Raw genomic sequence first — 431,168 nt, forward strand, 5'->3', positions numbered from 1 at the left:
TTGATCGGGTTGGAGCCGTTGTAATTGATGGCCACCGGCAGGAAGTGGTACTGCAGGTTCGGCCAGTCGAATTCGGCATCGCTGCGGATGAAGCCGCCGGCCTCGAACTGGTTGCTGGCGCCGATGCCGGTGCCCATGAACAACCACTCCGCGCCGATGGCCGGCTGGTTGTACAGCTTCAGTGCCGGCGCCAGCGATACCGGCTTCTTGCATTCGTACTGCAGGTACATTTCCAGGTGATCCTGCAGGTTGGCGCCGACGCCGGGCAGGTGGTGCACCAGGTCGATGTCCAGGCTGCGCAGCAGGTCGGCCGGGCCCACGCCCGAGCGCTGCAGGATCTGCGGCGAAGCAATGGCGCCGCCGCACAGCAGCACCTCGCGGCGGGCGGTGGCGCGCTGCGGCTGGTCGCTGTGCAGCCACTGCACGCCCACCGCACGCTTGCCCGAGAACAGGATGCGGTCGGTCAGGGCGTGGGTGACGATGGTCAGGTTCGGGCGTGGCTTTGCCAGGTCCAGATAGCCGCGCGCGGTGCTGGAACGGCGGCCCTTCGGTGTGACCGTGCGGTCCATCGGGCCGAAGCCTTCCTGCTGGTAGCCGTTCAGGTCGTCGGTGCGCGGGTAGCCGGCCTGCACGCCGGCCTCGATCATGGCGGCAAACAGCTCGTTGTTGCCGGCCTTGGGCGTGGTGACCTGCAGCGGGCCCTGGTCGCCGTGGTAGTCGTTGGCGCCGATGTCGCGGGTTTCGGCCTTGCGGAAGTAGGGCAGGCAGTCCAGGTAGGTCCAGTCTTCCAGACCCGGCATGCTGGCCCAGTTGTCATAGTCCATTGCGTTGCCGCGGATGTAGCACATGCCGTTGATCAGCGAGGAGCCGCCCAGGCCCTTGCCCCGGCCGCAGTCCATGCGCCGGTTGTTCATGAAGGGCTCCGGGTCGGTCTTGTACGCCCAGTTGTAGCGCTTGCCCTGCAGCGGGTAGGCCAGTGCGGCCGGCATCTGCGTGCGGAAGTCGAGACGGTAGTCGGGGCCGCCGGCTTCCAGCAGCAGAACGCGCACATCGGCGTCTTCGGTCAGGCGGGTGGCCAGCACGTTGCCGGCCGAACCGGCGCCGATGATGATGTAGTCGTACTCGTGGGTGGTGCTCATGGTTGTCTCCTGCGGTCGGGGCGCGCTGCTCAGAACACGCTGGCGAAGTCGCCCAGTTCCACCTGGACCGATTTGATGCGGGTGTAGTGGCCCAGCGTGGACAGGCCGTTCTCGCGGCCCACGCCGGATTCCTTGTAGCCGCCCACCGGCATTTCGGCGGGCGATTCGCCCCAGGTGTTGATCCAGCAGATGCCGGCCTGCAGGCGGTGGATGATGCGGTGGGCACGACTGATATCGCCGCTGACCACGCCGGCGGCCAGGCCGAACGGGGTGTCGTTGGCGCGCCGCACCGCTTCGTCTTCATCGTCGTAGGCCAGGATGCTCATCACCGGCCCGAAGATTTCCTCGCGCACGATCTTCATGTCGTCGCGGCAGTCGGAAAACACAGTGGGCTGCACGTACGCGCCCTCGGCCAGTGCGCCCTCGGTGGCGCGGCCGCCACCGGTCAGCAGGCGGGCGCCTTCGGCCTTGCCGCTGTCGATGTAGCGCAGCACGTTGTCCATGTGCGGGAAGCTGACCATCGGCCCGAAGTTGGTGTCCTGCGCGGTCGGGTCGCCCATGCGGATGCGCTGCACGCGCTGCACCACTGCCGCTTCGAAGGCTGCCAGCATGGCCCGCGGCACGAACACGCGGGTGCCGTTGGTGCAGACCTGACCGGAGCTGAAGAAGTTGGCCATGACTGCGATATCGGCGGCACGGTCCAGGTTGGCGTCCTCGCAGACCAGCAGCGGCGACTTGCCGCCCAGTTCCATGGTTACTTCCTTCAGTGACGAGGATGCAGCGGCCGCCATCACCTTCTTGCCGGTGGTCACGCCGCCGGTGAAGGAGATCTTCTCGATCACCGGGTGTTCGGTCAGCCAGTTGCCGATCTCCCCACCCGGGCCCTGCAGAACATTGAACACACCGTCGGGCACGCCGGCTTCGGTGTAGATCTCGGCCAGCTTCAGCGCGGTCAGCGGGGTCACTTCGGAGGGCTTGAACACCATCGCATTGCCCGCGGCCAATGCCGGGGCCGACTTCCACAGCGCGATCTGGATCGGGTAGTTCCAGGCGCCGATGCCGGCCACCACGCCCAGCGGTTCGCGGCGGGTGTAGAAGAAGCTCGATTCGCGCAACGGCAGCTGGATGCCTTCGATGGCCGTGGCCAGGCCGGCGTAATACTCCAGCACGTCGGCACCGGTGACGATGTCCACGGTGGTGGTTTCGGCCAAAGCCTTGCCGGTGTCCAGGGTTTCCAGGTGGGCAAGCTCGTCATTGCGTTCGCGCAGGATCTCGACCGCGCGGCGCAGGATGCGCGAGCGTTCCATGGCGGTCATCGCGGCCCACACCTGCTGGCCTTCGCTGGCGCTGCGTACGGCGCGGTCCACGTCGGCCTGGCTGGCAATCTGCACCTCGGCCAGCACCTGGCCGTTGGCCGGGTTCACGGTCTGGAAGGTCTTGCCGCTGGTGGCGTCGACCCGGTGGCCATGGATGTAGAGCTGTTGGATGGGCAGGGTGGGCATGGGGTACTCCTTGGAAGGGGCAGGGTCCTGCAGCGCTTATAGCGCGTTGGCCTGCAACTGGAAGTCGATGTAGGCGTAGGCGATGTGACGGGCGTTGTCGCCGTTGATCTGGCCGCCGACCAGGCTGCCGCGCAGCCACAGGCCGTCGATCAGCGCGGCCAGGCCGCGGGCGGCCTCGCGGGCGGGTTCGGCCGGCAGGCTGCGGCGGAACTGATAGGCCAGGTTGGAATACAGGCGCTGGTCGTTGATGCGCTGCAGTCGGGCCAGTTCTGGCTGGTGCATGCTCGCCGCCCAGAAGGTCAGCCAGACACGCATGGCCGGCCCGCTGGTCTGGCTGGGGTCGAAGTTGGCATCCACCAGCGCGCGCAGTTGTGAGCGCGGGTCTGCGGAGGCCTGCCCGCGGTGCTGGGCGAAGGCATTCTTGAGCTGGCTCAGGATCTGCCGCATGGCGGCGTTGAGCAGGCCGGCCTTGTCACCGAAGTAGTGGGCGACGATGCCGGTGGACAGGCCTGCCTTGCGCGCGATGGTGGCCACGGTGGCGTCTGCCAGGCCGATCTCGTGGATGACCTGGAAAGTGGCGTCGATCAGCTGTTGGCGGCGCAGGGGTTCGATGCCTTTCTTGGGCATGGGCCGGTGCCGTAGGGATAGGGGCGATCAGTATGCGGGTTCTTGATTGAACGTCCAATCAATAAAAAGTGAAGGCCGCGTCAGAGCGCGTCGGACGCCGGTTTCGTAGCGTCGAGCTTGCTCGACGAGCCTTTGGGATCGGGGTCAGAGCCCTTTCCTTTGGAAAGGGATCCGACCCCTGGCGGGGGCTTTGGTAGCGTCGAGCTTGCTCGACGATTGGAAAGGGATCCGACCCCTTGGGTCACAGGCGCAATGCGGCTTCCAGCAGGGGCGTGGCCGAGGCCGGGGTGGCGGCCAGCTGTGCCAGATCGTCCCGCTGCGGGAAATGCACCTGGCCATCTTCCATCTGCAGCAGCAGCCGGGGGTCGGGCACGGCCTCGCCGGGGGCGGCTTCGGCGCTGTTGTCGTAGACCTGCAGCTGGGCCAGCACCGGCATCAGCCGGATCAGGTTCTGCTGCGCCAGCGGCCAGCGGCGGCGGATATCAGCTTCGTTGATCGGGTGCCCGCCCGAGCGCACGCGGGCCTGCACCCGGGCAATGTGCTGTTCCGGGCTGGACAGGCCGCAGAACCACATCAGCACATCGTGGCTGTGGCTGGCTTCATGCAGCAGGGCGGCGATGGAATTGCCGCCCAGGGTGGTTTCAAAGGCATGGTTGCGGCGCCGGTCCAGCGCATCGCGGATGCGGTTGACGCCTTCCTGCCAGGCCTGGGCATTGGCCTCGGCCTGCGATAGCCCGGTGATGTCGCGCAGTTCGCGGGCGAAGGTGTCGGGGTTGAACCAGTTCAGCCCGGCCTCGCGCAGTACGTGGCCGCCCACCGAACTCTTGCCGGCGCCATTGACGCCGGCAAGAACGTACAGGAAAGGCCGGGCCATCAGTGGCCGGTGCCGGCCTTGACCTGCCCGCCAAGGCGGGCGGGGCGACGCAGCAGGTCACGTGCGCTGCTGCCGGCCTGTGCCTGCTGCAGCACGGTCAGGCGCTGGTCGAAGCCGGCGCGCAGTTCGGCCAGGCCCGGGGCCTGGTCGCGCAGTTCCTCAAGCGAGGCTTCCAGCGCCTCCACGCGTGCCTGCAGGGCGCGGTACTGCTCGATGGAGACGATGACCGCCTGCGGCTCGTTATGGTTGGTGACCACCACCATGCGCTGGTCGCGGACCTCCTGCATGACCTTGCGCCAGTGTTCCTTCACCGACGAGGCGGTGGTGTGGGTCAGCTCGTTGATCGGGTCGAAGCGGACGGGGAGGTGAAGCATGGCGAAGCTCCAGCGGGGGTATGGGCCCACCTTACGCCTGTTTCATGCGAATTGCATGAATCGGGAAAAATATGAAAATAATCCGAATTGCGGAAACGGCCGGATCGTTGTCGATCCGGCCGTTTCAGGTGCGTCAGTCGAGCATGGCTCGACTCTACCTACGCGAATGCATTCGCGTTATTTGCTTGCCAGCTGGCGCAGCACGTACTGCAGCAGGCCGCCGTGGCGGAAGTACTCGACCTCCTTCGGGGTCAGCAGCATCACCGACACTTCGAAGGTCTTCTGGGTGCCGTCGGCCTTGGTTGCGGTGACGGTGGCGCGCTTGCTGGCGCCGTCCTGCAGGCCGGTGATGTCGATCACTTCCGAGCCGTCCAGGCCCAGCGACTGTGCGTTCTCGCCGTTGCGGAACTGCAGCGGCAGCACGCCCATGCCCACCAGGTTGGAACGGTGGATGCGTTCGAAGCTTTCGGCAACCACCGCCTTCACCCCCAGCAGCAGGGTGCCCTTGGCCGCCCAGTCACGCGACGAGCCGGTGCCGTACTCCTTGCCGGCCAGCACCACCAGCGGCACCTTGTCGGCCTTGTACTTCATCGCTGCATCGTAGATGGCCAGCTTTTCCGGCTGGCCGCCAGCGGCGGGGTAGTACAGGGTGTTGCCACCTTCTTCGCCGCCGAACATCAGGTTCTTGATGCGGATGTTGGCGAAGGTGCCACGCACCATCACATCGTCGTTGCCGCGGCGGCTGCCGTAGCTGTTGAAGTCGGCCGGCTGTACGCCGCGTTCCTGCAGGAAGCGGCCGGCAGGCGAATCCTTCTTGATGTTGCCGGCCGGGGAGATGTGGTCGGTGGTGATCGAATCGCCGAACAGGCCCATCACGCGTGCACCGTGCACGTCGTCGATGCTGCCGGTCTGCATGGTCATGCCATCGAAGTAGGGCGGGTTCTTGATGTAGGTGGAGGCGTCGCTCCACTCGTACAGATTGCCGTCCGGCGAGGCGATGGTGTTCCAGCGGCTGTCGCCCTTGAAAACGTCGGCATAGTTCTGCTTGAACATATCCGGTCCCAGGGTGGCGGCGATGACATCGCCGATTTCCTTGTTGCTGGGCCAGATGTCGCGCAGGTACACCGGCTGGCCATCGCTGCCGGTGCCGAGCGGTTCGGTGGTCAGGTCGATGTCGGTGGTGCCAGCGATCGCGTAGGCCACCACCAGCGGCGGGCTGGCCAGGTAGTTCATCTTCACTTCGGGGTGCACGCGGCCTTCGAAGTTGCGGTTGCCCGACAGCACCGAGGTGACGGCCAGGTCGCCCGCGGCGATGCCGGCGCTCACTTCGGTCGGCAGCGGGCCGGAGTTGCCGATGCAGGTGGTGCAGCCGTAGCCGACCACGTAGAAGCCAATCTTCTCCAGCTCCTTCAGCACGCCGGCTTTTTCCAGGTAATCGGTCACCACGCGCGAGCCTGGGCCGAGCGAGGTCTTCACCCACGGCTGGCGGTTCAGGCCCTTGGCCGCCGCGTTGCGCGCCAGCAGGCCGGCACCGATCATCACCGCCGGGTTGGAGGTGTTGGTGCAGGAGGTGATGGCGGCGATGACCACCGCGCCATCCTTCAGCCGCAGCTTGCGGCCTTCGATCTCGATGTCGGCCTGGCCCTTGGCCAGTTGTTCGTTGCCGACCGCCGTGCCGCCCCCTTCATTGGTGAAGTTGGCGATGGCCGCGTCCTTGCGGTCGCGGTTGGCGGTCAGGCCGACCAGGGCTTCGCGGTAGTTCTTCTGCACGTCTTCCAGCAGCACGCGGTCCTGCGGGCGCTTGGGGCCGGCCAGCGACGGCTTCACCGTGCCCATGTCCAGTTCCAGCGTGGTGCTGTACTGCGCCGGCGCGCTGCCCGGTTCGTGCCACAGGCCCTGCGCCTTGGCATAGGCTTCGACCAGGTTGATCTGTTCTTCGCTGCGGCCGGACAGGCGCAGGTAGTTCAGCGATTCATGATCGATCGGGAAGATGCCGCAGGTGGCGCCGTATTCGGGGGCCATGTTGCCGATGGTGGCGCGGTCGGCCAGCGGCAGGTGCTGCAGGCCGTCACCGAAGAATTCGACGAACTTGCCGACCACGCCCAGCTTGCGCAGCATCTGGGTGACGGTCAGCACCAGGTCGGTGGCGGTAGCGCCCTCAGGCAGCTTGCCGGTCAGCTTGAAGCCGACCACCTGCGGAATCAGCATGGACGAGGGCTGGCCGAGCATGGCCGCCTCGGCTTCGATGCCGCCCACGCCCCAGCCCAGCACGCCGATGCCATTGATCATGGTGGTGTGGCTGTCGGTACCGAACACGGTATCGGGGTAGGCCACGTCCTTCCCGTCCTTCCGCGCGGTCATCACCACGCGGGCCAGGTTTTCCAGGTTCACTTGGTGGACGATGCCGGTGTTGGGCGGCACCACCTTGAAGTTGTCGAACGCCTTCTGGCCCCAGCGCAGGAAGCCGTAGCGTTCCTGGTTGCGCTGGAATTCGATCTTGCCGTTCAGGTCCAGCGCATCGGGCTTGCCGAACACATCCACCTGCACCGAGTGGTCGATCACCAGTTCGGAGGGAATCTGCGGGTTGATCTGTTCCGGCTTGCCGCCCAGCTTGACCACCGCGTCGCGCATGGCGGCCAGGTCGACCACGCAGGGCACGCCGGTGAAGTCCTGCAGCACCACGCGTGCGGGCATGAAGGCGATTTCGGTATCCGGCTCGGCGCTGGGTTGCCAACGGGCGACCGCTTCGATGTGTTCGGGGCCTACGGTGGCGCCACCATCCTCGTGCCGGAGCAGGTTCTCCAGCAGGATCTTCATCGAATAGGGAAGGTGGGAGATGTCGAAGCGCTGGCCCAGCTTGGGCAGGCTGTAGTAATCGTAGGCCTTGCCGCCAACATCGAGCTGGCTGCGGGTGGAGAACGAATCGCTCATGCAGATGACTCCTCTTGCGGATGGCTTGCTCTGGCCCGTGCGTATACGGGCCTGCTTGCGGTCGCCGCGGGCCTGCTGGCCCCGGTGCGCCCCAGTATGAATGCATTCACCTGGGCGCGGGCCGGCCTGCGGCATCGGGTCCAGACTACAGCGGCAGGTGTATGGCGTATGTCATGAATGTGGCGGATCCTTTGCGGCTGTAGGGTCCGGGGCGGGCCCGGCCGGGTGCGGGGTGGAAGTATGCCCGGCAAAGTATGTATAATTTGTGCATACCGAAGAGGGCCTACTCATGGAAGCCACTGTTGCAGAGCGCGGACAGATCACCCTGCCCAAGGCGGTGCGTGACGCGCTGGGCCTGACCAAGGGCACCCAGTTGAAGGTGGAGCTGGACGGCAGCCGTATCATCCTGCGCAAGAGCGTGGACGATGCGATCTCCCGCGCCCGCGGCAAGTTCGCGCTGGACGGCTTCGAGTCGGCCGAATCGGCGGTACGCGCGGTGCGCGACGAGGAATAAAGCGTGATGATTGCCGTCGATTCACCGGTGCTGGTGGAACTGCTGAGCAACGGCCCGCAGGCCGATGCGGTCGAAGCGATCCTGCGGCAGAGCCTGGTCGGTGGCCGCGTGGTGGTCTGCGGCGCGACCCTGGCCGAAGTCTGCGCCTCGCTGCGCGGCGGCGCCGAGGTGCTGGAAGCACTGGAAGAAATGGGTGTGCACTTCAATGCGCTGGAGGCCAAATCGGCCCTGCGCGCCGGCGAGATGCACCGCCGCCACCGCCAGCGCAGCGGCAGGCGCCGCAGCCTGGACGAATTCATGGTCGGGGCCCACGCATTGCTTCAATGCGACGGCCTGATCACCTGGAACGACACGTTTTACCGCGACTACTTCAAGGGCCTGAAGCTGATCGTGCCGCAAGCCTGAGCCCATCTTTTTTTCAACCTACGCATTACCCGGGAGTTGTCATGTTGGAAGCCTACCGCCACCACGTCGCCGAGCGCGCTGCGCTTGGCATCCCGCCGCTGCCGCTGAGCGCGCAGCAGACGGCCGATGTCATCGAACTGCTGAAGAACCCGCCGCAGGGCGAGGCCGAGTTCCTGCTCGACCTGCTGACCCACCGCGTGCCGGCCGGCGTGGATGACGCTGCCAAGGTCAAGGCCTCGTACCTGGCCGCCATTGCGCTGGGCAGCGAGCAGAACCCGCTGATCAGCCGCGAGCGTGCCACCGAACTGCTGGGCACCATGCTGGGCGGTTACAACGTGGCCCCGCTGGTGCAGCTGCTGGACGACGCCAGCGTTGGCACCATCGCCGCTGACGGCCTGAAGAAGACCCTGCTGGTCTTCGATGCCTTCCACGATGTGCAGGAAAAGGCCAAGGCCGGCAACGCCAACGCGCAGTCCGTGCTGCAGAGCTGGGCCGATGCCGAGTGGTTCACCAACAACCCGGAAGTGCCGCAGAGCCTGACCGTCACCGTGTTCAAGGTGCCGGGCGAAACCAACACCGACGACCTGTCGCCGGCGCCGGATGCAACCACCCGCCCGGACATTCCGATGCACGCCCTGGCGATGCTGAAGAACAAGCGCGACGACGCGCCGTTCACCCCGGAAGAAGACGGCAAGCGCGGCCCGATCCAGCAGATCCTGGACCTGAAGGACAAGGGCCACCTGGTGGCCTACGTGGGCGACGTGGTCGGTACCGGTTCTTCGCGCAAGTCGGCCACCAACAGCGTGCTGTGGTGGACCGGCGATGACATTCCGTTCATCCCGAACAAGCGCGCCGGTGGCGTCTGCCTGGGTTCGAAGATCGCCCCGATCTTCTACAACACCATGGAAGATGCTGGCGCACTGCCGATCGAGCTGGACGTGTCGAAGATGGAGCACGGCGATGTGGTCGAGCTGCGTCCGTACGAAGGCAAGGCGCTGAAGAACGGCGAAGTGATCGCCGAATTCCAGGTCAAGTCCGAAGTGCTGTTCGACGAAGTGCGCGCCGGTGGCCGCATTCCGCTGATCATCGGCCGCGGCCTGACCGGCAAGGCGCGCGAAGCACTGGGCCTGGCCCCGACCGATCTGTTCCGCCTGCCGGTACAGCCGGCCGACACCGGCAAGGGCTTCTCGCTGGCACAGAAGATGGTCGGCCGCGCCTGTGGCCTGCCGGAAGGCCAGGGCATGCGCCCGGGCACCTACTGCGAACCGAAGATGACCTCGGTCGGCTCGCAGGACACCACCGGCCCGATGACCCGCGACGAGCTGAAGGACCTGGCCTGCCTGGGCTTCTCGGCTGACCTGGTGATGCAGTCGTTCTGCCACACTGCCGCCTACCCGAAGCCGGTGGACGTGAAGACCCACCACACCCTGCCGGAGTTCATCTCCACCCGCGGCGGCATCTCGCTGCGCCCGGGCGATGGCGTGATCCACAGCTGGCTGAACCGCATGCTGCTGCCGGACACCGTCGGTACCGGTGGTGACTCGCACACCCGTTTCCCGGTGGGCATTTCGTTCCCGGCCGGCTCGGGCCTGGTGGCCTTCGCCGCCGCCACCGGCGTGATGCCGCTGGACATGCCCGAATCGGTGCTGGTGCGTTTCAAGGGCCAGATGCAGCCGGGCGTGACCCTGCGTGACCTGGTCAATGCCATTCCGCTGTACGCCATCAAGTCGGGCCTGCTGACCGTGGCCAAGGCCGGCAAGAAGAACATCTTCTCCGGTCGCATCCTGGAAATCGAAGGTCTGCCGGAACTGAAGGTCGAACAGGCCTTCGAACTGTCCGATGCGTCGGCCGAACGTTCGGCTGCCGGTTGCTCGGTGCGCCTGAACAAGGAGCCGATCATCGAGTACCTGACCAGCAACATCACCCTGCTGAAGTGGATGATTGCCGAGGGTTACCAGGATCCGCGTTCGCTGCAGCGCCGTATCGAAAAGATGGAAGCGTGGCTGGCCAACCCGGAGCTGCTGGAGCCGGATGCCGACGCCGAATACGCTGCCGTCATCGAGATCGACCTGGCCGACATCCATGAGCCGATCGTGGCCTGCCCGAACGATCCGGACGACGTGAAGACCCTGTCCGAAGTGGCCGGCGCCAAGATCGACGAAGTGTTCATCGGTTCGTGCATGACCAACATCGGTCACTTCCGCGCCGCGGCCAAGCTGCTGGACGGCAAGCGTGACCTGCCGACCCGCCTGTGGGTGGCCCCGCCGACCAAGATGGATGCTTCGGAGCTGACCAAGGAAGGCGTGTACGGCACCTTCGGCGCCACCGGCGCACGCATGGAAATGCCGGGCTGCTCGCTGTGCATGGGCAACCAGGCGCAGATCCGCGAAGGTTCCACCGCGATGTCGACCTCGACCCGCAACTTCCCGAACCGTCTGGGCCGCAACACCAACGTGTACCTGGGTTCGGCCGAACTGGCCGCGATCTGCTCGCGTCTGGGCCGCATCCCGACCAAGGAAGAGTACATGGCCGATATTGGCGTGATCGCCAAGAGCGGCGCGGAAATCTACCGCTACATGAACTTCGACCAGATCGAGGAGTACCAGGACGTGGCCAAGACGGTCGCTGCCTGATCCTGCTGATCGGTTGATGCGGTAAACGAAGAACCCCCGGTGCGAGCCGGGGGTTTTTTGTGGTCGTTCAATTGGGGTCAGAGCCGTTTTCCTGCGGAAAACGGGTCTGACCCCGGCGGCCTCAGCGGTAGCGGAATGGCCAGGCGTCTGGGCCGTCATTGCTGCGTTCGGCGCAGACGTCGCGGAAGGTCTGCAGGAAGGCCTGCTGCGGCCGCGTCGGGTGCCAGTCGGCTCGGGTGGTCAGGCCGATGCGGCGGCGCAGGGCCTGACCGGCCAGGCCCAGGTCGGCCAGCAGGCCGGCCTGTCGTTCGATCAGGAACTGGTCCCGCGACATCAGGGTCAGCCAGTCGTCTTCCAGCAGCAGGCCGCGAGTGATCACCAGCGAGCCACACTCGATGCGCAGCACCGGCGGTTCGTGGCCGTTGTCGCGGAACATCCGTTCCCAGCGTGCGCGTACCGGTGCGCCGGTGGCCGGGATCACCCAGGGGTAGTCGAGCAGCTGCGCAAAGCGCCACGGCTGCTGTGCGGACAGCGGATGACCGGCGCGCCCAACGATCACCGGATCATCGTCGAACAGACCTTCCTGCACCACGTCGGGCACCGCGCTGAGATCGCGCATGGCGCCGACCAGCAGGTCCAGACTGCCCTGGCGCAGGTCGGACAGCAGTTCCGAGAACGGCCCTTCCACCACGCTCACCGTGGCGCCCGGCCACGCCCGCGCGAAGCGTGCCAGTGCCTGTGGCAGCAGCAGTGCGCGGGCCAGCGGCATCACCCCGATGGCCAGGCGCCCACCATGCTGGTCGCGCAGGGCGGCCAGCTCGTCCACGCCGGTGGCCAGTTCGGACAGCGCCAGCCGCACCCAGCGCAGCAGGCGGGTGGCGGCCGGCGTGGCCAGCAATGCCTTGCCGCGCCGCTGCAGAAGCGGGACCTCGATCACCGCTTCCAGATCGCGCGCGGCGCGATGCATGGCCGGTTGTGAGACGCCGGCGCGCGCTGCAGCCAGGGTGAAGCTGCCGGCGCTGTCCACCGCAGTGAGCGCGCGCAGCTGGCTGAGGGTCAGCCGGCGCTCGACCGCGGCCAGTGCCGGAAGCCGCGCGGCGCGACGGGCGGCGCGCACGCCGCGGGCCAGGTAGGCCAGGGCGCGTTCGATGCGTGGCACCAACAGTACCGTGGCCTCGGTGGCGACCACGCCGCCGGGCTGCCGGTCGAACAGCGCCGCATCCAGTTGCCGCTCCAGCCGCGCGATGGCCTGGGTGAGCGCCGGCTGGGACACATTGATGTGCGGTGCCGCCGCGCTGATGCCGCCGTGGGCGTGCACCGCCAGCAGCGCGTGCAGGTGCTTCAGGTTCAGCTCGGGCAGTCCGCTCATGGCACAACTATAACCAGATTGAATGGCATGGACGAAAAACGATCTTGAGGGGCTATGAGCCGCGGAACAGACTGCGGCATCGCCAACGAAGGATGGATGGATGTCCCGCGTCATCACCCGCATCGAGCGCGCCGCACCGGCGCTGATCCAGTCACTGGCCGAGGCCGGCGTGGCCACCGTGCACGAGGCGCAGGGCCGCAGCGGCCTGCTGCACCCGCGGCTGCGCCCGATCTACAGCGGTGCGCGTATCGCCGGCAGCGCGGTGACCGTGTCGGTGCCGCCGGGCGACAACTGGATGATGCACGTGGCCATCGAGCAGCTTGGCGAGGGCGACATCCTGGTGGTGGCACCGACCAGCGACTGCAGCGATGGCTACTTCGGCGATCTGCTTGCGACCTCGGCGCAGGCACGCGGTTGCCGCGGCCTGGTGATCGATGCCGGGGTGCGCGATGTGCGCGAGCTGACCGCGATGGGCTTCCCGGTCTGGAGCCGCGCGATCCATGCGCAGGGCACGGTGAAGGAAACGCTGGGTTCGGTGAACGTGCCGCTGGTCTGTGGCGGCGCCCTGGTGAATGCGGGTGACGTGGTGATCGCCGACGACGATGGTGTCTGCATCGTGCCGCGTGCCGAGGCGGCACGGGTGGCTGCCGAGGCGCAGGCGCGCGAAGCACGCGAGGCCGACAAGCGCGAGCGCCTGGCCCGTGGCGAACTGGGCCTGGACATCTACGCGATGCGTGAGCGCCTGGCCGCCAAGGGTCTGCGCTATGAGTAAGGGCGTGCGCGCGATGTGGATGCGCGGCGGCACGTCCAAGGGCGGGTTCTTTCTCGCCCAGGATCTGCCAGCCGACGCCGCTGCGCGCGATGCCTTCCTGCTGCGCGCCTATGGTTCACCGGACGTGCGGCAGATCGACGGCATGGGCGGCGGGGACCCGCTGACCTCCAAGGTGGCGGTCGTCTCGCCCTCGCAGCGCGGGGACGCCGATGTGGATTACCTGTTCCTGCAGGTCTTCGTGGACCAGGCGCTGGTCAGCGACGCGCAGAACTGCGGCAACATGCTGGCCGGCGTGGGCCCGTTCGCGATTGAACGCGGGCTGGTGCCGGCACGCGATGGAGTGACCGAGGTACGCATCTTCATGGCCAACACCGGCACCCTGGCCACCGCGAGCGTGCAGACGCCCGCCGGCCGGGTGAGCTATGCCGGTGACGCGCGCATCGACGGCGTGCCTGGCACCGCCGCGCCGGTGCCGCTGGCCTTCGAGGACACCGCCGGTTCCAGCTGCGGCGCGCTGCTGCCGACCGGCAACGCGGTGGACGTGATCGAGGGCGTGCAGGTGACCCTGATCGACAACGGCATGCCCTGCGTGGTGCTGCAGGCATCGGATCTGGGCATCAACGGGCATGAGGACCGCGCCACCCTGGATGCCGATGACGCACTGAAGGCGCGCCTGGAGGCGATCCGACTGCAGGCGGGACCGAAGATGAACCTGGGCGACGTGGCCGAAAAATCGGTGCCGAAGATGATGCTGGTGGCAGCGCCGGCCGACGGCGGCGCAATCTGCGTGCGCTCGTTCATCCCGCACCGTTGCCACGCCTCCATCGGCGTGCTGGGCGCGGTGACGGTGGCCACGGCCTGCCTGTTGCCGGGTTCGCCAGCCCACGCCCTGGCCCGCTTGCCGGGCGGGCAGGTACAGACGCTGGCGGTGGAGCACCCCAGCGGGGCAACCGCCTGCGTGATCGAACTGAACGAGGACGGGCAGGTGGCCCGCGCGGCGATGCTGCGCACCGCACGGAAGCTGTTCGACGGCGAACTGTTCGACTGAACAGGCAACGCCTTTCTATTCTCTGCGACCTGGGAGGGTTGTTATGACCGTGGTAGGGAAGCGGCCGGGCCGCTTTGGAATATTGGGCCAGTTGTGGTTCCAGGTGCTGGCCGGCACCGTGATCGGCGTGTTGCTGGGCTGGCTGCAGCCGGACCTGGGTTCGGCGATGAAGCCGCTGGGTGATGGCTTCATCAAGCTGATCCGGATGATGATCGGGCCGATCATCTTCGTCACCGTGGTGCACGGCATCGCCGGCATGCGTGACATGCGCAGCGTGGGCCGGCTGGCGCTGAAGTCGCTGATCTATTTCGAGGTGATCACCATCCTCGCGCTGATCGTCGGCCTGGTGGCGGTGGATCTGTGGAAGCCCGGCGCCGGCATGAACATCGATGCGGCGACCATCGACATGGCCAGCATCCAGGGCTATGTGCACACCGCTCACGACCAGTCGATCGTGGCCTACATCATGGCCATCATCCCCAATACGCTGGTCAGTGCCTTCACCGAAGCACATGTGCTGCAGGTGCTGTTCGTGGCGGTGCTGTTCGGCGTGGCCCTGGCCGCCGTCGGTGAACGCGGCAAGCCGGTGATGGACGTGATCGAGAGTGCCTCCGGCGCGATGTTCAAGATCATCGGCTACATCATGTATGTGGCGCCCATCGGTGCGTTCGGCGCCATCGCCTTCACCGTGGGCCAGTTCGGTGCCGCCTCGCTGCTGTCACTGGGCGAGCTGATCATCGAGTTCTTCGTGGTCTGCGGGCTGTTCACCGTACTGGTGCTTGGCACCGTGTGCTGGTGGACCGGGGCCAGCCTGTGGCGCCTGCTGGGCTACCTGCGCGACGAGATCATCATCGTGGCGGCCACCACCAGCACCGAGACCGTGCTGCCGCGCCTGATCGAGAAGATGAAGAAGCTGGGCTGCGAGGAAGGGGTGGTCGGTTTCGTGATTCCCGCCGGCTACTCGTTCAACCTGGACGGCACCTGCCTGTACCTGACCACGGTGGCGATCTTCCTGGCCCAGGCCACCAATACCGAACTGACCGTGTGGCACCAGCTGGGCCTGATCGCCGTGCTGCTGCTGACCTCCAAGGGCGCGGCAGGCGTGGCCGGCGCGGCGTTCGTGGTGCTGGCCGCCACCCTTGGCACCACCGGCACCATTCCGGTGGCCAGTATTGCCCTGATCCTGGGCATCCACCGCATCCTGGCCGAGGGGCTGACCTTCGTGAACCTGATCGGCAACGCGATTGCGGTGCTGGTGATCGCCAAGTGGGAAGGCAAGCTGGATGAGAAGACCATGGCGGCGCAGATCGGCACCCGCCGCACGCGCCAGCGTCTGCTGGGCGCACAGCCCGCCTGAGGCAATGGCCTGAGCCCTGACGGCCACCGCGCGGGGCCTCCATTGAATGCAACGACCTGGCGCCGGCGGCGCCGGGAAGGGAGAGAACATGTCGCAGTTCCTGCGCACCCCGCTGTACCTGCTGCTGGCCAGTGTGTTGGCCGCGCCGGCCTTCGCCGCTGACCGCAGCGTGCCCGAGGGTATCGACCTGACCCTGGACCTGGTCGGCAACGTAGCCCACAACCCGGTGGGCGGTGTCGAACAGGGCACCGAAGGTTCGTACTGGGTGATGGCCCAATCGAAGTTCGACCTGGACAAACTGTTCGGCGTACACGGCACCGAGGTCGATGCTCAGTGGGCCTGGTTTGCCGGGCGCAATCTGGCGCGCGAGAAGATCGGCAATTCGATCAGCGCTCAGCAGACCTGGCGGCCGGTGGCCGGCGGCCGCCTGACCCGGCTGACCCTGCGCCACCGCTTCGACAACGGGTTGAGCATCACTGCAGGCCGCGCGCCGGTGAACAGCTACTTCAACAACTCGCCACTCAACTGCGTGTTCATGAGCAATGCGATGTGCCTGACCCCGTACGGTGCGATCACTGACCTCGGCATCACCGCCTACCCGAACTCTTCGTGGGCGGGCATCGTGCGCTACGACGTGGATGATCGCTGGTATGCCCAGGCCGGCGTGTTCGATTACAACAACACGCTGAACGAGGCCGGCAAGAACGGCCTGGATTTTTCGGTGGGCGAGGGCACCGGCACGATCAGTGCCTACGAAGTGGGCTACCAGACCAGCTTCGCCAACGATCGCCTGCCGCGCACGTACCGGCTGGGCATGTACCGCAACAGCGATGGTGGCAAGAGCCCGTACTTCGATGCCAACGGCAACTCGGCGGCGCTGACCGGCAAGCCGACCGCGGCGCAGGACGGCGCACGCATGGGCTGGTACGCGATGGCCGACCAGACCGTGTGGCGCGGCGAGGGCAAGCGCAACCTGGCGGTGTTCGGGCGTGTCTACCTCAACACCGGCAACGAGGCGCCGGTCGACCATTTCGTGTCGGCCGGCTTCGTCAAGACCGGCACGTTTGCCAGCCGCGACCAGGACACCCTGGCCCTGTTCGTGTCCAACACCCACTTCAGCGACGAACAGATCGGTTTCCTGCGTGATCGCCGCAGCCGCCATGGCGGCACGGGCGCGCCGCATGCCGATGAAATCATCACCGAACTCAGCTACGGCTGGGCGGTGAAGAAAGGCATCCGCCTGATGCCGAACCTGCAGTACGTCATCAACCCCGACCCGATCTATGCGCCCACGCGTACCACCAACATTCCCGATGCGCTGATTGTTGGCCTGCGCGTGGATGTGCATTTCGCCCAGCTGTTTGGCTGGTGATCCATCGCCCCAGGAGATCCCCCATGATCATCGACTGCCACGGCCACTACACCACGGCCCCGACCGGCCACGATGCGTTCCGCAAGGCGCAGGTGGCCCACTACAACGATCGCTCGCTGCCGGCGGCGGTCTATCCCACCATCAGCGACGATGAACTGCGCGACAGTGTGGAGGCCAACCAGCTGCGCCTGCTGCGCGAGCGTGGCGCGGACATGACCATCTTCTCGCCGCGTGCCAGCACCATGGCGCACCACATCGGCGATGAGCAGGTGAGTTCCGAATGGACGCGGCACTGCAATGACCTGATCGCGCGGGTGGTGCAGCTGTATCCCGAGCAGTTCATCGGCGTATGCCAGCTGCCGCAGTCGCCGGGCGTGCCGATCGCCCATGCGGTGGCCGAGCTGGAGCGCTGCGTGAACGAACTTGGTTTCGTCGGCTGCAATCTGAACCCGGATCCGTCCGGTGGCCACTGGGATGGCCTGCCGCTGACCGACCGCTCCTGGTACCCGTTCTTCGAGAAGATGGTGGAGCTGGACGTGCCGGCCATGGTGCATGTGTCGGGCAGCTGCAACGCCAACTTCCATGCCACCGGCGCGCACTACCTGAACGCCGATACCACGGCCTTCATGCAGTTCCTGCAGGGCGACCTGTTCCGTGACTTCCCCACGCTGCGCTTCATCATTCCGCATGGCGGTGGTGCGGTGCCGTACCATTGGGGGCGCTTCCGTGGCCTGGCGGACATGCTGGGCAAGCCGCCGCTGGCTGAGCATGTGATGCGAAACGTCTACTTCGATACCTGCGTGTACCACCAACCCGGCATCGACCTGCTGTTCGAGGTGATCGACATCGACAACATCCTGTTCGGTTCGGAAATGGTGGGCGCCGTGCGCGGCATCGACCCGCAGACGGGTCACTTCTTCGATGACACCCGCCGCTACATCGATGCCCTGGCGCTGTCCGACGGCGACCGCTACAAGGTCTTCGAAGGCAATGCGCGCCGTGTCTACCCGCGGCTGGATGCCCAGCTGAAGGCCAGGGGGCTGTGATGGCCGCCTTCCAGAAGGATGCCGACTGGCTGGATTACTGTGCCTACCCGAGCCGCCCAAATTTCCTGCCGCCGCCCGGTGCGGTGGATGCGCACTGCCATGTGTTCGGTCCGGGCGATGTGTTTCCATATGCGCCCGAGCGCAAGTACACCCCTTGCGACGCCGGCAAGGCGCAGCTGTTCGCGTTGCGCGATTTCCTGGGCTTCAGCCGCAACGTAATCGTGCAGGCCACCTGCCATGGTGCCGACAACCGCGCCTTGGTGGACGCGCTGCAGGCCAGCGGCGGCCTTGCCCGGGGTGTGGCGACCGTGCGCGATACCGTCAGCGATGAAGAGCTGCAGCAGCTGCATGCGGCTGGGGTGCGGGGCGTGCGCTTCAACTTCGTGCGCCGTCTGGTCGATCCGAAGCCCGACGCCTATTACCACGCGATCATCGATCGCATCGCGCCGCTGGGCTGGCACGTGGTGGTGTACTTCGAAGCGGCCGATCTGGCCGAGCGCTGGAAGTTCTTCACCACGTTGCCGACCACCGTGGTGGTGGACCACATGGGCCGCCCGGACGTGAGCCAGCCGCTGGACGGGCCCGAGTTCCAGCGCTTCGTGCGATTGATGGCCGAGCACGGCAACGTGTGGAGCAAGGTCAGCTGCCCCGAGCGGCTGTCACGGATTGGGCCGCCCGGGTATGCCGATGTGGTGCCATTCGCCCGGCACCTGGTGCAGCAGTTCCCGGACCGGGTGCTGTGGGGGACCGACTGGCCGCACCCGAACATGAAGGACCACATGCCCGACGACGGCCACCTGGTGGACGTGATTCCGCACATCGCACCGACGCCCGAGTTGCAGCGCAGGCTGCTGGTGGACAATCCGATGCGGTTGTACTGGGGCGAGTAGATCCACGCCACGCGTGGGTGGGGATGCGCGCGATGCGTCCGGGGTCAGAGCCCTTGCCTGAGGCAAGGGGTCCGACCCTGGGCTGGGGTCAGGCCTGGGTAACGGCGGTCGCGTCTTCGGCCACCGCCGGTGCGTCTGCCGGCGGCTCCGGTTCTGCGGCGGTCTCCGGCAACACGCCATGGTCGGGGAACAGGCGCGGCAGTTCGGCGACGAAGCGGGCGATGCAGGCCTCGGCGAAGTCGCGCGAGGCGGCCTTGGCCTTGGCATAGTCGTCGGCCTGCCATTCCTGCAGCGGGGCCACCTGTGCCTCGTCCTGGCAGTGCACGCCCTGGCCGCCACTTGCGCTGCGGAACAGCCTGCGCACCACCGGGAAGCCGATCGTTGCGTCGTGGCGCAGCTCGTAGGGCGTGTCTGCATCACCGAGCTTCTGGTACACCAGCGACCACTGGCCGGCGCTGGCTTCGACGGTACGCTCGTCGCTGGGAATGGCGCCGGGATGGGCGGCGAAGTAGATCGCCAGCTGTTCGCGGATCATGGCCGGCAACAGCCCGAACGCGGGGCTGGGCACGGCACCGATGCTGTCGCCGCGCACGTTGTTCTTGCTGAAGGTGCTGGTCTGGCCGCCGATGCCGGCCAACGTGCCCAACGCAAACAGACCGACCTTGGCGGCGGTTGCCCCAGCGGTGTCACCGCGCATCACCAGGCGCAGGGCCGGATCGCCGTAGCGATTGCCGTCGGGCCCGGTGCCCAGCCCGGAGGTGATCTTGATGCGCCGCAGGCTGCTGTAGTCCATCACGGGGGCCCCAACCGGCGCAGCAACGGCCTCGGCTGCCGGTTCCGGCATGGCCTCGGTTGCCGGCTCGGCCGCGGGTTCGGGCGTCGCCACGAGGGTGGTTGCCGCGGCAGTGCCGGACGCGGGTGCTGGGTCGCTGGCATGGGCCGACGCGGCCAGCAGCAAGCTGGCGGCGATTGCGGCGGTGAGACAAGCGGGGCGTACTGCCATGGTGATACTCCTTGGATAAGCGGAACGGGCGCGCTGCGGCTTACTGCCCAGCGAACTCCTTGACCGGGAAGGCCTTGCAGCGCTCGACCGCCGCGGCGATGTCCAATGGCGCATCGGCGGCGGCACCACGGCGCAGGTTCACCGACGCGGCTTCTTCCCACAGGCTGGGCAGCACCTGCGGCGCGTCCAGCACCCGTTCGCGCACGGCATCGTGCAGGACACTGCTGTAGTCGGATGAGGGCGCTACCACGCACAGGCGGGTGCCGGGGGTGCTGCTGGCCTGCTGCAGCATCTGCTGCAGGGCCTCGCTGCTGCCTGCTTCGTCAGGCAGCTGCTGCGCGGCGCTGCCTTGGCTCGCGTCCTGGATCTGCAGCTGGCCGGGACTGAACAGCAGGACCTGCATCTCCTGTCGCGGTTCGACGCGCACCGGCGCACGCGTGCGCTCGCAGATGGTGGGGGTCGGTCGGGCCTGCTGCGGCGTCACGCTGCCATCGGCGTGGACCTGGCGGACATGCAGCCGGCACATCTTGTCGGCCACTTCAAACTCCACTTCATAGTCCTGGCCAGGTTTGGCCACGAACTGGCCGGACAGCGTGCCCGTGCAGTACAGGCCGCTCTTGGGATCAAAGGCCGCCTCGAAGATCAGCGGCTTGCCACCGGGCACTTCGTACTCCTGATAGCTGAGCGTGGAGAACCGCTGGTTCTGCTTGCTGCGCAGGGCTTCGGTGCTGGGAATGCCGAGCAGGCCCTTGTCACCGGCATTGTTGTACTTGACGTCGATGCGGTCGCGGTAGTCGTCGCGGCACGACGCATCGGTAAGCAGGGTGGTGGTCCGGCCGAAATCGGCGTACACGCGCACCCGTGCCGGCGGCACGACGCCATCGGCGTAGGCGCTGAGATCCTCAGCCGCCAACGGGCGCGGGTACATGGCCGGAATGCGCTTGATCAGCTTTTCGATGCACTTCATGGTGATCATCTGCGCGGCGCTCTTCAGCCGGGCGTAGTCGTTGGCCTGCCAGGTGCCCAACGTCGCGCGCTCGTCGCTGTCGCTGCAGCGGATGATTTCGGCCAGGCTGCCATCGGCGCGGCGCTGCTGGATGGTGCTGGTGTGGTTGAGGCGGTACAGCGGATCCTTGCGGGTGTTGCCCTGGTGTACCAGCGCCCAGGTTTCGGCATTGAAGCGCAGGGTGCTGGTCTGGGTCGGCAGTGCGTCGGGGGCGTAGCGGAAATAGCCGCCCACCAGGGCCTTGGCCACGTTCGGCATCAGCGTGATGGCCGGGCTGGCCTGGCCTTCGATGATGCTGCCGGGCAGCTGGTTGCGCCGGATGTAGTCGGGCTCGTTGCCACTGAACAGCAGGGACAGTCCCTTCGGCGTCAGCGCCTCGCTGTCGTCGGGAGTGACGATGCGCAGCGCCACGTCCGGCGCGTGCAGCGGCTTGGCGGCGGTATCCGGACCGCTGAGGATCTGCACGCGTTCGCTCCACGCGTCGGCACCGGCGGTGGCGGGCGAAGCAGTGGTCGGTGCCTGCGGCGGGGTGGGTTCGGCGGCCGCAGCTGCCGCAAGCGGGGCCAACAGCGCGGTGGCCAGCAGTGGGATCGGGGTGGGGAAGCGGCGCACGGCCATGGTCAAGCTCCTTGAACAGCAGAAACAGCCACGCCGCCCCTTCCGGGGCCGGCGTATGAATTCGTCGGCGAAACGCGGCGGTGCCCTGCGGGCTCAGCCGCGGGCCAGCGCCAGCAGGCGTTCGGCGATGCGCTCCAGCGGCACCTGCTCTTCGGCGGCGCCCAGCTTGAACGCTGCGCCGGGCATGCCCCAGACCACGCTGGTGGCCTCGTCCTGCACCAGCGTGGGCGCGCCGGCCTGGCGCATTTCCAGCAGGCCGCGCGCGCCATCGTCACCCATGCCGGTGAGGATGGCACCGATGGCATTGCCACCGGCGCTCTGCGCGACCGAGCGGAACAGCACGTCCACGGCCGGCTTGTGCCGGTTCACTGCCGGGCCGTCGTCGATGCGGCAGCGCCAGCGGGCGCCGTCGCGGATGATGCGCAGGTGCTTGCCGCCGGGCGGCAGGTAGGCATGGCCCGGCAGCACGGCCTCGCCATCGCTGGCTTCGCGCACAGCCATGGCCGAATGGCGGTCCAGGCGTTCGGCGAAGGCCGTGCTGAAGCTGGCCGGCAGGTGCTGGGTCATCACCACGGCCGGGGCATCGGCGGGCATGCCTTCCAGTACCACGCGCAGCGCTTCGGTGCCGCCGGCCGAGGAGCCGATGGCAATCAGCCGGTCGGTGGTACGGAACTGCGGTGCGGCCGGGCGCAGCGACGGTGCCGCGTCCAGCAGCACCTTCGGCGCCGACGCACGCACCAGCGGTCGCACCCGCGAACGCGCGGCCATCTTGACCTTGCCGATGATCTCTTCGGCGTAGCCCTGCAGCCCGCGGGCCACGTCAAGCTTGGGCTTTGAAACGAAATCCACCGCGCCCAGTGCAAGCGCCTGCAGCGTGGTGTCGGCGCCGCGCTCGGTCAGCGAGGAAATCATCACCACCGGCAACGGATGCAGGCGCATCAGGTTTTCCAGGAACGCCAGGCCGTCCATGCGTGGCATTTCCACGTCCAGGGTGATCACATCCGGGGCCAGGCGCTTGATCTTCTCGCGCGCCAGCAACGGGTCGGCGGCAGTGCCGACCACGTCGATGCCGGGGTCGCTGGACAGGATTTCGGTGAGCATCTGCCGGACCACGGCAGAGTCGTCGACGATCAGTACCCGGCAGGGGGCGTTGCCAGGCCCGTTCATTCGAACAGCTCCACGCCGCCGGTGACCGGGGCCTTGGACAGGCGGGCACGCACGGCCGATTCGGTAGCGGCCACTTCGGCCTCGTGCGCGTGCGGCAGGCGCTGCACCACCACGCGGCCGGTATCGGCGAAGAACCAGATCTTGCGTGGATGGATGCCGCACAGGTCTTCGGCAATGATCGGAATGTGTTCGGCCTGCAGGTACTGGCGCACGAACTCGGCGTTGCGGGTGCCGACCGGGTTGCTGGTAAAGCCCTTCAGCACATTGGCGCCGCCGAACACCTTGGCTTCGATGCGCTTGCGGTGGGCGCCGCGCTTGAGCATGTCGTTGATCAGCAGTTCCATGGCGTAGCTGCCATAGCGTGCGGGGGCGCCATCGCCGGCGTTGCCTTCGGGCAGCAGGAAGTGGTTCATGCCGCCGATCTTCAGCACCGGATCGCGCAGGCAGGCGGCCACGCAGGAGCCCAGCGTGGTGGTCAGAGCGGTGGTGTCGTCCACCACCAGGTACTGGGTGGGCAGCAGCTTGGCCGCCACGGTCTTGAAGCGTGCGTCCTGGTAGCGCATCACATCGTCGGTGCGCAGTGATGCATTCATGCGCCGGCTCCCTGTGCGCGTCGGTACAGCGTGCGGCCGCACGGCTGGATCAGGTCGGCCGCGTGCAGATAGTTTTCCGAATGCCCGGTGTAGAGCAGGCCATCGTCGGCCAGATGGTTCACCAGCCGGCCCAGGATGGCGCGCTGGGTCGGCTTGTCGAAGTAGATCATCACGTTGCGGCAGAACAATGCGTCGAACGGACCGCCCACGTCGTAGCGCGGTGCCAGCAGGTTCAGCGGGCGGTATTCAATCAGCTCGCGCAGGGCCGGCAGCACCCGGCACTGGCCTTCGTTGGGGCCGCTGCCGCGCTGGAAGTAGCGACGGCGCAGGTCCGGGTCCAGGCTGGCCACGCGGTCGATGTTGTAGACGCCGCGGCCGGCGGTGGCCAGCACCTGGGTGTCCACGTCGGTGGCGATGATGCGCACCGGCGGCTTCAGCGTACCGAAAGCCTCGCACGCGGTGATCGCCATGGAGTAGGGCTCTTCACCGGTGGATGCCGCGCACGACCACAGCAGCAGCGGACCGCGGCCGGTGCGCTTCTGCAGTTCTTCGCGCAGCTTGTCGAAGTGGTGCGGCTCGCGGAAGAACGAGGTGAGGTTGGTAGTGAGCGCGTTGGTGAACGCCTGCCATTCCTCGCCCTCGCCCTGTTCCAGATGGTCCAGGTACTGCTGGAAGCTGCGCATGCCCAGCGCGCGCAGGCGCCGCGACAGGCGCCCGTAGACCATGTCCCGCTTGGCGGGGGCCAGGGCGATGCCTACGCGCTGGTAGATCAGGTCGCAGACGCGGCGGAAATCACGGTCGGCGAACTCGAATTCGCGGGGGCCGGTCACGATGGGGGTTGGGCTCTGCACGGGGGAGGTGTCCATCGGGTGGGCGGCGGCCGAAGCCGCCGCGGGGGATCAGAATTCCTGCCAGTCACCGTCGCTGGAAGCGACCGGGCTGGAAGGCGTGCGCGGTGCCGCGGTGCGCACGGCCTGCGGGCGGGCAGGGGCGCGGACAATGGCGTGTGCGGGCGGGGCGACGCGGGCGGCCACAGCCTTCACCGCTGCCGACACCTGGTTGTCCAGCCGGAAGATGGCCACCGCATCGGCCAGCTGTGCGGCCTGGTCTTCCATGGCGCGCGCGGCAGCGGTGGCTTCTTCCACCAGCGCGGCGTTCTGCTGGGTGGTTTCGTCCATCTGCACCACGGTCTGGTTGACCTGTTCGATGCCGGCGCTCTGTTCCTGCGAGGCCGCGGAAATCTCGGCCATGATGTCGGTCACGCGCTGCACCGAGGCGACGATCTCGCCCATGGTCGCGCCGGCCTGGTGGACCAGTGCCGAGCCTTCGTTGACCTTGCCGACCGAGTCGTCGATCAGGCCCTTGATCTCCTTGGCCGCTGCAGCCGAGCGCTGCGCCAGGGTACGCACTTCGCTGGCGACCACGGCAAAGCCACGGCCCTGTTCGCCGGCACGCGCGGCTTCCACCGCAGCGTTCAGCGCCAGGATGTTGGTCTGGAAGGCGATGCCATCGATCACGCTGATGATCTCTGCGATCTTCTTCGACGAGGCTTCGATGGCCGACATGGTGGTGACCACCTGGCCGACCACTTCACCGCCCTGCGAGGCGACGCCGTGTGCGCCGATGGCCAGCTGGTTGGCCTGGCGGGCGTGTTCGGCATTCTGGCGCACGGTGGAGGTCAGTTCCTCCATCGAGGCGGCGGTTTCTTCCAGGTTGGCGGCCTGCTGTTCGGTACGGCGCGACAGATCGCTGTTGCCCGAGGCGATTTCGCCGGCGGCCAGGGTGATGCTGGAGGTGCTGGCCTGGATCTGGCCGACGATCTGGGTCAGCTGGGCAACGGTGCTGTTGGCATCGTCGCGCATGCGAGCGAACACGCCCTGGTAGTCGCCGTGCATGCGGGTGGTCAGGTCGCCTTCGGCGATGGCCGACAGCAGCTGCGAGAGCTTGCCCAGGTTGTCATCGCTGACCGCCATCATGGCGTTGAGGTTTTCCAGCATCACGCGGAAATCGTGATTGAAGCGCTGGGCGTCGCCGCGCTGGCTGAAATCGCCGGCGGCGGCCGCGGCGGCCAACTGCTTGATTTCGGCGTTGATGCGGCCCAGGTTGGCCTTGACCGTATCGACAGTGGTGGTCATGGCGGCCTTTTCGCCGGGGTAGCGCGCCACGTCGCGGCTGAGGTCGCCCACGGCGTACTGCTGCACCACGTCCAGCACATCGTGCAGGGTCTGCACGTGGCTGCCGACCAGGGTATTGGTTTCCTGCACCATCAGACCGTATTCGCCGGGGAAGGCGGCGGCGTCGATGCGGTAGCTGAGCTCACCGCCATCGTGGCGGCGGGCCATCTCGCGCTGGGCGGTGATGACCGCGTGCAGCTGCTGCTGCATGCGCGACATCGATTCGAGCAGGCGGCCCGGTTCGTCGTGCGGCTGTGGGCCGATGTGGCTGTCCAGCTTCCCGCGTGCGATGCCTTCGGCGACGGCGGTGGCCTGCTTCAGCGGCAGGGCGATGCGGTTGCCGATGATCCAGCTCAGGCCCAGCACGATCAGCACCAGCAGGCCGCCGGACAGCGCCATGATGCCGGTGAAGGCCCAGGCGTCGCGCTGCACGTCGTCCATGTAGACGCCGGTGGTGACCACCCACTTCCACGGTTCGTACATGCCGGCGTAGGTGATCTTGTCGATCAGGCCTTCCTTGCCGGGCTTGGTGGTCTGGTAGTAGGTGTAGCCGCCGCCGAGGCGGGCCATGCCGACCTGCAGGTAGTAGATCGGCACGCCGTCATCGGAGGTGTAATCCTTCTGCACGGTGCCTACGCGCTTGGGCGCGAACGGGTGCATGAGCACGCGGTACTGGGTGTCCAGCACGTTGTAGTAGTCGGCATCGTTGTTGGCGCGCATGACTTCCAGCGCCTGCAGCGCGGCGGCCTTGGCGGCTGCTTCGGTCAGTTCGCCGGTGCCGGCCAGGCGCTTGTAGTGGTCCAGCACGCCGTAGGTCAGTTCGACCTGGGTGCGCAGGGCGTCCTTGCGCGTTTCGGTCAGGTCCAGGTACTGCATGCGGGCGGCGATCACCGACAGCGCGATCACGCCGATCGCGATCATCAGCGTAAGCAGGTTGAGCTTGCGCCGGACGGAGAGGTTGCTGAAGTAGTGTTGCCAGCGATGCAGGAGGTTCATGAAGCGGGACCAGGTCGAGACGGGCGGGCGGCGCCAGTACCGGTGACGGCGCGACCGGCCGTGACAGAACGGTTATCGGCCGGGGGCGCGGAGATTTGAGGGTGGCGCTATAGGCGTATTCAGGTTTTCCTGCGGCGGCGGCTTCGGCGCTGCCTGCGGCAGGCTTCTTTGGAGCCAGGTCAACAGCAACAGCAACAGCAACAGCGCTTGGTCGGCTGTTCGTTTCCATCGAGGGAGGCGGGCCGGGGTGGGCAGGCGGGACACGCGGTGAATACGTCCATGTAGCGCGTAGGCGCCTTGCTCGTGTGCGCTTTCCTGCGCACACGGCAAGACCGGGGTTGGGCGTCCTGCCCAACCCGCCCGAGGCATGCCTCGGGCCCTTGGCGCCTGCGGTCCCGCCTGCCCACCCCGACCCGCCTCTTCATGCATCGCGGCGGCGGACGGCAAGAGCGTTTGGTGTTATCGGGTGGGGAATTGGGGTCAGAGCCCTTTTCCTTTGGAAAAGGGATCCGACCCCGTAGAGGGCCCGCAGCGTGCAGCTGTTGCTGTTGCTCTTCTTTCATCAATCCGGGGTGGACGCGCAGGGAACTGTCCGAGGCCGGGTGGGTGGGTCGCGCAGGGACGCAGGCGCCATGGATGGCGCCTACGAGCTTACAAGGACGTACTTGCAGCGTCCCCTGCGCGGCCCACCCACCCGGCCACCCCACGAAACCCAGCACAAGAGCGTCCACCCCGAGGGGCTTCGCCGTTGGCTGGATCTATGGATACCCCGGAAACGAAAACGCCCCGGCACGGGCCAGGGCGTCTTCGGAAGGCTGGGGGTCAGAGCCCTTTTCCTTTGGAAAAGGGATCCGACCCCGTAGAGGGCCCGCAGCGTGCAGCTGTTGCTGTTGCTCTTCTTTCTTCAATCCGGGGTGGACGCGCAGGGAACTGTCCGAGGCCGGGTGGGTGGGTCGCGCAGGGGCGCAGGCGCCATGGATGGCGCCTACGAGCTTACAAGGACGTACTTGCAGCGTCCCCTGCGCGGCCCACCCACCCGGCCACCCCACGAAACCCAGCACAAGAGCGTCCACCCCGAGGGGCTTCGCCGTTGGCTGGATCTATGGATACCCCGGAAACGAAAACGCCCCGGCACGGGCCAGGGCGTCTTCGGAAGGCTGGGGGTCAGAGCCCTTTTCCTTTGGAAAAGGGATCCGACCCCGGGCAGGGATCAGAACTCCTGCCAGTCGCCGTCTGCCAGTTCGGTGGCCATCGGGCGACCGCCGGTGCTGCGACGGGCCGGTGCGGCGGCTGCGACCGGTGCGGCCGGCGCTGCTGCACGCGGTGCCGGGGCGCGCGGGGCGACCACGGCTTCGACTTCGTCCAGCACGAAGATCGAGACAGCTTCGCTCAGGTGGCCGGCCTGTTCTTCCATGGCACGGGCGGCAGCGGTGGCTTCTTCCACCAGCGCGGCGTTCTGCTGGGTGGTTTCGTCCATCTGCACCACGGTCTGGTTGACCTGCTCGATTCCCGCGCTCTGTTCCTGCGAGGCCGCGGAAATCTCGGCCATGATGTCGGTCACGCGCTGCACCGAGGCGACGATCTCGCCCATGGTGGCGCCGGCCTTGTGCACCAGTGCCGAGCCGTCGCTGACCTTGCCGACCGAGTCATCGATCAGGCCCTTGATCTCCTTGGCGGCAGCCGCCGAGCGCTGGGCCAGGGTGCGCACTTCGCTGGCGACCACGGCAAAGCCACGGCCCTGTTCACCGGCACGCGCGGCTTCCACCGCAGCGTTCAGTGCCAGGATGTTGGTCTGGAAGGCGATGCCATCAATCACGCTGATGATCTCTGCGATCTTCTTCGAAGACGCTTCGATGGCCGACATGGTGGTGACCACCTGGCCGACCACTTCACCGCCCTGCGAGGCCACGCCGTGTGCGCCGATGGCCAGCTGGTTGGCCTGGCGGGCGTGTTCGGCATTCTGGCGCACGGTGGAGGTCAGTTCCTCCATCGACGCGGCAGTTTCTTCCAGGTTGGCGGCCTGCTGTTCGGTACGGCGCGACAGGTCGCTGTTGCCCGAGGCGATTTCGCCGGCGGCCGAGCTGATCGCACGGCTGGACTGCTTGATGCGGGTGACGATTTCGCTCAGCTGCGCGGCCGTGGCGTTGGCATCGTCACGCATGCGGGCGAACACGCCCTGGTAATCGCCATGCATGCGCACGGTCAGGTCGCCCTGCGACAGGGCGGCGAGCAGGCCGGAAATCTGCTCGATGCTGCCGGCGTTGGCGTCCAGCAGGCCGTTGATCTGCTGGGCCAGCTGCAGGAAGAAGCCTTCCTTGCCGTCGGCGTCGATGCGGCCGGACAGGTCGCCGGCGGCGGCCTGGGCGATGACGCGCGCCACTTCGGCTTCCACCTGCGATTCCTGGGTGCGGTCGCGCCACTCCACCACGTAGCCGACGGTGTCGCCGTCTTCGTTACGGATGGTCGACACCACCTGGGCGAACTGCGCATCCCCGTACTGCATCGGGCGACGGGCTACGCCGTGCTGCTTCAGGTTGGCCAGCAGGGTGTGGTCCATTTCGCCGCGGTGTTCCAGCACGGTCACCGGCTTGCCGATCAGCGACGCCTGGGCATCGAAGTCGGGCAGGTCGCGGCGCAGCTCGTCCTGGTACTGCGACAGGGTCTGCTGCAGGGCGCGGTTGCTGTAGACGATGGTGTTGTTCGGGTCGGTCAGGTACACGCCGGTGGAGCTGTAATCCAGGGCGGTACGGATACGCAGGTTCTCGCGGGCCACGGCGGCATCGGTCTCGATGCGCTCGCGCAGGTCGCGCTGCATGCGCTGCATGGCCTGCATCAGCTCGCCCACTTCGTCCTGGCGGCTGACATCGATATGGCCATCGAGCTTGCCCCCGGCCACGTCGTTGGCGACCGAGACGGCACCACGCACGCTGCCCACCAGGGCACGGGCGAACAGCCAGACCAGGACCAGGCCCAGTGCGGCGCCACCCAGCAGGGCGATGACGGTCAGTACGGCCGAGGCCGAATAGGTGCTTGATGCCTCTTCGCGGGCGGCGCGGGCCAGGCGGTTGTCTTCGGCAATCAGCGCTTCCAGCGAGGCGGTGGCCTTGCGGTGCTTGGTGCGGGTTTCGCCGACGAAGGTATCGATGGCGTCGTCCGGCAGGTCCAGCTCGAGCATTTCAGCCACGCTGTCGTAGGACGTCAGGGCGTCCTTCCAGTCGTTGGCGAACGTTTCGAACAGCTTCTTCTGCTGCGGATTGTCGATCAGCCCGGGGTAGGTCTTGATCGCCTTGTCCAGGTTGGTGCGCAGCTCGGCCACGCGCCCATGGGCTTCGGCCTTCACTTCGGCGCTGGCGCGCACCAGCTGCTGGTATTCGGAGTTGCGGATTTCGCCGATCATGCCGCGCATCTCGCCGGCCAGGCGGATGCTCTCCATGCGCGTGCCGGCCAGCTCGGTGGTGACATTGTTGAGCGAGTGCAGGCCGCGATAGGCGACGATGCCCTGCAGCAGCATCACCAGCAGGAGGACACCGAAGGTCAGCATGAGCTTCGGCATCAGTTTCAGATTGTTGATCCACGGCATGGGCGTTGCGATCTCCATAGGCAGACGCGCGCGGGCATCGGGCCCGCTTGCAGCAACCACGCCGACCGATGGCCGGCGTGGCAGGACGGACAGCGGATTACTTGATGTTGGCCAGCTTCAGGCTGGACGGCGAGCTGACTTCGATCTCAGCGCGCGAGGCGTCGCGCTGGATCTTGCCGATCACGCAGACGGTCTTGCCTTCCAGCGATTCCAGCGGGAAGTTGAACTTGCCGCGGTTTTCGCCGGCGATGCGTGCCGAGAAGGTGTGGCGCGGGAAGGCGCCGCCCATGTACAGGAAGGTCGGCTGGCCTTCGGAACCTTCGGCGAAGCGGGCCTTTTCCACCTTGCCGCAGACCATGCCGTCCTTGCCGACCTGGCGCGGGGCCAGTTCCGGCGGAATCATGTCGGCCGACTGGGCGAAGGCAGAAGCAGCAGTGGTGGCCAGCAGGGCAGCCGAAACGAACACAAGCAGGGACTTCATCGAGGTGATTCTCCGGGGATGGTGTGGACGGTCGATCCGGGCTGATGCGCTCCTGCGCACCCGGCTTCTGTCCCCCTATCGGCAAGCTGACGGGGAACTGAAGGGGACCTTTGTCGAAGTGTGAAAAATGTCCGCCTGCTCAGGCGGCAGCGTCTTCCAGCAGGGCCGCCTGGCCCATGTCGGCGCTGTCGAGCAGGGTTTCGATGTCCAGCAGGATGAGCATGCGGTCGTCCTGGGTGCCGATGCCGGAAATGAAGCGGGTGTCCACGGCGGCGCCGAATTCCGGGGTCGGGCGGATCTGCTCGGCGGCCAGCGGGATGACGTCGGAGACGCTGTCCACCACGATGCCGACCACGCGGTCTTCCACGTTCAGCACGATCATCACGGTGAAGGCGTCGTAGCGCGCGTTCTCCAGGCGCAGCTTCAGGCGCAGGTCGATGACCGGCACGATGGTGCCGCGCAGGTTGATCACGCCCTTGATGTAATCCGGGGCATCGGGCACGCGGGTGACCGCGTCGTAGCCGCGGATTTCCTGCACCTTGAGGATGTCAACGCCGTAGTGCTCGGCGCCGAGGGTGAAGCTGAGGAATTCGCCACCGGCGCTGGCGGTGGAGCTGGTCTTGTCGTTCATCGAGGGTCCTGGTTCGGCCGGTAGTCCCGGTGTCAGCCTCGATATCGGCCCCGCGGCGGGGGACTTTAGGTGGGGTTCGGGGCATCCACGCAGGGCGTGGATCTGCCGGGGTGGGGTCGGATCCCTTTCCGCAGGAAAGGGCTCTGACCCCGGGGCGGGCGCTTTAGAGCTCGCCGTTCTGGCGCGCCTTGCGCTGGCGGTCGATGCGGAAGATGTAGCGCTGGATGGCGCTGTCGCCGCCGCGCGGCAGATCGTCGAAGCGCATGCCGATGCGCTTCACCTCGATACCGTTGGGCTGGCGCTGCGGCAGCATGTTGCAGACCACCAGGCTGATCGGCAGGTCCGGGCCGTCGGGCATGGACAGGGTGGCCGCGTAGCGCTTCTGCAGGGTGAACAGCGCACAGTCGCTGGGCACGGTGATGGCCAGGCCACCGCCGCTGATATCCACCACGCGCATCGACAGCGCGTCGGCACCGGCTTCACCGGCGGCCAGGCTCAGCTGCGGCGAGTCGGTGATGGGGGTTTCCAGGCGGTACAGCTCGCGGCGTTGCAGGTGTACCAGCTCCTCGGGCAGGTGCGCGCGGAAGGCGACGTGACCGTCGTTGTCCACGCGCTCCAATGCCTGCAGCCGGAACCGCACCAGCACCCGTTCCAGCTGGGCAAAGCACAGCAGATGGTCGGCCTGTTCGGCGGCGCGGTTGGACGCCTCCTGCGGACTGCCGTCCAGCAGCAGGGTGTCTTCGTCCTCGTCGATGTCGAGCAGGGCGGTGGGGAAGGAGCGATCGCGCCCGTCGATATGGGCGTTGATCAGGGAACGCTGGTCGATCAGCGAGCGCAGCAACTGGCGCAGCTGGCGCGGATTGCGGACCAGGAACCGCTCGTCGGCGGCGTCGGCCGCGTGGGTGTCACTCAATGCAATGTCGTGGCCGTCGGACATGGAATCTTGGGTCTGGGGCGGGCGCCAGCGCGTGTTGGCGCGCGGCTTACTGGGGGTATCGGCCGCGCGCCGGAAATATGTAGCCCGACAGACCCGTTGCCGTCGTCAGCCGGGCAGGCGGGACACTGGTCGTGGCCCGCGTTCGACGCTGCGCAGATGGCGGCTGTTGTCCAGATGGAAGCGCGCCACCGCCTGCGCCAGCACGGTGGCCTGCTCACCCATGCCCTGGGTGGCATGCGCCGAGGCTTCCACCAGCGTGGCGTTCTGGCGGGTGTTGGCATCCATCTGCGCAATGCTCTGGTTGACCTGTTCGATGCCGGCGCTCTGTTCCTGCGAGGCGGCCGAAATCTCGCCCATGATGTCGGTCACCCGCTGCACCGAGGCGACGATCTCGCCCATGGTGTCGCCCGCGCGCCGCACCAGGGTAGAGCCTTCGTCGACCTTGCCGACCGAATCATCGATCAGGCCCTTGATCTCCTTGGCCGCCGCTGCCGAGCGCTGGGCCAGGGTACGCACCTCGCTGGCCACCACCGCAAAGCCTCGGCCCTGTTCGCCTGCACGCGCCGCTTCCACGGCGGCATTCAGGGCCAGGATGTTGGTCTGGAAGGCGATGCCATCGATGACCGAGATGATGTCGCCGATCTTTCGTGATGCGGCCTGGATCGCGCTCATGGTGCTGATCACCTGGCCCACCACGTCGCCGCCCTGGTGGGCGACGGCGGCGGCGCCGCTGGCCAGCTGGTTGGCCTGGCGTGCGTGATCGGCATTCTGGCGCACGGTGGCAGTCAGTTCTTCCATGGTGGCGGCGGTTTCTTCCAGGCTGGCCGCCTGCTGTTCAGTGCGATCGGCCAGGTGGTCATTGCCGCGGGCCAGGTCGGCGGCCGCGCCGGTCAGGCTGCCCGAGGCGGTCTGGATACTGCCGACGATGGCGGTGAGCTGGGCGATGGTGGTGTTGGCATCATCGCGGATGCGGGCGTACACGCCGTGGAAATCGCCCTGCATGTGCGCGGTCAGGTCGCCGCGCGACAGGGCCGCCAGCAGCTGCGAGATCTGCTCGATGCTGTAGGCGTTGGCGTCCAGCAGGCTGTTCAGGCGCTGCGCCAACTGCAGGAAGAAGCCGTCCTTGTCCGCCGTGCCCACGCGCTGGCTGAAATCGCCCTGGGCGGCCGCTTCAACGATACGCCCCAGCTCTTCTTCCACCTGCAGTTCGCTGGTGCGGTCGGCCCATTCCACCACGAAGCCCTGGCGCTGGCCGTCATCACCCATGATCGGATTGATGATCAGGCGCATGCTGCGGCCGCCAACGCGGATCTGCGCGCGCCAGGTGCCGGTGAGCTCGTCCAGCAGCCGGGCCTGGTGGGCGGGATTGCGATGGAAGATGTCGATGCTGCGGCCGATCAGGTCGGTGGCGCTGAACTGCGGCAGGTCGCGGCGCAGGTCCGCTTCGGCCGCGGCCAGCATGTGCTGCAGCGGGCGGTTCACGAACACGATGTTGCGCTCGCGGTCGGCGATCATCACGTGGGTGGTGACATCGTCCAGCGCGGTGCGGATGCGCAGCGATTCGCGCGTGGTCTGCTGCTCGCTTTCGCGCCGCTGCAGCAGGCGCTCACCGGTCTGCACCAGTGCCGCCGCCAGCGAGTCCGGCGGGAACCGGGCGTCCTGCAGGTGCGCGGGCACGGGCTGGTCCTCGGCCAGGCCGCGCGCCAACTGTGCCAATTGCTGCGGATCGTGGCCCAGCAGCAGCAACTGGCGGCGCATCTGCACGGCCATCAGGCTGAGCAGGCCGGCTTCAACCACCACGTAGAGGGCGTGCAGGGCGAGGGTGCCCAGCCCGCTGCCGGCCGCAAACACCGGGTAGGGCAGGCCTTGCACCTGCAGTGCGTAGAACAGCACGTGATGCACGGCAATGGCGCCGGCGGCCACCACGATCGGCAGCCAATCGCGGTAGTACAGCAGCAGTGCGATCAGCACGATCACCGTGAAGTGCGTTTCCAGCTGCCCGTGGGTCTGGTGGATGAGCGTGGCCGACAGCACCATCCACGCCAGTGCCACGGTGCAGCGGCTGAGCCGGGTGCCGGGCAGCCAGTAGACCTGCAGCGCGGTGACCAGCAGTGCCGGCAGCGCGACCCCCAGCCATGGTGCCCACGCACCATTGCGTACCGCCAGCACCAGCGAGGCCAGCACCAGGCCGGCGGTGACGAGCAGGAACAGTCGGTCGGCGGTGGTGGACAGCGCGCGCAGGAACGGCAGCGATCCGGCGTCGACGGACGTTGCGTGAGGGGCAGGGGATGCGTGCATGCACTACTCCTTGAGGCATGGGCATGGGGTGGTGAGGATCACCGGCGCCTGCGGTTGTGCCAGCAGATGGTTCACCAAGCGCGCGGCCGCAGGGCCGGTGCCGCCGCAGCCAGGGTCGAGCCGGGCGGGGCCGGCATAGACCAGTTGCTGCTGGTGCAGGACCAGCCAATCGAACGGCAGGGCCAGGGTGCTGGTCTGCATCGCGCTGCCAGCGGGCAGTACATCCTGCCCATCACAGGGGCAGCGGTCGGGCAGGCGCAGCAGCAGGGGCTGCTGGGCGCTGGCGGTCAGCACGTCGTGCGGTAGCTGGGCGAGCAGGTCGGTGGCATTCCAGCCGCCCGGTTCAGGTGCTGCCGCGCGCGATTGCGTCCACAGCAGGGGCAGGGTCCAGCCCAGCCACAGCGCCAATACCAGCATCCCGGCCAGCGGGCGCCAGTCACGAACCGGTTTCGCAGGGGCGGTGGGGCGGGCGGACATGGGCGTGCACGCGTTGGGCCGTAGTTCGTTAGCGGCCGGGGCGGCGTGAAGCTGAAGGGCGATCGCATCACGGCGCCGGGGATTGCCCGGCGCCTTTCCCACGGGGAAGCCGAGCATGGCTCGGCTCTACAACACCGGCGCCGGGCATCCCCCGGCGCCGGCGCTCAGAACTCCTGCCAGTCACCGTCACCGGCCAGGGCCGGCTGCGGTGCCGCTTTGCGTGCACGCGGCGCGGCCAAGACTGGTGCGCTGACCGCCTTGCGCGGTTCGGATACCGCCGGCGCAGCGACGCGGGCCGGTGCGTTGGTCAGGCCCGGGGTGGCCAGGCGGAAGCGCGCCACGGCTTCACCCAGCTGCGCGGCTTGGTCTTCCATGGCGCGTGCGGCAGCGGTGGCTTCTTCCACCAGCGCGGCATTCTGCTGGGTGGTTTCGTCCATTTGCACCACGGTCTGGTTGACCTGCTCGATGCCGGCGCTCTGTTCCTGCGACGCCGCGGAGATCTCGGCCATGATGTCGGTCACGCGCTGCACCGAGGCGACGATCTCGCCCATGGTCGCACCGGCCTGGTGGACAAGTGCCGAACCTTCGTTGACCTTGCCGACCGAGTCGTCGATCAGGCCCTTGATCTCCTTGGCGGCAGCCGCCGAGCGCTGGGCGAGGGTACGCACTTCGCTGGCGACCACGGCAAAGCCACGGCCCTGTTCGCCGGCACGGGCGGCTTCCACCGCAGCGTTCAGTGCCAGGATGTTGGTCTGGAAGGCGATGCCATCGATCACGCTGATGATCTCGGCGATCTTCTTCGAAGACGCTTCGATGGCCGACATGGTGGTGACCACCTGGCCGACCACTTCGCCGCCCTGCGAGGCAACGCCGTGTGCACCGATGGCCAGCTGATTGGCCTGGCGGGCGTGTTCGGCGTTCTGGCGAACGGTGGAGGTCAGTTCCTCCATCGACGCAGCCGTCTCTTCAAGGTTGGCGGCCTGCTGTTCGGTACGGCGCGACAGATCGCTGTTGCCCGAGGCGATTTCGCCGGCGGCCAGGGTGATGCTGGAGGTGCTGGCCTGGATCTGGCCGACGATCTGGGTCAGCTGGGCGACGGTGGTGTTGGCATCGTCGCGCATGCGGGCGAACACGCCGTTGAACTGGCCGTCCATGCGTGCGGTCAGATCGCCCTCGGCGATGGCCTGCAGCAGGGTGGACAACTGGCCCAGGTTGCCGTCGGCCACCTGCATCATGGTGTTCAGGTTGTCGATCATGGCGCGGAAGTCATGCGCGAAACGATCGGCATCGCCACGCTGGCTGAAATCGCCCGCGGCGGCGGCGCTGGCCAACTGCTGGATCTGCGTGTTGATGGCCAGCAGGCTGGACTTGGCCGCATCCATGGCTTCGTGCAGGAAGGCGCGGGTGCCCGGCAGGCGGCGCGCATCTTCGGTCAGGTTGCCGGCGGCATACTGGTTCAGCACGTCGATGGCATCGCGGATGGCATCCAGGTGTTCGAAGATGACGGTATTGATGCCGCCGGCCAGCTGGCCGTACACGCCGGGGAAATCTTCGGGAATGCGGTGGCTGATATCCGGGCCGGCATGCATCTGTGCCATCAGCTGGGTCTGTTCCGAGAAGCGCCGCAGCATGGCGGTCATCTCGCTGGTGGCGGCCAGCATGCGCCCGGCCTCGTCGTTGCTGGTGGCCTGGGTGGTGACGCTCAGGTCACCGCGCGAGACGGCCTGGATGGCCTGCACGGCCTTGCCCAGCGGGCCGGTGACGGCACGCGAGATCACCACGGCCAGCGCCGCGGCGACCAGCGACAGCAGCACGATGCAGCTGATGATGGCGATCAGGCTGTTGCGGTGGGTGGCGTTGGCGGCGTCGATCTTGCCCTGCATCTGCGAGCTCAGATACGCGCTGAGCGCCTTCATGTCTTCGAAGGCCTTGCGGCGCAGCGGGCGCGACTGCTCGTCGGACACCTGCTGGGCCAGCGCGGCGTCACCGGCGGTGGCTGCGTCACGCAGCTTGCTGTTGGCGGCGAAGTAGGCGTCCACGTCGGCCTGCACCGGCTGGTACAGCGCGCGCTCCTTCTCGCCCGACGGCAGGGCGGCATAGGCGGCCAGCTGCTCGCGCACGATCTTGGCGGTGTCAGCCATGCGCGTGTTGTACTCGGCCACCTTTTCCGGCTTGTCCAGCATGCTCAGCTGGGCCATCTCGTAGGTGCGGAATTCGCCCAGCTGCGAGCGCACTTCGCCCAGGTACTGCACGGACGGAATATCGTTGGTGGCCATGGCGCGCAGCTGCGCGTTGGCCTCGGACAGGCGTACCAGGGCGAACACGCCCAGGATGACGGTCATCAGGGTGGTCAGGGTGAACCCCACCGCCAGCTTGCGGGCGATGGGCAGATCGTGGAACCACTTCATGCAGGGTGCTCCGGATGGGCAGGTGCCGGCGCGGGTGCGGCGGCGTAGGGGGTGGTTGCAGGAGGGAACGGTCGTGCCGGTGGGGGTTCGGTGAATGCCGTCAAAGCCAGATAGCGGCGCTGCGCGCGGGGACTTTATGGATGGATTTCACATTCGCTGGCGTAGGGATGGGCGCCTGCAGGCCTTGTGGGGCGGGGGCCTTGGGGTGTGTGGGTGGTTGCGGGGGAAACTGCTGGGGCGACCGGTGTCACGTTTGGGGTCAGAGCCCTTTCTGCGAAAGGGATCTGACCCCGGGGATCTGGCCCCGCAAACAGAACCGCCGCCCAGGTGGGCGGCGGTTGGGTGGTGCACGGCGATGTAGGCGGCGGTCAGGCGGCCTGCGGCATGCGCAGCGAGCGCACCAGGCCACCGATGTCCACGATCAGGGCCACCCGGCCATCGCCGAGGATGGTGGCGCCCGATACGCCGCCGATGCGGCGGTAGTTGTTCTCGATGTTCTTGACCACCACCTGCTGCTGGCCGACCAGTTCGTCCACTTCCAGCGCGATCTTCTGGCCATCGCCTTCCACCACCACCACCAGCGATTCGCTGTTGGCGCGGCGGTTGCCGTAGCCGTAGTACTCGGTGAGCGACAGGATGGGCAGGTATTCGCCGCGTACCCGCAGCACGCGGCCTTCGCCGGCCATGCTGCGGATGTCTTCGGGCTGCGGCTGCAGCGCTTCCAGCACGTAGGCCAGCGGCAGGATCAGCGTTTCGCCGGCCACTGCCACGGTCATGCCGTCCAGGATCGCCAGGGTCAACGGCAGGCGGATCAGCGTGCGGGTGCCGCTGCCCAGGCTGCTTTCGATCTGCACTTCACCGCCCAGCGCCTGGATGTTGCGGCGGACCACGTCCATGCCCACGCCGCGGCCGGACAGGTCGGTCACTGCATCGGCGGTGGAGAAGCCGGGCTGGAAGATGAGATCCCAGACCTGCGAATCGGTGGGGTTGTCCGGCACGCTCAGGCCGCGCTCGTGGGCCTTGGCCAGGATCTTCTCGCGGTTCAGGCCGCGGCCATCGTCGCTGACTTCGATGACGATATGGCCACCCTGGTGCGAGGCCGCAAGGGTAATGGTGCCGGTCTCGTCCTTGCCGGCGCCGCGACGCACGTCGGGCATTTCCAGGCCGTGGTCGATGGAGTTGCGCACCAGATGGACAAGCGGGTCGGCGATCTTTTCGATCAGGCCCTTGTCCAGCTCGGTGCCTTCGCCGATGGTGCGCAGGCGCACCTGCTTGCCCAGGCGGCTGGACAGGTCGCGCACCAGGCGCGGGAAGCGGCGGAACACCGCGTCCACCGGCAGCATGCGCACGCCGATCACCGCTTCCTGCAGGTCGCGGGTATTGCGCTCAAGCTGGTCCAGGCCGGCGAAAAGACGTTCGGCATGCACCGGATCAATAGCATTCGATACCTGCTTGAGCATGGCCTGGGTGATGACCAGTTCGCCGACCAGATTGATCAGTGCGTCGACCTTGTCCACGCTCACGCGGATCGAGGTCTCTGCTTCGGCAGCGGCCGGCGTGGCTGCAGCGGCAGCCGCAGGTGCGGCTGCAGGTGCAGCGGCCGCCGTGGCGGCGGGTGCCGGCGGTGCCTGGGTGGCCAGGCTCGGCGGTGCGGCCGGGCGGATATCCAGTTCGCAGTCGTCCAGTACCCAGGCGAAGGTGTCTTCGATCTTGCTGCGCGGCACCTTGCCGACCAGGCCAAGGTCCCAGGCCAGGTGGGCTTCCAGCGGATCCAGCTGGGCAAAGCCCGGCAGGCGATCCATGCGTGCGGCCACCTGCAGCGCGCCCAGATGTTCCAGCTCGCGGATGATGCGCAGCGGGTCGTTGCCGCTCATGAACAGCGACGGCGCCGGGGTGAAGCCGATCTGCCAGGCCTCGGGGGTGTCATCGACCGGGGTGGCCGCTGCGACCGGGGCGTTGGCCGCGGCCTGCCCGGACAGCACCGCTTCCAGGCGTGCCTTCACTGCGGCCACCGACGCCGGGTCGGCGGCCTGGCCATGTTCGGCTTCACGCAGCAACGCGCGCAGTACGTCCACCGACGACAGCATGGCGTCCACGGCGGTGGCTTCCAGGGCCCGCTTGCCGGCGCGCAGCTCGTCGAGCAGCGTTTCCAGCACGTGGGTCAGGCCGGCAATGGTGTCGAAGCCGAAGGTGCCGGCGCCGCCCTTGATGGAATGGGCGGCGCGGAACACCGAATTGATGATTTCCGGATCCTGCTGCCCCGATTCCAGGGCAAGCAGCCCGGCCTCCATGGCGTCGAGGCCTTCGCGGCTCTCCTCGAAGAAGGTGGCGTGGAAGCGTTGCAGGTCCATGCTCATGGCAGAGGTAATCCGGAAACGTGGGGAAGGGACGGTTCAGCAGTGCCGGGCGATCAGCCCAGCACCTTCTGTACGGTGGCGACCAGCTGTTCGGGGTTGAACGGCTTGACCAGCCAGCCGGTAGCGCCGGCGGCCTTGCCTTCGGACTTCTTGTCCGCAGCCGATTCGGTGGTCAGCATCAGCATCGGGGTGAACTTGTAGTCCGGCAGCTGGCGCAGCTCACGGATCAGGCTGATGCCATCCATGTTCGGCATGTTGACGTCGGTGACCACCGCGTTGAAGCGCTGGCCCTTGGCGCGGCCCAGGGCCACGGCGCCGTCTTCGGCTTCTTCGACGGAAAAACCGGCCGAGGTGAGGGCGAAGGAAACCATCTGGCGCATCGACGCCGAATCGTCCACCACCAAGATACGTGCGCTCATGCAGCGTTCTCCACAGATTTCAGGTTGTCATGGGGTACGTCCAGGCCCAGGGCCTGGGTGACGCCCAACAGGCGTGCGGCGTCACGGAAGGTTGCGGTGCAACCGTGGAAGCCGGTGTCCAGCCCGGCCTCGCGGCGGGCCTGCACGAAGGCGCACAGCACCTGCACGCTGGCGGTGTGGATGCGGCCGACCTGGCTTGCGTCCAGGGTCAGCTCGCCTGCTTCCGCCACCAGGGGCGAAAGGCGGTTCTTGAGCTCGGTGCTGCTCTCGATGCCGAGATCATCACCCAGTTCGACAGTGCTCATGATTGCTCCGGACAAACGGTTCCGAGATCCATAACGGCACACCGGCGGGGTTCTTTAGGATTGTTTCGGCAGGAGGGGTATCCACGCGTGGCGTGGATCTACCGGGGCGATCATGGTGTTGATCGCCCCGGGCAATGCCGGTGTGGGCCACGCCATGCGTGGAGGGTGTTCGGTAGATCCACGCCATGCGTGGATGGGCTTCACCCCAGCAGACGGGTCGCGTCGAGCAGGATCATCGGCCGTTGGCCGATACGGGCTACGCCGCGGAACAGGTCGTTGGAAATCTGGCAGATGCGCGCGGTGTCCGGCGGTTCAATCTGCGAATCGGTGAGATTGGCCACGTCTTCCACGGCCGACACCCGTAGGCCGAGGATCTCGCCGTTCTCTTCCAGCACCACGATGCGCGTCTGCGCGTCGTCTTCGGCGGTGGTGGTGCCCAGGTGCAGGCCCAGGTCCATCACCGGCACCACCTGGCCGCGCAGGTTCATGATGCCCAGCATGGCGGCGGCGGTGCCGCGCAAGGGCAGCAGGGGCACGGGAAGCACGACTTCCTGCACCTTCAGCAGCTCCAGCGCGTAGGCCTGCACGCCGCAGCGCAGGCGCAGCCAGCGCGAAGTGCGTTCGCCGGCGCGGCGGGCCTGCGGGTGCGGGCTGCTGGCCGGCTGGTGGGCCTGCGATTGCAGTTCCTGCCAGCTGGACGGGCGGGCGCCTGCCGGGGCGTTGACGGCCACGCGCGGCGGCGGCGCCACCGCGGCGCGGGCGACCGGGGCTGCGACGGGCGCGGCGGCCGGAAGCGCTGGCGCCACCGTGGCGGGGGCAGGCACGGCCACCGTTTCACCTTCTGCGGCGGCTTCGAAGGCGGCCTGCAGGGCGGGGCTGTCGATGTGGGCCAGGGCGTGGCTGTCGGCGCTGTCGGTTTCGTAGATCACTTCATCCGGCAGGTCGTCCCAGGTGGGTTCGGGGCCGGTCGGGGCGGCGGCGGGTTCGGGCGCCGCTGCGCTCGCCGGGCGTGGCCCAGCGCTAGCGTCGGTGTTTCCGGTTTCGTAGATCACTTCGGCCGGCAGGTCGTCCCAGGTCGGTTCGCGTTCGGGAGCGGCCACGCCTACGGCCACGGCGTCGAAGGCGGCCTCCAGCGCTGCACTGTCGCACTGCGCGGCGGCTGGAACGTCTTCGGTTTCGTAGATCACTTCGGCCGGCAGGTCGTCCCAGGTCGGTTCGCGTTCGGGAGCGGCCACGGCCACGGCCACGGCGTCGAAGGCGGCCTCCAGCGCTGCGCTGTCGTTCTGCGCGGCCGCCGGAACGTCTTCGCTTTCGTAGATCACTTCGGCCGGCAGGTCGTCCCAGGTCGGCTCGCGTTCGGGAACGGACACGGCCACGGCAACCGGCGGCGGCGCCACGATGGCTTCGCCCAGCAGTTCGTCCAGATAGTCGTCCAGCACGCCGGTGGTGCTCATGCCGCCTGCTCCAGTGCGCGCTCGTCTTCGCCCAGGATCCAGTTCAGGGCGCGGCGGTACGCGGCCAGGCCGCGGCCCGGGTAGTCCTCGCCCACGCTGGGCAGGGTCAGCCCGGGGGCGTTGCTGATGCGGGTGTCCAGCGGAATGGCGTCTTCCCAGACGCGGCCGACGTGGCGGTCCTGCATGCTGCGTAGCGATTCGTTGCCCGCGCGGGTGCGGCGGTCGAACAGGGTCGGCAGGATCGAGATCGGCAGCGGGCGGCGGCGCGAGCGTTCGACCATTTCACCGGTGCGTACCATGCCGTCCAGGCCGTGCAGCGCCAGCGGTTCGGCCTGGGTGGGAATGATCAGGCGATCGGCCGCGGCCAGTGCGTTGATCATCAGCAGGCCCAGGGTGGGCGCGCAGTCCAGCAGGATGTAATCGTGCTGGCCCTGGTGGCGGGCCAGTGCGTTCTGCAGGGCCAGGCCCAGGCCGGGCTGGTTGGCGCTGCGGCGTTCCAGCGTGGCCAGCGAGGCCTGCGCGCAGACGTAGTCCAGGCCGGTGATCGGGCTGGGGTGGCTGAGCGTTGCCAGATCGGCCGGCGGTGCGCCGAACAGTTCCAGTACCCCGGCAGGCGCCGGCTCGACCGGCACGCCGAAGGCGCGGGTGAGCGAGGCGTGCGGATCCAGATCGATCAGCAGGACCCGGTGGCCGAGTGCGGCCAGGCCGCGACCGAGGGCGAGGGTGGTGGTGGTCTTGCCGACACCGCCCTTCTGGTTGGCGACTGCCCAGATGCGCATCGGATTACTCCTTCATTGCAGGGGGAACGGCGGCGCCGACATGGCTGCCTGCCGACACCGGCGGCAACTGCACCGGTGCAAGGGGGGAAGGGGGCGCCGGACGCGCGGTTGCGGCAGCGGCGGTGCTGGCCGCAGGTGCAGCGGCATCGGTCTGGCCAGTGGCGGCGTTCAGGCGCTCACCCAGCGGGTCGACGGCGTGGCTGGTGTCGGCCAGGATGATGACCATGACCCGGCGATTGCGGTTGCGGCCCTGCGCGCTGTCGTTGGCATCGCGCGGGCGGAACTGGCCGTAGCCGACCATGGCCAGGCGCGAAGGCTGCACGCCCTGGTCGGCGAACAGGTGGACCACGCTGGCGGCGCGGCCGGCCGACAGTTCCCAGTTCGACGGGAAGGTGGCCGTGGCAATCGGAATATTGTCGGTGTGGCCTTCCACGCGCACGCTGTTGGGCACATCGCGCAGCACCTCGGCCAGGCTGGCAAGGGTCTGCCGCGCATGCACGTCCAGTGCGGCCGAGCCGGTGGGGAACAGGATGTCACTGTTGATCTCGACCTCGATCCACAGCTCGGTGCGGCGCACGCTGATCATGCCGCGGTCGATCAGCGGCGACAGCGCGGCGGTCAGGCGGTCGGCAATGCTGCTGAGCTGGCGCTCGGCACGGGCGATCTGTTCCTGGTTGTGCACCGACACCGGCATGCGCATCTGCGAGGCCATCGACGGCAGCAGGGTGGGGTCGTGCGAGGGCGCCGGCGCGGATGGGCCGATCTTGGTGCCGGACTTGATGACCGAGGGGCTGTCCCAGCCGCCGCCCTGCACCTGCTTGTTGCCCACCTGCACCGGATTGATCGTGCGCGGGGCGCCGCCGAAGGCATCGGTCAGCGCATCGGCCATGATGCGGTACTTGCCCTCGTTCACCGAGGAAATGGCGTACATCACGACGAAGAACGCCAGCAGCAACGTCATCAGATCGGCATAGGGGATCGCCCATGCTTCATGGTTGGCGTGCTCTTCGTGGTGCTTGCGGCGGGCCATGTCAGTGCAGGAAGCCGGAAAGGTTGGTTTCGATGTTGCGCGGGTTCTCGCCTTGGGCAATCGAGATCAAGCCTTCGATCACCATTTCGCGGTCGCGCGAGTTGTGGGCGATCACGCCCTTCAGCTTGGCCGCAATCGGCAGGAACAGCAGGTTGGCCGAGGCGATGCCGTAGATGGTGGCGGTGAACGCGGCGGCGATGCCGTGGCCCAGTTTGCTGGGGTCGGCCAGGTTCTTCATGACCGCGATCAGGCCCAGCACGGCACCGATGATGCCCAGCGTGGGCGCATAGATGCCCATGGCTTCGAACACCTTGGCGCCGGCCTGGTCCTGGTGCTCCTGGCTGCCCAGTTCGATTTCCAGCATGTGCCGGATCGATTCGGGCTCCACGCCGTCCACCAGCAGCTGCAGGCCCTTGCGCAGGAACGGATCGCGCTGCGCTTCCACCTGCGATTCCAGGCCCAGCAGGCCCTGGCGGCGGGCGATGTTGCTCCATTCCACGATCTGCTGGATCAGTTCGCGACGGTCGCTGTGCGGCGGGCGCACGACCCAGCGCACGATCTTGAAGGCGTGCTTGAACACGGCCGGGGCGGTGTGCAGCAGGATGGCCGCCACGGTACCGACGATCACGATCACGAAGGCGGCCGGCGACCACAGCGAGGCCAGGCCGGCGCCCTTCAGGATGCTGCCGCCGACCAGTGAGGCCAGGGCAAGGAAAAGTCCAATGAGGCTGAGTCTATCCATGGGTCCGGTATCGGCGTGTGTGAATGGGACTTGAGACACCGGTGGCGCGTGTACAGACGGTAGTCACAGTTTTCGGGGTGCCGGGCAGGGCCCGGCCGGGTTCATCTCAGCCCGTCCACGTCCAGGATCAGGGCCATGCGGCCATCGCCGATCAGCGTTGCCCCGGCGTAGCCGCGCAGGCCGCGCAGCGCCTTCGGCAGCGGCTTGATCACCACTTCTTCGCGGCCGCGCACCTGGTCCACCACCAGCCCGAAGCGGGCCTCGCCGGCCTGCAGCACCACGATGGTCAGCAGGCTGGAGGCGGCCGGGGCGACATCCAGCCACTGCCGCAGATCGATCAGCGGCAGGGTGTGCGAGCGGCGGTCGAGCACGGCACGGCCATCGAACCAGCCCAGCGAGGTGCGCGGTGCATGCAGCACCTCCATCACGCGGGCCAGCGGCAGGGCGTAGACATCTTCGCCGGCCTGCACCAGCAGGGTCGGCAGGATGGCCAGGGTGAGCGGTACGCGGATCAGGAAACGGCTGCCACGGCCCAGTTCGGACTGGATCTGGATCTGCCCGCTCAGTTCGCGGATGCGCGACTGCACCACGTCCATGCCCACGCCACGGCCGGAAATGTCGGTGACCTGCTGCTTGGTGGAAAAACCGGGCAGGAACACCAGGTGCAGGCATTCCTCGCTGCTCAGGCGGGCGGCGGCTTCCGGATCGATCAGGCCCTTCTCGCGCGCCTTGGCGCGCAGCTTCTCCGGATCGATACCGGCGCCGTCGTCCTGCACTTCAATGCTTACGTAGTCGCCTTCCTGCTGCGCCGAGAGGCGCACATGGCCCATGCGCGGCTTGCCCTGCGCTTCGCGCAGGTCCGGCATTTCCACGCCATGGTCGATGGCGTTGCGCACCAGGTGCACGAGCGGATCGGCCAGCGCTTCCACCAGATTGCGGTCCAGTTCGGTTTCGGCGCCGATCAGTTCCAGATCGACTTCCTTTTTCAACGAACGGGCCACATCGCGGGCCACCTTGGGGAAGCGCGAGAACACCTTGCCGACCGGCTGCATGCGGGTGCGCATGACCGCCGACTGCAGGCGCGCGGTGGCGATATCCAGGGTAGACACCGCACGGTCCAGCTCTTCATCGCGCAGGCGGGTGCGCAGGGTCTTCAGGCGGTTTCGTGACAGCACCAGTTCGCCGATCAGGTTGACGATGGCGTCCAGGCGCTTGGTGTCCACGCGCACGGTGTGTTCGGCTTCGGCCAGCGGCTTGGCCGCGGCGGGCTTGGCCGGCGCGGCGGCGGGTGCCGCAGTGGGGCGCGGTGCCGGGGCGGGCGCCGGCACCGAGGCCACCGGCTTGCTGCCGGGTGCGGCGCCACCATGCAGCTGGTCCAGCAACGCTTCGAACTCGTCTTCGCTGATAAGGCCATCGTCGGCCTTCTTCGCCGGGGCCACGGCCGTGGGTGCGCCGCCGCCATGCAACTGGTCCAGCAGCGCTTCGAACTCGTCGTCGGTGATCAGGTCGCTGCCGCCGGCAGGCGGTGCGGCTGCCACCGTGGTGTTGGCAGCCGGCGCAGCGCCGCCATGCACGTCGAACTGGGCGATCAGTTCCGGCGGGGCGTAACCCGGCTCGGTACCCGATGAAACAGCGTCGAGCATGGACTGCAGGTAATCCAGCGACTGCTGCGCGGCGTCGAAGTGGTGCGACTGCAGCACGGCCTGGCCGGCACGGGCCGAACCCAGTGCCTCTTCGGCGGCATGGCACAGCTCGACCATGGCGGTGATGCCGAGGAAGCCGGCGCCGCCCTTCAGCGTGTGGTAGCCGCGGAACACGGCATTGAGCTGTTCGCTGTCCTGCGGTGCCTGTTCCAGCGACACCAGCTGTTCGCCCAGGCGATCGAGGATCTCTTGGGCTTCGATGATGAAATCGGCAGTGATGTCGTCGGCAACCGCGCTCATGCTTACAGCCCCAGGTCCGACAACAGGTCGTCGGCGTCGTTCTGCGAGACCGCGTGGCGGTCCAGTCCCTTCAGTGCCGGCCCGGCCAGTTCCGGGTCGGTGCGATGCTGTTCCGGCGGCAGGCCGAGCGCGCCGAAGCCTTCGTGCACGCGGCGGACGATGCCGACCACGCGACGGATGATCTGCCCGGTCAGGTCCTGGTAGCTCTGGGTCAGGGCGATCTCGGTCAGGTTGTGGCGGATGCGCTCCAGCTGCACGTCCTGGCCCGGCTGCAGGCCGTCGGCGCGCAGCTGTTCGGTCAGGGCGCGGCATTCTTCGGCCAGGTCCAGGGTGCGGTGGGTGGCCTGCTCGGTCATGGCCACCACGTGGTCCAGGCGCGCGCAGGCGTCATCCAGCTCGCCGGCTTCGTCGGGCACGGTCGGCAGCTCGCCCAGGGCCTGGCCCAGTTCGCGGGCCAGCCGCGAAAGGCCGCTCATCATCGGCTGGGTGCGCGCGGCCACCAGGCTGTCAATGCGCTGGCGCCAGGCGCTCTCGTCGCCTGCTTCCAGCGCATCCAGTGCTTCCTGCAGGCGCAGGGCCAGGGCGCTCTTGTCGACCGTGGTATCCATCAGGCGCTGGCCGCCAGGCGTTCGAAGATCTTGCCCAGCTTCTCTTCCAGCGTCTGCGCGGTGAACGGCTTGATGATGTAGCCGTTCACCCCGTTCTGTGCCGCTTCGATGATCTGCTCGCGCTTGGCTTCGGCGGTGACCATCAGTACCGGCAGGGTCTTCAGCTTGGCGTCGGCGCGGATGGCCTTGAGCAGTTCGATGCCGGTCATGACCGGCATGTTCCAGTCGGTCACCACGAAATCGAAGGGCTGGCTCTGCAGCAGTGACAACGCAGCATGCCCGTCCTCGGCTTCGGCGGTATTGGTGAAGCCCAGATCGCCCAGCAGGTTCTTGACGATGCGACGCATGGTCGAAAAGTCGTCAACGATCAGGATGCGCATGTTCTTGTTCAAAGCAGAGTTCCTTTGTTGTTCAATTCTCGAGGCCGGCGTCGGCCGCCTCGAAGACTTTCAGTCGGCCACGCAGGCGCAGCACTGCCTGGCCATGGATCTGGCAGACCCGCGATTCGCTCACGCCGAGCACCGCGCCGATCTCTTTCAGGTTCAGTTCCTGCTCGTAGTAGAGCGAGAGCACCAGTTGTTCGCGTTCGGGCAGGTGGCCGATGGCCTTGCCCAGTTCGCGCCCGAATTCGCCGCGCTCCAGCACCTGCTGCGGGGTGGGCCCGCCTTGGGCGATGGTGTCCAGCTCGCCCTGGTCTTCGATGCGCGATTCCAGGCTCAGCACCTGCCCGCGCGAGGCGTCTTCCATCAGCCGCAGGTAGTCCGGCAGTGGCATTTCCATGGCCGCGGCCACTTCGGTGGCGCTGGCGGCGCGGCCGCTGCTCTGTTCCAGGCGGCGGATGGTGGCGGCGGCATCGCGGGCGCGGCGGTGCACCGAGCGCGGCACCCAGTCGCCACGGCGGATCTCGTCGATCATCGAGCCGCGGATGCGGATCGAGGCATAGGTTTCAAACGAAGCGCCCTGGTCGGCGTCGTAGCTGCGCGAGGCTTCGATCAGGCCCATCATGCCGGCCTGGATCAGGTCGTCCACTTCAACGCTGGCCGGCAGGCGCGCGGCCAGATGGTGGGCGATGCGCCGCACCAGGTCCGAGTGCTGCACGATCACATCGGTGGCCGAGGCGCGCTGCACTTCTTTGTACTGGGCTGCGCCTTTCATGCGGTCACCCCGCGCTGCTTCAGGATGCGTTCCAGGAAGAATTCAACGCCACCGCGCGGCTCGGTCGGGGCCTGCCAGCGGGCGGTGCGGCGGGCGATTTCGGTGATCGCCAGCGCGGCCGGGCTGGACGGGTAGGCCTTCACCACCGGCTGCTGGCGTTGCACCGACAGGCGCAGCCAGTCGTCCTGCGGCACGCAGCCCAGGTAATTCAGCGAGACATCGGCCAGGAATTTCTCGCAGACACGGGTCAGCTTTTCATACAGTACGCGGCCCTCGTTGGGGTCGCGCACCATGTTGGCCACCACCTGGATGCGGTCCACGCCACGTTCGCGCGACAGCACCTTGATCAGTGCGTAGGCGTCGGTGATCGAGGCCGGCTCATCGCAGACCACCACCACGGTGTCCTGCGCGGCCTGGCAGAAGGTCAGCACGCCGTCATTGATGCCGGCGGCGGTGTCCACCACCATGATGTCCAGCTCGCGTTCCAGTTCGGAGAACACGTTGACCAGGCCCACGTGCTCGGCCGGGGCCAGTTCGGCCATGTGCCGGCGGCCCGACGCGGCCGGGACCACCAGCACGCCGTTGGGGCCTTCGATGATCACATCGTCCAGCGAGCAGCGGCCGGCCACCAGGTCGGCCAGGGTGAAGGTCGGGTTCAGGCCCAGGATCACGTCGATGTTGGCCAGGCCCAGGTCGGCGTCCAGCAACAGGGTGCGCTTGCCCATGCCCGCCAGCGCCACGGCCAGGTTGGCCGACACGTTGGTCTTGCCCACGCCGCCCTTGCCGCCGGTCACCGCAATGGTGCGCACAGGGCCCAGCGGCTCGCTGCGGGTGGCCGTCAGCGGGAAGGTGGTGGTCAGCTTGGCGTACTCACGCGACGGCATGGTTCAACTCCGGGTTGCAGGGCATATCGGCCGCTCGGCGCAAATCTTCAAGGCGAAGTACAAGATTGGCTGCAGATGCACGGTGCAGGTCGTCCGGCACGTCCTGGCCGTCGGTCACCCAGGTGATCGGCAGCTGGTGGTCCACGGCAACCGACAGGGCGTTGCCGAAGCGGCCGGTCTCGTCCAGCTTGCTCAGCACCAGGCCCTGCAGGTTGGCCGCGCCGAAGCGGCGGACCACCTCGTCCATGTCGCCGAAGCTGGTGTTGGCCGGCAGCACCAGCAGGGTGCGGACCTGGCGGGCGGCGCGCAGCCACTGCAGCTGGGCGGCCAGCGCGCGGTCGCGCGGGCCCAGGCCGGCGGTGTCGATCAGCACCAGCTTGTAGTCCTTCAGGCGCTCCAGCAGCTGGTCCAGGTCGGTACCGCTGTTGGCTTCGTGCACCGCGATGCCGAGCTGGCGGCCGTAGCCGTACAGCTGTTCACGGGCACCCACGCGCAGGGTATCGGTGGTGACCAGGGCCACATCGCGGGCGGCGTGGCTTTCGGCGAAGCGCGAGGCCAGCTTGGCGATGGTGGTGGTCTTGCCAGCGCCGGTGGGGCCAACAAGGGCGATCACGCCGCCTTCTTCCAGCGGATCGACCGGGGCGATCGGCAGCTTGCGCGAGATCAGCCCCAGCATCAGGCCGCGGCCGCGGTGGGCCTCGGTTTCGGCCGGAATCTGCATGGCCACGTCGCGGGCCAGGCCGGCATCGAAACCGTACTCGTCCATCAGGTCCAGCGCCGCACCGCGCACGGCGTTGCCACGCAGGCGTTCGTCGGTGAAGCGGTTCATCTCGCGCTCGATCACCTGGCGCATGCCGGCCACTTCCTGGCGCAGCTGGCGGATCTCGGCGTCATCCTGGGCCACCACGGTCACCACCGGCGCCGGCATCAGCTGCGGGGCGGGTTCGGGCTGCGGCGCGGCTTCGGTCAGTGCCGGGGCCGGCTGCTCGACGGTCACCGCCGGTTCGGCGGCGATCACGGCGGCCGTCGGCGCTTCGGCCGTCATCGGCAGCGGCGGCGGCAGGGCGGCCGTGTCCTGCGGTTCGTCGTGCGGCGGATCGATCAGGAAGCGGGCGCGGTTGATCGGGGCCGGCGCGGCGGGCGCAGCGGCCGGTGCCGGCGGGGCGACGATGGCGTCGGCGAACGGGGCGAAGATCTGTTCCGGCAGTGCCGGTTCGTTGACGCTGGCGCGGGCCAGGGTGTCGGCGAAGCCGGTGCTGCCGCGGGTCGGCACGATCTCGTCGGCGCTGTCCAGGGTGCGCCCGGTGGCACCCACGGCAGCGCGGGCCAGGGCGGCCACGGCCGAGGTGGTGGCGGCGATCGGCTCCGGCGCCGGGGTGGCGCTGCGGCGGCGGGTGACCGCGGCGATGACAGCGTCGGCGGCGGTGCGCGGCTTCGGTGCCGGCGGCGGCGCGACATCGCGGCGCGAGGCATCCAGTGCGCGCTGCACCACGCCTTCGTCGTAATGGGCGGCGGCCACGATTTCGATGCCTTCTTCGATCCGGCGGTTGGACAGGATCACGGCATCGGGCCCGTGTTCCTTGCGCACCAGGTTCATGGCCGAGCGCATGTCGGCGGCGACGAAGCGTTTGATTTTCATGCTGTGATCACGGGTCGAAGACGGCGGATTGGCGGTCGGAGAACGCGGGTGGTCGGTGGTCTGCACGGTTCGGGTTCCCCTTGGAATCTGTCGGTTGCTGCAAGTGAAGAGTGGTGTCTGTTTTCTGGCGCTGCGGAGGGCGGCGTCAGCTGATCGTTCCGACCAGCTTCAGGCGCTTGTCCTCCGGCACCTCGCTGTAGGCCAGGACCGACAGCGACGGAACGCTGTGGCGGACCAGGCGGGCCAGCGCGGCGCGCACCGGGCCCGGTACCAGCACAACCGCGGGCTCGTTGCGGGCTTCCTGCTTGCTGACACATTCGGCCAGGCTCTGGTGCAGTCGCTCAGCGAGTCCGGGTTCCAGCGCGGCGCCGTTGCCCTGCGTGGACTCCTGCAAGACACGTTCCAATTGCGGGTTGAGGGTGAACACCGGCAGCTCCGCCGACATTCCGGCGATCTCCTGCACGATGAAGCGGCCCAGCGCGTTGCGCACGGCGGCGGTGAGGGTGGCCGGGTCCTGGCTGGACGGGGCGTGCTCGACCAGCGCTTCGGCGATCTTGCGCAGCTGGCGGATCGGAATGCGTTCGATCAGCAGGTTCTGCAGCACGCGCACCACCGCCGACAGCGGCAGCGCCTTGGGCGTCAGATCTTCGACGAGCTTGGGCGCGCTCTTGCCCAGGTTGGCCAGCAGGTGCTGCACTTCTTCGTGGCCCAGCAGTTCCGGCGCGTGTTCACGGATCAGGTGCGACAGGTGGGTGGCGACCACGGTGGCCGGGTCGACCACGGTGTAGCCCAGGGTTTCGGCCTGTGCGCGCTGGTGCGGCTGGATCCAGGTGGCGTCCAGGCCGAAGGCGGGGTCCTTGCCGGCAATGCCATCCAGCGGGCCCAGCGCGCTGCCCGGGTCCAGCGCCAGTTCGCGGTCGGGGTGGATTTCGGCGGTGGCCACCGGCACGCCGTGCACCAGCACGCGGTAGGCGTTGGCGGCCAGTTCCAGGTTGTCGCGGATATGCACCGAGGGAATCAGGAAGCCGACGTCCTGGGTCAGCTTGCGGCGCACGCCCTTGATGCGCGCCATCAGTTCGCCGCCCTGGTTGCTGTCCACCAGCGGAATCAGCCGGTAGCCCACTTCCAGGCCCAGCGGATCGACCGGGCGCAGTTCGTCCCAGCTCAGTTCAGCGGTGGGAGCCGGCGCGGCGGGGCGGCCCAGCGCGTTCACCGGGCCGTTCTCGCCGGCCCTGGCGGCGGCGTCGGCGGCCGGCAGCTGGGTCTTGCGGTACAGCTTCCAGGCGATGAAGCCCAGGATCGCGGCCAGCGTCAGGAAAGCGACGTTGGGCATGCCCGGCACCAGGCCGACCAGGCCAATGATGCCGGCGGTGATGGCCAGTGCACGGTACTGGCCGAACACCTGGCCGGTCATGGCCTGGGCCATGTCCTGTGAACGCGAGGCGCGGGTGACCAGCATGGCCACGGCGCTGGACACCAGCAGGGCCGGCAGCTGCGCCACCAGACCGTCACCGATGGACAGCAGAGTGTAAGTGGCGGCCGCATCGCCGAAGGGCATGCCATGCTGCAGCACGCCCACGGCCAGGCCGCCCAGCATGTTGATGAACAGGATCAGGATGCCGGCGATCGCATCGCCGCGGATGAACTTGCTGGCGCCGTCCATCGCACCGTAGAAGTCGGCTTCCTCGCGCACTTCCTCGCGGCGGGCCTTGGCCTCTTCACGCGTCAGCAGACCGGCGTTCAGATCGGCGTCGATGGCCATCTGCTTGCCGGGCATGGCGTCCAGGATGAAGCGCGCGGTCACTTCGGACACGCGGCCGGCACCCTTGGTGATGACCACGAAGTTGATGATGGTCAGGATTGCGAAGACCACGATGCCGACCGCGTAGTTGCCACCGATCACGAACTCGCCGAAGGCGGCGATCACCTTGCCGGCTGCTTCGTGGCCGTTCTGGCCGTTGAGCAGGATCACGCGGGTGGAGGCCACGTTCAGCGCCAGGCGCAGCATGGTGGTGACCAGCAGCACGATGGGGAAGATGGTGAAATCCAGCGGGCGCTTCACGTAGACCACCGCCAGCAGCACCATCAGCGAGATGGCGATGTTGAAGGTGAACAGCGCATCGAGCACCGGGGCGGCCAGCGGTACCACCACCATGGCCAGCAGGGCCAGCACGATCAGCGGCGCGCCAAGACCCTGGCGGATCATGTCGAGCACGCGGCGGCTGTTGAAACCAGAGGTCTGGGCGTTCATGGGCGGCCTCCAGTGCCGAATTCATCCACGTCGATGTGGGGAGTGGACGGCATCGGGCCGGTCCGCCAGCTGCGCAGCTGGTAGACGTAGGACAGCACCTGGGCGACGGCTGAATACAGTCTCACGGGAATTTCCTTGCCGAGTTGACCCTCCCGATACAAGGCGCGTGCCAAAGGCGGGGCCGAGACGATGGCCACCTTGTTGCCGTCGGCTACTTCACGGATGCGCAGGGCGGTTTCGTCCACGCCCAGGGCGACCACGGTGGGGGCGCTCATGCGGCTGCCTTCGTACTTCAGGGCCACGGCGTAGTGGGTGGGGTTGACCACCACCACGTCGGCGGTGGGCACCGCCTCCATCATGCGGCGGTTGGCCATCTGCTGCTGCAGCTGGCGGATGCGCCCCTTCACTTCGGGGCTGCCTTCGCTTTCCTTCATTTCCCGGCGCAGCTCTTCACGTGTCATCTTCAGCTTGCGCATCCAGTTCCAGCGCTGGTACGGCGCATCGATGGCGCCCAGCAGCAGCATGGCGCCGGCGGTGGCCAGCAGCAGCTTCAGGGTGAACGCCAGGCCGTGGCCGATGGCCGATTCCAGCGGCTGGTGCAGCAGCCCGCGCAGGGCATCGAAGCTGCTGGCAAACACCAGCGCGGCCGCGGCGCCGACGAAGCCCACGCGCAGCAGCGACTTGGTGAACTCGGCCACGGCCTCGGCACCCCACATGCGCTTCAGGCCGGCGATCGGGCTGAGCCGCTTGGGGTCGGGCATCAGCGATTTGTTCGACCAGCGCAGCCCGCCCATCACCAGCGGGGACAGGAAGCTGGCCAGGAAGCAGACCACCAGCAGCGGCCAGCAGGCCATCATCAGGCGCAGGAACAGCCAGCCGAAGTGGCCGAACAGGGCCTGCGGGTTCTGCCACAGGGCCGGCTCGGGGCTGAGCGCGGCGCGCATCCAGGCATGGCCGCCAGCGGCAATGGAGCTGCTGGTGGCCATGATGGCGATGACCGCCGCGCCGAACACCGCCACGGTGGCCAGCTCGCGCGAACGCGGGATGTTGCCCTGTTCACGGGCATCGCGCAGGCGCTTTTCTGTTGGCTGTTCGGTTTTTTCGCCTGCGTCTTCGTTCTCGGACATCGCGGTGCACTACGGCGGGGAGTGCCGGGGTGCGTGCAAGAACTGTTCCGTGACGGAAGAGCGGTGCCAACCAAGGTTGGCACCTACCAGGGCAGGGCGGTTGGCACCCACCAGAGCGGGGCGGTTGGCACCCACGGGAGGAGGGCGGTAGCGCCGGGCCATGCCCGGCGGGCGCACGCCTCAGCGCGGCGGTGGGTTGGCCAGCTCCACCCGCGGCCGCGGCAGGTCGTGCAGTTGCATGAAACGGGCCGGGTCCACCGGGCGGCCCAGCAGGTAGCCCTGCAGGTAGTCACAGCCCAGCCGTTCCAGATAGGCGCGCTGCGGGGCGGTTTCCACGCCCTCGGCCACGATGTCCATGTCCAGCGCATGGCCCAGCGCCACGATGGCCGACACGATCACCACGTCTTCCGGGCTGTGTTCCAGATCCCGCACGAAGGCGTGGTCGATCTTGATCTCGGTAGCGGGCAGACGCTTGAGGTACAGCAGGCTGGAATAGCCGGTGCCGAAATCATCGATGGAAATGCCCACGCCCAGCGCCGACAGGCTCTGCAGCAGGCGCAGGCTGGTGTCGGTATCGCGCATCACCGTGCTTTCGGTGATTTCCAGGACAAGGTGGCGCGGGGTGATGGCGTAGCGTTCGATCACGTCCTCCACATCGCGCAGCAGGTGCGGCGAACTGAACTGCACCGGCGACAGGTTCACTGACATCGACCAGCCGTCATGGCCGGCATCGTGCCAGCGGCGCAACTGCTGGCAGGCCTGTTCCAGCGCCCAGCGACCGATATCGTGAATCGCACCGCTGCGCTCGGCCAGGCGGATGAAGCGGTCAGGCGGGATCAGGCCCTGTTCGGGATGGCGCCAGCGGATCAGCGCCTCGGCGCCAGCCACGGCCTGCGAAGCCACGCGGATCTTCGGCTGGTAGTGCAGGAACAACTGGTCGGTGCCAATGGCGCGGCGCAGGTCGGCCAGCAGGCGGAACTGCTGTTCTGCGCTGTCGTTCATCCAGTCGGAAAACAGCACGAAAGCGTTGCGGCCCGATTCCTTGGCCTGGTACATCGCCGCATCGGCAAAGGCCATCAACTGGCGCTCGCTGGCGGCGTGGTCGGGACAGATCGCGATGCCGATGCTGGCGGTCACCTGCAGTTCGTTGTCGGCCAGCAGCGGGCCGCCGCCCACGGCTTCCAGAATGCGCCGGGCCAGGGTCGGCAGGTCTTCGTCGTGTTCGATGCGCACCACCAGCACGAACTCGTCGCCGCCCAACCGGGCTAGCATGTCGTTGGGCCGCAGCAATTGGCGGGTACGCTCGGCCACGGCCACCAGCAGGGCATCGCCGGCCTGATGGCCATAGGCATCGTTCACCTGCTTGAAGCCGTCCAGATCCATGAACATCACCGCGAAGCGGCTGCCGCCCTGTTCGGCCTCGGCCAGCGCCTGCACGATCCGGCGCTGCAGCAGCAGGCGGTTGGGCAGGCGGGTAAGCGGGTCGTGCAGGGCGGCCTGGGTAAGCTCCTGCTGGGCGTCGGTCAACGAGGTGCTGAGCAGCGAATTGCGCAGCCTCAGCAGCTGCGCCTCCACCCGTTGTTCCAGCCAGGACACCACCAGCACCACCGCCAGGATGGCCACGGTTAGTACCACCACCATCACCGCCAGCCACGTGCTGCGCAGGCCGTCGCCAACCGCGGCACCGCAGACGCTGCCTTCGGGGAAGCGGGCGGCGGCCATGCCGGTGTAATGCATGCCCACGATGGCCAGACCCAGCAGGCCGGCGGCGGTCAGCCGATCAACGTTGCGGGTGTTCTGCGCGCGCAACCGGAAGGCCACGTACAGCGCAGTCCACGATGCAGCCACGGCCACCAGCAGCGACAGTGCCAGCCACACTGGCTGGTAGTCGATGCCCGGCTGCATGCGCAGCGCGGCCATGCCCACGTAGTGCATGCTGGCAATGCCGCTGCCCATCAGCACCGCGCCACCGGCCAGGCGGCCATGCGGCAGGGTGTGCAGTGACACCAGCCACAGCGCGAACACCGACGAGGCGATGGCCAGCGCCAGCGACACCAGAGTGATGGGCAGGTCGTAGCCCAGCGGAATGGGCAGGTCGAAGGCCAGCATGCCGATGAAGTGCATGGACCAGATGCCCAGCCCCATGGCGAAGCCGCCGCCCAGCCGCCACCACCAGGTGGCACCGCGGCCAGGTGCGGTCACCGTGCGCCCGGCCATGGCCAGGGCGGTATACGAAGCCATGACGGCAACCAGCAGCGAGGTGGCCACCAGCCATGGGTTGTACGTGCCTACCAGCATTCGTCAGTCTCCCGGACCTGCCTGTCAACGGAAAAACTACGGTGGGGCAAGGCTACGGCAAGCGGCCGTGCAGAACGCGGGCCGCGCGCGGCGTCCCCCTGGTCGCCGCCCATTCACTGTAACGCGTTACAGGGGGGGCAGGGCAATCAACAGGATGTGATGAAGTTCTCACTGAGTGACGGCGCCAGCGGCCTCGAACGCCGCATCGAACATGCGCTGCACCGGTGGCCCCATTTCACCGGCCAGCAGGGCCAGCAGGAACAGGCCCAGCAGCAGCGACACCGGCAGGCCCAGCTGGATCGGGTTCAGTGCGGGCGCGGCACGGGCCAACACACCGAAGGCCAGGTTGACCGCCAGCATGGCCACCACCAGCGGTATGGCCAGGGTAAGGCCGCCGCGCAGCACGGTCAGCAGGAAGGTAGGAGCGATGCTGAAAAAGGCATGCGGATCGGGCAGCGGCGCGCCGATGGGCAGGGCGCGGTAGCTGTCCACCACCAGCGAGATCAGCGCCAGGTGCCCGTTGGCGGTGAAGAACAGCAGGCCGAACAGCAGGTAGAACCACTGCCCGATCACACCGGAGGTGCCGCCACGCAGCGGATCGCTCATCTGCGCGAAGGCCAGGCCGGTGCCCTGCGCGACCAGTTCGCCCGCCAGTGCGCCGGCTTCGAAGATCAACCGCAGCAGGAAGCCGATGGACACACCGATGGCCAGCTCACGCGCAATGGTTAGTACGGTGGCGGCGTCGAAGCCGGTCCAGTCCGGTACCGGCGGCAGCAGCGGGGCCAGCGCGATGGACAGCGTGGCCGCCAGCATCACCCGCACGCGGGCCGGCACTGCGCGGGTCCCGACCATGGGCATGGCCATGGCCACCGCGCCGAAACGCAGCAGTGTCCACAGCACGGTGCCGATCATGCCAAAGGCCTGCAGGCCGTCGGCGGCCATCTGGGTGGCGGCGTCCATGGCGGCGCGGTTCCTAGCCGATCAGGTGTGGGATGCGCTGGAACAGCAGCGTGGTGAACTCGACCAGGTGGCCGATCAGCAGGCTGCCGAGCGCAAACAGTACGGCGGTCAGCGCCGCGGCCTTCGCCACGAAGGCAATGGTGGGTTCGTTCAACTGGGTCGCGGCCTGCACCACGCCCACCACCACGCCCACCACCAGCACGGTCAGCAGCAGCGGGCCGGCGACCCACAGCACGGTAATCAGGCCGCCACGCAGTTCAGTCAGGGCAAGTTCGGGAGACATTCGGGTTCCATCTGCTCATGTAGAGTCGAGCCACGCTCGACTGCCTTTCAATACCGCCGGCTTGAATCAAGCCGGATTGAAGCTGGCCGCCAACGTACCCACGGTCAGCACCCAGCCATCGACCAGTACGAACAGCAGGATCTTGAACGGCGCCGACACCAGCATCGGCGACAGCATCATCATGCCCATCGACATCAGCACGCTGGCCACCACCAGATCGATGATCACGAACGGAATGAAGATCAGGAAGCCGATCTCGAAGGCGGTCTTCAGTTCGCTGGTGACGAACGAGGCGACCAGCACCGGGAACGGAATCGCATCGGGGCTGGCATAGGTGCCGTGGCCGGCAATGCCGGCAAAGGTCATCAGGTCGGTTTCGCGGATCTGCGCCAGCATGAAGGCGCGCAGCGGCTGGGTGGTCAGCGTCCAGGCGGTCTGGAAGTCGATATCGCCGTTCAGGTACGGCGCCATGCCGGTGCTCCACGCCTTGTCCCAGGTCGGCAGCATGATCATCGCGGTCAGGAACAGGGCCAGGCCCAGCAGCACCTGGTTGGACGGCGTCTGCCCGGTGCCCAGCGCCTGCCGCAGCAGGCCCAGCACGATGATGATGCGGGTGAACGAGGTCAGCACCAGCAGCATCGACGGGATCAGGGTGATCGCCGTCATCAGCAGCAGGGTCTGCAGCGGCAGGCTGACCGGCGCGCCGCCGATCTTGCCCACGTTTACATCGGGCAGCGACGGCGGTGCGCCCGGCGCGGCAAACGCCAGCGCGGGCAGCAGGCACAGAGCGATCAACAACAGCCACGGCATCAGGGTGGCGAAGCGGGAACGGGTCACGCGCATGTCAGGGGTCCTTGCGCAGCCGCTGTTGCAGCAGCTGGGCGAAATTCGGCAGGTTTTTCAGGTCCGGCACGCGCACCGGCGCCGGCGGCGGCAGGGGCTCGGACAGGGTGTGCAGGGTGTTGATGCTGCCGGCGGTGACGCCCAGCAGCAGCTGCTGGCCGTTCACTTCCACCACCACCACGCGTTCCTTGGCGCCCACGGTCAGGCTGGCCACCAGCTTCATGCCTTCGGCCGGGCGGAAGCCGCTGCCGGGCAGGCGCTTGAGCAGCCAGCCCAGGCCGATCACCAGGGCCAGCACGGCCAGCAGGGCCAGCACCGCACCGAACAGACTCGGTGCGGTGGCGGCATGCTGGCCGATCTGCGGCGTTGCCTTCGCAGCGGCCTGCGCGGTGGCGAGCAGCAGGCTCAACGCAGTCTCCGGATCCGCTCGCTCGGGCTGACCACGTCGGTCAGGCGCACGCCGAAGCGGTCGTTGATCACCACCACTTCGCCGTGGGCGATCAGGGTGCCATTGACGAACACGTCCAGCGATTCGCCGGCGCCGCGTTCCAGTTCCACCACCGAACCCTGGTTGAGCTGCAGCAGGTTGCGGATCGGCAGGCGGGCGCGGCCGACTTCCAGCGACAGGGTCACCGGCACGTCCAGGATCACGTCCAGGTTCAGGTCCGGACCCGGGGTTTCATCGGCCTGCAGGCTGCCGAACTGGGCCGGGGTCGGTTCGAGGGCGTCGATATCGTTCATTGCGGGTCTTCCTGGATGACGGGTACGCGCGGGCGGGTCCCCGGCGGATGGGTAGCGGTGACTTTCACGGCGTTCATGCCGTTGGCGATGCCGAATTCGCCGGTGAACACGGGAATGTTTTCAACGCACAGCGGCACCTGGGTGTTCAGCTCGATCGGCAGGATGTCGCCCACCTTCAGCTGGGTCAGGTCGCGCAGGGTCATGCGCTTGCTGGCCAGCACGCTGGACAGGGTGACTTCGGCGATGTTGAGCTGTTCGCGCAGCATCACGCCCCAGCTGGCATCGCGGTCGTTGCGATCGCTCTGGATACCGGCGTCCAGCAGCTCGCGGATCGGCTCCAGCATCGAATACGGCAGGGTGACGTGGATATCGCCGCCACCGCCGTCCAGTTCCACGTGCAGGCGGCACACCACCACGTATTCGCGCGGGGTGACGATGTTGGCGAAGTGCGGGTTGATTTCCGAATTGATGTATTCGAAATCCACTTCCATCACCGGCGCCCAAGCTTCGCGCAGATCGGCGAAGGTCTGCTTCAACAGCAGGTGGATCACCCGCATTTCGGTGGCGGTGAATTCGCGGCCTTCGATGCGGGTGGGGTAGCGCCCGTCGCCGCCGAAGAAGTTGTCGACGATGGCGAACACCAGGGTCGGCTCGAACACGATCAGGCCGGTGCCACGCAGCGGCTTGAAGCGGATCAGGTTCAGGTTGGTCGGCACATACAGCGAGTGCATGTAGTCGTTGAACTTGATCAGCTCGATGCCGCGCACGGACAGTTCGGCCGAGCGGCGGATCAGGTTGAACAGACCGATGCGCCACAGGCGGGCGAAACGCTCGTGCACCATTTCCAGCGTGGGCATGCGACCGCGGATGATGCGGTCCTGGCTGGCAAAGTCGTACGAACGTGCTTCGCCGGACGGCGGCTCCGGATCGGTTTCGACCGCGCCGCTGTCCACGCCATGCAGCAGGGCATCGATCTCATCCTGGGACAGCAGGTCATTCATCGGTAGGCCCTTACTGGGTCACGAAGCTGGTGAACAGCAGATCGTCGGCGCCGTTGCTGCCGGTCTCGGCCTTCAGCACTTTCTGCACGGCGGCCAGCGCTTCGCCCTGCAGCTTCTGCTTGCCGGCCACGTCGGCAATCTGCTCGGGGCTGACCTGCGAGAACAGCATCAGCAGGTTGGCGCGCAGTGCCGGCGCATGGGTCTTGATCGCCTCCAGCGCGGCGGCGTCGCGGGTCATCAGCTGCACTTCCACCTGCAGGTAGCGCGGGCCATCAATGGGGCCGTTCAGATTGACCACGAAGGCCGGTTCCAGCGCGAAGTACTGGGCCGGGGCCGGGGTGGCGCCCTTCTTCGGGGCTTCGGCGGTGGCCGGTTCGTGCTTGCTCTGGGTGAAGAACCAGACGCCGGCGCCGGCGGCACCTGCGGCCAGGACGGCCACCAGGGCGGTGATGAGCAAAGGACTGCGCGGCTTGGCGCTCTTGTCCTTGTCGGCGGTCTTCTTGGTTTTGTCAGCGGCTGCGGCCACGGGGTGAAGCTCCTCAGGGGTTGCTTCACAGGGCTATGCAAGGGGTGTGCCGCAGTGGCGGGGAAGGGCGGCGACGGAATTCCGTCGGCGCCCCGGTTCCGGTATGGGCCAACCTGGGTTGGCCGCCGGTTATGCGTAGGCGTCCAGCAACCCGCGCTGGCGGATCAGCTGCGCCGCCGACACCGTGGTGTCGGCCAGCGACGGTTCTCCGTCACCGATCCGGCCGTTGCCGCTGCCGGAGTTCTGGCCCGACGTTCCGCCGTCGCCGCTGCTGTGGTGGCCCACATCGGCGTGGGCCAGCTGGAAGCCCTGTTCGCCCAGCAGTTCGCGCAGCCGCGGCAGGCTGCTTTCCAGCGCCTGGCGCACATCAACGTGCGGGCTGCTGAAGCTGGCGTGCACCTTGTCACCGTTCATCTGCAGGCGCACGTCCACCGGGCCCAGGTCTTCCGGGTTCAGGGTGATGTGGGCGTGGCCGATCTTCTGGTCCGCCAGCCAACTGACGCGTGCACCGATGGCCTGGTCGAAACCATCATCGCCCAGCACCGGGGTAGGGGTGGGTTCGCCGTTGAACACCGGCGGGCTGGCCAGCGCGGCTTTCAGGTCCTGCAGGGCGGCGGGCAGGGCCACCTGCAGCGGTGCGGTCACGCTGCGATCGCTGCCGTCCGCATCGTCTGCGCCATCCAACGCGCTCTGTGCCAGCACGGTGCCGGGCAGTGGCAGTTCGATGGCTTCGCTATCGGCATCCGGTGCGGTAGTGGTGGCGGCTACCCCCGTGGCCGCAGGCGCGGTGGCCGGTGTAGCGGCGGTGGCCGCGGCGGGCAGCGTGGCAAGCGCAGCAGGCGCAGCGCTGGGCAGGGCGTCGGCGCCGGCGCCCGTGGCGGTGGGCAAAGCAGGCACGGTGGGGTCGGCGACCGGCGCCACCATCAGCGCCAGCCCGGCCAGGCCCAGCGGCGGCCAGGGTGCGTCGTCGCTGTCGGTCGCTGCGTCCTTGTCGGTGGCCGGCGCGGGGGTGTCAGTCGTGCTGGCGGCCACCTCCGTCTTGGCGGCGTCGGGGTCGGTAGCATCGGCGGAACCGGCCGGCGTGCGCGCATCCGCGGTGCCCGCGTCGCTGTTGCTCGCCTTGTTCGCCGGCTTCGACGGGGCGCTGGCGGTCTTGGCCGCAGGCGTATTGCCGCCGCCCTGCAGCATCTGGTCGAAACCGTTGCCGCTGCTGCCGTCGCTGCGGCTGCTGCGTGAGCTGCTGCCGGTGGTGCCGGTGGTGCCGGTGGTGCCGGTGGCGGTGCTGTTGCCAGTCAACAGGGAAGGCATCACGCGCGGCCTCCCTGCGGGTCGCTGTCCGGGTCTGCGGCCTGCGCCAGGCGCGCGCGGCGTGCGCCGATGTCATCCATCTCGCGCTGGTCGCGGCGGTCGGTCACCACCTTTTCCTGTGCGCGGTAGCTGGCGGCCAGCTGCTCCAGCACGGCCTTGTCACGGCTGGCCAGGATCAGACGCGCGCGTTCGGCTTCCACCTTTTCGCGGTTGCCGTTCACGGTCTGCTGCTGCTGTTCCACCGCGCTGTCCAAGCGGTCCAGGAAGGCACGGCGGTTCAGCAGCTGCGCCGGACTGGTGGCGGCCATCTGTGCGTTTGCGTATTCCTCGGCATAACGGCGCAGCTCATCCAGCCGCGACAGATGGGTGTCCAGCACGCGCTGGCGCTCGGCCAGGTCGCGGGCCACCGCGTCTTCGTGTTCCTGCGCCCGCTTCAGCAGCGGGTCGATGCGCTTGGACTGTGTCATGGCTTAGTTCTCTTGTTCCACCAGGCGCTGCAGCGCGGCCTGGCTGTGCGGAAGATCGGCGGCCTTGGCCACGTCCTGGCCGAGGAATTCCATGATTTCCGGCCAGCGTTCCAGTGCTTCGTCGGTCGCAGCATCGTTGCCGCGCTGGTAGGCGCCAATGGCGATCAGATCGCGGTTGGCCGAATAGGCCGACACCAGGCGCTTGAGCTTGCGGATGCGCAGGCGCCACGGCTCGTCGGCGATTTCCGTGACCACGCGGCTGACCGACGATTCCACGTCGATGGCCGGGTACAGGCCACTGTCGGCCACCCGGCGCGACAGCAGGATGTGGCCGTCCAGGATCGCGCGTGCCGCATCGGCAATCGGGTCCTGCGGGTCATCGCCTTCGGTCAGCACGGTGTAGAACGCGGTGATCGAGCCGCGGCCCTTGGCGCCGTTGCCGGCACGTTCCACCAGCGCCGGCAGCTTGGCGAACACCGACGGCGGGTAGCCGCGGGTGGTGGGCGGTTCACCCACCGACAGGCCGATCTCGCGCTGCGCCTGGGCGAAGCGGGTGAGCGAATCCATCAGCAGCAGTACGTTCAGGCCCTGGTCGCGGAACCATTCGGCAATGGCGGTGGCGCGGTAGGCGCCGTGCAGGCGCGCCAGCGGCGGGCGGTCGGCCGGGCTGGCCACCACCACCGCGCGGCGCAGGCCTTCTTCGCCCAGGGTGGTCTCAACGAAATCGCGCACTTCGCGGCCACGTTCACCGATCAGCCCGACCACGATCACGTCGGCGGCGGTGTAGCGGGTCATCATGCCCAGCAGCGTCGACTTACCGACACCGGAGCCGGCGAACAGGCCCACGCGCTGGCCACGGCCGATCGGCAGCAGCGCATTGATCGCGCGCACGCCCACGTCCAGCGGCTGGGTGATGGGCTCGCGCGCAAGCGGGTTGATCGACACACCGGCCATGCCGACATGGCCTTCGGCACGGATCGGGCCCTTGCCATCCAGCGGCACGCCGTCGCTGTCGATCACCCGGCCCAGCAGGCCTTCGCCCACTTCCACACCGCCACGTCGCGCCGAGGGCACCACCCGTGCGTTGGGCAGCAGGCCGTGCAACTCGGCGCTGGGCATCAGGTAGGTGCGTTCGCCGGCGAAGCCGACCACTTCGGCATCCACCCAGCCACCATCGACCACTTCCACTTTGCAGCTGGCGCCCAGCGGGGCTTCGCAGCCCACCGCTTCCAGGGTCAGGCCCACCGCGCGGCGCAGCACGCCCTCACGGATCAGGCCGCGGCCGTGTGCGGTGTCCACGCGCAGACTGTCCAGACGGCCGGCCAGGCGCAGGTTGCGGGCCACGGTCCAGTCCGCCGGCGGCGGCAGGTGCGGTTCGGTGTTCATGCATTGGCTCCGGTCTGGCGGATCACCGCATCCAGGGCACCACGCAGGCGTGCTTCCAGGGTGCCATCCACGCGCACCGCTTCGGCGTGCACGCGCAGGTCGCCCCGGCTCAGGCTGGTGTCGGGCACCAGCCGCTGCTGCGGTGACAGGGTCAACAGCGGCGACAGCGCGGCGATGTCATCGGGATGCAGGCGCACTTCCACCTCGCGGGTAGCGCCGCCCACCGCGTCCACGGCTTCACCCACCAGCTGCGCCAGCAGGGCGGGGTCGGCCTCGTAGGCGCGGCCGACCAGCGCGCCGGCAATGCGCACGGCCAGCTCGCCCAGCGCACCGACCACTTCATTTTCCAAGCGCACCAGCGGGCGGCTGAAGTTGTCCAGGATGCCTTCGATCTGCGCGACCAGGCGGCGCACCTCGGCCTGGCCCTGGCCGTAGCCATCGCTGTGGCCCTGGGCAAAGCCTTCCTTTTCCGCGCTGTCCTGGATCGCCTGGATCTCTTCCAGCGTGGGCAGCTGCAGTACCGGCTCCGGCTCGTGCTCCGGGTCGGGCTCGGTCAGCTCGAACACATCCTCCTGCTCCAGCTCGGGTTCGGGCTGGGCCAGCAGGTCCGGGGCGAGCCAGCGCACGACATTGCTCACAGCATGGCCTCCGCGCTGCCGCCGATGGTGACCGTGCCTTCATCGGCCATGCGCTTGACGATGGCCAGGATCTCGCGCTGCGCGCCTTCCACGTCGGACAGGCGCACCGGGCCGCGTGCTTCCATGTCTTCCAGCAGGATTTCAGCGGCACGCTGGGACATGTTGCGGGTGATCTTGTCGCGCACCTTGATGTCGGCACCGCGCAGGGCCAGGCCCAGGCGCTCGCCGCTCACTTCGCGCAGCACCAGCTGCATTTCGCGATCGTCCAGATCCACCAGATCGTCGAACACGAACATCAGGTCCTGGATGCGGCCGCTCAGCGGCGCGTCGATGCGCGCGATCTCGCCCAGGATCGCCTGGTCCTGGCCGCTGTCCATGAAGTTGAGGATGTTGGCCGCGCACTGCACGCCGCCGATGTTGGACGACTTCAGATTCTGGTTGCCGGCGAACTGGCGTTCCATGATCTCGTTCAGTTCGTTCAGCGCGTTGGGCGGAATGCCGTCCAGGGTGGCGATGCGCAGCAGCACGTCCACCCGGGTGCGTTCGGGCAGCAGCTTCAGTGCATCGGCGGCCTGGTCGGTTTCCAGGTGGGCCATCACGATGGCGATGATCTGCGGGTGCTCGTTGCGCACCAGATCGGCCACCGCGCGCGGGTCCATCCACTTCAGCGCATCCAGGCCGGTGGTGTTGCGGCCCAGCAGGATGCGGTCGATCAGGTTGCCGGCCTTCTCGCTGCCCAGCGCCTGCACCAGCATGTTGCGGATGTAGTCGTCCGAACCCACCCCCAGCGAGGTTTTCGAGCCCAGCTCCTGGCTGAACTGGTCCATCACCCGTTCCACCTGCTCGCGGGTGATGTCGGTCATGGTCGCCATGGCGATGCCGATCTTCTGCACTTCCTTGGGTTCCATGTGGCGCAGCACCTCGGCCGCATCCAGTTCACCCAGGGACAGCAGCAGCACGGCAGCGCGCTGCACGCCGGTCAGTTGTGCCTCAGTCATTGGCCACCCACCCCTTGACCACCTGGGCCACGCGCTTGGAGTCGGTCTTTACGGCTTCACGGGCCATCCGCAGTCGTTCCTCATATGAATCCACCGGCAGGGCCAGTGCTTCGGCCCCGCCCAGGCTGACCCGGTCGGCGCCCAGCGCCGGCAGCGGGGTGCCATCGTCATCCACCAGCTGCACCTCCGCGCTGTGCGGTTCCAGTGCAGCGTCGTCGTCCTTCTTGGTCTGCCCGGTGATCGCGCGCAGGGCAGGGCGCAGCACGCCAAACAGCAGCGCCAACACCACGATGGCACCCAGCAGCATGCGACCGGCATCGTGCACCCACGGCAGTTCCCACCAGGCCGGGCCTTCCACCGGCGTGGTGTCTCGCACGAACGGGGCGTTCATCACCGACACGGTATCGCCGCGTTCTGCATTGAAGCCCACGGCCTGCTTCACCAGCGCTTCCACACGGGTCAGCTCGGCGGCCGACAGCGGCTGCGGGGCGACCTTGCCGTTGGCACCGGCGCGCGGCACGTTGTCCACCAGCACCGCCACCGACACGCGCTTGATGCGGCCGGCCGGCTGGCGGGTGTGCTGCAACGTGCGGTCCAGCTCGTAATTGCGGGTGGCGTTCTTGCTGCTTTCGGTCGGCGTCTGCGCGGTGGGCGGTGCCGCCGGCTGGCCCGGCGGGCTGTTGCTGGTCGCGCCCGGCACGCCCTGCGGGCCCGGCGTGGTGCTGGTGTTCTCGCTCATCTGCTCGCTGCGCAGCTTCTGCGGTTCACCGTTGTAGAGTTCGCGCGCCTCCTCGGTCACCGAGAAGTCCATGTCCACGCTCACTTCCGGATTCACCCGGCCCGGGCCGGTCATCGGTTCCAGCAGTTCGCGGATGCGCTGGTTGAACGAGGTTTCCTGGCGGCGCACCTGTTCGAACTGTGCGGCGTTGACGGCCGCTTCGCTGTTGGGGTCGCTCACGCTCAGCATGCGACCGCTCTGGTCGACCACGGTCACCCGTTCCGGCGCCAGGTCGGGAATGCTGGCCGCCACCATGTGCACGATGGCATCGACCTGGCTGCGTTCCAGCTGCTGGCCGCCGCGCAGTTCCAGGGTGACCGAGGCGCTGGCCACGTCACGCTGGCGGGTGAAGGCGCTGGGCTTGGGAATGGCCAGGTGCACGCGCGAATCGCGCACCGGGCGCAGGGTGTTGATGGTGCGCGACAGCTCGGTTTCCATCGCGTGCTGGTAGCGCGCGCTTTCCACGAACTGGCTGACGCCGAAGCCCGGGTCGCGCTCCATCAGTTCAAAGCCCAGTTTGCCGCTGTCGGTCAGGCCGGAACCGGCCAGCTTCAGGCGCGCATCGTGCAGGTTCTTTTCCGGCACGGTGATGCCGCCGGTGGCCGGATCCAGCTCGAACGGAATCTGTGCGGCGCGCAGCAGGTCGGTGGCTTCGGCGGTGGCCTTCTGGTCCAAGCCGGTATACAGCGGCACCATGCCCGGCTTCTGTGCCCAGAAGAACACGGCAAGGCCTGCCGCCACCGCCACGGCGATCATCGCCATCAGACCCAGGCGGCGGGTGATCTGCAGACTTTGCAGCCGATCGAACCACTGCCCGGCCTTCTCGGCGTTCAGGGATTCCTTGGAGAGCGTCAGTGCCATGCGGTTGGATCCTTACAGCGGCATGTTCATCACGTCCTGGTAGGCCTGGACGAGACGGTTGCGGACTTCCACGGTGGCGCGGAAGGCGATCTGGGACTGTTGCGAGGCGACCATCACCTTGGCCAGGTCGGCGCTGGGGTCGCCCATTTCGAAGGCCTTGGCCAGGGCGCCGGAGGTCTGCTGGGCGTCGTTCACGCTGGACAGGGCGCCGCGCAGGGTTTCGGTGAAGCTGGGCGGCTGCACCTGCGGGGCGTCCAGCACCGCGTTGGGCAGGGCATTGCTGCGCGGCGCTTCGGCCAGCGGGTTCAGCGCCGGCTGTCCCATCTGGGTCTGATAGGAGCGGATCTGGGAAAGGATCGAAGTGACGGAGTGGGACATCTGCAACGGTTCCAGAAACAGGGATGGGGGCGTTCGTCTGGAAGCAGTGCAAGCGGCGTGCCGAAACCGGTTTTTGATTCAGTGTGGTGAGGGTGGGGTGTGTTCCTGGCAGGGCTTGCAGCCCTGCACCCGCTGTAGAGTCGAGCCATGCTCGACTGAAGCAGCGTCAAAGCTGGCATTCGACAGGTGCTCGCGATCTGTCGGAGTGGCATCGTGCTCTGGTAGGTGTCGACCTTGGTCGACACAGTAAATCCACGCCATGCGTGCATGGAGCGGCGCCATTTAACCGGCGTCGGTTTTCTGGCCTATGGCTGCGGGGTCCAGCGGCCGGAATTCTGGCGCTGCCGGGGGGGGGCGATGGGGCCGTCGTGCTGGGTGTAGATGGAAGCGGACCTGGTGGTCGGTCAGGCAGGTCAGCAGCAGGGTGTAGTGGGCAGGGCCGGCCGGGTGGGCTTCGTTCATCTGGATTTCCGCGATATGCGGGGCCAGGTGCCGGTGACGGTAGCTGCCGCCGATGGCCAGAGACGGACAAAGCAGGGCGATGAACAGCGTGGAGCGAGGCATGGTGGGATCTCCGTAGGTTGTCCCTGCCATGCTCCGTAAAGCGATGCCGATGCCTTCAGGAAAACGTGCAAATGCAAAGGGGTCGGACCCCTTTCCAGCGGAAAGGGCTCCGACCCCTCTGGGATCGCGTGGGGTCAGAGCCCTCTCTTGGAGAGGGATCTGACCCCTATGGCGCTCAGCTGGCCAGTTCGGCCGGTTCGCGTTCGATGCCGTACTTGCGCAGCTTTTCCACCAGGGTGGTGCGGCGCAGGCCCAGCAGCTGGGCGGCGTGGGCGACCACGCCCTGGGTGCGTTCCAGGGCTTCGTTGATCAGGCCCAGTTCGATGTTGGCCATGTGGTTGCGCAGGTCCAGGCCGTCGTCGGGCAGGGCTGCCGGGGCGTTGGCGCGGTTCACCGCAATGCCGTGCTCCAGTGCCGGCTGGCCGCCGCTACCGGGGGTGTGGAAGGAGAAGCTGCGCAGGTCCAGGCGGTCTTCGCTGGCGGCCACGGGTGCCGGGGCGGGGGCGGGCGCTACCGGGGCCAGCGCGGCGTCGCCGCGGTAGCGGGCCGGCAGGTCCTGCACGCGCACCGAGCCGCCCGGGTGCAACACGGCCAGGCGCTCGACCAGGTTGGTCAGCTCGCGCACATTGCCCGGCCATTCGTAGCCGGCCAGCGCCTGCAGGGCCTCGGGGGTGAAGCGCACTTCGCCCCGGCCGGTGCGGGCCAGCTGCGCGGCGATGGTTTCCACCAGCGCAGGCAGGTCTTCGCGGCGTTCGCGCAGGGCCGGTACATCGATCGGGAACACGTTCAGGCGGTAGAACAGATCCTCGCGGAACTTGCCTTCGGCAATGCGGGTTTCCAGATCGCGATGGGTCGCGGCAACCACGCGCACGTTGCAGCGGATGGTCTGGTTGCCGCCTACGCGTTCGAAGCTGCGTTCCTGCAGCACGCGCAGCAGCTTCACCTGCATGGGCAGGCTCATGTCGCCGATCTCGTCCAGCAGCAGAGTGCCGCCCTCGGCCATTTCGAAACGGCCCTTGCGCGCGGTCAGTGCGCCGGTGAAGGCACCTTTTTCGTGGCCGAACAGTTCGCTTTCCAGCAGGTCGGCCGGAATGGCGCCGCAGTTGATGGCGACGAACGGGCCGTCACGGCGCGGCGAGCGCTGGTGGATGGCGCGCGAGACGACTTCCTTGCCGGTGCCCGATTCGCCCAGCACCAGTACGGTGGTGTCGAAGGCGGCCACCTGTTCGATCATGGTGCGCAGGCTGGTCACCGCCGGGCCGGTGCCGGTCGGGCCCTGGTCCTGCACGGCGCCGGCCTGGTGTTCGGCATCCAGCCGCTTCAGGCTGGCGCGGCGCAGCAGGGCTTCCATCTGCGCATGGCGCAGTGGGGCTTCCAGCGGCCAGATGTTGGCTTCATGCAGGCCATGCTGGCGGGCGAACGTGGCGGCATCGCCATCGGCCAGCAGCACCGGCGGCGGCAGGCTGCTGCCACCCAGCCACGCGTACAGCGCGGTGCTGGCAGAGCTTTCGTCCAGGCTGCCGACGATCACCGCCATCCAGTCGTTCTGGCGCTGGCGGCCCAGGTCGAAGTCGGCTGCGTCGGAGACCCAGCGCGGGTTGAAATCCATGAATTCCAGCAGGGCAACGGTGCGCTCGGCGCGCACGGCATCGTTGTCCAGTACCAGGATGCGCGATTCGCTCACGATCTATCCTCCCTGAGGCCTTCCAGGATGGGCATGACTTCCTGGATATAGGACAGCTTGCTGACGAAGTTGTCGGCGCCGGCGCGCAGCGCGTGTTCGCGGTGCTCGACGTCGTCGAAGTGGCTGGCAATCACGATGTACGGGGCATCATCCTGCGATTTGATCAGGCGGGTGGCCTGCAGGCCGCCCATTTCCGGCATGGCCAGATCCATCAGCACCACCTGCGGGCGCAGGCTTTCCGAGCGCTCGATCGCTTCCAGGCCGTTGCCGGCGCTGCCAACGATCTGCAGCCAGTCGATCTTGCGGAAATGACGCATGGCGGCGTTGATGAAACCTTCATGGTCATCGACCAGCAACACTGTGAGCTTGTTCATGTCCAACATCCTTTTCAGCCCACCCGGGCCAGCTGGGGTTGCCTGGCGCTGATCCGGCGCCGTTCGCGGGCCGGAGCGATATCCAGTTGTTCGCGGTATTTTGCGACGGTTCGGCGGGCAATGTTCACCCCCTGTCGCGACAGCAGGCCGGCGATGGCCTCGTCGGCCAGCGGGCGACCGGCCGGTTCGGCGTCGATCAGGCGGCGCACCATGGCTTTCACGGCCTGCCCGGACACGCTGGCGCCCTCCAGTCGCACGGCGAAGAAGTGCTTCAGTTCGAACGTGCCGCGGGGGGTCTGCAGGTACTTGCCGGTGGTGATGCGCGAAACGGTGGATTCGTGCATGCCGATCTCTTCGGCCACTTCCTTCAGCGTCAGCGGTGCCATGGCTTCGTCGCCACGGACCAGGAAGGCGGCCTGGCGTTCGACGATCACCCGCGCGGTGCGCAGCAGGGTGTCGTAGCGCATGGACAGGCCGCGGCTGAACCAGCGGGCTTCCTGCAGCATTTCGCGCAGGGCCGGGGCAGCATCGGCGGTGTCGGCCAGGGCCTGTTCGTACTGGCTGTTGATCGATACCCGGCGGCTGGTGGCCGGATTCAGCGCCACCTTCCACTGCTCGTCGGCATGCCAGGCCACCACATCCGGTACCACGGCCACGTTGGTGTCGGTCTGCAGGCTGTCGCCCGGGCGCGGCTGCAGCGACAGGATCAGGCGCACCGCTTCACGTACGTCGTCCACTTCGGCGTCGTGCTGGCGGGCCAAGGCCAGGTAATCGTGGGCGGCCAGAGCGTCGAGCGCGCCTTCCAGGATGCGCCCGGCCAGGTGACGGCCCGGGACCAGGCCCTGCAGGCTGTACAGCTGGGCCAGCAGGCATTCGCGCAGGTCCTGCGCGGCCATGCCGGCCGGTTCGCCGTGCAGCAGCTGCTGGCGGATGGCTTCCACGCCTGCGGCGTCGATGTCGAACTGGGCGCTGGCCAGCAGGTGCAGCTGGGCCAGCGGGGCCTGCAGGTAGCCGGCGTCATCGCAGTGTTCCAGCCAGAACGCGGCGATGGCCAGGCCACGGTCGTCCAGGTCCAGTGCCAGGCGCTGCAGCACGCGCAGCTGCGGGTCGCTGGATTCGCCGGCGGCAATGCGCGCCATGCGGTCGTCGTCGCCGTCCTGCCAGCTGGTGCCGGCCACGTCCCACATGGACGATTCGGGCAGCTCGTCGAAGGCCGCCGTTTCCAGGGTGGTGGCGGCGGCGTCGCTGGCGTCGGCAACGGGCGCTTCGGCTTCTTCGATTTCCAGCAGCGGATTGGAATCGAGCAGGCGCTGGATTTCCTGTTCCAGGTGCAGGCCATCGAGCTGCAGCAGGCGGATCGACTGCAGCAGCTGCGGCGTCAGGTGTAGTTGTTGGCCCAGCTGGGTCGAGAGTGCAGCCTTCATCGTGGTTCCCCGGCACCGCTCCCCGGCGCCTTGTGGAACACATCTTGCTTTTGATCCGGCAGGTCCGGAATCGGGGGGTTCCTGAGGCGCCTGGTTGAGTTCCCGACACGCTGTAGGGGAATTCCCTACGAAAGCGCGGGAAGTTGACGATGGCCGCGGCTAAATCGTTGATTGCTGGTGCGCGAGGCCGGGCAAAGGTGGGTCAGGTTGTACGGAAACCTGTCAGGGCCTGTCGGGGTGACGGGAAGTCGTCGCCGATGCAGGGCCCGGGTCGGTAGGGTCGACCGTTGGTCGACCGCCGCACCAAGCGCGGGTTTTCCGGCGGACGATCATTCCAGCTCGTGCTGGTGGCGGGCGGCCAGCAGCAGCAGATCGTTGGCGCGGCGGCAGCCCAGCGATTCCATCATGCGCGCACGGTGGGTCTCCACCGTCTTCACGCTGATGCCCAGGTCGGCGGCGATTTCCTTGTTGCTTTCGCCCTTGCCGATCTGCCGCAGGATCTCGCGCTGGCGGGGCGACAGCGCGGCAATGCCGGTGGGCTTTTCGCGGCCCAGCATGGGCGCCAGCATCTTGGCCGAGATCTGTGGGCTCAGGAATACCTGGCCGGCATGTGCAGCGCGCAGGGCCAGTTCCAGTTCCTGCGGCGCGGCATCCTTCACCACGAAACCCACGGCGCCGCGGTCCAGTGCATCGCGCACATGGGCAGCATCGTCATGCATGGTCATCATCACCACCCGGGTGCCGGGTGCGCGCAGGCGGATGTCGCTCAGCGCTTCCAGTCCGGTGCGGCCGGGCAGGGAAAGGTCCATCAGCACCACGTCGGGTGCATGCTGCAGGGCCAGTTGCAGCGCCTGTTCGGCGTTGCTCGCTTCGGCCACCAGCTGCACGTCGGCAAATCCCTGCAACAGCCGCGCCAGGCCGGCGCGAACCAGAGTGTGATCGTCGACGATGAGAACTCGCACAGGCACGCAGCAGGTCCGTGAGGGGAGTCCACCTTAACTTAGCTGAACGGGCCCGCCAAGGCCCGTCGGCCGCGCACTACGGTGACAGCGTTCAGCGCGCCCGGCGCGCTTCGGCAACCTGTCGACGGTGTAGACGGAAAAGGTGGCGTTCCATGGCCATTTCCAGGCCATCGCCCAGATGACTGAAGCGCAGCCACAGGAAGTGGCCACCGCTGCCGTCGGCGGCCTCGGCCACCACCTCCACCGGCAGGTCGATATGGTCGGGCAGCCAGTCGCTGGGCTGCAGGCGGACGACGCCGGCCTGGCCGGGGCTGGCGCCGCTGCGCGGGCCCAACTGCAAGCGGATGCCGCGCCGCGACCAGCGTACCGGGCGCAGGGGCAGGTCGTGGCCCTGCTGGCGTACCAGCCGGCCCAGCAGCACCATGGTCAGGTCCAGCTTGGCTTCCAGGCGCTGCAGCTGCAGGGTGGCCTCGCTGCGCTCCTCGTGCTCGTCCACCCTGCTGTCTTCCACCAGGGCCAGGCTGCGCAGCAGCGCTTCGGCATTGCCGGTACGGCCCAGCGCGCTACCGGCCTGGAACTCGGCAGGCAGGGCCAGTTCGCAGCTGAGCGTTTCGTCGAACAGCTCGCTTTCGGCCGGGTGGTGCAGCGAGGTGGTCGGCAACAGGGTCATGCCAGTGATTCTGCCTGCAGGTATGCATGGGCGGCGCGAAGGGAGCGCTGGCCATCCTGCAGCTGCACGGCAACTGCATCGCGGCGCTGGCGCAGCAGGCCCAGCAGGCTCTGCTGGCGGTCCAGCAGTGCCGACAGCGGGGCGTGGTCGGCACTGGTCAGCGGCTGGCTCAGCAGGGCGTGAAGGGTGCCATCGTGGCCGTCCAGCAGGCTGTCGGCCTGGTCGAAGGCATCTTCGTTCAACGCCTTTTCAAAGGCGTCCAGCTGCGCGTGCAGATCGTTCAGGCTCACGGCGCCACCGCCGCCGGACGGCGCTGTTCCTGCGGAATCGCGTTCCACGCACCGTCGATCTCGCTCAACAGCTGCAGCGATTCATCAAGGGCGACCCGATCATTGTGCAGGTTCGCTTCGGTCAGCCGCTGCAGCACGTAGTCGTACAGGGACGACAGGTTGCCGGCGATCTCGCCGCCGGCTTCATGGTCGAGCGAACCATTCAGGTGGCCGACGATCGCACAGGCCTCACCGATCGCCTTGCCCTTGCCGGACTGGTCGCCGCGTTCAAGGCTGGCCATTGCACGACGCACGCGTTCCAGCGCACCGGCCAGCAGCAGTGCCACCAGCTTGTGCGGATCGGCATCGGCGACCGCACTGGTCACACCCACCTGGCGATACTGTTCGGCGTATTGACGGCTGGAACCGTACATTCGTGATTCTCCCTTGCGCTGTGTGCCGCCGACGGATCGTCAGGATCCGTGCCGGCGGCACTGCGGTGATTGCTGATGCTTCTGTTATCGGTGCGAACGTGGCCAAACTTGAGCCGCGTTCGCCTGCAATCAGCCGCTCAGCTGGGCCAACTGCTGCGACAGGGCGCTGCTGCTCTGCTGCAGCTTGCCCATCAGGCTGTCCAGCGCCAGGAACTGCTTTTTGTAGCGCTCGGCGACGCCTTCCATGCGTGTGTCCAGGTCGGCGCGGCGCTTGTCGATGTCGGTCAGCGTCTTGTTCAGGCTGTTGGTGCGCGACACGAAGGCGCCTTCCTTGCCCACCGTGGTGCTGACATAGCCGTCGACCATCGAATAGAGCTTGCCGGCGCCGCCGGTGTCGCCGGTAATGGCCTGGCGGATCTTCTCCGGCTGGTTGGCCAGTGCGGCGGCAAACTTCGTGGTGTCCAGCACCAGGCTGCCGTCGGCATTGGGGTAGCCGCGCGTCTGCAGGCCCAGCGTCTTCGGGTCCAGGCCTTCGGCTGACAGATCCTTCAGGATGCTGCTCATCTGCGCGCGCAGCTGGCTCATGGCGCCACGCATCTGCGCGTCGCCGGTGAGCGAGGCGGCTTCCTTGGTCTTGGCGTCGTAGGCGGTTTCGGTGTTGATGGCCGCCAGCGCCGCGTTGTAGGCAGTCACGAACTCGTGCATCACCTTGGTGGCAGCAGTCGTATCGGTGCTGATGGTGACCGTGCTTTCACCCTTCATCTTCAGGTTGAGGGTCAGGCCGGGCACCGCGTCAGCCACGGTGTTGCTGGCACTGACCACTTCCACACCGTCGATGGTCAGCTTGGCGTCCTTGGCAGCGGTGTTCTCTTTCAGGCTGCCGACCAGCGAGGTCAGGCCGGGATCACTTCCCGCGTATTCCAGCTTGATGGCGTTGGCGGCGCCGGTTTTTTCCTGGGCAATGGACAGGTACTGGTTGTCGCCCGAGCTGATCAGCGTGGCCTGCACGCCTTCCTTGCGGCCGGCGGCATCGATCTTGTTGCGGACCGTGGTAAGCGTGTCGCCTTCCTCGACCTCGACGTTCATGGTCTTGGCCTTGTCACCCACGCCAACGGTCAGCGTCAAGGTTCCGGCGGCGAAGGTCTGGGTCTTCGGTACCGAGGTATCGGCAATCAGCTTGTGCGCGGTAGCCAGTTCCAGCACGTTGACCTTGTGCGTGCCATTGGACGCGGCGGCCTTGGTCGTACCCACGTCATACAGCGCCACCGTTGCCGTCAGGATCTCGTCGGTGCTGTTGGTGCCGCCCTTGCTGGCGGTAACGGTGCGGGTATCGAAGGCAGTGGACGCCTTCAATGCGGTCAGTGCGGTCTTCAGCTTGTCGAAGGCCGAGGTGATGGTGCCCACAGACGAGAGCTGTAGTTTTGCCTTGGACTGCTGAAGGTTCAGTGCGTTGTCGGCCGGCTTGCGGTCGGCTGCCACCAACTGGCTGACCATGCCGGAAATATCCAGGCCCGAGCCAATGCCACCGTATCCAAAGTCTGCCACGTCGTTTCTCCTGGTAGCCGGGACCACCCGCTGTGCGGTGGGCCGTTGTCAACGAAAATAGCGGCCTGCGCCGCCGGGTCTTGAGGACTTCGTTGATGCATGTCCCGTGCCACTGCCCGCAGGGCGGTTCTGGCACGCCGGTTGCAGGAGGGTAGGGGCAGGGTGCGGGTATGTTCACCGCGGGCTGCCGGGAGTCTGCAAAAAGCCCTCCCCCAAGGTAGGGGAGGGATCAGGCTACTGACAATCGGGGGGAGACGAAGCCACCCGGTACGTACAGTCAAGAGTACAGCGCTGAAAGAGAGGTCCGCAGGGGCGGGCGATGCCAAGCCGGTTCGGGGTGTTCCCGGGCCGGGCATGGCCGGCATCTGCGATGGCCTTGTCCTTCTGGTTGCCGCTACCGTCGGTGTGAACCGACGGTAGCGGCGCCTTCTTGCCGGGGATCAGCGCAGCAGGCTGAGCACGCCCTGCGGTACCTGGTTGGCCTGGGCCAGCATGGCCGTACCGGCCTGCTGCAGGATCTGGGTACGGGTCAGTTCGGCGGTTTCCTTGGCGAAGTCGGTGTCCTTGATGCGGCTACGCGAAGCCGACAGGTTTTCCGACGAGGTCTGCAGGTTGGCCACGACCGAGGTGAAGCGGTTCTGGATGGCGCCGAGGTCAGCGCGGGTGCTGTTGATCGCACTCAGGGCCTTGTCAACGATTTCCATCGACTGCTGCGCACCCTTCACGGTGGACACGTCGATCTTGTCGGCGAACTGCTTGGTGGCAGCGGCACCGGCGGTGAAGCCCGCAACGGTCGAAGAGAAGGCGGTTGCCACACCAGCGTCGTTGACGCTGTCCTTGACCGAGGTCAGGGTCACTTCACCGGCCGCGTCGGTTTCGGCGTAGACGCCGGTTTCACCGATCTTGGCGTTGATGTGCGCGGCCAGTGCCTTGCCGGCGGCGGCCTCGTTGGCGGCTGCCAGGCCGACGCTCTTCACGTCCAGCTTGTCGAAGTTGACGACGGTGCCCTTGCTGTCGGTGATGGTGAAGGCAGCAATGGCGACGTCGGTGTTGTCAGCGCCGGTCACGGCATCGATGGTGGCGGTGGCGAACTGCGCGCCGCCCAGGGCATTGGCCTTGGCATCGATGGTCTTGTCGATGGCGATGGCCTGGCCTGCATTGGCGCCGACCTGGAACAGCTGGCTGGAGAACGAACCATCCAGGAGCTTGGTGCCGTTGAAGTCCGACTGCTTGGCGACGCGGTCGATTTCCGAAACCAGCTGGGTCACTTCGGCCTGCAGCGCCTTGCGGTCGCTGGCGGAGTTGGTGGCGTTGGCGGCCTGCACCGACAGCTCGCGGACGCGCTGCAGGTTGTTGCCGATTTCGGTCAGCGAACCTTCGGCGACCTGGGCCAGCGAAATGCCATCGTTGGCGTTGCGGATGGCCACGTCGGTGCCGCGGATCTGGGTGCCGAAACGCTCGGAGATGGCCAGACCGGCGGCGTCATCCTTGGCGCTGTTGATGCGCGAGCCGGACGACAGGCGCTGGATCGTGGTGGCCAGGGAGGCGCCGCTGGTGCTCAGGTTGCGCTGAGCATTCAGGGACATGGTGTTGGTGTTGATGACTTGTGCCATGGTGCTTTTTCCTTTGGCGGAGGTGGAGCGTGATTCAGTTTCAGAATCCGGGCACCGGCTCAGCCGGCGCCCGGAGATGGATCAAGGTGCGGATCAGCGCAGCAGGCTGAGCACGCCCTGCGGCACCTGGTTGGCCTGGGCCAGCATGGCCGTACCGGCCTGCTGCAGGATCTGGGTGCGGGTCAGCTCGGCGGTTTCCTTGGCGAAGTCGGTGTCCTTGATGCGGCTACGCGACGCCGACAGGTTTTCCGACGAGGTCTGCAGGTTGGCCACGACCGAGGTGAAGCGGTTCTGGATGGCGCCGAGGTCAGCGCGGGTGCTGTTGATCGCACCCAGGGCCTTGTCGACCACTTCCATCGCCTGCTGTGCACCCTTCACGGTGGACACGTCGATCTTGTCGGCAAACTGCTTGGCGGCCACGGCCGGGGCAGTCTGGCCAGCGGTGAAGGTGCCACCGGTGACGGCCACGGCGAAGCCCTTGAAGGCGCCGTCCTTGTCCACGCTGTCCTTGACCGAGGTCAGGTCCACGCCGGTGCCGGCGGTGTTGACTTCGGCATAGACGCCGGTTTCGCCGATCTTGGCGTTGATCGCCGCCGACAGGGCAGTGGCGGCAGCCTTCTGGGTGCCAGCGGCGGTGCCGGTGGCTTCGACCTTCAGGTCGGCGAAGGTGACAGCGTTGCCCTTGCTGTCGGTGATCGACAGGCCGGTGATGTTGGCAGCGGTGGTGCCGTCAGCCGGCAGGGTGACAGCCAGGGCGCCGGTGGCGAACTGCGCGCCGCCCAGGGCATTGGCCTTGGCATCGATGGTCTTGTCGATGGCGATGGCCTGGCCCGCATTGGCGCCGACCTGGAACAGCTGGCTGGAGAACGAACCGTCCAGCAGCTTGGTGCCGTTGAAGTCCGACTGCTTGGCGACGCGGTCGATTTCCGAAACCAGCTGGGTCACTTCGGCCTGCAGCGCCTTGCGGTCGCTGGAGGAGTTGGTGGCGTTGGCGGCCTGCACCGACAGCTCGCGGACGCGCTGCAGGTTGTTGCCGATTTCGGTCAGCGAACCTTCGGCGACCTGGGCCAGCGAAATGCCGTCGTTGGCGTTGCGGATGGCCACGTCGGTGCCGCGGATCTGAGTGCCGAAGCGCTCGGAGATCGCCAGACCGGCGGCGTCATCCTTGGCGCTGTTGATGCGCGAACCGGAGGACAGGCGCTGGATGGTGGTGGCCAGCGAGGCGCCGCTGGTGCTCAGGTTACGCTGAGCATTCAACGACATCGTGTTGGTGTTGATGACTTGTGCCATGAGGAGAGGTCCTTGAGCGGTTGCACGTGAGTTGGGTTAGACGCCCCCGACGTGCTTCGGGGGCGGCTCATGTCAGCGCTGCAACAGGCTGAGCACGTTCTGGGGTACCTGGTTGGCCTGGGCCAGCATCGCCGTGCCGGCCTGCTGCAGGATCTGCGTGCGGGTCAGTTCAGCGGTTTCCTTGGCGAAGTCGGTATCGCGGATGCGGCTGCGCGAAGCGGACAGGTTTTCCGACGAGGTCTGCAGGTTGGCCACCACCGAGGTGAAGCGGTTCTGGATCGCGCCGAGGTCGGCGCGCACGCTGTTCACCGATTCCAGTGCCTTGTCGACGATGGACAGGGCCTTCTGCGCGCCCTCGGCGCTGCTGACGTCCAGGTCCTTGACGAAGGTGCTGGTGACGCCGGTCAGGGTGCCGCCGTTGGTGCTGGACTGGGTCAGGCCGACGTTGGCCAGATCGGTCGGGACCGCACCGGTCACCGTGGAAGCGGGGCCCGCGGTACCCAGGGTGAAGGTCTGGCCATCCTTGACTGAGCTGAGGCTGATCACCCCGGCGTCGACCTTGGCCAGTACACCGGTTTCGCCGATTTTGTTGTTGATCGCGGCGGCGGTGGCAGCGCTGATCGATTCGCCGGCCTTGACCGAGATATCGCCGATGTTGACCGTGGTGGCACTGCCGCCCGGCGGGGTGACGATGACCTGCAGCTGCGAGTAGGTGGTGTCTGCAGCCGCCTTGTCGGTGGCCAGCGCAGTGCCAACGAAGGCATTTGCGAAGTTGACCGCGCCCAGCGCATCGGCCTTGGCGTTGACCACGCTGTTGATCGCGATGGCCTGGCCGGCGTTGGCGCCCACCTGGAACAGCTGGCTGGTGAAGCTGCCGTCCAGCAGCTTGGTGCCGTTGAAGTCGCTCTGCTTGGCAACCCGGTCCACTTCCGAAACCAGCTGGGTCACTTCGGCCTGCAGGGCCTTGCGGTCGCTGGCCGAGTTGGTGGCGTTGGAGGCCTGCACAGCCAGTTCGCGGATGCGCTGCAGGTTGTTGCCGACTTCGCTCAGCGAACCTTCGGCGACCTGGGCCAGCGAGATGCCGTCGTTGGCGTTGCGGATGGCCACGTCCAGGCCGCGGATCTGGGTGCCGAAGCGCTCCGAGATCGCCAGGCCGGCGGCGTCGTCCTTCGCGCTGTTGATGCGCGAACCAGACGACAGGCGCTGGATGGTGGTGGCCAGCGAGTTGCCGCTGGTGCTCAGGTTGCGCTGAGCGTTGAGCGACATCGTATTGGTGTTGATTACCTGTGCCATGGGGTCGTCTCCTCTTATATGGAACCCGTTGGTGAATGAAACGAAGCGCCGCCTGTTTTTTTTGTTTGGCTGTGTGCTTCGCCGTTGCCAAATGAATAACGGCGCTTTGTCAACAACCTTTAGGCGGGAATTTCGTCGGGGCCGTAATTCGTCGCGTGGGGCTGCTTTTTCCGGGGTTCTGCCTGCTCTGGGACAGGGCGGGGGAGGACCCCGGAAAGGGCGGTCGGGGTGGATTCGACCGGCGCCAGTAGAGGTATCGGCGCTGGTGGGCGAAGCTGAACGGCGATGTGTTTCGCCGGGCATGGCCCGGCGCTGCAGCGCACCGGCAATGCAAACGAAAAAGGCCGCGATGCTGGGCATCGCGGCCTTGAGGGGTTCAGCGGTGAAGGGGCCAGGCCCCGTCGGCTCAGCCGAGCTTGTTGAACAGCGACATCTGCTGCATCTGTGCGAACAGGGTCTGTGCGGCCTGCAGCGCAGTGTTCTCGAGCTGGTACTGGCTCAGCGCGTCGGCGTAGTCCAGGTCGCGCATCTGCGACAGGGTGGTCTTCAGGGTCACGCCATTGGATTCACGCATGTCCGCGGCGTTGTCAAGCGCCTTCAGCTGTGCGCCGCCCGAGGCGCGGGCGTCGATCATCCGCTCGGCGGCGCGGGCGACATCGCGCAGGCTGCTCTGCAGCGCGTTCTGCTGTACGGCCAGGGTCTGCGGCGTTCCCGTGTCGGCTTCCAGCGCGCCGATCAACGAATCCAGGGTGCCGAAGATGTCGCGGCTGCTGGATGGCGTCACCGAGAAGCTGTCACCGGCGGCAGGCTTGCCATCGATGTGCAGGCGCACACCGTTGACCACCAGGTCATCGCCGGACTTCATCGTGCCATTGCCCACCACCGTGCCACCTGCATCCAGCACCTCGTAGGTGTCGGCAGCGGTGAAGCGCACGCTGAAGGCCTGTCCGTTCCAGTTGTCAGTGCCATCACGGGTGATGTTGGTCAGCACGCCGGTGCCGGTGTTGCCAGCGGCCGGGCCACCATCGACGAAGCCGTCTCCGGTGGGGATGCGCAGGAAGACCTCGCTGCCCGGCAGTGCGTCACGCACGTAGGTATCCGGGCCGACTTCCACCTGGCGTTGGGTCTGGTCGCCGCTGTAGACAACGCTGCCACCCACCCGCGAGAACGGCGGGTTGCTGTCGTTGGTACCGCCGAACAGGTAGCGGCCGGTGCCATCGCTGGAGTTGGCCAGTGACAGCAGGTTGTCCCGGATCGCCTTGATCTCGGTCACCATGGACTGCTTGTCGGCCGGGGCCAGCGCCGGATTGTTGGCGTAGATGGTCAGCTCGTTGATACGGCCCATCATGTCGCCCACCTGGGCCAGGGTGTTTTCCTGCACGCCCAAGCGGTTCTGCACGTTGCCTGCGTTGAGCTTCATGCGTTCCAGCGCCGCCAGGGTGCGATCCAGCCCCACGGCGGCGCCGGCGTTCACCGGGTCGTCCTTGGCGGTGACGATCTTGCTGCCGGTGGCGATCTGCTGTTCCAGGTGGCTCAGTTTCGCCTGCTTGGACATCATCAGCGACACGGACTGGCTGAACATCATGCCGGTGGAAATACGGTTGTTCATCAACGCACCGCCTGCAGGATGGTCTGGAACATGTTGTCGGCGGTGGAGATCAGCTGTGAAGCCGCCTGGTAGGCCTGCTGCAGGCGAAGCATGTCAGCGGCTTCTTCGTCCAGGTTGACCCCGGAAATGGAATCGCGCGCCGACTGCGCCTGGTCGGTGATGACCTGCTGGGCACTGAGCGAGTATTCGGCCGAACGCGCGGCGGCGCCCACCTGGGTAGTCAGCCCGCCCAATGCACCGTTGAGGGTGACCGTGCCACCGTTGAATGCCTTGGCATCCTCCACCTTGGACAGGGCGATGGCGTTGCTGTTGTCCGATGAGCCGGCAGGGGTGGGCGTGATGTTGAAGGTGTCGCCGGTCTTGGGCGCACCATCCAGCACGAAGCTCCATCCATTGGCGCTGATCGTCTCGCCGGGGGTGTAGGTCTGCGGCGCGCCACCATCGATGGTGTAGGTGGTGGCCGAGGTGAACACGATGGCCGCCGGATTGCGGAGATTGGCATTGCTGGCGTCGGTGACGGTCACGCCGCTGAGCTTTCCGGTGCCCGTGTTGGCCAGCGCGGCCGCGCCCTTGATCGCGGCCGCCGCGGCAATGCGCGAGGCATCGGTGATTGCCACGCTCAGGCTGCCGGCGACACCTGCGGTGGGCTGTAGCAGGAATCGATCGTTGGTGGCCGGGGTACCGCCCACCACCAGTTCCACACCGCTGATGACCAGCGGGTCGGCAGCGGTGCCGGTGCCGGTCATGGGAATGGTGGCGCCGGTATCGGCTCGGCTGGCCTGCCACTGGGTACCGTCGTACTTCAGCACGATGTTCTGGGCGTCCAGCTTGGACAGGTCACCGTAGCTGGCGCTGATGGTCGCGGTGCCGGTATTGGCGGCGTTGCCGGTGACGCGGGGGGCGCCCAGATTGAAGAAGTCACCGCCCATCTGGCCATACAGATCCACGCCGTTGCGGTGGCTGCTGTTGAAGGTCTCGGCCAGGCCGACAGCCATCTTGCCCAGTTCCGCCTGCGCCGGGGTCAGTACGGTGTCGCGGAACTCCATCAGGCCACCGATCTGGCCACCGACGGCCTTCGGGTCCAGGGTGATGGTGCCACTCTGGGTCTGCAGGGCAAGCTGCAGCCGCTCGGGCTGGTAGGGATCGGCGACGGTGGTCACCTTCGATGCCGTCGTGCCCACCACCAGGGCGTTGCCGCCGGCGGTATAGACATTCATGAAGCCACCGTCCTGGATGACGGCAGTGCCACCGGTGTAGCCCACCAGCTGCGCGACCAGCTGGTCGCGGCGATCCAGCAGGTCCGGCGCGGCGCCGGCGATGTTGGTGCCGATGGCGCCGTTGATCTGCGCGATCTCCGATGCCAGGCGGTTGACCTCGGTGGCACCGCCGATCAGGCCGTTGTTGACCTCGCCGTTGAGATTGTTCAGGTGGGTGTTGAGCTGCTGGAAGCGGTTGGCCAGCGCATTGGCGCTGTCGAGCATGTTCTGCCGGTCGGCGGTGCCGGCGGCGTTGGACGACAGGCCGCTGACGGTGTCGAAGAAGTTCGACCACATGCCCGACACGTTGGTGGCGGTGTCCGAGAACAGCGCATCGACGCGGTCGGCCATGGTGGAAAGCTGCTGCAGCCGCGCCAGTTCGCCGCTGCTGTCGAGCAGGCGGGAGATCGCCAGCTGGTCGGCGGCGCGTCGGATGTCGACGATGCGGGTACCGTTGCCAACCTCGCCATACCCGAAGTTCTGCGGGGTGGCGGTGGCAAAGTCGACCTTCTGCCGGCTGTAACCGGGCGTGTTGATGTTGGCGACGTTGTGGCTGGTCGTCGCCAGCGCACGCTGGAAGGCGAGCAGGGCGTTGGTACCGGTGGAAAGGACGCTGGACATGGGGTTCCTCAACGGCGGGTGATACCCAGCGCCGCGGTTGCGGTGCTGGCGAAGGTCTGGCCAAGGCGGGCGCCGGCATCGGTCACCGCGGCAACCGCGCGTTCGATGGTCGGGCCACCGGCAATGGCGGCGATCTTGGCGGCGTAGCTCGGGTCGGTTGCGTAGCCGGCGCGCTGCAGGCCACGGGCGAAGCCCTGCACGTCGGTGCCGGCCTGCAGGGCCTGCTGGTAGCGCGGGCTGGTCTTCAGCAGGCGCACGTAATCGGCGAAGCTTTCGGCCGGCGAGCTGTAGGCGCGGAAGCTGGCGGTTTCGTTACGGCGCACGCCATCCACGTATTCGTGGGTGCCGGCCACCGCGCTCTGGCCTTTCCAGCCCGTGGCCTTGATGCCGAACAGGTTGTGCGAGGTGCTGCCGTCGGCATGCTTGATCTGGCGCTTGCCCCAGCCGGTTTCCAGCGCGGCCTGGGCGACCAGGGCGCGGGCATCCACGCCCAGTTCCTTGGCCGCGTTCTGCGCGTGCGGCCAGATGCTGGCCACGAAGCCTTCCGGCGTGTGCGCGCCCAGCTGGGCCACGGCGGTGCGGCTGGCCAGCGCGTCGGCGGCGGTGCCGGTGCTGCCACGGTTGCTGGCCGTGGGCGCCCATTGGTCGCTGGCGGCGGCCCAATCGGCGCCGCCAATGCTGCCCGCATACGGATCCTCGGTGCCCAGCGCACGGTGCGCGCTGCTGCTTTCGCGGCCGGCAATCAGGTCCAGCGCCTGTTCCATCGGTGCCACCGACGATTGCGCGCCGTCCTGCACGCCGGCGGACATCTGCTGCAGGATGCGCAGTGCATTGCTGGCATCTTCCAGCGGCAGCGGCAGCGGCAGCGACGGCGCCTGTGCCGGTGTGTTCAACTGGTAAGCACGGCTGGCCTTGGCCGGGTCCACGCGGGTGTCCAGCGCCGGGGCATCGCCCTGGTTGCCAGACAACTGGCGGGCGATGCTTTCGTGCAGCCCCAGGCCCTTGCCGCGGGTCAGGGTCTCGGCAATCTTCTGGTCGTACATGTCCCGGAAGACCTTGTTTTCGCCCGGGAACAGCGAATCGCCGAAGCTGGCATCGCGCATGCTCTTCACCAGCATCTGCGCGAACTGGCCTTCCAGCTGGCGTGCGACCTTGTCGATCTTGGCCGGATCGTTCTGCTGCGTCGGGTGCAGCTCAAGGGCGGGGGTGATACGCATGTCAGATCACCTCAAGCTCGGCGCTCAGCGCACCGGCCTGCTTCAGGGCTTCCAGGATCGCGATCAGGTCGCCCGGCGCGGCACCTACCGCGTTCACCGCGTGCACGATCTCGTCCAGGCTGGTGCCGCCGCTGAACTTGAACATGCGGCTGCCATCGTTGGTGGCGGTAATGGTCGATTGCGGGGTCACCACGGTCTGGCCACCGGCCAGCGCGTTGGGCTGGCTGACGTTGGCGTTTTCCTGGATGGTGACAGTGAGCGAGCCGTGCGAGATCGCCGCCGGGCCCACGCGCACCTGCTGGCCAATCACCACGGTGCCGGTGCGCGAATTGACCACCACCTTGGCCGGCGCACTGCCCGGGGTCAGTTCCAGGTTTTCAATGCGGGCCAGCAGGCCGATGCGCGCACCGGGATCCGTCGGCGCGCGCACGGCCACGGTCACGCCGTCCACCGCACGAGCGGCACCTTCACCGAAGGCATTGTTCAGCGCGCCAACCATGCGCGAAACGGTGGTGAAATCGTTGTTGTGCAGGTTCAGGGTGATCTCGCCGTTGGCGCCGAACACATCGGGCAGGGCACGTTCAACGGTGGCGCCGCCGGGAATGCGGCCCACGCTGGGCACGTTCACCGACACGCGCGAACCATCCTTGCCCTGCGCACCGAAGCCGCCCACGATCAGGTTGCCCTGGGCAATCGCATAGATCTGGCCGTCGGCACCGCGCAGCGGCGCCATCAGCAGCGAGCCGCCGCGCAGCGATACGGCGTTGCCGATGGAAGACACGGTGATGTCGATCGGCTGGCCGGGCTTGGCGAACGGCGGCAGTTCGGCGTGGATCGCCACGGCGGCGACGTTCTTCAACTGCGGGTTTACGTTGGCGGGCACGTTCACGCCCAGCTCGCCCAGCAGGTTCTTCAGGCTCTGCACGGTGAACGGCGCCTGGCTGGTGCGGTCACCGCTGCCATCCAGACCCACTACCAGGCCGTAGCCGACCAGCGCGTTGCCGCGCACGCCGCCCACCTGGGCCAGGTCCTTGATGCGCTCGGCACTGGCGGGCGATACCACCGCCATCACAAGGAAAATCGATCCGTAGAGCGACGCCATGCGTCGCTGCCACGTGGAAGAGAAGAGAGAGTTCATGACAGTACTCAGAACGGCGCCAGCGCCGAATTGAAGAAGCGGCTCAGCCAGCCCATGGCGTTGGACTGCGCCACGGCGCCACGCCCGCCGTAAACGATGCGGGCCTCGGCCACGCGGCTGGACGGCACCGTGTTGTCCTGGTTGATGTCGCCGGGGCGCACGATGCCCTGCACCTGCACCAGTTCGTCGCCCTGGTTCAGGCGCAGGTTCTTCTGCCCCTGTACCACCAGGTTGCCGTTGGGCAGGCGCTGCACCACGGTGACCGTCACGCTGCCCTGCAGACGGTTGCTCTGCGCGCTGTTGCCCTTGCCGGTGAACTCGCGTTCGCCATTGGCGCTGGCGCTCAGGATGTCCTTGCCACCCAGGGTGACCGGCGCGCCGAACAGCGAGGGCGAGCCGATGGTCAGGCCCGATTCCTTGCTGGTGGCGGTGTTGGCGCTGGTCTGCGCGGTGGTGTTTTCCAGCAGGGTGATCGTCAGCAGATCGCCGACATCACGCGCGCGGCGGTCTGCATACAGGTTCAGCGTCGGGCCGGCGGCGTAAATGGCGCCGGCAGTGGGCGGGGCCTGCATCGGCACGATCGGCTGCACCGGCGCCATGGCCGGGTAGGGGCGCACGTCGCCGGCGATCACGCAGCCGCCCAGCAGGGCAGTAACGGCGCAGCACAGCGCGGTGCGGGCGAAGGTAGTGATGGACGACATGGCGGTATCCCGATGGTCTCGATCAGACGTTCTGGTTCAGATAGCCCAGCATGGCGTCGGTGGTGGAAATGGCCTTGGCATTCATTTCGTAGGCGCGCTGGGTTTCGATCATCGACACCAGCTCTTCCACCACGTTCACGTTGCTGCCTTCCAGCGCACCCTGCACCACGGTGCCCAGGCCGTTCAGGCCGGGGTTGCCGTTCTGCGCCGGGCCCGAGGCGGTGGTTTCCAGGAACAGGTTTTCACCGCGGGCCTGCAGGCCGGCCGGGTTCACGAAATCGGTCAGGGTCAGCGCGCCCACTTCCACCGATGCGGCGTCGTCGGCCATCTTCACGCTGATGGTGCCGTCGCTGCCGATGGTGACCGACTGCGCGCCTTCGGGAATCTGGATGCCCGGCTGCACCGGATAGCCGGTGTTGGTTACCAGTTCGCTGTCCTGGTTGATCTTGAACGAGCCATCACGGGTGTACGCGGAACTGCCATCGGGCAGCTGCACTTCGAAGAAGCCGCGGCCGTTGACCATTACGTCCAGCGCGCGGCCGGTCTGCTGCTGGCTGCCCTGTTCGAAGTTCTTCGAGGTGGCCACCACGCGCACGCCGGTACCCAGCTGCAGGCCGGTCGGCAGCTGCGTCTGTGCCGAGCTGGCGCCGCCAGGCTGGCGCACCTGCTGGTACAGCAGGTCTTCGAAGCTGGCGCGGTCCTGCTTGAAACCGGTGGTGTTGGTATTGGCGAGGTTGTTGGAAACCACCGACATGCGCGTCTGCTGCGCATCCAGTCCGGTTTTTGCGATCCACAATGCCTGGTTCATCTTCGGAATCCTGTCTGGCTGAAGCGGGCCGCGCGGTGCGGCCGTTGGTGAAGGCTGTGCAAGCGGTGTGCCAACGCCGGCCAACGCCGGCGCCGGAATTCCGTCAGCCGCCCAGGCGCAACAGACTGTTGGCGCTGCGCGCGTTGTCGTCGCCGTGCTTGATCACCTGCACCTGCATTTCGTACTGCCGCTGCAGCTGGATCATCTGTACCAGTGCACCTGCAGCATCCACGTTGCTGCCTTCCAGCTGGCCGCTGTGCACGGTGGCGCCCTGTGCCTGGGCGAAGGGCTGCTGCGGGTCGGTGTTGCGGAACAGGCCATCCAGGCCACGCTCCAGGCGCTCATCCGGCGCCTGCACGATCTTGATGCGGCCGATCATGGCCATGGTCTGCGGGCCTTCGCCCTGCGGAATGATCGAGATCGTGCCGTCGTTGCCCACTTCCATCGCCTGGTAGGGCGGAATGGCGATGGGATTGTTGTTGTCATCCAGCACCGCACGGCCGCTGGAGGTCACCAGCTGGCCGTTGGGGGTGACCGACAGCGCGGCACCCCGGGTATAGGCTTCGCTGCCATCGGTGGCCTGCACGGCCAGCCAGGTGCCGGTCTGCAACGACAGGTCCAGCGGCTTGCCGGTGATGTGCTGCGCGCCGGCGCTGCGGTTGAAGCCGGCGTCGACGTGCAGCGCATCCACCCGCGAGGCGTAGCCCTGCCCACGGATCGGGAAGGCTTCGGTGTTGGCCAGCGCTTCCTTGAAGCCGGGGGTGTCCGAGTTGGCGAGGTTGTGGCTGAGCGTGCCCTGCGCCTGCAGGGAGGCGCGGGCACCGGTCATCGCCACGTAAAGGGCTTTATCCATGCGGGGAGTTCCGTGACAGGGTCAGCAGCTCATCAACGGATGTTGATGACGGTCTGGGTGATCTGGTCCTGCGTGGTGATCATCTGCGCGTTGGCCTGGAAGTTGCGCTGGGCCACGATCATGTTCACCAGCTGCTCGGTCAGGTCCACGGTGGACGATTCCAGCGCGCCGGCCTGGATCTTGCCCATGTTCGAGGTGTCCGGAGGGCTGGTGCGCGGGGTGCCCGAATCAAAGGTCTCCACCCACAGGTTGTTGCCCTTCTGTTCCAGGCCCTGGGTATTGTTGAAGGTGGTCAGTGCCACCTGGCCCAGTGCCTTGTCATCGCCATTGGAGTAACGGGCGAACACCACGCCGGTTTCCGACACGGTGACCTCGTTGAGCTTGCCGGCCGCGTAGCCGTCCTGCTGGGTGTTGCGCAGGGCGAACTTTTCGCCGTACTGGGTCGACCCGGACACGTCCAGGGTCATGTTCAGTGCGCCAGCGCCGGTCGGCGGGGTGAACGTGCCCAGGCTGATCTGACCGTTGGCAGGCACCGTCAGCTTGCCGGCGTTGTCGAAGGTCAGGTCGGTCGGAGTGCCTGCGGCCACGCCATCGACGTAGTTGTGCACGCGCCACTGGTTCACACCGGCGAGCTTTTCGAAGTAGGACACCTGGGTGTGACTGACGCCCAGCGAGTCGTACACGGTAATGCCGCCGCTGGAGTGGTTGTAGCTGTTGGAGTCGGTGGGGTCGAACGGGTTCACCGTCGGCACTTTGGCGTTGGCCGGCAGGGTGAAGCCCACCTTTACTTCGCTGGTCTGCTTGGGCGGGCTGTCGGTGGTCAGCAGCTGCAGATCCACCAGGCGGCCGGCATCGAAGTTGGTGCCATCAGCGTTCGGCGCGAACACCTGCAGGCGGGCGCCCTGCGGGTTGACGACATAGCCGGACGGATCGGTCTGGAAGTTGCCGGCGCGCGAATAGACCCGGGCACCATTCATGTTCATGGTGAAGAAGCCTTCGCCGGAAATCGCCATGTCCAGGCCACGGCCGGTCTGTTCGTTGTTGCCCTGGATGAACTGCTGGGCGACGTTGGAGACGCGCACGCCCGAACCCACCTGGTTCTTGGCCAGGCCATAGCTGGTGGCCGAGAACAGATCGGCGAACTCGGCGCGCGATTCCTTGAAGCCGGTGGTGTTGGCGTTGGCGACGTTGTTGGCGGTGACGCTCAGGTCGGAGTTGGCGGCATTGATGCCGGACAGCGAGATGTTGAAGCCCATGGGATGCTCCTGGTAGATGCGGGGTGTGCGGCTCAGCTGACGCGGAGCACGTAGTCGATCGGGGCCGTGCCCAGGCCCTTCAGGTTCAGGTACAGGCCGTCAGAGCCGACGGTCACGCTTTCAACTGGTGCCTGCACATAGGTGGACAGCTTGGTGCTGGTGCCGGCGGTGTCGACGTGGTTGGCGACAATGGAATACTTGCCCGGCGCCATGCGGTTGCCGTTGGCATCCTTGCCGTCCCACTGGAATGCGACTTCACCGGCGGCTTTGGCTTCCACGCTGATCGAGGTCACCTTGGCGCCGTTGGCGTCGGTCACGTCGACGGTGACGATACCGGCGGCCGGTGCCGCGACGGTGCCGCTCACATCACCTTCCTCTTCCAGCACCAGCTTCTCGGAAGGCACCAGCACTTCGTGGCCAACCAGTGCGGCGCCACGCAACACCTGGTCGCTGGCCATGGACGCCTGGAAGCCCTGCACGGTGGTGTTCAGATCGGTGATGCCCTGCACAGTGGACATCTGCGCCATCTGCGCCACCATCTGCGTGTTGTCCATCGGCTTCAGCGGATCCTGGTGCTGCAGCTGTTCGGTCATCAGGCGCAGGAAATCGGCCTGGTCCAGGGTGTTCTTTTTCTTGGTATTGGTGCTGTTGGGGGCGTTCAGGCCAAGGGCGGCGTAGACGTCCTGGTTGGTCTGGTTGTTGACGGCAGTGGTCATGGCGGTATCCGGTACAGCGGGCCTCAGCGGCCCATGGTCAGGGTGGCCAGGGCCAGTTCCTTGGCGGTGGTCAGCATTTCCACACCGGCCTGGTAGTTGCGCGAGGTCGAGATCAGGTTGACCATCTGCGCCACCGGGTCCACGTCCGGCTGGTAGATGTAGCCTTCGGCGTCAGCCAGCGGGTGGCCCGGCTCGTAGCGCTTGATCGGCGCTGCCTCGCTCTGGCTGATTTCCTTCACCTTCACCGAGGTGACATTCGGATCGGTCTTGCTGGTGACCGCCTGGAAGATCGGCTCCAGCGGCTTGTACACCGCGTCGGCCGAGCCGGCGATGCTGTCAGCGTTGGACAGGTTGGAGGCGATGGTGCTCATGCGCACCGACTGCGCCTGCAGCGCGGAACCGGCGATATCGAAGATCGGCAGATTGCTCATGGCTTATTGCCCCGTGATCGCGGTCAGCATGGAACGCACCTTGCTTTCGACGAAGCTGAGCGAGGCGCGGTATTCCAGGGCGGCACGGCCATAGGCGGCGCGCTCTGCGTCGGGGTCGACGGTGTTGCCGTCCAGGCTGGGCTGCACGCCTTCACGGGCCACCTGGAACGGGTTCAGGCCACTACTGATTTCGTAGTGCTGCTCGTTGGTGGTGGTCATCAGGCCGTTGGCATCCAGCCCCTGGGCGTGGCGCAGGGCGGCATCGAAGTCCAGGTCCTGGGCCTTGTAGCCGGGGGTGTCGGCGTTGCCGAGGTTGCTGGCAATCAGCTTCATGCGCTGTTCGCGCAACGGCATGGCATGGGCGTGGACGCCCAGGTAATCGGTAATCAGGTTGCGCACGATGCACTCCCACAGGAACGTTGCCCGGGAAGCTGCAAGCGGTGTGCCAAAGCGTGATGGGGTCAGATCCCCGCAGGGGCTCTGACCCCATCGGGGCAAGGCGCGGGGTCAGAGCCCCTGCGGGGATCCGACCCCATAGGCAGCCTCAGGCCGCCATGGCCACCTTGCGCAGGCGGTCCAGCACGAAGTCCGCCAGTTCGTGCGGCGAATACTTGGCCACGAAGGCATTGGCGCCCACGCGTTCGACCATTGCATTGTTGAATACGCCCGACAGGGAGGTGTGCAGCAGCACATACAACCCGGACAGGCCGGCGTGGCGCCGGATTTCTGTCGTCAGCGTATAGCCGTCCATGGCCGGCATTTCGATATCGGAAATGACCATGGCGTAGCGTTCGGCCGGGTTTTCGCCCGAGGCGTGGATCTGCAGCAGGTGGTCCAGCGCCTGCTTGCCGTCGGACAGCAGGGTGGCGCCCACCCCCAACTGGTCCAGCACGCTGCGGATCTGCTGGCGGGCCACCCGCGAGTCGTCCACCACCAGCACCTGCAGCTGCGGCGCGTCGGCAGGCATGGCCATGGCCGGGTCCAGCACGGCTTCGCCACGCACCTGGGCAATGTCGGCCAGCACGCTTTCCACGTCGATCACCTGGATCAGCTCGCCCTGGAAGCGGGTGACGGCGGTCAGGTAGCTCGATTCGGCGCCCAGCTCCGGTGGCGGGTGGATGTCCTCCACCGCGATGTTCACGATGCGTTCCACCCCGCTGACCAGGAAGCCCTGGATCGAGCGGTTGAACTCGGTCACCACCAGGTAGCCCGGCGCTGTGTCCGCATCCGGTTCACGCTCGGGGTGGCCGATGGCCAGGCCCAGGTCCAGTACCGGCACCGAGCGGCCGCGCACGTCGGCCACGCCGGCGAACTGGCCGGGCAGGCCGGGCACCTGGAAAAGCTCGGGCCGGCGCAGCACTTCCTGCACCTTGAAGACATTGACGCCAAAAAGCTGACGTCCGCCGAGACGGAACAGCAGCAGCGCCAGGCGATTGTGGCCGGCCAGTCGGGTCCGCTGGTCGATCCGGTTGAGCAGGTCATGGGACATGGCTGCTGTATCGGCGAGGTGGGCGGCGAACTTGAGGGCTTTTGTAGAGTCGAGCCATGCTCGACTCCTCTGCTGCACGGCACATCAGTCGAGCATGGCTCGACTCTACAAAAAGAAGTCGAGCATGGCTCGTCGCTACAGAGGCGGGCTGGCACAGCGTTTGCATCGCCCCGGGCCAAGTCCCATCGAACGCAGGAGGCGCCATGCGCCGGATGACATTACTCGTAGCCGCCGCGCTTGCGCTGGCCGCGCCGTGGGCGCAGGCCGCGCAGTGGCAGCCGGTGGCCAGCATCCGTGCGGCAGCGCTGTCCACCCTGGCGGCCGGTAGCGAAGGCGAAGCCATCGTGGCCGATGCGCTGCGCCTGCCGCAGTGTGGCAAGCCGCTGGCGGTGCAGCCCACCGCCAACACCACCGTCGAGGTCAGTTGCCCCGATGCAGGTGGCTGGCGCCTGTTCGTGCCAGTGAAGGTGCGGCACAACCAGACCGTGCTGGTGCTGACCCGTGGCATCGCCACTGGAGAAACCATCAGTGCGGCCGATATCAGCACTGCCACGCGTGACGCGGCTCGTATTGCCGGCGCCGTGCTGGCCGACCCGGCCGCGGCGGTGGGGCGCATCGCGCGCCGTCCGCTGGCGGCAGGCAGCCTGCTGTCGGGCAATGATCTGCTGGCGCAGCGTCTCATCAAGCGAGGAGACAATGTGGCCCTGGTGGCCCGCACCGGCGCCGTGGAAGTACGTATTGCCGGCCGCGCCCTGGGCGATGCCGGGCACAACGACCGCGTTTCGGTCGAAAACCTGTCCACCCGCCGCATCGTGCAGGGCGTGGTGGATGCGGCTGGTGACGTAATCGTGGCGCGTTGAAAAAGTTTGGAAAATCCCTAAAGATCACGGCCCAGCGGCCGTTATCCCTTGTGTACGGCAACTCCAGGACACCCCATGAGCCAGAAAATCGACGGCAATCTGCAGATCCCGCAGGCCCTGCGCGGCGTGACGACCCCGGCCAGCAAGCCCGGCGTCAGCAGCGATTCGGCTGCCCGCCCGGTGGAAGCAGCTGACAGCCTGCGCCTGACCGGCGAAGCGACCAACCTGCAGGCCATCGAACGCGACCTGAGCACCGCCCCGGCGATCGACGCCCAGCGCGTGGCCGCAGTGCGCGAATCGCTGCAGAACGGCACCTACAAGATCAATCCGGACGCGATTGCTTCGCGCATGCTCGAGCTGGACCAGCAGCTGCAGGGATGAGCGCGGCCATGAGCGAGCCGCTGCAGCGCCTTGCCGAGGCCCTGGACGTTGAACGCCAGGCCTTGGTCGAGCACGACGTGCATGCGTTGATCCGGGCCACCGGGGCCAAGCTGGAAGCGCTGCGGGCGCTGGAAGGCACGCCGCCGGTCGGGCAGGGAGAACAGCTGCAGGAACTGGCCGAGCGCAACCGCGCCAACGGCGTGCTGCTGTCGCGCCGCCGCCGCGAGGTCAACTGGGCGCTGCGCCAGCTCGGCCGCACCGAAGACGCCTCGGCTTACGACGCCAAGGGCCAGTCGCACACGGTTACCGCGCGCCGGCCGCTGGCCGTCGCCTGATTCCCCGCCGGCCGTCGGCCGCCACCGGGCGGGCTGTGACCGGCAGCGTGAGCGCGTATATTGGGCGCCTGTTCGCAAGCCCCCGAGTCGCCGTGTCCGCCGCCAACGCCCTGGTTACCGCCCCCCTTCCTTCCCAGCCCGTGCTGCAGGCCCTGTTGGAACGCCTGCGCGAAGGGCTGTTGCTGTTCACCGCAGACGGGCAGGTGGCATTGGCCAACCCGGCCGCCCAGCACCTGCTGGGCAACGCCGACAGCGCGGCCGCACCGGCCCAGCGCCTGCGCGAGCTGCTGCCCCCCGATGCCCTTGAACAGGCCCGGCAGCAGGGCGCCTGGAGTGGCAGCCTGCCGCTGGGCGAGGGCGTGGTCATCGCCCATCTGTACCACCATGGCGAGGGCGGGCAGAGCCACTACCTGGCCCTGTTCCAGCGCATTGAAGGGCAGGAAGACTACGAACGCGAGCTGCAGCAGCGCCACGCCGAACTGCGCCAGGCCTATCTGCGCCTGAACGGGACCCAGGAAAAGCTGCTGCAGTCGGAAAAGATGGCCTCCATCGGCCAGCTGGCCGCCGGCGTGGCGCACGAGATCAACAACCCCATCGGTTACGTGCACTCAAACCTGGGCAGTCTGCAGGAATACCTGCGCAGTCTGTTCACGGTGATCGAGGCCTACGAGCGCGCCCTGCGCGCGCCCGATCCGAAGGCATTGATTCCGGAAATCGACGATATCCGTGACCGCCTGGACATTGATTTCATCAGCCGCGACCTGCCGCAGCTGATGGCCGAATCACGCGAGGGCATCGAGCGGGTGACCCGCATCGTGCGCGACCTGAAGGACTTCTCGTATTCCGGCCGCGATGAATCGTGGAAGCTGGTGGACCTGCATGCCGGCCTAGAATCGACCATCAACATCATCTGGAACGAGCTCAAGTACAAGGTCACCCTGGAGCGCCAATTCGGCCAGCTGCCGCTGGTGGAATGTCTGCCTTCGGAACTGAACCAGGTGTACATGAACCTGCTGCTCAACGCAGGCCATGCCATTGCCGAGCGCGGCACCATCACCGTGCGTACCGGCGTGGATGGCGAGACCGTGTGGGTGGAGTTCGAAGACACCGGCGGCGGCATCTCGCCGGAACTGCGCCAGCGCATCTTCGATCCGTTCTTCACCACCAAGCCGGTGGGCAGCGGCACCGGGCTGGGCCTGTCGATTTCCTACAGCATCATCAACAAGCACCACGGCCGCATCGATCTTGACAGCACCCCCGGCGTAGGCTCGCGCTTCCGAGTGGTACTGCCGATCAAGCAGCCGCGCTGACCTCGCTTCTGTGGAGTCGAGCCCTGCTCGACTGCTTTTTGCCGTAGTCGAGCATGGCTCGACTCTACATATCGGTCAACGCAACGGCGAACGATCCTCGCCGCCTTCCAGCGGCTCGGCCAGCGCCGGGCCTGCATTGCTGCGGCGCTGCTCTTCATACGTGCGGAACGCCTGGTGGATGTGCTTGCGCAGCTCATCATCGTTCCACGGCTTGGTAAGGAACCGGTAGATTGCACCGCGGTTGATCGCATCGGTCACCGTGTTCAGATCGGTGTACCCGGACAGCACCAGCCGGATCGTGTCCGGGTACAGCATCTTCACCCGGCCGAGGAATTCGGTGCCGCTCATGTCGCTCATGCGCTGGTCGGACAGGATCACCTGCACGTCGTTGATCGCCAGCAGATCGAAGGCGTCGCGCACGTTGCCGGCGGCCAGGATGCGGTAGCCGTCGCGGCGGAACAGGCGCACCAGCGAACGCAGCACGTTTTCCTCGTCATCCAGCAGCAGCAGGGTGCGGTCAGGGCGCGTTTCAGCAAAGGCTTCCGGGCGCAGGTAGCGGCGGCGCAGGGTCATGCCGGCGGCGTCGGCCGACATCGGCTCGCCGAACAGGTAGCCCTGGAACACATCGCAGTCGTTGCGGCGCAGGAAGCCCAGCTGGGCCTGTGATTCCACGCCGTTGGCAATGACCGTCATGCCCAGCTGGTGGCCCATGGCGATGATCGCGCGGGCGATGGCCGCCTCGCGATTGCCGGCCGGGGCGCTCTTGATGAAGCTGCGGTCGATCTTCAGCTTGTCCACCGGGTAACGCACCAGCGCGCTCAGGCTGGAATCGCCGGTGCCGAAGTTGTCCAAGCTCAGGCTGATGCCTTCGTTGCGCAGGTTGGCCAGGGTTTCGTGCACGAAATTGACGTTGTTGGTCAGCGCACTTTCGTTGATCTCCAGCGTCAGCATGTGCGCCGGCACGCCGGCCGCCTGCATCAGCGACATCACCTCGGCGAAGAAGTTCGGCCGCAGCAGCTGCAGGGTGGACACGTTCACTGCAATGGTGAAATCGTCAAAGCCCTGGTCGCGCCACAGACGCGCCTGCTTCAGTGCGCCTTCCAGCACCCAGGTGCCGATCTGCACGATGATGCCCAGCCGCTCGGCGGTGCGCATGAAGCGTTCCGGTACCAGCATGCCCAGGGTGGGCGACTGCCAGCGCAGCAGCGCTTCCATGCCCACCACGTGGCCATCGCGTGCGCTCACCAGCGGCTGGTAGCGCAGCTTCAGTTCGCCATTGGGAATGGCATCGACGATCTGCCGGGCAATGATGCTTTCACTGTGCGCGCTGGGCGGGGTGTCCACCGCGTGGATGCGCACCGCGTTGCCGCCTTCGCGGGCTGCCTGGTACAGCGCATCCTCGGCGTGGTCCAGCAGTCGCGACGCACTGCTGGCATGTTCCGGGCACAGGCTCACGCCCAGCTTGCCGGTCATGAACAGGGTGTAAGGCAGTACAGAGAGCGGCAGCTCCATCTGCTGGCGGATCTCTTCGGCGAAGTCTTCCGGCAGCGGCAGGTCGGCGGTGCGCGGAACGGCAATCAGGAACTCATCGCTGCCGTGCCGCCACAGCTTGCCGCGCCCGCGCAGGTACGACTGCAGGCGCTGGGCCACCAGCACCAGCGCCTGGTCACCCACTTCGGCGCTCATGTTCTCGTTCACCGAAGCGAAGTGGTCGATGTCCACGTGCATCAGCATCAACGGGGTGCCGCCAGAGGCCGCCTCGGCCACCATGGCCTGCAGTTCGGGATTGCCGGCGCCCAGCCGGTCGGGGGCGTCGTCAATGCTCACCGGGGGCAGGTTGGGGTTCCACATGGTTCAGTGTTCCGAAGACTCGACGGCCGCCGTCATGGCGGCCTGGTAAGGAAGGTGGACGTCGACCAGGGTGCCGGCGCCGTGCGCCGAAGCGATATGCACGTGGCCGCCCACGCTCTGCGCGCGTTCACGCATCACGATCAGGCCCAGGCCGCGCGGGCCATCAGGGTCGAAGCCCTCGCCATCATCGCGGATCTGCAGGTGCAGTCCGCGCTGGCCCAGGTCGCGCAGCTGCAGCTGCACCTGGCTGGCGCGCGCGTGGCGCAGGGCGTTGGTCAGGCTTTCCTGCGCAATGCGGAAGCAGGCCTGTTCGATGCTGTTGTCCGGGCGGGTCGGCAGCGCGTCGATGTCGGCCAGCAGTTCCACCGGCGACGAGCGGAACAGCACCCGCGCCTGCCAGCTCAGCGCGGCTTCCAGACCCAGCGCATCCAGCTGTGGCGGGCGCAGCAGGGTGGAGATATCGCGCAGCTTGGCCACGGTGGTGTCGGCCAGACTGACAATCTGCGCCAGATCCTCGCCGCGGCGGGCGGGATCCTGCTCGTCCTGCGCGGCGTAGGCCGACAGCTTCATGGCGGTGATCGCCTGGCCGATGTCATCGTGCAGGTCGCGCGAGATCGCCCGGCGCTCGTCCTCCTGCAGCGAGAACAGGCGCCCGGCCATGGCCTGCAGTTCGCGGTTGCTGTTTTCCAGCGCGCTGCGGGTGCGTTCGGCTTCACTCAGGTCGCGCACGATCAGCAGCTTGCAGTCGCGGCCACCGTAGCGCACCTCACCCACCGCCAGGCCGGCATGGAAGTGGCGGCCGTCGGCGCGCTGCATGACCGCCACGCTGCTGTGGCCCGGGCTGTGCTGCGGCTGGCCGGCCCGCAACTGGGCGCGCACCCGCTGCAGATCGGCGCCGTTCACCAGCGCCGACAGCGGTTCGCCCAGCAGGGCATGGCTGCCGTAGCCGAACAGCGCGGCGGCCCACGCGTTGGCATACAGCACATGTTCTTCGGACAGGATCACCACGCCGTCGGGCAGCACCCGCACCAGCTCGCGGAACTGTTCTTCGCGCTCACGCAGCAGGCGCCGGGACTGCTCGCGCTCGGTTACGTCCTGCAGCGTGCCCAGCACGCGTTCGCGGCCAGCTTCATCGCGACCGCTGGTCGCGCGCAGATGCACCATCAGGGCGCGCCCATCCATGGCCAGCAGCGGCAGCAGTACGTCCACCTGGACCGGTTCGCCGGCGCACAGGTCGGCCAATAGCTGTTCGGTCTGCGCGGCAGTGGCCGGGTCGGCCGGCACCAGCAGTTCATCGAAGCGGTGCCAGCGCCGGGCCTCCGGCGGGCGCCGCCCCAGCAGGTGGTAGACCTGGTTGGAATAGCGGCCCAGGCCACTGGCGGGGTCCAGCTCCCAGGCGCCGATACGCGCCAGCTCGTGGGCTTCCTCCACCCGCGCCAGCGCCTGGTCGCGGCGCAGCTGCGCCAGGTCTTCGGCGGTGCGATCGATGGCAATCAGCAGGCGGGCGTTGTGGCCGTCATAATCGATGGCATTGGACCGCAGTTCCATCTGCCGCAGGCTGCCATCGCGCAGCTGCAGCTGCGCGCGCAGGATGCACAGCTGCTCGGGCGCTTCGCGGATCGCCTCCAGCTTGTGCTGCAGCGCCTGATCCTGGCCGGGCGGCCACAGGATCTCGATGGTGCGGGCCAGCAGTTCCTCGCGTTCCCAGCCGAAAGCCAGGCATGCCGCGGGGTTTGCATCGAGGATGGCCAGGCTGTCAAGGTCATACACCAGGATCGGCCCGGGGTTGCCCTCGAACATCTGCCGCAGCCGCGTCTCGGACATCTGCAGCCGCGCGTGGGTGGCCAGCACGTGCTCGGCCAGCGGCCGTAGCAGCAGGTAGAGCAGGCCGGCGCTGGCGAAGACGAAGAACGCGCCCTTCACGCTCTGCCAGAAGGCGGCCTGCTGGGGGTCCAGCACGAACGCGTTCACCGCACCATCGGAGGCAATGATCCAGGCCAGCGCCATCATCAGATAGCTCAGCACCACCCGGCGGCGGTCGCGCCGCAACGACTGCGCCATCCGCGGGGCGGAATCTGGGTCGGTGCCGGTCGGGTCTGCGGGCATGGACAGGGGCAGTAGGGACGGGTGCCAGCCATCTTACCGCGCGGGTGTGCGATGGCCACTCAATTATCCCCGCAGCGGGCCGTTAAGGACTGCATGCCCCGCTGTCGGGCGCGTCTTTCCGGAGCTAGATCGCGTGGACCAAGGGATCATCGCCAGCCTGCTGCAACATCCGCTCGCGTCGGCACTGGTCATCGTCGACCGCAGTGGCCGCCCGCTGGCGGCCAATCCGGCCGCGCGCGAACATGGGCTGCCGGCCACCCTGGCGGCCTATGCCCCCATGCTGGAAGACCTGCGCCTGCTGGCGGCCGACGGCGGCATCGTGCCGTGCTCGCTGCCCGGCGGGCCGCAGGGGCACTACGACGGCCACCTGCGCGCCGTGCACGATGGCAGCGGCAACCTGCTGGCGTTCACCCTCAGCGTGCCTGAACCAGTACCGCTGACCGGCGGCGGCCGCTGGGCGCTGGCCCTGGAAAGTGCCGGCCACAGCCTGTGGGACTGGGATATTCCCACCGATCGCGTACTGCGCACGCCCGCATTGGGCGATGAAGGCGCAACCGAGATGCTCGGCCGGGTCCACCCGGACGATATCGCCGATGTGCGCGCGGTGCTGGACGAGCACCTGCGCGGGCACAGCGAGCAGTACAGCGCGCAGTTCCGCTTCCGCCAGGGCGATGGCCATTGGCGCTGGGTGCTGGATCGCGGCCGGGTGGTGGCGCGTACCGCCGACGGCCAGCCGCTGCGCATGGTCGGCACGCATACCGATATCGAGCAGCAGAAGCAGCTGGAAGCGCTGCTGCAGGAACAGCAGCTGCACCTGAGCGAGGCCCAGCGCATCGCCAGCATGGGCAGCTGGTCGTTCGACCCGCAGAACCACCGGTTCTGGTGGTCGCCCGAGCTGCGCTCGCTGCTGGCGCTGGAGCAGGGCAGCGTGCCCGGCCAGCGGCGCTGGTTGAAACAGCTGCATCCGCGGTCGCGCGGCGCGCTGCGTGCCGCATGGCGGCGCCTGTGGCGCGACGGCCGGGCGGCCAACCTGGACCTCGAGCTGACCCGTGGCAGCGAGCCCTCGCAGCACCTGCGGTTGTGGATGCAGCCGCTGCTGGACATGGACGGGCAGCCCAAACGCCTGCTCGGCCAGGTGCAGAACATCACCGAACAGCACCAGACCGATGCGCTGATCCGCTGGCGCACCGAGCTGCTCAATCGCGTGTCGGCGCTGGGGCGCATTGGTGGCTGCGAAATCGAAGTGTCCACCCGGCACATGCAGTGGACCGAGGAGTGCTACCGCATCCATGGCCTGCGCAAGGAACCGATCACGCTGGACCAGGCGCTGGCGCTGTACACCGAGGACTCGCGCAACGCGTTCGAGGCCGCGCTTGGCCGCATTTCCAATGGCGGGCTGCCCGAGCAGCTGGACCTGTGCTTCTACCGGCAGTCCGGCCTGCGCGTGTGGGTGCAGGTGCTGATCGAACTGGATCGCCGCGACGGCCTGCCGGCCCGCTACGTGGTCCTGTTCCGTGACATCACCCGCGAACGCGAGGCCAGTGAGCGCATCGAACTGCTGGCCCACTACGACCTGCTGACCGGCCTGCCCAACCGGGTGCTGCTGGGCGAGCAGACTGCAGAGGCCATCGAAGAGGCACGTGACCGAGGCACCTCGCTGGCCATGCTGTTCATCGACCTGGACGGCTTCAAGAACATCAACGACAGCTTCGGCCACGCCACCGGCGATGCGCTGCTGAAGGCCGCAGCCGCGCGCCTGCACCAGAACCTGCGCAACAACGATCTGTTCGGCCGCTTCAGCGGTGATGAATTCATCGTGGTTTTGCGTGATCTGGCCGAGCCGGAAGATGCCGGCCATGTGGCACGCAAGCTGATCGGCTCGCTGGCCGAGCCGCTGCGCCGTGGCGACACAACTCTGAAGGTCGGGGCCAGCGTCGGCATCGCCATGCTGGGTGAATCACAGACCGATTTCGATTCGCTGCTGCGCGCCGCCGATGCGGCCATGTATGCGGCCAAGGAAGCCGGGCGCAACACCTACCAGTATTACAGCCAGGATGCCCTGGCCCGCATCCAGCGCCGCCTGGAGATCGAACACGGCCTGCACGGCGCGATCGAGCGCGAAGAGTTCAGCCTGGCTTACCAGCCGCTGCTGCACGCGCACAACGGCGAACCGCCGGCAATCGAAGCGCTGCTGCGCTGGCACCGCCCCGGCATCGGCTACTGCAGCCCGGCCGAGTTCATTCCCATCGCGGAGAAGTGCGGCGAAATCGTCCGCATCGGCGATTGGGTGCTCAACGAAGCCTGCCGCCAGGCCGTGGCGTGGGACCGTGCGGGTCTGTGCTTCGCACGCGTGGCAGTGAATGTATCGGCCGTGCAGTTGCGTGACCGCGGCTTTGCCGAACGCGTGATCGAGATCTGCCACGCCCATGGCTGGCCGCCGCAGCGGCTGGAGCTGGAGCTGACCGAATCGGCGCTGATCCGTGACACCGACATCCTGCGCCACTGCTTCGATGTGCTGGAACGGCATGGCGTACCGCTGGCGGTGGACGACTTCGGTACCGGCTTCTCCAACCTGAACTATCTCAATCGCTTCCCGGTGGGGCGGCTGAAGATCGACCGCAGCTTCGTGCAGGGCATGCTGCACGATTCGGGCACGGCCGAAGTGACCCAGGCCATCGTGCACCTGGGCCACGCCCTGGGCATGAAGGTGGTGGCCGAAGGCGTGGAAACGCACCAGGAAGAAGACATGCTGCGCCGCCAGGGCTGTGACGAGATCCAGGGCTACCTGTACTCGCGCCCGCTCACACCGCGCGACCTGGCGCAGTGGCTGCGCCAGCAGCGCGCCGGCAGCGAAGTCGCCCTGGCCCGCTGACGCCATCCCCGCACGCCGACGCACCGCTCTGGTAGGTGTCGACCTTGGTCGACACGAATGCCGGTGCTTGCGATCATCCGCGCATGGCGGGGATCTACCAACCACGCACGTGCGCCCAACAATGCACCGCATTGAACGGCCTTGGTAGGTGTCGGCAGTGGTCGACGAAATGCTTGTGCTCGCCATGGTTCACGCATGGCGGCACAACTGTGATCCGATTGGGCCGTGATTCAATCATCAGAACTGATGCGACCAAATGCCATCTGCTGAAGCTCGGAAGGCATCAAATGCCAGCCAGAATTTGAAGTCTGTCAATGCAATGAGAGGCTCAAGAGTCATTGCCTCTTCATCCGAGATGGGCTGCTCGTTCGATCCCATGGCGTTGATCTTCTTCCAATTCCTCTCTATTCCATAGCAGAAGAAGTAGCTTTCAAAGCGGGAAATGTCGCCAGCATCCAACTGGCCGATGACCCGCCAGTCGCCATGTGCGTCAATCTTCCGGTCAAATATTGCGTAGCTGTCAAGAATAATCGGGGGAATAGTCGCCTTGGCTTGCAGCAGTTCGCTCCTGCCTATCACAGGCGCGCTTTTACATAGATCGAAGATCTGCACGCAGTGACCTACAAGCGCCTTCGATATGATCTGTCCGAAGTAGAATTTTTCATCATTGCGAGTAAAGCAGAATACGTCGCCTACACGGATGAAGCGGAGCATTGTTCGACGCTTCTGCGTCCAGCCATTGAGAAGTTCGCCGGTAGTTCCAGTTTCCCGTATCGTCCTCTTTGGTGCTGGCGTCGCCATATGGATCCACTCAATGTCCGGTTCAAGAGACGTCAAGTGTTGACGAGGCGTGTTGCCAGGACCATGCAAACATTCCGAAATGCATGGATCGCGGGGCATCATCCACGCACGGCGTGCAACTACTTACCGCGGGTATCCAGTTCGGTTGGTCGCGCCCTGGTCACTGTCGCAGCAAGTGCTTTCAGCTCACCGAGGCGATATGTCTTCACCAGATGCGCCGCATTCCAGCCATCTTCGGAAACTGCGGGCGAAAAACTGTAGATCTCATCCGGTGCCAATGGTCCAAGTCGGTCACGTGCATGGGCATGCAGGGGCTGCTCATCGTCGTCGGTGATGTCAAGATAGGGCCCAATCAGGGCCTCCAGCAGGAACGCCAGTTTCCAGTTGCGTTCCACTGCATCGGCGGGGTCTGGTAGATCCGATTCTGTTGAGACTTGTCCCCTGGGCGGATCGATGCTGATCTGCGCGGAGGTGTTCTCCCCACACAGCAGATCTGGCCGAAAGCCGTCACCGCGTAGACATGGAAAGTATCGGCACCCTCCATGGGATTACCTTGCAGAAACGCGGTAGCAATCTCCGCATACAGGTGGGGATCGACCAAGGCGGGCCTGTCGTCGCGATAGCGTGCGAGCCCATCGCGTCGCCACAGTGCCAGCAGCAGGTTGGGTAGCACGCCTTCCCATGTCGCCAGGGTGGCTTCGGGAACTGCTTCAACCTTGGAGCTCGGAATGAAGCCCTGAAAGAACTCGTCAGGATTCAACTCCGTCACTGGCAACGCGGTGTTCGGTACGGCCAGCGCATTCCAATCCGTGCTGATTGGCAGGTAGTCCAGGAAGGCGAGCAGTGTCTCCGCCCGTGCAAGTTCCGGGCTGCCCTCGTGGGTTGGAATGACGGTCACCGAGCTTCCGGAGACAAGCAGCAACGTGCCCGCGGGAAGGTCATGCCAAGCCTTGTCCAGCACCAGATACCGCTCTTGCGCCTCGTCGATATCAGCGTCCAGGATGATGATCTGTGCGCCACCCTGCAGGCAGCCGGCGGAGACCTCGACGGTTGCGTCGGTCACACCTGCATCAGGATCATTCACATTTATGGGCGCGGAGTACGACTACTGGAAATCGCCGAATGACTGTAGAGCTTGATGAAGCGCAAGCAGGGAATCGGGATCCAGGGCAAGCGGGTCTGGGGCAACCGGGAGTTGCAGGGCAAGTGAAAGGCAGAGGGCGGCGCTGGTCACGGGCTGTGGGCTGATCTGAACTGAAATCGGACCTGCGCGATGAGGGGCTGTCCGGCCCAGGTCCATGCAAACAATCCGAATCTGCGCGTCTTTATCGGCTACATCCACGCATGGCGTGGATCTACCGGGGGCGGTCCTTGAACTGCCAGGGAAACTCGTTGCGCACCCGCGCCCTCACCGCGTTCACGACGGCGGCATAGCGCTTGCGCTGGATGTAGTAGCCCGTATAGAAGATCAGCGGCACCGCCAGCATGGGCCACGCCATCGGGCGCAGCAGCGCGATCGGCACCACCAGCAGGGTCAGGACCAGTGCGAACCAGCTGCAGCGGCCCATCACCCGCACCTCCCGGCGCCGCCTGTCCACCACGATCCGGCCATGCATCAGCGGGAAGTAGCGCCCGCCGAAACCTGGCGCGAAGCTTTCGCGGAACGCCACGCTGCCATCGGGCAGGGTGCGGAATGACAGGCGCGCCCATCGTTCGGTCGGCAAGTCGTATTCGAGCCCGCCCAGAGAAAGTCGTTTCAGATCGTCAGGTGACGCGGCAATGCGCTGGTTGAACAGCACGATGCCGGTGCGGAAGAAGAACGGCGCCCACAGCACAAGCAGCAGGACTTCGATCAACAGCACGGCGATCAGGGCGATGGCCATCGGTCTTCCATGAACGGGACCTGCGCATCATGCCACAGCGATTTCGCCACCCCAGTAGATCCACGCCATGCGTGGATGTTGCCCGGAACCAGCTACCGTCCTCGCGGGGCGGTCCAGTGAATCGAGCAGTCTCCTGGATTCAATCGTCTTCCACCAGATCGCTGAGATCCAGAATCTGTGGATCAACACTGTGCGCGACGATGCTTCGGAGCATTCCAGCCTTTGGGCGTAGGGCATAGCAATGCATCGTATGGATGGGATTGAATTCCAGCCACGGGCAGGATGAGTGCCCCACGATAACCGGCATGTTGAAATTGATGTCTTTTGGATCATCCAGTGGCAGGGTCCATTTGCCGCCGTGATGCTCCCACACTACATCGCCCAGATATCGTGCAAACACAATCCTCAGGCCATCCTGTTCGTCCTCCGACAACGTTGCAGCCATCGTCGTGTACAGCGTCTCCAGGCGATCAAGGCTCTCCAGGCTGCCGTCAAGGTCGACGCCGCGGAGCTGTGCTTGTTCGATCAGCCATTCAATCTGATCGTCCATGATGATCAGAAACTGTTCGAAGGTTTCTCGCGCTTCTTCGGAATTGAATGCCATGCGGCCACCAGGGAGGGAGAGCGACGAGTGTGCCCCGGGCCTGTGATCCACACCATGCAACAAGTCCGAAAGGGTGGAGGGGCGATCGCATGCACCCACGCATGGCGTGGATCTACCGTTTCATCAATGCGATGCCTGCAATGGAATAGCTGGCGATCAACAGCCCGAACGCGTACTCCGCGACGATGATCAGCCAGGAGGTCATCGGCTCGATGTCCCGCCATGCATCAATGGTGCCGGACCGGTGATGGCTCAGATGAACATGCCCGGTGTTGATGGCAGCTGCCGGCGCCCAGGCAAATAGAAAGGCCATCGGCATGAAGAGCAGGCTGCCGAACAGGAATGCGACAGGTCTATGCCGGGGTGGCCGCAAAGTGGCGTAGGCGGGGCGCCAGGTGAAGGTGACCGCGATGAGCACCATCACAGCAAATCCCAGCCAAGTCATGAACGTGGTGCTCATGCGACGACACTCCGTGTCCAGCCGTAGGTGGCATGGGCGGATCATGCCATGGGTTTGGAGCGGGTGGTGGTGAAGGCCATCCACGCATGGCGTGGATCTACCTCAGGGCTTCGCCATCCAGCCCCAGGTCCCACGCCAGCCCCAGCAGCTCCTCGTCCGCGCGGGACGGCGCGGGACGTGCATCGGCCAGCTGCTGCAGTTCGCGGATCTCTTCGCGGGCGACCTCTTCCAGCTGCTGCAGCTGCTCACGCACGCTCGCATTGCGCGGGCGTTCGGTGTCGGCCAGGGAGGGCAGGGCGCGGATCAGGGTCATGGTGCGTGGGGCAGGGGCATCCAACGGCAGGCTACAGGCAAAGGCCCCGGAATGACCGGGGCCTTCGGCGCTGCCGGAAAAGGCAGCGGACATCAGGGTCAGAACAGCTCGACCGTACCGGCGCCCATGTTCTGCTGGGCAACCGGCTTGTGCGGCGGACGTTCCCATTCGCTGCGCAGGTCGCGCAGGCGGTTGCCGGTGCGCTGCAGAGCGGTGGCGATTTCTTCGTCGAACACGCCCCCATTGCGGTGCAGCAGCTCCTGCAGGGCCACCGCCTCACGGTTGATCGCGGTCAGGCGATCCAGATGGGTGTGCACGCCGCCCAAGGCCTGGGTGGCGATATCTTCGAACTGCAGGGCGCGCACGGCCTCGGCCACGCTGCCATCGATCGAGCGGGCGCATTCGGAGACTTCGCGCATGCCGTCACCCAGCGACGCGTTGATCTGCGCCACGTTGTCCAGCATCGTCGCCGCTTCCTGGCGGGCTTCGCGGGAGCGGTCCATGTCACGCGAGGCCATGTGCGAGACGGTCTCGCGCACCTTGGCAATGGCGTCCTTGGAGCTGTGCGCCAGCTTGCGGATCTGTTCGTTGAACGTGGTCGAGCGCTCGGACAGGTTCCGCACTTCGTCGGCCACCACCGCGAAGCCACGACCGGCTTCACCGGCGCGGGCCGCTTCGATGGCCGCGTTCAGCGCCAGCAGGTTGGTCTGGTCGGCAATCGACTTGACGTCTTCCAGCAGGGCGAAGATGCCGTCCAAGTGCTGCGCCATCTGGTCGATGTGCTGCACGGTGGTGCTGCTCTGGCCGCTCACCTGTTCCAGGGCTTCCACCAGCTGTTCCATACGGTTGCTGGCGTGCTGGGCGAAGCGGGCGACGTCGAGGCCGGCACTGCCTTCATCGCCGGCGCGGTCGACGATGCGCGACAGGGCCTGGCTCTGCTGGCGGGACTTGCGGTTCATGGCATCGAAGCTGCCACCCAGGCTGGACACGGCCTGGCGGATCAGGTCACGGGCGCGTTCGACTTCGCCACGCGAGCCGTCGATCTCGTTGCCGACGAAGCTGCGCAGTTCGGTCAGCAGCTGGTCCTGCTCACGCAGGACACGGGCATGTTCCGGGGAACGATGGGCCTGGGCGCGGGTGGTCCACCACGCGAAGCCGAGCCAGCTCAGCGTCATCGTGGTCAGGATCGCCCAGCGCAGGGCGGCCGGCCATTCGAAACCGATGGCGAAGGGGAGCAGCAGGGTCAGAGCCAGGGGGGCGGCCAGACGGATGAAAATGCGTGAGTACATGGACGTTCTCGGGAGGTGCACGGAGGATGTATCGGCCGTACCCCCTTTCTCTTTAACGTCGATGTGCTTTCTGAATGCGCCGGATTTCTGGCGCGATTCTGGATGGTGGGGTCAGAGCCCTTTTCCGGGGAAAAGGGATCCGACCCCGGGGCAGGCGGTGATGGGGTCGGATCCCTTTCCGGCAAGGAAAGGGCTCTGACCCCCGGTCCTGATCCCGGCTCTCAGGCCAGCTGGCGGTCCACCGCTTCGATCATGGCCTTGCGACCAATCAGGAAGTCCCAGTAGCTGCCGCCCACCTGCCGCCACAGCACGGCGGCGCGCACGGCGGCCAGCAGCAGGGCGCGGATCTCGGCCACCACCCCGGCCTGGGCCAGGTAGTGCGGGTTGCCCTGCACCATCACCCGCGGCTTCAGGTGGCTGATCGTGTCGGCGTACAGGCCGCCCAGGTTGGCCAGCACGTCCGGGTGGCCGCTGTCGCCCAGCTCGGCAGCCTGGTGCTGGGCACGCTCGATGCCCGAGGCCACTTTGTTCACGGTGGCCCCGTCCTGCACGAAGCGGCGCTCCAGCTGCAGCACCGACAGGGCCAGCTTGGGCAGCACCGGGTCCTGGCCCTGGTTGCGGAAGTAGTTGTGCAGCAGGCGCAGGCCGCTCTTCAGCGCATGGCGGTCACCAAAGACCTCCTGCGGCGAGCCGGCATCGATGCGGAACACACTGTCCACCGCGGTACGCACGGCAGAGGCGTCGGAATGGCCGGTATCGGCGATACGGCGGACCTGCTGCAGGGCCTGGGCAATGCCGGCCAGGGCCAGTACGCGGTCGTCGACAGTGAAACTCATGCAGCAATTACCTCGAAAGGAGAAGGGGTGGTGCGCAGGCGCTGTTCCAGCGGCGCATCGGTGGCGGCGATCACCGCACCGCCCAGACAGACCTCACCGTCATACAGCACCAGCGACTGGCCGGGGGTGACGGCGCGCTGTGGCCGGGCGAAGGTCACCAGCACGCTGCCATCGTCCAGCACCTGTACCGTGCACGGTTCATCAGGCTGGCGATAGCGGGTCTGTGCCGTGCATTCAAAGCGCCGGGCCGGCGGCGCGCCGGCAATCCAGTGTGCGGTTTCCGAGCGCAGGCGGTTGGACAGCATCCACGGGCTTTCCCGGTCCTGGTCCACGTACAGCACGTTGCTGGCCACATCCTTGCCCACCACGTACCACGGCGCGGCCGGGCGACCACGCACGCCGCCGATGTTCAGGCCTTCGCGCTGGCCCAGGGTGAAATAGAACACGCCGGGGTGCTCGGCAATCACGCTGCCATCGGCCGGGTCCAGGATCTGGCCCGGGCGCGCGGGCAGGTAGCGGCCCAGGAACTCGCGGAAATCGCGCTCGCCAATGAAGCAGATACCGGTGGAATCTTTCTTGGCATGTGTGGGCAGGGCGACATCGCGGGCGATGCGGCGCAGATCGCTCTTTTCCAGATCGCCAATCGGGAACAGGGTCGCGGCCAGCTGTGCCTGCCCCAGCTGGTGCAGGAAGTAGCTCTGGTCCTTGCTGCGGTCGGCACCACGCAGCAGCAGCCATTGCTGGCCGCGCTGGGCCACCCGGGCGTAGTGGCCGGTGGCGATGCGTTCGGCGCCCAGTTCGCGGGCAGCGTCCAGGAAGTGCTTGAACTTCACCTCGCGGTTGCACAGCACGTCCGGGTTGGGCGTGCGGCCGGCCGCGTACTCGGCCAGGAAGTGCTCGAACACGCCCTGCCAATATTCGCTGGAAAAATCGCGGAAGTGAAACGGAATGCCCAGCAGGCCGCAGACCGCCACGGCGTCGCGGCGGTCATCCTCGGCGCGGCAGTCGCCGCTGCCATCGTCGGCCCAGTTCTGCATGAACAGACCGGCCACGGCCTCGCCCTGCTGCACCAGGCGCCAGGCGGCCACCGACGAATCCACGCCGCCCGATACCCCCACCATCACCCGTGGGCTGCTCATGCGACCTCCTGCACCAAGTGCAACGGGTGGCGCTGGCCGCCCAGATAGTCGGCCAGCACGCGCCACACCAGCGGGCTGCGCAGGCGCTCGCTGGCGGCCTGCAGCTCGCCCGGTGTCATCCACAGCGCACGGTCAATGCCGGTATCCAGCGGTTGTGCCGGGTCATGGCTGATCGGGCGGGCGGCATAGCAGAAGCGCAGGAATGCGGTGCCGTCGCCGGCGGTCCACTGGTAGCAGCCGATGAAATCGGTCAGCTCCACCGTCCAGCCGGTTTCTTCCCGGGTTTCACGCAGCGCCGCCTGGGCCAGGCTCTCGCCGGGTTCCAGGTGGCCCGCCGGCTGGTTCAGCACGGCGCGGCCCTCGATGGTTTCTTCCACCAGCAGCACGCGGCCGCCGTCGACCACCACGGTGGCGACGGTGGCGTGGGGTGCCCAGCGCATGTCCTGCGGGGTATTCAATTCAGAGGTCGTCCTTCTTGGTCAGTTCCAGTTCCATCGCATCGGCGGTACGGATCGCCGCGTCGATGGCATCGCTCAGTTGCTCAGTGCTGGCATCGGCATCGATCTTGACCACGAACATCGCGGTCATGTCCTGCTTCACCCAGCCGCCCATCTTGGCGTCCTGCGAATCTTCCAGCAGCCGGTTGGCCACGTCGGCCGGGAACTGCTTGCTCTTGCCGGTGTAGCCCGGCGACCAGATCTCGCGGATGTTGTGAGTGCCGAAATCTTCCACGGCCGAGCGCACGTACACGATCTGGGTACGGTCGCCTTCCACGTCGAACACCATCTGGTAATCGCCGTCTTCGTCCACTTCGTAGGTATAGCCCAACTTGTCCAGGTGGCGCCCGATGGCGGCATCGGCCTTGGCCGCGCTGTTGCCGGCGGCGTTGGCCGCGGCGGCCATGGCCGGGGTGGCCAGGGCGATCAGCAGGGCGGGCAGAAGGATCCTTTTCATGAAATTCCTGTGAAACACGTTGGGGAAGGCGGTAATTGTGACGGTGCCGGTGCGTGTCGTCCATTCTGCGGCAGGCCAACGCGGCTGGCCGCCAGCGCTTATAATAGGGGGATGCCCCGCGAGTCTTCCCCCGATTCCCACCACGAGCACGGCCTTGCCGTGGAGCCCGCGCGCCCGGAAGTGGCGCCGCCGCCGTTCTACCAGGTCATGCTGCTCAACGACGACTACACCCCGATGGATTTCGTGGTGGATGTGCTGCAGCAGTTCTTCACCATGGACCTGGACAAGGCCACGCAGGTGATGCTGCACGTCCACACCCGTGGCCGCGGCGTGTGCGGGGTGTTCACCCGCGAAGTGGCCGAGACCAAGGTGGCCCAGGTCAACGAGTACTCGCGCATGAACCAGCACCCGCTGCTGTGCACGATGGAAAAGGCCTGAGCCCGTAGAGTCGAGCTTGCTCGACTGCCGCAGCGCTTCCGTAGAGTCGAGCTTGCTCGACTGCCGCAGCGCTTCCGTAGAGTCGAGCTTGCTCGACTGCCGCAGCGCTTCCGTAGAGTCGAGCTTGCTCGACTGCTCTGGCCAACAGCAGTCGAGCAAGCTCGACTCTACGACGGCTTTGGTCGCGCGCCCCAATGACCACGCCGTCCCCGATCGGACCGCCCCAACGGCAGCGCCGTGCACTGGTCGCGCCGCCGCTGCCCCGCCGCTGGCCGCTCCATGCCACAGCCTGCGTGCTCTCCTTCAGAGCCATGGGGATGGTCCATTCACGTCACAATCGCCCGCGCCTCGGGTAGGGTGCGCTCAGGCCCCCGTGGGCTGCCCGTGGAGTGAATGATGATCAAGCGGTTCGTACTGCTAACGCCATCTGAACGCTGCAATCCGCTAGGGTGATGGAAATCGCGTAGTCAGGCCGCATATTGTCTCCAACTGCCGCCGGAGTAATCCATGTTCAGCAAAGACCTCGAACACACCATCGGCCAGTGCTACAAGCGCGCCCGTGAGGCCCGGCATGAGTTCATGACGGTCGAACACCTGCTGTTGGCACTGCTCGACAACCCCTCCGCCCAGGCGGTATTGAAGGCCTGTGGCGCCGACGCCGAGCGCCTGCGCCAGGAGCTGGAACAGGCCATCGAGGCCTCTGTGTCCCGCCTGGCCGAAGATGATGGCCGCGATACCCAGCCCACCCTGGGCTTCCAGCGCGTGCTGCAGCGGGCCGTGTACCACGTGCAGTCCTCGGGCAAGAAGGAAGTGACCGGCGCCAACGTGCTGGTGGCGATCTTCGGCGAAAAGGACTCCCACGCGGTCTATTACCTCAACCAGCAGGATGTCACCCGGCTGGACGTGGTCAATTACCTGTCCCATGGCATCGCCAAGCTGGGCGAGGAGGGCGAGCAGCCGTCCTCGCCGGAAAGTGAGGGCCGCATGGAGGGCGGTGAGGGCGAGCCCAAGGGCGACGCGCTGACCGAATTTGCCAGCAATCTGAACGACCAGGCCCGCGCCGGCCGCATCGACCCGCTGGTCGGCCGTGCCGACGAGATCGAGCGCACCATCCAGGTCCTGTGCCGCCGCCGCAAGAACAACCCGCTGTACGTGGGCGAGGCCGGCGTGGGCAAGACTGCGATCGCCGAGGGCCTGGCCCGCCGCATCGTGGAAGGCTCGGTACCCGACGTGCTGGCCGATGCCATCATCTACTCGCTCGATCTGGGCGCGCTGGTGGCCGGCACCAAGTACCGGGGCGACTTCGAAAAGCGTCTGAAGGGCGTGCTGACGGCCCTGAAGAAGGTGCCCAACGCCGTGCTGTTCATCGACGAGATCCACACCATCATCGGTGCCGGTTCGGCCTCGGGCGGCACCATGGATGCCTCCAACCTGATCAAGCCGGCCCTGGCCTCGGGCGAGCTGCGCTGCATCGGCTCGACCACCTTCCAGGAATACCGCGGCATCTTCGAAAAGGACCGGGCACTGGCCCGTCGCTTCCAGAAGATCGACATCGTCGAGCCGACCGTGGGCGAAACCTACGAGATCCTGCAGGGCCTGAAGGCCAAGTACGAGGCCCACCACGGGGTCACCTACTCGGACGAAGCGCTGCAGGCTGCCGTGGACCTGTCGGTCAAGCACATCGGCGACCGCCTGCTGCCGGACAAGGCGATCGACGTGATCGACGAAGCCGGCGCGCGCCAGCGGCTGATGCCCGAAGGCCAGCGCAAGGAGCTGATCGACGTCGAGGAGGTCGAATCGATCGTGGCCAAGATGGCGCGCATTCCGGCCAAGCAGGTCAGCGCGACCGACAAGGATGTGCTGCAGCACCTGGAGCGCAACCTGAAGATGGTGATCTTCGGCCAAGACCCGGCCATCGACACCCTGGCGTCGGCCATCAAGCTGGCCCGCTCGGGCCTGGGCAACCCGGAAAAGCCGATCGGCAACTTCCTGTTCGCCGGCCCCACCGGCGTGGGCAAGACCGAAGTGACCAAGCAGCTGGCCCTGCAGCTGGGCATCGAGCTGGTCCGCTTCGACATGTCCGAGTACATGGAGCCGCATTCGATCAGTCGCCTGATCGGCGCGCCCCCGGGCTACGTCGGTTTCGACCAGGGTGGCCTGCTGACCGAGAAGATCGTCAAGACGCCGCACTGCGTGCTGCTGCTGGATGAAATCGAGAAGGCGCATCCGGACATCTTCAACATCCTGTTGCAGGTGATGGACCGCGGCGTGCTGACCGACACCAACGGTCGCGAAGCCAACTTCAAGAACGTGGTGCTGGTGATGACCACCAATGCCGGTGCGGCCCAGGCCTCGCGGCGTTCGATCGGCTTCACCAAGCAGGACCATGCCACCGACGCGATGGAAACCATCCGCCGCGCGTTCACGCCGGAATTCCGCAACCGCCTCGACGCGGTGGTGCAGTTCCAAGCGCTGGGCTTCGAGCACATCCTGCGCGTGGTCGACAAGTTCCTGATCGAGCTGGAAATGCGCCTGCAGGAAAAGCACGTCAGCCTGTCGGCCACCCCGACCGCGCGCGACTGGCTGGCCCACCACGGTTTCGACCCGCTGATGGGTGCGCGCCCGATGGCCCGCGTCATCCAGGACAAGATCAAGCGCCCGCTGGCCGACGAGCTGCTGTTCGGCAAGCTGGTGAACGGTGGCAAGGTCAGCATCGACGTACGCGACGACGAACTGGTGGTGGAAACCCAGGCCGAGCCCGAGCGGCTGCTGCCGGCCACGGTGGAATAAGACCAGCGGCCGGGATTACTCCCGGCCACTGTTGGGGGGTAGGCAAGGGCGGCTTCGGCCGCCCTTTTTTGTGCGCGGTTGTCGCTGGCTGCCTTGTCCGGTGCTGGGATCGGTGGGAGTGTCTGCCGTTCAGCGATACTGCACACCTGTTGTATCGCGTAACGATACGGGATACAGTTGTGATCATCAGCTTTCGGCACAAAGGTCTAGAGCAGCTCTATCGAACAGGCGCCAGCCGAGGTATTCGTCAGAGTCACGCGGCGAAGCTGCTGATGATTCTCTCCATTCTTGACGTCGCATCCTGCCCTCACGATCTGGCGATGCCCGGCCTGCGCTTGCACGGCCTGAAAGGTGCATTGCAGGGGCACTGGTCGATATGGGTGAACGGCAACTGGCGGGTCACATTTCGATTTTCGGGCGGTGATGTTGAGCTGCTGGATTACCAGGACTACCACTGAGGCGCACATGATTCACCACCACCCCCATCCGGGCGAAACTCTCAAGACCATGGTGTTCGATCCGGTCTCGCTGTCTGTCACCGAGGCCGCCGAGCGCCTGGTCATGTCGCGTGTTGCGCTGTCCCGTGTCATCAACGGCAAGGCGGGAATCAGTCCCGATCTCGCAATTCGGCTGGAGCTGGCCGGCGTCAGTACGGCGGTGTTCTGGATGGGCCTGCAGTCGAACTACGATCTCTGGCTGGCGCGGCAGCGCACGCAACCGAATGTGCAGTCGCTTGTAGCGGCGCGCTAGCGCTTTCGTTTCGTCGCTGCATCAACAAGGGCGGCTTCGGCCGCCCTTGTTGTGTGCCCACTCAGCGGCTGCGCTGGCGCGCCTTCTGCTTGAAGGTGTCGGCATCAATGGCTTCCACGCGGGCCACGGTGCACTGCCCGCGGTCGGTCTGCAGCTGGGTGCGGCCGGCCCCGCACACTTGTCCGGGTTGGCCGTCGGTGCTGAAGGCCAGCTTGCGCGAGTAAGCCGCCTTGGAGCAGTCTTCCTGGAAGTGAACCCGATAGTGCTCGCTGCCGTTGCGTAGCAGCACATCGCGCGAGGCGTTGGCGCGGACCAGTTGCTGGTCGTTGCCCAGCTGAACGCAGTCGCCCGCGCTGGCAGCGGGGGCATCAGCGGCGTTGGCGGTGACAGACAGGGCGGTGACAGACAGGGCGGTGACAGACAGGGCGCCGGCAGACAGCGCGGCGGCAGCAATCAGGGCGTGCAGGCGGGGCGTGTTCATGGCGGGGCAGGGGTGGCGGTCCGGACTGGACCGGGTGCCACGATGCCGCCATCGGTACGAATGCGAATCTGCCGCAAGCACGGCTGACCGATGCCACGGTGAGCTCGGTCACGGTGACCTCCGGCAGGGCCAGATGGCAGGCATGACAAAAGGCCAGCAACCAGGGCTGGCCTTGTCGGGGTGGCGCAGTGCGCCGACCGCTTACTTCATGCGGTAGGTGATACGACCCTTGGTCAGGTCGTACGGGGTCATTTCAACCTTGACCCGGTCACCGGTGAGGATGCGGATGTAGTTCTTGCGCATGCGGCCGGAGATGTGGGCGATGATTTCGTGCCCATTTTCCAGACGAACGCGGAAAGTGGTGTTCGGCAGCGTCTCGCTGACGGTGCCCTCGAACTCGATGGAATCGTCTTTCGACATGTAGTCCTGTGCGGTTCAGAAAACGGCCACGCTGGGCCTAAGGCGCAGTATTTTACGCGCACTCGCGCCAGCTTGCAAAGTTTGTGTTAACCCCCGGCCAGGGCGCGCGCAGGCAGGCGCCCCAGGGCCTGGGTCCAGGGGCTCTCGCGCCCCGGCTGCTGCACCGCATGGCGCATTTGCTGCAGGAATTCCTGGCGCGGCAGGTGGATCGCGCCCATCCGCAGCAGGTGCGGGTTCTCCACCTGGGCATCAATCAGCGGCCAGCCCCAATCGTTCAGCGTGGCCGCCAGTGCCGCCAGCGCCACCTTGGAGCCGCCACTGGCGCCGCTGAACATGCTTTCGCCGAAAAACATCTGGCCGATGGCGACACCATAGATGCCGCCGACCAGATCCTGCCGGTCCCAGACCTCGAAGGAGTGGGCAAAGCCCAGGTCGTGCAGATGGCTGTAGGCGTCGACCATGGCGGGGCTGATCCACGTGCCATCCTGACCGGCCCGGGGCGCCCCGGCGCAGGCGCGCATCACCTGGGTGAATGCCGTATCCGCCGTCACTTCCCACGGGCTGGCGCGCAGCTGGCGACGGAAGCGGCTGGACAGGTGCACGCCATCGGTGCGGAACACCATGCGCGGGTCGGGCGACCACCACAGGATCGGCTCGCCGTCGCTGAACCACGGGAAGATGCCGCCGGCGTAGGCGTTCAGCAGCCGCAGCGGGTGCAGATCGCCGCCCACCGCCAGCAGCCCATCGGGCTGGCGCAGCGCAGTTTCAGCGGGCGGGAACGGCGCGTCCGGCGCATCGGCCAGACGCCAGGGCAACTGGCGGGTCATGCGGGCATTGTAGCGACCGCCGCACCGGTAGCGCCGGGCCATGCCCGGCGGCGCTTTGAGCACGTCGCTCAGCTTTGGTAGGTGCCAACCTTGGTTGGCACGCATCACGGCTCCGCGCGGAACGGGCTGTGCACCTGCAGCGCCTGTTGGTACCGCCGCACATCCCGCCTCTCCTGTCTGCACCAGTCCTGCAGCGCCTCGCCGAACTCCGCACCGGCCACCCAGTGCCGGCTGCGCACCAGCGTCGGCAGGAAGCCCCGCGCCAGCTTGTGTTCGCCCTGTGCGCCCGGCTCGAAGCGGGTCAGGCCCTCGCGCAGACAGTACTCGATGCCCTGGTAGTAACAGGCCTCGAAATGCAGGCCGGGCAGGGTGGCGCCACCCCAGTAGCGCCCATACAGGGTGTCCCCGCCACGCAGGCACAGGGCGCCGGCAATCGGCTCGCCGTCCTGCTCGGCCAGGAACAGCACCAGCCCGCGGCCCAGTGAAATCGCCAGATGGCGCAGGAAGGCCTCGGTCAGCGCCGGCGCGTTGCCATATTCCAGGAAGGTCTGCAGATAGAAGCGGTACATCGCCTGCAGGTCGGCGCGGCTGGCTTCGTTACCATGTACCACGCGGAAGCTGATGCCCTGGCGGGTGACCTTGGCCCGTTCCTGGCGGATGTTCTTGCGATGCTTGTGGTTCATCGCGCCCAGGAACTGCTCGAAGGTGGTCCAGTCACCCGGGTTCTGCCATTGGAACTGGATGTCTTCGCGCAGCAGCCAGTCGTCGCTGAAGGCGGCCTCATCGCTGGCCGTGTGGAAATTGATGTGGGCCGACGAAACATCCAGCGCCGCCAACTGCGCGCGCAGTGATGCCAGCAGCTCGCCGCGCAGCGAATCGTGACGGGCCAGCAGGCGCGGGCCGGTGACTGGCGAATAGGGCACCGCCCCTAGCCATTTCGGGTAGTAGTCGCGGCCGTGGCGGGCATAGGCGTTGGCCCAGGCGTGGTCGAACACGAACTCGCCGTGCGAATTGGTCTTCAGGTAGCCCGGAATGGCACCGACCAGCGTGTCGCCCTCCCATAGCGTGAAGTGCTGCGGCTGCCAGCCCCAGTCCTCGCGCAGGCAGCCATGTTCTTCAAGCCCGGCCAGGAACGCGTGGGTGACGAAGGGGTTGCGGCCGTCGTGCAGGGCGTCCCAGTCGGTGTCGGGAATGGCCTGCAGGGAGTCGAGGAAGCGGGGGAGATGCATGGAGGGAAGGATAGGGCAAGCAGGGCGCGAGCGGGATCGACAGCAATGGACTGGCTTTCACTGGCCGCGCGTCATGGGGCGTCAACTCGCATGGTGGTGCGTGTTGGCCCCGATTGCTCCAAATCGTGTCTATCCAGGTCCGGGTGCTGTTGTCGTACCTGGTCCAGTCCTGGCGAGCAGCTTGGAACAAGTGTGTCGTTTCAGCCCTGCCTGGCGCGAAGAAGGAGATCCTTGCTGCGATCAGTCAAGTGCCGAGCAGAAGGGCGGCGCCCGGGTAACGGACTTCATTCTGGCGTCATCTGCATCGGCCAACGAAACGGAATGTGAGGAGCTTCACAAACGTTCAGTTCGATGCGTGCCATTCGGAGTTGTGAAGCGTGCTGAGAATCTTACGCGCCACGCTGAATGCGACGTGCTTCGAGTTGAACGTCCAGTCTCAGCGTCGCTAATTTTCTCGCGCCGAGCTTGTCGGTGCTTATTACAGCCAAGGAATTCCCCATGAGGGTGGCAGTTGTACTTGCGGTGATTTTCATGTCTTCGATGTTCTTTTCAGGCAGTGTCGCGGCAGCCGACAGGGTGGTTCTTGATGGAAGGGAGGTTAGTTGCACCAACCGCTGCGTTGCCAGTCGAAATCCGGGTGGTGGATGGAATGTGTCCGACTGTTGTGGCGGTCGTGTCCACTGGGTAATCAATCCGGTCCGTACGCGTCCGAGTTGATCTGATCTGCGTCGCTTCTCCGGGCCGCGCTCATGCCGGGTCCGGAGATCACGCTGTTGTGAATACGTAATGCATGGGAATTCAATAAACGTGAGAAGAATTAATGGATTTCTCACTCTTGCGCTCCTTCTGGTGAGCCTGCCCGCATGCGAGCCAGCGGCGGATCCCAGGGATTCCACGGCTGGCCGAATGGAGCGTTTGGGGCGATCCGGCGAGGTTGGAAGCGCGGGGGGCGTGGGCGCGACTGAAAGCAGAAAGTCACCACCGAGCGCTCTGCGGGAGTTGATTGCAGGAAACACAGCGCTCTCAAGCGAAACAGGAGCCGCTTTGCCTTCGGAGACGTCATTCATCGTCGCGGATGGGCTCTCCGAATCGCACATCAGTCTGGTCATCCAATCGGATGATCAGTTCCGCAGCGCCATTCGGGCACTGGAAAGGGATGCGGCCACCGATGCCGATGCTCAGTTCATCAGCAAACACTATCGGTTGTCGGCCGAGGCGGCGCTGGATGGGATGGGAAGGATCGCTGCACTGTCGTGCGGCTATGTACTCTGCATTGGTGAAGTCTGGCTGCAAGGAGAGCAGGCCTATCAGAGATGGGATGCTGAGTTCGGCGCACTCGGCAGCAGCACTCCTGTCTATTCCATGTCTGAAATGTCGGTGCCATCTTCATCAAAAGAACGAATAGTGCGATTCGTTGCTTCGATCGACTCGGACAAGAATGCACTGTCTACGGAATAGGCAAGGCGCGTCTGAAGCTGCAGGCTTGGGAGTAGACGGCCTTCGTCGCTCCCAGTTAGGAGGCGCTGCACATGGGTGCACGAAGGCCTCCCGGCGTGTCGGATAGACGGCGCATCTGGCTGGGTAGCTGTCCGTCTGTTCCGTCGCAGGCGGCAATGATCGCAGCGTCCGGTCCCGGATCGTTGCTTGCTCGCCGCAGAAAACCGAAAGGCCGGCGCTCCCGCGCCGGCCTTTGTTTTGCATGGTTCAGTCGAGCATGGCCCAGTCGAGCATGGCTCGACTCTACAGACCGGTGGTCAGCTGGCCTTGCCCTGTGCGCCCAGGTGGCGTTCGGCGTCCAATGCGGCCATGCAGCCGAAGTCAGCCGAGATGATCGCCCGGCGATAGTGCGGGTCGGCCGCGTCGCCAGCGGCAAACAGGCCTTCCACCGATGTCTGGGTGGCGTTGCCACCCTGACCGGAGCGGGTTTCGAGGAAGCCGTTGCTCATGGCCAGCCGGTCGCTGGCGGGAATGGCCTGCAGGGAGTCGAGGAAGTGGGGGGATTGCATGGAATGACGGATAGGGCAGATGGAATGCGAACGGGGCTGGCGAGATCGGACTGGCCAGCTTCGGCGGCGCCGTGAGGAAAGTTGGAAATCCTTGGTTGTGCGTGTTCGGTGGAGGGCCGCAGGTGCGGTGCAGCGCAGGGTGAGTGGGCGTCGCAGGAGCGGCGCATCCATTTCATGCGAGGAGTAGTCATGATGACCCGGAGTTCTCAGCGAATCGCCCTTCCTCTCTTGCTTGCACTTCTTGGAAGCGCAGCCGCCCCGTGTTTTGCTCAAGCCGACGATTCTCCCGCGATCGCTCGGCGCGATGCCGAGCTGGACAACCTGCTGACCCAGAAGGCGCGCGACATCCTTGAGCGCGTCAAGCTGGTCGATGGTCAGGTGCGCAGCCGTCGCGTCGATGTCGTTGCTGATGTCGCCGCGGGTGTCGTAAGGATCTCGCTGGATCGATCATTCCTTCCTGAAACCCATGGGGCTTCGTATGAAGATCAGACCAGCGAAATCAACTTCGGACTTCTGCACTGGGCTGAGCAGGTGGCGCCGTTTCATCGCGTGATACATCTGTACGACGGCCAGCCGGCTGAGTACTACTATCCTGAGATCAAGGCTGCAGATGATGCAGCAAGAGAGGCAGGGGAGGCGATTCGGCAGCGGCCCGCGGGAGGCGGATCGGGAGTGGCGTTCGTTGCTGCTGGGCGCGGGGCTTGCCCTGATCGGAGCACTCCGGTCCGAAGCGTTGCTGGCTTGGCGCAGTAAACGAAAAGGCCGGCGCTTTCGTGCCGGCCTTTGTCTTGCATGGTTCAGTCGAGCATGGCTCGACTCTACAGACCGGTGGTCAGCTGGCCTTGCCCTGTGCGTCCAGGTAGCGCTCGGCATCCAGGGCGGCCATGCAGCCGAAGCCGGCCGAGGTGATTGCCTGGCGGTAGTGCTGGTCGGCCACGTCGCCGGCGGCGAACACGCCTTCCACCGAGGTCTGCGTGGCGTTGCCGCCCAGGCCTGAACGAATTTCCAGGTAGCCGTTGTTCATGGCCAGCTGGCCGTCGAACAGCTGGGTGTTCGGGTGGTGGCCAATGGCCACGAAGAAGCCATGGGCCTCGATGTCGCGGGTGCTGCCGTCCAGGGTCGACTTCACGCGCACGCCGGTCACGCCGGCGTCGTTGCCCAGCACTTCTTCCACCTGGTGGTGCCAGACGGTCTCGATCTTGCCGGCGGCGACCTTGGCAAACAGCTTGTCCTGCATGATCTTTTCCGCCTTCAGGGTGTCGCGGCGGTGCACCAGGTAGACCTTGCGGGCAATGTTGGACAGGTACAGGGCTTCTTCGACAGCGGTGTTGCCGCCGCCGACCACGACCACATCCTGGTCGCGGTAGAAGAAACCGTCGCAGGTGGCGCAGGCGGACACGCCGCGGCCCTTGAAGGTTTCCTCGGTCGGAATGCCCAGGTACTTGGCGGTGGCGCCGGTGGAGATGATCAGCGCGTCGCAGGTGTACTCGTGGCTGTCACCGATCAGCTTGAACGGGCGCTGCGACAGGTCGGCCGTATGGATATGGTCGAAGATGACCTCGGTCTCGAAGCGCTCGGCGTGGGCCTGCATGCGCGCCATCAGGTCCGGGCCCATCAGGCCGTGGGCGTCGCCCGGCCAGTTGTCCACTTCGGTGGTGGTCATCAGCTGGCCACCCTGCTGCAGGCCGGTGATGACCACCGGCTTCAGGTTGGCGCGGGCGGCATAGACCGCGGCGGTCCAACCGGCCGGGCCGGAACCGAGGATGACGAGGCGCTGATGGCGGGAGGGCAGGCTGGTGCTCATGTAGACTCGCGAAAAGGTAGATGGGACAAGGCGCGGCTGCGGTTTGCGCGGCAACCTTGGCTGGTCATAGAGTGGCGGCTGGGGCAGGGCGATTCAAGCCGATGAACAGAACGCGGTCGCCCACGGGCGGATTGACGCCGTTCTGGCGCCCGTTCGGCTGCGGTGACTGAAAACTGACGCCGTGTCGTTTATTATCAACCACTAACAGCGCATTCCAAAGGTATGGTCTAAGGTGGCGAAGCAGGTGCCCGAACGCTCCAAGTCCGACGACAGCAAGGCGTCGCGTCGCACGGCGGCCGCGGCAACGACCGACAATCCACGGCGGCAGCGCTTGTGGCGCGACCTGGGGCTGATCGCGATCGCTCCGGCGCTGCTGTACCTGGCCGCCAGTCTGTTTACCTATTCAGCCAGTGATCCCGGCTGGTCGCACACTGGCAGCGTGGTCGCACCCGTGCACAACATGGGCGGCCGTGCCGGCGCCTGGATTGCCGATGTGCTGCTGCAGTTGTTCGGCTACATCGCCTTCCTGCTGCCGGTAGTGCTGGGCGCCCTGTCGTGGATCGCAATGTTCGGGCTCAAGCGCGAAGCCAAGGGCGACAACGACCTCGACCCGGCCTTGCGCCTGGTTGGCCTGGTCGGCTTCCTGATTGCCGGCACCGGCTTCCTGCACGTGCGCCTGTTCAGTGGCGATGTGTCCAGCGCCGGCGGCATCCTCGGCAAGCTGGTGGGTAATTCGCTCACCGTGGGCTTCGGCGCGCTCGGCGCCAATCTGTTCGTGCTGGTGCTGCTGCTGGCCTCGATCACTCTGGCCACCGGTCTGTCGTGGTTTGCGGTGATGGAAAAGATCGGCCGCGGCGTGATGTCGCTGGCACCGCTGCTGGAGCGCAAGAAGGAACAGGCCACCGAATGGAAGCAGACCCGCGCCCTGCGCGAGGAGCGCCAGGAAGTGCGCAAGGCCGATGCCGAAGTGCGTGCCAAGCGTGAACCAGTGAAGATCGAGCCGCGCCCGGAGCCGGTGATCGAGAAGAGCGACCGGGCCAAGCGTGACAACCAGATTCCGATGTTCCGTGGCGTCAATGGCGACGGCTCGGACCTGCCGCCGCTGGCCCTGCTGGACGACCCCAAGCCGCAGCCCAAGGGCTACGACGAGGAAACGCTGGAAACCCTGTCGCGGCAGATCGAGTTCAAGCTGAAGGACTTCCGCATCGATGCGCAGGTGGTCGGCGCCTATCCGGGTCCGGTCATCACCCGCTTCGAGATCGAACCGGCGCCGGGCATCAAGGTCAGCCAGATCAGCTCGCTGGACAAGGACATCGCCCGCGGCCTGTCGGTGAAGTCGGTGCGCGTGGTCGATGTGATTCCAGGCAAGTCGGTAATCGGCCTGGAAATCCCCAACGTCACCCGCGAAATGATCTTCCTGTCCGAGCTGCTGCGCTCGAAGGAATACGACAAGGCGGCCAGCGTGCTGACCCTGGCGCTGGGCAAGGACATCGCCGGCCGGCCCACCGTGGCCGACCTGGCGCGTATGCCGCACCTGCTGGTGGCCGGTACCACCGGCTCGGGCAAGTCGGTGGCGGTCAACGCCATGGTGCTCAGCCTGCTGTACAAGGGCTCGCCGAAAGACCTGCGCATGCTGATGATCGACCCGAAGATGCTGGAACTGAGCGTCTACCAGGGCATTCCGCATCTGCTGGCGCCAGTGGTCACCGACATGAAGGAGGCCGCCAACGGCCTGCGCTGGTGTGTGGCCGAAATGGAGCGCCGCTACAAGCTGATGAGCGCGGTGGGCGTGCGCAACCTGGCCGGCTTCAACAAGAAGGTGAAGGACGCCGAGGACGCGGGCCAGCCGCTGATGGACCCGCTGTTCAAGCCCAACCCGGAACTGGGCGAGGCACCGCGACCGCTGGAAACCCTGCCGTTCATCGTCATCTTCATCGACGAATTCGCCGACATGATGATGATCGTCGGCAAGAAGGTGGAAGAGCTGATCGCCCGCCTGGCACAGAAGGCGCGTGCGGCCGGCATCCACCTGATCCTGGCCACCCAGCGCCCGTCGGTGGACGTGATCACCGGTCTGATCAAGGCCAACATCCCCACCCGCATTGCCTTCCAGGTCAGCTCGAAGATCGATTCGCGCACCATCCTGGACCAGTCCGGTGCCGAAACCCTGCTGGGCCACGGCGACATGCTGTACCTGCCGCCGGGCACGGCCATGCCCGAGCGCGTGCACGGCGCGTTCGTGTCCGACGATGAAGTGCACCGCGTGGTCGAGCACCTGAAGGCGATGGGCCCGGCCGATTACATCGACGGCGTGCTGGACGAAGTGCAGACCCTGGGCGATGGCGTGGTGGTGGGCGCTACCGGCCTGCCGGAAACCAGCGCGGCCGGCGACGAATCGGACCCGCTGTACGACGAGGCCCTGCGCGTGGTGACCGAAACCCGCCGCGCCTCCATTTCCGGTGTGCAGCGGCGCCTGAAGATCGGCTACAACCGCGCGGCACGCCTGATCGAGGCCATGGAAGCGGCCGGTGTGGTCAGCGCGCCCGAACACAACGGCGACCGCACGGTGCTGGCACCGCCGCCGCCGAAGTAAGCCCTGCCACCGCCACCACGTCCAAGGAACCGACGCATGCATCGACTTCTTCCCCGCGTGCTGGCGCTGGCCTGCGCGCTGGCGGTCGGCCCCGCTTTGGCTGACGCCGGCGTGCCACAGCCGGCGCCGCCGTCCACCAGCAGCGATGCCGAGGCCAGCAACAACTTCAGCTTCGTGCGCTATCGCGCCGACTACCAAGTGCGTGCCGACGCCGGCAACATCCAGACCGAAACCTACGAAATCCTGCTCAAGACCAAGGCGGCGGTGGAGCAGTTCAGCCAGGTGCGGCTGAGCTACAGCGAGAAGATGGAAACGCTGGAGGTGGTGAGCGCCTACACGCTGACCGCCGACGGCCAGCGCCGCGAGGTGCCCGCCGACCGCATCTACACCCAGGAAAGCTATTCCAGCGCCGCGGCTGCCATGTACGCCGACCGCAAGGTGCGGGTGATCGTGTTTCCCAACCTGGCGCCGGGAACGCGGCTGTTCTACCAGGTGCGGCGCACCCAGCTGACGCCGTATTTCCCGGGCTACTTCGGGCTGTGGGAAACCTTCAATGTGTTCACCCAGTACGACGATGCCGAAGTGACCCTGAGCGCGCCGGCCAACCTGCCCATGTACGTGGACAGCCGCGGCGTGCAGGGCAGCGACCGCCCGCAGGTGAAGAACGGCCAGGCGCAGTGGCGCTGGCGCTACCAGCGGCCCGAACCGATGCAGGCGCAGAACTGGTCGGCGGCGGTGTGGGAGTTCGGCCCGAACATCATGGCCAGCACCTACAAGGACTGGGCGCAGATGGGGCGCGCCTACCAGCTGAAGGCGGGGGAGGCGGCACAGGTGACCCCGCAGATCCAGGCCCTGGCCGATGAAGTGACCGCCGGCATCAGCGACCGCAAGGCGCAGGCCGATGCGCTGTACCGCTGGGTGGCGCAGAACATCCGCTACGTGGCGGTGTACCTGGGCAATGGCGGGCTGGAGCCGAACAACGCGCAGAGCATCCTGGACAACCACTATGGCGACTGCAAGGACCACGTGGCGATCCTGGAAGCGTTGCTTGCGGCCAAGGGCATTGCCAGCTCGCCGGTGCTGATCGGCGCCGGTGGCGGGCCGACCCTGCCGAAGATTCCGGTGCTGGGCCGCTTCAACCACGCCATCACCTACGTGCCGGAATTCGATCTGTACCTGGATTCGACCAGCGCCTGGGCGCGTTTCGGCCAGTTGCCCGACGGCGACCTGGGCGCGCCGGTACTGCACACGCGCACTGCCAGCGTGGCGCGCACCCCGGCCAACGACCCGCAGCGCAATGCCACGGTGATGGACGTGCGTTTCACCTTCGATGCGCAGGGCAACCTGCGTGGCGAGACCGTGCCGCAGCTGGGCGACAACGCCGAGATCGGCATGCGCGCGCAGTTCGCCCAGCTCAATGCGCAGAACCGCGCACGGGCGGAGGAGTCGATCATGGCCGCGTCCGGTTTCGATGGCCGCGGGCAGCTGCAGCTGCAGGGCGTACCGGTCGACCTGACCCGGCCGTTCGGCTACCGCATGGCGTTCCAGGCCGAGGACTACGTCGATTTCGCCGTGGCCGGTGGCATGGCGGTGCCCGATCCGCCCGGTGGTGAATCGGTACGCGGGCTGTACGCAAGCGCTTCAGCGCCGGACAACCAGACCCCGTTCTACTGCAATGCCAGCCTGCGCGAGGAAACCTACCGCCTGCAGTTCCCGGACAACGCGCCGATCATCGCCATTCCGGCCAGCCAACGCTTCACCAATGCGGCCGGCGACTACCGGGTGGACTGGAGCCGCAACGGCCAGGAGGTGACCGTGCACCACCGCCTGCAGCAGAACGCGGTGCGTGGCCCGCAGGCGCTGTGCCAGCCGCAGGACTATGCCGCCTTCCGGGCGCTGTATCGGGAAGTTCGCCGCGGTTTCCGTGGGCAGGTGCTGTACGGCAGATTGCCGGCCGGCGGCAACTGAATCGCCGATGCACGCGCGGGGCGGCATAATGTCGCCCTGATCGCCCATTCATCTTTGCCCGGGCACACTGGCACCCAACTTTCCTGGCGCACGCGCCCACAGGATTCCCGCATGAACATCCGCTTCCGTCGTTTCCTTGCCACCACCACCTTGGCCGTGGCCTGCGCCGCCGCCGGCAGCGCCTGGGCCGGCGCCCGCGATGACCTGAAAACCTTCACCAGTGGCCTGAAGGGCCTGGATGGGCAATTCAGCCAGCAGGTGTTCGACAGCCGCGGCAAGGTGAAGGAATCGACCAGCGGCCGCGTTGCGCTGTCGGCGCCGCGCCTGTTCCGTTGGGAGTACGTGCGCCCGCACGAACAGCTGATCGTGGCCGACGGCAAGAAGGTCTGGATGTACGAGCCGGACCTGGAGCAGGCCACCGTGCGCGAGCAGGGCAAGGAAGAGCAGAACAGCCCGCTGACCGCGCTGATCAACCCGGCGCTGCTGGAACAGCAGTACGACCTGAGCGAAGAGGCGGCCAAGCGTGACGGCCTGCAGTGGCTGTCGCTGTCGCCCAAGCGCGACACCGAAGCCAGCTTCCAGTACGCCGCACTGGGCTTCAATGCGCAGGGCCTGGCCAAGATGGAAATCACCGATGCCGTCGGCCAACGCACCGTGATCACCTTCAGCGGCTGGAAGCGCAACCCCGGCTTCGCCGCCGGCACCTTCAGCTTCACCCCGCCGAAGGGCACCGACGTCATCGGCAATTGATGCCGCAACCGCTCTGGTAGGTGCCAACCTTGGTTGGCACGCTCTCGCGGTACAATGCCCCGGTGCCAAGACATCGTTCCACTTCCTTCCCCGGCCCCGATCTGCTGAGCGTTGATCGGGATCACCTGCGCCCGCTGGCCGAGCGCATGCGCCCGCGCACCCTCGACGAAATGGTCGGGCAGAAGCGCCTGCTGGCGCCGGAAAGCGCGCTGCGCCGTGCGGTCGAATCCGGCCGCGTGCATTCGATGATCCTGTGGGGCCCGCCGGGATGCGGCAAGACCACGTTGTCGCTGCTGCTGGCCGAATACTCCGACGCCGAATTCCGCGCTATCTCTGCCGTGCTGTCCGGCCTGCCGGAGGTGCGCCAGGTGCTGGCCGAGGCCGCGCAGCGGTTTGCCGAAGGCCGCCGCACCGTGCTGTTCGTGGACGAAGTGCATCGCTTCAACAAGGCGCAGCAGGATGCCTTCCTGCCGCACATCGAACGCGGCACCATCCTGTTCGTCGGCGCCACCACCGAAAATCCCTCGTTCGAACTGAATTCCGCACTGCTGTCGCGCTGCCGCGTGCACGTGCTGGAAGCGGTGTCGCCCACCGACATTGTCGAGGCGCTGGAACGAGCGCTGGGCGACCGCGAGCGCGGCCTGGGCGAGGAGCGCATCGAGGTCGCCCCCGAACTGCTGCTGGAAATCGCCACCGCCGCCGACGGCGACGTGCGGCGTGCGCTGACCCTGCTGGAAATCGCCGCCGAGCTGGCGGGCGGAGAGGGCGGTCGCATCACCCCGCAGACCCTGACCCAGGTGCTGGCCGACCGCACCCGCCGCTTCGACAAGGGCGGCGAGCAGTTCTACGATCAGATCTCGGCACTGCACAAGTCCGTGCGCAGCTCGAACCCGGATGCGGCGCTGTACTGGCTGACCCGGATGCTCGATGGCGGCTGCGATCCGTCCTACCTGGCGCGCCGGCTGACCCGCATGGCGATCGAAGATATCGGCCTGGCCGACCCGCGCGCGCAGAGCATGGCGCTGGAAGCCTGGGACATCTACGAGCGGCTGGGCAGCCCGGAAGGCGAGCTCGCCTTCGCACAGTTGGTGCTGTACCTGGCCAGCACCGCCAAGTCGAATGCTGGCTATGCGGCCTTCAACCAGGCCAAGGCCGATGTGCGCGAGAGCGGCACCGAAGAAGTGCCGCTGCACCTGCGCAACGCACCGACCAAGCTGATGAAGGAGCTGGGTTACGGCGCCGAGTATCAGTACGACCACGATGCCGAGGGCGGCATCGCGCTGGACCAGACCGGCTTCCCCGATGCGATGGGCGAACGGGTGTACTACAACCCGGTGCCGCGCGGGCTGGAAATCAAGCTGAAGGAAAAGCTGGACCGGCTGCGCGCCGAGCGCGAAGCAGCCAGGGCGGCGAAGCGTCTGTAGCGTCGAGCTTGCTCGACTGCGTTTCGCTCTTCGCTTTTCGTAGAGTCGAGCTTGCTCGACTGCTCTCAATACGGCAGTCGAGCGAGCTCGACTCTACAAGGGCAGGGCCTCAGTCGAGCAAGCTCGACGCTACCAACGCCAATCGCGGTCGCTGCGCTTGATGGCGATCGGTACGCCCAGCAGCAACCAGGATTGCGGTCCGACCAGGCTCACGCCGACCGTCGCGCGGTACACAGCGTGACGTTTGATCTAGGTGATAAGCATTCGCATCTAGGATAGACTGCGGTCCCTTGATGAAGAGGCGGCCCGACCCGCCGCATCCGTCACCCATGATGTTTTCCGTACGCTCCGTCGGCTGTCTGGCCGCCCTGATGATGGGGGTCCTGATGGCCGCTCCCTACGCCCATGCACAGCAGCGCAACCCGCAGCAGCTGATGGGCCGCACCGTGCTGGACGAGCCCGCTTCCAGCTACCGCTTCGAACGTTTCGTGATCGACAGCCCCGACCAGCAGCGCCGCTGGCGGGTGAACGTAGCGATCCCGGCCAAGGCCGGCAAGACCCCCGCGCCGGTGCTGTACGCACTGGACGGGAACGCCGTCGCGATGGTGCTGGACCAGCCGCTGCTGGCCGAGCTGGCTGCGCGCAAGGCACCGCCGGTGCTGGTGATGATCGGTTACGACAACGAACTGCGCATCGATTCGCCGTCGCGTACCCGCGATTACACCGCCTGGATCGATCGCGCCGACGATGAGGCCGGCACCACCCAGGCCACCGGTGGCGGCGCCGCGGCGTTCCTGGATGTGATCGAACGCCGCATCAAGCCGGAAGTCGAGCGCCGCGCCAGCATCGACCCGCAACAGCAGGCGCTGTGGGGCCACTCGCTGGGCGGTCTGTTCGTGCTCAATACGCTGTATACCCGCCCGGCGGCCTTCCAGTACTTCGTGGCCGCCAGCCCGTCGCTGTGGTGGGCGCAGGGCGCTGCGCTGGGCGACCCGGAACAGCAGTTCGTGCAGAACGTTCATGGCCAGCCGGCCAAGGTCTGGTTGATGCTGGGCGGTGCCGAGCGCGTGGGTGACCGCGGCAAGCGCGATATGAACAACCCGCGCGTGGTCGCGCACCTGCGCCGCATTGGTGGCGCCACCCCGGATGCGGCCATGCAGCTGTCTACGCGCCTGGCCAAGGTGCCGGCGCTGCAGGTGCAGTACCGCGAGTTCCCGGGGCTGGGCCATGGCCCGATGCTGCCGGCCTCGTTCCACGCCGCCCTGCATGAGCTGTACGGCGTGGCCGACCGCAGCGAAGCGGATGGCAAGGCGCCGGCCGCGGCGAACGCCACTGAATGACAACCGCGCACGGCCAACCCGTGCGACCCCACTACCCAGGCTCGGCTGTCGATGTGCAGCGGCCCAGGCAACCGATGAATCCCGCGCCACGCGGCGCGGCCTACGTGTGCAAGGAGCCTTCCATGTCGTCCCGTTCTTCCTTCCGTCTTACTTCCCTGGCCGCCGGCCTGTTGCTGGCCGTCACTGCATCGGCGCAGCCGGTGTTCGACCAGCCGGCCAATGCGACCTTCAAGGGCCAGGTGGTCTCGCGTGGCGAGAACGTGGTGCCGGGCAGCACCGCCGATGTCACCGGCCGCGGCTTCGTGCCCGGCCAGCAGATCAGCCTGGTGCGCGGCGATACCGTGCTGAACAGCCAGCCGGTGGTGGTTGATGCCGATGGCAACTTCAAGACCCAGCTGGCCATCCCGGCCGATGCGGTGCCGGGTACCCACCCGGTGGTGGTGCGCGCCAGCCAGCCGGCGGCCGCCACCGTGCTGAAGCTGCGCATCTCGCCGCAGCTGCCGCTTTCCGGTCAGCAGCAGTTCGCCACCCAGTCCAACAAGCTGGTGCCGGGCCTGTACCAGTCGGCCTACAGCGCCGCCAGCAACGCGGTGTTCGTTACTTCGGCCGTGGGCCGCCCGCCGGTGACCCAGTCGCAGCTGCTGAAGCTGGACCCCAAGAGCCTGAAGGTGACCAAGGCGATCACCCCGGCGCAGGTGCCGGGCAGCACCAGCGGCGCGGTCTACGCGGTGTACGGCGTGGGCGTGGATGACACCAACGGCAACGTGTGGGTCACCAACACCCGCCAGAACACCGTGGCCGTCTACCGCCAGAAGGATCTGTCGCTGGTCCACCAGTTCCCGGTCGATGCCGTGCCGCACGCGCGTGACGTGGTGGTCGATGGCACGCACGGCAAGGTGTTCGCTTCGGCAACGGGCGAAGACCACCTGTCGGTGTTCGACGCCAAGACCCTGAAGCCGCTGGAATCGATCACCCTGGAATCGGGCGTGGACGAAGGCAAGTTCACCCCGATGAGCCTGGTGCTGGATGAAAAGGCCGGGAAGCTGTTCACCGTCAGCATCGGCACCCCGGAAGCGGCGGTGATCGACGTGGCCAGCGGCAAGGTGGACAAGGTGATCGACCTGGGCAATTCGATCAGCGCCTCGGGCGTGGCCTTCGATGCGCGGCAGAACCGCCTGTACGTCGCGTCGCAGGGCACCGACAACCTGCTGATCGTCGATGTGGCCAGCGGCAAGGTCGTGCACGACGTGCCGGTCGGCGCCGGTGCACTGAACGTCGCGTTCGATGACAAGAGCGGCCTGGCCTACGTCACCAACCGCGGTGCCGGTACGGTTACCGCAGTGAACCGCGATGGCAAGATCGTCGGCAACCTGGATGGCGGCACGCTGCCCAACCACGTGCGTGCGGACGGCAAGGGCAACGTGTTTGCCGTGAACAAGTCGCGTGGCGCCGAAGACCCCAAGGGTGACCGCATCACCCGTATCAGCCTGCGCCAGCCGTAACCCCCGTGCCGGGCGGGGGCAGTGCCTTCGCCCGGCCAGCAAGGAGAATCTGCATGAACTTCGCTTCCCCTCTGCGCCTGTGTGCGCTCCCGTTGGCCGTTTCGCTGGCGCTGGTCGCCTGCGGGGGCGGTGCGCCACAGGCTGCGACCGATGCCGCTGCGCCGGCAGCTGGTTCTGCCACTGCTGCGGCCGCCGCCACGCAGGAACTGCCGGCAGGCTGGCAGCGCGTGGCTGGCGTGGATGTGCCGGCCCTTCAGGACCAGAAGGCCGTACTGCCGACCACGGTGGCCAGTGATGACGGCGCGCAGGTGGAAGTGAAGGATGCCAGCCGGATCATTGCCGGCGGCGATGACGTGATCGCGGTGCTGGAAGCGCTGGGCGCTGGCAAGCAGGTGTTTGCCGCACCCACCAACACCACCACCCAGGCAGGCCTGGCCGCGCCGCATCAGTTCCTGTTCAACCGCACCACGGGCGTGGAAGGCGTGCTGAGCCTGCAGGGTTCGCTGTTCCTGGGCAACAGCCTGCGCCGCCACACCGAACTGTCGAAGAAGCTGCGTGAAGTGGGCGAGCCGGCCGTGGTGGTGGACGACCTGCAGCCTGCGCCGGACAAGGTGCGCAAGATCGCGGCGGCGATTGGTCTGGCCGATGCCGGTCAGACCCTGGCCACCCAGGTGCAGCGCCAGCTGGATGAAGCGGCCGGGATCGGCAAGGGCCTGGCCCATGCGCCGCGCGTGATCCACGTGTCGGCCACCGGCGCGGGCGGCCTGCCCACGGTGGCCGGTGCCGACAGCGCCTCGGCGCAGCTGATCGCGCTGGCCGGCGGTGTGAACATCGGCACCGAAGCCGGGGTGAAGAATTATTCGCAGCTGAGCAACGAGGGGGTGGTTGCCGCAGCGCCGGAGGTGATTCTGGTCACCGAGCACGACCTGCAGCAGTTCGGCGGTGCTGATGGGCTGTGGAAGGCCTATCCGACCCTGAAGCAGACCCCGGCAGGCGCAGCCAACCGGGTCTGGGTGCTGCCGGATGTGCAGCTGAAGTACACCAGCGTGGGCTCGGGCGCGGGCGCGCTGGCGCTGGCCAAGGCCTTTGCGGCGCTGCCGCCGGCATGAGCCCTGCGGATCGGCGTCGCCGTCGCGGGCGGGTGATGTTGCTGGTTGCGTTGCTGGCACTGCTGGGGGCTGTGCTGGCGTCGTTCGCCGTGGGCCCGCTGCGCCTGCCGCCGCTGGAGGTGCTGCAGGCGCTGGGGGTGAAGCTGGGCCTGGTCGATCCGCAGGCCGTCAGCAGCCGCGACCTGGCGGTGGTCTGGCAGCTGCGTATTCCGCGCGCCCTGTTGGGGGCGATGGTGGGCGCAGCGCTGGCCATGGCCGGTGCCAGTCTGCAGGGGCTGTTCGGCAACCCGCTGGCAGACCCTGGCATCGTCGGTGTCAGCCAGGGTGCGGCGCTGGGCGCCGTGGCGGCCATCGTGCTGGGCGCGGCCGGTGCCGCCGGCTGGCTGGTGCCGGTGGCGGCCTTCGGCGGGGGCGCGGCGGCCATCGGCCTGACCTATGCGCTGGCACGGCCGGGCAAGGGCACCGGCAATGCCACGCTGCTGCTGGTGGGCATTGCCATGGCCGCGTTCTGTTCGGCGCTGATCGGCTTCCTGACCTATATCGCCAGCGAAAGCGAACTGCAGTCGCTGGTGTTCTGGCAGATGGGATCGCTGGCACGCGCCAACTGGTCGGACGTGGCGGCGGTGCTGCCGCTGTTCGCCATCGGCGTGTTCGCGCTGCTGCGGCTGGCCACACCGCTGGACATGCTGGCACTGGGCGAGCGCCAGGCGCAGCACCTGGGCCTGGACGTGGCGCGCACGCGCCGCCGTCTGGTGGCCTTCAGTGCATTGCTGGTGGGCGCGGCGGTGGCATTTGCCGGCTCGATCAGTTTCGTTGGCCTGGTGGTGCCGCACGTGGCGCGCCTGCTGGTGGGCCCGGGGCATCGCTGGCTGCTGCCGGTATCGGGCGTGCTGGGCGCGCTGTTGATCGTGGTGGCCGACACCGCCGCGCGTACGCTGGATCCGCCGGCGGAGATTCCGCTGGGGCTGTTCTCGGCCGCACTGGGCGCGCCGTTCTTCCTGTGGCTGGTGCTGCAGCAGCGCCGTAAGGACACCCCATGAGTGATTTCCTGCAGTTGCGCGATGTGGTGGTGCGCCGCCAGCAGCGCGAGATCCTGCATGGCATCACCCTGGCCTTCGCGCCGGGCACGGTGACCGCACTGGTTGGCCCGAATGGCGCGGGCAAGTCCACGCTGTTGGCCGTCGCGGCCGGCGACCTGCGCGCTGATGCGGGCGAGGTGAGCCTGCTGGGCAAGCCGCTGGCCAGCTACAAGGCCGGACCACTGGCGCGCGAGCGCGCGGTGATGCCACAGGAGCACGGCGTGCGCTTTGCCTTCAGCGTGGAAGAAGTGGTGGCGATGGGGCGGTTGCCGCATCCGCCGGATCCTGTGGTGGATGACGCCCAGGTGGAAGCGGCAATCGATGCCGCGGAACTGCAGGCGCTGCGCCTGCGCGAGGTGCAGCAGCTGTCCGGTGGTGAATCGGCCCGCACCACGTTCGCGCGCGTGCTGGCGCAGGACACGCCGCTGTTGTTGCTGGATGAGCCCACTGCTGCGCTGGATCTGCGCCATCAGGAGCGCACGCTGCGCAGTGTCCGCGCCTGTGCCGAGGCCGGTGCGTGCGTGATCGTGGTGCTGCACGACCTTAATCTGGCCGCAGGCTACGCCGACCGCATCGTGCTGCTGGAGCAGGGCAGGGTGGCGGCAGACGGCACGCCGATGCAGGTGCTGACCGAAGACAATCTTCAGCGCGTGTACCAGCAGGATGTGGTGGTGCTGGAGCATCCACGACGTGGGGTGCCGCTGGTGGTGGTGACCTGAGCGAAGGCCGTCAGGTTGATCCGGGTATCATGGTTGCTTCGTTTTCTTCAATGGACTGATGCCATGATCCGTGCCGTTACGCGTGGCGTGCTGCTTGCCGCGCTGGTTGCTTCGGTGTGCGCTGCCAATGCAGCGTCGGCCTCCCAGGTTTCGCTGGCCAATGCGGCCGAGCACGCCTCGCTGATCGAGACCCGGCATTCCAGTGGCGACGGTGCCGCTGTGACGTCGATGAAGACGCAGTACTTCGCCAACGAGGAAATGTCCGTGAGCTGGGACGACCAGCAGGTGCTGGTACTGTGCAGGGAGACGGCTTACCTGAAGATTCCTGCCGCCAAGCTCAAGGCCGGAGCGTTGACCGCCGAGCAGCGGCAGATGATCGTCTATCAGGCGCTGATGTCCGGCCTGGGGGCTGTCGCGGGCGTTGTCGGGCCGGCAGGCGAAGTGGTAGCCGTGGCCGATGACGGTGGCGAGACCCGCAGCGTTGGCGAAAACAGCTGGGCCTATGGTGTTGAGCGATACGAGGTGATCACCCAGCGGTTGCCGGACGGTGCACTTCGGGTCCGGACCCGCAAGACTGAAACCGTGAATACCACGCCTCCGGCGGGCCCGGACGATATGTTCAGCACCGAGGACGACCAGGCGGCACGCTTGTCCGAACTGGCGCCGGTGGGCAGCTGGACCGAAGTAGTGGTGCGCGGTGGCGCGCGCCAGCCGCATGTGGATCCGGCGATGTCGCTGCAGGGCTGGATCTCGATGGGCGATGACCGGGCTGCGACGGTGGCCGAGGCGCGCAAGCTGCACGGCTGCAAGTAAGGGCCGCCAGGGGTCAGATCCCTTTGCCAAGGGCAAAGGGATCTGACCCCTATCATTGCCGGCCTCATCGTTCCATTTATGTGCTCAATATTCACTTGCGCGCCAGATTGGCAGGTCTAGAATGCGCCCCATGAACCGGATGCCGCTCCTGAAGTTTTTCACCCTGACCCGCGCAAGCGCGGAACGGGCGTGTCTGCCTGGAGTGCCACGAAGCCGTTGATACGGCCATCGTTGGACCATCCACAGAGCGCCCTCCGGGGCGCTCTTTTCGTTTCCGACATTCCCATTTCCACAACCTGCTGTACCGCAAGGAGAACGTGCCATGCACCAGATCGCCGAGACCGAACGCTAGCCGCGCACCCTGTCGCCAACCGGGGTGTGCGGCCCCTGGAGTTGGCTTTGCAGGAACCTATCTCATGAACACCCACGTCCTTTCCCGCCGTCGCAACCTCGGCATCATTGCCCACATCGACGCCGGTAAAACCACGCTGACCGAACGCCTGCTGTGGAAAAGCGGCGAAATCCATCGCGTCGGCGAAGTGCACGACGGCAATGCGACCACCGACTTTTCGGCCATCGAGCGCGAGCGCGGCATCACCATCGGCGCGGCCGCCGTGCAGGCGCAGTGGGCGCCGCGCGATCTGCCGCCGCATCGGCTGACCCTGATCGACACCCCCGGCCACATCGACTTCGCCATCGAAGTCGAGCGTTCACTGCGCGTGCTCGACGGTGCCGTGGCCGTGTTTTCGGCCGTCGATGGCGTGCAGCCGCAGTCGGAAACCGTGTGGCGCCAGGCGCGCCGGCATCGCGTGCCGCTCATTGCCTTCGTCAACAAGATGGACCGCGTCGGCGCATCGTTCGAGCGCGTGCTGGAGCAGCTGCAGGACAAACTGCAGGCGCGGCCGTGGGCACTGGGTGTGCCGCTGGGCAGCGAAAGTGCATTCAACGGCTGGGTGGACCTGGTCGATGAGCGCGTGCTGCAGTGGCACGACGATGGCAACACTACAGTTTCGGCATGGGACGATGCCGCGCGCACGCAGTGGCAGCCGCGCCGCCAGGCCCTGATCGAGGCGGTGGCCGACCACGACGACGCGCTGGCCGATGCGTGGCTGGAAGGTCGCGCCATCGATGCAGAGCTGCTGCGCGCTGCGCTGCGCCGGGCCACTCTGGCCGGTGCGGGGGTGCCGGTGCTGGCCGGTGCGGCGTTCAAGGACAAGGGCATCGAGACACTGCTGGACGCGGTGGTCGACTACCTGCCCTCGCCACTGGATCGCCCCGCGGTTACGGCCGTGAGCGAGCAGGGTGATGTCGTGCTGCCGCCGGATCCGGACGGTCCACTGGCGGGCCTGCTGTTCAAGATCACCCACCAGCAGCACGGCGCGCTCAGCTTCGTGCGGCTGTACTCGGGCACCTTGAAGGTGGGCGATGCCGTGGCCAGTTCGAAGCACCCGCAGGGGCGGCGCGTCAGCCGCCTGGTGCGGGTGCAGGCCGACCAGACCCACGACATCGAACAGGCCGTGGCCGGCGACATCGTGGCGGTGCTGGGCTGGAAGGATGCAGTCAGCGGTGAAACGCTGAGCAGCCGGGCACGGTCGCTGCAACTGGAAAACATCCAGGCGCAGGCACCGGTGTTGGCGTGGCGTTTGAGCCCGGCGCGGGCAACGGATCTGATCCGTATCGCGCAGGGCCTGGCCAGCCTGGCCCAGGAAGACCCGTCGTTCCGTGTGGAAACGGATCGCGACAGTGGTGAAACCCTGGTCTGGGGCATGGGCGAGCTGCACCTGGAGGTGATGGTCGAGCGCCTGCGCAGCGAATGGAAGGTGGATGTGGGCGTGGGAGCGCCGCGCGTGGCCTACCAGGAAACGCCGCTGAAGGCCGTTTCCGGTGTGGTGGGCCGGGTGTCCAAGCAGAACGGCGGGCAGGGTCAGTTTGCCCACGTGGTGCTGGATGTCGCGCCGCGCGAGGATGGCGAGGTGGTCTTCAACGACCGCATCGTCGGTGGCGTGGTGCCGCGTGGCTTCATCGCCGCGGTGGAAAAGGGTGTACGTGCGGCGCTGTCCGATGGCCCGCAGGGTTACCCTGTGGTGGGCATCGAGGTGACCCTGGTCGATGGCGAAACCCATGCCAAGGACTCCTCGGAACTGGCCTTCCATCGCGCTGGACTGGAAGCGGTGCGGGCGGCACTGGCTGGCAGCGGCACCCAGGTGCTGGAACCGGTGATGGAAGTGACGGTGCATTCGCCCTCGGCATCGGTGGGCGACGTGGTGGGCGATCTGAATCGCCGCCACGGCCGCATCGCCCGTATCGACGATCAGGACGGTCGTGCCGAGGTGAGTGGCTTTGCACCGCTGGCCAACCTGGTGGGGTACACCACCGCGCTGCGCTCGCTCAGTCAGGGGCGGGCCAGCAGCGAAGCGCACCTGCACGGCTACGAGCCGGTGCGCGCCGCGTAGCAGGCAAGGCAGGGGAGTCCGTTCGCGGGCTCCCCATCCACGCCATGCGTGGATGCGGGCGTCATGCCCGCTGCAACGCAACAAAAGCGCAGAAAAAGCTGGATTAAAGTGATGCCTCACGATAAATTGCGCACCCCCTGTTGAATTACCGCCGATCGCACCCGCCATGCGTGATGACAATGACCCCGGAACCCTGGAGTTGACCTTGCCGCGCAAACGCGGTCGGCCGCCCAAGTTCGGGTACGCCATGAGCGATGCACAGCGGGCGGCGCGCTACCGCGCACGCAGGGCAGGGCAGGCCAACCACGCCGACGTGCGTTCGTGCAGCGACATGGTGCTGCTGGACAAGATCCGCGCGGCCGTCAGCGCCCGTGACACCGAACTGGCCGGTTTCCTGGTGCACGTTCTGTGGCAGCGCTACCCGCTGCAGTTGAAATAATTCGTGGTCGGGGTGGCCGTGGCCACCCAGCTTGTTGATAATGCGGGGTTCAGGTTGTTCCCGCTGGCGCGCCCGGGATGGCAGGCGCGCATGATCGACATGGTTTTACGATGACCACTACCAGCGACACCACCACCGAAGCTGCACCGAGCAGCGCGCCCCTGTTCTACACCCGTCCGGTGCCGCTGCAGGCCGACAAGCATGCCGATGTGCGGATCCTGCCGGGCAAGCTCGAATTTGCTGCCAGCAGCAACTCCATCCCGCTGGTGCTGGGCGAATTCTCGCTGGCGCTGCACCACTTCCCGATCCTGTTCGCTGGCCCAACCGCGGTGCCGATGGCGGCGGTGGGCATCACCAACGACAACCTGTTCATCACCGATGGGCTGTGGGCCGATGAGACCTACATCCCGGCCTACCTGCGCCGCCACCCCTTCATCTTCATCGACACCGGCGAAGGCAACGACTTCCTGCTGGGTATCGACGAAGACAGCGCCCGCATCGCCCGCGGTGGCGAAGAAGGCCAGCCGCTGTTCGCCGATGGCAAGGCCACCGAGCTGGTGCAGCAGGCGCTGGAATTCTGCGGTCAGTTCACCCGCGAGCACGAGCAGACCCAGGCCTTCTCCAAGGCGCTGGTGGACAACAACCTGCTGGTGGAGCGCAATGCCAACGTGCGCCTGCCCGATGGCCGCGAGTTCAACCTCAACGGCTTCTTCGTGGTGGACGTTGAAAAGTTCATCGCGCTGCCGGACGCGACCGTGGTCGAATGGCACCGCAGCGGCTGGCTGGCACTGATCCACCAGCACCTGATGTCGCTGGGCCGCTTCAACGACCTGACCCGTCGCCAGATCGCGCGCAGCGCGGCCTGAGTCAAGGCGCCTGCACGGCTCCGGAAGTGCCGGGGTCGTGTCCGGCCTGCAGCTGCGCGGCAAGTTGCCGCGCAGCGTGCCAATCAGGCACGCCAGCGCGCGCCAGGGTTGCCAGGTCGGCTGCTGCTTCTGCCAATACTAGCCGACCCTGCATCTGCAGCACGCCGTGCATGCGATGGGCATGGTGAGCCAGCGCTGTCGCATCGCGCTCACCGAGCGCCTGATCCACCGCTTCATATTCGTGCCGCAGGTCCTGCTGCAGCGCCTCCTGCCACCCCGCCTGCAGCTGCAATGTTCCGCCGGCCTCGCTTGCGCTGTGGCCCAGCGCCTGCAGCAGTGCGTCCATGCGCAGGGGCTTGCCCAGTACCGCATCGAATCCGGCGCGACGGCAGCGGCGCTGGTGCGCCGGGCCAGCATGTGCCGACAGCGCGATGATCCGCAGGTCCGCGCCTTGCGGCCCCGCGGCGGTGCGCAGCTGGGGCGCCAGCCGGTAGCCGCTGCTCTGGCCGAGCTCGATGTCCAGCAACACCACCGCGTGCGGAAAAGCGCGCTGGTGCAGCAGCGCCGCATCTGCGCTGGATGCTTCGTGGACCGTGGCGCCGCGCTGCCGCAATTGTGCCGCCAGCGCACGCCGCGCCATCGCGTGATCCTCCACCAGCAGGATGTCCACGCCCGCCAGGACGGGCTCAACGGGTGCAGCTGCGCAGGGTGTGCCGGGCCCGGGCGGCAGCGCAACCGCGGTGGCGGGCAGGCGCAGGCTGAAGCGGCTGCCGCGGCCGTGTACGCTGTGCACGCCCAGTTCGCCCCCCATCGAGCGCGCCAGTTCCCTGCAGATCGACAGTCCAAGCCCGCTGCCGCCGCGGGCCCGGCCTTCATCGCCGGGTTGGAACGGCTGGAACAGGACCTTCATCTGCGTCGGTGCAATGCCAATGCCGCTGTCGATCACGTGCAGCAGCAGATGCTCGGGTCGCGTGCCGCCTTCCAGCGTTACGCGCACATCGATCCCACCCGCGTCGGTGAACTTCAGGGCGTTGCCAAGCAGGTTGTCCAACAGCTGCCGCAGGCAGTGCGGGTCCAACAGCAATCCCGGCAACGGTGCGGGATCAACGTGCAGCTGCAGGCGCAGCCCTTTGCTGCGGGCCGCATGATCGATCGCCTGCAGTGCCTCTTCGCACACCGCAACCACGTTGCAGGGCGCGGCAGTTGGGGTGAAATGGCCTGTTGCGAGTCGCGAAAAGTCGAGCGTGCGGGTGAGCCGGGTGCGCAGATCCAGGCTGGCGCGATTGGCCGAGGCGACCAGCTCGCGCGCCGTACCCGGAAGGTTGAGCTGGCGCAGCAGGTCCAGCGAAGACAGCACCAGCTGCGCGGAATTGCGCACCTCGTGGCTGATCATGCCGACCACGTAGGCGTGTGAGCGGGAGCGGCCGCGCCAGAGCCTCCACACGTGACGACGCAGAACCATCGCTGCCAGCGCCAGGAACGCAAACGGCAACAGCCACGGCGCGGCGCGTGCCCCGATCTGCTCCAGTGCGTCGGCCAGCGAGGACGGCAGTGTCTGCACCGCCCAGCGCTGGGCGAGCCCCGCGTGCTCCTCCAAGCTGATGCTGTCCAGGGCCTGCTCGATCTTGGCAAGCAATGGCCGATCGTCGTTGCGCGCCAGCAGGTGCAACTGATCCGGAAAGCCGGAGCGGATCGCCTGCATTTTCAGGCTGCCACTGAAATGGCGGCGGACAATGGGGCGCAACGAGGCATCCATGCCGATGGCGGCGTCGGCTGCGCCGGCTTCGACAGCGGCCAGTGCCGCATAGACATTGGGCACCGGCAGCACCTGGACGGGGCCAGCGTACTGCGCAAGCCATCCGGGATAGGCGCCCCCTTCCACTGCGGCCAGCGCCACCGTGGGCAGCCCATCGACATCGCGCGGCAGGCGTTTCGTGCGCGGCCCCGCCAGCGCCGTGCCCGCACCGGGGAAGCCGCGGTAGCTGGCCTGCATCGCGCACGGTGGATGGTGGTCGTCAGCGCCGCCCTGGACCAGGATCACGTCGGCATCGCCCGTGCAGACCGCCGCCAACGCCTGCTGCAGGCTGGGGAAGGGCCTATCGATGAACCTCAGCCCGGCGTGGCGCGCCACCAGTTCGGCGTACCCATGTGCGATGGTCGGCAGCCCCCGGCGGCTGCCCGGTGCATCCGGCATGGGGCGCAGGGTGGGGTAGGTGGCAACCCGCACCGGGTCTGCCCTCGACCAGGCATCCCGCTGCGCATCGTCCGCCCGGGAACGCGGCAACAGGCTGAGCGCCGTCACGACCGTAAGGCACAGCCAGATGATCCGTCTTCGGCTCATAGTGCCTCCAGTTCGCGGCGTAGAGCGTAGATCTCAGCATCGTTGCGCAGTCCGAGCTTGCGCAGCGCTGCCACCTTCTGCGTGCTGACCGTCTTTACGCTGCGATGTCGGCATTGCGCAATCTCTGACACAGTCATGCCCGCAAGCAGCAGGCGCAGGACCTCGCGCTCGTTCCGGCTCAGCTGGTCATGTCCCGGCAGCTTTCTGCACGCCGCAGGAATGCGATACAACCCCTGCGACACCCGCACCACCGCTTCGGCCAGTTCGGTCAGGGGCTCTGCTTTGCCGACGTAGCCGCTGATGCCGGCCGCCAGCAGGTGGCTGATCGCCGCCGCCGAAGCCTGCCCGGCAAAGGCCAGCAAGGGCGTGTGCGGAGCACGTTCGCGCAGATGTTCCACCAGGGCGACGCCGCTGAGGTCGCCGGGCGCCAGGGTGATGTCAACAATGCCCACGTCCACCCGGTTCTGCTGCAGGGTGCGGACAAAGCCTTCGCTGCTCGAGTGGCTGGCCACGATCTGGAAACGGAAATCGGTGCCCAGGTGCAATGCGGTTCCTCGGCGGACGACATCATGGTCATCCAGCAGAGCCAAGCGTAAGCGGCGCGGTGCAGGGAATCCGTTCATGCGCTTAGGGTGATCGGCGCCAGTGGGGCGTGGCGCACATTCTGGCGCTGTGATCGGTGCAAACATCGAATCCGTTCGAGTTTTACGATTATTCCTATTTCAGGGCGCGCGCGTCATGGCGGTCACGTCGCGCAGCGCTCTATCTGAAGCGCCAGAAAAAGACTGTGCGTTGCGTTCGCTTTTCAGCCATGACCTTCCGCACGCTGTGGCGCAGCAAACGCGCCCTATGATTCGCAGCGCTGTGCATGCCGGACGCGGGGGAGCGTACGGCGCCGAATGTGCGTCTGGCGAAAGGCCTTGGGGAATGGAAATGCGTGTCACCGTTGCGGGCTGTGTTGTAAAGGTTTTCAGTCGAAACCATCGGTTGAACCTCCCGCTGTGCCAGCACACGTGGGCAAGGCGATGGCGCGCATCGCGCCTGCACCTGCACTGACCCCTCTTTTTCTGCGCCGACGCCGTGCAGCTTCACGCCGCACGGCGCCGCGTGCGCTCCCGATCTGTTTCCGTCTGCATGGGAAGTCTCTATGAATCGTGTTTTTCGTCTGGTCTGGTCGTGTGCCTCCCATAGCTGGGTGGTTGTTTCCGAGTTGACCGCCCGCGCTGGCAAGGGGCGCGGGCGCGCCGGGCGCAGCGTAGACGCGCGCGGCGGGCTGTACGCGGCCAGCGGCACACCGTTGCGTGCGGCGTTGCTGGCAGCGCTGGCACTGACGGCCGCCTCGGGGGCACAGGCCGCCGATCGCTATTGGGACGTCAACGGCGGCTCCGCCGGTAGTGGTGGCACTGGCACGTGGGACACCAGCACCAGCTACTGGAACTCCGCCGCCGACGGTGTCGCCGGTCCGTTCGTCAACTGGAACAACGCAAGCCTGGATCGCGCCTTCTTCGCCGGCACCGCTGGCACGATCACCCTAGGTGCGCCGATCACTGCCAATGCCCTTACCTTCAACGTTGGCGGCTATACCCTCAACGGCAGCACGCTCACCCTGGCGGGCGCCACGCCCACCATCGCCGGCGCGGCCACCATCAACTCCGTACTGGCCGGCACTGCGGGCCTGACCAAGACTGCGGCCGGCGCGCTGGCCTTGAATGGCGCCAATACGTTCAGTGGCGGCATCACCGTCAATGGCGGCTCGCTGGCAGTGACCAGCGATGCCGCGCTGGGTGCGGCCAGCAACGGCATCACGCTGGCTGCGGGAACCGGATTGGCCGCCAGTGGCGGTCAGCTGGCGGCTACCCGCAACGTGACGCTGAGCGGCGGCGTCGTCACCCTGACCGGCAATGGCGTGGGCTACGCGCGCTTCACCGGCGATGGCCGGGTGAACATCGGCAGTGGCGTGACGATGGGCAACGCAGCCAGTGACTACAACGGACAGACCACGTTCTATTCCGGTGGCACCTACGCCATCACCTCGGTTGGCAACCTGGGCGAGGCCAGCGCCGTGGGCGCGCCGACCACGGCGGCGGATGGGTTGATCGTGGTGCAGGCCGGCGGCGGCCTTGGCGGCACCCTGAACTACGCAGGTACGGGCAGCAGTTCCAACCGCGACTGGCGCTTCGCCAACACCAGCAGTGGAGGCACCGCGCTGCGTAACATCGGCACCGGCACGCTCTCACTCAGTGGCAACGTGGAACTGGTCAACAGCTGGAACCTGGGCCACAGCTTCCAGGCCGTTTCCGCCGACATGGACGTGCTGGGCGTGGTCAGCAGTGCCTCGGACCGCACGGTCGCGTTCACCGGCGGGGCGGGGCGCAGCATCACGCTGGGCGGAGCCAACACTTACAGCGGCCCGTCCACGGTCACCACCATCAGCGTGTTCGCACCGGTACTGAACGATATCGGCACGGCCAGCAGCTTCGGCACCGGCACCGCCGGTGGCATCAACCTGGTGAACGGCGCCGTGCGCTACACCGGCGGCGCGACCAGCAGCAACCGCGCCTTCACCTCTGATGGCACCACGACCCTGGCCAACGATGGCAGTGGCGCACTGGTACTGAATGGCACGGTCAATTTCATTGCCGGCGGCGTGGACACGCTGACCTTGGGCGGCAGCTACAGCGGCAGCAATATGCTGGCTGGCCCGCTGACTGGCACCGGCAACCTGCTGATGAACGGCGCCGGCCGTTGGGTGCTGCAGGGGAACAACAGCTACGCCGGCACCACCACGGTGCAGGCCGGTACGCTGGTGGCGGGCAGCAGCAGCGCATTTGGCCTGTCCAAGGGCCTGGTGGTCAATGGCGGCACGCTGGACCTGGACAACCTGGACATCACCGCGCCGTCGCTGGCCGGCAGTGGCGGCAACGTCGCCCTGGGCAGCGGCACGCTCACCGTCAATGCCACCAGCGGCAGCACGGCCTATGCCGGCAGCATCGGCGGCAGCGGCGGCCTGACCAAGCTGGGGGCGAGCACGCAGACCCTCAGCGGCAGCAATACCTACACCGGCGCCACCACCCTGGGCGGCGGCACGCTGGCGCTGGACTTCGCCGCAGCCGGGGCACCGGCCAGCAACATCATCAATGCCGCCTCCGCACTCACGCTGGGCGGCGGCACGCTCTCGATCAAGGGCGGCACCGGCAGCAACGCGCAGGCATTCAATGGCCTGTACATCACCGCCGGCAGCAACCGCATCGCCGCCAATGCGGGCACGGGCGGCACCCTGACCACCCAACTGGGTGCGATCAACCGCAGCGGCGGTTTGGTCGATTTCGCGTTCAATGCCGGCAGCACGCTGGCCACCACCCACGCCGATGGCGCGCTGGGCGGCTGGGCCACGGTGAACGGCACCGATTACGCGCAGGTCAGCGGCGGCGTCATCAGCGCCTTCACCAGCTACGCCAACAAGGACGACGCCAGCCAGTGGCTGGACGGCGACATCGTCAGCGATGAGGGCGGCGCGGCCAACAGCGCGTACTTCGGCACGCTCACCGGCAACGTGGCCTTGGGTGGCCTGAAGGTCGCGGCCGCCGCGGCGTCGACGGTGAATGTCGGGGCCGGCAACACGCTGGGGGTGGACGGCAGCATCATCATCTCGCCCACTGCGGGCAGCGCCAGCCAGACCCTGCAGGGCGGTGCGCTGACTGGCGGCGCCAGCGGCAGCCCGCTGGGCGTGCTGCAGAACAGCGCGGGCACCTTCACCGTGGCCTCGACCATTGTCGACAATGGCGGCGCCACCGCGTTCACCGCCGGCGGATCGGGCAGCGGCAGCGTGGTGCTGGCCGGCGCCAATACCTACACCGGCGCCACCACGGTCAGTGGCGGCACCCTGCAGGTGGGCAGCATCGCCAGCGGTGGCGTGGCCAGTGCCATCGGCGCGTCCAGCAATGCAGCGTCCAACCTGATGATCGAGAACGGCACGCTGCGCTATACCGGTGGCAGCGTCCGTTCCGATCGCGGCTTCACCCTGGTCAACGGTGGCCCATCGCGCACGATCCAGGTCGATGGCAGTGCCGAACTGGCCTTCGACGGCGTGGTGACCAGTCCGGATGATGCCGGCTTCAACAAGACCGGCACCGGCACCCTGGTGCTGGGCAATGCAACGAACGACTTCGTGGGCCCGGTCACGGTCAGTGCTGGACTGCTGTCGGTGGCCGCGCTGGGCAACGGCGGCAGCGCCAGCGGCCTGGGCGCAGGCTCAGCCGATGCCAGCCAACTGCTGCTGCAGAACAGCGGCGGCCTGCAGTACACCGGCGCCAGCAGCAGCACCGACCGCGGCTTCACCCTGGCCTCTGGCGTCGGCCGGGTGGATGTCACCCAGGCCGCCACCACGCTGACCGACAGCGGCAGCGTGGTTGGCGCCGGCACGCTCAGCAAGGACGGCGCAGGCACTCTGGTACTGAGCGGCACCAACACCTACACCGGCGGCAGCACGGTCAACGCCGGCACGCTGCGCGCAGGCAGCACGCGCGCGTTCGGCGGCACCGCCAGTGGTAGTGGCGCCGGGCGCGCGACCGTAAACGCAGGCGCCACGCTGGATCTGGATGGATACAACGTATGGGTGGGCGGCCTGCAGGGTGCCGGCACGGTCACCCTGGGCAGCGGCACGCTGCAGCTGAGCACGGGTGCGGTGTTCACCGGCGCCATCAGCGGCAGCGGCGGCATGCAGGTCAGCGGCGGCACGCAGACGCTGAACGGTTGCGGCAGCAGCTACACCGGCGGCACGACCATCAGCAGCGCCAGCATCAGCACCGACTGCCTTGCCGACGGAGGCCAGAACAGTGGCATCGGCGCGTCCGGCGCCGCATCGGCCAACCTGACCCTGATCAGTGGCTCGCTGATCTACACCGGCAGCAACGCGACCACCGACCGCGGCATCCAGCTCACCGGCAACGGCGGCATCATCATCAACGATGCCAACACCACCCTTGGCTTTGGCGGCGTGGTGCAGGGCGCAGGCCAGTTGCAGAAGCAAGGCGCAGGCACGCTGGTGCTTGGCAATACCAATACCTACACCGGCGGCACCTATGTGCGCGGTGGCAGCGTGCAGGCCGGCGCCAACAATGCGTTCGGCACGGGTTACCTGTCGCTGGACAACGTGGCCGGCGGAAGCGTGATCCTGGATGGCCATGACGCCAATGCCAGCTACCTGTCGGGCGGCGGCACCACCGGCGGTGACATCGCGCTGGGCAGCGGCGTGCTGACCGTCACCAATGGCACCCTTTACACGGGGTCGTCCACGTTTGGCGGGGCCATCAGTGGCAGTGGCAGTCTGGTCAAGGCGGGAAGCGGCATCCAGTACCTGGCGGGTTCGGCCAGCACCTATACGGGTACCACCACCGTCTCTGGCGGTCAGTTGCAGGTGGCGGTGCTGGCTGACGGCGGGCAAGCCAGCTCCATCGGTGCATCGTCCACTGCGGCCAGCAATCTGGTCCTCAATGGGGGCACCCTGACCTACGTCGGCGCGGGCAACAGCACCGACCGCCTGTTGTCGCTGGTCTCGGGCACCAACAGTGCCCTGGATGCCTCGGGTACCGGCGCGGTGCACTTCACCAACACCGGCGCACTGGCCTTCAGCGGCGCCAGTTCCGCCCAGCGCGTCACCCTGACCGGCACCAGCAGTGCCGACAACAGCCTGGCGCTGCAGATTGCCGACAATGGCAGCGACCGCACCGCGCTCAGCAAGACCGGCACCGGCACCTGGATCCTGCGCAACCAGGCCAGCACCTATACCGGCGTCACCGCCATCAGCGGCGGTGTGTTGGGCGTGGACCGGCTGGCCGACGGCGGCCAGGCCAGCAGTATCGGACAGTCGTCCAGTGCTGCGGCCAACCTGGTGATCGGCAGTGGCGCCACGCTGCGCTACACCGGCACCGGCGACAGCACAGACCGCCTGTTCACCCTGTCCACCGGCAGCAGCGTGATCGAATCGTCGGGCACCGGCGCCATCGTCTTCAGCAATACCGGCTCGGCGGCCTATGCCGGCAGTGGCAGCCGCACCCTGGGTCTGGGCGGCAGCAACACCGGTCTGAATATCATGGGCGGCAGCATCATCAACGGCGCCGGTGGCATCACCACCGTTGCCAAGAACGATGGCGGCACCTGGGCACTGACCGGCAACAACACCTACACCGGCAACACCGTCATCAACGACGGCATCCTGCAGATCGGCGCAGGTGGCACCACCGGCAGCGTGGCCAGCAACAGCATCATCGTGGCCGGCGGCACGTTGGCCTTCGCGCGCGCCGACGGCCTGGTACTGGGCAGCACGATTTCCGGCGCTGGCAACGTGGTGCAGCAGGGCATGGGCACTACCGCGCTCACCGCGGCCAACACCTACACCGGCGGTACCCGCATCAGCGCGGGCACCCTGCAGCTGGGCGATGGCGGCGCCAGTGGCAGCCTGCTGGGCGATGTCAGCAACGATGGCACGTTCGCATTCAACCGCAGCGATGCCTACACCTTCGCCGGGCTGGTGTCCGGCAGCGGCGGGTTGCTGCAGCGTGGCAGCGGCACCACCGTGCTGACCGGCGCCAACAGTTACACCGGCGCCACCACGGTGCAGAACGGCACCCTGCTGGTGAACGGCAACCAGAGCGCGGCCAGCGGCCAGGCCACCGTGCAGAGTGGCGCGGTGCTGGGCGGCACCGGCACGCTGGGCGGCAATGTCAGCGTGGCCAGTGGCGGCACGCTCAGCCCCGGCGCAACCGGTGCGGCCGGTACGCTCACCGTCAATGGCAACCTGGCGTTGGCCGCAGGCGCGGCGCTGAACTATCAGTTCGGCCAGGCGAACGTGGTGGGCGGCGCGCTGAACGACCTGACCGTGGTGCATGGCGATCTGGCCCTGGACGGCACCTTGAACGTGTCCACCACGCCCGGCGGCAGCTTCGGCCCCGGTCTCTACCGGGTGATCAGCTACGACGGTGCGCTCTCCGGTTCCGGGCTGAGCCTGGGCAGTACGCCTGTGGGCAGCTACCAGGTGCAGACCGCCATGGCCGGGCAGGTGAACCTGCTCAGCTCCAGCGGCCTGACCCTGAACTTCTGGGATGGTGCGTCCGGTCACGGCAACGCGGGTATCGATGGCGGCGATGGGCTGTGGCAGAACTCGGCCGGCAATGACAACTGGACCGACCAGACCGGCCAGTACAATGCGGCCTATACCGATGCCGATTTCGCCATCTTCGCCGGCGCGGCCGGCACGGTCAGCGTGGACAACACGCTGGGCAACGTAGTCAGTTCGGGCATGCAGTTCGCCGTGGACGGTTACCGCGTGCAGGGCGATGCGGTGCAGCTTGCCGCAGGCCAGAACACCCTGCGCGTGGGCGATGGCACAGCTGCCGGCAGCGCAATGACGGCCACGTTGGACGTGGTGCTGGCCGGTGCGGGCGGCCTGCTGAAGGATGATCGCGGCACGCTGGTGCTGGCCGGCGTCAACACTTACAGCGGCGGCACCACGGTGCGCGACGGCGTGCTGCAGATCGGCACTGACGCCAACCTCGGCCAGGCTGCGGGTGCGCTGGCGTTCGAAGGCGGCACGCTGCGCAACACGGGCACGACCAACAGCAACCGCGCGGTTACCCTTGCCCAGCAGGGCGGCACGTTCGAAACGCTGGCCGACCTGCTGTTGGCCGGCAGCATCAGCGGCGCCGGCGGGCTGACCAAGACCGGCAGCGGCACCCTGACCCTGGCCGGCAACAACAGCTACCTGGGCGGCACCGTGGTAGATGCCGGGCGCCTGGTGGTCAGTGCCGACGACAATCTGGGCAACGCCAATGGCGCACTGTCGCTGGGTGATGCCGTGCTGCAGGCCACGGCCAGCTTCACTGCCGTGCGCGATGTTGTACTGAATGGTGCGGGCAGCACGCTGCAGGCCGATGCCGACCTGACCCTGCAGGGCAGCGTGAGTGGCAGCGGTGCATTGAACAAGACCGGCGGCGGCGCACTGGTGCTGGCCGCTGACGCGACCTACAGCGGCGGCACCCATATTGCCGATGGAACCCTGCAGCTGGGCGACGGCGGCAGCAGTGGTTCGTTGCTGGGCGATGTGCGCAACGACGGCGCCTTGCTGTTCAACCGCGCCGACAGCCTGGCGTTTGCCGGGCAGGTGACCGGCAGCGGCTCGCTGCTGCAGGTTGGCAGCGGCACCACGGTGCTGTCGGCCAACAACAGCTATGCCGGCACCACCACCGTGGCGGCCGGCACCCTGGTAGTGAACGGCGACCAGCGTGCTGCCACCGGCGCCACCAGCGTGGCCGGCGGTGCCACGCTGGGCGGCAAGGGCACACTGGGCGGTGATGTCAGCCTGGACGACGGCGCCATGCTCAGCCCAGGCGACCTGGGCACTGCACCCGGCACCTTGACCGTGGCCGGCAACCTGGCCATGGCCGATGCCACCACCCTGGCGGTGAACCTGGGCCAGGCCAACGTGGTCGGCGGCCCCTTGAACGACCTGGTGAAGGTGGAAGGCGACCTGCAGCTGGATGGCGTGCTGGATGTTTCCGTCAGCTCCGGCGGCAGTTTCGATCCGGGCATCTACCGCATCGTCGGTTACGCCGGCAGTCTGACCGACAACGGGCTGGTGATCGGTAGCGTGCCCACGCCCGATTACTTCCTGCAGACCTCCATCGACCACCAGGTGAACCTGGTGAACACTGCCGGCCTGGACGTGAATTACTGGGACGGCAATGGCGCACGTGGCGATGGCAACGTGGCCGGCGGTGACGGGCTGTGGCAGGCCACCGCGGGCAACGACAACTGGACCGTGCTCGACGGTTCCATCAACGCCCCGTACCGGGACAGCGCGTTCGCGGTGTTTGCCGCTGCGGCCGGCACGGTGACCGTGGATGCCAGCCTGGGGCAGGTGCGCAGCGGCGGGATGCAGTTCGCCAGCGACGGCTACCGCGTGCAGGGCGATGACATCGTGTTGGCCAGCGCCGACAGCGTGCTGCGCGTGGGCGATGGCACCACCGATAGCAGCAGCATGCAGGCCACCATCGCCTCGGTGCTGACCGGCACCAGCAACGTGACCAAGAGCGACCTGGGCACCCTGGTGCTGGCGGCCGACAACACCTACGTGGGCACCACTACAGTGCGCGATGGCGTACTGCAGCTGGGCGAGGGTGGCACCACTGGCTCGATCCTGGGCGATGTGGTGAACAACGCCACGCTGGCCTTCGATCGCAGCGACCGCTATCGCTTCGACGGCGCGATCAGCGGTGCCGGCGGCATCGTGCAGCATGGCAACGGCACCACCGAACTGAGCGCCGGCAATCGCTACAGCGGTGACAGCGTGGTGTCTGCGGGCACCTTGCTGATCAATGGTGACCAGAGCGCCGCCACCGGCACCACCTGGGTGCAGGCGGGCGGCACGCTGGGCGGGCAGGGCATCATTGGCGGTGCGGTCTCGGTTGCCGATGGCGGCACCCTCAGCCCTGGCGCTTCGGCGGGCACGCTGACCATCAATGGCAACCTGCAGTTGGCCGCGGGCGCACGCCTGCAGTACGAGCTGGGCCAGGCCGGCACCCCGGGCGGCGCGCTGAACGACCTGACCGTGGTGCATGGCGACCTGTTGCTGGACGGCACCCTGGATGTGACCGCCAGCGCCGGCGGCAGCTTCGGCGCCGGCGTGTACCGCATCTTCAACTACGACGGCAGCCTGACCAACAACGGCCTGGCGCTGGGCAACGTGCCCGGCAGTGACCTGTTCGTGCAGACATCGATTGCCAACCAGGTGAACCTGGTCAATACCGATGGCCTGACGCTCAGCTTCTGGGACGGCGAAGGCCACGCCAACAATGGCGGCATCGAAGGTGGTGCCGGCACCTGGCGCCTGGCCGACAACGATTACTGGACCGAAGCGACCGGCGCGCTCAATGCGCCGTACAGCAACGGCAGTTTCGCGGTGTTCGGCGGCAACGCCGGCGTGGTGCAGGTGGACAACAGCCTGGGCCAGGTGACGGCCAGCGGCATGCAGTTCCAGAGCGACGGCTATCTGCTGCAGGGCGATGCCGTCGTGCTGGCCGGCGGTGCATCCAGCATCCGCGTGGGTGATGGCACCGCACCGGGCGCGGCCTACGTGGCCACCATCAACAGCAGCCTGCAGGGCAGTGGCCTGCTGGTGAAGGATGATCTGGGCACCCTGGTACTGGGCGGTGACAACACCTACACCGGCGGCACCACCGTGCGTGCCGGCACGCTGCAGGTGGCGCGCGATGCCAACCTCGGCACCGCGTCCGGCATGCTGACGCTGGAAGACGGCACGCTGCACACCACCGCCAGTTTCAGCAGCGACCGCAGCGTGGGCCTGGGCGGCAGTGCCGGCTTTGCGGTGGCTGCCGACACCACATTGACCCTGACCAACGCGATCTCCGGCACCGGCAGCCTGGACAAGCGTGGCGCAGGCACCCTGCTGCTGCAGGCCGCGTCGGCCTACAGCGGCGACACCACGGTGAGCGACGGCACGCTGGCCGCCGGCGCCGACGCCGTGTTCAATGCATCCAGTGGCTACAGCGTCTTGAACGGCGCCACCCTCGATCTTGCCGGCTTCAATCAGACCGTGGGTACGCTGGCCAACGCCGGCCAGGTTGCGTTCGCTGGCATTGCGGGCACCACGCTGACCGTGCAAGGGGATTACAGCGGGCAGGGCGGCAGGCTGGTGTTCAACACCGTGCTGGGCGATGACAGCTCGCGCACCGATCGCCTGGTGGTGAACGGGCAGGCGACGGGTACCACCACCGTGCGGGTGAACAACGCCGGCGGCAACGGCGCACAGACCCAGCAGGGCATCAAGCTGATCGATGTGCAGGGCGCTTCGTCCGGCACCTTCGCGCTGCAGGGCGATTACGTGTTCCAGGGTGACCAGGCCGTGGTGGCGGGCGCCTACGCGTACCGCCTGTACCAGGGCAGCACGGACAGCACCGACGGTGACTGGTACCTGCGTTCTGCACTGAATGAGGGCAGCACGCCCACCGACCCGCAGAATCCGACCGAGCCGACCGAGCCGACCAGCCCGCTGTATCAGCCCGGTGTGCCGCTGTACGAGGCTTACGCCGGCCTGCTGCGCCGGGCCACCACGCTGGGCACGCTGTTCCAGCGCACCGGCGATCGCCCATGGGGCGGCGCAGCGGGGCAGGGTGGCATGGACGCCGGCGAAGGGCAGGGCGCCTGGCTGCGCGTGCACGGCAGCGACCAGACGTTCAAGCCGGATTACTCGACCAGCGGCACCCGCTACGATCTGAACCAGTGGACCACCGAAGCCGGCGTGGATGGCACCGTTGCTGAAAACGGCGACGGACGCTGGGTGGCCGGCGCCACGCTGCAGTACGGCCGCTATCAGGCGCATGTGGATTCGGCGTTCGGTCAGGGTCGTTTGAAGGGTGACAGCTATGGACTGGGCGGCAGCCTGACCTGGTACGCCAGCAACGGGGTGTACGTGGATGGCCAGGTGCGTTGGACGCGACTGGATACCGATCTGCAGTCCACCACGCTGGCGCGGTTGATGGAACGTGGCAACCAGGCCGACACCTACGCCGCAAGCGTTGAGCTGGGCCAGCGCATCGCGCTGGATGATGCCTGGTCAATCATTCCGCAGGCGCAGCTGAGCCATGGGCGCTCGCGCTTCGATGCGTTCGACGATGCCTTCGGCGCGCGGGTTTCGCAGCACCGCCAGGATGGCAGCAGCGCACGGTTGGGCGTGGCGTTCGACTACGCCAGAACCCGCAGCGGCACCCACGGTGCGGTAGCCACCCGTGTGTACACGCTGTTGAACCTGTACCAGGACATGGGCGGACGTTCGTCGCTGCAGGTGGCCGCCACCACGCTGGCCACGCAGAACCCGCGCTTCTGGGGTGGACTGGGCGTGGGCGCTGCACGTGACTGGGCGCAGGGCCGTTACTCGCTGTTCGGCGAAGTGCAGGCATCGACCGGACTGGAAGACTTCGGCGATTCGCATGCAGTGAACGGCACGCTGGGCTTCCGCATGCGCTGGTAACAGCGTTTGGGTGAATGTCGGGCCCGACAGGACGTCGGGCCCGGCACTATTAACGTGACGCATCACGGCGGAGCGGGGTGCGTATGCGAGGGGAGGGCAGAGCCCTGCCTATCGCCATCGGCCAATAGCAGATAACCACTGGGCATTTCTGCATTGGGGCGCGAGCGGGGTTAATGAATGTGCAATGTCTGGCGCGTCGATTGCGGCGCGTGGGCAGCGCTTCCCCCACTACCCGTACCGAAACACGATGACGACAGCTCGTTCTTCACTGCGCCCGCGTCTGCTGGCGTTGGCGGTGGCGCTTGCCACCGCGTCTCCCGCGCTGCATGCGCAGTCCACCACCGGTGCCATCGCCGGCCAGGCGCCGCCTTACACGCAGCGCATCTTCGTTCGCAGTGACACTGGCCTCAGCCGCGAGGTGGCGGTCGATGCGCGCGGCCGCTTCAGCATCAGCCAGCTGCCGCTGGGCCGCTATTCGGTGGAAGCGCGCGATGCCGAGGGCAAGGTGCTGGAATCCCGCCAGGAAGTGGCGCTGACCGTGGGCGCCAGCACGGAAGTGTCCTTCGCCGGCATCACCCGGCTGGATGGCGTGCAGGTCAGCGCGGATCGTGCCGCCGCGGCGATCGATGTCAGCAGCGTGGATTCGCGCACCGTCATCACCGCAGAGCAGTTGCAGCGGCTGCCGCTGGGGCGCTCGGCCGAGGCCATCGCCCAACTTGCGCCGGGGGTGATCGGCAACAGCGGCAACGGCAGCTATGCCGGCCCGACCGGCGCACAGCTGGTGAGCTTTGGCGGTTCGTCGGCCGCAGAAAACGCGTACTACATCAACGGCTTCAACACGACAGACCCCTTGCGTGGCCTGGGCGGCCTGACCCTGCCGTACGGCAGCATCGACCAGCAGGAAATCTACACCGGCGGCTACAGCGCCAAGTACGGCCGCTCCGATGGCGGGGTGATCAACGCCGTTGGCAAGCGCGGCACCAATGACTGGCACTTCGGCGGCCAGATGACGTGGGAGCCGGCCTCGGCGCGATCGGACAAGGACGATGTGCGCTACCCGGGCGACGGCGCGCTGTACGCGCCCGAGAGCAAGGATCGCGAGTGGGTAACCACGCAGAGCGTCTATGCTGGCGGCCCGCTGATCGAAGACCGGCTGTTCTTCTTCGGTTCCTACGAACTGGAGCGCCGCGAGGGAACCGACGTGAAGAACGTTGAGGCCACCAATTCCTACTCAACGTACGAGTACAGCCGGCCGCGCTGGTACGCCAAGCTGGACTGGAACATCACCGACAACCACCTGCTGGAATTGACCGGCGCCTCCAGCCGCAACGTGTTCCGCGGCGACATTTTTGCCTATGACTACCAGACGCTGAGCCGGGGCGAGCAACGCGGAAAGGAAGACACCACCAAGACCGGTGGCGACCTGTGGACGGCCAAGTACACCGGCTACCTGACAGACCGCCTGACAGTGAGCGCGCAGTACGGCGAAATGAACACCGATGACTACATCGGCAATCCCGCCTACGACGGCAGCTTGACCTACATCAACAGCGCGTCGCTGCAGAACCCGGCCATTACTGGCGGCACGCCCATCACCAATGCGCAGACCACGTCGCTGCTGGTGAACCCGGACCGTGGCAATCGCAGCAACAACCTGCGGCTGGACGCGAACTACGTGTGGGGCAACCACAGCATCACCGTGGGTATCGACAACCAGAACGCGCGCGCACTGAATCGTGGCTCGGTGGCATCGGCCGACGGCTATTACTGGATCTACGGCCAGTCCAACCCGAACGTGCCGATCAATACGGGCCTGGGCGTGCCGGCCACCGGCGGCATCCGCAATGGTGAAGACGGCTATTACGTGCGCCAGTACATCTACAGCGCACTGGCGTCGGTGCGCGCCTCGCAGCGGGCGCAGTACATCGAAGACAACTGGCAGGTGACCGATCGCCTGCTGTTGAACCTGGGCCTGCGCCTGGATCAGTTCACCAACTTCAACCGAGATGGCGACGCCTACATCAAGCAGACCAGCGGGCAGTGGGCGCCGCGCCTGGGCTTCAGCTGGGACGTGGGCGGGGACGGGCGCTTCAAGGTATTCGGCAACGTGGGCCGCTACTACCTGGCACTGCCACTGAACCCGGCCTTCAATGCCGCCGGCGCCACCCTGGCAACATCCACGTACTACACGTACGGGGGCATCGACAGCAACGGCTACCCGACCGATCTGACCGCGTTCTCTGGCGCGGTATCGTCCAACAACAACTACGGCCTGTTGCCGGATGCAAAGACGGTGGCCACCTCGGGCATCGAGCCGTCCTACCAGGACGAGTTCATCCTGGGCTTCAGCAAGGCACTGGGCCAGAACTGGGTCTACGGCGCCAAGGCCACATACCGCGTGCTGCGCAGCGGGGTGGATGATTACTGCGATATCGACGCCGTGCTGGGCAAGGCCAGCAGCCTGGGCTATAACGTGACCAAGGACAGCAACCCGGTCAGCTGCTGGCTGATCAACCCGGGCCGGGCGAACACCTTCAACCTGGTCGATACCGGCGGCAATTACGTATCCGTGCCGCTGAGCAACGCGGAAATGGGCTTCCCGCGCTTCAAGCGCAACTACTACGCGGTGAACCTGTCGCTGGAACACCCGTTTGACGGCCGCTGGTACGCCCGTGCCGATTACACCTGGTCGCGCAGCTACGGCACCACCGAAGGCCAGTTGCTGTCCGGCATCGGCCAGACGGCGGTGTCCACCACGCAGGCCTGGGATTACGCGCAGTTGATGGAGCACACCAACGGCCCGCAGAGCAACGACCACACCCACCAGGTCAAGCTGCACGGTTACTACCAGATCACGCCGGAATGGCTGGTATCGGCGAACATCAAGGCGCTTTCGGGTACGCCGTTCAGTGCGCTGGGTTCCTACGGGCCGAACTTCGAAGATCCGTCGGGTTACGGCATTGCCTACCACTTCTACAACGGGCAACCGGCGCCTCCCGGTAGTCAGGGCCGCCTGCCGTGGCTGAAGCAGCTGGATCTGGGCGTTTCCTACCGTCCTGCCGCTGCAGATGGCCGGCTGGGCTTCAATCTGGACGTTTTCAACGTCTTCAACAGCCAGAAGGCGCTGTGGAAGTCGCCGTATTCGGAGCTGGACCCCGGCCAGCCGGACCCGCTGTATGGCGCGGCGACGGTACGACAGGCACCGCGATCGCTGCGGGTCAGCGTGAGCTACGACTACTGACCAAGGGGGCAGGGTGGGCCGGGGAGGGAACCCCTGCCCGCCATGGGGCGGATCCTGTCGCAAAGCGAAAGGCTCCGCCCTATTTCAGCTTCAGGCGTAGACCGCAGTACAGTCTGGAGCGTCAAAGTTCAGACCCGGAGTTGGACCGTGCGCTGCCTGAAAGGATTGACCTGCCGACTGGCCTTGGCCCTGACCACTGCAGCCTGGGCTGCGGGGATTGTGGTGGCTGCCGAACCTGACGCGGCTACGGCCGACGCCATGGTCCAGGTTGCCGGTGAGCTGGAGGTTTACGCTGGTGGCCACGGGCTTGGGCTGGTCAGATTGGACGACGGCAGGTGCTTCGACCTGGCGCTTCCTTCCGTTGTACTGAGGAACAGCCAGCGCTGGAGCGGCAAGCGCGTTTCAATCAGTGGCTCGATGCAGTTCCGCCCGCAGTTGGATGAGTTCATGTGGTTCGACATCAAGGACCGGAAGATCGAAGGCTTCGGGTGCTCGGAGGATGTGATCTATGTGGAGCGGATCGAGAGGCTGGAGGGCTGATACGCGGGTTTGCCGCGTAACATAATATACATTATGCGCAATGGCATGTAGCTTCTGACCGACCGCTAGACCTCCCGAATTCCAGCTAGACTCGCCTCGGGTTCCAGCCGCCACCCAGGACTGAAAGCGGCCCTCAGACCAGGACTGTCGCCATGCGCTCATCCGCATCACTGTTGCTCTGCCTTTCCTTCGCTTTGGTCACGCTGCCTTTTGCCGTCGGTACCGCACAGGCCGGGCCATCCATAGACTCGCCTGAGTACGCCGAACGCAATGGCATCCAACTGCAGGTTGAGGCTTTGCTGGCCAAGGAGGATTTCGCGGGTCTGGAAGCCTTGGCCAACAAGTACCGCCGTACCGGGGAAACCACCACCAGCGGCACGCTCAAATTGACCCATTTCTACGAAGCGCTGTCGGCTCTGTACGAAGCCGACCGGATTCCGCTGGGTCAGGATGACCCGATGCGCGACCGGATCACGCGCTGGGTGAAGAAGCACCCGCGTTCTGCAACGTCCCACCTGGCCATGGCCGCCACAATGCTCGGGCGCGGCATGGCGTACCGCGGCTATGGCTATTCCAGTTCGATCAGCGCTCAGGATTCCGCCCACTTCCATGCCTACACCGAAGCGGCCAGCGACTATCTGGCCGAGCACAAGAAACAGAGCGCGAGCGACGCAGGCTGGTACGAGCTGGCATCGTCCGCTGCCGTGCGGTTGAACTGGGAAGCGACCGACCTGATGGCGCTGGTGGATGAAGGCATGGCCAAGCACCCTGGCAACCTGACGATTCCGTTCGTAGCCGCGCAGTACTTCTCGCCCAAATGGGGTGGCACCCCGTATGCGGTGGAGTCGATGGCGCGGCGCGCGCTCGAGACGGTGCCGGAGCGCGACCGCCCTGCCCTCTATGCGCGCATCTACTGGTCCACGGCAGGCAGCTATTACAGGAGCCCGTTCACTGAAAAGCAGGTGGATTGGCCGTTGATGAGCCAGGGCATTGACGATGTGCTGGCCCGGTATCCGTCTGACTGGAACCTGCAGAACTTCGCCTATTTTGCTTGCCAAGCCGGCGACAAGGCCAAGACGCGCGCCCTGATGGACCGCATTACGCGGCCTATGGAATTTCATGCCTGGTGGGATGGGGATGTATACGAGCAGTGCCGGCGATGGTCGCGGGAGGACTCTTGAGTTCTGTCCCACATTTTCATTGCAGCACTAATAAGTGATCAGGTCACAATGGCCGTCACGCTCAACGGGAGAGGCAAGAATGCCGCAAGTAAATATGCAATTTCCTCCGACCGATAACTGGCAGGATTTCGAAAGAATCACGCGCGCTCTGTGTGCTGACGAATGGGGTGACCCTCACGCTTATATTCTAGGTCGCGAAGGCCAGGCGCAGCATGGTATCGACGTGCTTGGATGGGACTATCGCAATCGACGCAGAATTAGGGTGGGGGTTCAGTGCAAGAGGCGGTCAATAGCGAATGCTGATGGAAGCGTCTCTTGCATAGGCGTCGTTAAGATGAAGGACATAGTTGAATCACTAGCATTGACCGAATCGCTTAGCACTCCTCTAGATTTGTTCGTCCTTGCAACGACATCTCAGCAAGATGCGCCGCTGCAGGAAAAGCTGGCTGCATTCAACTTGAATCGAAGACGTGAAGGTAAGTGCGAGGTTGTGCTTTGGTTCTGGGAGTGGTTTGAGGAAAAGTTGAATAGGAATCTTCTCGTGGGGCTCCAGTTCTATCAGTCCGTGCTAGAGCGGCACGGCCTTTTGAGTGGAGATCGAACGATCGCGGCCAAGCTAAGGTCGGCTTTCAATCGTGCATTGATGAAAACCAAGATGGAGAATGAGAATGAGATTGGCAGCATCATCGAAGCGACCTCCGTTCTACAGCACCTGCTTGCAACCGGCTATTTGCGTGACGCCGACAGCAATTTCGTAGACTCATGCCATCCGCCGAGAACGATGGCCTCACGTGAGGACGTTCGCAGCATTGATATCATCGAGGCCGGCCTTCAAAGACTTCGCGAAGATGTTACTTCGTGCGCCGCTCGCGGAGATATGCGAGCTGGCGGTGGCGATTGGATCGTATTCCATGATCCTGCGATTGCACCGCGGTTGAACGCACTTCGCGCTGATGTCTTGCGGGAACTCAATCGGCTTCTGGAAAGGCACGAAATTGAGCCGCTCGACTCGGCGCTTCTCCATCCTTAAGTGGCGACCAAGCTCTTCGGTGCCTAGCATCTCCCTGCCAGCGGTGCGACGCGCCACATGGCGCCTATATGGAAGATTGAAGTCAGTCCTGGCGCCCGCGCCTCATCAGCAGCGTTACAATGAGTCGCGGGCGTAGTGGATTCCCTGGTGTCAGCGGGCCCGGCGTGCCTTAAGCGCAGATCTCGGAAGCACTGACGGCAACCTCAAGCGCCATTCGTTGTCGACACACCCAGCATCTCACGCATATAGGTTAGCGGGGGCGATGCGCGCTGGAAGTGCTCTGTTCAAGATGCTGATCGATCAGGGAAATCAGCTCCGTCCCGGACTGCGTTGCTCTGCTATTGGCCTGTTTCAGTAGGGCCGCATAGGCTGCTGCCTGCTTCCAGCACAGGATGGCCTCGTTCGCAGCTACGGATTCGTCCTCTGACACACATGTGCGATGGACAGCAGTGGCGTGCTCAAGGTGTTCGGAAAGGCGGCTATTCAGGCGCACAGTGTCGAATCGTGCCTTGAAGTGCACGTATGTTCTAATTATCTGGCTACGTAGCTCGCCGTCTGCAATTCGTCCGATTTTGTCGGCATTGACTTCAAATGCTGTGAAGTAATGACCCGAGACTGGATAGAGCAACTCGATCGGTGCAGCAACGGAGGCGGCATCGATTATTCCTCCAGCAGATGCCATGTGAACTTCCGTTAGTTCAGTGACCTCGACTCTTATTGCCTGCAGCGTGGCGTGAACCACTGCCCTGTCGGTTTCGAAATCCCTGCTCTTTTGTGCCGAAACAGCAAGAAGCCCGACAATCAAAGTCGCCAGCCCGCCGACAATTGCTCCGGCCAACCCCATTTCGCCTGCCCACATCGTCGTGTCCATGCACCCTGCCCTCGCGAAGACTATGTCAATCTAAATTGTTCCGACCAGTTTTCCGCAACGCCCTTGCTTGAGATCGAGACGTCTCACATCCGAAGTCAATCGCCACTTCCGAGATCATTTCGCGTCCATGGACTTCAAGGGGATCCGGGCCGCCTTGAAGCGACAAGCGTTCCAAATTCAATCTTCTTGTCATCTTTCAGGTAGATGTAATCGTGTGGCTCTCTAGGTGCGTACGTGAAGCTAATGGCCCCGGGCGGAACCAGGGTCTGCTTCTTGATTTTGGTCCTGAGTCCTGCTTCGTCAAACATAATGCGGGTTCGGGATGGTGGCGTTCTATCCTCCAGTAAGCTGAGCGCCGGCTGGTCGTCAATAGTTGCTGTAAGTGATTCCACCACGGCGACGTCACCAATCTCGGTAATCGCGACTTCAATCCTAATGACAGGAAGAGGCTGATCCGGAAGCCACCAGAATCTTTCCCTGACATGAATAATCTGCGATAGGAAAAATTGCCGCGCTGGCGACCACTTTGATGCAGAAAGGAATTCGAAGATAAGCGGAAGATAGTCGACTTTGAAGCTAACCCTCTCCGCGCCTCTGCCGTCAAAACAACATTCGTAAGCTGCGCCGGCAAGGAACGCTTGGTCTTGGGTGGATGCATCTACCGCCCATTCGTCGAAGTCCAGCAGGAACCTGTCGGCACGCCATGCGCTTCCGTCAGCGGCTTGCAGGACGGCTCGCCCTGCGATAAATGCTGCGCCGGGCGCCTCGGGCATTCCGGCCTTCATGAGATCAAGAATCGCAGGGTTTTGAACATACCAATTATGACTATACAAGTCAGCGACGATACTCTTGTATGGCTCAATGAGTGAGTTGGTGGCAAATACTTTTTCGTCTCTCATCGCCTCGGAGGGAATGACCACGTCGGCGGCAACCTCTCCCTGCCTCGTCACGTGCGGGACGCTCGGTGGCGAATGCGCGTCGCCTTGGTCCTCCTCGTGCACGTCGCCTGAGCCATCCGAGATCGAAGTCGGTTCGGCTTGCGTCGCGCTCGAGACACTTGCATCGGACTGTGCCACCTGCTGTTGGTAGGCGAGAATGAAGCTGCGTACGTCCGAATCGAGCGCGATCCGAGGCGATTCTGAGCTGGAAAGGCCGCTCGCAATGTGCTCCAGTCGAACAAAGGCAATGTTGCGATGACCAACTCGCGCCTCAAATTCACTGGCTAGCCTCGGGTCAATCAGCGTAAGGCTTGGATCTTTGTTGGGTATGCTCTTTTGCTTTGCTCCCTTTGCGCCCTCGTCAACTTTACGCCTTAGTGGTGAATATACAAAATCAGATTTTTTCTCTTCGCAGATCACCATCGTGCACTTGAACTCGCCCGAATTCACCGGTTTTAGCGTTTGGGATCGCTCGAGGATCTCTAGCCAGATGGCCAGGTCGCCATCGACATTTCCCGCGGCGACTCCACGCTTCTCGCTTCCCTTTGCTTCATCAGTAAGTCCTGGAGGAATCCTGTTCAAGCGGCGACGCGCCGCCTGCTCCTCCACAAGACTAATGTGGTCGCCAAAATCAAGTGGAAGGCATTGACTCTGAAGGTGATCCATAAGCTCTTGGTGCACCACATCTGGATCCCGATCCTTTCCGACCGCATCAATCAAGTTTCGACACTTATCGAGCAAAGCGCCGAGCTCTTGTAGTGCGTGGCCAGCGGTGACCCCGAGCTGTGCCGCAAGCGCATCGATCTCATGCGATGATGCTGCCTGCGCAATGAATCCTTTAACAACCTTGCTTGAGGGAATGTTGCCAATTGACTTTGTCGCATCTGACGAAAATCCGTGATGCGATGAATTCTTTGCATGCAGAACGCCGTTAAAGTAATACTCATTGCAGGCCCAGCCTGGAACAAATAGACGGTTTTCCGCAACTGCATTGTCGAGTATTTTAAATAGCCCCCGTCTTGCCTCGCTAGGCATCCGAAAGGGAACGCTTAGAACATTCGTGTCCAAGAACACCAGGGTTTCTGAGTCCATGAAGGCCTCAAACATTGCCGTTGCATATTCTTGGTATGCGAATGGAAAGTCGCGAAAACCCAGTGGCGAGTTGATCTCAGAAATGCTTTTCATGGGACTTCCTTGTTGCCTTCCTTGGTTTGAGATTAAAGAAGTATAGCCACCTAGGCCAGCCGATCACTCACTCCCATCCCCGAAAGGCACTTGGATTCGCAGGCCCTCGCAGCGGTGTTACATCGATCGGACTTTTGGATTTCGACGAGCTCTGGCCCACTAACGTGACGCGTCACACCCAATCAACACCCCATTGGCGCCCCACCCCACTCCCACTATAGTGCCAGCCCTCACAAGGACCAGGCACCCACATGCCCTATATCGGAATCGGACTCCACGTACTGGCCGCCATCTTCTTCGCGGTGCACGCCATCCGCTCAGGCCAGAGCCTCTACTGGCTCCTGCTGCTCTTCTCGTTCCCGCTCCTGGGCAGCGTCGTCTACTTTCTGGCGATCTACTTTCCGGAAGCCCGCCACTCTCGCGGCGCGCGGCAGGCCATCCGCTCCGCCAAGCAGCTGGTCAACCCAGGCCAGGATCTGCGCAACGCGCGGGCCGAGCTGGCGCGCACGCCCACCGTGCAGAACCGGGTTCGCCTGGGCATGACGCTGCTCGATGCCGGCCAGGCCGAGGAAGCCAGAGACCTGCTGGAGCACGCCGCCAGCTCGCCGCTGGGCGACGATCCTTACATCCTGACCGGCCTGGCCCGCGCTCGCCTGGATTCCGGCCACGCCGCGCTTGCGGTCGAGACGCTGGACGGTCTGTTCGCCCGCCACCCGGATACACGCCGCAAGCCGGAACAGACCCTGCTCTACGCGCAGGCACTGGCCGAAGCCAAGTCGCCCGACGCCCGCGCAGCGTTCGAGCGCGCGGTGGACTGCGGGAACGATGCCGCCGCACGTTGCCTGTATGCCGAATGGCTGATGGCACAGCCGCAAGCGGCCGATCGGGATCAGGCCCGCAGCTTGTTCGACAGCATCCTGGACGATGCCAAGCATTGGTCGCGCCACGCGCGAAGCCACAATGCCACATGGCTTCAGCGAGCCAACGTGGCGATGAAAGGCCGCTAACGGCTCTAGTCCGTCGGCGAGAGGCTCTGAGCTCCGGGCGTCTTTCGCCACTGGATCCACGCGATCGCGGCGACGAAGAAGACGCTGCACAGGTAACTTCCTTCCGGCCCTTCCGCGCCGCCGGTCAGGGCGTCGAGGCCTTGCGGGCGCAGCGCCACCAGCAGCGCCGGCAAGTGCGCATCGATGCCGGTGACCGGCAGTTCGAAGCCGCTCGCGAGCAACCAGTTCCACCCCGCGTGCCAGCCCATCACGCCCCAGATATTGCCGGTCCGCAGCGCCCAGGCGCAGGCGAACAGCGAGAACAGGAACATGCCGAGCGTGACCCGGAGCGGCTGGTGCGGACTGAAATGCAGGAGGCAGAAAACGAGCGACACCAGCAGCACTGCCACCGCGACATTGGTCTTGCGCGCCACCGCCGACAGCATCCAGCCGCGGAAGATGATCTCCTCCACGCTCGCCTGGAACATGAAACTCAGTAGCAGCAGACCGATATGCAGCAGACTGATGGGCGATCGCCAGGCCAGCCCCACGCCTGCCGCCTGCATGCCGCCCGCCATCCAGATCGCGACTACTACCAGCGCGATCGTGCCGAATCCAACGGCCATTCCGCGCAGGAAGGTTTTCAGTGGCGCCGGACCGGTCAGCCCGATACTCGCCAGCGAGCGCCGTTCAACGAAGTGCACCCAAGCGAGCACGGCCACCAGCGTCGGCCCGAAGCCAATCCACAGCAGCGCGTGCAGGCCAGCGAGTCCGATCGGATCGCCGCCCGGCGTCGCCCAATGCTGCGACTGCATCCACCCGTCCAGCGCGATCACCGGCACCGCGTTGAACAGGATCATGAGGATCGGCGCCAGCCAGGCCCAAGGCAACCAGCCGCGGGCCGGTTCCGGCGAATACAGGGCAACGGGGGTCATGCGGGCTCCAGGTCGACGTGATCGCCGCTGGAAGTTGCCACCCGCGCAGAGGCGTGGCAACCCGTTTGCGACCAAGCCAGAGAAGCCGCCGATGAATGGCCCGGATCGCCGACCGGATGGCGCTGATTGGTCGCGCCACGCGCGAAGCCACAATGCAGCATGGCTTGAGCGGACCAAGGTGGCCATGAAGGGCCACTAACAGCTGCTGGCCGAGGGCATCGGCGTGTCGCATCTGCCTTGCCCTCGGCGGCTGCGGTCAGTTCGCGACAACGCACTCGCCTGAGCCGTCAATGCCGGCCGAGGCCTTGCGTACCAAGGCATCAGAATCGCCGCGCAATTTGCAACGATTCTGAAAATGTTGAAAGTAGTGACGGCATCGGCCCTACTGCCTTGGCATTGAGCGCAACCGGGCGTATTCCTTGCCGGGCCACCAAACACCGGTGGTCGGGGCTCGAAATCCCGGTTTTATGCTGATGTTTGCGCTTGCCGGCCGACACCACCCTCGCGTGGTGTCGGCTGGCAATCCGTTTGCCGACTATGGCGGGCGGTGCGTGGGGGCTTCGTGCCCACCGGTCTCAGCATAAACCGGATTTCGAGCCACGCACCGTCCGCCACCTTTATCGGTGGCGGCTTCTGCCTGCACGCAAGGAGCCCGCCGTGACCAAACCCTACTCCCCTGCCCCGCATTCCATTCAGGAACCGCCGGCAGCCGATCCCGCGCCAGACCCCAACACCCTTACGCAGTTGCTGCGCAGCATCGGCGCCGGTGCCGCCGCCGATGGCCAACCCTGGCCCGAACGCCACCCGCTGCGCAGCCGACAGATAGCACTGGCCGATGCCGATTGCGCTCTGGCTGGCCAGCGTGTGGTGCAGGAACTACTGCTGGCCGCCGAGCGCGCCCGCCAGAACGGAAACCCCGACCAGGACGTGGGCGACCGGGTAATGGAAGGCCTGGCCATGGCCTGCCTCGCGCTTAATGTCTTCATCCAGGAACGCGTGCGGCCGCTCGGTGCGGGGCGTGAGTGAAGTCATTCGTGGCGTCTGGCGTGATTGTCATCGGTGCGCTGGCCGCTATCGCCTGGCTGCCATGGCCGCAGGGCACCGCCGAAGCGACGCGGGCCTACCCGAAGGCAGGATTCGTTGAATACGGGCAGCTCTATGGCAGTGCGCACGGGTTTGTTTCCACGCGGCGCGCACCCGGCTTCACGGTCTACCCGGCGGATGCGGCAGCACCCTCTTTCCAGGTGCGCTGCCGGGGTGTCGTGGTGCTGCAGGTGGAGAGCACCACAACGGCGGTCACGCTTCGCCTGCCGGCCGACGCGCTGCAGCGCGCACCCGAAACGGAGGCGCTGTTTCTGGATCTTCAGCAGTTGATGATGTTCGCGCAGATTGAGGGCGTCAGCATTCCCGATGGGTACGCCCGGCCGTGGTGGAAGGCCGGGCCGGCGGTGCCAGAGGATGAGCGCTGTGCGCTGCCGTCTGGCGGCCGGCTGATTGACTGGTACCGTGCGGTGCGTTCGGTGGTGCGGGCATTGGTGGTGCGTGAACGATTCTGGTGACGGGTGTTGGGGCTTCAGTCTGAGCAAGCCCGACTCTGCTTGCCAGGGAATCTGCCGGTGATCCAGTAAGAAAAGTCTGATTCCCGGCGTCCCAGCCCAGCGCTAGACTTCGACGGCCTTCAATCGGAGCCGCCCACCATGGATCAGGACCCGTACCGCGCAACCCCGCCCCATCCGGCCACACCAGCAGACAGCTGGGTCATTGAGATTCCGGGCTCCATCACTCGCCCCATCAAGTACATGTGGCTGATGCTTGCCGTGCTGAGCGTCATCTCGCTTGCTGCGGCCCTGGTGCTGCTGTTCGCCATCCAGCGCCATGGCACCTTCATGGCAGCAGGCCTTGGGCTGACGACTTGCATGTATGTGCCCTTGGCAGTTGGTGTCTACAAGCGAATCCCGCTGGTCGCCGTAGGCACACTGATCATCAGTGTGATTGGGTTGCTTGGGGCGTTTCTGCGGGCGGCGATGGGCGATGTTTCGATCCCGGCGCTGGTCGTATCCGCCCTGATGACGCTGGTAAGTGTTCGTGGCACGATCGCCATCTATGCGTTCCACCGTCTTGTGGCCGATGCGCGCCGGCGGCCTCCGGGCCAGCCATTGAGTAACGACCCGGCGCTTGCGCAGAATCCGGAATCGTAACGCCGGTCGCGTCGGCGAGCCTGGCGCCCGGTGGGTTCAGCTGATGGGGCGAGGGGCGGCAGGCGCTTCAGTCGAGCACGCTCGACCCTGCCGCGTGGTGTGGCGCTTCCCAACAACATCCCCCGTCCTGAATCACTCCAGCTTTCTGTGGAAAATCCAGAAAGCGTCTCTTTGAGGAAGCTGCGGACGCGCTACGGTTCGGACCTGAACCGCCACATTGATCTGCCGAGCAAAGTCTGCAACCACCTCCGTTTCAATGCAGGAGATAGCGTCTTCAAGAAGATCGTCAGCGTCCCGATCCAGGAAGAAGTGCAGAGTGAAATCGTCCGGGCCCGTCACGAAGGCACAGACCGCTACCAGTGAAGGAAACACTTCACCGATCAGGGCGCGGCTGACGCTGACGAATATCTCCACCCGGAAACTGGATGCCATTCTTTGCATGTTGGATCATTCCATACCGAGGGGGCCTGGCAGTTCCGTGTTACCCCTACGCTGCAGGCCAATCGGTTCCGTCAGGGTCACCTTCCCGGCGCACGTCAGTGATCATGCCTGTGTATAGCTCCTTCAAGCGCTCAAGCACACCGTCCAGTTCATCAATGGCCTCAGCAGTATCGCCCTCGGCCAGAGCCGATCTTGCGTGCGTGAGATCGGCCATCAACCCCTGCAGGGTGTCTGACTGCATCGCAACTGCTGGATTCCTGCGACCAGGAAAATGCACGGTTGCGTTGTTTCCCGGCTCACCGTAGACCGAAATGAACATCATCGTCTTCATGTTTCAGGGGGGCTCAATGCAGGGGCTGGATCGGTGTTTTGGGCCGATGAGGAGGCAGGGGGAACAGTCGAGCAGGCTCGACTCTACAGCATGGGGCCTCGAATGCTTGCCGGCTGAAAGTCCTCGTAGTCGAGAGAACGGCTCGACGGATATCGAGCGGCGTCGCAAAACCGCTTCGTCACACCCTGCCAATGTGGTTGAACCATTCAGAAGATCGCTCACATTGGCCGCATCCAACCTCGACTGCTGGCACGTAGATAGGTGGACAACGCGCCAGGGCTGCTCGCACTGGTGCGTGATCCGCAGGATTGCCTGCACCCATCCAGAGGCCTGATGGCCTTTGCAAGCGAGGACACACACATGCGTACCCAGATTCAGCGTCTTGCCATTGCCGCCGGCATTGCAGTTGCCTGTGCGGTACCCACTGCGTTTGCCGCCGATAACCCGATGGTGGGGGGCGTGCCGATGTATGCGAACAAGAGCATCGTGGAAAACGCGTCCACCGCGAAAGACCTCAGCACGCTGGTAGCTGCGGTAAAGGCCGCCGGTCTGGTGGAAACCCTCAGCGGCAAGGGACCGTTCACCGTGTTTGCGCCCACCAACCAGGCGTTTGAAAAGCTGCCTGCCGGCACGGTCGATACGCTGCTGAAGCCGGAAAACAAGGCAAAGCTGACCAAGGTGCTGACCTACCACGTGGTATCGGGCACCTATACGGCCGCGCAACTGACCGCGGCCGCGCGGGGTAACGGTGGCAGCAGCACGCTGAAGACGGTGCAGGGTGAGCCGCTGACCGTGAAGCTGCAGGACGGCAAGGTGTGGGTTATCGACGCCAAGGGCGGCAAGGCGTCGGTCACCACGGCGGACGTAAAACAGTCCAACGGTGTGGTGCACGTGGTGGATACCGTGCTGATGCCGAAGTAAACCGTTTGCGCGGCGCGGCGGGATGTCCCCTGCCGCGTCCGCGCGCGCACTTTCCAGGGTCGCCCGAACAAGCCCGCCCCTCAGAAGCGCAGCGCCTCCAGCACCAGGCTGAAAGCCGGCGAAGGCTGCCGGCGGCTGGGGTAGTAAAGGTGGTACCCCGGAAACAGCGGGCACCAGTCCTCCAGCACCCGCACCAGCCGCCCGCTTTCCAGGTGCGGCTGCAGCTCGTCCTCTGGCAGATGCACCAGCCCCAGCCCATCCAACGCGGCATCCACCATATGGGGTGAGGTACTGAACACCAGCGGGCCGTCCACGCGCACGTTGAGCGCGCGTCCTTTCTTCTCGTACTCCCATACGTACAGCCCGCCGCTGGTGGGAAGTCGGATGTTGATGCAGCGGTGACCCGTCAGATCGCCGGGTGCCTTCGGCTTTCCATGCGCCGCGAAGTACGCCGGTGTGCCTGCCGTGGCCATGCGCAGGCGCGGGCCGATCGGCATGGCCACCATGTCCTTGTCGATGGATTCACCCAGGCGCACGCCGGCATCGAAACGGTCCGCCACGATGTTGCGCAGCGCGTAGCTCACGTCGAACTCGATGCGCACATCCGGGTACTGGTGCAGCAGCGGCATCAGCTTGGGCAGCAGCACCGTGCGCAGCACATGGTCGCCGCTGGTGATCTTGACCAGGCCACCCGGGGTATCGCGTAGCGCGGTGAGCGCGTCCAGCTCGGCGTCGATGTCGTCGAAGTGGTTGCCGATGGACTGCAGCAGGTGTTCCCCGGCCGCCGTGGGCGAGACGCTGCGGGTAGTGCGAGTAAGCAGGCGGATGCCCAGGCTTTCTTCCAGCGTCTTGATCGCTTGGCTGAGCGCGGATTGGGTGACGCCCAGAACGCCGGCGGCACGGGTGAAGCTGCCCTCGCGCGCGACGGTGACGAAGGCCAGCAGGTCGTTGAAGTTGCGTCGTGCCATGGGCCCAGTCTGCCACGGTTTTTAATTAGCACGGCTAATTGACCCATTCGTCATTCATTACCTAATCAAACGCCGGTGACGGGCGTACGCTGGCCTTCCTTTCCCCTCCCCTGCAGGCGCGCCGCCCCCGCGGCCCTTCCTGCAGCTATCGGCCCCTTGGGGCTTGGAATGCATTCATGAGTTCATTCAACCCTCCCCCGTCCGGGGCGGCCCTGGCAACGCCTGCCCGCTCGGCCACCGCCAAGGAATGGGGCGCCGTGCTGGCGCTGTCGCTGGGTGCCTTCGCCCTGGTCGCTTCCGAGTTCATGCCGGTAAGCCTGCTGACCCCCATTGCCGCCGATCTGCGGGTGACCGAAGGCCAGGCCGGCCAAGCCATTGCGGTCTCCGGTGCCTTCGCCCTGATGACCAGCCTGCTGGTCTCCCCGCTGGCGGGCCAGCTGGACCGTAAGTGGCTGCTGCTCGGCCTTACCGCCGCGATGATCATCTCCGGCACGCTGGCCGCCCTGGCCCCGAGCTTTCCGGTGTTCATGGTGGGCCGCGCGCTCATCGGCGTGGCCATCGGTGGCTTCTGGGCGATGTCGGCGGCTACCGCCATGCGCCTGGTGCCTTCGCACCAAGTGCCGCGGGCACTGGCCATCGTCAATGGCGGCAATGCGCTGGCCACGGTGATTGCCGCGCCCATGGGCAGCTACTTCGGCGCGATCATGGGCTGGCGCGGTGCGTTCTTCTCGCTGGTGCCGGTGGCCATCGTGGCCCTGCTGTGGAAGGTGGTCGCGCTGCCGCCGATGAAGGCGACGGCCGGGCGTGGCTCGTGGAATGTGTTCGCGCTGCTGAAGCGGCCGCCGGTCGCTTGGGGCATGGTAGGCGTGAGCCTGTTCTTCATGGGCCAGTTCTCGCTGTTCACCTACCTGCGGCCATTCGTGGAAAGCGCGCTACACGTATCGCCGTCCACGCTGTCGCTGTTGCTGTTGTTGATGGGGGCGTGCGGCATGGCCGGCACGCTGTTGATCGAGCCGTTCGTACACAAGGCGATGTTCCGCACGCTGGTGCTGCTGCCGGCACTGATGGCAGTGGTGGCCGTGTGCATGATCGCCTTCGGCAAGACGTTGCCGGTTGTCGCGGTGCTGTTCGCGCTGTGGGGCTTGTTGGGCACGTCTGCGCCGGTGGCCTGGTGGTCGTGGCTTGCCCGCACTCTGCCCGACGACGGTGAAGCCGGCGGCGGGCTGATGGTGGCGGTGGTGCAGATGGCCATCGCCACTGGTGCCACGGTGGGTGGCCTGCTGCTGGACAGCCACGGCTACCGCGCCACGTTCGCGCTCAGCGCCGCGCTGCTGCTGGGCTCTGTCGTGACCTCATACATCGCTGCGCGTTCGGCGCGGCGCCATCGGCTACCCAGTCATCGTTGAAGGAGACGTCCATGCAGTACACCCATCTGGGCCGCTCTGGCCTGAAGATCAGCCGTCTGGGCCTGGGCACCATGAATTTTGGCGAGCTTGCCGATGAGGCGGAAAGCTTCGCCATCATGGATGCTGCCGTGGATGCCGGCATCAACTTCTTCGACAGCGCCGACGTTTACGGCGGGCCGCAATCGCCCGACATGGCGCAAGGCTTTGGTCTCTCCGAGGAAATCATCGGCCGCTGGCTGAAGCGGACGGGTAAGCGCGACGACCTGGTGCTGGCCACCAAGGTGTACCAGCCGATGGGGCTGGGGCCGAATGACCGGCGGCTTTCGGCGTACCACATCCGCCGGGCCTGTGAAGCCAGCCTGCGCCGGCTGCAGACCGACCATATAGACGTGTACCAGATGCACCACGTGGACCGGGCCACGCCGTGGGACGAGATCTGGCAGGCGATGGAACAACTGGTGCGCGAAGGCAAGATCACCTACGTGGGCAGCAGCAACTTTGCCGGTTGGGATATTGCCACCGCGCAGGGCGTGGCCAGCGCCCGGAACACCGTTGGCCTTGTAAGCGAGCAGAGCCTCTACAACCTTACCCAGCGTATGGTGGAGCTGGAAGTGATTCCGGCGCTGCGCTACCACGGGCTGGGCCTGATTCCGTGGAGCCCGATCGGCATGGGCCTGCTCGGCGGCGTACTGAAAAAGGTGGCCAACGGCCGTCGCGCGACCCCGCAGCTTCAGCAGCGCATCGATCACCTGCGTCCGCAACTGGAAGCCTACGAGGCCTTCTGCGATGCGCTGGGCGAAGCACCGGCCGACGTGGCGCTGGCCTGGCTGCTGCACAACCCCGTGGTGACCACTGCATTGAGCGGCCCGCGCACCGTCGATCAGCTTCTGCAGAACCTGAAGGCGCCTGGCGTGAAGCTCTCAGCTGAGTCGTTGGCCCGCCTGGATGCCATCTGGCCCGGCCCCGGTGGCGAAGCGCCCCGCGCGTACGCCTGGTAATTCCACCCCCTGGAGTAATTCCCATGTCCCTGCTTCTGAGTGCATTGATTTCCATGGCCGCCCCGTCCACCAGCGAACCGGCCATGGACCCGCTCCGCGTTACGCCTGCGGGTGCTTTGCCGTCTGTTGCCGGCCCTGCGGAGTACTTCACGGGCCGCGTGCGCATCGACGGCGGCTTCCAGCGCCCTGCCCCGGCCAGGGTGGGCGGGGCGACGGTCACCTTCGAGCCGGGCGCACGCACGGCGTGGCATACGCACCCGCTGGGCCAGACGCTGATCGTGACTGCCGGCGTGGGCTGGGTGCAGCAGTGGGGTCAGCCGCGCCAGCAGATCCGCCCCGGCGACACGGTGTGGATCGCCCCGGGCGTGAAGCATTGGCACGGCGCGAGTGCCGATGCGGCGATGACCCATATCGCCATCGCCGAGGCCGTGGATGGCAGCCCGGTGACGTGGATGGAACAGGTCAGCGACGCGCAGTACGACGGCGGGACGTGACCTGTTGATTCATCAGCCACGCTGATAGGGGCGTTCTGGATTGCGCCGTAGTCGCGCTGGACCACCCAAGGCACCATCCCCCATATCCCCTGCGAACAGGTGAAACATGTGCAATTCCTGCGGTGACACGAACGATACCCACGCGCAGCCGGCGATGCCCGAACGCAGGCGCGCGCTCGCCTTGGCCGGTGCGGGCCTGGTGGCAGCACCGGCGCTTGCGGCCTTGTCTTCCGGCCGTGCCGACGCGGCTGCCGGTGCTCGCGCAACTGCTTCAACCGGACCGAGCACGGTAAAGGCCTACGGCACCCGCACCATGGGCCAGCGCATCGCGCCGATGGAGATCCAGCGCCGTGCAGTGGGTCCGCACGACGTGCTGATTGACGTGCTGTACGCCGGCATCTGCCATTCGGATGTGCACACCGTGCGCGGCGACTGGGGCACGCCGGCCTTCCCGTGCATACCCGGCCACGAGATCATCGGCCGCGTGCTGGCGGTCGGCGCGAAGGTCACCAAGTTCACCGTCGGGGAGATCGCTGGCGTGGGCTGCATGGTGGATGCCTGCGGCACCTGCGAGAACTGCCTGGCCGACCGTGAGCAGATCTGCCTCAATGGCACCACGTTCACCTACAACGCACCGGACAAGGTGTCCGGCGGCTCCACCCTGGGCGGCTATTCGGAAAAGATCGTAGTTTCCGAGCGGTTCGCGATCCGCATTCCGCCGGGCATGGACCTGGCCTCGGCCGCGCCGATCCTGTGCGCGGGCATCACCACGTTTTCGCCCATCCGGCATTGGGGCGTGAGGCCGGGCCAACGGGTGGGCGTGGTCGGCCTTGGTGGGCTGGGCCATATGGCGGTGAAGCTGGCCGTGGCCCAGCGGGCCGAGGTGACCATCTTCACCACCTCGCCCGGCAAGCTGGCCGATGCCACGCGACTGGGGGCCAGGCAGGCTGTGCTGTGGAGCGACGCTGCCGCGCTCAAGCCGCTGGCGAACAGCCTGGACGTGGTCATTTCCACCGTGCCCTACCCCTTCCAGGTGCAGCCGCTGCTGGACACCCTGAAGCTGGACGCCACGCTGGTGAACGTGGGGCTGGGTGAGCCGCAGGGGCTGAATCCTACGGCGATGGCGTTCGGGCGCAAGAGTCTGGCCGGCTCGATGATTGGCGGGATCGCCGAGACGCAGGCGGTGATTGACTATTGCTTTGCGCGGAACATCCGGCCGGATGTGGAGTTGATCTCGCCTGATCAGATCAATACGGCGTTTGACCGGGTGGTGGCCAAGGATGTTCGGTATCGCTTCGTAATCGATTTTGCGAAGAACAAGGTTTAAGCGATATTACCGTTTCATGTTGTGTGTGTGTGCTGTCGGCGCGCGGGCCACCAGCCCGTCCACGCCCGGCCTTCAACGAGTCACGGCGCCCGGCATCTGGAACGTGAACACGGTTCCGGTGCCTTCACTGGACGCCACCTGGAGCGTGCCGCCGTGAGACTTGGCAATTTCCGATGCAATGTAGATGCCCAGCCCCAGGCCGGGCCTGGGCAGCTCGCCCTGCTCGCGCGAAAACGGGCTGAAAATCCTGTCCAGTCTTTCCGACGGAATAATGCCTGCGTTGTGCACATCCAGCTTCAGACCATTGGAAGCTGCGTGAACCGTCACCGTGACAGGCGCACAGCGCTCACCATGCTGGGCAGCATTGGTCAGCAGGTTGGCCAGCAGTTGCGAAAGCCTGCTGGAGTCGCAGACCACGCTGCCCTCGATCTGCATCTGAACGTTGATGTCCCGGCGACCGGTAGCGATCGCCACCTCCTGCGCAACGCGTTCAAGGTCAGCCTGCAGGGAATGGCTTTCGCGGAGCGCGATCGGAATGCCGCCACCCAGCCGACCCCGGGCGAAATCAAGTACATCGTTGATCAGCCCATCCATGCGGGCTACGCCGGATGCGATGTACGCCAGCATCTGCTGCTGGCGCTGGGATGTCATCTCGATTTCCAGCGAATCTGCGGCTACGCTGATGGCCTGCAGGGGACTGCGCAGGTCATGCCCCAGCACCGCAATGAATTGGTCGCGCAGGTCTGAAAGCCGCTGCGCTTCGGACAGCGCTGTCGCTGCTTCCTTCAGGCGGTCCTCCTTGTCCAGGTAGCTCCCAACAAGGTCGGCAAGCAGCTCCATGGATCGTCGCACGTGGGCTTCATCAAAGTTGCCCGGCGACGAATCGATGGCGCAGAGGGTCCCGAAGAAACTGCCATCGGGCCGGTGAATTGGAACGGACGCGTAACTCTCAAGCCCGTAGATCCGCGGGGTGTGATGCTTGGAATACAGCGGATGTGCACTGGCCTGGGCAAACACAACCGAGGTGGGCGACTGCCTGATCTCGTCGCAGATGGTGGTTTCCAGCACCAGTTGCCCGCCGGGAACGAGGCCAAAGCCCAGGGTGTCCAAGGTGGCGCAGGCCGTCCAGGTCGTTTCTGTCACCCTGGCGATCGCAGTAAATCTCGATCCCGTTATATGGGCGACGGTTTCGAGGATGCGCGGTACCGCCTCGATACGACCGATCTCAGCGATGTCGTTCAGCAGGTTGGGATCGGTCAGGGCGTGCATGTGCTGGCAGTCTGGCGGGGTGGCGCATCATCCCATGAAACCGCCATGGCAGCCGGGGCAGCCCACCAGAAGCGGGTATTGGGTCGGTACCGCAGGAAACGGCAGCCCTGCCGCAGGTGTCACGAACTGACCTCGTCCGGCGTCCTTGGCCGTAGGAGGCGCCTTCGCGCCCGCCAATGTCGAAAACAAGGAAACCGCAGGCTGAAGCCACGGGCCAAGCCCTCCGCTGGCTAGTCGCCGGTGGCGCGCCAGAGATCGTTCTGGCGCGCCCAATCAGTATCGACGCGCAAGCCATCACTCGCCCTGCGCCCAGCGGGCCAGGTTCTGCCTTAGTGAATCGATGCCCTCCCACGGATCCTTGCGGCGCCGTTTCAGTTTGGCAGGAACATCCTTGATGGTGAATGCATCGGCACGCTTCAGCTTGGCCAACTCGCTCCATGCCAAGGGCATTGCCACCGGGGCGCCCGGTCTGCCGCGCAGGGAATAGGAAGCCACCGCTGTGGCCGCCCTGCCGTTACGCAGGTAGTCAACAAAGATCCGCTTGTTTCGCAGGGCCTTCGTCGCGGTAGCCAGGAACCGCTGCGGTTCCGACTGCGCCAGCGCGTCAGCAAAGCCCTTGGCGAAGCGCTTTGTCAGCTCCCAATCGCAACCGGGATTCAGAGGCACCACCACGTGCAGGCCCTTGCCCCCTGATACGCGCAGAAAGGACTCCAGCTCCAGCTGGGCCAGAAGCTTGCGGATATCGGTAGCGGCCTTCTTCACCTCCGCGAAGGGCACATCCGGCCCCGGATCCAGGTCGAATACCACCCGGTCGGCCCGCTCAGGTTCCTCGGCATGGCTGCCCCACGGGTGGAACTCCAGTGCGTTGAACTGCACCAGCTCCAGCAGACTGGCGGCGTCGCGTACCACCAGGTAGTGGGCATTGATGCCGCTGTCTTCCTTCAACTTCACCGAGTCCACCAATTCCAGCCCTGCAGTATGGTGTTTCTGGAAGAAGCACGGCCTGCCGGTTCCGGCCGGGCAGCGAATGATCGACAAGGGTCGGTTGATCACCTCGGGCAGAAGGTGGTCCATCACCGCCGAGTAATAGTCCCAGACGTCCTGCTTGGTATATCCATCGCCGGGGAACAGGATTTTGCCGGGAGAGGAGAGCGTGGGAGGCGCACGATTGGCAGGAGGCTTTGCGGCGGCCTTCCGAGCAGAGGAAGTCGTCGGTGCTCGCCTCCCTCGCCCGGGTCTTTCCTGGGCGGTACGGTCCGGGTCCAGCAGAGCATCCACGTCCTTGTCGGCCCGCACGGCCTTCAACGAAGCCTGTCGCAGCAGCTGCTGCCCGCCGATTCCCCGGAAGAAAACCTCTACTACAAACCGCGGCTCGAACCACGTCGCGGCCCGCAGGTCCGTGTCCTCGGTCGGCACGTAGGCTGTGGGCTTTTTCCCACCGCCTTGCAGCTTCGCGCCGATCTCCTTGATCAACGGGTCGGAAAAGCCCGAACCCACCCGCCCCACGTAGAGCCAGCCGTGCTTGCGATCGGGCCTGGCCAGCAGCAGCGAACCGAATCCACTTCTACTGCCCTTGGGCGCGGTATAGCCGACTACCGCAAACTCGTCACTGGCAAGCTGCTTGGTCTTGCGCCAATCATCGCTTCGGCCGCTGTGATAGGCGCGGTCGGCTCGCTTGGAAATGATGCCTTCGAAGTGCTGCTCGCCCGCCATCCGGTAGGCCTCATCGCCGTTACCCTGTACATGCGAACTGAAGGCCAGGTGCCCGGTCTGTCCTTCCAGCAGTTCCTGCAGCAGTGCCTTGCGCTCGACGAGGGGGGCGCCGGCCACATCGACACCATCGATGTGCAGCAGGTCGAAAAGCGCATAGGCCAGGGCCCCTTGACGCTCTCCGGACAAGGTTGCCTGCAGCAGGTTGAAGTCCTCCTTGGTGCCGGATCTCGCGATGAGCTCGCCATCCAGCGCGGCGGACGACAGCCCCAGCGCCGCGACGGCATCGCGTATCTCGGGAATCTTGTCGGTCCATTCCAATGCGTTGCGGGACCATAACCGGACGGCGCCATCAGCGACGGTCGCCAGAATCCGGTAGCCGTCCCATTTGATCTCGTGGACCCATTGGTCGCCTTGCGGCGGCGCGTCGCCGAGCTTGGCGAGCTGGGGCTCGAAGGGGCCTGAAGGGGCCGCTGCCCTCTTCGCCGTGGGCAAGGACATCGCCTTCCTGGCCCAGTTCCTTCGTCGCGCCCGCTGGGTGGGCACGGTCGTGAGTTTCTTCTTGTCGGCCTTTCCACCGCCCGCCCGTTTGAGGTCCTCGGTCGGCGGCGCAGACACGTCCGCCAGCAGATCGTCCGCTTCCAGATCGCCGGCGAACGCGTCGTCGTCCTTGAACAGCAACCATTGCGGCTGGCGCGCGGGCTTGCCAGAGCGCACCAGGTGCCACCCGCCTTTCAGCTTGGTGCCAAACAGCTCGAAGCGCAGATGGCCCTTGGCAAGCTGCGCTTCCGGGTCGCCATTGGTCGCCCAGACACCGTGATCGAACTGCGCCACGTGGCCGCCGCCATATTGCCCTTTGGGAATGGCGCCTTCGAAGCTCGCGTAGTCGACCGGATGATCCTCCACCTCGACCGCCATCCGCTTGACCTTGGGGTCGTAGCTGGGGCCTTTGGGGACGGCCCAACTCTTGAGCGCGTCCCCCACCTGCAGGCGAAAGTCGTAGTGCCTGCGGCTGGCGTGATGAAGCTGAACCACGAAAATGGCGCGCTGGCCTTTGGGCACCACTTTGCCAGGCTCCGGCTCTGCGGTCTGGTCAAAGCGACGTTTGCGACGGTACTCGACCAAGGACACGTTGAGTGCTCCTTATTTGCCCAGGTGTTCGCGCACCGCTGCGGCCGTGGGGCCCACCGCCTTGACCGCTGCACGGAGCTCGTCGGCGGACACGCCCAGCGCCTGGGTCCAATACTGAAGTTCGTAGTCTTCGTTGACGTTGATGCGGTCACGGTCAGCCGCACCGGTTTTGGTCTTGTCGTCTGTCATCGTCGGATCCTCGCGTCTTCATCACGTCAGCAGGCAATTGCACATGCGCCTGGCCAGGGCCATCGCGCCTCACGGTTCCCGCGCGGGGGCCTTCGTCGCCCCTGCACCATTGCCGGCCGCTAGTTCTGCGCCGGTGAGTGGTGCTTCCTCCGGGTCAGACAGGGTGCGCAGGCTCACCGCCTCGAGTGCGAGTGCTTCGCGCTCGGAAAGGCCGACAGCGCAATTACCATCGCCGCCATCCAAGGCCGCCTGCGCATCGCGATCGCTCACCCGCTCCCACAGCTCACCGCTGTTCCAGCTGCCTTCAACGTCACCCTCGCCTTGCGACATGTCCATGTAGAGATCGGTGAACGCGGGATCTCCTGGCAGCTTGCCGGGCGGGAAGTTGGGACGGATGCTGTACAGTGCTTTCTCGAAGGATTTCTGATGAGCGATCTCGCGCGTCATCAAAAAGCGTAGTGCATCCTTGATCCCCGGATCGTCGGTCACATTGATCAGGCGCTCGTAGACGATCTTGGCTCTCGCCTCGGCAGCGATGTTGGAGCGCAGGTCGGCCGTCGGCTCGCCGATGGAGTCGATATAGGCTGCGTTCCAGGGCACCCCGCTGGAGTTCACCAGCGCGGGACCTCCACCGTAGAGAATTTGCTGGGTATGGCTGGTACTGTTGCCACCCAGGTTGCGCATGTCTTCAACTTCGGCCATGCCTTCGGACTGCACGGCCTTGGGTCCCTGGTTCAACATGGCGATGATGGTGCCGATGATCTCCAGGTGGCTGATCTCCTCGGTGGCAATGTCGAAGAGAAGGTCTTTCCGCCCCGGGTCCGTTTCCCCCAGCGCCTGGGTGAAATAGCGCATCGCTGCAGCGAGCTCGCCCTGCGGCCCGCCGAACTGTTCCAGCATGAGCGTGGCGAGTGCGGGGTCGGAGCGTTCAACCCTGACGGTGTACATGAGCTTCTTGTGATGCAGAAACATGGCGTGATCCTCTAGCGACGGCTGGGACGTGCATGGCGCGGGTGGGCGCGTCTACTTCTTTGCCTCGACACCCGGGGTGGCGTCGCGGACCATGAATTCCTCGGTAATCTCGGGCAGGTGGGCTGCCAGCCAGTCGGCCATGGCTTCTTCCTGCACCAGGATGTCCTCGCAGACCCTCACGGTTTCGGCGTCGCCGGCGGTCTTTGCCGCAGCGATCAAGGCGGTGTAGGAGGCAACCTCGAAGTGCTCGAAGACGTAGCCGGCCATCGCGCCTTTGACGATTTCATCCGAAGCGGTCATGCCACCGACGGCCTGGCCGAAAGCGGCCATCTTGCCCATCACGTCCTTCAGGGTTGACGGGGAGCCACCCAGACGCGTGATGCATCCTTCCAGCAGCTCCCGCTGCCCAATGGTTTCCTCGATGTGCTCTTCGATACGCGCCTTCAGTACCGGGTAGTGCTCGATGCGCGACGCCTGCCCTTTGAGCATGGTTTCCGCCTGCTGCTCCATCGCATGTGCGTCGCGCAACCAGTCCAACAGGTGCTCTTTGAACTCTGCCATGGGGATCTCCCTCGTTGATGGACCTCCACCGTAAAGCGTGCGCCATCGCAGCTCGGCGACCACCATGTGAAGGCATGGCGAACGCACCTCGTTTTTTACTCAAGCAATCCCAACAAAGACCGGTGCGCGGCCACGCCAGCCAATGCGCCCTCACCAATGGCCAGGGCAATGTTGCCTGCGAACCGGGCTGCATCCCCGCAAGCGAACACGCCCTCCACCGTGGTCTGCTTTGCAGCGTCGGTAGAAATGCAGCCCGCCGCTTCTGTTCGGCAACCCAGTTGGTGCGCGATGGGAGAGCCCAGCGCCGTCTCCGGATGCAGGAACAAGGCGCGCAGCACCGTCCTGCGACCGTCTGCGAGATCGGCCGTCGCGTGGCCCGAGACAGACAGCAGGGGCGAGCGCTCCAACGTTGCCCCGATGCCACTCAGCCCCGCGTGCAGGGCGTCCAGCGCCTGCGAAGCCTGATCGCCCCGGTGAAATACCGTAACGTGCCCCCACTGCTGCAGGGCCTTGGCATGGGCCAGCGCATCGTCGCCTGGTGCGACCAGAAGACCCAGCGAACCCCCGCAGAGCTCGTAGCCGTGGCAATAGGGACAGTGCAGCACTCCCTGCCCCCACCGCGCCTTCAGGCCGGGGATAGCCGGCAGCTGATCGATGACCCCATGCGCCAGAATCAGACGATGCGCCGAAACCAACCGCCCGGAAGCGCAGATCACCTGAAATCCGCGGCCAGCCGAACCTTGTGCACCCGCAGCCTCATCGGTGATCCAGCGCACGCTGCCATAGGCTTCCAGCTGCTGCCGGGCAGTGCGCAGGAGATCTCCAGGTGCGCACCCGTCCCAGCCCAGGCAGCCGTGTGCGCGGCTGGCGGTGCGATTGCGCGGCTGCTCATGGTCAATGATCACCACGGATCGGCATGCTCTGGCGAGCTGAAGCGCTGCCGACATGCCGGCATAGCTTCCGCCAATCACGACGACATCTGCGGGTACAGGAGCAATGCTGTTGGTCATCGGCATTCCAGGAACGGGGCAGTGAGTGTCCACGGTCCTTCTTGCGGGTCACGGCGTCGTCGGGCTGTGTAGAACAATGGCGTCAGCGCAACGGTTCCGTCACACAACACCCCTGTGCCGATACAGCGACGCGACCTGTCCTAGGCGATCCGCTGGGCAGCCAGGACGCAGCCGTGGCTGGCCACCAGCCCGAGCAGCCTGTCGATGGCCGTACCGCTGCGCGCCACGCCCTGCGGGCTACGTACCAGTGCACTCCAGTCCGATAGCCCAGTTGGGGAAGCGCCTTGCATCTATCTGGCCCCGGGCCAGCTCCATCATCTCGTGGTGCGATGTTGCCTTGCAGACGCGGGCATATGCTGCCCGCAGGTCAACGTCTGGCCCCTCGATGTATTGCAGGAAACGAGAACCGTCGTAAAGAAGCACGCCAGTAATGCCGTGCTCCCCGTTGAATGCAGCAGCCTCCTGCACCAGCGCACTCAGGTGGTCCGGCGTAAGCACAGGAACAGCTTGGCTGGCGTAAACGATTGCATTCAGTGGCATGACGGCGGTCTCCAGAGGCTCTTGCTGCCCGCACGGCGTCCTTGCCGTGGGTGTGAGGGTCATCGCGCCGCGCGCGAGGATTGAAACGCTTGCTGCGGCGGCAGCCTCAGCCGCCCTCCTTACCGCTGTTCCTGGCGCGCGCCTGTCGCTCGCTTTCCACCAGGAACTCGACGATGCGCTCGTGATAGTCCAACCGATGGGAAGGCCGTCCCGACCCGGCCATGCCGTGGCTGCCGCCCGGATAGATGACCATCGCTGCGCGTGGGCACCCCAAGCGCAGCATGCGGGTGAACAGCTCCTCGGCTTGACCTATAGGGCAGCGTTGGTCCTGGTCACCGTTGAGAAGCAGGACCGGCTGGCTGACCTTGCCGAAGTACTCAACCGGTGACAGGGCGTCGTAGCGCTCGCGCACCTCGTCTGTTTCACCGCCCATTGCGTAGGGCGCGACGTAGTAGCCACTGTCCGAGGTGCCGGCATGCGATGCCATGTTGGCAACGGGCGCACTGATGACCGCCGCGCTGAAGCCCGGATCATTTGCGATGGCCCATGCACTGAGGAAGCCCCCATACGACTTGCCGGCGCAGGCCACGAGCTGACCGGCTCGACCGTCCTGCCGCAGTGCACCGACAATGGCCTGCATCTGCGGGAAGTCCAGCGCACCCCAGCGGCCGCGCAGCCGTCTGGCGAACGATTCACCGTATCCAGACGATCCCACGGTATTGGGCGCGATCACCCGCCAGCCGCGGGCAACCATGGCATAAAGATAGACATGGCTTGCAAAATCCATCAGCGCCACGCTGTGCGGGCCGCCATGCATGTCCAACAGCAGCGGTAGCTGCTTCTCCTGCCTGCCCCACGGGCTGAACACCCACACATCCACTGTTTCGCTGCCGCCATCACCATCAGGCACGTCGAACCGTTCGCGCACGCAGTGCATGCGGAGCTGTTGGGTGAGCGCGGCGTTCAGCACCGTGCTGCAGCACGATGGCCTCGCCGGCTGCCAGGAAAGCAGATGCACCTCGTCCAGGGCGCACCATGTGCTGGATACACAGACGGGCCCAGCGCTGCTGACGGCAAGCAGGCTCAGCTGAACATCGCCGAGATCCCGTAACACCGGATCTGAGCCGTCAACTTTGATGTCCAGCAATGGAAACAACCCCTGGTGACTGGCGACTGCGGCAAGGCGCTCGTCGTCCGGCGCCCAGATGATCTGACCGGTTTCCAGCGGATGCGGGCCCAGCGGCCCCGTTATGGTCTGGTCGCTGTCCCACACATGCAGGTAGCTCGCCGAATCTCCCTCCACCGTATTGCCAGCGAAGGCGAGTCTTGCACCTGCATTGGACCATACCGGTCCGATCACCGTCGCCATGTGCTCCGTCACTGGCTGCGGCGCCTTGCGGTCGTCCACGACCCACAGGTTGCTGCGATGCCGCTGCGCGCCGTTGCCCCGCGCAACATAGGCCAACCGCCTGCCGTCTGGCGACCACGCACCCGTAGTGACGTCATGATCGCCGCTGGTGAGCGGCACCGGTGGCGTGCTGCCATCGATGCTCAGCTCGAACAGATGCCGCCGGCAACCGACGGTGTAGCCGCTGCCATCCAGCTTGAAAGGCGCGTGCCGGATGACATGAGGGCGCGCCGGGTGATCGACATCGTCGCGGGAATCCTCGGCATAGGGCAGCGACACCAGCGCCAGCAGCTGGCGGCCGTCACTGGACCATTGCAGCAGCTGCGCCACCTGCAGGCTGTCCAGGTGCGGTACAGGCCAAGCTTCCCCGCCCTCTGGATGGATGAGGTACGGCACCGGTCGCTGCGCGCCATGGCGCTGGGAGAGAAATGCGATCAAGGTGCCATCCGGCGAGATCCGGGGCGACGAGACACTGCCTTCATGGGTGAGTCGGTTCACCTGGCAGTACTGTGCGTCGGACCGCAGGGTCCACAGTGCGGACGCGTAGGCGTCACTGGCGCGTTCAGGCTGCGACGTGCAGAAGGTCACCAGATCCGTGGTCGGCAATGCGTCAAGCGCAAGAATCTTCGTGTGCTTGAACAGGTCGGAGGCAGAAAGCGCAGGCATGGCGTACTCCTTCACGAATTCAGAAACCGAGTGCCCCGCCCTCCCCGGGCACCGGCCGTGCTCATCGCCTTAGCGATCGTCGCGCTCGTTGCGCTCGTCACGCTGGTCCTGGCGGTTGTCTTCCTGGTTGCGCTGGTTCTCGTTGCGCTCGTTCTGGTTGTCGCGATTGTTTTCGTTGTTGCGGTTGTTTTCGTTGTTGCGCTCGTTCTCGTTGTTGCGCGTGTTCTGGGTCATGTCGACATCCTCATTGGGCCCGCCGGAGCATTTCCTGCGGGGTGGATGCACGGTGCGCCCCACCTGCGGTCGGCAGCGTCTGACATGCGTGTGGCAGTCGTGAGGACGGCGGTTGACCTTGTGCACGCTACCATCGCGAGTCATGCCCTCCTCCACCTGTGCGGGTCAGGCAGCCTGCGCCGCGTGAACCAGGGCACCTGCCTGGGTGGACGCCAGTCCTGTGGCGCCGACTTCCGTGCAGGCATGCAGCGCTGAATGAGTAAGGTCGCACCAACGGCGGGAACTGCCGCAACGACCGGCAGGCCTCGACGCTCCCTGCACCGCCCTTTGCACGCACCGCAAGATTCCGCAAGCGCCCTGCCCTGCCCTGCGCTACGCTTCCACCCGGTCATCGACAGGGAACGGGCGTCATGGGAGCGGCACGCAAGGCCTTGTGGTACATCGAAAGCCACTTCGCCGAGAACCCCTCGCTGGCCCAGATCGCCGAGGCGGTGGAACTCTCGCCGTTCCACCTCTCTCGCTTGTTCCAGGTCAGCACCGGCACTTCGATGGCGCGCTACCTGCGCGCACGCCGACTGACCGAAGCGGCACGGGTTCTGGCTGCAGGCAGTGAGCCCATCCTGGACGTTGCCTTGGCCGCAGGCTACGCCTCGCATGCAGCCTTTACCCATGCCTTCGCCGAGCAGTTCAAGCGCCCGCCGGAACAGGTGCGCCGGAACGGTCTGCACGGCCTGGCACTGGTGGATGCCATCAAGCTGGACGCCCCGCCCCTGCCTTGCGAGGTCGAACCTGAACGTCGCAGGCAGGGCCCGCTGCGCGTGGCGGGCATCCGCGCCCGCCATACCGCGGCGACCGTGGCCGCCATTCCCTCGCAATGGCAGCAGTTGGCGCTGACCCGCGAACTGGGCAAGGACATCGCCTTCGGGGTCTGCTGCAATCGTGATGGCGAGGGGGCCTTCGACTACATCGCGGGCATGGAGATCGCTGCGACCGCCGCTGTGCCTTCGGCATGGCGCGCCGTCTCCATTCCGGCCGGCGACTACCTGGTGGCGTGGCATGCGGGCCACATCTCGACCATCCGCTCCACCTGGTTTTGGCTGTTGAACGACTATCTGCCCCGCTCCGGTCTGAGCCTGGCCGACGCCCCCGACTTCGAACGCTATGACGCCCGCTTCGACGACCGCACCGGCAACGGCGGCGTGGAGATCTGGCTGCCGCTTTCCGTCCCGAGTTGATCCAAGGAGACCCTTCCGTGCGAGTTGTGCGCTACACATTCTCCCTGCTGACCTGTCTGTTGGCGCCGCTTGCCTGGGCGGCCGCGCCCTCCCCTGTAGTGGGTGAACACCATGGCGTCGCGCATACCCCCAGCGCAGCGGTCCGCGATGCCGGACACAACGACAACGTGCGGTACACGGTGTGGTACCCGGCACAGCCCGATAGGGAACAGCAACCGCTGGTGATCGGACCGCCGGGCGCGCCCCTGTTCGAGGCGGGCGCTTCCGCGGTCGATGCCGCCGCTGCGCCAGGCCGCTGGCCGGTAGTGTTGCTGTCCCACGGAAACGGCGGCAGTGCCCGCATGATGGGCTGGTTCGGCACGGCCCTGGCGCGTTCGGGCTATGTGGTTGTGGCGGTGGACCACCCCGGCAACAACGGCGTGGACGCGATGACCGACGCCGGCAGCATCCTGATGTGGAACCGGGCCGATGACCTTGCCGTGGCATGGGCCGCGGTGCAGGCCGATCCCATGCTGGCGCCGCATCTGGATTCGGGGCGCTTGGGCCTGGCGGGCTATTCGGCCGGCGGGTTCACTGCGCTGGTAGCGGCCGGCGCGCGGCCGGACATGGGCAGGTTGGCCGCCTTCTGCAAGGCATCGCCGCAGGATGGGGTATGCCTGCCGCAGGCCGAAAATCCGGAAATGACACTTGAGCGGCGGATGGCGGCGGCGGCGACGCCGACGCTGGCGCCCTGGGTAGCCCGATCGGCGGAGGATCGCCGTATTCCCAACGTTCGTGCGGTGTTCCTGATGGCGCCGGCGATGGTGCAGGCGTTTGCGCGGGCTGAGCTCGCACGGCTGGATGCTCCGCTATCGGTCGTAGTGGGTGAGGCAGACACGGTTGCCTTGCCCGCCACCAACGGCAACGTGATTGCCGAGGCGAATGCCACTGCGCGCGTCAAGGTGTTGCCCTTGGTAGGGCACTACGACTTCCTGGCCGAATGCACGGAACTGGGCCGCCAGCGGGTAGGTGCACTGTGCGCGGTCAAGGCCGGCAAGACCGGTACGCACCAAGCAGCGATCCAGCAGGCCACAGCGCTGTTTGATTCCGCACTTCGCTAGGTGCACCCCCAGGCGGCACGCACGGGCAAGGAGAGAACATGGAAAGCCAGGACGGTGTCGCCCTGATGCCGGCGACACCCGAAGAGGTTGAACACCTCTGCACATCGCTTCAGCAGTTCAACGGACCCTTCACCGGTGGCTGCCAGGAAGCCGAGCTGAGGCTGGTGGCACGCGACGCTCAGGGCGCGCTGCTGGGGGGCATTCTGGCGGAGGTGGCACTCGGCTGGCTTGAGATTCACGTGCTCTGGGTTGAGCCTGCGCAGCGATCCACAGCACTGGGGGCGGCATTGCTGGAGGTGTGCGAGCAGCGGGCGTGTGCGCTGGGCGCCCACTCCGCCCGCCTGGATACCTTCGATTGGCAGGCCGAGGGATTCTACGCGCGCCATGACTATCGGGTTTTTGCGCGGCTTGAAGATTACCCAGCGGGGCACGCGCGGGTTTTCATGAGCAAGCGGCTGGCGTGAACCCTCCGGGCCTGGCATCTTCCTGGGCCGGTGCCACTGCCACATGGATGACTTCCGGCATTCGCCACCGCCGCCCCGCGCATCCATCGTAGGCGCTCATTCAAGCCAGGGGATGGCCGATGCACCGTGGTGCGCTGTGGGCGTTGTTGCTCCTGATTTCTCCCATTATCGCCAATGCGTCCGCAGCCGGCGTGATTGCCTGCGTGGATGACGCGTCGCCCGCTTTACGCGGATCGCAATGCGCCACGGTGGAAGTGCCACTGCGCCATTCGGACCCTTCTGGCGAGCGCATATCGTTGTTCCTGCGACGCATACCCGCTGGCGCCGCCATGCCGAGGCGGGGTGAAGTCTGGCTGCTCTCAGGTGGCCCGGGCGAGTCAGGGGCCTCCCTGTATCCCATGATCCAGACTTACCAACAGGCATTTCCCGGGTTTGATCTGGTGATTCCCGATCACCGGGGCACGGGGCGGTCGTCACGGATCTGTCCTGTCCAGGAATCCCCTGACAGCCCGGAAGGCACCGGGCTGGCGGGAGCCGAATGGGGCCCGTGCATCGGCAGCATGTACACCAACGCGCAACGGACGTTGGCGTTTTCCATTACCGAGGCCGCCCAGGATCTGGGCATGTTGATGCGGCAGGAGACTCGTGGCGGCAAGGTAATGCTGTATGGCGTCTCCTACGGCACCCAGCTCGCGCTGCGTGCGCTGCAGGTCAATGATCTGCGGGTGGATGCCCTCCTCTTGGATGGGCTGGTACCGCCGGAGACCACCGAGCGTTGGGATCTCAGCCGACGCACGGCGCTTGTTGACCACGTGGGCCGGCAGAGCATGGATGAGCGCAGCCTTGAACGCTACCGGGCACTGCTTGCAGTGAAGGAGGCCGCGTGGCTGAAGGACGTGCCAGGCGGCGACCTGCGCCGGTTCTTCGGTGCGCTGCTGAGCTTCCCGCTGCTGCGGGATCGAATTCCAGCGATCGTGCGGGATCTCTCCGATGGCGATGCACGCTCGCTGCTTGCCACGGTGAAGGACTGGCAGACGGCACTGGCGCGGCTGGGTCAGGCAGGAAACAATCAACCGGCGTTGCCGCTGGTGATGCTCATCGCCGCTTCTGAGAACAACGCACGTCCGGCACTGACCCTTGAAATGGTCCATGCGGAGGCCGAGGACGCGCTGTTCGTCAGCCCGATTCCCGGCCTGCTGGTGAACGCAAGCGTGCCGCGCTACCCGCGCGATGCGTGGTTCGGACAATCTCCTGCCACCCTGCCCCGAACGTTGATCCTGCAGGGCACCCTGGACCCGAATACTGCATACGCCGGCGCCCAGGAACATGCTGAGGCGCTTGGCAGGTCGGGGGCCGTGACGTTCCACACGATCGACCGCGGCGCCCATCTGTTGGCGCTGGTTGCGCCGCGCTGTTTTGTTGCCGCAGTTGGACGATTTGTTGATGGCAAGGCGGTGGACGAACGCTGTGCCGAGTCCACGGATCAGGAGATGCTTCGATGATGAGGAAATCCTGGTTTCCGGTGCAGACGCTCAGCTGCAGTTGCTAACGCCATGCGACGAAGGCGTGGCGGGCCGGGATGGTTTCTTCACCGGGTCTTTGAGCCGGGTTGCCAGCCCGCCCTCTACGCTGTGTACTCCTTCAACGCTGGAGTGCACCCGCATGGCGATCAAGACTGCAGAAGACCTGTTCATCCATGAACTTTCCGATATCTACAGCGCGGAGAAGCAGCTGACAAAGGCCCTGCCTCGCCTGGCCCGCGCAGCCGAGAATCCTGACCTTGCCGCGGCCTTCGAAATGCATCTGGAAGAAACACAGGGGCAGATCGAGCGGATCGACCAGGTGGTGGACGTGCTGGGCATCCGCCTGAAGCGCATCAAGTGCGCGGCCATGGAAGGTCTGGTGGAAGAAGGCAAGGAAGTGATCGATGCCATCGACAAGGGGCCCGTGCGCGATGCCGCACTGATAGGCGGCGCACAGAAGGTCGAGCACTACGAGATTGCGTCCTACGGCACGATCGCGGCCTTGGCCAAGCAGCTGGGCTACAAGGACGCGCTGCCGCTGTTGCTTGAAACCCTGGAAGAAGAAAAGGCCACCGACGAGAAACTGACCCTGCTGGCCAAGGGGGGCGGCAACGCCAAGGCGGCGCAGGCGGCGTGAGCCCGAGTCCTCCGTTCCACGGCGCCGCCGAGGAAGGCGGCGCCTGACTTACGGCATGCCCCTGGGAGGCCTGCATGCATCCAGATGTCTTCGGCTGGGCCGCAACCGCAGTACTGATGGCTACACTGATCCGGCAGATGGTGAAGCAGTGGCGGTCGCCCCACCCCGAAACCGTCTCGAAGTGGCTGTTCCTGGGCCAGATGACTGCCTCGGCGCTCTTCACCATCTACAGCGTGATGCTGGGCGCTACCGTTTTCGTAGTGACCAACGCGCTGCTGCTCATGACCGCGATCGTAGGCCAGCTGATGGCCTGGCGCCGGCGCAAACTTAGCGGCGAGGTACCGCACAAAGAGGTCGTGCCATGAGCTCACGCAGTGCGTTGATCATCATTGACCTGTTCAGCCTGTTCGACTTCCCGGGGGGACGTCGCATCGCGCCCCTGGCCGTACAGGCTGCTGAAAAGGCTGCCGCGCTTCGCGCCGCGTTCGATAAGCGCGGCATGCCGGTGATCTACGCAAACGACAATTTCGGCGACTGGAAGCGCGACTTCCCCGGGCTGGTGGCATCCTGCCGCAAGCAGGGCGGCGCGGCCGCTCAGATTGCATTGAAGCTCGCGCCGGAACCGTCCCATTACTTCATTCTCAAGCCAAAGCACTCGGCGTTCTTGGCTACGCCGCTGCCGGTGCTGCTGGCCAAGCTGCAGGTTCGCCGCGTGGTACTTGCGGGCATGGCGCTGGACGCGTGCGTCCTGGCCACGGCATTGGACGCCAATTCCCGTGAGTACGAAACCGTCGTCGCATGGGAGGCGACTGCCGCTCTGCCCGACCGTCGCCAGCCCGCGCTGCAGCTGCTGCAGCGTTCAGAGGCCGCCCAGGTGCTCGGCAATCGCGAAGTGGTCGCACTGTTGGAGGGTGCCGAGGACGATCAACGCACCGATTGATCACGCCAGATGCGGTTCGGCCACGGCAGCGAGATAATCCATGGCCGCCCAAGGGCTGCCCTCCCGCCCTGCCCGTTTCACAAAGCCGCGCCAGTCGGCATGGGCGGCCTGGCTCAGTTCACGGTCACCCGTGGGCAGCAGACGCATCGACCAGTACGGAAACATGCGCCGCCCTACGCGCCCGCGCGCAAGTTCGATGATCTCCCGGTGGCTGCTGGCCGCAAGGATTCGACTGTAAGCGATCTTCAGGGCATCCTCCGGCCCCTCTAGGTATTGCAGGAAGCGCTGCCCATCAAACAGCAGGACGCCGGTGATGCCGGCTTCGCGGTTGAATCGTGCAGCGTCGTCTATCAGGTGGGCCAGACGGTCGGGGTCGAGGCTGGAGACTGCCTCGCTGGCATAGGCGATAGCGCGGTTTACCATGGTGCGAAGAGTGGATTTTGCCTGGGGAGTGAATGTACGCATTGCGCGTCAACGCGCAGTAGTCGAGCCGCCATTCAGCTGTGAAAACCGCCTCAGCGCGGCCTCGTTCGGCGCGTTGGTTGCAGAAGTCCCTGCAATTCCAACGCATTGGCGACGGCATGGCCCTGGGCAGTATTGTCCAGGATCACCCATGCCGGCCCCGTCCTCGCCGATTCGCTGCAGCGACCTGCGAGGTCCCTCAGATCAGCCGCTTCATAGGCGCTGTAGTACATGCGCGGGCGGCCGTGCCACCGCCAGTAGCTCCAATGCCGAGCACCGCCGGGTTGCCCGGCGAGCGGGTACCGCGCGGGATCGGCTGCTACCCGGGCCACATCATGGCGGGCCATCAGTGAATCGGCTTGCGCGGTGAACCAGCTTTGGTGGCGCGGCTCACAAGCGACCGGAGCGCTGCTGCGGTAACGCAGGGCACGGAAGAATGCCGAAGCCACCCGCCCGTTGTAGGCTGCGCTGGGCGGAAGCTGTAGCAGCAGCACCCCCAGCCGGTCACCCAGCCGCTCCACGCCCCGCAGAAATCCATCCAACAATGGTGCGGCACCCAGCAGTGCACGCTCATGGCTGATCGTCTGCGGCAGCTTCACACAGAAGCGGAAGCCGGCTGGGACACTCTGCGCCCAGCGCGCATAGGTCTCTGGCTTATGCTGCCGATAGAACGACGAGTTTATCTCCACCACGTTGAACCGCGTGGCGTAGCGTTGCAGGGCAGTCTGGCCTGGGCCGAATTTGCCCGCGTTCGCAGATGGCAATGACCAGCCCGCGCAACCCACACGCAGGTCGCTGGGAGCTTCCACTGTGTCTTGCCTGCTCATGCACTCGCCGTGTTCATGGGCTGATCGCGGCCAATGGCAAAGCATGCGATCCCGAGAGGCCCTGTGGGCTGGAAGCGTCCCGCGCCTGGCTTCGCTCGCTGGCCAGGGCCAAGGCCTGGTTGATGCGGTGTGCATACCCGCGCTGCGCCGGCTCGACACCGATGATGTAGACAAAGCGGCCGTCGCAGCGCGTGCGTGCCGACTCCAGTCCATCGGTAGACGCCAACACCCGCTTCAGTGCCTTCGCCCAGGCCTTGCCTGGGGCGCAGGCCAGCTCCACCACGACGACCGATTCGCCGCAGTCCAGCGGCATGGTTTCCAGCCGGACAACCTTGGGCTGCTGTGCGCTTTCCCGGCAATTCATGGGCAACGGCTCCCGAAATGGCGACGGCCGAAGTATCCACGGGCTGCGCCAATGGCGCGTCAACAGCGCGCAGTGGACGCGTGTACGAGCCTTCTTCGCATGTTGCACACGGCGAAAAGCCGTGATCTTGATGGGCCGAAGTACACAGTGGGGATAACGCAAGAGATAGAGCAGTAAACGACATGCACGACACAACACGCGGCGCGGAAGCAGGATGCAACCTGCTGTTGGTGGAAGATGAATTCGATCTGGCTGAACTGGTGGAGCAGGCCCTGGTAGACCAGGGCAACGAAGTGACCCACGCCTACAGCGTTTTCGAGGCGATCAGCCTGCTGAAGGATGGGCATTTCGACGCCGCCATTCTGGACATTGAGCTGCGCGACGGCGTGGTGTTTCCGGTGGCTGATCGCCTGGCCGATCTTGGCGTTCCCTACCTGTTTGCCTCCGCCGTATACGAACAGGTGGTGCCGGCCCGGCACCAACGTGCCCGTTTCGTGGCAAAGCCTTTCCACATTCCCCAGTTGCAGGAAGCTGTCAGCGCCACGATCCAGAGGGGTCGGCTCGGCACCCGATCCAGCGGATGATCGACTACCAGGAGACGCCCATGAGCACGCTGCCTTTCAATCCCACTGGCGACGCCAGCGATCAGGACAAGGCGCACACCCCGGACAAAGTGCGCACTGACCGCAGTTGGAAGAAGGAAAAGAACATGCCGGAACAGGACGAGACCGCACACCCGGAGGATTATGAAGCCCCGCCGGCAGATCCCACCGGCAACAAGCGCGGGTGAGAGCTGCCGGATTGCAGCACTATGCAGCCGGTGGCGAGGCAAGATGCTGTGAGACCAGGCCGCCCAGGCGGCGGACGCCGCCATTACGGTTCAGTCCAGTCCAGTCGCCCGCGCAGATGATGCGGATATCGGTCGGCTGGGCCGGAAGCCAGCGCATGGACCAGTAGGGAAAGAACCGGGCGGAAATGCGCGCCCTGCCCAGCTCTACAAGCTCATGATGGCTGCGGGCGGAGAGGATGCGGTCATATACTACGTTGATGCTGTCATCCGGCCCTTCGATGTACTGCAGGAAGCGGGAGCCGTCGTACAGCAGGACGCCGGTCACACCTGCTTCCAGATTGAAGCGGGCGGCGGCACGAGTGAGGTCATCCACATTGTCGATGGACAGCCCTGGCACCGCCTCACTTGCGTAGGCGATGGCGCGTAGGGGCACGATATTCTCCAGCGAACGCAGCAATCTGCTGCACGTCAGAATCTCACACGCGCTGTAATACTGCGTGAGTTTCAGGTTTTCTCGAACCAGTCTGCGTACGGGCTGTTTTTCACCAGGTGACGGTTGTAGTCCTGGTCTCCATCTTGCCACCAGACCGGTCCCCGCTCGCCCAATCCGCGCTTGGCCTCGTCCACTGCGCGTCGCGCCCTGCGCAGCGCTTCGCGATTGCCCGCCCGCATGGCCGCCTGCACTGCCCGTCGACCCGTCATCAGCCGTGCCACCCACTGCTCCCGCTCGGCTGCTGACAAATGGGGATTGCTGGCGCGCCACAGACGCCCACGCACCACGATGTAGCGGCCATCCGGGGTTATCGGCAGTGAACCGTTCATATGCGCGTTCCCGCAGCGGAAAGGCAACGCCGGAGTTCGTACAGCCACGGAATCCCCACGATCAAGACAGCAGGGAGCAAGCTGGCCCACCACAGCCACGGGGGTGCTGTCTGCTGCTGCAGCGTCCAGGCTGGATCGGCCTGCAATGCGATCCACAGCAGAAAAGCCCACGGTGCGATATCCAGGACACTGTGCACGTGCTGTTCGGCTGGGCTGATCCGCCGGCGGCCGTCTGCGCTGACGGTGTCGAGATAACCGACTACCGCATGCATCGTGACCAACGCGAAGAGCAGCAGGGCCAGACCCCGACTGGGAGCAAGTAACAGCCATGCCAGCACGCCTGCCCCGATCAGAGCCAGTTGCACCCCGTGCAGCGCGCTCTCGCGCAGCCCGGACGTATGTGCGATATCCGTGCGCCGATGGAAGTGAAAATCCACCGTGCCTGCCAGCAGCCAGATGGCATACAGGCAGGCCATGGTGCCGGCCGTCGTCATGGGGTCAGCACGATTTTCCGGCAATCGTCGTCCTTGGCGTCGAACATCGCATAGCCCCGGGCGGCTTCGGCAAGCGTCATACGGTGCGAAATGATGTTCCCGGGGTCCAGCTTTCCTTCCAGAATGGCGGTCAGAAGTTCGGGCATCAGTCCCTGCACGTGCGTCTGCCCCATCTTGAAGGTCAGCCCCTTGTCGAACGCATCGCCCAGCAGGAAGCCATGGATGAAACCGGCATACACGCCCGGAATGCTCACCACCCCGCCGCGCCGGGCTGCCGCAATGCACTGGCGAATGGCCACGCCACTACTACCCTCAAGCTTCACGGCGGTCAACGCACTTTCCAGCGCGCTGCCCTCTGCCTCGAAGCCGACCGCCTCGATGCAGGCATCCACGCCGCGCCCGCCCGTCTGGCTGACGATGTAGTCGGCGGGGTCGTCCACCTTGCTGAAATCGATGGGCGTAACCCCGTACGTACGCCGGGCGAAGTCCAGACGGTACGGAAGATGGTCTACCATGAAGATCGTTTCAGCGCCCAGCAACCGGCAGCAGGCCGCACTCATCAGGCCTACCGGGCCGGCGCCGAAGATGGCCACTGTCGAACCCGGCTTCACCCCAGCATTCAATGCCGCCTGGTAGCCGGTAGGCAGGATGTCTGACAGGAACAGTACCTGTTCGTCGGCTGCGCCTTCCGGAATGCGCAGCGGCCCGACATTTGCCTTGGGCACGCGCACATACTCGGCCTGTCCGCCGGCAACCCCGCCATAAAGATGGCTGTAGCCGAACAGTGCGGCCGGCGGCATCAGACCCTTGGCATTCAGCGCCGCACCCTTGCCCGGGTTGGTGGTTTCACACGCGGCATATTCGGCCAACTGGCAATGGAAGCACTCGCCGCAGGCAATCACGAAGGGAATGACCACCCGGTCACCCGGCTTGACCTGGGTGACGCCGCGGCCGACTTCTTCGACCACGCCCATGAATTCGTGCCCCAGCACGTCGCCGGTGTGCAGGTCGGGAATCTTGCCGCGGTACAGGTGCAGGTCGGAGCCGCAGATGGCGGTGGCGGTGACCCGCAGGATCAGATCGTCGTCGGCCGCCAGTACCGGGTCAGGTACGGTTTCGACCCGAACGTCCTTGCGGCCGTGATAGGTCAATGCCTGCATGGTCAATCTCCGCGCGGTAGGAAGTTCAAGGGTGGCACCTCACGCTGGCAGACCGGGTGACCCGAAGGTATGCACGATGTCTACCAGCTGCATGGCTGGCTTAACAGTTCTGTCCAGCAGCGATGGTCACTTCGGCAATGCGCGGTGTTCACCGACGCTTGCGACGCGTGCGCGCAGGCTCTGCCGGCATCAACTGGTGCGAGGTGTGCACATGTGGAAGCACAATGGGCTCTCTTTGGTCCTGCTGGCCCTGATGCTGCTCTTCCTGGGCGGCCAGATCGCGGCAGGCCTGCAGGTGCACAACGAAGAACTGCTGCAGCACGGCCGCGCCCCCGTGGACGTTTGGCACTATCTGGGCAGCGGTCATTTCATCAGCGCCACCTTCGAGAACTGGGAAAGCGAGTTCCTGCAGATGGGCATGTATGTGCTGCTGACCGTTACGTTGCGCCAGCGTGGCTCTGCTGAATCGCGACCGTTGGATCCTGCGCAGGAGAACCCGCGCGTCGCCCCGGGCCCTACCCCATGGCCTGTGCGGCGGGGTGGCGTGTGGAAGACGCTTTACGGGCACTCCCTTGCCATCGCATTCGGGTTCATGTTCCTGCTCAGCTTTGCCCTGCATGCGGTGGGCAGCTGGCGGGCGCAACAGCTGGAAAAGCAGCTGCAGGGCTTGCCACCGCCTGGGTTCCTGCAGCATGTTTCAGGCAGCACCTTCTGGTTCGAGTCCATGCAGAACTGGCAGAGCGAGTTCCTGGCGGTGCTGGCGCTGGTGGTGTTGACCATTTTTCTGCGGCAGAAAGATTCGCCGCAGTCGAAAGCAGTGGAGGCACCGCATTCACAGACCGGTGACTGAGGCGCTCACCGCTGCCGCGAATCGACGCTGATCTCGCCGGACGTTTCCAGCATGGCCAGCGCGATCTCGTGGTGGCCATCACAACCGGCCTTGCGCATGGCCACATCCAGGTCTTCCGGCGCCACGTTGCAGCGGCGCAACTGCTCCCAGAACACCTTGCCGTTGCGCACCAGTACCACCGGCGCACCTTCAACCCAGCGGTGCAGGCGACGGTTGCGTGCCGTCGCAAACCCCACCAGCCAGTTCAGTCCCAGCAGCGTCGCGGCCAGGATGAGCCCACCCAGCAGTGAAGTGTCCTCACCGATCAGCGAGTTCTGCACCGCGGTGCCCAGCAGCACGATCACCAGCATATCGAACGGCGCAGACTGCCCGATGGAGCGCTTGCCGCTGAGCCGGGTGAGCAGCAGCACGACGATGTAGACCGCGCTGGCGCGCAGCACGAATTCGAACCAGGGCATTCCCAGATCCAACAGGTCAGTCACGATTTTCTCCCGGCATGGTGTTGCAAGCAGGCATACCCAAGCGGACGTCCACGCCTTGTGACCTGCCTTTCTGGCCGCGTCTACAGCGGATGCAGCGCCCACTGGCCGCTGCACAGGCCCTTGCGCAGGATGCGGTAGGCGTCGCGGTCAAACTGCGCAGGCCCACGGCGCAGGCGCCGGGCTGCAGACAGGGTCTTGCCGCTGCCGTGATAGAACCACCCATCCACCACGTGGAATTGACGCAGGCCCTGGCCGCGTTCCTCGATGGCGACCGGGCCTGCATACGGCCATTGCGCGACTTCCAGCAGGGCCAGTGCCTCAGTCAGCCGGCGCTGGTGCTCGGCCAGGCTTTCGCGCCCGGAGCATGCGCCAAGGCACTGGCCCAACATCGACCGGAAGCACGGCCGCCCGGTTGGCAGGCGCTCCAGGCCCAACAGCGAATAGCACAGGCGGTTGTCGTCAGCCAGGCGTCGCAGCGCTTCGCGGGCGGAACGCTCACTGGAGTAGACGCCGTACAGCAGCGGCGCCGATGTCAGGTCGACTTCGGCCGAATGCAGCACGCTCACTTCGCCGCGGTAAAGGCGCAGGCTGAATTGCCGCGGCACCCGCCGCAGCAGTCGGTTATAGAGCGGTCGATGCGTCTTGACCATTGTGGCTTCCAGCAACTGTGCGCCCAGATCACCGGCCATCGGCACATGGCTGATGCGTTCGGATTGACGCAGCATCGCGGCTTCTTCCTGGGTGCGCAGGTGATCAAGCACGCGGGTGCGCAGGTTCACGCTCTTGCCGATATACAGGGGCAAGCCACCCTCGCGACCGTGGAAGGTGTACACACCCGGCTGGGCAGGAAGGGCACGGGCCTGCTCACGCAGGTGCTCAGGAAAGACATAGCCGGCGGTGCGGGCAGAACGGCGCGCGGCCTGTGCGCTTGAAGGCATGTAAGGCGGCAATCGGAATCGATGAATGCAGTGACCCATCATAGGCACCGGGCAGACTGGCGCCAATGCGGGGTCAGACACCGCGCTGAATGCTTCACGTTGACGCGCCGCGCACCCGGTCTGCACGGTGGTGGCTGCCTGGCACGCCCACTCTGTAGCGCCCCTTTGAAGGTGCCACGAGATGACCGATGGCAACAATGCCGCGCTGGGCAGTACCCGCTGGGCCATTGCCGAAGGCTACATCCCCGGTTGGAGCAATGGGCCCGAGCCTGAACTGCAGAGCCACGAAACCTGCTGCATTCTCAATGCGGGCGGTGCCGATGCGCATATCAGCCTGATGCTGTACTTCGAAGACCGCGATCCGCAGGGTCCCTATCGCTTCACGGTGCCGGCGCAGCGCAGCTGCCACAAGCGCTTCAACGACCTGCAGGACCCGGCGCCGGTGCCGCGTGGCGTGGGCTTTTCCTGCGTGATCGATTCAGACGTGCCGGTGGTGGTGCAGCACACACGGCTGGATTCGCGCCAGGCAGAGAACAGCATCATGACCACCATCGCCTACCCGCTGTAGGCCGCGCCGTGCACATCACGGCGACACCACCGGGCCACTGCGTTTACCCACTCAGGCAGACAGTAGCGACTCCCCTTCCGAAGGAGTCGTCCGATGGCTGCCCCCCAGTATCCGAAGCCGCCGTTCAAGGCACAGCAGCAGACTTTCCCCGGCAAGACCAGCAAGATGGAACCGCGCCCGGACCACGGCGAGCAGAGCTACAAGGGCCATCGACAACTGGAAGGCAAGAAGGCGCTCATCACCGGCGGCGACAGCGGCATTGGCGCTGCCGTGGCCATTGCCTACGCCCGCGAAGGCGCTGATGTGGCCATCGCCTTCCTGGAAACCGAGAAGGACGATGCGGCCGCGATCGGCAAGCTGATACAGGAGGCCGGCCAGAAGTCGGTGCTGATTCCCTGCGACATCAGTGATGAAACGCAGGCCGAAGCGCTGGTGAAGCGCGTGGTGCATGAGCTGGGCGGCCTGGACATCCTGGTTAACAACGCGGCGTACCAGCGCTATTACGAGTCGTTCGATGACATCACCATGGACGACTGGCGCAAGACGTTCGACACCAACGTGCATGCGGTATTCAACCTGACCCGGCTGTGCGTGCCACACCTGCAGGACGGCGGCACGGTCATCAACACCGCGTCGGTCAACTCCAAAAAGCCCACGCCCAACATCCTGCCCTACTCGACCACCAAGGGCGCGGTTGCGAATCTGACCATCGGTTTGGCCGGCCTGCTGGCAGAGAAAGGCATCCGGGTGAACGCGGTATTGCCTGGCCCGATCTGGACCCCCTTCATTCCCGCCGGCATGGCCGCCGAGGAGGTTGAGCAGTTCGGCAGCCAGACGCCGTTTGGCCGGCCAGGGCAGCCGGCAGAGCTGGCTTCGGCCTACGTAATGCTGGCCGCCGACAGCGCCAGTTACACCTCTGGCGCGCTGCTGACCATTTCCGGTGGCGCCGTCACGCTTTGACCCGTCCCCTCCCTTCCTCCCCCAAGGAACGCTGAAATGACCCGCAACCAGTACGAGATGCAGAATCCACTCACCCAGTTCCCACAGCCGACCTACCCGGCGCAGGTGCAGACGCCCCCCGGCACCGTGCATGAGCTCAGCCCAAAGGCCGACCACGGCGAGAAGAGCTACATAGGCCTGGGCCGCATGAAGGGCCGCAAGGCGCTGGTGACCGGTGCAGATTCGGGCATCGGCCGCGCCGTGGCCATTGCCTTCGCTCGCGAGGGTGCCGATGTAGCGTTGAACTACCTGCCCGAGGAAGAGGCGGACGCCGCCGAGGTGGTCGCGCTGATCGAGGCCGAAGGTCGCAAGGCCATTGCCCTGCCCGGCGACCTGCAGGACGAGGCGTTCTGCTGCGACTTGGTGGCCAAGACCGTGGATGCGCTGGGCGGCCTGGACGTTCTGGCCAATATTGCCGGTAAGCAGCTGGCCGTGGAGAAGATCGAGGATCTGGACACCGAGCAGTTCGAGGCCACATTCCGTACCAACGTGCATGCGCTGTTCTGGGTGTGCAAGGCGGCCCTGCCGCACCTGCCCGCAGGCGCCACCATCATCAACACCGCCTCCATCCAGGCTTATCAGCCTTCGCCCAATCTGCTGGATTACGCGCCGACCAAGGCGGCCATTGTCAACTTCACCAAATCACTGGCTCAGCAGGTCGCCGAGCGCGGCATCCGGGTGAACGCCGTAGCCCCGGGCCCGATCTGGACCCCGTTGCAGCCGGCGGGCGGTCAGCCGCCAGAGGCCATTCCAGAGTTCGGAGCGCAGACACCACTGAAGCGTGCTGGCCAGCCGGTGGAGATGGCGCCGGCCTACGTGCTCCTGGCCACCCAGGAATCGAGCTACATCACCGGCGAGGTGATTGGTGCCACCGGCGGCATGCTGCTTCCGTGAGGTCCGCGCCAGACAGCGGGGTAAGCCCCGCACGTGACGCGCAGGGGCATGCACCCATCCATGCCTACGCGGCCATCGGCGATGGCCGCTCCACGGCACTGATTGCACCTGATGGCTGCATCGACTGGTGGTGCGCGCCAAACATGGATTCGCCCCCGCTGTTTGATCGTCTGCTGGACGCCATGGCCGGCGGGCGCTTTGCGCTGCAGGCTCGGGACATCGTATCTGTACACCGGCGCTACAAGGCCGACAGCAACGTGCTTGAAACGGAGATCCGCACTTCCACCGGATTCGCCCGTGTTACCGAATCGCTGAACAGCGGTCCGGCCGGGCGCCTGCCGTGGTCCGAGCTGGCCAGGCGGGTGGAAGGGCTGGAAGGCGAGGTGATCTTCGACCTGCACTACCAGCCGGGCACCCGGGCCGGCACCTGCACGCCGTGGATGAGCGATACACCCAATGGCTGCGTACACCACGTGGGTCCGGTGATGACGATGCTGCGCTATCCCGAAGACACCCACATCACGCTGTGTGACGACCGCGACGTGCAGGGGCAACTGCGCGTGACGGCGGGCTACCGCTGTATTGTCGCGTTGCTCGCGTCGCAGGACGAGGTGCTTCCCGTTCCACCATTGGACGATATCGACACCCGCATTGACCGCTCTGATCGCGAATGGCAGCAATGGGTCGCGGATCTGCACTGCGACAGCCGCCAGCGCAGCGAAGTGATCTGCTCGGCGCTGGCGTTGAAGTTCCTGTGGTTCTCACCCACCGGCGCCATTGCCGCAGCCGTGACCGCTTCACTGCCGGAACGCCTCGGCGGTGACAAGAACTGGGACTACCGCTACGCCTGGGTGCGCGATGCCGCCTACATCATCAAAGCGTTCCTGCGCGTGGGCGCCCTGCCCGACGCCAAGGCCGGTTTCAGCTGGTTGATGACCACCATCGGCAGACATCGCCCGGCGCTGCGGCCCTGCTACACCTTGGGCGGCGAGACGGTTGAACAGGAGCGTTACATCGACATCCCCGGCTATCACGGCAGCCAGCCGGTGCGGGTAGGCAATACCGCAACCGACCAGTTGCAGACCTGCGTCTACGGCGATGTGATGGAAATGGCCAGCCGCATGATCGAGGCAGGCCATGTTCTGGACCCGGCCACTGCCCGGCTGTTGTTCGAGCTGGCCGACGAATGCGCCGACCGCTGGATGCGCAAGGACTGCGGCTTCTGGGAGCTGGAGGACCTGCAGCACTACACCATGTCAAAGGTAGAATGCTGGATGGCGCTGCGCCGTGCGTGTGAACTGGCCGAACAGGGCCACATCACCCGCGCCCGTCTGCCCCGCTGGCAGCGCGAGCGCGACCGCATTCTGCACTGGATCGACACGCATTGCTGGCACGAGGAGAAGCAGAGCTATGTGATGCACGCCGGCAGTGACCGACTGGATGCAAGCCTGATGCTGGCATCCCGCTTCGGCCTGGCACAGGCGCGACGCGAGCGGTTCATCGCCACCCGCGAAGCGCTGCGCCGTGAACTGAGTGATGCCAGTGGCGATCTGCTGTGGCGCTACAGCGGCATGCAGCAGTGCGAAGGCACGTTCATCAGCTGCGCGTTCTGGATGGTGGAGGCATATGGCTTGCTGGGAGAGCAGGAGGAAGCGCATCGGCTGTTCCATGCCCTGTTGCAGCGTGTTCGCAACGACGTGGGACTGATGCCCGAGATGTGGGACGCTTTTACCGAGCAAGGGCTGGGGAACACCCCGCAGGGCCTTAGCCATCTGGCGCTGGTGCACGCGGCGTTCGCGGTGGATGGGCAGTGAACCTTTGCAAGCCTCAGCTGGCCAAGGCCAGCTGGGGCAGTACGCCATGCTCCTGCGCCGCAAGGGCTGCCAGATGATCGGCAAAGCCGCCGCTGGCGCGCCCGACCAGACGGGCACTGGTGCTGACCACCGGATCACCGGCCCAGCAGATGGATGCGCCGCTTGCCTGCAGTCGTTTCACCAGATCCACATCTTCCGAACAACGCTGCGCCGCGAAACCACCGGCTGCCAGATAGGCCCGCGTGCAAACGCCCATGTTGGCGCCGTGTATCCGGCCGTGCCCATGGCCCCAGCGCTCTCCGCGCAGGAAGCAGCTGCGGAGCCAGGCCTGCCGGGGCGCGAGATCGCCCAGATCCACGACCCCGCAGAAGACGTCAGCGCCCGCTTCGCGCTGCGCCACCAGCCAATCGGCTGGCACCTGGCTGTCCGCATCGGTGCTGGCCAGCCACCGTGCGCCCATCCGGATGAGAGCGTCCGCTGCCGCCGCTCGCGCTGCACCGACGCAGCGGGCCTGCACGTGCACCATGCCGACGCCATGGCGTTGGCAGATGTCCGCACTGGCATCCGTGCACGCATCCAGCGCCACCATCACACGAACCGGCTCGCTGCTCAGATGCGGGTGCGCGGCGGCAATGGACAGTGAACGCAGGCACGCCTCCAGGCACCCCGCCTCGTTGTGTGCCGGCACCAGCACCCCGATCATCGCAGGCCCTCTTCGCTGGCCAGCGACAGTGGCGCGCGGGTCCAGCCCTGCAGCACGAAGTCGCTGTCCCGGTAGCAGAAGGCTTCCTGCAGCCCGTGCCCCAGCCGCTCATGCACGAGCGCGGTGCGGGTGGCGCGGCCGCTGAAGGATGGCAACCAGTGGCAAGCCACCAGCAGTCCGTCATCCTTCAATGCAGCGTGGACACCGTCGCGCAGCTCCACCAGCGCGTCCGGCCCAAGGTAGTAGCCCATCTCGCTGCAGACGATCAGGTCGAAGCGGCCAGCCGGCCACTGTTGCGGATGCTGCGCGCAATGCACCTGCACGTGCGGCAGGTGTGCCAGACTGCGGCGCGCCTGGAACGTCGCCCGCGGGCTGATATCGGTGGCCAGCAGGCGCTCGCAGCGACCGGCCAACGCTTCGGTCAGCACCCCGTTGGAACAACCCAGTTCCCACCCGCGATGGAAGCTGCGGCGCGTCAGGCTGGACATCAGCACGCCGCGCTTGCGCTCCTCGTACCAGCGGCTGCGATAGCCGAAGGGATCATCGATGGCATGCACTTCGTCGAAGTACGGCTGGGCACTCATGCGAAATAAACCTCCTGGGTACGGTGGAAACGGTCGAGCACGTGCGCGGGCAGGATGGGCTCGGCCTGCAGCCGGGGCACATCGCCGGTCTGTGTACGGAAACGGGTGATGGCCTGCCGCTTGTGGGCGGCCACCGTGGAAATGTCGAGCAGGCGTGGCGACTCCCATGCCATGTGCGCGCAGCCCGGATCCAGCCAATGCCAACCCCAGACGGGGTACTCAAGCAGGCGGCAACCGACGGCCCGCGCGGCCCGCCACGCGGCGCGTCCGGCAGCTTCGTGGTCGGGATGGCCATCGAACCGCCACGGCGCCAGCAGCAGATCGTCTTCGCGCAGGCATTGCCAGAGCCAGTCTTCCAAACCCGTTTCGTGATCGGTCACGCCGCCATCGGCGATGCCCAGATGCACGATGGACTCTGCAGCAATGGACAGCTCGGACAGCGCATCGCGCAGCTCCTCGCGCCGGGCTTGCCGCAGGCGCTTCGGCGTCCACCACTGCTCACCGGGGTAGCACGCTTCACCGTCGGTCACCGCCACCACCTGCACCGGCATGCCCATGCGGGCGGCGGCGCACATCAGGCCTCCGCAGGCCAACACCTCGTCATCGGGATGCGGCGCAACCACTACAATCCGCCCTGCCCCGGCACACAGCTCGGCCACGGTCGATTCGGGTTGCTGCCAAAGCCAATCACAGCGATCCCATGCGCTCGCTTCGGAACCGCGCCCGTTGATGATGGCTACAGCGCCCATGGTTTCACCTGTGCTGCGCACTGCTGTCCCAGCCATGCCCAGTCCTTGTCCGCGTGGCTTTGCCGCAGGAATACGCTCAGGTCGGCCCAGCGGCGCGCGTGCGCGTCCTCCATGCACATGGGCGCTGGTCCAAGCGCGCGGCCGGCAAGGTCCAGGATCTGGGTGGCCGCGCGTTCCACCACGCTGCGCGCACGCACCACCTGCACGCGGTGGGTCAGCTGCGGGGCCAGGTCGATCGCGGCCGCCAGTTCGCGCAGCAGCGCCGCGGCCGGCGCCAGAGCGAGGTCCGCCTTGCCCAGCAGACGCGCGCGCAGGCCTTCGCTGCAGGCATGTTGCATGCGCTCTGCAAGCGCGGTGGCCGCGCCGAACCAGACGGCCGCGATACCGGCACCGCCATGCCAGAACCCCGGGCGATCCAGATAGGCATTGAGCGGACCGATGGCCTCAGCCTGGGCATCGTCGAAACGCACGGTGGTGGAAGGTACGCCGGCCATGCCGGGGGCGGGCCACGGCTCACCCTCCAGTGCATGCCACTGCGATGCATCCACGCGATAGAGCTGCACCCCCGTATCGCCGCGCACGGTTACCAGTGCGGCATCCACCAGCTCGCTGCCGGAACACCACGGCTTGTCGCCGCGCAGCCTGCCGCTTGCATGGGCACGCAGGGTGCAGGCGGGCCCTTCTGCGGCCCATACCGCCAGCAACTGGCCGTCCGACGGTGCTGCACCGAGTTCGTGCAGGATTGCCACGGCGTCATGATGGGCCTCAAGCACCTTCGCCAGGCACAGGTCTTCATGCCCCAGGGCAGCCAGCCCGCGCCAGCGCTCCAGCGTACGCCCTTGGCCAGGCAATGGCAGTGTACCGACCTGCAGCAGTCGCTGCCGGGCCAGATTCGAAAGCGGTGACGGCAGCACGGTAGCGAGCATTCGCAGGCATGTCTGAAGGCGGGCCTTCAACGTAAGCGGCGTGAAGTCACACGACCGTCTTGCGGATGTAGCGGGCACATGAACGCGCGGTGGCAGCATCATCACACCCCCTGCGCGCGGCGACTCGTCACGCGGCCTGTACCATTCATGATTGACGCTGTGGGGAGGTATTCAACAGGTCTTCACATGTCCCGCAGCGAGCTGCCCGTCTCTTCGCCCGATTCCCTCGCCTATCGCCTGCTGCAGGACAGCGATTGGGCGCACGGCGGGCTTGCAGATGCGGCGCCGGACGAGCTGCGCACCGTATTGACAATGATCCTGGATTGCCCCGAGCCGCTGTGGATTTCGTGGGGCCCGGACAATCTCTTCTACTTCAACGACGCGTTCTCGCCCTGGATGGGGAACAAACTGGCCGGCGCAATGGCCACGCCGGTGAGAATCGTCTGGCACGACGTGTGGGAAGAGTTGGGCGGGGCCATCGCCGATGCCATGGCCGGTACTCACCGCAGTTTCCGCAACCTGCGCGTTTTCATGGACCGCGATGGCACGCGCCGCGAAACCTTCTGGACCTTCTCCTATTCCCCCATCCGCGTGGCCGATGGCAGCGTGGGCGGCATTCTATGCGTGGTCAGCGACCAGACCGAGTTCGTTTCCGAGCGCAACGAGCATTCGCGGCAGGTCGAATCGATCAGTGAGGAGGCAAGGCAGGCCCATGCTGAACTGGTGAGGGCACGCGAGCAGCTGCGGCAATCGCAGAAGCTGGAAGCCATTGGCCAGCTGACCGGCGGCGTGGCGCATGATTTCAATAATCTTCTGCAGGTCATCACTGGCTCGGTGGACATGCTCCGCTATGGTGAACCCCGCGACGAGCAGCAGCGCCGGCACATCGAAGCCATCGGCGCAGCAGCAGACCGGGCGACCAGCCTGGTTTCGCACCTGCTGTCTTTCTCGCGCAGGCAGACCCTGTCACCGGAGGTGTTCGATCTGGGCAAGGGGGTGGAAGGACTGGCCGACATCATCCGCACCCTGCTCGGCAGTCGGGTGGCGCTGCAGTTGGACCTGCCCGACGAACCGCTGCACGTGCTGCTGGACAAGACCCAGCTGGATACCGCCTTGATCAACCTGGCGGTGAACGCCCGCGATGCCATCGGCAGGAACGGCAACGTACGCATCTGCGTACGCCGGGTCGACACCATGCCTTCGGTACGGTTCGCGCCGCCATTGAAGGGCGCTTTTGCGTCGGTTTCGGTGAGCGATGACGGCTGCGGCATCGAGGAGACCGTCTTGAGCCAGGTCTTCGATCCTTTCTTCACGACCAAGGGTGTGGGTGAAGGTACTGGCTTGGGACTCAGCCAGGTGTTTGGCTTCGTAAAGCAGTCCGAAGGCGAGGTGGATGTCACCAGCACCGTGGGCGAAGGCAGCACGTTCGTGTTGTACCTGCCGCTGACCGACCAGGAGCCCGTCTCAATGGAGGGTTCGTCGCTGCATGCACTGCAGGAAGCGAAGGGCTTGAACGTGCTGGTGGTGGAAGACAACGTGGATGTTGCGGCATTCGCGGTTTCGGCACTGCGGGAACTGGGCTGCGGCGTGCAGTTGGCGCGCAACGGCGCAGAGGCTCTGGCCGACCTGGAGCGGCATCATGCGCGCTACGATGTGGTCTTTTCGGATGTGGTAATGCCGGGCATTACCGGCCTGGAACTGGCCAGGACAGTGCATGCCACCTATCCTGGGCTGCATGTGGTGCTGACCAGCGGCTACAGCGAACTGCTGGCGCGGGAGACCGACCATGGCTTCGTAGTGCTGCGCAAGCCTTATACCTTGGGTGGCCTGGCCGAGGCGATCAAACCGCCGGTGGGTACAGGAGAGGCCCTGGTGGAATTGGGGACCGACGAGCGTGTGTGGCGCACGGTGAGTTGATTCACGAGCGCGGCGAACCATTGCTGCCGGCGAGCGCACGGCTGTATAAATGGCCGCCGATCCGGCTTGCCAAGATCCACCCTTCAGATGCCGATAGGCTATGCCCTGATCCTGATCTTTCCCGTGCTTGCGGCGGTATTCCGCATCTGGGCCAGTGCAGGCATGGATGGAAGCGCCCGGATCTCTGCGTGGGACTGCGCCGTAGATCAATTCAAGGGCGGGGCCCTTTTCGTGGCTGTGGGTCCGCTGGTGGGCACGCTGGCTGCCTACCTCGCCGTCTCACTGAAAGCGGGCACTGTGCTTAACCCCTTGGCCGTGCTGTTCCTGTTGTTGTTTGCCTATCCAATGGGTGCCATTCCGGCGATGGCGACCGGTGCCTTGATGGGGGCCTTGAAACCCTGGCTGTGGGGCTGGCGGGCCTTGGCAGTGAGCAGCGCGATGGGGGCACTGCTCTCATCGATTCCGTCACTTGCTGCGGGCAGTGCGCGCGGAGTGAGCGATGCTGCATTGTTCGCCGCCTGCGGCGCCGTTGCAGGATTGGCTTGTGCGCGTTTGTTGTTTGGGGCGCCTGGCAACGCAAGCAGTTGACTGGGGCCGTGGACGGCTTCAGTCGAACAAGCTCGACTCCACGGGCGGGGCTGGCGGATGCGCGCTCGCACGGCGTCGATCAGCTCGGCCAGGTTGTCGTAGCGCGGCACGCCATAGCGGTCGCCGGTGATGTCCAGGTTGACGCAGCAAGCTCCCACTGCACCTGCTGGCGGAACGTCGCGTCGCTGGCCCAGGGCTTCCACGCCGGATTCCAGTCTCGATTCTACGAGGATCTCGCGATCCGGTCGTGCAGGCGATGCAAGTTGGTGAGCGCCGCTGGAGCTTTAGCGCTAAATCACTCATATCACCTTTCTACCCCGCCCCGCAGCAACGCCGGGGTTGGGCAACCAACTTGGTGAGGGAGTGGTTTTGAAGCGTATTCCGTTTGCAGTACCCCATGCGCTGGGCAAGCGCACACTGGCCGCAGCGATGGCCTTGGCCCTGGGTTCACCGCTGTTGGCGGCCGCCGCGCCGTCAACGGTTGAAGCATCGGCCGACAGCCGCGCGCAGGCGCTGGTGGCCCGCATGACGCTGGATGAAAAGATCCAGATGGTGCACAGCTACTTCGGCATGGACAGCGAAAAGCTGAAACAGCCCAAGGGTGCGCTTGGCTCGGCTGGCTATGTGGCGCCGATTGAGCGCTTGGGCATTCCGGCCCAGCAGATCGTTGATGCCGGCATGGGGGTGACCAATCCCGGGGGCATCCGCAAGGGCGATTTTGCCACCGCCATGCCGTCGGGCCCGGCCAATGCAGCCACCTGGAACCCGGAACTGGCCTTTGCCAACGGCGCGACCATGGGCCGCGAGGCTTGGCGGCAAGGGTTCAACGTACTGCTGGGCGGTGGCGCTAACCTGCACCGCGACCCGCGCAATGGCCGCAATTTCGAATATGCCGGCGAAGACCCGCTGCTGGCCGGCATCATGGCCGGCAACGTGATCAAGGGCGTGCAGAGCGAAAAGGTGGTGTCTACCTTGAAGCACTTCGCGTTGAACGACATGGAAACCCGCCGCAACTTCCATGACGCGCTGCTGGGCGAGAAGGCCCTGCACGAGTCGGACCTGCTGGCCTTCAAGATCGCCATCCAGACCGGGCAGCCCGGTTCGGTCATGTGTTCCTACCAGAAGACCAACGGCACCTATGGTTGCGAGCACGGCTATCTGCTGGGCGAGGTGCTGAAGCAGCAGTGGGGCTACCCCGGCTACGTGATGACTGACTGGGGCGGCGGCCACAGCTCGGCCAAGGCCGCCATGGCGGGCCTGGACCAGCAGTCGGCCGGCGAGGTATTCGATCCGGAGGTCTACTTCGACAAGCCGCTGCGCGCCGATCTGCAGGCCGGGCGCGTGCCCATGGCTCAGCTGGATGACATGGTGGCGCGCATCCTGCGCAGCTTCATTGCGGTCGGCGCGCTGGACCATCCGCCGCAGCGCCAGCCCATTGATGGCCCGGCCGGCGTGGCCACCGCGCAGCGCATCATTGAAGAAGGTGCCGTGTTGTTGAAGAACAGCCGGGCGCTGCTTCCGCTGCAGGCGCCGAAACGTGTGGTGGTGATCGGCGGCCACGCCGACAAGGGCGTGCTGTCCGGTGGCGGCTCGTCGCGCATCGACTTCACGATGTTCGGCGGCAACGCAGTGCCGGGCCTGACGCCCACCTCGTGGCCGGGCCCGGTGGTCTACCTGGCCTCGGCGCCGCTTGCGGGTCTGAAGCAGGCCCTGCCGCAGACGCAGATCGAGTTCGTGGACGGCACCGATCCGGTGCAGGCGGCCGCGCTGGCCGCCAAGGCCGACGTGGCCATCGTGTTTGCGACGCAGTGGGCCGCCGAATCGGTGGATCTGCCCGACATGGATCTGCCCGACGGCCAGGACCAGCTGATTGCGGCCGTGGCGAAGGCCAATGCCCACACTGTGGTGGTGCTGGAAACCAACTCTGCCGTGCGCATGCCGTGGTTGAACGAGGTGGGCGCGGTGCTGCAGGCGTGGTATCCGGGCGTGGGTGGCGGCGTGGGTATTTCCCGCGTGTTGACCGGCGCGGTGTCGCCCAGCGGCCGCCTGCCGATCACCTGGCCGACCGGGCTGGAGCAGCTGCCCCGCCCCAGCATTCCTGGCCTGGGCTTCAACCCCGCATCGCCGTCCAATGACATCTTCGATTACCGCATCGAAGGCGCCAACGTGGGCTACAAGTGGTTCGAGGCCAAGGGCATGAAACCGCTATTCCCGTTCGGCCATGGCCTGAGCTACACCACCTTCGCCTACGACGGGTTGAAGGTGACGGCCACGGGCAGCGAGGTTACGGCCACGTTCCGCGTGCGCAACACTGGCAGGCGCCAGGGCGCGGCGGTACCGCAGATCTACGTGCGCCTGCCGCAGGGCCATGCAACGCCGGTTCGGCTGGCAGGTTGGTCGAAGGTTGCACTGGCCGCCGGCGAAGCCACGACAGTGACGGTGAAGGCCGAACCCTTGGCACTGGCCGATTACGATGTGGCCGCCACGAGCTGGGTGATCCCCGCCGGCGAGTACACCGTGGAGCTGGCAGATTCGGCGACCGATGTGGCGCAGAAGGCAACCGTGGTACTGCCGCAATCCAGGCTGAAATAATGGCGCAATGCAGGAGGGGCGTCGCTGCGCCCCTCCTGTCTCTTTGCCTATGCCAGGACGAACTGGGCCGCAGTACCGGTCGTGCAGGACGGCGCAATCCAGACATCGAACGTACCCGGCTCGGCACGACGCACGCCGTCCACGCCGGTGAACTCGAGCATCGCCTCGTTCAACAGGAAGGCGACTTCGACCGTCTCACCCGCTGCGATGGCGATCTTGTCGAAGCCCTTCAGTTCACGGATCGGGCGCACGCGGCTGGCGACGCGGTCGTGGATGTACAGCTGGACCACCTCCTCGATCTGGCGGCTGCCGGCGTTGTGGATGCGGGCACTGACACGGATCGCGCCACCGCGTTCCAGCACCGGCGCGCTCAGCTCAGTTGCGCCATAGTCCACCTTGCCGTAGGTCAGGCCGTGGCCGAACGGGTACAGCGCTTCGTGGGTGATCTCGCGCCAGCGCGCCTTGAATTCCTTCATGTCGGGAAGTTCGGGGCGGCCGGTGCGGGTTCGGTTGTAGTAGTAAGGCTGCTGCCCCGATTCCTGCGGGAACGACACCGGCAGGCGCGCCGAAGGGCTGTAATCGCCGAACAGCACGTCGGCGACGGCATGGCCGGTCTGCGAGCCCAGGAACCAGGTTACAAGCAGCGCATCGGCGTTGCGCACGCCACCATGCAGCGCCAGCGCACGCCCGTTGCGGACCAGCGCCACCAACGGCGTGCCTGCAGCGGCCACGGCGTCGGCCAGGCGTTGCTGTGCCGGCGGCAGCGTGATCTCGATGCGTGACTGTGCCTCGCCCGAATAGCGCTGCGGCTCGCCCAGCGCCAGAATGACCACGTCGGCGGCGCGGGCGGCGTCGACAGCGGCTTCGATACCGCCTTCGATCTCCTCTTCGAGCCCGCAGCCATCGACGAACTGCAACAGATCGGGCGCATCGACGGCAGCGCGCAGGCCGTCTTCCAGCGAAACATAGCGGCTGGCGTCACCAAACAAGGTCCAGCAGCCTTCGATATTGTCGCGGTCGCGACCGAACGGACCGATGACCGCGATGCGCTGGCCGGACTTCTTCAGTGGCAGCACGTCGCCGTTGTTCTTCAGCAGGACGATGGAACGCTTGGCCGCATCACGCGCCAACGCCTCGTGTTCGGCGGTCTGCGCGGCGCTGATATCCGGGCTGCGCAGCGAACGATAGGGATCATCCAGCAGGCCGATGCGTTCCTTCAGTTCCAGCATGCGCCGTACCGCCTGGTCCAGGCGCCACATCGGCACCGCGCCTTCGCGCACCAGATCCGGCAGGTGCTCAAGGTACAGGCCGCTCTGCAGACTGAGGTCGAGTCCGGCCATGAAGGCCTTCAGCACCGCATCCTTCATGTCTTCGGCGTAGCCATGGGCCACCAGCTCCATTTCCGAGGTGTAATCGGAAATGGTGATGCCGTTGAATCGCCATTCGCCGCGCAGCACGTCCACCAGCAACGGTTTGTTGGCACTGGCGGGCACGCCGTTGATGTCGTTGAACGAGCTCATCACGCTGGCCACGCCGGCATCCACGGCGGCCTGGAACGGCGGCAGGTGCACATCACGAAGCGTCTGCGGCGCGATATCCACGGTGTTGTAGTCCAGGCCGGCCAGACTGGCACCGTATGCCACGTAGTGTTTGGCGGTGGCCAGCATCGCGTCTTCCGCGCGCAGGTCATCGCCCTGGAAGCCTTCCACCCGCGCAGCGCCGAAGCGACAGGCCACCAGGGTGTCTTCGCCGGTGCCCTCGGCGCCGCGGCTCCAGCGCTGGTCACGGGTGACATCGATGGCCGGTGCGTAGGTCCAGTGGATCGCAGCCGCGGTCGCTTCCACTGCCGTAGCGCGCGCAGTACGGCGGGCCAGGTCCGGCTCAAAGCTGGCCGTTTCGCCCAAGGGAATGGGGAAAACCGTGCTCATGCCATGGATGACATCGGCGGCCAGGATGACCGGAATGCCGAGCCGGCTTTCCTCCACGGCCACCCGCTGCAGTTCAACAGCGCCCTCCCTGCCCTTGCCATTGAACAGGGAGCCCACCTTGCCCTGGCGGATCAGCTGCAGCACCTGGTCGGCGTTCTGTTCGTTGGCCACCGGGTTGATGTCCGGGGCAAACGGGCGAACCATGTCTGCGGTGACGTTGAGCTGCCCGACTTTCTCTTCCAGCGTCATCTGCGCCATCAGCGCTTCAATGCGATTGCTCATTCCTGCCTCATGTAAACGGTTACATGAGGCCAATGAAAACGGGTGTAGCGCTAAACCTCCACCCCGCCTGCTGTCGCTGACGAGGTTCGCACGTGAAGCGAATGCGGCAGCACGACCTCGCCTGCGGGCAGTTCCGCCTTCCCCACCAGGTTGGCGATGATGGCGGCAACAGCGGTGTCGGTCATGCGGTCGATCGGCTGGCCTGCTACGGTCAGTGGCGGCCAGGCCCGTCGCGCCGCGGCGGTATCGTCGAAGGCCACCACCGCCAGGTCGTGCGGCACGCGCAATCCAGCACGCTGGGCGACCCACAGTACCCCCAGCGCCATGTCGTCGTTGCTGGCCAGCACGGCACTGGGCCGCTCCGATGCGGCCAGCAGGGCTTCGGCCGCCTCGCACCCCGATTGGAACGAGAAGCGCCCGTTGCGAATGAACGCAGGGTCGATCTGCAGCCCGTGGCGTGCCATGGCGTGCTGGTACCCCTGCAGCCGCTCGTGACTGTCGCCGTGATCCATGGGGCCGGTGATGAAGCCGATGCTGCGATGACCGGCCTGCACCAGATGCGTGGTGAGCTGATCGGCGGCGGCACGGTTGTCGATGCGCACTGTCTGCATGCCCTGCAACGCGGTAGCACCGGCGATGGCCACGGACGGCATACCCAGGCGCTGGAAGTACGACGAGCCGGAAAGCAGCTCGGCATACGGCGGTACCAGCAGCAGCCCCTCGGCCCCGGCCTCGATGGCGGCCATCAGCAACTGCTCGGCATGTTCCGCCGTGGCGTGGCTGCCTTCCCGGACCAGCAACTGCGCGCCGACAGCGTTGGCGCTGGCCAGCGCGGCCAGCAGCACTTCGGTCAGGAAGGGCGAGCGCACATCCGGGTACAGCAGGCCAAGCCGCGTGCCTGCGGCGCCAGCCAGGCGGCGTGCGGCAACGTTGGGGATGTAGCCGGTCAGCCGGATGGCCTCTTTCACCCGCGCGCGGGTTTCAGCGCTGACCTTGCCGCGGCCGTTGATGACATTGGAGACGGTCATGGTGGACACGCCCACGCGGTCGGCCACGGTCTGCAGTGTGGCCGGCGGGCGAAGAGCGGTGGAGCGGCGTGCAGGCATGTAGATCTGGAGGATTTAGCGCTAAATGAATGTCATTTTACTTCAGAGCGCGCGGGCTGTAATCGATTACAGCCCGCGAAATGGCCTAACCGTCGCTTAGCCATTGGGCAGCGGCGGGGCCCTTGCCCCCGCCGCCCCTCAGGCCCCATGCTGGGGCCAGCCCAAGACACCATGTCGTGCAGGGGGGCCGTACTTGAGCCTGATTCGAGCAACCGCCCGCCGCCGCGCTGTTACCGAGGCCATCGTGATCGCCGCGCTGGCCGCCGCCGCCCTGCTGGCCGGGGCGCAGGCCGTGCTCTATTCAGAAGACAATGCCACGTCCGAACGGATCGCCCAGGCGGTGTTGGGGCGCTCGGAGACCATTACCCGCGTGCGCCGCGATGTGATGGATGAGGCGCAGCGCGTACCGGGCACGCCCTGCTCGGCCGAAGAACTGAAGCGTTTCAAGGCCCTTACCTTCCACTCCAGCTTCATTGCCGATCTTGGGCGGCTTGATGAGGGGCGTTTGGCCTGCTCTGGCACCTGGGGGGATCTGGCTGCACAGCCCCTGCCGCCGCCCACGTTCCACCTGGCTAACTCGCGGGTGTGGTTGAGCGAGGAGCTGGCCGGAACCCCGTATGAGGGCACGACGCTGATTGCCCGCGACGGCATTTTCAGTGTCTCCTCCACCTCGGCATTCGACGGCATAGACGGGCTGGCCACCAGTACCAGCACGCTCAGCATCGTCGCGGGCGAACGCAGCTACACCATCAGAAGGCTGCAACCCAATACGGCTGCCGCTGCGCAGGTTGCGACCGTGCACAGCCGCATCTGCAGCACGCAGAACACCGTCTGCGTGGTGGTGGAAACCCCGCGCCGGTCCGTGGCCGGGCTGCCGACCTGGGTGCTGGCGCTGATGCTGTGTCTGAGCGCCATCGCCGGTGCGGTGGGCGCCTACGTTCTGGCGCGCCGACGCAGCGCGCAGGATGGCTCGATCCACGCGCGCCTGGACCAGGCCATCAAACAGGGCGAGATAAAGCTGGTCTATCAGCCGCTCTGCCGTATACGCGATCAGCAACTGGTCGGCTTCGAAGCCCTGAGCCGCTGGCATCCGGACGCCGGCGAGGACATTCCTCCTTCGGTGTTCGTGCCCATTGCGCGGCAGTTCAACCTGACGCCGCTGCTGTTCCGCCACGTGCTGGCCCGGGCGCTGCAGGAACTGGGGCCGTCACTGCGCCGCCACCCGCAGCTGTATGTGAGTGTGAACGCGGAACCCACCGATCTGGCTCAGGACAGTGTGGTGCGCTATCTCGATGCGTTGTTGCACGAGGCAGGACTGCGCCCATCACAGATCCGCATTGAAGTGACAGAACGGGAGCAATTGTGCGATGTCGGCAAGGCCAACATCGGCGAGCTTGAGGCCTTGGGTTACAAGCTGCTGATCGATGACTTCGGTACTGGTAGCGCGAACTTTTCGCACCTGGCCGAATCACCGTTCCAGAGTGTGAAGATCGACCGGATGTTCGTGAGCGCCATTACCGAAGAATCGCCGCTGCGTTCGGTGTTGCCGGGGATGTATCAGATTGCCCGGAAGCTGGGGATGGATGTGATCATCGAGGGCATTGAAACGCCACAGCAGGCCAGCCTGCTGCGTGACCTGGCCGCCGATGCCGTGGGCCAAGGTTGGCACTACGGTTATCCATTGCCGACCGCCGACGCAGTGGAAATGCTTGCGTGATAGGTCCGCGGGATGGCAGAGGGACGAGCAAGCGCAAACGAGGGATAAGGAATGGCTGAGGAAACATACTGGTTTACCCCGAAGCGCTATGGCTGGGGCTGGGGCTGGCCGTGCGCCTGGCAAGGCTGGGTGGTCTACGGCGTGGCATTCGTACTGCTGGTGGCCGGGCCGTTCCTGTTTTCGCCGTTCAGTCGCCCCCTGGCCTTCATGCTGTACACATGGGGGGTCTCACTGATCCTTGTGCTGGTGTGCTGGCTGAAGGGGGCGCCGCCGGGTTGGCGGTGGGGTAAGTAGGAGCAGCCCGAAAGCAGTATAAAAACGGCACTTACGGCCATGGTTCGGGGAACGATTGCCATGGCGTCAGTCGAGCAAGCTCGACGCTACGGGTTCGTGGTGCAGGGAGGCTTCGAGCAGGTTCACGTAGGTATCCAGTCGGGCGCGCTGGATGATCAGCATCCAGCCGATGACGTACAGCAGCACCATCGAGAAGATCAGGACGCCGCCGGGCCAGCCCACGTCGAATACGCCTTGCCAGCCGCTGGTCTTCCAGCTTCGGTACTGCACGTAGAGCGCAACCAGCAGCGGGAACGGACCCAGCTTCTGCAGCCCGCCGTAGAGCAGGCCCATGCGCTCGCCCATGCTGGCGCGGAGCACAGTGACAAAGCGCAGGCGTTGTTCGCGCTCACGCCGGGGGAAGCGCTGAAGCTCGGCGACGATGACCTGCCAATGCCCGAACTCGTTGTCCATTTCCCTGGCATGCGAAAGCCGGGGCTGGATGTACTGGCGGTACTCCCGGCGCGCCATCAGGATACCGCTGATGACAAAACCACCAACCTCCACGGTCAGGCATACCAGCAGAATCGGCAGCAGCACATTGGCAGGCACCCAACGGTCCAGCACCAGCCCAGTCGTGAGCCCCAATAGCGCCGCACCTGCTCCCACCCGCACCGACCAGCGCTCAACGGCCCCAGGCTTGGGGTAGATGCTCTGGCCTGTCAGCCCCTGCACGCGGCGGTAGAGTGCGTGGAAGGTCAGGCCCTCATCGGGCGCGTGCGCGGAAGCTGGGATCGCTTCCAGGTACTGCGTGTCCATTGCGTCGCCCATCCTGCGCTCCTTGCTTGGGGCTGCATGCTAGCGCAGGTGGGCGTGCTGGTGGCTCAGTCGAGCAAGCTCGACTCTACAGACGGTGCACGGCCTCGAATACCGGGGTCTGGCCTTCGGTCAGCTCAATGACGCGGCGGCTGACCTGCGGCTGTTCCACCAACGCCAGCAGCGCCGCGGCCACATCCGCACGCGGAACCTCGCCATAGGCAATGGCTGGTCCTGCGTGCACCCGGCCCGTACCCGCTGCATCGGTCAGCGTGCCGGGGCGCAGGATCACCCAGTCCAGGGGGCTGCTGGCCAGGTGCACATCGGCCGCCTTCTTCACCGCCATGTAGTTTTCGAACGTATCCGACAGGTGCTTGCCGCGACCGGCTTCCGGGAACGCCGACACCAGCAGGAAGCGCGGCACTTTTGCGAGGGTTGCAGCGGCCACGGCCAGTTCCAGGCCGCGCCCGTCGATGGCATCGGTCATGGCCGTGCCGCCCTTGCCACCTGCGCCGGCGGTGAACACCACCACGTCACTGCCCTGCATCAACGTGGCCAGCGCATCGGCCTGCAGCTGCAGCAGGTCGCCTTGCACGGGCTGCGCACCCAACGCAGACAGCTCGGCCGTCTGTTCGGCGGAACGGTGCATGGCCACCACGCGGTGTCCGCGCGCCGCCGCCTGCTGCACAAGCGCACGGCCGACTTTTCCGGCCGCGCCAATCACGAATATCCGGCTCATTGAAGGTCCTCTGCGAAGACAATGCCACGTAGTGTGCAATGCCAGAATGAAACCAGGCGTGATCACCGCTATGCTGCGCCTTGCGCCATCCATCACCGACAAGGAAGCTATAGTGAAAACGTACCATCGCCATAGGCCGCTGTTTGCATTGATGATCGCTGGCTTGTTGCCGGCCGCAGCGCATGCCTCCGCCCGCTGCGAAGTGATTGCAGATTCGATGGCTCGCCATCCTGCGGCGGTTGCCGAACTGAAGTATCCCGCCACTGCCCTTGCACCCGCCCACGAGGCGAAGCTGCGCGTGCAGGTGGCCGCCGACGGCACTGCCAGGGACGTGGAAGTGGAAAGCCCGCACGATGCGGAGCCGGTGCGCCGTAGTGCGCGCCAATGGCGTTACCGCTGCGAAGGCAACCAGGGCGGCACCGCCGAATGGGCGGTCCCCTATGCGGCCCAGCACTGCAAGGTGGACCTGACCAGCAAGGCGCACAATCCTCCCCGCTATCCGCCCGCCGCATTCCGCGACAACGTGCAGGGCACCGTGCTGTTGGCGCTGCAACCGCAGGGCGATGGCAAGACCGCGCGACTGGCCTACGTAACCCAGAGCAGCGGCTCACCGCTGTTGGACGATGCTGCGCTGGCGGCAGGCAAGCGCTGGACGTTTGCTTGCGGCGCAGGGTTCGATGCCTCGGAACCGGCGCAGGAAGTGCCGATCCGCTTCGTGCTGAACTGACGGCAGGTTCGCGACGTGGCAGGGCCGAGCGCGCGCTCGGCCCTGCCCGCTGTACTCAGTACTTCTTTTCCAGGTTCAGCTGCACGCCGTGGTCGGTGTCGCTGCTGCTGCCGAACAGGCCGCGGTACTCCAGCCGCAGGCTGAACTCACGCTCGGTCTGCAGCACTGCGCCCAGGCCGAACACGAGGCGGTTGGTCTTCAGGCCATCGATCGCGCTGCGATAGAACGGCCCGCCCGGCAGATCGGCGTAGTTCATGATCACCGTACTGTCGTCCTGGAAGTCATGCTGGTATTCCAGCCGCAGCTGCGGCGTGAACGTGCCGACGCTGACCGGTACGTGGTAGTCCATGCGCAGGCCCAGGCTGGCCGTGGTGGTGTCCACGTCCTGGTCCTGGTAGTGCAGCGCATGGATCGGGTCGCCCTGCTCGGTGTAGGCATCCAGGGTGGCCCGGGCCAGGTCCAGGCGCGCATACGGGATCAGCGACAGGCGGTCGCGCTGGTAGTCACCGCCCAATGAAAGCGACGCCAGCCACTGGCTGCCATCCCGCTTGCCCTGCACCATCGCGCCATTGGCCGTCACGTAACGGCGCGAATCGAACGACAGCAACTGGTAGCCCAGCAGGGTGTCCACGAAGAAGTGGTCGCCCGGGTGGTAGCTGCTGTACACGGCCAGGGTGTAGCTCTCGCCCTTGCTACGGGTGTTGTTGTGGCCGACATCGGTGGTATCGCGGCCATAGCCGATGCCCGCGCCGATGGCGAAATTGCTGCTCAGGCGGGTATCGGCACCGGCGCTGACGCCGCTGGTCTGGAAGTCGAAGCCGGCGCTGCCGGAACGACCATCGCGGTCACCGTTGTTGATCGAACCGCCCGTCCACAGCGTCAGGCTGCCGCCCTCGCCGCCACGGCTGCGCGGCGCCGCTACGTTGCCTGCAGTTGCGCCTGCACCTGCCGCGGTGTCATCGGGCATGCCGAGCGGGCGGCAATCGCTGCCCGGCGTACGCCACCCGTCCTCCTGGCAGCGGCGATCCACGCCGAAGCTCAGACCGTTTTCGAAGCGTGCGCCCCCCCCGCCCTGGTGCAGTCCTTCCATGCGGCGCTGGAAGTTGCCGATCTGGGTGGTGGCAAAGCGGCGCGCGGTTGCCGTCTGCGCGCCCAGCAGGCCCATCACTTCGGCATCCCGGGTCGGGTCCGGCCGACTGATCACATCGAAGGTGACGGTGGCCGGGGCCGAGGTGGTGAAGGCATTGGCCAGGGTGAAGGTGGCTGTCGCGGTGCCCGAGAACGCCGCGGCCGGGGTGAACGTCAGGCGGTAGCCGGCACTGGCGCCGCTGCCCGAGGCGGCGATGGTGGCGGTACCGGCATTGGCCGGCGACAGCGACACCAGCGATGCCGCGGTGAACGGGCCACCGGTCGCGCCGGTGGTGAGTTCCACCACGACCGGCACGCCCGCATTGGCGGTGAGTTGCTGCGAAGCCGCCACCGGCACCGCGTTCACCGTCACCGTGGTGGTGATGGGCGCCGATGCACCGAAGCTGTTGTTCAAGGTGTAGACGATGTTCTGCGGGCCGGACGTGGTGGCCAGCGGCGTGTAAGTGATGATCGTGCCATCCACCGTGGTGCTGCCGGTGGCCGGTGCGGACACCAGGGTGACCCCGGTGAAAGGGCCGCCGCTGGCGCCCACGGCCGCATCAATCAGCACGGCCTGGCCGGCCAGTGTGGCCACGCCCGCGCGCGGCTGACCCACGGGCACCGGCAGTGCATTGACCGTAATGGCTACGGTCGCGGCAGCCGAACTGCCCCCTGGCCCGATGGCGATGTAGGTGAAACTGTCGGCGCCGAAGTAATTGGCTGCTGGGGTGTAGACCACATTCAGACCGCTGACGACGGCCGTGCCGCGCGCGGGCGCGCTGACCACGGCAATCGCTGTGATCACACCCGTGTCATTGCCCGTGACCGGAATGGTGACCGCCTGTTGCGCCAGGGTGGTGGCCGTATCGTCGGTGGCGACCGGCAACGCCTCGCTGATGACCAGGGTGTAGCTCTGGGTGCTGTTGTATCCGGCGTCGTCGGTGGAGCGCAGTACGAATGTGTAGCTACCGGCGGTTGTCGGAGTGCCGCTCAGCACGCCAGGTGAACTGAGGGCGAGACCGGGTGGCAACGCGCCGGAAACCACTGCGTAGGTGTACGGTGCGATACCGCCGCTGCTGGACAGGCTCTGCGAGTACGCCGTGGCAACCACCCCACCGGGCAGCGTGGCCGGGGCAATCACTACCGTGGCCGGGTCAACCGCGAAGGTATAGACGCGGCTGGCGGTCTGCCCGTTGGTGTCGGCCGCCTGAATGGTGATGCTGAGGTTGCCATCCGAACGCGGAATGCCGGTCAACGCACCCGTGGAACTGAGCGACAGCCCCACCGGCAGCGAACCCGCCAGCAGCGAATAGGTGTACGGCGCGGTGCCGCCGTTGGCACTGAACTGCGCGGCGTAGGCCACTGCCGCAGTGCCGTTGGGCAGTGCGGGCGGATCGATGCTGATCGCCGGGACGCTCACCACGATCGTGTAGCTCTGGTCGATCTGGAAAGGCGCACCAGTGCCGGTACTGGAGTCCCTCGAGCGGACCGCGATGTTGTAGTTGCCCGGCACCGTTGGGGTACCGCTGAGAACGCCCGCCGAACTGAAACTCACGCCCACCGGCAGCGAACCCGCAGCCAGCGAATAGCTGTATGGCGCGGTGCCGCCACTGCTGGCGAAGTTGATGGTGCTGGCGGTGCCATACGGCATGGGCAGGTTGCCTGGCGACGGCGTCATGCCGAGCGTGGGTGCGCCTATCGAGAGGACGAAAAACTGCCCCACGGTATACGGCCCGTTGCCGGTGCTGCTGTCGGTGGCGCTGGCATTGAGCGTGAAGCTGCCGGCCGCAGCAGGTGTGCCGCTGACCGTAACGCTGTTTGCCGTTGTTCCGGTGATACTCAGACCTGCGGGCAGTCCAGTGACTGCGTAGTTGTTGTAGGGCGCAGCGCCACCGGTCCATGTGAACGTCTGGCTGTAGCTGGTACCGACCGCTGCACTGAGCGGACCGGTGGCCGAGACTGAAATGGTCGGGGTGCTCACGGTGATGGACACCGTGGCCGGCGCAGAGGTTCCGGCACTGTTGGTGGCAGTGTAGGTGAAGGTATCCGGGCCGGCGTAGCCGGGGGCGGGCTGGTAGGTCACGCTTGTGCCACTGGCAATGGCCGTGCCATGTACGGGTGGCGTGCCGATTGCCACGGATGTAGCGGCGCCACCGCTGATGCTCAAGGAAATCGGATTGGCCGGGCTGTTGTAGGCCACGGTTGCCGATACCGGGTTGGCGACCGGCGGACTGCTGATGACCTGCAGCACGTAGCCGCGGGGGGCAGAGTTGTACGGGCCGCTGCCGGTGGCGCTGTCCGTCGCGGTTACTGCGAAGTTGAACGTGCCCGCCGCCGTGGGCGTGCCGGACAGTGTGCCAGCCGCGGAGAGCGCGACACCGGGCGGGAGTGCACCGGCAGTGACTTGATAGGTATAAGGCGCCACGCCACCGCTGGCGGGGTTGAGTGAAGCACTGTACGCCGTGTTCTGGGTCGCATCGGCCAGGCTGGTAGCCGGAAGATTGACCGTGGGCGGCGCAATGACCAGCGCATACGCACGGGAACCGGTGTACGGGCCGGTGCCGCCTGAGCTGTCGGTGGCGGTCAGGGTGAAGTTGAACGTGCCACCAGCCGTAGGCGTGCCAGCCAGTGTGCCGCCGGAACTCAGGGTAAGACCGGCAGGAAGTGCGCCGGCTGTCACCGCGAAGGTGTGGGACGGCGTGCCTCCGCTGGCCGTAACGAGCTGGCTGTAACTCGCACCCACCGTGCCGTTGGGCAGGGTCGCAGGTGCGACGCTGATCACCGGCGCGTTCACGATAACGGTATACGCACGCGTACCCTGGAAGCCGCTGGAATCGGTGGCGCGCGCGGTGAAGTTGAAGGTGCCTCCCGCGGTGGGAGTGCCGCTCACCGCACCGGACGTGACATTGAGGGTCAACCCTGGCGGCAGGGTGCCAGCACTGAGGTCAAAGGTGTAAGGCGCGGTGCCGCCGCTGCCGCTAAGGCCCTGGCTGTACGCCACGCCCACAGCTGCATTGGTCAATGTGGCCGGGTTCACCACGATGGTGGGCGGCGCCGCCACCACCAGCGTGACCGTTTCCACTTCGGCATAGAAGCCGGAACCGCTGCTGTTGTCGGTCACGCGGATGCCGAATGTGTAGGTACCTTGTGCGCTCGGTGTGCCACTGAGCGTATTGCCACTCAGTGACAGACCTGGCGGCAGTGCACCGCTAGCGGCTTCATGGGCCAGGGTGTAGGGCGCCACGCCGCCACTGGCGGTGAAGGTGACCGAATAGGCAACGCCCTGGCCGGCCGGCGGCGGCGACGCGGGCGCGAGACTCAGCACCGGGTTGGCCGTGGTGCCGCTGAACGCGCGCGTGCCACTGACTCCGACATTGTCAGTTGCGCGCAGGGTGAAGGAATATGCACCGCGCTGGGTGGGGGTGCCGCTGAGCGTGTTGCCGCCCAGGGTCACGCCGGGGGGCAGCGCACCGGTGTCGAGGGTAAAGGTATACGGCGACGCGCCACCGCTGGCGCTGAGGGTGCTGCTGAACGCGGTACCCGCCTGCAGGCTCACGGCCGGGCTGGCGTCCAGGGTAATGGCCGCCGCCGGGCCGATGGTGACGGTAACGGTGATGTCGCCACCCGAGTCATCCTGGATGACGAAGGTATCGCTGGTGCCGTTGTCGCCGTTATGGGTGTAGGTCAGCGGCTGCGCATTGACCGTCTGCTGGCCCACGGTGCGGGTGCCATGAGTAGTGGTTGCTGTACCTGCAGAAACACCAAAACCGCCGTGGCAATGGTCGATGTCGATGGTCTGCGAGCCGCTATGGGCCACAGACATGCTCAGCGTTGGGCAGAACGTGGACGGTGCAGCGGCGGCCATCTGCGGCCACAGACCGCAGATGCACAGCAGTGCAATCGCCAGCCAGGAACCGACCCATGAAACCAGGGCATGCGGACGCGCACGCGACGCCCCCACGCTGTGCGCTGACGAAAGTTGCATGTTCTGCCCCTGTTGGCACTGCACAGGCGCGAACACTCCCAGGCGTCCGTGCCGGTACAGCGAGACCCTACCCCTGTCCGCGGACGCCAGGTCGGTGACCCGGGCCGCACCCCTTTAGAACGGCTGCGCCATATTCAAACAGTATTCCGGGGGTAAAGGGAAGTGCCCCCCTTTCCCGGCTTTCGATATTGCTGCGCATGCACAAAAATTTCACTTGAACGGCCCATGCTGACTGAGCGAGAGTAAATGCGGCCCGGACATGACGTCCGGCCATCACGCTATCGGGGGAATCAAGGCATGACCGAAGTCTTCCTCGGGCAGATAATGCTCACGGGGTTCTCGTTTGCACCCAAAGATTTTGCTCTCTGCAACGGCCAGTTGCTTTCGATTGCACAGAACCAGGCCCTGTTTTCGCTGCTGGGCACGCAGTACGGCGGGAACGGCACGACAAACTTCGCGTTGCCCAACATGCAATCGCGGACGCCGGTCGGCGCCGGGCCGTCAGCCGATCCAGGCTGGAATCCACCGCAGTATCAGCAAGGCCTCGTGGCTGGCCTGGAAAACGTGACACTGATCAGCAACGAAGTGCCCGCGCACACCGCGCAGGCCTATGGCACCACCGCGGCGGGTGCGGTACGCAACCCCACCAACGGTCTGTACGGCAACGACAGCGGACTTCTCTTCGGCCCGGACAACGGCACGTTGGTTCCCCTGCAAGGCGTTGGCACAGGGGGAGGCAGCCAGCCCCATCCGAACCTGCAGCCCTATACGGCGATCAATTTCGTTATCGCAATTCAGGGCATTTACCCCTCGCGCAGCTGACCGCGCCGACGACTGCTCAAGGAGCTTCACATGAGTACCCCTTACGTCGGAGAAATCCGCATGTTCGGCTTTCAGCGCGTGCCCAACGGTTGGTTTACATGCGATGGGTCACTAAAGTCAATCGCCGAGTATGAAGTGCTGTACACGCTGCTGGGCACCACCTACGGTGGCGATGGCATTACCACCTTCGGCGTGCCCGATCTGCGCGGCCGGGTACCGATCCACCAGGGACAAGGCCCAGGACTGAGCCGCTACGTGCTGGGCCAGATGGCAGGCACTGAGCAGGTCACCGTGCTTCCCGTGCAGATGCCTGCGCATGCGCCGCCACTGATGGCCACCACCGCCCTTGCTACTACCGGCACGGTAGGAAACGGCGTGCTGCCGGCAACGGTGGCGGGCGACAGCGTCTTCGTGAAAGACATCACCGGCGCCAACGCGGCCGTACTGGCCCCCAATGTGATTGTCAGCCAGGGCGGCAATCAACCGCACGAGAACCAGATGCCCACGCTGACGGTGCAGTTCTGCATTGCCTGGGCGGGCGTTTTCCCGACGCAGGGTTGAACCCCTCTTTGCATCCGACAAGGAATTCACCATGACCGAACCCTTCTTCGGCGAGATCCAGCTGTTCGGCTTCAACTTCGCCCCGCGGAACTGGGCCACCTGCGATGGCACGACGTTGCCCATCCGGCAGAACACTGCTCTGTTTTCACTGTTGGGAACGAGCTACGGCGGCGATGGCGTAAACACATTCAAGTTGCCCAACTTCGTCAATCGCGCGGCTACCAGCCAAGGCCAAGGCCCGGGCCTGACACCGCACAGCATTGGCGAGGTCTTCGGTACCAACGCTGTGGCCCTGACCCAGCAGACAGTTCCGGCGCACAGCCATTCGCTGACGCTCTACAACCAGCGCGACAGCAGCAAACGCAATGCGACGCCCGAGGCGGGCAATTACCTCGGCGTGCCTGCTACAGGCATGCCCTTTGTGACCAACGCCACGGCCAATGCGCAGTTCAGCCCGAGAATGATCGGCGCTTCCGGGGGCGGGCAGCCCCATGAGAACCGGCAGCCCTATCTGGCGACCAACTTCTGCATCGCCTTGCAGGGCGTGTTCCCCAGCTTCAGCTGAGCCGATGGCCGCGCCCGCACCGCTCCCCGCGTTTCCGCCAAGCCGCGATGCCTGCCCCACCCTGCCCGCGCTGCTGCTGCAGCGCGGGTATGGCCTGCGGCCGCTGGTTGCGGATGATCTGCCGTGGCTGCGCGAGCTGTATGGCAGCACCCGCGCCGAGGAACTGGCGCCGGTGCCTTGGCCCGACAGCGCCAAACGCCTGTTTCTGGACAGCCAGTTCGCGCTGCAGCACCAGCACTATCTGGCCCACTTCGGCGACTCGCACTTTCTGGCTATCGAGCGCGATGGCGCCGCCGTCGGGCGCTACTACCTGCATTGCGGAGCGTCGCACGACCTGATCGTGGACATCAGCCTGTTCCCCGCCGAGCGCCGTCGCGGTGTTGCCACGGCGTTGATCGCGCACAGCCAGCACGAAGCCGGCCTGCGCGGCAGAGACATGCAACTGCACGTGGACGGTGCCAATGCAGCCGCGCTGCGCCTCTACCAGCGTCTTGGTTTCGTGGGGGTCGAGCAGCAAGGCACGCATCTACTGATGCGCTGGCAGCGCGCCTGCGCACAGCAGACCGGCAAGATCAGTTGAATACAGCCTGATAAAGGAACCCGGCCTGTTCACGGGCGATGGGCACCAGGAAGATACCGACCTCGCCTACTTCCGGGTGGCGCATTGGATAGATCTGCTGCGGAAACAGGAACGCAGACGCGTTACGGAACAACAGCGAGAACGGCGCACGTGCGGCGCCCGGCATCGCACGCGACGCGTCCAGGGCGCGGGCTTCCACCAGCACGAACGGCACTTCACCGTCATTGATGACGGCCGAGAAGGTCTGATCGACGTGGCGGGCGAAATGATCGAGCGTCAGCAGTTCCATTGCAGGGTTCCCCAAGGCCGACCTGCATGGTGGGCCGCGTCAGCGCCGGATGCAAGCGCGCCGCGCGGCGCGCCTGCCAACCGGATGACGTGCCCGCTTACTTGGTGCCGGCGTGGCGTTCGCCTTCGCCGTTCTGCCCTGCGCTCTGGCGGCTCTGCGCGAATTCGGGGAAGGTTTCGGCAATGGATGCCTTGTCCGGCAGCACGTAGAACACGCCGCCCTTTTCGAAGGTGGACTTCACCACCTCGTCGTAGAACATCGGCGAGACATTGATGCAGCCGTGGGTCACGCGGTTGTCGTCTGGCGTGGCCGACGCCAGCCGCTCCGCGCGCTTTTCCTTCGACGTACCCTTGGGCATGGGATGGATCGAAACTGCGGATTCGTAATCGACCCACAGCACGCGGCCGGCATCGATGGACGGCCCGAAGCCGCCGATGAAACGGCCCGCCGGCGTGGTGCGGTCGCGGCCGGGAATCTCGCGCAGGGCCAGACCCGCTACACCGGGGGCGATGTGGTCACCCTTGGCCGAGCCGAACAATGCCGGCGCTGCGCCGCGCAGTTTGCCGTCGCCGCCAAACACCAGGATCTGTGCGGCCGCCTTGTCCATGATCGCAAACGGATAGCCTTGGCTGTCCTTGCTGGCCACCACCCAACCGGCCAGTTCAATCACCGTATCGGACACGCTCTGGCCTTCAGGCAGTTCATCAACCGCCGAAGACGGTGCCGGCGGCGTGCCGTTCTTTGCGCTTGCCACACTGGTGCCGGCAAGGGTCAACGCCAAGGCCATGGCCAGCGCAGCGCGCAGCGGCCGGTTTGCAGGGGTGGGGAACATAGGGATGGCACGACTCCTTGCTACATGTACTACGGGGTGGGCACCGGTGGCCCGCGAAGGCCACCGGTGTCCGGGTCAAACAGTACGGGTACTGCGTGGGGGAGCGATCACCCGCGCGGGGTACGGCGCGGTGCCGATTCAAGCTGCTGTACGCGGCCTTCGATCTGGTCCAGGCGCTGGTTGGCCTGCTGTGCCGACTGGTTGGCCGACTCGGCGCTCTGGGCTGCGCCCTGCACCTTCACATCAAGCGCGTCGAGACGCGAATTGATGGTGGCGAATTCGTCCTTGTAGGTGGCGCAACCACTGAGAGCGGCGGCGGCGAGGATGGCTACACCGAGCGTGCGGGCCAGGGTCTTGTGTTGCTGGTTCAGGAACATTGCACTCCCTCCTTCGTCTGGGGAAGCCCGAATATAGCGGCCTTTTCGGCAGTTGACCGAGCGCCTTTCAGCTACGGTTGGACGAGGTGGAGGGGCTGTGAAGAAATGTGAAATGGCGTGTAAATGTTCATGGTCCAGAGGCTGTTCAAACGGCGGTTGCAATGGCCGCTATTGCTGCGGCCAGCGTTCCTTGTAGCCGAAACGCACACGGTTGTCGGTGGCCTTGATCCAGGACGGAACGAATTGCCAATACACCGGCGACAGCGCTACCGGCGGTTTGAAGCGCTGCTGGTACAGCACGGCGCCGCCGTCGGTTCTGGCCTGCGCGATCGGCGTGGCATGGCCGCGCATCTGCAGGCCGCGCAACTGACCGATATCGGCGCCGCCGCCGGCCACGGTCACCACCACTTCGGAATTGCGCAGCATCAGAGTGCCGTGCTCCGTGGCCGGATCGGTTACCAGCACCAGCCGGGTGCGGGCCGGGTCGAACACGTAGAACAGTGGCGCGGCCCACTGCCGGTCGCCATCGCAGGCGGCCAGGGAAAGTACGTGGAATTCGGCCAGCAACGCGTCGATGCGTTCGCTGAATGCGGGGGAATTGGGCATCTTGGCTCCAGGCGCTGATGCCGGCACCGCGAATTTGCACGGTGCCGGCACCCTCAGTCACGCGGTACGGGTGTCGTCGGCCCAATGCGCCAGGACGCGCTCGCGCACTTCCGCGCTGTAGCCCTGGGCGAACGAGGCATGGCGCATGCGGCCGGCGCCGATCGGCAGCTGCAGGGTGTCATACACCACCTTGGGGCCGCGGCCGCTTTCGTACTCGTCGTCTTCGTAGCAGTGCGCCAGCGAGACCACGCGCGCATCCGGGAACACCACCTGGCGGCGCTGCGGGTGCACGCGTGTGGCCAGCGCCCACGCCACATCGGCGATCTTCGTGGGATCGATGTCCTCGTCCACCAGGAAGATCTTGGGGATGAAGACCAGCGAGCTGGCCGAGAACAGCACCTCGCCTACCCGGCGCGCGAACTGCTCGGTGGTGGTGTCGGGCAGCAGATCGCGCCAGTGGTTGGGCACCACCACCACGAACCAGTGCACCGCCGATTCTTCCGGCGCCCACGCCGTGGTGACCGGCAGCCCGGCCGCGCGCAGCAGTGCCATGGCATCGGCGGCCATGCCCATCGCCCAGATCGTGTGCGATTCATCGGCCGGCCGGCCAGCCACCACCAGCGGCCAGATCGGATCGTCACGGTAGCTGATCGCTTCCACATGGAAGGTGGGCTGCATGGACGATTCGCTGCCCAGATAGCCGGAGTACTCGCCGTAAGGGCCTTCCGGGCAATCGCGCTCGATCGACACGTGGCCTTCGATCACCACCTCGGCATGGGCCGGCACGTCCAGGTCCACGCTCAGGCCCGGCACCACTTCGATGCCCTCGCCCCACAGCGCGCCCACATAATCGGCCTCGTCCACGTCGGCCGGAATCGGAATGCCCGCCGCACAGGCAATGGCCGGCGCCACACCCTGCACCAGCGCGTAGGGCATCGGCTTGCCCAGCTTCACCCACTCGCCCCAGATCTGGCCGATGTGCTGGCTGGGCACCATCAGCCCGGCCATGCGCTTGCCGTCCACCTTCATCACCCGTGCGATCGACCAGTTGGTCCAGCGCCCGTCCGGCGTGCGGGCGATCAGCATGCCCCAGGTATTGGCGTAACGCCCGCCATCGCTGTCGTGGGCGAAGGGAATCGGGAAGCGGTCCAGGTTGGCGTCTTCGCCGCGCAGGATGTGCTGGCGGCTGGGCGCGCTGGCCGCGTCCACGCGCACCGGCTTGATGCCGGGGCGCCCGCGGTTGGCCAGCAGCGCATCGACAATCTGCGGCACGGTGGATTCCGGCGGCAGGCCCAGCGACAGCGCGACGCGTGCATAGGGCATGTCCTTGCGCGACGACCGCGCTGCCGGCGCCCCCAGGATGCGGAAGCCCGGCGCAACGCCACCGATGTTTTCCATCAGCGGGGCCGGCGCATCGGTTTCGCAGGCCAGGCGGGTAATCGCACCCGGCTCCATGTCGCCGTCCACTTCGCGGGTGATGTGGGCCAGGTCACCAATGGCATCCAGCGCGTCCAGATAGCTGCGAAGGTCTTTGTAGTGGGTCATGGTGTCTCCTTGGTAAGCGTGCGCGCCCCGTTCCAGCGGCGAGTGAGCGTGTTGTCCAGCCCGAACTGGTCCAGCAGGCGCGAGACGATGTGGTTGACGATGTCGTCCACCGATTCGGGGCGGTTGTAGAAGGCCGGCATGGGCGGCAGCATCTGCGCGCCGGCATGGGTGAGGGCCAGCATGTTGTCCAGGTGGATGGCATTGAGCGGCGCTTCGCGCGGCACCAGCAACAGGCGGCGGCGCTCTTTCAGCGTCACGTCGGCGGCGCGCGCCACCAGTTCGTCGGCGTAGCCCATGCGGATGGCGGCCAGCGTTTTCATGCTGCAGGGAACCACCGCCATGCCATCGGTACGGAAGGAACCGCTGGAGATCGCTGCGGCCTGGTCGCGCTCGCTGTAGACCTTGCTGGCCAACGCCAGGATCTGGTCGACCTTGTAGTCGGTTTCCATCTGCAAAGTCGCGCGCGCCCATTTGGATACCACCAGGTGGATCTCCACCCCCTGCGCATGCAGCGCCTGCAGGAACCGCACCCCCAGGATGGCGCCGGTGGCGCCGGTCATTCCCACCACCAGGCGCATGCCCGCCGCGGGCCGCTGTGCCTCGCTCGAACTATTGTTTGAACACGTACTATCCATGTGGAGTACGATACTGTTCGTGTTCAAACAATGTCAACAGGACCGATGACGAACGAAGTCGATCTGATCGATGGCGCCCCGCTGTGGCCGAACGGGCCGACATCGCTGATGCACCTGATCCGCCGTGCCGCGCAGCGCACCGCCACCTGTTGGAGCGCCGAGGTGGTCAGTGGGCTGTCGCAGGTGCAGTACGCGGCGCTGATCGTGCTGGACGAGTTCGAGACCTGCGACCAGCAGACCCTGTGCAGCCGCGTGGGCATCGACAAGGCCACCGGCACCTATGTGGTGGAGAAAATGGTGCAGGCCGAGCTGGTGGAAGCGCGCGCCGACCCGGAAAACCGCAGGCGCAAGTTGATCACCCTCACCAGCGAAGGCCGCAAGGCGCTGGCCGGGACGGTGCCGCAGGCGCGTGCGGCCAATGCGCAGGTGGCCGCCAATCTAAGCGCCGATGAGTTGGCACAGCTGACCCACCTGTTGAGTCGTTTGTCGGGTGTGCGTGAGATTGATGGCTGAGTTCGCCGGCGGCGGATTCAGCGCCAGGCGCGACCTGTGCAGCGAAGTTCGATTGCTGCCAACGCGTACCACGCGAACGCGGGCAGTGCCGCCAGCCGCTGGGTCAGCCCGCGGTAGGCGGCCGGGTCGAACCCGCACACCATCATCCACAGGTACAGCACGCCGATAAGCGAAACGGTCCGCGAGGCAACGCGCAGCCACGCCGAACCTGCCTGCCCGTACTCGCTGATGAACAACAACGGTGTAAGCACCGAGAACATCCCGATGCCATAGAGCCCGTGCAGTGGGCTGCCCGTAGTGAAAACCCCGTTGCTGATCATGCAGGCGGCAAACAGCGCCGAGGTAAGCGCGGAGCACGCGAAGCGGCTGCCGTGGGACAACAAGGCCACGCTGAATACCAGGATCGCGGCGCCGCTGACGACGGCGGCGCACCGCTCCACCCACCTCGGCCACCCCGGCAGCAGCCCCAGCTCGCTCATGTGCTGGCTGAGGGTGCTATAGCCCGGCACCAGCAGCCCCGCCAGGGCCAGCACCCCCATGGCAAGAAGGGGGACGAACGATAGGTGCCGCAGGGTGACGGTGCGCATGGACCAGACGTCTGCCAGTTGGGGTGTGGTGCGCTTGGATGCAATGGGCCTGCCGATGGTTTAAAGCGTCGCACCGTTGACGCCCCGCATCCCCGGTCGCGCGCATACTGCTGCCCCACCCCACTGCGGAGCGTTACATGAAGGTCCTGATGGTTCTGACGTCGCATGATCAACTGGGCGACACCGGCAAGAAGACCGGCTTCTGGCTGGAGGAGTTCGCTGCGCCGTACTACGTGTTCAGCGATGCCGGTGCGCAGATCACCCTGGCCTCCCCCGCCGGTGGCCAGCCACCGTTGGACCCGAAGAGCGACCTGCCGGACTTCCAGACCGCACTGACCGAACGCTTCAAGGGCGATGCGAAGGCGCAGCAGGCGCTGGCCAGCACCGTGAAGCTGGACAGTGTGAAGCAGGAAGATTTCGATCTGGTGTTCTATCCCGGCGGCCATGGGCCGTTGTGGGACCTCGCCGAATCGAAGGCATCCATCGCGCTGATCGAAGCCTTCGAGCGTGCGGGCAAGCCGGTGGGATTCGTCTGCCATGCGCCGGGCGTGCTGCGCCATGTAAAGGCGGCCGACGGTTCGCCCCTGGTGAGGGGACGCAAGGTAACGGGCTTCACCAACAGCGAGGAAGCGGCGGTCGAGCTGACCGATATCGTGCCGTTCCTGGTGGAAGACGCGCTGATCGCGCTGGGCGCTGCATATGAAAAGGGCGCGGATTGGGCACCGCATGGCGTGACCGACGGCCTGCTGGTGACCGGGCAGAACCCGGCCAGCTCCGAATGGGTTGCCAAGGAGCTGCTGCGCCTGGGCTCGGCCCGGTAGAGTCGAGCTTGCTCGACTGACGCTCGCGATAACCCACGGAGCATCCACGCATGGCGTGGATCTACTGCGAGCCATCCATGGGGTCAGAGCCCTTTCCTGGCGGAAAGGGATCTGACGCCTGCCCGGCTTACAGGAAGTCGTAGCTGAGGGTGAAGCGCACGTTGCGGCCCGGCTGCGACCAGCGGCCGATGCCTTCGTAGCTGGTGGCACCCTGGAAGATCGCGGTGCCGCCACCGGCGGTGCGCACGCGGTTCCACAGGTAGTATTCCTTGTTGAACACGTTGTAGACACCGGCGGTCAGGTGGATGCGCGGGGTGATGCTGTAGCTGCCGAACACGTCCAGCAGGGTGTACTCGCGCGCCTTGTAGGCATACAGCGGCAGCACTTCGGCGCCGTAGCTGGCGTTGGTCACGCTAAGGCCGTAATCGGACGGGTCCTTGCGGTCCTGGTGGGTGACATTGGCGGTCACGCTCCAGCGCCGCGACGGGGCGTTGTAGGTCAGCCCGGCCACGGCCTTGGCCGGAATGATGCTGGCCAGCGGGCGGCCGTCATTGTCGGTGCCTTCGTTGTACGAATAGGCCACGCGCGCCAGCCAGTCGTCGGCCAGCAACCACAGGCCCTCGGCCTCCACGCCCTTCACCACCACTTCGCCGCGGTTGATCGGCATGGTGTAGGTGTAGCCATTGGTGACCGTGGTAACGCCGCGCACGGTGGTGCTGTACTGGGTGCCGGCATCGCCGACGAACTGGGCGGTGTCGATGAAGTTGCTGTACTTGTCACGGAACAGCGACACGCCCAGGCGCAGGCGATCACTCTGGTAGCGCCAGCCCAGTTCCAGGTTCAGGCTGCGCTCGGCGTCCAGGTCCGGGTTGCTCTTGCCGTCGGGCACGGTGACCGTGGCGCCATCGGACACCCGGGTGACTTCGGTCGTGGACGAGGTGCCGTACATGTCGTTCACACCGGGTGCGCGGAAACCACGGCCCACCTGGGTCCACAGCGACTGGGCATCGGTGAACTTGAACTCGGCGCCCAGGTTCCAGGTCGGCGCGGCGAACTTCGAGGTGCCCACGCTGCCGCCGTCATCGACATAACCAGAGTCACCGTTGCCACCGGCGGACGTTTCCGGGGTGTACTTGTAGCTGTCGTAGCGCAGGCCACCGGTCAGGCTCAGGCGATCATCCAGCAGGCGCACGCGGTCACGCACGTAGGCGGTCAGGTCGGTTTCCTTGGTGTCTGGCCACAGCGACGGGTCGGTATCGCGGGTGAACAGCGAACCATCGTTGCCCCAGCGCGAATCCACGGAGTTCCAGTGGATCTTCGCCTGCTGCCACGCTGCGCCGTATACCAGGTCGTGGCGCACGCCACCGGCTTCGATGCTCTTGTCGAAATCCAGCGCCACGCGGTTGCGCTTCTGCGTATCCCAGCGGTCTTCCTGGCGCGCACACGGTGCGGCCACCGAGCAGCGCGTGCCATAGGTGGCCGCCGTGCCGTTGGCCACCAGCACGTTGGTCTGGCCCTGGATGTAGTTCTTCTGGTGGTCGGCGGTGGCTTCCAGGCTGTCGAACAGCGCGTTGTTGGCGCGCCAGGTGTACTTCAGGCCGTAGCGGTCGCGGTCACCGCGGTCTTCGGCGCTGCGGAAGTAGTACGAGCCCACGCCATCGCTGCGGGTCCAGTTGTCCACGTCATTGGTCGCGCGGGCGCGCTCGTAGACGATGCCCAGCGCCTGCGTGTCGGTGGCCAGGAAGTTGACCTTGGCCAGCAGGTTGTCGCTCTCGCGGTCCACCGGGTCCGGCGTGCGGCGGTCCGGGCCCAGCTGGGCCCGGGTGGTGTCGTACCACGATTCGGTTTCGTGGCCATCGCGCTTGGTGTACACCAGCAGCGATTCGACACGACCGGTGCGGTTGGCGAAGGTCAGCGACCCCATGTTCTCATCGCTGGAGCCGGTGTAGCCGTACTTCACCGAACCAAAGCTGTCGTTGCCGCTGGCCTTCAGGAAGTCGGACGGGTCCTTGGTGGTGAACATGACCGCGCCGCTGAGCGCGCCGCTGCCGGCGGTGATCGCATCGGCACCCTTGATGATCTCCACGCTCTTCACCGCCTCCAGGTCGACGCTGCCGCGACCGGAACGGAAGAATTCATAGGGCTGGTAGGTGCCCGGGTCCATGCTCTGCGGGAAGCTGAGGCCGTCCAGGGTGATGGCCACGCGATCCGATTCCAGGCCACGGATGTTGAAACCATTGAAGCCGGCGCGACCCAGATCGACCATCTCCACGCCGGGCACGTAGCGGATGGCGTCTTCCATGCTCTGCGCACCCTGCTGCTGCAGGGTCTTGGCCGAAAGTGTGGTGACGTTCTGGTTGTCGGATTTCTTGCGGGTTTCGGTCACCTGGATGGTATCCAGGGTGCTGTCCGCATCGGCAGCGGCCGCACGGGAAACAACGGGAAGCGAGAGGCTGGTGGCTACCGCCAGCGCAAGCAGGGAAGGTGAAAGTTGCATGGATGACTCCGCAGAGGGGTGGAAAGGGGCGTTCCGTCGCTCCGGTTGGAGCGGCGGTGGTTTCCTGGCTGCGGGGCGCCATCGCGATGGCGTTGCGTGCGTTGCTGGGAAGGGGTACTGAGCGTTCGGGGTAGGAGCAGGACCGCGGCTAGCGCCCGGTCAGGTGCAGACTGAGCGGGCCGATCTCGCTCTGGCCACGGTGCTGGCTGTCCAGCGCCCTGCCCTGTTTCAGCGTGAACGGCAGTGACAAAAACTCATGCCCACCGGCCTGGCGCGCGGCCTCGACCTGCAGCAGGTACTCGCCATCGGCGACGGTCTGGCCACGGTCGTCGCGCCCATCCCAGGCCAGCGAGTATTCGCCCGGCAAGCGCGTGGGCCGCGCGATGCCCTGGATGGCGGGCAGATCGTCGCGGCCATAGCGCCGCCACCACTGCGGCAGCGACTGCAGGTAGCGCGAACGCGTGCCCAACACGAGCAGCTGGCGCACCGGCGTGCCGTCGACCGTGGTCACCCACAGCGCCAGGTACGGCGCGAAGTAGCGCTCGGCCGCGATCTGCGGAATCTGGTAGTCCACCACCAACCGCTCAATACTCTCGGCGCGTGGCGCAGTGTCGGCAAGCAGCGCCGGCCAGCGCTGCGATACGAACGGAATGCCGGTATCACTCAACACAAATGCGGCGACGTCCGGCAATGCATCGGCCAGGGCCAGCCCATCGCGGATCGGCATGACCGACAGCGCGGTGGCCAGCACATCGGCGCTGGCCGCGTCGGGCGCCACCACGGTCGCGGCGGGCGCGAACTGCATGGGCCAGCCCGAGAACGGGTCCAGGATGTGGCTGTAGTGGCGGCGGCCCACGGTGTAGCCGCGCGTGGCATGGCCACTGCCGGCAGTCGCGCCGTCGCGCAGGGCCAGCGTGGCCAGGGGGGTGCCGTTATCCCGCGGGCGGCGCGCATCGGCCACCTCGACCTGCCACGGCGCGGTCTCGCCGGCGGCCTGCCAGTAGCGCGCATCACCACCGATATCGATCTTGATGGCACGCGCTACCGGTGCGGCCTTGCGCGCCACTTCCAGCGCCCGGTCCAGGATATAGCCCTTGGCCACGCCATCCACGTCGAACACCACCGCCTCGGGGCGGGTCAGCGCACCATTGCGCGCCAGCTCGAACTCGGCCTGTGCCGCGGCCGATGCCAACGCACGCAGTTCATCGCGCGGCGGCAGCACGCCGCTGGTCGCGGCCTGCCGCCAGCGCTCGGCCACCCGACCCAGCCGGCAACTGAAGATGCCCTCGCTGCGCTGCCGCCAGTGTTCGCACAATTGCAGCACCGCACGCAGATCGGGCGACACCGCCTGCGCGCCGCTGCGCGTGTTGAAGCGGGTCAACTCGCTGTCATCACGCCAGCGGCTGAGCACGCCGTCCAGGCGCGCGGTCTCGGCCAGCACGGCCTGCAGCGCGGCCTGCGAAGGCGCCTCACTGGCGTCCACGCTGACATCCAGCGAGGTACCCAGCACATCGTCGCGATGGAAAGTCTGCGGTGCGGCCACGGCCGCGGGCACGGCAAGCCAGCACGCGGCCAGGGCCAGCAGCAGGCGGGGGGTACGACGGAACATGGGAAGCAACTCGGGAGTGCGCGGATATCCGCAACAACGGGGCCCGTGGCAACGGGCCCCGCACAGGACTCAGCGGCGCGGCGCAGCCGGCGGCGGCAGTGCCGCATCGGTCGCATCGACCACGCCATCCTTGTTGCGATCGGCGGTGTCGAACAGTCGCTTGCCCGACACCTGGTACTCGGCGAAGGTCATTTCGCCGCTCTTGTCGGCATCGAGCACGCCGAAGCGCACGTGAACCTGGCGATCATCGCCCTGGGTGAGCGAGGCCGCGCGGCGGTCCAGGCGCTCTTCGAACTCGCCCAGGTATTCGTCCAGCGACAGGCGGCCGTCACCGTTGCGATCAGTGCGCGCGAACTGTTCGTCGCGGGCCTTGTCGAACTCGGCCTTGTCCACCTTGCCATCGCCATTGCCGTCGTACAGCTCCAGGAAGCCTTCGGCGGTGTGGCTGGTGGGCATGTTCAGGCGGCTGCGGCGGTTGTCGAAGCGCTGCGCACCGGCCGCGGTGCGAGCCTCGGTGCCACCAGCGGCCGGCGCGGCCTTGTCCTTGCCACGGCTGGCCAGCGCCTTCTGCCCACCCTGCCAGGTCTTTTCACCGGCGGCGTCGAACTCGGCACGCGACACGCTGCCATCCTTGTCGGTATCCAGTGCGGCGAACCGGGCACGGGTCTGTTCCACCTGACCGGCACGTTCGCGTTCGATCTCGGCGGTCATGCGCTGGTCGAACTCGGCCACGTACTCGTCTTCATCCACGGTGCCGTTCTTGTTGCTGTCGGTGGCATCGAAACGGGCGCGCCGGAACGCCTCGAACTCGGCCCAGGTGACCTTGCCGTCGGCGTTGTCATCATGTTCGGCGATGAACGCGGTGACATTGTTGCCGTGGCCGCCGACCAGCGGGCGCGGTGCGGTCTGGGCGTGGACAGCGGACGACAGCAGCAGCGTGCACGCGCACGCACTGGCAAGCAGGGTGATCTTCATGGTGACCTCAGGAACGAACGATGGAAGGGATCAGGGGTTCAGCACGCGGAAGCTGAGCGTGTAACTGTTGCTGTACTCGGCCACCGCGGCCCCGGCCGGCGCGGCCGTGCGGTGGCGGGTCAGCGCAATCCAGGTGCCGGCAGCTGTCAGCGGGAACCTTCCATGGCCCTTGGCGTCGGTGGTAACGGTCACCACCTGCGGTGTGCGGTCACTGCTCCAGACCGCTTCGGTGATCTCGATCTTCTGGTTGGCCAGCGGCGCGCCGTCGTACTGGGCAATGAACTCGAACGCCTCGCCCACGTACAGATCATTGGGATGGGTGACCGGCACCAGCTCGATGCCCTGGTTGTGCGGCGCCAGCGCGGCACGGTCGGGGTTGCCGGCCGTCACGTAGGTCTCGGCCAGCGTGCGCGACTGGAAATCGGAAATGACCTTGGCTCCGGCCGGAATCTTTACCGTCGGATCGCGCGAGCTTTCACGCTTGCCATTGATCTCCCACGTGCGGAACTGTGCGCCCAGACGTTGGCCGGTGCTCAGGCGGTAGGTGCCGGCGCCAGCCGGCAGCGTGTACTCGGCCACGGTGCGGGTCTTCATCACCTGCGCAGGCAGCGCGGTGGTCCTGCCGTCCGGGCCGGTTACGCTGAACTGGCTATCGTCGAACGCGGTTTCGGGCACGAAGAAGACTTCGGCGAACGCGGCGTCCAGCGCCACCGTCTGCCCCGCACGCGGCGCATAGGTGCTGGACGACAGGTACGGCGTGTGGGCGTGAGCCGGCAGGGATGCAGCCAGCGCCAGCGCGGCGCCGGCAAGCAGGGAAAGAGTCTTCATGGGGCCTTCGTGTCGGGGAGCGTGGGCGCTGGCGAGACGAAGGTCCGGGGCTGGCGGACGGAATGCTATGCCAATTCAGAATGGTTATCAATTAGTGAAATCTTGCGAAATGTGTCGTTGATGCATCCCCTCCGGCACAACGCGCATGCCGGAGGGGGTCCTACCCATCAGAAATCGAGGGTCGCCGACAACGTGTACGTCCGCGGTGCACCCAGCGCCAGGCTGGACAGCAGCGGCTGGCCCCAGTACGCCTTGTTTGTCAGGTTGTTGATCGTGCCGCGCAGGGTCAGCGGCCGCCCAGAGATCTGCGTGCTGTAACGCGCTCCCAAGTCGTACACGGTATGGCCCGCTACCCACTGGGTATTGTCGGCACTGATGAACTGCTTCGACATGGAGGTGACGCCGGCGTTGATGCTGGCACCTTCCAGCATCGGCAGATCCCACTCGGCGCCCAGCTTGCCCTGCAGTCTGGGCAGGCCGGTGGCCAGCTTGCCCTGGTTGATGCCGCTCTGGGTACGGGTCAGCTTGGGCTGCACATAGGCCACGCCGCCCATCAGGCGCACGCCGTCCAGCGGTGAACCGAAGAAGCTCCAATCCGCGCCCCGGTTGCGCTGTTCGCCGCCGAAGGAATAGAGGTTCGACACCGGATCGGTGAAGCCGCTGGGCCGCTTGATCTGGAACAGGCTGAACGAATGCGCGAAGCGGCCGGCATCGAGTTTCAGCCCCAGCTCCGCCTGCTTCGTCTTGAATGGCGGGAACACTTCACCCGCATTGGCTGCGGTGGTGGGTGCAGTGGCGCCCTGGCTGAGGCCCTCGATACTGTTGGCATACAGCGAAACCCTGCGGCCCAGCTTGAACAGTATCGCTGCCGCCGGCGTGGTGGCGCTCTGCTTGTAACGCGAGGACAGTGCGCCGGTACTGATGTCGAACGCATCGCTCTGCACCTGCTGCCGGCGCACGCCCAGGGTCAGCTGCAGGCGATCACCGGCAAAGCCCATCGTGTCGGCCACACCGATGCTGCGCAGCTTCACCTCGGTCTGCATGATGTGCGGGGTGATGAACGGCGGCGCCTCGTTCCATACCGGGGAATAGAGGTTGGTGACCCAGCTCGCTTCAGGCACGCTGCGGCGACCGTAGTCATCCTGCTTGTGCTGGTAGGCGGTGGCATTGGCGGCCAGCTGGTGGCCGACCGGCCCGGTGTTGAAACCGGCGCGCACACCCACATCGGCCGACTGCTTGCGGGTGTGGAACGCCAGCTGCGCCACGGTGGTGCGGAAGTCGCCGGCATCGTTGAGCACCAAGGCGCTGATGGCACCGTTGTAGCTGTAGCGTGTGTCGCTGGCGCCGAAGGCCGCGTAGCCCATCACGTGGTCGTTGAAGTCGAACTCGCCACGGGCGATCGCGCCCTTGTCGCGGCTCTCCACCCTGCCCCAGTCGGGGTTGATCAGCACGTCCGCGCGTGGCGGCTTCGGTATGGCCACGCCGGGCGCCAGGCTGACGCCACGGGTGGGGCCGTGGATGCGGTCCTCGGCGCTGTAGACATCCAGCGATGCACGGCTGCGCTCGCCGCGCCAGTCCAGGGCGAGCGCGCCCAGCTGGTAGCCTTTGTCCTGGTGGCGGACGGCACCTTCGCCGTCACGATACACACCGTTGAAGCGCACGCCCCATTGCCTGCTGTTGCCGAAGCGGCGGCCCACATCCACGTGGCCACCGAACTGAGCGTCAGAGCTGTAATCCGCGCTTACCCGCGTCAGCGGCGCATCGGCCGCGCGCTTGGGGATCAGGTTGATGGTGCCGCCGACCGAGCCGCCCGGCGGCATGCCATTGAGCAGTGCCGAGGGCCCCTTCAACACATCGATGCGCTCGAACATCTCTGGGGAGGTGCGGTAGAACGGCGCCATGCCGAACATGCCGTCCACGGTCATGTCGGTGGTGCTGGAGGCGAAGCCGCGGATGGAATAGTTCTCGCTCCACGCGCCCGAGGCGTTGTTGGTGAACACCGTGGGGTCGGCAGCGGCGATGACCGAGGTGATGTCGCGCGCCTGCCGGTCGGCGATGTACGCCTCGGTATAGCTGATCGTGTTGAACGGCGTTTCCATGAAATCGCGGTTGCCGAGCAGGCCCATGCGCCCGCCCGAGGCCACCTGGCCGCCGGCGTAGGGATCGGTGACACCCCGGGTCTCGCGCACGTTCACCGAATCCAGGGTCGACACCGTGGGTGCGCTGGTGGTGGCTGCGGCAACGGCCTGGGCCAGCACCGAGGGCGCCGGGAGCACGAGCATGGCGGCGAGCGCGAACCGCAGCGGGCTGGCTGCACCTGCGCGCCCGCAGTACAAGGGAGGGAGGCAACGGACATCGGACGTCATCGGTATTCCTGGGCATGACGAAGCCTGCGCCGTGGCTTGGAGCCCGACGGGGGAGTGCGTTGGTGCAGGCGGAGGTTGTTGGCTGGGCCGATGCCTGGCTGGGAGCAGGTGGGCGCGATTGCTACGATCACGCTTTGGCGCAGGCGATGTGCTGCGCGATGCGATTAATTATCATTGCTATAAAATAAATGGTCAAGGCAGCCGGCGACGGCGCCCAATGGCCCTGCCCGCAACAATGGAAGATCGATGACCGACAGCCAGCAAGCCCCGGCGCGGGGGCGCCCGAGGAAACTCAGCCATGCACGCATCGTCGAAGCCGGCATGGCCATGGGCCTGCGTGACCTGACCTTCGTTGGGCTGGCCGGGCAGCTGGGCGTCACCCATATGACGCTGTACAACCACATCCCCAGCCTGGAAGCACTGAAAGCTGCCGTGGCCGATGCAATCTTCGAGGGCTGGACCATGCCGCCGGTCGACGATGGCAAGGGGCAGGACCTGCCGCGTTACCTGATCGCTTTCATCGCATCGCTGCGCGATCTGGTGATCGCCAACCCCGGCCTGGCCCCCCATCTGCTGCGCCGCTCGGTAGCCTCGCCGTCGATAAGTGCTCGCATCGCCGCGCACCAGCAGACCGTTGCGGCCGCCTATGGCCTGCCGCTGGCGCAGGCACGCTGGCTGCTGTCGACCGTGGCCTTCCATTGCGTGGCCGCGGCCGACACCTTGTACGGCGGGACGCGGGAAGATGGGCTGTCGTTCGATGAGCGCGCGCGTGATGCGGCGGAAGTCGAACGCGAGTTCGCCCAAGGCATGCATGCGCTCGTGCTGGGTGCGATGCAGATCGTGCGTGGTGAAGCCGATCTGCAGGCGCTCTCGCTGCTGCCGCCCGCCCGCGGCTGAGGTGCGGCGGTGATTCATCCCGCGCTTACGCGCGTGTTCTAGCATGGTCGCGTCCAACGCCTGCCCGGGAACGCAATGACCGACCACGCTTCGACCGCCCTTTCCGAAACCGAACGCCAGCGTGCGCTCGATGCCCTGCACATTGTCGGCAGCCTGCCCGAGCCTGCCTACGATGACATCGTGAAAGTGGCCGCCGCCGTATGCGGCACGCCGATGGCCCTGGTCAGTCTGGTCGATCGTGACCGCCAGTGGTTCAAGGCACGCACCGGCGTTGATGGCGGGCAGACGGATCGCGACGTGGCGGTCTGCGACCACGCGATCCGTGAGCCCAGCCAGATGCTGGAGGTAGGCGATCTGAACCAGGACGCGCGCTTCGCCGACAACCCTTTGTTGAAGGAACTCGGCGCGCGATTCTACGCCGGCATGCCGCTGGTGACTGGCAGCGGCGCCGCCGTGGGTACCGTGTGCGTGCTGGACCTGTCACCGCGTTCGCTTACCCCGGTGCAACGCGAGGCCCTGCAGGCGCTGGCCCGCTTGACCATGAATCTGATGGAAGCGCGCAGCCGCGAGCGCGAACAGGAAGTGGTGGCCCTGCTGGAGCAGACCGTTGCTGCCGAACCCATCGGCGATGACACCGCTGCGGCGGGCACGCCCTACACCATCGTGATCCTGGAACTACAGGATCTGGCCGCGCTGGCCGAACAACTGGGCGAGCGTGGCCTGGACCGCCAGTTGCAGCAGTTGGATGCGGCGCTGGAGCGTTGTCTGCAGACCGAGCGTGGCGACAGCATCAACCGGGTCACCGGCAGCGGTGAGTTCATTGCCGTGCTGGGCTCCGACCAGGCCGATGCCACACTGCATGCGCTGCAGGGTGTGGCCGATGAAGCCGCCGGCCGCCTCGGCCGCCCGTTGCTGCTGGGCGTGGCCACCGGTACGCGAGAGGAAAACACCACCGCGGTGTTCGTGCGCGCTGACCAGGCACTGGCCAGCGCCAAGGACGCGCTCGGCTAATCGGCGTTGGCGTAGCGCCAGGCCACCGTGCTGCGCAGGTGCTGCAGCAGGTGGTCCAGGAACACGCGCACGCGCGGTGCCAACTGCTTGCCCGAACCATGCACCGCGCTCAACGGCGAGGTGGCCAGGGCGTGGTCGGGCAGCACTTCCACCAGGCGCCCGGCCTGCAGGTCTTCGGCCACGTCCCAGATCGATTTACGGGCAATGCCGGCGCCCTGCAGTGCCATCAGATGCGCCGCCTCACCGTCGTCGCACAGCGTGCTGGCCTGCAGCGGCAGGGCCAGCGCGGCATCGCCCTGGCCGAAGCGCCAGTGGCTGACCGGCGGGCTGCCCGAGGCAATGCAGTCGTGCTCCTGCAGTTCGGCGATGCTGTGCGGCATGCCGCGCCGTTGCAGGTAATCCGGCGATGCGCACAGCACCCGCCGGTTCGGCGCCAGCTGCCGGGCGACCAGGCGTGAATCGTCCAGCGTGCCGTAGCGCAGGGCCAGCTCGATGCCCTCGCCCACCAGATCGACGACCTCGTCGCGCAGCGACAGATGCACGCGCACGCCGGGATGGGCCATCTGGAACCGCCGCACCGCCGGCACCACGTGGCGCCGACCGAAACCATTCGGGGCGGTGACCCGCAACACGCCGGCCACGAGGTCCTGGCGCTGCGCCAGGGCCGCTTCGGCCGCCTCCACCGCCTGCAGTACCTGGCGGCAGTGCAGGTGAAACACGCTGCCCTCGTCGGTGAGCGAGACCCGGCGCGTGCTGCGGTTGAGCAGGCGCACCTGCAACCGGCGCTCCAGCGCTGACAGCCGCTTGCTGACCACGGCCAGCGACACCCCCAGGTCGCGCGCGGCGGCCGACAGGCTGCCGCCATGCACGATGCGATCGAAGGTGCGCAGCTCTCCCAGGTCTTCGATCATCGCGATTCTTTCCATTCAGGCAACAGCACCTTTCCCATATTGCCATTCCGGAAAGCATCACGCAGCAACACAATGGATCGATCCATGTCGGCCTGGGAGCGGTCGGCGCCGGGCCCGATGTCGAGCAAGCCACCGCGACAGGACGCGCGCGAAGCTGTGCACCAGCCACCCCACAGGTAGCCACCCTGCAATGAACGATGACGCCGAACCGATGGCGCCGGCGCTGAGCCGCCGCCGCTTTTTCCAGGGCCTGACCCTGATTCCCGTGGCCGCCGCGCTGCCTGCCTGTGCGCCCGGCACGACGGCGGCAGAGGCGCAGGCACCTGCCGCTGATACTGCCGACTACCGCCCCGAATTCTTCAACGCCGCCGAATGGGCCTTCATCGTTGCGGCCTGCGATCGGCTGATCCCCGCCGACGAGACCGGTCCCGGCGCGGTGGAATCGGGGGTGCCCGAATTCCTCGACCGGCACATGCAGACGCCTTACGCCGCCGGCGCCATCTGGTACATGCAGGGCCCGTTCCTGGAAGCGCCCAGCGAATTCGGCTACCAGGGCAAGCTGCCGCTGCGCGATATCGTGCGCGTGGGTATTGGCGCCGTCGATGCGCATTGCCGCGCACAGTTCCAGGGCAAGACTTTCGCCCAGCTGGACCACGCCCAGCAGGAAACCGTGCTGAAGGCCGCCGAGGGCGGCAAGCTGGAACTGGACGCCATCTCCAGCAAGCTGTTCTTCTCCAACCTGCTGGGCGAGGTGAAGAACGGCTACTTCGCCGACCCCAAGTACGGGGCCAACAAGGGCATGGCCGCGTGGAAGATGATCGGCTACCCCGGCATGCGTGCCGACTACCTGGACTGGATCGGGGTGCGCGACAAGGCCTACCCGCTGCCGCCGGTGGACCTGGCCGGGCGGAGGGGCTGAGCGCATGGCCATCACGAAACCGAAAGTAGACGCCGTGATCGTCGGCATGGGCTGGACCGGAGCGATCCTGGCCAAGGAACTGACCGACGCCGGCCTGCACGTGGTTGCGCTGGAACGCGGCGGCGACCGCGATACCCAGCCCGATTTCGCCTACCCCAACGTGGTGGACGAGCTGGAAGGTTCGGTGCACCGCCGCTACCTGCAGAGCCTGGCGCAGGAAACGGTCACGATTCGCCACACCCCGGCCGATACCGCTGTCCCCTATCGGCAGATGGGATCGTTCAAGCCCGGCACCGGCGTGGGCGGTGCGGGCAGCCACTGGTCGGGCGCGCATTTCCGCCCGCTGCCGGAAGACATGAAGCTGCGCACCAACGTGGAAGAACGCTACGGCAAACGCTTCATTCCCGATGACATGACCATCCAGGATTTCCCGCTGACCTATGCCGAACTGGAACCGCACCTGCACATGTTCGAGCTGGTCTGCGGCACGTCCGGCAAGGCCGGTGTGATCAACGGCGTGGTGCAGCCCGGCGGCAACCCGTTTGAAGGGTCGCGCTCGGCCGAGTACCCGCTGGGCCCCAACCCCAATTACCTGGGCGGCGAACTGTTCTACAAGGCGGCCAAGGAAATGGGCTGGCATCCGTATCCCATTCCGGCCTCGAATGCCTCCGGCCCGTATGTGAACCCCTACGGCTGCCAGCTGGGCCCGTGCAATGCGTGCGGCTTCTGCAGTGATTACGGCTGCCTGAACTATTCCAAGGCCAGCCCCAACGCCTGCATCCTGCCGGTGCTGCGCCAGCGGCCGAAGTTCGAACTGCGCACCCATTCGCAGGTGTTGAAGGTGGACCTGGACAGCACCGGCAAGCACGCCACCGGCGTGACCTACCTGGACGCGCAGGGCCGCGAAGTGCAGCAGCCGGCCGACCTGGTGCTGCTGTGCGCCTTCCAGCTCTACAACGTGCATCTGATGCTGCTGTCCGGCATCGGTACGCCCTACGATCCCGAATCCAACACCGGCACGGTGGGGCGCAACTACTCCTACCAGAACCTCAACCGGGTGGTGCTGTTCTTCGACAAGAACGTGCAGGCCAATGGCTTCATCGGCATTGGCGGTGCGGGCACCACCATGGACGATCTGAACGGCAATCAGCTGGACAATGCCAAGGCCGGCTTCGTTGGTGGTGGCCTGGTCTGGGCACGGCAGCCCGGCGCCGGCCCGGTGCGCGGCATCAACGTGCCTTCGGGTACGCCCAGCTGGGGCGCGGCATGGAAGAAGGCGGCCGCGGACAACTTCCGCCACAACTTCTATTACGAAGTACAGGGCGCGTGCATGGCCTACCGCCAGCATTACCTCAGCCTGGACCCGAACTACACCGACAGCTTCGGGCGGCCGCTGCTGCGCATGACCTTCGATTGGCACCCCAACGAGATCAAGGCCTCGCAGTTCTTCGTCGGCAAGGCCATGGAGATGAGCCGCGTGCTGAATCCGCTTTCCATGAGCGGTGATGCCAAGAAGGACGGCGAGCACTACAACATCACCAAGTACCAGAGCACCCACACCTGCGGTGGCGCGATCATGGGCGCCGACCCGAAGACCTCGGCACTGAACCGCTACCTGCAGAGCTGGGACGTGCCGAACGTGTTCGTGATCGGCGCCAACGCGTTCCCGCAGAACAACGGCTACAACCCCACCGGGCTGGTCGGTGGGCTGGCGTACTGGGCGGCCACGGCCATCCGCGAAAAGTACCTGCCCGATCCGGGCCCGCTGGTACAGGCCTGAGGAGACGCCCATGAAGAAGCTTCTCCTGTGGATCGTGGTGCTTGCCCTGGTGGTGCTGTTGCTGGCCCTGGCCTACGCCTTCGTGCCGACCCGCACGCGGGTGCTGGGCGATGCGCCGGCGGCCGATGCGGCGCTGATCGAACGTGGCCGCTACCTGGCCGCGGCTGGCGACTGCACCGCCTGCCATACCCGGCCCGGCGGCAGGCCGTTCGCCGGCGGTCTGCCGGTGGCTTCGCCGCTGGGCAACATCTACAGCACCAACATCACCCCGGACCGCGACACAGGCATTGGTACCTATTCGCTGGATGATTTCGACCGTGCCGTGCGCCACGGCATCACCCCCGATGGCCGCACCCTGTACCCGGCCATGCCCTACCCCTCTTATGCACGCCTGACCGATGACGATGTGCGGGCGCTGCATGCCTATTTCCTGCACGGTGACATCGCCCCGGTGAAGGAGGCCAACCAGGCCGCCGACATTCCGTGGCCGCTGTCGATGCGCTGGCCGCTGGCGATCTGGCGCAAGACCTTCGCCCCCGAAGCAGACGCGGTGGCCTTCGACCCCAGCCGCTATGCCAGCGCCGAACTGGCACGCGGCGCCTACCTGGTGCAGGGCCTGGGCCATTGCGGCAGCTGCCACACCCCGCGCGGGCTGGCGTTGCAGGAACAGGCACTGGATGAATCGGGCAGCGCGTACCTGGCCGGCGGGCAGATCATCGATGGCTGGAATGCGGTGAACCTGCGCGGCAACAATGCCGATGGCCTGGGCCGCTGGAGCACGCAGGACATCGTCGATACCCTGCGCACCGCACGCAACGCACACAGCGCGGTGGTGGGTTCGCCGATGGCCGACGTGGTGGTGCACAGCACCCAGCACCTGACCGATGCCGACCTGCAGGCCATGGCGGTCTATCTGAAGAGCCTGCCGGCCAGCGCGCACGATCCGTCGGCGTACGCGCAGGACGATACGACCGCGCGCAAGCTGCAGGCCGGCGTGAACGACAGCCGTGGCGCCGAACTGTACGTGGACAACTGCGCTGCCTGCCATCGCACCGACGCCAAGGGCTATGCGAATGTGTTCCCCGCCCTCGCCGGCAACCCCACGGTGCTGGCCGATGACCCGACCACGCTGGTGCGCCTGCTGCTGCATGGCAGCGCGCTGCCTTCCACTGCGCAGCGGCCGTCCAACCTGGGCATGCCCGGCTTCGCCGATCGGCTGAGCGATGAAGAGATCGCGCAGTTGGCGACCTTCATCCGCCAGGACTTTGGCAACAAGGCCAGCGCGGTGAATGCGGCGCAGGCGAAGAAGCTGCGGCAGGAAGCACCGTAGCGTGGGTGCATTGCCCCGGTAGGTGCCAACCTTGGTTGGCACTCAAGCGCAAAGCGTACCCACCAAGGTGGGCACCTACCCAAGCATCGGGGAGCATTGCCCTGGCAGGTGCCAACCTTGGTTGGCACTCAAGCGCAAAGCGTACCCACCAAGGTGGGCACCTACCAAAGCGTCGGGGTGCATTGCCCTGGTAGGTGCCAACCTTGGTTGGCACCGAAGCGCAAAGCGTGCCCACCAAGCTGGGCACCTACCAAATCGTCGGGGTGCATTGCTCTGGTGGGTGCCAACCTTGGTTGGCACCGAAGCGCAAAGCGTGCCCACTAAGGTGGGCACCTACCCAAGCGTCGGGGTGCATTGCCCTGGTAGGTGCCAACCTTGGTTGGCACCGAAGCGCAAAGCGTGCCCACCAAGGTGGGCACCTACCAAAGCGTCGGGGTGCATTGCCCTGGTAGGTGCCAACCTTTGTTGGCACCGAAGCGCAAAGCGTGCCCACCAAGGTGGGCACCTACCAAAGCGTCGGGGTGCATTGCTCTGGTAGGTGCCAACCTTGGTTGGCACCGAAGCGCAAAGCGTGCCCACCAAGGTGGGCACCTACCAAATCGTCGGGGTGCATTGCCCTGGTAGGTGCCAACCTTGGTTGGCACCGAAGCGCAAAGCGTGCCCACCAAGGTGGGCACCTACCAAATCGTCGGGGTGCATTGCTCTGGTAGGTGCCAACCTTGGTTGGCACTCAAGCGCAAAGCGTACCCACCAAGGTGGGCACCTACCCAAGCGTCGGGGTGCATTGCCCTGGTAGGTGCCAACCTTGGTTGGCACTGCCGCGCAGCGGCGCCGAAGCGAAAACCGCGCCCACCAAAGCCGCAGCACGCGCTGCCCTAATTGAAGTAAAGCATCATCGCCGGACCGCGGCAGCCTGCTGGCATCGGCTGGGTCAGCATCTGCGGCAACGAGGATAGCTCTCCGCCGCCAAAGGTGTGTGTCTGCCCAAACGCCACGACAGTGTTGCTGGACGTGCTGCGTACGCCGATAGGCACACCGTCCTGCCTGGCCAGTTCAAAATAGTCTGGCCACAGCGCCAATCGACGTTGTCCCGATGCACTGACAAAGTACACGCACTCGCCTATCGGCTCGATGGTGCCGCTAGCCGCAGCGGTCAGCAGAACTCTCGTTTCGGCCGGCACCAGAGTGACCAGACGCAGATTCGTCGACGGCGGCCGTGCGAAGGTGCTGCAGCCTGCCGCAGCGACTGCCAGCAGCAAGACCGCCGTGCGTGCCATCGTGATCGCCTTCATTCGCCCTCCTGGCAGTGCGTCATCGAGGCAGTCTACCCCGCGCGGGCCGTTGTAGGTGCCCACCTTGGTTGGCACTTAGGCGAACAGCGTGCCCACCAAGGTGGGCACCTACCAGGGCAAAGCGCCTGCATCATCGGCGTGCGAGAATTCCGGACTTCGCTTTGCCCGGAGTCCCCATGGTCCCCTTCCCCTTCGATGCCGTGCTGTTCGACTGCGATGGTGTCCTCGTCGATTCCGAGCCGCTGGTCGCCCGCGTGCTCTCGGACATGCTGACCGAACGCGGTTGGCCACTTACCCAGCAGCAGGCCGCCGATGTGTTCCTGGGCAAATCGGTCGCCAGCTTGGCCGGTCTGATCGAAGAACGCACCGGCAAGCCGTTCACCGAGGCGTGGCTCGATGAGTTCCGCCGCCAACGCAACGTGGCGCTGGAGCGCGATCTGACCGGGATTCCCGGTGCGCCTGCCGCCGTGCGGGCGCTGCAGACCCTCACCCAGGGCCGCATCGCGTGCGCGTCCGGTGCCGATCTGCTGAAGGTACGCCTGCAACTGGGCAAGATCGGCATTCTCGATGCCTTCGACGGGCAGATCTTCAGCGGCCAGGACCAGCCGCGGACCAAGCCTTACCCCGATGTGTATCTCGCCGCCGCCGCTGCACTGGGCGTGGACCCGGCGCGCTGCGCGGTCATCGAAGACACCGTGACTGGTGCGACCGCCGGCGTGGCCGCCGGTGCCACCGTGTTCGGCTACAGCCCGGGCGGCCAGTACCACAGCACGCCCGAGGCGCTGCGTGCGGCCGGTGCGCATGTCATTTTCGAATCCATGCACGACCTGCCAGCGGTGCTGGCGGCGTATACCGGCCGTACGGCGGCCTGATCGCCAACGCCGCTCTCGTGCGAGAGCGGCGTCAGCACTGCATCAGCCCGCGCAGATCACCAGGTGAAACGCGCGGTTGCGGTCACCGTGCGGCCGGTGCCGTAATAGCACGAGGACACGCCGGTGCAGGTCGACACGAAACGCTTGTCGGCCAGGTTGCTGACATTCAGTGACACCTGCGTGCCGACGTTGCCGTACTGACCGATGTCATAGCGGATCGCGGCATCCCACAGGGTGTACGACGGAATCAGGTACAGGTTGGCGCTGTCGCCGTAGCTCTTGCCGTTGTAGCGCACGCCGGCCGCCAGGCTCAGGCCTTCCAGCGCACCGCCCTGGAAGGTGTAGTCGCCCCACAGCGAGGCGGTCCAGTCCGGCACCATCGCCAACTGCTTGCCGCGGTAGCCGTTGTTGCTGCGGGTCACTTCCGAATCCATCCAGGCCGCTGCACCGATCACGCTGAAACCGGCCAGCGGGGTCACCCGGCCCTCCAGTTCCACACCCCGCACGCGGCCTTCGCCATCCTGTACCTGGCACTGGCTGGTGCCAGTGGTGCCGCAGGTGTTGTGGCTGCTGTCCGGATCATCGGTCAGCACGTTCTGCTGGCGCAGATCGTAGGCCGACAGGGTCACCAGGCCATCGAAGTTGGCCGGCTGGTACTTCACGCCGGCCTCCCACTGCTTGCCAGTGATCGGATCGAACGGCGTGCGGTCGAACGACTGGGTGGCGGTGCTGCCGGCCGGCTGGAACGATTCGGCGTAGCTCAGGTACGGGGTCAGACCGTTGTCGGCCACGAACAGGACGCCGGCGTTGCCGCTGAAGGCCTCGTTCTTGATCCGGCTGGGGGTACGCGCGCCGAAACGGTTGCTGGCCACGGTATAGGTCTGGGTCCAGGTGTCATCCTTGGTCCAGTCGTAGCGGCCGCCCAGGGTGAAGCGCCACTTGTCCAGCGCGATCTGGTCCTGCAGGTACACACCGGTCTGGCGGTTGATGCCACCGGAGTAGCTGATCGAGGTGGTGGCCGGAATGTAGCCGGTGTAGACCGGGTTGAAGATGTCGATGGCATTGGGCGTATCGGTGGCCGTGCCCATCGCACCGCGCGCCGCATCCCAATCGGCCTTCTGCCAGTCCACGCCCAGCAGCAGCGTGTGCTGGGCCGCGCCGGTGCTGAACTTGCCGGTCAGGCGCGTATCGGCGGTATCGCCGCGCGAATCGCCTTCACCCCAGGTCGCGCGGCGCTTCTGCGTGCGGCCGTCGGCATTCAGTGCGCCGTTGGTCACCACGGTGCGGAAGGTGGAATCGACGTTCAGGCGGCGCGCGCTCTGGCTCAACGTCCAGTTCTCATTGAACGCATGTTCGAACATCCAGCCCGCCGACCAGATGGTGCGGTCGTAGGTGTTCCAGCGCGGTTCGCCAATGAAGGTGCTGTTCTTCATGTGGCCATATGGCGTGGCGTTCAGCGTGCCGTCCATCGGCAGGAACTGGTAGGTGGAGCCGCCATCGTCGCGCTGGTACAGGCCCAGCAGGGTCAGGCGCGTGCGCTCGGCCATCTGGAAGGTGTAGCTGGGCGCCAGGAACCAGTGCTCCTGCTCGGTGTGCTTGATCTGGGTGTCGCCATCGCGGTACAGGCCCACCAGGCGGCCCAGGTGCTGCTTGTCCGCCGATGCGGTGCCCACGTCGAAGGCGGTGCTGTACTGGCCATTGCCATCCACGCCCAGCTGCACGATCTGCTGCTGGTCCGGCGTAGGCGTCTTGCTGACCTGGTTGACCATGCCACCCGGAGCCACCTGCCCGTACATCACCGCCGACGGACCCTTCAGCACTTCCACGCGGTCCAGGTTCCAGCTGTCCACCATGGTGCGGTTCCACTGCCCGCCCTGCGGCGCGCGCATGCCGTCGATGGTGACGTTGTTGCTCCAGCTGCCGGCATCGAAGCCGCGGATGCGGAAATCATCCACGCGGTTGTCGATACCGCTGCTTTCCAGCGATACACCGGCCACGTAGCGCATCGCCTCATTCAAGGTCTGCACGCCGCGCGCATCCAGTTCCTCGCGCGCGATCACCGACACCGACTTGGCCATCTCCGCAACCGGGGTGTCGGTCTTGGTGGCGCCAGAGGTGTGGGTGAGCGTGCGGTAGGCGTTCACATGCACCGCATCCAGGTCGGTGGGGCTGCTGCCGTCCGGCGTCTGCGACTGCGCCTGGGCGGCCAGCGGTGCGCACAGTGCAAGGGCCAAAGCCAACGCGGTGCTGAGTGGTGAGCGGACGGGAAATACGGGGGAATTCATCGGGGAACCTGCCAGGAAGGGGCACCAGCGGTGGGCCGCGGCACTGTTAAGGACGCATGAAATGATATCAAATGCGAATGGTTCGCACTAACGTCCGTGATTCAGGCGGCCTGCTGCCGGACGGTCGGCCGTACCGACGCCGCGTTAACCGCGCTTTTCGATACTGGGCCAGCGCCGGGCGCTCGCGCCGGGTTGCACCCATGGAACGCAACGAGGACATTGGATGAGCAAGCTGCACACCCTGGCCGCCACGGCCGCCCTGCTGGCCCTGAGCCCCCTTGCCTGGGCCGAAACGGTGAACCTGACCAACAGCGCCGATGGCGCCAACCGCGATGCCGGCATCACCGCGGTGAAGAAGAAACTGCAGGACGCCTGCACCGAGCGCAAGGGCACGCCCGCTCCCGACACGTTTGAAGTGGTGTTCGAGAAGACCAGCGAGAACCCGAACGTGCCCAAGCCGTACTACGTGGACGGCAAGATGCAGTGCGAACTGCCCGGTTAAGGGCCCACAGGGAACGCCGGGCATGGCCCGGCGCTACATCAGCGCGCCAGACTGCGCGCTGTCTCCTGCTGCTGCACCTGCTCCTGCTCGCGCTGCTGCGCCACCTGTGCTTCCGGTGCGGCACGCTCTGGCATCTGCTGCAGTTCGCGCACGTGGTCGGCCACCGGTGTGGCCACCGCCTGCGCGGTATCGGTGCGGGCAATCTGCCGGTCGGGGGCATGCGCTTCGCCCTGCACCGCGAAGGCGTAGCGGCCATCGTCACTCAGCACCGCCTGGTCCACCCGTTCCATGCCCTTGTGGGTGGCGGCCACCAGCAGCGCCATGCCCAGCCGCTCACTGGCCTGGTCGGGCTGCCGCCCCATGGCCTGGTCCAGACTGTTCACCGCACCCTGCGTCTGCAGCCACAGACCGTGCCGTGGGCTGGCTTCATTGCGCGGGTCGTGCGGAGGCAGCAACGGTGAAGGCGGCGGCAGGTCCTGCAAGGCCTGCGACTGCACGCTGGCCTCGATCGGCTGCAGTTCGCGGCCTTCGGCAGACGCGACGCGGAACAAGCGCTCGCCCAGCCCATGGGCCGAATGGCCCTGGTTGCGTGCCAGCGCGGCGGCGAACGCATCCACATCCTGCTGTGGCCTGCCCTGCCCGTCCTCGGCCAGCAGGCGCCAGTCGGGGCCCAGCATCGGATTGTCTTTCACCATGGCCTGGGTGCGCTCCATCAGGGCGCGCATCTGCGGCTCATCCAGTACCAGGGTGTTCTCCACCCCGACATGCAACGGACCACGATCGCCGGCCGCGTTGCCGGTCAGCGCGGCATTCACCATGCCGGCAACCTGTTCGCCGTGTTCGTGGTCACGCAGGTCGATCTGGAACTGATAGCGGCGCTGGGCGATGTCTTCCTGGCCATCGGCACCGTAGGCACTGAAACGGCTGACGGGTACGTTGCCGCTGTATTCCACGCTGCGGTGTTCGGTGAAGCTGCCGTCCTCGTGGCGTACGCGCACCACGTCGCCGCTGTTGCGCTGCCCGGCAACGTCCAGGTTGAACGCATCGCCCACGCCCACCTTCAGGCGCGTCTGTGAACTCATGCCCAGCCGTTCCACGGTGGCCAGGTCCTGCACGCCGGGGGTGTGCGCATCCATCACCCCGGTGTCGATGAAGTGCTGATAGGCGGCGCGGCCATCCACCTGCTCAAGATCGAAGGTGGCGGTGCGCACCGTGGATTGCCCCAGCGCGTCCTGGCGCCCGGCCACGGCGGCCAGCTTGCCCGCTGCAAAGCCAACGCCGTTGAACGCTTCCACCGCCTGGTTCGGGCCGGTGGTGACGCGTACGCGGCCATCGTCCAGGTGATCCACGCGGTAGCTGGCGCCCTGCGCCTCGGTCACCTGGCTCTGGATGGCAATATTGCGGAAGCGTCCTTCCAGCGCGGTGCCACTGAAATGTTGCCCGTCCAGGGTGACGCTGCCACCCTTGGGAATGCTTTGCGGATCGAAGGGATTCACCGTGGTGGGATCGGTATCCAGCGCACCGTGCGGCAGGCTGACGCGGTAGCGACCACGTGCGCCGGCGCTGTCTTCCTGGGTGAAGCCGCCGGCCTTCATGCGGTTGCCCACCACACTGTCGACCGTTACCAGGTAATCCGTGCCGTCGCGGGTGGGCGTGGCTGCAGCGGCCACCGACGCACCGCGGAACTGCGTGCCGGGACCGGTGCCTGACAGCTTCTTTTCCTGCGCCAGCTTTACCGACTGGTCTTCGCCGTTCACGGTGATGGCATGGCCGGCGCCCTTCAACTGCGCTTCGCCATTGCCGGATACGTAGGTGGGATCGAACGCCGCGCTGGCGTTGGCCGCGTGCGCGTCCTGAGTGGCTGCGCCTTCCGTGCGGGTAGTGGCATTCATGCCGTGGGCTCCTTGAACGTAGACCGCTTGATTATGGCAGCCGACGCGCAATTGCGTTCACGCGGCACCGCCGCAGTGTTCGAGATAGTGAACCACGTCCCATCGAGAAGGCCCGCATGCCCCGCCGCATCTTCCACTTTTCCACCTGGCCACGTGGTTGGCGGCTGCTGGCGTGGTGCCTGCTGGGGGTGCAGGCGCTGTATCTGCTGGCCGGCAATATTTTCCTGAATACGCCGCTGTTCGATGCGGTGACCAACCGCAAGCCGCACAAGTTCGTGATGTCCACCGGCCCGGCCATTACCCTGCTGCCCGGCCATGTGATTGCCTGGAACGTGCATATGCGCGGCCACGTGAACCACACGGTGTATGTGCTGCACGCCGACCGGGCCAGTGCGCGGCTGGCGGTGCTGCCGCTGTTCCGCCGTGAGGTGCGCGTACCGCACCTGCAGGCGACCGGGGTGTCGGCGGAAATAGAGCGTGTGCAGGACGTGGTGCCCTCGCCGCCGCGTGGTGACCAGGGCTGGACACTGCGCTTCGACGCGATCCACAGCGACAGCATCCGCAGCGCACGCTTCGGCAAGCTGCTGCTGCAGGGCGGCGGCAGCGGCACCGTGGGCTTCGTCAAGCAGCTGCGGGGTGGGCCGTCGCAGTTGCTGGATTCGCAGGTCGAATTCAACGATGCCTTCGCCAGCTACGACGGCGTACAACTGCTGTCGGGCATGCAGTTGAAATCCACCTTCCGCTACCCGCGGCACTACCGCGACCAGGCACCGGGCATCCGCAAGTTCACCCTGGTGGAAGGCACGCTGGACATCACTGCGCGCAGTCAGGGACTGCGCATGAACACCGACGCCCAGCAGGTCGCCATCGCCAGTTCACCGTTGGCCGGCCAGTTGCAGGCGCACGTGGCTCTGCAACGCGGCGCGCTGATGCCCGGCACCCGTGCCATCTGGCGGGTGCCGCTGCAGCTGGGTGACGGCGCGCCCGATCGCGGCGTGCTGGCGCTGCAGCTGGATGTGGCGCAGGACATGCGCGTGCAGGCGCGGTTGCCGCCACGCCCTGAGCGCGGCGCGGCACTGGATGCCGACCTGCACATCCGCGGCCACCACATTCCCTTCGACGATCCGGCCAGCCTGCTGGAGCGCACGTCCGGCCAGGTACAGGGCGAATGGACGTTCACCTCGCTCAACTGGATTCCGGCCCTGTTCGTGCGCAAGCCCTGGTTCCAGCTGGACGGCGGCGGCGTACTGAAGGCTGACCTGCGCGTGCAGGATGGTGAGCTGATGGCCGGCAGCACCGTGGACCTGCCCGCGGCCGAAGCCGTGGCAGAAGTGGCCGGCGTGCGCATGGCCGGCACCGCCAGTGCCCACGGTGAGTTGAAGGCCGGCACCCCTACCCGCGCCGAACTGGACGTGCGGCTGCCGCGTTTCTCCGCGCGCACCCAGAGCAAGGATGCGGCCACCCTGTTCGAGGGGCGCGATCTTTCACTGCAGCTGAGCGGTGACGGTCGGCTGCGTGAGCTGCGCCGCGGCGTGCGTGCCCGGCTCCGCTTCAGCGATGCGGACATTCCCGATCTTTCGGCCTACAACCGCTTCCTGGGCAATGGGCAGGTGCGCCTGGTGTCGGGCACGGCGCGCCTGAGTGGTGACGTCCGGCTGGATACCGATGGCCGCATCGGCCAGGGCACGGCGCGTCTGCTCGGCCAGGGCGCGCGCCTGCAGCTTGCCGGCCTGGACCTGCGTGCCGACACCCGTGTGGACGGCACCCTGCAGCGCGGCGACTTCCGCCAGCGCTGGTTCGACCTGGCCGGCAGCGCGGTGGAACTGCGCAACGTGCAGATTGATGGCCGGCCGGGACCGCAGGGGTGGCAGGGCCGACTGGACGTTGACGAGGGCCGCATCGATGCCCAGTCCCCCTTCCAGGTGGACGCGCGGGCGCGGGTGGCCATGAGCGATGCCGGCCCGCTGCTGGCGGTGTTTGCCGAACGCGGCGACTACCCGGGCTGGGTATTGAAACTGCTCGATTCCGGGCGGGTGGAGGCAAAGACCGCGCTGCGCTGGCAGCCCGGCCACCTGGTGCTTGATGACCTGCAGGCGGAGAACGACCGGTTCTCGCTGCGGGCGCGGCTGGATCTGCTGCAGCAGCGCCGCAAGGGCGATCTGTATCTGCGCTGGGGCGTGCTCGGCGCAGGCATCGAACTGGATGGCGATCGCCGCCAGTGGCACCTGGCCGGCGCGCGCGACTGGTTCGACGGCCGTCCTGCGTTGTTGGCGCCGGCACCGTGACGGCGCCGGCCGGGCTCAGGCCGCGGCCGGTTGCCAGTCGCGCAGCACGCGCGGCCTCAACGCGTGCTCACCACAGCCTTCCGGGCAGCGCAGGATGCGCGCCACCGAGGTACTGATGAAGCCGGCGCCTTCGTGGGCGGTGAACACCTGCGCGCAGCCATGGCAACGCGCCACCAGTGAGTACAGATGGACGATGCGCCCGCTGCTGGGGTCCTTCAGCGCATCGATCTGCAACAGATCGAACCGGCAGGTATCAGGCAAGGTGTGCCGGAAGGAGGGGCGTGCGGGGGTGGGCTGCAGGTTCACGGGATGGCCAGCGGGGAGGTAGGCGCCCACCGTAGCGTTGCCGGCGTGCAGCCGGTGTTCACTGCCGGTGCAACCCAGGCGAAATCTCTTCACCGCGTTTACACTGCTTCTGCTAGCGTTACGCCAATGTCCGTCCCCACCCCCTGCGCGCAGCGCGCTGCCTCCTCTTCTGCCCCCTACGAGTCGCTCAGTGCGATGCTGAAGACGGCCACGCGCAGCACCCACGAGCGCCTGGACCAACGCCTGATGGCCTTGGGCATCTTCGATGATCGCCGCGACTACCTGCGCTTCCTGCAGGTGCAGGCGCAGTTCCATGGCGCGGCGGCAGCGCTGTACCGGCGGCCGGATCTGCCGATGGCGGCATCAGAACCGTGCAAGCACACGCAGGTGCTGGCCGATCTGCAGGATCTGGGTGCACACGCTGCGATGCCGTCCGCCGACGCACCGGTGCTGGCCACTGCCCCGCTGCCGGTGGCGCTGGGCTGGTGGTACGTGGCTGAAGGTTCCAGCATGGGCGCGGCGGTACTGCTGCACCATGCAGCCCGCCTGGGCCTGCACGTGGGTTTCGGCGCACGCCATCTGGCGCCCGCCACAGCCGGGGTCGCCGCGCATTGGCGCAACGTGCGGGCCGCGATGGACGCGCTCGCGCTGACGGATGCGCAGCGCGTACAGGTGGCCGCTGCGGCCTGCGCGGCCTTTTCGTTTGTCGGGCGACGCGTGGATGAAGCGTTCAGAAATGCCTGATCCAGCCGTTGACAGCAGTGCGATAGTGGGCAGATGCCTCTTGCTGTCCTTGTTCCAGGCGCGCGCCCGCGCCGCCTCACCACTTCCGGGTTCCTGTCTTCATGTCCAACGCCACTGACGCCGTGAACGATCTGGCGCTGTCCGTCTGTGCCCGCGAGCCGATCCACACACCCGGCGCCATCCAGCCCTACGGGGTGCTGCTGGTCGCCGATCCGGCCACGCTGCAGGTACGCGAGCGCGCGATCAGCCAGGACTCTCTGCTACAGCAGTTTGGCGAACCGCTCGGGCAGCCGCTGGACGCGGTGCTGGGCGGCGTGCTCGCCCCGTTCCTGCCGCAGCTGCGCCGCACGGCGGTCGACAGCAGCGTGCACGTGGGCGCTGTGCACCTGGACGGGCATGGCCGCCACCAACTGCTGGTGCACCGCTCGCAGCACGATCTGCTGGTGGAACTGGAAAGCCCGGTGCCTGGCCAGCCGAGTTCGCTGGAGGAGCTCTATCCGGCCATCCGCCGCCTGATGTCCGAGATCGAATCGGCTGCCACCGTGGCCGATCTGTGCCAGCTGGCCGCCCAGCACATGCGCGCGATGACCGGCTTCGACCGCACTCTGGTCTATCAATTCGACAGCGCCTGGAACGGCACCGTGGTGGCCGAGGATGGAAACGGCGTGCTGCCTTCTTACCTGGACCTGCGCTTCCCCGAATCTGACATTCCGGCGCAGGCACGCGAGCTGTACCGGCGCAACCGGGTGCGCCTGATCGCCGATTCGGACTACACCGCCGTGCCGCTGGTGCGCGATGCAGCGGCCGCTGACGCAGCGCCCACCGACCTCAGCCTGGCGGTGCTGCGCAGTGTTTCTCCGGTGCACCTGCAGTACATGCGCAACATGGGCACCGGCGCGTCGATGTCGGTCTCGCTGATCCACGAAGGCCGCTTGTGGGGACTGGTGTCCTGCCATACCGCCAATGCCCGCCGCCTGCCCTACCCCGTGCGCACGGCCTGCGAGTTCATGGGCCAGATCCTGTCGCTGCAGATTGCGCTGAAAGAGCGCGGGCGGGTGGTGGAAGAGCGGGTGATCCGCCGTTCGCTGCTGGTCAAGCTGCTGGGCCGCATGGCCGGCGATGAAGACTTCATGGCGGCGCTGCGCCAGGACCACAGCAATCTGCTCGCGCTGACCGAGGCCGCCGGCGCGGCGATCGTGCACAAGGGGGACTGCATGCGGGTCGGCCAGTGCCCGGCCCGCGAGGACATCCTGCGCTTGGCGCACTGGGTGGCTGCCGAGCACCCGGGCGAAGAAGTGTTCCACACCGACCATCTTGCCGGTGTCTGGCCGTCAGCCGCGGGCCTGAGCGACGTGGCCAGTGGCGTGCTGGCGGTGTCCATTTCGCAACTGCACGACAGCTACCTGATGTGGTTCCGGCCCGAAGTGGTGCGCACCGTGCGCTGGGGCGGCGATCCGCGCAAATCCAGCGATCCGGGAACGGCGCTGTCGCCACGCCATTCCTTCGAAGCATGGAAGGAAACCGTGCAGCAACGCAGCCTGCCCTGGACTGACGCCGACGCCGAGGCCGCGCACGAAATGCGCACGGCCATCGTTGATATCGTGCTGCGCAAGGCCGAAGAGATGGCCGAACTGAACGAACAGCTGGTGCGCAGCAACAAGGAACTGGAAGCGTTCTCGTACTCGGTCAGCCACGATCTGCGCGCCCCGTTCCGGCATATCGTGGGTTACTCCGAACTGCTGGGCAGCTCGGCGGCCGAGCGCCTGAGCGAGAACGAACGGCGCTTCCTGGACACCATCGTGGAATCGGCCAAGTCCGCCGGCACCCTGGTGGATGATTTGCTGAGTTTCTCGCAGATGGGCCGTTCGACCCTTGGCCGCATGCATATCGACATGGGCGCGCTGGCGCAGGATGTGCGCCGGACCCTGGCGCTGGACTATGCCGGTCGCAGCATCGATTGGCGTATCGGTCCGTTGCCGGTGGTCGAGGCCGATCCCACCATGCTGCGCCTGGTCTGGCAGAACCTGCTGTCCAACGCGGTCAAGTTCACCCGCGACGTTGCCGACGCCGTGATTGAAGTAGGCCACCACCGCAGCGCCAGCGAAGACATCTTCCATGTGCGCGACAACGGCTGCGGCTTTGACATGCGCTACGTGGACAAGCTGTTCGGCGTGTTCCAGCGCCTGCACCACGAAGACGAATTCGAAGGTACCGGCATCGGCCTGGCCAATGTGCGCCGCATCATCGGCCGCCATGGCGGCCGCACCTGGGCCGAAGGCACGCTGGGTGAAGGTGCCACGCTCTATTTCACCCTTCCCCTTTCTACCGGAGAACACCCATGAGGGATCTGCGGCCGATCCTCCTGGTCGAGGACAGCCCCAAGGACGCCGAACTGACCCTGGCCGCGCTTGCGCGCTGCCAGCTGCTCAACGACGTGGTGCACGTGCGCGATGGCGCCGAAGCGCTGGACTACCTGCGCAGCCAGGGCAATTTCGCCGGCACCTTCCACGGTGGACCCGTGGTGGTCCTGCTGGACCTGAAACTGCCCAAGATCAATGGTCTGGAAGTACTGCAGCAGGTGCGCGAGGACCCGGAACTGAGCAGCACTCCGATCGTCATGCTGACCTCATCGCGCGAAGAGCAGGATCTGGTCCGCAGTTACCAGCTGGGCGTCAATGCCTTTGTCGTCAAGCCGGTGGATTTCAAGGAATTCTTCGACGCCATCCAGGGCCTTGGCATGTTCTGGGGCATCACCAACCAGCCACCTCCGCATCGCGGCGGCAACGGGAACTCCCCCACCCATGAATGACCCCGCGCCTGCAGGCGGCCGCCTGCGGATCCTGATGCTGGAAGACAGCGCGCTGGATGCCGAACTGATCACGGCCCAGCTGCAGCGCTCCGGCCTGCGCTTCGATACCCACCGGGTGTGGGCGCACGACACATTCCTGGCGGCCATCACATCGGCACAGTTCGACGTGATCCTGGCCGACCATGTGCTGCCGGGGTTCGACGGCGATACCGCACTGGCGCTGGCGCGCGAGCACGCGCCGCAGATCCCTTTCATCTTTGTCTCCGGCACGCTGACCGAAGAACTGGCCGTGCAGGCACTGACCCGCGGCGCGCGCGATTATGTGGTCAAGCAGCGGCTGCAGCGACTGCCGGACGCGATCCGGCGTGCCCGCGATGAAGCCCGCGAGCGCAACCAACTGGCGCAGGCGCGCACAGCGCTGGAGCACAGCCAGGCACAACTGCAACAGATCACCGATGCCATTCCCGCACTGATCGCGCACCTGGGTGCGGACCATCGCTACCGCTTCGCCAACAAGGCCTTCCTGGACTGGCATGGCATTGCCCTGGACGACCTGCTGGGCAAGCAGCCGGCCGACATCGGCAACAGCGCCTCGTTCCAGCAGGCACTGCCCAGCCTGGAACGGGTACTGGCCGGCGAGCGCGCCAGCTTCCAGATCACCCTGACCCACCGCAGCGGCGAAGCGCGCTTCGTGCAGATGGACTGCGTGCCCGAATTCGCTGCCGACGGCACGGTGACCGGCTATACCTGCCTGGGCAGTGATGTGTCCGGGCTGAAGCGCGCCGAGCTGGCGCTGCGCCAGGACAACCAGTCGCTGGAGCAGCAGGTGCAGGCACGCACCGCCGAACTGCAGGCCAGCAAGCGGCGCCTGCAGGCCATCTTTGAGTCCAGCTTCCAGCACCAGGTGCTGCTGGATCTGGACGGGCGGGTGATCGATGCCAACGTGGCCTCGTTGGCAGCGGTGCTGGCCAGCAAGCCGGACGTCGTGGGCGCGCAGTTTTCCAGCACCGCCTGGTTTGCCGCGACCCCGCAGGCCGCGCGCACCGTCACCGAGGCAGTGCAGAATGCGGCCGCAGGCACCCCGTCGCTGCATGCGTTCGAACTGGAACTGCCCACCGGCAAGCGCAGTTTCGACTTCTCGCTGCGACCGCTGCTGGGCCCCGACGGCCAGGTGGCGGCGGTGGTCTGCGAAGCGGTGGAAACCACTGCACGTGTGCAGGCCGAACATGCGCTGCGGCAATCACAGAAAATCGAAGCCGTGGGCCAGCTGACCGGCGGCATCGCCCACGACTTCAACAACATCCTGACCGTCATCGCCGGCAATGTGGAACACGCCATGCTGCTGAACCAGCGCAATGGCGAACCGGCCGGCATGACCGCGCGGGCGCTGGACAACGCCTTGAAGGGCGTCAACCGTGCCGCCAGCCTGACCCAGCGCCTGCTGGCCTTCGCCCGCCGGCAACCGCTGCACAGCCAGGCGGTGAATCTGAATGACGCCGTGCACGGCATGCAGGACATGCTGCAGCGCGCCCTGGGCGAGCTGGTGCAGCTGGAGATCCGCAGCGCTGACGACATCTGGTGCGTGGAACTGGATGTCAGCCAGCTGGAAGTCTCGGTATTGAACCTGGCCGTGAATGCACGCGATGCCATGGACCACGGCGGCCAGCTGGTGATCGAAATCGACAACAGTCACCTGGACCATGACTACGCCGCCCTGTTCCCCGATGCAGCGCCTGGCGAATACGTGATGCTGCGGGTGCGCGACAACGGCCACGGCATGTCGGCCGAAACGCTGGCCAAGGTGTTCGAACCGTTCTTCACCACCAAGCAGGTGGGCCGCGGTACGGGGCTGGGGCTGTCGATGGTGCATGGCTTCGTGAAGCAGTCCGGCGGCCATGTGCTGATCGATTCGATCCCCGGCGGCGGCACCAGCATCACCATGATGTTTCCGCGCTCAACCCTGCCCCTGCCCAGCCAAGCGGCGCCGACGCAGACCGGTTGGGCCAGCTACGAAGCGCGCGAGGAGTCGATCCTGGTGGCCGAGGACAACGACGACGTGCGCGCCTACACCGTGGATGCACTGCGACAGCTGGGCTACCGCGTGCTGGAAGCACACGATGGGCCGTCCGCCCTGCGCCTGCTGGAGCGGCCCGACACCCAGATCGATCTGTTGTTCTCGGACATCGTGATGCCGGGCATGTCCGGCTGGGAACTGGGTCGACAGGTGCGCGAGCGCTGGCCCTCGGTGGCCGTCCTGTTCACCTCGGGCTACCCGCGCGACCACGACACCGTAGGCAGCCCCGGGCGCGGCGCACCGCTGCTGTCCAAGCCATTCACCCGCAGCGACCTGGCCGAATCGGTGCGCAACGCACTGGCGCCCTGACCCCCCGGCCCCACCACATGCCCTGGTAGGTGCCGACCTTGGTCGGCACACGCCCCGCGCCCCGGTAGGTGCCGACCTTGGTCGGCACACGCACCGCGCCCTGGTAGGTGCCGACCTTGGTCGGCACACGCTGCGGGCCAACCAAGGTTGGCCCCTACCAAGGCGCGGTAATGCGGGCCAACCAAGGTTGGCCCCTACCAAGGCGCGGTAATGCAGGCCAACCAAGGTGGGCCCCGAAAATGGCAGGGAAATGCACGCCAACCACGGTTGGCTGCTACCGTTCCGCCCTCGCGAAACGGTGGATCTGCGCGCACTCCACCACGTCGGGGGGCTGCGCCATGCCGGCCAGTGCGATCATCGCCTCACCGATCGCGCGGTTGCTGACCGTCAGCGACGGCAGCACGCTTCCGGCCAGCCCCATCAACGGCGCGGCCACCCAGTAGAATGGCTTCATCAGCGCGTGCCGGGGCCCGGTGCCCGCCACCGGTTGTACGCCTGCGGGCCGCAACATCACCGTGCGCACCGGCAGTCGCGCCAGCGCCTGCTCGATCTCACCTTTCACCCGCAGCGGCATGATGCGACTGGCCGGGTTGGCATATGCCCCGGATACATACAGGAAGCAGCCCTGCGGATTGGCGGCGGCCCACGCGCGGGCGACGGCCAGCGTGGCGTCCACCGTCACCTGCCGGTATTCGGCCTCGGGCGTGCCCAGTGGCGGCGCACCTGCGCAGTAGAAACACGCATCGCATCCCGCCCACGGCAGATCGGCGTGCGCGGCCTGCAGGAAGTCGGGCAGCACCCGTTCCTCGAACCCCGCAGGGGCCGCGCCCTCGCGACGCACCAGCGCGGTGACCTGCGCCACCTCGGCAGACGCCGTGCACGCCTGCGCAACACCCTGCCCGACCAGACCGCCGCTACCGACCAGGAGAATCTTCATGGATTGCGTGTTGTCAGCGCTCATGCACGGGTCCTGCGGCGCGCTAGAGTTTCACAAAACGCTGGATCTTGCGCGCCAGCCAGCCGCTGAACACCAGCGGCGCGTCCAGCGCGGACACACAGATGCACGGCACGCCCGGCGCGGTAACCGGCTGGTGCTCGACCTCTTCATCAAGGTCAGCCACATCGCCCGGCGCGAACAGGCCCAGTGCATCGTTGTAGCTGCCCCGCAGGATCTGGGTCAGCTCACTCTGACCATGACTGTGCATGGGCAGGCACTTGCCCGGGGCGATCTTCAGCATGATCAGCGACGGCATCTGCGCCGCACGGATGCAATACACCCCCGGCGCGATCCAGCGCCAGCGCAGCTCCGACAGCGACGCACCGAAGTAGGGATGCAGGGCCGCCGGCAGGTGATCCGGGTTCGCCTGCGGGCGTTCGCTCGGTACTTCGCGGGCCGCCACGCAGGGCACAGCCAGTCCGCCATCGGCCTGGTCCATCTGCGCCAGCATGGCCATGCGCAGCTGCGCATGGCGCGCCTCGTCCACGGCAGGCTGGGTCTGCTCCAGCAGCACGGCACCGATCGCCTCGGCATCCCGCAGCCGCTGGCGACAGGCCGGGCACTGTTCCAGGTGCGCGGCTGCGACCACGCTCAACGCCGTCGGCAGGCCGCCGGACGCATAACTGATCAGCGTCGACTCGTGCAGATGGTGGCGCGGGCTCACTGGCCACCTCCCACCTTCGACTGCAACTGCAGGAAGGCCCGGCGCAGGTGTGACTTCACCGTACCCAGCGGCATGCCCAGCGCTGCAGCAATCTCACCGTGGCTGCGCGCCTCGAAGTAGGACATGCGCACCAGCCGTGCCTGCACCGCCGGCAATTCATTGATGCGCTGGCGCAGCCGTATCTGGTCGGCGTACTGTTCGGCACTGCTGCGCTCGACCACGTCGAAGCTGGCGGCATCGGCCACCGCGGCCTGCGCCTGCAGCCAGCCACGTTCATGGCGCACGCGGTCGATATGCAGGTTGCGCGCAATGCGGAACAGCCAGGTGCTCAGCGCGCCCTGCGCGGCATCAAAATCGGCCGCGCGCAGCCACAGGCGCAGCAACGCCTCCTGTGCCAGCTCCTCGGCGATCGCCGGTGTAGCCCCCAGGCCCCGCAGGTATACGCACAGGCGCGGCATGAAATGGTCGTAGATGCGCAGGAAGCAGGCACGGTCACGCAGCCGGGCCACACCGTCCATGTCACCGGTCCAGTTGGTGGGCTCACTGCTGGGCTGCTGGGCACTGGACACGAGACGGGCGGCGTCGAAAGGGCTGCGGGGCGGGCGGCGTTCAACATACATGGGCAGGGGCAGCAATCTGGTGAAGGCGGTTCCTGTGCCTCTACGCACGTAGGCGCCGTTTGGATGCAGCGGCCGTTGCATCCACCGGCCACCCCGCCACGTAGTACTGGCACACCTGAGGAAAAACGCCCATGCGCACCTGTGCCTACCTGCTGCTGTTGCCTGTCTGCGCCCACGCCGAACCCACCCTGCTGCGCAGCGAAGGGGTGGCCACGGCGGCGGACGGGCGCCTGGCCTACCGCGAGGTGCACTGGCAACAGGGCCCCGACGAAGGGGCGCAGCGCTGGGTGGAGTACCGCTGCGGATCAGGCCAGCCCTTTGCCCGCAAGCAACTGCCCGCCACCAGCCGCCCCGCCGCGCGTGGCTACAGCCTGCAGGACAGGCGCAGCGGCCAGGCTGCCACGCTGGACGTTTCCGCAACGGCCGTGCAGGTGCACTGGCGAGAAGCCGGCAACGCGGCGCCAGTGCAGGCACGGGTCGCGCTGCCGGCAGACGCGGTGATCGATGCCGGCTTCGATGCCGCCGTGCGCCAGCACTGGGACAGCCTGCTGCGCGGACAGCCGGTCACCCTGTCCTTCCTGGTGCCGGGGCGGCAGCGCTTCTACCCGCTGAAGGTGCAGTACCGCGGGGCGCTGCAATGGCAGGGCCAACCGGCGCAGTCCTTTGCCGTGCGCCTGGATGCCTGGTACGGCGCAGTGGCGCCCGGCCTGAGCCTGGTCTATGCCAACGCCGACCGTCGCCTGCTCGAGTTCAATGGCACCAGCAACCTGCGCGACGGCAAAGGACGCTACCCGCAGGTGCGCGTCGCCTTCAGGAATCCACCGGTCCCCGCCAGCCGCAGCCAGTGGCAGCGCGAGCAGGACGCGCCACTGGTCGCTGCCTGTGGTGTTACGACCAAGTGAATTGCTGCATGGATGCAAATGCGCTGCATCCAATCGCCCCACTGCTGCGTAGGAACCTGAAAACGCGCCTTCCGGAAACCGAACATGTCTGCAGCTGCGCCCCTGCCCCACCGACGCGCCCGCTTGCTGCGCACCCTGCGCCGCTGGTTCGACACCGGCAGCAGTGCGACCGAGGTGCCTGCAGCGCAGGCCGGGCGCATCGACTGGCTGCGCGCGGTGCCGTTCGTGCTGCTGCACGTGGCCTGCCTGGGCGTGATCTGGGTGGGCGTGTCTTGGATCGCCGTTGCGGTGGCGGTCGCGCTGTACGCCGTGCGCATGTTCGCCATCACCGGCTTCTACCACCGCTACTTCTCCCACCGCACCTTCCAGACCTCGCGACCGGTGCAGTTCGCGTTCGCGGTGATCGGTGCCGCCAGCGTGCAGCGCGGGCCGCTGTGGTGGGCCGCGCACCATCGCCATCACCACCGCCATGCCGACCAGCCGCAGGATCCACATTCCCCGAACGAAGTCGGCTTCTGGCGCAGCCACATGGGCTGGTTCCTGACCCGCGAAGCCTTCAGCACCGATCTGAGCCGCGTGCCTGACCTGGCCCGCTACCCCGAGCTGCGCTGGCTGGATCGCTTCGACATCGCCGTGCCGGTGCTGCTGGCGGCGGCCCTGTTCGGGCTGGGTGAACTGCTGCAGCACACCGCACCGGGCCTGCACACCAGCGGCCCGCAGCTGCTGGTGTGGGGCTTCTTCATCTCTACTGTGGTGCTGTTCCACGCCACGGTCACCATCAATTCGCTGGCCCATCGCTTCGGCAGCCGCCGCTTCGACACGCGCGATGACAGCCGCAACAACCTGTGGCTGGCCCTGCTCACCTTCGGCGAGGGCTGGCACAACAACCACCACTTCTTCCCCGGCACGGTGCGCCAAGGCTTCCGCTGGTGGGAAATCGACCTGACCTGGTACGGTCTGCGCGCGATGGCCGCGGTCGGCCTGGTGAAAGGACTCAAACCCATACCCGACTGGGTGCTGGCCAAGGCGAGGCACTGACATGCGCATCGCAATCATCGGATCGGGCATTGCAGGGCTGGCCAGTGCCTGGTGGCTGGACGGCGAACACGAAGTCACGCTGTTCGAGGCCAACGACTATCTGGGCGGGCATACCCATACCCATGACGTCACCGTCGATGGGCGCCCGCTCGCCGTCGATACCGGCTTCATCGTCTTCAACGAGCAGCACTACCCTCTGCTCACCGGCCTGTTCAATGAACTAGGCGTGGCGTCGCAGCCCACCACCATGAGTTTTTCCATGCACAGTGAGCGCAGCGGCGTGGAATACAACGCCACCTCGCTCGATGGCTTGTTCTGCCAACGCCGCAATCTGGTCTCGCCGCGTTTCTGGGGCATGTTGGCCGACCTGCGCCGTTTCTATCGCCAGGCGCCGGCCCTGCTGCAGGAAGAACACGGCCCCACTCTGGGCCAGTACCTGCGGCAGCACGGCTACGGCCAGGCCTTCGTCGATGAGCATCTGCTGCCGATGGCTTCGGCGCTGTGGTCATCGCCCACCGCCACGGTGCTGGACTTCCCGGCGCGCTACCTGGTGCAGTTCATGGCCAACCACCAGATGCTGCAGATGACCGGGCGCCAGCCGTGGCGGGTGGTACGCGGCGGCTCGGCGCGCTACGTGGATGCCCTGCGTGCGCGCTGGCAGGTGCGCGAGCGTCTGGAATGCCCGGTGCACGCGGTGGAGCGCCTGCCGTGGGGCGTGCGCATCCATAGTGCCGCCGGCGTGGAAGGCTTTGATGAAGTGATCCTGGCCTGCCACAGCGACCAGGCACTGGCCCTGCTGCAGCAGGTGGACCCGGTGGAACGCGCCGTGCTGGGCGCAATCCGCTATCAGCCCAATGAAGCCGTACTGCACACCGATGCATCGCTGTTGCCGCGCAACCGCAAGGCCTGGGCCGCATGGAATGCCCATGTGCCGCGCGAAGCCGATGCGGCCTGCACGGTCAGCTACTGCATGAACCTGCTGCAGGGTCTGCCCGGCGATACGCCGTTGGTGGTCACGCTGAACCGCAGCGATGCCATCGATCCAGACAAGGTGCTGCGTCGGCTGCAGTACGCGCACCCGGTGCACGACCACGCCGCCGTGCGCGCGCAACAGCGCTGGGGCGAAGTCCAGGGTCGCCACCACACCTGGTTTGCCGGCGCGTACTGGGGCTGGGGCTTCCACGAAGACGGCATCCGCAGCGCCCGCCGCGTGGTGGATGCGCTGCGCGAACGTACCGCCCAGGCCAGCAGCACCTTCGACGTGGAGGTGCCCGCATGAGCGGCAGCGCCCTCTACTTCGGCCATGTGCTGCACCGCCGCCACCAGCCGCACGCGCATGCGTTCCGCTACCCGATCGCCCAGCTGCTGCTGGATCTGGACGAACTGGACAGCGTGTTTGCCGGGCGCTGGTTGTGGTCGGTGAACCGCCGCAACGTGGCCGAATTCCGCCGCAGCGATTATTTCGGCGATCCGGACCAGCCGCTGGCCGATGCCGTGCGCGCCCATGCGGCCCGCGAGCTGGGCTATCGCCCGCAGGGCCCGGTGCGGCTGCTCACCCACCTGCGCTTTGGCGGCCATGTGTTCAATCCGGTCAGCTTCTACTACTGCTATCGCGCCGATGGACAGACCCTGGACTGCATCGTGGCCGAGATCACCAACACGCCGTGGAAGGAGCGCCACGCTTACGTGCTGCCGGTTGCGCGCGCCCTGCATGGCCACCAGGACCTGCGCTGGCAGTTCGACAAGGCCTTCCATGTGTCGCCGTTCATGGCCATGGATTGCCACTACGACTGGCGCTTCAGCCTGCCCGGCGAGCAACTGCGCGTGCACATGCAGGTCTGGCGCGACGGTGTGCGCCAGTTCGATGCCACCCAGAGCATGCAGCGCCGCCCGCTGGACGGCCCCGGCCTGGCCCGGGTGCTGGCCGCCTACCCGTTGATGACCGTGCAGGTGGTGGCCGCCATTCACTGGCAGGCCCTGCGCCTGTGGCTGAAGCGCAACCCCGTGCACGACCACCCTTCCCTTGCCGAGAAACCGCGATGAACGAACTCACTCCCTCGGTGGCCCTGGCCCCGCCCGGCGCGCTGGACGCCTTCCTGCGCCGCCGCCTGCTGGACCAGCTGGCACCGCTGCGCGAGGGCAGCCTGCTGGTGCGCGATGCCTTCGGCGAACAGCGGCTGGGCCAGGCCAGCGGCGAGCTGCACGCCACGGTGACCATCGAAGACCCGTCGTTCTATCGCAAAGTGGCGGCACAAGGCAGCGTGGGCGCGGGCGAGAGCTATATCGACGGTGATTGGCGCTGCGATGATCTGGTGGCGCTGGTGCAGCTGCTGGTACGCAACCGCGACCTGCTGGACGGCATGGAGCGCGGCCCGGCACGGGTGGGCGGCTGGCTGCTGCGCGGCTGGAACCGCCTGCGCCGCAACAGCCGCGCTGGCAGCCGGCGCAACATCGCCGCCCACTACGACCTGGGCAACGACTTCTTCAGCCTGTTCCTGTCGCCGGACCTGATGTATTCCTCGGCACTGTTTGCCAACGATCAGGAAACGCTGGAAACCGCATCGCGGCGCAAGCTGGACCGCATCTGCCAGCAGCTGCAGTTGCAGCCGGGGGACCGCGTGGTGGAGATCGGCACCGGCTGGGGCGGTTTCGCCCTGCATGCCGCACGGCACTACGGCTGCCATGTCACCACCACCACCATTTCCGCCGAACAGCACGCGCTGGCTCAGCAACGCGTGCGCGAGGCCGGCCTGCAGGACCGTATAACCCTGCTCACGCAGGACTACCGCGACCTGCAGGGGCCGTTCGACAAGCTGGTCTCGATCGAGATGATCGAAGCCGTCGGTGCCGAATACCTGGACACCTATCTGGCCACCCTGCAGCGCCTGCTGAAGCCCGATGGCGTGGCCCTGCTGCAGGCGATCACCATCGAAGACCATCGCTACGAGCAGGCGCGCCGCAGCGTGGACTACATCAAGCGCTTCGTGTTTCCCGGCAGCTTCATTCCCTCCATCAACGCGATCATGGCGGCCAAGACCCGCAGCAGCGACCTGCAGCTGGTGGCCCAGCACGACTTCGGCCATTCCTATGCCTTGACCCTGCGCGCCTGGCGGCAGCGCTTCCTGGCCCAGCGCAGCGCCGTGCAGGCACAAGGCTTCGACGCCCGCTTCTGCCGCCTGTGGGAGTTCTATCTGGCCTACTGCGAAGGCGGCTTCCTGGAGCGTTCGATCGGCGTGTCGCACCTGTTGCTGGCGCGCCCCGGCTTCCGCCCCGCCGGCAATGCCGGGCAGGCGGTGTGAGATGCGCCGCACCTGGATCAACCTGCTCGGTAACCAGGCGGTCTGGCTGTGCGCCGTGGCCGGTGCCGCGCGCGGCTGGCAGTGGCCGGCCCTGCTGGCCGCGACGATCTATATCGGCAGCCAGTTGATGACCTCGCCGCAGCCCCGGCTGGACCTGAAACTGCTGGCGCTGGCCCTGGCCTGCGCGTGGCTGGTGGACGGCGTGGTGGCCGCCACCGGCAGCGTGCGCTATGCCGCCGCCCCATTCGGCTGGGTACCACCCCCGTGGATCTGTGCACTGTGGGCCGCCTTCGCCATGACCCTGACCGCATCGATGGCCTTCCTGCAGCGGCATTGGCTGCTGCCGATCCTGTTCGGCCTGCTGCTGGCACCGCTGGCCTACCTGTCGGCCGCACGCGGCTTCGATGCGGTCGCCTTCGCTGAACCCCGTTGGCGGGGCCTGGCAATGCTGGGCCTGGGCTGGGCGGTGGCACTGCCGCTGCTGGTCGGCATGGCCCGCCATGGCGCCCGCGCACCGCGCCGGCCCCTGCTGCAGAGGGCGCGACCATGAGCGGCCTGCTGTGGGTGCTGCTGTATGCCGCGCTGGTGATGAGCTGGGGCTGGGCCTGGCAGCGCCGCCACGACAACATCGGCGTGGTCGATGTGCTGTGGGCCAAGGGCGTGGCGGCCGCTGCCCTGCTGCTGGCCTGGTTGGGTGAGGGTGCTCCGGCACCGCGCATCGCGCTGGCGGTGCTGGGCGGGCTGTGGGGCGCCCGGCTGGCCCTGCACCTGTGGCGGCGCGTGCGCCACGAAGACGAAGACGGCCGCTACCGCTACCTGCGTGAGCACTGGCACGGCCACCAGGGCAAGATCTTCGGCTTCTTCATGGCGCAGGCGCTGCTGGTGCTGCTGTTCGCACTGCCGTTCGTTGCCGTGGCCGCCAACACCAGCACGAAAATGGGCGGCTGGATCGCCGCGGCAGTGGCGGTCTGGCTGCTCAGCGTGGGCGGTGAAAGCCTGGCCGACCGCCAACTGGCGCGCTTCCGCGCGAACCCGGCCAACAAGGGCCGTACCTGCCGCGACGGCCTCTGGCGCTACTCGCGGCATCCCAACTACTTCTTCGAATGGCTGCACTGGTTCGCCTACGTGCTGCTGGCCGTGGGCTCGCCGCTGTGGTGGCTGGCCTGGGCCGGGCCGCTGCTGATGTACGTGTTCCTGCGTTATCTCAGCGGCGTTCCGTTCACTGAAAAGCAGGCGCTGCGCAGCCGTGGCGAGGACTACCGCCAGTACCAGCGCAGCACCCCGATGTTCTTCCCGTGGTTCCCCCGCTCGCCCAAGGATCCCTCGCCATGAATGCGGTCACTTCGCTCACCCCACCCACTCTGGTTGAAACCGGACTGACCGGCTGGGCCGAACGCGGCTGGCTGCCCGATGCTGCGCTGCGCTTGGGCATCCGCCGCATGTGTGCGCAACGCCTGGCCGAAGAACAGGCCGGTGGCCTGCAGGCGCAGTCTCAGCGGTTCCAGCAGCGTCTGCAGGAACTGTCCAGCAGCCCGCTTGCACTGCACGTGGATGCGGCCAACCGCCAGCACTATGAAGTGCCGGCCGCTTTCTTCCAGGCATGCCTGGGCCACCGGCTGAAGTACAGCAGCTGCTATTACCATACCGGTCACGAAACGCTGGACCAGGCCGAGGATGCGATGCTGGCGCTGTATGGCGAGCGCGCCGGGCTGGCCGATGGCCAGGACATCCTGGAACTGGGTTGCGGCTGGGGTTCGCTGACCTTGTGGATGGCCGAGCGTTACCCCAATGCCCATATCACCGCGGTTTCAAACTCGCACAGCCAGCGCGCGCACATCATGGCCCAGTGTGAAGCGCGCGGCCTGCGCAACGTGCAGGTGCTCACCCGCGACGTGAATCTGCTGGAGCTGCCCGGGCACGCCTTCGACCGCTGCGTGTCGGTGGAAATGTTCGAACACGTGCGCAACTACGCGCAGCTGCTGGGCCGCATCGCGCGCTGGCTGCGCCCGGACGGCGCGCTGTTCGTGCACATCTTCGCGCACCGCACGCTGATGTACCCGTTTGAAACCGAAGGCGATGACAACTGGATGGGCCGCCACTTCTTTACCGGCGGCCTGATGCCGGCAGCCGATACGCTGCTGCACTTCCAGCACGACCTGCAGCTGCAGCAGCGCTGGCTGCTGGACGGCAGCCACTACCAGCGTACGGCCAACCATTGGCTGGCCAACCAGGATGCAGCGCGCGAGCAACTGCTGCCGCTGCTGGCCCAGACCTATGGCAGCGACGCCGCCGCACGCGTGTGGTGGCAGCGCTGGCGCATGTTCTGGATGGCCTGCGCCGAGCTGTTCGGCTACGACAATGGCCAGCAGTGGCTGGTTGCCCACTACCTGTTCCGCCCCCGCTGAGCGAGGCCCACCATGCGCATGCCCCCGCTGTTTTCCCTGCTGGCCGTGGCCCTGTTCGGCGCCGGCTGCAGCAGCCAGGACACCCGCCCCCTGCCGCGCCCGGCATCGGTGGATGTGCCCCGCTTCATGGGCGACTGGTACGTGATCGCCCATATTCCGTCCTGGCCCGAGCGCGAGGCTTTCGATGCGGTGGAAAGCTACGCACCGCGCCCCGATGGCCGCATCCAGACAACCTTCATCTACCGCAAGGGCAGCTTCCAGGCACCGCTTAAGACCATGCACCCCATTGGCCGGGTGCAACCGGAAGGCGCCGGCGCGGTCTGGGGCATGCAGTTCGTCTGGCCCATCCAGGCCGAATACATCATCGCCTGGGTGGATACGGACTACGGCCAGACCATCGTTGGCCGCAGCAAGCGCGACTACGTCTGGTACATGGCCCGCACCCCGCAGGTAAGCGAAGCCCAGTACCAGCAGGCGGTCGCCCGCATCCAGGCGATGGGCTATGACATCAGCAAGTTGCGACGGGTGCCTCAATCCGTGCGCTAGGAACGCGAAGTGCCGTTCCAAAGGCCCATGGGCTGCCCCATAATCGCGCCTCCAAAATGGAGGAAACGTTTTCATGGAGAATGCAGCACCCGCCAATCCGCCCAAGGATTACCTGTTCGCCGCCATCCTGAGTATCTTCTGCGGCTTCTGGCCCTTCGGCATCGTGGCCACCATCTACGCCAACAAGACCTCGTCGCTGAAAGCGACCGGGCAGATGGGTCCGGCCGCCGTCACCTCGCGCAAGGCCCTGCGCTGGATGATCGCCTCGTTCGTGACCCTGCCGGCCCTGCTGGTGGTGCTGATCGGCTGGGGCCTGATCAACCGGGCCATGATGTAACCGCCGCACCGGGGGTGGTTTCCACCCCCAACGCGCCCTGCCCGCGCTGATATATAGTCTGCCCAGACAACCACACGGAGCAGGTCATGGGTCTGGTACAGGCGGTCAAGGGTGCGGTAGGCGGTGTTCTGGCCGACCAGTGGAAGGATTTCTACACCGTGCCGACGGGCCTGCCGTCCACGGCGGCGCTGTTCGCGGCGGTGCCGCGCGGCACCAATGCCGGGCGCGGCTCCAACACCAGCGGTTCGTCCAACATCATCAGCAACGGCTCGAAGATCGTCGTGCCCGAAGGCTATGGCCTGCTGCTGTTCCAGGACGGTGCCATCACCGCCTTCGTGGCCGAGCCCGGTGGCTATGAATGGCGCTCGGACGATCTGAATTCGCAATCGATCTTCGCCGGCGATGGGCTGGTCAGCACCTTCATCAAGCAGAGCTGGGAACGCTTCAAGTTCGGCGGCCAGCCCGGTTCGCAGCAGGCAGCGTTCTTTGTCTCGCTGAAGGAACTGCCGGACAACCGCTTCGGCACCCAGTCGGAAATCTACTGGGACGATGCCTTCCTCAATACCCAGGTCGGCGCGGTCACCCGTGGCTCGTACACGCTGAAGATCGTCGACCCGATCCTGTTCGTGAAGAACTTCGTGCCGGCCAGCTACCTGCAGCCTGGCCAGGTGTTCGACTTCACCGACATGGACAACGCCGCCGCCACCCAGCTGTTCAATGAAGTGGTGGGTTCGCTGGCGCCGGCCTTCAGCCTCTACAGCAACGACCCGGCCAAGGGCAACCGCATCACCAAGCTGCAGCAGGATTCGATCGGCTTCGCGCAGAGCCTGTCGGCCGCGGTGGAACAGGCCTACCAGTGGCAGAGCGATCGCGGCCTGGCCATCGTCAAGACGGCCATCGTCTCCATTGAATACGACGCCAACACCCGCGAACTGCTGAAGACCGTGCAGCGCGCCGATGCGCTGTCCGGTGCGCGCGGCAATTCCAACCTGCAGGCCAGTGTGGCCCAGGGCATCCAGTCGGCCGGCGAGAACGGCGGTGCGGCCGGCCTGGTGGGCGTGGGCATGGCCTCGGGCATGTTCGGTGCCGGCAACCTGCAGCAGCCCACCGCACCAGCGGCGGAAGACCCGGTGGCCAAGCTGAAGAAAGCCAAGGAAATGCTGGACCTGGGCCTGATCACGCAGAGCGACTACGACGCGCTGAAGGCCAAGGCGCTAGGGCTGTAACCGGCAGGACCGACCATCACCATGTCCGACCCACGCAACAGCCCGCCGCCCCTGCCCGCCGCGCCGCCCGCCGCACCCACGCCGCCCCCCCTGCCCGGGGCGGCGCTGGATGGCCCCGGCTCGCCGCAGGACGTCCCGCCGCCGCCCGGCAGTTTCCCGCTGGACACGTCCAAACTTCCGCAGGCGATCCGCGATGAGATCGAGGCGCCCGACCCGCTGGCCATCGATACCGCGGCCAGCGAACTGAAGGACGGCCTGAACCGCTGCCCCAAGTGTGGTGCCACCGATATCCGGCCACGCCTGGGCACCGACATCCTGGTCTGCCAGTTCTGCCGTCACGAATGGCATGGCGCCCGTGTGGAGGAAGCCTTTGGCCTGGGCGAGGCCATCGGCGAGCTTCGCGGCACGGTGATCGCCAGCGGCGCGCGCGACATCGATGCCGACCTGTCGGCACTGATGACCTTCAAGTGCACCGGCTGCGGCGCCGAAGTGACGGTCAACACCGAAAGCACCATGACCGCCCGCTGCCACTGGTGCCGGCACGTGTTCGGGGTGAACGAGCAGATTGCCAACGGTGCGGTGCCCGACGCGGTGCTGCCGTTCCATATCAGCAAGGACGACGCCGTCGCCCGCATCCGCCAGTTCGTGGACAAGCGGCGCTTGTTCGCGCTGAAGGCGTTCAAGGACCAGTTCACCCCGGAAAACGTGGTGGGCGTATACCTGCCCTACATGATCGTGGACGGCAACGTGAGCGCGGCGGTGGCCGGCAAAGGCGAGATCAAGACCCGCGAATACACCCGCGGCACGGAAAAGAACAAGCAGACCTACTACGACGCCGACATCTACCAGGTGGAACGCCAAGTGGATTTCACCGTGGACGATCTGCCGCTGGAATCCTCGGCCGACCGCGGCAACCTGGATACCCGCGCCAACACCAACAACATCATCAACACCATCCTGCCGTTCGATACCAAGAACGCAGTGAAGTGGAACGCCTCCTACCTGGCCGGCTTCACCTCGGAAAAGCGCGACCTGGACGTGGAAAAGCTGCGTCCGCGCCTGGAAGACCAGCTGCTGTCCATTGCCCGCGCGCAGGTGGAGCGCAGCGTGAACCGCTACGACCGCGGCGTGCGCTGGGAACAGGAACAACTGCAGGTGCACGGTACCCGCTGGGTGGCGATGTACCTGCCGGTCTGGCTGTATTCGTACCACCAGCCCGGCCGCAACGGCGGCATGCTGCACTACATCGCGGTGAACGGCCGCACCGGTGAAACCATGGGCAGCGTGCCGGTGCAGCAGTGGAAGCTGCTGCTGGCCGCGCTCACCACCGGCACGATCATCGAAGCCCTCGCAATCGCCTTCCTGATGGCAACGACATGAGTGATGACGCTGGTCTCTGGTTGCTGGCCGCAGGCCCGGCAGGCGCCACGGCGCTGTACTGGGCGCTGTACCGCTACTACCGCAACACCGACAAATCGCACGGGTTCGAACACGAAACCGAGATCGACGCCAAGCCGGTCACCGGCTCGGACCGGCGGGTGGACAGCATCACCGGCACCCAGGAACGGCGCGTGCGCGGTGACAACGTGCATGACTACCGCAAGCGGGTGGCACGGGTCGCGCCCGATCCCGACCGCAACGGGCCACCGGGCACCACGCCCTGACCACACCCGGCTGATCTAGACTGGCGCCCCTGCCGCTGGCGGCCGGGGCCCATTCTTTACCTGCCGAGACCGCCGTGAACGCTGCACCCCCGAACGATTCCCCTGCGGCACGCGCCACGGCCAGCGTGAACATGGCCCTGGCCGCCGGCGCCATCGTCGGCACCTGGTTCTGGGACGTAACGAACGACCAGCTGACCGTGGATGCCTACCTGGCCCGCGCCTTTGGCCTGGACCCGGCACTGGCCGGGCAGAAGCTGCAGCTGCACGATGTGCTGGGCGCCATCCACCCCGACGACCTGCCCGGGCTGACCACCGCCATCGATACCGCGGTGCGCGGCGGCGAACGCTTCGCCCATCCCTACCGGGCGCGCGGCGAAGATGGCCAGTACCACTGGCTGGAAGGCATCGGCCGGATCGAGCGCGATGCCAGCGGCCGCGCGACCGGGTTCCCAGGCGTACTGATCGACATTGACGAGCGCCTGCGCGTGCAGGCCGAGCGCGACCAGGCACAGGCGCTGCTGCGCTCGTTCATGGAAGCGGCGCCCGGCGTGATGTACGCCAAGGACCGCCAGGGCCGGCTGCTGATGGGCAACCATGGCGCCACCGAACTGATCGGCCTGCCGCCGCAGCAGTACGTGGGGCGCACCGACGCCGAACTGCTGGGCGACCCCGCGCAGGCCGCGGCGGTGATGGCCACCGACGAACGCATCATGGCCAGTGGCCGCACCGAACAGCTGGAAGAAAAGATCAGCTTCGCCGATGGCCGGCAGGCCTGGTGGCTGTCCACCAAGGCGCCGCTGCGCGATGCCGATGGCACCGTCATCGGCCTGGTCGGCACCTCGCTGGACATCACCGACCGCAAGGCCGCCGAAGCCCAGCGCCTGGATATCGAGGAGCGTTACCGGCTGGCCGCACAGGCCACCAACGATGCCATCTGGGATTGGCGCATCGTCGATGGCCACGTGATCTGGAACGAAGCGGTCAACCACTTGTTCGGCCACGCGGTGAAGAGCTCCTCGGCGCAGTGGTGGCTGGACCACATTCATCCCGACGACCGCGCACGGATCGACAGCAGCATCCACGCGGTGATCGATGGCCGCGGCAGTGCCTGGACGGACGAGTACCGCTTCCGCCGCGCCGATGGCAGCTACGCCGATGTGCTGGACCGCGGCGCCGTGCTGCGCGATGCACAGGGCCAGCCGCTGCGCATGATCGGTGCCATGCTGGATCTGTCCGCGCGCAAGGCCGCCGAAGCCGCGCTGGCCGACAGTGAAGAGCGCCTGCGCCTGGCCACCGAAGCCAGCGAACAGGGCTTCTGGGATGTGGACCTGGTGCGCGACCTGCTGATCTGGCCGGCCCGCACCAAGGCGATGTTCGGCATCTCCGCCGGCGCACACGTGACCATGGACGACTTCCGTGCCGGCCTGCACCCCGACGACCGCGAAGCCACATTGGCCGCGCTGGACGCCGCTGCTGATCCGGCCCGGCGTGCCAGCTACGATGTGGAATACCGTACCGTCGGCAAGGAAGACGGCATCGTGCGCTGGGTGGCCGCCAAGGGCCGCGGCATGTTCGAGCACGGCCAGTGCGTGCGCATGCTGGGCGTGGCCATCGACATCACCCGCCGCAAGGCCGCCGATGCACGCCTGCAGGAATTGAACGAACAGCTGGAAGCCCGGGTGCACGCCGAAGTGGCCGAACGCCTGCGGGTGGAGGATGCGCTGCGGCAGAGCCGGAAGATGGAAGCGGTAGGCCAGTTGACCGGCGGCATCGCGCATGACTTCAACAACATGCTGGCCACGGTCATCGGCCCGCTGGATCTGCTGGCACTGCGTATCGACAGTGGCGACAGCCGCGCCCACCGTTACATTGAAATGGCGCTCGATGGCGCCCAGCGTGCCGCGCAGCTGACCCAGCGCCTGCTGGCGTTCTCGCGGCAGCAGCCGCTGCAACCGGTCGCCCTGGACAGCAACCACCTGCTGGCCGGCATGAGCGACCTGCTGGTGCATTCGCTGGGCAGCAGCATCATGCTGGAAACCGTACTGGGCCGCGATCTGTGGTGGACCCACGCCGACGCCAACCAGCTGGAAAACGTGATCCTGAACCTGGCCGTGAATGCCCGCGACGCCATGACCGGCGGCGGCCGCCTGAAGGTCGAGACCGGCAACTGCCGCATCGACATCGGCAACGCGGCGTCCCATCCCGGCATTCCTGCAGGCGACTACGTGCTGATCGCGGTCAGCGACACTGGCACCGGCATGGCGCCGGACGTGCAGGCGCGCGCCTTCGATCCGTTCTTCACCACCAAGGACGTGGGCCAGGGCACGGGCCTGGGGTTGTCGCAGGTCTATGGCTTCGTGCAACAGTCGGCGGGCCATGTGGCGCTGGACTCCAGCCCCGGCAACGGCACCTGCGTGCGCGTCTACCTGCCGCGCCTGCTGGGTGAAGCGGCGCCGTCGGCGCGGCCGCCGTCACGCAGCCCGGCCACGCCGCCGGATGGGGGCGCCGAGCGCATCCTGGTGGTGGACGATGACGAGGCGGTGCGCCGCTTCTCGGTCGATGCGCTGACCGAGCTGGGCTACGACGTACTGTCCGCCGATGGCGCTGCCAGCGCCCTGCCCCTGCTCGATGCCCATCCGTCCATCGCCCTGCTGTTCACCGACGTGGTGATGCCCGAAGTCAACGGTCGCCAGCTGGCCGAGCAGGCGCTGGCCCGGCACCCCGGCTTGAAAGTACTGTACGCCACCGGCAACAGCCGCAATGCGCTGGTGGACGACGGTGTGCTCGATGCGCGCGTGCAGCTGATCGGCAAGCCCTTCACCATCGATGAACTGGCCACCCGGGTGCGGGTCGCACTGGCGCAGACCGGCTAGTTCACGCCTCCGATGCAGGGCCGGGGCCAGGCTGGGCGCACGCGCCCTTCCGCCGCTCCCCTCGAGGCACCGACCATGGCCATCCGCACCCGTTCCGTGCTGCTGTTGATGTCGTCCAGCCTGGCCCTGGCAGGCCCCCTGCCCGCCGCCGCGCAGGAAGTCCCGCCACCGGTCGGCGAACAGACCACTACGACCGAAACAACCTCCAGCGAAACCAGCCAGACACGCAGCAGCAGCGGCGAGTTGGACATCGCCATCGACGCCGCCGGTGACGACGACTGGGGCCACGGCGCACGCCACCGGCGCGACGATGTGGACGAGCGCGATCTGTTCGGCCAGTGGACCCTGGGCCAGGAAGGCGGCAACAGCTGCACCATTGAACTGAAGGACAGCACCTGGTTCGGTGGCTACGGCGCCTGGGTGCCGGCCGGCTGCCCCGATGGCGTGTTTTCGGTAAACCGCTGGCTGCTGTCGGGCAACGACCTGCTGCTGACCGATACCAACAACACGGTGATCGCGCGCTTCCGCCAGAGCGGCAGCGGCCGCTGGTCAGGGCGCCGGGTCGCCGACGGCGCCCGCCTCTACCTGAATCCCCAGGGATCGCGCTGACCACCGGCACAGCGTCTTTCCGAGTGTGCCCTGCTGCCCAGAACCGGCCGCAGGCGGTGCCTATACTGCGGCCGCCTGCCCCCGGGTTGCCGCTGCGCGACCGCCACGGGCAGGCAACGGACGGGATGTATCCGTTGGGCCCGCGGCCACGCCGCTGGCCCCCGCCGTGCTGTGCGACCCCATGCGGTTCCACCACACACCAGGAAGGATGCCATGCGCCTCACACGACGTGATTTTCTCGCAACCACCGCCAGTGCATCGCTGGCCTCGCTGGCGCCGGCGGCACTGGCCGACGATGCCCCTGCTGCCGCCGCAGCCGGCGCGGCGCGCTTCCAGCGCTACAACGTCACCAGCCCGCAGGGCCAGCGCATGCTGGCCAGCTATGCGCGCGGCATCCGCGCCATGCTGGCATTGCCGCCCGACGACCCACGCAACTGGTTCCGCAATGCCTTCGTGCACCTGATGGACTGCCCACACGGCAACTGGTGGTTCTACGTCTGGCACCGCGGCTACGTGGGCTACTTCGAACAGACCATCCGCAGCCTCAGCGGCGATCCGCAGTTCGCCATGCCGTACTGGGACTGGACCGAACTGCCGAAGATTCCACCGTCGATGTTCGAGGGCGTGCTGACCCCCACCGACGCGGCCTATTCGCGCTACACCCGCAACCTGGCGGTGTTCACCGATTTCATCAAACCGGCCCTGCAGCGCTACTGGGCCACCCTGGATCCGGACCAGCGCAAACAGTTGTCGCTGCGCGGCTACAACAGCATGGACGATGTCTGGAACGATGTGACCGGCTACAACGCCAAGGAACAGACCGGCATTTCCGGCAATGCCGCCTACGCGGTCACCTGCGGCGCCCGCTACCTGTGGAACGAACACCCGCAGCTGGACCCGAAGACCGCCTCGGCGGTATCGCCCGATACCATCCGCGCCGGCCCCTCACCGCAGGATTTCAACAACCCCGACATCAGCCGCAGTTTCACCAGTTCGCGCACCGCATCGCACGTGCTGCAACCCGACGGCGCCACGAAATTCTCGGTGCTGGAGGGCTTCCCGCACAACAAGGTGCACAACTGCATTGGCGGCGTCGGTGCGGTCGATCCCGGCCCTTACGGCAACATGACCAACTTCCTGTCACCGCTGGATCCGATCTTCTACCTGCACCACGCCAACATGGACCGCCTGTGGGATGTCTGGACCCGGCAGCAGCAACGCTTCGGCCGCCCGATCATGCCCACCGATCCGGCCACCCGCGAACAGTTCATGCGCGAACCCTTCCGCTTCTTCGTCGATGCCCAGGGCCGCCCGGTGGGAAACAAGACGGCGCGTGATTTCTTCACCACCCAGGCCTTCGACTACGACTACGCGTACGCTGCCGATACCGGCGCGGTGGCCGGCGCTGTTCCGGGTGCCGCCGAAACGACACTGGTGCGCGGCACCCGTGCGCAGGACGCGGTGCGTGTGGCCGTACCGCATGCGGCGGTGCGTGCGCACCTGGCTGCCACTGAACCGCGCCAGCTGATTGCCGAAGTCACCCTGCAGCGCCCGCACGGCCTGCAGAATGCGCGCGAGTTCGACGTGCTGGTGAACGCCCCGGCCGGCGTGCGCAGCGTGGATGCGGACAGCCCGTACTATGCCGGCACGGTGTCGTTCTTCGGTCCCAGCATGCCGGGCATGGACCACAGCCATCCGACCACGTTTGCGGTGCCCTTGCCGCAGAAGCTGGCGGCCTTCAGCAGGCTTTCGGCGGCCGCGGGCGGCAGCACCACGCTGGAAATCCGCCTGGTCGCCTCCTCGGGGCAGACGCCGCAGACGCTGCCGGTGCTGGATGCGGCGATCCTGGTGGCGCCGCCGCGCTAGCGTTCGACCTGCGGCAGCATGGCCACCGCGCCGTCGATCAAGGCCTGCATGCCGCGTTCGAACTCGGCTTCGGCCGCCGCTGCATCGTACGGGCGGCGGTCGGTGTCGATGGGCAGGTGGCGCGAGTACACCGTATCGGACAGCGCAACACAGTGGTAGGCCACGGTGGACAGCAGCCACGCCGCCTGCGCAACCGACAGACCATGTGCAGCGGCGAACGCGGCCTGGTGCTGCTGGATGCGCAGCACCATCTGCTCGGTCTTGGCACCGTGGGTGGCCAGGAACGGGGCCAGCCCCGGGTTCTGGTCCACCAGGGCGCGCAACGAACGATGGAACGCCAGCAGGTCGGCCTGCAGCGTACTGCCCTGCCCTGCGGCTATGGCCGGCGGCTGCCAGCGCTCGAAGATGACCTCGGCCACCAGGCTGCGCAGCGCGGCCAGGTTGGCCACGTGCTTGTACAGCCCAATGTGGCTGACGCCCAGCAGCCCGGCCACGCCCACGATGCTCAGCTTCGGCAGGGTCATCGCAATGCCGGCATCGGCGATCCGCTCGCGGGTGATCGACGGCGGTCGGCCGCGCGCGGCAGGTGTGTGGGGTGCAGCCATGGAACTCCGGTGCGGCAGATGGGCAGGAACCCGGCCATGGTGGTCACCGCGCGGGCGCAGGTCAATGCGCGCGATAGCGGCCGCGTTGCAGTGCCGTGAATTTAGTTTACTATTATGTAACTAATTCGCATTCGTACCCGGATTGGATTGCCGATGTCTGTTCTTCCCACCGCCGCGCCCGGCCAGGGCACGCTGCGCGGCGCCGACCACGATCGTGGCCTGCAGGCGCTGCAGGTCACCGTGGCCCACACCTGCCACGCCACGCCCAGCCTGCTGCGAGTGACCTGCGGTCTGCCGGCGCATGCGCCGCTGGCGCCCTGGCTGCGCGCCAACACCGCCGTGCGCATCCAGCTGGGCGCCGCGTTCGACGATGTCTCGCGCATCTACACCGTGCGCAGCGTGGATGCCGCACAGCGCCAGTTCGTGTTCGACGTGGTGCTGCATGCCGCCCCCGGCCCCATGCTGGCCTGGGTGCGCGCCCTGCAGCCGGGGGATGTGTTCGCACTGACCGGCCCGCGCCCGCACCTGCAGGTGCCCGAAGCGGCCGGCGGCCATGCGCTGCTGTTTGCCGATGCCAGTGCCGTGCCGGCCGTGTCTGCCCTGCTGCAGCAATGGCCAACCGCACTGCGGGCCGATCTCTGGATCGCCAGCGACGACGCGCAGGCCGTAGACGAACTGCCGGCCATCGAGGGCGTGCACCTGCACCGCCTGGCTGCCCCCGCGCCGAGCGACCCCACCCCGTTGCTGCGCACCGCCCAGGCCTGCGTGGCCGACAGCCGCCGGAGCGTGGTCTGGGCCGCCGGTGAGCGCGAGGAAATGCGTGCGCTGCGCCGTCATTTCCTGCAGCACGCGGGCCTGCCGCGCGAGGCCGTGGCCGTGGCCGGCTACTGGAAGCGCGGCGAAACCACCACCGAAACCGACCAGCGCCGTCGCCTGAACTACCAGCGTGTGCTGGACCAGGGCGGTGGCCTGCAGGATGTCGACGACCTCGCCGACGACATCTGACCCCTGTTCCAGCTCCGTGCCCGTGCAAGGTACGGAACCGTTGCACCCAGCCACAGTCCGCGCCCCTGCCCGCCGCAGGAACGGCGTGCGTTCTGCCAGCCACCTTGCCGTCTACGTCGCCCTGTGCGCAGGCCCGCGACGGCGTAGCCCTGGCCGAACCCACTCCCTCCCCTCGACGAGTATTGCCATGTCCCGCGTCATCGTTTCCCCCTTGCCATCGCTGCGCCCGCTGGTGCGCGCCGCACGCCTGGCGCTGCTGCCCTCGCTGCTGCTGGCCGCCACCGCGCACGCCGAAACAGGCCACACCGGCGGCGCCGCCGACCCTGCCACCGAACTGCCCTCGGTGAACGTGCGTGCCGACAAGGCAGACGACACCGGCACCTATGCCGGCGGCCAGGTCGCCCGCGGCAGCCGCGCCGGCCTGCTGGGCGAACTGGACTTCATGGACACTCCGTTCAACACGATCAGCTACACCGCCGACTACATCCAGAACCTGCAGGCGCCGGACCTGGTGCGGGTGATCGCTGCCACCGATCCCAGCGTGTACAACGGCGGCTCCACCGGCGGCATCACCGACTACTTCAGCATCCGCGGTTTCAGCGTTGCTTCCTCGGACATCGGTTTCGGCGGTCTGTACGGCCTGATTCCCTACTACCGCGTCTCGCCCGAGCTGGCCGAACGGGTGGAAGTGCTGAAGGGGCCGTCCGCGCTCTTGAACGGCATGCCGCCCGGCGGTTCGGTGGGCGGTGCGATCAACCTGGTGCCCAAGCGCGCCGACGATGTGCCCTTGACCCGCTTCACCGCCAGCTATGGCAGCGATGCACAGCTGGGCGGCCATCTGGATATCGGCCGTCGCTTCGGCGCGGACAAGCAGTTCGGCGTGCGCCTGAACGCCGTGCATCGTTCCGGCGACACCGCCACCGACAACCAGCAGCATCGCGCGCAGTTGGCGTCGCTGGGGCTGGACTGGCGCGGTGAGCGCAGCCGCGTATCGATGGATGTGTTCGCCAGCCGTGACCACGTGGATGGCCTGAACCGCGGCGTCTCGCTGGCCACCGGCCTGGCCGTACCGCGCCCGCCGAAGGCCGACACCCTGTTCGCACCGGACTGGACCTTCAGCAACGTCAAGGACCGGGGCGCCGCGCTGCGCTGGGAAATGGAGATCAACGACCACCTGTCCGCGCACGCCGCCTATGGCCATGGCAACACCGATTTCGATTCCATCGCCAGCGGTACCACCCTCATCACCAACGCCGCCGGCGACTTCCGCAACAACTTCGCCCACCAGCGCTTCAAATACAGCAAGGACCCGCCGAAGCCGGCCTGACGGCGCGCCTCCGCACCGGCGCGGTCGACCACGCGGTGGCCGTCAGCGCGGCCTGGTACCACCACGACTACCGCTTCGGTTTCCTGCGCAACATGCTGGCCAGCGATTGGGTCACCAATATCTACGATACCCATTGGGGCCCGGCCATCGACCGCAGCTACAGCAACGCCGCGCTGCCCAGGACCGGCGAAGTGCGTACCACCACGGTCGGCATTGCCGATACCCTGTCCTTTGCCGACGAACGCGTGCAGCTGACCCTGGGCATCCGCCGCCAGAACGTGCTCAGCGATACCCTGGACGGCAGCAGCGGCAAGCGCACGGCGCGCTACGACGCCAGCGCCAACACGCCGGCCGCCGCCTTGCTGTTCAAGGCCAGCGAGCGGCTGTCGCTGTACGCCAACTACATCGAAGGTCTCAGCCAGGGCAGCACCGCACCGGTCACCGCCGCCAATGCCGGCGAAGTATTCCCGCCCTACAAGACCCGCCAGCGCGAAGCCGGCGCCAAGCTGGACCTGGGGCGCATGGCCAGCGCGTTGAGCGTGTATGAGATCGAAAAGCCAGCGTCCTACACCGACCCGACCAGCAATCTGTTCTCCTTTGGCGGCCAACAGCGCAACCGTGGCGTGGAATGGACCGTGTTCGGCCAGGCCACCGAACAGCTGCGGGTGGTCGGTGGCATCGGCTGGCTGCAGCCCAGGCTGACCCGCACCCAGGGCGGCATCAACCAGGGCCGCCTGGCCACGGCCACCCCGCAGTGGCAGGGCAAGCTGGGCCTGGAATGGGACGTGGCCGGCGTGCCGGGCCTGACCGTCACCGGCAATGCCATCAGCCTGTCCAAGGGCTATATCAACGCCGACAACAGCCAGTGGGTGCCCGGCCGCACCGTCTACGACCTGGGCGCGCGCTATGCCACCCACGCCGCAGGCAAACCGCTGGTACTGCGCGCCAGCGTGCAGAACCTGACCAACAAGGCGTACTGGGCCGGCAGCCTCGGTTCCGGGCTGGGCGCACCGCGCACCGCCGTGCTGTCGGCCACGGTTGATTTCTGATCCCTGCCCGCGCCACGTCCGCGCGGCGTGGCGCCCTGGAGGTTGTTCCGGTGATTGATTCCCGCTGGGCAGCGCTGGCCGCATGGCTGCCGCTGCTGTCACGTATTGTCGCCGCCCTGCTGGGTGGCTATCTGCTGGCCGCGCTGTGCTGCGTGGCCGCGCTGTCGCTGCCCATCGATCCGCAGCAGGCAGTGTTCACCGGCATGTTGGCCAGCTTCCTGCTGTATGCCGGCGCGGTCGTGTGGGTGTTCGCCGTACGCTCGGCGCGCCGCGCCTGGGCCGGCCTGGCGCTGGTGGCGGTTCCACTGTGGCTGGCCGCGCTGGCCGTGCCCGGCACGGGGGGCGCATGAGCACGACCACTGCCCCACGTCCCGGCAAGCCCCGTGGCATCCGCCAGACCATGTCCGACCTGCATATCTGGGTGGGCCTGCTGGCCGGCTGGATCCTGTACGCCATGTTCCTGACCGGCACCGCCAGTTATTTCCGCGACGAGGTTTCGCGCTACACGCGGCCGGAGATCGCCACCCCGCAGCAGCTGCCGCCCGCAGCAGAAACCAGCGCACGGCTCATTACGCAGCTTCAGCACGACAGCCCCGGCGCCCGCCAGATCAGCCTGACCCTGCCCACCACGCGCACGCCCTGGGTAGCGGCCATGTGGGCCCCCGCGGGCGGGGGTGGCGGTCGCCATGGTTTCCAGTCGGGGCTGTTCGATGCGGCCACCGGCACGCCGCTGCCCGCGCGCGATACTGCCGGTGGCGACTTTTTCTACGCCTTCCACTTCAACCTGCACTACATGCCCGCGTTGTGGGCGCGCTGGATCGTCGGCCTGTGCGCCATGTTCATGCTGGTGGCCATCGTCAGCGGGGTGATCACCCACAAGAAGATCTTCGCCGACTTCTTCACCTTCCGCTGGGGCAAGGGCCAGCGCTCGTGGCTGGATGGCCATGCGGCGGTATCGGTCCTGGGCCTGCCCTTCCACTTCATGATCACTTGGAGCGGGCTGGTCATGCTGGCGGTGCTGTACATGCCCTGGGGCCTGTCGAAACTGCCTGACAAGCGCCAGCAACAGCAGGTGACCAGTGAAATGCGGCTGTCATTGCCGCGCCAGCCTGCCGCCGGCGTAGCCGCCGCGCTGGTCGATGTCGCGCCGCTGGTAGCGCAGGCCGAGCAGCGCTGGGGTGTCGGCAGCATCGGCGGCGTGCAGGTGCAGAACCCCGGCGATGCCGCCGCGCGGGTGGCGGTGGTGCGTGCGCAGTCCAGCCGTGTGTCCACCACGCCGCATTACCTGCTGTTCGATGGCAGCAGCGGCCGCCTGCTGCAGGCCAAGGAGCATTCCGGCGCGGCCGCGCAGACCCAGGGCGTGCTGTACGGCCTGCACCTGGGCCGCTTCGCCGACGCCGCCACGCGCTGGCTGTACTTCGTGGTCAGCCTGGCCGGCACGGCGATGGTCGGCACCGGCCTGGTGCTGTGGACGGTGAAACGGCGAAGCCAACTGCCGGACCCGCAGCGCCCGTACTTCGGCTTCCGTCTGGTGGAACGCCTGAACATCGCCACGGTCGCCGGATTGTCGGTGGCCATGGCCGCGTTCTTCTGGGCCAACCGCCTGCTGCCGATCAGCCTGCAGCAACGGGCCGCCTGGGAAGTGCATGTGTTCTTCATCGTGTGGGCGGCCACGCTGGTCCATGCCTGCCTGCGCACGCCCAAACGCGCCTGGGTGGAGCAGTTCTGCCTGGCGGCGCTGCTGCTGGCCCTGGTGCCGGTACTGAACGCAACGACCACCGCACGCCCGTTGTGGGTCACCCTGCCCGCCGGCGATTGGGCCTTTGCCGGCACCGACCTGACCCTGCTGGCACTGGCCGGCCTGCACGCTTGCTTGGCCTGGCGCACCTGGCGGTTCACCCCGCGCACCACCCGTGCACGCGCGCCACGCACTGCGGCTGCGGCTGCCAGCGGGGTGGCCTCGTGATGCACGCCCTGCTGTTGCTGCTGTGCGGCGCCGGCTTTGCCTGCCTGGCGCTGGCGATGGAACGGCACCAGCGCGACCTGCTGGGCCGCTGCCTCGTACCGGCAAGCTCACTGCGCTGGCGATTGGCCGGCTGGAGCCTGCTGCTGATCGCGCTCGGCGTGGCCATTGCACTGCGCGGCGTTGGCCTGGGGCTGGCGCTGTATTCGGGCCATACCAGCGTGGCCGCCGGTGCGGTGGTGCTGGCCCTGGTGGCGCACGCCAGGCGTTGAATGCGGCAATGCAACAGGAAGCGTGCGGCGCGCGTGGCTGCACTGCTTCGTGAACTGCGTCAATGCGCCCGTACCCCGCATTGACGCACGCTTCACTGGTGTGCGCATCAGCATAACCCGTTCATTGTCAGCATCGGACCGCAGGTCGCAGCACCACTTCCCTTCACAGCACACGCTTGCCATGGATGAAGTCGCCCGACTTGAAGAACTGAATCGCCTGGGGGTGCTGGATACCGCACCGGAACCCGTGTTCGATGCCATCGTGGCGGCCGCGCGTGCCGCCACCGGCATGCCCACGGGTCTGATTTCGCTGATCGACCACGACCGCCAGTGGTTCAAGGCGAACATCGGTCTGGAAGGCACCTGCGAAACACCGCGTGACATTTCCTTCTGCACCCACGCCATCGAACAGCGGGGTCTGATGGAGGTTCCCGATGCGCTCCAGGACCCGCGTTTCCAGCGCAACCCTCTTGTGCTGGGCGGGCCGCGCATCCGCCACTATGCCGGCATTCCGCTCGAAACCGCGCACGGTGCACAGATCGGCACGCTGTGCCTGCTCGACACCCTGCCCGGCGTGCTCTCGCCCTCGCAGCGCGAGCTGATGGTGCACCTGGGCCGGGTCACCACCCAGGTGCTGGAACAACGCAGCGCGCTGCTGGCCCAGGTTGAGCAGGCCCGCGTGCTGCACCGCGAACTGAAGCGCAGCGAAGATTTCCTGGAGCGCACCAACACCGCCGCGCGCGTGGGTGGCTGGGAACTGGAGCTGGCCACCGGCGAAGTGCGCTGGACCCGCGAAACCAAGCAGATCCACGGCGTGCGTTCCAGTTACGAGCCCACGCTGGCCACCGCCCTGTCCTTCTACCGGCCCGACACCCGCGGCATCATCCAGACGGCGGTGAAGCGCTGCGTGGACGAAGGAACGCCATATGAACTGCAGCTGCCGATGACCACCGCCGACGGGCGCGACATCTGGGTACGCGTGGTCGGCAACCGGCAGATTGTCGAAGGCCGCCAGCGGCTGGTCGGCGCCATCCAGGACATCAGCGAGGAACGCAGCACCCGCGATGCGCTGGAAGCCAGCGAAGTGCGCTACCGGCGCCTGTTCCACTACAGCCTGGGGCTGATCTGCACCCATACGCTGGATGGCACGCTCACCTCGGTGAACCCGGCCGCCATGCAGTCGCTGGGCTACGACGAAGCACACGTGGTCGGGCGCAGCCTGGGCGAGTTCATGCCCGAGGAGAAGCAGGACCATTTTGCCGCTTATCTGCGCCGCATCGGCGCCAACCACACCGATTCGGGCGTGATCGAACTGATCGCCGCCGATGGCACCCGGCGCTACTGGGCCTACCACAACGTGCTGGATTCGGAAGCGCAGCCGCCCTATGTGCTGGGCCACGCGCAGGATGTCACCGCCCTGCGCACCCAGGAACAGCAGCTGCGCGAACTGTCCTTCAAGGACCCGCTGACACAATGCAACAACCGGCGCTACCTGCACACCCTGGAAGCGCAGACCGGACAGGCCTGGGCCTGCCTGGTGTTCGACCTGGACCACTTCAAGCAGATCAACGACAGCGAAGGCCATCGCCGCGGCGATGCGATCCTGGTCGGCTTCGCCACCTTCCTGCGTACACCGCTGGGCAAGGACGAGGCCGTGGTACGGCTGGGTGGCGATGAATTCCTGGTGGTGTCCAACAACCCGGACCCTGCCCGGCTGCAGGAACTGGAGCGCTGGTACAACGATCATTGCAGCGATTCGCCCTGCGCATTCTCGATGGGCGCCGCCCAGCATGTGCCCGGCGAAAGCGTGGCCGACACGATCCACCGCGCCGATGACCATCTGTACCGCGCGCGAGCCCGCGTGCGCCGGTCACCACGCGGCGCCAGCCACGGCGATGGCGGGCACTAGTGCAGCAGGAAACGGTTCATGCGCTGCAGTTCATCGTCCAGCGCATTGCTGAACGCCGTACCGCGCGGTGCGGCGCCGCCGATGTAGCCGAACTGCGGAAGCACTTGGCCGCCGCCCACCGTCACATTCGCCCAGCCAATCACCTGCTCGTGCCACAGCAGCGGCAGCGCGTAGTAACCGAAGCGGCGCTTGGGTGCAGGCGTATAGGCCTCGAACCGGTAGACCCATCCCCACAGCTGTTCGAAGCGGCGACGGTCCCAGACCACCGGGTCGAATGGCGCCAGCAGGCGCACGGCCTCATCCACTGCGTGGCGTCGCGACTGCGGGTTCTCGTCGGCCGGCCAGAACCAGACCGTGCCATCGACCGTGCAGCTGGCCAACTGCGCGCGCGCGTCGCGCAGGGCCTGCTGCAGTGGCGCGGCCAGGTGCGGCGCGCCGTAGCCCAGCAGCCGCACCAGATAGGTCAGGCTGGCCGCCGGCAGCGGCGCGTACTTGCGCACCACCAGGGCCAGCAACGCCTCGGCACGCTGCTGCGCGGTCAGGTCATCGGCCTCAAGCGGCGCGTGCAGCGCCGGTGCATAGATGCGCGTACCACTGTCACGCCGCTGCACCCGCAGCAACCCGCGGTAATGCATGCCATCGAGCAGCTGCGTGCTGGCGTTGCTGGTGCCGCCCCAGTAATTGGTTACCCGTCCATGCGCAAAGACCTGGTCAACCTCACGCGGGTGCACCGCACCCTGCGCCTGCACGAACGCCAGCACCTGCTCGGCGCGGCGCCGGGTGGCCGCATCCCAGGCGCGCTTGGGCACGCGCGGGTGCATCAGCGCCACGTGCTCGCGCGGCAGGAAGCCGTAGTTCACCAGGCAGTCTTCTTCCACCGGCAGTCGCGCATAGCGGCGCTCCAGGTCACCAGCGCGATAGTCCTTCACCCGGTGCCGCAGGGTCAGGTCCTGGGCACGGGCAGGCGCGCGGATCGGATCGGCCTGCACGAAGCCCAGGCGACGGATCGCTGCCATCAGCGTGGTGGGCGTGAACAACGTGCGTGACACCGCGTAGCGGCGCAACTGGTCCAGGGTGGGCGAAGCGGCCATGGGCCATTGTAGATCGGCGCGCAGGGTGGAGGGCGTTGGCCGGATGGCGGCGACTGGGTGGCATCGACGGGATAGAGTCGACTGTTGGTCGACTGCTCTTGCCAGGCCACCGACAACCCGCGCTTCGCGCGATAGTCGACTAACATTCGACTCTACCCAGCCGGGCATATCCAGTCGGCCATACCCACCGTTTCCCCCGCGCAGGGCGCAGAGCATGCGCGGCCGTTCTACAATCCGGGCAGGCCGTCACCCAAGGATCTGCGTGCCCCCGTTCAATCTGTTCCAGCGTCTTTCGCAGGCGCCGACCAATCCCCGCGCCGAACCGGCGCCACGCAGCTTCGATGTGGCCGAACTGTACGCGGGCCCGGTGGCACTGCCCGGTGATGCCGCTGCGGCCCCGCTGGCGCTGGACGAGAAGCTGCGCCAGGCCTACTTCTGGATCGTCAACAACGCGATCATCAGCCCGCACTACGACATCGAGTACCACGACGGTCCCTCGCCGCGGTTCAACGTGGGTGACAGCCGACGTCCGCTCACCCTGCCGTCGGCGCAGAGCTACTCCAGCTACGTGCTGCTGCCGCTGCTGACCTTCGCCACCCGCCGCAAGTGCCTGTTCGTGGGCGGGCCCGGTCGTGGCAAGACCGCCAGCGCCATCCTGATGGGCGTGCTGGCCGGCTACCCGGTGCGCGAGGTGCGCCGCGCCATGCAGCACGGCCACCCGCAGATGACCATTGCCGACCTGCTTGGCAACCCGCTGCCGGCCGATCTGGTCGCCGCCCAGGACATGAACCAGATCCGCATCGCCTGGCGCAGCTGGCTGAGCATGCGGGTGAAGATCATCGACGAGTACAACCGCATTCCCACCCGCACCCAGAGCGCCCTGCTCACGGTGATGGGCGACAACTACGCCGAAATCCTCAACCACGTCTACGAATGCCCCGAATCTGCGTGGTACCTGACCGCCAATGACGATCGCGGCGGCGGCACCTACCAGGTGATCGAGGCCCTGCGCGACCGCATCGACGTGGTCGTGCAGGCGCTGGCCTTCAACCCGCGCTTCCTGGAAGAGATGCTGCTGCGCATCGAACAGGACATCCGGCCCGAAGAAGTCGTGCCGCGCGACATCATCTTCACCGAGGCCGAGGGTGACCAGCTGCTGCAGGAAATCCGCGCGGTCGAGGTTCCGCAGGACGTGCGCCGCCGCATCGAATTCTTCAGCAGCCAGTTCGAGCTGATGGAAACCGCCGGTGCGCAGTTCGAATACATGACCAAGGACACCGCGCGCCTGTCTGGCGCCGACTGGGCGCAGCTGACCGCCGCCGACAGCGGCCGCGACCGCATGAAGGACCTGGGCTGCCAGACCCGCAACGGTCTGTCCGTGCGCAACCTGATGACCCTGCTGATGTTCGCCAAGGCCATGGCCTACTTCCGCGGCAACACCGCCGTGGCCCTGGACGACGTGCGCCAGGTGCTGCCCTTCGTGCTGAACGACAAGCTGCAGCCCGACCCGGATGCACCATTCTTCGCGCTGCCGGAAAACGCCGCCTACCGCAGCGACCACCTGGGCTGGCTGCGTTGGCTGTTCGATGCGTCCACCGCCGAGTACGACCGCCTGGACCTGGACCGCGACGATCCGGTGGGCGCGCTGTCCGAGCAGTTCGCGCAGGGCCTGGACGGGCTGGGCGAAGGCGAGACCCGCAAGCGCCTGACCCGCATCGAACGGCTGGTGGAAGAGCGCGTGAAGGGACGCAAGCTGTATGGCCACCTGTACGACGATCTGCTGAAACTGAAGTACCTGCACCAGCGCTACACCAATTACCTGCACTGGCTGCGGGCGCGCTGAGATGGTGTCGCCCACTCTGGCGTCGCTGCTGGCATCGCGGCGTGCGCTGTTCAACCAGGCCGTGGCCGATGCACGCCACCGCTGGCCAAGCCTGGACCTGGCCGCCTTCAGTCAGTTCGTGCGCGAAACCCTGGATGCGCTGTGCCAGGCCGTGGACGGCGAAGACCCGGCGTGTACCGCCCAGGTGTGCGAGGTGGCCTTCGAACTGGGGCTGCAGCTGGTGGCCCATGGCCAGGCCGGCCCGCGTGCGCGCCTGCCTTGGGTCGATGCGGCCTGGTCCACCCTGGCGCCCGCGCTGGCACCGTTGCTGCGGCGTGAACCGCAGGCGGTGCTGGGCACGGTGGCCAACGCCGTGCTGCGCATGGCCGAACAACCCGGCGTACGCGTGGACGCGTGGATTGCCACCGTGGCCGCACACGGTGCGCAGTGCAGCAACGCGCAGCAGCTGCGCGACCTGGGCGCACTGGCGGCCTGGCGCGCGGGCATGGCGCAGCTGCGTGAGCCGGTACTGCAGCAACTGGACAGCCTTCCGCTCGCAGTGACCGCCGCGATCATCGGCGCCCCTGCCGCCAGCGTAGACGACCTGCTCCCGCGGCTGCGCGCCGACCGCTGGTACCCTCCAGCGCCGAGCGCCGCGGTCGGCCACAGCACCGGCGCGTTCACTGGTTTTGGCGGATCGTTCAGCGCACCGCCTCAGGTGCGGGCGACACCGCAGGGCTTTGTCATCCGCAGCGGCGAACAGCACTTCCTGCTGCTGGCCGATGCCTTCGGTGCCGCCCTGCTGCCGGCCAATGCCGAGGAGTACGATGCGGCGCCGGCCGGTACGCTGCCGGCCGCCACCGCCGCGCGCCTGGCCGACCAGCACCTGCCGCACGCGGCTGCACGCCATCAGGTGCAGGCCGTAGCCAGTGACGCCGGCATCGTTCTGTTCTCGGCCTGGTCGCATGCGCTGCACGTGCTGCCACCGCAATGAAGCCGCCGCCGCTTCCTGGTTCCCTGCTCGCATGGCAGCAGGCGTGGCCACAGGCACTGGCCGCCTGGAGCCGGTTCACCCGCCTGCAGGACCCGCGCCTGTGCGACTCGCACGTGCAGGCCGCAGCAGAGGGCTTGACCGGCAGCTTCGCCGCCATCCGCCTGGCCGACCAGCGCATCGTGATTGATCTTCAGCAGGTGCAGCAGCTCGGCCTGCAGCCCTACGCGGTGGAGATTTTGGCGCACGAGATCGGCCACCACGTGCTGGCCCCGGCCACCGCCAGCGACCATGCGCGCATGCTGGCCCGTATCCGCCGCGCGCTGCCGACGCTGGAAGCACACGCGCCGATGGTGGCCAACCTCTACACCGACCTGCTCATCAACGACCGCCTGCAGCGCCAGAACGGACTGCACATGGATGCCATCTACCAGCGCCTGGCGCAGGCGGCCACCCAGCCGGCATCCACGGTCTGGCAGCTGTACATGGGCATCTACGAGGAACTGTGGCAGCAGCCGCGTGGCGCACTGGGCGGTTCCCCGGACGATGCGGCCGTGCACGCCGACGCATGGCTGGGCGCGCGGGTGGTGCGCGTCTACGCCAACGACTGGATGGCCGGTGCCACCCGCTTTGCGACCCTGCTGCTGCCCTGGCTGCTGCAGGCGCAGACCGATGCACGGCTGGATGCCCTGATGGACACCCGGCACGCCGGCCACGGCAGCCAGCCGGCGGGCCTGGGGCAACTGGATGACGATGAGCTGTCGCCGGTCCTGCACCCGGCACACGACCCGCTCATCACCGGCCAACCCTATGAGGCAACCGCCGAAACGGGCCAGGCGCAAGCGCCGCAGGACACCGCGGCCGCCACCTCGCGCGGGCAGATGCGCGAACCGTTCGAATATGGGCAGATCCTGCGCGCGGCCGGGCTGGATCTGGATGACCACCAGATCGCCATCCGCTACTACCGCGAGCGCGCGCTTCCGCACCTGATCCGCTACCCGAGCGCGCCGCAGCCGCAGGCACTGGAAGCACTGCCCGAAGGCCTGGAGCCGTGGGAACCGGGCGATGCACTGGATGCGGTGGACTGGCTGCAGTCGGTACTGCAATCGCCGCACGTCATCCCCGGCGTCACCACCGTGCAGCGGGTGTACGGGCTCGCGCCCGGCCGCGAGCCGGTGGCCGAACCCATCGATCTGGATCTGTACGTGGACAGCTCGGGTTCGATGCCCAACCCGCAGCAGCACACCTCCTACCTGGCCCTGGCCGGTGCCATCATTGCGTTGTCGGCGCTGCGGGCCGGCGCGCGCGTACAGGCCACATTGTGGAGCGGCACCCACCAGCACCTGCACACCGATGGCTTCGTGCGCGCCGAAGACCCCATCCTGCATGTGCTGACCGGGTACTTCGGCGGCGCCACCGCCTTCCCGATCCATCGCCTGCGCGACACCTATGCCACGCGCACGCCGCGCGACCGCGCCGTGCATATCCTGCATATCTCCGACGACGGCATCACTACCATGTTCGACCAGGACGAGCGTGGCGGCAGCGGCTGGGACATCGCCCGCCATGCACTGCAGGCCGCACGTGGCGGCGGCACCATGGCGCTGAACCTGTACAGCCCGCTGCCGGCACGCCTGGCCGATGCCGCGGCCACCGGCTGGACCGCCGACCTGCTGCGCGCGCGCGCGGCCGGCTGGGATATCCACGTAGTGCGCGACATGGCGGATCTGCTGCAGTTCGCGCGCGCCTTTGCCCAGCGCCACTACGCGCCGGGCCCGGCCGGTCCACGACCGTGATCGTGCTGTGGCGGCTGACCACGCTGTGCAACCTGGCCTGTGGGTTCTGTGCCTACGACCGCCGCGTCCGCCAGCCCCGCGTGCACATGCCGGCCGCAGAGGTGGAGCGTGTCGCGGACCTGTTCGTGCGCTACCAGCAGCGCAGCGGCCAGCCGGTACTGCTGAGCTGGCTGGGTGGCGAGCCGCTGCTCTGGCCCGGCCTGCTGCCGCTGTCGCAGCAACTGCGTCGACAGGGCCTGCGGATCAGCATGACCAGCAACGGCAGCCGCGCCTGGCAACCGGGTGCTGCGCAGGCGCTGGCCGAGGCCTTCGACGAGATCACCTTCAGCATCGATGCCCCGGGCCCCGTGCATGATGCGCTGCGCGGCTGGCCCGGCGGTGCGCGCAGGCTGGAACAGGCGATCCGCGCCCTTGCTGGCCTACGTGCCAGCGACAACCAGAACCGCCCCCGCCTGCGTGCCAATGTGGTGCTCATGCACCCCACCCTCGAACTCTTCCCCGACCTGTGCCTGCAGTTGGCCGAGTGGGGCGTGGATGAGATCACCTTCAACCAGTTGGGTGGCCGCGACCGCCCGCTGTTTCACCGCCAGCACGCGCTGACGGGCGCCGATGTGGCGCAGCTGCGTCATGCCCTGCCCGCCCTGGCCGGTCAGCTGGCCGAGCGCGGCGTGCAGCTGCATGCCCAGCCGGCTTACCTGGACCGCTTCCACGCCAGCGCCATCGGCGCCGCGCTGCCGGTGCTCGATTGCGAGGCCCGCCGCCCGACCCTGTTCATCGACGAACGCGGCCGCATCGGCGCCTGCAGTTTCACCGTCGACACCCACGCCATCGACAGCCGCGACCTGCGCCAACCCGAAGACCTTCATACGCTGCGCGAGCGGCTGCGGCGACAGCGCCTGCAGGCGCCGGCCGCAGTCTGCGGTGATTGTCCTTCCACCCAGGTGTTTGCAAAATTCGGAACATGACCATGACCACTGGCCCTGCCCTTGATGTCCTGCTGCGCCGGCTGCTGGAAACCCCGCCGGATTTCCTCGCCGTGCCACGGCGTGCCGGCCAGGGCAGCGTGCACGTGGCAGCCGTGGTCGGCGATGTGTTCGCCCTGCACGGCGTGGACCTGCCCCCCGCGCTGCGCGCCACCCTGTCCGGTGATCTGCCCGGCGTGGGCGCCAACCAGCTCAGCGTGGCCGCCGTTGCCGCCTGGCTGATGGCCGACCCGCACTGGCAGCAGATCGCCCTGCAGAAGGCGCTCTGGCCAAGCCTGTTTGCAGACGCCATCCCCGCATTGGCGGCCAGCGCCCCGGCCGAGCAGTTCGTGTTCGAGGCCGACCGCCGCGAAGAACTGGCGCGCACCACCATTGCCCGCCTGGGCCTGCTGCCGGACGGGGAAACCGCCGCCCAGGCCGCCGACCGCCTGGCCCGCATCAGCGGCGTGGAACGGCAGCGCCTGCTCGACGCCAGCCGCGCCACCGAGGCGCGCGCCCGCGCCATCCGCGAGGCGCTGGCGCGCAAGGCCGCCGAAGAATCGGCCGACAAGTGGACGCGCGAGTAACCCGTTGGCCATGCACACCGAACCGACCGATGCCGATCGTTACCCCACCCTGAGCGATGCCGGCCGCGCGATGCTGCGGCACATGCGCGAGCACCCGGCCGCGCCGCTGTTCCGCAACGCCAGCGGCAACCGTCTGTTGGCTGATGAAGTGGCCGCGCTGCGCGTCTACGAGCGCGACATCGCCCAGGCGCGATTCGAGTGGCACCCCGGCAGTCCACCGCCGTGGCTGGACGCGTTCGTGGCAGACACCTTCGCCCAGGTGCCGAACTACCGGGCACTGCCGCGCCCGTCAGCGTTCCAGGACATCCACAGCGTGCACCGCGGCGACCTGGCCGCCGACGTGGCCCGCTTCGTACCCGACCCGGTGCCGCTGCAGCGGATGATCAACTTCCGCACCACCGGCACCACCGGCCATCCGCTGGTGCTGCCCTCGCATCCGGTGGTGGCCGCGCGCTACCTCGCCTACCACAAGCGCGCGCTGCACCGCTTCGGCATCACCCTGCGGCACGGCGCCGGGCAGATGGGGGTGATGCTGCTGGGCATGCAGCAGCGCTGCTTCACCTATGTGTCGGTCACCCCCAGCATGGGCGAATCCGGGTTGGCCAAGATCAACCTGCACCCTGACGACTGGCGCCATCCCGATGATCGTGCGCGCTACATCGACCAGATGCAGCCGGAGGTGATCGCCGGCGATCCGATCTCGTTTGCCGCGCTGCTGCAGTTGCCGGTGCAGCACCGCCCGCGCGCGCTGCTGTCGGTGTCGATGGCCCTGTCTCACGGGCTGCGTGCGCAGCTGGCCGAGCGTTTCGGTTGCCCCGTGCTGGACGTGTATTCCATGAACGAGGCCGGGCCGCTGGCGGTGTTCGATGCCGACGCAGGCGGCCACGTGCTGCTGCAACCGGGCATGTACGTGGAAATCCTGGATGCCGAGGGCGCCGCACTGCCGGCCGGGCAGACCGGCGAGATCACGCTCAGCGGCGGCTTCAACTTCTGCCTGCCACTGCTGCGCTATCGCACCGGCGATCGCGGCGCATTGGCCATGGCCGGTGACACTCCGATGATCGTCGGGCTGCAGGGGCGCCGCCCCTTGCGCTACCGCACCGCACAGGGCCGATGGATCAACAACATCGATGTGACGCATGCGTTGGCGCCGTTGCCGCTGTCACGATTTGTCGTGCACCAGAACGCCGACGGCAGCGTGCAGCTGTCGCTGCCGCCGAGCGAACTGCGGCATGCCGACGACGCTGCACGGCGGCTGGCCGCAGCGCTGGGCGGCCAGCCCGTGCAGGTACTCCCGCTGCAGCACGACGACAAAGTCCTGCAGTACAGCAGCGATCTTGCCGGCAGCCACGCGCAGTAACCGCTCAGCGCAACATCTGAGCGTACGCCGCCAGCACTGCCAGATGCCCCACGTAGTACACGTAGAACCACCAGCGCGTGCGCGGAATGGCCCAGGGCCAGCGCGCCATCAGCCACAGCAGCGGCGCCGCCAGCAGTGCCCACGCGTTGCCGTTGAACCAGCACACCGCGGCCAGCGCCGGCAGCGGCAACCACCACACCCGGTGGCGGAACGCGATCCAGCACAGCAGCACCAGCCCTACCCCGGCCCAGCGGTAATCCACGAAGAACGGCAGCACGCCTGCGGCCAGCAACAGCCACCACGGTCGATTCTGAACAAGCGCCTGGATGGCGAGCGCCGCCAAGGCGAAGGTCAGCAGGATGTTCACCGGTAGCCAGCCGCCGAACGCCCACGCATGCAGCGGCTGCGCCAGCACGCCCCACAGCGCCAGGCGGCGGATCGACTTGCCCAGGTCCGCGCCGGGCTGGGCAAGGTTGCACGCCATCACCGCCGCAAACAGCGGAAACGCGATACGCCCCAGCTCGCTCCCCACCGGCACGTAGCCTCCATGGACCACCTTGGCCACGTGATCGCCGGTCATCAACAGCAGCGCCAGCCACTTCAACGCCTCGCGCGCGCCGCTGGGCAGCACGTAAGGAGCGGTGGTCGGGGCCGCGGTTGCATCCTGCATGGGTGTTGGGTTCCTGGTTGCGCCCCAAAATCTTGCCACGGCTGGCTATGCTTGTGCGTCCTGCACGTGAGGCACCGCCATGCGCACCCTGTATCCGTCCATCGCACCCTACCGCCAGCACAGCTTGGCCGTGGATGCGCTGCACACCCTGCATATCGAGGAATGCGGCAACCCACAGGGCCAGCCCGTGGTGTTCCTGCACGGTGGGCCCGGCGCAGGCGTTTCGCCGGTGCACCGCCGCTTCTTCGACCCGGCCCGCTACCGCATCGTGCTGATCGACCAGCGCGGCTGTGGCCGCTCCACCCCCTTTGGCGAACTGCGCGACAACACCACCGCCCACCTGGTGGCTGATATCGAGCGGGTGCGCTCGCACCTGGGCATCGAGCGCTGGCTGGTATTCGGTGGCTCCTGGGGCTCCACGCTGGCGCTGGCCTACGCGCAGGCGCACCCGCAGCGCGCCAGCGGGGTGATCGTACGCGGGGTCTATCTGGGCCGCGCTGAAGAGAACCGCTGGTTCGCCGAAGGCGACGGCGGCGCCCGCTGGATCTTCCCGGAGCGTTGGGCACGCTACGAGGCCTTCATTCCCGAAGACGAACGCGGCGACATGATCGCGGCTTACTGGAAGCGCCTGGACAGCCCGGACCTCTCCGTTCGCATTGCCGCCGCGCAGGCCTGGCTGGGCTGGGAAGACAACGCGGCCACCCTGCTGCACGACGTCAACGCCGTTTCCGATGAAGACCCGCAGCAGGCCCTGGCCAAGGCCCGCATCGAAGCGCACTACTTCCGCCACAACGCATTTCTGGAACACGGCCAGCTGCTGCACAACATCGATCGCATCCGACATCTGCCCGGCGTGATCGTGCAGGGCCGCTACGACATCATCTGCCCCGCCCGCAGCGCTTGGGATCTGGCCCAGGCCTGGCCCGAAGCACGGCTGGAGATGGTGCTATCCGGCCACAGCGCCACCGAAGCGGCCACCACCGATGCACTGATCCGCGCCACCGATGCAGCCCTCGGCAGCCACGCCGGCTGACCTACCCGCACGCGCGGATATACCCACGTATACCCGCGCTGTACCACGGGCCTCTAGGCCGGTCACGGCCAGCGGCGGACAATACCGGCCTGCATCCACTGCGGAGTCGAAGATGGATCCCGAACCTGTCCGGTGCGCTGCACGCGCGCCCCTCCCCCTTGTCCCTCTCTGCTGGTGCCTGGCGACCGGTTCGCTTCTCGTTGCGTGACCGGGGCTGCGGGCATCGCCTGCCCGGAGCCCACCCATGTCCTACAAGATCCTCTACATCACCCTGCGTCGCCTGATCGGCGAACGCGCGGTACCGGCGCTGCGCAGCCAGCTGCTGCAGCACGGTCCGGTGCTGTTTGCGCGTGCGCTCGCGCTGGGCTCACCCCGCGTGGTGGCCGACGCACTGTCGCTGCTGCCCATGGGCGAACGCATCACGGTACTGCGCCACCTGCCCGCGCCGCTGCGCGAAGCCATGAAGCCGCTGTGCATCGGCAGCAGCCCGCGCGTCCGCCTGCAGGTAGGCAGCGTCGCCGCATTCGTACTTCATCACCCCTGACCGGCTCCGATCCGTGGAGGGCTGCACCCCATGAACCTAGATCTGCACCTGCCGGCGTTCGATGCCGGCGCAACCCTGGCATCCCTACTCAGCCTGTCCACCGCCTTCGTGCTGGGTGGCGCCATCGGCCTGGAACGGCAGGTGCGCCAGCGCACCGCCGGTCTGCGCACCAACACCCTGGTCGCGGTGAGCGCCGCGGTATTCGTCGATCTGGCCGTGCGTTATCACGGCCTGCACGGCGGCACACCGTCACCGCTGCACGTGGTCGCCTATGTCATCTCTGGCGTCGGCTTCCTCGGCGCCGGCGCCATCATGAAGGACGGCGCTCAGATATCGGGTCTGAACACCGCCGCGACGCTGTGGGGTTCGGCCGCAGTTGGCGCCTGTGCAGGCCTGAAGCTGTTCCCCGAAGCGCTGCTGGCCGCCGTCTTCGTCCTCGCCTCGAATACCCTGCTGCGGCCAGTGGTCAACCGCATCCAGCGCCAGCCGCTGCCGGAAGCCTTCAGCGAAGCAACCTACGCCATCAACGTGGTCTGCCAGCGCGAACAGCAGGCCGAGGTACTGGACCGTCTGCTGTTACTGCTGGAACAGGCCCAGTACCCGGTGCGTGCCGTGGACCAGCGCCCATTCGGCGAGCGCGACGTGGAAATCGAAGCAGTGCTGTACGCCACCACCGTCGATGGCACTGAACTGGATGCGGTGCTGGCCGAGCTGGCGGCGCAGCCGGGCATGTTGCAGGGGTTCTGGAATGCCACTCTGGAAGAATGACAGGCGCGCCGGCGGCCAGCGCTCCCCATTCCCTTTGCTATCCTCGCGCCTGCCCGCCCGGGAACCGTTGACGATGCCCCGCCCTCCGCTCCGCCGCCCGCTGGCCCACCTGGCCCTGATCGTCGCCATGGCGGCGATCTTCCTGGTCGACACCTTCAGCGACTATGCCGTCGCGGCCGCCTGCTTCTACGCCGCGCTCATCCTGGCCATGTCGCGGCGGCTGCTGCCGCGCACGCTGCTGTGCCTGGCCCTGGCCTGCGTCGCCCTGACGATCACCAGCTTCCTGCTCACCCGCGCCGGGGCCTATCGCATCGGCCTGGTCAACAGCGCCATCGGCATCCTGGTCATCGGCATCACCACCTACCTGTCGTTGAAGATGGAGGCAGCCAAGGCCGCCGTGCAGGACGCGCAGACGCGGCTGCTGCGGGTGGCCCGCGCGTCCACCGTGGGCGAGCTGACTACGTCCATCGCGCACGAGGTGAACCAGCCCCTGGCCGCCATCGCCAGCAGTGCGGAGGCCGCCCAGCGCTGGCTGGCCCAGCAGCCGGCCAACGTGGACCGGGCGCAGCAGGCACTGGCCCGGATACTGGCCGATGCGCACCGTGCCAGTGACGTGATCGCCCGCGTGCGCGGGCTGACCCGGGGCGCAGCGCCACAGCGCGAAGTGTTCGACCTGAACCAGGCCGTGCAGGACATGCTTGCGCTGTCGCAGGCCGAACTGGAGCGCCAGCACGTCACCGTGGCCACGCTGCTCGACCCGGCGCTGCCCACGGTGCTGGCCGATCGCGTGCAGGTGCAGCAGGTGATCGGCAACCTGCTGCTGAACGCCATCGAAGCCATGGCCGGCACGCCGCTGCCCGAGCGCCGCCTGTCCGTGCTCACCCACGCCCGCGACCAGCACGTGCGGCTGAGCGTACGCGATCGCGGCGCCGGCCTGCCCAGCGACGCCATCGAACAGGTGTTCGACGCGTTCTGGACGACCAAGCCCGACGGCCTCGGCCTGGGGCTCAGCCTGAGCCGCAGCATGCTGGAAGCCAACGGCGGCCGGATCCACGCCGAGCGCGCCAGCGGCGGCGGTGCCTGCTTCATCATCGAATTGCCTGCCATCGAGGACGCCGCACATGACCCGCGCCGCGCACACTGAACCCGATGCCGTGGTCTACGTGGTGGATGACGACGCTTCGGTGCGTGCGGCACTGGAGGATCTGCTGGCCTCGATGGGTCTGCAGGTACGCAGCTTTGCTTCAACCCAGGCGTTGCTGGACGCGGCGCGCGAAGATGCGCCGGCGTGCCTGGTGCTGGACGTGCGCATGCCGGGCCAGAGCGGCCTGGACTTCCACCGGCAGATGGCCGCCCACGGCCTGCACCTGCCGGTGGTGTTCATCACCGGCCACGGTGACATCGCCATGGGCGTGAACGCCATCAAGGACGGCGCGCTGGAGTTCCTGACCAAACCGTTCCGCGACCAGCAGTTGCTGGACGCCATCCAGAAGGGCATCGCGCAGGACCGGCAGCGCCGCAGCGAGCACGACGAAAAGGCCGCCCTGCAGGCACGCTGGGCCACGCTTACCGGCGGCGAGCGCGAGGTCGCGGAAGGCGTCGTTGCCGGGCGCTTGAACAAGCAGATCGCCGCCGATCTGGGCGTGAGCGAGATCACGGTAAAGGTCCGGCGCGGCCAGCTGATGCGCAAGCTGGGCGCACGCACCCTGGTCGACCTGGTCCGCCTCTACGACCGCGTGCAGCCCGAGCGCCCGTAGCGTCGAGCGTGCTCGACTGCTCCACGCGGAACGCCGTCGAGCAAGCTCGACGCTGCGAAAGCGGCTCGACGCTACGGCTTCACCAACAACCGGGCAATGCGCTCGGCCACCTGCGCGCGCAGCGCCGGCTCCAGCTTCCCTTCATACATGGCTTCATAGATCCACAGCCCATCGGCGGCCAGCCGCGCCACGAATCCATCCATCCCCGCCGCGTCATCCACGCTGGCCGGCGGCGCGGGTGCCCACCGCTCCATTACCGGCGCCCACGGGCGCTCACCGGCCTCCGGGTCCATCGATTCCAGCATGAACAACAGCTCGGCGCGGGTAGCACTCTGCGCCGAAACGCGCACGAAGGTCTGGTAACGCTCCAGCGCACTGGCCTCTTCGGCGCGCTTGCCCAGCAGCACCTCCATCGACGCTTCCCACTGCTGCACCAGGTGCTCGTCGATTCCGCGCAGCAATGCTTCGCGCGATGGAAAGTGGTACAGCAGCCCGCCACGGGTCAACTGCGCTTCGGCAGCCACCGATTCGAAGGTGACCGCACGCACGCCCTCGCGATTGATGACGGCCACGGCGGCGTCGAGGATGCGTTGGCGCTTGCTGGTTCTCATGCGCGCTACTTTACGCGATCAGCCGCGCCCTCGCGGCTGCCGGCGCGGCCACGCAGCAGTCGGCCGGTGACGATCGCGCCGACCGCCAGCACCACGGCCACCACCCACAGCACGATGCGGTAGCTGCGGTCGTAGGCCGCCGTGGCCTGCACGAACCACGCCTCCGGCCCGCTCTGTCGGGCCACATGTACGGCCTGCACGAAGCCCTCGCGCGCAGCATCGGGCAGCCCCGTCGCCGGCAGGAACGCGCCGTAAAGCGCCGCACTCAGGCTGCCCAGCAGCGCCACCGCCAGCAGGCCACCGAACTCGTAGGACACCTCTTCCACCGAAGAGGCCATGCCGGCACGGTGGGACGGCACGTTGTTGAGGATGGCCGCCGACGCCACCGAGATTGCCGCGCCCATGCCGAAACCGGTGATGGCCATACCTGCAATCACCCAGCCCAGCCCCAGCGGGAACCCGAACGCGACCACCGCCACGCCCGCCGCACCGATGCCCAGACCGCCTGCGATCAACGGCCGCAGGCCCAGCCGATGCACCAGACTGCCGCCCAGCAACGCACTGGGCAGGCTGCCGAGGGCGGCCACCGACACCAGCAGCCCCGCATGCAATGGACTGAAGCCGGCCACCAGCTGGAAGCGCTGGGTGGTGACCAGCTGCAGCCCGGCCAGGGCGAACAGCGTGAACACCGCCGACAACGTGCCGGCCAGGAACGCCGGGTTCTGGAACACACTGAAATCCAGCAAGGGGTAAGGCAAGCGTCGCTGACGGCGCGCGAACGCGTATCCGGCTATCGCGGCCAGCAGCAGGGCCGCAGCGCCCAAGGCGTAGGCTGGCGGCGCGGCAATCCACGACTTGATCGCCAGCACGAGGCCCGACAGCGCAGCCAGCGCCAGCAGCGACGACCAAAGATCCCACGGGCGCGAGTGATCGCGCTGGCCTTCCGGCGCCAGTACAAGCGTGGCCACGAAGGCGACCACGACCACTGGCACGTTCACCAAAAACACCGATCCCCACCAGAAATGCTGCAGCAGCCAACCACCGATGATCGGCCCCAACGCCGCACCCACCAGCGATACCGAGCCCCAGATCGCAATGGCCATCGTGCGCTCGCGCGGGTCGTGGAAGCTGAGGCCGATCAAGGCCAGCGTAGCCGGCATCATCGCCGCCGCGCCCACCGCCAGCAGCGCCCGCGCGCCGATCAACTGCGCAGCGCTGCCCGCATAGGCGGCCACCACCGAAGCCAGCCCGAACACCACCAGCCCGATCAGGAACATGCGGCGGTGGCCAATGCGGTCGCCCAGCGTACCGGCGCCCAGCAGCAGGCCCGCCATCACCAGCGGATAGGCATTGATGATCCACAGCGCCTGCGCGGGCGTCGCCGCCAGCGCCTCGCTCAGCGTAGGTAGCGCGGTGTACAGCACCGAATTGTCCAAGGTGACCAGCAGCAGGCCCGCCGCCACGGTGAACAGCAGCGCCCAGCGCCGGGGACGCGACAGGGCCGGAGCACCGGCCAGAGACTGGGAAACCGCCATGGAACGCGCCCGCAAAGAGAATCGACGCCCATAACTATACCGGACGTCCGGTATAGTTATATGAATCCAACCCGCCCTGAGACCGGCGATGACCCATAGGGCCGAGCTTGCCCGGCCGCTTCGCGACTCTACGGCCCCAATCCCGGTCATCGCGGGGACCCGGTTCCCCTTATCACGACGCCCGAACGGTCACAGCGCTGCATCCTCCACCACCACCAGCTCCGCATCCCCCACCTCATACGAAGCACTGGCTGAATCCGCATCGAACCGCTGCACGTGCAGCGTGCCGGTCAACTTATACGCATCCCACAACGCGCCCGGCGCCATCGGCTGCGCCAGGCGCACGTGAATCACCTGGTTCGGCGGTGGCGGTGGCACATGGATGCACGCGCCGTAGAACGGCACGAACAATCCCTCGCTCACCCGCCCAGCATCGTCGCCGCCCAGCGGCACCAGATAGCCCTGCAGGCGCACCGGCCGACCGTCCACCGCCTCCACCACCGCCGACGAACCAAACTGCTTGGCGCGTACCGGGCTGGAATGGTCGATCACCGTTCCCGGCGCACTGCCGGCACCGCTGTCATCGATCAGCCCGCCAATGCCCTGCATCCCGTTGCCGCGTGCAACACCGATCTGCGGCGGGGGTCGCTGGAACACATCCCGCTCTGGCATCAAGCTGTCCCATTGCGTGATCACCACAGCCTCGGGCGGAACGCTCGACACCGCGGCGGCACTGGGCGCCACCGCCGCTTCGCGCCCGCAGGCCCCGAGCAGACACAGCATGAAGATCAGCAAGCCTCTACGGTTCATACGGCCTCAGCGTTGGTTCGCGCATGCTGTAGGCCGACCCACCCAGGTCGTCGTCCACCCGCTCGGCCTGCAGATGGCCAGCCAGGAAATACGGCGCATACATGTCCGGCATCGCGATCGGTTCCGGCAGGCGCACATGCACGATCTGGTTCGGCGGCGGTGGTGGCACATGGATGCACGCGCCGTAATACGGCACGAACAGGAATTCACTCAAGCGCCCGTCGGCCGCGGTGCCCAGCGGCACCACATAACCGGGCAACCGCACCGGTCGCTGCAGCACCGCGTCCACCGTGCGGAAGGTACCGAACTGCGCCATGCGCCGGTTACCGCTGTGCTGCACCTCCGGCCCGTCGCCGCGCTCCAGCGCCGCCAGTTCATCGGGCGGCAGCATCTGCAGCCAATCCAGTTCCTGTTCGACCGCCGTCGCAGCGGCAGGCGCATCCTGCGGTAGCGCCGTCACGCCGGTATCCACCGGACGCTGGCAGGCCGCCAGCAGCAGCACCGACAATGCAAACACGTGGCGCATGTTCATATCGCCGGCGCCAGGCCATCGGCCAGCGTGCGCCGGTAGGCCAGCAGTGCCGGCACCAGCCCGGCCACTGCGCTCAACGCCACCACCGCCGCCGCCCAGGCCAGTTCGCGCAGATCCGGCCACACATGCGTGATCGAAAGCCCGTAGTGGGTCAGCGCCCATTCGCGCCCTGCAAGACTGACCGCCGCCAACACGCCCAGCGCCAGCACTATGGCCACCGTGCTGCTGGCCACCGCTTCCAGCACCAGCAATCCAGCTACCGCGGCCGGGCGCGCACCGCAGGCGCGCAACACCGCCATCTCGCGACGGCGCTCCTGCAGCGTGCTGACCAGCATTGCCACCAGCGACACCAGGCCCAGCAGCACGACCATCGCGCTGATCAGCCGCAGCGCCCGCTCGGCACCGCCCAGGCTCTGCCACAGCTGCTGCAGCGTCACCCCGGGCAGGATCGCCATCAATGCCTCATCGGGGTACTCGTTAATGCGCCGCTGCACCGCAAACGTCGCCACCCGCGAGTGCAGGCCCAGCATGAACGCGGTGATGCTGGTCGGGGTCAGGTCGCTGTGGCGCGCCGCATCGGCACTGATCTGCTGGCTGCGCATCGGCACGCCCGAGCGCCAGTCCAGATGGATCGCTTCGATCGCCGGCAGTGACACCAGCACCGACGTATCCACTGGCGTGCCGGTACGCTGCAGCACGCCACTGACCCGGAACGGCTTGTCGGCATGCGTGGCCAGGGTCACCGCCCCGGTACCGTGGGCCAGCACCAGCGTATCGCCCACCCCCACCTGCTGTGCGCGCGCCACATCGGCGCCCAGCACGGCGTCGTACAGATCATCGAAGACCACACCGTTGGCCAGCTGCAGGGCATGTCCGGCGCCGTAGCGGTAGTGATCGAAGTAGTCGGTGGTGGTGCCGATCACCCGGTAGCCACGCCACGAATCGCCCAGCGACAGTGGCACCGCCCACTTCACCTGCGGCAGCGCCGCCAGTTCCTGGTAGGACTGCCAGGACACGTTGTTGGTCGCATCCCCCATGTGGAACACCGAATACAGCAGCAGGTTCACCGGCCCCGAGCGTGCGCCCACGATCAGATCGGTGCCCGACACCGTGCTGGCGAAACCTTCATGCGCCTGCGTGCGCACCCGCTCCACGCCCAGCAGCAGGGTCACGCTCAGGGCAATGACCAGCATCGTCAGGCCCGCGCCCAGCGCACGGCTGCGCAGACTGGCCCAGGCCAGTTCAAGCATGGGCCACCCCCGCGTGGTTGATCGCCTGCAGGTCCAGCACCTGGTCGAACAGCGCCGGCAGACTGTCATCGTGGCTGACCACCACGGCCGTGGTTCCGGCCGCCTGGCATTGCGCGGTCATCAGCCGCAGGAAGGCGTTCGCTGCCTCGCGGTCCAGCGCCGAGGTCGGCTCATCGGCCAGCAGCACGGCGGGCCGACCGATCAGCGCACGTGCCGCCGCCACGCGTTGCTGCTGGCCCACGCTGAGCGTTCCCGCGCGCCGCTGCATCACGGCCGGGTCCAGCTGCAGCGCCTGCAACAGCCGCGCGATCTCGTCGGTCAGGCCGCCGTGCACGCGGGCGCTGCGTGCCTTCGAAAAGCGCACGCCCAGGGCAACGTTGTCGTGCACGCTCAGGAACGGCAACAGGTTGAACTGCTGGAATACCACGCCCAGCTGGTCGGCACGGAAACGGTCACGCGCCGCACTGCCCAGCGCGTGCAGCCCATGGCCGGCCACCTGCACGCTGCCCTGCTGCACCGGTAGCACCCCGGCCAGCAGGCCCAGCAGCGTGCTCTTGCCCGAGCCGCTGGCCCCGCGCAGCAACACGCTGCTGCCGGCGGCAATGTGCAGCTGGGGTATATCCAGCACCATGTGCGCGCCGTAACCGAAGCGCACCGCGTCCAGAGCGATGATGGGCGTGCCGGTCATGGCGCCAGCACCACCCGCAGATTGTCCGGCGTCACGATACTGCGTCCCTGCCCGGCGGCCGTGGCCGTATTGACGATGACCTCGCGCAGACCCGGGAACACGTTGGGCAGGGTGACCACCACCACCCTCAGCGCCGCAGGGTTGGCGCAGCGGTAGGCCAGCGATGCAGTAAAGCCCGCATGGGCGTGCGTGGTGCTGCCGGTGTTGCCGGTCTGTGGCTGGAAACCCTCGGCCTGGGCATCGGCGCGGATGCGCGTGCACTGCGCGGCGCTGGGCAGGGTCAACCAACGCCCCTCACGCAGCACCGTCAGGGCGCGCTGCAGCGCCGCGCGCTCGGCTTCATTCGTCGGCGGCCGTTCGTAATCCAGCACGCCCATGCCCGGCGCGGCCAGGGTCAGCTCCAGGGCGCCGTTGTCCACGGCCAGATCAACATTGGCCTGGCCGTGTACGTGCGCGCCCAGCTGCCGGTGGTCATGTGCGTGCGCCGCAGGCAGGGCGCTCAGCAGCAGGAATGCAAAGGTGGACTTCATGGGGGATCCTATTTGTTACTATGTAACATTATGGACCACATCACCACGCTTCCCGCAAGCCACGCCACCCAACCGCCAGCATCGGCACGCTGGCATGCCCGCTTCGATTCCGGTGCCGCCTGGCTGGCCATGGCGTGCGCCGCGCACTGCATCACCCTGCCGCTGCTGCTGGCCTTCGTGCCTGCGGCACTGATGGCGCTGCGCTCGTTCCAGCACCCGGCGCACGGCCTGATGACCGCCCTGCTGGTCATGTCGCGCTGGGAATGGGTGTTCGCGCTGCTGGCCTCTGTGTTGGCGGTGGCCAGCACCACGTTGGGGCGGCGCCGGCATCATCGGCGCCTGCCGCAGGGCCTCGCGTTGGCAGGCGCCGTGGCGCTGCTGCCCTCGGCGCTGTATCTGCCGCTGAAGGAATCGCTGCTGTGGCATGGCCTGCTGACCGCATGCGGTGGCGTGCTGCTGGCCGCCGCGCATGTCGCAAACCGCCGCGCGTCGCGTCGGGTTCGCTCGACCTCCTACGCCCGCGCAGGGCCGTAGAGTCGACCACGCTCGACTCTACCGGTCATGGGCCACCCAGCATGTTCAGCGTACTCCTCGCGCGTCGCGCTTATGGCTGCCATGAAAAATACGCGAAACGGCCCGCGCGGCCCGCGTGATAGCGTCCCCATTGCCATCACACCACCCACCGCCATGCGCGCACTCGCCCTGATCCTGCTCACCGCCCTGCCCTTCGCCGCCACCAGCGCCGAGCCCGCTCCGCTGGCCCAATTGAAGGCCTACACCGTCGACAGCGCCTGGCTGCAGCCCATCGCGCCGCTGCAGATTGCCGACCACACCTGGCAGATTGGCACCGCCGAACTCACCGCGCTGCTGGTGCAGACGCCGGAAGGCGCGGTGCTGCTCGATGGTGGCATGCCGCAGATGGCCGACCACCTGCTGGCGAACATGCAACTGCGGGGCGTGGCACCGCACGATCTGCGCCTGATCCTGCTCAGCCACGCCCATGCCGACCACGCCGGCCCGGTGGCCGAACTGAAGCGCCGTACCGGCGCGCAGGTGCTGGCCAACGCCGAAACCGCCGTGCTGCTGGCACGCGGCGGCAGCAACGACCTGCACTTCGGCGATGCCATCACCTTCCCGCCGGTGCAGGCCGACCGCATCGTGATGGATGGCGAAGTCGTCGAATTGGGCGGCATCCGCTTCACCGCGCATTTCGTGCCCGGCCACACCCCCGGCAGCACCGCTTGGACCTGGACCGACACCCGCAATGGCGCACCGCTGCGCATCGCCTATGTGGACAGCCTCAGCGCGCCGGGCTACACGGTGACGGACAACCCGCGCTACCCGCACCTGCCGCAGGACTTCCAGCGCAGCTTCGCCACGGTGCGCAGCCTGCCCTGCGATCTGCTGCTGACCCCGCACCCTGGCGCCAGCGGCTGGAATTACCGCGGCGGCAACGACGCGGCCTCCAAGGCGATGACCTGCAGCGCGTATGCCGATGCCGCCGAGCGCAATCTGCGCAAGCGCTGATCCGGCTTCAACAACAGGGGCTGGCTACGGAACCGCGCGCACCGCGTCCGGCGCCAGCCCGGCGGCATCGCGTTCGCGCTGCAGGTCGGTGAACGCCTTCAGCGCCGGCGGCACGTGCCGGCGCCCGGGGAAGTACAGGTACAAGCCCGGGAACGGCGGGCACCACGCGTCCAGCACCGGCACCAGCGCGCCGCTGTCCAGGTCGTCCCGGATATGCCATTCGGACAGGAATGCCAGGCCCACGCCGGCCAACGCGGCCGCACGCGCCGCCTGCAGTTCGGCCACCACCAGCCGCGCCGGCGGATCAACCTGCAGCACCTGGCCACGGTGCTCCAGCTCCCAGCGGTACAACCCGCCATGCGACAGGCGCATGCGGATCGCTGCGTGCGTGGCCAGCGCGTCCGGGGTGTCCGGCGTGCCGTGCGCGGCCAGATAGCCCGGCGCGGCCACCACGCGCATGCGCTGCTGGCGGTACAGCGGCACCGCCACCATGTCCTGCGGCACCTGCTCGTGCAGGCGCACGCCAGCATCGAAGCCATCGGCCACGATATCCACCAACCGGGCCTCGGCTGCCATTTCCAGCCGTACGCGCGGGTAGCGCTGCACGAACTCGGCCACCAGCCCGGACAGCATGCGCGTGCTTTCCGGCGGCATGTTGATGCGCAAGGTGCCGCCGGGGTCACGCTCGTCCTCGTGCAGCGCGTCACCCGCGCCGCGGATCGCCTCCACCGCCGGCCCGATCTCCGCCACATACCGCGCGCCGGCTTCGGTCAGCGCCACGCTGCGCGTGGTGCGATGGAACAGGCGCGCCTGCAGCCGCGCTTCCAGGCTGGCAACTGCATGGCTGAGCGCCGAAGTGGACATGCCCAGCTCGCGCGCCGCCGCGCGGAAGCTGCCACGCCGGGCCACGGCCAGTACGGCCTCCAGCTCCACCAGTCCGGATCGATACACGGTAGCGCCCACATAATCCCGGAAATCGGGATTCCCCATCCACCATAGACCGGATTCCCCGCATGGTCGAGTGGGCACAGACTGGCCGCACCTACCCTGGGAACCCCACCATGCAACGCATCGAGCAGCACTACATCAACGGCGCCTTCGTCGCCTCGCACGGCCAGCAGCTGGCCGACCTGCACAACCCCGCCACCGAGGCGGTGATCGGCCATGTGCGGCTGGGCGATACGGTGGACGCCGAGCGCGCCATCGCCGCCGCCAACGCCGCATTGCCGGCCCAGGCCGCGCGCAGCGTGCAGGAACGGCTGGCCCTGCTGGGCCGCTTCCGCGATGCCATGGCCGCCCGCCGCGATGACCTGCATGCGGCCGTACTGGCCGAGTACGGCGCCCCGTCGGCGCGCTCGCGCTGGATGGTGGAGCACCCGGTGCAGGTGATCGACGACGCCATGAAGGTCCTGGCCGACTTCCCGTTCCAGCGCAGTGTGGGCCAGGCCCAGGTGCATTACCTGCCGGTGGGCGTGGCCGGCATCATTACGCCCTGGAACAGCAACGCCGCCTTCATCTGCGCCAAGCTGGCCACCGCGCTGGCGGCCGGCTGCACGGCGGTGGTCAAGCCCAGCGAACTGTCGGCCCTGCAGACCCGGGTGGTGATGCAGGCCCTGCACGCCGCGCAGTTGCCGCCGGGCGTGGCCAACATCGTCAACGGCGCCGGGCATGATGTCGGTGCCGCGCTGAGTGCCTCGCCGCAGGTCGCCAAGATCTCATTCACCGGCTCCACCGGCACCGGCCGCGCGATTTTGCGTGCGGCGGCGGACAGCTTCAAGCGGGTCACCCTGGAACTGGGCGGCAAGTCGCCCACGATCATCCTCGACGATGCCGACGCGGACAGCGCCGCAGCCCTGGCGGTGCAGGCCGGCTTCATCAACAGCGGCCAGGCCTGCGTGGCCGGCACCCGCATCCTGGTGCCGGAATCGCGCCGTGCCGAATTCGAAGACGCGCTGGCGCGTGCGGTACACGCCGTGCGCAGCGGTGACCCGCAGGATCCCGCCACCCAGGTCGGACCGATGGTCAGCCAACGGCAATGGGAGCGCGTGCAGGGCTATATCCGCACCGGTCTGGGCGAAGGCGCGCGGCTGCTGGCCGGTGGCGAAGGCCGCCCCGACGGCCTGCAGCGTGGCTGGTTCGTACGCCCCACGCTGTTCACCGATGTGCGGAACGACATGACCGTGGCCCGCGAGGAGATCTTCGGGCCGGTGCTGTGCATCATCGGCTACCGCGATGGGGCCGATGCCGTGGCCATTGCCAACGACAGCGCGTATGGCCTCAGCGCCCTGGTGATCGGCACCGACAGCCAGCGCGCCACCGCCGTAGGCCGGCAGATCCAGTCCGGCCGCGTGCTGGTGAATACCCTGCAGCACGAATCGCTGGCCCCGTTTGGCGGCATGAAGCACTCGGGCATTGGCCGCGAAAGCGGTCAGTGGGGCCTGGAAGCGTTCTTGGAGCCGCAGACCGTAGTGGCCGCGCAATAACCCGAACGACGGATGGGTAGATGCCCACCTTGGTGGGCACCCCGCTGCCCTGGTCGGTGCCGAACTTGGTCGGCACGCCGCTGCCCTGGTAGGTGCCGACCTTGGTCGGCACCCCGCTGCCCTGGTAGGTGCCACCTTGGTCGGCACCCCGCTGCCCTGGTAGGTGCCGACCTTGGTCGGCACGCTGCTGCCCTGGTAGGTGCCGACCTTGGTCGGCACCCCGCTGCCCTGGTAGGTGCCGACCTTGGTCGGCACCCCGCTGCCCTGGTAGGTGCCGACCTTGGTCGGCACCCCGCTGCCCTGGTAGGTGCCGACCTTGGTCGGCACCCCGCTGCCCTGGTAGGTGCCGACCTTGGTCGGCACCCCGCTGCCCTGGTAGGTGCCGACCTTGGTCGGCACCCCGCTGCCCTGGTAGGTGCCGACCTTGGTCGGCACCCCGCTGCCCTTGTAGGTGCCGACCTTGGTCGGCACCCCGCTGCCCTTGTAGGTGCCGACCTTGGTCGGCACCCCGCTGCCCTGGTAGGTGCCGACCTTGGTCGGCACGCTCGTGCCCACCAAGGTGGGCACCTACCAGGGCGAATTCCTCGTGCCCACCAAGGTGGGCACCTACCGAAGCAGTTTCCGCCCTATCGGCGCGGTTACCGGCTCATCGAATACGGGGCCTGCGCGCCCTGCCCCGGCCAGTCCTTGTTCGGCTCGGCCTGCATGGTGAACTGCAGCTCGCCACCGGCCAGGATCTCGTCGTGGCGCAGGAACGTGCGCTGCAGCGGCTTGCCGTTCAACATCACCCCGCCCACATAGGTGTGCTTGTCATCCAGCCCGTCGGCCACGATGGTGAACGTCTTGCCGTTGGGCAGACGCATCGCAGTCTTCGGCAGGAACGGCCGGCCCAGGATGTACTCGCCCGAGCCCGGCGCCACCGGGTAGAAACCCAACGCGGTGAACACATACCACGCTGACATCTGGCCCACGTCATCATTGCCCGCCAGGCCATCAGGGCGATCGGCGTACTGGGTGTCCATGATCTGCTTCAACCGCGCCTGCGTGCGCCACGGCTGCCCGGCATACGAATAGAGGTAGGCGACATGGTGGCTGGGCTCGTTGCCATGCGCGTACCAGCCGATCAGCCCGGTGATGTCTTCCATATGCTCGAAGATGGAAGGATCGACCTTGGCGTTGAACACTTCGTCCAACCGCGCCAGCAGCTTGTCGCTGCCCCCGTGCGCGGCGGCCAGGCCGGCCACGTCCTGCGGCACGTACCACGAATACTGCCAGGCGTTGCCTTCGGTGTAGTCGGTGCCGTAACCGCTGGCGCTGGGGTCGAACGGGGTACGGAAGCTGCCATCGCGCTTGCGTGCGCGCATGAAGCCGGTGTCCTTGTCGAAGGCGTTGCGCCAGTTGCCGGCGCGCTTGTCGAAGGTCGCGGCCACATCGGTCCTGCCCATCGCCTGGGCCATGCGCGCGATGGTCCAATCGTCGAACGCGTACTCCAGCGTCTTGCTGGCCGCCTCGCCTTCTTCATCAATCGGCACGTAACCCAATTCACGGTACTGCGCGATGCCGTCGTACGGGCCGTAGCTGGCGGTTTCCACCATCGCCTTCAGCGCCTTGTCCGCATCGAAACCACGAATGCCCTTCACGTAGGCATCGGCGATCACCGGTACGGCGTGGTAGCCGATCATGCACCAGTCTTCAAGCCCGTGGAACGACCACACCGGCAGCATGCCGTAGGGGCTGTGCTGGTGATGGGCCAGCATGGAATTGACGAAATCGCTGTTGCGCTTTTCCGGCTGCACCAGGGTCAGCAGCGGGTGCAGCGCCCGGTAGGTGTCCCACAGCGAGAACGTGGAATAGTTCGTGTAGCCCTCGGCCTTGTGCACGGCATTGTCCGGGCCACGGTACTGGCCATCGGCATCCATGAACAACGTGGGCCCCAGCAGCGTGTGGTACAGCGCGGTGTAGGCACTGCGGCGCGCATGCTCGGGCGCGTCGATATCCAGCACCGAAAGCGCCTGGGTCCATTCCCGCCTGGCCTGCGCACGCACGCGATCGAAATCGAAGTCGGCCATTTCGGCGTCCAGGTTGGCAATCGCACCGGCCTCGTTCACCGGCGAAATGGCCACCTTCACCACCAGCGGCGCATCCAGCTTGCCGAAGTCGAAGGTGCCGACCAGCTGCCGGCCTTCAATCTGTGCGCGCTGCTTCGGGTCCTGGTGGCCCGGCGGCGGGAAGCCCTTGTAGGCGATGTCCTGTTCGGTGTTGTGCAGCTCGTGGGCGGTCAACGGGCGTGAGAAGCGCATGGCGAAATACAGCTGGCGGCCCGGTGCCCAGCCACGGGTTTCGCGGAAACCAGTGATGGTGCCATCGGCACGCACGCGCACTCGCGACCACAGCACCTTGCCCGGGTAGTCGTACATGCTGGTGCGCATGTCCAGCAGCACCTTGGCATCGGCGCCCTTGGGGAAGGCGTAGCGGTGCACGCCCACGCGCGCGGTGGTGGTCAGCTCGGCGCGCACCTTGTAATCGTCCAGGGTGACCGCGTAATAGCCCGGCTCGGCCTTTTCATCGTCGTGGCGGAAGCGCGAGGCGTAGCCACTGCGCGGCTTCTCCGGATCACCGCGCTCCAACCCGGGAGTGCCGGTGAACGGCATCACCAGGATATCGCCCAGGTCGGAATGGCCGGTGCCGGAAAAATGCGTGTGCGAGAAACCGACGATGCTGCTGTCGTCGTAGCGGTAGCCCGCCGCCCAGCCATACGCCTTCTCGCGCGGCTGGATGCGCGTATCCGGGCTGAGCTGGACCATGCCGAACGGCAGCGTGGCGCCCGGGTAGGTGTGGCCCTCCCCGCCTGTGCCGATGAACGGGTCCACTGCGGCATAGGCCTTGTCGGCGGCGGTTCGGGTCGGGGCCGCACAGGCCAGGCCGGAAGCGAACATCGCCGTGGCGGCGACAGCGATCAGGAGACGACGGTCCAGCATGGGCATCGGCATTTGGATCGATTCAGGTGGTGGTCAGAGAGTAGCACCGGGCCGCGTTGCTGGCATGTTGCGCTGCGATTGCCCCCCGCGCAGCACTCAGCGAGTCGCTTTTGGCACGTACGTGCGTACCACGCGCGCGCGCCAAGCCTCATTGACCACGCAACGGGTCACATGCATCGGCCCCGCCATGCCACTACCTGTCGCCTTTGGAATGCCTCGCTTTCACTGCGCTTGACGCGCCACGTTTCCGCAAAGCACCCTCGAGCAAAGGCATGGAAATCTCGATCAAGACCTGCGCACGATGCCCCCGCAGCGGATACACCGCTGCCGGGTGTGGAACCCCGAAATGAGTAACGGGAACTGCCTGCCATGACTACGGCGGGCGGTGCGCGGCGGCCGCATGGCCCTCGGCTTCTTCCCGTTACTAAGCCGAAGTTCCAACCCCGCATCGCCCGCCACCTTACCGGTGGCCTGTCCTGCCAGGAGCCATCACATGTCACCGCAACCGCCTGTCCTGACCCCGGAAGTGGAATCCCTGTTGTCCCGTATCGACCACGCCCTCCGTTCGGCCGAGGGTATGGCCTTGATGATCAGCGACAACGAACCGACCGACCCCACCGCGCACACGCGGCCGGGCTACAACGTGCAGAAGATCAGCGTGGCGATGATGGCGCTCAGCCAGCATGGCCGCAGGCTGTTGAACGAACTGCGCCAGCAGTACCTGAAAGTCACCCTGCATTGAGCTATCGGGCGATCGGCAAATCGTTCAGCCGCCCACGGCCGCGATCCAGTGCGGCAGGTTGTAGTAGTTGGTGATGCGCGCCACCTTTCCATCACGGATCTCGAAGAAGGCGCCGGCGGGCAGCACGTACGCCTGCCCGGTGGCTTCGGGCAGGCCTTCGTCGGTGGCCAGGTACTGGCCATTCACGGTGAATTCGGCCGCACCGCGGGTGCCGTCGGCATTGCCGAACACTACGATGTCGGTCAACTGCTCACGGTAGGAACGGGCCATCTTCTGGCAGAACGCACGGAACGCGTCCTTGCCCACTTCGCGGCCACCCTGGTTGATGTCGTGCACCACATCGTCAGTCACCTGGGCCACGAAGGCCTCGATGTCCCCGCTGTTGAAGGCGGCGTAGTACGCGTGGATGACGTCGGTGGCGCTCATGGGGAATGTCCTGAGGGTGGGCGGGCTGCGGAGCATAGCCTATACTCACCCCCAGTATCCACGGGCTTGAGCGATCGTGCGCATCACCACGCTGCAGGGGGCCGCCGCCGCCCCATACCTGGACGACCTGGCGCACCTGCGCATCGGCGTCTTCCGCGCCTTCCCCTACCTGTACGAAGGCGACCTGGGCTACGAGCGCGACTACGTGGCCACCTACGCCGCCGCCCCCGGCAGCATCATCGTGCTGGCCCAGGACGGAGACACCGTGGTGGGCGCGTCCACCGCCCTGCCCCTGTGCGAAGAAACTGACGAATTCCAGGCGCCCTTCCTCAACGGCTCATGGAACCCGCAGCGCATCTTCTACTTCGGCGAATCGGTGCTGCTGCCGACCTACCGCGGCCAGGGGCTGGGCGTGCGCTTCTTCGAGGCACGCGAAGCGCATGCACGCCAGGCCGGCGGTTTCGACATCTGCTGTTTCAGCGCCGTGCAGCGCTCACTGGACCACCCGGCCCGCCCACGCGATTACGTTCCGTTGGACGCCTTCTGGCAAAAGCGCGGCTATGTACACCACCCGGAACTGCACACCACCTTCCGTTGGCGCGACGTGGGCGAAGACCACGCGAGCGCCAAGCCGATGTCGTTCTGGCTGAAGGACCTGCGCGCATGATCCGTTTCGCCGCCAGCCAGTACGCCATTGAACTGATTGAACAGTGGGACGACTACGCCGCCCATCTGGACGCGTGCGTGGCCGAAGCTGCCGCCACCGGCGCGCAGCTGGTGCTGCTGCCCGAGTATGCGGCCATGACCCTGACCGGCCAGCTGCCCGCTGCGCAGCGCAGCGATCTGGCCGCATCGATCGCCGGCATGCAGGCACTGCTGCCGCGCTGGCAAGCACTGTGCGAACAGATCGCGCGGCGCCACCGGATCTGGTTCTGCCCGGGCTCGGCACCGGTACTGGACGATGATGGGTGCTACCGAAACCGCGCCTTCCTGTTCGGCCCGGACGGTCCACTGGGCCACCAGGACAAGCAGATCATGACCCGCTTCGAGCGCGAGGAATGGAACATCGCCGGCGGCCGCGATGGGCTGCGTGTGTTCGACACACCGCTGGGCACCTTGGCCATCCTGATCTGCTACGACACCGAATTCCCAATGCTGGCGCGGCGCTTGGCCGAAGCCGGTGTGGACCTGCTGCTGGCGCCCAGCTGTACCGACACCGAAGCCGGTTACCACCGCGTGCGTATCGGTTCGCAGGCGCGGGCGCTGGAAAACCAGCTGCCGGTGCTCGTGTCAGCCACCGCCGGCCTGGCGCCATGGAGCCCCTCGGTCGACGTGAATTTCGGCCGCGCGGCGCTGTACGTGCCTGCGGACCGCGGCATGCCGGCCAACGGCGTGCTGTGCGAAAGCGAAGCGGTGTTCACCGAACAGAGCCGCTGGCTGATCGGGCAGATTGATGCAAAGGCCGTGGCCGCCGTGCGCCGCGAAGGCCAGGTGGCGCTGTACCGCGACTGGCCCGAGCAGTTCGACATACACGTGCAACCAGCCCCGTAGACTCGAGCCATGCTCGACTGCTCCTGTAGAGTCGAGCCATGCTCGACTGCTCCTGTAGCCATCCTCGACTGCTCTTCCAGCCGAGCAGGGCTCGGCTCCATAAAGGCAACGGCAGTCGAGCATGGCGCGACTCTACAAAGGCAGCGCTGCCTGCAGCGTGGACAGATCCGCGCGCTCCACCGGCCGTACGACGCGCGCTACCTCCTGGCCATCGCGCAGCAACACCACCGTCGGCCACAGCTTCACACCGAACGCGCGGCCCAGCGGCCGCCCTTTGCCATCCTCGATCTTCCAGTGCGGCAGGTCGTGCGCATCCACGAACGCCTGCAATGCCGGTTGCGCGGCCTGGCAATGACCGCACCACGGGGCGCCGAATTCGAGAATCAGCCAGCCCGCCTGCGCCTGCACATCGGCAGGCGCAGGTTCGGCAGCAAGATGGCTGCGCATGAACGGCATGGCTCAGGCCGCGATGGCGCGCTGGATGTCTTCCAGCGGCGCGTTGGTGAAGTTCTTGGCGATGTCATTCAGCAACCGCGCCTGGGTTTCCTTGTGCAGCAGTGGGCGAATGCGCCCCAGCGTGATCGGGTCGGCCACCAGGATCAGATGCGAGAACCGGTTGTTCAGCGCATCATCGTTCAACTGCTCGGCCACCTGCTTGGCGAAGGTTGCTTCATTCAACTGCGAGATCGACATGTCCTTGGGCACCGCACCGGACGGCCCCTGTCCGGACACGCCCTGTTCGCTGATATCGGCCAGGCGCAGCTCACCTTCCTGCTTCAGGGTGATCTGGTGCTCGTTACCCACGTTGGTGAACACACGTGCGGAACCGCCATCGGTCACCACCACCAGGGTGCCTTCGGGAATGCGTCGGGTCATGCGATGTTCCTTCTGGTTACGTTGCAGCTCCACCGTAGAAAAACGCGTGTGAGCGGCACGACCACAGAGCGTTCAATCATTGTCAGCATGAACAGGGGCGATGGAACACAGCGTCTGTTTCGTCCGTATTGTCGGCACGCTCACGTTGTAACCGGTATCATGAACGGATGATCGACACGACCCACTGCGTCGCGGGCACGCCCGTTACGTGGAAAGCACTGCCGACCGGCGCCTCGCCTGCCGCAACCGCATCCGCCCCGAAATTCCACCGACTGGCGCTGGATCCCGGCGGATGATGGTGCAGGCCTGATCCTTCGTTTGCGCGGTTTTTAGCCGCGCCGTTTCTCTGTGTTTCGCGCCTTGGTCGAGCATGCTCGACTCTACTGCTGCGCGCTTTCCCGGCCGTTTGGCCCCCGCCCCGATGCCCCTGCGCCAGTTGCGCCCGCATCGCCGTTTCCGTTTTTCGGGACACACCACACCGTCTATTCCGCACTGCATTCACCCAATAAGGAGTCCCCATGCAGGACAACTCCGATGCCCATGCCCATTTCGGCTGGTTCAAACGCCGCCGCCATCTGAACGTCGACGAGATCACGGTTGTCGACAAGCCCATGCTCAAGCGCGCTGTTGGCGCCGCTGCACTGGGCAACGCGATGGAGTGGTTCGATTTCGGTGTCTACGGCTATCTGGCCGTCACCATCGGCCAGGTCTTCTTCCCCTCCAGCAACCCCACCGCGCAGGTCATTGCGGCCTTTGCCACGTTCACCGTGGCGTTCCTGGTGCGCCCGCTGGGCGGCCTGGTGTTTGGCCCGCTGGGCGACCGCTACGGGCGGCAGAAGGTACTGGCCTTCACCATGATCCTGATGGCGCTGGGCACCTTCGCCATCGGCCTGATTCCGTCCTACGAGCGCATTGGCATCTGGGCACCGGTGCTGTTGCTGCTGGCGCGCATCGTGCAGGGCTTCTCCACCGGTGGTGAGTACGGCGGTGCGGCCACTTTCATTGCCGAATATTCCACCGACCGCAACCGCGGCCTGATGGGCAGCTGGCTGGAATTCGGCACGCTGGGCGGCTACATCGCCGGTGCCGGCACCGTTACCGCGCTGCACATGCTGCTCAGCAGCGAGCAGATGCTGGATTGGGGCTGGCGCATTCCGTTCCTGATTGCCGGGCCGCTGGGCCTGCTGGGTCTGTACATGCGCATGAAGCTGGAGGAAACCCCGGCCTTCCGCGCCTTCGCCGAGGAAGCTGACAAGCGCGAACATGAGCGCCCGGGCCTGGGTGCGCTGTTCCAGGTGCACGGCCGCCAGTTGCTGGTGTGCATGGGCCTGGTGCTGGTCTTCAACGTGACCGACTACATGCTGTTGACCTACATGCCCAGCTACCTGAGCGTGACCATGGGCTATGCCGAGAGCAAGGGTCTGCTGCTGATCATCATCGTGATGCTGGTGATGATGCCGCTGAACGTGGTCGGCGGCTTGTTCAGTGACAAGCTGGGCCGCCGCCCGATGATCATCGGCGCCTGCATCGCGCTGCTGGTGCTGGCCGTGCCGTGCCTGCTGCTGGTTGGCAGTGGCAACGACTGGCTGATCTTCCTGGGCCTGATGCTGCTGGGTCTGGCGCTGGTGTGCTTCACCAGTTCGATGCCGTCCACCCTGCCGGCGCTGTTCTATACCCCGGTGCGTTACAGCGCGCTGTCGATTGCGTTCAACGTGTCGGTGTCGCTGTTCGGTGGCACCACGCCGCTGGTCACCGCGTGGCTGGTGGAACGCACCGGCGACCCGCTGGTACCGGCGTACTACCTGATGGGCGCAGCAGTGATCGGCCTGGTCACCATGTTGTTCGTGAAGGAAACCGCGGGCCTGCCGCTGCGCGGTTCGCCGCCGGCCGTGGGCAGTGACCGCGAAGCCGCCGCGTTGCTGAAGAGCGACATCCCGGTAACGGTCGACCCGACCCTGCCGCCGCTGCCGGAACCGGCCGAGCCGGAACAGGCGCGCCCGGCCTGACCGGATAGGGGTCGGATCCCTCTGCCCTGGAGATGGATCCGACCCCGCGTTGGCAGCGTCGAGCTTGCTCGACTGGCCTGCCACGTTCAGTCGAGCTGGCTCGACGCTACGACTCGGTGCGTTTCAGCGTTCCTGGCGTCCATTGCAGGATCCACTGCGCATCGCCTTCGGGTGGGCAGACATGCCTGGAACCCTCATGCTCACAGACAGTGGCGCCCGCTCTCACGGTGAAATCGACCCGGACCCTGCTGCCCTCGATCCGTATGGACCGCACGTCCCCAGGAATCTGCAGCCCAGCGTCATCGGCGTAGCCAGATGCGCGAATTGCCGCAAAATCTTCCGCTTCCACCGGTGAAAGACTTTTCGGGTTTTCTTTTCCACGGGGGTCATCGGCCGTCAGAGCGGTCATGACCATCACCGCATTGCTCTGGGCGAACGTTCCACCTGTGTAGGTAGATGTGTAGAAGTAGACGATCTCCGGTTGACCGTCTCCATTCAGATCGGCCACACCGGTCCAGGCGGGCCGGAAGTCGCTTTCTATATCGTCGCCTGGAATACGTCGCAGCGATGCCTCTGCGGCGTGCAGGGCCTGTACCAGGCTGGGCTGAGCGTTGGCCTTCCGTTCCTTTGCCATCACCAATGCGGGCAGTACCAGAACGAAACTCCCAAGTACCATCGCTACGCGTGCCATCCCATGCATGTGATCTCTCCCAGATAAGCGACATTGCTTTTGTAGAGTTGAGCTTGCTCGACTGCACGTGCACCGCCAGTCGAGCAAGCTCGACTCTACAAAAGTGGATTGGCCCCGCCCATTCCGTCAATCAGCGCGGGCCAGCTTCCCTGCGGTCCAGGCATAGGTCCACGTGTGGCGCCCATCCGGCGGGCAGGCCATGCGCCCCTTGCCGACGCCACACAGGCGTGTGGGCCGCGTACTGTTGAACGTCACCACGATCCGCCCCGCATCGAACGTCACGCTTTCCACCTCGCCTGGCACGTGCACGCTGGCAGCGTCGGCATACCCCGATGCACGGATCAACGCATAGGTCTCATCGTCGTACACGCTCTTGCCGGGCGCTGGTGCCTGCGCGCGTGGGTCGCTCTCGGCCAGCGCTGTCATCACCACCAGCTCGTTCAACTGCTGCGCCGTGCCGGTCTGCGCGGCCGTGTACACATAGACGATCTCCGGGCGGCCATCGCCATCCAGATCGGCATTGCCGGCCCACAGCGGTCGGTAATCGTAGGTGCTGTCGGTGGCCGGGTGCAGCCGCAGCGAGGCCTCGGCGGTGCGCCGCGCCTTGTCATAGCTGATGCCCTCGGCCGGTGCCGCCGCCCCTTCTGCCGGTGTGGTCTGTGCCGCCGCCGTGGTCGCCACCAGCGCCAACATCACGGTGCACGCGGCCTGCAACCGCCCCTGCCTGCGTTCGTTCATTGCAGCTCCCTTGGCAATGCCATCCCTGCGCCGATGATCGCACACCACACGCCCCGCATTTGACCCAGATCACAGCCCGCACGCGCCGTAGCTGCCACTCTGAAGTCCCCACACCGCACCACGGTCTTATGTCATCCCCCGCTCCCACCGCCCCCGTGGCGGTTGCAACCCCCGGTTCCAGCTTCGCCCTGCAGGTCATCAGCCTGGATGGCGTGCACTGGGACGGCGATGTGCGCGAAGCCAGCGTGCCCGGCGCCGCCGGTCGCCTCGGCTTCCTGCCCGGCCACACCCCCTTGATGGCACCGCTGTCCGCCGGTCTGGTGCGGCTGTTTCCTGCCGACAACACCGCCATGGTGGAAATCCACGTGAGCGGCGGCTACGTGGAAGTGCAGCCGGACCGGGTGATCGTGCTGGCCGACCTGGCCGCGCGCAGCGATTCACTGGACGAGGCGCTGGCCGAAGAGGCCCGTGCCGCCGCGCACTCGCCCATGGCGGCCGCCTTCACCGATGTGGACTACGCGCAGCTGCATGCGGAGCTGGCCGCGCAGCTGGCCCAGGCCGCACGCCTGTCACGCCCGCGCTGATCGCCCGTGCCATCATGGCGCGGCAGATGCCGTGCCCTCCCCTCATCCGCCAAGGAAGCAACGATGCTCGCGCGCATCAAGGCCGCACTGCAGTACTTCAACCAGGCCGTTCCGTTCCGCCTGGTGCCCGCCCTCATCACCACGGCGGTGCTGGTCACCCTGTTGCTACTGCCCTGCCCGCAGGGCCTGACCGCCGATGGCTGGCGGCTGGTGGCGATCTTCCTGACCACCATCGTGGCGATCATCCTGAAGGTGATGCCGATCGGGGTGATGGCGATGATGGCCATCGTCATCGTTTCGCTCTCGCAGGTCACGTCCAACAGTTCCAAGGGCGCCATTACCGATGCGCTGAGCAGCTTCGCCAGCCCGCTGATCTGGTTGATCGTGGTGGCCATCCTCATTTCCCGCGGCCTGAAGAAGACCGGGCTGGGCAACCGGATCGGCCTGATGTTCATTGCGCTGCTGGGCCGGCGCACGGTGGGCATCGGCTACGGCCTGGCGGTATGCGAGCTGCTGCTGGCACCGTTCACGCCCAGCAACACCGCACGTGGCGGCGGCATCGTGCACCCGGTCATGCGCTCGATCGCAACCGCCTTCGATTCCGATCCGGCCAAGGGCACCCAAGGCAGGGTCGGCACCTACCTGGCACTGGTGAACTACCACGCCAACCCGATCACCTCGGCCATGTTCCTGACCGCCACCGCGCCCAACCCGCTGGTGGTGGATTTCGTGGCCAAGGCCAGCGGCCAGCAGCTGCAGTTGAGCTGGACCACCTGGGCGCTGTGCATGCTGCTGCCCGGCCTGTTGTGCCTGCTGCTGATGCCGCTGGTGGTGTATCTGCTCAGTCCGCCGCAGTTGAAACACACCCCCGACGCGGTCACCTTCGCGCGCGGCGAACTGGCCGCGATGGGCCCGCTGGCCGCCAAAGAGAAGGTCATGCTCGGTACCTTCGGCCTGCTGTTGCTGCTATGGGCGAACGTGCCGGCCATGATCTTCGGCTCCGCATGGACGCTGGACCCCACCGTGGTCGCCTTCGTCGGCCTGTTCGTACTCATCATCACCGGCACCATCGACTGGAACGATGTGCTTTCGGAAAAGAGCGCCTGGGACACCCTGATCTGGTTCGGCGCGCTGGTGATGCTGGCCGAGCAGTTGAACAAGCTGGGCGTGATCGACTGGTTCTCGCAGGGCATGAAGGGCGCCATCGCCAGCAGTGGCATGGGCTGGCAGGCCATCGCTGCGGTGCTGGTGCTGGCCTTCGTGTTTTCGCATTACCTGTTCGCCAGCACCACCGCGCATATCAGCGCCATGCTGCTGGCTTTCCTGGGCGTGGGCGTGCAGCTGATTCCGGCCGAGTACATGGTGCCGTTCCTGCTGATGATGACGGCCGGTTCGGCCATCATGATGACCCTGACCCACTACGCCACCGGCACCTCGCCGATCATCTTCGGCAGTGGCTACGTCACCCTGGGCACGTGGTGGCGGGTGGGCTTTGTGATGTGCGTACTGGAACTGCTGGTGTTCGCCGTGGTCGGCAGCGCGTGGTGGAAGCTGCTGGGCCTGTGGTGATGCGGCGCTAGAGAGGCAGTTCGGTGGTCTGCTTCACCCGCTGCATGGGGATTTCGGTCTTGGTGTTCTGCACCCCGGCAATGCGGTTCAAGTGCTGGATCTGGAACTGCCGGTAGGCATCCAGATCGGCAACCGCCACCCGCAGCAGGAAGTCGCAGTCGCCGGCCATCAGGTGGCACTCCAGCACTTCCGGGAAGGATTTGACGCTGTTGATGAAGTGGTTGGTGGTGTCCTCATCCTGCCCGCGCAGCCACACCCGCACGGACACCGTGAACCCGCGCCCGACCTTGGCCGGGTTCAACAGGGCCACGTAGCGGTCGATGTAGCCGCCCTCTTCCAGCAGGCGCACCCGCCGCAGGCAGGCCGAGGGCGACAGGCCCACCTGCCGCGCCAGTTCCAGGTTCTGCAAGCGGCCATCGTGCTGCAGGGCCTGCAGGATGCGCTTATCCAGGTTGTCCAAGGCGTCAAGCATCCGATTCCACCATTTCGCGGTCCTGACGCATCATATGCGGAACTTGCTTGTAACTGCCGCATCAACGCAACCCGATTCTGCGCCGCGCCCGCTAGCATGGACCACCCCCATGCAAGCACGCTCCATGGACGCCCGCACCACCCTGCCCCTGCCCGAACCCGCCTGCCAGACCAGCACCCGCAGCGAATTCCTGCGGGGGCTGCGCGCCGCCGTTCCGGTGATGATCGGCTTCCTGCCCTTTGCCCTGGTGCTGGGCGCACAAGCCGCACAGAAGGGCCTGAGCGCGCTGGAAGTGCCCTTGATGACCGGTCTGAACTTCGCCGGCGGCTCCGAATTCGCCGCCGTCGAGCTGTGGACCTCGCCGCCGCATATCGCGCTGATCGTGGCCATCACCGCGCTGGTCAACAGCCGCCACCTGCTGATGGGCGCCAGCCTGGCCCCCCTGCTGCAGCACCTGCCGCGCCGCCGCGTGCTGCCGGCGCTGTTCTTCATGTGCGATGAGAGCTGGGCGCTGGGCGTGGCCGACGCGCGCCGGCGCGCCCTGGGGTTCAGCCTGGCCTACTACCTGGGTGTTTCAGCCGGGCTGTACACGGTGTGGGTGCTGTGCACCTGCATCGGCGCACTGGTTGGGCCGCTGCTCGGGGATATCCACGCTTACGGCTTGGACATGGCCTTCCCGGCAGTGTTCCTGGTGCTGCTGCGCGGCATGTGGCAGGGCCTGCGCGCGGCGCGCCCGTGGCTGGTCAGCCTGGTAGTGGCAGCGGCCACCTACCTGCTGGTGCCGGGGGCCTGGTACGTGGCCAGCGGCGCGCTGGCCGGCCTGGCGGCCGCGTGGTGGCTGGCAGGAGACGAAGCATGACCTTCGACGGCCTGCTGCACTGGACCTCGCTGCTGACCATCGTGCTGATGGCTGCGGTGACCTACCTGACCCGCATCGTCGGCTTCCTGGCACTGCGCAACCGCACCCTGAGCAAGCGCGCGGTGACCGTAATGGAGGCAGCGCCGGGCTGCGTGCTGATCTCGGTGATCGCACCGGACTTCGTGGCCAACAACCCGGCCGACCTGGCCGCGCTGGCCATCACCCTGCTGGCGGCAACGCGCTGGTCGATGCTGCCCACGGTGCTGATCGGCGTGGTGTCGGCGGGCGTGCTGCGCTACGTGCTCGGATGAACCCTGCGCCGGGCATGGCCCGGCGCTGCCCGTTATCCCGCACACGGCGTCATCCCGTCATCCGGCCCACCGGACCGGTAGCGCCGGACCATGCCCGGCGTCTGACGCAAGTGTCGAGATTGGCTCGGCCTGCGGATTTTCCCAACGTGTCAAAGGTAGCCCAAAGCCAACCGCCGGAGCCATTTGAAACAATTCCGATTGCCCGATTGCGCTCAAGCCGATATGGATCGAATACCGAATCAGCAGCTTGAACTGATCGGTCAATCGAAGTTCAACCTGGAGAATATCAATGAGCAATCTACGAGTAGTCGTGGCAGCAATTGGTATCACCCTCACCGCGACTGGGTGTGGGCCAACGGAGTGGCAGTTGAGCGCATCGTGCGACGAGAGCAAGAAGTGCCGAATAGAAGGCAAGATCGGAGGCAAGATCGGCGGCGGTGAGCGCAACGGCCTACATTGGTTTGATCGAGTAATGCTGGCGTCGATAGCAGAAGTACCAGATGCGGCGCAGTTCGAAATCGACGTCTCGGGTTCCTCCGTAGCATTTCCAGCCACTGGATCTGTAACCTTGCAATTGTTTGATCCCCGGCAAGGCGTCACGATTGCCTCCAGGCAGTTCGAATGGCATCGCACAGGAAACACTCTTCGACTTGTCGATCCAGATGGGGTGAACACGTGGGCCGCAGCTGAGTCCGGTCCAGCCACCGAGCTGCGGTATGATCTGGCAACATTTGATGTAGGTGCGGCCCCTGGGCCAAACACCATTGCGGCAGCTTCTCGATACGGCGGAGCCACCAAGGCGGCCTCCGTTTCGGACTTTCAAGTCTGTACGAAGTACCCATCACCCTATCAATGTGGGCTGACACCCTGATGCAGTGCCGCCAGTCCACGCGCAGCCAACGGGGCTTCGCCGTCGGGGGCCACGCAGGGCTGGCGGCCGTCCTTGTGGCCACAAGTGCATGCCATTCCATCGAGCTTCCTCCCCGTGACCTGGTAGGCGCCGAGGGCGGATATGCCACCGTGCTGCGAGGCCCTGCTTCCCGTCTGAAAGTCAGCACAGTGTCTGTGCTTCCCGGCCCGGAAAGCATGGAGCGTCCCAATCGATCCACCGAGTGCGGATGGTCCGCCATTTCAACACGGGTTCTCTGGGCAGATGACACGCTTTCAGCCAAGCAGGCGTCACAGCTCTGCGAGGCGGCCGCACGCTCTGCTGGGCTACCGCTGCAGGCCGTTGGGCTTGAGTGGACCCCGCTGCGCTATCGCCTCACGATAGTGAGCGACGGAGGTGGCATCTGGCGGCAGTTGCCACACGCAAAGCCGCCGGGACAGACCGTCAGTTTCTGGTTCCCGCACGGCCCGGACACCGATGTGCTGCGCCGGCGCGTGATCGCCACCACCGCGCACGAGTTCCAGCATATCGCCAGCGCGCTGGCAGGCCACGCCCGGCGCTCCAGGCAACGCGAACCCGATGCCTATCTGGCCGGCGCCTGTGCCCAGCTCCTGATCGAAGGCGCTCTTGCACGTGCCGATCTGCCAGGCGGTCACGATCCGCGCGCTGATGCGTTCCTGTCAGAGGCAGCCAGACGCTCCGGGCATGCCGGCATCGAAACCGGAGCGGCGCTATCGCAGTTCTTCGGCGACGCAGGGATTCTGTACATGAGGGGTGCAGGCCGCGACCTTGCGCAGCATTGCCATGAGAAGATCGGCTTCCCCTTGCAGCGGTGAACCCTGCGCCGGGCATGGCCCGGCGCTACCCGTTATCCCGCGCCCAGCGTCACGCCGCGCTGCTCGATGCCAACAGGCACAGACTGCGCGCCGGCAGCGTCCATTGCCCTTCCTCGTCCATGTCCAGCGGCGCCTCATCGGTCTGCAGCACCACCCGGCGGAACGAAAGCACCTGGTCGGACGGGCGGAACTGCTGCGGCTGGTCGCTCGGATTCAGCAACAGGGCCAGGCTGACGTGGCGTCCGGGTTCGCGCAGGCCGCTGTCCGGACTGCGGCCATCGAGCACGATCAGCAGGGCACGCTGCTCCGCATCGTGCCAATCACTCTCGCCCATGGCCTCGCCGTCCGGCCGCCGCCATTCGATGTCCCGCATGCCCAGTGATTCATCGTAGTCACCGGTGAGGAAGCGATTGCGCCGCAGCAGGCCATAGCGCCGGCGCAGTGCAAGCGCGCGCCGAACGAACGCGGCCTGCGCCTGCGGCCCGGGCAGCGCTGCGCGTTCCCAGTCGATCCAGCTCAGTGGATTGTCCTGGCAATAGGCATTGTTGTTGCCGCGCTGCGAATGGCCGAACTCATCGCCGGCCAGCAGCATCGGCGTGCCCTGCGCCAGCAGCAGCGTGGCCAGCAGATTGCGCATCTGCCGTGCACGCAGGGCGAGGATGCCTTCGTCGTCTGTATCGCCTTCCACGCCGTGGTTCCACGACAGGTTATGCGAATGGCCATCGCGGTTGTCCTCGCCGTTGGCCTCGTTGTGGCGGTCGTTGTAGCTCACCAGATCATGCAGCGTATAGCCGTCGTGGGCGGTGACCAGGTTGATGCTGGCCGACGGTCGGCGGCCGTGATGGTCGAACAGATCGGCCGATCCGGTGAAGCGCGCCGCAAACTCCGGCAGCTGCCCGGCATCGCCGCGCCACAGCGCACGGGCGGTGTCACGGAAACGGTCGTTCCATTCGGCCCAGCCCGGCGGGAACTGCCCCAGCTGGTAGCCGCCCGGGCCGATATCCCACGGTTCGGCAATCAGTTTCACCTGGCTCAGCACCGGGTCCTGGCGCACCGCATCAAGGAAGCTGCCCGACGGATCAAACCCATGGCGTTCGCGGCCGAGGATGGTGGCCAGGTCGAAACGGAAACCATCCACGCGCATCTCGGTCACCCAGTAGCGCAGCGAATCCATGACCATGCGCAAGGCACCGGCATTGGTCAGGTCGAAGGTGTTGCCGGTGCCGGTATCGTTGATGTAGTAGCGACGGTCCTCGGCAAGGCGGTAATAGCTGGCGTTGTCGATGCCCTTGAACGACAGCGTGGGCCCCAGCTCATTGCCTTCGGCGGTGTGGTTGTAGACCACATCCAGAATCACCTCGATGCCCGCGCTGTGCAGCCGCGCCACCATCTGCTTGAACTCGGCAACGGTCTCCAGTGACAGGTATCGCGGTTGCGGTGCGAAGAAGCCGATGGTGTTGTAACCCCAGTAGTTCCGCAGCCCCCGCTCCAGCAGCTGCTGGTCGTCCACGTAGGCATGCACGGGCAGCAGCTCGATCGCGGTCACCCCCAGGTACGCCAGGTGGTCCACCACCGCGTCGTGGCGTAGCGCCGAAAACGTGCCGCGCTCGGCCGGCGGTACGCCGGGGTGCTGCATGGTCAAGCCACGCACGTGTGCCTCGTAGATCACCGATCGGTCCCAGGCGGTCGCTGGCGCGCGCTCGCCGCCCCAGCTGAAGGCCGGATCGATCACCGCACAGCGCGGCATGTACGGCGCGCTGTCGCGACGGTCGAAACTCAGGTCCGCATCGCGGTGGCCCAGGGTATAGCCGAACAGGTGCGGCGCCCACTTGATCTCACCCACGATCTGCTTCGCATACGGGTCCAGCAACAGCTTGTTGGGGTTGAAGCGATGCCCGTCCCGCGGGGCGTACGGTCCATGCACGCGGTAGCCATAGCGCTGGCCCGGCCGCACATCCGGCAGATAGCCATGCCACACCTCGTTGGTGTACTCGGGCAGCACGATCCGTTCGACTTCCCGGTTGCGCGCATCGAACAGGCACAGTTCCACCTTGGTGGCATGCCGCGAGTACAGCGAGAAATTCACTCCCAGGCCGTCCCAGGTCGCGCCCAGCGGGAAAGGGCGGCCTTCGCGCACGCGCGAGGTCTGGGTCCACTTACGCGTTGCCATCGTGTTCGTCCTCAGCCGCATGCAGGGCCGCTATTTCTGCTTCAACAAGGCGTTCTGCCATGTGCCAATGCCGCTGCTGCTGGTCATCCGGGCGCCCTTCGGCCTCCCAGATCTGGTGCGCCAACAATTCGATGCGGCGTCGCCGCTCACTGCTGTCCATCTGCCCCACTCTCCTGGCTAATCCACACCGCCACCGGACTGCCCGCAAACAGCAGCGCGTCGGTGGCGGAACCGTTGAACATCTGCGTGCGACCATCCAGCACGTTGCGCATGCGTCGCTGCGGCACCCCCGCCACCATCGGCTGCGCCGCGTCCTGCCAAGCAAGGCCCGGGCCGGCAGGCTGTTCCATCCCCGCCCGCCTGACCGCCACCAGCAACTGCTGGCCCCTGTACTCACGTACGAAGACCAGGCGCGTGCACTCCGCTTCGGACAGCCTGCGCAGCGTGCCCTGCAGGAATAGCGGGGCATTGTCGTTGCGCAATCGCAGCAGCGCGGCCAGCAGCCGCAGCTTGGGCGATCCACTGTGCCAGTCCTGCAGCAACGCTGCCCACGATCGATCATCGGCCAGTGCATGTGCGCGCTGCGCGAAATCGACCGCGCGCCGATTGTCCGGGTCGACCAGGCTCAGATCCCAGAACTCGGTGCCCTGGTAGATGTCGGGAACACCTGGCAGGCACAACTGCAGGCACAGCTGTGCAAGCCCGTTGCTGGCGCCGGCAGGCGCGAGGCGTTGAACAAACGCAGCCAGAGCGGCGCGGACATCCTGCAGGCTGCTGGCGGTAAGGAGTGACTGCAGCCACGCACACGCCGGATCTTCCAAGGAAAGATCGGGGTCGAGCCAACTGCTGATCCGCTTGCCCTCGCGCAGGGCCTTGCGCAGCCACTGTTGCATCCGGGCTGCGAAATCCGCCTCTGGCCTGCCCTGCATCGGCCAGGCTGCGACCAGCGCCTGCCAGAGCGCATAGGCTTCGGCAGCGGGCAGTGGCATGGCCATGCCCACCGCATCACAGCGCCGCTCCCAGTCCGCCAGCGCCGCCTGCCACCCGGCCACATCACTGCTCAGCAGCGCCAGGCGCGCCCGCGCCTCCGGTCCGCGCTTGTGGTCATGCGTGGCCAACGCCAGCATCGCCAGCGGGTGCTGCTGCGCACGCGCCTGTGCCAGCGCAAGCAGCTCGCTGCCATCAAGACCGATCCGCTGCGCGTCGCTGCCCACTTCATTGCGCGACAGCAGGCGGTAATAGCGATAGAAGGCGGTATCCTCCACCGCCTTGGCGTTCAGCGGTGCCGAGAGCTGGCCGAAGCGCACGCGCAGCACGTCCGCTTCCGGGGCCTGCAAGGCATCCACCAGCAGACGCAACGCTGTGCGTCCGGCTTCATCCAGCCCTTCGGCAGCCGCTTTACTGGCGCGCTGCAGGGCAGCGTGCTCGGCTTCGGTCTGCAGATGATACGGGCGATACACCGGGTAGCAACGCAGCAGCGCACACACCGCCCTGCGCAGCATTGCGTCACTCACATCGGCCTGCCGTGCCGCTGCATCCAGCACCTGCCGCATGCAGACCCCTAGTCGCTGCAGATCCGCATGCAGGGAACCGTCCAGCAGCGCGTCGCGGGCCGTCCGCTGCACCTCATCAACCGTACGCCGGTCCCCCGCACGGGCGTGCCACTGTGCAGTCAGCGCGCCGGTCCCAGCATCGTCATGCAGCCATGCGCCCACCTGGTCCATGAAGTCGTAGCCGGTGGTGCCATCGCAGGACCACCGGCCTGGCAAGGATTCGCCCTCGGCCAGGATCTTCTCCACGTGCAGGGTGATCTCATGGCCCGCGCGGCCGCCCTCTGCCGCCGCCGCGTCAAGGCAGGCGCGCAACCGCGCCAGATAGGCGTCCGGGTCGGACAGCCCATCAACGTGGTCGATGCGCAGCCCATCCACACGGCCCTCGCGAACCAGGCGCAGCGGCAGCGCGTGCACCGCCTCGTACACGTCCTCACGCTCCACCCGCAGCGCAACCAGCGTCGTGATGTCGAAGAAACGCCGGTAGTTGACCTGGTCACCGGCGGTGCGCCACCACGCCAGATGGTAGTGCTGCCGGTCCAGCAGCGCATGCATGCGCTCGGCAGAACGATTGCAGCGCGCCACCCAACCCTGCCGCCCACCACCATCCAATGGATAGCTGCGCGGTGACAACGGCAGGCGCAGGTCGTGGTGGCGCAGCACGGGCAGATCGCCGTCCTCCTCCACGCGCAGCACGCCGGACCCGATGGCCGCTTCCAGCGGCCGATCCAGTACCGGCAGCCACAGGCGCTGCCCGCAGGCTGCGGCATCCCAGTCAATATCGAACCAGTATGCGTAACGGCTGCGTCGGCCATGCATCAGCACATCCGACCACCAGGCATTCTGTGGCGCGGCCGCCAGGTGGTTGGGCACCCAGTCCAGGATCAGGCCCAGTCCATGCGCGTGGGCGCGGCGAGCAAGGTGGAGGAAGCCCGCTTCACCGCCCAGTTCCGGGCTGATGCGGGTGGGGTCGATGCCATCGTAGCCGTGGCCGGAACCGGGCATGGCCGCCGCAATCGGCGAAAGATACAGATGACTGACGCCCAGCGACGAAAAATAGGCTGCCTGGTCCGCGGCAGCAGCGAAGTCGAAGCCGGCGTGCAACTGCAGGCGGGCGGTGGCGCGCAGCGCGGTCATCGGCCTGCTCCGCCGCGACCGGCGCTGATGCGCCCTAGCCGCGATTGCAGTGCAGGCTCATCCCCGTGCAGGGGCAGTCGCCGCCGCCAGTTCGGGTGGACGCCGACGGTGCCGGGCAGGTTTACCTGCGTGCGCAGCCCCAGCGCGTCCTCCAGCGGCAGCAGCGCCAACCGTGACGGCGTGGCGGCCAGCCGCTCCAGTGCAGCGTCTTCCACGTCGTCACCGTGCGCGGCCTGCGCAAGCGCCAACGCATCGGCGCGACGCTGTGCCATGGCAGCGGGTAGATCGGCCATCTCACCCAGGCGCGCCCGCCAGCGCAGATCGCGCCCGCGCAGCCATCCCGCCAGTGGCGGCAGGTCATGGGTTGAAGGCATCGCGACGGCGTCGCGCCGCCAGGCAGCAGGCGCCAGGAAGCCGCTCGCATCGCGCGTGAACGGCAGCACGTCCACGCCCAGCACACCACGGCTGGCCAGCTGCTGGCGGATGCCTGCGGGCACCACCCCCAGGTCTTCGCCGATGACCACGCACTGATGCCGCCAGGACTCCAGCACCAGCAGGTTCAACAGATCATCCAACGGAAACTGCAGGTAGACACCCTCGCCGGCAGAAGCCCCGCGCGGCAGCACCCACAGCCGATGCAATCCCAGGATATGGTCGATGCGGATACCGCCCCTGTCGGCCATCACCGCCCGCAGCAGATTGATGAACGGCGCGTAGCCCTGGTTGCGCAGGGCCAGCGGCGAGAAGCCGGTGATGCCCCAGGCCTGGCCCTGCGTGTTGAAGGCATCCGGTGGCGCGCCCAGTTCCAGACCGGCCAGCATGGCCTGCGGCTGCGAGCGCGCCTCGGCACCGTCCGGCGCGCAGCCGACGGCCAGATCGGCGATCAATCCAATCGCGGCGCCATCGCGACGTGCCTCCTGCTGCAACTGCGACCAGCAGCGCCGCGCCATCCATTGTGCGAAGGCGTGATCGTCAGCATCGCCGCTACGCGGGTCGGTGGCGAGCGCGCAGTACGCCTGCAACGTGGGCCCGGATTCGGAGCGCCACTGGCTGATCTGACGCCATAACACCGGCTGCTGGTGCTGCACCTCCGCCCTGGCCCGGCGCAACCATCGCCACTTCAGGTCGGCCGCGCCGGGCCAATCGATACGCCGCGCCGCTGTGGCGGCCAACACGGCCTCGACCAGGGCGGGCTCGCTTGCCAGCGCGGCACGGGCCGCGTCCGGCACCCCCTGCAGCAGCGATGCCTGCAACGGGTCCAACCAGCGGCGGTCGCTGGGCGAATACGGGCTGTAACCCGCCGTCGGCGGCAAGCCGGCATGCATCGGGCTGAGCGCCAATGCGTGCCCGCCTTGCTCGCGCAGGCGCTGCAGCCACGGCGCGCACCCGGCACTGTCACCGATCCCCGCGTCGGCCTCGCCGCGCAGGCTGTACACCTGCGCCGCCAGGCCCCAGACGCGGCCAAGCTGCGCTGGCCACCACGCCTGCTGCGGCGCCACCGCGATGGCGATGGACCGCTGCCCCTGTTGCCAGTGCCAATAGCCCGGTTGATCCGGCACCGTCCAGCCACCTCGGCCATCCGGCCGCGCGTCGTGTGCCCAGCCCGCCTCATCCACCCAGCCTGCCGCACCCGAAGCAGCGGGCAACACCACCGATTCACCACAGACAGCGGTAAGCAGCGGGGCCTCCACGCGTTCCGCCTGCGGCTGCAACTGCGCCAGCACCGCGCGCAACACATCCGGTGACACCGTGCAGGGACGACCTGAAACGTCCTCCCACTCGGCCAGCAGCCCGGCCGAACGCGCAGCGGCCTGCAGCGCTGCATCGGCCCTCATGCCGGCACCCACCGCAGCTGCAGGCCACCCCGGGCCGCAAGCCGTGGGCCGTCCGCAAGCGGCAAGGGTCGCTCGCCCTCGGGAAGCGAGTGCGCCACCGGCGCGGGGCCCGCGTTGGTGGCGATCCACCACTGCCCGGAAGGCAGCTGCCAGCCCGCCTGCACAGCGCCGGGGCCGAGTACCGTCGCGCCCAGTGAGCGCGCGTGCTCCAGCTCCGGCTGCAGATAGCGTCGGCGCAACACCAGCAGCGTGCGCAACCCCGCCAATGCCGCCTGCGACGCGGGGTCATCGCCGGGCGGCATCACGCAGGAGGCGTGCAGCGTGGCCGGATCGTTCGGATCGGGAATACGCGCGCGCGATGCGGCATCGGCAAAGGCACTGAACCCGGCAAACTCGCGCCGGCGCCCCTCGCGTACTGCTTCGCCCAGCGGCGGCTCGAAATCGGTGAAGAACAGGAAGGGTGACCTGGCCTGCCACGGCTCGCCCATGAACAGCAGAGGCACCATCGGCGTCAGCACGGTCAGCGCGGTGGCCATGTCCAGCAGCGGCGCTGCAACCAGCATGCTCAACCGCTCACCGAATGCGCGGTTGCCCACCTGATCATGGTTCTGCGCAAACACCACGAAGCGGGACGGCGGCAGGTCCGTGCTGGGTTCGCCCCTGGGCACGCCGTGCAGATCCGGCTCGCCCTGCCAGGCGAAGCCTTCCCCCAGGCAGCGCGCCAACAGTTCCTCGGCGCGGCCGGCGTAGGCAGCGTAATAGCCTTCATGCTCGCCCGTCAGCAGCACGTGCAGCGCATTGTGGAAGTCGTCGTTCCACTGTGCCTGGTAGGCACCGCGCAGCCAGCGGGCCTGGTTCCGCTCGTTCTCCAGCACCAGGTGCGCATGCGGCACCTGCGTCCGCACGGTATCGCTGAGCTGCCGCAGGAAGCGGTCGTCAGCGATGGCATGCACGGCGTCCAGGCGCAGGCCGTCGAACCGGTACTCCTGCAGCCACATCAGTGCGTTGTCGATGAAGAAGCGCTGCACCTGCGGCTGCGTGAAGTCGATCGCCTCGCCCCACGGCGTGCTCTGGCCGCTGCGGAAAAATGCCTTGGCGTACCGGGACAAGTGGTTTCCCTGCGGCCCGAAATGGTTGTAGACCACGTCCAGCAGCACCGCCATGCCCGCCGCATGGACCGCGTCAACAAACTCTTTCAGTGCGTTGGGGCCGCCATAGGCCTGCGCCGGGGCATACGGGAACACACCGTCGTAGCCCCAGTTGCGCGTGCCTGGAAACTGCGCAACCGGCATCAGTTCGATCGCGGTAATGCCTGTCTCGGCCAGCATGGGCAGCTGTGCGATGAGCGCGGCGAAACCACCCGCCGCACCAACATGCACTTCGTAGATCACCATGTCCTGCCAGGCAACCCGCGGGCCCGGTCCGGTCAGCCAGACGTGGCGGTCTGGCATGACCACGGCACTCGGTCCCTCCACGCGCTCCGGTTGCCAGCGCGATGCGGGGTCCGGCACATCAGTGCCGTCGGGCAGACGAAAGCGGTAGCGGTCGCCATGCCCCGCAGCGGAATGAACCCAGTGGGTGCCATCCGGCTCCCGGCGCATCGGTATCGCTGCACCAGCCAGCACAAGCTCGACCTGCGCCACATCCGGGGCCCACAGCCGGAACGCCACTGCGCCATCTTCCACCGGCCACGCGCCCAGGCGCGCGTCTGCGGTCATCGCGCAACCTGCAGATACAGCGTCGACATTGGCGGCAGCGTAAGCCGCAGCGATTGCGCATGGCCATGCATGGGACGCGCCTCGCTCACCAGCGCGCCCAGATTGCCGGCATTGCCGCCGGCATAGTGGTGGCTGTCGGTATTCAACCGTTCCGACCATCGGCCCGCTGCCGGCACCCCGACCCGGTAGCCATCGCGCTGCACCGGGGTGAAGTTGCTGACCACCAGCAGCGCGGGCGCGACGCCTGCAGGATCCTGCCGCACGAACGCGAATACGCTGTTGCGGCTGTCATCGGCCACGCTCCAGGCAAAGCTGCGTTCATCACACGGGTCCCGATGCAGCACCGGCTGCTGCCGCAACTGCGCGTTCAGGTCAGCCACCAGCCGCATCAGTCCGCCGCCTTCGGGCGTTCCGGCCTGGCCCCACTCCAAGCCGCGTTGGTGGGCCCACTCGCCGGCCTGGCCGAATTCCCCACCCATGAAGAGCAGCTTGCTGCCGGGGTGTGCCCACATGAAGGCGTAGTACGCGCGCAGCTGGGCGAACTGCTGGCCGCGCTCACCGGTCATCTTGTTCAACAGCGAGCCCTTGCCGTGCACCACCTCATCATGCGACAGCGGCAACACGAAACGCTCGGAGAACGCATACACCAGCCCGAAGCTGATTTCGCTGTGATGGTGCTGGCGGTGCACCGGATCGCGCCGCAGGTACTGCAGCGTGTCGTGCATCCAGCCCATGTTCCATTTGTGGGTAAAGCCCAAGCCACCCTCGGCGACCGCGCGGGTGACCCCCGGCCAGGCCGTGCTCTCCTCGGCGATCATCAGCACATCCGGGAAGCGCTCACGCACGGTCTGGTTCAGCCGCTGCAGGAAGGCCACCGCTTCCAGATTCTCGCGCCCGCCCTGTGCATTGGGCACCCATTGCCCGTCGGGGCGGCTGTAATCGCGATACAGCATGGATGCAACGGCATCCACGCGCAGTCCGTCGATGTGGAAGCGCTCGATCCACTCCAGCGCGCTGCCCACCAGATAGCCCGCCACTTCGTTGCGACCGTAGTTGTAGATCAACGTGTCCCAGTCGGCATGCTTGCCTTCGCGCGGATCGGCATGTTCGTACAGCGCCGTGCCATCGAAGCGCGCCAGGCCATGGGCATCATCCGGGAAGTGCGCACCCACCCAATCCACGATCACGCCCAGGCCGGACTGATGGCAGCGGTCGACGAAGCGGGCAAAGGCCTCCGGGCTGCCATAGCGCGCCGTGGGTGCATAGATGCCGAGCGGCTGATAGCCCCACGAGCCACCAAAGGGATGCTCGCTGATGGGCAGCAGCTCGACATGGGTGAATCCCAGGCTGGTCACGTGCGGGATCAGCCGCGCGGCCAGCATGTCCCAGTCCAGCACGCTGCCGTCTTCCTGGCGCTGCCACGATCCGGCGTGAACCTCGTAGATCGACAGCGGCGCCTCGACCCCCAACTGGTTACGCCGTTGCAGCCATGCCTGATCGCTCCACGCCAGTGGCGCATCGGCAACCACCCGCGAGGCCGTGGCAGGCGCCCGTTCCGCCCAGCGTGCCATCGGATCGAGCTTGTCCGGCAGCACCTGGCCCTGCGCACCGGTGATGCGGAACTTGTAACACGCGCCCGCCTTCACGCCCGGAACAAACAGCTCCCACACGCCAGCCGCATGACGCAGGCGCATTGGGTGGCGGCGGCCATCCCATCCATTGAAATCGCCGACCACGGCCACGCGTCGGGCATTCGGTGCCCACACGGCAAAGCGCACGCCCTGGATGCCGTGCAGCGTCATCGCGGTCGCGCCCAGTGTGCGCATCGCCTCCGCATCGCCATGGTGGATGCGTTGCAGCAGGGCCTCGTCCAGCAGCGGGCCAAACGCATAGGCATCGTGCACCTGCTCTATACCGTGCGGGAAATGCAACGCCAGCAGTGGAACCGCATCATCGCCAGCAGGTCCCTCAAACAGCCCCGGCAGTTCCGTGCTGCGCAGGTCCCAGCGCGTGCCATCGGATGTGACCACCTCCACCCGCCGTGCGTCCGGCACCAGCACGCGCAGCGCGCGCCCGCCACGGTCATCGGCATGCGGTCCCAGCCATGCAAAGGCGTCCGCAGGGCGAGCATGGAACAGATCATGCAGCTCCGGCGGCAGCGGCCCCGCGCTTTCACCCAGCACCAGGGGCTCGTGCTCCGGCGCGTCCACGCCGCGTCCTGCGTCGGTCATGCGGCCACCCCGCAGGTCTGCTGGTACAGCGCCAGGTAAGCGCGCCCGGCGCTTTCCCATCCACCGGGCCGCAGCATGGCGGCGCGTCGCATGGCCTGCATCAGCGCCGGCAACCGGAACGTGCGCATCGCCCGCTCCACGCAGCGGCGAAGCCCGTCGGCGTTGGCGCCGTGGAACAGGAATCCGGTCACGCCATCTTCCACCGTGTCCACCAGGCCGCCGGTGGCGTGCGCGACCGGCAGGCAGCCGAAGCGTTGGGCGTACATCTGGCTCAGGCCACAGGGCTCGAAGCGCGACGGCATCAGCAGGAAATCTGCCCCGGCGAACATCTGCCGCGCCAGGCCTTCCTCGAAACCGATGAACGCGCCCACCCGACCGGGGTAACGCTGCGCCAACGCCTGCACCTGCGCCTCGACCTGTGGCTCTCCGCCGCCGATCACCACCAGCTGGCCACCGGCGGCCACGATCTGCGGGGCGACATCGCAGGTGATGTCCAGGCCCTTCTGGTGGACCAGCCGCGAGACCACCGCAAACAGCGGCCCCTGCGACGATTGCAGGCCGAAGGCCTGGCGCACGGCCTGCGCATTGGCATCGCGACCAGCGCACTGGCCAACGCCGAAGCGGGCCTTGAGGTGGGTGTCTCGACGCGGATCCCAGCTGGCGTCAATGCCGTTGACGATCCCGCTGAGGTGGCCGCCGGCAGCGCGATGCGCCAGCAGTTCGTGCAGGCCACAGCCATCCTCGACCGCCGTGATCTGCTGCGCGTAGCGAAGGCTGACCGTGTTCAGCCGCGTTGCATTGGCAATACCGCCCTGCAGGAAAGACATCTGACCGTGGAAGTGCAGTTCGTCCAGACGCTCGGCCGGCACGCCCAACGCGGGCGCCAGTGCGAAGGGAAACAGCCCCTGGTAGGCCAGGTTGTGGATGGTCAGCAGGGTCGGCACGGCGGTGCGATCCCAGCGCACGTAGGCCGCGGCCAGCGCTACTGGCCAGTCATTCAGATGCAGCAGTTGCGGCGTCCAGTCCAGTCCCGCCCTGCCCGCCGCGAGCTCGGCGGCGGCATGCGAAAGCGTGGCGAAGCGCACCGCGTTGTCCTGCCACTCCCTGCCCTGCGCATCCACATAGGGCGAGCCTTCGCGCTCATACAGCGCCGGCGACAGCAGTACGTAGATCGGCAGCCCGTCGGCCTGCAACGCCATGCCGACGGTGCAGGCGGGAAGCCCCGCGCGGCCGTCGATACGGCCCACTTCCCGCAGTTGCGGCAGGCGCTGCAGCACTTCGGGATAGCCCGGCAGCAACACCCGCGCATCACATCCGGCCCGTACGGCCCGTGGCAGCGCCGCAGCGACATCACCCAGGCCACCGGCCTTGATGAAGTCGGCCATCTCGGTCGCCACGAACAGCACCCGCTGCACCAGCGCGGGTAGTTCAACGGGCTCTGAGGGGCCGCGACGGGTGCCGATGGGCACAGCACCGGGCGCTGGCAGCACGGTGTCTGCCACGGAGTCGTATGGGGAACCGGCGACGAGATCGAGGGCCATGATGGTTCTCTGAATCAGTCAGGCAGACGCCAGCGGCGCCCTGCTGGGCGCGTGTGCTGGAAAGGAAGTCGTCGCGGAACGTGGGGGACGTGCGCGTAGGCTCTACGCGAATGTGCCCTGTTCCATATCAAACAGCTGTGAAGTGATGGCGATCTATTTGTGACAGTGCTGCATGAGCTCAGTACACATTCTTCGATGCGGCCTGCCATTGGCCTGCGGTGCCCAACTGGCCGGCGCGGGGGCAGGCCTTGCGACGGGGGCAACGGCGTCCCCTTGGGCCGTTACGCGCGGGGCTGGGCCGGCACGACCAGAACCTGCACCTGCAGCGTGCTGCCATCGTCCAGGTACAGCACCTGCTGCACCGGCGCCGTCCCCCGCTCTGCCAGCGGCTGCACAGTTGCACGGGGCAATACCAGCCGGCAGAACGTGCCGCCATCCAGCAGCACCGGCTGTTCACCCGCATGCAACGACAGCGCCAGGCCCCAACCTTCCAGGCCGCCGAAGCGGGTCATGTTCTCCACGGATTCCCCGCTCAGCAACGCAGTCAGTTCGCCATGGTCCAGGCTCAAGCGCAGCGATTGGCGCTGCAGTTCAACTTTCATGCGGGTACCTGGGCGGCGCGGTGCGCAGACATCATGATTCAAGGACAGAACGAGTGTGGGCGTGCATGGTAAACGAGCCATCACGTTGGAGAGCGACACGCGTATTGGGGTGCTTGCCGCCACAAATGTGATGTTATAACATCCGGTCTCTTTTCCGGGGGATGTATGCGTCGTAACGTTCTTGCTGCTGCTGTACTGCTTGCTGTCCATGGCGCCTGCGCCGCCGAAAACACCACGCTGCCCACGCTGGATGTCCGCGCCGATCGCCTTTCCAAGGTCGACTCGGTTGTGGTCGTCGAAAATACCGATGGTCCCAGTCGTACGCTGGGCGAGATGCTGGAACACGTGTCGGGCGTGCAGAGCAGCGCCTTCGGGCCCAATGCTGGCGCGCCGGTGATCCGCAGCCTGGGCGGCAACCGCGTGCAGCTGCTGGAGGACGGCCATTCGATCCTCGGCATGAATGCCATCAGCGGCAACATCAACGTGCCGTTCGACCCGCTGTTCGTGAAGCAGGTAACGGTGAACAAGTCTTCGGACAGCGTGCGCTACGGCGGCAACGCCATCGGCGGCAGCGTCAACATCGATACCGGGCTCATCTCGCGGCAGATGGAAACCACGGACCAGGAAATGGAATTGCTGCTGCGCCAGGGCTTCAACGCCGCCGACGCGCAGGGCTTCCGCATGAACTTCAACAACCAGCGCAATGTGTCCACCAACCTGCAGATGTCGGTGCAGCGCATCTCCCACTACGATATTCCCGGCAACAGCAAGGCCAGTGTGTGCGACACCCAGCTGTTTCCCGCCGCTGGCGGTGTGAACAGTGCACTGGCCGATGCCTGCCAGAAGGAAGCGCGCGTGCAGCGGGTCTACAACAAGGCCTCGCAGCCCTTCATCGACCAGTTCATGACCGAGAACCCGGACTGGGCGGACGGTGATTTCTCCTTCTTCACCAGCCAGCCTACCTCGGTGTGGATGGGCAAGACCTACGTCAACCCGGCCAACCCGCAGTACGTGCAGGGCACACCGTCGTACGTGCAGCAGCAGATCAACCGCGATGTCACGCCGAACTACTCCGGCACGTTGGGCAACAGTTACTTCCGCAATACGCATCTTGCCGTGGGCACGACCTATTTCTTCGATCACGGCTACGTGGCCGCCAGCATCGACAGCAAGGACAGCGAGTACGGCGTACCGGGCTTCTCGATGGAGAACCTGTCCTTCGGTTCGGACTACAGCCAGGGCCGCCCGGTGGGCGTGAAGCTGCAGCAGGACACCTATACGGTGCTGGCCAACGTACGCGAACCACTGCCACTGCTGGACGGCGCCGAAGTGAATCTGTCCAAGCTCAGCAGCACTGCCGGTGAATACCTGGGCGCCAGCAAGGCCAACCAGTACGCTTTTGAAACCTACCAGGGCGAGCTTGTGTTGAACCATCGCCGCGTGGGTGCGTTGACCGGCCAGCTGGGAACCCGCTATCAGTCCCGCTCCGTCACCGGCAGTGGCCCGCAACGCTACCTGCCCGACGTGGATACGCAGGCAAAGGCGCTGTTCGTGAAGGAGACGCTGACCCTGCCGTGGGCCACCTTCGACGCTGGGTATCGGCACGAAAAGATCGATCACAAAATCCAGGCCAGCCGCTTCCAGAGTGGCCGCAACTCCCCCAACGGAAGCTTGAAGGACCGGGATTTCAACCTGGAAAGCTACAGCGCAGGTGGCTACTTCAAGCTGGGCAAGTGGTTCGCGGCGACCCTGCGTTACGCCGATTCACAGCGCGCCCCCGACGTGAACGAGCTCTACGCCAGCAATGCGCACTACTCCACCATGACCCAGGAAGAAGGAAACCAGGCGCTGAAACCGGAGCGGGCCAAGACCCAGGAGTTCACGCTGGCCTTCAGCAACGCGGGCTTCGACGCCACGGCCACCGCGTATGAGATGAAGTACGAGAACTATCTCTACCTGGGCTATTCCGGCCTGCAGACTGCCAACCGCCTGCCGCTGAAATACTGGAAGCAGACCGACACCACGGTAAAGGGGTTTGAGGTGGATGTGTCGCAGGCACTGGAACTGGGGCGTTACGGCAGCCTGCAGCTGTCGGCGTTCTCCGATCTGGTGAAGAACAAGGCCGACCACCCCGATTCACTGCGCGCCCACAACGATGGCCAGTACCTGCCCAACATGCCCACCAACCGCTACGGCGCGAACGTGGCCTGGCAGCGCGGCGGCTGGAAGGCACACCTGTCCGGCACCTACTACGACACCCAGCAGTACCTGGGCCGGAACGTAAGCGAGGAAATTCCGCTGCCTGCCTTCACCCTGGTCGATATGCAGGTCAGCTATGCCTTCCCGATCCGCAATGCGTATGTGTCGGCGTTGGAGGTCTTCGTCAACGGCAGCAACCTGCTGGACGAAGATGCGCGACCGCACAACTCGCCGTTGAAGTACATCGCACCGTTGCCGGGGCGCGGCTTCCAGATCGGGCTGAACGTGAAGCTGTAAGGGCACTATCCGCGTGTACAGCAGACCGAGACTGCGCGCCTGCCTGCACGGGGCGGCCGCAGGCTACTTCGTGGCCGTGCTTTGCGCTGTCTGGCTGCCCCAGCGGATGCCGGGCCACCTGCCCCACGCACTTTGGGCCGCAGGCGGCACCGGGGTGCATGGCCTGTGCACACCGCTGGTCTGCGCGGGCGTAGTGATCCAGCTCTGCCGCGGATTGTCGCTTGGGCAGGCGCCGGTGGCGCCGGTGTTGGCCAGCGCTGGCGCTGCGCTGCTGCTGTGGGCGCAGTTGCCCGTGGATGCCAGCACCGCGCCATTGGCACGGCTGCTGGCGGCGTCGGCGGGCGTCAGCCTGCTGCTGGTGGCGCAGCACATGGGCTGCGCCACTCCGGCTGGGACTACCGCGCTCAGTTTTCCTGGTAGTCGCGCTCGTCGTACTCACCCGGCACGGTGCAGGTCAGCGTAACCGGGCTGCCTTCGCTCACCATCAGCGAACCCAGCGCGGTCTCGCGGCCACCGCCGGCATCCAGCTTGGCCGCCTTGCGCACGGCGGCAACGCTGGCACCCAGTTCGGCAGTGTAGCTCTGGCCCATGCCGTCGCTATCGTCGATGTAAGCGGTGATTTCCTTCACCGGCAGACCGAACAGCGTGAACCCGGCGGTCGGGGTGATCGGCTTCAGACTGCCGTCTTCTTCGCGCGGCAGCGCCTTCCAGGCGGCGTTGTTGGTATCGGGGGCGGCGCGGCATTCCAGCGCGGCCTGCAGCGACGGCGCAACGGCCTGCCACTGGCTGGCGTTCACGGCGTGGGCGGCCGGTGCGGTAGTAGCGACGGCCAGCAGCGGGGCCAGCAGCTTCAGGCGCGTGCGGCGTCCACGCGACAAGGAGGGGGTTGCGTTCATTAGCTACATTCCATTTGCAGTGGGGTTCCTTGCCGCTGGCGCTGCGGATGCAGGCGCCAACGGCGAAGGAATTCTACGCTTCCACGTGCGCCCGGTCTGCTTCAACGATTGAGCGTGTAGTTGGCCGGCACCCAGCGGTACTCGTACGGCGCGCCTTCGGCGATATGGCCGATGCCGGGGAAGGAGATATGCGCCGCGGCGATCCACCAGCCGTTCGCAACCGCCTGCTGGTACAAGGCATCGCGCGAGGCGATCGCCCGGGTGCTCTGCCAGTCGTAGCGGATGGCCACCTGTGGGTCATCGAACTGCACCGCCGCCACATGCACGGTGTCACCCCAGAACAGCATGGCCTGATCGGCATCGTGCAGCAGGTAGACACTGTGGCCGGGGGTGTGGCCGGGGGCTGGCAGGGCTCGCAGCCCCGGCAGCAGATCCTGGCCAGCCGGTTCGAAGGTCTGCACACGCCCGGCCGCACGATACGGCGCCAGCACGCTCTGCGCAGCAGCGAAGAACGGACGCTGCAGCGGGCCCACCTGATTCTGGTTGCGGCTGTTGGTCCAGAAGTCGAACTCGCGCTTGGCCACATGCACCGTGGCATTGGGGAACACCGCCTTGCCATCGCGCAGCAGGCCGCCGGCATGGTCCTTGTGCAAATGGGTGATGAAGATGTCATCCACATCGGAAGGCTGATGCCCCGATGCCTGCAGTGCCGCGACCAGGCCGCCGCCATCCGGGCCGTACAACTCGCCGGCGCCGGTATCGACCAGCATCACCCGACCGCCCTGCTCGATCAGGAAGGCGTTGATCATGCCTTCCACCGGTGCCTTCAGATACTGCTGCGCCAACAGCCGATCCACTTCACCGGGGCGCGCGCCCAGCAGCAACTGGTCCACGGCGAACAGATGCGTGCCATCCAGCAATGCGGTCACCTGGAACGTGCCCAGCTGCATGCGGTAAAAGCCCGGTGCCTGCTGCGGCTGCTGCACGGCCGCCGCAACGGGTTCGGCCGCCATGCCAGCCATCGGCAACGCCGAGGCAGCGGCCAGCAACAGTGCGGCCGCAAGTGTGTGTTTCTTGTGCATCATTGCATTCCTGCATGTGTTGAACGGAAGGGCCGACGGGCCCGGGGATATATGGCGATCCACTGCGCCGTGTGCAGCCGTGTTTGCAGCAGCCTTGTTCATCAGCCCCTCCAGTCCTGCAGGAACTCCATCAGCAGGCCGTTCACCACCTCCGGGCGTTCTTCATGCGGCAGGTGGCCACAGCGTTCGATGGCAACCGCACGCAGGTTCTCGGCCATTTCCGCCCAGACCTGTGGCATGTCGAACATGCGCCCCACTGCCTCGAACTCCGCACCCCACAGGGCCAGCGTCGGGCAGGCAATGCGCACGTGCGCGTCTTCCAGGTCCTGCTGTACATCCACGGCGTTGGCGCGGTAGTCCGACATCGCCCCGCGTACGGCACCAGGCGCACTGTAGGCACGCACATAGGTGTCGAAGGCTTCGCCGCTGATCGCGGCCGGGTCGTAAGCCCAGTCGGAGAAGAACCAGCGCAGCCATTTCGCTTCGTTGCCGGCAATCAGCGCTTCGGGCAGGTCCGGCACCAGGTGGAACAGGAAGAACCAGTACGCCTTGGCGATGGAGGCGTTCAGTTCACGCGCCACGATGCGGGTGGGCACGTTGTCCATCACCACCAGGCGGTCCACGCGCTGCGGGTGATCCTTGGCAAGGCGCGTGGCCACGCGGGCGCCACGGTCGTGCCCGACCAGCGCGACCTTGTCGATGCCGAGCATATCGAGCAGGGCCACGATGTCCTGCGCCATGTTGCGCTTGTCGTAGCCGCTGGCCGGCTTCTCGGTTTCACCGTAACCGCGCAGATCGGGCGCAATCACCCGATGGTTGGCCGCCAGCACCGGAATCTGGTGACGCCACGCGTAGTTGGTTTCCGGAAAGCCGTGCAGCAGTACCACCGGGGCGCCATTGCCGGCGTCGATGAAGTTCTGGCGGATGCCATTGGCGCGCACGGTGTGGCTGACGAACGCGGTCATCAGAGTGTCCTTTCAACGTGGGGGGAAAAATGAGGGAGGTGTTCAGCGCACTGCGGCGCGGGTGCCGAGCTGCAGTGCGGTGGCCAGCGCCGCCAGGCCAATCGACAACGCCACCACGCCACGCCAGCCGTCCAGCGACCAGGCCCAGCTGGCGGCCGCAGCACCGGCGGCACCGCCCAGGAACATCGAGCCCATGAACAGCGTGTTGAGGCGCGAACGGGCTTCCGGCCGCAGTGCGTAGACCACGTGCTGCTGCGAAACCAGTACGCCCTGCACTGCCAGGTCCAGCAGCACGCAGCCTACGACCAGGCCGATGATGGACGGCCACAGGCCCAGCAGCAGCCACGACAGCAGGGTGAGCGCGCTGCCGGCGATGATGGCCAGGTGCGGGCCACGGCGGTCGGCAATGCGGCCGGCCAGCGGTGCAGCCAGGATGCCGACGGCACCGACGATGCCGAACAGCCCGGCCACCTGTGCGCCGTAGTGGGCATTCACCTGCGGCAGGCGCAGCGACAAGGTGGTCCAGAACGCGGCGAACGCCGCGAACAGCAACCCTTGGGTGATGGCGGCGCAACGCAGTACCGGCAGCTCACGCCACAGGCCCACCAGCGAACGCATCAGCGCCGGATAGCTTGCACCCTGCGTGGGCTGGCTGACCGGCAGCAGCGTGCGTGCCAGCACCGCCGCACCCAACGCCAGCGGTACACCCAGCCAGAACATGGCGCGCCAGCCTGCGTGGTCGCCCACCGCGCCGGACAGGGTGCGGCTGAGCAGGATGCCGCACAGCACGCCGGACATGACGATGCCGATGGTGGCGCCGCGGCGTTCGGGAGCGGCCAGTGCGGCGGCCAGTGGCACGATCTGCTGGGCCACGGTAGCGGTTACCCCCACCAGCAGCGAGGCCGCCAGCAGCATGGTCCCGCTGGGCGCCAGTGCGGTCAACGCCAGGGCCACGGCCAGCAGGCTGAACTGCACCACGATCAGGCGGCGGCGCTCCACGCGATCGCCCAGCGGCACCAGCGCGAACAGACCCAGCGCGTAGCCCAGCTGGGTGGCGGTGGGCACCAAGCCAGTCAACGTGCCCGGCAGCTCGCGCTGCATCAGGCCCAGCATGGGCTGGTTGTAATAGATGTTGGCCACGGCCAGGCCCGCACACAGGGCCATCACCAGAGTGAGGGCCGGGGTCAGGGCCGGTAGCGCGGCGGGTTGTGTTGGTGACGTTGCAGTGCGCATGGATCGGGCTCGGTTCGCACCCGGAGTGGGCGTGGCGAAACTATGAGCGCGTATCGACTCATGCAGTAGACTGCCAATCAGTTAGGCCAGCCAAACGGAAATCGTTACAATGAACCTGAGCGATGTGCAGGTGTTCGTGGAAGCCGTGCGCGTGGGCAGCCTGGCCGGCGCGGCGCGCAAGCTGGGCCTGACCGCCATGTCGGCCTCGCGCAGCCTGGGGGCACTGGAAGCCGAGCTGGGTGCGCGCCTGCTGCACCGGACCACCCGTTCCCTGTCGCCCACCAGCGATGGCGAGGTGTTCCTGCCCTACGCGCAGGCCCTGCTGGAAGGCCAGGCCAATGCCCTGGCCGACCTGCACCCCGATGGCGGCGGCCTGAGCGGCCAGTTGCGCATCACCGCGTCCACCGCATTCGGGCGCCGGGTGGTAGCGCCGCTGCTGCCGGCCTTCATGACCGAGCACCCGCGCCTGCACGTGGATCTGCACACCACCGACGAACAGGTGGATATCGTCGCGCAGGGGATTGATGTGGCAATCCGAATTGCGCCGCTGCGCGACAACCGGCTGGTGGCGCGGCGCCTGGCCGACAACCCACGCGTGCTGATCGCTTCGTCTGCGTACCTGCAACAGCGCGGACAGCCGCAGCTGCTGTCCGATCTGGCGGCGCACGAGTGCCTGGCGGCCAGCGGCACCCGCCACTGGGCGTTCCTGCGCGACGGCAAGCCGCTGCGGCAGCGGGTGGCGGGCCGGCTGACGGCCAGTTCGGTAGAAGCAGTGTATGAAGCTTGCGCGGGCGGGCTGGGCATCGCCAATCTCTCGCAGTGGTATGTGCGCGATGCGTTGGCGCGTGGCGATGTGCAGGCGATCACGCTGGATGATGCCGCGCCCGAACCGCTGGATATCTGGGCGGTCTACCCCAGCGCCAGCCGGGTGCCGCCGAAAGTGCGCGCGTTCGTGGCGGCGGTGCAGGACGCGCTGGGCTAGGTCCTTGTCGCAGGCGCCATGTTGTGGACGGCGTGTGTAGGTGTCTTGGGCGGAACTGTGTCGCAGATTGCCGTTCGGGCGCAGCGCCACGCGCCACATCGGATGGGGATTACTTAACAGCCTGCGACAATGCCGAAAGCGTCGCTATCAGAGTGCGTTCTTCAACTTTTCTGATTGGCATTCGGCATCACCGCGGTTACAGATGGCGGGCCATCGAAAACGGATGGCCGGGCTTCGAATCCCGCATTAAAGCTGAGTGATTGCGCTTGCCAGTCGGCGCCGCCGTGTGCGGCGTCGGCTGGCAATCTGCCTGCCGGCCATGGCGGGCGGTGCGCGGGGGCGTTCGCGCCCGCCGGCTTGGCTTTATCCGGATTCGAACCGCGTACCGCCCGCCACCTTTGTGTGGCGGTTCTTGCTTGCCCCTTTCGGTGCCACGCCATGGCCACGCCTGATGTTTCGCCGCTGCGCCCTGCCCGCCCAGCGGCCGCCGACCCCACCACCTTTGCCGCCACGCTGCGCCGTATCGGCCGCGGTGCTGCCGCCAACGGCCAACCCTGGCCCGAGCACCACCCTATGCCCACGCGGCGCGTGCAACTGGCCGATGCCGATTGTGCGGAGGCCGGCCTGCGCGTGGTGCAGGGACTGCTGCTGGCCGCCGAGCGGCTGCGGCAGAGCGGCAACGACGAGCAATGCCTGGGCGACCGCGTGATGGAAGAGCTGATGATGGCGTGCGGGGCGCTGAGCGCACAGGTATGTGATCGCCTGCACGGCGATGGCGCAGGCGCACGCGCATAGCCTTGACCCGCGGCTTGTTCACGCCACCTGCCGGGCAGGTTTGGCAAACGCGCGCTGGCCAGCGGTGAATGCCCGCGTTGCGGGCAGGAACTGTTCAGCGGTTAGCCTCTGGCGCCCTGGTCGCGGTCGTTCCCGCGCGCGATGGCGCGAACGGACTGCGTCAGGGCGCCGCTTCCACTGGCGACTGAGCGGCATGTCGTGTGCGAGCCGCTGCGGCTGAACCACCGCAAATCCGTGCCGCGTCTTCGTTACCGCTGCCGTCGGCACGGCGCCACCAGTCACATGCGACACGAGCTGCAAGGTTTCTGATTGACCGCCCTCGTGGCCCGGCAATGGAATGTGGGCACCGCGGAAGGAGCCGTCATCGCACGGCGCTGGAACCGCAGGTATCCCGCCCGGTTTGCAAGGATTGCCATGACCCGCACCTCACCCGTTCGTTCCCGCGCGATGCGCCTGCTGGCGCGTGCCGCCGTTGCCACGCTGCTGCTGGCCGGGCCCGCGCATGCCACCTGGACCGTCAACGACCCGCAGTCGATGGCCAAGGCCATCGAGCAGTACAAGCGCCAGGTCGAGCATTACAAGCAACAGGTCGAACACTACAAACAGCAGCTGATCCAGCTCAATCCACTGCCGCGCACCAATTCGGTGATGACCGACAGCTTTTCCGAGCGCAGCGAGGACTACCAGCTGCAAGAGCGCTGCCCCGGCGCAGCAGGGCGGGGGATTGGCGGATTGACGAGCCGGCTCGGCGACCTGCTGCCCGGCATCGGCGGCGATGCCGCCAGCGAGCAGACGCGCATCTGCGCCCGCATCGTGCGCGCCAGGAACACCCAGTACAACGCCACCGTGCGCATGCTCGATCGGCTGGCCCAGCGCAACCAGCAGTTCGAGGCCATCCAGAGCCAGCGCAGCCAGACCGGCAACAGTCAGGGCAAGCTGGCCGCCAATGACAACGAAGTGCACCGCTTCGCTGCACAGAACGAGATGGACCTGCAGCATTGGCAGGCCCAGATGAAGGCGTACGACGGCTACATCAAAAGCCTGACCGAACAACGGGCGCAGCTGGCGCGCCAAGCGCTGGACGGCAAGCCCCCCAGCCTGCTGGGCCAGTTGGTGCAGGCGGCCGTGCTGGAACGAGCGCTGTCGAACTGAGGGCTCGGCTCTTTCCTCCCACCCCACCCATGGACAGATCGCATGAATGGACTCGTTGACAGCGCCGCGTTCGGCCTACCGCTTCTGGCGGACATCACGCCGGGGAACTTCCTGTTCTTCCGGCTGGTGAGTGACTACTTCGACAGGGAGATCGCCGAATTCGGGCTGGACCTCACCCGCCGCGCCGCGCATTGGGTCACCTTCACCGCGATGACGCTCACCACCTTCTGGGTACTGGTGCAGGGCTACGCGCTCGCCGCCGGGCGGTCGCAACAGTCGGCCATGGCGATCATGGGGCGGGCGGCAAAAGTGGCATTGGTGGTCATGGCCGCCACCGCCGCGGGGGCCAATGGCACGGCACTGCACAAGGCGGTTACGGACAATCTGGACAAGGAGATCCACCAGCTGTTTACCGGCAAGCGCAGCGGCGGTGCGGCCGATGCGATTGACGAGAACCTGATGTACACGCAGCTGGCGCTGTCTGCGCTGGACGCCATCCACGTGGATGAAAGCGATCCGGAGCTGATCGAAAAGAAGGGCCGCGCCATGCAGCTGGCCAGCTTCGGTACCGCCAGCCCGCCCATGGCCGCCGGTGCCATGTTGCTGCTGTTCAAGTTCACCATGGCCTTCCTGATGGGCATCGGGCCGATCTTCATCCTCGCCCTGATCTTCGAGCAGACCAAGGACCTGTTCAAGAAGTGGCTGTTCTACGTGCTGGGCACGCTGTTTTCGATGTCCATCCTGTCGGTGGTGTCGGCCATGGTGCTGAAGTTCACCGCCAAAGTGGCCGCCGCCTATTGGGTGATGGAACTGATCCCGATTGAAACTGGCGAAGGTCTGTCATCGCAGGCGCTGCAACAGGGCGGCATCGGGCTGCTGATGACCGCCCTCATCATCACGGCGCCTACCATCGGCGCGGCCATGTGGCAGGGCAACATGGGCGCGTTCATGGCCTATTCGCCGTTTGCCAGCCCGGCGCCGCCACCGGGCACGTCGGGATCGCCTGGGCCTTCCCCGGCACCGGCACCGGCACCGGCACCGGCACCCGCAGCAGCGCCGGCCATGACTGCGCAGGACGCGCTGCCGATGGGCACCTTCGCCGCATCGCCGTCCCCGTTGCCGGAAGCAACCGGCCTTCGCGGCAATGCCGACCATGACCGCAGCCGCACCCTGTGAAGCGAAGGGAGAACATGCAATGAGGAGAACACTCGGCATCTGCGCGCTGGTGCTGCTGCAGCTGCTCGCCCTGCCGGCAGGGGCGCAGTCGGACAACTACTACGAGCCCATCCCCTACTACAACGACAACCCCTTCCTGTTCTGCACCCTTGGCGTGCCCGGCGACTGCTGGGCACCTGTGGACCCGGCCACCGGCACCTTCACGATCACCAATATCTATTGCTTCAATCCGATCTCGGCCCTGCAGTTCGCACGGGTCTGCCCCAGGGCGTTCCCGAAGGGGCCCCAGGGCGCAGGCGTCGCCACCGAGTGACCGCAGGCCCGTGCGGTGCTAGTGTGCGCAGCAGATCGCCCCTGCCCCGCGCGGACCGCCGCATGAAAGCACACGCCCTGCTGTTCGCGATCGCCACATTCGCCCTGGGTGCAGCCAATGCCCAGGCCCAGGAGGCGCGATTCATCTCGTTTGAGCCGTCGCCGTTCGAGCGCTCGGTCTTTGTCGCGCCGAACGAAACACGCTTCAGCGGCAGCGCCACCGTATCGGGCACGCTGCAGGTGGCCTGGGAGCCGGAAAGCGAGGGCTTTGGCGGCGTCTACCGGGTGGTGCTGAAACCGGACCCGGCCAGCCAGCGGCGATTGCCCCACGATGCGGGCCGCGGCCCGGTCAGTGAGATCTGGATCCGCAACACCGACACGATCATCAGCGCGCTGCTGTCACCGGCCCAGCGGAAGGCCGGCTTGAAGCAGCAGCACTACTTCAGCGGCCCGGTACGGCTGGTGTTGAATTCCTACCGCACCGGCGTGGACTGCGACATGCGCGGCTACAACGCGCTGTTCGTTGCCGTGGCCGACGAACGCCCGGCCCTGGCCTTGGCACCGCGCCCGGACGAAGTGCCCAGCTGCTAGGTCGGGTGGCCGTACCCGCAACGTCGTTGCAGCCGTCAGCTCCAGTGCGCGACGGCCAGCTTGGTGATGGTGGCCGCGACAATGGCCCAGCCGAAGCTGAGCATGGTGCCGATGATCACGTACTCGGTGTGCGACCGCGCCTGACGATCGGCGAAGCGCAGCACCGATTTGGCAGCAAGCATCAACCCGACGCCCTCGGGCTGGCCCAGCAGCAGGAACAGGAAGATCAATCCCCGTTCCAGTCGCCCGATGTAACGGCCTGCGGTCTGCATGCCCTTGTGGTCGTCGTCCTCTGCGGCTGCGGTCGTAGCCGCTGACTCGGCGCGCCCCGACTTGAGGCCTGTCGTGAAAGGCGCAAGCAGCTTCTCCACCAGCACACCGCCAACGTTGACCACCAGGATCAGGCCGCTCACGATCGACAGGCCCTGGTACAACAGCAGTTGAACCCGAGTGGGGATCATTCCGTACCAGCCTTCACGGGCAACGTAGGGGAACAGAAGCACGATCAATACGATGAAGGCGACATGCACGCATTGGTCAATTACGAATGCGTATACACCGTTCTTGAGCCAATGGACCTTGACCCAGTCCATCACCGCATGACTGACACCGATGAGCAGATAGACCCAGGGGTTGGTTGTACCGGTCAGTGCGGCTGTGACCAGCAGCACCACTGCCACGTGCACCAGCAGGCCCTGCAGTTCCTGCTTGCGCTCGATCATCTTCGTCGTCTGCAGCACGAAATCGGCAATCAGATGGGCGGTCAGCAGTACCAGTAGCGTTTCAAGCATGTCCTTTTCACCTGTATGGTCTTGCCGTGGATCGCGGTCCGGCAATCCAGATAGCCATCAAAAGCAACGAAATTCGGTTGCTTGATCAATAGCAACGCTATTTCGTTGCTTCTTTGCCACTCCCGGCACGCTGATGCGGCAGCAACAGTGCGCGTTCAACCGACGTAATCAACTCCAACAACGCAAACACGCCAGCATCCCGGTAGACCCGATTCACCGCCTGCCGGTGCCGGTTCAACGCGATTGCCGCTTCCAACTGCGAGGGCGCGTCGGGGGCCAGAAACATCTTTGCCACCTCCGCCTGGCTGCGGGTCCAGCGCGAGACAATGAAGTCACACGAGGACACCACGGCTGTCAGCCAGTCCAGATGCCGCAGTTGCGCGGGCAGTGCCACATCCATGTCTTGTGCGCGCCCCATGGATTCCAGCAGCCGACCAGAAAGGACGAATGCCTCGCCCAGCGAGCGCGACACCGCTCGCTTGTTCAAAGCCTCCACCGCGCCCAAGCCGATCGCGATCCGCGTGCGCGCCCTCGACTCCGAGGCAGCCAGATGGGCCTTGATCCAGGTTGCGAGTCGTAGGAAACAGAATGGCTCGGTAACCGCCAGCTGCCAGGCATCGCCCCGGTAAAACTCTGGACCGACGACGTACGGCAAAGGCCACTGCACGGCTTCGGCCACGGCCGCGGAAATCACCTCACGGACTCCATCGATGGTGGCCGCATCCATCTCCGTGGACTTGACCAGATCGCCAGACAGGACAGCAATCAGATCGGAAGACGTGTCGGGCATTGTCACACCTTGGGCTGCACAGGCTGCTGATCACAGGACATCTGCCGCGACACGGCAGCGCTGGTCGCACCCGGGCCGTGTTCGCTCAACTCCATTCTACCGTCGTAGCGGTTGATCACCGCCCGCAGTGTTGGCTTACCGGCGTTCGGCGGAAAATCCAGCCGATACACCATTCCCTCCACCGTCAGCGTGCCGGCGCGCGCGCTCGGTTCATTGGCCCAGACCACCGATGCCTGGCCCGAGTCCAGGATCAACACCATCGGCGCTTCGGACGCGGCGCTTCCGCTACTGCATGACAACTGGACCACACGCGGCGGCGCAAGGTCGAGCGCCGACAGCTTGCAGCCGCTGAGTGCGGAAGTGGCCACCACCGCGAACAGCAGTGGCGGCCGGAGTAGAACCTGGATGATCGTCATGTCCTGATCGTAACCCGCGAATCCACCCAACGGCCTGGCGAGGCAGCCGGGACCTTCAGGGATCCGACCCCATTCCCCAATGCCCCTCAGTTCGCCAGCGCGAAATCCAGCCCGGCGCACACTGCCGCCACCTGGGCGTCGTTGCATTCGTGCGGGTTGGTGCGCGGGCTGTCCGGGTAGACCTCGGTGGTGGTGGCATACAACGCATCGGTAAAGCCGGCGCAGGCGCCGATCGAGCGCGATTCGCCCCAGACCACACCCGGCGACTGCAGCGGCAGACCGACCAGGTTGCCGTCGGCGTCGGCCGGGGCGATATGGGTGATCGGCGCCACGGCGGCAATCAGCGCCTTCTGGAATTCCGGCTGCGGGTCTTCACTGTTGCCGATCACGTAGAAGCCATCGGGAATGGTGTCGCGCTCGAACGACTTGCCGTCGCGGGCGCAGCGTGCCGGGTCGAACTCGTGCAGGTCGCTGTCGGTGGTTTCGTGCAGGTCCAGGTGCACCCGGATGTCCGGCTTGCGCTCGGCCAGCCAGCGCATCAGCGCCGCCGCTTCCTCGATCTGGCCGCCGTCACGGAAACTGCGGTTCGGGTCGATGGCGTCCGGGTTCCAGCGCTGGATGCGCTCGTATCCCCACGGGCTGACGCAGGGCGCCACGATCAGGTTGTAGCGGCCCAGATAGCGCTCGGCCTGCTCCTGCAGGAACTGCAGGGCGCCATGCACGCCGCTGGTCTCGTAACCGTGCACGCCGCCGGTCACAAGCGCGGTGGGCAGCGCCGGGTTCCAGTCATGGTTGACCACCGCAAACAGCGGGTAATGGTCGGGCGCGTAGTCCAGCTGGCCGTACTGCACCACGTCGAAACGCTCGTCCAGGCGTTCCAGCTCGGCCACCACGTCGTCGTGGTAACTGCGCTGCTTCTGCTGGCGGGCCCGCCACTGTGCGCGTTCAGCATCGCCCCAGGGCTGGCCGGGGGTGCCGATGGGGTAGAACTGCGCCAGGGTCATGCGGAACTCCAGTGGGTTCAGGTGCGGTAGTGCAGCCGGCCATTGTACGCCCGCCGGCGGGCGCGGGCGGCATACCGCCGCCCCTTTCATACGGCCTGGGTCATCTGGCTGTAAAATCAGCGGTTTTGGCCCCCAACCCCTTGATGGCGAACGCAGTGCAGCCGGTCCTGGGCGGACCGGACTTCCTCCGCCTGCTCGCCCGTCTCAGTGACGGCGCGATGCCGGCCACCAGTCCTGCCCTGACCGATCGCCTCGGCCAGTGGGTGGACTGGAGCCGTGCCGTGGCTCTGTCCGGGGCGCTGGATGGCCGCCTGCCCGACCCCGCCGAGCCGGCCGAAGCGCTGGAGGACCTGCTGGCCGACTGCACCCAGGCCGAAACCAGCCTGCTGGCGTCGCTGAACGAGGATGCCGAGGCCGAGCGCCTGCTGGACCTGGCCGAGGCGGCCGCCACCGCCAATTTCGCCTCGCTGCGGCAGCGCTATCTGGTGCTGCAACGGGCGATGCAGACCGCCACCGGCCGCCTGCGCGGCCGCCTGCGTGACCAACTGGTACATACCTCGCCCGAACTGGCGCGGCTGGCCGAGGTCGACGCGGTGATGGAGCAGACCCTGAGCCCGCGCGAACACGCCCTGCTGGCCACCGCTCCGGCCGTGCTGGGCGCGCGCTTCGAGCGCGTGCATGGCCAGCCCGGCTGGCGCGCTCCCTTCAGGAATGACATGCGCAGCCTGCTGCTGGCCGAACTTGAACTGCGCTTCCACCCGATTCATGGGCTGCTTGCAGCCCTGCGCCCCCACTGACCGGAACACCATGTCCAGAACCGTCTTCCCCGTCGTTGTCTTCCTTGTAGGCCTGCTGGCCGTGTGCTGGATCGGCATTGGCTATGTGGCCGTGCATCCGCTGGGCGCGCTGGTGGCAGCGGTAATCGCGGCCTGCTATGTGGCCGGTGGCGTGGAGCTGTACCGCTACCGCCAGGCCAGCAACGGCCTGCGCGCCGCACTAGCCGATGTGTCGCTGGCCAAGGACAGCCTGCAGCCGTGGCTGGAGCGCGTGCCGGCCGGCATGCGCAACGCCGTGCGCCTGCGCGTGGAAGGCGAGCGCACCGCCCTGCCCGCGCCGGTGCTGACCCCGTACCTGGTGGGGCTGCTGGTGCTGCTGGGCATGCTGGGCACCCTGCTGGGCATGATGGACACCCTGCGCGGCACTGGCCTGGCGCTGCAGAGCGCCACCGACATGGCCGCCATCCGCGGTTCGCTGGCGTCGCCGGTGCAGGGCCTGGCCGTGGCGTTTGGTACATCCATTGCCGGTGTGGCCAGCTCGGCCATGCTGGGCCTGCTGGCCGCCCTGCTGCGCCGCGACCGCCTGCAGGCCGTGCAGCAGCTGGACCGCGCCATTGCCGGCGACCTGCACCCGCACTCGCAGGCCTGGCAGCGCGCTGAATCGCTGCGCCTGCTACAGGCACAGTCCACGGCCCTGCCCGCACTGGTGGACCGCCTGCAGGACATGACCCGTGCCTTCGAGCAGCACAGCAGTGCCGCCAACGAGCGCCTGCTGGCCGGCCAGGGCGAGTTCCTCACCCAGAGCCAGGCGCTGCAGGAGAGGCTGGCGGTTTCGCTGCAGCAATCGCTGCGCGAAGGTGCCGAAGCCAGCGCCAGCGCCATTGGCGGCGCCCTGCAGCCCTTGGCCGAAACCACGCTGGCTGGTCTGGCCAGCCACGGCCAGGCACTGCATGTGCGCGTCGAACAGGCCGTGCAGCAGCAGTTGGCCGGGCTTGCCGACGGTTTCGAGCGCAGCCGCGTGGCCACCGAGGCCAGCTGGGCGCGCGTGCTGGATGAGCAGACCCAGGCCCAGCAGGCGCTGGTGACCGAACTGCGGCAGCACCTGCAGGCCTTCAGCGATGGCCAGGCCCGCCAGAGTGAAACGCTGCTGGCCAGCCTGGGTGAGCGCCTGCAGGGCGATGCCCAGCGCCATGCCGACACCTGGCGCATGGCCGCCGAGCAGCAGCACGCGCTGAACCGCGAGCTGGCCGAGCGCCAGCAGCACGCGCTGCAAAGCGCCAACGACACCCTGCACACCCAAGCGCAGGCCCTGCTGCAGACGCTGGATGCCCGCCATGCCGACAGCCAGGCGCTGCTGCAGGCGCACGAGCAGCAGCGTACGCAGGACTGGCACAGCGCACAGGCCGCCGCGGCCGCCGCGCATGCCGAACTGCAGGCCAGCCTGGACACCCGCGAACAGCAGCGCCAGGCGCGCTGGGATGCGGTAAGCGCTGATCTGCAGCAGGCCCACGCCGCCCTGCGGGCGCAGTTGCAGGCCAGCGATGAGCAGCGCCTGCAGCGCTGGACCGACGCACTGCAGGCAGCCTCTGCCGACCTGACCGCGCAGCAGCAGACCGTGTGCCAAGCCCTGGCCGACACCGCTCAGCAGATTGGCGACAACGGCCGCGCGCAGGCCAGCGCCACCCTGGCCGAAGTGTCCACCCTGCTGCAGACCGCCGCGCAGGCGCCGAAGGCGGCCGCCGAAGTCATCAATGAACTGCGCAACACGTTGTCGGAAAGCCTGGTGCGCGACAACGCCGTGCTGGAAGAGCGCGGCCACCTGCTGGCCACCGTGCAGACCCTGCTGGAGGCCATCAACCATGCCTCGCACGAACAGCGCAGTGCGGTGGACGCACTGGTGGGCGGTTCGGCCGAGCTGCTGGAACGCGTGGGCAGCCGCTTCACCGATCACATCGCCGCCGAGACCGGCAAGCTGGATGGCATTGCCGCGCAGTTGAGCGGCAGCGCCGGCGACGTGGGCCAGCTAGCCGGCAGCTTCGGCGCGGCGGTGGAACAGTTCGGCAGCGCGGCGGTCGAGCTTTCCGGCCGCCTGGAACAGATTGGCGGCGCGCTGGATGCCTCGCTGGCACGCAGTGACGAACAGCTGGCCTATTACGTGGCCCAGGCCCGTGAAGTGGTCGACCTGAGCCTGCTGTCGCAGAAGCAGGTGATGGACGAACTGCAGCAGCTGGCCGCGCGCCGTGGCAAGGCCGGCAGCGCATGAGCGACGAACTGGAGGTCGATGGCGGTTCGCACGCCCCGATCTGGGCCGCCTTTGGCGATCTGATGTCGGTCCTGCTGGGCGCCTTCGTGCTGATCCTGGTGGGCGTGGTGGCGGTGCAGCTGGAGTTGTCGCAGCGCCTGGATGCCGAAGTGAAGCAGCGCCAGGCCGAGGCGAAGCGCCTGCAGACGCTGGAACAGGCACTGGCCGGGCCGTTGGCTGCCGGCCGGGTGACCCTGGTCGATGGCCGCATCGGGATCAGCGGCAACGTGCTGTTCGCGCTGAACTCGGACCAGCTGCAGCCGGAAGGCCAGGAACTGCTGCGGAGCCTGGCCGCCCCACTGTCGGCCTACCTGGGCTCGCGCGATGAAATCCTGATGGTGAGCGGCTTCACCGACGATGCGCCGATCCGCGATGGCAACCGCCGCTTCGCCGACAACTGGGAGCTGTCCGCGCAGCGTTCGCTGACGGTGACCCGTACCCTGATTGCCGACGGCGTTCCAGCCGATGCCGTGTTCGCCGCCGCGTTCGGCAGCGAGCAGCCGGTCAGTTCCAACGCAGACGAAGCCGGCCGCGCGCGCAATCGCCGCGTGGAGATCGCGCCGATTGCCAAGCCGAAGGCCGCCGATGGCAAATAAGCCGGTTGCCAGCGCTGCGCGTGAGGGGTTGCGTGCGTTGGTGCGCGATCTGGATGCCGGCTCGCGCGCGCGCGAACACTACCCGCAGGTGCCGATGCTGGAAACAGTGCGCCGCGAGTGGTCGGCCCTGCGCAGCGAACTGCAGGTGAAGCGATCGCTGCGCGTCGAAGCCCCGGCGGACGGCGGCCCGCTGAATTCGGCGGTGCTGGTGCAGCGCATGCTGGACACCATGCAGGGCGCCAGCCCCGGCTACCTGCGGCATTTCATTGACTACGTGGACACGCTGTCGTGGCTGCAGGCCCTGCAGGACGGTGTAGCCAGCGGCAGCGATGCGGCAAAGCCAAAGCGCACGCGCAAACCCCGAACCGCAGGCTGACGGTAGCTGCCCCATCGCTGGGTAGGTGCCAACCTTGGTTGGCACGCGCAGCGCCCCATCGCCGGGTAGGTGCCAACCTTGGTTGGCACGCGAGGCACACGTGTGCCCACCAAGGTGGGCACCTACCGGAAATCGGCCGCCCCAGAATGTGCCCACCAAGGTGGGCACCTACCGGAAATCGGCCGCCCCAGAGCGTGCCCACCAAGGTGGGCACCTACCAAGCGTTCACCCGCGCAGGGTAGCGCCGCCGTCCACGTACAGATCACTCATGGCCACGTGGCCGGCCTGCTCGGACAGCAGGAACATCACCGAATGAGCGATGTCGTCCGGGGTGGCGAGCTTGCGCAGCGGAATACCTGCCTTGTAGGTATCCAGGTTGCCCGCGATCACCCGTTCGGCGCCCTGCGCGTCTTCCCACATGCCGATCTGCATGGGGGTGAGCGTGGAACCCGGGGCGACGATGTTGCAGCGGATGCCCAGCGGGGCCAGCTCCAGGCCCAGGCAACGGGTGAACATGGTCGCCGCCGCCTTCGAGGCGGCATACGCAGCCATGCCATGGCGCGGCACACCGGCCGCGTTCGAACTGACCGTCACCAGCGCCCCCTGCCGACGCGGTGACATCACCCGCGCCACCGCGCGGCTGACATGGAACACGCCTTCGGCATTGACCGCGAACACGCGGCGCCAGTCGGCATCGGTGGTCTGCACCACCTCGCCCACGTGCAGCACGCCAGCCAGATTCGCCACCAGCGCAATCGGCCCGATGCGCGCTTCCACCTGGTCCACCAGCGCATCGACTGCACCGCTGTCGGTCACGTCCAGTGCGAAGGCGTGTACCTCACGTGCCTGCGCCACGGGCGCGGCAAGATCGGTGGCCACCACCGTGCACCCGGCCGCCGCCAGCAGTTCAACCAGCGCCGCGCCGATACCCCCACCGGCGCCGGTCACCAGCGCCACGCGGCCTGCAAACCCGGTCAACTGCATGTTGCGATCTCCTGTTGTTCATCCCAGTGCTGCAGGCGTGCCGACAGCCACGGCGCCAGCTGTGCCACCGCATCACGGCCAGTCAGTTCGGCGTGCAGGAACGGCAGTTCCAGCGCCTGTACGTCCAGCGCGTGCGCCTGCCAAAGCGCCGACTGCAGTTGCGGGCGGGCCACGTGGTCGCGCCCTGCCCGCACATGCACCAGCGTGCCCACGTACGGGCGATGGTGGTGGGCCCGAATCAGTCGGTTGGTGCCGGTCACCGCGCGTACCACGCCTTCCAGCACCACATCCGGCAGACTGCCCAGCGCGCTGCCGCCCTGGCGCAGGAAGGCCAGGATGGCCTCGCGGCTGTCCAGTTCCGGGTGCGCGTCGGGATCGTGCCCGGCAATGGCCAGCAACGCCCGCAGCGCGGCAATCGGGTCGGGCTCAGGTTCGGCCCGCCAGCATTCAGCGGGATACGCATCCAGCAGCACCAGTTCGCCCACCTCACGCCCGATGTCGTGCAAGCGCACGGCCATGGCCTGGGCCAGGATGCCACCCACCGACCAACCCAGCAGATGCACAGGGCCGCGCGGCTGCAGGGCCACCACGCGCTGCACGTAGTCGTTGGCCATGGCATCGATGCTGCCCGGCAGCGGCTGCGCGGGATCCAGCGCAGGCGACTGCAGGCCATACACGGGGCGCGCCGGCTGCAGGGCGCGCGCCAGCGTGCGGTAATTCCAGGCGATGCCACCGGCCGGGTGCAGCACGAACAGCGGTGCAGCAGTGGCTTCGCCCTCCGGCGCTGCCAGTGCGATCACCGGCCCCAGCGCGTGGTCGGCGTTGGCCGGCGGTTCGGCCAGTCGCGTGGCCAGCGCGGCCACCGTGGGCTGGGCGAACAGCGCACCCAGGCCCAGCTCGCAGCGCCAGCGTTGTTCGATGGCCAGCAACAGATGCACCGCCGACAACGAGTCGCCGCCCAGGCTGAAGAAGTCGGCGTCCACCGGTACCGGTGCATCGCGCCCCAGCGTCTGCGCGAACAGCTGCGCCAGTTCCTGTTCCAGCGGCGTGCGCGGCGCCAGGCCAGCAACTACCACCTGCGCAGGCGCGGGCAACGCTGCCCGGTCCAGCTTGCCATTGGCGGTGACCGGCCACTGCGCCACCCCCACGAACAGCGACGGCACCATGTAGTCGGGCACGCGCGCGGCCAGATGGCTGCGCAGCGCCGCCGCATCGTCCAGGCCAGCAGGCACATAGGCCACCAGCCGCGGCTCGGCCGGCGCATCGTGGCGCAGCAGCACTTCCACGCGCTGCATGCCGGGCAGTTCGCGCAGCGCCGCCTCGATCTCGCCCAGTTCGATGCGCAGCCCGCGCAGCTTCACCTGGTGGTCGCTGCGGCCGAGGTACTCGACCGCGCCATCCGCGCGCCAGCGCGCCACGTCGCCAGTGCGGTAGATGCGCTCGCCGGGCAGGAACGGATCGGCCAGGAAGCGTTCGGCGGTCAGCTCGTCGCGGCCCAGATAGCCGCGTGCCAACTGCACGCCGCCCAGGTACAGATCGCCCGGCACCCCCACCGGCTGCGGCCGCAGCGCGGCATCGAGCACGTACAGGCGGGTATTCCAGACCGGGAAGCCGATCGGCACCGGGTGCGACGCATCGTCCGCCGATGCCGGCCAGTAGCTCACATCCACGGCGGCTTCGGTCGGCCCGTACAGATTGTGCAACTGTGCCTGCACGCGCGCATGGAAGCGGTCGCGCAGCGAGGCATCGAGGGCTTCGCCACTGGTGAACACGCGGCGCAGCTGCAGGCCCTGCGTATCCGGCGCGGCCAGGAACGCATCGAGCATGGACGGCACGAAATGCGCGGTGGTGATGCCATGCGCACGGACCAGTCGCGCCAGCGCGGCAGGATCGCGATGCGCCTGCGGCGGGGCCAGCACCAGGGTCGCCCCGCACAGCAGCGGGAGGAAGAATTCCCAGACCGACACGTCGAAGGTGGCCGGTGTCTTCTGCAGTACACGGTCGTCGGCACTGAAGCCGTAGTGTTCGCGCATCCACAGCAGGCGGTTGACGATGGCGCGGTGCTCGATGACCACGCCCTTGGGCTCGCCGGTGGAGCCGGAGGTGTAGATCACATAGGCCGCATCGTGCGCGTCGGGCCCCGGCCATGGCGCGGCGAAGCTGACATCGGTCCACTGCGTGGGTGCCAGTACCGGCACACCCGCCAGGCGCGGCGCGGTGTCCGCCTCGCTCAACACGCACAGCGGCCTGGCCGAGCGCAGGATGCGCGCCAGGCGCTCATCAGGATGGTCCAGATCCAGCGGCAGGTAGGCGGCGCCTGCGCGCAGCACGGCTACCAGCGCGATCACCAGTTCCAGCGAACGCGGCAAGGCCACCGCCACCCGCGTGCCCGGGCCGGCGCCCAGCGCGCGCAACTGCGCGGCCAACGCGAAGCTGCGTGCTTCCAGGGTGGCGTGGTCCAGCGTCTGCGCGCCCAGCACCAGCGCGGGCGCCTGTGGGTCGCGATCCATGCCCTGACGCAGCAGCTCGGCCAGTGTGGTGTGTGGCAGCGGGTGGTCGGTGGCGTTGAAGCCATGCACCAGCTGCTGTGTTTCTTCGGGCGTGGCCAGTGGCACATCGCCGATGTCGTCGGCCTGCAGGGCCGCCGACACGAAATGCAGCAGGCGCTGCGCATGCGCCTGTAGATCCTGCGCGCCGTACAGCGCAGGATTGGCTTCGATCTCAAGATCCAGCATCTGCTGGCCATCGCCACGGTAGCCCAGGGTCAGATCATCCACCGGGCCGGTGCACAGCACCTCCAGGGTGGCCTGCACACCGGGCACCGCCAGCGGGCGGTAGAACGGCTGCACGTTCACCAGCGGCCCATGCAGGCGCTGCTGCGCCCCCACCAGACCCAGGTCGCGGCGCAGCTGTTCACCCCGATAACGGCCATGCTTGCGGCCCTGGCTGAGCTGGCGGCCCAGTGCGCGACAGTGCGATTCCACGCTGCCTTCGGCGGCGGCAACGCGCAGCGGCAGCACGTTCATCACCATCGCCGGCACGCGTGCCGAGGCGTTGCCCAGACGGCCCATGTAGGGAATGCCCAGCACCATTTCGTCGGCCGCGCCCATGCGCCGCAGATACTCGGCGGTGAGCGCGGTCAGCACATCCGGCCATGGCTGCAGCCACGCCGCAGCGGTCTGCAGCAGGCGCTCACGGAAGCTGCTGTCCAGTGGCTGCACCCAGCGCAGCGCATCGTCGCTGGCCGCTGCGGTGCCCGCCAGGCCCGTGCCCGCCGGCGCCCCCTGCAGCTGGGCATGCCACCACTGCCGGGCCAGGTCACGCCGTGCATCGGCACGATATGCGGCATCGTCGGCCAACACGGCATCCAACGGCGGCAGCGCCTCACCGGGTCGGCCGGCATGCAGCGCGCACACGCGATCGCTGAACAAGGCCATGCCATAGCCATCGGTGGCCAGATGGTGCACGCGCAGGTACCAGACCCAGCGCTGCGGGCCCAGCTGGAACAGCACCTGCCGTGCCAGGCGGTCGCGGGTGGGATCCACCGCCGTCAGTCGGTCCGCCTGCATCGCCGCGCGCGCGGCCGCGTCCGGATCGGCCGCAGCGGAAACATCGTGAAGCTGCAGCGTCGGCACATGTGCCGGATCGTGCCATTGCAGGGGCTCGCCCTGCGCGTGCTGGCCGAAGCGGAGTGCGAAGGCCTGCGCCTCGGCCGCCGCCTGGTTGGCCGCGGCCGCGAAAGCGGGCACGTCCAGCGCACCGTCCATCCACACCGCATGGGCGGTATTGAAGGCCGGGCTGTGCGGTGCCAGCCGCTGCGCGTACCACAGCCCGGTCTGGGCTTCGGTCAGGGCAACGGCCGTGGCCAGCGCCGCGGCGCTCATGCCGCCTGCGCAGCCTGCAGCCGCTGCACCACCGTCCACCACTGGCGCAGCGTGCTGTGTTCGGCCAGCTGCGAGAATTCCAGCGGCAAACCCGTGTTGCCCCAGGCCAGCACCAGGCCGAGCATGCGCATCGAATCCAGGTCCAGATCCATCAGGTTGTCATCGTCACCGATCTCGGCCGGCGTGCAGTCCAGCACCCGCGCCAGGTCGGCGCGCATGCGTTCCAGGGTCAGCGGTTCAGTGCCTGCACTCATCACAGCAGCTCCAGCAATCGGTCGGTAGTCATCGGAACCCCGCAGGTGCGGGCGATCCAGTACAGCGCCTGGTCGTGGTCGGCACGCGAGAAGTCGGCCACGGCATCGGCGGCGATGAACGCTTCGATATCGCGCTGGAAGGCCTCGGCCACGGTCGCCGTACAGCCGATATGGGCGTAGACGCCGGTGACCAGCAACTGGTCGCGGCCGCGCACGCGCATCAGCGTTTCCAGGTTGCTGCGCTGGAACGCGCTGTAGCGGTGCTTGACCAGCACGTGCTCGCCTTCCTGCGGCGCCAACGCGTCGATGATCGCTTCATGCGATTGCCCGCGCTGCATGCCCGGGCCCCACAGATCGGCCTGCAGACCACGGTCGCGCCGGTCCTGGTTGCCGTGCTGGGCGGTGTAGAACACCGGAATGCCGTGCGCGCGGCAATGCGCCAGCAGCCGCGCGATATTGGCCACGGCCGGCTGCAGCGGTGCCTGTTCGCCATCGAAGGCGGCCAGGAAGTAGCGCTGCATGTCGTGCACCAACAGCGCAACGCGGTCGCGCTGGGGCTGCCAGGGGCCACGCGCAGGCGGCAGTTCGCTGGCCGTCGGCAGCGCGTAGGGGGTAATGCGGGGCAGCGCCATCAGCGCGTTCCTCCTGTCTGTTGCAGATGACGCGCGCGCAGCTGCGCACGCAATTCGCGGCGGCTGATCTTGCCGACCGCCGTGGTATCGAAACTGTCCACGAACAGCACCTGGTCGGGCACCTTGAACGCGGCCAGGCCACGGGTGCGCATCCAGGCCTTCAGCGCCGGCGCCTTGATCGGCTCGCCCTGGGCAATGACGAAGGCACAGCTGCGTTCGCCCAGGTACGCATCGGGAATGGAGACCACGGCCGCGTCGAACACCGCCGGGTGCGCCAGCAGATGGTCTTCGATCTCTTCAGCGGAAATCTTTTCACCGGCGCGGTTGATGTGGTCGCCCGCCCTGCCCTGCACCACCAGATAGCCGCCGGGCAGCTGCTGCACGCGATCACCGGTGCGATAGAAACCCTCGCCGGTGAAGGCGCGTGCATTGGCCACCGGATCGTTGTGGTAGCCATTGATGGTGTACGGGCCGCGGGTGATCAGGTGGCCGACTTCGCCTTCGGCCACCGGCTGGTCGTGGTCATCGACCACGCGCACTTCGTCGTCGGGACTGATCGGCCGGCCCTGGCAGGCCACGATCAGCTCCAGCGGATCGTCCAGCCGGGTGTAGTTCACCAGCCCTTCGGCCATGCCGAACACCTGCTGCAGCGTGCAGCCCAACCCGTCCACCACGCGCCGCGCGGCTTCGGGCACCAGCTTGGCACCGCCCACCTGCAGCACCTGCAGGCTGGAAATGTCTTCGCTGCGGCTGGCCGCGGCCTGCGCCCACAGCAATGCCAGCGGTGGCACCAGGCCGCAGCAGGTCACATTTTCGCGGGCAATCAATGGGAATGCGGCGTCGGGCCCGGGGCCCGGGCTCATCACCACGCGCGCACCGGCGTACAGCGCACCGAAGAAGCCGGGCGAGCTCATCGGGAAATTGTGCGCGGCCGGCAGGGCCACCAGGTACACGCTGTCGCGGTCGATGCCGCAGATCGCGTTGCTGGCGCGGAACGAATAGATGTAATCGTCGTGCGTGCGCGGAATCAGTTTGGACAGGCCGGTGCTGCCGCCGGAGATCTGCAGGAAGGCCACCGACTGCGGGTCAGGGTCTGCCGGCAGCGTGCCGCGGTCGCCTTGCAGCGCATCCAGCGCGGTGAACTCGGCTGCCTCACCATCGATCACCACCTGCTGCACGGCTGGCACCGCCGCCTGCAGGGCCCGCGCCAGTTCGCGATGATCGAAGCCCTCGTGCAGCGCCGTGGTGACGTAGGCACTGACCTGGGCCTTGGTCGCGAAATGCACCAGCTCGGTGATGCGGTGCGCCGGCAGCGCGTACACCGGAACCAGCCCGGCGCGGAACAGGCCACAGGCCACGCTGATGAAGCTGGCGGTGTTGCCCAGCTGCAGCAGCACCCGGTCACCCGGTTGCAGCCCGAGCGCAAGCAGACCGGCGCCGATGCGCCCGGCTTCATGCCACAGTTGCGCGTAGGTCACGCGGGTATCCCCGGCAACCACGGCAACATCGTCGGCATAGCGTTCGGCGCGCTCGCGCAGGAAGCCAGGGAAGGTTTCGCCGCGCCAGTAGCCGGCCTGGCGATAGCGCTGCGCGCGCTCGGCCGGCCAGACCTGCTGCAGCGGAACACGGTGGGCAACGGCATGCGTGGTCATGACAGGGTTTCCTGCAGCGGCGCCGGGTCGTGGACCCCCAGCGCATTCAACAAAGCGGTGAACTTGGCCGCCGTTTCGGCCACTTCGGCCTGCGGCGAGGATTCGGCGACGATGCCGGCGCCGGCGTACAGCCGCAGCTGGCGGCCCTGCAGGCGCGCACAGCGGATGGCCACGTACCAGTCACCATCGCCCTGGGCGTCGAGCCAGCCTACGGCACCGGCATAGAAGCCACGCGGCACCGGTTCCAGTGCACGGATACGCTGCAGCGCGGACTGCTGCGGCGTGCCACACACCGCCGGGGTGGGATGCAGCGCGGCCAGCAGCAGGGCCGCCGGCGTGGACGGATCATCCAGCGTGGCGTGGATGCGCGTGCCCAGGTGCCACATGCTGGCGGTGGCATGCAGCACCGGGCGCGGCTGCGCGTCCACCTGCCGGCACCACGGCGACAGCGCGGCGACGATGGCCTCGACCACGTGGCGGTGTTCGTCGTGATCCTTGCGCGAGGCCAGCAGCGCCTGCGCAGCGGCCTGGTCCTGGACGGGATCGGCACTGCGTCGGGCCGAACCGGCCAGCGGATGCGACAACACCTGGGCACCGCGCTTGCGCAGCAGCAGCTCCGGCGTTGCGCCCACCAGCCAGGCCGGCGGCTGCGCCGGATCGACCGGCAGCGGCACCGCGTAGGTCGCCACCGAGGGGTCGGCGCCCAGGCGTGCCAGCAGCGCGTCCGGCGCCAGCGGTTGCTGCGTCTGCGCCAGCAGGCTGCGCGCCAGCACCACCTTGTGCAACGGGTCGTCGCTGTCACGCAGGGCCAACACCGCCTGCGCCACCGCATCGGCGTAGGCCTGTGCGGACGGCTCGGCCTGCAACGCACCCTGCAGTACCGGCGCAGCCTGCGGCCGCAGCGGCAGCGCCGGCAACAGGCGCTCGGGTTGGTACAACGCATCGTCGGCGCGCGGCTCGAACGGCACCGCGCCCACCAGCAGCCCCGGACCACCGCGCTGCTGGCTGAAGAAATCCGCTACGCGGTCGGCCAGCGTGGTCAGTGCACCGGCAGGGAGCCGCGCACGGCAGCCGCGCGCATGCACCTGCTGGCCCGCCTGCTGCAGCACGAACAGGTCGGCCTGATCGGCGTTGATTGCCGTGTCGACCAGCGCTGCATCGGGGTTGCGATCACCCAACACGATCGAATCGTTCATGCGGCCTCCGCGCGACGGTGGGCCAGTGCCAGTGCGCACAGCAGCAACAGCAGCACGCCCACCATCAGGTACGGCAGGCTGGCATTGGCGCGGTACAACAGCGTGCCCAGCATCGGCCCCACTACCATGCCCACGCCTTGCGCGGCGGCCACGGTACCGGCGGCGGCACCCTGCTCATGCGGTTCCACTGCATCGGCAGCCAGCGCCTGGAAGGACGGGAATACGAAGCCCATGCCGAACGCCGCGAATGCGTAGGCCGCCGGCAACTGCCAGGGTTGCTGCACGGCCGCCACCGAGGCGAAGCCCAGGCCGCCGATCAACGCGCCCATCGCGATCCAGCGCCGCGGATGCACGTCCAGCTTCATCACCAGCATCTGCGCCAGGATCAGGCCCACGCCCACCGCGGTGAGTGCGATGCCGGCCATGCGCGCGCCGGCGGCGGCGTCCAGCGCCAACCGATCAATCGCAAAGAAACCGACCGTAACCTGGGCGATGGTGACCGAAATCATGGCCAGGAACGCGGTCAGCTGCGGCAGCCGCACGCGTGCATCCATGCGCGCCAGCGGCGTGCGCTTCTGTGCCGCGTTGGCCGCCACCGGTGGCGTGGCCGGCAGGCGCCAGGCCAGCAGCGCCAACGCCAGCAACGGCAACAGCGCGGCGGCATACAGCGCCAGCGGCAGATTGCGGTAGGCCAACCAACCGGCCGCGGCCGGGCCCAGCACCATACCCAGCGCATTGGCGCTGCCCAGTCGCGCCAGCAGCTGCGTGCGCTGGCCCGGCGGTGACTGGTCGGCGATCAGCGCCGCGGCAGTCGGCGGAACGGCGGCATAGAACAGGCCGATCAGACCGCGCGTGCCGACCAGCACTGCCACCGATACCAGCACCGCCGGCACCGACTGCAGCGCATGGTCGATGAATACCGCCAGGCCGATGTAGACCACCGTGTAGGCGCTCATGGCCAGCAGCAGCACGCGCTTGCGGCCAATGCGGTCGCTCAGCAGGCCCCACGGGCGGGCGGCGAGCATCCACAGCACACCGGCGGCGGTGACCGACAGACCGGCATGCCATTCGGCCAGGCCCAGCAAGCGCACCACCGGGCCGATGACCGCGACGAAAGACATCATCGCCATGGTGCCGATCAGGGCAGCCAACACCAATGCCGGCAGACCGGCGACGACGGGACGTGCATTCATGGAACACCAGCCGTTTCAGGAAAGGAACGCGGGCGCCTTGCGGGCCCGTCTGGCGCGACACCGTCAGGCGTGCATCCAGCCCTCAAATGATAACGGCTCGTATTTGCATTTGATACCCATTCACTTGAACGGGACGGCAACGTGCGCTTGCGCAGACTCAGCCGACGCTACGCGCCGACAACAGACCCCGGCGGCGGAACCACCATTCCAGCGGCAGCGTGACCAGCGGCGGAATCGCCGCCAGCAGCGCCAGCCCGGTGGCCCACCACGGCCAGCGCAGGCGCAGCGCCGCCACCAGGCTGACCGCTACGTAGACCAGGAAGGCCCCGCCATGCAGCGGACCAAACACCTTCACCAGCGCCACGTTGTCGGCCGGCCCGTACTTCAGCCACATGCCCAGCAGCAGCCCGGCCCAAGTAAGCGCCTCGATGAAGGCAACGATGGCGAACGCGCGCCCGAACGGGTGCAAGGGGGAACGTGGGGTCACGAAAGGCTCCGGGCCGGGGAATCAAACGCGAATGATACGCAGATGCGAACGCCAGCAGGAACCCGCCCCGCCCATCGTCACAGCCCGACCGACGCGATTTCTTCAAGCACCGCCTGCACCGGCCGCCCGTTGTCGACCAGGTTGAACATCACATGCGCCACGCCCTGCGCATGCACGCGCTGCAGATACGCCTGCAGACCGTGGCGGCCGACTTTCATGCCCAACGGCAATGGCACGGCCGGCGCGTGCGGATCGGCCTGCAGATCCAGCTGCATGGACTGCACGAACGGCTTGGCGGTGCCGGCCTGCGCCAGCGCCTGCTGCCACAGCCCGATGCGGCCTTCCTGTGCGCCTTCTTCGCGGTGATAGGTGGCCCAGCCCTCGGCGTCGCGTGCGATCCACTGCAGGCTCTGCCGCGCCGTTCCCACCACCAGCATGGGAATACGCTGCTGCGGCGGCGGCAGTACCGCAAAGCCGCCGGTGGCATCGGCCAGCTCGGCCTGCGCGTGCGCGTCGGGCGACAGCGCCGCGCGCAACACCGACCAGCGCTGGCGGAACGCCGCACCGCGATGGTCCAGGTCTTCGCCGAACGCGGCGAACTCTTCCGGGCGGTCACCCGAACCCAGACCAAGGATGAAGCGCCCTTCGCTGATCCGGTCCAGGCTGCGCGCCGCCTTGGCCACATGCAGTGGATGCCGCAGCGGCAGCACGATGGCCGCGCTGCCCAGCGCGATGCGTTCGGTGGCGCCAGCCAGCGCCGCCAGCCACAGGAACGGATCGTCCAGGGCACTGGCCGTGGCATCGGGCCCCTGCGGCACCATCAGCGGCACATCGCGCGCCCACAACGCGGCAAAGCCCAGATCGTCGGCCAGCCGTGCATGCGCACGTGCGCTGCGCAGATCGGCCAGACCGTGCGCGGCCAGCGGGGTCATCAGGCCCAGACTGAGGCCCTGCGATGGAAACACCCGCGCATGGGCGGCATTGAAATCGCTCATGCTGGCAGCTTAGCGTGTCAGGCTGACCACCACGCCACTACAGGAAGAACACTGCATGCACAGGATCCGCCCCGCCCTGGCCCAGGACACCCCGGCGATCAGCGCCGTGTGCATGGCCGCGTTCGAACAGGCGGTGGCGCCCACCCTGAGCGCACAGGGCCTGGCCACGTTTGCCGCGGTGGCCGCGCCTGCCGCCTTCGGCGATCGCCTGCAGGGCGACAACCACATCCTGGTGGCCGAACAGGACGCGCGCATCGTGGGCGTGGTGGAACTGAAGGAGGGCCGGCACCTGGCGATGCTGTTCGTGGCCCCGGCCTGCCAGGGCCAGGGCATCGGCCATGCGCTGCTGCAGGCGGTGCTGCCGCACCTGCGCGCGCCGCAGATGAGCGTCAGCGCGTCACTGAATGCCGTGCCCACCTACCAGCGCTATGGCTTCGTGCTGGACGGCGAAGTGGCCGAGTCGCACGGACTGGTCTACCAGCCGCTGACCCTGGACGCCCCGCCCCGGCACTGACTGCGCCGATCAGACGAACATGCCGCCGGACGCTTCCACGCGCTGGCCATTCACCCAGCCGGTGGCCGGCGATAGCAGCGCCACCACCACCGGGCCGATGTCATCGGGCAGGCCGGCGCGGCCGAGCGCGGTGATCGACGACACCATGGCATTGGTCTGCGCATCGTCGCGCACGCGGCCGCCACCGAAGTCGGTCTCGATGGCACCCGGCGCCAGCGTGTTGGCGCTGATGCCACGCGGGCCCAGTTCGCGTGCCAGATAGCGGGTGAACACTTCAATGCCGCCCTTCATCATGGCGTAGGCGGAACTGCCGGGCAGCGAGAAGCGCGCCAGCCCGCTGGACACGTTGAGGATGCGACCGCCATCAGCGATCAGCGGCAGCAGCGCCTGGGTCAGGAAGTACGGGCCCTTCAGGTGTACGGCCACGGCGTTGTCGAACTGCGCCTCGGTGGTGTCGGCAATCGCCGCGTACAGGCCTTCGCCGGCATTGTTCAACAGGCCCTGCAGCGCCGTGGCACCCCAGCCCTGCAGCACGTTCTGCAGTTGCTGGGCGAAGGCGGCGAAGCCGGCGCTGTCGGCCATGTCCAGCGGCAACGCGGCGGCACGACGGCCCAGCGCCTGGATCTGCTGCACGACCTGTTCGGCCGCGTCGGCCTGCGCGCGGTAAGTAATGACGATATCGGCGCCATCGGCGGCCAGCGCCAAGGCGGCGTTGCGGCCCAGGCCGCGGCTGCCGCCGGTGACAAGGACAACACGGGAAGACGACGTCATGACGGTGCACCTGGTTGCGGAGGAAGTGGGACCAGATTATTGGGATTGCCGGGCGCCATAAATCGCGCGATCCTGATTTGACTGTTCAACCTGGCCAAACAATCCATGGACCGCCTTGATACCCTGCGGGTCTTCCTGCGCGTGGCCGAGCTGGGCTCGTTCACCCGCGCCGCCGACGGCCTGGGCCTGCCCAAGGCCAGTGTTTCCCAGGCGATCCAGCGCCTGGAGGCCGAACTGGGCACCCAGCTTCTGCACCGCACCACCCGTCGCGTACACCTGACGGCCGACGGCACCCAGCTGCAGCAGCGCGCCCACGATCTGCTGGACGACATGGAAGAACTGCAGGGCCTGTTCCGCCGCCAGACCAGCGAACTGAGCGGGCGCCTGCGCGTGGACATGCCCGGCGGCCTGGCGCGCAACCTGGTGATTCCGCAGTTGCCGGCCTTCCTGGCCCAGCACCCGGCGCTGGAAGTGGAACTGAGCGCGACCGACCGCCGCGTGGATGTGGTGCGCGAAGGCTTCGACTGCGTGCTGCGGGTCGGCAACCTGGACGACAGCAGCCTGGTCGCTCGCCCGCTGGGCCACATGCACATCGTCAACGTGGCCAGCCCGGCCTACCTGGCAGCGCGCGGTGTGCCGCGCGGACTGGCCGATCTGGACCAGCATGCGCTGGTGCATTACGTGGGCAGGCTGGGCCAGCGCTCGCCGGGGTTTGAATACTTCGATGGCCAGCAGTACCGCAGCTGGCCGATGCGCGGCGCGCTGACGGTGAACAATGCCGACAGCTACAGCGCCGCCGCACTGGCCGGGCTGGGCATCATCCAGGTGCCGGAAATGGGCGCGCGCCAGGCGCTGCGCGAGGGCCGGCTGGTGCAGGTGCTACCCGACTGCGTGGCCGAACCGATGCCGGTGAACCTGGTCTATGCGCAGCGCCGCCATCTGCCCCGCCGCGTGCAGGCCTTCATGCACTGGCTGGCCGGCCTGCTGGCCGACGCGCTGCAGGCGGCGCGAGCCCCCTGACCCGCATATGCCGGCAGGCACGGCCGTCATGCCCAAACTGCATCAACCGCAGGGGGGCGGCCTTCCTACAATGAATCATTCCCCCCAACGGACCGCCCGCCGATGCGCACGACCCTCTCCGTACTGCTGCTCGCGTCGGCACTGAGCGCCTGCTCGCCCGCGCAGGCCCCGGTTGCTTCGGCCAATGCGGCCACCGCCGCGCCAGCCACGGCCATCGCCTGGCGCCAGGGCGACGTGGACGATGCCTTCAACGAAGCAGCCGAGAGTGGCAAGCCGGTGCTGCTGTACTGGGGCGCGGTGTGGTGCCCGCCCTGCAACCAGCTGAAGGCCGGGCTGTTCAAGGATCCGGCCTTCATCGCCCTGACCGGCAAGTTCGTGCCGGTCTACCTGGATGGCGACGAGCAAGGTGCGCAGGCCTGGGGCGAGCGCTTCGGCGTGCGCGGCTATCCCACGCTGATCGTGCTGGACCCGCAGCGCAATGAGATCACCCGGGTGGCCGGCGGCAACGATGCGGCCGAACTGACCCGGGTGCTGACCGTGGCCGCCGGTCGCCGCAGCGCGGTGGCCGACACCCTGGCCACCGCCCTGGCGACGCCCGCCAGACTGGGCAGGGAGGACTGGCAGGTACTGGGCGACTACGGCTGGGAAGTGGACGCCAACAAGCTGGCCGGCACGCGCAGCAGCACGGATGTCCTGAACGCACTGGCCGCTGCCGCACCGGAGCCTGCGTTGCAGCGCCGCTTCGCGCTGCTGGCGCTGGCCACGGCCGAGACGCCGCGCAGCGCCCCGACCGCCACCCGCGAACTGCTGGAGGCCGTGCTGGCACAGCCAGCCGAGGTGCGCCGCAATCGCGAACTGCTGGGCTATGCCGGTGCCAGGCTGGTGAAACTGGCCAGCGCCGGCCCCGCCACCGAACAGCGTCTGGGCCAGCAGCTCCTGGTCGCGCTGGAACGCGCCGACGCCGCGCAGGGCAACCGTGCCGACGATGCCCTGTCGCGTGCGCTGACCGAACTGGCATTGGCCCGACAGCAGCAACCCGAAGGCGCGCTGCCGCCCGCACTTGTCGCGCAGATGAAGCAGCGCGTGGCCGCTGCCGATGCCGCCGCCAGCGATGCACATGCACGCCAGGCCACGATCAGCAGCGCGGTGTACGCGCTGCGCCAGATCGGCGATGACGCCGGTGCCGAGGCGCTGCTGCTGGCCGAGATCAGGCGCAGCGAGCAGCCCTACTACTACATGCCCGAACTGGCCGAACTGGCCGAGCAGCGCGGCGACACCGCCGGTGCGCTGGAATGGCTGAACCGTGCCTATGAGGGCGCGCAGGGTCCGGCCACGCGCGTGCAATGGGGCGTGCTGTACGTGGAGGGCCTGCTGCGGCTGGCACCGCAGGATGCGTCCCGCATTGAACAGGCCACCGATGCGTTGATTGCCGAACTGCAGAGCCAGCCGTCGGGCTACCACCAGCGCACGCGACAGCGCTTCGAGCGGCTGGCGGCGCAGTTGAAGACCTGGAGCGGCAAGCACCAGGGCGCGCAGACCCTGGCCCGCCTGCAGCAGCGCATGCAGCAGGCCTGCGGCGAGCAGAGCGACGGCGCCTGCCGGAACTGGTTGAGCTGAGCGATCACGGCGTGTCCACCAAGGTGGACACCTACCGGCGGATTGACCGGTAGCGCCGGGCCATGCCCGGCGAGCGTCCGGCGACCACTGCGTGTCCACCAAGGTGGACACCTACCGATGGACAACGCGGCGGCTGTCGTCAGGTCAGGTCGATCGCTCTGAACTGCAGCTCGCGGTAAAGCACCTTGATGCCTTCAGCAGACGCCTCGACCAGACGCTTTTCGTCGTAGCTGGCCAGCGTCTCGACCCGATAGTCCGCGCTCAAGCGGTCCACCAGCTCGCGCAGGTCCGGCAGTGTGCAGGTCGTTGCCGTTTCAAAGTGCCCGAGCAGGCGATCGCCCCGGTACAGGTTCAGTCGGTACACCGTCATGCCCCGCTCCCCTCGCCATGGGAAGGCCAGTAATGGGAATCAGGCGTGGCGCGGGCGCCGAAAATGGCCTGTCCAACGCGGACAACGGTTGCGCCTTCTTCAATGGCGATCTCGTAGTCGCCCGACATCCCCATGGACAACTCCTGCAGTGACACCCCGTCGATCGCCTCGTGCTGCAGGCGATCCCTCAGCTGCCGCAGGCGGATGAAGCACGGGCGCACCTGTTCGGGTTGCGCGGAAAGCACGGCCAAGGTCATCAAGCCCCGCACGCGCAGCGAACGGTAGGGTGCCAACTGGCGCAGGAATCCCTGCACGCTGTCGATGTCCAACCCGTACTTGCTGGCTTCACCTGACGTATTGACCTGCACGAAGACGTCCAGGCCACGTCCCTCGATCTGCAGCCTGCGGTCCAGCGCTTCGGCCAGTTTCAGGCTGTCCAATGCCTGGAACTCATCGGCGAACCGGGCGACCACCTTGGCCTTGTTGGTCTGCAGGTGGCCGATGATCGACCACTTCAGCGCCGGAAGGTCCTGCGTCGCTTCCCATTTCGCCACCGCCTCCTGGACCTTGTTCTCGCCCAGCATCCGGCAGCCCGCGGCAAAGGCGTGACGCACGGTGGCCTCCGGCTTGGTCTTGCTGACCGGCAGCAGCCTGACGCTGGCCGGGTCGCGCCCAACGCGCAGGCAGGCCGCGTCGATCCTGGACTGCACCGTGGCCAGGTTCGCCACGATGTCCTGCACCGAGGTCGCCTCGGGCCACAGACCGTGGAGGTCGTGCCGTGTGGCTGTCTGTGGGTTGTCGCCGGTCGTCATTCAATGCCTCACATGGGGTGGTTGCCACTTCGCGCCCTGCGCGACGGCATCCGTGTTATTGTCCTAGGCCAATACGCTATCACGTCCCAGGACACCGTGGAAATCGTAGGCACCTCGGCTGCGGCCATCTTCGAAAGCCTTCGTGGCCTGGTCCAGGCCGGGCAGCTGCGGGCCGGGCAGGAGCTGCCGACGGTGCGGGATCTGGCGGCCTCGCTGGGCGTGAACCGCAATACGGTTTCCAGCGCGTACAAACGCCTGGTCAGCGCCGGGGTTGCGACCACACAGGGCCGCCTGGGCACGACCATTCGTGACCCGATGCGCCTGGGCGAAGCCGAAGGAACCGTTCCGGGATGCAGGTTGACTGACCTGGCCGGAGGCAACCCGAACCCGGAGTGGCTGCCGGACATCGTGCAGGTGCTTGGCCAACGTCCCCAGCTACCTGCGCTGTACGGGGCACCGGCGGTGCATCCCGAGCTGGAAGCGCTGGCCACCGCCTGGATGCAGGCCGACTGCCCGCCCGCGCTCCAGGTGGACATCACAGGGGGCGCGGTAGACGCCGTGGAGCGGCTCCTCGCCTGCCATCTGGTGCCCGGCGACAAGGTGGCCGTTGAGAACCCCTGCTTTGTCAGCAGCGTGAACACCCTGCGCGTGGCGGGTCTGCAGCCATCCCCTGTCGGCATGGATGCCGAGGGCATGCTCCCGGCGGCGCTGGAGGAGGCGCTTGCCCGCGGCGCCCAGGCCGTGATCCTGACGCCCCGTGCGCAGAACCCCACCGGATGTTCGCTTGGCGCTACGCGCGCAGCCGAGATCCGGGCCGTACTTTCGCGCCATCCCAACGTCCTGGTGATCGTTGACGATCACTTTGCACTGCTCGCAACGAACGACTATTTCGATGTGATTCCTGCCGACGCGCGGCGCTGGGCACTGGTCAGGTCCGTATCGAAAGCCTTGGGCCCCGATCTACGGCTGGCCCTTGTTGCCAGTGACGCGCAGACCTCCAGCCGACTGCGGCTTCGATTGGCTGCCGGCACCCAGTGGGTCAGCCACCTGCTGCAACAGGCGGTGATCGCTTGCCTTGGCTCGCCCACGGTCAACGCCCAGGTTGCAGCCGCACGCGACGGCTATGCCGACAGACGCTCCCGGTTGGTCCAGCTTCTGCACGAACGCGGTATCACCACCGCTACGTCCAGCGATGGGCTCAACGTCTGGGTTCCCCTTCAATCGGACAGCCAGTCGTTGGTCATCGAACTGGCCAAGCGTGGCTGGCTGACCCGGGGTGGAGAGTCGTTCGGGGTGCAGGCGCCGTCACATGGCCTGCGCCTGACCATTTCTTCACTCGCACCCGATGATGCGGTGCGCGTTGCCGATGACCTGGCCGCTGCAATGCAACGCCTCGCGCTGTAGCGGGCCGTCCTCGCACCACCCCACACTCCCACCCTCGACGAGTGCCCGCATTTCAATGCCGCGGCAGAGACATCCTTGATTGCAGCGTTTGCCGCGGCGGGCAAGCCGGTGGTCGGCGTCTGCCTCGGTGCGCAGTTGATCGGCGAGGCGCTGGGTGCGGCCTTCGAGCACAGCCCGGACAAGGAAATCGGCACGTTCCCGATCACCCTGACTGCCGCAGGCCGTGACAACCCCAGATTCGCCCACTTCGGCGATACGCTTGACGTTGGCCATTGGCACAACGACATGCCCGGCCTGACCGCCGATGCCACGGTCATCGCCCGGAGCGAAGGCTGCCCACGGCAGATCATGCGGTACAGCCCCTTGGTGTATGGCCACCACCGCGTGTCCACCAAGGTGGACACCCACCGACAATGAAGATGGAAGGCCACCGACGGGTCTTGACCTCAACCAAAGTTGAGGTGCGATAACAGTGCTCCCTCGGCCAGACACCTGGCCACCCACGGAGACTGTTGCAATGCCGTACTCGCTTCCCGCCTTGCCCTACGCCTACGACGCGCTGGAACCGCACTTCGATGCGCTCACCATGGAAATCCACCATGGCAAGCACCACCAGACCTATATCAACAACCTCAACGCTGCCCTGGAACAGGCCGGGCTGCCGGCCACGCCGGTGGAAGACCTGATTGCCGATCTGGATGCCCTGCCCGAAGCGCTGCGCATGCCGGTCCGCAACAACGGTGGCGGCCATGCCAACCACAGCCTGTTCTGGTCGGTACTGAGCCCGAGCGGCGGCACCCCCGGCGCAGCAGTGGCCGCAGCAATCGAACGCGACCTGGGCGGTTTCGATGCGTTCAAAGACGCCTTCAGCAAGGCCGCGCAGACCCGCTTCGGCAGCGGCTGGGCGTGGCTGACCAGCGATCGCAGTGGTCGGCTGCAGATTGAAAGCAGCGCCAACCAGGACAACCCGTTGATGGGCGCGGCCGTGGGCCTGTCCGGCAACACGCCCCTGCTGGCGCTGGACGTCTGGGAACACGCCTATTACCTGCATTACCAGAACCGCCGTCCGGACTATATCGGCGCGTTCTTCCAGATCATCCACTGGGCCGAAGTGGAGCGCCGCTACACACAGGCGATGCACGCATGAGCGCGGACGGCATGCCCTATGCCGGGCCGTGGGCGGGGGTCTACCCCGCCCCGGCCGTGCAGCCGTCGGTCGCGCTGGCACCGCGTGCCCTGCGGCGGTTGCTGGGCCACTACCCCACCGGCGTGGCCATCGCCACCACCCGCGACGCGCGCGGCAAGCTGCACGGCCTGACCATCAACTCGTTCGTGCCGGTTTCGCTGCAGCCGCCGCTGGTGTCGTGGACCCTGGCACTGCACTCGAATAGCCTGAAGGCGTTCCAGCGTGCACCGCAGTTTGCGATCAGCGTGCTGGGCGCGCAGCAGGTGGCGCTGGCACGCCAGTTCGCCGACCCGCTGGTGCGCGATCGCTTCGAAGGCGTGGCACTGCTGGACGAGGAGGACGACCTACCGCCGCGGATTGCCGGCGCGGTGGCACACCTGGTCTGCAGCCGCCACGCGCACTGGCCGGTGGGCGACCATCTGCTGCTGGTGGGCCGCGTGCTGCAGGCCAGCGACGCCGACCAGGCCCCGCTGCTGTTCCATCGCGGGCGCTTCCAGGCCGGATCGCTGCAGCCCGTGTTCGAGGTCATTCCATGAACGTGCAGGCCCTGGAAGCACTGTTGGCAGCGGGAAAGGACAGCGCGCTGCTGCGCTTCGGCCTGGGCAAGGGCTGGCTGGATGCCGGTGACGCGCTGCGCGCGGCGATGCACCTGGGCCGCTGCGTGGCGCTGGACCCGCAGTACTCGGCCGCGTGGAAGCTGCTGGGCAAGGCATGGCTGGCCGGTGGCCAGCCGGGCGCTGCGCGCGAAGCGTGGCAGCGCGGGCTGTGCGTGTCCGGCAGCAAGGGCGACCAGCAGGCACAGCGGGAGATGCAGGTATTCCTGCGCCGCCTGGACCGCGCCGGCGGCGCCACCCAGGCACAGGCGGGCTGAGCGATCAGCCCGCGTTGGCCGGCGCCGGGCCGGGCGGCGACAGGATGTCGGCCAGCGGCAGGCGGCGCGGCTTGCTGGGGAACGCATGGCGCAGGATGCGCCAGACCACCTGGCCGAACTGGCGCGGCAGCGAGCCGTTGTTGTAGTGCTGGCCGTAGCGGCGGCAGATGTCCTTCACTTCCTTGGCAATGGTCGCGTAGCGGTTGGCCGGCAGATCGGGATAGAAGTGGTGTTCGATCTGGTGGCTCAGGTTGCCCGACAGCACGTTGATGATGAAGCCACCGCTGATGTTGGACGAGCCGCGCAGCTGGCGCAGGTACCAGTGGCCGCGCGATTCATTGCGCAGGCATTCCTTGGGGAAGGTTTCCGATTCGGCGGTGAAATGGCCGCAGAAGATGATGACGTAGGTCCAGATGTTGCGCAGGCCGTTGGCCACCAGGTTGCCCAGCATCACCGGCAGGAAGAACGGGCCGGCCAGCAGCGGGAAGAACACATAGTCTTTCAGCACCTGGCGCAGCATCTTGCGCGCCACCGGGCGGGTCTGCAGCCACATGGCGCGGCTGCTGATGCGGCCCTTGAACCAACGGCCCAGGCGCAGGTCCTGCGCGGCCACGCCCCACTGGAACAGCAATGCGAAGATCGGCGCGATGATCGGCTGCAGCAGGTAGAACGGCTTCCAGCGCTGTTCGGGGAAGATGCGCAGCAGGCCGTAGCCGATGTCATCGTCCATGCCGCGCACGTTGGTATAGGTGTGGTGGCGGAAGTTGTGGGTCTTGCGCCAGTTGTCACCGGTGGCGACGATGTCCCACTCGTAGGTGTTGCCGTTGAGCTTGGGGTCGCCGGTCCAGTCGTACTGGCCGTGCATCACGTTGTGGCCCAACTCCATGTTTTCCAGGATCTTGGCCAGCGCCAGCAGCAGCGTGCCGGCGATGCAGGCCGGCCACAGCAGCGGCGCCCAGAACAACGGCGAGAACGCGCCCAGGAACAGCAGGCCACGACCGAGCACGCCGGACCAGCGCACGGCAGCAGCCACGCGGCGGATGTAACGGGTGTCGGACGCGCCCAGGCTGCCGATCACGCGGTCGCGGATCGCGTCGAGTTCCCTGCCGAAGGCATCCATCTCCACGGGGCTCAGGGCACGGTCAGTAGCGCGGGTCATGGCAACGGTTCCTCAGAGATCCAAAGTCAGGTCGGTGGTCGGCGCACTCACGCAGATCCGTACCGGCGCGGCCGGGCCAGACTGGGTTTCGCCGGTGCGCAGGTGGCGGGTGCCGCCACTGACGCCTTCGCAGGTGCAGGTATTGCAGATGCCCATGCGGCAGCCGTGCTTGGGCTTGATGCCCTGCGCTTCCAGGCTTTCCAGCAGCGAGCGGTTGCGCGGCACTTTCAGCTGGCGGCCGCTGCGGGCCAGGGTCAGGGCCACTTCGCCCTCGCTGTCGGCGCCGGTGATCGGCGCCGGCGGGGTGAAGGCCTCGGCCTGGAAGCCGGCCACCTGGTGGGCAAGGCGCGCACGCGCGGCGGCGACGAAACCGTCCGGGCCGCAGGCCAGTACATGGCGCTGGGCCAGCGGAGTGTCATCGCCGGGCACCATCAAGGTGTGGCGATCAATGCGCGCAGCCGGGGCATCGCCCTCGCGGGTGGTGAGCAGGTGCACGCGCAGGTTCGGGGTGGCCGCGGCCAGCGCCTGCAGTTCATCACGGAACTGCTGGGTTGCAGCCGTGCGTTCCCAATAGAACAGATCCACCGGCGCCGCCAACGGGCGCTGGCAGGCCTCGCGCAACAGGCTGCGCATGGGGGTGATGCCGCTGCCGGCGGCCAGCAAAAGCACCGGCGCCGCGGCGGGCATGTGGAAATCACCGAAGGCGGCATCCAGGCGGAACACATCGCCCGGGCGCGCATGGTGCAGCAGATGCTGGCTGACCTGCCCGCCTTCCACGCCCTTGACCGTGATGGCCAACTCACGGCGACCGATCATGGTCGGGCTGTAGCTGCGGCGCAGGATGCGCCCGCCCAACTCCACGCCTAGGGTGACGTGCTGGCCGGCGCGCATGCCCTTCCAGTGCCGGTTGCAGCGCAGCACCAGGGTGCTGGCGCCCTCGCCGGCCGGTTCACGCCGGACCATGCGGGCCAGCGGCTCGCTCAGCGTCCACAGCGGATTGAGCTGGCCGGCCCAGAAATCGAACAGCGACGGCGACAGCCAGCGGTACGGAGAGAACAGGGACGGACGGATGACAGCGCTCATGGGGCCACTATACGGGCGCACATACACCTGTGTATACATGTGTATATTGAACCGGATTGGGTATGATTCAGCCTTGTCCCTCCGGAAGTCCCATGGCCGCTGCCACCGTCCTGACGCCGCCCGAAGATGCCAACAGCCCGGCCCGCCGCACGGTGAGCCGCGAGGACCTGTTGGCCGCCGCGCTGAAACTGATCGGCCCGCACCGCAGCCTGTCCACGCTCAGCCTGCGCGAAGTGGCGCGTGAGGCCGGCATTGCGCCGAACAGCTTCTACCGCCAGTTCCGCGACATGGACGAACTGGCCGTGGCGCTGATCGACGTGGCCGGGCGCTCGCTGCGCACCATCATCGGTGAGGCCCGCCAGCGCGCCACGTCCAGCGCGACCAGTGTGGTACGGGTGTCAGTGGAAACCTTCATGGAGCAGCTCCGCGCCGACGACAAGCTGCTGCACGTGCTGCTGCGCGAGGGCGCGGTGGGGTCGGACGACTTCAAGCACGCGGTGGAACGCGAGCTGCACTACTTCGAAGAAGAGCTGCAGCACGACCTGGTGCGCCTGGCCGCGCTGGATGGCGCCAAGCTCTACAAGCCTGAACTGGTGGCTACCGCCATCACCCGGCTGGTGTTCGCCATGGGCGCCACCGCCATGGACCTGCCGCCGGAAAAAGACCCGGAACTGATCGAACAGATTTCCACGATGATCCGCATGATCATCGTCGGCGCCCGCAGCCCGGCCGCGTTCCGCCGCAGCCGGTAAGAGCTTGGCTTGGCCGGCGGCCAGTAGGTCCACGCATGGCGTGGATCTACTGTGTCGACCAAGGTCGACACCCACCAGAGCCGAACACCTTTCCAACAGCTCGCGGGAAACTGTCGAAGGCGGGGTGGGTCCGGTTGAGGGGGCGTGAGCGCCATGGATGGCGCGACCGAGGCTACATGGACGTATTTACGCCGTCCCCCTCAACCGGACCCACCCCGCCCTCCCACGGATAACCGGCTTTTGCCGTTGCCGTTGATCTGCAGCGGGTGCAGGGCTGCAAGCCCTGCGCACAAACCTCAGCCCTCGGCCTTGCGCACGAAGGCTTCGAACAGCGCCAGGGTCTGTTCGCTCACATGGTGTTCGATGCCCTCGGCATCGCGGCGGGCGGTATCCGGGTCGACACCCAGTGCCAGCAGGAAGCGCTCCACGGTCTGGTGGCGCTGGCGACTGGCGTGGGCCAGGGCCTCACCTTCCGGGGTCAGGAACACGCCACGGTACGGCCGCTGTACCACCCAGCCATCGCGCGCCAGCCGGCGCAGCATCTTGGCCACGGTGGGCTGGGCCACGCCCAGGCGGGTGGCGATATCGACCTGGCGGGCTTCACCGCCGTCGGCCAGCAGGTCCGAGATCAGCTCGACATAGTCCTCCACCAGCTCCATCCGGTGCGCCTCGCGCACCTGGCGGAAGCTCTCGACCTGGCGCTCGGCCTCGATCAAGGGAGTGGCTTTTGCCGTTGTCGGATCGTCCTTCCTGCGCACGCGTCTGCCCGCCCTTCCAGTCATGCCTGTATTCGAAGCTGAATTCTGGACCAGTGACACGGTAAAGACGATTGTTTCACATTGCTAATCGGTATAGCAGTGGCTATATTGCACCTATGAGCACTGTCGCGCAAACCGACTCCCCGGCCGCCCCTGCGGCCAGCCTGGGCGCGCTCAACGCGTCGGTGGCCGTGCCCGACAAGGGCCACTGGTGGTTCCGCCTGCTGGCCTTCATCGGCCCGGGCTACATGGTGTCGGTCGGCTACATGGACCCGGGCAACTGGGCCACCGACCTGGCCGGCGGCTCGCGCTTCGGTTACCTGCTGCTGTCGGTCATCCTTATCTCCAACCTGATGGCGGTGATCCTGCAGGCGCTGTCGGCGCGGCTGGGCATCGCCACCGGCATGGACCTGGCCCAGGCCTGCCGTGCGCGTTACCCCAAGCCGGTGAACCTGGCGCTGTGGGCGCTGTGCGAGGCGGCGATCATCGCCTGCGACCTGGCCGAGGTGATCGGCACGGCCATCGCCCTGAAGCTGCTGTTCGATCTGCCGCTGCTGTGGGGCGCGGTGATCACCGCGCTGGACACGCTGCTGGTGCTGCTGCTGATGAATCGTGGCTTTCGCGCACTGGAAGCGTTCGTGATCGCCCTGCTGATGGTCATCTTCGGCTGCTTCCTGGTGCAGATCGCACTGGCCGCGCCCCCGGTGACGGAGGTGCTGGGCGGCTTCATTCCGCGCGCGCAGGTGGTGACCGATCCGCACGCGCTGTACATCGCCATCGGCATCATCGGCGCCACGGTGATGCCGCACAACCTGTACCTGCATTCGTCCATCGTGCAGACCCGTGCCTATCCGCGCACCGATGAAGGGCGCCGCAGTGCGCTGCGCTGGGCGGTGACCGACAGCACCATCGCACTGACCCTGGCGCTGTTCATCAACGCCAGCATCCTGATCCTGGCCGCGGCGGTGTTTCATGCCAACGGCCGCCTGGATGTGGAAGACATCGAACAGGCGCATCAACTGCTGGCACCGATGCTGGGCGTGGGCCTGGCATCGACCCTGTTTGCCGTGGCCCTGCTCGCCTCGGGCCTGAATTCCACGGTGACCGCCACCCTGGCCGGGCAGATCGTGATGGAAGGCTTCCTGCATCTGCGGCTGCCGCCGTGGCTGCGGCGCTTGATCACCCGTGCGCTGGCGATCATCCCGGTGGTGGTGGTGATCGTGCTGTTCGGCGACCAGGGTGCGGTGAAGCTGCTGGTGCTGAGCCAGGTGGTGCTGTCGATGCAGCTGCCGTTCGCGATCATCCCGCTGGTGCGGCTGGTGACCGACAAGGCCACGATGGGCGCCCTGGTGGCGCCGCGCTGGCTGGGCGGCATCGCCTGGGTGATCGCCGTGGTGATCGTGGCGCTGAACGTGAAGCTGCTGGTGGATACCTTCGCCAGCGCGTAATGCGAACGGCAGTCGAGCACGGCTCGACTCTACAAATGCAACGGGTAGATCCACGCCATGCGTGGATGCGAGCCATGCTCGACTTCACGCCATGCGTGGATGCCCTTGTAGAGTCGAGCCATGCTCGACTTCACGCCATGCGTGGAAGCATCACAGATGCAACGCGATCGCGGCTGCAATCTGCTGCGGCGACTGGAAACCGGCCAACCGCGCCTGCTCGTCACCATCACGGAACAACGAGAGCGTGGGCGTCTGCCGCAGGCCCAGCTGCCGGAAAAACGCTTCGCCCACCGCTTCCAGCTGCACCCGCAACAGGGTGGTGCCCTGCCCGGCCGCGCTGGTGGCCACCCGGTGCAGCGACATGTCCAGCATGCGGCAGCCGGGGCAGTCATCCTTGTGGAAATCCACCAGCACCCGCGGGTGCTCGGCCAGCAACTGCTGGAACTGTTCAGGCGTGGTGGCGTTGATGATCTGCATCGGCGGTACTCCAGTAATGCGCCAGGACCGCGGCGGTCCATTCGGCGATGGCAGCTGCATGGCGCTCACCATGCGGCATCTGTTCAATCCGCAGCGGCGGATAGGTGCTGTTGAAATAGCGAATCAAGCGCTTGACGGCCCCGCAGTAGTACTCCTGCCCCCACTGCGTTTCACCGGTACCGAACACCGCCACCTGCGCTGGCCGCTGCCCGCGCTCGGCGGTGGCGGCAATCCAGGCCTTCATTTCCGAGGGCGTGCGCCCGGCGTTGTCGGTCCAGCTGCCCAGCAGCACCAGATCGGCCTGGTCTGCGGCCAGCGCCTCCGACGGGTCTGCTGCATCGGCCTCCTGCCAATGCACCACGTGCCCCGCCGCGCGGCAATGGCCGGCGATCATCCGCCCCAGTTCACGCGTATTGCCACTGAGCGAGGCCACCACGATCAGGATGCGCAGCGCGACGCGCGGCTCACAGATCGTCGAAGCCGTTGTCGACGTTGGTCTTCTTGTAGCTTGCATTGCGCATCTCGAAGAAGTCGGTCTTGGTTTCGGTGAAGTTGTCGGCGTAGGCCTTGATCCAGGGCATCACGTTGTCGGTGGTATCGCTGTACAGGCGCTCGATGCCCAGCATGCCGGCCATCTTGTTGGCCCGGTACTTCACGTAGCGCACCATCTCGTCCACGTCGATGCCATCAATGCCGTCGAGCACTTCACTGGACCACTGGGTTTCCAGCTCGATGGCGTGCTGGAACGCCCCATGCACGTAGTCGCTCAGCTGCTGGGTCTGCAGTTCCGGGTTTTCGCCGATGATGGCGCGGATCAGTTCGCTGATGAACTTGGTATGGGCCAGTTCGTCGCGGTTGATGAAGCTGATGATCTTGCCGGTGCCGGTCATCCGGTTCTGCCGCACCATGTTGTAGAAGTACGCGAACCCGGAATAGAAGTTGATGCCTTCCAGGATGGATGACTGGATGAGCGACTTGAGCAGGGTCTCGGCGGTCTTCTCGCGCATGAAATCGTCATAGGCGCCCATGATCGGCGCGTTGCGCTTGATGATGGTCGGGTGGGTGCGGGCGATCTCGAAGATGCGGTTCTGGTTGGGCAGGTCGGTGATCGAGGCCAGCACGTAGCTGTAGCTCTCGTTATGGATGACCTCCTGCTGACCGATGATCGCCGCATTGGCATGCGCGGCCGGGTCGGTGATGTACTCGGCCACGTTGTAGATGAAGCGCGTCTGCGGTGAATCCAGCGTGGCCAGCAGGCCGATGATCGAGTCGTAGGCGTTCTTTTCGCGGCCGGACAGTTCGCCGTACTGGCGCGCGTCCAGCTTCATGTCCACCTCATCGGGAATCCAGAAGTTGGTGGAGAGCTCCTTGTAGGCGCGATAGAACGAGGGGTAAGGAATGTCGTTCCAGTTCAGGATGCCGCTGGTGCGCCCGTTGATGATGCCGGTACTGCGGTTGGGGTGGCGGGGTTCCAGGATCTTGATGCGGTCGAGCGGAGTTGCCATTGTCGTTCCTGCAAAGGTAACGCCGGGCCACGCCCGGCGGAATGTGCGGTGGTCGCGCGATGCGCTCGCCGGGCATGGCCCGGCGCTACCGCGGCCGAAGTCGGCCGATCAGCTGGAGCACCACTCGCATTCGCTCACGTCGATGTCGTTGGAGCGCACGTAGTAGGTGGTCTTCAGGCCCAGGCGCCACGCGCTCAGGTGCAGTTCCAGCAGGGTGCTGGCGCGGATGCTGCTGGGCACGTACAGGTTGAAGCTGATGGCCTGGTCCACATGGCGCTGGCGGCGTGCGTTCTGCCGCACGCTGGCGAACTGGTCGACCTTGTAGGCGCCCTTTTCGTAGTACGGCCAGGTGTCCAGCGACAGCCCCGGGGCGGCTACCGGACGGCGGAAGTCCTTCTTTTCTTCGTAGTAGAACGCGCTGTAGATCGGGTCGATCGAGGCGGTGGAGCCGGCAATCTGCGCGGTGCTCATGTTCGGCGCAACCGCCAGCAGCCAGCCGTTGCGCAGACCCTGCGTAGCCACGGTCTGCGCCAGCGCGCCCCAGCCTTCGCCTGCGTACTGACGGTCACGGAAGTAGCGACCGGTCTGCCAGTCGCTGCCGGCGAACATCGGGTAGCTGCCCTTCTCCTGCGCCAGCGCGGCGCTGGCCTGGATGGTGAGGAAGTTGATGCGCTCGAACAGGCTGTCCGACAGCGCCTCGGCCTGCGGCGATTCCCAGTGCACGCCCTGCTGCGCCAGCAGGTGGTGCCAGCCGAAGGTGCCCAGGCCGATGGCGCGGTACTTGCGGTTGGTGATGGTGGCCTGCGGCACCGGCAGTGCGTTCAAGTCGATCACGTTGTCCAGCATGCGTACCTGGATGGGAATCAGACGTTCCAGCACATCGCTGGCCAGAAGATCGTCGGCTGCAGTGATCGCCCGGCCCAGGTTGATGGAAGACAGGTTGCAGACCACGAAGTCCCCTGCCCTGCGCGTGGTCACGATCTGGTCACCGCTGACGATCTCCTGGATCATCCGCGTGGGGCTCATGTTCTGCAGGATCTCGGTGCACAGGTTGCTGGAATAGACCATGCCCGCGTGCTTGTTCGGGTTCTTCCGGTTCACCTCATCGCGGTAGAACAGGAACGGATTACCGGTTTCCAGCTGGCTGAGCATGATGCGCTTGAACAGGTCGATGGCCTTCACCGTGCGCCGGCTGATGCGTTCGTCGGCCACCAGTTCGGCATAGCGGTCGCGGAAACTGCCCTGCCCGCGCTGCTCGTCGTAGAAATCCTGCAGGTACCAGCCCTTGGCCTGCTTCACTTCGTGCGGGTCGAACAGGTACCAGTCGGCGCGGCGCTCCACTGCTTCCATGAACAGGTCTGGCACGCACACGGCGGTGAACACATCATGCGCGCGCAGGCGCTGGTCGCCATTGTTCAAGCGCAGGTCGAGGAAGGCTTCGATGTCGCGGTGCCAGATATCCAGGTAGACCGCCACCGCGCCCTTGCGCTGGCCAAGCTGGTCCACCGACACGGCCGTGTTGTTGAGCTGCTTGATCCACGGCACAACGCCACCCGACGAATTGGGCACGCCACGGATCGGCGCGCCGCTGCTGCGCACGTAGCCCAGGTACGCACCCACACCGCCGCCGTGCTTGGAAACACGGGCGATATCGGTGTTGGAGTCATAGATGCCCTGCAGGCTGTCGTCCACTGTATCGATGAAGCAGCTGGAGAGCTGGCCACCGACCTTGCCGGCGTTGGCCAGGGTGGGCGTGGCCACGGTCATGTACAGGTTCGACAGCGCCCAGTAGGCCTCGCCCACCAGCTGCATGCGCCGTTCGCGTGGCTTTTCGTCCTGCATCAGGTACAGGGCGATGGTCAGCCAGCGCTCCTGCGGCAGTTCGTAGACCTCGCGCGTGCGGTCGGTGGCCAGGTAGCGCGTGGCCAGCAGATACAGGCCGTTGTAAGCGAACAGGCGGTCGCGATCGGGATCGATCATCTGCCCGGCCTGCTGCAGTTCTTCCTTCGAATAGCAGCGCAGCACATCGTTGCTGTACACGCCGCGGTCGGCCAGGCTCTCCTGCAGGCCGACGAAGGACCCGTACTTCAGCGCGACATCGTAGAAGCGGTTGCGGCTGGCGCGCTTGTACAGGCGGCGCAGGTACAGGCGGGCAGCGAACTGCTCCCATTCCGGCGCGGTCAGGTCCACGCGCGATTCGGCTTCGCGGATCAGCAGGTCGACCAGGTCGTCTGCGCTGATGCTGGGCTTGCGCTCGACCATGGCCTGGACCACGCGCCGGTAGTCGGTCACATCCAGCTGCGGGAATTCGGCGTGGATGCTGTCGATGCTGCGCTGCAGGCGCTCGGCGTCGAACGGCAGGCGACGGTTGCCGGCTTCCTTGCTGATCCAGGTCGGTACCTGTTCGCCGCCGGCAGACAAGGCTTCGCCGGCGCCGGCCAGATCGGCCGTGCGATAGGGGGTGTCGTTCATGGTGGTGCGTCTCCAGGCCTGCACGCGGACAACGTGCAGCGCCGTGGCGGCCCAGAGCGCGATACCGGCGCACGGGGCTGTCGGTTGGGGATGCCCATGCGCGGGAACACCAGATCGTCGGCATGCGCCTGCGCCTGCGGCCGGTATCCGGACCGTGGGGGCGACCTGGGTCCGCACGAAGGCGGCCGCGTCGACACGGCAAGCCATCAGGGGCGGGCCGCGGGACGTCTGTTGCATCGTCCGGCGGCGGCGGCTGACCGGGAGTGACGGCCACAACATAGTGGGGATACTGCAGATCGTCAACACAAGATGCGGTAATCACGCCGTCTCGCGACGAACGGTCGCAGGATACGGTGTTGCACACACCAACGCTTGTCGCCAGCGGCGTTGGCCCCACATCAGATCTCTCTTTCCACAGGACTTTTCCCATGCGCGCAGCCCTGCACTCTTCCTTCGGCGATCCGGCCACGGTGTTGGCCGCCGGTGACGCCGACCTGCCGGTTCCCGGCCCCGGCGAGGTGCGCATCCGCACCGTACTGGCCCCGATCCACAACCACGATCTGTGGACCGTGCGCGGCCAGTACGGCTACAAGCCGTCGCTGCCGGCCATCGGTGGCAGCGAAGGCCTGGGCACCATCGACGCGCTGGGCGACGGCGTGCAGGGCCTGCAGATCGGCCAGCGTGTGGCCGCCGCGTCGGTGCACGGCACCTGGTCCGAAGCGTTCATCGCCCCGGCGCGCATGGTCATTCCGATGCCCGAGGCGATTGCCGATGAAACCGCCGCGCAGTTGATCGCCATGCCGTTGAGTGCGCTGATGCTGCTGGAATACCTGCAGGTGGAACCGGGCCAGTGGATCGTGCAGAACACCGCCAATGGCGCGGTGGGCAAGACCCTGGCAATGCTGGCCGCCGCGCGCGGGGTGAATGTGGTCAACCTGGTGCGGCGCGATGCCGGCGTGCAGGAAATGGCCGCGCTGGGCATCGCCCATGTGTTCTCCACTGCCAGCGATGGCTGGAAGGATGCCGTGCGCGCGTTGCTGGGCGATGCCGGCGCGACCGCGGCCGTGGATTCGGTGGGTGGCACGGCTGCCGGCGATCTGGTCGGCCTGCTCGGTGACGGCGGCACGCTGGTGTCGTTCGGTTCGATGACTGGCGAACCGATGCAGATTTCGTCCGGCGATGTGATCTTCAAGCAGGCCACGGTGAAGGGCTTCTGGGGCAGCAAGGTCAGCCAGGCGATGGCGGTGGAAGACAAGCGCAGGCTGGTGGGCGAGCTCCTGCAGCGCGCGTCCAGCGGCGAACTGAAGCTGCCGGTGGAAGGCATCTTCGCGCTGGACGACGTGGCCGCCGCGGTGACCGCCAGCGGCAAGCCCGGCCGCGGCGGCAAAGTGTTGCTGCGCCCCTGAACAACGATAGCGCCGGGCCATGCCCGGCGTTCGCCCGCAGAACCGTAGAGTCGAGCTTGCTCGACTGCCGTCGCCAAAAGCAGTCGAGCAAGCTCGACTCTACCAAGCATCATGCACGCCGGTAGCGCCGGGCCATGCCCGGCGGCCCGGCCCCCATCACCGGCTCAGATGCAGGAACTGCAGGTGCCGTTCGTACTGGCTGATGATGTCGTTGATGATCTGCTTGCGGCTGTATCCCACCAGGTCGTAATCCTGGCTGCCTTCGAACAGATGCACTTCGGCCCGGTAATAGCGCTGGTTGCGCAGCTGCTGCGCGGCGAACGACGGCGTCAGGTAGCCGCTGAGGATCACCCGGTAAAGGAAGTCCTGCTGCTCGCCATGGTTCACCGACAATTCCATGTCGCCAGCTTCGAACCGTGTACTGACCTCCCAGCCCTGCCCGCTCAGCTGTTCGGCCACCGCTTCCATCGCCGGCTTCACCGTGTCATCCATGAAGCGATACACCTGGTCGCGCACCGGGAAGTGCATGGCCTGGCTCAGGCGCTGACGCCAGCCCTGGTGGTGGCGGTCATCGCCAATCAACGGCGACGGCCGGAACTGCTGCGCCCGCTCGCGGTGTGATTCGTCACTGAAGGCGCGGGTCAGGCCCCACATCATCAGCAGCAGCACCGCCGAGAACGGCAGCGAGGCCAGCACCACCGCAGACTTCAACGCATCGATGCTGCCGGCCAGCAGCAGGCCGGCGGTCAGCACCGCGATCACCGTGCCCCAGAACACGCGCAGCCAGCGCGGGCCGTCATCCTCCGGCGCGCCGCCATGCGAAGACAGCGTGGACAGCACCACCGCGCCCGAATCGGCCGAGGTCACGAAGAAGATGAAGCTGACCAGCACGGTCACCGCGATCACCCCCCGGCTCCACGGGTAGCCGTCCAGCAGCGCGTACAGCACCGTGGGCGGGTCATCCACCGCCAACTGTGCCAACTGCTGCTGGCCATGGTGCAGCACCTGGTCCAGCGCGCTGTTGCCGAAGATCGACAGCCACGCCAGGGTGAACCCCAGCGGGATCAGCAGCACGCCGAACACGAACTCGCGAATGGTGCGCCCGCGCGAGATGCGCGCGATGAACAGGCCCACGAACGGCGCCCAGCCGATCCACCACGCCCAGTAGAACACCGTCCAGCCGCCCAGCCATTCCGGCCGCCCGCCGTAGGCGTAGACGTCGAAACTCTTGCCGACCACGCTGCCCAGGTAGTCGCCCAGGTTCTGCATCAGCGTGCTCAGCAGGTACTGCGTGGGGCCGGCGCACAGCATGAACAGCACCAGCGCGATGGCCAGCAGCATGTTGATGTTGGCCATCCAGCGCACGCCCTTCTCCACGCCGGACACGGCCACCACCACCGCCGCGCCCATCATCGCCACCACCAGCAGGATCTGCACCAGGTTGGAATGCGGCACGTTGAACAGGTGGGTCAGGCCGGCGTTGAGGTGCAGCACGCCGAAGCCCATGTCGGCACCGATGCCGAACACGGTGGCGACGATGCCCAGCGCATCCACCGTATAGCCGATGGGCCCGTTGATGCGCTTGCCGATGAGCGGGTACAGCGCCGAACGCAACGCCAGCGGCAGGTTGTGGCGGTAGGCGAAGTACGCCATCGCCATCGCCGCCAGGGCGAATACGCCCCAGCCATGCAGGCCCCAATGCAGGAACAGCAGCTGCATGGCCTGGCGCGCACCCGCCTCGCCGGCAGCGGCATCGCCCTGTGGCGGTTGCAGGTAGTGGGTCAGCGGTTCGGAAACACAGAAGAAGAACAGGGTGATGCTGATGCCAGCAGCGAACAGCATGCCGGCCCACGACAGATAGCTGAACTCGGGCTCGTCATGGTCGGCGCCCAGCTTGATGCCGCCATAGCGCGACAGCGCCACCCCGACCACGAACACCAGATACAGGGTCATGGCCAGCAGGTAGTACCAGCCCACGTTCAGCGCGGCCCAGTCCTGGGCCTTCACCAGCAGGCGGCCGGCGCCCAGCGGGAACACACTGACAAACAGCGCGAACGCCACGACAACGATCGCCGCGAAGGCGAACACAGGCCGTAGGGTGCGCACCGGGGAAGGTTGCGGCTCCAGTGCTTCCATGGGGCGGCGGTCTCCGGTCGATCAAAGAATGAGCCGGCCGAGTCTGGCTGAACCGCAGTGGACGCCGCATGAAGTGCCCCGCGCGATGACAGCGGGGGGACAGGCCGGGCGTGCTATGGCGCGCGGGACCGCGCGCCTCGACCAATCCGCCGGTAGATCCGCGCCATGCGTGGATGACCGCCCCGCGATCAACCCTGCGCCAGCGCGTACTCCAGCGCCGAACACACCGCGGCCACCTGCGCATCGTTGCACTGCTGTGGCGTAGCGCGCGGGCTGTCGGGGTAGACCTCGGTGGTGGTGGTGTACTTCGCGCCGGTGATGCCTGCGCATAGGCCCAGCTTCCGCAGCGGGTATTCGATCACCCCGTGCGCCACCACCGGCGAACCGATGATCTCGCCCTTGTCGTCGGCCGGGGCGATGTGGGTCACCTGCTCCACCGCAGCGATCACCGCCTGCTGGAAGGCCGGCTGCGGGTTCTCGCTGTCATCGACCAGGTAGAAACCATCGGGAATCAGGCCTGGCTCGAACGGCTTGCCATCGCGCGCGGCCAAGGCCGGGCGGAACTCGCTCTCGTCGCTGTCGGTGGTCTCGTGCAGGTCGATGTGCAGCACGAACTGGCCCTGGTACGGGGCGATCAGCTCGATCAGTGCGGTCGATTCGCGGGCCGGACCGTCGGCGCGGAAGTTGCGGTTCGGGTCGATCGCATCATGGTTCCAGCGGTTGATGCGCTCGTAACCCCACGGGTTCACGCACGGGGCCACCAGCACATTGGCCTGGCCGGCGTAGCGACCGGCCTGCTTTTCCAGAAACTCCAGCGCGCCCATCACCCCGCTCGTTTCGTAGCCGTGCACGCCGCCGGTGACCAGCACGGCCGGCAGCGCCGGGTTCCAGTCGCGGCTGCGCAGGGCGAACAGGGTGTAGGTCTCGCCGGCGTAATCCAGCTGGCCATAGGCCACCTTGTCAAAGCGATCGGCCAGCGCCTCGATGCGCGGCAGCACGTCCTGGTCGTAGCGGCGCAGGCGCTGCTGGCGCGCCTGCCACTGCGCACGCTCGGCCGCGCCCCACGGCTGGCCAGGGGTTCCGACGGGGTAGAAAGCGGCGTGGGACATGCAGTTCTCGCGGTATCAGGAAGCAGCCCAGCACTTTAGCACCGGGGCCTGGGCACTGAACGATGGAGCGATTCCCTTCCCGCAACCAATCAGCAATAATTCTCATTTACCACCCTCCTGACCTGCCGCGATGCCTACCCCTACCCTGCGCCCCGGCGCGCGCCTGCCGCTGGCCGCCGCCCTTGCCCTGTGCCTGACTGCCACCGCCCAGGCGCAGGACAGCGCCACCACCCTGGACAGCATCCAGGTCTCGGGCAGCTGGCTGGGCACCGGCCTGCATGACAGCGTGAAGCGCTTCGCCGGCGCCCGCACCGTGGTCGACCGGCAGAGCATCGACGCCAGCGGCGCGGCCAGCATCGGCGATGCCATGCGCCGCATTCCCGGCGTGCAGGTGACCGACAATTCCGGTACCGCCGGCAGCTCGATTTCGCTGAACATCGGCGTGCGCGGCCTGACCGGCCGCTACTCGCCGCGCTCCACCGTACTGCTGGACGGCGTGCCGCTGGCGGTGGCGCCGTATGGCCAGCCGCAGCTCTCCTTCGCGCCCACCAGCCTGTCCAACATCGAATCGATCGACGTGGTGCGTGGCGGCGGCGCGGTGCGCTACGGGCCGCAGAACGTGGGCGGCATCATCAACTTCAGCACCCGCGCCATTCCCACCGAAGCCGGCCTGCACGGCGAGGCCGGGGTGCGCTACAGCGCCAATGACCACGGCGGCGGTGACAGCACCCAGTACAACGCCTTCCTCGGCGGCACCGCGGACAACGGGCTGGGCATGGCCCTGCTGTATTCCGGCCAGGATGGCCGCGGCTGGCGCCAGGGCAGCGATGACCGCTTCGACGATCTGGCGCTGAAGTTCGCCTATGCGCTGGACGAGCGCCAGCAGCTGCGCGCCAAGCTGTCCTACTACAACGTGCGTTCTCTCACCCCTGGCGGCCTGACCCGCGCCCAGTACGAAGCGGACCCGTTCCAGAACACCCGCCCGACCGATTTCTGGAAGGGCCACCGCGCCGGCATCGACCTGGGTTACACCAACACCCTGTCCGATACCCGCGAATTCGAAGTACTGGCGTATTACAACGAAAGCAATCGCGCCAGCGCGCTCATCAACGCCGCCAACACACAGATCACCGTGCAGCCGCGCGACTACCGCGTGCTGGGCATCGAGCCGCGCTATACCCAGCGCCTGCAGTGGGGCAGCACCGTGCATGACGTGACCGCCGGCTACCGCTTCCTGCGCGAACGCGGCAATGACCGCAGCTACACCATCACCCGCCGCACCGGCGCGGAAAGTGCCACCACCCGCTTCAACAACGCTACCGACGCGCATTCGTTCTACATCGACGACCGCATTGCCGTGGGCCAGTGGCGCATCACCCCGGGGGTGCGCATGGAGTGGATCGACATGGACCGCCGCCAGGCCGGTGGTGCGGCCACGTTCAGCAGCCGCAACGACAAGGCGCTGCCGTCACTGAACATCGCCTACCTGCTGACCCCGCAGCTGACCGTGTTCGGCAACTACACCACCTCGTTCGGGCCGGTGCAGAACATCCAGTTGAATTCGCAGACCGCCAGCAACCCGCTTAACCCGGAAGTGGCCAAGACCACCGAACTGGGTGCGCGCTGGCAGGACGGTGCGCTGCGCGCGGAAGTGACCGTGTTCAAGATGCGCTTCGACAACCAGATCCTGCAGGTGCCGGGCATCACCCCGGCCACCTTCCAGAACATCGGCGCCACCGACCACAAGGGCGTGGAAAGCGCCGTGGCCTACCAGTTCGCCGAAGACAGCGCGCTGGCCGGGCTGGAACTCTACGCGAACTACACCTGGACCAAGGCGATCCAGCAGTCCGGTGACAACCGCGGCCTGGATGTGCCGTTCTATTCGCGCGACACCGACAGCGTGGGCGCCCGCTACGCCCTGGCAGGCTGGACCTTCAACCTGTCCAGCACCCACCAGAGCGGCCAGTTCTCCGATGCCGCCAACACCTGGGCCGAAAGCGCCGATGCGCGCGTGGGCCGCGTGCCTGGCGTGCGCCTGTGGAACGCGCAGGTGGCCTGGCAGGTGCCGGGGCTGGGTGACAGCGAGATTGCGCTGGGCGTGAACAATCTGGCCGACAAGCGCTGGTACACCCGCAACGTGGATGGCAATGCCGGCCGCATGGTGGCCGCGCCGCGCACGTTCTACGTGCAGGGCCGCTACCGCTTCTGAGCGCTTGGCCGCCTGATGCGGTGACGGTGGCGACCACGGTGGCGGCGTATCATGCCACCACCATGTCGCCCACCGCTTCGCCATCGCGCCTGCATCTGGCCTTCCAGGGCCTGCGCCTGCGCCTGCGCGGCAGCGACCTGTGGTTCATTGCCCTGGCCCTGGTGGTGGGCCTGATCGCCGGCGGCCTGACCCTGCTGCAGGCCGGGCTGGCGCGCAGCCTGCAGGCCAGCCTGTATGGCCTGGACGACGGCATCCGGCTGAGCTCGCTGCCTTCCCTGCCGTGGACCGCGCTGCTGGTGCTGCCGCTGGGCGGCCTGCTGGTGGGCCTGGTCAGCCTGGCCGCCAGCCGCCTGAAGCGCCCGCTGCTGGATGCGGTGGAAGCCAATGCCCTGCACGGCGGCCGCATGTCGATGCGGGACAACCTGATCGTGCTGGTGCAGACCCTGCTGTCCAACGGCAGCGGCGCCTCGGTCGGCCTGGAGGCGTCGTACACGCAGATGGGTGCGGGCAGCGGCTCGCAGCTGGGCCGGGTGATGCGCCTGCGCCGCAACGACGTGCGCACCCTGGTTGGCGCAGGCGCGGCCGGTGCCATTGCAGCAGCGTTCGGTGCGCCCTTGGCCGGCGCGTTCTATGCCTTCGAAATCGTCATTGGCGCATACACGCCTGCGGCCCTGGCGCCGGTGGCGGTCGCCGCGCTGGCCGGTGCCTTCGTGGCCGACCAGGCCGGCATGGATGCCTACCTGCTGCCGGCCGCCGCCACCATCGATGTGCGCGCGGCCGACTATGCGATCTACGGCTTGCTCGGCTGCTGCTGCGCGATGGTGGGCATCGTCATCATGCGCCTGATCGCCTCGATCGAAGGCGGAGTGAAGCGCAGCCCCCTGCCCGCCTGGGGCCGTCCGGTAGTGGGCGGCCTGCTGCTGATTCCGCTGGCGCTGGCCAGCCCACAGGTGCTGTCGTCCGGGCATGGCGCGCTGCACCTGGACCTGACCACCCACCTGCCGCTGATCTGGATCGGCGGGTTGCTGACCCTGAAGTGCCTGGCCTCAGGCATTTCGCTGGGCTTCGGCTTCCGTGGCGGGTTGTTCTTCGCCTCGCTGTTCATGGGCACCCTGGTGGGCGCGCTGTTCGCCGGGCTGTTGGCGCAGGCCACCGGCGTGCCGGTGATCGATGCCACCTCGGCCGCACTGGCCGGCATGGCCGCGCTGGCCGCAGCGGTGGTGGGCGCACCGATGACCATGGCCATGCTGGTGCTGGAAGGCACCCACGACTTCCTGCTGACCAGCGTGGTGATGAGTGCGGTGCTGGTATCGAGCACGCTGGTGCGGCAGTGGTTCGGCTACTCGTTCTCCACCTGGCGCATGCACCTGCGTGGCGAGAACATCCGCAGTGCCCGCGACGTGGGCTGGATACACACCCTCAGCGCCGGGCGGATGATGCGCAAGGGCGTGGCCACTGCGCCGGACAGCCTGGATGCGGCCACCTTCCGCCAGCGCTTCCCGCTGGGCTCTGGCACCCGGGTGATTCTGATCGACAGCGAAGGCCACTACGCCGGCATCGTGCAGATCGCGCGCCTGTTCGGCGACGGGGTGAAGGCCGAGGCAGCGGTCACCGACTTCGCCGAGAACCGTGACGTGGCCCTGTCAGCCAGCGCCGACGTGGTGAGCGTGATGCAGCGCTTCGACCAGACCCAGGCCGATGAACTGGCCGTGGTGGCCAGCGATGGCCAGGTACTGGGCGTGGTGTCCGAGGCATTCGTGCGCAAACGCTATGCCGAAGAACTGGACAAGCGCCAGCGCGAACTGATGGGCGAACGGGTGGACGACAGTGAGTAGGCGCGGCGCGCGAGCGAGGCTACAACGCTTCGCCTGCGTCGGCCAGGCGCGATTCGATCAGCGCGTGCCACTGCTGCAGCAGGTCCACCAGCATGTCCAGTTCGGCATCGGCGCGCTGCGCCCGGCCACTGCGCAGGCTGGCCTGGGCTTCCTGCAGCTGGGTCAGGAAACCCAGCACGGTGTCGGCCTGCACGATCAATCCGGGCAGGCGGCGGCCGGGTATGCGCACCACCGCGTGGTTGCCCAGCGGCCCGTACACCGTCAGCGTTTCATCGGTCTTCATGCGCAGGGGCAGGAATTGGGCATTCATCGTGGGCACCGGGTAAAGCCTGGACCACCGGCAGGCAGGGTGACGGGGGAGACGTAGCCCTGCCCGCCGGTAGACCAGGGGGAAAACACGCCGAACAACGCACCGCCGCTGGCAGGGGTTTCAATGCGGCTGCGCCACACCGGCAATCTGCACGCGCCGGTTCGGTGCCAGGCACGCGATCAACTGGGCGCGATCGCGCTGCGCGCACTGCACCAAGGGGTCGGCAGCGCCGCGTCCTTCCGCACGGATGCTGGTGCCAGGGACCCCTCCCTGGACCAGCGCACTGCGCACGGCCTCGGCGCGCCGTTGCGACAGGTGCTGGTTATACGCGGCGCTGCCGATTCGGTCGGTGTAGCCCACCACCTGGATGGACTGCACCTGGCTGGCTTCACGCACCTGCCCCAGCACGCCCTGCACCACCTGCTGCCCATTGGCACTCAGGGCGGCGCTGTCGAAGGCAAACAGCGCATCGGCGGACAGATGCAGCGGTTGTTCCGGCAACGCGGCAGCCTGCGGCGGCGGCGGCGGCGGACGCGGCGGGTCGAGCACGGCGGCGCAGGATTCAGGCTTCCAATAGCCGCCCTGGGCAATGCCCTTGTCATCGAAGCGCACCTGGAACTGGCAGGTGAAGTATTCGGCGCCTTGCGCGGTGCGGAAGTTGAACAGGTAGTTCCACTGGCGCACGCCCCACATGCCCTCGTTGAAATGCGGCGTGCCCAGCAGGGTGTACAGCTGGCGCTTGCTCATGCCCGGCGCGAACCGGCGCAGATCGGCGATGTCCGGATAGATGCCCTCCTTCAACGAGGCCTTGCGCGCCTCCGGGAAGACTACGCTGGCTTCGGCCGGGCCATCGCCTGCCGGCGCGTGGCTGCGGCAGGCGGCCAGCAGGCCAACCACCAGCAGCAGGACCAGCCAGGCCACGATGCGGCGCGATTGCAGGATGCGATGCAGTTTCATGTGCTTCCCCCTGTTGTACGGAACAGCGCCGCCGGGATGCGCGGGCACCCCGGCGGCGTGCTTCACCACTGGATGCCGGCACCGACGGCCACGCCGGCTTCGCCGCGGCTGTTGGTGGAACCGCTGAACTTGTAGATCCAGCGCCCGCCTTCAGAGACACCGGAGATACCAACCGCCACACCCGATTCGCCGTTGTAGCTGCCTGCAGCGAACGAGGCCATGTTGCGGCCGGCTTCGCTGGGCTGCGGCAGCGAGGCGGTGGCCATGGCCGAGGCCACGCCTGCCGAGGCACGGCTGTCGGTCTTGCGCAGGTTGCGCTCGAAGCCGCCCATGCGCTCATCGGTATAGGCCTTGGACCAGTCCAGGGTCTGTGCCATGCCCGACTTCAGCTGGTCCACGTTCACCGCATCGGTTCCGGCCGTGCCGGCGGCCACGTTGCGCACCGTGGTCGGGCCGCTGCTGGTGCTGCCCAGGGTGACGCTGTTGTAGTTGGTGGCACCGTTGGTGGTGGTGTCGTAGCGGATGTTGCCCTGCTGCGAGGCCTGCAGCTGGCGCACGTTCACCGCATCGGTGGCGGCGCTGCCGTCGGCCACGTTCACCACCTGGCGTTCTGCCCCGGCCGCGCCGACCGACACCGTGTTGGCACGGTCAGCCACCGAACCGGCGCCCAGCGCCACCGCATTGTCGGCCTGCGCCTGGGCGCCGTTGCCCAATGCAGTGGAATTGGCCCCGGCAGCCACCGAACCGGCACCACCGGCGGCGGAATTGGCGCCTGTGGCGGCCGGATCGGCCAGGTTGTTGCTGTTGTTGGCGCGGAAGCTGCCCGCCACGTTGGTGATGTTCTGGATCTTCTGGTCGGTGTAAGCCTTGGACTGGTCGATGGCGTAGTTCACGCCGTTGTTCAGTTGGCCCACGTTCACCGCATCGTAGGTATCGGAGCCATCGGCCACGTGGGTCACCTTGCGTTCGCTGCCGGTGCTGCCCACCGACACTTCGCCGGCCGAGTTGCTGGCGCCGGCCTGGCCATAGGCGCCGGTGTAGCCGCTCTGCGCGCCCACGCTGGCCACCGCGCCGCTGCCCAGGGCCACGCTGTTGTCGGCGCTGGCACTGGCCCCGTTGCCCACCGCCACGCTGCCGGCACCGGCCGCACTGGCCTGCGGCCCCAGCGCCAGTGCTTCGGCACCAGCGGCGGTCGCGGCGGCGGCGCTGGAGTTGACCGCCAGATACGGGCTGCTGCCGCCGCTGCTGATGCGCTGGTTGAGCACCTGCAGCGAACCATCCACGGCCGAGAACGCGGCGGTGACGTTGCTGTAGTCGTTCTGGATGAGCGTGCCATCAGTGGCGATGGAGGAGATGCGGAAGCTGGGCGCCACCCACAGACCGGTGTTGCCGTCGTAGGTGGTACTGCCGCCAAAGTAGTTGGCCACCGTGGTGTGGGTGGCAAACAGCTGGTCGCCGGTGATGGCATCGCTGCTACCGGCCAGGATGCTGCCGGCGGCCACGTTGGTCACTTTCACCGGTGCGCCGCCGGTACCGCTCAGGGTGATCGAATCGATCACGTTGCCGCTGCCGTCCACGTCGTACTTCACCGCGCGCGCATCCAGCTCGTCGCTCTGCTCGGCCACGTTCGCCAGCGAGACGCTCACCGCATCGAAGGCGGTGCCGACGTCGTTGTAGCTGCCCTGGCTGAGCGAGCCATCGGCGGCCACGTTGTTCAGGGTGTAGGTGGGCGCCAGCACCACACCGCTGGCATCGACCGTAGCACCACCGCCCAGGTGGGTGGCCAGGGTCTGGTTGGCCGCGAACAGCTGCGCGCCATTGATCGCTTCGGTGCTGGCCGCGCTGACCTGGCCCGGGCCCAGGTTGCGCAGCGTGGTGGTCGTGCCGACCTGGCCGAGCGTGGCGCTGGCATAGTTCACGCTGCCATCGCCGTTGAGGTCGTAGCGCAGCGCGCCTTCTTCCGAGGCCTGCAGCTGCGACAGGTTCACCGCGTCGGTAGCCGCCGTGGCCGCGGCAACATGGGTGATCTGCCGCTCCGCACCGGCCGCGCCCACCGACACCGTGTTGTCACGGTCGGCCAGGCTGCCGGCACCGACGGCGATGCTGTTGGCCGCGGCTGCCTGCGCATTGCTGCCGACCGCAATCGAATCGGCGCCCGCGGCCAGCGCTTCCACGCCGGTGGAGTTCACCCGCAGGTACTTGGTGCCGCCGTTGCGGATATCGGTGATCTGCGTGTTGAGATTGACCAGCGAGCCATCCACGGCATCGAAGGCGTCGGTGGCGTTGTCATACAGGCCCTGCGCGATCGCGCCGTCACTGCCGATCGTGCTGATCTGGAACAGCGGCGCGGTGAAGGCACTGGTGGCCGGATCAAACGCGGCCTGGCCGCCGAAGAAGCGCGCGATGGCATCGTTGCTGGCGTAGAGCTGCGCGCCATTCACCGCTTCGGTACTGCCGGCATTGATCGCGCCGGCGGCCAGGTTGGCCACCGTGGTGGCGCCGGTGCCATTGCCCAGGGTGACGCGGGTATAGATCGGATCGCCGGCACCGTCCAGATCGTAGGTCACCGCCGCATCGCCCACGGCCTGGATCTGCGAGATGGCGCCCTGCAGCTGGGCCACGTTCACCGCATCGGTGGTGGCACTACCCGCGGCCACGTTGGTGATCTGGCGTTCGCCGCCGTTGGCGCTGCCCACCGACACTTCACCGGCCGACACCTGCGCGGTGGTCAGGCCGTAGGCGCTGTAGCTGGCCTGCGCACCGCGCACCGCGGCCGAGCGGAAGCCCAGTGCCACCGAATTGGCCTGGTTGGAGGTGGCTTCGGCACCCAGCAGGGTCTGGCCGTTGGCGGTGCCGACCGCGCTGTCGCCGACGATGACCGAATGGCCCATGCGTGCGGCGTAGTCGGCGGTGGGCACGCCGGTGGGATTGCTGGGGTCATTGGTGCCGTTGCCGGGGAAGGCCACGTTGGCATCGACCTGCGGCAGTTCGTGGCGGGCGTTGGCGCCGATCACCACTTCGCGCGAGCCATTGGCGTAGGCGCCGTCGCCCATCAGTACCTGGTAGTCCTGCGCGGCATTGACCGCCCAGCAGGAGATGTCGGCCAGGCCGATGTCCAGGCACTTGCCGGCCCACTCGGGCGAATCGGAGGGCAGCAGCAGGCCCAGCAGGCCGCCGGGATTGCCGTTGTTGATGTTGTAGATGTAGCTGTCGGAGGTCACCCCACCGATCAGCGTGAGATGCGAATTGCCGCCGGTGACCGCGCCGCCCAGGCCGTTCAGCGTGCTGCCCACCGGCGACGCGTTGACCAGCGGAATGCCCAGTGCGTTGACCGCCGAATAGGTCTGCATGACGTTGGCGGTGCTGACCCGCAGGTTGCCGTTGCTCAGGTAGCCATCGCCACCGAACAGGCCGTTGGTGGTCGGGCCGATCAGCGCGCCCAGGCCACCGACCACGCCGCCGTTGCCGATGATCAGCCCGGCGTTCGGATCGCCGGCCACCGGCGCCTTGCCGGTGTTTGCGGCAATGGGCGACGGCGAGGACAGGCCCAGGCCGCCGACCACCCCACCGACCAAACCACCCACGGCGCCGGTCAGGTTGCCGACCGTTCCGTTCAGATCGCCATTGAGCAGGCTGCCCACCGCATCGCCGACCCCGCCCAGCGCCGAACCGACGCCGTTCAACAGGCCGCCCAGGCCGAGCGCCGAGGTCTGCGCCGTGGCAGTCGCGTTGGCGGCCAGCTTGAGGTTGCGGTCGGCCACCACCGGCTGGCCATCCAGGCCCTGCACGCGCACCTTGCCTGCCACGCCGGTATCGAAGGCGGCGGTGATCGCGCGGTCGTCGGTATCCCCCGGGGTTTCTTCCTTGGCCGGCAGGGTGACCGCAGCGGTTGCGGCCACATCGGCATCGCCTTCGATGCGCTGGCCGATGACCGCCAGCTTGGCACCCACATTGCCTTCCACCGCCGCCTTCAGCGCGGTTGGGTCAACGCTGCCGCCCAGGGTGACGCGCGGCGCAGCGTCGACGGCGGCCACGGTGTGCCCGCCCACGCCGACGTTCGCCTTCGCGTTGGCCTGCACCGTTGCCGCCAGCGGCGCCTGCGCCGAAGGCTGCAGTGCCGCGGCCACGCCCGTCTGCAGCGCGACTGCTTCGCTGCCGCCCAGCGCGACGGATGCCTCGAGTTGCGCGCCCAGCGCCGGTGCCGACTGCTTTGGCGCAGCCAGCGTCACGTTTACCTTGGCCGGCAGCACAGTGCGCACGATCGGCAGCGCGCCGGTGTTCAACTGCAGCGCAACGCGCGCATCGGCATTGGTTGCAGTGTTGGCCTGCGCCGCCCGTGCCGCCAACGCCACTTCGGCATCGACCTTCACCGGCACCGTCTGCGTGTACTTGGCTGCCAGGGCCTGCAGGTCACGCAGCGACTGGTTGCTTTCGGTCGCGTGCGCTGTACCGCTGGCCAATACGCACAGCAGCGCCAGGGCGAGCAGGCTCGGTGCCGGCATCGCGCTGCGCGCGTCGTGCAGGGTGGCGCCGGCGTTATCACCGGTGGCCAGTTCCGAAGCGACCACCATGGCATTGAGCTGGCGGTTCCAGACGCGTCGGTAGATGCGGTTCATGAGCAATTCCCCCGTAGGCGTACAGCTTGAAAGTCAGTGGAGTGCCGCAAGGCAGGTGACTGACATTTCGCGCCTTTCCACGCGCACGGGGCACTTCATTCCGGCACGGCAATCGCGCATTCCGGCAAAACGACGGCCAGATTCGGCAGCCGGATATGCAAAACCGGCAGAACCGGGTATTCAGCAACGCAGGCAGTAACTCAGGCCGGCTGGCCGATCTGTGCCGGCGCGCGCATCAGCGTGTCGCGCGGCAGTTCGCCAAATACCTTGCGGTAATTGTCTGCAAACCGCGAAAGATCCCACAGCCCGCAGCTCAGGGCGATGGCCTTGACCGAACGCCGGCTGGAATCGGCCATGGACAGGCTGCGGCAGGCCGCGCACAGCCGCAGCATCGACAGGTAGCGGTTGGGCGAGGTACCGAACAGATCTTCGAATGCGTAACGCAGGCCGCGCTCGCTGACCCCGGCGGCGTCGCAGATTTCATTCATATATATATTGCGACGCAGGTTGAGTCGCATGAAGTTCTCGGCGCGCTGCGCGATCAGGTAATGGGTGCGGCGCGCACGGCTGCACCCGGGGCGGTCACCGGGGCCGGTGGCCAGCAGCGCCTGCACGTGCTCATGCAGCAGGCGCTCGGTTTCTTCGGCCTGCAGCACCCCGCCCTGGCCCAGCTGCTGGTGCAGCTGGTGATAATGCCGGGCCAGCGGCAGCTCATCGGCACCCAGGGTAAACAATGAGAGGGCCTGCCCCGCCGGCGGCGTGCTGCGCAGGCTCAGCTCGGCCAGCTTGCGCTGCACGCGCTCCACCGGCACCAGCATCAGGGTCATCTGGGTGCCGGGGCTCAGGGTGAATTCGCTGATGCCTTCGGGAAGAATGGTCAGTGCCATGCCCGGCGCCAGCGGCACGCCGTGGCACCAGCTGAGCGTGTCGTCGGTGGTATGCAGATACCCCAGCATGGCCCAGTCCGGCGGCAGCATGAACCGGCCACGGCAATGGAACCCGCAGTGCAGACTGCAGAACAAGGCTTCTTCGTGCACCCGCGAAGCGAATGCCGCACGCGGACCGTTGCCATCCAGCAGCAGCAGTTCCACATCGCACACCCGCAGCACACCGCTGAGTGTGGCCAGGTCGATCGACCTGAGCCCGCTGTCTGCGCTGTCCGCCACCCCACCATCGACCATGACAGTGTTTTCCCCTGTTGGTTTGCCGCGCAGCACCGCCCCCACTGCCTTACAGGGCGTGCACTGCTTCCACGAACCTCCTGGTGCATGCCGACGGCGGTCTTCACAGATACCGCCCATCGGAAACCACATAACCTTGAATGGGAGTATGCCCGATAATCGGTGTCCGTAAACAGATCACACTTTCGTTGCGGCCAACGTGTTCATTCCTGAATATAAACAGGAAAACGGCACAGTTTTCGCATGCAGCCATCACATAATCACAATACCTGCACTTTCGTGAATCGTTTTGCCAGACAACGGATATCGATCACAAAAGTGGCCTGAAATCTTCATGATTTTTCCGGATCTGCCGAATTTGCATATAGGTTCCGGTTGCAGCCCACCCTCGTTCAGGCAAAGTCGATAGCACGGTGATCCGGCGTTGCAGCAGCGGCCGCACCCAGGGGGAAGACGATGGACATGCGCAGCAGCACAACATGCACGCTCGACGGCCATGACCGGTCGGTTGCGCGCGCGGCTGCGCCGATGATGCCCGCCCCGGGGAGCCGGATCTTCGCAGACGCGCCAGGCGGAACCATCCGCCCGGCCTCCTCCGCCAGGACGGCGAAGGCCCAGGGTTGATCCCGGCGGAGCCGGGCCACCACCCATGCAGTGCCCTGCAACACCATCTGACAGGTAGAGGGAGATCACCGTCATGAACGCTTCCATCAAGAAGTTCCTGAAAGAAGAAGACGGCGTTACCGCGCTGGAATACGGCCTTCTGGCCGCCGTGATCGCCGGGATCCTGGTGGCGGTCGGCAACGACCAGATCCGCGATTTCTTCGAAACGCTGTTCACCACCCTCAAGAACGTGGTCACCAACGCGGCCGGCTCGGCCAGCGGCGGCACCGGCAGCTGACCGATCGCGCAGCTGCCGCCGGCCCGGTGCCGGTATCGCACCGCGATGCCGCGCCCGGGGCAGACGGAACAAGCGGGAAATGGACGACGAGGGTGCGTGATGACACTGCTGGGACTGCTGGCCATTGGACTGTGCCTGCGGGTTGCGATCAGCGACCTGTACGCCCGTCGGGTGCCCAACGCCTGGCTGCTGGCCACGTGCGCACTGGCGCTGCCGTGGTTGCTGGTCAGCCAGCTGACCGCCACACCGCAACCGCTGGCCGCGCACCTGCTGGGCGCGGTGCTGGGCTTGCTCACGCTGCTGCCGTTCCATCTGCTGCGCATGATGGGCGCCGGCGACGTGAAGTTCTTCGCCGTGCTGGGATTGCTGCTGGGCTGGCAGGCGCTGTTGCCGGTCTGGATGGTCGCCAGCCTGGCTGCAGGGCTGCACGCTGGCATCGTCGTGGCCTCCCGTCTGCTGGCACCACGACTACCAGCAACGCTGCAGGCGCGGCACTGGCAGGCCCACCCGGCCCTGCGCGGCATGCAGCTGGCGCGACAGGGACGTACGGGCGCGCCCTATGCGACCTATCTGGCCCTGGCGGCCATCGGCTGGCTGCTGGTCACCACCTATGGAGGCGCCCCATGAAGCGCTGCGCGCCACGCCGGCAACACGGCGCTGCCACGATTGAATTCGCGCTGATGCTGATGCTCGGGCTGATTCCGCTGCTGATGTTCACGTTTTCCGGAGTGATGATCATGGCCGCGCAACAGACGCTGGCAACGGCGTCTGCCGAAGGCGCACGTGCATCGCTGCGCTATGCCAGCGCCAACGAGCGCCGGGTCGCCGCCTGCACTGCAGCACGCCGCTCGATGCAGTGGCTGTTGCAGTTTTCCAGCCAGGAACCGGATTGCAGCGCTGGCGGCAGTGGCGCCATCGTTGTCTCCCCCGTGGCCGCATGCAGCGGCCTGGCCAGCGCGCAATGCGTGACGGTCACGGTCAGCTATGACTATGCCGCCCACCCCTTCCTGCCCGGCACAGGCACCGTATACGGCTGGGTGATGGGCGATCCGATCCGCAGCAGTGCCGTGGCCCAGCTCGATCTGGGCAGCAACTGACCCACGTACCAGGAGAGGCGAATCATGTTGAAGCTGACCCGCATCGCCGCCATCGCGCTGATCGCATTGGCCGTGCTGCTGGCCCTGGTCGCCTTCGTTGTGGGCCGCACGCCCGCCACCGCGCCGGCCGCCGCACCGATTGCCAGCCAGCCCGGCGCCGCGACCATAACCGTGGTGGAAGCCATTGCCCGTCTGCCCGCCGGTGAGCCGATCACAGCGGCCGGGGTACGCCTGGCCCAGCGCACCCAGCCGGTACCCGGCGCCCCCACGGAACTGGCGGCGGTGGTCGGCAAGGTGCCGGTGCAGGACATTGCAGAAGGCAGCGCGATCAGCCAGGGGCTGCTGGCGCAGGGGTTCTCGCTGCAGCTGCGGCCTGGCGAGCGCGCGCTGGCGGTGCCGGTGGACGAGCTGGTCGGCGCCGGCAACCGCATTCTTCCCGGCGATTTCGTCGATGTCTTCATGAACCTGCGCAGCAACAACAATGCGATCAATGGCACGCAGGAGGTGGCACAGACCCGCCTGCTGCTGTCGCGATTGCGGGTGCTGAGCTACGGCCAGCAGGACATCGTTCCCGTTGCGGCGGAACCGGCGGCGGCCACGTCCGCCGACAACGACCCGCGCGCGGCCGACATCACCGGCGCAGGCAGTTCCAGCAGCCCCAGCAAGGGCAGCGCCGAGGCCACCCAACCGGCGCGCAGCGCCGTGCTGGCCGTGCCGGTGGCCGAGGCGAACCGGCTGCTGCTGGGCGCGCAGCAAGGCAAGCTGTTCCTGGCCCTGCGCAACCCGGCCGACACCGGCCTGCCCGATGTGGCGCTGTTCGCGCCGGCCAAGGGCGTGCTCGATCCCGTACGCGGCCTGGCCCCCGAACAGCAGGCAGCGCTGCAGCGCCCCGAAAACAACGCCTTTGCCGGCCTGGACGGCGAAGCACTGGCCGGCAAGGGCCTGACCGAACGCACGCCCGCCGCACCCACCGCCCGCGCCAGCGCGCCGCGGCGTAGTGCGCCGCGCCCGGCCGGCATCGAAATCATCCGCGGCGATAGCGCTGCGCCCCGCGGTTCCCTCTGACCGGATTCCGGAGCCTCCATGACCCAACGCCGCCACCGCCTTGCCCGATCACTGCACCAGCGCTGGCTGGCCCTGCTGCTGGTGGTGCTGGCACCCGCCACCAGCCTGGCCGCCGACGACCTGGTGCTGCAGGCACGTGAGCAGCGCCCGTGGACCCTGCCTGCCGATCTGGAACGGGTGGCCATTGCCGACCCCGGCGTGGCCGACATCGTGATGCTGCGTGGGCAGCGCCAGGCCCTGCTGGTCGGCAAGGCACCGGGCAGCACCACGCTGCTGCTGTGGCACCGCGCCCGCGCCGAACCGCAGCGCGTGCAGGTGCGCGTACAGAGTGCCGTGCAGGGCGCTGCGGGAACCGCCGACAGCGGACTTTCGTTCACCCAACAGGACCAGCAGGGACTGTTGCAGGGAAGCACCGACAGCGTGCTGTCGCACATGCAGGCACAGAAGACCGCCGCCATGGCGCTGGGCAAGGACGGTCTGCTGGCCGATGCCTCCACCATCGCCAGCGGCGGCGTGGTGCAGGTGGAAGTGAAGGTGGTGGAGTTCAACAAGACCGCGCTGAAACAGATCGGCATCAACTTCCAGAACAAGAACGGTTCGTTCGCCTATGGCATCGCCCGCCCCGGCGGCCGCCTGCCCGGCGACACCGGCTTGCTGCCGGGCATGGAAGAAGGCGGCAGCGCCAACGAGGATGATTCGCCGCTGTCCTCCGCCTTCCGCCTGGTGTTCGGTTCCACCAAGCACCGCTGGAATGCCGACGTGGACCTGCTGCAGGCCAACGGCATGGCCCGCGTGCTGGCCGAACCCACCCTGGTGGCGCTTTCCGGGCAGAGCGCCAGCTTCCTGGCCGGCGGCGAACTGCCGATCCTGGAACCGCAGGGACTGGGCACCACCACCATCACCTACAAGCCCTTCGGCATCGGCTTGACCGTCACCCCCACGGTGCTGGCACCGAACCGCATTGCGCTGAAGGTCGCGCCCGAGGCCAGCGACCTGGACTACAGCAACGCGATCGCACTCGATGGCGTGCAGATCCCCTCCATCACCACCCGCCGCGCCGATACCACGGTGGAACTGGGCGATGGCGAGAGCTTCGTGATCGGCGGCCTGGTCAGTTCCAGCGTGGCATCGACGGTGAACAAAATCCCGCTGCTGGGTGACCTGCCGATCATCGGTTCGTTCTTCCGCAACTTCGACTACAAGCGCCAGGACAAGGAACTGGTGATCATCGTGACCCCGCGCCTGGTGCAACCGCTGGCGCGCGACACCGAACTGGCGCTGCCCGGCGAACAGGAAGCACGGCCGAACCTGCCCGAATGGGGCGCCTGGCTGCTGGGCCCGATCAGTCGCGACCCGGTACCGGGCTTCTCGCGCTGACCGGCCACCGCAAGGACACCCCCATGCCCTATGCCACCGCACATCCCCTGCATGCCGCCGGACCGTCGATGAACCTGGTCCTGTACGGCGTGGACCGCGACCTGCTGCCGCGCCTGGCCGCGAAGTTGCCGCCGGGCACGGCGCTGCATTGGCAGGACAGTACCCAGCCGACCTCCGCGCAGGACCTGCAGCGCGGGCAGCAGAACCTGGTGCTGCTCGACTTCCGGCCCGAGCACGCGTCTGCGTCCACCGTGCTGGCCCAGCAACTGCAGCAGACCCAGCCGGACCTGGTCCTGGTGGCGGTGGGCTCGACCAGTGCCGGCCAGGTGGAAGGGGTGGTGCTGGCGCTGCGCGCGGGGCTGCGCGATGTACTGGACATGGACAGCGACAACACCGGTATCGAGGCCGCTCTGCGGCGTGCGCTGTCGCCACGTACCGCCGCCGTCCCACAGCAGGCGCACAAGGCACGGCTGATCGTGCTGCTGGGTGTGCGCGCCGGCGTGGGAACCAGCACCCTGGCCGCGCATCTCTCAGTGCTGGCGCAGCAGACCCACCTGCTCGCACAGGGCGAGACCAACCCACAGGACGGCCTGCTGCTGGAACTGGCGCAGCCGGCCGGCGATCTGGCCCTCTACCTGAACCTGGACAGCCGCTTCCACTACGAAGACGCCCTGCGCAACGCCAGCCGCATCGATGCCACGCTGGCGCGCACGGCCATGGCGCGCCATACCTGCGGCCTGGTGTTGCTGGATCGCGCCAGCGGCAGCGACGCGGTGCCGCCCTCCGATCCCGGCGCCTTGCTGCAGCGCCTGCGCGGGGTGTTTGCCAGCGTGCTGTGCGATGCCGGCGGCTGCCCGCTGCGGCAGCTGCCGCCACTGCTGCTGGAACAGGCCGACGAGATCTGGCTGATCGCCGATGCATCCATCGCCACCCTGGTGTCGCTGGACCACGCGCTGAAGCATCTTGCCGGCCAACGCGACCGCGAAAAACGGCTGCAGCTGGTCATCAACCGCCATGACGACAGCGCCGGCATGAGCCCGGAACAGATTGCACGACGCTTCGAACTGCCCCTGCTGGCCACGCTGCCCGAACGCTCGCGCGTGCGCACCGCCGCCAGCCACGGCCATCTGCTGCTGCAGGACGCCCCGCGCGACCCGTACCTGCGCGCCCTCGCCCCGCTGGTCCAGCGCCTGGACCCTGCTGCCTGCCCGGTGCAGCCGCACGGCCTGCGGGAAAGACTTGCCCTTGCCCTGGGTGGATCGCAATGGAAGACAAAGTAACCCTGTTCCCGAACGCCCTCGCCCGTGCCAGCGCCCCCGACGCGGCCCCGGGCGTGCTGCCGTTCGCGCAGACCGAGCAGTACCAGAAGGTGCTGTCGGCCGCGCACGAACACCTGCTCAACAGCATTGAAGACGAGCGCATCGACATCGATTCCTGGGCGCCGGACACCATCGCCCGCTGGGTGCAGGTGCAGACGGTCAGCTTCATCCAGGAATGGCGCATTCCCATCAATGAAGAAGAAATGCAGGTGGTGGCCGAAGGCCTGGTGAAGGAGCTGACCGGCTTCGGGCCCTTGGACGACCTGCTGCATGACCCGACCATCGAAGACATCCTGATCAACGGCTTCAAGGATGTGCATGTCTCGCAGGGCGGCCAGCTCAAGCGCGCCACCCAGCGCTTCACCGACGATACCCACCTGCTGCGCATCCTGCGCCGCATCCTGGCCCCGCTGGGCCGCCGCCTGGACGATTCCAACCCGATGGTGGACGCGCGCCTGCCCAACGGCGGCCGCCTGAATGCCATCATCGCGCCACTGGCGGTGGACGGCCCAATGGTCTCCATCCGCAAGTTCCGCAAGGACCCGTTCACCCCCGACGAGCTGCTGGCCAAGGGCACGTTCGATGCACCGATGCAGGCGCTGCTGAAAGCCATGGTGCTGGGGCGCTGCAACATCCTGGTGTCCGGCGGCACCAGTTCGGGCAAGACCTCGCTGCTGAACGCGCTGGCCAGCTACATCCCGGCCAACGAGCGGGTGATCACCGTGGAAGACACCGCCGAACTGTCGTTGAACCACCCGCACGTGGTGCGACTGGAAAGCCGCATCGGCGGTGCCGACGGCCACGGTGCGATCAGCATCCGCGACCTGGTGCGCAACAGCCTGCGCATGCGTCCGGACCGCATCGTGGTGGGCGAAGTGCGTGGCGCCGAAGTGCTGGAAATGCTGCAGGCCATGAACACCGGCCACGATGGCTCGATGGCCACCATCCACGCCAACACCCCGCGCGATTGCCTGTATCGCATCGAGATGCTGGCCGGTTTCGCCGGCTTCCAGGGCAGCGAAGACAGCCTGCGCCGACAGATCGCCAGCGCCATCGACTTCATCGTGCAGATCTCGCGTCTGGGCAGCGGCCGCCGCGTGCTGGTCTCGATCACCGAGATCACCGGGGTCAGCGACAACCTGATCACCACCCAGGAAATGTTCCGCCACGAGGTGCAGGTCGACGGCAGCGGGCGCGAAACCGACCGCTGGATCGGGCTTGGCTTCCACCCGCATTCGCACAAGCTGGAGCCCTTCCGCCAGCAGCTGCGCGATTCGCTGTACGGAGACCTGTAAGCATGGGCGCCGGCGTACTGCTGATGGTGTTGAGCATCGTCTCGGTGCTGCTGGGCCTGGCCGCCTGGTTGTGGAGCAGTGCGCACAGTCGCGAGCAGCGGCAGGCGTCGCTGCAGCATGCCGAACAGCAACTGGCCCGCGGCGCCGGCAACCCGGTGGCAGACAGCGCCCGCGCTGCGCCCGTCGCCGCGGCCGCTGCAGCCAGCAACCGCCGGACGCTGCCATGGGATCCGTTGCTGCAGCGGGCCGGCCTGCAGCCGGGCTGGAAACTGCCGGTACTGCTGCTGGTGCCCGGCCTGGTGCTGTCGGCCATCGCGGTGGCGCGGCTGGGCACCGCGTGGATGTTCCCGCTCACCCTGGGCCTGTACCTGATCGGCTGCTGGCTGTGGCTGCTGCGCCGCATCGGCAAGCTGCAGGCCAAGCTGCTGCATCAGCTGCCGGATTTCCTGGACAACCTGGTACGCCTGACCGCCCTGGGCAACAGCCTGCAGGCCGCCTTCCAGGTGGCCAGCACGCAGACCGCCGCGCCCCTGCGCGAGCTGCTGGACACTACGGTGCGCTATGCGCGCGGCGGCATGGAACTGGACCGCGCCCTGTCGCTGGCCGCGCAGCCCTATCGCATGGACGTGCTGAAGGTGCTGGCGGTGGTGATCGGGGTCAGCGTGCGTATCGGCGGCCGCTCGGACCAGATCCTGCAACGGCTGGGCGACTTCATGCGCGACCTGGAACAGGCGCAGCAGGAACTGGCCGCCACCACCTCCGAAACGCGCATGTCGGCCTGGGTGCTGGGCCTGCTGCCGCCGGCCAGTGCCGTGCTGATGGCCATTTCCAGCCCGGATTTCTTCCAGCCGATCCTGCACCACCCGCTGGGCCACAAGATCCTGGCGCTGGCCATCGGCCTGGAACTGGTGGGCGCCTTCCTGCTGTACCGGCTGGCCAAATCGCTATGACCCCCCGTACTGCAAGCGCAGGTGAACGATGAGCGCCAACACCTGGTGGATGTGCGCGTTGTTGCTGCTGGCCGCCGGCATCGCCCTGCTCGGCCTGGGCGGCTGGGTGCGCGGGCAGCGCGAGGCGCGCGGTGAAGCCACGCTGAAAACGGCTCTGCAGCCGCGTGATGCCGAGACCGAAGCGAACCGCCGCGATTCGCTGGGCTGGCTGGAACGCCTGGGCCGGCAACTGAGCGGTGGCCGCCTGGAGGCCGCGCTGTTGGCCAGCGAAGACCGCCTGCTGCTGGATCTGGCCGGCTGGAACACCCGCCGCGGCACGGCCATCTACCTGGGCCTGCGCCTGCTGCTGGCCGCCGTGGTGGTCGCACTGGCAATCGCAGTCAGCGATGCGCACGGGCTGGCCAAGGTGATGGTGGTGGTCGGCGCACTGGCCGCCGGCCTGCTGCTGCCCAAGTTCGTGCTGGGCGCCTGGGTGAAGCGCCGCCGGCGCGCCGTGCACAACGAACTGCCCCTGCTGATCGACCTGCTGCGCCTGCTGCAGGGCGTGGGATTCAGCATGGACCAGAGCCTGCAGACCCTGGGCGACAAGCTGCGCGACGCACTGCCGGTGCTGGGCGGCGAACTGCAGGAAGCCAACGTGGCCTACACCCACGGCCGCAGCCGCGCGCAGTCACTACGGCGCTTGAATGAAGTGTATGGCGATGACGATCTGTCCAGCCTTGTGCAGCTGATCCTGCAGGTGCACGCGCACGGCGGCGCGGTACAGGAGCCGTTGAAGCAGTTCAGCCTGCGCCTGCGCGAGCAGCGCCGCAATACCCTGAAAGAGAAGGTCGGCAAGCTGTCGGTGAAGATGACCGTGGTGATGATGCTGACCCTGCTGCCAGCGCTGATGCTGGTGCTTTCCGGCCCGGCGCTGGTCGCGCTGGCCACCACCATGTCGAAGATGGGATGACGTCCATGCCTGCTGCACGCCCCGCCCTGCTGCTCTTCACCCTGGCCACCCTGGCCAGCGGCTGTGCGTCCAGCACGGCCAAGTACCTGCACACCCCGACGCTGGCCGAACCCACGCCGGCACCGCAGGACAGCCGCAATACCTATCTGGAACTGATTTCGCGCATGCAGCAGCAGGGCGCGTGGTACGCCTCGCTGGCGCACGTGGATGCGTTCCGCCAGCGCTACGGCGACCTGCCCGCGCTGCGCCTGCTGCAGGCCGACGCGCTGCGCGAAACCGGGCAGACCGCCGCCGCCAGCGCGCTGTACCAGCAACTGGCCAACGGCGCGCAGGCCGCTGCCGCCGCGCACGGGCTGGGCCTGATCGCCGCCCATGCCGGGGATGACGCGGCGGCCGAGCAGGCACTGGCACGCGCCAGCCAGCTGCAACCCTTGAACACCGACTACCTGGGCGACCTGGGCTATGCACGGCTGCGCGCCGGGCAGTTCGAACAGGCGCGCGAACCGCTGGCCAAGGCGCTGGAACTGACCCCGGGCAACGCCAAGGCCACCGCCAACCTGTCGCTGTGGGCGCTGCTGCGCGGTGACACCGCCACGGCCGAACAGCTCGCGCAGCAGGCCAACCTCAACGACGAGACCCGCCGCAGCATCCAGCAGCAGGCGCAGCAGATACGCAGCCGCCTGCAGCAGCGCCAGAGCGCCGCCGTGGCACCGCCCCCGGCGCCGGCCACGGCAACGCCGGCGCGCAGCCTGCGGCTGACAGCGGAAGCCCGGCGCGACAGCACCACCGACCGCGATCCAGCGCACCTGCCGCCGTCCATGCTGGAGCGCTTCGGCTCCGCCCGCCCTGCCAACGAGGGAACCCCATGACCCTGCCCGCCCTGCTGCGCACCGTGCTGCCCCTGGCAACCCTTGCTATCGCCCTGTCGACGCCGCGCGCATCGGCGCAATCCACCCAGTCACCGCTGACCGGACAGATGCTGGGCGAGCGGATGACACCGGCACAGGCGGTGCAGTCCGCGCAGCCGCTGGCCACGGTGGATACCACGGCTGCGCCGCCAGCCCCGCCGCCGCCCACCTATGTACATGCCAGCACCACCGCACGCCCGCAGCACGGCGACAGCGTCCGCAACCTGCTGCGGCTGCAGGCCTCCGGTCAGCAGGCCGGCGCACCCCTGCCGATCCTGGGCGACCAGGCCACGGCCAGCTATGCGCGCTACCTGAAGAGTTTCGAGCACGAGATCCCCGACTTCTTCGATCCTGACGTCGGTCGTTCCAGCAACCGTTCCAGCTCATCACGCTGAGGTCGGCCATGCACCGGTCACGCCGCATCACCTTCAACCGCCAGCGCGGCGGCATGTCGGTCACCCTGATGCTGGTGATGATCGCGCTGGTGGCCATGCTCGGCCTGATCGAAGTGGGCTACCTGTACTGGGCCAAGCGCGATGCACAGAAGGTGGCCGACCTTGCTGCGCTGGCCGGCGCGCAGCGCCTGGACCTGTGCAGCGCCGACAACAGTGACAACACCGCGGCACGGCAGAACGCGGTCAACCAGAACCGCTTCCCCGGCCAGGTACAGGTGCAGTGCGGCAACTGGAATGCCGCCCACGCCGCCGAGGACCACTTCAGCAGCACCGTGGATGCGGCCAATCCGCGCAACGCCGTGCGCGTGACCACCGAACGCAGCGTGCTGCCGTTCTTCGGCCAGAACAACACGCTGCCCACGGTGCGCACCCAGGCGGTCGCGCGCCGCGCCGAACCCACCGCGGTGTTCAGCGTGGGCTCGCAGCTGCTGCGCAGCAATGGCAATTCCCCGCTGATGGCCACCCTGCGCCTGGTCGGGCTGGACGTGAGCAATGCCACCGTGCTGTCCTACGACGGCCTGGCCCAGGTCAGCGTTACGCCTTCGGGCCTGCTGCAGGCGCTGGGCATTCCGGTCACCGCCGACCTGAGCGTGGCCGATTTCAATCGCCTGCTGGCGGTGCACCGCGTATCGCTGGCGCAGCTGGTCAACGCCACCGCCGAAGTGGTGGGCCGCAGCAGCACCGCTGGCGTGCAGCTGCAGGCGCTGTCCAGCCTTGTATCCACCGGCCTGGATATCAACCAGCTGAACATCGCGCTGGGCAGCGAAAGCGGTGGCGGCGGTCTGTTCGCCGAAGTCATCTCGCCCGACGGCACCATCGGCAGCGCGCTGGAATCAAAGGTCAACGTGCTGGACCTGTTGAACACCGCCATTTCCATTGCCAACGACAACAACGGCGTGCAGATCAGCGGATTGAATCTGGTCGGCATCGAGGTCAAGGCGGGGGTGATCGAGCCTCCGTCCATCGCCATCGGTGGCGTCGGCGCGCGCGCCTACAACGCCCAGGTGCGGCTGATGGTGGACGTGGACAGCAACCGCGTGCCGGCCGTAGGCGCCCTGCTGAACCTGCTGGGCACCCGTCTGAAACTGCCGCTGCACGTGGACGTGACCAATGCGATGGGCACGCTGACATCGCTGCAATGCGGTGCCGCGCCACCCACGGCGACCATCCGCGTGGATTCGTCGGTGCTGCGCGCCTGCGTGGGCAAGGTGGCCGAGGCTGATCGCTTTTCCAGGCAGAACGTCTGCGATGCCTCCCTGCAGAGCGAGCAGTTGCTGACCCTGCTGGGCCAGCCGCTGATCAACGACCGCATCAGCCTGCCGGCGCTGACCGCGCAACAGGACCTCACCCTGGCCGCCGGGCAGACCGGTTCCACACAGATCAATCCATTGGCGGTGGGCACGGCGGTGTCCGATCTGGTGAACGAGCTGCTGCGCGTGCTGTCGGGCATGCTGCAGAGCCCGCAGCAGGGCATGAGTTCCAGCGATACCGCCAAGGCGCTGGCCGACCGCTACCTGGCCGCCGCGCATCCCACCGGCGGCCGCTACGACGTGGACAAGGTGATTCCGCTGCTGCGCGACGGCGATGCCAGCCGCCAATTGAATCCGCTGGGCACCTGGACCGTCACCCAGGGCGTGCCCTACGCCTGCCCGCCGCTGTACCTGACCACCTGCCGCAAGGATGGCCCGGTGTGGGATGGCTACCGCACCACGGTCACCGGCCAGGGCCTGGGCGTGCTCGACGGCGTGTTGGGTTCGCTGCTGGGCGGGCTGCTGATCAACCGCTGCGACAGCCTGGTCAGCAACCTGCTGAACTACAACGGCTGCGTGCGCAACAACCTGGCCGCCTACATCCAGACCGCCCCGGCCGGTTTCCTGGACCAGTACGCCGGCGGCGGCGTGACCACGCCGGGCAACGCGGTCAGCTGCAGTGGCCTGCTGTGCGCGGTGCTGACCCCGGTGCTGGCCGCGCTGAAGCCGGTGTTGAACAGCGTGGGCGCACTGCTGAGCGGCACCCTGGCCAGCCTGCTGGGGCTGGAGCTGGGGCGCACGGATGTGCAGGTGCAGTCGATCCAGTGCACGCCCGCGCAGCTGGTCTACTGAGCGCCGCCGCCCGGCTTGGCGCCGCGCCCGCCCATGCTAGACTCCCGGCGGGGAATCACATTCATCTCAACCACACTACGTTCGTGGATGGTCCAGACATGCGAGAAATTTCAGGGGGCACTGTCTTCGCCCGGTACCCGCGCGCGGTAGCGCTGCTGGCCACGGCCATGATCCTGGCCGCACCGTCGGCCATGGCCGCCCGTGGCGACCGCCAGGCAGCCGCCGAACCGGCACGCCCGGCCCCGGTGGTGCGCAACACGGTGGATGAACTGAAGCAGTTGATGGATGCCCAGCAACTGACCGAACTGCGCACCACCTACAACGGCAACTACGGCGCCAGCCTGCTGTTCAACGCCAATACGCTTACCTACTACGTGGCGCTGTTCCAGGAAAAGAACTTCTGGCGCGTGATCAAGACCGATGCGGTGGACAACGCCGAGCGCGTCTACCGCACCTTCGTGCAACAGACCGAGCAGCTGGCCCAGGTATATATCGACACCACGCGCCTGGAAGCGGGCAAGCGCTACACCGAACGCCTGGTGGCCTATAACGAGGAGCGCCTGCGCACCCTGCAGCAGGAAATGGAACAGCAGCAGGCGCAGTCGGCGCAGGTCAGCGCGGCGCTGCAGCAGGCGCAGCAGCAGGCGGTCAGCCTGAGCACCGATGTGCAGAGCACCAACAGCCAGCTCGATGCCCTGCAGCGTCGCATCCAGATCCTGCAGGCCGAACAGGGCAACCCGGAACTGAGCCTGCCCAAGGCCGATGCCGCGTCTGGCGCCGGTGCGGGTGGAGACGGCCACTGAGCCCGCTCGCATTCCCGCAAAGCCTGTCGCAAACGGCACCCTCGGGTGCCGTTTTCATTTCCGCTCAGCGACAGGCCGCGCGCACAGCGTCGTCCAGCTGGCGCTGCTGCAGATAGTCCGGCCGCAGCGCATCCGCCCGCCGCTGGCGCGCATGGCTGCAACCGGCCGGATCGCGCTCGATGGGAATCAGCACCGCCCGTGCCGCTCCTGCGCGCCGCTTGCGCGGGCGAGCGGCAGCCGCCGGCGCGGTCGGCCTGGCCGATGACGTGTCCGATGGCACCTGCCACTTCCATTCCGCCTGGCCCTGGCACGGGGTCTGCTGGTAGACCGCATGCGGACCGTCAATACATTTGTAGACGTTGGTCTGTGCCTGCACCGGCACGGCCAACAACAGCGCGAGCACCGCGCCTGCCACCACTCGGCTCATGACGCCCTCCTTGCCCGCATGGTTCCGCCCAAACCAGTGCGCCGCCAGAGGCCAATGCGACTTCCTGCCACAGCCGTGCAATGCCGGCGGAACAGGCTGCGCTGTACTGCGCGCACACCGGTCGCCGCGACCGGTGCCTTCCACCTTCCGCCAAAGGAATCCAAGATGAGCAACTTCGTTACCGTCAAAGACGGCGCCCGCATCTTCTACAAGGACTGGGGCACCGGCCAGCCCGTCGTGTTCGCCCACGGCTGGCCGCTGTCGTCCGACGCCTGGGACCCGCAGATGCTGTTCATGGGCCAGAACGGCTACCGCGTGATCGCCCATGACCGCCGCAGCCACGGCCGTTCCAGCCAGACCTGGGACGGCAACAACATGGACACCTACGCCGACGACCTGGCCGCGGTGATCGAAGCACTGGACCTGCACGACGCCATCCTGGTCGGCCATTCCACCGGTGGTGGCGAAGTGGCCCACTACGTCGGTCGCCACGGCAGCAAGCGCGTGGCCAAGGTGGTGCTGGTCGGCGCGGTGCCGCCGCTGATGCTGAAGACCGCCAGCAACCCGGCCGGCACCCCGCTGGAGGTGTTCGACGGCATCCGCAAGGGCACCGCCGGTGACCGCTCGCAGTTTTTCAAGGACCTGACCACGCCGTTCTTCGGAGCCAACCGCGACGGCAACGCCGTCACCCAGGGCATGCGCGATTCGTTCTGGCAGCAGGGCATGCTGGGCGGCGTGAAGGGTCAGTACGACTGCATCCACGAGTTCTCGGAAGTGGATTACACCGCCGACCTGCAGAAGATCGACGTGCCGGCGCTGGTGGTGCACGGCGACGACGACCAGATCGTGCCGTTCGATGCCTCGGCCAAGCTGTCCTCGCAGATCATCAAGGATGCCGAGCTGAAGGTGTACGCGGGCGCGCCGCACGGCCTGACCGTGACCCACGCCGACCAGTTCAACGCCGACCTGCTGGCGTTCGCACGCAAGTGATCCATCGCGGCGGCGCCCAGCGCGCCGCCGCCCCCTGCACGGTAGCGCCGGGCCATGCCCGGCGACCGCTCTCAGATATCGCTGTGATGGTGCGGCACGTTGGCCGGCAACGGATCCTGCCCACCCACGAAGTGCCGCACGATCGGCGCACGCTCGCCACGGTGCAGGCCACGCAGCGTTTCCTGGATCGCCTTGTCGTCGGCGGTGATGCGCTCATGCTGGCGCAGGTGCTCCAGCCACGACGGGGTCACTAAATACTCCAGGTGCACGCCAGGCGTCGCCACGTCTTCCACCACGCCCCACACCACCGCACCGTCGCGGCGGCGGATCGTGCCCAGCGCGCGCATCTGCGCCTGGAACAGCGCACGGTCGCCGGCTTCGATGCGGTATTCCACCGTCACCAGCACCGGGCCACGATCATGCGACACCGGCACTGCCAGCTCCGGCGCCGGCCAATGCCCGGCCGGGCGCAGGTTCAGTTCCTCGGTGCCGGCAATACGCACGCGCCAGACCAGCAGGCCGCCCACCACCGCGCCCACGGCCGCCACCAGCAGCGCCAGTTCCGGCGAAGTGCGCTGGGCCAGCGCGCCCCAGCTCAGGCCACCGGCGGCCATGCCCGCCGAGAACACCATGATGTACAGCGCCAGCGCACGTGCACGCACCCACGCCGGCACCGCCGTCTGCGCCGCGATCTGCAGCGAGGACAGCACGGTGATCCAGGCAAAGCCATTGACCAGCATCACGGCAGGCAGCACGTACCAGCTGCGGGTCAGCGCCAGGCCGACCAAACTGCACGCCAGCGCCAGCGTCGCCAGCAGCACCAGCAGGTCGCGATCAAGCCTGGCGCGCAGTTTCGGCAGCAGCAGCGCACCGCCCACCGCACCGATGCCAATGCAGCCCAGCAGGATGCCGTACTGCCCTGCCCCGCCATGCATCTGCCCACGCACCACCACCGGCAGCATCGCGTTCATCGCTGCGGCGAAGAAGAAGAAGCCCACCGACTTGATCAGCACCGCCTGCAGGCGACCGGCGCGGCTGGCATAGCGCAGGCCGGCCTTCAAACCCGCACCGAAGCCTTCCGGCGGCAGGCTCGATGCCTTCGGGTCGCGTTTCCAGCCCCAGACCACGAACAGCATGGCGGCGAAGGTGACGGCATTGAAGCCGAAGGCCCACACCGCACCCAGCTGCGCCACGATCACACCGCCGATGGCCGGGCCGATCGAGCGGGCGATATTGATGCCGATCGAGTTCAGCGCCACCGCCGAGGCCAGCATCGGCTGCGGCACCAGTTCGGAGACGATCGCGGCCTGCGCCGGCATGGCCATGGCCGCACCACAGCCCATGCAGAAGGTCAGCAGCACCAGCAGGTTGGGGGTCAGCAGGTCGAACGCGGTCAGCGTGGCCATCACCGCCGCCACCAGCAGCATCCAGCCCTGGGTGAACAACAGGTATTTCCGGCGGTCGACAATGTCGGCCAGGGTACCGGCGGCCAGCGCCAGCAGCACGATCGGCACCGTGGTGGCCGACTGCACCAGGGCCACCATCAGCGGCGAGCCGGTGCGCTCCGCCATTACCCAGGCGGCGGCGACGTCGTTCACCCAGGTGCCGATGTTGCTGGCCAGGATCGCCAGCCACAGCGCCCGGAACATGCTGATCTTCAGCGGGGACCAGGCACCTGCGGCCTGCGGGGAAGGTTGTGACGCGGTTGCGTTCACCATTGCCATGCTCCAACGATCGAGGCGAACAGCGTGTCCTGGCCACCGGCCTGCTTCAGTGCAGGACCGGCATCGACCCAGGCCAGCTGCAGCTGCCATTGCCAGTGTTCGCTGGCTTGCCAGCGGGTTTCGGATTTGTATTGGGTGCCGATGCGGCGTGCGCCACCGGCACTGCCGGGCAGCGCCGACAGCGGTGCTGGGGTGGTGTAGACCGCATCGGCGCGGCGGTGCTTCCAGGCCATCTGCACGCCCAGTTCGGTGGTGACCTTCGGGTCCAGCCGCAGCGCCAGTGTCGGCTGCACGTCCATCAGGTTGGCCGGCGCCAACAGGCTGGCCTCGCTGAAGTAGGCCGATTTGGGGAACAGCGCGTTGAACGTGCCCAGCCGGCCGTCATGCAGGTTGCCATCGCCACTGGCCAGGTCGGCCTTCAGGCCCAGCCGTGGTTGCAGCGGCAACGCGGCCCAGCGCCAGCCGGTATCGGTGGCGAGGGTCCACGCACGGATGTCCAGATCGGCGCCGGCCGTGCGCAGCTCACCGCCTTGGGCCACCAGTTCGGTGTTCCAGTCCAGCCCGCCGGCCTGGCCGAACCAGCGCGTGCCCACGGTCTGTCGCCGCTCCACGCCCGTGCCGGCGGCGAAGCGCGCGCCGTCGCGGCGGTAGTCCAGCGCGTAGACATCCCACTGCCCGACACCGTGCCCACGCGCGGTGGTCGCATAGGCGCCCCACAGGTGGGCACCGTGTTCGCCGCGATCGTCGAATGCACCGGGGCGGTTTTCCACCGGGCGCAGCGCCATCAGGTCCAACTGTCCCAAGCGCCCGCGCCAGCCAACGCGCGCACCATCGAAGGCCAGGCGGATGTTCGGCCCATCGCGCACGGACAGCAGCCGCGAGCTACCGTAGCCGGCTTCCTGCCGGCCCAGCTGCACGTGCCAGCCTTCGCCCTGCCAGCGCCAGTAAGCCTGCTGCACATCCAGCGCGCTGCGATCGGTGCGACCGGGGCCACCGGCCTTGCCGTCCTCGGCATGCACGCCCAACTGCAGCTTGGCTTCCCAGTCATCCCTACGGTAGGTGGCCGCTGCCAGCGCGCGCAGCAGGCCGTAGCCATCCTCGCCGCCGCCCACGCCGAAGCGCGTGGGGTCGTAATACAGCCCACGCACGCGCACCGACGCATCCCACTGCAGCAGGCCATCGCCCACTGCCGTGCAGGCACCACCGTCGCAGGCCAGCGCCAGCGACGGCGCGGCCAGCGCAGCCAAGGTCAGAACGCGAAGCACGAGCACCCCATGGCGCCCCAGAACGCGGTCAGATCATCGGTCGGTGCGGCATGGTGCGCGGCATGGCCGTGCGCACCGTGGGTGCCGCAGGCGGCGCCGTGATGATGGTGGTGGGCCGCGGCCAGTCCCGTGGCCGCGCCACCCACGTGGTAGCCACCGAACTTGTTCACCGGCGACCAGTCCGGCATGGCCGGCGGCAACTGCGGGGCCAGCCCGGCGTAGTCGCCGTCGGCATGCACGATGCGGCCGCCGACCACGGTCAGCAGGCTGGTGATATCGGCAATCTGCGCATCGTCCACGCGGAAGAAGTCGGCCGACAGCACGATGAAATCCGCCAGCTGGCCCTCTTTCAGCGTGCCCTTCACCGCTTCGTCGCCAGAGAACCAGGCACTACCCTGGGTCCACAGGCGCAGCGCCTGTTCGCGTTCCAGCAGGTTCTCGTCGCCGTACAGCGCCAGCCCACCCACGGTGCGCCCGGTCACCAGCCACGACAGCGCCACCCACGGGTTGTAACTGGCCACGCGCGTGGCATCGGTACCGGCACCCACCGGCACGCCCTCGGCCAGCATGCGCTTGACCGGCGGGGTGTGGCGTGCGGCCTGCACGCCATAGCGCTGCACGAAGGCCTCGCCCTGGTAGGCCATGCGGTGCTGCACGGCAATGCCGCCGCCCAGCGCACGGATACGTTCGATGTTGCGCGGGGTGATGGTTTCAGCGTGGTCGATGAACCAGTGCAGGCCATCGAACGGCACCTCGCGGTTCACCTGTTCGTACACGTCCAGGATGCGGGTGATGCTTTCATCGTAGGTGGCGTGGATGCGGAACGGCCAACGCTTTTCCACCAGCAGCTTGACCACGTCGTGCAGCTCCGGCTCCAGCTCCGGCGGCAGTTCCGGGCGCGGCTCGTTGAACAGCTCGAAATCGGCCGCCGAGAACACCAGCATCTCGCCGGCACCGTTGTGGCGCAGCAGGTCATCGCCCTGGCGCGGCTGCAGGATCTCGCTCCAGCCACGGAAATCGTTGACCTCGTTGCCCTTGTTCTGGGTGAACAGGTTGTAGGCGATGCGCACCGTCAGCTGGTCATCGCGATGCAGCTGCTCGATGACCTGGTAATCCTCGGGGTAGTTCTGGAACCCGCCGCCGGCGTCGATCACCGAGGTGATGCCCAGGCGGTTCAGCTCACGCATGAAGTGACGGGTGGAGTTGGCCTGGTATTCCACCGGCAGGCGCGGGCCCTTGGCCAGCGTGGCATACAGGATGAGCGCGTTGGGCTTGGCCAGCAGCAGGCCGGTCGGGTTGCCCAGCGAATCGCGCACGATCTGCCCGCCCGGCGGGTCCGGGGTGTCCTTGGTGTAGCCGCAGGCGCGCAGCGCGGCACGGTTCAACAGCGCGCGGTCGTACAGGTGCAGCAGGAACACCGGCGTATCCGGCGCGATGTCATTGAGTTCCTGCAGGGTCGGCAGGCGCTTTTCGGTGAACTGGCTGGCGGTGAAGCCGCCGACCACGCGCACCCATTGCGGCGCCGGCGTGCGGTCCACCTGCGCCTTCAGCATGGCCATGGCGTCGGCCAGCGAACGCAGGCCATCCCAGCGCAGCTCCAGGTTGTAGTTCAGGCCACCACGGATCAGGTGGGTGTGGCTGTCATTCAACCCGGGAACCAGGCGACGGCCCTGCGCATCCAGGATGGTGGCCTCGTTGCCCCAGCCGCGCATGATCTCCTCATCACTGCCTACGGCGACGATGCGGCCTTCCTGCACGGCCAGTGCCTGCGCGTGCGGGCGTTGCGGGTCCAGCGTGGTGATACGGGCATTGCGGATGACCAGCGTGCTCATGCGGCGCTCCCTGGATGTTGATTCGATGGCGCCGGCGGCAGTGCCGGCCAGGCCCAGCGCCAGCGCGGCGCCGGCACCCAGCAGCACATTGCGGCGGCCGGGATGGTGGGGGTCGGAACTCATGCAAGGTCTCCCTGCAGCAGCGGGCCATCCAGCGCCCAGGCACCGGGCCCGGCGCAGGCAATGGCCAGCAGGACGAAGGTCCACATCAGCGGGTATTCGACGCCACCGCGCATCCAGAACCAGCCCTTGGGCAGGGCCAGCAGCGCGGTGAAGCCAATGAACGCGGCCGCCGCCAGGGCGGCCACGCGGGTCTGCCAGCCCAGCAGCACGGCCAGGCCGGACAGCACCTGCAGCAGCGCCAGCAGCAACGGCAGGGGCGCGGCCGAGGGCAGGCCGAAGCCGCGCAGTTCGCCGGCGAAGCCGCCCAGGCCGGGGCCGCCGAACCAGCCCAGCAGCTTGCCCAGTGCGTGCGGCAGCAGGAATCCACCTGCCGCCACGCGCAGCATCAGCAAGGCCAGGTCCAGGCCGTGACTGCCGGTCATGCTCAGTGACCGCCTTCCTGTGCGCCGAACATGGTCTTGGCGTACTGGATGCCGATGCCGTAGCCGCCGGCGTGGTCGCGGGCGATGCCGGTGGTCAGGCCATAGGTTTCACCGCGCGCCCAGTCGCGCTGCAGTTCCAGCAGGTACTGCACGCTGGTGATCGGCACGGCACCGGCCTGCACCATGCGGGTGATGGCGCGCTCGTGCGCTTCGTCGCTCACGTCGCCACAGGCGTCGGTGATCACGTAGACCTCGAAGCCCTGCTCCAGCGCCGACAGGGTCGGGCCGACGATGCAGACGCTGGTCCAAAGGCCACCCAGCACCAGGCGGCGCTTGCCGATGCGGTTGATCTCATCGATCACCGGCTGGTCTTCCCAGGTGTTCATCGAGGTGCGGTCGAACACGGTCTGGCCGGGGAAGATCTCCGGCAGTTCGGGGAACATCGGGCCGGAGAACGACTTCTCGGCCACGGTGGTCAGCACCACCGGCACGTTGAAGCCCTTGGCGCCCTTGCTGATCAGCGAGACGTTGTTGCGCAGGGCCGAGATGTCGATGGTGTGCGTGGCGAAGGCCATCTGCGATTGGTAGTCGATCAGCACCAGGGCGTGGTCGGTGGGCGACAGCAGGGCCTTGGCAGGGGTGGCGGTTGCGGTGGTCATGGTCAGACTCCAGGGGTGGTTGAAGGCAGGGGCGTCAGGCGGCCGCAGGCGCGCTCGGCAGGCAGCCGCAGCGCGGCGTCACCGGCCAGGTACTGGCCTGGGCTGCAGCCGGTCTCGGCGCGGAAACTGCGCACGAAATGACTCTGGTCGAAGAAGCCCAGGTGTTGGGCCAGGTGGGACATGGAACCGGTGCTGTCGGGCAGCAGTTGCCGGGCCCGTTCAATGCGCCGGCGGCGCACATAGCGCAGTGGGCTGGCACCGGTACCGGTGCGGAACAGGCGCACCAGATGGAAGCGGCTGACGCAGGCCACTTCGGCCAGCTCGGTCACCCGCAGCGGCTGCGACAGGTGTTCGTCGATGTAGCGCAGGGCGCGCTGCAACGCGGCCGATTGATTCGGCGCAAGCGCGTCTGCCGCGAACGCAGGCGGGGTTTGCAGGGCCATGCGAATGCACCGCGACGGGGGCCTTCATGGTGCGCTGCGGTCGTGCCGCGCCCTACCCCCGACGGTCCAGCGCGGCACTCACCCTTTTGGGGGAGGCCCACGCTCCAGCACACGCCGGCCGAACTGGCGCGCATCCACTGAATAGGCCCCCGGGCCCAGCAGGAACAGCGCCACCGGCAGTGCCAGCAGCGCCCACGGCGCGGCCTGCAGCCACAGCCCAAGCAGGGCCAAGGGCACCGCCAGCGGGGTCAGCCAGCCCAGCAGCAACAGCGCCTGCGCGGCCACGCAGACCAGCCAGCCCCCGCTGCCGGGCGCCTGCGCCGGCCACAGCGCCGCCACCACGCACAGGCGCAGCCACAGCAGGCCGATCCCCGGCGCGCGGTCGGGGAACATCACGAACAAGCGTTGCATCGGTGGCCTCCCTGCTCCATGCCGATGTGATAGCGCACCCACCCGCCGCGCGCCTGCCCCGTTCGGGTCACCCTGCACTGCCCCGCACCTGCCAGAATGACGGCATGCGCGCCCTCCCCCGCTCTTTCCTGCAGTACCTGCAGGGGCTGATCTGCTGCCTGTCGCTGGCGTTGCCGGCGACCGCGCTGGCCGTGCAGCAGCCGCCGGTCAGCACCGGCATGCCCGGCTACCAGCACACGGCCTGGCGCGTGGGCCAGGGCGCACCTGGCGATATCTGGGACATCGCCCAGGACCGCGACGGCCTGTTGTGGCTGGCCACCGGCTCGGGTCTCTACCGCTTCGATGGCCGCCGCTTCGAGCGCCAGGCAGCGCCGGCGGGCCAGCGCTTCCCCTCCACCAACATGGTCACCCTGGCACGCGACCCGCAGCAAGGCCTGTGGATCGGTTATTTCCAGGCGGGCATCAGCCACAGCCAGCCCGGGCGGCTGGACAACTACGGCCGCGCCCAGGGTATTCCCGTGGGCGTGGTGCCGCGTTTCGAGCACGATCGCAATGGCAGGCTGTGGGCCGCAGTGAACGGCGGCCTGCGCTGGTTCGACGGGCAGCGCTGGCAGTCCGATGCCAGCACCGGGCTGCCCGACCGCCGCGTGCAGTGGGTGTTCCAGGACAGCCACGGCACATTGTGGGTACTGGCCGACCAGCAGGTCTGGTCGCGCCCGGCCGGCGCCGCGCGCTTCACCTCGACCGGCGTCGCCGTCTCGCAGATGTCCACCCTGGCCGAGAGCCCGCGTGGCGAAGTGTGGCTGGCTGACCGCAACCGCGGCACCCTGCCGCTGGCCGACCGCAACGGCCTGCTGTCGGCCAGCGAACGCGAGGCGCGACGCCTGCCCGGCCTGCTGGCCGCGCGCATGCAGTTCACCGCCAATGGCGACCTCTGGGCGACCTTCAGCCCGCACGGTGGCGTCGCCCGGGTCAGCTTCGACGGCGACACTGCCACCGGCATCGAGCGCTTCGATACCGCCGAAGGCTTGACCGCCACGTCGGCGGTACCGGTGGTGCTTGATCGCGAAGGCAACATCTGGGTGGGCACCAACCTGGGCCTGAACCGCTTCCGCGCACGCAGCGTGCAGACCCTGGCCGCCGGACCCACCGACCCGTACCGCTCGCTGGTGCGCACCGACGATGGTCGCGTGTATGGCTATGGCGAGGACCTGCAGCCCTACGATCTGCGCCGGCAGCTGCTGGACCGCAGCGCGCAGGAGCTGCAGGCGGCCGCGCGCCGGGATGCGCGCCCGATGTGGCAGTTCGACTGGGTGAACCTGGCCCGTACCCAAGCCGGGAAGACCACGCGCATTCCGCTGCCTGCGCCGTTCACCGGCCAGCCCAGCCACGCCCTGTTGTTCCCGGACAACGACAATGCGTGGATCTGTGCCGGCGAACAGGCCGTGCTGCATTACCAGGCCGGGCACTGGCTGCGCGAACCGCGCCTGCCCGAGCGTGCCTGCTCCAGCCTGGCCCAGGGCAGCGATGGCAGCCTGCTGCTGGGATATGCCGATGGGCGCGTGCGCCGCCTGGACAGCACCGGCGTGGCCACCTACGGCACCGCGCAGGGGCTGGACGTGGGGCCGATCACCGCCCTGCTGCAGCACCGTGACCTGCTGCTGGTTGCCGGTGAGTCGGGCCTGTCGGTGCGTATCGGCGCCGGCAGGTTCATGAGCGTGCGCACCGACCTGGCCGGCGTGCTGGAGGGCATTACCGGCATCGTGGTCGATGGCCGCGGCCGGGTCTGGTTGAACGGCAGCCGCGGCCTGGTACGCCTGCAGGAAACCACCCTGCGCAGCGCGCTGCTGCAGGGCACCCCGCTGAGCCCGCGCCTGTTCGACGCGGTGGATGGCATGCCCGGCATCGCCCTGCAGAGTGGCCCCATTCCCACCGCGGTACTGGCCTCCGACGGCCTGCTGTGGCTCGCCACCAACCAAGGGCTGGCCTGGCTGGACACCACCCAGAACCACATCGACACCCAGGCACCCGGCGTGCGTATCGGCGACGTGCTGTATGGCGATACGCACCAGCCGCTGACCGAAGGCCTGCACCTGCCGGCCGGTACCACCCAGCTGCAGATCGATTTCGTGGCGTTGTCACTGGCGCGGCCCGAACGCAACCGCTACCGCTACCGCCTGTCCGGGGTGGATGACAGCTGGCAGGATGCCGGCAGCAGCACCCGTGCCTACTACACCAACCTGACCGCCGGCAGCTACCGCTTCGAAGTGGAAGCGGCCAACGAGGACGGCGTCTGGAGCCAGGAGCCCGCCAGCCGCAGCTTCCGCATCGCCCCCACCTTCGTGCAGACGGTGTGGTTCAAGCTGCTGTGTGCGCTGGTGGTGCTGCTGGTGCTGGCCATGGCCGTGCGCGTCCGCAGTGGCCAGCTGGCCGCGCTGTTCCGCGCCCGCCTGCAGGAACGCCACGGCGAGCGCGAGCGCATCGCCCGCGACTTGCACGACACCCTGCTGCAGGGCAGCCAGGGGCTGATCCTGCGCCTGCATGCCATCAGCCAATCCGAACGCACCCCGGAACCGGTGCGCGCGCAGCTGGAATCCGCCATGCAGTTGGCCGAGCGCAACCTGGCCGAAGGCCGCGAACGCGTGAACGCGCTGCGTGACGGCCCGTTCAGTGGGCGCGACCTGGCTACGGCGCTGGCCGATGTGCACGCCGAGTACGCGGGCGAAGGCACCAATCCGCTGCGCCTGACCGTGGAAGGCACCCCGCCGCCCCTGCAGACCGACGCCGCCGAGGAAGTGTTCCTGATCGGCCGCGAGGCCATCCGCAACGCCTTGCGCCATGCCCAGGCCAACGCGATCGAAGTGGAACTCTCCTATGGCCCACGCAGCTTCCTGCTGCACGTGCGCGACGATGGCATCGGCATTGCCGACCCGGGCGCCAGCCACGGCCACTGGGGCCTGCAGGGCATGCGCGAACGCGCGCAGCGGCTGGGCGCCGAGCTGCAGCTGTGGACCCGCCCAGGCCTGGGCACCGAAGTTGCGCTGGCCGTACCCGGCCGCCGCCTGTACCAACGACGCGCGCCACGCTGGCGCTGGCCCTGGAGCCGCCACACCCATGACTGATTCCCCCGAACCCATCGGCGTACTGGTGGTCGATGACCACCCCCTGCTGCGCGATGGCCTGGCCGCCCTGCTGGGCGCGCATGCCGACCTTCGCCTGCTGGGCGAAGCCGCAGACGGCGAGGAAGCCGTTGCCCGCTACCAGCAGCTGCAGCCCGACGTGGTGCTGATGGACCTGCAGATGCCACGCCTGGATGGCGTGGAAGCCATCGTGCGGATCCGCGCGCTCGATCCGCGCGCGCGCATCATCGTGCTGACCACTTACCGCGGCGACGTGCGTGCGGTGCGCGCACTGCAGGCCGGCGCCAGTGCCTATCTACTGAAGGACATGCTGCGCCACGAGCTGGTGGATACCATCCGCACCGTCGCCGACGGCCGCCGCGCGGCCATTCCGGCCGAAGTGGCCGCCAGCATCGCCGCGCACGTTGTGGAAGACCGCCTGTCGCCGCGGGAAACCGAAGTGCTGCGCCACGTGGCCAGCGGCCTGTCCAACAAGCGCATCGGCGAGCGCATGCAGATCTCCGAACAGACCGTGAAGGCGCACATGAAGAGCCTGATGGACAAGCTGGGCGTGGGCGACCGCACCCACGCGGTCACCCAGGCCCTGCGCCGCGGCATCATCAGCCTGGACGACGGCCACCCGTAGCGTCGAGCTTGCTCGACGGCCTTTGCCTCACCGTAGCGTCGAGCTTGCTCGACGGCTTCTGCCTCACCGTAGCGTCGAGCTTGCTCGACGGCTTCTGCCTCACCGTAGCGTCGAGCTTGCTCGACGGCTTCTGCCTCACCGTAGCGTCGAGCTTGCTCGACGGCCTTTGCGCTCAGTCGAGCAAGCTCGACTCTACCGTGCGGCGGCATTCCACGCCGCCACCTTGGCGCGCGTATCGGCCAGCATCTTGTCCAGCGCGGCGCGGTCATACACATCCCCGCGCAGGATCACGCTGTCGATCTTCTGCGTTGCCGCGATGTCCTGCAGCGGGTTGGCGGTCAACAGCACCAGATCGGCCGCCTTGCCCGCGGCCACGCCACCGTAGCGGTCCATCTGCCCGAACCACGCCGGGCCGGAACGGATAGCCGCCGACAACGCCTGCGGTGCGCTCAACCCTTCCTTCACGAACAACTGCAGTTCCTGGTGCAGGGCGATGCCGGGGAAATTGTACGAATTGAGGAAGCCTGCGTCGGTGCCGGCAATGATCGTCACCCCCGCTTCCTGCAGCATCGGCAGCACCGCGGCCACCTGGTGGTACTGCGCATGGCGTGCCTCGATCTGCGCCGGGCTGGCCTTGGCCGCACGCTCCACGCGCCAGGTGTAGGTCGCGCGCAGACCGGGGCCGATGTAGGCCAGATAGGGATCATTGGCATGGTCATCCTGGTCCAGGAAATCCAGGATGCGCCCACCGTTGAGGGTCGGGGTCACGAATACGCCGCGCTTGGCAAACTCGCGGTAGGCATGCATTGCCGTATCGCGGTCGAAGCTGGCATCCAGGCGGCGGTTGGCTTCGGCGCGATCGATGCGGCCGGCGCCGAAGTCGGCAGCGATCCGCGCCTCATCCTTGCTGCCGGCCTTGAACGCGTAATCGAGGTGCTCGATGGACGCCAGACCCGCATCCACCGCCTGCTCCACGGTCAACGCCATCGGAATATGGCCGGATGCCTTCAGGCCCGCCTTGCGCGCAGCGCTGGCCGCGTACAGGAACAGGTCCGGCTTCAGCGTGCTGTCGGTGATCTTCACGAAGTCGACCTTGTCGTGCTGCAGCCGCGTGATCGCCTGATCCACCTGCGCCTTGTCACCGACTTCGATGGTGCCCTTCCACACCGGCTTGATGCCTTCGATCTTCGCCCCTGAACTGAGCAGGCGCGGCCCGAACAGGGTGCCGTCGGCAATCTGCCCGCGCCACTGCAGCACCTGTTCCGGCAGATCACCGGAACAGTCACGAATGGTGGTGATGCCGTGGGCGATGTACAGCGGCAGCAGCGCCTTGTTTTCCTCCACCAGGGCCGGGCCGCCGCCGAAGTGCACGTGCATGTCCCACAGGCCCGGAATGAGGTACTTGCCCTTGGCATCGATCTGCCGGCCTGCGCTCCATTGGCTGCGCAGCTGCGCGTCGGGGCCCACTGCCACGATGTCATCGCCACGGATCACCACGCTCTGCCCGGACAGGCTGCGCGCGTGCTCGACATCGACCACGGTGGCGTTGCGGATCAGCAGGTCGGCACGTTCGGCCGCAGACGCCGACAGCGGCGCGACGGCAACAAGGATCGCAAGGGACAAGGGGCGGGAACGGAGCATGGATGGCATCCTGGCAGGCACGCAGACGTGCGGGGTGGAAGGGGTATCAGTGGGTCGCGCCGTGCTGGCGCAGCAGGGTTTCGATGGCGGTGTAGCCGCGCTGGCGGGCATGCGCCAACGGCGTCACGCCATCGCCGTCGGCCAGATGCGGATCGGCGCCGGCCTCCAGCAGCAACTGCACGATCTGCACGTGGCGTGGGCCGCCATCACCGAGCAGGATGGCCTCCAGCAGCGCGGTCCAGTGCAATCGGTTGACGTGGTCCACGGCCACCCCGGCACGCAGCAGCATGCGCACCGTGGCCACGTGGCCGCGCTCGGCGGCGGGAATCAGGGCCGTGCCGCCATAGCGGTTGGTACTGCGCAGATCGGCACCGTGGGCCAGGGTCAGCGCGAGGATCTCATCCAGCCCGCGCGCGCCGGCGTACAGGTAGGCGCTGTCCTGCATCGCATCCTTGGCGTTGACGTCGGCACCGGCGTCGATCAGCACGCGCGCCGCCTCCAGCCGGTTGCCGTGGGTGGCCAGCAACAGCGCCGTACGGCCCTGCGCGTCGCGCGTTTCCAGCGGGGCACCGGCATCCAGCGCCGCCCGCACGGCCGCGGCGTCACCGCGGGCGGCGGCTTCGCGCAGACGCACATCGGCCGCGCCGGTGCTGGCCGAGCAGGCCGACGCCAGCATCGCCAGCACGCACAGCAGCAACAGCCGCCCCAGCGTGGGACAGCGGCGGCAACGATGGATGCGCATCTGCGTTTCTCCTCTGCGGCGGGGCCGGTGCGGCGCTGCGGCCCGCTTGCCGCACCCTTTCCTGCATGGTAGAAGTCGCAGCAATCATCCAGAAGTGAAATGTTCAAATGGCTGACAGTGCCAAATCGAATAGAACACTGTTCGAACTGGACCTGCTGCGGGCCCTGGTGATGGTGGCGGACTGCGGCAGTTTCACCACCGCCGCCACCCGCCTGCACTCCACCCAGTCCACCGTGAGCCAGAAGGTACGGCGGCTGGAGGAACTGGCTGGACACCGCCTGCTGGAACGCGGCCACCGCGATGTGCACCCCACCGACGCCGGCCACACGCTGCTGGGTTACGCACGGCGCATGCTCGATCTGAACGAGGAGCTGGCGCAGGCACTGGCCGGTGCCACGGTGGAAACCGCGGTGCGCATCGGCGTGCCCGAGGATTTCGTCAACCCGCAGACCACCCGCATGCTGGCCGCCTTCAGCCGCCGCCACCCGCAGGTGAAGCTGGAAATCAGCAGCGGCCTGAGCCGCGACCTGGCCCATGGTTTCGACCATGGCGAGCTGGACCTGGTGCTGGTGAAGCAGCGCCGCAACACCCGCCAGGCGGTGCACTGCCGGCGCGAGCCGATGCACTGGATCGACAGTGTGCGCAGCAGCAGCCTGCAGCACGATCCGCTGCCGCTGGTCACGTTCCCGCCACGCGGGCTGTACCGCGACGAGATGATCCAGGCGGTGGAAGCGCTGGGCCTGCGCTGGCGCATTGCGTTCACCAGTTCATCGCTCAGCGGCATTCAGGGCGCGGTGGCCGATGGCATCGGCATCAGCCTGCTGCCGCGCCGCGCGGTGGGCCGCGAGCATCGCATCATCGATGGCGAACGCAGCCTGCCGGTGATCGACAACTACGAGCTGGGGTTGCTGCACCGCCCCGACGCAGACGAAGCCGTACGCGCGCTGGCCGCCGAACTCTGGCGCCAGGTGCAGCGCGAATCGGATTAGTTCGTTGTTTGCAGGGCTGCGCCCTGCACCTGCCCATTCAACGTCAACGTCAAAGGCTGGGTTCCTGGGGATGGCGGGGCGGTGTGGGTGGGCAGGACACGCCGCAAGTACGTCCGTGTGGCTCGTAGGCGCCATCCATGGCGCCTGCGGTCCTGCCCACCCACACCACCCCGCCTTTGACAGCTTCCCGCGATCTGACGGAACGGCACGGGGTCGGATCCCGCTGCTGGGCAACGGGCTCTGACCCCCGATTGAAATTGATATCCAACACGTGCATCCACGCATGGCGTGGATCTACCAACAATTGTTTCGATATCTGACAGTAGATCCACGCCATGCGTGGATGAATCTCTACCGAAATCGAAAATTTCGAATCGAGTTCGACACCTGCCAACAGCCGAGTGAACCTGTCAGAGGTGGGGCGGTGTCGGAGTGCGGGGTGTCAGCCGCATGGATGCGGCTGCCAAGCCTACACGGACGTACTTGCGGCGTCCCCGCACTCCGACACCGCCCCGCCTTCGACAGTTTTATGTGGTCTGTTGGAACGGCTCTTGGGGTCAGACCCGTTTTCCGCAGGAAAACGGATCTGACCCCGGATTCATTTCGATATCTGACAGAAAAATCGTGTCGACCAAGGTCGACACCTACCAACAGCCGCGCGGACAACCATCGCAGTTCCCAACAGCTGCAGGAATCTGTCAGAGGTGGGGCGGTGTCGGAGTGCGGGGTGTCAGCCGCATGGATGCGGCTGCCAAGCCTTATCTGATGGAAATCTGGCAGCGTAGGTGTCGAGAGCCGGCGTGGGCCGCCGTATGAGCCTGGATCTCGACGATCGCCGTGTAGCTTGGCGCCCACGCCGGATTCTCCCTTGATCCGCCCGAACA

At 66.9% G+C, this 431,168-nt stretch carries 389 protein-coding genes and 2 pseudogenes (1 of these 391 cut by a window edge); 173 read left to right on the forward strand and 218 right to left on the reverse strand.

Translation table 11 applies throughout. From position 1 onward, the window contains the following. From betA to acnA, 6 genes are all read right to left on the reverse strand, one after another. On the reverse strand, positions 1 to 1,139 hold the 5' portion of the coding sequence (betA, locus tag C1922_RS09435) for a choline dehydrogenase (protein WP_108749511.1). It extends 544 nt beyond the left edge of the window; 1,139 of the gene's 1,683 nt are visible here — the first part of the coding sequence; its start codon is at positions 1,137 to 1,139; its stop codon lies beyond the left edge, outside the window. A 29-nt stretch (positions 1,140 to 1,168) separates the two neighbouring features. Then, on the reverse strand, positions 1,169 to 2,641 hold the full coding sequence (gene betB, locus C1922_RS09440) for a betaine-aldehyde dehydrogenase (protein WP_108749512.1): 1,473 nt from the start codon (positions 2,639 to 2,641) through the stop codon (positions 1,169 to 1,171). Between the two features lie 36 nt (positions 2,642 to 2,677). Beyond that, positions 2,678 to 3,268 carry a transcriptional regulator BetI gene (gene betI / locus C1922_RS09445; RefSeq protein WP_108749513.1) on the reverse strand — a complete coding sequence of 197 codons (591 nt, stop codon included), beginning with the start codon at positions 3,266 to 3,268 and terminating at the stop codon, positions 2,678 to 2,680. Between the two features lie 241 nt (positions 3,269 to 3,509). Further along, positions 3,510 to 4,142 carry an AAA family ATPase gene (locus tag C1922_RS09450; RefSeq protein ID WP_108749514.1) on the reverse strand — a complete coding sequence of 211 codons (633 nt, stop codon included), beginning with the start codon at positions 4,140 to 4,142 and terminating at the stop codon, positions 3,510 to 3,512. Then, the gene (locus tag C1922_RS09455; RefSeq protein WP_108749515.1) at positions 4,142 to 4,516 is read right to left on the reverse strand and encodes a type II toxin-antitoxin system Phd/YefM family antitoxin; all 375 of its coding nucleotides are present in this window, start codon (positions 4,514 to 4,516) and stop codon (positions 4,142 to 4,144) included. The genes C1922_RS09450 and C1922_RS09455 overlap by 1 nt, the downstream gene beginning before the upstream one ends. A gap of 177 nt (positions 4,517 to 4,693) precedes the next feature. Then, positions 4,694 to 7,447, reverse strand: a complete 2,754-nt coding sequence (acnA, locus tag C1922_RS09460) for an aconitate hydratase AcnA (protein WP_108749516.1) — start codon at positions 7,445 to 7,447, stop codon at positions 4,694 to 4,696. A 289-nt stretch (positions 7,448 to 7,736) separates the two neighbouring features. Here acnA and C1922_RS09465 point away from each other — a divergent pair, with 289 nt between their 5' ends. From C1922_RS09465 to acnB, 3 genes are read left to right on the forward strand one after another with little or no spacing between them, the layout of a single operon-like run. Then, the gene (locus tag C1922_RS09465; protein WP_108749517.1) at positions 7,737 to 7,961 is read left to right on the forward strand and encodes an AbrB/MazE/SpoVT family DNA-binding domain-containing protein; all 225 of its coding nucleotides are present in this window, start codon (positions 7,737 to 7,739) and stop codon (positions 7,959 to 7,961) included. Between the two features lie 6 nt (positions 7,962 to 7,967). Next, the gene (locus C1922_RS09470; RefSeq protein ID WP_108749518.1) at positions 7,968 to 8,366 is read left to right on the forward strand and encodes a type II toxin-antitoxin system VapC family toxin; all 399 of its coding nucleotides are present in this window, start codon (positions 7,968 to 7,970) and stop codon (positions 8,364 to 8,366) included. A 41-nt stretch (positions 8,367 to 8,407) separates the two neighbouring features. Beyond that, entirely contained in the window at positions 8,408 to 10,999 is a 2,592-nt protein-coding gene (gene acnB, locus C1922_RS09475; RefSeq protein ID WP_108749519.1) for a bifunctional aconitate hydratase 2/2-methylisocitrate dehydratase, read from the forward strand. A gap of 121 nt (positions 11,000 to 11,120) precedes the next feature. Here the strand turns inward: acnB and C1922_RS09480 are convergent, their stop codons facing one another. After that, the gene (locus tag C1922_RS09480) at positions 11,121 to 12,368 is read right to left on the reverse strand and encodes a LysR substrate-binding domain-containing protein (protein WP_108749520.1); all 1,248 of its coding nucleotides are present in this window, start codon (positions 12,366 to 12,368) and stop codon (positions 11,121 to 11,123) included. A gap of 100 nt (positions 12,369 to 12,468) precedes the next feature. On the opposite strand from C1922_RS09480, the gene C1922_RS09485 reads away from it, so the two are divergent. The 6 genes from C1922_RS09485 to C1922_RS09510 all read left to right on the forward strand — a co-directional run bounded on the left by C1922_RS09485 (position 12,469) and on the right by C1922_RS09510 (position 18,853). Further along, the gene (locus tag C1922_RS09485) at positions 12,469 to 13,140 is read left to right on the forward strand and encodes a 4-carboxy-4-hydroxy-2-oxoadipate aldolase/oxaloacetate decarboxylase (protein WP_108749521.1); all 672 of its coding nucleotides are present in this window, start codon (positions 12,469 to 12,471) and stop codon (positions 13,138 to 13,140) included. Next, positions 13,133 to 14,188, forward strand: a complete 1,056-nt coding sequence (locus tag C1922_RS09490) for a 4-oxalomesaconate tautomerase (RefSeq protein ID WP_108749522.1) — start codon at positions 13,133 to 13,135, stop codon at positions 14,186 to 14,188. The genes C1922_RS09485 and C1922_RS09490 overlap by 8 nt, the downstream gene beginning before the upstream one ends. Positions 14,189 to 14,231: 43 nt before the next feature. Further along, the gene (gene dctA / locus C1922_RS09495; RefSeq protein ID WP_108749523.1) at positions 14,232 to 15,545 is read left to right on the forward strand and encodes a C4-dicarboxylate transporter DctA; all 1,314 of its coding nucleotides are present in this window, start codon (positions 14,232 to 14,234) and stop codon (positions 15,543 to 15,545) included. A gap of 88 nt (positions 15,546 to 15,633) precedes the next feature. Beyond that, positions 15,634 to 16,917: a carbohydrate porin gene (locus C1922_RS09500; protein WP_159091914.1), complete on the forward strand. Its 1,284-nt coding sequence runs from the start codon at positions 15,634 to 15,636 to the stop codon at positions 16,915 to 16,917. Between the two features lie 23 nt (positions 16,918 to 16,940). Next, a complete protein-coding gene (locus C1922_RS09505) occupies positions 16,941 to 17,963 on the forward strand; it encodes an amidohydrolase family protein (RefSeq protein WP_108749525.1) in 1,023 nt (340 codons plus the stop codon). Next, the gene (locus C1922_RS09510) at positions 17,963 to 18,853 is read left to right on the forward strand and encodes an amidohydrolase family protein (protein ID WP_108749526.1); all 891 of its coding nucleotides are present in this window, start codon (positions 17,963 to 17,965) and stop codon (positions 18,851 to 18,853) included. The genes C1922_RS09505 and C1922_RS09510 overlap by 1 nt, the downstream gene beginning before the upstream one ends. 88 nt (positions 18,854 to 18,941) lie before the next feature. On the opposite strand, the gene C1922_RS09515 is transcribed toward C1922_RS09510, so the two are convergent. The 67 genes from C1922_RS09515 to C1922_RS09845 all read right to left on the reverse strand — a co-directional run bounded on the left by C1922_RS09515 (position 18,942) and on the right by C1922_RS09845 (position 91,598). Next, positions 18,942 to 19,856, reverse strand: coding sequence for a hypothetical protein (locus tag C1922_RS09515; RefSeq protein WP_108749527.1), 915 nt, complete (start codon positions 19,854 to 19,856; stop codon positions 18,942 to 18,944). Between the two features lie 40 nt (positions 19,857 to 19,896). Then, entirely contained in the window at positions 19,897 to 21,480 is a 1,584-nt protein-coding gene (locus tag C1922_RS09520; RefSeq protein ID WP_108749528.1) for a hypothetical protein, read from the reverse strand. A 93-nt stretch (positions 21,481 to 21,573) separates the two neighbouring features. Beyond that, positions 21,574 to 22,647 (reverse strand): chemotaxis response regulator protein-glutamate methylesterase, encoded by a 1,074-nt coding sequence (locus C1922_RS09525; protein ID WP_108749529.1) that lies wholly within the window; start codon positions 22,645 to 22,647, stop codon positions 21,574 to 21,576. Continuing rightward, positions 22,644 to 23,240 carry a chemoreceptor glutamine deamidase CheD gene (gene cheD / locus C1922_RS09530; protein WP_079221788.1) on the reverse strand — a complete coding sequence of 199 codons (597 nt, stop codon included), beginning with the start codon at positions 23,238 to 23,240 and terminating at the stop codon, positions 22,644 to 22,646. Before cheD ends, C1922_RS09525 begins: the two co-directional genes overlap by 4 nt. Beyond that, positions 23,237 to 24,106 carry a CheR family methyltransferase gene (locus tag C1922_RS09535; RefSeq protein WP_108749530.1) on the reverse strand — a complete coding sequence of 290 codons (870 nt, stop codon included), beginning with the start codon at positions 24,104 to 24,106 and terminating at the stop codon, positions 23,237 to 23,239. Before C1922_RS09535 ends, cheD begins: the two co-directional genes overlap by 4 nt. A 33-nt stretch (positions 24,107 to 24,139) precedes the next feature. Continuing rightward, positions 24,140 to 26,410, reverse strand: coding sequence for a methyl-accepting chemotaxis protein (locus C1922_RS09540; protein ID WP_108749531.1), 2,271 nt, complete (start codon positions 26,408 to 26,410; stop codon positions 24,140 to 24,142). Positions 26,411 to 27,620: 1,210 nt separating this feature from the next. Next, entirely contained in the window at positions 27,621 to 29,990 is a 2,370-nt protein-coding gene (locus C1922_RS09545; protein ID WP_108749532.1) for a methyl-accepting chemotaxis protein, read from the reverse strand. A gap of 97 nt (positions 29,991 to 30,087) precedes the next feature. Then, on the reverse strand, positions 30,088 to 30,393 hold the full coding sequence (locus C1922_RS09550; protein ID WP_234412378.1) for a hypothetical protein: 306 nt from the start codon (positions 30,391 to 30,393) through the stop codon (positions 30,088 to 30,090). A 217-nt stretch (positions 30,394 to 30,610) separates the two neighbouring features. Next, complete coding sequence (locus tag C1922_RS09555; RefSeq protein WP_108749534.1) at positions 30,611 to 31,102, reverse strand: chemotaxis protein CheW; 492 nt, start codon at positions 31,100 to 31,102, stop codon at positions 30,611 to 30,613. Positions 31,103 to 31,265: 163 nt separating this feature from the next. Further along, entirely contained in the window at positions 31,266 to 32,039 is a 774-nt protein-coding gene (locus C1922_RS09560) for a flagellar brake protein (protein WP_108749535.1), read from the reverse strand. A gap of 105 nt (positions 32,040 to 32,144) precedes the next feature. Continuing rightward, positions 32,145 to 34,337: a methyl-accepting chemotaxis protein gene (locus tag C1922_RS09565; protein WP_108749536.1), complete on the reverse strand. Its 2,193-nt coding sequence runs from the start codon at positions 34,335 to 34,337 to the stop codon at positions 32,145 to 32,147. A 3-nt stretch (positions 34,338 to 34,340) separates the two neighbouring features. Continuing rightward, positions 34,341 to 34,931, reverse strand: coding sequence for a hypothetical protein (locus C1922_RS09570; RefSeq protein WP_159091916.1), 591 nt, complete (start codon positions 34,929 to 34,931; stop codon positions 34,341 to 34,343). A 47-nt stretch (positions 34,932 to 34,978) separates the two neighbouring features. Beyond that, the gene (locus tag C1922_RS09575) at positions 34,979 to 37,222 is read right to left on the reverse strand and encodes a methyl-accepting chemotaxis protein (RefSeq protein WP_108749538.1); all 2,244 of its coding nucleotides are present in this window, start codon (positions 37,220 to 37,222) and stop codon (positions 34,979 to 34,981) included. Positions 37,223 to 37,590: 368 nt separating this feature from the next. Then, entirely contained in the window at positions 37,591 to 39,579 is a 1,989-nt protein-coding gene (locus C1922_RS09580) for a chemotaxis protein CheA (protein WP_108749539.1), read from the reverse strand. 53 nt (positions 39,580 to 39,632) lie between these two features. Then, positions 39,633 to 39,998, reverse strand: a complete 366-nt coding sequence (locus tag C1922_RS09585) for a response regulator (RefSeq protein WP_038688521.1) — start codon at positions 39,996 to 39,998, stop codon at positions 39,633 to 39,635. Then, positions 39,995 to 40,303, reverse strand: a complete 309-nt coding sequence (locus C1922_RS09590) for an STAS domain-containing protein (RefSeq protein ID WP_108749540.1) — start codon at positions 40,301 to 40,303, stop codon at positions 39,995 to 39,997. The genes C1922_RS09585 and C1922_RS09590 overlap by 4 nt, the downstream gene beginning before the upstream one ends. Positions 40,304 to 40,503: 200 nt before the next feature. Further along, entirely contained in the window at positions 40,504 to 41,757 is a 1,254-nt protein-coding gene (locus C1922_RS09595) for a chemotaxis protein CheW (protein WP_108749541.1), read from the reverse strand. Continuing rightward, on the reverse strand, positions 41,754 to 42,536 hold the full coding sequence (locus tag C1922_RS09600; protein ID WP_108749542.1) for a ParA family protein: 783 nt from the start codon (positions 42,534 to 42,536) through the stop codon (positions 41,754 to 41,756). Before C1922_RS09600 ends, C1922_RS09595 begins: the two co-directional genes overlap by 4 nt. A gap of 4 nt (positions 42,537 to 42,540) precedes the next feature. Beyond that, positions 42,541 to 43,566, reverse strand: a complete 1,026-nt coding sequence (gene motD, locus C1922_RS09605) for a flagellar motor protein MotD (protein WP_108749543.1) — start codon at positions 43,564 to 43,566, stop codon at positions 42,541 to 42,543. Position 43,567: 1 nt separating this feature from the next. Then, positions 43,568 to 44,308, reverse strand: a complete 741-nt coding sequence (locus tag C1922_RS09610; RefSeq protein ID WP_108749544.1) for a flagellar motor protein — start codon at positions 44,306 to 44,308, stop codon at positions 43,568 to 43,570. Between the two features lie 101 nt (positions 44,309 to 44,409). Continuing rightward, positions 44,410 to 46,251 (reverse strand): chemotaxis protein CheA, encoded by a 1,842-nt coding sequence (locus C1922_RS09615; RefSeq protein ID WP_108749545.1) that lies wholly within the window; start codon positions 46,249 to 46,251, stop codon positions 44,410 to 44,412. A 2-nt stretch (positions 46,252 to 46,253) separates the two neighbouring features. Beyond that, positions 46,254 to 46,859 carry a protein phosphatase CheZ gene (locus C1922_RS09620; RefSeq protein WP_108749546.1) on the reverse strand — a complete coding sequence of 202 codons (606 nt, stop codon included), beginning with the start codon at positions 46,857 to 46,859 and terminating at the stop codon, positions 46,254 to 46,256. Further along, positions 46,859 to 47,251: a chemotaxis response regulator CheY gene (gene cheY, locus C1922_RS09625; protein ID WP_005413247.1), complete on the reverse strand. Its 393-nt coding sequence runs from the start codon at positions 47,249 to 47,251 to the stop codon at positions 46,859 to 46,861. Before cheY ends, C1922_RS09620 begins: the two co-directional genes overlap by 1 nt. Positions 47,252 to 47,270: 19 nt before the next feature. Next, positions 47,271 to 48,014, reverse strand: a complete 744-nt coding sequence (locus C1922_RS09630) for an RNA polymerase sigma factor FliA (RefSeq protein WP_108749547.1) — start codon at positions 48,012 to 48,014, stop codon at positions 47,271 to 47,273. Beyond that, positions 48,011 to 48,898 (reverse strand): P-loop NTPase, encoded by an 888-nt coding sequence (locus C1922_RS09635; RefSeq protein ID WP_108749548.1) that lies wholly within the window; start codon positions 48,896 to 48,898, stop codon positions 48,011 to 48,013. The genes C1922_RS09630 and C1922_RS09635 overlap by 4 nt, the downstream gene beginning before the upstream one ends. Then, positions 48,885 to 50,537 (reverse strand): flagellar biosynthesis protein FlhF, encoded by a 1,653-nt coding sequence (gene flhF, locus C1922_RS09640; protein WP_108751549.1) that lies wholly within the window; start codon positions 50,535 to 50,537, stop codon positions 48,885 to 48,887. Before flhF ends, C1922_RS09635 begins: the two co-directional genes overlap by 14 nt. A 145-nt stretch (positions 50,538 to 50,682) precedes the next feature. Beyond that, the gene (flhA, locus tag C1922_RS09645; RefSeq protein ID WP_108749549.1) at positions 50,683 to 52,788 is read right to left on the reverse strand and encodes a flagellar biosynthesis protein FlhA; all 2,106 of its coding nucleotides are present in this window, start codon (positions 52,786 to 52,788) and stop codon (positions 50,683 to 50,685) included. Continuing rightward, positions 52,785 to 53,915, reverse strand: a complete 1,131-nt coding sequence (flhB, locus tag C1922_RS09650) for a flagellar biosynthesis protein FlhB (RefSeq protein ID WP_108749550.1) — start codon at positions 53,913 to 53,915, stop codon at positions 52,785 to 52,787. The genes flhA and flhB overlap by 4 nt, the downstream gene beginning before the upstream one ends. 180 nt (positions 53,916 to 54,095) lie before the next feature. Continuing rightward, a complete protein-coding gene (locus tag C1922_RS09655; protein ID WP_108749551.1) occupies positions 54,096 to 56,213 on the reverse strand; it encodes a bifunctional diguanylate cyclase/phosphodiesterase in 2,118 nt (705 codons plus the stop codon). Between the two features lie 168 nt (positions 56,214 to 56,381). Further along, a complete protein-coding gene (gene fliR, locus C1922_RS09660; protein ID WP_108749552.1) occupies positions 56,382 to 57,173 on the reverse strand; it encodes a flagellar biosynthetic protein FliR in 792 nt (263 codons plus the stop codon). 13 nt (positions 57,174 to 57,186) lie between these two features. Continuing rightward, positions 57,187 to 57,456 carry a flagellar biosynthetic protein FliQ gene (locus C1922_RS09665; protein ID WP_005413254.1) on the reverse strand — a complete coding sequence of 90 codons (270 nt, stop codon included), beginning with the start codon at positions 57,454 to 57,456 and terminating at the stop codon, positions 57,187 to 57,189. A 66-nt stretch (positions 57,457 to 57,522) separates the two neighbouring features. After that, positions 57,523 to 58,299, reverse strand: coding sequence for a flagellar type III secretion system pore protein FliP (fliP, locus tag C1922_RS09670; protein WP_108749553.1), 777 nt, complete (start codon positions 58,297 to 58,299; stop codon positions 57,523 to 57,525). A 1-nt stretch (position 58,300) separates the two neighbouring features. Beyond that, positions 58,301 to 58,708 carry a flagellar biosynthetic protein FliO gene (gene fliO / locus C1922_RS09675; RefSeq protein ID WP_108749554.1) on the reverse strand — a complete coding sequence of 136 codons (408 nt, stop codon included), beginning with the start codon at positions 58,706 to 58,708 and terminating at the stop codon, positions 58,301 to 58,303. Beyond that, positions 58,705 to 59,040 carry a flagellar motor switch protein FliN gene (gene fliN, locus C1922_RS09680; RefSeq protein ID WP_108749555.1) on the reverse strand — a complete coding sequence of 112 codons (336 nt, stop codon included), beginning with the start codon at positions 59,038 to 59,040 and terminating at the stop codon, positions 58,705 to 58,707. Before fliN ends, fliO begins: the two co-directional genes overlap by 4 nt. Further along, complete coding sequence (gene fliM / locus C1922_RS09685; protein WP_108749556.1) at positions 59,037 to 60,041, reverse strand: flagellar motor switch protein FliM; 1,005 nt, start codon at positions 60,039 to 60,041, stop codon at positions 59,037 to 59,039. The genes fliN and fliM overlap by 4 nt, the downstream gene beginning before the upstream one ends. 10 nt (positions 60,042 to 60,051) lie before the next feature. Continuing rightward, a complete protein-coding gene (locus C1922_RS09690; RefSeq protein ID WP_108749557.1) occupies positions 60,052 to 60,567 on the reverse strand; it encodes a flagellar basal body-associated FliL family protein in 516 nt (171 codons plus the stop codon). A 129-nt stretch (positions 60,568 to 60,696) separates the two neighbouring features. Beyond that, complete coding sequence (locus C1922_RS09695; RefSeq protein WP_108749558.1) at positions 60,697 to 61,875, reverse strand: flagellar hook-length control protein FliK; 1,179 nt, start codon at positions 61,873 to 61,875, stop codon at positions 60,697 to 60,699. Continuing rightward, entirely contained in the window at positions 61,875 to 62,342 is a 468-nt protein-coding gene (fliJ, locus tag C1922_RS09700) for a flagellar export protein FliJ (RefSeq protein ID WP_108749559.1), read from the reverse strand. The genes C1922_RS09695 and fliJ overlap by 1 nt, the downstream gene beginning before the upstream one ends. A 3-nt stretch (positions 62,343 to 62,345) precedes the next feature. Beyond that, positions 62,346 to 63,728, reverse strand: a complete 1,383-nt coding sequence (locus C1922_RS09705; protein WP_108749560.1) for a FliI/YscN family ATPase — start codon at positions 63,726 to 63,728, stop codon at positions 62,346 to 62,348. Then, a complete protein-coding gene (locus C1922_RS09710; protein WP_108749561.1) occupies positions 63,725 to 64,366 on the reverse strand; it encodes a FliH/SctL family protein in 642 nt (213 codons plus the stop codon). The genes C1922_RS09705 and C1922_RS09710 overlap by 4 nt, the downstream gene beginning before the upstream one ends. After that, complete coding sequence (gene fliG / locus C1922_RS09715; RefSeq protein WP_108751550.1) at positions 64,363 to 65,349, reverse strand: flagellar motor switch protein FliG; 987 nt, start codon at positions 65,347 to 65,349, stop codon at positions 64,363 to 64,365. Before fliG ends, C1922_RS09710 begins: the two co-directional genes overlap by 4 nt. A 7-nt stretch (positions 65,350 to 65,356) precedes the next feature. After that, positions 65,357 to 67,003: a flagellar basal-body MS-ring/collar protein FliF gene (gene fliF, locus C1922_RS09720; RefSeq protein ID WP_108749562.1), complete on the reverse strand. Its 1,647-nt coding sequence runs from the start codon at positions 67,001 to 67,003 to the stop codon at positions 65,357 to 65,359. A 12-nt stretch (positions 67,004 to 67,015) separates the two neighbouring features. Beyond that, on the reverse strand, positions 67,016 to 67,381 hold the full coding sequence (fliE, locus tag C1922_RS09725) for a flagellar hook-basal body complex protein FliE (protein WP_108749563.1): 366 nt from the start codon (positions 67,379 to 67,381) through the stop codon (positions 67,016 to 67,018). A gap of 282 nt (positions 67,382 to 67,663) precedes the next feature. Next, positions 67,664 to 67,945 carry a hypothetical protein gene (locus tag C1922_RS09730; protein ID WP_234413491.1) on the reverse strand — a complete coding sequence of 94 codons (282 nt, stop codon included), beginning with the start codon at positions 67,943 to 67,945 and terminating at the stop codon, positions 67,664 to 67,666. Between the two features lie 175 nt (positions 67,946 to 68,120). Further along, positions 68,121 to 69,629, reverse strand: coding sequence for a sigma-54 dependent transcriptional regulator (locus C1922_RS09735; protein ID WP_108749564.1), 1,509 nt, complete (start codon positions 69,627 to 69,629; stop codon positions 68,121 to 68,123). Beyond that, positions 69,626 to 70,003, reverse strand: a complete 378-nt coding sequence (locus tag C1922_RS09740) for a response regulator transcription factor (protein ID WP_049460600.1) — start codon at positions 70,001 to 70,003, stop codon at positions 69,626 to 69,628. Before C1922_RS09740 ends, C1922_RS09735 begins: the two co-directional genes overlap by 4 nt. Before the next feature lie 14 nt (positions 70,004 to 70,017). Continuing rightward, a complete protein-coding gene (gene rpoN / locus C1922_RS09745; protein WP_108749565.1) occupies positions 70,018 to 71,427 on the reverse strand; it encodes an RNA polymerase factor sigma-54 in 1,410 nt (469 codons plus the stop codon). Between the two features lie 329 nt (positions 71,428 to 71,756). After that, positions 71,757 to 72,389 (reverse strand): response regulator transcription factor, encoded by a 633-nt coding sequence (locus tag C1922_RS09750; protein ID WP_049460605.1) that lies wholly within the window; start codon positions 72,387 to 72,389, stop codon positions 71,757 to 71,759. Between the two features lie 91 nt (positions 72,390 to 72,480). After that, positions 72,481 to 73,059 (reverse strand): PilZ domain-containing protein, encoded by a 579-nt coding sequence (locus tag C1922_RS09755; RefSeq protein ID WP_108749566.1) that lies wholly within the window; start codon positions 73,057 to 73,059, stop codon positions 72,481 to 72,483. After that, a complete protein-coding gene (locus tag C1922_RS09760; protein WP_108749567.1) occupies positions 73,056 to 73,349 on the reverse strand; it encodes a hypothetical protein in 294 nt (97 codons plus the stop codon). The genes C1922_RS09755 and C1922_RS09760 overlap by 4 nt, the downstream gene beginning before the upstream one ends. Further along, on the reverse strand, positions 73,346 to 73,762 hold the full coding sequence (gene fliS, locus C1922_RS09765; RefSeq protein WP_108749568.1) for a flagellar export chaperone FliS: 417 nt from the start codon (positions 73,760 to 73,762) through the stop codon (positions 73,346 to 73,348). The genes C1922_RS09760 and fliS overlap by 4 nt, the downstream gene beginning before the upstream one ends. A 129-nt stretch (positions 73,763 to 73,891) precedes the next feature. Continuing rightward, complete coding sequence (fliD, locus tag C1922_RS09770) at positions 73,892 to 75,307, reverse strand: flagellar filament capping protein FliD (RefSeq protein ID WP_108749569.1); 1,416 nt, start codon at positions 75,305 to 75,307, stop codon at positions 73,892 to 73,894. Between the two features lie 440 nt (positions 75,308 to 75,747). Beyond that, positions 75,748 to 76,920 carry a flagellin gene (locus C1922_RS09775; protein WP_108749570.1) on the reverse strand — a complete coding sequence of 391 codons (1,173 nt, stop codon included), beginning with the start codon at positions 76,918 to 76,920 and terminating at the stop codon, positions 75,748 to 75,750. Positions 76,921 to 77,013: 93 nt separating this feature from the next. Next, the gene (locus C1922_RS09780) at positions 77,014 to 78,210 is read right to left on the reverse strand and encodes a flagellin (protein ID WP_108749571.1); all 1,197 of its coding nucleotides are present in this window, start codon (positions 78,208 to 78,210) and stop codon (positions 77,014 to 77,016) included. A 72-nt stretch (positions 78,211 to 78,282) separates the two neighbouring features. Continuing rightward, positions 78,283 to 79,503: a flagellin gene (locus C1922_RS09785; RefSeq protein WP_108749572.1), complete on the reverse strand. Its 1,221-nt coding sequence runs from the start codon at positions 79,501 to 79,503 to the stop codon at positions 78,283 to 78,285. Between the two features lie 406 nt (positions 79,504 to 79,909). Beyond that, complete coding sequence (flgL, locus tag C1922_RS09790; RefSeq protein ID WP_108749573.1) at positions 79,910 to 81,112, reverse strand: flagellar hook-associated protein FlgL; 1,203 nt, start codon at positions 81,110 to 81,112, stop codon at positions 79,910 to 79,912. After that, the gene (gene flgK, locus C1922_RS09795; protein WP_108749574.1) at positions 81,112 to 82,989 is read right to left on the reverse strand and encodes a flagellar hook-associated protein FlgK; all 1,878 of its coding nucleotides are present in this window, start codon (positions 82,987 to 82,989) and stop codon (positions 81,112 to 81,114) included. Before flgK ends, flgL begins: the two co-directional genes overlap by 1 nt. Positions 82,990 to 82,997: 8 nt before the next feature. Continuing rightward, positions 82,998 to 84,206, reverse strand: a complete 1,209-nt coding sequence (flgJ, locus tag C1922_RS09800) for a flagellar assembly peptidoglycan hydrolase FlgJ (protein ID WP_108749575.1) — start codon at positions 84,204 to 84,206, stop codon at positions 82,998 to 83,000. A gap of 1 nt (position 84,207) precedes the next feature. Further along, positions 84,208 to 85,308 (reverse strand): flagellar basal body P-ring protein FlgI, encoded by a 1,101-nt coding sequence (locus C1922_RS09805; protein WP_199912243.1) that lies wholly within the window; start codon positions 85,306 to 85,308, stop codon positions 84,208 to 84,210. 44 nt (positions 85,309 to 85,352) lie between these two features. Then, entirely contained in the window at positions 85,353 to 86,045 is a 693-nt protein-coding gene (flgH, locus tag C1922_RS09810; protein WP_108749577.1) for a flagellar basal body L-ring protein FlgH, read from the reverse strand. Between the two features lie 22 nt (positions 86,046 to 86,067). Beyond that, positions 86,068 to 86,853, reverse strand: a complete 786-nt coding sequence (gene flgG / locus C1922_RS09815; protein WP_049461063.1) for a flagellar basal-body rod protein FlgG — start codon at positions 86,851 to 86,853, stop codon at positions 86,068 to 86,070. A gap of 103 nt (positions 86,854 to 86,956) precedes the next feature. Further along, entirely contained in the window at positions 86,957 to 87,706 is a 750-nt protein-coding gene (locus C1922_RS09820) for a flagellar basal body rod protein FlgF (protein ID WP_108749578.1), read from the reverse strand. A gap of 32 nt (positions 87,707 to 87,738) precedes the next feature. Then, positions 87,739 to 88,962: a flagellar hook protein FlgE gene (gene flgE / locus C1922_RS09825; RefSeq protein WP_108749579.1), complete on the reverse strand. Its 1,224-nt coding sequence runs from the start codon at positions 88,960 to 88,962 to the stop codon at positions 87,739 to 87,741. Between the two features lie 32 nt (positions 88,963 to 88,994). Beyond that, on the reverse strand, positions 88,995 to 89,678 hold the full coding sequence (locus tag C1922_RS09830; protein WP_108749580.1) for a flagellar hook capping FlgD N-terminal domain-containing protein: 684 nt from the start codon (positions 89,676 to 89,678) through the stop codon (positions 88,995 to 88,997). 23 nt (positions 89,679 to 89,701) lie between these two features. Continuing rightward, positions 89,702 to 90,109, reverse strand: a complete 408-nt coding sequence (gene flgC, locus C1922_RS09835; protein WP_108749581.1) for a flagellar basal body rod protein FlgC — start codon at positions 90,107 to 90,109, stop codon at positions 89,702 to 89,704. Positions 90,110 to 90,112: 3 nt separating this feature from the next. Continuing rightward, positions 90,113 to 90,508: a flagellar basal body rod protein FlgB gene (gene flgB, locus C1922_RS09840; RefSeq protein ID WP_108749582.1), complete on the reverse strand. Its 396-nt coding sequence runs from the start codon at positions 90,506 to 90,508 to the stop codon at positions 90,113 to 90,115. Between the two features lie 145 nt (positions 90,509 to 90,653). Further along, the gene (locus C1922_RS09845) at positions 90,654 to 91,598 is read right to left on the reverse strand and encodes a chemotaxis protein (RefSeq protein ID WP_025879111.1); all 945 of its coding nucleotides are present in this window, start codon (positions 91,596 to 91,598) and stop codon (positions 90,654 to 90,656) included. A gap of 212 nt (positions 91,599 to 91,810) precedes the next feature. Here C1922_RS09845 and flgA point away from each other — a divergent pair, with 212 nt between their 5' ends. From flgA to C1922_RS09865, 4 genes are all read left to right on the forward strand, one after another. After that, positions 91,811 to 92,458, forward strand: coding sequence for a flagellar basal body P-ring formation chaperone FlgA (gene flgA / locus C1922_RS09850; protein WP_199912030.1), 648 nt, complete (start codon positions 91,811 to 91,813; stop codon positions 92,456 to 92,458). 75 nt (positions 92,459 to 92,533) lie between these two features. Further along, positions 92,534 to 92,839, forward strand: coding sequence for a flagellar biosynthesis anti-sigma factor FlgM (gene flgM / locus C1922_RS09855; RefSeq protein ID WP_108749584.1), 306 nt, complete (start codon positions 92,534 to 92,536; stop codon positions 92,837 to 92,839). Next, positions 92,836 to 93,174, forward strand: coding sequence for a flagellar protein FlgN (locus C1922_RS09860; RefSeq protein WP_108749585.1), 339 nt, complete (start codon positions 92,836 to 92,838; stop codon positions 93,172 to 93,174). Before flgM ends, C1922_RS09860 begins: the two co-directional genes overlap by 4 nt. Positions 93,175 to 93,266: 92 nt before the next feature. Next, positions 93,267 to 94,484 carry an ATP-binding protein gene (locus tag C1922_RS09865; protein ID WP_108749586.1) on the forward strand — a complete coding sequence of 406 codons (1,218 nt, stop codon included), beginning with the start codon at positions 93,267 to 93,269 and terminating at the stop codon, positions 94,482 to 94,484. 75 nt (positions 94,485 to 94,559) lie between these two features. Here C1922_RS09865 and C1922_RS09870 read toward each other — a convergent pair whose 3' ends face one another. Together C1922_RS09870 and C1922_RS09875 are read right to left on the reverse strand one after the other, a co-directional pair. Beyond that, positions 94,560 to 96,335, reverse strand: coding sequence for an EAL domain-containing protein (locus tag C1922_RS09870; RefSeq protein WP_108749587.1), 1,776 nt, complete (start codon positions 96,333 to 96,335; stop codon positions 94,560 to 94,562). 3 nt (positions 96,336 to 96,338) lie between these two features. Further along, complete coding sequence (locus C1922_RS09875) at positions 96,339 to 98,441, reverse strand: PAS domain-containing sensor histidine kinase (RefSeq protein WP_108749588.1); 2,103 nt, start codon at positions 98,439 to 98,441, stop codon at positions 96,339 to 96,341. A 133-nt stretch (positions 98,442 to 98,574) separates the two neighbouring features. Here C1922_RS09875 and C1922_RS09880 point away from each other — a divergent pair, with 133 nt between their 5' ends. After that, positions 98,575 to 101,313, forward strand: a complete 2,739-nt coding sequence (locus C1922_RS09880; protein WP_108749589.1) for a GGDEF domain-containing phosphodiesterase — start codon at positions 98,575 to 98,577, stop codon at positions 101,311 to 101,313. A gap of 237 nt (positions 101,314 to 101,550) precedes the next feature. On the opposite strand, the gene C1922_RS09885 is transcribed toward C1922_RS09880, so the two are convergent. From C1922_RS09885 to C1922_RS09935, 12 genes are all read right to left on the reverse strand, one after another. After that, positions 101,551 to 102,027 carry an Imm26 family immunity protein gene (locus C1922_RS09885; RefSeq protein WP_159091917.1) on the reverse strand — a complete coding sequence of 159 codons (477 nt, stop codon included), beginning with the start codon at positions 102,025 to 102,027 and terminating at the stop codon, positions 101,551 to 101,553. Between the two features lie 206 nt (positions 102,028 to 102,233). Next, on the reverse strand, positions 102,234 to 102,509 hold the full coding sequence (locus tag C1922_RS20385) for a hypothetical protein (protein ID WP_159091919.1): 276 nt from the start codon (positions 102,507 to 102,509) through the stop codon (positions 102,234 to 102,236). After that, entirely contained in the window at positions 102,467 to 103,177 is a 711-nt protein-coding gene (locus tag C1922_RS09890; RefSeq protein ID WP_159091921.1) for a GAD-like domain-containing protein, read from the reverse strand. Before C1922_RS09890 ends, C1922_RS20385 begins: the two co-directional genes overlap by 43 nt. A gap of 292 nt (positions 103,178 to 103,469) precedes the next feature. Further along, on the reverse strand, positions 103,470 to 103,997 hold the full coding sequence (locus C1922_RS09895) for a hypothetical protein (RefSeq protein WP_108749592.1): 528 nt from the start codon (positions 103,995 to 103,997) through the stop codon (positions 103,470 to 103,472). A gap of 139 nt (positions 103,998 to 104,136) precedes the next feature. Then, complete coding sequence (locus tag C1922_RS09900; protein ID WP_107431880.1) at positions 104,137 to 104,601, reverse strand: hypothetical protein; 465 nt, start codon at positions 104,599 to 104,601, stop codon at positions 104,137 to 104,139. Positions 104,602 to 104,713: 112 nt separating this feature from the next. Beyond that, positions 104,714 to 105,061: a hypothetical protein gene (locus C1922_RS09905; protein ID WP_108749593.1), complete on the reverse strand. Its 348-nt coding sequence runs from the start codon at positions 105,059 to 105,061 to the stop codon at positions 104,714 to 104,716. A 97-nt stretch (positions 105,062 to 105,158) separates the two neighbouring features. Then, on the reverse strand, positions 105,159 to 105,374 hold the full coding sequence (locus C1922_RS09910) for a hypothetical protein (protein ID WP_108749594.1): 216 nt from the start codon (positions 105,372 to 105,374) through the stop codon (positions 105,159 to 105,161). 98 nt (positions 105,375 to 105,472) lie between these two features. Then, the gene (locus C1922_RS09915; protein ID WP_108749595.1) at positions 105,473 to 106,663 is read right to left on the reverse strand and encodes a methyl-accepting chemotaxis protein; all 1,191 of its coding nucleotides are present in this window, start codon (positions 106,661 to 106,663) and stop codon (positions 105,473 to 105,475) included. 221 nt (positions 106,664 to 106,884) lie between these two features. Continuing rightward, positions 106,885 to 107,499, reverse strand: a complete 615-nt coding sequence (gene hflD / locus C1922_RS09920; RefSeq protein WP_108749596.1) for a high frequency lysogenization protein HflD — start codon at positions 107,497 to 107,499, stop codon at positions 106,885 to 106,887. After that, positions 107,496 to 108,638 (reverse strand): tRNA 2-thiouridine(34) synthase MnmA, encoded by a 1,143-nt coding sequence (mnmA, locus tag C1922_RS09925; protein WP_108749597.1) that lies wholly within the window; start codon positions 108,636 to 108,638, stop codon positions 107,496 to 107,498. The genes hflD and mnmA overlap by 4 nt, the downstream gene beginning before the upstream one ends. After that, positions 108,635 to 109,078: an NUDIX hydrolase gene (locus C1922_RS09930; RefSeq protein WP_108751551.1), complete on the reverse strand. Its 444-nt coding sequence runs from the start codon at positions 109,076 to 109,078 to the stop codon at positions 108,635 to 108,637. The genes mnmA and C1922_RS09930 overlap by 4 nt, the downstream gene beginning before the upstream one ends. Before the next feature lie 19 nt (positions 109,079 to 109,097). Beyond that, positions 109,098 to 109,592 carry a hypothetical protein gene (locus C1922_RS09935; protein ID WP_108749598.1) on the reverse strand — a complete coding sequence of 165 codons (495 nt, stop codon included), beginning with the start codon at positions 109,590 to 109,592 and terminating at the stop codon, positions 109,098 to 109,100. A 111-nt stretch (positions 109,593 to 109,703) separates the two neighbouring features. On the opposite strand from C1922_RS09935, the gene clpS reads away from it, so the two are divergent. The 4 genes from clpS (at position 109,704) to C1922_RS09955 (ending at position 113,570) form a co-directional block, all read left to right on the forward strand. Then, positions 109,704 to 110,030 (forward strand): ATP-dependent Clp protease adapter ClpS, encoded by a 327-nt coding sequence (gene clpS / locus C1922_RS09940; RefSeq protein WP_108749599.1) that lies wholly within the window; start codon positions 109,704 to 109,706, stop codon positions 110,028 to 110,030. Between the two features lie 507 nt (positions 110,031 to 110,537). Beyond that, a complete protein-coding gene (gene clpA, locus C1922_RS09945; RefSeq protein ID WP_108749600.1) occupies positions 110,538 to 112,820 on the forward strand; it encodes an ATP-dependent Clp protease ATP-binding subunit ClpA in 2,283 nt (760 codons plus the stop codon). 179 nt (positions 112,821 to 112,999) lie between these two features. Then, positions 113,000 to 113,278 carry a type II toxin-antitoxin system RelE/ParE family toxin gene (locus C1922_RS09950; RefSeq protein WP_108751552.1) on the forward strand — a complete coding sequence of 93 codons (279 nt, stop codon included), beginning with the start codon at positions 113,000 to 113,002 and terminating at the stop codon, positions 113,276 to 113,278. Between the two features lie 7 nt (positions 113,279 to 113,285). Further along, positions 113,286 to 113,570 carry a HigA family addiction module antitoxin gene (locus C1922_RS09955; RefSeq protein ID WP_108749601.1) on the forward strand — a complete coding sequence of 95 codons (285 nt, stop codon included), beginning with the start codon at positions 113,286 to 113,288 and terminating at the stop codon, positions 113,568 to 113,570. A 61-nt stretch (positions 113,571 to 113,631) separates the two neighbouring features. On the opposite strand, the gene C1922_RS09960 is transcribed toward C1922_RS09955, so the two are convergent. The 4 genes from C1922_RS09960 to C1922_RS09975 form a co-directional block, all read right to left on the reverse strand. Then, positions 113,632 to 114,051 (reverse strand): hypothetical protein, encoded by a 420-nt coding sequence (locus C1922_RS09960; protein ID WP_108749602.1) that lies wholly within the window; start codon positions 114,049 to 114,051, stop codon positions 113,632 to 113,634. A 201-nt stretch (positions 114,052 to 114,252) separates the two neighbouring features. Then, the gene (infA, locus tag C1922_RS09965) at positions 114,253 to 114,471 is read right to left on the reverse strand and encodes a translation initiation factor IF-1 (protein ID WP_005409596.1); all 219 of its coding nucleotides are present in this window, start codon (positions 114,469 to 114,471) and stop codon (positions 114,253 to 114,255) included. An 86-nt stretch (positions 114,472 to 114,557) separates the two neighbouring features. Next, positions 114,558 to 115,298 (reverse strand): leucyl/phenylalanyl-tRNA--protein transferase, encoded by a 741-nt coding sequence (gene aat / locus C1922_RS09970; RefSeq protein WP_108749603.1) that lies wholly within the window; start codon positions 115,296 to 115,298, stop codon positions 114,558 to 114,560. A 104-nt stretch (positions 115,299 to 115,402) separates the two neighbouring features. Continuing rightward, positions 115,403 to 116,527, reverse strand: a complete 1,125-nt coding sequence (locus C1922_RS09975; protein ID WP_108749604.1) for a GNAT family N-acetyltransferase — start codon at positions 116,525 to 116,527, stop codon at positions 115,403 to 115,405. Between the two features lie 951 nt (positions 116,528 to 117,478). On the opposite strand from C1922_RS09975, the gene C1922_RS09980 reads away from it, so the two are divergent. Next, complete coding sequence (locus C1922_RS09980; protein ID WP_159091923.1) at positions 117,479 to 117,985, forward strand: hypothetical protein; 507 nt, start codon at positions 117,479 to 117,481, stop codon at positions 117,983 to 117,985. Between the two features lie 296 nt (positions 117,986 to 118,281). Here the strand turns inward: C1922_RS09980 and C1922_RS09985 are convergent. Beyond that, positions 118,282 to 118,482 (reverse strand): annotated as a pseudogene (locus C1922_RS09985) (thioredoxin-disulfide reductase); the annotation flags it as partial. A 240-nt stretch (positions 118,483 to 118,722) separates the two neighbouring features. Here C1922_RS09985 and C1922_RS09990 point away from each other — a divergent pair. Then, entirely contained in the window at positions 118,723 to 119,286 is a 564-nt protein-coding gene (locus tag C1922_RS09990) for a hypothetical protein (protein ID WP_108749606.1), read from the forward strand. A gap of 79 nt (positions 119,287 to 119,365) precedes the next feature. Here C1922_RS09990 and trxB read toward each other — a convergent pair whose 3' ends face one another. Further along, positions 119,366 to 120,337 (reverse strand): thioredoxin-disulfide reductase, encoded by a 972-nt coding sequence (gene trxB / locus C1922_RS09995; protein ID WP_108749607.1) that lies wholly within the window; start codon positions 120,335 to 120,337, stop codon positions 119,366 to 119,368. 232 nt (positions 120,338 to 120,569) lie between these two features. Here trxB and C1922_RS10000 point away from each other — a divergent pair, with 232 nt between their 5' ends. The 13 genes from C1922_RS10000 (at position 120,570) to C1922_RS10060 (ending at position 137,392) form a co-directional block, all read left to right on the forward strand. Next, positions 120,570 to 122,930 carry a DNA translocase FtsK gene (locus tag C1922_RS10000; protein WP_108749608.1) on the forward strand — a complete coding sequence of 787 codons (2,361 nt, stop codon included), beginning with the start codon at positions 120,570 to 120,572 and terminating at the stop codon, positions 122,928 to 122,930. 36 nt (positions 122,931 to 122,966) lie between these two features. Next, positions 122,967 to 124,898, forward strand: a complete 1,932-nt coding sequence (locus tag C1922_RS10005) for a DUF3857 domain-containing protein (protein WP_108749609.1) — start codon at positions 122,967 to 122,969, stop codon at positions 124,896 to 124,898. A gap of 111 nt (positions 124,899 to 125,009) precedes the next feature. Next, complete coding sequence (lolA, locus tag C1922_RS10010) at positions 125,010 to 125,648, forward strand: outer membrane lipoprotein chaperone LolA (protein ID WP_079221872.1); 639 nt, start codon at positions 125,010 to 125,012, stop codon at positions 125,646 to 125,648. Between the two features lie 146 nt (positions 125,649 to 125,794). Beyond that, a complete protein-coding gene (locus C1922_RS10015; protein WP_233614756.1) occupies positions 125,795 to 127,072 on the forward strand; it encodes a replication-associated recombination protein A in 1,278 nt (425 codons plus the stop codon). Between the two features lie 329 nt (positions 127,073 to 127,401). After that, positions 127,402 to 128,412 carry an alpha/beta hydrolase-fold protein gene (locus C1922_RS10020; RefSeq protein ID WP_108749610.1) on the forward strand — a complete coding sequence of 337 codons (1,011 nt, stop codon included), beginning with the start codon at positions 127,402 to 127,404 and terminating at the stop codon, positions 128,410 to 128,412. Positions 128,413 to 128,534: 122 nt separating this feature from the next. Continuing rightward, on the forward strand, positions 128,535 to 129,914 hold the full coding sequence (locus C1922_RS10025; RefSeq protein ID WP_108749611.1) for a YncE family protein: 1,380 nt from the start codon (positions 128,535 to 128,537) through the stop codon (positions 129,912 to 129,914). A 53-nt stretch (positions 129,915 to 129,967) separates the two neighbouring features. After that, entirely contained in the window at positions 129,968 to 131,023 is a 1,056-nt protein-coding gene (locus C1922_RS10030; RefSeq protein ID WP_108749612.1) for an ABC transporter substrate-binding protein, read from the forward strand. Next, positions 131,020 to 132,063 (forward strand): iron ABC transporter permease, encoded by a 1,044-nt coding sequence (locus C1922_RS10035; protein WP_108749613.1) that lies wholly within the window; start codon positions 131,020 to 131,022, stop codon positions 132,061 to 132,063. Before C1922_RS10030 ends, C1922_RS10035 begins: the two co-directional genes overlap by 4 nt. Then, positions 132,060 to 132,821, forward strand: a complete 762-nt coding sequence (locus tag C1922_RS10040; RefSeq protein ID WP_108749614.1) for a heme ABC transporter ATP-binding protein — start codon at positions 132,060 to 132,062, stop codon at positions 132,819 to 132,821. The genes C1922_RS10035 and C1922_RS10040 overlap by 4 nt, the downstream gene beginning before the upstream one ends. A gap of 63 nt (positions 132,822 to 132,884) precedes the next feature. Further along, complete coding sequence (locus C1922_RS10045; RefSeq protein ID WP_108749615.1) at positions 132,885 to 133,634, forward strand: hypothetical protein; 750 nt, start codon at positions 132,885 to 132,887, stop codon at positions 133,632 to 133,634. A 416-nt stretch (positions 133,635 to 134,050) separates the two neighbouring features. Then, positions 134,051 to 136,087, forward strand: coding sequence for an elongation factor G (fusA, locus tag C1922_RS10050; RefSeq protein ID WP_108749616.1), 2,037 nt, complete (start codon positions 134,051 to 134,053; stop codon positions 136,085 to 136,087). Positions 136,088 to 136,253: 166 nt separating this feature from the next. Beyond that, positions 136,254 to 136,526, forward strand: a complete 273-nt coding sequence (locus C1922_RS10055) for a hypothetical protein (protein WP_079221882.1) — start codon at positions 136,254 to 136,256, stop codon at positions 136,524 to 136,526. 110 nt (positions 136,527 to 136,636) lie between these two features. Further along, the gene (locus C1922_RS10060) at positions 136,637 to 137,392 is read left to right on the forward strand and encodes a SapC family protein (RefSeq protein ID WP_108749617.1); all 756 of its coding nucleotides are present in this window, start codon (positions 136,637 to 136,639) and stop codon (positions 137,390 to 137,392) included. 1 nt (position 137,393) lies between these two features. On the opposite strand, the gene C1922_RS10065 is transcribed toward C1922_RS10060, so the two are convergent. Together C1922_RS10065 and C1922_RS10070 are read right to left on the reverse strand one after the other, a co-directional pair. Next, positions 137,394 to 139,523, reverse strand: coding sequence for an ATP-binding protein (locus C1922_RS10065; RefSeq protein ID WP_234413495.1), 2,130 nt, complete (start codon positions 139,521 to 139,523; stop codon positions 137,394 to 137,396). Between the two features lie 206 nt (positions 139,524 to 139,729). Continuing rightward, complete coding sequence (locus C1922_RS10070) at positions 139,730 to 140,422, reverse strand: response regulator transcription factor (protein WP_325051581.1); 693 nt, start codon at positions 140,420 to 140,422, stop codon at positions 139,730 to 139,732. 458 nt (positions 140,423 to 140,880) lie between these two features. On the opposite strand from C1922_RS10070, the gene C1922_RS10075 reads away from it, so the two are divergent. From C1922_RS10075 to C1922_RS20390, 5 genes are all read left to right on the forward strand, one after another. Beyond that, the gene (locus C1922_RS10075; protein WP_108749620.1) at positions 140,881 to 151,776 is read left to right on the forward strand and encodes an autotransporter-associated beta strand repeat-containing protein; all 10,896 of its coding nucleotides are present in this window, start codon (positions 140,881 to 140,883) and stop codon (positions 151,774 to 151,776) included. Positions 151,777 to 152,023: 247 nt separating this feature from the next. Continuing rightward, positions 152,024 to 155,017, forward strand: coding sequence for a TonB-dependent receptor (locus tag C1922_RS10080; protein WP_108751554.1), 2,994 nt, complete (start codon positions 152,024 to 152,026; stop codon positions 155,015 to 155,017). Between the two features lie 147 nt (positions 155,018 to 155,164). Next, complete coding sequence (locus tag C1922_RS10085; protein ID WP_159091927.1) at positions 155,165 to 155,557, forward strand: hypothetical protein; 393 nt, start codon at positions 155,165 to 155,167, stop codon at positions 155,555 to 155,557. A 152-nt stretch (positions 155,558 to 155,709) separates the two neighbouring features. Continuing rightward, positions 155,710 to 156,738 carry a DUF4034 domain-containing protein gene (locus C1922_RS10090; RefSeq protein WP_108749622.1) on the forward strand — a complete coding sequence of 343 codons (1,029 nt, stop codon included), beginning with the start codon at positions 155,710 to 155,712 and terminating at the stop codon, positions 156,736 to 156,738. 334 nt (positions 156,739 to 157,072) lie between these two features. Next, positions 157,073 to 157,768 (forward strand): hypothetical protein, encoded by a 696-nt coding sequence (locus C1922_RS20390; RefSeq protein ID WP_159091928.1) that lies wholly within the window; start codon positions 157,073 to 157,075, stop codon positions 157,766 to 157,768. A 250-nt stretch (positions 157,769 to 158,018) separates the two neighbouring features. Here the strand turns inward: C1922_RS20390 and C1922_RS10100 are convergent, their stop codons facing one another. Then, a complete protein-coding gene (locus C1922_RS10100) occupies positions 158,019 to 158,639 on the reverse strand; it encodes a hypothetical protein (protein ID WP_108749624.1) in 621 nt (206 codons plus the stop codon). A 134-nt stretch (positions 158,640 to 158,773) separates the two neighbouring features. Then, the gene (locus C1922_RS20395) at positions 158,774 to 160,762 is read right to left on the reverse strand and encodes a PIN-like domain-containing protein (RefSeq protein WP_159091930.1); all 1,989 of its coding nucleotides are present in this window, start codon (positions 160,760 to 160,762) and stop codon (positions 158,774 to 158,776) included. Positions 160,763 to 161,013: 251 nt separating this feature from the next. On the opposite strand from C1922_RS20395, the gene C1922_RS10110 reads away from it, so the two are divergent. After that, on the forward strand, positions 161,014 to 161,769 hold the full coding sequence (locus C1922_RS10110; RefSeq protein WP_108749626.1) for a tetratricopeptide repeat protein: 756 nt from the start codon (positions 161,014 to 161,016) through the stop codon (positions 161,767 to 161,769). A 5-nt stretch (positions 161,770 to 161,774) separates the two neighbouring features. Here the strand turns inward: C1922_RS10110 and C1922_RS10115 are convergent, their stop codons facing one another. Next, entirely contained in the window at positions 161,775 to 162,683 is a 909-nt protein-coding gene (locus C1922_RS10115; protein ID WP_108749627.1) for a type II CAAX endopeptidase family protein, read from the reverse strand. Between the two features lie 657 nt (positions 162,684 to 163,340). On the opposite strand from C1922_RS10115, the gene C1922_RS10120 reads away from it, so the two are divergent. The 3 genes from C1922_RS10120 (at position 163,341) to C1922_RS10130 (ending at position 164,881) form a co-directional block, all read left to right on the forward strand. Then, positions 163,341 to 163,709, forward strand: a complete 369-nt coding sequence (locus C1922_RS10120) for a hypothetical protein (protein ID WP_108749628.1) — start codon at positions 163,341 to 163,343, stop codon at positions 163,707 to 163,709. Further along, the gene (locus tag C1922_RS10125) at positions 163,706 to 164,242 is read left to right on the forward strand and encodes a hypothetical protein (RefSeq protein ID WP_108749629.1); all 537 of its coding nucleotides are present in this window, start codon (positions 163,706 to 163,708) and stop codon (positions 164,240 to 164,242) included. The genes C1922_RS10120 and C1922_RS10125 overlap by 4 nt, the downstream gene beginning before the upstream one ends. Positions 164,243 to 164,380: 138 nt before the next feature. Continuing rightward, positions 164,381 to 164,881 (forward strand): hypothetical protein, encoded by a 501-nt coding sequence (locus C1922_RS10130; protein ID WP_159091934.1) that lies wholly within the window; start codon positions 164,381 to 164,383, stop codon positions 164,879 to 164,881. Positions 164,882 to 165,013: 132 nt separating this feature from the next. Here C1922_RS10130 and C1922_RS10135 read toward each other — a convergent pair whose 3' ends face one another. Both C1922_RS10135 and C1922_RS10140 read right to left on the reverse strand, forming a co-directional pair. Next, complete coding sequence (locus C1922_RS10135) at positions 165,014 to 165,322, reverse strand: hypothetical protein (RefSeq protein WP_108749631.1); 309 nt, start codon at positions 165,320 to 165,322, stop codon at positions 165,014 to 165,016. 46 nt (positions 165,323 to 165,368) lie between these two features. Continuing rightward, on the reverse strand, positions 165,369 to 165,653 hold the full coding sequence (locus C1922_RS10140) for a hypothetical protein (protein ID WP_159091938.1): 285 nt from the start codon (positions 165,651 to 165,653) through the stop codon (positions 165,369 to 165,371). Between the two features lie 360 nt (positions 165,654 to 166,013). On the opposite strand from C1922_RS10140, the gene C1922_RS10145 reads away from it, so the two are divergent. Further along, positions 166,014 to 166,574 carry a fasciclin domain-containing protein gene (locus C1922_RS10145; protein WP_108749633.1) on the forward strand — a complete coding sequence of 187 codons (561 nt, stop codon included), beginning with the start codon at positions 166,014 to 166,016 and terminating at the stop codon, positions 166,572 to 166,574. 80 nt (positions 166,575 to 166,654) lie between these two features. Here C1922_RS10145 and C1922_RS10150 read toward each other — a convergent pair whose 3' ends face one another. Next, a complete protein-coding gene (locus C1922_RS10150) occupies positions 166,655 to 167,542 on the reverse strand; it encodes a LysR family transcriptional regulator (protein ID WP_108749634.1) in 888 nt (295 codons plus the stop codon). Between the two features lie 176 nt (positions 167,543 to 167,718). Between C1922_RS10150 and C1922_RS10155 the strand changes: the two genes are divergently transcribed. The 4 genes from C1922_RS10155 to C1922_RS10170 all read left to right on the forward strand — a co-directional run bounded on the left by C1922_RS10155 (position 167,719) and on the right by C1922_RS10170 (position 171,767). Further along, positions 167,719 to 168,948, forward strand: a complete 1,230-nt coding sequence (locus C1922_RS10155; protein WP_108749635.1) for an MFS transporter — start codon at positions 167,719 to 167,721, stop codon at positions 168,946 to 168,948. Between the two features lie 11 nt (positions 168,949 to 168,959). Further along, positions 168,960 to 169,946 (forward strand): aldo/keto reductase, encoded by a 987-nt coding sequence (locus tag C1922_RS10160; RefSeq protein WP_108749636.1) that lies wholly within the window; start codon positions 168,960 to 168,962, stop codon positions 169,944 to 169,946. 23 nt (positions 169,947 to 169,969) lie between these two features. Then, positions 169,970 to 170,440: a cupin domain-containing protein gene (locus C1922_RS10165; protein ID WP_199912244.1), complete on the forward strand. Its 471-nt coding sequence runs from the start codon at positions 169,970 to 169,972 to the stop codon at positions 170,438 to 170,440. Between the two features lie 313 nt (positions 170,441 to 170,753). Beyond that, a complete protein-coding gene (locus C1922_RS10170) occupies positions 170,754 to 171,767 on the forward strand; it encodes an NAD(P)-dependent alcohol dehydrogenase (protein ID WP_199912256.1) in 1,014 nt (337 codons plus the stop codon). Positions 171,768 to 171,839: 72 nt separating this feature from the next. On the opposite strand, the gene C1922_RS10175 is transcribed toward C1922_RS10170, so the two are convergent. From C1922_RS10175 to C1922_RS20525, 9 genes are all read right to left on the reverse strand, one after another. Beyond that, a complete protein-coding gene (locus C1922_RS10175) occupies positions 171,840 to 173,036 on the reverse strand; it encodes a GAF domain-containing sensor histidine kinase (protein ID WP_108749638.1) in 1,197 nt (398 codons plus the stop codon). Between the two features lie 294 nt (positions 173,037 to 173,330). Beyond that, complete coding sequence (ligD, locus tag C1922_RS10180; RefSeq protein WP_108749639.1) at positions 173,331 to 175,877, reverse strand: DNA ligase D; 2,547 nt, start codon at positions 175,875 to 175,877, stop codon at positions 173,331 to 173,333. 12 nt (positions 175,878 to 175,889) lie between these two features. After that, positions 175,890 to 176,066, reverse strand: a complete 177-nt coding sequence (locus C1922_RS10185; protein ID WP_108749640.1) for a DUF3606 domain-containing protein — start codon at positions 176,064 to 176,066, stop codon at positions 175,890 to 175,892. A 69-nt stretch (positions 176,067 to 176,135) separates the two neighbouring features. Beyond that, positions 176,136 to 177,038 (reverse strand): manganese catalase family protein, encoded by a 903-nt coding sequence (locus C1922_RS10190; RefSeq protein ID WP_108749641.1) that lies wholly within the window; start codon positions 177,036 to 177,038, stop codon positions 176,136 to 176,138. Positions 177,039 to 177,089: 51 nt separating this feature from the next. Next, complete coding sequence (locus C1922_RS10195; protein WP_108749642.1) at positions 177,090 to 177,599, reverse strand: DUF892 family protein; 510 nt, start codon at positions 177,597 to 177,599, stop codon at positions 177,090 to 177,092. A 95-nt stretch (positions 177,600 to 177,694) separates the two neighbouring features. Next, positions 177,695 to 178,609 carry an NAD(P)/FAD-dependent oxidoreductase gene (locus tag C1922_RS10200; RefSeq protein ID WP_108749643.1) on the reverse strand — a complete coding sequence of 305 codons (915 nt, stop codon included), beginning with the start codon at positions 178,607 to 178,609 and terminating at the stop codon, positions 177,695 to 177,697. A gap of 237 nt (positions 178,610 to 178,846) precedes the next feature. Further along, on the reverse strand, positions 178,847 to 179,149 hold the full coding sequence (locus C1922_RS10205; RefSeq protein WP_234413497.1) for a BLUF domain-containing protein: 303 nt from the start codon (positions 179,147 to 179,149) through the stop codon (positions 178,847 to 178,849). 106 nt (positions 179,150 to 179,255) lie between these two features. Then, the gene (locus tag C1922_RS10210; protein ID WP_108749644.1) at positions 179,256 to 181,223 is read right to left on the reverse strand and encodes a prolyl oligopeptidase family serine peptidase; all 1,968 of its coding nucleotides are present in this window, start codon (positions 181,221 to 181,223) and stop codon (positions 179,256 to 179,258) included. Positions 181,224 to 181,292: 69 nt separating this feature from the next. Continuing rightward, entirely contained in the window at positions 181,293 to 181,457 is a 165-nt protein-coding gene (locus C1922_RS20525; RefSeq protein WP_199912245.1) for a hypothetical protein, read from the reverse strand. 410 nt (positions 181,458 to 181,867) lie between these two features. Between C1922_RS20525 and C1922_RS10220 the strand changes: the two genes are divergently transcribed. From C1922_RS10220 to C1922_RS10250, 7 genes are all read left to right on the forward strand, one after another. Next, the gene (locus C1922_RS10220; RefSeq protein WP_108749645.1) at positions 181,868 to 182,692 is read left to right on the forward strand and encodes an AraC family transcriptional regulator; all 825 of its coding nucleotides are present in this window, start codon (positions 181,868 to 181,870) and stop codon (positions 182,690 to 182,692) included. 98 nt (positions 182,693 to 182,790) lie between these two features. Further along, entirely contained in the window at positions 182,791 to 183,792 is a 1,002-nt protein-coding gene (locus C1922_RS10225) for an alpha/beta fold hydrolase (RefSeq protein WP_234413510.1), read from the forward strand. 38 nt (positions 183,793 to 183,830) lie between these two features. Beyond that, complete coding sequence (locus C1922_RS10230; RefSeq protein WP_108749647.1) at positions 183,831 to 184,256, forward strand: GNAT family N-acetyltransferase; 426 nt, start codon at positions 183,831 to 183,833, stop codon at positions 184,254 to 184,256. A gap of 119 nt (positions 184,257 to 184,375) precedes the next feature. Further along, entirely contained in the window at positions 184,376 to 185,758 is a 1,383-nt protein-coding gene (locus C1922_RS10235; protein WP_234413499.1) for an alpha/beta fold hydrolase, read from the forward strand. A 160-nt stretch (positions 185,759 to 185,918) separates the two neighbouring features. Beyond that, complete coding sequence (locus C1922_RS10240; RefSeq protein WP_108749648.1) at positions 185,919 to 186,416, forward strand: ferritin-like domain-containing protein; 498 nt, start codon at positions 185,919 to 185,921, stop codon at positions 186,414 to 186,416. A 74-nt stretch (positions 186,417 to 186,490) separates the two neighbouring features. Next, positions 186,491 to 186,781, forward strand: a complete 291-nt coding sequence (locus C1922_RS10245) for a hypothetical protein (RefSeq protein ID WP_108749649.1) — start codon at positions 186,491 to 186,493, stop codon at positions 186,779 to 186,781. Next, positions 186,778 to 187,356 carry an isochorismatase family cysteine hydrolase gene (locus tag C1922_RS10250; RefSeq protein ID WP_108749650.1) on the forward strand — a complete coding sequence of 193 codons (579 nt, stop codon included), beginning with the start codon at positions 186,778 to 186,780 and terminating at the stop codon, positions 187,354 to 187,356. The genes C1922_RS10245 and C1922_RS10250 overlap by 4 nt, the downstream gene beginning before the upstream one ends. Here C1922_RS10250 and C1922_RS10255 read toward each other — a convergent pair whose 3' ends face one another. The 3 genes from C1922_RS10255 to C1922_RS10265 form a co-directional block, all read right to left on the reverse strand. After that, positions 187,357 to 187,779 carry a BLUF domain-containing protein gene (locus C1922_RS10255; protein ID WP_108749651.1) on the reverse strand — a complete coding sequence of 141 codons (423 nt, stop codon included), beginning with the start codon at positions 187,777 to 187,779 and terminating at the stop codon, positions 187,357 to 187,359. A gap of 92 nt (positions 187,780 to 187,871) precedes the next feature. Further along, a complete protein-coding gene (locus tag C1922_RS10260) occupies positions 187,872 to 188,645 on the reverse strand; it encodes a DUF72 domain-containing protein (protein ID WP_108749652.1) in 774 nt (257 codons plus the stop codon). A gap of 13 nt (positions 188,646 to 188,658) precedes the next feature. Then, positions 188,659 to 189,009 (reverse strand): hypothetical protein, encoded by a 351-nt coding sequence (locus C1922_RS10265; protein ID WP_234413501.1) that lies wholly within the window; start codon positions 189,007 to 189,009, stop codon positions 188,659 to 188,661. Between the two features lie 182 nt (positions 189,010 to 189,191). Between C1922_RS10265 and C1922_RS10270 the strand changes: the two genes are divergently transcribed. Together C1922_RS10270 and C1922_RS10275 are read left to right on the forward strand one after the other, a co-directional pair. Continuing rightward, the gene (locus C1922_RS10270; RefSeq protein ID WP_108749653.1) at positions 189,192 to 189,593 is read left to right on the forward strand and encodes a response regulator; all 402 of its coding nucleotides are present in this window, start codon (positions 189,192 to 189,194) and stop codon (positions 189,591 to 189,593) included. Positions 189,594 to 189,613: 20 nt separating this feature from the next. Next, a complete protein-coding gene (locus C1922_RS10275) occupies positions 189,614 to 189,799 on the forward strand; it encodes a hypothetical protein (protein WP_108749654.1) in 186 nt (61 codons plus the stop codon). A 19-nt stretch (positions 189,800 to 189,818) separates the two neighbouring features. Here C1922_RS10275 and C1922_RS10280 read toward each other — a convergent pair whose 3' ends face one another. The 4 genes from C1922_RS10280 to C1922_RS10295 all read right to left on the reverse strand — a co-directional run bounded on the left by C1922_RS10280 (position 189,819) and on the right by C1922_RS10295 (position 192,275). Beyond that, the gene (locus tag C1922_RS10280; RefSeq protein WP_108751558.1) at positions 189,819 to 190,232 is read right to left on the reverse strand and encodes a BLUF domain-containing protein; all 414 of its coding nucleotides are present in this window, start codon (positions 190,230 to 190,232) and stop codon (positions 189,819 to 189,821) included. Between the two features lie 71 nt (positions 190,233 to 190,303). After that, positions 190,304 to 190,621, reverse strand: coding sequence for a hypothetical protein (locus C1922_RS10285; protein WP_108749655.1), 318 nt, complete (start codon positions 190,619 to 190,621; stop codon positions 190,304 to 190,306). Beyond that, complete coding sequence (locus C1922_RS10290) at positions 190,618 to 191,115, reverse strand: hypothetical protein (protein ID WP_234413277.1); 498 nt, start codon at positions 191,113 to 191,115, stop codon at positions 190,618 to 190,620. The genes C1922_RS10285 and C1922_RS10290 overlap by 4 nt, the downstream gene beginning before the upstream one ends. After that, entirely contained in the window at positions 191,112 to 192,275 is a 1,164-nt protein-coding gene (locus C1922_RS10295; protein WP_108749656.1) for a zinc-dependent alcohol dehydrogenase, read from the reverse strand. Before C1922_RS10295 ends, C1922_RS10290 begins: the two co-directional genes overlap by 4 nt. Positions 192,276 to 192,486: 211 nt before the next feature. On the opposite strand from C1922_RS10295, the gene C1922_RS10300 reads away from it, so the two are divergent. After that, entirely contained in the window at positions 192,487 to 193,125 is a 639-nt protein-coding gene (locus tag C1922_RS10300) for a DUF6766 family protein (RefSeq protein ID WP_108749657.1), read from the forward strand. Between the two features lie 5 nt (positions 193,126 to 193,130). On the opposite strand, the gene C1922_RS10305 is transcribed toward C1922_RS10300, so the two are convergent. Beyond that, positions 193,131 to 193,607: a YetF domain-containing protein gene (locus C1922_RS10305; RefSeq protein WP_108749658.1), complete on the reverse strand. Its 477-nt coding sequence runs from the start codon at positions 193,605 to 193,607 to the stop codon at positions 193,131 to 193,133. Between the two features lie 80 nt (positions 193,608 to 193,687). After that, positions 193,688 to 194,545 (reverse strand): excinuclease Cho, encoded by an 858-nt coding sequence (gene cho, locus C1922_RS10310; RefSeq protein WP_108749659.1) that lies wholly within the window; start codon positions 194,543 to 194,545, stop codon positions 193,688 to 193,690. A 181-nt stretch (positions 194,546 to 194,726) separates the two neighbouring features. Here cho and C1922_RS10315 point away from each other — a divergent pair, with 181 nt between their 5' ends. The 4 genes from C1922_RS10315 (at position 194,727) to C1922_RS10330 (ending at position 198,820) form a co-directional block, all read left to right on the forward strand. Next, positions 194,727 to 195,113, forward strand: a complete 387-nt coding sequence (locus C1922_RS10315; protein WP_108749660.1) for a sensory rhodopsin transducer — start codon at positions 194,727 to 194,729, stop codon at positions 195,111 to 195,113. Between the two features lie 93 nt (positions 195,114 to 195,206). Next, positions 195,207 to 196,073 (forward strand): SDR family oxidoreductase, encoded by an 867-nt coding sequence (locus C1922_RS10320; RefSeq protein WP_108749661.1) that lies wholly within the window; start codon positions 195,207 to 195,209, stop codon positions 196,071 to 196,073. A 36-nt stretch (positions 196,074 to 196,109) separates the two neighbouring features. Continuing rightward, positions 196,110 to 197,006, forward strand: a complete 897-nt coding sequence (locus C1922_RS10325) for an SDR family oxidoreductase (protein WP_108749662.1) — start codon at positions 196,110 to 196,112, stop codon at positions 197,004 to 197,006. Continuing rightward, on the forward strand, positions 197,003 to 198,820 hold the full coding sequence (locus tag C1922_RS10330; RefSeq protein ID WP_108749663.1) for a glycoside hydrolase family 15 protein: 1,818 nt from the start codon (positions 197,003 to 197,005) through the stop codon (positions 198,818 to 198,820). Before C1922_RS10325 ends, C1922_RS10330 begins: the two co-directional genes overlap by 4 nt. A gap of 13 nt (positions 198,821 to 198,833) precedes the next feature. Here C1922_RS10330 and C1922_RS10335 read toward each other — a convergent pair whose 3' ends face one another. From C1922_RS10335 to C1922_RS10350, 4 genes are read right to left on the reverse strand one after another with little or no spacing between them, the layout of a single operon-like run. Further along, positions 198,834 to 199,523 carry a glycosyltransferase gene (locus tag C1922_RS10335; RefSeq protein WP_108749664.1) on the reverse strand — a complete coding sequence of 230 codons (690 nt, stop codon included), beginning with the start codon at positions 199,521 to 199,523 and terminating at the stop codon, positions 198,834 to 198,836. Next, positions 199,520 to 200,107, reverse strand: a complete 588-nt coding sequence (locus C1922_RS10340; RefSeq protein WP_108749665.1) for an SAM-dependent methyltransferase — start codon at positions 200,105 to 200,107, stop codon at positions 199,520 to 199,522. Before C1922_RS10340 ends, C1922_RS10335 begins: the two co-directional genes overlap by 4 nt. Further along, positions 200,104 to 200,856, reverse strand: a complete 753-nt coding sequence (locus tag C1922_RS10345) for a PIG-L family deacetylase (RefSeq protein WP_108749666.1) — start codon at positions 200,854 to 200,856, stop codon at positions 200,104 to 200,106. Before C1922_RS10345 ends, C1922_RS10340 begins: the two co-directional genes overlap by 4 nt. Then, positions 200,844 to 201,782 (reverse strand): acyl-CoA/acyl-ACP dehydrogenase, encoded by a 939-nt coding sequence (locus C1922_RS10350; protein WP_108749667.1) that lies wholly within the window; start codon positions 201,780 to 201,782, stop codon positions 200,844 to 200,846. The genes C1922_RS10345 and C1922_RS10350 overlap by 13 nt, the downstream gene beginning before the upstream one ends. A 147-nt stretch (positions 201,783 to 201,929) precedes the next feature. Here C1922_RS10350 and C1922_RS10355 point away from each other — a divergent pair, with 147 nt between their 5' ends. The 3 genes from C1922_RS10355 (at position 201,930) to C1922_RS10365 (ending at position 206,879) form a co-directional block, all read left to right on the forward strand. Continuing rightward, positions 201,930 to 203,699 (forward strand): PAS domain-containing hybrid sensor histidine kinase/response regulator, encoded by a 1,770-nt coding sequence (locus C1922_RS10355; RefSeq protein ID WP_234413278.1) that lies wholly within the window; start codon positions 201,930 to 201,932, stop codon positions 203,697 to 203,699. Positions 203,700 to 203,786: 87 nt separating this feature from the next. Further along, positions 203,787 to 204,287 (forward strand): hypothetical protein, encoded by a 501-nt coding sequence (locus C1922_RS10360; RefSeq protein WP_108749669.1) that lies wholly within the window; start codon positions 203,787 to 203,789, stop codon positions 204,285 to 204,287. A gap of 429 nt (positions 204,288 to 204,716) precedes the next feature. After that, positions 204,717 to 206,879: a glycoside hydrolase family 3 C-terminal domain-containing protein gene (locus C1922_RS10365; RefSeq protein ID WP_108749670.1), complete on the forward strand. Its 2,163-nt coding sequence runs from the start codon at positions 204,717 to 204,719 to the stop codon at positions 206,877 to 206,879. Between the two features lie 47 nt (positions 206,880 to 206,926). Here C1922_RS10365 and C1922_RS10370 read toward each other — a convergent pair whose 3' ends face one another. Together C1922_RS10370 and C1922_RS10375 are read right to left on the reverse strand one after the other, a co-directional pair. Continuing rightward, the gene (locus C1922_RS10370) at positions 206,927 to 209,089 is read right to left on the reverse strand and encodes a glycoside hydrolase family 3 N-terminal domain-containing protein (protein ID WP_108749671.1); all 2,163 of its coding nucleotides are present in this window, start codon (positions 209,087 to 209,089) and stop codon (positions 206,927 to 206,929) included. A 50-nt stretch (positions 209,090 to 209,139) separates the two neighbouring features. Beyond that, the gene (locus C1922_RS10375; RefSeq protein WP_108749672.1) at positions 209,140 to 210,195 is read right to left on the reverse strand and encodes a LacI family DNA-binding transcriptional regulator; all 1,056 of its coding nucleotides are present in this window, start codon (positions 210,193 to 210,195) and stop codon (positions 209,140 to 209,142) included. A gap of 244 nt (positions 210,196 to 210,439) precedes the next feature. Here C1922_RS10375 and C1922_RS10380 point away from each other — a divergent pair, with 244 nt between their 5' ends. Then, positions 210,440 to 211,912, forward strand: a complete 1,473-nt coding sequence (locus C1922_RS10380) for an EAL domain-containing protein (RefSeq protein ID WP_159091940.1) — start codon at positions 210,440 to 210,442, stop codon at positions 211,910 to 211,912. 51 nt (positions 211,913 to 211,963) lie between these two features. Next, complete coding sequence (locus C1922_RS10385) at positions 211,964 to 212,206, forward strand: hypothetical protein (RefSeq protein WP_108749674.1); 243 nt, start codon at positions 211,964 to 211,966, stop codon at positions 212,204 to 212,206. Positions 212,207 to 212,272: 66 nt separating this feature from the next. Here C1922_RS10385 and C1922_RS10390 read toward each other — a convergent pair whose 3' ends face one another. Then, a complete protein-coding gene (locus C1922_RS10390; protein WP_234413279.1) occupies positions 212,273 to 213,016 on the reverse strand; it encodes a hypothetical protein in 744 nt (247 codons plus the stop codon). Positions 213,017 to 213,089: 73 nt separating this feature from the next. Continuing rightward, positions 213,090 to 213,740 carry an NAD(P)H-binding protein gene (locus C1922_RS10395; protein ID WP_108749675.1) on the reverse strand — a complete coding sequence of 217 codons (651 nt, stop codon included), beginning with the start codon at positions 213,738 to 213,740 and terminating at the stop codon, positions 213,090 to 213,092. A 58-nt stretch (positions 213,741 to 213,798) separates the two neighbouring features. On the opposite strand from C1922_RS10395, the gene C1922_RS10400 reads away from it, so the two are divergent. After that, the gene (locus tag C1922_RS10400) at positions 213,799 to 214,467 is read left to right on the forward strand and encodes an energy transducer TonB (RefSeq protein WP_159091942.1); all 669 of its coding nucleotides are present in this window, start codon (positions 213,799 to 213,801) and stop codon (positions 214,465 to 214,467) included. Between the two features lie 55 nt (positions 214,468 to 214,522). Here the strand turns inward: C1922_RS10400 and C1922_RS10405 are convergent, their stop codons facing one another. Continuing rightward, positions 214,523 to 219,580 carry a putative Ig domain-containing protein gene (locus C1922_RS10405; RefSeq protein WP_108749676.1) on the reverse strand — a complete coding sequence of 1,686 codons (5,058 nt, stop codon included), beginning with the start codon at positions 219,578 to 219,580 and terminating at the stop codon, positions 214,523 to 214,525. A 297-nt stretch (positions 219,581 to 219,877) separates the two neighbouring features. Here C1922_RS10405 and C1922_RS10410 point away from each other — a divergent pair, with 297 nt between their 5' ends. From C1922_RS10410 to C1922_RS10425, 4 genes are read left to right on the forward strand one after another with little or no spacing between them, the layout of a single operon-like run. Then, positions 219,878 to 220,402 (forward strand): tail fiber protein, encoded by a 525-nt coding sequence (locus C1922_RS10410; protein WP_108749677.1) that lies wholly within the window; start codon positions 219,878 to 219,880, stop codon positions 220,400 to 220,402. 30 nt (positions 220,403 to 220,432) lie between these two features. Continuing rightward, positions 220,433 to 220,963 carry a tail fiber protein gene (locus tag C1922_RS10415; protein ID WP_108749678.1) on the forward strand — a complete coding sequence of 177 codons (531 nt, stop codon included), beginning with the start codon at positions 220,433 to 220,435 and terminating at the stop codon, positions 220,961 to 220,963. A gap of 31 nt (positions 220,964 to 220,994) precedes the next feature. Beyond that, positions 220,995 to 221,528 (forward strand): tail fiber protein, encoded by a 534-nt coding sequence (locus C1922_RS10420; protein ID WP_108749679.1) that lies wholly within the window; start codon positions 220,995 to 220,997, stop codon positions 221,526 to 221,528. A gap of 4 nt (positions 221,529 to 221,532) precedes the next feature. Further along, on the forward strand, positions 221,533 to 222,108 hold the full coding sequence (locus tag C1922_RS10425) for a GNAT family N-acetyltransferase (protein ID WP_108749680.1): 576 nt from the start codon (positions 221,533 to 221,535) through the stop codon (positions 222,106 to 222,108). Here the strand turns inward: C1922_RS10425 and C1922_RS10430 are convergent. The 6 genes from C1922_RS10430 to C1922_RS10455 all read right to left on the reverse strand — a co-directional run bounded on the left by C1922_RS10430 (position 222,101) and on the right by C1922_RS10455 (position 226,392). Next, positions 222,101 to 222,397 (reverse strand): hypothetical protein, encoded by a 297-nt coding sequence (locus tag C1922_RS10430; RefSeq protein WP_108749681.1) that lies wholly within the window; start codon positions 222,395 to 222,397, stop codon positions 222,101 to 222,103. The genes C1922_RS10425 and C1922_RS10430 overlap by 8 nt on opposite strands. 97 nt (positions 222,398 to 222,494) lie before the next feature. Then, a complete protein-coding gene (locus C1922_RS10435; RefSeq protein WP_108751562.1) occupies positions 222,495 to 223,178 on the reverse strand; it encodes a hypothetical protein in 684 nt (227 codons plus the stop codon). 158 nt (positions 223,179 to 223,336) lie between these two features. After that, positions 223,337 to 223,606 (reverse strand): hypothetical protein, encoded by a 270-nt coding sequence (locus C1922_RS10440; RefSeq protein ID WP_108749682.1) that lies wholly within the window; start codon positions 223,604 to 223,606, stop codon positions 223,337 to 223,339. Positions 223,607 to 223,774: 168 nt separating this feature from the next. Further along, a complete protein-coding gene (locus tag C1922_RS10445) occupies positions 223,775 to 224,212 on the reverse strand; it encodes a pyridoxamine 5'-phosphate oxidase family protein (RefSeq protein ID WP_108749683.1) in 438 nt (145 codons plus the stop codon). 57 nt (positions 224,213 to 224,269) lie between these two features. Next, complete coding sequence (locus tag C1922_RS10450) at positions 224,270 to 225,757, reverse strand: UbiD family decarboxylase (protein ID WP_108749684.1); 1,488 nt, start codon at positions 225,755 to 225,757, stop codon at positions 224,270 to 224,272. Beyond that, on the reverse strand, positions 225,754 to 226,392 hold the full coding sequence (locus tag C1922_RS10455) for a UbiX family flavin prenyltransferase (RefSeq protein WP_325051570.1): 639 nt from the start codon (positions 226,390 to 226,392) through the stop codon (positions 225,754 to 225,756). The genes C1922_RS10450 and C1922_RS10455 overlap by 4 nt, the downstream gene beginning before the upstream one ends. A gap of 45 nt (positions 226,393 to 226,437) precedes the next feature. On the opposite strand from C1922_RS10455, the gene C1922_RS10460 reads away from it, so the two are divergent. Beyond that, entirely contained in the window at positions 226,438 to 226,905 is a 468-nt protein-coding gene (locus tag C1922_RS10460; protein ID WP_108749686.1) for a MarR family transcriptional regulator, read from the forward strand. A gap of 17 nt (positions 226,906 to 226,922) precedes the next feature. Here C1922_RS10460 and C1922_RS10465 read toward each other — a convergent pair whose 3' ends face one another. Next, positions 226,923 to 227,492, reverse strand: coding sequence for a DUF998 domain-containing protein (locus C1922_RS10465; RefSeq protein WP_108749687.1), 570 nt, complete (start codon positions 227,490 to 227,492; stop codon positions 226,923 to 226,925). 137 nt (positions 227,493 to 227,629) lie between these two features. Between C1922_RS10465 and C1922_RS10470 the strand changes: the two genes are divergently transcribed. Continuing rightward, the gene (locus C1922_RS10470) at positions 227,630 to 228,313 is read left to right on the forward strand and encodes a type 1 glutamine amidotransferase domain-containing protein (protein ID WP_108749688.1); all 684 of its coding nucleotides are present in this window, start codon (positions 227,630 to 227,632) and stop codon (positions 228,311 to 228,313) included. Between the two features lie 127 nt (positions 228,314 to 228,440). Here C1922_RS10470 and C1922_RS10475 read toward each other — a convergent pair whose 3' ends face one another. The 5 genes from C1922_RS10475 to C1922_RS10495 form a co-directional block, all read right to left on the reverse strand. Then, the gene (locus tag C1922_RS10475; protein ID WP_108749689.1) at positions 228,441 to 230,810 is read right to left on the reverse strand and encodes a TonB-dependent hemoglobin/transferrin/lactoferrin family receptor; all 2,370 of its coding nucleotides are present in this window, start codon (positions 230,808 to 230,810) and stop codon (positions 228,441 to 228,443) included. Positions 230,811 to 230,958: 148 nt separating this feature from the next. Beyond that, positions 230,959 to 232,419, reverse strand: coding sequence for a DUF2271 domain-containing protein (locus C1922_RS10480; protein ID WP_108749690.1), 1,461 nt, complete (start codon positions 232,417 to 232,419; stop codon positions 230,959 to 230,961). A 69-nt stretch (positions 232,420 to 232,488) separates the two neighbouring features. Continuing rightward, positions 232,489 to 233,394: an EF-hand domain-containing protein gene (locus C1922_RS10485; protein ID WP_108749691.1), complete on the reverse strand. Its 906-nt coding sequence runs from the start codon at positions 233,392 to 233,394 to the stop codon at positions 232,489 to 232,491. A gap of 30 nt (positions 233,395 to 233,424) precedes the next feature. Beyond that, positions 233,425 to 234,222, reverse strand: a complete 798-nt coding sequence (locus tag C1922_RS10490) for a DUF4198 domain-containing protein (RefSeq protein WP_108749692.1) — start codon at positions 234,220 to 234,222, stop codon at positions 233,425 to 233,427. Between the two features lie 167 nt (positions 234,223 to 234,389). Next, positions 234,390 to 236,504, reverse strand: a complete 2,115-nt coding sequence (locus tag C1922_RS10495; protein ID WP_234413280.1) for a TonB-dependent siderophore receptor — start codon at positions 236,502 to 236,504, stop codon at positions 234,390 to 234,392. A gap of 330 nt (positions 236,505 to 236,834) precedes the next feature. Between C1922_RS10495 and C1922_RS10500 the strand changes: the two genes are divergently transcribed. Both C1922_RS10500 and C1922_RS10505 read left to right on the forward strand, forming a co-directional pair. Beyond that, entirely contained in the window at positions 236,835 to 237,485 is a 651-nt protein-coding gene (locus C1922_RS10500; protein ID WP_108749694.1) for a TetR/AcrR family transcriptional regulator, read from the forward strand. Between the two features lie 75 nt (positions 237,486 to 237,560). Beyond that, a complete protein-coding gene (locus C1922_RS10505) occupies positions 237,561 to 238,496 on the forward strand; it encodes a GAF domain-containing protein (protein WP_108749695.1) in 936 nt (311 codons plus the stop codon). Here C1922_RS10505 and C1922_RS10510 read toward each other — a convergent pair. Beyond that, positions 238,493 to 239,422 (reverse strand): LysR family transcriptional regulator, encoded by a 930-nt coding sequence (locus C1922_RS10510; protein WP_234413282.1) that lies wholly within the window; start codon positions 239,420 to 239,422, stop codon positions 238,493 to 238,495. The genes C1922_RS10505 and C1922_RS10510 overlap by 4 nt on opposite strands. Positions 239,423 to 239,597: 175 nt before the next feature. Between C1922_RS10510 and C1922_RS10515 the strand changes: the two genes are divergently transcribed. From C1922_RS10515 to C1922_RS10525, 3 genes are read left to right on the forward strand one after another with little or no spacing between them, the layout of a single operon-like run. Continuing rightward, positions 239,598 to 240,326, forward strand: coding sequence for a gluconate 2-dehydrogenase subunit 3 family protein (locus tag C1922_RS10515; RefSeq protein WP_108749697.1), 729 nt, complete (start codon positions 239,598 to 239,600; stop codon positions 240,324 to 240,326). 4 nt (positions 240,327 to 240,330) lie between these two features. Beyond that, the gene (locus C1922_RS10520) at positions 240,331 to 242,106 is read left to right on the forward strand and encodes a GMC family oxidoreductase (protein WP_108749698.1); all 1,776 of its coding nucleotides are present in this window, start codon (positions 240,331 to 240,333) and stop codon (positions 242,104 to 242,106) included. 10 nt (positions 242,107 to 242,116) lie between these two features. Next, positions 242,117 to 243,436, forward strand: coding sequence for a cytochrome c (locus tag C1922_RS10525; protein ID WP_108749699.1), 1,320 nt, complete (start codon positions 242,117 to 242,119; stop codon positions 243,434 to 243,436). 875 nt (positions 243,437 to 244,311) lie between these two features. Here the strand turns inward: C1922_RS10525 and C1922_RS10530 are convergent. After that, the gene (locus C1922_RS10530) at positions 244,312 to 244,728 is read right to left on the reverse strand and encodes a hypothetical protein (protein ID WP_108749700.1); all 417 of its coding nucleotides are present in this window, start codon (positions 244,726 to 244,728) and stop codon (positions 244,312 to 244,314) included. Between the two features lie 176 nt (positions 244,729 to 244,904). Between C1922_RS10530 and C1922_RS10535 the strand changes: the two genes are divergently transcribed. Continuing rightward, entirely contained in the window at positions 244,905 to 245,600 is a 696-nt protein-coding gene (locus C1922_RS10535; protein WP_108749701.1) for an HAD family phosphatase, read from the forward strand. A gap of 56 nt (positions 245,601 to 245,656) precedes the next feature. Here the strand turns inward: C1922_RS10535 and C1922_RS10540 are convergent, their stop codons facing one another. Further along, on the reverse strand, positions 245,657 to 247,885 hold the full coding sequence (locus C1922_RS10540; protein ID WP_108749702.1) for a TonB-dependent siderophore receptor: 2,229 nt from the start codon (positions 247,883 to 247,885) through the stop codon (positions 245,657 to 245,659). 223 nt (positions 247,886 to 248,108) lie between these two features. On the opposite strand from C1922_RS10540, the gene C1922_RS10545 reads away from it, so the two are divergent. Continuing rightward, positions 248,109 to 248,387: a hypothetical protein gene (locus C1922_RS10545; protein ID WP_108749703.1), complete on the forward strand. Its 279-nt coding sequence runs from the start codon at positions 248,109 to 248,111 to the stop codon at positions 248,385 to 248,387. 38 nt (positions 248,388 to 248,425) lie between these two features. Here the strand turns inward: C1922_RS10545 and C1922_RS10550 are convergent, their stop codons facing one another. Next, positions 248,426 to 250,279 carry an XVIPCD domain-containing protein gene (locus C1922_RS10550; protein ID WP_108749704.1) on the reverse strand — a complete coding sequence of 618 codons (1,854 nt, stop codon included), beginning with the start codon at positions 250,277 to 250,279 and terminating at the stop codon, positions 248,426 to 248,428. Between the two features lie 116 nt (positions 250,280 to 250,395). On the opposite strand from C1922_RS10550, the gene C1922_RS10555 reads away from it, so the two are divergent. Further along, complete coding sequence (locus C1922_RS10555) at positions 250,396 to 252,564, forward strand: hypothetical protein (RefSeq protein ID WP_108749705.1); 2,169 nt, start codon at positions 250,396 to 250,398, stop codon at positions 252,562 to 252,564. 15 nt (positions 252,565 to 252,579) lie between these two features. Here C1922_RS10555 and C1922_RS20810 read toward each other — a convergent pair whose 3' ends face one another. After that, entirely contained in the window at positions 252,580 to 252,963 is a 384-nt protein-coding gene (locus tag C1922_RS20810; RefSeq protein ID WP_325051571.1) for a hypothetical protein, read from the reverse strand. Positions 252,964 to 252,996: 33 nt separating this feature from the next. Here C1922_RS20810 and C1922_RS10565 point away from each other — a divergent pair, with 33 nt between their 5' ends. The 4 genes from C1922_RS10565 to C1922_RS10580 all read left to right on the forward strand — a co-directional run bounded on the left by C1922_RS10565 (position 252,997) and on the right by C1922_RS10580 (position 258,806). Next, positions 252,997 to 253,614 carry a biliverdin-producing heme oxygenase gene (locus C1922_RS10565; protein WP_108749707.1) on the forward strand — a complete coding sequence of 206 codons (618 nt, stop codon included), beginning with the start codon at positions 252,997 to 252,999 and terminating at the stop codon, positions 253,612 to 253,614. A gap of 101 nt (positions 253,615 to 253,715) precedes the next feature. Next, entirely contained in the window at positions 253,716 to 255,956 is a 2,241-nt protein-coding gene (locus tag C1922_RS10570; RefSeq protein WP_108749708.1) for an ATP-binding protein, read from the forward strand. Continuing rightward, positions 255,953 to 256,423 (forward strand): response regulator, encoded by a 471-nt coding sequence (locus C1922_RS10575; RefSeq protein ID WP_108749709.1) that lies wholly within the window; start codon positions 255,953 to 255,955, stop codon positions 256,421 to 256,423. The genes C1922_RS10570 and C1922_RS10575 overlap by 4 nt, the downstream gene beginning before the upstream one ends. Continuing rightward, positions 256,416 to 258,806, forward strand: a complete 2,391-nt coding sequence (locus C1922_RS10580) for a response regulator (RefSeq protein ID WP_108749710.1) — start codon at positions 256,416 to 256,418, stop codon at positions 258,804 to 258,806. The genes C1922_RS10575 and C1922_RS10580 overlap by 8 nt, the downstream gene beginning before the upstream one ends. A gap of 274 nt (positions 258,807 to 259,080) precedes the next feature. Here C1922_RS10580 and C1922_RS10585 read toward each other — a convergent pair whose 3' ends face one another. From C1922_RS10585 to C1922_RS10595, 3 genes are read right to left on the reverse strand one after another with little or no spacing between them, the layout of a single operon-like run. Further along, positions 259,081 to 259,767, reverse strand: coding sequence for an oxidoreductase (locus tag C1922_RS10585; RefSeq protein ID WP_108749711.1), 687 nt, complete (start codon positions 259,765 to 259,767; stop codon positions 259,081 to 259,083). 19 nt (positions 259,768 to 259,786) lie between these two features. Beyond that, complete coding sequence (locus tag C1922_RS10590; protein WP_108749712.1) at positions 259,787 to 260,467, reverse strand: ChrR family anti-sigma-E factor; 681 nt, start codon at positions 260,465 to 260,467, stop codon at positions 259,787 to 259,789. After that, positions 260,464 to 261,087 (reverse strand): sigma-70 family RNA polymerase sigma factor, encoded by a 624-nt coding sequence (locus C1922_RS10595; RefSeq protein WP_108749713.1) that lies wholly within the window; start codon positions 261,085 to 261,087, stop codon positions 260,464 to 260,466. Before C1922_RS10595 ends, C1922_RS10590 begins: the two co-directional genes overlap by 4 nt. A gap of 131 nt (positions 261,088 to 261,218) precedes the next feature. Here C1922_RS10595 and C1922_RS10600 point away from each other — a divergent pair, with 131 nt between their 5' ends. From C1922_RS10600 to C1922_RS10675, 16 genes are all read left to right on the forward strand, one after another. Further along, positions 261,219 to 261,989, forward strand: a complete 771-nt coding sequence (locus tag C1922_RS10600) for a hypothetical protein (RefSeq protein ID WP_108749714.1) — start codon at positions 261,219 to 261,221, stop codon at positions 261,987 to 261,989. A gap of 84 nt (positions 261,990 to 262,073) precedes the next feature. After that, positions 262,074 to 263,027: an acyl-CoA desaturase gene (locus tag C1922_RS10605; protein WP_108749715.1), complete on the forward strand. Its 954-nt coding sequence runs from the start codon at positions 262,074 to 262,076 to the stop codon at positions 263,025 to 263,027. Between the two features lies 1 nt (position 263,028). Next, positions 263,029 to 264,306: an FAD-dependent oxidoreductase gene (locus C1922_RS10610; RefSeq protein WP_108749716.1), complete on the forward strand. Its 1,278-nt coding sequence runs from the start codon at positions 263,029 to 263,031 to the stop codon at positions 264,304 to 264,306. Next, positions 264,303 to 265,070 carry a DUF1365 domain-containing protein gene (locus C1922_RS10615; protein ID WP_108749717.1) on the forward strand — a complete coding sequence of 256 codons (768 nt, stop codon included), beginning with the start codon at positions 264,303 to 264,305 and terminating at the stop codon, positions 265,068 to 265,070. The genes C1922_RS10610 and C1922_RS10615 overlap by 4 nt, the downstream gene beginning before the upstream one ends. Then, positions 265,067 to 266,326: a cyclopropane-fatty-acyl-phospholipid synthase family protein gene (locus tag C1922_RS10620; protein WP_108749718.1), complete on the forward strand. Its 1,260-nt coding sequence runs from the start codon at positions 265,067 to 265,069 to the stop codon at positions 266,324 to 266,326. Before C1922_RS10615 ends, C1922_RS10620 begins: the two co-directional genes overlap by 4 nt. 1 nt (position 266,327) lies before the next feature. Then, entirely contained in the window at positions 266,328 to 266,876 is a 549-nt protein-coding gene (locus C1922_RS10625; RefSeq protein WP_108749719.1) for a DUF2878 domain-containing protein, read from the forward strand. Next, entirely contained in the window at positions 266,873 to 267,658 is a 786-nt protein-coding gene (locus tag C1922_RS10630; protein ID WP_108749720.1) for a DUF1295 domain-containing protein, read from the forward strand. Before C1922_RS10625 ends, C1922_RS10630 begins: the two co-directional genes overlap by 4 nt. Beyond that, the gene (locus C1922_RS10635; protein ID WP_108749721.1) at positions 267,655 to 268,731 is read left to right on the forward strand and encodes a class I SAM-dependent methyltransferase; all 1,077 of its coding nucleotides are present in this window, start codon (positions 267,655 to 267,657) and stop codon (positions 268,729 to 268,731) included. The genes C1922_RS10630 and C1922_RS10635 overlap by 4 nt, the downstream gene beginning before the upstream one ends. Positions 268,732 to 268,743: 12 nt before the next feature. After that, the gene (locus C1922_RS10640; protein ID WP_108749722.1) at positions 268,744 to 269,277 is read left to right on the forward strand and encodes a lipocalin family protein; all 534 of its coding nucleotides are present in this window, start codon (positions 268,744 to 268,746) and stop codon (positions 269,275 to 269,277) included. Between the two features lie 73 nt (positions 269,278 to 269,350). Next, the gene (locus C1922_RS10645; protein ID WP_108749723.1) at positions 269,351 to 269,614 is read left to right on the forward strand and encodes a CD225/dispanin family protein; all 264 of its coding nucleotides are present in this window, start codon (positions 269,351 to 269,353) and stop codon (positions 269,612 to 269,614) included. Positions 269,615 to 269,700: 86 nt separating this feature from the next. Further along, positions 269,701 to 270,840 (forward strand): SPFH domain-containing protein, encoded by a 1,140-nt coding sequence (locus C1922_RS10650; RefSeq protein ID WP_108749724.1) that lies wholly within the window; start codon positions 269,701 to 269,703, stop codon positions 270,838 to 270,840. A gap of 21 nt (positions 270,841 to 270,861) precedes the next feature. Beyond that, positions 270,862 to 272,220, forward strand: coding sequence for a hypothetical protein (locus C1922_RS10655; RefSeq protein ID WP_108749725.1), 1,359 nt, complete (start codon positions 270,862 to 270,864; stop codon positions 272,218 to 272,220). Beyond that, complete coding sequence (locus tag C1922_RS10660; protein WP_108749726.1) at positions 272,217 to 272,504, forward strand: hypothetical protein; 288 nt, start codon at positions 272,217 to 272,219, stop codon at positions 272,502 to 272,504. Before C1922_RS10655 ends, C1922_RS10660 begins: the two co-directional genes overlap by 4 nt. A 74-nt stretch (positions 272,505 to 272,578) precedes the next feature. Continuing rightward, positions 272,579 to 275,377 (forward strand): PAS domain-containing protein, encoded by a 2,799-nt coding sequence (locus C1922_RS10665; RefSeq protein WP_234413283.1) that lies wholly within the window; start codon positions 272,579 to 272,581, stop codon positions 275,375 to 275,377. Positions 275,378 to 275,452: 75 nt separating this feature from the next. After that, positions 275,453 to 275,986, forward strand: a complete 534-nt coding sequence (locus C1922_RS10670) for an AprI/Inh family metalloprotease inhibitor (RefSeq protein ID WP_234413284.1) — start codon at positions 275,453 to 275,455, stop codon at positions 275,984 to 275,986. A 213-nt stretch (positions 275,987 to 276,199) separates the two neighbouring features. Beyond that, on the forward strand, positions 276,200 to 277,852 hold the full coding sequence (locus tag C1922_RS10675; RefSeq protein WP_108749727.1) for a tyrosinase family protein: 1,653 nt from the start codon (positions 276,200 to 276,202) through the stop codon (positions 277,850 to 277,852). Here C1922_RS10675 and C1922_RS10680 read toward each other — a convergent pair. Continuing rightward, positions 277,849 to 278,457 carry a TetR family transcriptional regulator gene (locus tag C1922_RS10680; protein ID WP_108749728.1) on the reverse strand — a complete coding sequence of 203 codons (609 nt, stop codon included), beginning with the start codon at positions 278,455 to 278,457 and terminating at the stop codon, positions 277,849 to 277,851. The genes C1922_RS10675 and C1922_RS10680 overlap by 4 nt on opposite strands. Before the next feature lie 153 nt (positions 278,458 to 278,610). Between C1922_RS10680 and C1922_RS10685 the strand changes: the two genes are divergently transcribed. The 7 genes and pseudogenes from C1922_RS10685 to C1922_RS10710 all read left to right on the forward strand — a co-directional run bounded on the left by C1922_RS10685 (position 278,611) and on the right by C1922_RS10710 (position 285,982). After that, positions 278,611 to 279,462 carry a siderophore-interacting protein gene (locus tag C1922_RS10685; RefSeq protein ID WP_108749729.1) on the forward strand — a complete coding sequence of 284 codons (852 nt, stop codon included), beginning with the start codon at positions 278,611 to 278,613 and terminating at the stop codon, positions 279,460 to 279,462. A gap of 442 nt (positions 279,463 to 279,904) precedes the next feature. After that, positions 279,905 to 280,138 (forward strand): annotated as a pseudogene (locus tag C1922_RS20665) (TonB-dependent receptor plug domain-containing protein); the annotation flags it as partial. Positions 280,139 to 280,611: 473 nt separating this feature from the next. Further along, positions 280,612 to 281,838 (forward strand): TonB-dependent receptor, encoded by a 1,227-nt coding sequence (locus tag C1922_RS20670; protein WP_234413512.1) that lies wholly within the window; start codon positions 280,612 to 280,614, stop codon positions 281,836 to 281,838. Positions 281,839 to 281,888: 50 nt separating this feature from the next. After that, positions 281,889 to 282,188 carry a DUF3649 domain-containing protein gene (locus tag C1922_RS10695; protein ID WP_108749730.1) on the forward strand — a complete coding sequence of 100 codons (300 nt, stop codon included), beginning with the start codon at positions 281,889 to 281,891 and terminating at the stop codon, positions 282,186 to 282,188. After that, complete coding sequence (locus C1922_RS10700) at positions 282,185 to 283,804, forward strand: PepSY-associated TM helix domain-containing protein (protein ID WP_108749731.1); 1,620 nt, start codon at positions 282,185 to 282,187, stop codon at positions 283,802 to 283,804. Before C1922_RS10695 ends, C1922_RS10700 begins: the two co-directional genes overlap by 4 nt. Further along, the gene (locus C1922_RS10705) at positions 283,804 to 284,073 is read left to right on the forward strand and encodes a DUF3325 domain-containing protein (protein WP_234413285.1); all 270 of its coding nucleotides are present in this window, start codon (positions 283,804 to 283,806) and stop codon (positions 284,071 to 284,073) included. Before C1922_RS10700 ends, C1922_RS10705 begins: the two co-directional genes overlap by 1 nt. Before the next feature lie 181 nt (positions 284,074 to 284,254). Beyond that, positions 284,255 to 285,982 carry a PAS domain S-box protein gene (locus C1922_RS10710; RefSeq protein ID WP_108749733.1) on the forward strand — a complete coding sequence of 576 codons (1,728 nt, stop codon included), beginning with the start codon at positions 284,255 to 284,257 and terminating at the stop codon, positions 285,980 to 285,982. On the opposite strand, the gene C1922_RS10715 is transcribed toward C1922_RS10710, so the two are convergent. Next, a complete protein-coding gene (locus C1922_RS10715; RefSeq protein ID WP_108749734.1) occupies positions 285,979 to 287,073 on the reverse strand; it encodes a crosslink repair DNA glycosylase YcaQ family protein in 1,095 nt (364 codons plus the stop codon). The two genes, C1922_RS10710 and C1922_RS10715, sit on opposite strands and share 4 nt — an antisense overlap. Before the next feature lie 262 nt (positions 287,074 to 287,335). Between C1922_RS10715 and C1922_RS10720 the strand changes: the two genes are divergently transcribed. Genes C1922_RS10720 through C1922_RS10745 form a run of 6 tightly spaced genes read left to right on the forward strand, consistent with a single transcriptional unit; the run spans position 287,336 to position 294,591 of the window. Further along, a complete protein-coding gene (locus tag C1922_RS10720) occupies positions 287,336 to 288,916 on the forward strand; it encodes an AAA family ATPase (protein WP_108749735.1) in 1,581 nt (526 codons plus the stop codon). A gap of 1 nt (position 288,917) precedes the next feature. Next, a complete protein-coding gene (locus C1922_RS10725; RefSeq protein WP_108749736.1) occupies positions 288,918 to 289,889 on the forward strand; it encodes a hypothetical protein in 972 nt (323 codons plus the stop codon). Further along, on the forward strand, positions 289,886 to 291,682 hold the full coding sequence (locus tag C1922_RS10730) for a VWA domain-containing protein (protein ID WP_108749737.1): 1,797 nt from the start codon (positions 289,886 to 289,888) through the stop codon (positions 291,680 to 291,682). The genes C1922_RS10725 and C1922_RS10730 overlap by 4 nt, the downstream gene beginning before the upstream one ends. Then, positions 291,679 to 292,647, forward strand: coding sequence for a radical SAM protein (locus C1922_RS10735; RefSeq protein ID WP_159091944.1), 969 nt, complete (start codon positions 291,679 to 291,681; stop codon positions 292,645 to 292,647). The genes C1922_RS10730 and C1922_RS10735 overlap by 4 nt, the downstream gene beginning before the upstream one ends. A gap of 2 nt (positions 292,648 to 292,649) precedes the next feature. Continuing rightward, the gene (locus C1922_RS10740; RefSeq protein WP_199912173.1) at positions 292,650 to 293,231 is read left to right on the forward strand and encodes a hypothetical protein; all 582 of its coding nucleotides are present in this window, start codon (positions 292,650 to 292,652) and stop codon (positions 293,229 to 293,231) included. A 10-nt stretch (positions 293,232 to 293,241) separates the two neighbouring features. Then, positions 293,242 to 294,591 carry an AMP-binding protein gene (locus tag C1922_RS10745; RefSeq protein ID WP_108749739.1) on the forward strand — a complete coding sequence of 450 codons (1,350 nt, stop codon included), beginning with the start codon at positions 293,242 to 293,244 and terminating at the stop codon, positions 294,589 to 294,591. A gap of 4 nt (positions 294,592 to 294,595) precedes the next feature. On the opposite strand, the gene C1922_RS10750 is transcribed toward C1922_RS10745, so the two are convergent. After that, on the reverse strand, positions 294,596 to 295,261 hold the full coding sequence (locus C1922_RS10750; RefSeq protein WP_108749740.1) for a TraX family protein: 666 nt from the start codon (positions 295,259 to 295,261) through the stop codon (positions 294,596 to 294,598). Between the two features lie 79 nt (positions 295,262 to 295,340). Here C1922_RS10750 and pip point away from each other — a divergent pair, with 79 nt between their 5' ends. The 5 genes from pip to C1922_RS10775 all read left to right on the forward strand — a co-directional run bounded on the left by pip (position 295,341) and on the right by C1922_RS10775 (position 299,363). Beyond that, on the forward strand, positions 295,341 to 296,294 hold the full coding sequence (gene pip, locus C1922_RS10755; RefSeq protein ID WP_108749741.1) for a prolyl aminopeptidase: 954 nt from the start codon (positions 295,341 to 295,343) through the stop codon (positions 296,292 to 296,294). 244 nt (positions 296,295 to 296,538) lie between these two features. Continuing rightward, positions 296,539 to 296,838: a hypothetical protein gene (locus C1922_RS10760; RefSeq protein WP_108749742.1), complete on the forward strand. Its 300-nt coding sequence runs from the start codon at positions 296,539 to 296,541 to the stop codon at positions 296,836 to 296,838. A 30-nt stretch (positions 296,839 to 296,868) separates the two neighbouring features. Then, positions 296,869 to 297,606 carry an MgtC/SapB family protein gene (locus C1922_RS10765; RefSeq protein WP_108749743.1) on the forward strand — a complete coding sequence of 246 codons (738 nt, stop codon included), beginning with the start codon at positions 296,869 to 296,871 and terminating at the stop codon, positions 297,604 to 297,606. Positions 297,607 to 297,679: 73 nt separating this feature from the next. After that, positions 297,680 to 298,750 carry an ATP-binding protein gene (locus C1922_RS10770; protein WP_108749744.1) on the forward strand — a complete coding sequence of 357 codons (1,071 nt, stop codon included), beginning with the start codon at positions 297,680 to 297,682 and terminating at the stop codon, positions 298,748 to 298,750. Then, positions 298,728 to 299,363 (forward strand): response regulator, encoded by a 636-nt coding sequence (locus C1922_RS10775; RefSeq protein WP_108749745.1) that lies wholly within the window; start codon positions 298,728 to 298,730, stop codon positions 299,361 to 299,363. The genes C1922_RS10770 and C1922_RS10775 overlap by 23 nt, the downstream gene beginning before the upstream one ends. Before the next feature lie 71 nt (positions 299,364 to 299,434). On the opposite strand, the gene C1922_RS10780 is transcribed toward C1922_RS10775, so the two are convergent. From C1922_RS10780 to C1922_RS10810, 7 genes are all read right to left on the reverse strand, one after another. Next, positions 299,435 to 299,974: a TetR family transcriptional regulator gene (locus C1922_RS10780; RefSeq protein WP_108749746.1), complete on the reverse strand. Its 540-nt coding sequence runs from the start codon at positions 299,972 to 299,974 to the stop codon at positions 299,435 to 299,437. 5 nt (positions 299,975 to 299,979) lie between these two features. After that, positions 299,980 to 301,509, reverse strand: coding sequence for an MFS transporter (locus tag C1922_RS10785; RefSeq protein ID WP_108749747.1), 1,530 nt, complete (start codon positions 301,507 to 301,509; stop codon positions 299,980 to 299,982). Positions 301,510 to 301,698: 189 nt separating this feature from the next. Then, positions 301,699 to 302,319, reverse strand: coding sequence for a DUF3299 domain-containing protein (locus C1922_RS10790; RefSeq protein ID WP_108749748.1), 621 nt, complete (start codon positions 302,317 to 302,319; stop codon positions 301,699 to 301,701). After that, the gene (locus C1922_RS10795; RefSeq protein WP_108751566.1) at positions 302,309 to 302,845 is read right to left on the reverse strand and encodes a DUF3299 domain-containing protein; all 537 of its coding nucleotides are present in this window, start codon (positions 302,843 to 302,845) and stop codon (positions 302,309 to 302,311) included. The genes C1922_RS10790 and C1922_RS10795 overlap by 11 nt, the downstream gene beginning before the upstream one ends. Before the next feature lie 2 nt (positions 302,846 to 302,847). Then, entirely contained in the window at positions 302,848 to 304,101 is a 1,254-nt protein-coding gene (locus C1922_RS10800) for an ABC transporter permease (protein WP_108749749.1), read from the reverse strand. Continuing rightward, entirely contained in the window at positions 304,094 to 304,789 is a 696-nt protein-coding gene (locus C1922_RS10805; RefSeq protein ID WP_108749750.1) for an ATP-binding cassette domain-containing protein, read from the reverse strand. Before C1922_RS10805 ends, C1922_RS10800 begins: the two co-directional genes overlap by 8 nt. After that, positions 304,786 to 305,319, reverse strand: coding sequence for a DUF2796 domain-containing protein (locus C1922_RS10810; RefSeq protein ID WP_108749751.1), 534 nt, complete (start codon positions 305,317 to 305,319; stop codon positions 304,786 to 304,788). The genes C1922_RS10805 and C1922_RS10810 overlap by 4 nt, the downstream gene beginning before the upstream one ends. A gap of 30 nt (positions 305,320 to 305,349) precedes the next feature. Between C1922_RS10810 and C1922_RS10815 the strand changes: the two genes are divergently transcribed. Together C1922_RS10815 and bla are read left to right on the forward strand one after the other, a co-directional pair. After that, the gene (locus C1922_RS10815; RefSeq protein WP_108749752.1) at positions 305,350 to 305,853 is read left to right on the forward strand and encodes a MerC family mercury resistance protein; all 504 of its coding nucleotides are present in this window, start codon (positions 305,350 to 305,352) and stop codon (positions 305,851 to 305,853) included. Positions 305,854 to 306,006: 153 nt separating this feature from the next. Further along, a complete protein-coding gene (gene bla, locus C1922_RS10820) occupies positions 306,007 to 306,846 on the forward strand; it encodes a subclass B3 metallo-beta-lactamase (RefSeq protein ID WP_108749753.1) in 840 nt (279 codons plus the stop codon). A gap of 24 nt (positions 306,847 to 306,870) precedes the next feature. Here the strand turns inward: bla and C1922_RS10825 are convergent, their stop codons facing one another. After that, the gene (locus tag C1922_RS10825) at positions 306,871 to 307,797 is read right to left on the reverse strand and encodes a LysR family transcriptional regulator (protein WP_108751567.1); all 927 of its coding nucleotides are present in this window, start codon (positions 307,795 to 307,797) and stop codon (positions 306,871 to 306,873) included. A gap of 110 nt (positions 307,798 to 307,907) precedes the next feature. On the opposite strand from C1922_RS10825, the gene C1922_RS10830 reads away from it, so the two are divergent. Beyond that, positions 307,908 to 309,329: an aldehyde dehydrogenase family protein gene (locus tag C1922_RS10830; protein WP_108751568.1), complete on the forward strand. Its 1,422-nt coding sequence runs from the start codon at positions 307,908 to 307,910 to the stop codon at positions 309,327 to 309,329. A gap of 638 nt (positions 309,330 to 309,967) precedes the next feature. On the opposite strand, the gene C1922_RS10835 is transcribed toward C1922_RS10830, so the two are convergent. Further along, positions 309,968 to 312,319, reverse strand: coding sequence for a GH92 family glycosyl hydrolase (locus C1922_RS10835; protein WP_108749754.1), 2,352 nt, complete (start codon positions 312,317 to 312,319; stop codon positions 309,968 to 309,970). Between the two features lie 481 nt (positions 312,320 to 312,800). On the opposite strand from C1922_RS10835, the gene C1922_RS10840 reads away from it, so the two are divergent. Next, positions 312,801 to 313,049 (forward strand): hypothetical protein, encoded by a 249-nt coding sequence (locus C1922_RS10840; RefSeq protein WP_108749755.1) that lies wholly within the window; start codon positions 312,801 to 312,803, stop codon positions 313,047 to 313,049. A gap of 24 nt (positions 313,050 to 313,073) precedes the next feature. Here C1922_RS10840 and C1922_RS10845 read toward each other — a convergent pair whose 3' ends face one another. Continuing rightward, positions 313,074 to 313,475 (reverse strand): ketosteroid isomerase-related protein, encoded by a 402-nt coding sequence (locus tag C1922_RS10845; protein ID WP_108749756.1) that lies wholly within the window; start codon positions 313,473 to 313,475, stop codon positions 313,074 to 313,076. 76 nt (positions 313,476 to 313,551) lie between these two features. Here C1922_RS10845 and C1922_RS10850 point away from each other — a divergent pair, with 76 nt between their 5' ends. Both C1922_RS10850 and C1922_RS10855 read left to right on the forward strand, forming a co-directional pair. Then, the gene (locus C1922_RS10850) at positions 313,552 to 314,142 is read left to right on the forward strand and encodes a GNAT family N-acetyltransferase (protein ID WP_108749757.1); all 591 of its coding nucleotides are present in this window, start codon (positions 313,552 to 313,554) and stop codon (positions 314,140 to 314,142) included. Next, positions 314,139 to 315,026, forward strand: a complete 888-nt coding sequence (locus tag C1922_RS10855) for a carbon-nitrogen hydrolase family protein (protein ID WP_108749758.1) — start codon at positions 314,139 to 314,141, stop codon at positions 315,024 to 315,026. Before C1922_RS10850 ends, C1922_RS10855 begins: the two co-directional genes overlap by 4 nt. A gap of 132 nt (positions 315,027 to 315,158) precedes the next feature. On the opposite strand, the gene C1922_RS10860 is transcribed toward C1922_RS10855, so the two are convergent. Further along, a complete protein-coding gene (locus tag C1922_RS10860) occupies positions 315,159 to 315,482 on the reverse strand; it encodes a thioredoxin family protein (protein ID WP_108749759.1) in 324 nt (107 codons plus the stop codon). A gap of 3 nt (positions 315,483 to 315,485) precedes the next feature. Then, positions 315,486 to 315,902 carry a host attachment family protein gene (locus tag C1922_RS10865; protein ID WP_108749760.1) on the reverse strand — a complete coding sequence of 139 codons (417 nt, stop codon included), beginning with the start codon at positions 315,900 to 315,902 and terminating at the stop codon, positions 315,486 to 315,488. A gap of 518 nt (positions 315,903 to 316,420) precedes the next feature. On the opposite strand from C1922_RS10865, the gene proP reads away from it, so the two are divergent. Then, a complete protein-coding gene (proP, locus tag C1922_RS10870) occupies positions 316,421 to 317,908 on the forward strand; it encodes a glycine betaine/L-proline transporter ProP (protein ID WP_108749761.1) in 1,488 nt (495 codons plus the stop codon). 106 nt (positions 317,909 to 318,014) lie between these two features. Here the strand turns inward: proP and C1922_RS10875 are convergent, their stop codons facing one another. Continuing rightward, positions 318,015 to 318,542 carry a hypothetical protein gene (locus C1922_RS10875; protein WP_234413286.1) on the reverse strand — a complete coding sequence of 176 codons (528 nt, stop codon included), beginning with the start codon at positions 318,540 to 318,542 and terminating at the stop codon, positions 318,015 to 318,017. A gap of 183 nt (positions 318,543 to 318,725) precedes the next feature. Continuing rightward, positions 318,726 to 319,337 carry a hypothetical protein gene (locus tag C1922_RS10880; RefSeq protein WP_159091946.1) on the reverse strand — a complete coding sequence of 204 codons (612 nt, stop codon included), beginning with the start codon at positions 319,335 to 319,337 and terminating at the stop codon, positions 318,726 to 318,728. A 155-nt stretch (positions 319,338 to 319,492) separates the two neighbouring features. Here C1922_RS10880 and atpC point away from each other — a divergent pair, with 155 nt between their 5' ends. Both atpC and C1922_RS10890 read left to right on the forward strand, forming a co-directional pair. Beyond that, complete coding sequence (atpC, locus tag C1922_RS10885; protein ID WP_234413287.1) at positions 319,493 to 319,921, forward strand: ATP synthase F1 subunit epsilon; 429 nt, start codon at positions 319,493 to 319,495, stop codon at positions 319,919 to 319,921. Between the two features lie 63 nt (positions 319,922 to 319,984). Continuing rightward, positions 319,985 to 321,490: a DASS family sodium-coupled anion symporter gene (locus C1922_RS10890; protein ID WP_108749764.1), complete on the forward strand. Its 1,506-nt coding sequence runs from the start codon at positions 319,985 to 319,987 to the stop codon at positions 321,488 to 321,490. A gap of 7 nt (positions 321,491 to 321,497) precedes the next feature. Here the strand turns inward: C1922_RS10890 and C1922_RS10895 are convergent, their stop codons facing one another. After that, positions 321,498 to 321,962 (reverse strand): Lrp/AsnC family transcriptional regulator, encoded by a 465-nt coding sequence (locus tag C1922_RS10895; protein ID WP_108749765.1) that lies wholly within the window; start codon positions 321,960 to 321,962, stop codon positions 321,498 to 321,500. A gap of 124 nt (positions 321,963 to 322,086) precedes the next feature. On the opposite strand from C1922_RS10895, the gene C1922_RS10900 reads away from it, so the two are divergent. From C1922_RS10900 to C1922_RS10910, 4 genes are all read left to right on the forward strand, one after another. After that, positions 322,087 to 322,821, forward strand: coding sequence for an AzlC family ABC transporter permease (locus tag C1922_RS10900; RefSeq protein WP_108749766.1), 735 nt, complete (start codon positions 322,087 to 322,089; stop codon positions 322,819 to 322,821). Further along, positions 322,818 to 323,132: an AzlD family protein gene (locus C1922_RS10905; RefSeq protein WP_108749767.1), complete on the forward strand. Its 315-nt coding sequence runs from the start codon at positions 322,818 to 322,820 to the stop codon at positions 323,130 to 323,132. Before C1922_RS10900 ends, C1922_RS10905 begins: the two co-directional genes overlap by 4 nt. A gap of 289 nt (positions 323,133 to 323,421) precedes the next feature. Then, on the forward strand, positions 323,422 to 324,003 hold the full coding sequence (locus C1922_RS20400; protein WP_159091948.1) for a hypothetical protein: 582 nt from the start codon (positions 323,422 to 323,424) through the stop codon (positions 324,001 to 324,003). Between the two features lie 215 nt (positions 324,004 to 324,218). Beyond that, positions 324,219 to 324,857, forward strand: coding sequence for a hypothetical protein (locus C1922_RS10910; RefSeq protein ID WP_159091950.1), 639 nt, complete (start codon positions 324,219 to 324,221; stop codon positions 324,855 to 324,857). A 49-nt stretch (positions 324,858 to 324,906) separates the two neighbouring features. Here the strand turns inward: C1922_RS10910 and glgX are convergent, their stop codons facing one another. The 8 genes from glgX to C1922_RS10950 form a co-directional block, all read right to left on the reverse strand. Beyond that, positions 324,907 to 327,027 (reverse strand): glycogen debranching protein GlgX, encoded by a 2,121-nt coding sequence (gene glgX, locus C1922_RS10915; protein ID WP_108749769.1) that lies wholly within the window; start codon positions 327,025 to 327,027, stop codon positions 324,907 to 324,909. Beyond that, entirely contained in the window at positions 327,014 to 327,187 is a 174-nt protein-coding gene (locus C1922_RS10920) for a DUF2934 domain-containing protein (RefSeq protein ID WP_108749770.1), read from the reverse strand. The genes glgX and C1922_RS10920 overlap by 14 nt, the downstream gene beginning before the upstream one ends. After that, positions 327,174 to 329,714, reverse strand: a complete 2,541-nt coding sequence (gene treY, locus C1922_RS10925) for a malto-oligosyltrehalose synthase (RefSeq protein ID WP_108749771.1) — start codon at positions 329,712 to 329,714, stop codon at positions 327,174 to 327,176. Before treY ends, C1922_RS10920 begins: the two co-directional genes overlap by 14 nt. Next, positions 329,711 to 331,549, reverse strand: coding sequence for a 4-alpha-glucanotransferase (locus C1922_RS10930; protein ID WP_108751569.1), 1,839 nt, complete (start codon positions 331,547 to 331,549; stop codon positions 329,711 to 329,713). Before C1922_RS10930 ends, treY begins: the two co-directional genes overlap by 4 nt. Next, positions 331,546 to 333,267, reverse strand: a complete 1,722-nt coding sequence (gene treZ, locus C1922_RS10935; protein WP_108749772.1) for a malto-oligosyltrehalose trehalohydrolase — start codon at positions 333,265 to 333,267, stop codon at positions 331,546 to 331,548. Before treZ ends, C1922_RS10930 begins: the two co-directional genes overlap by 4 nt. After that, positions 333,264 to 335,558: a 1,4-alpha-glucan branching protein GlgB gene (gene glgB / locus C1922_RS10940; protein ID WP_234413290.1), complete on the reverse strand. Its 2,295-nt coding sequence runs from the start codon at positions 335,556 to 335,558 to the stop codon at positions 333,264 to 333,266. Before glgB ends, treZ begins: the two co-directional genes overlap by 4 nt. Next, complete coding sequence (gene glgA, locus C1922_RS10945) at positions 335,495 to 337,039, reverse strand: glycogen synthase GlgA (protein ID WP_108749774.1); 1,545 nt, start codon at positions 337,037 to 337,039, stop codon at positions 335,495 to 335,497. The genes glgB and glgA overlap by 64 nt, the downstream gene beginning before the upstream one ends. Positions 337,040 to 337,320: 281 nt before the next feature. Further along, on the reverse strand, positions 337,321 to 337,641 hold the full coding sequence (locus tag C1922_RS10950; protein WP_108749775.1) for a hypothetical protein: 321 nt from the start codon (positions 337,639 to 337,641) through the stop codon (positions 337,321 to 337,323). A gap of 165 nt (positions 337,642 to 337,806) precedes the next feature. On the opposite strand from C1922_RS10950, the gene C1922_RS10955 reads away from it, so the two are divergent. Next, complete coding sequence (locus C1922_RS10955; RefSeq protein ID WP_108749776.1) at positions 337,807 to 340,137, forward strand: TonB-dependent receptor; 2,331 nt, start codon at positions 337,807 to 337,809, stop codon at positions 340,135 to 340,137. 404 nt (positions 340,138 to 340,541) lie between these two features. Here C1922_RS10955 and C1922_RS10960 read toward each other — a convergent pair whose 3' ends face one another. The 4 genes from C1922_RS10960 to C1922_RS10975 form a co-directional block, all read right to left on the reverse strand. After that, positions 340,542 to 341,033, reverse strand: coding sequence for a hypothetical protein (locus tag C1922_RS10960; protein ID WP_159091952.1), 492 nt, complete (start codon positions 341,031 to 341,033; stop codon positions 340,542 to 340,544). Between the two features lie 101 nt (positions 341,034 to 341,134). Next, positions 341,135 to 342,115 carry an MBL fold metallo-hydrolase gene (locus tag C1922_RS10965; RefSeq protein WP_199912175.1) on the reverse strand — a complete coding sequence of 327 codons (981 nt, stop codon included), beginning with the start codon at positions 342,113 to 342,115 and terminating at the stop codon, positions 341,135 to 341,137. Between the two features lie 101 nt (positions 342,116 to 342,216). Next, positions 342,217 to 343,080 (reverse strand): alpha/beta hydrolase, encoded by an 864-nt coding sequence (locus C1922_RS10970; RefSeq protein WP_108749779.1) that lies wholly within the window; start codon positions 343,078 to 343,080, stop codon positions 342,217 to 342,219. 42 nt (positions 343,081 to 343,122) lie between these two features. Further along, complete coding sequence (locus C1922_RS10975) at positions 343,123 to 344,313, reverse strand: MFS transporter (protein WP_234413292.1); 1,191 nt, start codon at positions 344,311 to 344,313, stop codon at positions 343,123 to 343,125. Between the two features lie 109 nt (positions 344,314 to 344,422). Here C1922_RS10975 and C1922_RS10980 point away from each other — a divergent pair, with 109 nt between their 5' ends. From C1922_RS10980 to C1922_RS11005, 6 genes are all read left to right on the forward strand, one after another. After that, positions 344,423 to 345,295 (forward strand): LysR family transcriptional regulator, encoded by an 873-nt coding sequence (locus tag C1922_RS10980; protein WP_108749781.1) that lies wholly within the window; start codon positions 344,423 to 344,425, stop codon positions 345,293 to 345,295. 438 nt (positions 345,296 to 345,733) lie between these two features. Next, positions 345,734 to 346,090, forward strand: a complete 357-nt coding sequence (locus C1922_RS20675; RefSeq protein WP_234413294.1) for a hypothetical protein — start codon at positions 345,734 to 345,736, stop codon at positions 346,088 to 346,090. A gap of 414 nt (positions 346,091 to 346,504) precedes the next feature. Further along, positions 346,505 to 347,242, forward strand: coding sequence for a hypothetical protein (locus tag C1922_RS10990; RefSeq protein ID WP_234413296.1), 738 nt, complete (start codon positions 346,505 to 346,507; stop codon positions 347,240 to 347,242). Positions 347,243 to 347,284: 42 nt separating this feature from the next. Next, complete coding sequence (locus C1922_RS10995; protein ID WP_108749782.1) at positions 347,285 to 348,418, forward strand: type IV secretion system protein; 1,134 nt, start codon at positions 347,285 to 347,287, stop codon at positions 348,416 to 348,418. Positions 348,419 to 348,437: 19 nt separating this feature from the next. Beyond that, positions 348,438 to 348,731, forward strand: a complete 294-nt coding sequence (locus C1922_RS11000) for a hypothetical protein (RefSeq protein WP_159091954.1) — start codon at positions 348,438 to 348,440, stop codon at positions 348,729 to 348,731. A gap of 62 nt (positions 348,732 to 348,793) precedes the next feature. Further along, positions 348,794 to 349,321, forward strand: a complete 528-nt coding sequence (locus C1922_RS11005) for a hypothetical protein (RefSeq protein WP_108749784.1) — start codon at positions 348,794 to 348,796, stop codon at positions 349,319 to 349,321. 35 nt (positions 349,322 to 349,356) lie between these two features. Here the strand turns inward: C1922_RS11005 and C1922_RS11010 are convergent, their stop codons facing one another. The 4 genes from C1922_RS11010 to C1922_RS11025 all read right to left on the reverse strand — a co-directional run bounded on the left by C1922_RS11010 (position 349,357) and on the right by C1922_RS11025 (position 352,322). After that, the gene (locus C1922_RS11010; RefSeq protein WP_108749785.1) at positions 349,357 to 350,112 is read right to left on the reverse strand and encodes a DUF3307 domain-containing protein; all 756 of its coding nucleotides are present in this window, start codon (positions 350,110 to 350,112) and stop codon (positions 349,357 to 349,359) included. Between the two features lie 97 nt (positions 350,113 to 350,209). Further along, a complete protein-coding gene (locus C1922_RS11015; protein WP_108749786.1) occupies positions 350,210 to 350,902 on the reverse strand; it encodes a hypothetical protein in 693 nt (230 codons plus the stop codon). A 2-nt stretch (positions 350,903 to 350,904) separates the two neighbouring features. Next, a complete protein-coding gene (locus C1922_RS11020; RefSeq protein WP_159091956.1) occupies positions 350,905 to 351,318 on the reverse strand; it encodes a hypothetical protein in 414 nt (137 codons plus the stop codon). A gap of 86 nt (positions 351,319 to 351,404) precedes the next feature. Next, on the reverse strand, positions 351,405 to 352,322 hold the full coding sequence (locus tag C1922_RS11025) for a M14 family metallocarboxypeptidase (RefSeq protein ID WP_108749788.1): 918 nt from the start codon (positions 352,320 to 352,322) through the stop codon (positions 351,405 to 351,407). Between the two features lie 143 nt (positions 352,323 to 352,465). On the opposite strand from C1922_RS11025, the gene C1922_RS11030 reads away from it, so the two are divergent. The 4 genes from C1922_RS11030 to C1922_RS11045 are packed head-to-tail and all read left to right on the forward strand — an operon-like array spanning position 352,466 to position 356,372. After that, positions 352,466 to 353,119, forward strand: coding sequence for a DUF3348 family protein (locus tag C1922_RS11030; RefSeq protein ID WP_108749789.1), 654 nt, complete (start codon positions 352,466 to 352,468; stop codon positions 353,117 to 353,119). 10 nt (positions 353,120 to 353,129) lie between these two features. Further along, the gene (locus C1922_RS11035; protein WP_108751571.1) at positions 353,130 to 355,361 is read left to right on the forward strand and encodes a DUF802 domain-containing protein; all 2,232 of its coding nucleotides are present in this window, start codon (positions 353,130 to 353,132) and stop codon (positions 355,359 to 355,361) included. Continuing rightward, positions 355,358 to 355,996 carry an OmpA family protein gene (locus C1922_RS11040; RefSeq protein WP_108749790.1) on the forward strand — a complete coding sequence of 213 codons (639 nt, stop codon included), beginning with the start codon at positions 355,358 to 355,360 and terminating at the stop codon, positions 355,994 to 355,996. The genes C1922_RS11035 and C1922_RS11040 overlap by 4 nt, the downstream gene beginning before the upstream one ends. After that, complete coding sequence (locus C1922_RS11045; protein WP_108749791.1) at positions 355,986 to 356,372, forward strand: DUF2894 domain-containing protein; 387 nt, start codon at positions 355,986 to 355,988, stop codon at positions 356,370 to 356,372. Before C1922_RS11040 ends, C1922_RS11045 begins: the two co-directional genes overlap by 11 nt. 225 nt (positions 356,373 to 356,597) lie before the next feature. Here the strand turns inward: C1922_RS11045 and C1922_RS11050 are convergent, their stop codons facing one another. The 9 genes from C1922_RS11050 to C1922_RS11090 all read right to left on the reverse strand — a co-directional run bounded on the left by C1922_RS11050 (position 356,598) and on the right by C1922_RS11090 (position 367,649). Further along, on the reverse strand, positions 356,598 to 357,356 hold the full coding sequence (locus C1922_RS11050) for a 2,3-dihydro-2,3-dihydroxybenzoate dehydrogenase (RefSeq protein WP_108749792.1): 759 nt from the start codon (positions 357,354 to 357,356) through the stop codon (positions 356,598 to 356,600). Then, a complete protein-coding gene (locus C1922_RS11055) occupies positions 357,347 to 361,240 on the reverse strand; it encodes a non-ribosomal peptide synthetase (RefSeq protein ID WP_108749793.1) in 3,894 nt (1,297 codons plus the stop codon). The genes C1922_RS11050 and C1922_RS11055 overlap by 10 nt, the downstream gene beginning before the upstream one ends. Further along, positions 361,237 to 361,494 carry a phosphopantetheine-binding protein gene (locus C1922_RS11060; protein ID WP_108749794.1) on the reverse strand — a complete coding sequence of 86 codons (258 nt, stop codon included), beginning with the start codon at positions 361,492 to 361,494 and terminating at the stop codon, positions 361,237 to 361,239. The genes C1922_RS11055 and C1922_RS11060 overlap by 4 nt, the downstream gene beginning before the upstream one ends. Continuing rightward, complete coding sequence (locus C1922_RS11065) at positions 361,494 to 362,126, reverse strand: isochorismatase family protein (RefSeq protein WP_108749795.1); 633 nt, start codon at positions 362,124 to 362,126, stop codon at positions 361,494 to 361,496. Before C1922_RS11065 ends, C1922_RS11060 begins: the two co-directional genes overlap by 1 nt. Continuing rightward, complete coding sequence (locus C1922_RS11070) at positions 362,126 to 363,778, reverse strand: AMP-binding protein (protein WP_108749796.1); 1,653 nt, start codon at positions 363,776 to 363,778, stop codon at positions 362,126 to 362,128. Before C1922_RS11070 ends, C1922_RS11065 begins: the two co-directional genes overlap by 1 nt. Continuing rightward, entirely contained in the window at positions 363,775 to 364,974 is a 1,200-nt protein-coding gene (locus C1922_RS11075; protein WP_108749797.1) for an isochorismate synthase, read from the reverse strand. The genes C1922_RS11070 and C1922_RS11075 overlap by 4 nt, the downstream gene beginning before the upstream one ends. Then, on the reverse strand, positions 364,971 to 366,167 hold the full coding sequence (locus tag C1922_RS11080) for an MFS transporter (protein ID WP_108749798.1): 1,197 nt from the start codon (positions 366,165 to 366,167) through the stop codon (positions 364,971 to 364,973). The genes C1922_RS11075 and C1922_RS11080 overlap by 4 nt, the downstream gene beginning before the upstream one ends. A 157-nt stretch (positions 366,168 to 366,324) precedes the next feature. Beyond that, positions 366,325 to 366,654: a DUF3817 domain-containing protein gene (locus tag C1922_RS11085; RefSeq protein WP_199912176.1), complete on the reverse strand. Its 330-nt coding sequence runs from the start codon at positions 366,652 to 366,654 to the stop codon at positions 366,325 to 366,327. Positions 366,655 to 366,731: 77 nt separating this feature from the next. Then, positions 366,732 to 367,649, reverse strand: a complete 918-nt coding sequence (locus tag C1922_RS11090; RefSeq protein WP_108749800.1) for a TIGR03571 family LLM class oxidoreductase — start codon at positions 367,647 to 367,649, stop codon at positions 366,732 to 366,734. 55 nt (positions 367,650 to 367,704) lie between these two features. Here C1922_RS11090 and C1922_RS11095 point away from each other — a divergent pair, with 55 nt between their 5' ends. Then, positions 367,705 to 368,163, forward strand: a complete 459-nt coding sequence (locus C1922_RS11095; protein WP_108749801.1) for a GNAT family N-acetyltransferase — start codon at positions 367,705 to 367,707, stop codon at positions 368,161 to 368,163. Between the two features lie 9 nt (positions 368,164 to 368,172). Here the strand turns inward: C1922_RS11095 and C1922_RS11100 are convergent, their stop codons facing one another. Next, on the reverse strand, positions 368,173 to 368,934 hold the full coding sequence (locus C1922_RS11100) for an SDR family oxidoreductase (protein WP_108749802.1): 762 nt from the start codon (positions 368,932 to 368,934) through the stop codon (positions 368,173 to 368,175). A 105-nt stretch (positions 368,935 to 369,039) separates the two neighbouring features. Here C1922_RS11100 and C1922_RS11105 point away from each other — a divergent pair, with 105 nt between their 5' ends. Together C1922_RS11105 and C1922_RS11110 are read left to right on the forward strand one after the other, a co-directional pair. Next, positions 369,040 to 369,954 carry a LysR family transcriptional regulator gene (locus C1922_RS11105; RefSeq protein WP_108749803.1) on the forward strand — a complete coding sequence of 305 codons (915 nt, stop codon included), beginning with the start codon at positions 369,040 to 369,042 and terminating at the stop codon, positions 369,952 to 369,954. A 102-nt stretch (positions 369,955 to 370,056) separates the two neighbouring features. Further along, the gene (locus C1922_RS11110; protein WP_108749804.1) at positions 370,057 to 371,571 is read left to right on the forward strand and encodes a thioredoxin family protein; all 1,515 of its coding nucleotides are present in this window, start codon (positions 370,057 to 370,059) and stop codon (positions 371,569 to 371,571) included. A 139-nt stretch (positions 371,572 to 371,710) separates the two neighbouring features. Here the strand turns inward: C1922_RS11110 and C1922_RS11115 are convergent, their stop codons facing one another. Both C1922_RS11115 and C1922_RS11120 read right to left on the reverse strand, forming a co-directional pair. Beyond that, positions 371,711 to 371,941: a cytoplasmic protein gene (locus C1922_RS11115; protein WP_108749805.1), complete on the reverse strand. Its 231-nt coding sequence runs from the start codon at positions 371,939 to 371,941 to the stop codon at positions 371,711 to 371,713. After that, on the reverse strand, positions 371,938 to 372,753 hold the full coding sequence (locus C1922_RS11120; RefSeq protein WP_108749806.1) for a YggS family pyridoxal phosphate-dependent enzyme: 816 nt from the start codon (positions 372,751 to 372,753) through the stop codon (positions 371,938 to 371,940). The genes C1922_RS11115 and C1922_RS11120 overlap by 4 nt, the downstream gene beginning before the upstream one ends. Before the next feature lie 96 nt (positions 372,754 to 372,849). On the opposite strand from C1922_RS11120, the gene ptsJ reads away from it, so the two are divergent. The 5 genes from ptsJ to C1922_RS11145 all read left to right on the forward strand — a co-directional run bounded on the left by ptsJ (position 372,850) and on the right by C1922_RS11145 (position 376,214). Continuing rightward, complete coding sequence (gene ptsJ, locus C1922_RS11125) at positions 372,850 to 374,157, forward strand: transcriptional regulator PtsJ (protein ID WP_108751572.1); 1,308 nt, start codon at positions 372,850 to 372,852, stop codon at positions 374,155 to 374,157. 75 nt (positions 374,158 to 374,232) lie between these two features. Further along, the gene (locus tag C1922_RS11130) at positions 374,233 to 374,574 is read left to right on the forward strand and encodes a hypothetical protein (protein WP_108749807.1); all 342 of its coding nucleotides are present in this window, start codon (positions 374,233 to 374,235) and stop codon (positions 374,572 to 374,574) included. A gap of 100 nt (positions 374,575 to 374,674) precedes the next feature. Continuing rightward, positions 374,675 to 375,304, forward strand: a complete 630-nt coding sequence (locus C1922_RS11135) for a superoxide dismutase (RefSeq protein ID WP_108749808.1) — start codon at positions 374,675 to 374,677, stop codon at positions 375,302 to 375,304. Next, on the forward strand, positions 375,301 to 375,879 hold the full coding sequence (locus C1922_RS11140; protein WP_108749809.1) for a flavin reductase family protein: 579 nt from the start codon (positions 375,301 to 375,303) through the stop codon (positions 375,877 to 375,879). The genes C1922_RS11135 and C1922_RS11140 overlap by 4 nt, the downstream gene beginning before the upstream one ends. Beyond that, the gene (locus C1922_RS11145) at positions 375,876 to 376,214 is read left to right on the forward strand and encodes a hypothetical protein (protein ID WP_108749810.1); all 339 of its coding nucleotides are present in this window, start codon (positions 375,876 to 375,878) and stop codon (positions 376,212 to 376,214) included. Before C1922_RS11140 ends, C1922_RS11145 begins: the two co-directional genes overlap by 4 nt. A 4-nt stretch (positions 376,215 to 376,218) precedes the next feature. On the opposite strand, the gene C1922_RS11150 is transcribed toward C1922_RS11145, so the two are convergent. Together C1922_RS11150 and C1922_RS11155 are read right to left on the reverse strand one after the other, a co-directional pair. Next, complete coding sequence (locus tag C1922_RS11150) at positions 376,219 to 377,373, reverse strand: acyl-CoA desaturase (protein ID WP_108749811.1); 1,155 nt, start codon at positions 377,371 to 377,373, stop codon at positions 376,219 to 376,221. A 12-nt stretch (positions 377,374 to 377,385) separates the two neighbouring features. Further along, positions 377,386 to 378,456 carry a ferredoxin reductase gene (locus tag C1922_RS11155; protein ID WP_234413297.1) on the reverse strand — a complete coding sequence of 357 codons (1,071 nt, stop codon included), beginning with the start codon at positions 378,454 to 378,456 and terminating at the stop codon, positions 377,386 to 377,388. 92 nt (positions 378,457 to 378,548) lie between these two features. On the opposite strand from C1922_RS11155, the gene fabR reads away from it, so the two are divergent. Continuing rightward, on the forward strand, positions 378,549 to 379,208 hold the full coding sequence (gene fabR, locus C1922_RS11160; RefSeq protein ID WP_108749813.1) for an HTH-type transcriptional repressor FabR: 660 nt from the start codon (positions 378,549 to 378,551) through the stop codon (positions 379,206 to 379,208). A 296-nt stretch (positions 379,209 to 379,504) separates the two neighbouring features. Here fabR and mntR read toward each other — a convergent pair whose 3' ends face one another. After that, positions 379,505 to 379,966, reverse strand: coding sequence for a manganese-binding transcriptional regulator MntR (gene mntR, locus C1922_RS11165; protein WP_108749814.1), 462 nt, complete (start codon positions 379,964 to 379,966; stop codon positions 379,505 to 379,507). A 116-nt stretch (positions 379,967 to 380,082) separates the two neighbouring features. Between mntR and C1922_RS11170 the strand changes: the two genes are divergently transcribed. Next, positions 380,083 to 381,414, forward strand: coding sequence for an Nramp family divalent metal transporter (locus tag C1922_RS11170; RefSeq protein ID WP_108749815.1), 1,332 nt, complete (start codon positions 380,083 to 380,085; stop codon positions 381,412 to 381,414). Positions 381,415 to 381,564: 150 nt separating this feature from the next. On the opposite strand, the gene C1922_RS11175 is transcribed toward C1922_RS11170, so the two are convergent. From C1922_RS11175 to C1922_RS11190, 4 genes are all read right to left on the reverse strand, one after another. Then, positions 381,565 to 381,891: a thioredoxin family protein gene (locus tag C1922_RS11175; protein ID WP_108749816.1), complete on the reverse strand. Its 327-nt coding sequence runs from the start codon at positions 381,889 to 381,891 to the stop codon at positions 381,565 to 381,567. Beyond that, positions 381,863 to 382,342, reverse strand: coding sequence for a flavodoxin (locus C1922_RS11180; protein ID WP_267896411.1), 480 nt, complete (start codon positions 382,340 to 382,342; stop codon positions 381,863 to 381,865). Before C1922_RS11180 ends, C1922_RS11175 begins: the two co-directional genes overlap by 29 nt. A gap of 13 nt (positions 382,343 to 382,355) precedes the next feature. Beyond that, positions 382,356 to 383,396, reverse strand: a complete 1,041-nt coding sequence (locus C1922_RS11185) for a ribonucleotide-diphosphate reductase subunit beta (protein ID WP_108749818.1) — start codon at positions 383,394 to 383,396, stop codon at positions 382,356 to 382,358. Positions 383,397 to 383,504: 108 nt separating this feature from the next. Next, positions 383,505 to 385,868 (reverse strand): ribonucleoside-diphosphate reductase subunit alpha, encoded by a 2,364-nt coding sequence (locus C1922_RS11190; RefSeq protein WP_108749819.1) that lies wholly within the window; start codon positions 385,866 to 385,868, stop codon positions 383,505 to 383,507. 428 nt (positions 385,869 to 386,296) lie between these two features. Between C1922_RS11190 and C1922_RS11195 the strand changes: the two genes are divergently transcribed. After that, the gene (locus C1922_RS11195; protein ID WP_108749820.1) at positions 386,297 to 387,274 is read left to right on the forward strand and encodes a zinc-binding dehydrogenase; all 978 of its coding nucleotides are present in this window, start codon (positions 386,297 to 386,299) and stop codon (positions 387,272 to 387,274) included. A gap of 156 nt (positions 387,275 to 387,430) precedes the next feature. Here the strand turns inward: C1922_RS11195 and betT are convergent, their stop codons facing one another. Both betT and C1922_RS11205 read right to left on the reverse strand, forming a co-directional pair. Beyond that, entirely contained in the window at positions 387,431 to 389,410 is a 1,980-nt protein-coding gene (gene betT / locus C1922_RS11200) for a choline BCCT transporter BetT (RefSeq protein ID WP_108749821.1), read from the reverse strand. A gap of 188 nt (positions 389,411 to 389,598) precedes the next feature. Continuing rightward, on the reverse strand, positions 389,599 to 390,519 hold the full coding sequence (locus tag C1922_RS11205) for a M14 family metallocarboxypeptidase (RefSeq protein ID WP_108749822.1): 921 nt from the start codon (positions 390,517 to 390,519) through the stop codon (positions 389,599 to 389,601). Positions 390,520 to 390,649: 130 nt separating this feature from the next. On the opposite strand from C1922_RS11205, the gene C1922_RS11210 reads away from it, so the two are divergent. Both C1922_RS11210 and C1922_RS11215 read left to right on the forward strand, forming a co-directional pair. After that, positions 390,650 to 392,728, forward strand: coding sequence for a TonB-dependent siderophore receptor (locus C1922_RS11210; protein WP_108749823.1), 2,079 nt, complete (start codon positions 390,650 to 390,652; stop codon positions 392,726 to 392,728). A gap of 62 nt (positions 392,729 to 392,790) precedes the next feature. Further along, on the forward strand, positions 392,791 to 394,563 hold the full coding sequence (locus C1922_RS11215; RefSeq protein ID WP_234413298.1) for a chloride channel protein: 1,773 nt from the start codon (positions 392,791 to 392,793) through the stop codon (positions 394,561 to 394,563). Between the two features lie 19 nt (positions 394,564 to 394,582). On the opposite strand, the gene C1922_RS11220 is transcribed toward C1922_RS11215, so the two are convergent. From C1922_RS11220 to C1922_RS11235, 4 genes are all read right to left on the reverse strand, one after another. Then, positions 394,583 to 394,873 carry a hypothetical protein gene (locus C1922_RS11220; protein ID WP_108749825.1) on the reverse strand — a complete coding sequence of 97 codons (291 nt, stop codon included), beginning with the start codon at positions 394,871 to 394,873 and terminating at the stop codon, positions 394,583 to 394,585. A gap of 120 nt (positions 394,874 to 394,993) precedes the next feature. After that, complete coding sequence (locus C1922_RS11225; RefSeq protein ID WP_108749826.1) at positions 394,994 to 395,830, reverse strand: OmpA family protein; 837 nt, start codon at positions 395,828 to 395,830, stop codon at positions 394,994 to 394,996. A 62-nt stretch (positions 395,831 to 395,892) separates the two neighbouring features. Further along, positions 395,893 to 400,446 (reverse strand): YadA-like family protein, encoded by a 4,554-nt coding sequence (locus C1922_RS11230; protein WP_108749827.1) that lies wholly within the window; start codon positions 400,444 to 400,446, stop codon positions 395,893 to 395,895. 200 nt (positions 400,447 to 400,646) lie between these two features. Then, the gene (locus C1922_RS11235) at positions 400,647 to 401,627 is read right to left on the reverse strand and encodes an AraC family transcriptional regulator (protein ID WP_108749828.1); all 981 of its coding nucleotides are present in this window, start codon (positions 401,625 to 401,627) and stop codon (positions 400,647 to 400,649) included. Positions 401,628 to 402,324: 697 nt separating this feature from the next. Here C1922_RS11235 and C1922_RS11245 point away from each other — a divergent pair. The 13 genes from C1922_RS11245 to C1922_RS11305 all read left to right on the forward strand — a co-directional run bounded on the left by C1922_RS11245 (position 402,325) and on the right by C1922_RS11305 (position 414,851). After that, the gene (locus tag C1922_RS11245; protein WP_108749830.1) at positions 402,325 to 402,528 is read left to right on the forward strand and encodes a Flp family type IVb pilin; all 204 of its coding nucleotides are present in this window, start codon (positions 402,325 to 402,327) and stop codon (positions 402,526 to 402,528) included. A 99-nt stretch (positions 402,529 to 402,627) separates the two neighbouring features. Beyond that, positions 402,628 to 403,155, forward strand: a complete 528-nt coding sequence (locus tag C1922_RS11250) for an A24 family peptidase (RefSeq protein WP_108749831.1) — start codon at positions 402,628 to 402,630, stop codon at positions 403,153 to 403,155. After that, positions 403,152 to 403,625: a TadE/TadG family type IV pilus assembly protein gene (locus tag C1922_RS11255; RefSeq protein ID WP_108749832.1), complete on the forward strand. Its 474-nt coding sequence runs from the start codon at positions 403,152 to 403,154 to the stop codon at positions 403,623 to 403,625. Before C1922_RS11250 ends, C1922_RS11255 begins: the two co-directional genes overlap by 4 nt. Before the next feature lie 24 nt (positions 403,626 to 403,649). Beyond that, positions 403,650 to 404,690, forward strand: coding sequence for a Flp pilus assembly protein CpaB (gene cpaB / locus C1922_RS11260; RefSeq protein WP_108749833.1), 1,041 nt, complete (start codon positions 403,650 to 403,652; stop codon positions 404,688 to 404,690). A gap of 18 nt (positions 404,691 to 404,708) precedes the next feature. Next, positions 404,709 to 406,067, forward strand: coding sequence for a type II and III secretion system protein family protein (locus tag C1922_RS11265; RefSeq protein WP_108749834.1), 1,359 nt, complete (start codon positions 404,709 to 404,711; stop codon positions 406,065 to 406,067). Between the two features lie 23 nt (positions 406,068 to 406,090). Continuing rightward, the gene (locus C1922_RS11270; protein ID WP_108749835.1) at positions 406,091 to 407,347 is read left to right on the forward strand and encodes a fimbrial protein; all 1,257 of its coding nucleotides are present in this window, start codon (positions 406,091 to 406,093) and stop codon (positions 407,345 to 407,347) included. After that, a complete protein-coding gene (locus C1922_RS11275; protein ID WP_108749836.1) occupies positions 407,332 to 408,681 on the forward strand; it encodes a CpaF family protein in 1,350 nt (449 codons plus the stop codon). The genes C1922_RS11270 and C1922_RS11275 overlap by 16 nt, the downstream gene beginning before the upstream one ends. Positions 408,682 to 408,683: 2 nt before the next feature. Next, positions 408,684 to 409,631, forward strand: a complete 948-nt coding sequence (locus C1922_RS11280) for a type II secretion system F family protein (RefSeq protein ID WP_108749837.1) — start codon at positions 408,684 to 408,686, stop codon at positions 409,629 to 409,631. Between the two features lie 28 nt (positions 409,632 to 409,659). After that, on the forward strand, positions 409,660 to 410,583 hold the full coding sequence (locus C1922_RS11285) for a type II secretion system F family protein (protein WP_108749838.1): 924 nt from the start codon (positions 409,660 to 409,662) through the stop codon (positions 410,581 to 410,583). 5 nt (positions 410,584 to 410,588) lie between these two features. Continuing rightward, positions 410,589 to 411,452, forward strand: coding sequence for a Flp pilus assembly protein TadD (locus C1922_RS11290; protein ID WP_108749839.1), 864 nt, complete (start codon positions 410,589 to 410,591; stop codon positions 411,450 to 411,452). Continuing rightward, complete coding sequence (locus tag C1922_RS11295) at positions 411,449 to 411,886, forward strand: DUF3613 domain-containing protein (RefSeq protein ID WP_108749840.1); 438 nt, start codon at positions 411,449 to 411,451, stop codon at positions 411,884 to 411,886. Before C1922_RS11290 ends, C1922_RS11295 begins: the two co-directional genes overlap by 4 nt. Positions 411,887 to 411,894: 8 nt before the next feature. Continuing rightward, a complete protein-coding gene (locus tag C1922_RS11300) occupies positions 411,895 to 414,048 on the forward strand; it encodes a TadG family pilus assembly protein (protein WP_108749841.1) in 2,154 nt (717 codons plus the stop codon). 98 nt (positions 414,049 to 414,146) lie between these two features. Further along, positions 414,147 to 414,851: a DUF2968 domain-containing protein gene (locus C1922_RS11305; protein WP_108749842.1), complete on the forward strand. Its 705-nt coding sequence runs from the start codon at positions 414,147 to 414,149 to the stop codon at positions 414,849 to 414,851. 64 nt (positions 414,852 to 414,915) lie between these two features. Here the strand turns inward: C1922_RS11305 and C1922_RS11310 are convergent, their stop codons facing one another. Then, on the reverse strand, positions 414,916 to 415,278 hold the full coding sequence (locus C1922_RS11310) for a hypothetical protein (RefSeq protein ID WP_108749843.1): 363 nt from the start codon (positions 415,276 to 415,278) through the stop codon (positions 414,916 to 414,918). 165 nt (positions 415,279 to 415,443) lie between these two features. Between C1922_RS11310 and C1922_RS11315 the strand changes: the two genes are divergently transcribed. Beyond that, positions 415,444 to 416,268: an alpha/beta hydrolase gene (locus C1922_RS11315; protein WP_108749844.1), complete on the forward strand. Its 825-nt coding sequence runs from the start codon at positions 415,444 to 415,446 to the stop codon at positions 416,266 to 416,268. A gap of 71 nt (positions 416,269 to 416,339) precedes the next feature. On the opposite strand, the gene C1922_RS11320 is transcribed toward C1922_RS11315, so the two are convergent. From C1922_RS11320 to C1922_RS11350, 7 genes are all read right to left on the reverse strand, one after another. Beyond that, positions 416,340 to 417,986: an MFS transporter gene (locus tag C1922_RS11320; protein ID WP_108749845.1), complete on the reverse strand. Its 1,647-nt coding sequence runs from the start codon at positions 417,984 to 417,986 to the stop codon at positions 416,340 to 416,342. Beyond that, complete coding sequence (locus C1922_RS11325; protein WP_108749846.1) at positions 417,980 to 419,263, reverse strand: alginate export family protein; 1,284 nt, start codon at positions 419,261 to 419,263, stop codon at positions 417,980 to 417,982. The genes C1922_RS11320 and C1922_RS11325 overlap by 7 nt, the downstream gene beginning before the upstream one ends. After that, positions 419,242 to 421,089: an amidohydrolase gene (locus C1922_RS11330; protein ID WP_199912258.1), complete on the reverse strand. Its 1,848-nt coding sequence runs from the start codon at positions 421,087 to 421,089 to the stop codon at positions 419,242 to 419,244. Before C1922_RS11330 ends, C1922_RS11325 begins: the two co-directional genes overlap by 22 nt. Before the next feature lie 119 nt (positions 421,090 to 421,208). After that, complete coding sequence (locus tag C1922_RS11335; RefSeq protein WP_108749848.1) at positions 421,209 to 421,634, reverse strand: DoxX family membrane protein; 426 nt, start codon at positions 421,632 to 421,634, stop codon at positions 421,209 to 421,211. A 2-nt stretch (positions 421,635 to 421,636) separates the two neighbouring features. Then, positions 421,637 to 422,293, reverse strand: a complete 657-nt coding sequence (locus tag C1922_RS11340) for a hydrolase (RefSeq protein WP_108749849.1) — start codon at positions 422,291 to 422,293, stop codon at positions 421,637 to 421,639. 2 nt (positions 422,294 to 422,295) lie between these two features. Further along, a complete protein-coding gene (locus tag C1922_RS11345) occupies positions 422,296 to 422,736 on the reverse strand; it encodes an AraC family transcriptional regulator (RefSeq protein WP_108749850.1) in 441 nt (146 codons plus the stop codon). Positions 422,737 to 422,814: 78 nt separating this feature from the next. Then, a complete protein-coding gene (locus C1922_RS11350; protein ID WP_108749851.1) occupies positions 422,815 to 423,147 on the reverse strand; it encodes a hypothetical protein in 333 nt (110 codons plus the stop codon). Between the two features lie 104 nt (positions 423,148 to 423,251). Here C1922_RS11350 and C1922_RS11355 point away from each other — a divergent pair, with 104 nt between their 5' ends. Together C1922_RS11355 and C1922_RS11360 are read left to right on the forward strand one after the other, a co-directional pair. Further along, a complete protein-coding gene (locus tag C1922_RS11355) occupies positions 423,252 to 426,269 on the forward strand; it encodes a sensor histidine kinase (protein ID WP_108749852.1) in 3,018 nt (1,005 codons plus the stop codon). Continuing rightward, a complete protein-coding gene (locus tag C1922_RS11360) occupies positions 426,262 to 426,912 on the forward strand; it encodes a response regulator transcription factor (protein ID WP_108749853.1) in 651 nt (216 codons plus the stop codon). Before C1922_RS11355 ends, C1922_RS11360 begins: the two co-directional genes overlap by 8 nt. Before the next feature lie 192 nt (positions 426,913 to 427,104). On the opposite strand, the gene C1922_RS11365 is transcribed toward C1922_RS11360, so the two are convergent. Further along, a complete protein-coding gene (locus tag C1922_RS11365) occupies positions 427,105 to 428,553 on the reverse strand; it encodes an amidohydrolase family protein (RefSeq protein ID WP_108749854.1) in 1,449 nt (482 codons plus the stop codon). A gap of 46 nt (positions 428,554 to 428,599) precedes the next feature. Continuing rightward, entirely contained in the window at positions 428,600 to 429,295 is a 696-nt protein-coding gene (locus C1922_RS11370; protein WP_108749855.1) for an ankyrin repeat domain-containing protein, read from the reverse strand. Positions 429,296 to 429,402: 107 nt separating this feature from the next. Here C1922_RS11370 and C1922_RS11375 point away from each other — a divergent pair, with 107 nt between their 5' ends. After that, complete coding sequence (locus C1922_RS11375) at positions 429,403 to 430,284, forward strand: LysR substrate-binding domain-containing protein (RefSeq protein WP_108749856.1); 882 nt, start codon at positions 429,403 to 429,405, stop codon at positions 430,282 to 430,284. Positions 430,285 to 431,168: the final 884 nt, after the last annotated feature.

The sequence above is a fragment of the Stenotrophomonas sp. ZAC14D2_NAIMI4_7 genome, from assembly GCF_003086675.1.
In the GTDB taxonomy this organism is placed as follows: Bacteria; Pseudomonadota; Gammaproteobacteria; order Xanthomonadales; family Xanthomonadaceae; genus Stenotrophomonas.

Bases quoted from the DNA above. Each gene is read 5' to 3' on its own strand.
- betB (WP_108749512.1), bottom strand. From the start codon at position 2,641: ATGCCCACCCTGCCCATCCAACAGCTCTACATCCATGGCCACCGGGTC.
- betI (WP_108749513.1), bottom strand. From the start codon at position 3,268: ATGCCCAAGAAAGGCATCGAACCCCTGCGCCGCCAACAGCTGATCGAC.
- C1922_RS09450 (WP_108749514.1), bottom strand. From the start codon at position 4,142: ATGGCCCGGCCTTTCCTGTACGTTCTTGCCGGCGTCAATGGCGCCGGC.
- C1922_RS09455 (WP_108749515.1), bottom strand. From the start codon at position 4,516: ATGCTTCACCTCCCCGTCCGCTTCGACCCGATCAACGAGCTGACCCAC.
- acnA (WP_108749516.1), bottom strand. From the start codon at position 7,447: ATGAGCGATTCGTTCTCCACCCGCAGCCAGCTCGATGTTGGCGGCAAG.
- C1922_RS09465 (WP_108749517.1), top strand. From the start codon at position 7,737: ATGGAAGCCACTGTTGCAGAGCGCGGACAGATCACCCTGCCCAAGGCG.
- C1922_RS09470 (WP_108749518.1), top strand. From the start codon at position 7,968: ATGATTGCCGTCGATTCACCGGTGCTGGTGGAACTGCTGAGCAACGGC.
- acnB (WP_108749519.1), top strand. From the start codon at position 8,408: ATGTTGGAAGCCTACCGCCACCACGTCGCCGAGCGCGCTGCGCTTGGC.
- C1922_RS09480 (WP_108749520.1), bottom strand. From the start codon at position 12,368: ATGAGCGGACTGCCCGAGCTGAACCTGAAGCACCTGCACGCGCTGCTG.
- C1922_RS09485 (WP_108749521.1), top strand. From the start codon at position 12,469: ATGTCCCGCGTCATCACCCGCATCGAGCGCGCCGCACCGGCGCTGATC.
- C1922_RS09490 (WP_108749522.1), top strand. From the start codon at position 13,133: ATGAGTAAGGGCGTGCGCGCGATGTGGATGCGCGGCGGCACGTCCAAG.
- dctA (WP_108749523.1), top strand. From the start codon at position 14,232: ATGACCGTGGTAGGGAAGCGGCCGGGCCGCTTTGGAATATTGGGCCAG.
- C1922_RS09500 (WP_159091914.1), top strand. From the start codon at position 15,634: ATGTCGCAGTTCCTGCGCACCCCGCTGTACCTGCTGCTGGCCAGTGTG.
- C1922_RS09505 (WP_108749525.1), top strand. From the start codon at position 16,941: ATGATCATCGACTGCCACGGCCACTACACCACGGCCCCGACCGGCCAC.
- C1922_RS09510 (WP_108749526.1), top strand. From the start codon at position 17,963: ATGGCCGCCTTCCAGAAGGATGCCGACTGGCTGGATTACTGTGCCTAC.
- C1922_RS09515 (WP_108749527.1), bottom strand. From the start codon at position 19,856: ATGGCAGTACGCCCCGCTTGTCTCACCGCCGCAATCGCCGCCAGCTTG.
- C1922_RS09520 (WP_108749528.1), bottom strand. From the start codon at position 21,480: ATGGCCGTGCGCCGCTTCCCCACCCCGATCCCACTGCTGGCCACCGCG.
- C1922_RS09525 (WP_108749529.1), bottom strand. From the start codon at position 22,647: ATGAACGGGCCTGGCAACGCCCCCTGCCGGGTACTGATCGTCGACGAC.
- cheD (WP_079221788.1), bottom strand. From the start codon at position 23,240: ATGAATGCATCACTGCGCACCGACGATGTGATGCGCTACCAGGACGCA.
- C1922_RS09535 (WP_108749530.1), bottom strand. From the start codon at position 24,106: ATGGACACCTCCCCCGTGCAGAGCCCAACCCCCATCGTGACCGGCCCC.
- C1922_RS09540 (WP_108749531.1), bottom strand. From the start codon at position 26,410: ATGAACCTCCTGCATCGCTGGCAACACTACTTCAGCAACCTCTCCGTC.
- C1922_RS09545 (WP_108749532.1), bottom strand. From the start codon at position 29,990: ATGCCGTGGATCAACAATCTGAAACTGATGCCGAAGCTCATGCTGACC.
- C1922_RS09550 (WP_234412378.1), bottom strand. From the start codon at position 30,393: ATGATTCCGCCGGAACTGGCCCCGCGCCAGGTCGGCAAGGACGGCATG.
- C1922_RS09555 (WP_108749534.1), bottom strand. From the start codon at position 31,102: ATGAACGACAAGACCAGCTCCACCGCCAGCGCCGGTGGCGAATTCCTC.
- C1922_RS09560 (WP_108749535.1), bottom strand. From the start codon at position 32,039: ATGTCCGACGGCCACGACATTGCATTGAGTGACACCCACGCGGCCGAC.
- C1922_RS09565 (WP_108749536.1), bottom strand. From the start codon at position 34,337: ATGCACGCATCCCCTGCCCCTCACGCAACGTCCGTCGACGCCGGATCG.
- C1922_RS09570 (WP_159091916.1), bottom strand. From the start codon at position 34,931: ATGCTCGGCTTCCCCGTGGGAAAGGCGCCGGGCAATCCCCGGCGCCGT.
- C1922_RS09575 (WP_108749538.1), bottom strand. From the start codon at position 37,222: ATGAAGTGGTTCCACGATCTGCCCATCGCCCGCAAGCTGGCGGTGGGG.
- C1922_RS09580 (WP_108749539.1), bottom strand. From the start codon at position 39,579: ATGAGCATGGACCTGCAACGCTTCCACGCCACCTTCTTCGAGGAGAGC.
- C1922_RS09585 (WP_038688521.1), bottom strand. From the start codon at position 39,998: ATGAGCGCACGTATCTTGGTGGTGGACGATTCGGCGTCGATGCGCCAG.
- C1922_RS09590 (WP_108749540.1), bottom strand. From the start codon at position 40,303: ATGAGCACTGTCGAACTGGGTGATGATCTCGGCATCGAGAGCAGCACC.
- C1922_RS09595 (WP_108749541.1), bottom strand. From the start codon at position 41,757: ATGAGCACCACCGGCGTGCTGGACGACTATCTGGACGAACTGCTGGGC.
- C1922_RS09600 (WP_108749542.1), bottom strand. From the start codon at position 42,536: ATGCGCATCTGGGCAGTCGCCAACCAGAAGGGCGGTGTCGGCAAGACC.
- motD (WP_108749543.1), bottom strand. From the start codon at position 43,566: ATGGCCCGCCGCAAGCACCACGAAGAGCACGCCAACCATGAAGCATGG.
- C1922_RS09610 (WP_108749544.1), bottom strand. From the start codon at position 44,308: ATGGATAGACTCAGCCTCATTGGACTTTTCCTTGCCCTGGCCTCACTG.
- C1922_RS09615 (WP_108749545.1), bottom strand. From the start codon at position 46,251: ATGAGCGCGGTTGCCGACGACATCACTGCCGATTTCATCATCGAAGCC.
- C1922_RS09620 (WP_108749546.1), bottom strand. From the start codon at position 46,859: ATGGATACCACGGTCGACAAGAGCGCCCTGGCCCTGCGCCTGCAGGAA.
- C1922_RS09630 (WP_108749547.1), bottom strand. From the start codon at position 48,014: ATGAAAGGCGCAGCCCAGTACAAAGAAGTGCAGCGCGCCTCGGCCACC.
- C1922_RS09635 (WP_108749548.1), bottom strand. From the start codon at position 48,898: ATGCCGTCGCGTGAGTACGCCAAGCTGACCACCACCTTCCCGCTGACG.
- flhF (WP_108751549.1), bottom strand. From the start codon at position 50,537: ATGAAAATCAAACGCTTCGTCGCCGCCGACATGCGCTCGGCCATGAAC.
- flhA (WP_108749549.1), bottom strand. From the start codon at position 52,788: ATGAACGCCCAGACCTCTGGTTTCAACAGCCGCCGCGTGCTCGACATG.
- flhB (WP_108749550.1), bottom strand. From the start codon at position 53,915: ATGTCCGAGAACGAAGACGCAGGCGAAAAAACCGAACAGCCAACAGAA.
- C1922_RS09655 (WP_108749551.1), bottom strand. From the start codon at position 56,213: ATGCTGGTAGGCACGTACAACCCATGGCTGGTGGCCACCTCGCTGCTG.
- fliR (WP_108749552.1), bottom strand. From the start codon at position 57,173: ATGGACGCCGCCACCCAGATGGCCGCCGACGGCCTGCAGGCCTTTGGC.
- C1922_RS09665 (WP_005413254.1), bottom strand. From the start codon at position 57,456: ATGTCTCCCGAACTTGCCCTGACTGAACTGCGTGGCGGCCTGATTACC.
- fliP (WP_108749553.1), bottom strand. From the start codon at position 58,299: ATGCGCGTGACCCGTTCCCGCTTCGCCACCCTGATGCCGTGGCTGTTG.
- fliN (WP_108749555.1), bottom strand. From the start codon at position 59,040: ATGAACGATATCGACGCCCTCGAACCGACCCCGGCCCAGTTCGGCAGC.
- fliM (WP_108749556.1), bottom strand. From the start codon at position 60,041: ATGAATGACCTGCTGTCCCAGGATGAGATCGATGCCCTGCTGCATGGC.
- C1922_RS09695 (WP_108749558.1), bottom strand. From the start codon at position 61,875: ATGCCTTCCCTGTTGACTGGCAACAGCACCGCCACCGGCACCACCGGC.
- fliJ (WP_108749559.1), bottom strand. From the start codon at position 62,342: ATGACACAGTCCAAGCGCATCGACCCGCTGCTGAAGCGGGCGCAGGAA.
- C1922_RS09705 (WP_108749560.1), bottom strand. From the start codon at position 63,728: ATGAACACCGAACCGCACCTGCCGCCGCCGGCGGACTGGACCGTGGCC.
- fliF (WP_108749562.1), bottom strand. From the start codon at position 67,003: ATGGCACTGACGCTCTCCAAGGAATCCCTGAACGCCGAGAAGGCCGGG.
- fliE (WP_108749563.1), bottom strand. From the start codon at position 67,381: ATGTCCCACTCCGTCACTTCGATCCTTTCCCAGATCCGCTCCTATCAG.
- C1922_RS09730 (WP_234413491.1), bottom strand. From the start codon at position 67,945: ATGCCTCGCTCCACGCTGTTCATCGCCCTGCTTTGTCCGTCTCTGGCC.
- C1922_RS09740 (WP_049460600.1), bottom strand. From the start codon at position 70,003: ATGAACAAGCTCACAGTGTTGCTGGTCGATGACCATGAAGGTTTCATC.
- rpoN (WP_108749565.1), bottom strand. From the start codon at position 71,427: ATGAAGGCTGCACTCTCGACCCAGCTGGGCCAACAACTACACCTGACG.
- C1922_RS09755 (WP_108749566.1), bottom strand. From the start codon at position 73,059: ATGACCCTGTTGCCGACCACCTCGCTGCACCACCCGGCCGAAAGCGAG.
- fliS (WP_108749568.1), bottom strand. From the start codon at position 73,762: ATGTACGGTTCCAGCCGTCAATACGCCGAACAGTATCGCCAGGTGGGT.
- C1922_RS09775 (WP_108749570.1), bottom strand. From the start codon at position 76,920: ATGGCACAAGTCATCAACACCAACACCATGTCCCTGAATGCTCAGCGC.
- C1922_RS09780 (WP_108749571.1), bottom strand. From the start codon at position 78,210: ATGGCACAAGTCATCAACACCAACACGATGTCGTTGAATGCTCAGCGT.
- C1922_RS09785 (WP_108749572.1), bottom strand. From the start codon at position 79,503: ATGGCACAGGTAATCAACACCAATACGATGTCGCTCAACGCTCAGCGC.
- flgL (WP_108749573.1), bottom strand. From the start codon at position 81,112: ATGAACAACCGTATTTCCACCGGCATGATGTTCAGCCAGTCCGTGTCG.
- flgK (WP_108749574.1), bottom strand. From the start codon at position 82,989: ATGTCCAGCGTCCTTTCCACCGGTACCAACGCCCTGCTCGCCTTCCAG.
- flgJ (WP_108749575.1), bottom strand. From the start codon at position 84,206: ATGCGTATCACCCCCGCCCTTGAGCTGCACCCGACGCAGCAGAACGAT.
- C1922_RS09805 (WP_199912243.1), bottom strand. From the start codon at position 85,308: ATGGCGTCGCTCTACGGATCGATTTTCCTTGTGATGGCGGTGGTATCG.
- flgH (WP_108749577.1), bottom strand. From the start codon at position 86,045: ATGTCGTCCATCACTACCTTCGCCCGCACCGCGCTGTGCTGCGCCGTT.
- flgG (WP_049461063.1), bottom strand. From the start codon at position 86,853: ATGAACCAGGCATTGTGGATCGCAAAAACCGGACTGGATGCGCAGCAG.
- C1922_RS09820 (WP_108749578.1), bottom strand. From the start codon at position 87,706: ATGGATAAAGCCCTTTACGTGGCGATGACCGGTGCCCGCGCCTCCCTG.
- flgE (WP_108749579.1), bottom strand. From the start codon at position 88,962: ATGGGCTTCAACATCTCGCTGTCCGGCATCAATGCCGCCAACTCCGAC.
- C1922_RS09830 (WP_108749580.1), bottom strand. From the start codon at position 89,678: ATGACCACTGCCGTCAACAACCAGACCAACCAGGACGTCTACGCCGCC.
- flgC (WP_108749581.1), bottom strand. From the start codon at position 90,109: ATGAGCAATCTGCCGATCTTCGATATCGCCGGTTCCGCGCTGCAGGCG.
- C1922_RS09845 (WP_025879111.1), bottom strand. From the start codon at position 91,598: ATGTCCCATGACCTGCTCAACCGGATCGACCAGCGGACCCGACTGGCC.
- flgA (WP_199912030.1), top strand. From the start codon at position 91,811: ATGACATTACTCGTAGCCGCCGCGCTTGCGCTGGCCGCGCCGTGGGCG.
- flgM (WP_108749584.1), top strand. From the start codon at position 92,534: ATGAGCCAGAAAATCGACGGCAATCTGCAGATCCCGCAGGCCCTGCGC.
- C1922_RS09860 (WP_108749585.1), top strand. From the start codon at position 92,836: ATGAGCGCGGCCATGAGCGAGCCGCTGCAGCGCCTTGCCGAGGCCCTG.
- C1922_RS09870 (WP_108749587.1), bottom strand. From the start codon at position 96,335: ATGTGGAACCCCAACCTGCCCCCGGTGAGCATTGACGACGCCCCCGAC.
- C1922_RS09875 (WP_108749588.1), bottom strand. From the start codon at position 98,441: ATGCCCGCAGACCCGACCGGCACCGACCCAGATTCCGCCCCGCGGATG.
- C1922_RS09885 (WP_159091917.1), bottom strand. From the start codon at position 102,027: ATGCTCCGCTTCATCCGTGTAGGCGACGTATTCTGCTTTACTCGCAAT.
- C1922_RS09895 (WP_108749592.1), bottom strand. From the start codon at position 103,997: ATGGCCATCGCCCTGATCGCCGTGCTGTTGATCGAAGTCCTGCTGCTT.
- C1922_RS09900 (WP_107431880.1), bottom strand. From the start codon at position 104,601: ATGGCATTCAATTCCGAAGAAGCGCGAGAAACCTTCGAACAGTTTCTG.
- C1922_RS09905 (WP_108749593.1), bottom strand. From the start codon at position 105,061: ATGAGCACCACGTTCATGACTTGGCTGGGATTTGCTGTGATGGTGCTC.
- C1922_RS09910 (WP_108749594.1), bottom strand. From the start codon at position 105,374: ATGACCCTGATCCGCGCCCTGCCCTCCCTGGCCGACACCGAACGCCCG.
- C1922_RS09915 (WP_108749595.1), bottom strand. From the start codon at position 106,663: ATGTACTCACGCATTTTCATCCGTCTGGCCGCCCCCCTGGCTCTGACC.
- hflD (WP_108749596.1), bottom strand. From the start codon at position 107,499: ATGAGTTTCACTGTCGACGACCGCGTACTGGCCCTGGCCGGCATTGCC.
- mnmA (WP_108749597.1), bottom strand. From the start codon at position 108,638: ATGAGCAGCCCACGGGTGATGGTGGGGGTATCGGGCGGCGTGGATTCG.
- C1922_RS09930 (WP_108751551.1), bottom strand. From the start codon at position 109,078: ATGCGCTGGGCACCCCACGCCACCGTCGCCACCGTGGTGGTCGACGGC.
- C1922_RS09935 (WP_108749598.1), bottom strand. From the start codon at position 109,592: ATGAAAAGGATCCTTCTGCCCGCCCTGCTGATCGCCCTGGCCACCCCG.
- clpS (WP_108749599.1), top strand. From the start codon at position 109,704: ATGCCCCGCGAGTCTTCCCCCGATTCCCACCACGAGCACGGCCTTGCC.
- clpA (WP_108749600.1), top strand. From the start codon at position 110,538: ATGTTCAGCAAAGACCTCGAACACACCATCGGCCAGTGCTACAAGCGC.
- C1922_RS09955 (WP_108749601.1), top strand. From the start codon at position 113,286: ATGATTCACCACCACCCCCATCCGGGCGAAACTCTCAAGACCATGGTG.
- C1922_RS09960 (WP_108749602.1), bottom strand. From the start codon at position 114,051: ATGAACACGCCCCGCCTGCACGCCCTGATTGCTGCCGCCGCGCTGTCT.
- infA (WP_005409596.1), bottom strand. From the start codon at position 114,471: ATGTCGAAAGACGATTCCATCGAGTTCGAGGGCACCGTCAGCGAGACG.
- aat (WP_108749603.1), bottom strand. From the start codon at position 115,298: ATGACCCGCCAGTTGCCCTGGCGTCTGGCCGATGCGCCGGACGCGCCG.
- C1922_RS09975 (WP_108749604.1), bottom strand. From the start codon at position 116,527: ATGCATCTCCCCCGCTTCCTCGACTCCCTGCAGGCCATTCCCGACACC.
- C1922_RS09990 (WP_108749606.1), top strand. From the start codon at position 118,723: ATGATGACCCGGAGTTCTCAGCGAATCGCCCTTCCTCTCTTGCTTGCA.
- trxB (WP_108749607.1), bottom strand. From the start codon at position 120,337: ATGAGCACCAGCCTGCCCTCCCGCCATCAGCGCCTCGTCATCCTCGGT.
- C1922_RS10005 (WP_108749609.1), top strand. From the start codon at position 122,967: ATGCATCGACTTCTTCCCCGCGTGCTGGCGCTGGCCTGCGCGCTGGCG.
- lolA (WP_079221872.1), top strand. From the start codon at position 125,010: ATGAACATCCGCTTCCGTCGTTTCCTTGCCACCACCACCTTGGCCGTG.
- C1922_RS10015 (WP_233614756.1), top strand. From the start codon at position 125,795: ATGCGCCCGCGCACCCTCGACGAAATGGTCGGGCAGAAGCGCCTGCTG.
- C1922_RS10020 (WP_108749610.1), top strand. From the start codon at position 127,402: ATGATGTTTTCCGTACGCTCCGTCGGCTGTCTGGCCGCCCTGATGATG.
- C1922_RS10025 (WP_108749611.1), top strand. From the start codon at position 128,535: ATGTCGTCCCGTTCTTCCTTCCGTCTTACTTCCCTGGCCGCCGGCCTG.
- C1922_RS10030 (WP_108749612.1), top strand. From the start codon at position 129,968: ATGAACTTCGCTTCCCCTCTGCGCCTGTGTGCGCTCCCGTTGGCCGTT.
- C1922_RS10035 (WP_108749613.1), top strand. From the start codon at position 131,020: ATGAGCCCTGCGGATCGGCGTCGCCGTCGCGGGCGGGTGATGTTGCTG.
- C1922_RS10040 (WP_108749614.1), top strand. From the start codon at position 132,060: ATGAGTGATTTCCTGCAGTTGCGCGATGTGGTGGTGCGCCGCCAGCAG.
- C1922_RS10045 (WP_108749615.1), top strand. From the start codon at position 132,885: ATGATCCGTGCCGTTACGCGTGGCGTGCTGCTTGCCGCGCTGGTTGCT.
- fusA (WP_108749616.1), top strand. From the start codon at position 134,051: ATGAACACCCACGTCCTTTCCCGCCGTCGCAACCTCGGCATCATTGCC.
- C1922_RS10055 (WP_079221882.1), top strand. From the start codon at position 136,254: ATGCGTGATGACAATGACCCCGGAACCCTGGAGTTGACCTTGCCGCGC.
- C1922_RS10060 (WP_108749617.1), top strand. From the start codon at position 136,637: ATGACCACTACCAGCGACACCACCACCGAAGCTGCACCGAGCAGCGCG.
- C1922_RS10070 (WP_325051581.1), bottom strand. From the start codon at position 140,422: ATGTTTGCACCGATCACAGCGCCAGAATGTGCGCCACGCCCCACTGGC.
- C1922_RS10075 (WP_108749620.1), top strand. From the start codon at position 140,881: ATGAATCGTGTTTTTCGTCTGGTCTGGTCGTGTGCCTCCCATAGCTGG.
- C1922_RS10080 (WP_108751554.1), top strand. From the start codon at position 152,024: ATGACGACAGCTCGTTCTTCACTGCGCCCGCGTCTGCTGGCGTTGGCG.
- C1922_RS10090 (WP_108749622.1), top strand. From the start codon at position 155,710: ATGCGCTCATCCGCATCACTGTTGCTCTGCCTTTCCTTCGCTTTGGTC.
- C1922_RS20390 (WP_159091928.1), top strand. From the start codon at position 157,073: ATGAAGGACATAGTTGAATCACTAGCATTGACCGAATCGCTTAGCACT.
- C1922_RS10100 (WP_108749624.1), bottom strand. From the start codon at position 158,639: ATGGACACGACGATGTGGGCAGGCGAAATGGGGTTGGCCGGAGCAATT.
- C1922_RS20395 (WP_159091930.1), bottom strand. From the start codon at position 160,762: ATGAAAAGCATTTCTGAGATCAACTCGCCACTGGGTTTTCGCGACTTT.
- C1922_RS10110 (WP_108749626.1), top strand. From the start codon at position 161,014: ATGCCCTATATCGGAATCGGACTCCACGTACTGGCCGCCATCTTCTTC.
- C1922_RS10115 (WP_108749627.1), bottom strand. From the start codon at position 162,683: ATGACCCCCGTTGCCCTGTATTCGCCGGAACCGGCCCGCGGCTGGTTG.
- C1922_RS10130 (WP_159091934.1), top strand. From the start codon at position 164,381: ATGGATCAGGACCCGTACCGCGCAACCCCGCCCCATCCGGCCACACCA.
- C1922_RS10135 (WP_108749631.1), bottom strand. From the start codon at position 165,322: ATGCAAAGAATGGCATCCAGTTTCCGGGTGGAGATATTCGTCAGCGTC.
- C1922_RS10140 (WP_159091938.1), bottom strand. From the start codon at position 165,653: ATGAAGACGATGATGTTCATTTCGGTCTACGGTGAGCCGGGAAACAAC.
- C1922_RS10145 (WP_108749633.1), top strand. From the start codon at position 166,014: ATGCGTACCCAGATTCAGCGTCTTGCCATTGCCGCCGGCATTGCAGTT.
- C1922_RS10150 (WP_108749634.1), bottom strand. From the start codon at position 167,542: ATGGCACGACGCAACTTCAACGACCTGCTGGCCTTCGTCACCGTCGCG.
- C1922_RS10155 (WP_108749635.1), top strand. From the start codon at position 167,719: ATGAGTTCATTCAACCCTCCCCCGTCCGGGGCGGCCCTGGCAACGCCT.
- C1922_RS10160 (WP_108749636.1), top strand. From the start codon at position 168,960: ATGCAGTACACCCATCTGGGCCGCTCTGGCCTGAAGATCAGCCGTCTG.
- C1922_RS10165 (WP_199912244.1), top strand. From the start codon at position 169,970: ATGTCCCTGCTTCTGAGTGCATTGATTTCCATGGCCGCCCCGTCCACC.
- C1922_RS10170 (WP_199912256.1), top strand. From the start codon at position 170,754: ATGGGCCAGCGCATCGCGCCGATGGAGATCCAGCGCCGTGCAGTGGGT.
- C1922_RS10175 (WP_108749638.1), bottom strand. From the start codon at position 173,036: ATGCACGCCCTGACCGATCCCAACCTGCTGAACGACATCGCTGAGATC.
- C1922_RS10185 (WP_108749640.1), bottom strand. From the start codon at position 176,066: ATGACAGACGACAAGACCAAAACCGGTGCGGCTGACCGTGACCGCATC.
- C1922_RS10190 (WP_108749641.1), bottom strand. From the start codon at position 177,038: ATGTTTCTGCATCACAAGAAGCTCATGTACACCGTCAGGGTTGAACGC.
- C1922_RS10195 (WP_108749642.1), bottom strand. From the start codon at position 177,599: ATGGCAGAGTTCAAAGAGCACCTGTTGGACTGGTTGCGCGACGCACAT.
- C1922_RS10200 (WP_108749643.1), bottom strand. From the start codon at position 178,609: ATGACCAACAGCATTGCTCCTGTACCCGCAGATGTCGTCGTGATTGGC.
- C1922_RS10205 (WP_234413497.1), bottom strand. From the start codon at position 179,149: ATGCCACTGAATGCAATCGTTTACGCCAGCCAAGCTGTTCCTGTGCTT.
- C1922_RS10210 (WP_108749644.1), bottom strand. From the start codon at position 181,223: ATGCCTGCGCTTTCTGCCTCCGACCTGTTCAAGCACACGAAGATTCTT.
- C1922_RS20525 (WP_199912245.1), bottom strand. From the start codon at position 181,457: ATGACCCAGAACACGCGCAACAACGAGAACGAGCGCAACAACGAAAAC.
- C1922_RS10220 (WP_108749645.1), top strand. From the start codon at position 181,868: ATGGGAGCGGCACGCAAGGCCTTGTGGTACATCGAAAGCCACTTCGCC.
- C1922_RS10230 (WP_108749647.1), top strand. From the start codon at position 183,831: ATGGAAAGCCAGGACGGTGTCGCCCTGATGCCGGCGACACCCGAAGAG.
- C1922_RS10235 (WP_234413499.1), top strand. From the start codon at position 184,376: ATGCACCGTGGTGCGCTGTGGGCGTTGTTGCTCCTGATTTCTCCCATT.
- C1922_RS10240 (WP_108749648.1), top strand. From the start codon at position 185,919: ATGGCGATCAAGACTGCAGAAGACCTGTTCATCCATGAACTTTCCGAT.
- C1922_RS10245 (WP_108749649.1), top strand. From the start codon at position 186,491: ATGCATCCAGATGTCTTCGGCTGGGCCGCAACCGCAGTACTGATGGCT.
- C1922_RS10250 (WP_108749650.1), top strand. From the start codon at position 186,778: ATGAGCTCACGCAGTGCGTTGATCATCATTGACCTGTTCAGCCTGTTC.
- C1922_RS10255 (WP_108749651.1), bottom strand. From the start codon at position 187,779: ATGGTAAACCGCGCTATCGCCTATGCCAGCGAGGCAGTCTCCAGCCTC.
- C1922_RS10260 (WP_108749652.1), bottom strand. From the start codon at position 188,645: ATGAGCAGGCAAGACACAGTGGAAGCTCCCAGCGACCTGCGTGTGGGT.
- C1922_RS10265 (WP_234413501.1), bottom strand. From the start codon at position 189,009: ATGAATTGCCGGGAAAGCGCACAGCAGCCCAAGGTTGTCCGGCTGGAA.
- C1922_RS10270 (WP_108749653.1), top strand. From the start codon at position 189,192: ATGCACGACACAACACGCGGCGCGGAAGCAGGATGCAACCTGCTGTTG.
- C1922_RS10275 (WP_108749654.1), top strand. From the start codon at position 189,614: ATGAGCACGCTGCCTTTCAATCCCACTGGCGACGCCAGCGATCAGGAC.
- C1922_RS10285 (WP_108749655.1), bottom strand. From the start codon at position 190,621: ATGAACGGTTCACTGCCGATAACCCCGGATGGCCGCTACATCGTGGTG.
- C1922_RS10290 (WP_234413277.1), bottom strand. From the start codon at position 191,115: ATGACGACGGCCGGCACCATGGCCTGCCTGTATGCCATCTGGCTGCTG.
- C1922_RS10295 (WP_108749656.1), bottom strand. From the start codon at position 192,275: ATGCAGGCATTGACCTATCACGGCCGCAAGGACGTTCGGGTCGAAACC.
- C1922_RS10300 (WP_108749657.1), top strand. From the start codon at position 192,487: ATGTGGAAGCACAATGGGCTCTCTTTGGTCCTGCTGGCCCTGATGCTG.
- cho (WP_108749659.1), bottom strand. From the start codon at position 194,545: ATGCCTTCAAGCGCACAGGCCGCGCGCCGTTCTGCCCGCACCGCCGGC.
- C1922_RS10315 (WP_108749660.1), top strand. From the start codon at position 194,727: ATGACCGATGGCAACAATGCCGCGCTGGGCAGTACCCGCTGGGCCATT.
- C1922_RS10320 (WP_108749661.1), top strand. From the start codon at position 195,207: ATGGCTGCCCCCCAGTATCCGAAGCCGCCGTTCAAGGCACAGCAGCAG.
- C1922_RS10325 (WP_108749662.1), top strand. From the start codon at position 196,110: ATGACCCGCAACCAGTACGAGATGCAGAATCCACTCACCCAGTTCCCA.
- C1922_RS10335 (WP_108749664.1), bottom strand. From the start codon at position 199,523: ATGATCGGGGTGCTGGTGCCGGCACACAACGAGGCGGGGTGCCTGGAG.
- C1922_RS10340 (WP_108749665.1), bottom strand. From the start codon at position 200,107: ATGAGTGCCCAGCCGTACTTCGACGAAGTGCATGCCATCGATGATCCC.
- C1922_RS10345 (WP_108749666.1), bottom strand. From the start codon at position 200,856: ATGGGCGCTGTAGCCATCATCAACGGGCGCGGTTCCGAAGCGAGCGCA.
- C1922_RS10350 (WP_108749667.1), bottom strand. From the start codon at position 201,782: ATGCTCGCTACCGTGCTGCCGTCACCGCTTTCGAATCTGGCCCGGCAG.
- C1922_RS10355 (WP_234413278.1), top strand. From the start codon at position 201,930: ATGATTGACGCTGTGGGGAGGTATTCAACAGGTCTTCACATGTCCCGC.
- C1922_RS10360 (WP_108749669.1), top strand. From the start codon at position 203,787: ATGCCGATAGGCTATGCCCTGATCCTGATCTTTCCCGTGCTTGCGGCG.
- C1922_RS10365 (WP_108749670.1), top strand. From the start codon at position 204,717: ATGGCCTTGGCCCTGGGTTCACCGCTGTTGGCGGCCGCCGCGCCGTCA.
- C1922_RS10370 (WP_108749671.1), bottom strand. From the start codon at position 209,089: ATGAGCAATCGCATTGAAGCGCTGATGGCGCAGATGACGCTGGAAGAG.
- C1922_RS10375 (WP_108749672.1), bottom strand. From the start codon at position 210,195: ATGCCTGCACGCCGCTCCACCGCTCTTCGCCCGCCGGCCACACTGCAG.
- C1922_RS10385 (WP_108749674.1), top strand. From the start codon at position 211,964: ATGGCTGAGGAAACATACTGGTTTACCCCGAAGCGCTATGGCTGGGGC.
- C1922_RS10390 (WP_234413279.1), bottom strand. From the start codon at position 213,016: ATGGGCGACGCAATGGACACGCAGTACCTGGAAGCGATCCCAGCTTCC.
- C1922_RS10395 (WP_108749675.1), bottom strand. From the start codon at position 213,740: ATGAGCCGGATATTCGTGATTGGCGCGGCCGGAAAAGTCGGCCGTGCG.
- C1922_RS10405 (WP_108749676.1), bottom strand. From the start codon at position 219,580: ATGCAACTTTCGTCAGCGCACAGCGTGGGGGCGTCGCGTGCGCGTCCG.
- C1922_RS10410 (WP_108749677.1), top strand. From the start codon at position 219,878: ATGACCGAAGTCTTCCTCGGGCAGATAATGCTCACGGGGTTCTCGTTT.
- C1922_RS10415 (WP_108749678.1), top strand. From the start codon at position 220,433: ATGAGTACCCCTTACGTCGGAGAAATCCGCATGTTCGGCTTTCAGCGC.
- C1922_RS10420 (WP_108749679.1), top strand. From the start codon at position 220,995: ATGACCGAACCCTTCTTCGGCGAGATCCAGCTGTTCGGCTTCAACTTC.
- C1922_RS10425 (WP_108749680.1), top strand. From the start codon at position 221,533: ATGGCCGCGCCCGCACCGCTCCCCGCGTTTCCGCCAAGCCGCGATGCC.
- C1922_RS10430 (WP_108749681.1), bottom strand. From the start codon at position 222,397: ATGGAACTGCTGACGCTCGATCATTTCGCCCGCCACGTCGATCAGACC.
- C1922_RS10440 (WP_108749682.1), bottom strand. From the start codon at position 223,606: ATGTTCCTGAACCAGCAACACAAGACCCTGGCCCGCACGCTCGGTGTA.
- C1922_RS10445 (WP_108749683.1), bottom strand. From the start codon at position 224,212: ATGCCCAATTCCCCCGCATTCAGCGAACGCATCGACGCGTTGCTGGCC.
- C1922_RS10450 (WP_108749684.1), bottom strand. From the start codon at position 225,757: ATGACCCACTACAAAGACCTTCGCAGCTATCTGGACGCGCTGGATGCC.
- C1922_RS10455 (WP_325051570.1), bottom strand. From the start codon at position 226,392: ATGGATAGTACGTGTTCAAACAATAGTTCGAGCGAGGCACAGCGGCCC.
- C1922_RS10460 (WP_108749686.1), top strand. From the start codon at position 226,438: ATGACGAACGAAGTCGATCTGATCGATGGCGCCCCGCTGTGGCCGAAC.
- C1922_RS10465 (WP_108749687.1), bottom strand. From the start codon at position 227,492: ATGCGCACCGTCACCCTGCGGCACCTATCGTTCGTCCCCCTTCTTGCC.
- C1922_RS10470 (WP_108749688.1), top strand. From the start codon at position 227,630: ATGAAGGTCCTGATGGTTCTGACGTCGCATGATCAACTGGGCGACACC.
- C1922_RS10475 (WP_108749689.1), bottom strand. From the start codon at position 230,810: ATGCAACTTTCACCTTCCCTGCTTGCGCTGGCGGTAGCCACCAGCCTC.
- C1922_RS10480 (WP_108749690.1), bottom strand. From the start codon at position 232,419: ATGTTCCGTCGTACCCCCCGCCTGCTGCTGGCCCTGGCCGCGTGCTGG.
- C1922_RS10485 (WP_108749691.1), bottom strand. From the start codon at position 233,394: ATGAAGATCACCCTGCTTGCCAGTGCGTGCGCGTGCACGCTGCTGCTG.
- C1922_RS10490 (WP_108749692.1), bottom strand. From the start codon at position 234,222: ATGAAGACTCTTTCCCTGCTTGCCGGCGCCGCGCTGGCGCTGGCTGCA.
- C1922_RS10495 (WP_234413280.1), bottom strand. From the start codon at position 236,504: ATGCTCGTGCTCCCGGCGCCCTCGGTGCTGGCCCAGGCCGTTGCCGCA.
- C1922_RS10500 (WP_108749694.1), top strand. From the start codon at position 236,835: ATGACCGACAGCCAGCAAGCCCCGGCGCGGGGGCGCCCGAGGAAACTC.
- C1922_RS10505 (WP_108749695.1), top strand. From the start codon at position 237,561: ATGACCGACCACGCTTCGACCGCCCTTTCCGAAACCGAACGCCAGCGT.
- C1922_RS10510 (WP_234413282.1), bottom strand. From the start codon at position 239,422: ATGGAAAGAATCGCGATGATCGAAGACCTGGGAGAGCTGCGCACCTTC.
- C1922_RS10515 (WP_108749697.1), top strand. From the start codon at position 239,598: ATGAACGATGACGCCGAACCGATGGCGCCGGCGCTGAGCCGCCGCCGC.
- C1922_RS10520 (WP_108749698.1), top strand. From the start codon at position 240,331: ATGGCCATCACGAAACCGAAAGTAGACGCCGTGATCGTCGGCATGGGC.
- C1922_RS10525 (WP_108749699.1), top strand. From the start codon at position 242,117: ATGAAGAAGCTTCTCCTGTGGATCGTGGTGCTTGCCCTGGTGGTGCTG.
- C1922_RS10530 (WP_108749700.1), bottom strand. From the start codon at position 244,728: ATGAAGGCGATCACGATGGCACGCACGGCGGTCTTGCTGCTGGCAGTC.
- C1922_RS10535 (WP_108749701.1), top strand. From the start codon at position 244,905: ATGGTCCCCTTCCCCTTCGATGCCGTGCTGTTCGACTGCGATGGTGTC.
- C1922_RS10540 (WP_108749702.1), bottom strand. From the start codon at position 247,885: ATGAATTCCCCCGTATTTCCCGTCCGCTCACCACTCAGCACCGCGTTG.
- C1922_RS10545 (WP_108749703.1), top strand. From the start codon at position 248,109: ATGAGCAAGCTGCACACCCTGGCCGCCACGGCCGCCCTGCTGGCCCTG.
- C1922_RS10550 (WP_108749704.1), bottom strand. From the start codon at position 250,279: ATGAATGCCACTACCCGCACGGAAGGCGCAGCCACTCAGGACGCGCAC.
- C1922_RS10555 (WP_108749705.1), top strand. From the start codon at position 250,396: ATGCCCCGCCGCATCTTCCACTTTTCCACCTGGCCACGTGGTTGGCGG.
- C1922_RS10565 (WP_108749707.1), top strand. From the start codon at position 252,997: ATGTCCGTCCCCACCCCCTGCGCGCAGCGCGCTGCCTCCTCTTCTGCC.
- C1922_RS10570 (WP_108749708.1), top strand. From the start codon at position 253,716: ATGTCCAACGCCACTGACGCCGTGAACGATCTGGCGCTGTCCGTCTGT.
- C1922_RS10575 (WP_108749709.1), top strand. From the start codon at position 255,953: ATGAGGGATCTGCGGCCGATCCTCCTGGTCGAGGACAGCCCCAAGGAC.
- C1922_RS10580 (WP_108749710.1), top strand. From the start codon at position 256,416: ATGAATGACCCCGCGCCTGCAGGCGGCCGCCTGCGGATCCTGATGCTG.
- C1922_RS10585 (WP_108749711.1), bottom strand. From the start codon at position 259,767: ATGAGCGCTGACAACACGCAATCCATGAAGATTCTCCTGGTCGGTAGC.
- C1922_RS10595 (WP_108749713.1), bottom strand. From the start codon at position 261,087: ATGTATGTTGAACGCCGCCCGCCCCGCAGCCCTTTCGACGCCGCCCGT.
- C1922_RS10600 (WP_108749714.1), top strand. From the start codon at position 261,219: ATGCGCACCTGTGCCTACCTGCTGCTGTTGCCTGTCTGCGCCCACGCC.
- C1922_RS10605 (WP_108749715.1), top strand. From the start codon at position 262,074: ATGTCTGCAGCTGCGCCCCTGCCCCACCGACGCGCCCGCTTGCTGCGC.
- C1922_RS10610 (WP_108749716.1), top strand. From the start codon at position 263,029: ATGCGCATCGCAATCATCGGATCGGGCATTGCAGGGCTGGCCAGTGCC.
- C1922_RS10615 (WP_108749717.1), top strand. From the start codon at position 264,303: ATGAGCGGCAGCGCCCTCTACTTCGGCCATGTGCTGCACCGCCGCCAC.
- C1922_RS10620 (WP_108749718.1), top strand. From the start codon at position 265,067: ATGAACGAACTCACTCCCTCGGTGGCCCTGGCCCCGCCCGGCGCGCTG.
- C1922_RS10625 (WP_108749719.1), top strand. From the start codon at position 266,328: ATGCGCCGCACCTGGATCAACCTGCTCGGTAACCAGGCGGTCTGGCTG.
- C1922_RS10630 (WP_108749720.1), top strand. From the start codon at position 266,873: ATGAGCGGCCTGCTGTGGGTGCTGCTGTATGCCGCGCTGGTGATGAGC.
- C1922_RS10635 (WP_108749721.1), top strand. From the start codon at position 267,655: ATGAATGCGGTCACTTCGCTCACCCCACCCACTCTGGTTGAAACCGGA.
- C1922_RS10640 (WP_108749722.1), top strand. From the start codon at position 268,744: ATGCGCATGCCCCCGCTGTTTTCCCTGCTGGCCGTGGCCCTGTTCGGC.
- C1922_RS10645 (WP_108749723.1), top strand. From the start codon at position 269,351: ATGGAGAATGCAGCACCCGCCAATCCGCCCAAGGATTACCTGTTCGCC.
- C1922_RS10650 (WP_108749724.1), top strand. From the start codon at position 269,701: ATGGGTCTGGTACAGGCGGTCAAGGGTGCGGTAGGCGGTGTTCTGGCC.
- C1922_RS10655 (WP_108749725.1), top strand. From the start codon at position 270,862: ATGTCCGACCCACGCAACAGCCCGCCGCCCCTGCCCGCCGCGCCGCCC.
- C1922_RS10660 (WP_108749726.1), top strand. From the start codon at position 272,217: ATGAGTGATGACGCTGGTCTCTGGTTGCTGGCCGCAGGCCCGGCAGGC.
- C1922_RS10670 (WP_234413284.1), top strand. From the start codon at position 275,453: ATGGCCATCCGCACCCGTTCCGTGCTGCTGTTGATGTCGTCCAGCCTG.
- C1922_RS10675 (WP_108749727.1), top strand. From the start codon at position 276,200: ATGCGCCTCACACGACGTGATTTTCTCGCAACCACCGCCAGTGCATCG.
- C1922_RS10680 (WP_108749728.1), bottom strand. From the start codon at position 278,457: ATGGCTGCACCCCACACACCTGCCGCGCGCGGCCGACCGCCGTCGATC.
- C1922_RS10685 (WP_108749729.1), top strand. From the start codon at position 278,611: ATGTCTGTTCTTCCCACCGCCGCGCCCGGCCAGGGCACGCTGCGCGGC.
- C1922_RS10700 (WP_108749731.1), top strand. From the start codon at position 282,185: ATGAGCACGACCACTGCCCCACGTCCCGGCAAGCCCCGTGGCATCCGC.
- C1922_RS10705 (WP_234413285.1), top strand. From the start codon at position 283,804: ATGCACGCCCTGCTGTTGCTGCTGTGCGGCGCCGGCTTTGCCTGCCTG.
- C1922_RS10710 (WP_108749733.1), top strand. From the start codon at position 284,255: ATGGATGAAGTCGCCCGACTTGAAGAACTGAATCGCCTGGGGGTGCTG.
- C1922_RS10715 (WP_108749734.1), bottom strand. From the start codon at position 287,073: ATGGCCGCTTCGCCCACCCTGGACCAGTTGCGCCGCTACGCGGTGTCA.
- C1922_RS10725 (WP_108749736.1), top strand. From the start codon at position 288,918: ATGGTGTCGCCCACTCTGGCGTCGCTGCTGGCATCGCGGCGTGCGCTG.
- C1922_RS10730 (WP_108749737.1), top strand. From the start codon at position 289,886: ATGAAGCCGCCGCCGCTTCCTGGTTCCCTGCTCGCATGGCAGCAGGCG.
- C1922_RS10740 (WP_199912173.1), top strand. From the start codon at position 292,650: ATGACCACTGGCCCTGCCCTTGATGTCCTGCTGCGCCGGCTGCTGGAA.
- C1922_RS10745 (WP_108749739.1), top strand. From the start codon at position 293,242: ATGCACACCGAACCGACCGATGCCGATCGTTACCCCACCCTGAGCGAT.
- C1922_RS10750 (WP_108749740.1), bottom strand. From the start codon at position 295,261: ATGCAGGATGCAACCGCGGCCCCGACCACCGCTCCTTACGTGCTGCCC.
- pip (WP_108749741.1), top strand. From the start codon at position 295,341: ATGCGCACCCTGTATCCGTCCATCGCACCCTACCGCCAGCACAGCTTG.
- C1922_RS10760 (WP_108749742.1), top strand. From the start codon at position 296,539: ATGTCCTACAAGATCCTCTACATCACCCTGCGTCGCCTGATCGGCGAA.
- C1922_RS10765 (WP_108749743.1), top strand. From the start codon at position 296,869: ATGAACCTAGATCTGCACCTGCCGGCGTTCGATGCCGGCGCAACCCTG.
- C1922_RS10770 (WP_108749744.1), top strand. From the start codon at position 297,680: ATGCCCCGCCCTCCGCTCCGCCGCCCGCTGGCCCACCTGGCCCTGATC.
- C1922_RS10775 (WP_108749745.1), top strand. From the start codon at position 298,728: ATGACCCGCGCCGCGCACACTGAACCCGATGCCGTGGTCTACGTGGTG.
- C1922_RS10780 (WP_108749746.1), bottom strand. From the start codon at position 299,974: ATGAGAACCAGCAAGCGCCAACGCATCCTCGACGCCGCCGTGGCCGTC.
- C1922_RS10785 (WP_108749747.1), bottom strand. From the start codon at position 301,509: ATGGCGGTTTCCCAGTCTCTGGCCGGTGCTCCGGCCCTGTCGCGTCCC.
- C1922_RS10790 (WP_108749748.1), bottom strand. From the start codon at position 302,319: ATGAACCGTAGAGGCTTGCTGATCTTCATGCTGTGTCTGCTCGGGGCC.
- C1922_RS10795 (WP_108751566.1), bottom strand. From the start codon at position 302,845: ATGCGCCACGTGTTTGCATTGTCGGTGCTGCTGCTGGCGGCCTGCCAG.
- C1922_RS10800 (WP_108749749.1), bottom strand. From the start codon at position 304,101: ATGCTTGAACTGGCCTGGGCCAGTCTGCGCAGCCGTGCGCTGGGCGCG.
- C1922_RS10805 (WP_108749750.1), bottom strand. From the start codon at position 304,789: ATGACCGGCACGCCCATCATCGCTCTGGACGCGGTGCGCTTCGGTTAC.
- C1922_RS10810 (WP_108749751.1), bottom strand. From the start codon at position 305,319: ATGAAGTCCACCTTTGCATTCCTGCTGCTGAGCGCCCTGCCTGCGGCG.
- C1922_RS10815 (WP_108749752.1), top strand. From the start codon at position 305,350: ATGGACCACATCACCACGCTTCCCGCAAGCCACGCCACCCAACCGCCA.
- bla (WP_108749753.1), top strand. From the start codon at position 306,007: ATGCGCGCACTCGCCCTGATCCTGCTCACCGCCCTGCCCTTCGCCGCC.
- C1922_RS10830 (WP_108751568.1), top strand. From the start codon at position 307,908: ATGCAACGCATCGAGCAGCACTACATCAACGGCGCCTTCGTCGCCTCG.
- C1922_RS10835 (WP_108749754.1), bottom strand. From the start codon at position 312,319: ATGCCGATGCCCATGCTGGACCGTCGTCTCCTGATCGCTGTCGCCGCC.
- C1922_RS10840 (WP_108749755.1), top strand. From the start codon at position 312,801: ATGTCACCGCAACCGCCTGTCCTGACCCCGGAAGTGGAATCCCTGTTG.
- C1922_RS10845 (WP_108749756.1), bottom strand. From the start codon at position 313,475: ATGAGCGCCACCGACGTCATCCACGCGTACTACGCCGCCTTCAACAGC.
- C1922_RS10855 (WP_108749758.1), top strand. From the start codon at position 314,139: ATGATCCGTTTCGCCGCCAGCCAGTACGCCATTGAACTGATTGAACAG.
- C1922_RS10860 (WP_108749759.1), bottom strand. From the start codon at position 315,482: ATGCCGTTCATGCGCAGCCATCTTGCTGCCGAACCTGCGCCTGCCGAT.
- C1922_RS10865 (WP_108749760.1), bottom strand. From the start codon at position 315,902: ATGACCCGACGCATTCCCGAAGGCACCCTGGTGGTGGTGACCGATGGC.
- proP (WP_108749761.1), top strand. From the start codon at position 316,421: ATGCAGGACAACTCCGATGCCCATGCCCATTTCGGCTGGTTCAAACGC.
- C1922_RS10875 (WP_234413286.1), bottom strand. From the start codon at position 318,542: ATGGCAAAGGAACGGAAGGCCAACGCTCAGCCCAGCCTGGTACAGGCC.
- C1922_RS10880 (WP_159091946.1), bottom strand. From the start codon at position 319,337: ATGAACGAACGCAGGCAGGGGCGGTTGCAGGCCGCGTGCACCGTGATG.
- C1922_RS10890 (WP_108749764.1), top strand. From the start codon at position 319,985: ATGCTCGCGCGCATCAAGGCCGCACTGCAGTACTTCAACCAGGCCGTT.
- C1922_RS10895 (WP_108749765.1), bottom strand. From the start codon at position 321,962: ATGCTTGACGCCTTGGACAACCTGGATAAGCGCATCCTGCAGGCCCTG.
- C1922_RS10900 (WP_108749766.1), top strand. From the start codon at position 322,087: ATGGACGCCCGCACCACCCTGCCCCTGCCCGAACCCGCCTGCCAGACC.
- C1922_RS10905 (WP_108749767.1), top strand. From the start codon at position 322,818: ATGACCTTCGACGGCCTGCTGCACTGGACCTCGCTGCTGACCATCGTG.
- C1922_RS20400 (WP_159091948.1), top strand. From the start codon at position 323,422: ATGAGCAATCTACGAGTAGTCGTGGCAGCAATTGGTATCACCCTCACC.
- C1922_RS10910 (WP_159091950.1), top strand. From the start codon at position 324,219: ATGGAGCGTCCCAATCGATCCACCGAGTGCGGATGGTCCGCCATTTCA.
- glgX (WP_108749769.1), bottom strand. From the start codon at position 327,027: ATGGCAACGCGTAAGTGGACCCAGACCTCGCGCGTGCGCGAAGGCCGC.
- C1922_RS10920 (WP_108749770.1), bottom strand. From the start codon at position 327,187: ATGGACAGCAGTGAGCGGCGACGCCGCATCGAATTGTTGGCGCACCAG.
- treY (WP_108749771.1), bottom strand. From the start codon at position 329,714: ATGACCGCGCTGCGCGCCACCGCCCGCCTGCAGTTGCACGCCGGCTTC.
- C1922_RS10930 (WP_108751569.1), bottom strand. From the start codon at position 331,549: ATGAGGGCCGATGCAGCGCTGCAGGCCGCTGCGCGTTCGGCCGGGCTG.
- treZ (WP_108749772.1), bottom strand. From the start codon at position 333,267: ATGACCGCAGACGCGCGCCTGGGCGCGTGGCCGGTGGAAGATGGCGCA.
- glgB (WP_234413290.1), bottom strand. From the start codon at position 335,558: ATGGGAAAGCGCCGGGCGCGCTTACCTGGCGCTGTACCAGCAGACCTG.
- glgA (WP_108749774.1), bottom strand. From the start codon at position 337,039: ATGGCCCTCGATCTCGTCGCCGGTTCCCCATACGACTCCGTGGCAGAC.
- C1922_RS10950 (WP_108749775.1), bottom strand. From the start codon at position 337,641: ATGAAAGTTGAACTGCAGCGCCAATCGCTGCGCTTGAGCCTGGACCAT.
- C1922_RS10955 (WP_108749776.1), top strand. From the start codon at position 337,807: ATGCGTCGTAACGTTCTTGCTGCTGCTGTACTGCTTGCTGTCCATGGC.
- C1922_RS10960 (WP_159091952.1), bottom strand. From the start codon at position 341,033: ATGAACGCAACCCCCTCCTTGTCGCGTGGACGCCGCACGCGCCTGAAG.
- C1922_RS10965 (WP_199912175.1), bottom strand. From the start codon at position 342,115: ATGCACAAGAAACACACACTTGCGGCCGCACTGTTGCTGGCCGCTGCC.
- C1922_RS10970 (WP_108749779.1), bottom strand. From the start codon at position 343,080: ATGACCGCGTTCGTCAGCCACACCGTGCGCGCCAATGGCATCCGCCAG.
- C1922_RS10975 (WP_234413292.1), bottom strand. From the start codon at position 344,313: ATGCGCACTGCAACGTCACCAACACAACCCGCCGCGCTACCGGCCCTG.
- C1922_RS10980 (WP_108749781.1), top strand. From the start codon at position 344,423: ATGAACCTGAGCGATGTGCAGGTGTTCGTGGAAGCCGTGCGCGTGGGC.
- C1922_RS20675 (WP_234413294.1), top strand. From the start codon at position 345,734: ATGGCCACGCCTGATGTTTCGCCGCTGCGCCCTGCCCGCCCAGCGGCC.
- C1922_RS10990 (WP_234413296.1), top strand. From the start codon at position 346,505: ATGACCCGCACCTCACCCGTTCGTTCCCGCGCGATGCGCCTGCTGGCG.
- C1922_RS10995 (WP_108749782.1), top strand. From the start codon at position 347,285: ATGAATGGACTCGTTGACAGCGCCGCGTTCGGCCTACCGCTTCTGGCG.
- C1922_RS11000 (WP_159091954.1), top strand. From the start codon at position 348,438: ATGAGGAGAACACTCGGCATCTGCGCGCTGGTGCTGCTGCAGCTGCTC.
- C1922_RS11005 (WP_108749784.1), top strand. From the start codon at position 348,794: ATGAAAGCACACGCCCTGCTGTTCGCGATCGCCACATTCGCCCTGGGT.
- C1922_RS11010 (WP_108749785.1), bottom strand. From the start codon at position 350,112: ATGCTTGAAACGCTACTGGTACTGCTGACCGCCCATCTGATTGCCGAT.
- C1922_RS11015 (WP_108749786.1), bottom strand. From the start codon at position 350,902: ATGCCCGACACGTCTTCCGATCTGATTGCTGTCCTGTCTGGCGATCTG.
- C1922_RS11020 (WP_159091956.1), bottom strand. From the start codon at position 351,318: ATGACGATCATCCAGGTTCTACTCCGGCCGCCACTGCTGTTCGCGGTG.
- C1922_RS11025 (WP_108749788.1), bottom strand. From the start codon at position 352,322: ATGACCCTGGCGCAGTTCTACCCCATCGGCACCCCCGGCCAGCCCTGG.
- C1922_RS11030 (WP_108749789.1), top strand. From the start codon at position 352,466: ATGGCGAACGCAGTGCAGCCGGTCCTGGGCGGACCGGACTTCCTCCGC.
- C1922_RS11035 (WP_108751571.1), top strand. From the start codon at position 353,130: ATGTCCAGAACCGTCTTCCCCGTCGTTGTCTTCCTTGTAGGCCTGCTG.
- C1922_RS11040 (WP_108749790.1), top strand. From the start codon at position 355,358: ATGAGCGACGAACTGGAGGTCGATGGCGGTTCGCACGCCCCGATCTGG.
- C1922_RS11045 (WP_108749791.1), top strand. From the start codon at position 355,986: ATGGCAAATAAGCCGGTTGCCAGCGCTGCGCGTGAGGGGTTGCGTGCG.
- C1922_RS11050 (WP_108749792.1), bottom strand. From the start codon at position 357,356: ATGCAGTTGACCGGGTTTGCAGGCCGCGTGGCGCTGGTGACCGGCGCC.
- C1922_RS11055 (WP_108749793.1), bottom strand. From the start codon at position 361,240: ATGAGCGCCGCGGCGCTGGCCACGGCCGTTGCCCTGACCGAAGCCCAG.
- C1922_RS11060 (WP_108749794.1), bottom strand. From the start codon at position 361,494: ATGAGTGCAGGCACTGAACCGCTGACCCTGGAACGCATGCGCGCCGAC.
- C1922_RS11065 (WP_108749795.1), bottom strand. From the start codon at position 362,126: ATGGCGCTGCCCCGCATTACCCCCTACGCGCTGCCGACGGCCAGCGAA.
- C1922_RS11070 (WP_108749796.1), bottom strand. From the start codon at position 363,778: ATGACCACGCATGCCGTTGCCCACCGTGTTCCGCTGCAGCAGGTCTGG.
- C1922_RS11075 (WP_108749797.1), bottom strand. From the start codon at position 364,974: ATGAACGATTCGATCGTGTTGGGTGATCGCAACCCCGATGCAGCGCTG.
- C1922_RS11080 (WP_108749798.1), bottom strand. From the start codon at position 366,167: ATGAATGCACGTCCCGTCGTCGCCGGTCTGCCGGCATTGGTGTTGGCT.
- C1922_RS11090 (WP_108749800.1), bottom strand. From the start codon at position 367,649: ATGAGCGATTTCAATGCCGCCCATGCGCGGGTGTTTCCATCGCAGGGC.
- C1922_RS11095 (WP_108749801.1), top strand. From the start codon at position 367,705: ATGCACAGGATCCGCCCCGCCCTGGCCCAGGACACCCCGGCGATCAGC.
- C1922_RS11100 (WP_108749802.1), bottom strand. From the start codon at position 368,934: ATGACGTCGTCTTCCCGTGTTGTCCTTGTCACCGGCGGCAGCCGCGGC.
- C1922_RS11105 (WP_108749803.1), top strand. From the start codon at position 369,040: ATGGACCGCCTTGATACCCTGCGGGTCTTCCTGCGCGTGGCCGAGCTG.
- C1922_RS11110 (WP_108749804.1), top strand. From the start codon at position 370,057: ATGCGCACGACCCTCTCCGTACTGCTGCTCGCGTCGGCACTGAGCGCC.
- C1922_RS11115 (WP_108749805.1), bottom strand. From the start codon at position 371,941: ATGACGGTGTACCGACTGAACCTGTACCGGGGCGATCGCCTGCTCGGG.
- C1922_RS11120 (WP_108749806.1), bottom strand. From the start codon at position 372,753: ATGACGACCGGCGACAACCCACAGACAGCCACACGGCACGACCTCCAC.
- C1922_RS11135 (WP_108749808.1), top strand. From the start codon at position 374,675: ATGCCGTACTCGCTTCCCGCCTTGCCCTACGCCTACGACGCGCTGGAA.
- C1922_RS11140 (WP_108749809.1), top strand. From the start codon at position 375,301: ATGAGCGCGGACGGCATGCCCTATGCCGGGCCGTGGGCGGGGGTCTAC.
- C1922_RS11145 (WP_108749810.1), top strand. From the start codon at position 375,876: ATGAACGTGCAGGCCCTGGAAGCACTGTTGGCAGCGGGAAAGGACAGC.
- C1922_RS11150 (WP_108749811.1), bottom strand. From the start codon at position 377,373: ATGACCCGCGCTACTGACCGTGCCCTGAGCCCCGTGGAGATGGATGCC.
- C1922_RS11155 (WP_234413297.1), bottom strand. From the start codon at position 378,456: ATGAGCGCTGTCATCCGTCCGTCCCTGTTCTCTCCGTACCGCTGGCTG.
- fabR (WP_108749813.1), top strand. From the start codon at position 378,549: ATGGCCGCTGCCACCGTCCTGACGCCGCCCGAAGATGCCAACAGCCCG.
- C1922_RS11170 (WP_108749815.1), top strand. From the start codon at position 380,083: ATGAGCACTGTCGCGCAAACCGACTCCCCGGCCGCCCCTGCGGCCAGC.
- C1922_RS11175 (WP_108749816.1), bottom strand. From the start codon at position 381,891: ATGCAGATCATCAACGCCACCACGCCTGAACAGTTCCAGCAGTTGCTG.
- C1922_RS11185 (WP_108749818.1), bottom strand. From the start codon at position 383,396: ATGGCAACTCCGCTCGACCGCATCAAGATCCTGGAACCCCGCCACCCC.
- C1922_RS11190 (WP_108749819.1), bottom strand. From the start codon at position 385,868: ATGAACGACACCCCCTATCGCACGGCCGATCTGGCCGGCGCCGGCGAA.
- C1922_RS11195 (WP_108749820.1), top strand. From the start codon at position 386,297: ATGCGCGCAGCCCTGCACTCTTCCTTCGGCGATCCGGCCACGGTGTTG.
- betT (WP_108749821.1), bottom strand. From the start codon at position 389,410: ATGGAAGCACTGGAGCCGCAACCTTCCCCGGTGCGCACCCTACGGCCT.
- C1922_RS11205 (WP_108749822.1), bottom strand. From the start codon at position 390,519: ATGTCCCACGCCGCTTTCTACCCCGTCGGAACCCCTGGCCAGCCGTGG.
- C1922_RS11210 (WP_108749823.1), top strand. From the start codon at position 390,650: ATGCCTACCCCTACCCTGCGCCCCGGCGCGCGCCTGCCGCTGGCCGCC.
- C1922_RS11215 (WP_234413298.1), top strand. From the start codon at position 392,791: ATGTCGCCCACCGCTTCGCCATCGCGCCTGCATCTGGCCTTCCAGGGC.
- C1922_RS11220 (WP_108749825.1), bottom strand. From the start codon at position 394,873: ATGAATGCCCAATTCCTGCCCCTGCGCATGAAGACCGATGAAACGCTG.
- C1922_RS11225 (WP_108749826.1), bottom strand. From the start codon at position 395,830: ATGAAACTGCATCGCATCCTGCAATCGCGCCGCATCGTGGCCTGGCTG.
- C1922_RS11230 (WP_108749827.1), bottom strand. From the start codon at position 400,446: ATGAACCGCATCTACCGACGCGTCTGGAACCGCCAGCTCAATGCCATG.
- C1922_RS11235 (WP_108749828.1), bottom strand. From the start codon at position 401,627: ATGGTCGATGGTGGGGTGGCGGACAGCGCAGACAGCGGGCTCAGGTCG.
- C1922_RS11245 (WP_108749830.1), top strand. From the start codon at position 402,325: ATGAACGCTTCCATCAAGAAGTTCCTGAAAGAAGAAGACGGCGTTACC.
- C1922_RS11250 (WP_108749831.1), top strand. From the start codon at position 402,628: ATGACACTGCTGGGACTGCTGGCCATTGGACTGTGCCTGCGGGTTGCG.
- C1922_RS11255 (WP_108749832.1), top strand. From the start codon at position 403,152: ATGAAGCGCTGCGCGCCACGCCGGCAACACGGCGCTGCCACGATTGAA.
- cpaB (WP_108749833.1), top strand. From the start codon at position 403,650: ATGTTGAAGCTGACCCGCATCGCCGCCATCGCGCTGATCGCATTGGCC.
- C1922_RS11265 (WP_108749834.1), top strand. From the start codon at position 404,709: ATGACCCAACGCCGCCACCGCCTTGCCCGATCACTGCACCAGCGCTGG.
- C1922_RS11270 (WP_108749835.1), top strand. From the start codon at position 406,091: ATGCCCTATGCCACCGCACATCCCCTGCATGCCGCCGGACCGTCGATG.
- C1922_RS11275 (WP_108749836.1), top strand. From the start codon at position 407,332: ATGGAAGACAAAGTAACCCTGTTCCCGAACGCCCTCGCCCGTGCCAGC.
- C1922_RS11280 (WP_108749837.1), top strand. From the start codon at position 408,684: ATGGGCGCCGGCGTACTGCTGATGGTGTTGAGCATCGTCTCGGTGCTG.
- C1922_RS11285 (WP_108749838.1), top strand. From the start codon at position 409,660: ATGAGCGCCAACACCTGGTGGATGTGCGCGTTGTTGCTGCTGGCCGCC.
- C1922_RS11290 (WP_108749839.1), top strand. From the start codon at position 410,589: ATGCCTGCTGCACGCCCCGCCCTGCTGCTCTTCACCCTGGCCACCCTG.
- C1922_RS11295 (WP_108749840.1), top strand. From the start codon at position 411,449: ATGACCCTGCCCGCCCTGCTGCGCACCGTGCTGCCCCTGGCAACCCTT.
- C1922_RS11300 (WP_108749841.1), top strand. From the start codon at position 411,895: ATGCACCGGTCACGCCGCATCACCTTCAACCGCCAGCGCGGCGGCATG.
- C1922_RS11305 (WP_108749842.1), top strand. From the start codon at position 414,147: ATGCGAGAAATTTCAGGGGGCACTGTCTTCGCCCGGTACCCGCGCGCG.
- C1922_RS11310 (WP_108749843.1), bottom strand. From the start codon at position 415,278: ATGAGCCGAGTGGTGGCAGGCGCGGTGCTCGCGCTGTTGTTGGCCGTG.
- C1922_RS11315 (WP_108749844.1), top strand. From the start codon at position 415,444: ATGAGCAACTTCGTTACCGTCAAAGACGGCGCCCGCATCTTCTACAAG.
- C1922_RS11320 (WP_108749845.1), bottom strand. From the start codon at position 417,986: ATGGTGAACGCAACCGCGTCACAACCTTCCCCGCAGGCCGCAGGTGCC.
- C1922_RS11330 (WP_199912258.1), bottom strand. From the start codon at position 421,089: ATGAGCACGCTGGTCATCCGCAATGCCCGTATCACCACGCTGGACCCG.
- C1922_RS11335 (WP_108749848.1), bottom strand. From the start codon at position 421,634: ATGACCGGCAGTCACGGCCTGGACCTGGCCTTGCTGATGCTGCGCGTG.
- C1922_RS11340 (WP_108749849.1), bottom strand. From the start codon at position 422,293: ATGACCACCGCAACCGCCACCCCTGCCAAGGCCCTGCTGTCGCCCACC.
- C1922_RS11345 (WP_108749850.1), bottom strand. From the start codon at position 422,736: ATGGCCCTGCAAACCCCGCCTGCGTTCGCGGCAGACGCGCTTGCGCCG.
- C1922_RS11350 (WP_108749851.1), bottom strand. From the start codon at position 423,147: ATGCAACGCTTGTTCGTGATGTTCCCCGACCGCGCGCCGGGGATCGGC.
- C1922_RS11355 (WP_108749852.1), top strand. From the start codon at position 423,252: ATGCGCGCCCTCCCCCGCTCTTTCCTGCAGTACCTGCAGGGGCTGATC.
- C1922_RS11360 (WP_108749853.1), top strand. From the start codon at position 426,262: ATGACTGATTCCCCCGAACCCATCGGCGTACTGGTGGTCGATGACCAC.
- C1922_RS11365 (WP_108749854.1), bottom strand. From the start codon at position 428,553: ATGCTCCGTTCCCGCCCCTTGTCCCTTGCGATCCTTGTTGCCGTCGCG.
- C1922_RS11370 (WP_108749855.1), bottom strand. From the start codon at position 429,295: ATGCGCATCCATCGTTGCCGCCGCTGTCCCACGCTGGGGCGGCTGTTG.
- C1922_RS11375 (WP_108749856.1), top strand. From the start codon at position 429,403: ATGGCTGACAGTGCCAAATCGAATAGAACACTGTTCGAACTGGACCTG.